Here is a 449,278-nt window from a genome sequence, read left to right as displayed (position 1 = left end):
GCATAGCATAGCTTTGGTCGCAACCATTGGGAGGATGCCTATGAAACTGGCGGGACAGCTACGACCGATTGTCGCCGCATTGACGGTATTGACGGCGACTGCGTGCGCGGCGCAGGCCGAGGAGGCCAACGATTATCCGACGTCGGCGCGCGCGGAGTACGTCTATGGCTGCATGAAAGCCAATGGCGAGAGCCGGCAGTCGATCGAACAATGTTCCTGCTCGATTGATGTGGTTGCTTCGATCATGCCTTACCAGCGCTACGTCACCGCAGAGGCCGCGCTCAGCATGTCCCAGGTGCGCGGCAATCTCGGCGTTCAGTTCCGCACCTCGGAGCAGGCGAACTCGGCGGTGAACGATTTGAGGCGTGCGCAGGCGGAAGCCGAGGTGAGGTGTTTTTGACGGCCTGCTCAATGCCAACCGTATTCGTCATGCCCGGGCTCGTCCCGGGCATTCACGTTCTTACGGTATTCGCCAAATTCGTGGATGGCCGGGACAAGCCCGGCCATGGCGACCGAGAGCCTCACGTCCCCGGCTTCTCGACGTCCCACTCGTTCCTAAACACGTGCCCGTCCGTGTCCCTTGCCTCCGCGCGAAAGCGCTTGGCGCCGTTGGAGACATAGGTGAAGCGCAGATTGGGGTCTTCCGAGATCGAGATGCCGCCTTCCATCGACAGCACGGGGCTGTCGTCCTGCGTCAGCTTGATCTGGTTGACGAAGAAGGCCGGGATGTAGAGCTGCGTAACCTGGTCCATCTGCAGGCCGGAATTGTTGGGATGGCCGATCATGATCTGCGCCTCGCGCACGCGGCTCGCCGGCGCCTCCTCGCGTGCGAATTGCCGATAGCGCATCTGGCCGAGCCGGGCCTTGGCTTCCTCGATGTTCTTGCCCGCCGGTGCGGAGCAGCCGCCGGAGGCCTTCACATAGATTTTCGAGACATAGAGCTGGCCGTCGCTGAGCTCGGCCACTGCATGCACGTCGGTGTAATTGTTGACGCGCACCCGCGTCGAGATCTCCGTGACATTGGCATCCGGTCCGAGCTCGAACTTCGCCGCCATCGGCGCCGGATTGCGGTCGATCACCAGCGTGATCGAGCGAATGCGCCGCGCATCGCCGGGCGACAGCTTGCTGCGCAAGGTCACCGGCACGATGGCCGCGTCCTCGGCCCGATACGGCATCTCGATGCCGATGACGCTGCTGCCGTCGTTCATCGGACGGCTGCTGAAGATGTCCTGCACCAGGCCCGGCCAGGGATCGCTAACTTCCTCAGCCTGCGCCGGCACCGCGAGAGCGAAGCCGAGCAGGAGGGCGGTGAGGGTCAGGCGGCGTGTGCATCCCGTCATGGTCATGGTCCTGCGGACGATACGTCGTTCGGTGCAGCCTAGCGCGCCTGCTACTCCCATTCAATTTCCGAGAATGCTGCAGTTGCGTTGCGGGAATTGTAGTCCTCGAAAAGCTCCCATCGCGGCCGCTCCGCTGCGGCGGCCTTGGCGGCGGCGCTTCGGATCGGCTCGCCCCTCTTGTTCAGCGCGCGAACGTCGGACAGCAGCGTTGTCAAATAGCGCCGTTCATCGGTCAGCGCGGCAGGCCAATCGCTCACGGGGCCGTGACCGGGAACGACGCGCAGCGCCGGGATCGCCTCCACTCCCTTCAGCGTATCGAGCCAGCCGCGGATGCTGCCGTCCATGACCGGAACGTGGCGGAGAAAGACGAGATCGCCGGCGAACAGGGTCTTGGTCGTCTCGTCGAGCACGGTCAAATCGCTATCGCTGTGCCCAGTCGGCCATGCGCGCAGGGCGAGTCGGCGCGATCCGAGATCCAGGATCATCGTGTCCGAGACCAGCAGGGTCGGGGCGATGATTCTCACGGGATCGATCAGTTCGCGGCCCATGATGCGGCGGAAATTGTCGAGATAGAAAGGCCCTCGCGTCGCGAGCGCCTGCGGCAGCTTGTGATGGCCGACGAAAGTGGGGTTTCCGGCGGCGAAGGCTGCATTGCCGAAAACATGATCGGGATGGCCGTGGGTGTTGATGACGTAGCGGATCGGCTTGGGCGTCTTCGCCCGCACGGCGGCCAGCAGCGCCTCACCCTCGCGCACGCTGCCGCCGGTATCGATGACGGCCACCGCGTCGTCGCCCACGATGAAGCCGACATTGGCGATGCCGCCCTCGTTGTCGCGGGTCATCAGGGCGATGGTCCCGGAGTGTACGAAGATTCCCGGCGCGACTTCGCTCACAGGCAATTCGGCTGTCCCGGCGCGTGCTAGCGTCGCGATCCCCAGCAGGGACAGGGCCGAGACAATTGAAGCGATGCGAGACATTTTTCTGCCTCAGTTCAACGGATTTGCCGCATTGCACTGCAACAAGAAAGCCAACACCAATTGGCAAAACATGGCACGTCATGCGTTGCATGGATAACATTCAAACAAAGCGAGGAGGAAGCGCGATGACGGAGACCGGACGACATCGTCGCTGGTTATTTTCACTGTGGGTCCTGATTGCATCCTGCGTGGTGGGCGATGCCGCCGTCGCGCAGACGAGCGAGACCGGCGACCTCTCCTTCGAACTGGTCGACCCCAAGGTGCTGCGCGTCTGTGCCGATCCGCGCAACCTGCCGTTCTCCAATGAAAAGGGAGAAGGCTTCGAGAACAAGCTCGCAGAATTCCTGGCGGAGAAGCTCCAGAAAAAGCTCGATTACGTTTTCTTTCCGCAGGCCGCCGGGTTCGTGCGCATGACGCTGGGTGCGCATCGCTGCGACGTCATCATGGGCTTCCCGCAGGGCGACGATCTCGTGCAGGGCACCAATCCTTATTACCGCACGAGCTATGCGCTCGTCGCCAAGGCCGGTAGCGGGCTCGAGGACGTCGAGACGCTCGAGGATCCCAAGTTGAAGGGCAAGCATGTCGGCATCGTCGCCGGCACGCCGCCGGCAACCAACATGGCGCTGGCCGGCTTGATGGCTGATGCAAAGCCCTATCAGCTGATGATCGACACGCGTTTCGACAATTCGGCGCAGGCGATGATCGACGATCTCACCGCCGGCAAGATCGACGCGGGCGTGCTGTGGGGCCCGATGGCCGGCTACTACGCGAAGAAGGCCGACTCGCTCCATGTCACGCCGCTGGTGAAGGAAACCACCGGACCGAGGTTGATCTATCGCATCGGCATGGGCGTGCGTCCCGCCGACCAGAACTGGAAGCGGCAGCTGAACAAGGTGATCCAGGACAACCAGGGCGAGATCAACAAGATCCTGCTCGACTTCGGCGTCCCGCTGCTCGACGAGAGCAACCGGCCGCTCGGCGCGGAGACCGTCAAGAAGACGCCATGAGGCAGCATCTTGCCGTTGCGCTGCTCGCTGCCGTTCTGGCAGCGCAGGCCGCTTTGGCAGGGAAGGCTTTGGCGCAGCAGCAGCCGTTCGAACCCGAAGGCTATCGCGCCGACAATTACCGCGCACCGGTGCCGGCGACGCTCACCGGCGCGCGCGTGCTGTCGACGGCGGAGGCCGAGGCGATATGGCGCGCGAAGAGCGGCGCCTTCATTGACGTGATGCCGCGCCCGCCGAAACCGAAGAACCTTCCGGAAGGCACCGTCTGGCGCGATGCGCCGCGCAGGAACATTCCGGGCAGCATCTGGCTGCCCGATACCGGGTACGGCACGCTGCCGCCGGCCATGGACGACTATCTCCAGCGCGGCCTCGCCCGCGCCTCGCACGGCGACAAGACTGCACTGCTCGTGATCTATTGCCTCGCCGATTGCTGGATGTCCTGGAATGCGGCGAAGCGTGCGCTGGCCTACGGCTATGCCAACATCGCCTGGTATCCTGACGGCACCGACGGCTGGGAGGGCGCCAAGCTGCCCACCGTGGACGCGCAGCCGGAACCGCGCCCGGACCAGTAATGATTGGATGCAGGTGCCTGCCTCTCCCCGGAAGCGGGGAGAGGCAGAGGCAGTGCTATTTTTGCTTCTGTAACTTCGTCAGCGTGCCCGTGCCGTTCGTCTCGGTGGCCGTATAGCTCACCCTGTCGCCGGCATGGACGGCGTCCAGCATGGCCGCGTCCTTCGCCTTGTACTCCTGCAGCGCGCCGGCGTTGCCTGTGCTGGCGCCGACAGTGCCTTTCTGCGTCTGCTGGATCGAGATGGTGCCGTTGAGCCGATCGATCCGCGTGATCATTCCGGTCATGTCTTCGGCAAAGGCGTTGGATGCCAGCATGGTGACGACCGCAGCGCCCGCGAGGATGAATTTCGTTGTTCCCATCAAGGCCTCCCGATGTTGGATGTCTTGGGTTGACTTCGACAAGACGTCCCGCAGCGATTTGGTTCCGCCGGATGGCGCGGCGAAGGATTAACGATCGTGCTGATACTGCGGGAACTTTCGCGAGCCGTCAGCGAGGCTGACGTTATTCCATCTCCTGCTGGATCACGCGCCCGAGCGCGAACAGGCGCTGGTCGATCGTGGTGGGAACCTCGCAGACGAATCGCACCACTTTGTGACGGTCCTCGAAAATGCGCGTCTTCCAGATCAGATCGTTGCTTAGCGCCTCGACCTTGGTTTCGTCGCGCGGGGTTGCGCCCTGGAGCGCCTGGAGCGCAAGCGTCTCTTCGCGGATCTTGTCGGCGGCCTCGCGCTGCTTGCGGCTGACGCGTTCGAGCCCGTTCATCACCTGCGAGCGCTGGGCGTTGAGCGTGTCGAACAGGCCGGCGAACAGCAGCTTGGCATTGGCCGACTTGTCCGAGGCCGAGGCGGCGAGAAACTCCTTCACCGATTTTTCGGCCTCGTCCAGCGGCGTCTTGCGCGCCGACAGCTTTGCGACCAGTGCGCTGACCTTGGCGTCGTCCTTCCACTTGTTCTGGACGTCGTCGAGCGCCGGCCCGGCCCAGACGGCCGAAAGCGAAATCTCCGGCACCTTCGCCTGGGTGCAGGGCCAGTCCGGATAGCGCGGATCGACCGCGCGGGCGGCCGCGCTCGAGAGCGCAATTGCGATGGCAGCCAAAATCCAAGCCTTCATCCTTCGCCTCCCGCCGGTCCGCGTCGCGCCAGCCCGCGCGACGGATCATAGGCGAAAATCGCACCGATCATGAAGACGATTGTGCAGATCGCGACCACCGCCAGTGAGACCCAGTTGATCTGTCCGTACAGCGCGAAGCGGATCAGCTCGACCGCGTGGGTGAACGGATTGACCTCGCAGAGATAGTACAGATAGGGGCTGCCCTCCTGGACCCGCCAGAGCGGGTAGAGCGCGGAGGAGGCGAAGAACATCGGGAAAATGACGAAATTCATCACGCCCGCGAAGTTCTCGAGCTGCTTGATGCCGGAGGAGATCAGCATGCCGAGCGAGCCCAGCATCAGCCCGGACAGGATCAGCGCCGGCAGCACGGTGAGATAGCCCGACGGCGGTGGGGTGATGTCCCAGAACCAGGCGATCAGGAGGAACGCGTAAACCTGGAGCAGCGATACGGCCGTGCCCGCGAGCAGCTTGCAGAACAGCAGGAACCCGCGCGGCAGCGGGCTCACCAGCAGGGTGCGCATATTGCCCATCTCGCGGTCATAGACCATCGAGAGCGAGGACTGCATGCCGTTGAAGAGCTGGATCATCGCCATCAAGCCGGGCGCGATATAGACCTCGTACAGGATGTAGGTCTCGTAAGGCGGGATGATGGAGATGCCGAGCACCTGGCGGAAGCCGGCAGCGAAGATGAACAGCCACACCAGAGGCCGCACCAGCGCCGAGACGAAGCGCTCGCGTTGATGCAGGAAGCGCAGGCCCTCGCGCCAGACGATGCCGGTGAGGCAGGTCATGTACTCGGCGAATGAGAAGCCGCGCGGCACTTCGCGCGTGGCGATGCTGCTCATGCGCCGCCTCCCGGCATGGTTTGCGCGCCGGTCAGGCGCATGAAGGCGGTGTTGACGTCCTGCGCGCCGGCTTCCGCAACGACCCGGCTCATCGGTCCCTGCGCCAGCACCTTGCCCTGATGCAGCACGACGAGGTCGTCACCGGGCAGGATCTCGTCGAACAGATGCGTGGCCCAGAGCACACCGATGCCTTGTTCCGTGACGAGCTGACGGACATGGCTGATGATGTCGGCGCGCGCCTTGACGTCCAGGCCGACGGTCGGCTCGTCCAGCAACAGCAGTCGCGGCCGGTGCAGCAGTGCGCGTGCGATCTCCAGCCGCCGCATCTGCCCGCCGGAGAGGTCGCGCACCTTGCTGCCGGCGCGCTCGGCAAGACCGATGCGGTCGAGCAGCTCGGCGCTGCGCGCGGCTGCCTCGCGGCGGCTGATGCCGTGGAGAGCCGCGTGATAGAGCAAATTCTGTGTCAGCGAGAGATCGAGATCGAGCGTGCGCGGCTGGAACACGACCCCTAACAGCCGCAGCGCCTCGCCAGGGCTCTTGCTGATGTCGTGCCCGAAGATGCCGATGCGTCCCGTTTGGATGCCGAACAGACGCGTGATCAGCGAGAACAGCGTGCTCTTGCCGGCACCGTTGAGGCCGAGCAGTGCCGTGAAGCTCGCCGGCAGCACGCGGAAGGAGACGTCGGTCAGCGCCCGCCGCGGGCCGTAAGCATGGCTGACGCTGTCGATCGATAGCGCCGGCACCGTGGCCGCCTCCGGCCCCGGCGTCTCGCGCGATTCAGCGGTCGGGGCAGGTATCGTCATGGCGCGATCGCAACGCCCCAGGGCAGTTCGCCGACCTGGATGGTCTTGATCACCTTTTGCGCAGCGACGTCGATGACGGAGACGTCGTTCGACACGCCGTTGGTGGCGAGCAGATATTTCTCGTCCGGCGTGAACGCCACGTGCCAGACCCGCTGACCGACCAGAAGATATTTCGTCACCTTTCGGGTGGCGACGTCGACCACGGCGATGCGGTTGGCCGGGCCGAGCGCGACGAAAGCGGTCTTGTCATCCTTGGTCATGCCGATGCCGACCGGCTGGATCGCTTCTTTCCGCAGGCCCGGGATCTCGAACGTGACTTTGCCGATCACCTCGTGTTTTTTCGGGTCGATGATCGAGACGGTCCCGCCGATCTCCGAGGACACCCACACTTCGGAAGAGTCATGCTTGAACTCGGCAAAGCGCGGGCGCGCGTCGACCAGCACGTTGGCGACGATCTGGCGCGTGGCCGTGTCGATGAAATGCGCCATGTTGGTCGTTTCGGACGTGTTGATCAGCGTCTTGCCGTCGGGGCTGATGGTCATGCCCTCGGGCTCGACGCCGACCTGGATGTCTCCGAGGCGTGCGCGCTTCTCGAGGTCGATCACGGTCACCGTGTTGTCGTTTTCGTTGGCGACATAGAGGATCTTGCCGGCGGCGTCCTGGGCGAACAATTCAGGATCGGGGCCGGACGGCAGGCTGTCCACGACGGTCTGGGTCTTGGCGTCGATCACCTGGATGGTGTCGTCGTCGCCGACCGCGACCATAACGAACTTGCCGTCGCGCGTCAGATCGATGCCGCGCGGGCGTTGGCCGACCTTGATGGTCTTGGTCACGGTCCAGCTGTCGGTGTCGATCACCGACACCGTGTTGCTCTTCTCGTTCGAGACATAGGCGATGAACGCGTGCGCGGGCGCGGCCGCCAGCACCAGTGCGGAGAGAAGCCCAACACGCCACTTGCGCGACATCTGCATCCTCATTTCAGCTTGCATTTGCTTTCCGGACGGTCGTAGCCGAGCGTGTCGAGCTCGGAGACCTGGTGCAGGAAACCCTCCTGCGGCGACACCGACACCACCATGCGACCGTCGACCAGCAGGATGGGCTGGCGCAGCTGCAGATTCCAGTCGCGCAAGGTCAGCCGCGTGCCCTTGAAGGCGGCGACGGAGAAATCCGGGCCTTTGATGAAATCGGTGACCTTCTTGACGTCGCCGGAATTGGCGCGCGAGGTGGCTTCGCCGATCATGCGCACCGCCGTCCAGGCCTGCATGTCGAGCGCGGTCATGCGCCGCGCGTTCAGCTTGACGAAGCGGTTCTGAATCTGCAGCGCGCCCCATTGGTCCTGCGCCGCGTCCCAGCTGCGCGGCACGAGGCCGGCCGAACCCGCGACGGGGCGCGGATCCCAGGTGCGATAGGGCAGGTAGGCGCCGAACACCTCGCTCTCGTCGGCCGCGACCAGCACGTCATAGGCCGGCGCCTGTTGCGTAAAGACCGGCATCTGGCGCTGGATCAGCGTGACGCCGGAATCCGTGCGGCGGGCACCGCCCTTGTCCTCGAAGGTGCGCTCCTGCACGATCTTGGCGCCGAAGCGGGTCGCGGTGCGCCTCAAGGCATCGGCGAACAGCTTGTCCTCGTCATGCGAGCCGACCACGAGCAGCCAGCGCGACCACTTCTTCCACACCAGGTACTGGCCGAGCGCGTCCGCCAGCATCGCACGGGTCGGGGCGGTATGGATGACGTTGGCGCGGCAATCGGCCTCGCGCAGCCGCTCGTCGATCGCGGCGACGTTGAACAGCAGCGTGCCGCGATCGCGCAGCGCGTCCGAGACCTTCAGCAGCGCATCGGCCGGCAGGTCGGCGATGATGAAACCGTTCTTGTCGGCGAGGGCGGCTGCGGCCTGGACCGGATCCTCGCCTTCCTTGATGCGGCGCTCCTCCAGCGTGAAGCGCTGGCCCAGGAATTTTCCCGTGGTGTTGTTGTCCTCGATGGCAAGGCGGGCGCCGGCGACGCCGTCATTCTCCGCGGGCTGCTCCACCAGCGACAACGTCGATCTGGTGCCGGCGACGCCGAGATAGCCGACGCCGATCGCGACGGGGTCCGCCGCGAGCGCACTCGTCGCGGCAACGCCCAGGCCGATCAGGCCGACCAACCATCGGATCATGCTTCCTCCAGACGATCTCTGCGGCTTGACCGCCGCTGGAGAATTGTCTCTGCTTCAAGCATGACCAATTTGTCAGAGCATGCAACCCCGCATTTCGTCCCCGCGCGCACGAGGATTGGAATCACGATCATGCGAGCGTTGATGTGTTTCGCAGCGTTGCTGTTGACGGGCTCGCTCGCGCGCGCCGATCCGCCGAAGCTCGCGGTGTTCGATTTCGAGCTGATCGACACCAGCCTGCCCGGCGAGTTCTATGGCTCGCGGCCCGAGGAGGCGCGGCTGGAGCGCATCAGCGAGCAGCTGCGCAAGGAACTGGCAGAGTCAGGCAAGTTCCAGCTGCTCGACATCGCGCCGATCAGGGATGCCGCCCGTCGCGCGAACTTGCAGGCCTGCGGCGGCTGCGACCTCAAGCTCGCCGGACAGCTCGGCGCCGATCTCGAGATCACCGGCCTCGTGCAGAAGGTCTCGAACCTGATCATCAACCTGAACATCTATCTGCGCGACGTGAAGACCGGCAACATGGTCGCGGCAGCCAGCGCCGACATGCGCGGCAACACCGATGAAGCCTGGACCCGCACGATGAGCTATCTCATCCGTAACCGGTTGCTGGCGCCGAATTACGGGCGGCCGCAATGAGGGGGCTCACCCCTTCAATCTCTCCGCATGCCAGTGCAGATGATCGCCCATGAAGGTGGAGATGAAATAATAGCTGTGGTCGTAACCCGCCTGGCGCCGCAGCGTCAGCGGGATGCTCGCCTTGGCGCAGGCGGCTTCGAGCAGCTCCGGCTTGAGCTGCTCCTTGAGGAAATTGTCGGCCTCGCCGACATCGACCAGGAAGCCGGAGAATTTCGCCCCGTCTTCGATCAGCGCCACAGTGTCGTGGCTGCGCCAGGAATCCTTGTTTGGTCCGAGATAGCCGGTCAGCGCTTTGGTGCCCCAGGGTACGAGCGAGGGCGCCACGATCGGCGCGAAGGCGCTTGCCGCGCGAAAACGGTGCGGATTGCGCAGCGCCACCGTCAGCGCGCCGTGGCCGCCCATGGAATGGCCCATGATCGATTGCCGCCTGGGATCGACCGGAAAATTCTCCGCCACCAGCTTCGGCAACTCGTCGGTGACATAGCTCCACATGCGATAATTGCGCGCAAACGGCTCCTGCGTTGCATCGACGTAGAAGCCGGCACCCAGGCCGAAATCATAGGCGTTGTTGGCATCGCCGGGCACGTCGGGCCCGCGCGGTGAGGTGTCGGGCGCGACGAAGATCAGGCCGAGCTCGGCGCAGGTCTTGCGGAATTCGCCTTTCTCGGTGACGTTGGCATGCGTACAGGTCAGCCCGGAGAGGTACCAGACCACGGGCAGTTTGGCACCGTCCGCATGCGGCGGAACATAGACCGAGAACACCATGTCAGTCCCGGTCGCCGCGCTCGCATGGCGATAGACGCCCTGCACACCGCCATAGGACTTATTCATCGAGACAGTCTGAATCGTCATGCCCTTAAGCTCCATGGCATCTCACTGCAATCAACATTGCAACGCTTGTGTGACGGAAATTTGTGGCGGTATCAGGCGACGCCGCTGTCGATCGCCAGCCGCACCAGCTCGACCGAGGTCTTCACCCCGAGCTTCTGGCGCATGATCGAGGAGGTGTTGGCCACCGTTTTGTAGGACGATTGCACCAGCCAGGCGATCTCGGACAGGCTCTTGCCGGCGCTGAGCAGCCGCAGGATCTCCATCTCGCGCGCGTTCAGCTTCGACAGCGGGCTCTGCGCCAGCGCAGGTCCCGCGAAGGCGATGCTGCGTGCGATCGCGGTCGGCAGGTAGGTGCCGCCGCCGCCGACGGCGCGGATCGCCTCGACGAGGTCGTCGGGGTCGCCGGTCTTGGAGACGTAGCCCTTGGCGCCGCATTCGATCGCGCGCGCAGCGAAGGCAGGGTCGTCGTTCATGCTGAACATGATGATGCGGGCCTCGGGCGCGCGTTCGAGGATGCGGCGCGCGAGCTCGAAGCCGGAGACGGTCGGCAGGTTGATGTCGATGATGCAGAGGTCGGGACGCTCGACGATGAAGACGCACTCGCCGTCTTCGGCGTCGGCGGCCTCCAGGATCTCGATCTCGCCCTCGTCGGCCAGCACGGCACGGCAGCCGGAGGCGACAATGGGATGATCGTCGACGATCAGAATGCGCATAGGCGTTCCCCGCGACAGCTTCGAACCTGTGTGCCGCAAGAAGCCGACCAGGCAAGGCGCGTGCGCCTCATGTCGCCTCATGCAACCCGGCCGGGATTGCTGTACGTTCCGATTAGATATCCGCCGCTTCGTCTCTGTCAACGTCATCGGACAGGCGGGCAAAACCTTCGCGGGGGCACCAAGCGAGACCAATGTGGCAAAATCTATCCTTGCGCGGTCGCATCAACCTGCTGCTGGCGTTGCTGCTGGCCCTGGGGCTCGCCGTCAATATCGGCCGCCAGGTCGCAGAGGCGGGCCCGCGGGTGCAGGCCGAGGACCAGAGCGTGATCCGGCTCGCGCGCGAGTTCATCGAGATGATCGTGGCGGACCTGAACGAGGCGCCCGATCCGGATGCGAGGCTGAACCAGATCGCGCGCGATCTCAGCCGCCTGCGCCATGTCAGCATCGCGCTCCATGACGCCGGCGGCCGTCCGCTGACGCCGCCCCGAACCGGGGCCGACGCCGACACGCGCGGTCCGCCGGCCTGGTTCGTCGGCCTGGTTCATCCCGAGCAGACCGCAGTCAGCGTGCCCGTCTCGATCCAGGGCAAGCCCGGCTCGCTCGCGATCACCTCGCATCCGATCGACGAGATTGCCGAGATCTGGGACAGCATCGTGACCCAGCTCGAGGTCGGTTCGGTCATCGCATTGGTGCTGTTCCTGCTGATGACGAATGTGGTCGGCCGTGCGCTGGCCCCGCTGCAGTCGTTGGCCAAGACGATGGGCGAGATCGAGGGCGGGCATTATGACGCGCGGGTCACGCCGGGCGGCGCACCCGAGCTCGCCGCGATTTGCGGCAAGCTCAATCATCTGGCAGCAGCGCTGGGCGAGGCGGTCGAGGACAAGCGCCGGCTTGCCGAGCGCGCGGTCTCGCTCCAGGACGCTGAGCGCAAGGAGATTGCGCGCGAGCTGCATGACGAGTTTGGGCCGTATCTGTTCTCGCTGCGCGCCCATGCCAGCGCGTTGGCGAAGCTGGCGGACAGCCGCGAGCCGAGTGCGGAGGCGGTGCGAAAGCACGGCAGTGCCTTGCTGGAGCAGATCAACGCGCTCCAGCAGTTCACCCGCCGCGTGCTGGAGCGGCTGCGGCCCGTCGGTCTTGCCGAGCTTGGCCTGCGCCAGGCGCTGGAATCGCTGTCACGGCTGTGGCGGGAGTCGCATCCCGACGTCGCCATCGAGACCACGATCTCGCCCGCGCTGGGCGCGACCGGGGAGACCGCGGACCTCACCATCTACCGCATCGTGCAGGAGGCGCTCACCAACGTGTTTCGCCACGCCAGCGCGACCTCGGTCAACGTCGTGATCGAGCCGGCCGGACAGCAGGGGCGCGACGGCCGCTTCTGCGTCCGGGTACGGGTCAGCGACAATGGCCGCGGCATGGAGCCGGGTCAGAAGCTCGGCTTCGGCCTCGTCGGCATGCGCGAGCGTATTTTGGCGCTGGGCGGCACCCTCAACGTCGTTTCCGGGGACGGCGGCTTGACCGTCGAGGCGCTGGTGCCGACGGCGGCGGCCTGATCGCGCCCGAAAGGATCGGGAAAAATTCCCGATTTGGTCGGGAAAACGGGTGCTGATGCCGCCCGACCTTTTGTGGCTGGCGCACCAATTGCGGCCGAATAAACTCGTTTCGACCAATCGGCGAAAATCAAAATAGCCGGTCGTTGCGGATGGGAAGGCGGGGATGGGCAAGGTTCTTTCGTTCAAGCGTCGTTTGTTGATGGCTTCGATGTCGACCGGGCTGGTCTCGGGTTTGGTCTGTGCGAGTCCTGCCGGGGCCGCCCCGGACGAGGAAACCAACGTTCAGAACCTGCCGCCGGTCGAGGTGACCGCACCCCCGCCGGCAACGCGGCGCGCGGCGCCGTCGCGACCGGTGGCACGCATTGGAGCGGCGGGGTCGGCTGCGCCGAGGACACGGCTCTATGTCTACCCGACCTCGCCGGGCACCGGCCGGGGTCTCGACGTCGACAAGGTCCCGTCGGCGATCAATGCCGTCGATGCCAGCCAGATCAGGCGCACGAACTCGCTGAACGTCACCGATGCGCTGCGCGACAACATTCCCGGCGTCAATATCAGCGAAGTCACCGGCAATCCGTTCACGCCGGATATCGAGTTCCGCGGCTTCGTTGCCTCCCCGGTGGTGGGCACGCCGCAAGGTCTCGCCGTGTACCAGAATGGCGTTCGCATCAACGAAGCGTTCTCGGACGCCGTCAACTGGGACCTGATCCCCACGGCCGCGATCAGGTCGGTGACGCTGGTGACCAACAATCCGGCCTTCGGCCTCAACGCGCTGGGCGGCGCCCTCAACCTGCAAATGAAGGACGGCTTCACCTATCAGGGCGCGGAGCTCGACATGATGGGCGGCTCGTTCGGCCGCATCCAGGGCTCGGCGCAATGGGGCAAGCAGGTCGATCAGAACTACGCGGTCTACGGCGCTCTCGAAGGCGTGCGCGACAACGGCTTCCGCAACTTCTCGCAATCGGAAGTCCGGCGCTTCTACGGCGATGTCGGCTACAGGGCCGGCGACAGCGAATTCCACGTCAACATGGGGGCCGCCAAGAACAATTTCGGCGCCAGCGCCACCGTCCCGGCCGAGCTGCTGGATAAATATTGGGGCGCCACCTACACCACGCCGCAGACCACGTCCAACCGCGTCGGCTATCTCAACCTGACCGGAAAGGTAGACGCCACGCCGACCTGGACGCTTGAAGGCACCGCCCATGTGCGCAGGTTCGAGCAGAACATCGTCGACGGCAATCCGACCGACGCGGAGGAGTGCGGTGCAGATCCGGCGCTGCTCTGCTTTGGCGACAACGCCTCACCGGCGTTCGGGGCGGGCGGCGTGCAGCTCGCCAATCCCTTCGCGCCGGGAACGATTCTCGGGGCGATCGACCGCGGCTCGATCCGCTCAACCACGTTCGGCGTGTCGGGGCAAGCCACCAACGTCGATCAGCTGTTTGGTCATGACAACCGCTTCGTGGTGGGCGCAACCTATGACGCCGGCGTCACGCGCTACAACGCCTCATCAGAGATCGGGTCGATGGGAGAGAACTACGTCGTCACCGGCAGCGGCGTTTTCCTGGGACCGACTCCTGTGGCAAATCCCGTCGCCGGCCCCGTCTCGCTGCGGACCATCAATCAATATAACGGCCTCTACGCGATGGATACGTTCAACGTCACGGACGCCTTCGCCATCACGGGCGGCGGCCGTTTCAACGCGGCGCGGATCACCTTGGAAGATCAGCTCGGAACTGCGCTCAACGGCGACCATACGTTCATGCGCTTCAATCCGGTCATCGGCGGCACCTACAAGATCACGCCGGGCTTGACCGCTTATGCCGGCTATTCCGAGGCCAACCGCGTGCCGACGCCGCTCGAGCTCGGCTGCTCCGATCCCGCCAGGCCTTGTCTCATTGCAGCCTTCCTGGTTGCCGATCCACCGTTGAAGCAGGTGATCTCGAAGACGGTGGAGGCCGGCTTCCGCGGCACCACGGAGCTGAACATCGGCACGCTGGGATGGAAGGTTGGCGGCTTTCGCGCCACCAATCACGACGACATCATGGCGGTGCCGGTCGTTGGCCGGACCGGCTTCGGCTATTTCACGAATGTCGGGAGGACACGGCGGCAGGGACTCGAAGCGGAAGTCAACATCAAGTCGCCCACGCTGCAGTTCCAAGCGAGCTACGCCTTCGTCGACGCGCGCTACGTCGATCCGCTCGAACTCGGCTCGGAAAGCCCGTTTGCCGATCCGGCCACCGAGACCATCCAGGTCAGGCCCGGCAACCAGATCCCCGCGATCCCGCGCCACCGCGTCAAGGTCGGCGTCGACTACGCCGTGACCGATGTCTGGAAGGTCGGCGGCAACGCGCTGTTCGTCTCGAGCCAGTACATTGTCGGTGACGAATCGAACCAGTACGCCAAGCTGCCCTCTTATACGGTCTTCAATCTCCACACCTCCTATCAGGTCGCGAAGAACGTCCAGCTCTACGGCCGCGTCGACAACGTATTCGACAAGCGCTACGTGACCTACGGGCAGTTCTTCGACCGTGATGCCTTGCCCAACTTCACCAATGGCGGCGCTGATTTCACCGACCCGCGTTCGCTGAGCCCGGCACGGCCGAGGGCGTTCTATGCGGGCATGAGGGTGACGTTCTAGGACGAAGCTGAGACCGCTTCGCGCGGGAAGCCAGCGGAGCCGTTGGGACAGTCAAGCAAGTGCTGCAAAGCCGGAGCGTGCAAACTAATTCGGACGCGGTCGGATATCAGTGCTAGACTTGGGGATGATGAAAATCCTTGTGGTTGCGCTGGTCACAGCAGTTCCGGCGCTCGCTCAAGTCGGTTCCCCGCAGAAGCCGCCTCTGACCGATCGTGAACAGGTTAAGGCTGACCGGGAGAAGGCGGTCGAGGCCGAAAAGAGCGCACCCACAACGCGACCTTGGGATCGTGACGCGGACGGCAAGCGTCCCTGGGATCAAAAGCCCGCGAAGCCCTGAGACTCGAGGGGCAAGCTTCCCAATGGCGCTGCGCTCCAAGGCGCAGCCGTGCTTCCTCGTTTCCGGCGATGCGGCTCCGACCTACGCCGCTTTCTGAATGGCCAATGGCTTCCAAGTCTTAGGAACGGTTCGGACGATCGCCCGTTGGTCTTGCATCTTCTGCCGATGGGCGCGTTGCTGCGGTGGCAGCAAACCAGGTGAGCCCAATGAGTAAGCGTTCCAGCCTCGCGCCAGCTGTAAGCTTTCGGCCTTCGGCGTCCCTGCTGAAGGCCATCGAGGCGTGGATGGCTCAGAACAATGGCACTTCCCTACCTGAGGCGATTGGTCGCCTCATCGAGCTGGGCCTCACTGCACACGACCGTCGTGATCAGCAGAAGCTGCGCGCGCGCAAGATGGCTGGCGATGCCATCGATGGCATGGGCGACAAGGCCACGACGGAAGATGCCCGGATCGCTCGCAAGCAGGATCTGCTCAATGGACCCGAGGAGTTCGACCGTTTGCGCAAGGACCGACCCGGTACAACGAGCCGGTCAAAAACCTAACGCGGCGGTGAGAGCCGGCCGACACCAGATACATCGCAGAGAAAGAAGGAGTGGACCATGAGACAGCAATCCCAAACACGGGCCGCCAAGGAGGCCCATGACTTGTTCAAGCCGATCGCGAAGAAGCCGCCGACCGATTACGAGCAAGCGCAACAGACCTTCCACGCAAATCGGGAACGGTTGAAAGCCGAAAGGTTGGCCAGGGAAGCCGAGCGCCGCGGCAAGCCCGACAAGGCATCTTAGGTGCCGCGCTTCTATTTCGATATCTGGGACGGGGAGTCGCTCGTAATCGACGAAGAGGGGCTGAGCTTGGCCGGCCGAAGGGCCGCGGAGATCGAGGCGGCGCTTCTCTTGCGGACATCAGCTTTCTCTTGCGGACATCACCAGGGAGCTCGATGCCTTCACGAGCAGCGACGGATTGACCATTCAGGTCCGGGACGCGATCGGCCTCGTCTTCAGTGCAATTTTCGTTGGTGAAAGAGCTCTGCCAAGCAATTGATGAAATTGGCGCGCAACGTCATCGCGCCGGTTACGATGTGAGCGTCATCTTTCCTCGAGACCGCTGCGCTGTTCAGGATCATGCTCGGCTAGAGCATCGAAAGCACGACAATTCCGTCTTCGAGTTCTCCTGAAGCCAGGCGCGCCCGCGCGATGCGCTCGAACTCCGTCCGGTGCTTCTGGAGATAGCTGAACGCCTGCTTTTGCGTGTTGAACGTGGTGGCAAGTCGGCACATCTGCCGATTTGCGCCCGACGCGAGAAAGAAAGTGATGGTTCCGTGGTCCGGCTTGAGTCTAGGCACGATCTGCTCTCTCCGGCATGTGATCGGCCCCTTCAGGGTCGGCGGCAGCGTTGAGAGCGACTATTGCGCCCGCTTCTTTGAACGCTGCTTCGGCATCGGCGTTGGCAAAGCAATGCGAGCGGCCTCGTCGGCTGCTTCCCTGGCCTCGCGCGCCTCGCGAAGCCGCGCCATGTTGTTGCGGATCTGGACAGCCCGGCGCTCGACCTCGGCCAAAGCGCGCGCGCCCTCTTCAGCAGCCAAGCGCTTGCGGTCGGAACGTGCGATGCTCTCGGGCGACGGCTCTGCCGATTTCCTGGCGCTCATTGCTCGCGGGCCTCCGCCACGGACGAAACCCGCTCAATCCGAAGATCGAGCGGGCAGGGGAACCGTTTCAGTACATCCGTGAAACGGTACCACGATATCAAGCCAGCGAGAGATTCTCGGCGCTGACTTTGCCTCGCATTTTGTCGGTCTTGATCTCGAAATTGACCTTTTGGCCCTCACCGAGACCCGTCAGACCAGCGCGTTCTACAGCGCTGATGTGAACGAACACATCATTGCTACCGTCGCTCGGCTGAATGAAACCGAAGCCCTTCTGGCCGTTGAACCACTTCACAGTACCTGTCGTCATCTTCTTCTCCAAAGTGCGCGAGCACATGCCGCGTGACAATCACGCGTCATCTTCAACTTCGTCGATGTCTTTGGAAAAGGAGCCCGCAGGGCGCATTCAACAAGGCACAGCGGCTAATCGAACAAACTCAACATATAGCACATTCGCGATTTTGCAAGGTGGCAAGCCAATTTGTTTCGGCGGCCACCGTCCAGGTGTTCCGATCGCTTCGCGCGCCTCGTTGAACAGGCGACACGTTATCGATTGACAGCGGTGCACGAGAGGGTCACGTTGATGCCACCAAGCTGCATCGCCGTGACGAGCAGATCGGCTTGTGCGCAGCCGCGGCGAACATTGCCGCCACTATCCTCAAAAGTCGGAATGAAGCTCCTGCGGGATTGGCTGCCACAGGACGTGCCACATTCGCAGCCATCAGCAAGGAGACTCAATTGCACGTCCTCGTCAGAGACAACAACGTCGATCAGGCACTCCGCGTTCTCAAGAAGAAGATGCAACGTGAAGGCGTCTTCCGCGAGATGAAGCAGAGGCGGTCCTACGAAAAGCCGTCCGAGAGAAAAACCCGCGAGAAGTCCGAGGCCATTCGCCGGGCCCGCAAGCTCGCTCGGAAGCAGGCCATCCGAGAAGGGTTGCTGCCAGCACCGCCGAAGAAGAAGCCGTTCGAGCGCAAGGCACCATTGCCGGAGATCAAGGCGCGGGCGGACTAGAGACCGCAGTCGTTGCGGGCATGTCGTCGAGCTATGGTCTGAAATCGATGCCTCGCAGCACGATGCCCGGCGGCGTACCTTCGAACTCCGTCGCGCGATACTTGCTGGCGGCTCGAGCTTCGATGCGATCCCGCAGGCGGGTGAACTGGGCTTCGCGCTGTTCGGGTCTGACTTGCGGCCCGCGCTCGAGATAGTCCATCGCAGAGGTGGAGATCGCGCAAGGAACCTCCCTGGCGCCGTCATGCATCGAGAACCGGACGATCATTCGGTCGTATTCGTGGCTGATAAAGCGGCCGCTGGTCAGTGTCATGGCTTGCTCCGTTACGTGCTTGCGACCCGGCACGATTGGGCCCCTTCAATCATCGCCGCGACGGGCCGCCCGCTTCGCGCTCGCGCCGAGCAGGGCATGTGCCGAGGATGCAGGCGGCCGTCGTTCGCCTCAGCTGTCCCCCGACAGCCGGGCGAAATCGTCGAACAGGGCCGCCACCAGTGCGCGATGGCGCGTATCCTCGGCCGGCAGACTTGCAGCATAGAGGTTGAGCAGATGGCGCGCTTTCACTGCCGCCTCCGGCCATGATGCGGCAGGCACCGTCATCATGCGGCTTTCGAGGTCGGCCTCGCGCGCGCGCAGCTCGCGGAGGTTGGCTTCGACGTCAGCCAATGCGCGGCGCAGGTCGGTTGCCTTCTGCGCGGCCATGCCGCGATGTCTGTCGAGATCGACCGGGTGATCAGTCATGGGCCGTGCTCGCGTCCGCAGCTTGCGCGTTTGCAAGATCGATCGAGCCGATCGACAGCATCTCCGTGGCGCCGCAGGAGCCTTCGGCGGGAACGGTGACCATTGTAGCAATGCGGCGATAGGCGGAGAAGGTCAGCCCCTCGATCGACTCTTCGTCTGTGACGACCTCATAGGAGCCAGCCGGGAAGACGCGCTCGATGCCGCGGATGCGGAACGGATGCTTGAAGTGGACGGTCTCTCGCCGCGAGCGGATGGTCATGCACGCTGCCTTTCGCAAGTGAAGTCCCAACCGATGCTGGCTGTCGCGACCATGCGCCCTTTGCACGGCAATAGCCAGCTCTATCGTGACCCGCCAGTTAAGGAAGGTGTCACGGCGGGGTCCGTCGCCCGCGGCATTTTGCGCTAGCTATTGGCTGAGCACGAGCGCAGCGTTGCTTCATCACCGCACATCTCGACGGCTTCGACCGGTGACTGAGGGTCACAATGCGCTCCCGCGGAAGGCCTTGCAGGAGCATTCGATGCCGCGTGTTCGCATCTCGAAATCGATCGTGCCGCCGGTGATCGCTCCACTGTTGCTTCGGATTATCGTCTGCGGAGGCGTGCAGGGCGGACAGCGACGGTTGCTTCATCGCCCTTAACCGACCAGAAACCATCGCAAATGATCGGAAAATTTTAACGAAACGACTTGGCCGCCTCCGCGTCAGTTCGTCGGAGGGCCCGTCCGATGACAGAGCGCCAATTGAAAGAACAGGAATTTCAGATCGCACGCTACAGGCATCTGGAGCGGGAAGTGACGGATCCGCTCGCCGCGTGTCTGCTTCACAGCATCATCGAGGAGCTTGAAGCCGAACTGCGCAGGGACTTACCGGATTGGCACGGGCCGCGCGATTAACGCTTTTTTAGCGCTGATGGTGCGGATTACCTCCTTGGGAACACCAACGGAGATGGCTCCCATGCTGAAGGACGGCACTTACGCGGCCTGGTACAAGACGCCACTCGATCAGGGGACCGGCATCGTCCACGTGGCCGACGGGCAGATCTGGGGCCGCGACAGCCTGATGACGTATCATGGCTCCTGCCAGATCGATGGAGACCGCTTCACCGCCACCGTGTCGACGAGGCGTCATACCGACGGACGCGCGACGGTCTTCGGCAACGACGATGAGCTCACGCTGAACATCGAAGGACACTGTCCCGACAGGATTGCGACCTATACGGCGACCGCCGCGCAAGTGCCGGGGATGATCCTCCAGGGAACGCTGATCCGGACGGAACAGAAGCAGCCCCCGGCACCCGAACCAGCTGGCCAGATACCGGCGTTCAATCCCGACAAGCTTCCGAAATTGCCGAAGCGCTCGCGCTGAGACATGTCTCTCTGAAAGCGCTGGCATTCCGAGGCGGTCGGGCGGCTGCTCGAGGGACGCGAATGACATCCCTACTTCTCCTCCGGCCAGCCCCGGGCGAGTAGCGCCGCCTGTTGCAAGGTGATGCGTCGCACCAGCGGATCCGCGTGACGGTGCACGAGCTGCCAATCGATGCCATCCTTGCGGTAGATTTCGGTCACGCGCAGCGACCAGTCCTGAGCCGCCAAACCGCCCACCTCCGCCCGCTGGCGTTCGATCATGACGAGAACGACGAGCGCGTCCGATGCGTAGGTCTGCGCAACCTCCAGCTCCGTTTGGCCTTCCCTGAAGTATCGCGACAGGTCGGCCAGGCGCTTGGGGCTGGCCTCGAATCCGCGACTGGCGGGCCCGCCGAACGGCTGCATCAACGTGAAATCCGGCGCGATGCGGACAAGCTGGAGCCAGCGATCCATATCGCCGCGCATGAAGGCTGCGTTCTTCTCGCGGGCGCGTTCGATGAGGCCGGCTGTCGCGTCGTTCTCGGCGGCCGCGTGGGCCGAAAGCTGAACGGACAGCGGCATTGCAGCCGTGGCGGCCATCATCGCGCGCCGCGACATCTTGTCCTGCAAGTTCGGCGATTTGTTCACTCCCGGCGGTGTCTCAGTCATGTCACGGCTCCTGATCGCAAGGCGAAGGCCTATCCATGAAGCCTTGATCCCGATGAATCCAGCGCTATGATTTCAGCAATATGCTGAACCAAATTGATCTCTCCAGGATCGACCTCAATCTCCTCGTGCTCTTCCGCGTGGTTCTGGAGGAACGTCATGTCGCGCGGGCAGCCGCGCGGCTGAGCCTGACACCGTCGGCCGTCAGCCATGCGCTGGGCCGGCTCCGTCTGTTGCTGAACGATCCGCTGTTTCTGCGGACACCGAAAGGCGTCGTTCCGACGGCGCGGGCCTTGGAGCTTGGCGAGCCCGTGGCAGAGATCATCGCACGCATCGAGCAGGTGATCGGTTCGGCTGCACCGTTCGATCCTGCGAAAAGCAGCCGCCGCTTCACGATCGGCGCTCCCGATGCCGTCCTGGTCTCGACATCCGTTCAGCTGTTGCGATCGATCGCGACTGTGGCGCCCGATATCGACATCGGCCTGATCCACCTGATGCCTGCACCGCGCGGCAGCGCGGTCGGAGAGCCCTGGCAGCAAAGCCTCGACATGCTCGAAAGACGCGAGCTCGACATCGCAATGCTGCCGCTGCCGGCGGTCTCACCCCGGTTCGAGGCGCGCAGGCTGTACGATGAGGATTTCGTGCTGGCCATGCGCAAGGGACATCCCCAGGCAAAAGCGCCGGCCCGCAATTTGTTCTCGCAATCACAGCACCTGCTGGTGTCGCTCAGCGGTGAGCCGCGCGGCTTCGTCGATGAGATGTTGGCCAAGCGCGGCCTCGAGCGCCGCATCGCCTTGACCGTTCCCAATTTCATGATGGCGCTGGTCCAGCTCTCCGGGTCTGATCTGATCGCAGCATTGCCGCGCCGATTGGTGGAGCACCACGCCGGCCGTTTCGGGCTGGTGTTCGCCGAGCTGCCTTTCACGCGCAAACCGGATACGATCCGGGCCATCGCGACCAAGGCGGCGATGAGAGATGTCGGCATCGCCTGGCTGATGCACCTTGTGGTCGGCTCCATCGGAGCAGGTCGGCCCTAAAACCGCCCTTTCTAAACCCTGGAACTGTCGATCGTGCCTCGAACCAAGAGAAGTGGAGCAGCATCAATGTCGGACAAGGTGTCGCGCCGCCAGTTTACCACGCTGGCGGGATTGTCCGCAGCCGGGATTGCGAGCCCGCTCGGGGCCGCCGAGGTCAAGCCGGCATCGCCGCGCGGCGGGAGCGGATTTCCGGCTGGCTTCGTCTGGGGCACCGCGACCTCGTCCTATCAGGTCGAGGGCGCCGTCAACGAAGACGGGCGAGGGGCCTCAATCTGGGACAAGTTCGTGCGCATCCCCGGCAAGATCGAGGATGGCACCACGGGCGATCGCGCCAATGAGCACTATCACCGCTACAAGGAGGACATCGCGCTCATCAAGGCGCTTGGTTGCAAGGCCTATCGCTTTTCGGTCGCCTGGCCGCGGGTGTTTCCGGACGGCGACGGCAAGCCCAATCCCAAAGGGCTCGACTTCTACAACCGCCTCGTCGACGAGCTGCTGAAGAACGGCATCGAGCCGTGGCTGACGCTCTATCATTGGGACCTGCCGCAATCGCTGCAGGACCGTTTCGGCGGCTGGCGCTCGACCGAGACCTGCAAGATCTTCGGCGACTATGCGGCCTATATCGCGGAGCATCTGACCGACCGCGTCAAGAACGTATTCACGCTGAACGAGAGCGGCCGCTTCGTCTATTTCGGTTACGGCATCGGCATCGACGCGCCGGGCGTGACGCTGCCGCAAGCCGAGGTCAACCAGGTCAGGCACAACAGCGCGCTCGCACACGGGATCGCGGTTCAGGCAGTGCGCGCGCATGGCCGCCCGGGCACGAGGGTGGGACCGGCCGAGAACATCGATGCCTGCGCGCCCGCGATCGACACGCCGGAGAACGTCCGCGCCGCGGAGATCGCGTTGCGCGAGATGAATGCGGGCTATCTCAACGTCATCATGACGGGCCAGTATACCGACGCCTTCCTCAAATTCGCCGGGCCCAACGCGCCGAAATACACCGACGCGGAGCTGAAGATCATCTCCTCGCCGGTCGATTTCCTCGGCCTCAACATCTACGCGCCGCAGAACTACGTGGTGGCCTCCGACCAAGGCGCCGGCTTCATGCCGCTGCCGATCCCGAAATCGTTCCCGCACATGAATTCGGACTGGCTGCGCGTCGGCCCCGAGACGATCTATTGGGTGCCGAAGCTCGCGGCCAGGATCTGGAAGACGGACGCGATCTATATCAGCGAGAACGGCACGTCCGGCGACGACGTCGTCACGCCCGACGGCAAGATCTACGACACCGATCGCATCATGTACCTGCGCAACTATCTCGCGCAGCTCCAGCGCGCCACCGCCGAAGGCGTGCCGGTGCGCGGCTATTTCCTCTGGAGCCTGATGGACAATTTCGAATGGATCTATGGGCTGAGCAAGCGCTTCGGGCTCTATCACGTCAACTTCGACACACAGGTCCGCACCCCGAAGCTCAGCGCCAGCTTCTACCGCAACGTGATTGCGAACAACGCGGCGGGGGTGTAGCGGCCTTTCTCCACGGAGAGCTATCCGACAGCTCGTCATGCCCGGGCTTGTCCCCGGCATCCACGTTCTTCGTGCGGCGTAGCCAGACGTGGATGGCCGGGACAAGCCTGGCCATGACGGTGTGGCGGCTTTCGTGTCTCGTCGCTCAGGCCAATGTCATCGCTTCGATTTTACGCGTAGCGGAAAATCCGGGTGAGAGCGGCAGGCGTCGCGCATTGACTCCCCTCATCCCCTGATTCACAACGTCCTCAACGCTCATAACAAGAGGACAACGCCAATGGCTGACGCGCTGATCATCGATGCCTGCCGGACCCCGCGTGGCGTCGGCAAGGCCGGCAAGGGAGCACTCTCGGGCATTCATCCGCAGCAGCTCGGCGCAACCGTGCTGCGCGCGCTCGCCGATCGCACCGGCATCGATACTGCCGATGTCGACGACATCGTCTGGGGCTGCAGCGCGCAGGTCGCGACCCAAGGCGGCGATCTCGGGCGCATGTCGGCGCTCGATGCAGGCTACGACGTGCGCGCGAGCGCGGTGACGCTCGACCGCTTCTGCGGAAGCGGCATCACCAGCGTCAACATGGCCGCGAGCTCGATCATGGCGGGGGCGGAAGACCTCGTCATCGCCGGCGGCTGCGAGATGATGTCGATGGAGGGACGACGCGGCGGCGGCCCAATGATGATGGACTCCGGCAATCTGCGCCTGCGGGCAAAGCATCCGCAGTCGCATCAGGGCGTCTGTGCCGACGCCATCGCGACGCTGGAAGGCATCACGCGACAGGATGTCGACGCGCTCGGCCTGGAGAGCCAGAAGCGCGCCGCGCATGCGATGGCGAACGGTCACTTCAAGAAGAGTCTCGTCCCCGTGTACCGCGAGGATGGCAGCCTCGCGCTCGACCACGAGGAGTATCCGCGGCCGCAGACCACGATGGAGGGCCTGAGCAGCCTGAAGCCCGCGTTCCCCGCCATCGCCGATTATGCGCTCGACGACAAGGGCACGACCTATCGCGGCCTGATCCTGCAGAAATATCCGGACCTCGACATCGACTTCGTGCATCACGCCGGCAACTCGTCCGGCGTCGTCGATGGCGCCGCCGCGATCCTGCTGGCCTCGCCCGCCTACGCCAAGGCACATGGCCTCAAGGCCCGCGCCCGCGTGGTGGCGATGGCGAACATGGGGGACTCGCCGACGCTGATGCTGAATGCGCCGGTGCCGGCAACGCGCAAGGTACTGGCGAAGGCGGGCCTCTCCATCGACGACATCGACCTGTTCGAGATCAACGAGGCCTTTGCCGTGGTTGCGGAAAAATACATCCGCGATCTCAAGCTCGACCGCGACAAGGTCAACGTCAACGGCGGCTCGATCGCGCTCGGCCATCCCATCGGCGCCACCGGCTCGATCCTGATCGGCACCGTGCTCGACGAGCTCGAACGGCGCGACCTCAAGCGCGGTCTGGTCACCATGTGCGCCGCCGGCGGCATGGCGCCGGCCATCATCATCGAGCGCATCTAACGCGAGCGGAGCTCGTCGCGCCGCGCGTAGGAACAGGGTGAGAGAGCCGCCGAGGCGCCGCAACACGACGATCCAGCCTTATTTTTCAGGGTGAATCGCGACCGGCCTCGCACAAAGGGGCCGGTCGTCGCTTGTCGAAAGCCTCGAATCAGCTTTAGCAAGGTGGCTTGCGGGCCTTTGAAACAAGGCAAAAACCGCTGCCTGAGGCTCCTTTCGCTCCGGAAGCAGCTAAAAAAGCAGGGTTTTTTGCTACAGAGGGCCAAAAAAGCCCGTAAAACCGCGACAAAACTGTGCAGAAGGCTATAGGCCTTCGCCGGTTGGTCTAATATGCAACCGGCAACGAATCAGAGGAGACACGATGCCGACCCAACTTTCCAAATCGCAGTTGATCGAAAAGATTGCGACCGCGACCGAGCTTTCCAAGCGTGACGTCAAGAGCGTCATGGAGACGCTGACCGACGTCGGCCACAAGGAGCTCAAGAAGAACGGCCTGTTCCTGGTGCCGGGCTTCGCCAAGTTCGTGGTCATCAAGAAGCCCGCGACCAAGGCGCGCAAGGGCACCAACCCGTTCACGGGTGAAGAGATGATGTTCAAGGCAAAGCCGGCCCGGAAGATCGTTCGCGCTCGTCCGGTCAAGGCCGCCAAGGACGCCGTGGGCTAACAACGCAAAGGCCCCCTCGCACGGAGGGGGCCTTTTGTTTGGGGCTGCCGCGAGGGCTCGAGACGGAGGGCTCAACCCTTGCGGCGCTTCACCTGGACCGGGACCGGCTGAAGCCGCGGCTCGGATACTGCAAGCGCATCGCGCACCCGGTCGATGGCACGATCGAGCAGCTGGCGCAGCCGCTGCGTCTTCCGCGATCGCTTCGCTCTTTCCAGCAGTTTTGTCATCGCATTACTCCGCTGCCTCCACTTTGGCCTCAGCCGGCTCGAGCGCTGCGGCGATGGCCTCGTCGACGCGCTCCAGCCAGATGAATTCGAGGTTGTCCCGCGCGCTCTGCGGGATGTCGTCGTAATCCCGCTTGTTGCGCGCCGGCAGCATCACCCGCTTCAGGCCGGCAGCAGCCGCAGCCACCACCTTCTCCTTGATGCCGCCAACCGGCAGCACGAGGCCGCGCAGCGAGATCTCGCCGGTCATCGCGGTGTCGCTGCGCACCGTGCGATTGGTGAACAGGGACGTGAGCGCCGTGAACATGGCAACGCCGGCGCTCGGTCCGTCCTTCGGGGTTGCACCCGCGGGGACGTGGACATGGATGTCGCTCTTCTCGAACCCTTGCGGATCGATACCGAGCTGGGTCGCTCTGCTCTTCACCAGCGTCAGCGCGGCCTGCACGCTCTCGCGCATGACGTCGCCGAGCTGACCGGTCAGGATCAGGCCGCCCTTGCCGGGCACGCGCGTCGCCTCGATGAACAGGATGTCGCCGCCGACCGGCGTCCAGGCGAGACCGGTGGCAACGCCGGGAACGCTGGTGCGCAGCGCAATCTCGCCCTCGAAGCGTGGTTGGCCGAGCACAGTGGCGATGTCCTTTGCCGTCACCACGACCTTCTCGGCCGTACCTTCGGCGACCTGCACCGCGGCATGGCGGAACACCTTGCCGATCTCGCGCTCGAGGTTGCGCACGCCGGCCTCGCGAGTATAGCCCTTGACGATCAGTTTCAGCGCCTCGGGCTCGATCTCGGCCTGCTCGGCCGAGAGGCCGTTGGCCTCCAGCTGCCGCCGCACCAGATAGCGCCGGGCGATCTCCAGCTTCTCGTCCTCGGTGTAGCCGGCGAGGCTGATCAGCTCCATGCGGTCCAACAGCGGACCCGGAATCTGGTCCAGCATGTTGGCGGTCGCGATGAACACCACGCGCGACAGGTCGAAGGGCACGCGCAGGTAATTGTCCCGGAACGTCCCGTTCTGCTCGGGGTCGAGCACCTCCAGCATCGCGGCGGAAGGATCGCCCTGCACGCCGCGGCCCATCTTGTCGATCTCGTCCAGCATCATGACGCAGTTGCGCGCGCCCGCCTTCTTGATGCCCTGGATGATGTTGCCGGGCAGGGCGCCGATATAGGTGCGCCGATGGCCGCGGATCTCGGCCTCGTCATGCACGCCGCCGAGGCTGACGCGCACGAAGGGGCGATCCATCGCGCGTGCGATGGATTGTCCCAGCGAGGTCTTGCCGACGCCGGGCGGCCCGACGAAGCACAGGATCGGCGCCTTGCCCTGTGGGGTGAGCTTGCGCACCGCCAGATATTCGATGATCCGGCTCTTGATCTTCTCCAGGCCGAAATGGTCGGCATCCAGGATGCGGCGTGCCTCCTTGATGTCGATCGGCTTCTCCGCGGGCAGCGCCCAGGGCAGCTCGATCAGCCAGTCGAGATAGGTGCGCACCATGCCGGCCTCGCCGGCGGCCTCGGGCATGCGCTCGTAGCGGCGCAGTTCCTTCTTGGCGTGCGCGTCCGCCTCCGGCGGCATGTTGGCCTTGGCGATGGCAGCCGTCAGCTCGGCGACCTCGGCCGCCTTGCCGTCGCCTTCGCCGAGCTGGCGCTGGATGGTCGCCATCTGCTCGCGCAGGATCGCCTCGCGCTGCCGCTCGTCGAAAGAGGCCTTGGTCTTCTGGCCGATCTCGTTGGAGATGCGCAGCACCTCCAGCCGCTCGGCCAGATGCTTCGATACCTTCTCGACGCGCAGAGCGAGGTCGATGGTCTCCAGCACCTCCTGCTTGTCCTGCGGCTTGATGTCCATGAACGAGGTCGCCAGGTCCGCCAGCGCGCCGGGCGCGCTGGTGTTCTGGAACATCGCCACCAGCTCGGGCGGTGCCTGCGGCAGCAGCTCGATCGCCTCGATCGCCTGACGCTGCAGGTTCAGCGCGCGGGCCTCGATCTCGGGCGAGGTCGTGGTCGGCTCGGGGATCTGCTGGATGCGCGCGGCAGGGAACGGCGTCCCCGGCAGGAAGTCGAGGATGCGCGCGCGCTGCACGCCCTGGCAGACGATGTGATGGGTGCCGTCGGGCGCGGTGATGTAGCGCACGATATTGGCGATGGTCGCGACCCGGTAGAGGTCGTCCGGCCCGGGCTCCTCGATCTCTGGGCTGCGCTGCAGGACGATCCCGACCGGCCGCTGCTCGCGCAGCGCCTGCTGCGCGGCGGCGATCGACTTGGCACGGCCGATCGCGATCGGCGCGATGGCGCCGGGAAATAGCACCATCTCGCGCACGGGAATGATGATCAGCGCGTCTTCGGGAATCTTCACGTCGGAACCGTTCTGGGAATTGGTCTGTGCGGTATTCATCTGTGCGGTGGCCATGATCGACCTCAGGATTTGGCGAGGCGCAGCGCGACGCAGCCGTCCATCACGAAGCGGCTGATGGCGTAACGGCCAACGGGAAGCGCGATGCGCCGCTCGAAGCGGCCCTGCGGCAGCTCGAGGCGGTGGATGCGGGCGTTGCGAAGCTCCGGCGGAAGGGTGCGCTGGCCGGAGATGACGAGCACGCCGTCATGGATCACCGTCTCGACATTGTCCGGATTGACGCCGGGAAGCGCGACCAGGATCAACAGCTCATGCTCGGTCTCGAGCACGTCGATCGGCGGCTCCCAGCAGGCTTCCTGGCGGCCGAACTGATGACGCAGCCGTTCGGCGCGGGTCAACTGGTCCAGGGCTTCGGACAGCATCCAGTCGAGAGGATTTTTGGTTTGCATGATGGAGGCTCGGCGGTGGGAAAGTCAGCATATGGGGCTGGTTCCCGGGAAATCCAGTGCGAGGCCGCGGACGTGCCATGCGTCGTCGTGCGGTTCAAAAAGCAAACGCCGCGGCGTCGGCCGCGGCGTTCTGTCCTGGAATGTGAACGCGGCATCAGGCCGCGGCCCGGTACTCGTCTTCCGCTTCGAGGTTGATCACGGACGTCGCGAGCTCGGTCAGCGTGTGATCGGTCGCCTCTTCCTCCTCCAGCGTCGCTTGGAGCAGCCTTGCGGCGTCCTGCATGCCGAGCTCTTCGGCCCAGGTGCGAAGCGTGCCATAGCGGGAGATTTCGTAATGCTCGACCGCCTGCGCCGCCGCGAGCAGGCCGGCGTCGAGGGCCGGGGCTCCCTTGAACTCCTTCATGATTTCAGCGCCCTCGTCCGTGATGCCGTTGATGGCCTCGCACGGCTTGCCGCGCGCCGGCTTGCCCAGCATCTTGAAGATCTGGTCGAGCCGTTTGACCTGGCCCTGGGTCTCGCGCAGATGCTTGTTGAAGGCTGCCGCAAGCTCCTTCGAGTTCGCGGCCTTGGCCATCTTGGGCAGGGTCTTGATGATCTTGTTCTCGGCGAAATAGATGTCCTTCAGCGTCTCCAGAAACAGGTCGCTGAGCATCTTGGGCGCCTGACGCGGGCGGCGCGCCGCCGTCTTCTTGGTTGTCCGTTTCTTCGCTCGTTTAGCCATACGTCCTCCTCTTGAGGTGACACGGGAAGGCGTCGCCTTCCTCGATCCTCGGGCGATCAAAACCCTCGGAGAACGAAAGTTCCAAACTGCAACCGCCGCTCGCTGTGGTGGTTCAGGTCGGACGCTTGTAGGGGTCTTCCTGGCGTTGTCGTTCTTCGGTCGCGTGATCGAGACGAGCCCGCTCGCCGCGCCGCAGATGGCCGGCCTTCATCACACCGTACACCAGGGCCCCGCCGAGCACGAACGCGCCGACGAACCAGAGCCAGAGCAGGTTGGCCGAGAGGTGGCCGAGCAGCATGCCGATTCCACTGTCGCTCATTGATCGTCTCCAGTGATCTCCACAATGTTCTGCCGGACTAAGTCACTCCGCCGGCCGTCGTTCCCGCGGCCAAGGAGCCGGCAAGGCGTTGCTTCGTCCCAGCGGACCTGATCGCGTGGGACCTTGGACGCACCGAAAATGTCGAGCTGTCGCGTGGGCTCGGCATACTGCCTGCCGCCTCTTCGATGCAGTCCGTCATGAACGGGATTGCGGCCGTCCGGCGAACCTACCGCAAGATGCGACAATCTGGTAATTCGTTGATTTTGCGGTCCGTTTCCGGGAGCTGGCGGTCGCTCGACAAGACGGCGCGTGATCGGGTCGCTTTCGCTTGCACTGCCGCATGGCTTTGACGTACTTCCCCTTTGACAAACGTCCATCGCCAAGAAGCCGAGAAAAATCCGGATGTCGATGACAAAGGACGAACTCGCCAAGAGACAGGCCATCATCGACGCCTGCCGCCGCATGAACGCGCTCGGCATCAACCAGGGCACGTCGGGCAACATCAGCGTCCGACATGCGGACGGGCTTCTGGTTACCCCGACCAGCGTGCCCTATGACGCCCTGACGCCCGACCAGATCGTGTTCATGGCGATGGACGGCTCCCATGCTCCCGATCAGAAGCCGTCGAGCGAGTGGCGCTTTCATCGTGACATCCTGAGATCGCGGCCGGACGTCAATGCCGTCGTCCACGCCCATCCGACCTATTGCACCATCCTGGCGATCATGGGCATGGAGATCCCGCCCGTGCACTACATGATCGCGGCCGCCGGTGGCGACACCATCCGCTGCGCGCCCTATGCCACCTTCGGCACGGTGGAGCTGTCCGAGCATGCGGTGCGGGCGCTGGAGGGCCGGCTTGCCTGCCTGCTCGACCACCACGGCATGATCGCGATCGGCAAGACGCTGGACAAGGCGATGTGGCTCGCCGTCGAAGTCGAGACGCTGGCGCGGCAATATCACGGCTGCCTACAGATCGGACAACCGCCGCTGCTCTCCAGCGAGGAGATCGAGCGGGTCCGCCAGCGCATGGCCGGCTACGGCCTGTCGGAAGGGTAGGGCGCACAGAAGGTGTTCGTGCGGATCAGGCATCTCGTCGACCGCAAGGGGACGAACCGTCTCATGGTTCGACTTCGCGCCCTGCTGCGTAGCAACGAGTTCTACTTGATCCCGCTCGCGCTCGTCATCGGCACGCTGGCCGGCGCGGTCGTGACGTTGATGGCCAAGCTTGCCCAGCTCGCGCATGTGGTGATCTACGGCATTCCCATCGATGTCCACCTGTCGGCTCACGAGAGCGTCAGTCCGTGGGCCGCGCTGATCGCGCCTGCGCTTGGGGGGCTCTCGCTCGGCATCATGGAATGGTCGCGGCGGCGCATGAAGATCTCGAACGCGGTCGACCCGATCGAGGCGAATGCGCTGCGCGGCGGCAATCTGTCGATGCGGGACAGCGTGGTGGTGTCGAGCCAGACCCTGATCTCCAACGGCTGCGGCGCCTCGGTCGGTCTCGAGGCCGGCTATACCCAGATCGGCTCGGGCATCGCTTCGCTGCTCGGCAAGTTCTTCAATCTTCGCCGGAACGATTTGCGCCTGATGGTCGGCTGTGGCGCTGCCGCCGCGATCGCGGCGGCGTTCGGCGCGCCGATCACCGGTGCCTTCTATGCCTGCGAGCTCATCGTAGGCGTCTATGCGGTCGGCAGCGCCGCGCCGATCCTGGCGGCTTCGCTGGCGGGCGCCTTGACGGCGCAATGGCTCGGCGGCGCGCCTTATTCGCTGGAGATCCCGAAGGTCAGCGCCGTCGGCGTCGAGCAGTACCTGGCACTCATCGGCCTTGCGCTGATCACCAGCGGTGTCGGCATCGCGGTGATGCGCTCCTCGCCGATGTTCGAGCGCCTGTTCGTCTGGATGCCGGTCTGGCTGCGTCCGGTGATCGGCGGCCTCATCGTCGGCAGCTTCGCGATCATCACGCCGCAGGTGCTGGCAGCCGGCCACGGCGCCATGGTGCTCGACCTCTTCAATGACATGACGATCGGCCTGATCGCACTGATCATCGCCTTGAAGGTGACAGCCTGCCTGGTCTCGCTCGCCTCGGGCTTTCGCGGCGGCCTGTTCTTCGCCTCGCTGTTCGTCGGCAGCCTGATCGGCAAGTTCTTTGCGGCGGTGCTCCTCCTGATCAGTCCGAACTTCGCGATCGATCCGCTGGTCGCGATGCTGACCGGCATGGCGACGCTCGGCGTTGCCATCGTCGGCGGTCCGCTCACGATGTCGTTCCTCGTGCTGGAGATGACCCGCAACGTCGACGTCACGGCCGTGGTGCTGGCCGGCTGCATCGTCACCTCGATCTGCGTCCGCTTCATGTTCGGCCACTCCTTCTCGACCTGGCGCCTGCATCTGCGCGGCGAGACCATCCGCAGCGCCAACGACGTCGGCTGGCTGCGCAACCTCACGGTCGAGCGCTTGATGCGCTCCGACGTCGGCAAGGTGCCGTCGACCACGACGATCGCCGCTGCGCGCCGCGAATTCGCGCTGGGCTCGCGGCCGGGAATCGTCATCGTCAACAATGCCGACGAATATGTCGGCCTCGTCCTGCTGCCCGATTTGTTCTCCAGCGACCTCGACAGCATCGCCGACGACATCCAGGTGATCGAGCTGGCGCGGCTGATCGACATCGTGCTGATCCCGGAAATGAACGTGAAGTCGGCCATGGCGGTGTTCGACGAGGCCGAGGCCGAGATGCTGGCGGTGGTGGATTCCACCGACAGCCGCAAGGTGGTCGGCTTCCTCACCGAGACCTTCGCCCGCCGCCGCTATGTCGAGGAGATCGACAAGGCGACGCGCGGGGTGCTGGGGGCGCTGTCGTAGAGCATGATCCGGAAAAGTGTGAAGCGGTTTTTCGAAGAGATCATGCTCAAACAATAACCTAAAGCGCGATGACGGCTCGTCCCATCTCATCGCGCTTTAGGCGGCTTCTATCGGCCGGGCGGGGCCGCGACGAGGCAGGCCACGATCCGGCGGACCAGCGGCAGCACCATCAGCAGCGTCGGAAAGGCGACGAGCCACGACAACGCCCAGGCGCCGGGCCAGGTCGCCAGGAAGGCCGGCGTTGCCCCTAGACTTCGGAGCGTGGAAATGACCGACACCACGGCCGTCATGAGGATGGACAGCACAAAGGGCATCACGATCGGCGCATAGCGCGCCGGCAGTTTGCGAACCGCAATCATCTGATTTCTTTCGAGGAAAAGGACGCGTCGAGCACGGTGAACCCTGGAAAATGGCATCGATCCCGACGGCGTCGGTTGATGCGTTGGTTCACGTGAAACGCTTACGGCGACCGAAAAACGGCGCGGCTGTTCATTAACCGCTCAGGTTGGATGGTTCAAGCTGGATCTGTTGTTCGGTTTACAATCGTTCGAAGCGTGGCAGAACGCCGCGATCGGGAAACCATTTCAGCGGTTTGCGCGTTACACACTGTTTGCCTACATATGTTTTAAGCGAGAGCAGAGGAAGATCGAGATGAGTGATGGACCGATGATTTCAGCGGCCGGACGCAACACGGTCTTGGCTGCATTCGCAGGCCTGGCGCTGCTCGCCAGCGCAGTGTCCCCCTCGGCCGCGGCATCCTCGGGTTCGAGCCCGGCGGTGTCCGTAAGCCCTGCCGCGGCGGGTCAGGCCTCCGCCACCGTTACCGATTTCAGCGCAGCCCGTCGTCGCCACTACCATCGGCGCGGCCCCAGTGCAGCAGGCCTCGCTTTCATGGGCGCTGCGGCGGGCATCATCGGCGGGGTGATCGCCGAGCAGCGGCGCCGCGACTATTACGAGAACCGCTACTACTATGGTGGCTATGGCCCGCGTCCCTATTACGGCGGCCCCGGCTATTACGGCGGCAGTCCTTACTATTACGATCCGGGTTACTGACACCGGCCGTATCAGGCGGCCGGTTCGCGGATCGGTTTCCATCGGTCAGATGCGCTTGCGATTTGCAATGGGGTGGCGCTTTGCGCCGCCCCTTTTTGATTGTGCGTCATTGCGAGGAGCGACGCGACGAAGCAATCCAGAGTCTTTCTGCAGAGGACTCTGGATTGCTTCGTCGCAAGGGCTCCTCGCAATGACGATGGGGAGAGAGCATTGCACCACACTCCGCTCCCGTGCCCCGGACGCGGCGCAGCGTCGCTTGGACGGTGCGCTGCAGCTTGTCCGGGACACCAGACTGCGCAATCACGACCCGCCTGAACCTCCGTCGACACCGGCCAATTATTCACCAATCGCCCGCGCGGCGCCAATGGACTTGCCCGCCGCAATCCGGTTCAATGGGGCCCATTGAGTTTCCAGGCGACAACGATGTCGAGATATCTGCTGGTCCTTCTGCTGATCGCCTCGCCGGCGGCGGCGCAAGTCAAGATCGCGCCGAAGGCCAATACGGCGCATCCCGATCCCTGTGCTCCGATCGGACGCACCGCGGACGGCAAGCTGGTCTACTCCATGAAATGCGAGACTCTGCCGGCGCCTCCCGCGCCGCCGCAGGCAGAGCTGAAGGAAGCACCCGCGCCGGCGGCCGAGTCCGAGCCGGGGGTGCGGCGCAGCGGCATTTTCGGCTGGTCCTACGACCGCAGGTAGGGCCGCGCGCCCCTTGCGCGAAGCTGTCGGGAATGCTCTTTGCCGGAAACGACCCCGTGGGGCCGAGGCCCCCGACCCAGAGAGATGAGATGAGCAAACTCGTTATCCGCGCCGGCGATTTCACCTTCGATGCCCGTTTCGAGGAGCAGCTGGCCCCCAAGACCGTCGCCGCGTTCCGCAAGGCGCTGCCGTTCGAAAGCCACATCATCCACGTGCGCTGGAGCGGCGAGGGGGTGTGGATGCCGCTCGGCGATCTCGATTTCGGCGTCGGTTACGAGAACCACACGAGCTATCCCGCGCCCGGCCAGATCATCCTTTATCCCGGCGGCATCAGCGAGACCGAAATCCTGCTGGCTTATGGCGGCGTGCACTTCGCGAGCAAGATGGGGCAGCTTGCCGGCAACCATTTCATCACGCTGACCTCCGGCCTGGAGAATCTGGCGACTCTCGGCAAGAGCGTGCTGTGGAAGGGCGCCCTGCCGATCCGCTTCGAGGAAGTCTGAGTGACCAAGCCAAGCTACCCGCGCGATCTCCGCGGCTACGGCCGCAACCCGCCGCATCCGCAATGGCCCGGCAATGCGCGGGTCGCGGTGCAGTTCGTCGTGAATTTCGAGGAGGGCGGCGAGAACAACATCCTGCACGGCGACCGCGCCTCGGAAGCGTTCCTGTCCGACGTGCTGGGCGCGCAGCCATGGCCGGGCCAGCGCCATGCCAACATCGAATCCATGTTCGAATATGGTTCGCGGGCCGGCTTCTGGCGGCTCTGGCGCATGTTCACCGCGCGCAACTGGCCGACCACCGTTTTCGGCGTCGCCACCGCGCTGAAGCGCAACCCCGAGATCGTCGCGGCCATGAAGGAAGCGGGCTGGGATATCGCCAGCCACAGCCTGAAATGGATCGAGCACAGGGACATGACCGAAGCGCAGGAGCGCGCCGAGATCGCCGAATCCATTCGCGTCCATACCGAGGCGACCGGCGCCAGGCCGCTCGGCTGGTACACCGGCCGCTCCTCGATCAATACCAACCGTCTGCTGACGGAAGAGGGCGGCTTCCTCTATCTCTGCGACTCCTATGCCGACGATCTGCCCTACTGGGTCAAGGGAGCGAACGGCAAGCAGCTGATCATTCCCTACACGCTCGACGCCAACGACATGCGCTTCATCAACCCGCAAGGGTTTGCCGAAGGCGAGCAGTTCTTCACCTATCTGAAGGACGCGTTCGACGTGCTCTACGCCGAAGGCGAGACCGCACCGAAGATGATGTCGGTCGGCTTGCACTGCCGCCTCGCCGGCCGGCCCGGCCGCGCAGCGGGCTTGATCCGGTTTCTGGACTATATCGGCAAGCACGAGCGCGTCTGGGTGCCGACGCGATTGCAGATCGCGCAGCATTGGCATGATAAGCACGCGCATCTTGCGGCCGATGCGTTCGAGATCGGATAAAGGTGATGTCGCAGATTTCCCTGGCCGATCTCAATGCCGCGAGCAAAGCGGATTTCGTCGCCGCGCTCGCCAACGTCGTCGAATATTCGCCGTGGATTGCCAAGAAGCTTGCGGGCCAGCGGCCATTCGCCGGCATCACCCAGCTGCACGCTGCGCTGATGGCGGCGATCCAGAGCGCCGAGCCTGATGTGCAGCTGGCATTGATCCGGGCGCACCCCGATCTCGCCAACAAGACGCAGCGCGCCGCAGGCCTCACGGCGGACTCGACCGACGAGCAGAACAGCGCCGGGCTCGATAGGTTGTCGGACGCCGAATACGCCGCATTCGAACGCGTCAACAATGCGTATCGTGAAAAATTCGGCTTCCCCTACATCGTCTGCGTGCGCCGTCACACCAGGGATTCCATCCTGCGGGACTTCGAGACACGGCTGCTCAACATCGCCAAGACCGAGACGCGCCGCGCGATCGAGGAGATCGGGCGCATCTCGGCGCTGCGGCTCGATCAGCTCGTCGTCGCCGACGACAAGCTGAAGGTGCACGGTCGGCTCTCGACGCATGTGCTGGACAATCACGTCGGCAAGCCCGCGTCCGGTATTCCGGTTGAGCTTGTCGAGCTGTCCGCGCTCGGTGAGAGCCGCGTCATTGCCAGCACTGTCACCAATACGGATGGCCGCACAGATCAGCCGCTGATCGGCGGCCGTCCGCTGCCGATCGGCCGTTACGAGCTCCGCTTCGGCGTGGCCAAATACTACGCTGCGCGCAACGTGGCGCTGGCCGACCCGCCGTTTCTCGACCAGATCCCGCTGCACTTCGCGATCAGCGAGCCGGAGAGCCACTATCACGTGCCGCTGCTGGTCACGCCCTGGAGCTATTCGACCTATCGCGGCAGCTAGCCGCCGAATTTGTCGAGCAAGGCCGGAAACAGCCGGTCCGGCTTGAAGGGCGGTGCAGTGAAGCGGATGCCGGTGGCGTCGGCGATGGCATTGCCGAGCGCGGCGGCGACCGGATTGTACGGACTCTCGCTCATCGACTTCGCGCCCAGCGGTCCGATCGTGTCGGTCGTCTCGGCGAAGAGAACCTCGGTACGGGGCACATCGGCGAAGGAGGGCAGGTGATAGTCGCGGAACTTGGCATTGATGACCCGGCCGTCCGCGTCGATCACCATCTCCTCATAGAGCGCCGCACCGAGCGCCTGCGCGACACCACCTTCGACCTGTCCGCGGCATTGCATGGGATTGGCGACGATTCCTGCGTCTGCCGCCTGCACGCTCCGGAGAATCCTGAGTTCGCCGGTGCCCTTGTTCACCGCGACGCGGAAGCCTTGCACGTTGAAACCGACCGTACGCGGCGTGCCGTCGGAATAGCCGTGCGCTGCGAGCGGCTCGCCGCGTTCGCGCGCGAGCCGTGCCAGCTCGACGAAGGACATGCGTCGCACGCCGCTGACGACGGCTTCGGCCTCGAGCGTGCAGCTCGCGACGTCGCAAAGCCAGGCGCTCGCGGCCGCGGCCTTCAGCTCGGTCGCAAGCTGCATGGCCGCCGCATGTGTCGCCTTGCCCGCGACGAACATGCCTGCGCTGCCATAGGCGCCGGTGTCGTGGCCGCCATGGGCGGTGTCGGACTGGCGCAGGCGGATCCTGTCGACGGTGGTCGCCAGCGTCGTTGCGGCAATCTGCCGGTGCACGGTGCTGGTGCCGTTGCCGAATTCGGCGGTGCCGACGGTGAGGTCGAAGCCGCCGTCGTCGTTGAGCGCGACCACGGCGTCGGCGAGATGGCCGGCCGGCGGCGCGGAGTCGATCATGGTGAGAGCGACGCCGTCGCCGATCAGCCATTCCGGCGGCAAGTCCGGCTCCGGGCCCTCGGCCTGCATGGCGCGCTCGACCAGATCAAGGCACTGGTCGAGGCCGTAGGACCCATAGACAACGTCGTGAAATTCAGACGGCGGGGGCGACAGCATGGGATCGCCGGGCCTGACGATGTTGCGCCGGCGTATCTCGTAGGGACTGATGCCGAGCTGCCTTGCCAGCTCGTCGATCGCGGCCTCCACCGCGATCAGCGCCTGCGGCAGGCCATAGCCGCGAAACGCTCCCGCCGGGACCGTGTTGGTGTAGACCGCGGCGCCATCGACCCGCTTGTTCGGGCAGTTGTAGACGCTGATGGACTCGGCCATCGCGTGGAACATCACGGGGCCGGCATGATTGCCGTAAGCGCCGGTGTTGGAGAGCACGTCGAGCTGGAGTGCGGTGAGCTTGCCGTCGGCATCGGCGCCGGCCTTGACGTGGACCCGCATCGGATGCCGCGTCGAGGTCGCGATGAACTGCTCCTCGCGGGTCAGCTCCAGCTTCACCGGCCGTCCGGTCTTGAGTGTTGCGAGCGCCAGGATGTCCTCGACGAACATCTCCTGCTTGCCGCCGAAGCCGCCGCCGACGCGCTCGCAGAAAACGCGGACCTTGTCCATGGGAAGCTGGAAGATATCCGACAGCGCGCGCCGGGTCAGGAACGGCACCTGCGTCGAGGTGCGGACATTGAGCACGCCCGATTGGTCGAGCCAGGCGAGGCCGCCATGGGTCTCCAGCGCCGCGTGCTGCACACGGTGGCTGTGGAAGGTGTCCTCATAGGTGACGGCAGAGGTGGCGAGCGCCGCCGCGACGTCGCCGAATTCGCCATGCGTCTCCGCGACGAGGTTGCGCTGGGCGTCGGCGACGCGATTCGCGGTGGTGCGGTCGGGATGAACGAGGGGCGCGCCAGGCGCCATCGCCTGCTCCGGATCGATCAGTGCCGGCAGGATCTCGTAGTCGACCTTGAGCCGCCAGCACGCCTCCTCGGCCGCGGCTTCGCTCTCGGCGACGATTGCGGCGACCTTCTGGCCGATGAAGCGGACGACGTCATCGAGAATGCGCGTGTCCTCGGGATCCATCCAGTCCTTTTCATGTCGCGCGGTCGAGATCAGGACCGACGGCGCATCTTCATGTGTCAGCACGGCGTGCACGCCGGCAACGCGAAGGGCGTCCGACTTGTCGATCGCGACGATCCTGGCGTGAGCGTGAGGCGAGCGCAGCAGCTTGATGTGCAACAGACCTTCGATTGCGGTGTCGAAGGTGTAGCGGGCCTTGCCGCGCACGATGCCGGGACCCGCCGGCGCCGGCAGGCTGCGGCCGAAGGCGGCGCCTGCCTCGATGCTTCCCTCGACATTGGACTTGCCGAGGATCGCATCCTCGATGGAACGATAACCCGTGCAGCGGCAGATGTTGCCCTTCAACGCGGAGCCCAGATCGGTGCGCTGCGCCTGGTTCAGCGAGGCGCAGGTCAGGATCATGCCGGCGGTGCAGAAGCCGCATTGAAAGCCTTGCGCGTCGAGGAAGGCCTGCTGCATCGGGTGTGCGCCGTGGTCGCCACCGAGACCCTCGATCGTGGTCACGTTGCGCCCCTCGGCCCGGAATGCCGGGATCAGGCAGCTATGCACGGGCTCGCCGTCGAGCAGCACGGTGCAGGCGCCGCAATCGCCGGCGTCGCAGCCCTTTTTCACCCCGAAATGGCCGAGCTCACGCAGGAATGTGCGCAGGCACTGGCCGGCGCGCGGCGCTTGCGAAAATGCCTTGCCGTTGATCTCGAAGCTCATGACGGCGCTCCGGCAGCGAGCTCGCTGCGGATCTCCTCGGCGAGCCGCAGCGTCATGTGCTTGCGCCACAGTGGTTTGCCGTGGATATCGGTGTGGTACAGGTCGTCGGTGATCTGCTGCGAGATCGCGTCGCGGAGCCCGCCAGCGTCCGGAGCTTCGCGAAAGGTCAGCTGGATCGGCCGCACCGTTGATGCCGTCACCGTCAGCGTCAGCGAGCCATCCGCATCGCGGCTGCCGATCAGCAGCGCTGCCGAACGGCCGACCGGCGCCAGCGAGATCTGGCGAAAGGCGGTGCGGCGCCTCAATGCGGCAATCGGGATATCGATCTGGCGGATCAGGTCACCGGCCGTCAGGTGGTTGCGCTGGTTGCCGGTGACGAAGTCGACGACCGGAATCCTCTGCTCGCCGCCATCAGCCTTCCAGATGGTACAGACGCCGTCGAGCGACGACGTCAGCGAGATCATCGGTCCTGCCGGCAGCGACATGCAGAGATTGCCGCCGACGGTCGCGGTCTTCCAGATCTTGAACGAAGCAAGAAAGGCCCGGCAGCACTGGCCGATCAGCGGCGCTGCGAGCCAGTCGGACGGGCAGGCTAGGCCATCGAGCTCTGCGATCGTGCAAGTGGCGGCGATCGAGAGATGGTGCTCGGTGATCGTCAGTGCCGGCCATTTCAGGTTAGTCAGATCGATCAACCGCCTCAGATGGACCTGCGGCTCCGAGAACAGCCAGGTGCCGCCCGCGAGCCAAGCATCACCTGGCATCCAGGCGGGCAATTGCGCGCGCGTTTGCGGATGGGAGACTGCTGTGATGGTATTCAAATCCATGGCTGCGCCAACGCTTCCGCCCGGTGAATCGTGCGCATGAGTCTTGCAAGACCGGAGACAAGTCGCAACAACAAGTCGTAGCAGAATGGTGTTCGGCAGGTCCGCCTTGTAGGTGTACCGTCAGCTGGATGTCGGGAGAAGCTGGGTCATGAGCGATACAAGGTCGATCTGGATCAGGGATCCCCTGGCCATTCTCGCCGACGGAGCCGAGCGCGGGGTCGTCGTGAGAGACGGCCGAATCGTCGAGCTCGTGCCGGCCGGCGGGACGCCGCTGGCCGCAGATGCCGCGGTGTTCGATGCAGGCGCCCATGTCGTGCTGCCGGGCCTCATCAACACCCATCATCACTTTTATCAGACGCTGACGCGGGCGTTGCCGGCGGCGATGGACCGCGAGCTGTTTCCCTGGCTCCAGGCGCTCTATCCCGTCTGGGCGAAGCTGACGCCGGAAGCCCTCGAACTCGGCGTCAGCGTGGCGATGTCCGAGCTGCTGCTCTCCGGCTGCACGACGACGACCGATCACCACTACGTCTTCCCGGCGGGACTCGAGGACGCCGTGGATATCGAGGTCGCTGTGGCAAAGCGGCTCGGCATGCGCGTGCTTCTGACACGCGGCTCGATGAACCTGTCGCGGCGCGACGGCGGTCTGCCGCCGGACAGTGTGGTGCAGGATGAGGACACCATCCTGGCCGATAGCGCGCGCGTGGTGGCAAAGCATCACCAGCGCGGCGCGGATGCGATGGTGCAGATCGCGCTTGCGCCGTGCTCACCTTTCTCGGTGACGACGTCGCTGATGCGCGCGACGGCCGATCTCGCCGATAAGCTCGACGTGCGCCTGCATACCCATCTCGCCGAGACCGAGGACGAGAACAAGTTCTGCGAGCAGATGTATGGCTGCCGCCCGCTCGACTATCTCGATCAATGCGGCTGGCTCAATGCGCGGACCTGGCTCGCCCATGGTATATTTTTCAACGCCGACGAGATGAAGCGGCTCGGAAAGGCGAAGACAACCATCAGTCATTGTGCGTGCAGCAACCAGCTGCTCGCGTCCGGCTGCTGTCCCGTCTGCGAGATGGAGGAAGCCGGCGTCGGTATCGGGCTGGGCGTCGATGGTTCAGCCTCGAACGATGGATCGAACCTGATGCAGGAGGTCCGTGCCGCCTTCCTGCTGCAACGTGCGCGCTACGGCGTCACCAAGGTCAGTCACAAGGACGCGCTGCGCTGGGCCACCAAGGGCTCGGCGGCCTGCGTCGGCCGGCCGGAACTCGGCGAGATTGCCGTCGGCAAGGCTGCCGATCTCGCGCTGTTCAGGCTCGACGAACTGCGCTTCTCCGGCCATGGCGATCCGCTGGCCGCCTTGGTGCTGTGCGGTGCGCATCGGGCCGACCGGGTGATGGTGGCGGGCAAATGGACTGTGATCGACGGCGCGATCCCGGGCCTCGACGTCGCGGGTCTCATCCGCCGCCACAGCTCGGTGGCGCGGGCGATGCAGGTCGGATAGTTCCAAAGCACGATAGAAAGAGGGGGCGACCACAAGTGCCGGGTGCTTCTGGCCACCCCCTCCGAACCTCCTCCGGGAGGAGCAGGTGATTTAGTCAATGCAAGAAGCGTGCTACTTGCCCGGCAGCTTGTCGTCGATGCCCTTTACGTAGAAATTCATGCCGAGGATCTGGCCGTCATCGAGGTGATCACCGCCCTTGCACTCGACCGGCTTGCCGTCCTGCCCAACGATCGGGCATTTGAACGGGTGCAGCTTGCCGGCGATGATCGCGGCCTGAGCATCCTCAGCCATTTTTTTTACATCGTCAGGCATGTTGGTGTAGGGCGCCATCGCGAACATGTGGCTGTCGAGGCCGCCCCAGGTGTCCTCCGACTTCCAGGTGCCGGCGAGCTCGGCCTTGACGCGCTCGATGTAGTAGGGGCCCCAGGTGTCGAGGATCGAGGTGAGCTGGGTCTTGGGCCCGAACTTGATCATCTCTGAATCCTGACCGAAGGCCAGCTTGCCGCGTTCGCTGGCGATCTGCATCGGTGCCGGCGAATCCGTGTGCTGCATGATGACGTCGGCGCCCTGGTCGATCAGCGCCTTGGCGGCATCGGCCTCCTTGCCGGGGTCGAACCAGGTGTTGGCCCAGATGATCTTGACCTTGATGTTCGGGTTGATGGTCTGCGCCGCCAGGATCGTCGCGTTGATGCCGGACACGACCTCGGGAATCGGGAACGAGCCGATATAGCCGAGCACGCCCGCCTTCGACATCTTGGCTGCGATCAGGCCTTGAATGTAGCGGCCCTGATACCATTTCGCCGAATAGGTCGACATGTTCGGGTTGCGCTTGTAGCCGGTGGCGTGCTCGAAATGCACGTTCGGATATTTCTTGGCGACCTTCAGCGTCGGGTCCATGTAGCCGAAGGATGTCGTGAAGATCAGCTTATTGCCGGCGCGGACGAGTTGCTCGATGGAGCGCTCGGCGTCGGGACCTTCGGGCACGTTCTCGAGATAAGTGGTCTCGATCTTGTCGCCTAATTCCTTCACCAGCGCCTGGCGTCCGAGATCGTGCTGATAGGTCCAGCCGAGATCTCCGATAGGACCCAGATAGACGAAACCGACCTTCAGCTTGTCGGCGGCCGAGGCTGCACCGACACTCGCGGCAAGCAAGAGCCCGGCAGCCAGTGCAAGAAGCGATTTCCTCATCGTCAATCTCCAAACATCAGGGGAAAGCCACGATCCGCAACGTGCGCGCCCCATCGCGCACGCTGCTGAAATGAAACTCAGCGGTCAGGCACGAACACCGTGCCGAGCGCGGCCGGCGCGGTCGAGCCGCCGGTGCGCGCGCGGGAGATAAGGACCAGCACGATGATGGTTGCGAGATAAGGTAGCGCAGACATGAACTGCGAGGGAATGCCGACGCCCCAGCCCTGGGCGTGCAATTGCAGGATCGTCACTGCGCCGAAGAGATAGGCGCCGACGACGAGGCGGCCCGGTCGCCAGGACGAGAACACCACCAGCGCCAAGGCGATCCAGCCGCGGCCTGCGGTCATGCCGGGAATGAAGAACGGCGTATAAGCGAGCGGAAGATAGGCGCCCGCAAGACCCGCGCAGGCGCCGCCGAACATCACGGCGAATGTGCGGATACGCAGTACGGGATAGCCGAGTGCATGCGCGGAGACATGATTGTCACCGCAGGCGCGCAGGATCAGTCCCGCGCGCGTGCGGTACAGGAACCACCAGACGCCGACGAGGAGTGCGATGGAGAAATAGACGAAACCGTCCTCACCAAACAGCACCCGGCCGACCAGGGGGATGTCGGTGAGGCCGGGAATGGCGAGACGCGCGGCAGGCGTGATGCGCTCACCGACGAAGCTGGCGCCGATCAGGCCGGAGAGTCCGATGCCGAGGATGGTCAGCGCGAGACCCGTTGCGACCTGATTGACGGCGAGCCCGAGCGTCATCAGCGCGAAGACGAGCGACATCAGCATGCCCGCGACGATGCCGAACAGCGCCCCGATGAAGATGGATCCGGTCAGCCAGGCGCCGGCAAAGCCGCAGGCCGCGCCGACGATCATCATGCCCTCGACGCCGAGATTGAGCACGCCGGACCGCTCGGTCACGAGTTCGCCGGTTGCCGCAATCAGCAGCGGCGTCGAGGCGGCGAGCACCGCGAGGATGATGGCCTCAACCAGCGCCACGGGACACCTGTCGATTGGAGGACTCCAGCTTGAAGCGGTACAGGATGAGAGAATCGCAGGCGAGCACGTAGAAAAGCAGAATGCCCTGAAACACCTTGGTGACGTCCAACGGAATCTTCATGGCGATCTGCGCCTGCTCGCCGCCGATAAAGGTCAGTGCGAGGAAAAGGCCAGCAATTAGTATTCCAAGCGGGTTCAGCCGGCCGAGGAAGGCCACGATGATCGCGGTGAAGCCGTAGCCGGGCGAGATGCCGGGCTGGAGATGCCCGACGGGACCCGCGACCTCAATGATGCCTGCGAGGCCCGCCAGCGCGCCCGAGACCGCGAAGGTCAGGATGACGAGCTGATCGGCATTGAACCCGCCGAACCGTGCTGCACGCGGGGCGGCGCCGACGACGCGGATCTCAAAACCCTTGATGGTACGTCCGAGCAGGATCGCCGCTGCTGCGACGACGAGCAGGGAGATGATGGCGCCGAGATGCAGCCGGCCGCCTTCGATCAACAGCGGGACCGTGGCCACCGGATCGAACTCCGCGGTGGTCGGGAAGTTGAAGCCGTGCGGATCGCGCCAGGGGCCGCGCACGAGATAGTCGAGCAGGAGATCGGCGACATAGACCAGCATCAGGCTGGTCAGGATCTCGCTGGCGCCGAACTTGACCTTGCAGATTGCAGGTATCAGCGCATAGAGCGCGCCTGCGGCGGCCGCGAGCACGAGCATGGCGGGGAGGACCCAGGCCCCGGCATCGGTGCCCTGCGTCTTCACCGCGATCCAGCTTCCGGCGACGGCGCCGATCAGGAATTGACCCTCGGCGCCGATATTCCAGGCGTTGGCGAGATAGCAGAGCGAGAGCCCGATCGCGATCATCACCAGCGGTGTCGCCTTCACGGCGATCTCCTGGAGCGAATAACCGTCGGTCAAAGGTGCGATGAAATAGGCATGAAGAGCGAGCAGAGGATTCTTGCCGAGGATCGCGAACAGGATGACCATGGTCGCGATCGTGAGGCCGATCGCGATCAGCGGAGAGATCAGCGCGACCGTGTTGGAGCGCTCGGCGCGCTTCTCAAGCACCAACTGCATGCGCGGCCTCCCTCGGCTCCAGGCTGCTGCCACCCATGAGAAGGCCGAGCTTCTCGCGGCTTGCTTCGCCCGCTGCGAGCGGTGCCGAGAGCCGGCCGTGGAACATCACGGCGATGCGGTCGGCGATCTCCGCGAGTTCGTCCAGGTCCTGGCTGGTGACGAGCACCGCGGCGCCTGCGGTTGCGAGATCAAGCAGCGCCTGGCGGATGACGGCGGCGGCGCCGGCGTCGACGCCCCAGGTGGGCTGGCTCACCACCAGCACTCCCGGGTTGCGCAGGATCTCGCGTCCCACGATGAATTTCTGCAAGTTTCCGCCGGAAAGGGACGCTGCCTCCGGATCGCGCCTTGCCTTGCGCACGTCGAACGTTTCGGTTGCGCGGTCGACGGTCTTCAGCGTGGTTGCTGTGTCGATGAAGCCGTGATGGACCATGCCGCTGGCCGCATGGCCCGTGAGCAGTGCGTTCTCCGACAGCCTCATGCGCGGCACCGTGCCGTGGCCGAGACGCTCCTCGGGAACGAAGGCGGCGCCCAGCTTGCGCCGCTGCGTGATCGAGAGATGGCCTGCGGCGATGCCCTCGATCACGATGGTGCCCGGATCCTTCGACAGGCGCTCGCCGGAGAGCGCGGCGAACAGCTCGTCCTGCCCGTTGCCGGCAACGCCGGCGATGCCGAGGATCTCGCCACCCTTCAGCTCGAACGAAATGTGTTCGAGCCATACGCCATGCGCCTCGGCGGGCGCCAGCGAGAGATCGTTGACGACGAGCCGCGGCACCGTGGTCTTGCGACCGGATGCGGCCTTCACGTCCTTGATCTCGCTGCCGACCATCATGCGCGCGAGCGACGCAGCGGTCTCGCGCCGGGGATTGCAGCTCTCGACCTTCCTGCCGCCGCGCAGGATCGTGGCGGTGTCGCAGAGGCGCTTCACCTCCTCCAGCTTGTGGCTGATATAGAGGACGGCGCGGCCTTCAGCCTTGAGGCGTTCCAGAACGATGAAGAGCTGGTCGGCTTCCTGCGGCGTCAGCACCGCGGTGGGCTCGTCCAGGATCAGGAATTTCGGATCCTGCATCAGCGCGCGGACGATCTCGATGCGCTGGCGCTCCCCGACCGACAATTGCCAGACCTCGCGTTTGGGATCGAGCGGCAGGCCATAGGCCTTCGACACCCGCTCCAGCCGCGCCGACATGTCCTTGAAGGACTCTCTTCCGTCGAGGCCGAGTGCGACGTTCTCGGCGACGGTCAGGTTGTCGAATAGCGAGAAATGCTGGAACACCATGCCGATACCGCGGCTTCGCGCGTCGGCGGGGCCGGACAGCACGATGCGTTCGCCCTGCCAGCGAATCTCGCCGGCGCTGGGCTGGATCAATCCGTAGATCGCCTTGACGAGCGTCGACTTGCCGGCACCATTCTCGCCCAGCAAAGCGTGGATCTCCTTCGGCCGGATCTCGATGTCGACGGAATCATTGGCGAGGAAATCACCATAGCGCTTGGTCAGCCCGATCGTCTGAAGTAGAGGGGGCTCGCTGGAATGCAGGCCGGAAGGCGTCTGATCTGACATTCGCTGATGCGCTGGCATGAATGAAGTGCCTCAATAGTGAGCCAGTTTGAGCCGTCGCGTAAGATGTGAAAAAGCATCATCCCTTGCTCAACGCTTCGGCAGGCGACTGGCTCAATAGGATGTTGTGGATTCCGAGTGCGTGGAGCGGTGAACGGCACTCTGGTCAAAGGAAACAGTCCGCTTGCAGGCGGTGTCTGTTGCAAATTTGTGACGGTTCAAGCCAAATCGGAACCTGCTGTGCAGCGCTGACGTCATGTTGAGCAATGACGCGTCGGTTCGTCCATCACGTGCAGCGCGCCAGCCACGACCGCTCCCGCGCCTCGGCGTCGCCTAGCGGCGCAATCAGAAAATCCGAATAGAAACAATCCAGAGTGTTCGGCAACAGCGATCCCAGGCTCGCGCATTCGCTGCGTATGGGGAAGCTGCGATCTCCGCCGTGACGCGCGGCGTCCTGCCGCAACAAGCAGCACGCCATGTGAAAAGTTGAGGCTTCTCGCCCCGGGAGATCGGCGCAAATGTCGCACCCACGGCTCGTTCTCATTCCTACGTGACTTGGGGGTATTCAGGATGTCGTTTCGTTACACGGCAATGGCAGCAGCGGCGCTGTCATTTGCTACGCTGGCCGCCGGTGGCCTAGGTCATGCGGCGGACCTGCCGGTCAAGGCGGCCAAGAAGGCGGCTGACCTTCCGTTCTTCCTGGTGATCGATAACCGCGTCACTTTCTCGTACATCTTCGACGCGTCGCAGCCGGGCGCGTGGTCATTCCGGCCGGATGGTTCGATCGACAGCAAGACCACCAAGCAGGTCTATTCGTTCACCCATTTCGACCTCTGGGCGTACGGCACGAACTTCTTCACCATCTCGATGTTCAAGTCGGATCACAATGACCCGGCAGGCCCCTGCACCAATGCGGGCACGATCTTCGGCGCGCCGGCATCCTGCGCCGGTGCGACCGAAATTTATGGCCTGTTCCGCTCGACGTTCGGCTGGAATGAACTCTTCAACACCAAGGCCTTCACGATGGGCCCGCTACGCAACATCTCGTTCGAGGTCGGCATGGATGCCAATACCGAGAACAGATATTTCGGGGCTGCCAAGCGCGACGTCGTGGGCGGCCTGCAATTCGCGTTCGACCTGCCCTACAAGGGCTACATCAACGTTGCGCCGCTGGTCTATTGGGAGTTCGCCAACCACAACTCCTTCAGCCAATGCGGCCTGTTCGGTCCGGGCGTTCCCGGCGTGACGTGTCTTGCGGACGGCAACACGTCGTTCAAGCCGACCTGGGCCGTCGAGGTCAATTACTACATGGACCTCGGCTTCCTGCCGCCGAACATGCAGTATTTCTCGATCAGCGGCCGCGCCGGCTGGTATGGCAAGAAGGGGACTGACACCGAGCCGCTTCCTTACAGCCCGGCAAATGGAGTGTACAACACGGCCGTCGAGCTGAACTCGGAACCCATCCGTCTGACCTTCGATGCCTCGAAGGCAGCTTGGGGAGACAAATACTCCCACTTCGTGGACGTCTGGGTTGCCTACCGCTACTGGCAGAACAAGTTCGGCCTCGATCACAACCTCGCTGTCGGCTGCACCACGCCTGTCGGTGGCGGGAGGGTGAGCACCGGCGCCTGCACCGAGTCCTCGCTCTACTCAGGCATCACCGTGAAGTTCTAACCACCCTACGCTCTTCAGATGACGATGACGCCGCGTCAACCCTCCGCGGCGTCATCTCGCAGGATGTACTGTTACTTCGTCCACGCGCCGTCGTGCAGCGCTTCGGCCTCGTCCTCGAGCAATGGTCCGACAACTTCAGTCGGCCGCTGCCCGCTGGCAAAGACTTCGCGGCAGGGAAGATCGAGCGTTGGATTGTCCGGATGGTTACCCGTGATGCCGCGCAGGCGGTGTTCGCTGAGTCCGTAGACCACGCGGCCGATGCCGGCCCAGTAGATCGCGCCGGCGCACATCGCGCAGGGCTCGGCAGAGGAATAGAGCGTCGCCTTCGCCAACAGCTCGCGGCCAAGCGAGCGGCAGGCCTGGGTCGCGGCCAGGCGCTCGGCATGCGCTGTGCCGTCGTGATCCGGCATGTAGCCGTTCTCGGTCTCGATCAGCACCTTGCCATCCGCATCGACGACGACGCAGCCGAAGGGATGATTGCCATGGGTGAGGGAGCGGCGGGCGACCGCGAAGGACAGGCGCAGGAAGTGCTCGTCCCGCTCGGATGCGCCGTCCATAGCTCCTCCACGCTCAATGTCCCGCCATGTGCCGGCCGACCACGGTGAGGTCGGCTTCGCTGGTCCGTGCTTCATACACGAATTCGCCGTGGAACATCACCACCAGCCGGTCGGATAGCTCGAGCAATTCGTCGAGATCCTCGCTGACCAGCAGCACCGCCGCGCCGCGGTTGCGCGCGGCCATGATCTCGGCGTGGATCTGCGCGACCGCCGCGAAGTCGAGGCCGAAGCAGGGATTGGCTGCGATCAGCACCTCGACGTCACCCGCGAGCTCGCGGGCCAGCACGGCGCGCTGGACATTGCCGCCCGACAGCGCAGAGATCGGGGTATCAGGCGTGCGGGTCTTGATCTTGTACTGGGCGATCTTGGTCCTGGCGTCGTCGCGGAAGGCGCCGCGATTGAGCCACCAGCCGCCGCTGGCGAAGGGCGCGCGGTCAAATTCGCGGAAGGCGATGTTGTCGGCAACGCTCATGCCGCCGACGCAGGCGTTCTTCAACGGCTCCTCGGGCAGCAGCGACATCTTGTGGCGCCGCATCTCCTCGCGGCTGGCGCTGTAGGGATCGCCGGCCACACAGATCTCGCCGCTTTCGGCCTCGCGCTGGCCGGCCAGCACCTCGACAAGTTGGCGTTGGCCGTTGCCGGAGACGCCGGCGATGCCGACGATCTCGCCGGCGCGCACAGTGAGCGAAACGTCATGGACGGCGACGGCACCGGCATCGTCGAGCGCGCGGAGCTTCTGCAGCTCGAGCCTGGCTTGACCCGTCTCGCCGGTGCGCGGCGGCTGCACCGTCAGCTCCTCGGCACCGATCATGGTGCGCGCCATCGCATCGGGAGTGAGCTCGGCGACCTTGCCGTGACCGGCGAGCTTGCCGCGGCGCAGAATGGTGACGTCGTCGGCGAAGGCCATGACCTCGCGGAACTTGTGCGTGATCATCAGGATGGTCAGCTCGCCCCTGACAACCATGTCGCGGAGCATGCCGAGCACCTCGTCGGCTTCCGCCGGAGTCAGCACCGAGGTCGGCTCGTCCAGGATCAGGAAGCGGCGCTTCAGATAGAGCTGCTTGAGGATTTCGCACTTCTGCCGTTCGCCTGCGGAAATGTCGGAGACCTTCGCGCCGAGCGGCACCTTGAAAGGCATCCGGCCCAGGAACGCCTCGAGCTCCTTCATCTCCTTCGGCCAGTTCACCACCGCGGGCACGTCGTCGCGCGCCAACACGAGATTTTCGGCGACCGTCATTGCCGGCACCAGGGTGAAGTGCTGGTAGACCATGCCGAGGCCGAGCGCGTGAGCGTCCTTCGGATTGGCGATCGCCTGCTCGCGGCCACCGACGAGAATGTCGCCCTCGGTTGCGTGATAATATCCCATGATGCATTTGACGAGGGTCGACTTGCCGGCACCGTTCTCGCCGAGCAGCGCGTGAAACGAGCCTGGCCGCACCTTCAGCTCGACATTGTCGAGTGCCAGGAAGTCGCCGAAGCGCATCGTCATGGCGATGGCATCGACGCCGAACGCGCCGGACGGCGGCGGTGTTTCGCCAATGATCACGAAATCGCTCCAATGATGGCGTCGGAGGTCGAGACCGCGCCGAACACGCCACCCTGCATCTTGATCATCTTCAGCGCATGGTCGTGGTTGCTCTTGTCGGTCGCACCGCAGCAATCGTGCAGCAGCACGCATTCGAAGCCGCGATCGTTGGCCTCGCGCATGGTGGTGTGAACGCAGACGTCGGTGGTGATCCCCGTGAGGATGATGTTGTCGATACCGCGCACCCGCAGGATCAGCTCCAGGTCGGTGGCGCAGAACGAACCCTTGCCGGGTTTGTCGATGATCGGCTCGCCCGGCAGCGGGGCGAGTTCCGGGATGATGTCCCAGCCGGGTTCGCCACGCACCAGGATGCGGCCACAGGGACCGGGATCGCCGATGCCGGCGCCGATCTGGCGCGAGCGCCAGCGCTTGTTGGCGGGAAGATCGGAGAGATCGGGGCGGTGGCCTTCACGGGTATGGATGATGTGGAAGCCCTGCTTGCGCATCACATCGAGTAGCTTCCTGATCGGCTCGATCGGTGCCCGCGTCAGTGTGAGGTCGTAGCCCATCTTGTCGACATAGCCGCCGACCCCGCAGAAATCGGTCTGCATGTCGATGATGACGAGCGCGGTGTTTTCGGGACGGAGGTCGCCGTTATAGGGCCAGGCATAGGGCTCGGACTTGATGTAGCGCTCGGGCATGATGTTGCTCTCTAGCGTGTGATCGACAATTCCGCCGGGGCTCCGGTCAGCGTGCGTTTCGGCGAGCAGGTGATGATCATGATCGCCAGCGTCAGGATGTAGGGCGCAGCGTTGAAGAGGTGATAGCCGGAGGTGATTCCGACCGATTGCAGCGCCGGCCCCAGCGCCGCAGCGCCGCCGAAGGCGAGCGAGGCCCACAGGCACAGCAGGGGATCCCAGCGCGCGAAGATCACGAGCGCGACCGCGGTGATGCCCTGGCCTGAGGAGAGGCCTTCGTTCCAGCTGCCGGGATAGAACAGCGACAGGAACGAGCCGCCGATGCCGGCGAGGAAGCCGCCGACCATGGTCGCGCGCAGCCGGATCAGCAGCACCGAATGGCCCATCGCGCGCGCGGCGTCCGCACTCTCGCCGGCCGTGCGGATCAAGAGGCCCCAGCGCGTGGTGCGGAAGGCCCAATACAGGATCGGCGCGAGCGCGACGCCGATCAGGAACAGGACGTTGATGCGCAGTGCGGCGCGCACTTGCGGAACGTCACTCCACCAGCCGAAATCGATCGCGGGCAGGCGCGCCGCGGTGGGTTCGATCAACGGCTTGCCGAGGTAGAAGGCAAGGCCGGTGCCGAACAGCATCAAGGCGATGCCGACTGCGACGTCGTTGACGCGCGGCAACGAGCAGATGCCGGCGTGGAGCGCGCCCAGCAGCGCGCCGGTGATGCCGGCGGCGAGCACGCCTAGCCACGGTGATCCCGAGAGATAGGAGATGCCGTAGGCGCTCATCGCGCCCATCACCAGCGTGCCTTCGAGGCCGAGATTGATGCGGCCGGAACGCTCGGTGATGCATTCTCCCAGGCTGACGAACAGGAAGGGCGTGGAGACACGAATGGCGCCGCCGAGCACGGCCAGCGGGACGGTCCAGAGTCCGATCGATCCGTCTGCCATCAGGATTTTCCCTTCAGGATCCGATGCGGCCGTAAAGCGCATCGCTGGCCAGCACGAAGACGAAGATGATGCCCTGGAGCACCAGCACGGATGCGTCGGGCAGCCCCAGGCGGCGTTGCAGCAGGCCGCCGCTGGCGCTGATGCCGCCGAGCAGGATCGCGACCGGAATGATCGCAAGCGGATTCTGCCGGGCGAGGAAGGCGACGAGAATGCCGGTGAAGCCGTAACCCGCCGCGAGATTGGCATTAGTGCGCCCTTGCACGGCGGCGACCTGGATCATGCCGGCAAGGCCGGCGGCGCCGCCGGCGAGGAAGCAGATGGTCAGGATCAGCTTGTTGACGCCGAGGCCGACGATCTTCGCGGCGCGTATGTTGCCGCCGGCGACGCGCGCGGCGAAGCCGAACACGGTGTGATAGATCAGGATATAGGCGGCGATCGCGGCGACCAGCCCGAACACCAGGCCCCAATGCACGTCGGTGCCGGGAATGGTGCCGATCATGTTGGCGGCGCCGATCTCGCGCGTCGATGGTTTATTGAGGCTGGCGGGATCGCGCATTGCGCCTTCGACGAGATGATTGAGGATCGCGAGCGCGATGTAGACGAGCAGCAGGCTCGAAATCGTTTCGTTAACGCCGCGATACTGTCGCAGGCCGCCCGATAGCATGATCCACAAGCCGCCACCGGCCACGCCGGCGCAGACCATGGCGATCTGCACGACGAGCGGCGGCATGCTCTGAAGCGCAAGCGCCGCGCTGGTCGCTGTCAGCGCGCCGAGCAGCAGCGCGCCTTCGCCGCCGATGATGACCATGCCGAGCTGCGCGGGCAGCGCGGTGCAGAGTGCCGTTAGGATCAAGGGAGCAGCGCGCGTGAGCGTGTTCTGCCAGGAGAACCAGGTGCCGAACGCGCCGTAGTACATGTAGAAATAGAGATCGAACGGATTCTTGCCGGACATCGCCACGAAGATGCCGAAGACCACGAGCGCGCCGACGAGCGCCGCGGCCGGGATGAGGATGTACTCGATCGTCGCGCCGTGGCGCTGGAGAAAGCCGGGATCGGCGGCCGGGGAAATCGCTCCGGCCGCACCAGGGGAATCCGCAGCTTCGGTCGTCACGAAGTCGCTCCGAGCACGCCTTCGACGAGGTAGTCCATCTTTTCCAGCTCGGGATCCTTCTGGCCCCGATCGGTGCCGGCGGGGATCACCGTCTTGCCCTTGTTGTCGACCAGCCCGCCCTTGAAGATGGCGTAGCCCTCGGCCGAAAGGAATTTGGCCTTCACCTCGTCGGCGTGCTTGCGTGCTTCGGCGGAAACAGCTTCACCATACGGCGAGGTCTTGACGATCTCCTCCTTGAGGCCGCCGCGGTAGAAGTTCGGAATGCTCTCGCCGCCAGCGATCATCTTCACGAATTTCGGATACAGCGCTTCCCAATTCCACTCCGCGCCGGTGAGATAGGCCTTCGGCGCGAGCGGTGACTGGTTGGTGTGGTAGCCACAGACGAAGGCGCCGCGGCGCGCGGCGTTCTCGACCATGGTCTTGGGGCCGTCGACATGGCAGGTGAGCACGTCGACGCCCTGGTCGATCAGGCTGTTGGTGGCCTCGGCCTCCTTGACCGGCATCGACCAGTCGCCGGTGAAGATGACCTGCGTCGTGGCCTTGGGATTGGCGAGCCTGGCGCCAAGGGTGAAGGCGTTGATGTTGCGCAGCACCTGCGGGATCGGCTTTGCCGCAACGAAGCCGAGCTTGCCGCTCTTCGAGGTATAGCCGGCGACGATGCCGGAGATGTATTGAGCCTCGTCGATGTAGCCGAAATAGCTGCCGGCGTTCTTCGGATCCTTGTCGCTCCAGAGGCCGCCGCAGTGCTCGAAGCGCAGCTTCGGGTATTTGGTGGCCATCTTGGTGACATGCGGATTGTAGTAGCCGAACGAGGTCGGGAAGAGCAGGGTCGCACCGTCGAGATTGATCATGGACTCGATGGTCTTCTCGACCGCATCGGTCTCCGGCACCTTCTCTTCCTCGACGACCTTGAGCCCGGGAATCTTTTTCAGGGCGGCAGCGCCCTGCGCATGGGCCTGGTTGTAGCCGTAGTCGTCGCGCGAGCCGACATAGATGAAGCCGATGGTCGTCTCAGCCGCGAAAGCGGGGCGGAGGCCGGCGGCAGCGCCGAGGGTCAGGGCCGCACCGCCTTGCAACAAATGACGTCGTGAAATCCTGCCAAAATCCATTGCTTGCTCCCCTTGGGCGGATGCCCGCCTTGATCTCGCGGCTACCGCCGGTCTGACGGAGCCTGGGGGGAAGTGTCGCAAGCTTCGTGCCACAGGCCACGGAGTGCTCGTCAGATGTTAAATATTTGATATTGTTTTGTTTTGAGTGTTGCCCGAATCCTCATCAGCAAGGCGACAGCTTAATTTGTGGGCAGTTATTCCCCGTTGTATGCAATGGAGTTAAGCACTCTTAACTGTTTCGCGTGTGTGCACGGCGGGTTGGGACTGTCGGCCGCTCGCGCGCATTCATGCTAACCACGCGTGGATCGAGACGGCGCCGGATGCGATTTTCGCTGGTACCGAACTTGTATCGATTGTCATCGGGACCGCCGTCGTCCCGCGAGATGGGAAGCCCGCCGAGATGGACGCTGGTAACGCTGCTCAGAGGACATCGTTCGGCGAACAGATCGTGAGCCGCATCGACGAACTCAGCGCGATCTCGGAAGGGGCCGGCAAGCTCACCCGCGTCTATCTCAGCAAGGAGCTGCGCAAGGCTGCGGACCTCATCCTGAGCTGGATGCGCGAGGCCGGCATGAGTGCGCATCTGGATGCGATCGGCAATGTCTGCGGCCGCTATGAAGGCGAGCAGCCAGGTGCGCCCTGCGTGATGCTCGGCTCGCATTACGACACCGTGCGCGACGCCGGCAAATGGGACGGGCCGCTCGGCGTGATCACGGCGATCGCCTGCGTCGCGGACCTCAACCGCCGCGGCAAGCGCTTGCCCTTCGCGATCGAGGTCGTGGGCTTTGCCGACGAAGAGGGGGTGCGTTTCGCCTCGACGCTCCTCGGCAGCCGTGCGGTGGCCGGCACATTCGACGAGAGCGTTCTGAACACGCGCGATCGCGACGGCGTGTCGATGCGTGATGCGCTCATTGCGTTCGGTCTCGACCCCGATCATATCGGCGCAGCCGCGCGGACGCGGCGCGAGCTGCTCGCCTATCTCGAGCTGCACATCGAGCAGGGGCCGGTGCTTGAAGCGCAGAACCTGCCGGTCGGCGTGGTCACCGCGATCGCCGGCGCGACACGGCTTGCCGCGCGGCTGACCGGCATGGCCGGGCATGCCGGCACGGTGCCGATGGCACTTCGCCACGACGCGCTCACCGGGGCTGCCGAATGCATCGGCGCGATCGAAGCATTCTGTCGCGCGGACGCGAACGGATTGGTCGGCACCGTCGGATATATCCACGCCACGCCCGGCGCGACCAACGTCATTCCGGGCGAGGTGTCGTTCACCATCGATATGCGCGCGCCGACCGACATGCATCGCAAGCGCGCGGTCGCCGAAATCGTCCGCCAGATCGAGGCGATCGCCGGGCGCCGGCAACTGATGCTCCAGCTCGACGTCACCCACGAGAACCGCACGGCGCCTTGCGCGACCTGGCTGAAGGATCAGTTCGCGCAGGCGATCGCCGCCGAAGGCTTCGCCGCATTCGAACTGCCGAGCGGGGCAGGGCACGACGGCATGGCGATGATCGACATTGCCGATGTCGGCATGATCTTCGTCCGCTGCCGTGGCGGCGTCAGCCATCATCCCGACGAGCATGTCGAGCTCGCCGATGCCGACGCGGGCGCGCGGGTGTTACTGCGAGTGGTCGAGAATTTCAGGCCACGGGAAGGCAATTCGAGCCCGCAAGTCACCGGATAGAGATACGAATCAGACACCATTAGAATGGTGACTGCCATCATCGAGACCACGGCCGACCGACATCCATGAACAGCGACATTTCTTTTCCATCACATCGCGGAAACCGGTTCTATCGGGGTGCGGCCGCGTCCCTCGTCGCCAACGCGCTACAGGCGGTCAATTTTCTCGGTGATCGATTCCTGAGAAAGTCGCATCATTCGCTGTCGGCCATCGAGGACCTCTACCGGCACTCGATGGACAGCGCCTTTTCCGTGACCGAGGCTTTCCTCGTCACCGGCGCGCCCCACGCCTCCGCCTATTATCCGCGCGACTTCGCCTGGTTCTATCCCGACGTGCTCGATCCCGAGACCATCATGGACTCGCAGGACGCGGTGCGGCGGGTGCGGCTGCTCGAGAAGAGCGTGCGCCTGCTGCTCGAGGCGGTCCGCGCCAATGTCGTCACCACGACCATCGTGCCGGCGGGACGCGGCCGGTATCTCGGCGTGAACTATTTCTCGCGGCCCTCGGACACGCTGCTCGGCATTCTCGCCGGTCTCCGGCAGATGATCTCCGTCGAGGAGAGGGCGTCGTCCTATCTGGCGATGTCGCAATGCGCGCATGCCGGCCGCCTGCTGCTCGCCGAATACGGCGATGACCTGAAGCGGGCGATTCTCCAGCTCGCGAGCGAGCTGGAGCCGTTCGACGACGGCGGCACCAGATATCTGCTGTGCGACGCTCGTGGCCCGCGCTCTGCGGCAACGGACACTCGCGCCGAGCGCAGGCGTTTCGTCACCAATGCCTGCGTCTACACGACGTTCGTCTGGGGCGTGCAGCTCGGAGTCGTCGAGGAGATCGAGCTGAAGCGGCTGCTTGGGCGCGACCTCGCGCAGTACAAGCAGGACCTGCTCCGCCTGTTCGGCAAGGACGGCTATATCAGGCATTCCCTGGATGGTCGGGCGGGCACGCCGGCATCCTCGGTCGCGCTGGATTTCGTCAGCGTGCATCGCGGATTTTGGGATATGAACGAGGCGAGCGAACGGGCGCTGTTCGCTGCGACCACGGATCTGGTCATCGCCGAGCCGCGGTTTCGCATTCCCAGCACGTTCCACTTCCTGGTGTCGGCGGATAATCCTCGGACCAAGATGATCCACAAGATTGCAGCGCCCGCCTATCAGGGGCGCTCCTCATGGCCGACGTTCAACGTCGAGTTCGCGGATCGCATGCTGGACTATGACGAAGCCTCGGGGAGCGATACCTACCGGGCCTGCGCGCAGGGAATACTGAAGGACATTCGCACGGCGACCGAAGTTCACGGCGGCTATCAGGAGCTGATCTCGGAGCAGGGCCTGAAATACCGCACCTGGGCGTACAAGGGCGCGGTGGCACATTCCTGGTTTCCGCGTTTCCTGTCGGTCTGGAGGAGGGCGTATGGAACGCCGCTGCTCCAGTGGAATGACTGACGGCGAACGGGGCTTGTCTCCGCCAACTTGGTCTATTCCGCGGCCTTCGCCACCTTGCCGAACATCCGCGTCGGTGCCGGGAAGCCGCAGGAGGTGCCATCAGTGACCTTGATCTGGTCCTCCCATGGCAGGCGGTAGGTGCCCGCGACCATGTCCTGCATGAAAGTGTAGGGGCAATCCATTGCGCCGCCCTTCACCGCGACATAGCCGCGATGCCAGAGCTGGTAGATGTTGTTCTCCACGCCCCAATTGATGCGGGCCTCGCGTACCAGATCGGGCCGCACCTCGGCGGTGACGATCTCATCGGCGCGACCGGTCGTGCCGTGCGCCAGCACGCTGCCGTCGAAATTGACGATCATGCCTTCGCCCATGGAATCGAACGAGCCGTCCGAGCCGCACATGCAGACGTTGGCGGTGACCATCAGGTTCTGGAACGAGTTGGCCTGATTGGTGAAGCGCCAGGCTTCGCGGATCGGTGCAGTGTAGCCGGCGGTGCGGATCATGATCTCCGCGCCCTTGTAGGCGCATTCCCGCGCCATTTCCGGGAACATGCCGTCATGGCAGATGATCAGCGCGATCTTCGCGCCTCGCGGCCCTTCGATCACGGGGATGCCGATGTCTCCGGGCTCCCACGGCTCGACCGGGATCCAGGGATGGAGTTTCCGGTAGTAGAGCTTGATCTCGCCGTGGTCGTCGATGATCAGGCCGGAATTATAGGGATTTCCGTGCGGGTTGAACTCCATGATGGAGAAGCAGCCCCAAATTCGGTTGTCGATGCAGGCTTTCTTGAAGGCCGCGACCTCGGGCCCATCGAGCCGGCACATGATCTCGGAATTGGTGTCCATGGAGAGGCCGTGCAGCGAATATTCGGGGAAGACCACCAGATCCATGGTGGAAAGATTGCGGCGCGCCTTGCCGACCATCCAGACGATTCGCTCGGTCTGCCTTGCCAGATCGGCAGGGGTCACGACGTTCGGCAACTGCAGCTGCACGAGCCCGATGACGACGCCCTCAGGCGATTTGTTCAATCCACCAAGCCCGTTCATGACCAGCTCCCTCGCCGCATCCTGCGTGCCGTATTCTTAAGGAAAGCAAATCCGATTTCGGCAGAGAGCAAAAGATGATTTTTCAGGCGATCCTGCCGACGCGCTGCGCAGGGCCGGATTCGTCACGCCACGAGATCGAGCAGTCGGCTTGAGCCGCGCACGAGCACTCTGCGTCCGGTCGGTGTCATCTCCGGCAAGCCGTCATTGATGACGACGAGGCCAAGCGTGACGAGGCTTTCGATGAGGTAGGCCTTCGAGGGGCGACCGTTCGATGCCGGATTGCGAAGTGTACGAAGTGCTTCCCATTGATCCGGCGAAAGATCGAAGTCAACGTCGTTGCTCATGTTGCCTCAAGCGATATTACGGTTCGCGCGCCTCTGTTAGCGACGCTGCGTGAACACTGTGCGACGACAATGAGTCGGGAATTCGGTCGGCTTGTTTAGAACTCCTCTTCACAAATTGCCGCACTTCATTGCGCCACAAGAGTTAAGATCGCTCGACTGCAAATACTGTCCGAGACCACGATCACATATTAATGATTTAGGCATGTCTCGCGATGCGGACTGTTGCGCTGCACGGGAAGTCCTGTTGTCCCATTCTGCGTCGCAATATGGAGAGAAATGATGAGACGGGGCGTTCGGAAGTCTGTTAGGTTTCTCGCGGAGATGGCTTCACAGGCAGGAGTGGAGTGCATGAACAGGCTGGTGGAAATTCGTAGTCAGGAGTCCCTGTGCCGCGAGCGCGCAGCGCGCGATTTCGAGCGGCGGGTCTTCTGGCTCGCGCAAGCGCAGGAATGGGAGCAGCGTGCACTCGACGAAATCGCGTATCACTTTCGGGAGTGTAATCGCGCCGAGGCCGAGTTGACCGCCGCCTGATGTCAGGGACGAGCCTAGACGCCACTCATTGATAAGTCGCCACGATATCGGACACAGCGCGCTCGAGCTGCTGTGCGGTGGCGCATTGGCGTACGACGCTGCAGAAGGTCGCGTAGCGCGGCATCTCGGAATCGCCAAAGCCCCAGGCGAGCCGTCCTTCAGGATTGAGCCAGACCAATCGCTTCGAGCGTTCGGAGATACGACGCAGGATGTCGGCGCGCGGATCGAGGTTGTTGCTGCGGGCATCACCAAGCACGATCACCGTCGTCTGCGGCGTCAGCGTGCTCATGAAGTCCTTCTCGAAATCGACCAGCGAGGATCCATAGTCGGAGGAGCCGAAGCCGACCTTGGACATGATCTCGGCCATCGCTTCCTCCGGGGAGTTCTTCTCCAGCGTCTCGCTGACCTCGATCAGATGCGAGGAGAAGGCAAACGAGCGGACGTCGTCGACCACCTCGTGGAGCGAGTGGATCAGCAGCAGGAAGAAGTCGGAGACCTGGGCGACCGAGCCGGAGACGTCGCAAAGCGCGACGATCCTGGGCCGGTCGCGATGCTTGCGCTTCCATGCGGTGAGGAACGGAACGCCGCCCCAGGCTGCGTTGCGCCGGAGCGTCCGGCGAACGTCGAGGTGGCCACGACGCTGCCGCTTGCGCGGCTTCGAGTAGCGCTCGCGCAGCCGCCGAGCGATCTGGCGGATCAGGGCGCGCATCTCGGCGACCTGGCGGCGCTCGATGCGCGCCAGCGGCGCGTTGCGCAGGATCTCGTTGCGGAGGTTCTCGGCCTCCTCCCGGGCGTAGAGGGCAAGTCCCTGAGAGACAGTGTCACGCACGGCTTCGCGCAGGGCATCGAGCGCGGCGCGCAGACGCTCGGCCAGCGACGGGTTGGTCGCGGTTAACTCCTCGAGATCATCCCGCAGGCGCTGAAGGCCCATGGCGTCGAGGATGCGGCTGGAGAAGATGCCGCGCTGGGTGGAGTAGCGGATATCGGAGAGCGAGGCAGCGCCCGAGGCACTGGCAATCGCTGCCGCAAGCGCGTTGCGATCCTGCGACAGCAGCATCTGCGCCAGCGGGCCCAATTCCTGGGAAGGCCGACCGTCGCCGGCATCGCTTGTCGCGCCCGCGGAAGACTGTTCTCCGTCCCGTGAGTCCTCGTCCGAAGCGGCGTCGTTCTCCGTTTCGGGCTGATCCTGCCGCGGTTCCGGCTGACTGAAGAAGAGATCGAAACAGTCGCCGAGCGCAAGCTTCTCGTCCTGCGACTTGGCGAGCGTCAGCAGCAGCGCATCGCGCAGGATGGCGCGGTCGGAGAAGCCGACCTGCTTGACCGCGCGCATCGCATCGATGCTCTCGGCGGGCGAGACGTGAACGCCGGCGCCGCGTGCCGCCCGAAAGAAACGATGTAGATTCTCGCGCATCGGCGTCAACCGAAGACGTTGGACCGTGCCGCCTTGGCAATGAAGCTCGTGACCTGCGGCGATGCCGCCTCGATGTCGGCTTCGTACTTCAGGAGCACGTTGAGCGTGTCCTTGACAATGTCGGTGTCGAGCTCGGCGGCCTGAAGCAGCACCAGCACGCGCGCCCAGTCGATGGTCTCGCTGACCGAGGGCAACTTCTTCAGATCGAGCGAGCGAACCTCGTGGATGAAGCCGACCATCTGCCGGCGCAGCGTCTGGGAAATGCCGGGCACGCGGCTCTCGACGATGCGTTCCTCCAGCCGCTGCTCGGGAAAGCCGATGTGGAGATGCAGGCAGCGCCGCTTCAAGGCATCGCCGAGGTCGCGCTCGCTGTTGGAGGTGAGGATGACGGTCGGCGGCGTGATCGCGGAGACGGTGCCGAGCTCGGGGATCGTGACCTGGAAATCGGACAGGATTTCCAGCAGCAGCGATTCGAATTCCGCATCCGACTTGTCGATCTCGTCGATCAGGAGCACGCAGCCACCCGGCTGCTCCAGCGCTTGGAGCAGGGGGCGCGGCTCGACGAATTCCTTCGAGAAGAACACGTCGCCGAAGTCATGGAGCTGGGCGAGCGCGGCATGCAGCGTCTGCGCGCCGCCGAGCACTTCGCCGAGCTTGTCCTTCAGGATCTGCGTGTAGAGAAGCTGCTTGGCGTATTTCCACTCGTACAGTGCCTTGGCCTCGTCGAGACCCTCGTAGCATTGCAGGCGGATCATCTTCATGCCGCGCCAGGCGGCGATCGCCTTGGCGAGCTCGGTCTTGCCGACGCCCGCGGGGCCCTCGACCAGGATCGGCTTCTCGATCTGTTGCGACAGATAAACGGCGGTCGCGATCTGCCGGCTCGCGATATAGCCTTGCGCGGCGAGGCCGCTCTCCACTGCCTCGATCGACGTCGAGGCCTTCTGATCAGCCACGAAAGGGCGCTCCCAAAGGTCCTGCTCGAGGCTTGTTCTGCCTGCGTTCTGGGCAAAGAACAAGCCTCGTTTGGGAGGCATCAGACCCGCGCGAACCGCGTTTTTTCCGCTCAACGCAAATAGTTGAGCGGTGCTCGCACGCAATCAGTGTCGCAGCAGCTCCGGCTTGCGGATGGTTTGTCTGAGCTCGGCGCCGCAATCGGCGCATTCATAGACAAAGTCGATCTTGGCAAGGCTCCAATGCGGCTCGACCTCGCGCACATACATCGGCAGGAACCCCATGCAGGTGGGGCAATTCACGGGCGCGATATCGACATCCTGATGATGCTGAACATAAGCTGGCATCTCGGCTCTCCTTCGCAGACGACGACCAAACCCCGCGTGAAGGCTACTGCCACGTGCGCCAGGCTCGTCATCAACTTTTCCGAACAGAGGCGGAACGGCGTGGGTTTGTCGTTCGCTGTGACATTCTTGTTACGTGTCTGTACTGTAACGGGCGGACCAAATGCCTATTTCCCAGGCCAATCAGGTCTCTGAGATTCACTGCAACGATAAGGGAGCAAGCCCATGACGCATGCCATTCGCTTTCATAAGACCGGCGGCCCGGAAGTCCTGGTCTGGGAGGAGGTCAGCGTCGGCAAGCCCGGTCCGGGCGAGGCCCGCATTCGCCACACGGCCGTCGGCCTCAATTTCGTCGACATCTATAATCGCTCGGGCCTCTATCCGGCGCAGCTGCCGAGCGGGCTCGGCAGCGAGGCGGCCGGTATCATCGAGGACGTCGGCGCAGGCGTCACCGATCTGAAGCCGGGCGATCGTGTCGCCTACGGTGCTTCGCCGCTCGGCGCCTATTCCGAGGCCCGGCTTATCCCCGCCGATCGCTTGTTGAAGCTGCCGGATGGGGTCGACGACAAGACCGCAGCGGCGATGATGCTCAAGGGGCTGACGACGCAATATCTGATCCGGCAGACCTATCGGGTGAAGGCCGGCGATACCATTCTGCTTCATGCCGCGGCGGGCGGTGTCGGCCTGATCCTGAGCCAATGGGCCAAGCATCTCGGCGCAACCGTGATCGGCACAGTCAGCAATGACGAGAAGGCCAAGCTCGCCAAGGCACATGGCTGCGACCATGTCATCATCTACACGCGCGAGGATTTCGTGAAGCGCGTCGACGAGATCACCGGCGGCAAGAAGGTGCCGGTCGTCTATGATTCCGTCGGCAAGGACACGTTCCTGAAATCGCTGGATTGTCTCGCGCCGCTCGGCGTTGCCGCGCTGTTCGGCCAATCCTCCGGAGCGGTGGAGCCGCTCAATCTCGGCCTGCTGGCGCAGAAAGGCTCGCTCTACGTCACGCGGCCGACGCTGTTCACCTATGCCGCCAAGCGCGAGAGCCTCGTTGCGATGGCAGCCGAATTGTTCGACGTGGTCAAGTCCGGCGCAGTCAAGATCGAGGTGCACCAGACCTATCCTCTGAAGGACGCCGCCAAGGCGCATGCCGATCTCGCCGCGCGCAAGACCACGGGATCGACCGTGCTCATGGTGTGATGTCCAGCCGGACGGCGTGGCGCAGGCGGTCGGCTTTCGTCACGTCCGCTCGTGCTTGCGCAGATCGCGGGCGTGATCGAGGCTGGCTGCCTGGAGGTCGATATCGTCGGGCGGAATCCGGGGCAGGGCAGCCTCGGCCAGGAGGACTTCGGTCACGTCCTCGACCGAATTCTCGGCGATTTCGTGGATGAACGAGACGTTCCGGTATTCGCCCGAAGCGATGCGGGAGATGACCTCGCGCCGCGTGATCTCGGGGTCGACAACCGCTTCGCGGCCACGCCGGCCATAGTCGATCATCACGACGAAATATTGCATGAAACGAACCTGCCGCGCGCCCAGTCGAACGTGCGGCAGAGTATTTCTTAAAACCGGAAGAAAGTCAAGGTCGATTTCCGAAAATCGGAATATCGAAGCCTACTTGCCCTTCTTGCGGGGGCGGGCCGATTTGGCGCGCAGCCGCTCGAGCTGTCCCTTGGGCATCGAGAGGCAGATCTCGCCGACCCAGTCGAGCTTCACGCCGACGATCGGCTTGGCGTTGAAGCTGTTGAGATTGACGACGGACGGGCTTTTCCCGCGCTCGATGGTCTTCAAATAGCGCTCGCCGGTCTTGAGCCGGACCACGGCCTCTTCGCCGTAGAAGCTCGACAGCGGATGACGCTGGTCTTTGTAGACCACGATGACGTCGCCGCTCTCGTATTTGGGCAGCATCGAATCGCCCACGATCTCGAATGCGATCGTCTCTTCCATGATCGGGAAGGGTAGCGCGATGTCGCCGAGCCCCTCCGGCGGAACCTGTTCATAATCCGGTTCGATCACCGCACCGGCGCCGACGCGCCCCATGATCGGCGCGAGATTGAGCTCGAGATATTCCATGATCGGGATGATCTCCGAGGCTTTCACCAGGCGTTCGCCGCCGAGGATCTCCGAGACCGCGCCGGGCCGCACGCCCATGGCCGCCGCCAGGCCGCCCTTGCTCTTGCCCGTCTTTTCCAGGCCTCGCTCGATCATTGCAACGTCCAACATGGTGATTCCCTCGATTGCGCACCGTCCGCTCTTGTAATCCGAAATTCGGAATTATTGCAATTATGAATATCAGAAATATTGCTTGACATCGGCTTCGGAATACCGGAATGTGGCCGCCGCCACCCGATCCTGCGATCGGAGCAGGCGCATCACAGGACAGCAGCATGGAACCGGGCCATTGGCCGTCGGAGCATTCCGACGCGCTTCGCGACTATTTTCTCAAGGGCATGTCTTATGCGGAGATCGGAAGGCAGATTAACGCAAGGTTCGGAACGGCTTACACGCGCAACGCGGTGATCGGCCGCGCCAAGCGGCTCGGGCTCGTCATACCGGAATGGATCACGAGCCCCGCGATCGCGCCATATTTGCCGGGTGAGGCCCCCGTTTCGCCACGCCGCGCGGTGCTGCCGAACCTGAACCTACCGCCGAAATCCGCAATGAAGCCTGCTGCGCAGGTGAAGTTGCGTTGTGTCGGCGTTCAGCCGCGCCTCATCCAACTGGTCGAACTCGAGTCTGCCGACTGCCGCTATCCCTATGGCGGTGACAAGGACGGGGAGGGGATCGCCTTCTGCGGCCATCCGTGCCAGCCCGGCTCCAGCTATTGCGCGCCGCATGCGCGTTTGACGCGCCGCTCTGGAACTGGGGCCGCACGTGTCGCCGGTCCCGTCGTGCTGAGGCTGGTCTCTGCGGCCTGACCTCGTGCCATCCGTTGAATCGTCAAATTCGCAAGGAGCATCCGAGTGGCACGTGCCCGACGCAACAAGTCTTACAAATTGGCGAGGATCTACGACCGGCGGTCCCGCGACGTGCCATTCAATGCCGAGGTGGCCGAGGTCGAGATCGACAATCCGCTGGCGCTCGATCCCGGCGAGAAGATCGTCGCAGTCCGATCGATCCGCAGCGATCCGCTCGGCCGGCTCCTCGCGCATCATCAGATCGATGAGGCACAATATCGCGGCGGGCGCGCCTTCCAGAACGATTGGGAAAGGGCGGAGCGAGGACCACAGGCGATGGATCCGACCCGCGAATATGTCGATGGCGCGCGCACGCGCGAGCCGGTCACCGAGATCCAGCGGCAGGCCGTGCTGCGGCTGAACAGGGTCGAGCGCGAACTCGGCACCGACGGTGCGGCATTGGTGCACGACGTGCTGGTGCTGGGCTTGACGATGGATCAGATCGGGCAGCGTCGCGCCGTTCGCACGCAGCGCTGGAACGATTATTTTGCGCGGCGCTTTCGGGAATGCCTGGACCGGCTGGCGCTGATCTACGGATTCGCCACGGAAGCGGCGATCTCACGAGCGGAGCAGCGCAAATGACGACGGCATGCCCGCGGTTTCGGCCGCGGGCATGCCGTCTGCCGATCACGGATGCGGTACGATCTTGTAGGGCGTCGTATAGGGTTCGACACGGAGCGAGGCGCTGGCCAGAAGCCCGATCTTGGCGGTCGGAGCCTGCTGCAATTCGCCGTTCGGGCCCCGATGCACGTTATACTGCCAAACGGAGAGATCGCCCTTCTGGGCCAGCGCATGCGCAACGGCGCTCGCGTCGTTGCCACCGAGCGCCTGAAGCTCCTCGGCCGACAATCCGACGACGATTTCGTCCTTGATGGTGACGATCTTGAACAGGTTCATCTTGGTCTCCTGCGCCCATGCGCCTTGGGTCGAGAAGGTGAGAAGCGCGACCGCGGCGCCCTTGATGCAGCGAGAAAGCATGTGGTCGTCCTTTGGTGGTGGCACGCGCCCAGATCATGAGTCTATCAGCCATGGCGCCGCGATCTGCGTGGCCGTTCCGCAACCGCTTTGTCGTTCGTGCCTGAACAAGGGTTCACCGGTGGACGACAGATCGGGCGCCGAACCTCGCTGGGGAGCGCGTCAAAACGGGGCGCATTCCAGAGGACTTAAGGAAGGCATCGTCTCTGGGCGCTTTGCAAGTCGGTCGACTTACCGCGTCCTAGGGGCAGGCAGCCGACGTTCATGTTACTGACGATACAACCGCGGAAGCGCCACTCAACACATACGTGCATAAGCTGCCCGGCGCCAACTGCCTGCAAACGTCTATTCGCATCGGAAACAAAGGCGAAACACTGAGCCAATTGACGGCAATCAAGTCCATATGCGTGATTGATGCCGCTTCTTGACGCAGGTGGGTGACGGCCATCGATATTCCTGTTATCCGGAATTGCCGGGGTGCGATGCGGACCAAGCATCGCTGCGCCGGCCGTTGGGCTTGCCGGAGGGGTTGTTCCTTGTCATACTTACAACCTGTTCGGCTAGGCCGACCGTTCCGGGATCGGCCTGTTGTCGAAGAAGCAGAAATCTGATGGTTGCCATTGAATTTGGTTGCGGCATTCGGATCTCGCATGCGACTTCGCCTCCGGAACGTGAAGGACCGATGCTTGCCATAGGTGCGAGATGAAGAACCTCAATTTCGCGGCTGAACTGCACCTCAAGCTCGGCGCGCCTGCGACCGGTACCGTGGAAAGCCTGCGCCTGCTCCGCGCGTTCCTGAAGCTCGAGCCTCGGCAGCGCTTCGAAGTCATCAAGCTCGTCGAAGACCTCGCCACCGAAGAAGCCCTTCCCGAACATCCCTTGTCCTGAGCCAGACCGCGCCGGCTCTTCGCCCTTCATTTCCGCCAGATCCGGCGACCGGACGACGTTTGCTCCGGAGGCTGGCCGCTGGAAGGCGGTCGGGCAAATGTGGTATTCAGTCAGAAAATGGGAGGAGTGCGACCATGATCGAACCGAAGCTCGAAGTTCCGGCTGAACTGCGCGATTTGGCCGAAAAGACGATTGACCAGGCCGAAAAGGCCTTCGGCATGTTTTTCGAGGCGGCCACCAAATCGATGTCGACCGTTCCGGGCGCAGGAACGGAGGTTTCGAAGCAGGCGCTTGCTTTCACCGAGCAAAACATGAAGTCGGCATTCGAGCATGCGCGCAAGCTCGTTCACGCCACGGACCTGCAAGAAGCGATGCGAATCCAGTCCGACTTCCTGCGCAGTCAGTTTACCAGCGCCGGGGACCACATGCGCCAGATGTCCGGTAGCTTCATGCAGTCGGGCAAGGGCAAGTCCTGATTCTGTCGGTGCCGCGCTGCGTGCCCACAAATTGGTCTTGCGCCGCGGCGAGATGCGCATTCTGATCCGGGGGCAGGTCCATGACGGGCCACCGGATGGGCCTCCATTCGCCGTCCGTCATCTTTTCTGCTGATCCCTGTCGGTCCTCCGGCAGGGATTTGCAGTTTTTGGGAGACCGCAATCGATCGGGGCTCTAGCGGCGCAGCGATCCGATATAGGCCGCGATATCGGCAGCTTCGGTCCGGCTCAAAGGAAAGTTCGTTCGCCACCACGTGACAACGCGCGCCAGCGCTTGGCGACGTCGGCGCCCTGCTGGGCGTCGGCGGCGAGGGTAGGCGATATGTTCAAGGGCCCACGATAGCGGCAAGCAACGGGCCGATTCGTCTCAAATACCGGTGCATCGGCCAACCCTACATGCGTTCGCTCGCGGCCGAGGCGCTCATCCGCAGCACGATCCAGGAAATTGCGAGAGATCGATGCGGGCGATGATCGACCGCAGCAGTCTGCGTATCGAACGATAGAGGTGTCGTACGAAAGCCGGCGTCCTTGCCGCGGGCAACCGTGGGCACTTCGTATCAAGACTTTCGGAATAGTGCGACACGTGCCTCTCCGAGCTGGCGAGGCCCTTCCTATCGCGACTGGCCCGGAGCGGCCTTGATCTGCCGCAAACGGGCGTTCGGCTAATAGTCGCCGGGGTTCAATTCGCGAGCGGATGGCGTGTGCATTCGAGGCGGCTTCGCTCAGCAAGCAGCTCGGCCTCACGGTGGTGGCTGAAGGCATCGAGGATCGCGCCACGGCCGACTTCCTGGTGAGCATGGGATGTGAGGAAGGGCAGGGATATTTCTTCGGCCGCCCGATGCCGGCACAGGCATTCGTAAAGCAGTTCCTGACGGTCGAGCTCGAAGCCGTCAGCGCGGCCTGAGCAGCCGGCTCAACGGCGGCGCGCGACTGCGACCCCGAACAGAAAAGCGACGAACAGGCTGGCGAGGGGCGCTTCGCGCGTGATCGCTGCGACCGTTGCGAGCGGCCGGCCCGGCTTTCGCGCTTCCTCGATCGCTGAGGTCAGCCGATCGACCGCTGCATGCAGGCCTCCAGCAACTTCCCCGACCGTCCGCGATACGTCCGTCGCTGCGTCGATGGCGCGCTCGGCCACGCCGGGTTGGTGATTGGACTGCGGTATCTCGGTGCTCAAGCGCGACCTCCAAGCATGAGGATGGAGGCCGACACCTTTGGCTATCCGCGCGAGCGCTCGTTTTGAACAGCGGGTCTGACGACCTTTGGCTATCCGCGACAGGCGCCGTGGTCTTACGGCGGGTGCCGGCCTTGGATGGGCAATTCAGCGCGCGGGATTTTGTTCCGGAATGATACTGCGACGGCGTATTTCCCCGGGAAACGACGGGTGCGAATCTCTGTTAGGCTGGTGGTGGCCTTGCTGATGTCAGGAGACAGCCGTGACCGATCGGACCGTAACGGATCGAACCCGGCGCATCGCCTTGGTCGGGGCGCCCATCGACATGGGTGCTTCGCAGCGCGGTACCTTGATGGGACCGGCGGCGCTACGCACCGCGGGTCTTGCGACACTGCTCGAGAGCCTCGATTTCGAGGTCGCCGACTACGGCGACCTTTCAGTGGCCGAGATGCGGGACTTCACCGACAAGCCGCCCGCGCAGGCCAATCATTACCGCGAAATCCAGCGCTGGACGCGCCTATTGAGCCGCAGAGGCTATGAGATCGCGAAAACCGGCGCGCTGCCGATCTTCCTCGGCGGCGATCACACGCTGTCGATGGGCTCGGTCAATGCGATGGCGCGCCACTGGCAGGAGCGCGGCCGCGAATTGTTCGTGCTCTGGCTCGACGCCCATGCCGACTACAACACGCCGGAGACGACGATCACGGCCAACATGCATGGCATGTCGGCGGCGTTCCTGTGTGGTGAGCCCGGCCTCGATCGTTTGCTCGGCGATGATCCGCGTGCCTCGATCACGCCTGACAGGCTCGATCTGTTCGGTGCGCGTTCAATCGACAAGCTCGAAAAGGAGCTGATGCGGGCGCGTCGGATCAGGGTCGTCGACATGCGCCAGATCGACGAGTTCGGCGTCGCCGTCCTGATCCGGCGCGTCATCGAGCGGGTGAAGGCAAGCAACGGCGTGTTGCATGTCAGCTTCGACGTCGATTTTCTCGATCCGTCCGTGGCGCCGGGCGTGGGCACCACGGTGCCGGGTGGCGCGACCTATCGGGAGGCTCATCTGATCATGGAGCTGCTGCACGATTCCGCCGTGGTCGGATCGGTCGACATCGTCGAGCTCAACCCGTTCCTGGACGAGCGCGGCCGCACCGCGCGCACGGCGGTCGAACTGATCGGGAGCCTGTTCGGTCAGCAGATCACCGACCGGCCGACGCCGAGCAACGCGATTGCACCGGGCGAGTGAAGCGGCAGGCGGCTGGCGAGCCCATTGGTGAGAGCGGCTTCGCAAGGTTATGCCGGCTACCCAGGGCCGCCTTTTGACCCGAAACGGTCGTTTTGACTTAAATCAACGCAAGCCGACCGGCATCTCCTTTCTTTGTGCCGATGAGGCACTCGGAGCCCAAGAGGTTCAACGTCACGCCTGCGGTTCGTCGCGCGATGATCGCGACGAATGATCAGAAGGTATTTCGCGTTTATGGGCCGAACGGGAGCGCATGGAAGTGCGAGCGCAATGGCGTCTCGCCTCGCATGCTCTGGAAACTGCTCGCGAACGAACTGATAGAGGACGAACCACAGACAGCCGTTATGATCGCCGTGCCCGCAACCATCCGCATGCGCCTGAGTCGGGTTGGGCTGGACATTCTAAAAGCGAGTTTAGACGGGAAAGCATGAGGCGAGCCGGCTTGCTGGGCGGGTTAGGAGACGGGAAGAGCGCGAAAGCGATGCCGAAGAACTCGCCTGCTTCGGGATCGCCTACCTGCACCGGATCGAGCCGACAGGCCTCGGGGGCGATGAGATCCGAATGCATCGTCATCGCGCCTTCGGTTGTTGTTTGAGCATGATCTTGTCGGAAAACCGCTCTTCGGGATCGTGCCCTAGCGCAAGGGGCTGCAGTCCAGCACCTTGATCCTCCCGGCGGCGTCAAACGCCATAAGCGCACTCATGACGCCCGTGCTGGTGGAATACGAGATCACGGCTCCGCGGTCCGAAGGATTGAGATCGTCCAAGGTGCCTGCCGGATATTTTCGGAGGCGATCGGTCCAATAGGCGCGAAGCGCCGCGCGGCCGGTGATGGATTGGACGCCGCAGCAACCGCAGTGCACCACGGCATCGTCGGCATGAAGGTCCAGGATGGCTTCGATATCGCCGGCGCGATAGGCATCAAGCCAGTCGACCGCAACGGCCATCGGGTCATAGGGGATATTTGTCACTTGCTACCGTCCAAACTGATCCAAGCCAGAGGAACCAAATCGACCGATTTTATTTTATTATCCCACCCGGCCACGGCCATATGCCGAAGGACTTAGAAACCGGGCCGAGGCAAAGTCGATGTTGGACGCATCCGCCAAGCAGGGGATCCTCAAACCCATCCGGCTTGTGCTCTCTGATCGGCAACCGGTCGTCCTGCAGGGACTGAGGTCGATCCTCGGGACACTGCAGGACTTCGATGTCGTCGCGTCGACCAGCGATGGGACAAGCTGTCTCCATGCCATTCGGGACTTGTCGCCCGACGTCGCGCTTATAGCCGATACCCTGCCGGACCTGACGGCCTCCGACATCCTCGCGATTGCGAAAGCCGAGAAGCTTTCCACGCGCCTGGTGTTCTTTACGGAATCCGACACCAACCACGCTCTGACCGCAGCGATCGCCACCGGGGCCTGCAGCGCGATTTCGAAGTATGTTGCCCCCGGCGCCATGCTGCGATCGCTGCGGCTGATGGCGAAAAGCGGTGTGTCCCTGGAGCAATCCGATCTCTCGCCGACCGGCAAGGAGGCTGACCGCGACGGCAAGATCGAAAAGATGCTGGAGCTATTGACGCCCCGGGAACGTCAGATTGTCCGGTTGGTCTCGGAGGGGATGTCGAACAAGGAGATCGCGCGAAAGCTCGACCTTTCCCACGGAACCGTCAAAGTCCACCTGTACAACATCTTTCAGAAGCTCGAGATCACCAACAGAACTGTGCTTGCGACCATCTCGTTGTTGCAACGCACTTCGGGCTTCGGCGCGCTCGCTGTGGCCTTTCTGGCGTTTGCAATTGCCGACGAACTCAAGGCCGCGGACGCACACGACATGCTTGCGCATGACGATGGCCTCGGTCAGAGGGACGAGCACGCCGGATTTGAGGTCTGGAAGAAGGCCATTCTCCAGCATCTCATCGTCTCGAAATCGGGCGGGACGCCTGCGTCTACAGAGAAGGACTTGCTTGCCAAGGCAGTCCAGGCGACGGACCCTGCGGCGGCAATGGAAGCCCTCCGCGCGGCTGAGCAACTGCTGGGCTCGAAATTTTGGAAAGAGGGGGGTGCGGTCGGATCGGGCACGAACAATCTTCCTGCGCATCTCCTGGCGGCAATTACCGCCACAGGGATTGGAGGCGGCGCAGCCTCGGAACATCAAATCCCGCAGCCTGCTTCCAATTCGATGTCGATTCATGGAGGCTATGGCACCTTCGCCTCTATCGCCGGTGCCTTGATCTACGCCTTGAACGATCCGCAGCTCGCGCAGGCGCATGAGTCGGGTCAGGCAGCGATCGACGACCTTCTGGCCAGCATCGGACACAATGCGACCACCACACAAGCCGCGAGCACGCACGTCGACACCAACCACGCAGCGAAGTCGGCCCCGGAATTCCTTGCGCGCGATTTCAATCCCCATTCTTCCTTTGTGGTCACTGCAAACAACGGCACGCAAGAAGGCGTCCAGGTTCAAGCGGGCCCGGACGCTGCGGGTCATACGCTCCAAAAATCTATCGGCCTACCGGACGCTGGTCACGATTCTGGCCCTGACGGATCTGGCCGCGATCAGCCGATGGGGGGCAACGTTGAAGACGTTGTCCATCGCGCTCCGATCGATTCCAAGTCCGGCTCTTCCGATTCCGCCCCGGATGGCGCATGCGGGCCGGACAGGCTCAACCTTGCAGCTTTCGGAGCGCTTGCTTGGCTGCATCTGACGGCGGCAGCCAAATCCATCCCGCCACACACCCTTGCCTGGATCTACGATCCCGCAACCAATCAAACGATCGTCTATGTCAACCCGACCGATCGTGCCCTTGATGTCGGAGATCACGGCCTGTTGGAATTCCATCTGCAGGGCATTGTATCTGTCGCAGAGTCCGGCGGCACTCACCCCGCAGAAGGCGTTGCTGTCGCGGTCACCTTGGAGCAGCTCGAACAAGCGCTGATAACGGCGACCTCAACCGATGAGACTGGGCTGAGTCTCGACGACAATCATGCGAGCGAGAGCTTGCCTGAGGCGGCGGCCGTTTGGAACGTTTCGGCCGCTGACGGCTGGAACTTCCACGTCGCACACGTTCGAACTGGCTCCGGCACATCGGCAAATTCCAGCGCCGCCAGGCCCGACTCGGCGGGCACGGCGGAGGAGAGTGCCGGTGCGTCCAGCGTGACAGCCTACGGATCATCAACGCCTCCGGCCGTCGAAACTCCCACCTCGAAGAATGGACCGACGAATCCGAACGCCGGTGCTCCTTCGACCGCGCACAACGAGATTGTCCCATCCGGCCTCGAGACGGCCGACAGCACCGGCCGCGGTAACTCGGAGCACGCGTCGGACCAGGGACAGTCAAAGGGCGCTGCGGCAGAGAAGACGGAGTCTAAGCTTGGTAACGGCGCCGGGAATGGCAATGAGCACCAATCCGACAGTCCCCCGGGGGCAGCGAAGACGGCAAAGGCCGAGGGTGCCGATCACGGCAATTCGGGTCATTCAGCTTCCGATAAGGGAGCGGAAGCAGGCGAGAGCGACGCAAAGACCGGCAACACGGAGCACGGTCCCGGGCAGCACCCTGAGAAGGCTGGGTCCGCGCAGGCAGCGGCGGCCGAGGTGGCCGAAACGAAGGCTAAACCGGGTCACGGCCCCACCCATGACAGTGAGCATCATTCCAAGGGCGCGGACACTCCGCCAACAGCCGCAGAGCCCGGCGTCGCCGACCACGGCACAAAACAAGCATCCGCAGCCGACGGGTCCGATCACGGACAATCGCAGCGTGATTTGCATGTTTCGGAAAACAGCGCAGCTGCCGATAAGCAGCAGGCCGAGCACGATTCAACTGAACACGAATCCAATCCCGGAGAACTGCATCGCGATTTACGCGCCTCCAAGGACCTTTCCGCAACTGCCGAGCAGCAGGAGAAGGGAAATGGATTCGGGGGCCACGCCGATTCAGAGCAATCGCAGCGTGACTTGCACGAGGCACATTCAAGCGTCTCTGGGAAGGAGCACGTGGGGGCGAGCCAAAAGGCTGACCGCACCGACCGAGCCGCCGCTGACACCGGTCCCGCACAAAAGGCAGCTGCGTCCGAGCCCCGGGATTCCTTTCATTTCAGGAATGATCCGGCAGAACCCAAACATTCTGATGATGCTGGGGTTGGCCACGGACCCGATATACTCGAACATGGTCGGCACGATGCCGGACATCATGGACTGGCGCTGGACCAGGCAGCAGACTTGATCGGCCCTTCACACGCAGAGCAAAGCGCCTTTGACCACCCGACAGTCGGTGAGCACCATCTGTCGCATCATTGGCTTGTCTAGGTGACCCGACGCATTTAGACGATGAAGTCCGTTGCATACAGGTCTGCCGTTTGGACGCCCTGCAGCGTGATCGTATCGCTGGCCGTCAGCTGAATCACGGCATTGCCCGCGCCGTCGTCGCTGATCAGGCTCTTCAGCGCAGTCCAGTCCGCAAAGCCGTAGTCCTGGACGTCGATCAGATCGTGTTCGGTCACCGTGCTGCCGACGGTGCTGTTGCCTTGACCGAAATCCTGGATGAGATCCTGGCCCGAGCTCTTGTCGAAAACGAAGACGTCGCTGTTTGGTCCGCCCCACATCTCGTCATTGCCGCCCTTGCCGTTCAGGATGTCCCTGCCGCCTGTGATCGAACCCGGCGCGGCTGGATAGTAGTGCCGGGCGTCACCAACCAGAATGTCGGCGTACGTTCCGCCCGTGAGGACGTCGTTGCCGCCATGCGCATTGCCGGACATGGAAAAGGCATCGCCGACCATCAGGAAGGAGTAGAAGTGAAGGTTGCCGTGGAGATCGACGACGGTCAGGGTATCGTTTCCACCACGTGCATCTCCTGAAAGCTCATGCGCATCGCCGTACAGATTCCCACCGCCAGTCTGTGCTTCGTTCCCGATCGTGAAGATGAGGTAGTCGTTGCCGCCGCGCGCGTGATCGGTCAGGCCGCCGGCATCGCCGTACAGAACTGCCGAGCCGGTCTGGCCTGTCTGGAGAGCGAGCAGCGTATCATTGCCGCCACGGGTATCCCCGAACATGGCTCCACCATCGCCCACCAGTGTGTTCAATGACCGGCCGCCGAACACGCCGATGACGGTGTCATTGCCCCCCTGCACGTGGTCAGACATGGCACCCTCGGCGTCGCCATAGAGTGTGAAGCCGTTGCGCACCGAATTTTCGCTGTCGCCGATCACCGTGTCGTTGCCGCCCCTGGCATGGCCGGACATGGATTGGGCATCGCCGTCGACGATGACGGTGCTCAGGGAGCCCACGAGGTTGACCCTGAGTGTATCGTTGCCGCCCTGGGACCGATCCAGCAGGGCCGCTGTATCGCCAACGAGATTGAAAGAGGTCATGCTGTCGACGTTGACCGTAATGGTGTCGTTGCCGCCATGGGCATTGGCCGGAAAATCGGGATCGCCGAACAGGGTTTCGAAGCTCATTTCCGGGATGGACAGGACGATCGTATCGTTGGGCAAACGGCGCATGGCAAATTCCATTCATGAGCGGAAGCACAGGGATATCGCTTGCGAAGCACGGCACCCCGCGCTTTGAGGACGAAGCTATCTCGGGTTGATGACGGAGGTTTGCCGATAACTGGACTTGATTGCGACCGGCGGCGGCCCGCTCGGCCCTGGCCTTGCCGGCCGGAACCCCCGGTCGAGCGGGAACCGAGAGCCGTGATCTGCATTAACCTGTGATAGGAAAATAGCGGATGCTTTGATGACCAGTGGTCGTTTCGCGAATTCCATGTCCAGTGCGCTGCGCCACCCCGGCGTGATCGCGTTGATCATTGCGGCGGTGACGATTGCGGCGATGCTGATCGTCGACCACGGGCCGTGGAGCCGAGCCAAGACCCAGCCGGCTCATCTCGCGATGTACGCCACCACTGGAGAGGCGGCGCGCGCTGCAGGTGCCGCGGTGCTCCCGACCGAGCCGAAGTCGCCGTTCGAGCCAGCGCGGCCGAAGACGTCGCCGCTCATCAATCCCGTGACGCCTTAGCTCTCGCTCGCCAGTGAACTCTCGTCAGCCTTTGCGCCCGTAATTGAGCAATCCGCCGCTGGTCTTCGGTGGATGTGCGCGCAAGGCCTCCTCGTTCGGTTCGGTGCCCCAGCCTGGGCGGTCAGGCACGACCAGATGACCGTTCTGAATCTCCGGCTCGTGCGTGAAGAGCTCGTGGTCCCAGGCGAGGCGGTCGATATCGATCTCCATGATGCGCAAGTTCGGCACCGCGGCGCAGAAATGCGCGTTCATCATCGAGCAGAGATGGCCGTAGAAATTATGCGGCGCGACGTTGACCTCGAAGGCCTCGGCGGCAGCGGCGATCTTCATGGACTGCCAGACGCCATTCCAGGGCGTATCGATGATCGCGACGTCCATCGCCTGCTCATGGAAGTAGGGCAGGAATTCGCGCAAGCCGAGCAGCGTTTCGCAGGAGGAGATCGGGTGCGGGCTCTGCCGGCGGATGTAGCCGAGCGCTTCCGGATTGAAGCTGTCGATCTCGATCCAGAACATGTCGAGGTCGGCGATGGTGCGCAGGATCTTCAGATAGCCTTCGGTCTTGGCGTTGAAGTTGCAGTCGAGCAGGATATCGACGTCAGGGCCGGCGCCGTCACGGATCGCTTCCAGATGCATGCGCAGGTCGCGCAGGATCTTGCGATCGACGTTGATCTCGGGTGCGAAGGGTGAGCCGAAGCCCGGCCGCCAGCCGTTCGGTTTGCCGCCATCGTAGGAGAAGATGTTGGTCTTGAGTGCGGTGAATTTCTTCTCGCGGACCTCGCGGCCCATCGCCTTGACGCCATCGAGGCTCTCGATCGGCGGCTTGTACCAGGCGGGGTGATTGATTCGCCATGTCGCGCAATGCGACCAGTAGACCCTGACGCGGTCGCGGATCTTGCCGCCGAGCAGCTCATAGCAGGGCACGCCGAGACACTTCGCCTTGGCATCGAGCAGCGCATTCTCGATGGCGCCGAGGGCCTGCGCCACCACGCCGCCGGCGGCGGGTCGCGTCGCCGCGAACAATTCGGCATGGATGCGTTCGTGCTGGAAGACGTTCTGGCCGATGACGCGGGCGGACAGGCGCTGGATCGCAGCGCCGACGCCGGGCGAGCCAAAGCCCTCATCGAACTCGCTCCAGCCGACGATGCCGTCTTCCGTCGTCAGCTTGACGAAGTGGTAGTTTCGCCAGCCAGCGTCGCAGGCGAGGATTTCGAGACTTGTTGCTTTCGAGGATGTGGTCATGGCGCTCCCTGGCCCCGCTTGTTGTTCTTGTTGGTCCGCTCGCGAGCTCGGCTCCAGTCCGCATTGTTAAGCTAAGGCTTCGCCGTCGTGAAGCCCGGCGAGGTGTCGCCAAAAGCCGCCCGTTTTGCCGCAAACCCCGTAGTTTCCGGTGGGGACGGCAGGCTCAGTCCCACGTTTTTTGGCCACAATCGGGACCGACGCTCCCGCCATGAAATTTCTGGCGATGATCTCGATTCTGGCGCTGCTCACGATGGGCGGAGCCGCCATTTCCGATCAGGTTCTGACCGCCGATCAGCACGTCGCGCGAGGGGTGCAGTAGCGCGGCGCGCGTAAATCGTAAGGGTCAGCCGATCACGGACGAGCCGAGCAAGGCGAGGACGGCCAACGCCATCAACGCGGTGCCGAGCCAGCCCAGCGCGACCAGCCATGAGCGGGCCCTGAAGCGTCCCATGATCGCGCTGCTCGAGACGATCACCATCATCATCGCCATGATCGGGACGGCGACGATGCCGTTAAGCACGGCGCTCCACACCAGCATGTGAATCGAATCGATCCCGGTGAAGCCGAGGCCGAAGCCGATGATGGTCGCGGCCGCGATGATCGTATAGAAGCCGGCCGCCTTTTCGGGCTTGGCCTCCAGCGTGGCGCGCCAGCCGAATATCTCGGCGACGCCGTAAGCCGCCGAGCCCGCCAGGACCGGGATCGCCAAGAGTCCCGTGCCGATGATGCCGAGCGCGAACAGCGCGAAGGTGAAATCGCCGGCAAGCGGCCGTAGCGCTTCGGCGGCTTCCGTCGCCGAATTGATCTTGGTGACGCCGTTGGCATTCAGCACCGAGGCGGTGGTCAGGATGATGAAGAAGGCGATGCCGTTGGACAGCAGCATGCCGAAGATGGTGTCGACCTTGATGCGGTCGAGCTCGTGGTGGCCGCCGCTCGGCAGATCGCGCAGCGGCTTGTCGCGCTTGCCCTGGTTCATCTCCTCGACTTCCTGCGAGGCCTGCCAGAAGAACAGGTAGGGGCTGATGGTGGTGCCGAGCACGGCGACGACCATCAGGAAATAGTCGGCGCTGACATTCGGCGTGGGCCATACCGCGGCGAGCAGCGCCTTGCTCCACGGGATCTGCACGGTGAAGGCGGTTGCGACATAGGCGAACAGCGCCAGGGTGAGGAATTTCAGCACCGGCGAATAGCGGCGATAGGGCAGGAAGATCTGGAGCAGGGTGGAGCCGGCCGCGAAGATCAGCGCGTGTTCGTGATGGAGCCCGCCGATCACGAGCGAGAGCGCCTCCGCCATCGCGGCGATGTCGGCCGCGATGTTGAAGGTGTTGGCGACGACGAGCATGGACACCAGCGCGAGCACGGCCCAGCGCGGCGCGAGCTGCATGACGTTGGCGGCGAGACCCTTGCCGGTGACCCGGCCGATCTGCGCACTCACGAGCTGGATCGCGATCATGAACGGCGTGGTCAGAAACACCGTCCACAGCAGCCCGAAGCCGAATTGCGCGCCGGCCTGCGAATAGGTGGCGATGCCCGAGGGATCGTCGTCGGCCGCGCCGGTGATCAGGCCCGGACCTAGTCTTTGCAAAAGCGTCGGCGCGGATTTCGTCGGCGTGAGGGCGCTTTTGCTCATCGAGGCGGTCTCGGTCCGGGAAAGAACGGCATATCCCTTAGCAAATGCCAGCAACGAAACGAAAGTTCCCGGGTCTCGATCTGGTCAGATTCTGAATATACGAAATTTTGATTAACCGTCGGGCAGAACGGTATATGAGTGCATCACCGCCAGCGGTGGCTAACGGGCCCCGCCCGCCGTCCCCGCCTATTTCACGCTGACGAACATGCCCCAGGCGGCGGCCAGCGCCGCGCCGGTGAAGACGAGCACCGGATTGTCGCAGAACGTGCTGCCATATTTGCAGACGTCTGCGCCGAACTGCCCGAGCTCATGGCGGCCGGCCGAGTAGAACAGTCCCGACAGTCCCAGCAATGCGGCGGCGATGTAGTACATCGACGATCTCCAGCTTGCTCCCGCCTCCGACGAAAGCGCCTGTGCCAGCATGACGCGAAGAACTTGCATCCTGCCGAATCCGGCCTGTTGGATTTAAGTCAAATGATCGCCGTGGGAACCGGTGGACCGGTCGTCCATCAAATGAAGGTTGACGGGATCGGCATCCCTACGGATGCACCCTCCGCCAGCAGAGCTGGCAGGATTCCGGTCAGGCTTCGCAGGTCTGACGGATTGCCCAGCGCACCGCAGGCGCGCCGTGAACAGGTCATCGGGATCAGCTTGAGCAGGCGATGAACCGCCGGGCGGTGGCCTGAACTTTCCCGGACAACTACGGACCGTAGTCGACCCGAAGTGTTCTGAGGCCCGGCTTGTGATCTGATGCGCTCGCCTTGGAAATGGATGCCGCCGTGCTCTTGCATCCGCGAACGATGGAGCCGGTCATGCCGCGTTATTTCTTCGACTTACTGGAAGGCGACATTCTCGCCGTCGATGAAGAAGGCCTGGAGCTGTCGAGCCTGCGCGCCGTGCAGGCCGGAGCCGCCAAGTCGCTCGCCGACATGGCCCGCGATGCGGTGCATAGCTTTCCGCCCGCCACCGGTCAGCACAACATGGCGATCGAGGTTCGCGACGTCTGCGGTCCGTTGATGCAGGTGAAGTTCTCGTTCGAGGTCGAAAGGCTGCGGGCGTAAACTCCTGGGCAGATGTTCAATGCAAAAAGGCCCCGCATCGCGGGGCCTTTGTCTTGTCGGTCTGACGGGCCTAGCGCCGCGTGCCCGCTCCGTAGAGCTCGCGCTCGCGGCCGATGTCCTCTGGTGACAGCGGCGGGCTTGCGGCGTCGAAGTCGTTCCAACCGGACTTCTGCCAGACAGCGCTGCGCTCCTGGAGGTTGACGGACCTCTCGTGGAGCAGCGCGTCGAGGCGGGCGCGATCCGTGTCCGGCACCCGCGCGGAGACGAGCGTGCCGCCGCGGCGAACGCCTTCCGCATAGCGCGAAGCCTCTTCCTTGGGGACGCCCGCCTGGGTCAGCGCGCCGACGATGCCGCCGGTCGCAGCTCCAGCGGCCGCGCCGACGGCGGTGGCAGCGAGCCATCCTGCGGCCACCACCGGCCCGAGACCGGGGATGGCGAGCATGCCGAGGCCGGCGAGAAGGCCTGCCGCACCGCCGAGGCCTGCGCCGATGCCGGCACCTGCGCCGGCGCCTTCTGCGCGGTCGTCGGTGCCGTCGCGATCACGGTCGACCTTGCCAGACGAGGAGCCGTACCAATTGTCGGAATTGTTGGCGACGATGCTGATGTCGGAGTGCGGCACGCCGGCGGCTTCGAGCCGGGTGACGGCCTGCTGGGCATCGGAATAATTATCGTAGAGCCGGGAAATAGTGGCTGTCATGCTGGAATCTCCTTACTTCGCGGGATTGACGTTGCCTTGGAAGTCAACGCTGACGTCGGCCTTGGTGCCGGCCTTGTCGGCCTTGCCGCGCCAGACGCCTTCGTTGTCCTTCTGCAGGCCGGACACGTTGGAATAGCCGGCCTCCTCGATCCGCGACTTCGCCTGTCCCTCAGTGAAGCTGTTGCGGCCAGCAACGGGCTTGTTGGAGTTGTTCTGGTCGGAGCTGTTGACCGCGTTGTTTTGCGGTCCGCTTTGCGCCGGCTGCGACTGGGCGCCTGCGGGCACCGAAGCCAGCAGCAGCAAGGTTGCGGCCAGCAGAGTTGAACGTTTCATCTTGTTGTCTCCTGCAAGTGATTGTGCCGGCGACAACAAGTGAGAGTCGAATTGGTTGCTAAGGTTTCCCGATTGTTCGGTGCGGCGTTTCGGACCGCCACAAGGCGCAGCGGCGCCCGTGTCACTTCGAGGCTTGCGTCGTCTCGCCCTGGCTGCGCGTTGCGGGCTCCCAGGGCGCGGGAAGGACGACGCGGATGGGGCGGGCTTCCGTGGCGCTTTGCCCTGCGACGGGCGCCTTGTCCTTGACCGGCTCGGCCAGCGCGACCGCCATCATCGCAATCAGCATGGCCGTAGACGTCGTGACTAACCGCAGATCCAGCATCGATACCTCCTGTTTGCGCACCAACGCCGGGCCCCACGCGTTGGTTCGGGATCGATCGGGAACAAGTGGCAATTTTTGTTGTTTGTAGGTGACACGCCCGGACGACCGGGCTGCTGGAGGAGGAAGACAAAATGAATATCAAGACGATCATTGCCGCCGCCGTGCTGACGTCGTTTGCGGCCCCCGCATTCGCGCAATCGTTCTACGTGGTGCAGGACGTCAAGACCAAGAAGTGCACCATCACCGAAGCCAAGCCGACCACCACGGAAACCACCGTCGTCAGCGGTGACACCGTGTACAAGACGCGCACGGAAGCCGAAGCCGGCATGAAGACCGTCAAGGTCTGCTCGTCGAACTAAGCCGAGCTGATCGCACGAGCGATCAATGGCCCGCGCGGAGCGATCCGTCGCGGGCTTTGCTTTGCGCGTTGAGCGGTCAGCTCGATGGATGAGCTCGGCGATCTGCCGCAGTCGTGCTCGGGAGCGGCTCAGCACGTCGATGCCGTCGCCGCATCCCGCCGCACCGCTCCCTCCCCCGTCGCGCCGGAGCCTAGCGGCACCCGGGCCTAAGGAAAAAAACGAAATCCTGATCGCCGGGCCTTCCCGGGATCAGGGTCCAATTGTGCACGCAAGCGGCCGGCTCACGATGCAGAGCCTGCTGACGAAACACGGCTGAAACACTGCTGAAACCCGATTGTCTCGAACTCCCCGGCCACGGGGCTCGACCAACGAAGCGAAAAGGAGAAACATCATGATCCAGATCGGTTCGAAGGAAGAAGTCGCGTTGCTGCTGGCCCTGTTCGGCACCCACACCCAGCCGGTGCGGAGGCCGAAGCCGAAATCCCCGCGCGGATGAGGCAGGATGCCATGCCGGGTCTGGCCGATTGTTTGAGCCTGCTGAGGCTCCTGATCGCGAGGGGGGATCCGCAAGGAATTCCGCTCGCCGAGAATGCCATCGAGCAATATCTTTCCGTGACGCCCGCCGCCGCGCGGGGACGCGGGCTGTGCGTGCTCCAGCTCGACGCGCGCGACCAGCACGTGGCCGCCGTCGGCGTGCAGCGCTCCTTCGCGGAGACGATCGACGCCTACATCGCGCGCAAGCTGGCGGAGCAGTGAGCCTCGCAGGCGCGGGGGCGCTGTTCCCGGAACCCGTTGATCCCACGACAATTTTTTCATCCGCTAGAAACCTTTGCCCGCGCCGAACTTAACATAGGCAAAGGACCAGCGAAGATGCCCCGATACTTTTTCGACTTGCGGGACGACAAGGGTACAGCGTTCGACGAGGAAGGACTGGAATTGGCGAGCCTGCGCGCCGTTCAGGCCGAAGCCGCCAAGTCCGTCGCCGACATGGCGCGCGATGCCGTGATCTCGGCCTCACCGGCCGACGGCAGGCAGAGCTTTGCGATCGACGTGCGCGACGAGGACGGCCCCGTGATGCACGTGCAGTTTTCTTTTGCGATAGAGAACTACAAGACGCGATCGCACGGGCGCGATCATTGACGGGTGAAGCGGGCCTGATGCTGCTGCTCGGGCTCCAGCACCGCGATCTTGCGGCCGAGCTGCCAGACCTCGACCTTGCCGTGGCGCGTGAACTGCCGCGCGAAGGTGAGGGCGGAGGCGTCGGACGCCGCCTCGAACGCTTCGGCGGAACGGAAGACGCCATTCTCGCCGACGAGATAGGCGCGATATTGCTGGCTCTGGCTCATGTCGGCGCCCTCAGGCCGGGCGAATGCAGCCAGGCGTCGATCTGCATGGCGGTCTCGTCCTGCCGCGCCCGGCGCAGCAGCATCTCGCGGCGGCGCCCCGGCGCCAGCGCGCGCGCTTCCTCGCGGCAGCGCGCGGCTTCGTCTGCGAGACGCTCAGTGAGAGTCTTGGTGTGTTTAATACGACGCCGCTTCAGCATGGCGCATCTCCCTTGTTCGCGTGAGGGCGGGAGCGCAATCTGGCGTTCTCATCACCGGTCTCATGCCACGGGCCTTGCGGTGATGGATTAACTGTACGCTTCGGCAAGCTGAGAGTCTGTATCTTTTGATAGTCCGCGAACACTTATTTTCGAGAACAATTGCAGCGCCTTGAGCGACTTACTCAACATGAGCCGCGTGGTTCAAAGTTCACTTTTGAACATTCAGTTCGAACAATGGCAGCCTTGAGCCGTTGCCCTGATATCACCGGCCGAGGCTCTGCCCGTAGGCGTCGGTGGCTGAGAGACCGAGCGTGCTCCCGCCTGCAAAGCGAAGGGAGCACGGCCATGCCGGGCCATGACACCTACACGCGCACGCGCAACATTCATGATGAGATCGCCGCCATCGCGCGGCAGACCGCCTATGTGCGCGACCTCATCGCGCAATCGTGCGAGATCCTGAAGCAGCCGCTGCCTGACACGTTTCTGGGCCGCAAGACCCACGAGCCTTTCCCCATTACGCTTGGCCCCTCGCCGGAGCGGGAGCGCTGACGGTCAGCGCGATCGCGACCGTCGGGATCAGGCCGGTTTGTAACGTGCGGAGCTGGCTGGCGTGGGCGCAGATCGCCCGGGCGAAGGCGCGCTCGCGCACCAGCGCCAGGCGCAGCCGTTCGGCTCCATCAAGGGCGGCATCCGCGCGCGCCAACAGGGGATCGGCCATTGATCCATGCATGGCGTTCGCAACGCGGCGTCTTGCCGCTTGTTCCTGGCCGCTGCCGCCCACGAAGTCGTGACGCAAGCGTGACGAGAGTGGCCGTAACGCGCCGGACTCCCGCGGCGTATCACCGGCAACCCGCGAAAGCACGCGGGGAGCCCAGGGGAAGACCACGTCCAATGACAACACAGTTCAACGTCGCCGAAGCCGGCTACGGCTCCTATCGCCCGCTCGCCATCCTGCGCTGGATCATGGTGATCATCTTCGTCTCGTTCGGCATGCAGAAATTCACGCCGCAATCGGCGCAGGGCATCGCGCAGTTCATCGCGAATAGCCCATTCATCTCCTGGCTTCAGGTGTTCGGCCTGCGCGGCGAGGCCTACTTTCTCGGCGTGACCGAATTCGCCATCGCCGCGCTCTTGATCGCCGGCGCTTTCAATCCGCTGATCTCGGCGCTCGGCGCCTTCATGGGGGTCGTCACCTTCGCCGTGACCTTCTCGTTCTTCTTCACCACGCCGGGCGTCGTGACCTGGAGCCTCTCGACCGACCCGATGGCGTGGACTCTCACGGGCGAGTTTCTGTTCAAGGACATCGTGCTGCTGGCGGTGTGCGTGGTGTTGCTGCTGGCGTCGCTGCCGGAGGCGGTGGGAAGGGCGTGGGGAAAATCATTCTAGGCCATCACATCTTCCTTCTCAGTTCCTCTTGCGACGATTATCAAGGAATCATCCGAAAGCGGCCTTTGCAGCGCCTTCGCTTCATCCCAAGGTGCCCGCAGCCACACGTCCCACTCCTCCACGGTCGTGAGGAGTACCGGCATCGCCTTCGGATGTATCGGTTCAACGATCGCGTTAGGCGCCGTCGTAAGAAATCCGTAGACCTGATGCGGCCCTGGAACGGGTTTCGACTTCGTCCCGCGATCGCCATTGAAGGTGGTCCAGATGCCGGCGAATGCGAAGAGGGGGCGTGCCTCCGCGAGCGCAAACCAAACGACATCCTTCTTCTTAGTCTCCGGGTTCGGCTCGGGCGCGTACTCCGCGAAGCTGTTGGCAGGCACAAGGCAGCGGTGCTCGGGCTTGAGCCAGGCGCGCCAGTGAGGGGACGAGGTATTGCGGATGTTCGTTACGGGCGGTCCGCCGGTGCGGGGCGGCGGCGGCATGCCCCAGCGCATCATGACCAGTTCGCGCTCGCCGCTGCCTGAATCGCGAATGACGGGCGCGGGGTAATCTGGAAACACGCCGGGCATCGGCGGCAAGTTGCCTTCGTAGCGACGGACAATGCGGAAGAGTTCGGCGATGGCCGCTTGATTGGTCGTGATCGAATAGAGATTGCACATGAAAACGAATTGTCCCTTATCGCTCGCCCCGCCAAAAGGTTGCGGGCGGTTGGGTGGCCGAAATCTTTGTCATCGTTAGCGCGACAAGCTTGCTGCGCTTATACGGGTAGCCGCGCACCTGTGAACAATCCTTGCAGCGCATGTAACGTTCAAGTTCGTGCACTGGTGTCGTCTTGGGACGCCGGATAATGTCGAGGGCTACCGATTGGCTGGTATCACAACCAAGACAGCGAACCTCCAGGTACGGGTATTCGCCATTGATCGCCTCGCCGATCGTGGGCGACGGTTGCGCGGGACCTCTATAACCGAGCATGCGATAATTCCAGGCTTCGCAGGCCAGCTTGTCAGCTTCCTTACGAGCGGCCTTGGCGCGCTCAGCCGACATCTTGATCTGAGTTCCGAAAAGGTATTCGCGCGACTTGGTGGACATCAGATCATAAAGGGCATGAGCCAACCGAGTTGGCAAATTGTCGATTCCTAGTGGGCGGGATGGCCGGCCGACCACTGCCGGTTCGTGGCTGTGGAAAGGACCGAGTCAGATGCTCACTAACTGCCGGCCTGTTCCTTTGCAATCAACGCACGCGCAATCTGCTCCGACAATCTCTGGTGCGAACTTTCCCCAGTTGCCGTCGCCGCCGCATTCGAGGCACCGGATTTCGCCGGCGCCGCATCCGAGGTCTCTGACCTCTGTCTCGACCTCGGTGTTACAATCGTGGGCACAGTAAACCAGCATCATCGTCCGTAGCGTTCCCCAAAAAGGTTGGAGTAGGTTTGGCGGTCGCGACGCGACTCAAGGCCAAGCTCCTTTGCCTTCCGTGCCACGTCATCGATAGCCCCACCTCTGCAAAGAAGGCTTGCGGCATCCCGAATGGTGCCGCCGCGATTGAGCACGGCGGCGAGGTCGCGAATGTCTTCCTCATCCCATGGTTCGCCGTCGCGTAGGTCGTGGGATGGCGAATACACAAATGGCTTTCTCACAGGTCCTCCCGCAATCCTTTGAAGAATGGATGCCGCACCTTTCCCTCCGCCGACTTGGCGCGGTACTCGATTTCTGCAAGCAGCTTCGGCTCAACCCATATGCCCTTGTGCGCGATCCGCTTCGCATAGGGCTGCGTCCTGCGCCGGAGCGGCTCCAGGCGCTTGCGCAGCTCGGCTGCTGACGTTTTGTCGAACCCATGGTCGACCTTGCCGGCGTAGATTAGATCATCGCCCTTGCGGCGGCCGAGATACACGCCGTCCCATTTGCCTTCGTCCAGCGCAAAGCCAGCGATGGTCAGGGTCTCCCGCTGTGCGCAGGTCGTCTTCACCCAATTGTTGTTCCGGCCGCTGCTGTAGACGCTGTCGCGAACCTTGGAGACGACGCCCTCAAGCCCGACCTTGCAGGCATGGGCGAACATATCGCGGCCGTCCATGTCGAAGCTCTCGCTGAACTGCACGTCGGTACCGGAGATGATCTTCTTCAACTCGGCCTTGCGCTGAACCAGCGGCAGGCTTCGAATGTCGCGGCCGTTGAGATAGAGCAGGTCGAAAGTGACGAGAACGAGCTTGGAGGAGTTGCCCTTCAGCTCGTTCTGAAGCACCGAGAAATCGGTCGTGCCATTCTCGGCCGGGACGACCACCTCCCCGTCGATGATCGCGGAGCCAGCCTTGATGTGCCAGGCATCATCCGCAGTCTTCTTGAAGCGCCTCGTCCAGTCATGGCCGCGGCGGGTGTAGATAGTCACAGCCTCGTTGGCCAAGTGCACCTGAACGCGATAACCGTCGAACTTGATCTCGTGAATCCACCGCTCCCCGGATGGCACCCGCGGGACGGAGGATGCCAAGGCCGGTTCGACAAAGTCCGGGAAGGGCGACTTGAGCCCAATCCCCGGGGACTTCCGCTGACGCTGAGACGCCACCAAACAACTCCACGCAACAAACTCATTTGATTCGAATCTTTGTGTGGAGATTCGTTCCGGCCCCGAAAGCGAAGCGGGAGGCTTCGAGGGAACCCACTGAATCCTCTGGCGTTTGCGCATTGCATGGAGGTGCAATATGGCTAAGGCGAAGAAGCAGACCGCTCGCGGTCGCAAGCAGGATCGCGCGCGCGTCGCAGGCGGCCAGGACTATGAAGTCGGCTACGAGGCGAAGAAGACCGGCCGCTCGGCCTCGGCGGTGAAGAAGGCAGTCAAGAAGGTCGGCAGCAGTCGGAAGAAGGTGGAGAGTAAGCTGAAGCGGCGCTAAGTCGATGGGCGCGATCGTCTTCACCAGAAGCGCTATTAAGGCAAAGGGCCGCTGTTTTGGAACAGCGGCCCTCATGCTTTCCGGGTTGCAAAAATTCCGAAATCGAAATGATTTACGCCAGCCCGGATTGCCACTTTATCCCGATTAGTGCATCTTGGCTACACCAAATGAAAATTCGCTGTACGCGGTCTCATGCGATCCTGACAGCAGATTTGTCCCATTTGGGGTCCGTCACATTGCTTAGCGTAAACCCTGAGTGGAGTGGCCGGCTTGAAAGAACGTAAGCCAGAGCGCGAGGAAGAACGAACGCCTCGTGAAAACGAAGCGCGGCAGGTCGTGCAAGAACATATCAAACGGGCTCTGCTCGAAAAGCTACGACGCACAATGACCTAAGGGTCCGCGCATAGAGACACGGCGAGTTAGTCCGCAAACAAGAGGGGACCATGTTAGGATACCGCGTCTATCGGGTCGACAGGTCAGGTCGCATCCAAGGAATGCCGGATATCATCCAGTGCGAAGATGATGAAGCCGCGCGGATTGAGGCGCAACGCTTCGTTGACAGTTGTGGCATTGAGCTGTGGGATGGCGCTCGCAGGGTGGCGACTTTCGCGCCGAACAAAAAATCGGATCCAACTTAGAGCTCAACTGGGGATTTGACACGTCGGGCAAAACACCGGCACAATACCATCATCGAGACAAATGTGTTTTGCGCCCGCGCCGGGGTTTTCCGCCGCGGGTTTTTTGCGTTTCGATTCGAAACCGAGTTGAGCAATTTTTCAGATGGATTTTTCAAATGACAACTGAAGTAGCGACCCGCAGCCTTCTTTCCCAAAATGCCTACGCGAGAGCGGCCGCGCGGAGCGCTCTCAAGGCACGTACATTGACCGAGATCAAATCCCTGGCGCGAACGCATACAAATGTCGCGATAAAAACGCTCGTGCTCATCATGCGCAACAAGGACGCTCCCGCTCATGCCCGTGTAATGGCAGCGAACGCGATCCTCGATCGCGGCTGGGGCAAGCCGTTGCAACCGATCGTGAGTGAAGACGACAAGCCGATTCAGTTCGTTCACCGCATCGAGCGGGTCATCGTGCATCCCGATGACCATGTGGCGATGGAAGCGGTGATCGAGGAGACCGTGCAGCGAGCACCTGTCAGCGTTCTCGGCAGCCTCGGCGGGGTGCGCGACGACGATGCTTGTTACGAAGAGCTTTGGTTGCAATCGCAGGAGCAGGCATGAGCGACCTCCTTCAGAAGCTGCTGCTTCAGGCGCGCGCTCAACCGGAGCCCAAACCCGAATGGCCGCGATGGATCGCCGAGGCGCTCGCGTACAAGCCGGAGAGCGCGACGCCCGTGAAAGCGCCGCCCAAACCGGGCCCGGCGGCCGTGGACAGGCGACATGATTATCGGGTGTTGAGCCGAGTAAGGAACACTTGACGACGAAGCCCGCAGGACGGCCCAGGCTTTCTCATGCTAGCCTGTGTGCTTATCTGAGGATGTCCGCTTGCGGAGGGCCAGCGGACATTTTCAGATCGGCCAGCATGGCCGCTTGTGACCCCATCGCGGACTCGGCGACCGTTCTCCAGTCTGGTAACTCGGTCTGGAAGCTTTGGAACCTCTCCGGTCCCCGGCATTTGGATATCGGATTGCAGTCGTTTAGGTGTTCTCGCTGATGTTGAAGTGGTGCTCATATTGTCAACAATTTAAAGGTGAAACTTCCCCATATGACGACCTTTCCGTCACTTACGGTCTCTGCCAGAGGTGCGAGGCCCAGCACCCCGATATATTCGCAAGCGAAGTCGTTAGGCACTCCGAGTTTCTCCGCCATGTTTACCATTCGCTCTACGAAGCAGGTCGCCGGAATGATCTTCCTTCGGCTCAGCAGCTCGTTAAAGACGCCCTTGCCGCCAAGTTCAGGCCCGTCGATATCCTCCTCGGAATTCTGACTCCGCTGCTCTACAAAATCGGCGAACAGTGGCGTTCCGGCACTATTACCGTCACCGACGAGCATGAGTTTACCGCCTTTAGCGAGCGCATAGTCGACTTAATCGAAGTCAGCATGCAACGAGGCAAGACACGGCATCGACGGGGCCTACCACGGTATTTCCTCATGAATGCGCCGGGCAACACTCATACGCTCGCGATCCGCATTCTTTCTTTTTGGTTGAAAGATCGCAGCGTTTGCGCGCCAACCGTTATCAATCATATCGATCTGCAAAAACTGGCAGAGCACATTTTAGAAGCTGCGCCCAAATTACTGTTACTTTCGATGGCTTTGCCCCAACAACTCGACAGTGTGGTGTCTATCTCCGCCCTAGTCGGAGAGTTGCCGGCCGACGCCCATCCAAAGGTCTTTGTGGGCGGCTATGCGGTCAAATCCGGTTTAGTCACGTTTGTACCTGGCGCCGAGCTGGTTGCCGACATCAACTTGCTGGGTACTTCTGATTAGATAATTTCCGCTTGTGGCCCGTAGCTGACCTTCACGGCGATGTCCCCTGAGGCCGCTCCTGGCCCATCGGGGAAGTGGCGGCGCTCCTCCCTGAGGTCCGCTCACCGAGGCATGGCGGACCCGATTTGCTCACGTTGAGTTTTTCGCATTTTGACCCAAAGTGGACCTATGGGGGAGCTTGTTCGGATGACTTCAAGTGGACTTCTTATTCTGAGATTCTGTACCGACCAACGTCAGGAAATCTGAGCTGACCTACGGCCGCGATCCTTTGAAGCGGCGAAAAATCGGCTTTCCAAAAGTCAAGTTCAAACAGCTCTCCGCGCTGGTCGACGTTCAGTGCGACCGACACTAGCACTCCATCGGCATCGTCAAATTCGGCTTCGCCAACACATCGGCCGAAACGCCGGTCTTCCCCACCGACAAAGCGAAGGCTACCCATCCCACCGTCGTTCATTTGCTCTACGAGGCCAAGATGGCATTGCGAAGGTGAATGCTGACCTAGAATAAAGGCAACCAAATCACGCTCTTTGGGGGTGAGTGGGCGTGGCATCTTTCTTCTCATAGCGACTGGCATGCATTGGCTATATCACGTCGCGCTCGCGATGTCCGGATATGGCCCATCGGCGCCATTCGGCACGCGCCCCTGTTGAGGGATCAGCGGACATTTGGGTCCCTGAGCTAAACTACGACGCGCTCTCAAATTCACCCGGCCCAAACCACCGCGTCAGCGCCTCCACAAGCCCGCGCTCGCCGCCATCTCCCACCCAGGCCACATGGCCGTCGGGCCGCACCAGCACGGCGCCCGGCGCTGTGACCTCTCCGATGGCCGGCAGCTGCCATGGGCCGTCATAGTCGGCGTCGACGACGTCGATGCGGTCGCCCCAGCGCGCCGCCGCGATGCCGCCTGGCTTGCCGAAATTGAGCAGCACGCCGCGCGCGTCGTGCAGCAGCGTGAACAGTCTTCGCATCCCGCCTTCGACCAGGAGATCGAGATCCGGCATGCGGCGGCCGAGGAGGGCGTGGCCTTCGCCGAGATCATAGGCGATGTCGAGCCCGCTCATCATCGCGCCATAGCGCCGGCGGGCCGCGTCCATGCCGAGCAGATCGGCGACGGCCTCGCGCGCGGCCTTGAGGCCGTCGTCGCCGCGGCGGAGCAGGGCGATCTGCGCCATGGTGTTTTTCAGCACGCGCGCGGCGACGGGATGGCGCTCGGCATGATAGGTGTCGAGCAGGCTGTCCGGCGCGATGCCGCGCGCCACCTGCGCCAGCTTCCAGCCGAGATTGACAGCGTCCTGCACACCGAGGTTGAGACCCTGGCCGCCGACGGAGTGATGGATATGCGCGGCATCGCCGGCGAGCAGCACGCGCCCCTTGCGATAGGAGGTCGCCTGCCGTGCCGCATCGGTGAAGCGCGAGATCCAGGCGGGATTTTGCACGCCGAAATCGGTGCCGTAGACTGCATTGAGCGTCTCGCTGAGATCGCGCAAGCCCGGCTCGCCGCTGCGCGTGAGCGTTGCTTCCGTCACGACGACCAGCACGCGCCCGCTCTCGGTCTTGCTCAGGCCATGAAAGCCGAGCGCATCGTGACGCAGGCCCCATTTGGGCTCCTCGCACATCTCGACCTCGGCCATGAGATTGCTCAGCGTCGGTGCGAAGCCTGCAAAGTCGATGCCGGCCGCCTTGCGTACCACGCTGCGGCCGCCGTCGCAGCCGACGAGATAGTTTGCGCGCAGCATCGTGCCGTCCGAGAGCGTGACGTCGACGCCGGTCTCGTCCTGCGCAAAGCCTGATAGCTCGGTGCCGCGATAGACTACGACCCCGAGCTCGGTGGCCCAATCGGCCAGGATGCGCTCGATGCGAGCCTGCCGCAGCGCGAGCCCATAAGGATGCCGCGTGGGAAGGTCGCTGATGTCGAGCCTGGTCCAGGCAAAGCCCGCGAGCTGGGTGATCTGGCCCTCGCGCAGAAAGCGATCGGCGACGCCGCGCTGATCGAGGATCTCGATGGTGCGGGCGTGCAAGCCCCCGGCGCGGGTCTCGACCAGCGCTTGGCTTGTGCGCCGCTCGATCACGGCGACGTCGACCTTGGCGAGCGCGAGCTCGGCGGCCAGCATCAATCCGGTGGGGCCGCCGCCGGCGATGATGACGGCATGATCGGCGCTCGCCGCGGCGTTCGCGCCGGTGCGCTGGGCCTTGTGGTTCGAACGCGACCTTGGAAGCAGTACGGGCATGTCGTGACCCCCTCGATGCCGTGGCTGGGTCACGGGTTCTACGGCAGGAACGGGGGCTTGAAGCAAGCCCCTTGCGCATTACATATCAAGCTGGGAGGAAGGGCGCCTTCTTCCGCGCTCGCCGCGTTGACACGTCGGGCAAAACACCGGCATAATGGCATCATCGAAAGAGTTTGGTTCAGCCCGCGCGGGAACATCCGCTGCGGGTTTTTCTTTGGGCGTCTTCCAGCCGGGCGTGGCGTTCAGCAGATGCCGGTGGTTCGCTGCATGATGTCGGCGAGCTCCTCAAACGAGAACGGCTTGCGGATCATCGGCAGGCCGCCGCGCCGGGGCTCGCGGCCCGACAGCTGCAGCACCTTCAGCTCCGGACGGACGCGCCTTGCCCGCTCGGCCAGTTCATGACCGTCCATGCCGGGCATGTTGATGTCGGTGATGAGGATGGAGATGTCCTGGTTCTGCTCGAGCCGGTCGAGGGCGTCTCTCCCGGCTTGGGCGCGGATGACCTGACAGCCGAGATCCTCCAGCATGTCCGCGATGACGTCGAGGACGGCGGGATCGTCGTCAACAACCAGGACAGTGTGGCTCATCTCACGAAGGTTCCTCCAACGAAGGAATTAACGCGCCTCTCGCCAAGGTGGTTCCTTCAAGCCTAATCGTCCTTCGACAAATCGGCCGGCTTGGCGGGAATGTCGATGGCGCCGCCTTCGCCCTGCGAGAGATCGCGACCTCTGTCCTCGGTCGCGCCGGAATCTTCGACGATCGTGTCGTGGATCTCGCGCGCCTTGCCGATGTGCGGCTTGCGATCGCCGCGCGGCGGGCCGGCTCCGGCCCGGTTGCGCGATGTCTGCCGTGACGTCGTCCTGGACATGAGTTGATCCTCCTGATCGACTAACTCCCGCGAGACCCCTAGGTTCGTTTGACACGTCGGGCAAAACACCGGCATAATGACATCATCGAAACGAGTTTGGTTCACCCGCGCGGGCGACATCCGCCGCGGGTTTTTTCGTTCTCGATTGCAGAATCGGACGGTGGCCCACGCATCACGGCCACGCACTTTGCTTGATACGCGTTCAGGGAGCGCCGATCGGCGTGCCGCCGTCCGAACCATTTGCTGGCCGTGCACGCGCGAACGCGCCGGCCCGCGGCGCTGGGGCTTTGCCCGCGCCGCTGCGGTCTCCGGAGATACGGAGATAGGGTTCGCGCCCGAAACGATCGCGCCTCATCGCCGCGATCTGCCGCGCATTTTCTTCTCGTGGAGGAACGATGACCGCTTACCTGATATCGCTTGCGGCACCGGCCCGACCTCATTAACGATCCACAGTTCGCCACACGCAAAGCGCGCTCGGAGAACAAGGAGCTCTTGCGGGCAGCCATCGCGGAAGTCTTTGCCGGCGATACGCTCGAGAACTGGATGGCGAAGATGAAGCAGGCCAATATCCCTGTGGGCTATCTCCGAACAGTCGAGGAAGGGTTCAATGCGCCCGAGGCGCGCGAGCGTCATCGCTTGAACCGGATACCGCATCCGACAGCGGATTGGGTCCCTAACATTGAGCCGCCGATAGCAATGAGTCTGACCGGCGCGGTCGATCCTGTTGCAGCTCCTCTCCTGGGCGAGCATACCAAAACCGTCCTCCATGACGTGCTCGGTTATGATCAGCTTCGGATCACTGAGCTCACTGAAAAGGGTGTCTTTGGGACAGGCAAGGCGACGCCGAGCACATAATGAGGTGGAGCACGGTCTCCCTCGGCTTGCCCTCAGGCAGTCTCCGCACCGCCATTGCATCCCCTTGATCTTGCATCGGCTTGATTTGGCGGTGGTCCGGCCGCATAAATGTGCCAACGCGAGGGACACCAATGGCGCCTGGTCGAGAGCCGAGCATCAGCGAGCCCGCCGGGCTGGAAGCCGGCGAGCTCGCCTATGCGACCATGATGGCGAAGACACGGGCGCTCCTGCCGCAGCTGCGGGAGCGGGCGGGGCGGACGGAGGAGCTACGGCACCTTCCGCCGGAGACCGAAAAGGATCTTCACGATACTGGGCTGTTCCGGATGCTCCAGCCGAGCCGGATCGGTGGCGCAGAGCTCGACTACGTCTCGCTGATCGATTGCGCGGATTTACTCGGGCAGGCGGACGCGTCGGTCGCCTGGAATCTCGCCAATCTGGCAAGCCATCATTGGATGCTCGGCATGTTCGAGCCGAAGGCGCAGGATCTGGTCTGGGGCCGGGATCCGGACGCGTTGATCGCATCCTCATTCATCTTTCCGGCTGGTCGCGCCACAAGGGTCGAGGGCGGGTATCGACTGCACGGCAGCTGGCCGTTCTCCTCGGGCGTTGCTTCCTGCGAATGGAATATGCTGGCAAGCGTCGTCTACTCCGACGACGAAGCCGACGGCATCGAGTACCGGATCTTTCTGCTGCCGAAGGACGATTACAAGGTGCTCGATACCTGGAACGTCGCGGGACTGCGCGGGACCGGGTCTTGCGACGTGGAGGTCAGGGACGCCTTTGTGGCGAACCATATGACGGTTGCTGTCGGCGATCTCGCCGGGGGCCCGACGCCGGGCAGCAAGGTCAATCCAAATCCGCTGTATGCACTCCCTGTCTTTTCGTTGTTTCCTTACGTTCTCTCCGGCGTCGCGCTCGGAAATGCGCAGGCATGTCTTGACGACTATGCGGAGGTCGCACGTCATCGCATTTCAACCTACAACCGGGCCAAGCTGAGCGATTTTCAAAGCACGCAGATCAAGATCGCGGAGGCCTCGGCGAAGATCGACGCGGCGCGCCTGATCATGCGCTCGGCATGTCTGGATGCCATGGCACATGCGCGACGCGGTCATATCCCTGACATGGCGACCAAGACCAGATATCGGCGCGATGGCGCCTTTTCGGTGAATCTGTGCACCGAGGCGGTCTCCATGCTGTTTGCCGCGAGCGGCGCACGTGGCCTTTTCACCACGGGCGTGCTGCAGCGGCAATTCCGTGATGCGCATGCGATCAACTCCCATCTGGCGTTCAACTTTGATGCGGCCGGGACCAACTATGGACGCGTGGCACTGGGCCTGCCGTCCGAGAATCTGACGCTGTGAGGCCGGCCGATGAATGACCTGCCGAAGCAGCCGGCCGTTCCCGATCCAGCCAACGAATTCGCGAGCGACAGCTCGTCGATCGACCCCCGCGATTTTCGCAACGCGCTCGGCACTTATGCGACCGGCGTGACAATCATCACAGCCGCGGCTGCTGACGGAAAGCCCTACGGCCTGACCTGCAACTCGTTCGCATCGGTGTCGCTGAATCCGCCGCTGGTTCTGTGGAGTCTCGTCGTCTATTCCTCGAGCCTGACCGTGTTCCAGAACGCCAGCCATTTCACGGTCAACGTGCTCGGCGCTTCGCAGCAGGCGCTCGCGAACAAGTTCGCCAAATCGTCCGATGACAAATTCACCGGCGTCGATTGGACGCCGGGGCTTGGCGGCGCGCCGGTGCTGGCCGAGAGCGTCGCCAATTTCCAATGCCGCTCCGTCAATCGCTACTATGGCGGCGATCACGTGATCTTTCTCGGCGCGGTCGAGGCTTACACCTACAGTGCGAAGGAGCCGCTACTGTTCGCACGCGGGACGTTTGGTTGCTTCCTGGCCGACGACGAGCGCAAGAAGGCGCCGTAACGCATCACGTGGCTTCAGATGGCTTGACGCCCGCTGACAGCTTGTAGATCTCCAGCGCGTCGGCCTCCGCGCCTCGCGCCGCCTTCGCCAGCCTGAAAAGTTGCCCCGCAAGCGAAGCCATTGGCACCGGTGTCGATGTCGCCTGAGCGACATCGGCGACTGTATCGAGGTCCTTGAGCATCGTGGCGATGTGGCCGAGCGGCGGGGTGTGGATGCCCTGAACCATCCGCGGCACGAAGAGTTGGAGCGGGATCGAATCCGCAAAGCCGCCGGCGAGCGCTTCGGGCAACCGGTTGGCGTCAATTCCCGCGTTCACGGCAAGGCGTGTTGCTTCCGCAAGAACGGCCATTGCGCATCCGACGATCACCTGATTGCACAGCTTCGTGGTCTGGCCGGCGCCGGTCGGCCCCATATGGGTGAACCTGCGCGCCATGGACAGAACATAGGGCCGCACCCTCTCGATGTCGGCCGCTTCTCCGCCGGCCATGATCGCGAGTGTGCCTTCCTCGGCACCCTTCGTGCCGCCGGACACAGGCGCATCGATCCAGCCTGCGCGGTTCGCATCTTTCAGCCGGGTTGCAAGGTCGCGGGCAGCGTCGGGATGGATGGACGAGAAGTCGACGACGAGCTTGCCGGCACCGGGAGCTGATGAAAGGCCCTCACGCCCGAAGATCACCTCTTCGACGGCGGCGGCGTCCGTCACGCACATGAAGACGATGTCCGAGCTCGCCATCACGTCGCGGGGCGTAGCGGCGGCAATTGCGCCGGCCTCGACGAGCGGGGCCATCTTGCCCTGCGAGCGGTTCCAGACGGTGACCTGATGGCCGGCCTTGAGCAGGCGGCGGGACATGGGCGTCCCCATGAGCCCGATGCCGAGATAGCCGAGCTTCGCAGCATCCTGCGGGTTTGTCTTGCTCGCATCAGCCATAGGTTGTCTCCCCTCGTCGCGGCGCAATGCAGCGCGACCGTTCCCTTACCTTACACGGTGCATCGCTTGGCGAAACCGCCGAGCCCGCATGGCTTGCCTGATTGTTTGAACCATGAAACATTTGAGCCGGTCGGGTTGGGGGCGCCCATCGGCGCCGGAGCAGCGGAGTGAGCACGATGCGAACCGTTTCGAGGTGGATCCTGGCATTGGGGGTGGTTGCGACCGTGTTCTCGGGCCCGAGCCCGTCGCGGGCGCAGCAGACGATCCGCGTCGGCTGGACGATCCCGGCCGAGGAATCCAAGTACTGGATGATGCGACGCGCGGCCGAGTTTCCCAACCTCGGCAAGGCCTACAATATCGAGTGGACCCAGTTTCAGGGCACCGCGCCGATGACGCAGGCACTGGCAGCCGGCGCGCTGGATTGCGCGACGCAAGCGCCGCTGTCGCTTTCCAACGGCGTGGTCGGCGGTAATCTGAAGGCTTATATCGTGGCACAGCACGTCTTCGAGAAGCCCGGCGGCTTCTCGGTCTATTGGGCCGTCAAGGATGACTCGCCGATCAAGTCGATCGCGGATCTCAAGGGCAAGACCGTCGGCATCTCCGTGATCGGCGGTGGTACGCAAGGACCATTCAATCTGCTGCTCAAGCAGAACGGCGTCGATCCGGCCAAGGACATCAAGCTGGTCGAGGTCGGCTTTGCCGTCTCTGAAGACGCGCTTCGGCAAGGACGCGTCGATGCGGTCAACATGAACCAGCCGTTTGCCGCGCGTGCCGAAGCGAAGGGCGGCACCCGAAAGCTGTTCTCGCTGTCGGAGGCCATGCCGAACATCGTGCACATCCTGGAGGCCTGTCGTGCCGATTTCGTTGACAAGAATCCGGAAGCGGTCAAGGCCTATGTCCGCGACATCACGTCGGGCATGAAGAAGGCGCTGGCGAACCGCGAAGAGACCTTGAAGGTCGTCAATGAGGTTCTCAAGGCGCCCATTCCGGTGCTCGAGACCTATCTGCTCAAGGACAATGATTTCGGACGCGATCCCGGTGCGGCACCGAACTTCCCCGCAATCCAGAAGATGCTGGACATCTATGCGGAGACGGGGATGCTGCCGAAGCTAGATGCAGCGCAGTTCAAGCACCCGACGATAGTCGCACCGCTGGAGTAAGCAGGCAGGCGAGTTATCGCGGGATTGCGGCGTTCCGGATCGTCCGGGACGCCATATGAAGAAGAAACACGCATGAAGAAGTTGCGATCACGGGTCACCACTGATGGTCTCGACCGAGCCCCGCATCGTGCCTTCATGCGCGCAATGGGGCTCGATGACGCCGCGATCGCCAAGCCGATGGTCGGCGTCGTCAGCATGAAGGGCGAGCAGACGCCCTGCAACATGACCCACGACTTTCAGGTCGCTGCGGCCAAGACCGGAATCGAGGAGGCCGGCGGGACACCGCGGGAGTTCTCGACCGTGTCGGTTTCCGACGGCATCAGCATGAATCACGAGGGGATGAAGTTCTCCCTGTTTTCGCGTGACCTGATCGCTGACTCGATCGAAGCCGTCGTTCATGGTCTCGCTTACGATGCCCTGATCGGATATGGCGGATGCGACAAGACGCTTCCCGGCGTGATGATGGGCATGGTTCGTTGCAACGTGCCCTCGATTTTCATTTACGGCGGCAGCTCGCTGCCAGGGCGCGTGGATGGGCGGACGCTGACGGTGCTCGATTCCTATGAGGCTGTCGGCAGCTTCATGACCGGCGAGATCGACGGTGCCACGCTCGAGCGGATCGAGCGCGCCTGCCTTCCGACCATCGGCGCGTGCGCCGGCCAGTTCACCGCAAACACGATGGGGATGGTCTCGGAGGCGATGGGCCTCACCATGCCGAACGTCTCGATGGTCCCCGGCGTCTATGCCGAGCGCGCGCAGATCTCACGACGCGCCGGCCGGCTGATCATGGAGATGCTGGAACGCGGCGGGCCGCTGCCGCGCGACATCGTGACGCGGAAATCCCTGGAGAATGGCGCGGCGATTGTGGCCGCTACGGGCGGTTCGACCAACGCTGCGCTGCATCTGCCGGCGATCGCGAACGAAGCCGGCATCGCGTTCACCATCGACGATGTCGGTGCGGTTTTTGCAAGGACACCGCTGATAGGCAATCTACGGCCCGGAGGCAAATACACCGCGAAGGATGTCTACGACATCGGGGGCGCCGCGGTGATCATCCGGGAGTTGATCCAGAGCGGTCACGTCGACGGCAGCTGCATCACCATCACGGGCCGCACACTTGCCGAAGAACATGGCGCGGCCAACGCACCCGATGGTGAGATCGTCTACGCGTCCCGCGCGCCGATCATGCCCGATGGCGGTGTGGCGGTGCTGAAGGGCAATCTCTGCCCGGACGGCGCTGTGATCAAGGTCGCGGGTTTGAAGAGCCAGTTCTTCGAGGGCGTGGCACGGGTGTTTGAAGACGAGGAAGCCTGCGTCAAAGCCGTTCGCGATCGCAGCTACAAGGCGGGCGATGTGCTCGTGATCCGCAATGAAGGTCCGGTTGGCGGCCCCGGCATGCGCGAGATGCTCGGCGTCACCGCGCTGATCTATGGGCAGGGAATGGGCGAGAAAGTGGCCTTGATCACGGATGGGCGGTTCTCCGGCGCGACCCGCGGCATGTGCATCGGCTATGTCTCTCCTGAGGCGTTCGTCGGCGGTCCGCTGGCGCTGGTCCGCGACGGCGATAGGATTCGGATCGATGCTGCAAACCGGCGAATGGATCTGCTGGTCGACGCGCAGGAACTCACGGCACGTCGGCATGATTGGAAGCCGCGGCCAGCGCGGCATCGCGCCGGTGCGCTCGCAAAATATGCGCGACTGGTGGGACAGGCGCCGGGCGGTGCCGTGACGCATGAAGGCCCGGCAGAATGGCCGTGGTTCGAATGACGCGTCGCACCCGCGCGAGGACGGCAGCCAGTCTGGCAAGTTTCTTGCTAAGCTCGTGGCGCCTGATGACGGACATTCAGCGGAGTTGTCGCGCGATGTCACGCAAGTGAGGCGAGAGACGCGATGAAGGTAGTGCCTTCGAGATCGAGCGAATGGGTGAGACCGGTGACGCCACATGAGCCGGCTTCTGTGATCATCGAGATCGACCGCGTCTCGCAGGTCTTTCAGACCTCGGCACGCAGGGATCATGTGGCGCTATCGGACATCTCGCTGACGATCGAGGAGGGGGCTTTCGTCTCTATCCTCGGTCCATCGGGCTGCGGCAAGTCGACCCTGCTCTACATCGTCGGCGGCTTTGTCCGCCCGACCAGCGGCGCGGCGAAGATGAAGGGACGAGCGATCACTGGACCGGGTCCGGATCGCGGACCGGTGTTCCAGGAATTTGCGCTGTTTCCCTGGAAGACCGTGCTCGGCAATGTGATGTACGGACCGCGCCAGCAAGGCGTTCGCGCCACTGAAGCCGAAGCGCAGAGCCGGGCCTTGATCGAGATGGTCGGCCTCAAGGGCTACGAGAACTTCTATCCCAAGGAGCTCTCGGGCGGCATGAAGCAGCGCGTCGCGCTGGCGCGAACACTCGCTTACCAGCCCGAAGTGTTGTTGATGGACGAGCCGTTCGGCGCGCTCGACGCCCACACCCGGACACGCTTGCAGAACGACCTGTTGAACATCTGGGAACGTGATCGCAAGACGGTGCTCTTCGTCACCCACTCGGTCGACGAAGCCGTCTTCCTCTCCGACAAGGTCGTGATGATGTCGAAATCTCCCGGCCGCATTCGGCAGGTCATCGACATCGATCTGCCGCGGCCGCGCCGCCGTAACGAGCTGTTGCTTGATCCGCGCTACCAAAAATACGTCGTCGACATCGAGCGCATGTTCGATGAGAGCGACGATGCCGGCGCGCCGGCATGATGTCGCCGGCTGCCATGGTCAAGCGCGCTGCCCCGGTGCTCGCCTGCATCGGATTGCTGGTGGTGTGGCAGGTCGCATCTCTCGCGCTGAAGAATGACAGCTTTCCCACGGCGATCGAGGCGATGCGGGCGATCCCGGGCATCCTTGGCGACAAGGAATCCCTCGTCAACATTCTGGCCTCGCTCCGCCGCATGGCGATCGGGTTCGGCCTGGCCGTGCTTGTCTCGATTCCGCTTGGCCTCTTGATGGGACGCAGCGCGGCGGTTGCGGCCTTCTTCAATCCGCTTCTGATGGCGATCTATCCGGTGCCCAAGGCAGCCTTGATGCCGATCATCATGCTGTGGCTGGGTGTCGGCGATGTCACGAAGACGCTGGTGATCTTCCTCGGCGTCAGCCTGCCCGTCATCTATCACAGTTTCGAAGGCGCCAAGGCGGTCGAGGAGAAGATGCTGTGGTCGGGCGCAGCGATGGGGCTCTCGCCGGCGCAGCGCCTGGTGCGCATCGTGCTGCCGGCGGCACTGCCGGAAATCCTCACGGGGTGTCGTACGGGATTGGTGCTGGCGCTGATCACGATGATCACCAGCGAGATGATTGCCCGTCAGTCCGGCGCCGGGAATATTCTCTTCAACGCGCTCGACATGGGCCAATATGACACGGTCTTTGCGATGATCATCATCGTGGGAGCGATGGGAATCTGCCTCGATGCGATCTTCGAGCGGGTCCGTGCAAGACTGGTGCGCTGGTCCGAGCCTCAGTTCGACATGCCGCTGAGCTTCTCATGATGTCGCGCTTTCTCTCCCCAAACATCCTTCTTGGCATCGCCCCGATCGTGCTGGTGATCGCGTTGTGGCAGGGTCTGGTATCATTCGGTTTCGCGCCCGCAGTCCTGCTGCCGCCCCCAGGCTTCGTCTTCGGGCGGCTGCTGCAGCAGCTCGTGACCTCGACGTTTCAGCATGAGATCGCGGCAACCCTGTTCCGGCTGTTTGCGGGATTCGCGATCGCGGTCGTGCTGGGCGTCAGTCTCGGCATCGCCGCCGCGGCCAATCCGGCGATCAACGCCGTGGTTCGGCCGATCGTACGCGTCCTGGCGCCCTTGCCCAAGGTTGCGCTCTACCCAGCATTGCTGTTGCTGCTCGGCTTCGGGCACGGGTCGAAGATCACCTTGGTGGCAGCCGATGCGCTCTTTCCCATCCTGTTGTCTACCTATTACGGCGCGTCGACCGTGGAGCAGAAGCTGATCTGGTCGGCAATGGCGGCAGGGACGCCGCGCCGTGAAATCCTTTTCAAGGTGGTGCTGCCCGCGGCCATGCCGTCGATCCTGACGGGATGCCGGATCGGCCTTGTCATTTCCTGCATCGTGGTGTTTCTGGCCGAGATGATCACGTCGACGGACGGACTGGGTCATGCGCTCGTGACGGCGGCCCGGACTTTCCAGGCCGTGGACATGTTCGTCCCGCTCATCACGATATCGCTGCTGGGTTTGATCCTGAACGGCCTCTTGGGAGCCGTGCGATCGTACCTGCTCCGGGGCTTTCCCGAAGCATAACAAACAAGAATTCAGAAGACCGGGAGAGAACCATGCTGGCTGATCGCATCGAAGCAAAATGGATTGATGCATTTTGCGAGATCTTTGAGCGGTGCGCCGTCAAGGCCGGCGATACTGCGGCGATCCTGTCGGAGACCCAGTCGCGTGCGTTGAATGTGCATCTTGCCGAGCTCGCTCTGTTGCGCATGGGCGCGCGGCCGTTTCACGTGGTGATGCCGACACCGCGCAACCGCAACATCGTCCCTGTTCGCTCGACCGGGGCGAGCGAGGCGATCCAGAAGCTTGGTCCCGTCATCACGGCTCTTCAGCAGGCCGGCTTCGTGGTAGATTGCACCATCGAGGGCCTGATGCACGCTGTTGAGACGCCGGAGATCCTCAAGGCCGGCGCGCGGATCCTGGTGATCTCCAACGAACATCCCGAGGCGCTGGAGCGGATGGTGCCGGATCCCGCGCTGGAAAAGCGCGTTCGTGCCGCCGCAAAAATGCTGCGTGGAACGAAGCGGATGCGGGTCACCTCGAAGGCCGGAACCGCGCTCGATGTCGACATGGTCGGGGCCTCCACGGTCGGCGTGTGGGGCTGGACCGACAAGCCTGGTACGCTGGCGCACTGGCCGGGGGGAATCGTCGTCAGCTTTCCCAAGAGCGGGACCATCAACGGCACGCTGGTGATGGCGCCCGGCGACATCAACCTGACCTTCAAGCGCTACTTGACCTCGCCGGTGAAGATGACGCTGAAGGACGATTATGTCGTCGAGCTGGAAGGCGAGGGTACCGACGCCGCGATGATGCGCAGTTATCTCGCCGCCTGGGGTGATCGCGAAGCCTATGCCGTCTCGCATGTCGGCTTCGGCATGAATCCCGGCGCGCGCTACGAGGCGCTGTCGATGTACGACCAGCGCGACACCAACGGCACGGAGCTTCGCGCGGTGTCCGGCAATTTCCTCTTCTCCACCGGTGCGAACGAGTTCGCGGGCCGCTATACCGCGGGGCATTTCGACCTGCCGATGATGGGAACCACCATCGAGCTCGACGGCGTTGCCGTCGTGCGCGAAGGCGTGCTCCAGGACGTCTTCGGTTAATTGCGCACGGGCGGCCGCGCCAAACCAAAATGGCGGAGCAGGTCGACCATGGCCTTGAGCCGCTCGACGCGATAGGCCTCGACATCGAGCCCGGAATAGTCGAGGAAGCCGGAGCCCGTCCGCAGGCCGATCCGTCCCTCGCTCATGTTGCGCGAGATCACCTCCGGCGCCCGGTAACGATCGCTGCCGAGCGCGCCCTCGAGATAGCGGCTCGCGTAATACAGGATGTCGCCGCCACCCCAATCGATGAATTCGAGCAGACCGAGCACGGCGTAGCGAAAGCCGAAGCCGTAACGGATCGCCTTGTCGATCTCCTCGGCACTGGCGACGCCTTCCTCGACCATGCGAGCGGCCTCGTTCATTGCCAGCGCCTGGATGCGCGGGACGATGAATCCGGGGGTCGCCGCGCAGACCACGGGCACCTTGCCGATGCCTTCGAGCAGCGCCTTGACCTCGTCGATGATGGCAGGGTCGGTGGCCTTGCCGGGCGAGACCTCGACCAGCGGGATCAGATAGGCCGGGTTGAGCCAGTGCACGTTGAGGAAGCGGCGCGGATTGACGATCGCGCCGGAGAGATCGTCGACGAGGATCGTCGACGTCGTCGATGCGATGATGGTGTCTGGCCCCACCTGCCGTGACGCTGCTCCCAGCACCTCGCGCTTGAGCTCGACCACCTCCGGAACGCCCTCGAACACCATGCCGGCCTCCGAGAGCGCGGCGGCGCTTTGGCCAGCCGCGACCACCGCGACGCGCGCGATGAGCGGAGCAACGTCCGCTTCGGTCAATAATCCGAGCTTCGACAGACTGGCGAAGGTCTTCTGAACCTCGCCAATCGCGTCCGCCTCCAGCCTAGCGAAGTCTTCAGCCGAACGCGCCTTGATGTCGACCATCGTGACGCTGTGCCCCGCATAGGCGAAGGCGACGGCGATGCCGCGCCCCATCCGGCCGGCCCCGAGACAGACGATATTAACGCGATTGGTCATCAATCAGAACCCATTGCGAAGCAGCGTCTGCAATTCGGCCTTGCCGAGTTTGCCGAGCCCGAGCGTCTCGAGCGTTCGGCCGCCTCTTGCGAAATCCTCGCCGCAAATCGCGCCGCCGATCGACAGGAACGCTTTGGCCAGCGGCGTATCCACGCCGGCAAGGCCGGCGACTGAAACCAGTAGTGACAGCCCGAGCCGCAGGTCCTCGCGCATGTAGCGATGCTCGGTCAGCACGATCCGTTCGCGCCAGTCGCCGGAATCGGTCAGCCGGTCGTGCGAGCCGCGGCCATACATCCAGATCTCGCCTTCCCTCGCATAATGATGAGCGAGCGGGAAATGCGGTGCGCCGTAGCCGAGCGCCTCCCGCACCGCGATCCGTTCGGCGTCGAGCGCGTCGGTGACGCGGCGGATCGCGGCTTGCGTGCCTTCCTTGTGAATGTCCCAGCGCTCGAAATGTTCGATCGGCCCGGCATTCATCACGATCAACGGCGGATGGATGATGGGCCCTGCATTCATCAGCGCGCCCGACAGCGCATCTCCGCAGGGTTCGATCACGTCAGGGAAAGCGCGTCCGATCACTTCAAGTGCATGCGGCGCCTGATCGAGCGGCAACACCCCGACAGGAAGTCGCTTGGCACGGATGGTGATCGCGACCTCGAACGGCCCGTGCTTACGCGTCAGCCACGGCAGCGTGCCGGTCTCGGCAAAGCTCGCCTTGGCAGCATTGCCGGCATCCCGGGCCGCCTGGGCGAAGATCATCGAGCCGAACGTCGCCGGCGGCAGGAATACGACCTGGCCATCCCGCAGATGCGGAGCGAGCAGCCGAGCAATGTCCATCTGCGCGAAGGCCGGCGCAGGGCAAAGGATCAATTCGACGCCGCGAACTGCGTCGGCGATGTCGGTCGTAACCAGTGCGAGCTTCACGTCGTGGCGGCCGTTGTGATCCTTGACCAGGCTGCGCGAGCCTGCGGCGCGATGGGCCGCGACCTGATCGGTATCCCGGCGCCACAGCCGGACCTCATGCCCCGACAGCGCAAAATCGCCGGCGGCCGCGAAAGAGCCGTTTCCCCCGCCCAGAACTGCAATCTTCAAGACGCCTCTCCTTGCACGCGCGACTGCGCATCAAGCTGCTTCAGCAGGAAATGCTGGACCTTGCCCAGCGCCGTGCGCGGCATGTCGGTGACGAAGACGATATCGCGTGGAACTTTGTAGCGCGCGAGCTGCGCCTGGACGTGCGTTCTGAGCTCATCCGCTTCAAGCCGCGCGCCGGATCGCGGGATCACATAGGCGATGGGGACTTCGTCCCAGCGCGGGTCCGGCCGGCCGATCACGGCGCACTCGCTGACATCAGGATGTTCGAGCAGGACGCGCTCGACCTCGGCCGGATAGATGTTCTCTCCACCGGAAATGATCAGGTTCTTCTTGCGGTCACGCACCCAAAAATAGCCGTCGGCATCGCACAGGCCGATATCGCCGGTACGATACCATCCGTCGTGCAGCGCATCGCCCGTGGCGTCCGCATTGCCCCAATATTCGAAGAACACATTGGCGCCGCGCACTGCGATCTCTCCCGGCGTGCCCGCCGGCATCTCGTTGCCGGCCTGATCGATGACCTTCGCCTCGCAGCACAGGCCGGCAAGTCCGGTTGACCCAACCCGTGAGAGATCGCCACCGAGGCGCGTATAGATGGCGATGGGGCAGGTCTCCGTGGAGCCGTAGACCTGAAGCACGGGAACGCCGCGCGCGGTGAACCGGTCGATCAGGTGCGGCGGTACGATGGTCGAGCCTGTCGCGACGGCTTTGAGTGAGGAGAGATCGGCCGTTGCCCAGGTGGGATGCTCGCTCACGGCCTGGATGATTGCAGGCACCATCACCGTCAGCGTCGGTCGCTCTCGCTCGATCGCTGCAAGGGCTGTATCCGGCGCAAATCGCGCGTGGATCGTGACGGTCGCACCAAGCTGGAGCGCGGGCGTGGTCTGGATGTTGAGGCCCCCAACGTGGAAGAACGGTAGCACCGTCAGCACATGATCGTCCGACGTCATGTTGTGCATGTGCTGGCTCATGACGCCGTTCCAGAACAGCGCCTCTTGCCGCAGCACCGCGCCCTTCGGCCGCCCCGTCGTTCCCGACGTGTAGACGATGAGAAGCGGGCAGGAGAGGTCAGTGTGCGGATTGCGGCCGCTGCCGTGGCTGCGAGCCAACAGGTTTTCGAACGTCGTGCCGCGCGGCGGGGCGAAGTCGAGGCCGACGACCGATGTCCCAGGCGCGGTCCTTTCAAGTTCGGCGAGCACGCCTTCAAAAGCCTGTTCGAGCACCAGGACCTTGGCGCCGGCATCGCTCAGAATGAACAGCTGCTCGGCCACGGCCAGCCGCCAGTTCAGCGGCACCAGCATCGCCCCGAGCCGCGCGCAGGCATACAGCAGAACCAGGTAGTCGGGCCGGTTCAGGCTCAGGATCGCGACGCGGTCGCCGCGGCCGACGCCCAATTCTTGATTCAGGACGGTGGCGGTCCGTTCGATGCGCGCGGCGAACGCCGCGTAGCTCAGCCGTTCCCCATCGAAGGCAATGGCGGTCTTGTCTGGCGAAAACGCCGCGTTGCGATCAATCAGGCTGCAGAGGTCCACAATCAGTCGTCCGTCTCGCCGGCCTCGTAAAGCGCCTCGCGCCCGATCCGGTCGAGGCAGAGCTCGGCAGTCCAGGGCAGCATCAGCGAGCCGCAGCGGCTATCACGGTAGATCCGCTCCAATGGCAGTGACCGCAGCATGGCCTGGCCGCCGCAAGTGCGGATGGCGAGCGCGGCGAGCTCATTGGCACTCTCCATCACCGAATATTGCGCGGCATAGGCCCGCAAAACCTGTTCCTTGCTCGGATTGGCGCGGGCTTCGGTCACAGCCTGAAACCAGATCGCCTTGATTTGCTCCAGCTTGATCTGCATCTGCGCCACCGCGATCTGCTTGGTCGGATACATCCTGCGCTTGACCGGCGGCATGCCCGGCACCTCGCCGCGTAGGTAACGTACGGTGAAGTCATAAGCCGCTTGTGCCAGGCCCATATAGGTCGGCGACAGCGTCAGGAACATGTGCGGCCAGCGCATCGCGGCCTGGAAATAGACGCCGCGCGGCATCAGCGCGGAATCCTCGGGCACGAACACGTCCTTGAACAGCAACGTCCGCGAAACTGTTCCGCGCATGCCGAGCGGATCCCAGTCGCCGACGACCGACACACCTTGCGACTTCGCGGGGATGGCCAGATAAAGCGTGTTGCGCCGCGAGGCCTTCTCGCCTTCCTCGATCTCGGTGCAGAGCACGCCGTAATAATCGGCGTGGCCCGAGAGCGAGGCAAAGATCTTCTTGCCATTGACGATCCAGCCACCATCGACCGGCCTTGCCTCCGTGCCAAATGCGACGCCGCCCGCGGCCGCCGCACCGCCCTCGGAGAAGGGCTGCGAATAGATCGCGCCATCCTCGACGATGCGCTTGTAGTGAACCGCGCGCCGCCGCTCGTGCTCGGCGCGGGTGTCCAGGTCCATGTCGAGATCGTCGGCGAGGGGACCCGACCACAGGGTCGAGCAGACGTGCATGTTCCAGGTCAGCGCGGTCGCGCCGCAATAGCGGCCGATCTCGGCCGCTGCCAGGGCATAGGTCTGGTAGTTCGCGCCGAGGCCGCCGTGCTTCTTGGGCACGGCAATGCCGAGCAGCCCGACGCGATGCAGATCGCGATAATTCTCGGTCGGGAAGATCGCCTCGCGATCGTATGTGGCGGCGCGGCCCGCGAACACGCTCTGGCCGATCTCGCGGGCGCGCGCGATGATGCCGGCCTGCTCGTCGCTCAGGCGGAATGCGACGGGATCGAAGATCGGCGCATCCAGCGCAACCTTCTCGGTTGTGGTCATGGTCTTGCTGACTTGCATGGTCATCGCGCAGTCACCTTACGCTTGGGTCGCGAGAGAGTTCAGGAACCGGCCGAGGGCCTCGTCGAAAGCAACAGGGCGTTCGAGGTTGGCGAGATGGCCGACGCCGGCGAGCTCGACATATTCAGCCCCGGGAATGTAGGTGGCCGTCTTCGCCATCATGGCCGCAGGCGCGTTGCTGTCCTTGGAGCCCGACAACAGCAGCGTTGGGATTGAGATATCCTTGAGCGTGCTGCGTTGATCAAAACCCATCAAGGCCAGCATCATGGCGCGATAGCTGGCCTCAGGCACGCTGCCCATGCAGTCACGCGCAAGCTCCATCCCCTTGGGATCCGGATCGTCGCCAACCAGCTCCTTCACCAGGGACGGTGCCAGCGATCTCATCGTCTCGCCGCGATCGAGCGGCCCGAGCCGCGCCGCGATGAAGGATTTCTGCCAGTCACCGTCGGCCTTGCCGAAGGCCGGGCTGGTCTGTGCCAGGACGACTGCGCGGGCAGACTGCGGCGCCTGCACCAGCCATTTCTGGACGATCATGCCGCCGATCGAATGACCGACCAGCACAGGCCTGCCTGCATCGATCTGTTCGATGAATTGCTGGAGCGCATTCGCCAGGGCACCGATGCTGACACTGGCGAGCGGCGCCGAACCGCCATAACCCGGCATATCCCACGCGATGGCGCGGAAGCGGGTACCGAATGCGGCAAGCTGATGCCGCCAGGCGCGCGCCGCGCCGCCAATTCCGTGTAGGAAAATCAAAGGTGTTGCGCCTGGATCGCCTGCGGCTTCGTAGGCGAAGCGTCCGTCTTTTGTTATCATTGGCGAAGGCTGCGACACGCGACATCCTTTTGCTTGGCCCCTTGATGCTAACAGGCTTGCGGACGATGGGAAGCGATAATTTTAGACTTAAAGCAATTTTCGGGCCGGGCCCGCGCGAGCGTTCGCGAGGCCGATCAGCGCTTTCGTTGCAAAAATTTGAAGGTTAAAATATATCGAGGAAACGATCTGCACACCTCAGGGAGCCCGCGCATGTCCGGATTGCCGCATTCGCCGCACGCGCTGGTGACCGGTGGCGGTCGCGGCATCGGCCGTGCGATCGCCGCTTCTCTCGTCGGTGCCGGCGCGACCGTTACCGTGCTCGGCCGGAATGCGGCGAGTCTCGCCGAGGCCGTGGACGCAGGCGCGGCGCATTTTGCTGCGGTTGCCGATGTCTCCGACGAGGCGTCGTTGAAGGCCGCCATCCTTGAAGCGAGTGCGCGCCAGCCGATCGATATCCTGATTGCCAACGCGGGCAGCGCTGAATCGGCGCCGTTCGCGAAATCGGACAGCGCGCTGTTCAGCCGGATGATGGATGTCAATTTCATGGGCGTCGTGTATGCCGTCCAGGCTGTGCTGCCGGGCATGAAGGATCGTCCCTATGGCCGCATTGTCGCAGTCGCCTCGACGGCTGGGCTCAAGGGCTATGCCTATGTCAGCGCCTACGTTGCTGCGAAGCACGCCGTTGTCGGTCTCGTGCGTTCCCTTGCCCTCGAAATGGCCGGAAGCCGTGTAACCGTGAATGCGGTGTGCCCCGGTTTCACCGATACCGATCTGGTCGCCGGCAGCATTGACAACATCATGAAGAAGACCGGCCGAACCCGGGATCAGGCGATCGCGGAGCTCGCGAAACTTAATCCGCAAGGAAGACTGATCACGCCGCACGAAGTGGCCGACGCGGTGCTGTGGCTGTGCGGCGAGGGCGCCAGCGCGATCACCGGGCAGGCGATCGCGGTTGCCGGCGGTGAAATCTAACATGGCAATGCAGGCCCGGATCAAGACATCCAAGGAGATCGCATGAGCAGACCAGCCAATCCCGTCACCGTGCCGCTCGCTGATTATTCGCCGCAGCACTTCCTCTTGGCCGTGGTCGAGGGCGTCGCTACAGTCACGCTCAATCGCCCCGAGCGGAAAAATCCGCTCACCTTCGAAAGCTACCGGGAACTGACCGATTTCTTCCGCGCCTGCGCCTTCGACGATGCGGTCAAGACCATCGTCGTCACCGGTGCCGGCGGCAATTTCTCGTCCGGCGGCGACGTTTTCGAGATCATCGGTCCGCTCGTGAAGATGGACACCAAGGGGCTGACGGCCTTCACGCGCATGACCGGCGACCTCGTCAAGGCGATGCGGGCCTGCCCGCAGCCGATCGTGGCCGCCGTCGAGGGCATCTGTGCCGGTGCGGGCGCGATCATCGCCATGGCCTCTGATATCCGCCTTGCAGCGAGCGGAGCCAAGGTGGCGTTCCTGTTCAACAAGGTCGGCCTCGCCGGCTGCGACATGGGCGCCTGCGCGATCCTGCCGCGGATCATCGGCCAATCGCGCGCCTCCGAACTGCTCTACACCGGCCGGTTCATGACCGCCGAGGAGGGCGAGCGCTGGGGCTTCTTCAGCCGCCTCGTCACGCCGGAGCAGCTGTTGCTCCAGGCGCAGGTTCTGGCGAAGCAGATCGCGGACGGGCCGACCTTCGCCAACACCATGACCAAGCGGATGCTGGCGATGGAATGGGCGATGTCGGTGGAGGAAGCGATCGAGGCGGAGGCTGTTGCTCAGGCGCTGTGCATGACCACGGCGGATTTCGAGCGCGCCTTCGAGGCGTTCGCCAACAAGGTCAAGCCGGTCTTCAGGGGCGACTAGCGTCGTCCTATTTAGGGGGAAGCCGCGACGGGGGACTTGCGCGAAATTATTTTAGGCTTAAAATAGTTTTCGTGGCCGGGTGAATTGGCGAGGCTCCCATGAAAGTCGCGATCATCGGTGGTGGACCTGCGGGTCTCTACGCTGCGATCCTGCTCAAGAAGCAGCGTCCGGGCGCCGAAGTCACCGTGTATGAGCGCAACCGGGCCGATGATACTTTCGGCTTCGGCGTGGTGTTCTCGGACGCCACGTTGGACAATTTCGAGAAGCACGATCTTCCGAGCTACCGCCGCATCACCCAGGAATTCGCCTATTGGGACGACATTGCCGTGCATTTCCGTGGCACGGTGCACAGGGTCGGCGGCAACGGCTTTTGCGGCTGCTCGCGCCAGAAGCTGCTGCTGATCCTTCAGGAGCGGGCACGCGAGCTGGGCGTCGCCCTGCATTTCGAAGTGGATATCGACGACGAATCCCGCTTCGCCGACGCCGATCTCATCCTGCTCGCGGATGGCATCAACAGCCGCTTCCGCGAGAAACATGTCGATCATTTCCAGCCCGAGGTCGACGTCCGCTCCAACAAGTTCGCCTGGATGGGCTCGACCAAACCGCTCGATGCCTTCACTTTCATCTTCCAGGAAACCGAGTGGGGCCCGTTCATCGCCCATGCCTATCAGTATGAGGCCGGACATTCGACCTGGATCTTCGAGACGGATCCGGAGACGTTCGAGCGGGCGGGCCTGACCGGGCTGGACGAAGCCCAGTCCGCCGCGCGTATGGCGGAGATATTCGGCTGGTTCCTCGGCGAGCACCGGCTGCTGACCAACCGCTCGATGTGGCGCAACTTCCCGATGATCCGCAGCAAGCGCTGGGTCAAGGACAACATGGTCCTGCTCGGCGACGCCAAGGCGAGCGCGCATTTCTCGATCGGCTCGGGCACCAAGCTCGCGATGGAGGATGCCATCGCGCTGGCCGAAGCGATGGAGAAGGCGCCGAACATCAAAGCCGCGCTGGAGGTCTATGAGCACGGTCGCCGCGAGGAGGTCGAGAAGACGCAGCATGCCGCCGACGTCTCGCTGGTCTGGTTCGAGCACGTCGATCGCTTCTGGGACTTCGATCCCGTGCAGTTCGCCTTCGGCGTGATGACGCGCTCCAAGGCGATCACCTATGACAATCTCAAGCTCCGCGCGCCGGATTTCGTGGCGGAGGTCGAGAAGACATTCGCCAAGCAAGTGCGCAGCAGCGGCTTCGATGTCGACACCGACCGGCCGATGGTGCCGCTGTTCCAGCCGTTCCGCTTGCGCGAGATGGACCTCGCCAATCGCGCGGTGGTGTCGCCGATGTGCATGTATTCGGCCAAGGAAGGCGTGCCGACCGATTTTCACCTCGTGCATTACGGCTCGCGTGCGATCGGCGGCGCCGGGCTGATCTTCACCGAGATGACCTGCGTCAGCCGCGATGCCCGGATCACGCCCGGTTGCGCCGGGCTCTGGAACGACGAGCAGGAAACTTCCTGGCGCCGGATCGTGGATTTCGTCCACGGCAATTCAGCCGCGAAAATCTGCCTGCAACTGGGTCACGCCGGCCGCAAGGGCGCGACCAAATTGATGTGGGACGGCATGGACCGTCCCCTGGAGCAGGGCGGCTGGGAGGTCTTTTCGGCATCGCCGCTGCCCTATTTCCCCGACAGCCAGGTGCCGCGGGAGCTCGATCGCGCCGGCATGCATGCGGTGAGGGACGCTTTCGTCGCCGCAGCCGAGCGCGGCGAGCGCTGCGGCTTCGACATGCTCGAGCTGCACTGCGCCCATGGCTACCTGCTCGCGAGCTTCATCTCGCCGCTGACCAATACCCGTACCGACGAGTATGGCGGCTCGCTGGAAAATCGTCTGCGGTTTCCACTCGAGATCTTCGAGGCGCTGCGCGCGGTGTGGCCCTCGCACAAGCCGATGTCGGTGCGCATCTCCGCAACCGATTGGGCTGACGGCGGCATCACCGGCGATGATGCCGTCGCCATCGCACGCGCCTTTGCAGAGGCGGGCGTCGACCTCGTCGACGTCTCGACCGGCCAGACCGTGCGCGACGCGCAGCCGGTTTACGGGCGCATGTTCCAGACGCCGTTTTCGGACCAGGTCCGCAACGAGGCGCGCGTCGCAACCATGTGTGTCGGCAACATCACGACGGCGGACCAGGCCAACACCATTCTGGCCGCCGGGCGGGCGGATCTCGTCGCGCTCGGCCGCCCGCATCTGGTCGACCCCTTCTTCACCATGAAGGCGGCGGCCTGGTACGGGGCAAACGATGCCTTCTGTCCCCCGCAATATCTGCCCGGGAAAGATCAGATCTTCCGCAACAGCGTCCGCGACCGGCAGGATCTCGAGGAGCTGAGAATTAAGGCTAAGCCCAAGACCCGGGCCGAGCTCAAGGCGGAGGCGACAAAGCCGCTTGCGGCGGAGTGACCGCCCATGCGACGTTAGCCCATTGCCTGTGTTTCGAGTGGAGTTTGGGCGATGAAGGCGATTATCGTCGGTGGCGGCATCGGTGGTCTCACCACGGCATTGATGCTGCGCTCGCGCGGCCTCGATTGTGAGATCTTCGAGCAGGCCGACACCATTCGCGAGCTCGGCGTCGGCATCAACACGCTGCCGCATGCCATGCGCGAGCTGGCTGGCCTCGGCCTGTTGCAGAAGCTCGACGACGTCGCGATCCGCACCGATCAGCTCTATTATCTCAACCGCCACGGCCAGGAGGTCTGGCGCGAAGCCCGCGGCATCGACGCCGGCCACGACGTGCCGCAATTCTCGATCCATCGTGGCCGTCTCCAGGGCGTCATCCATCGGGCGGTCGAAGAGCGGCTGGGACGAGATGCGATTCACACCGGCTGCCGGCTCGGCGCATTCACGCAGGACGAAGGTGGCGTCACCGCCTATTTCTTCGATCGCGCCGGCGCCCACGTCCACACTGCGCGCGGCGATATCCTGATCGGCGCCGACGGCATTCATTCGCGTGTGCGCGAGACGCTGTTCCCGAACGAAGGGCCGCCGTGCTGGAACGGCCTGATTCTGTGGCGCGGTGCCCGCGACTGGCCGCTATTCCTGACCGGAAAATCCATGATCGTCGCCGGTGGTCTCAATGCCAAGGTGGTGATCTATCCGATCGCGGAAGGATCAAGCCCGGCGAGCCGTCTGACCAATTGGGCAGTCCTGGTGAAGGTCGGCGAGGGCAACGCTCCGCCGCCGCGGAAAGAAGACTGGTCGCGGCCGGGCCGCCGCGAGGAGCTGATGCCGCATGTCGCGCGCTTCTCGGTTCCCTATATCGACGTGAAGAGCCTGATCTCGGCGACACCCGAATTCTACGAGTATCCGACCTGCGACCGTGATCCCTTGCCCTATTGGTCCTCAGGGCGCGTCACGCTGCTCGGCGATGCCGCGCACCCCATGTATCCGGTCGGCTCCAACGGCGCCTCGCAGGCGATCCTCGATGCGCGCTGCCTCGCCGATGCGCTGGTGCGCTCCGAGCATCCACGCCAGGCGCTGCTCGAATACGAGAAGAAGCGCCTGCCGATGACGGCAGAGATCGTTCGTTCCAACCGGCGCGGCGGCCCCGAAGGCGTCATCGACGCCGTCGAGCAGCTCGCGCCTGATGGCTTCGACAATGTCGACAACGTGCTGAGCTACTCCCAGCGCGAAGCCATCGTGCGCGGCTACGCCACCAAGGCAGGCTTCGCCGCCGTGCCCGGACTTGCAGCGGTGCGCGCCTGACGCGCGCCGCTGGAGCGTGATGCGAGAGGCTTGATCGCTGCAACGACGGAGTTGCACTCCCTCTCCCGCTTGCGGGAGAGGGTCGGGGAGAGGGTGTTCCCGCAATGGGACAATCCCCAAGAGGAGACAGCCCTCACCCCGCGCGCGGGACGATGCTTCGCATCGCCGGACGCGCCGACCTCTCCCGCAAGCGGGAGAGGTGAACGAGCGGCGACAGTCGATTCAACCTAAAGCCAGTTGGGTTTAGCCGCCGGGCGGCGGCGGCAGGAAGTGAATGTTGAACTCGGCGGCCATCGCCACCACGTCCTCCGGCTTCTGCTCCTTCATGTTGTGAAGGCCCCAGAACAGGTCGAAGAGCTTTTTGGTCGGCGACACCCAGAACAGCACTTTGGCGGTCTGTTCCGACTTGTTGAAGATGCCGTGCGGCACGCCCATGCCGAGACGGATCAAGTCGCCGGCGGTTGCCTGCGATTCCGAATTGCCGAGCATGAAATCGAGCTTGCCCTCCAGCATATAGAGATACTCATCCTGGTCGGGGTGAATGTGCGGCGGCACGAAGGTGCCCGGCGGCAGTGTCGCATGCCAGGAGAAGCTGTGCTCCGTCTTGCTTTTCGGCACATAGGTCTGGCCGAGGATGTTCCAGGAAATGCCTTGGATGCCCTCATTGGCCCGGGTGATGCCGGTGATTTCGCTGCTCATTGAAGTCCTCCCTTGACGCGACGCTAGGGCTTAGTTCGCCGCCTTGCAGTCCTTGGCGTAGCGGTCGCCGTAATTTTCGAACACCTTCTGCACGATCTCGGTCTGGAACTTGCCATCAGGTCGCTTGGCAACCTTGGTCAGGTAGAAATCCTGGATCGGATAGCCGTTGGTGTTGAACTTGAAGGCGCCGCGCAGCGAGGTGAAGTCGGCTTTCTTGAGCGCGGCGCGAACAGCGTCCTTGTTCGACAGATCACCCTTCACCGCCTTGACCGCGCTGTCGATCAGCATCGCGGCGTCATAGGCCTGAAAGGCGTAGGTGCCGGGCACGATGTTGTAGGCGGTTTCATAAGCGGCGACGAACTTCTTGTTTTGGGGATTGTCGAGATTGGGCGCCCAGTTGGCGCCGCCGAACATGCCGACCGCCGCATCCTGCTGCGCCGGCAAGGTCGATTCATCGACAGTGAACGCCGAGAGCACCGGAATAGTGTCGGCAAGGCCGGCCTGCCGGTACTGCTTGACGAGATTGACGCCGAGGCCGCCCGGCATGAACGTGAACAATGCGTCGGGCTTTTGCGACGAGATCTTGGAAAGCTCCGGCTGGAAGTCCAGCGTGTTCAGCGGCATGTAGGACTCCTCGACGATCTCGCCTTTGTAGTCGAGCTTGAAGCCCGCCACCGAATCCTTGCCGGCCTGATAGTTCGGGACCATCAGGTACATGCGCTTGTAGCCGCGATCCTGCGCGACCTTGCCGAGGATCTCGTGCACCTGATCGTTCTGGTAGGAGGTCACATAGAAGAACGGGTTGCAGTCCTTGCCGGCAAAGGTCGACGGGCCGGCATTGGGGCTGATCAGGAAGGTCTTCGATTCCGTGATCGGCCTGTGGATCGCCTGGAGGATGTTAGAGAAGATCGGCCCGACCACGAAGTCGACCTTGTCGCGCTCGAGCAGGCCCTTGACCTTAGTCACCGCCGCATCCGGCTTCAACTCGTCGTCCGCGACGATGACCTCGACATCGCGGCCGCCCATCTTGCCGCCGAGATCCTTCACCGCGAGCGCAAAGCCGTCGCGCACCTGCTGGCCCAGCGCAGCGGCAGGTCCCGACAGGGTCACGACCACGCCGAGCTTGATCTTTTCCTGGGCGAGGGCAGGGCTCATCGCGGTGCCGAGCAGCATAGCGGCTGCAGCGAAGGTCATTTGCGTCTTCATGATCTGTCCCCTCGTGACGAACGGCTTGCGCTGCAAGCCACGTACTTCAATCCAAGCTTATGCCGATGATGGTCGCCGCGGCAAGCCGAGCTCCAGGCGTCGCATCCTGCGGGCAGCGGCGCATGCAAGCGCCGCGCCAATTATTTGAAGCCTAAAGAAATCGACATGCGGTCGATTGTTGCAGCTTTGGACTTGCGGCCGGCTCGGATTTATTTGAAGCTCAAAACGTTGGGGAATCCGTGCCGGCGCCAATGCCGGCCGTGAGTGACTGCATCAACATGCTCGATTCCGAGACCAAGGCCGTCGAAACGCCGGAGGACCACGCCGAAGAGCTTCGGCTGTGGCTGCGGCTCTTGACCTGCACGACCCTCATCGAAGGCGAAGTTCGCGGGCGGCTGCGGCAGCGGTTCGACGTCACATTGCCCCGGTTCGATCTGATGGCGCAGCTCGACAAGGCGCCTGACGGCATGACGCTGTCCGACGTGTCCAAGCGCATGATGGTGTCGAACGGCAATGTCACCGGCCTCGTCGAGCGCCTCGTGGAATCCGGCCATCTCGACCGGCGCACCTCGGACACCGACCGCCGCGTCCAGGTGATCCGCCTCACGAAACTCGGGCGTGCCGAGTTTCGCAGGATGGCTGCGGAACACGAAACCTGGATCGCCGATCTGTTCGCCGACCTGACGCCGAAGGATGTGCGCGAATTGATGCGGCTGCTGGCCAAGACCAAGGCGTCGGCGCAGAAATCGGCCGCGCGCCGCCGGCCGTAACTGCCCGGGCGGCACAGGCCGCCAAACCCTTTTGCCGCAGGAAAAAGCACACCATGCCCAAAATCCCCTATTGCGCCGAATTGCTTTAAGCCTAAAATGTTTTCCAGATCGTGCTGCCGGGTGCAATCCATGCTGAAAGGAGCGTGCGATGGCCAACGCCGCCAAGGTTCAAGTGTCGGGCTCGTGTGACGGCAATGCTGCATCGGCCCATGTCGATACGTTCGCGCGGCAACATCTGCCGTCGCGCGAGCTCTGGCCCGATTTCATCTTCACGCGACCGGAGCTGCGCTATCCCGCGCGATTGAACTGCGTCAGCTATTTCGTGGACCGCTGGGTCGAGCAGGGCCATGGTGATGCGCCTTGCGTCATCAGTCCTGCGGTCAGCTACACCTATCGCGAACTGCAGGCTCTGGTGAACCGCATCGCCAACGTGCTCGTCGACAAGCTGGGCCTGGTGACCGGCGGGCGCGTGCTGCTGCGTTCGGCCAACAATCCGATGATGGTCGCGACCTATCTCGCCGTCATCAAGGCTGGCGGCATCGTCGTCGCCACCATGCCGCTGCTGCGCGCCAAGGAGCTGTCATATCCGATCCAGAAGGCGGAGATCACGCTCGCACTGTGTGACGGAAAGCTCTCCGAGGAAATGGAGAAGGCGAAAGCCGCAGCGCCCGGCCTCAAGCATGTGGTGTATTGGGGCAATGGTGCCCCAGACTCGCTCGAAGCGTTGATCGCGGATGCGAGTCCGGAGTTCAGGGCTGTCGACACCGCGTCGGACGACGTCTGCCTGATCGCGTTCACCTCGGGCACGACAGGCGATCCCAAGGGTACCATGCATTTCCACCGGGACATGCTGGCGGTCTGCGACGGTTACGCGCGCAACATCCTGCGCGCCGAGCAGAATGATCGCTTCGTCGGCTCGGCACCGCTGGCCTTCACCTTCGGTTTCGGTGGCGTATTGTTTCCGATGCATATCGGCGCCTCCTTCGTAGTGCTGGAGAAGACGACGCCGGACGACATTCTGAATGCGATCGAGCAGTACAAGGCCACGGTCTGCTTCACGGCTCCGACCGCGTACCGGGCCATGCTCGGCAAGCTCGCCGGCCGCGACATCTCCTCGCTGCGCAAATGCGTTTCCGCGGGCGAGACGCTGCCCAAGCCGACATTCGACGCCTGGCTCAAGGCCACCGGCATCAAACTGATGGACGGCATCGGCTCGACCGAGCTGCTGCACATCTTCATCAGCGCCACCGAGGACGAGATCCGCCCCGGCGCCACCGGCAAGCCGGTGCCGGGCTATGAGGCCAAGATCGTCGACGATGAGGGCCACGACGTGCCACCGGGCACGATGGGCCGCCTGGCGGTGCGTGGGCCGACCGGCTGCCGCTATCTCGCCGACGAGCGGCAACGGAAATACGTTCAGAACGGCTGGAACATCACTGGCGACACCTACCTCATGGATGCCGACGGGTATTTCTGGTACCAGTCGCGTTCCGACGACATGATCGTGTCGGCCGGCTACAACATCGCGGGGACCGATGTCGAGGCGGCGCTGCTCACCCATCCCGCCGTCGTCGAGTGCGGTGTGGTCGGAGCGCCTGACGAGGCGCGCGGCATGATCGTCAAGGCGTATGTCATTGCCGCACCCGGTGTGACGACCGACGCCCAGCTCGTGGCCGAACTGCAGGAGCATGTCAAACGCGAGATCGCGCCGTACAAATATCCGCGCGCGATCGAGTTCGTGACGCAATTGCCGAAGACCGAGACCGGCAAGTTGAAACGATTTGCCCTGCGTCAGCTGGCGCAGGCCGCAGCGACGTCCTCGGGCGTCGCGGCGGAATGAGAGAAGGATGGAGAATTGTCCGTGACGACGCCCAAAGGCCCGCAGCTCGCGGTGCTGCCGACGGCAGCCGAGCACGAAACCCGTCCGAAGGCGCAGGTCCTGCAGCCGTCCGGCTGGCCGATGCCGAAGGGCTATGCCAACGGCATGGCTGCCGAGGGGCGCATCATCGTCACGGGCGGGGTGATCGGCTGGGATGCCCAAGAGCATCTCGCGGATGGCTTCGTCGCGCAGGTGCGCCAGACGCTCACCAACATCGCAGCGATCCTGGCCGAGGCCGGCGCGCGGCCTGAACATCTCGTGCGCCTCACCTGGTACGTCGTCGACATGGACGAGTACCTGGCCAACCTGAAGGAGCTGGGCAGGATCTACCGCGACATCTTCGGTGCGCATTATCCCGCGATGGCGCTGGTTCAGGTCGTCCGGCTGGTCGAGAAGGCGGCGCGCGTCGAAATCGAGGCCACCGCCGTCATTCCTCGCTGAGCTCTGCTGCGATCGGCTCGCGCCGAGATGCGGTTTGTGACCCAGGTCGAGCGGATGAAGCTACTTCTTCCCTGGCTCCGTGGATTTGACGGACAGGAGGCTACGTCCGCACTTAATCCTCGGGCTCCGAATTCGGCGCGAGGTCCGAGGAGCGGAACGGCTTGGCCTTGTCCAGCTTCCGATAGGCCGCTGACGCCTTTCGCAGCAGCTTCTTTTCCCGCTTGCGGTCGAGGAAGCGAATGGCGGCTTCCGGGCCGGCGCCGTTCAGCGATGCCGCAAGCGCCTGCCCGCGCGCATCGTCGTTCAACTGCCCGAGGGACTTCTGTGCCTTGCGCAATTGCTTGAGGATGGACTTCTGCTTCGCCGCCGCTCCGTCGGCGAACAAATCCGCGAGCGATTCGACCGAATAGGTCATCCGCTTGTTGAGGAGCCGCAGCTTGTGTCGTTTCTCGACGTCGAGCTTGGTCAGCTTGCGGGCCTTCTTGAGAAGGGTCTTTTCCCACGTCGTCAGCCGCTCCGTCGCGTGGTCGGCGAGCGAGCAACGGCGCAGTCGGATGGCTTCCTTGCTGCGGCGGGTCGACCATGGGCCGCTCTCGATCCAGGCCGAGGTCTGCTCGACCAGGCGGCGATAGCGCGCGGATTGCAGCGCACGCGCCAGCAGGCGATGGCTCTCGGCGCGCTTGTCGTCCCAGTGCTGGAGTTCGGCGATCACTGCGAGTTCTTCGCCGCTCTCGGCGACGACCCGCTCGATTGCGACGTCGAGGTCCCGCACCATGCCGAGCTGGCCGTTGAGCCATTTCAGTTCGGCCCAGACATACGGCCGCAGCACGTCGTCGACCATCGGCGAGAAGAAGCGGATGGCGGTGCGCAGATGCGTCAGCGCGATCCGGATCTGGTGCAGGGCGTCGGGATCGCCGCGGCAGGTGCCGTCGTGTTGGGCGAGCACGGCGTCGAAATGACGGCGGGCGATGATCCGGAATGCCGTGTCGCAGGCCATGCCCGGGCTGAGCCGGCCGGGCAGGACACTGCGTCGCGCCGCCGGCACGGCGCGAGCGGTCGTCGAGGTCGTGCTGGATCGCGCCATCCTTGCTCGCGTCAATCAGATAGCCTTATTGCCCTCAGCGATCGCGTCCCGACAGCTCTGGAGCGTGTGCTCTGGTGTCCCGGATGCATCGATGGTCGCCCAACCGACATGGCCGATATTATAGCGCTCTTGCTGCGCGGCAACCTCTTGCGTGGCGTCGGATGCATCTCCGCGGCGACTGCCTATCCGCGACTGCCGGGTGGCGAGGTCTGCAACCAGGAATATGCCGTTCAACTTAATGTTGCATCTGCTCGCCAGTGCGGTGAACGCGTCTCGTTCCTCCTCGCGGGCGAAGACGCCGTCGATGATCACCGAATGACCTTGCGCCAGCACCCGCCGGGCGTCCTCGGCTAAGGTGTCGTACACACGGGCCGTGACCTCCGGCGTGTAGGCAGATGGCGGCAGCCGCTGCGTGTCCTCGGGCCCGAACATCTGCTTGCGGACGAGGTCGCTACGCAGCACGATCGCTCCCGGTTGAGGCGCGACGACCGGTGCAAGCGCGCGGGCTAAAACGGACTTGCCGGTGCCAGACAGTCCTCCGATCGAAATCAGCCGGGGAGCTGGAGGATGGATCAGCACCCGGGCAAGGTGGAAATAGCGCCGTGCGTCGTCAAGGGCGCCGCTATCATCAGACCCCAGCGACTTCAGCCGCGCTAGCGCAACTTGCGCACGGATCGCCGCCCGGATCGACATGAAAAGCGGCAGGGTGGAGAGCGCATCGAGATTGTCGTGCGACGTCGCGGCGAGATATCGATTGAGGACGATGCTGGCCGCGCGTGCCTGATCATAGCGCAACAGGTCCATCAGCGTGAATGCGAGATCGTAGAGCACGTCGACTGTTGCCATTTGCGCATCGAATTCGATGGCATCGAACAGCACCGGCCGCCCTCCGAGGGACGCGATGTTGGCGAGATGCAAGTCGCCGTGGCATCGGCGCACGAAGCCTTGGCGGTCGCGCTCCTCGAGCAAGGGACGGAGGCGCAGGAGCGTCGCGTGCGAACCCTCGGCAAGCTGCGCGATTTTTTCGACGTCCAAGCGATTGCCATTTCCCAGGCCGTTGCTATTGCCATCGATCAGGTTGGGAATGGTGGAGATCCACGCCTTGCCTTCGGCGCGGTCTGCCATCGCATGCGAGGCCACGATCGCATCCGCGGTAGCCGAGGCCAGCTTCTCGTCCAGCGGGCCGGTCTTCGCCAGATGATCCAGCGTCTGGCTCTCGTCGAAGCGCGACATCTCGACCGCATATTCGATCGGCCGGCCGGGTCCGTCGACCTGGACCGATCCATCCGCCTCTTCCGTAATCGCCACGACGCGGTGATAGATCTGCGGCGCCAGCGGCCGGTTGATCCTGATCTCCTCCTCGCAGGCGGCCTTGCGCTGGTCGAGCGTGGAATAGTCGAGGAACGGGAACCTCACGGCGCGTTTGATCTTCAGGGCGCGATCGCCGTCGAGGAACACTGAGGCGGCGTGCGTATCGATCCGCCTCACGGCCGGATGCATGGCGGTATCGGTGAGAGCCGCAAAGATCCGCTCCTGGGTCGCAGACTCGTCCGTCATTCCTGCTGCACATCCAGATGCATCTAAGTGGGGCCTGCCACCAACGAGGTTAACTCCTAGAGCGAGATCGCGGCCAGTCCTTGACGTCGGTCAACCAACGTCGCGAGCTGCCTGCCGCGATTTCGCTGGCTTGACCAGGATCAAGCGTCCTGACCAAGGCCGGCTTATGATGGCGGCCTGGGAGACATCTGGGGCGGCGTGACACCGTCATCGCCCAGCCACCGTGCTGGATTATAATCGCGGACCAACCTCAGTCTCCCGATCTTCACCCATCGGAACCAGCAGCGACCGGGTGCATTTGCCTTCATGTCAACGTATCGCCTGAAGAATCTTCTGTCGCCACGTTCTGTTGCCCTGGTCGGCGCCAGCGCCCGTCCGGGCTCCGTGGGACGCGCCGTTCTGGAGAATATCGGCAAAGCCGGGTTCAAGGGGCAATTCGGTCTGGTGAATCCGCGCCATGCCGAGATCAGTGGCATCGCCGCCGTGAAGAACCTGGACCGGTTGGACTTCGTCCCCGAGCTCATCGTCATCACCGCGCCGGCGCGCGAGGTTCCCGGTATCATCGACCAGGCCGGACGTCGCGGGTCAGTCGGCGCGCTGATCGTCTCGGCCGGGCTCGGTCACGGACCGGGGTCCCTGTACGAGGCCACAATCGCTGCCGCCCGCAAATACGGCATGCGGCTGATTGGGCCGAACTGCCTCGGCATCATGATGCCCGCGGTCAGCCTCAATGCCAGTTTTGCCGCGCACATGCCGGGACCAGGCAATCTCGCGCTGATCTCGCAATCGGGCGCGATCGCGGCCGGCATGGTCGATTGGGCGGCGCAGCGCGGGGTGGGCTTCTCCGGCATCGTTTCGATCGGAGACCAGATCGACGTCGACCTTGCCGATCTGCTCGACCATTTCGCGATGGATCACAAGACCCGCGCCATCCTGCTCTACATCGAGGCGATCAAGGACGCGCGCAAGTTCATGTCGGCGGCGCGCGCCGCCGCGCGCGTGAAGCCGGTCGTCGTGGTGAAGTCCGGCCGCATGGCGCAGGGGGCGAAGGCTGCGGCCACGCATACCGGTGCGCTTGCCGGCGCCGATGCGGTCTATGACGCGGCGTTCCGCCGCGCGGGCGTCCTGCGCGTCTCCGACCTGCGCGAACTGTTCGATTGCGCCGAGACGCTCGGGCGCGTGGAATCGCCGGCGGGAAAGCGCTTGGCGATCCTGACCAATGGTGGCGGCATCGGCGTGCTCGCCATCGATCGATTGGTCGAGCTGGACGGAATTCCGGCCTCGATCTCGGCGGACGCCCGCAAGAAGCTCGATGCCGCGCTGCCACCGACCTGGTCGGGTGCAAATCCCGTCGACATCGTTGGCGATGCCGATGCTGCGCGTTACGCCACGGCGCTGGAGGTGCTGCTCGCAGATCCCGATAACGACGCAGTCCTCGTCCTCAACGTGCAAACGGCGATAGCCTCGGCTATCGAGATCGCCACGACCGTGACCGAGCTCGTCGGAAAATACCGTGAGCAGCATCGCCGATGGGCGAAGCCTGTGCTGGCCGCCTGGGTCGGAGCCGATCAGGCCATCATCCAAACGCTCTCCAACGCGGGCATTCCCAATTACCCGACCGAGGACGATGCGGTGCGCGGCTTCATGCATCTGGTCCGGCATCGCGAGGTGGTGGAAGAACTTAGCCAGGTTCCGCCCGCGATGCCTGATACGTTCGTGCCGGACGCCCGAGCGGCCAGGCAGATCGTCACTGCCGCGATCGCCGACGGCCGCCAATGGCTCGAGCCTGTCGAGATCAAGCACCTGCTCGAAGCCTACGATATCGCGATGGTGCCGACCTATGCCGCAACCGATGTCGAGCAGGCAGTGACCTGTGCGAAGGAGATATTTGCGCAAGGCGGGACCGTGGTACTGAAGATCATGTCGCGCGACATCACCCACAAGTCGGATGTCGGCGGCGTCGTCCTCAATCTGACTACACCGGATGCAGTGCGTGCTGCGGCGACGGACATCCTCGACCGGGCGAGAAAGCTGCGGCCCGAAGCCCGCATCGGCGGCGTCATCGTGCAGGCCATGGTGGTCAAGGCGAAGGCGCGGGAGCTCATTCTTGGTCTTGCCGACGATCCCATCTTCGGAACCGTCGTCGTCTTCGGCCGGGGCGGGACGGCTGTGGAGATCATCAACGACAAGGCACTGGCGCTGCCGCCGCTCGACCTGCAGCTTGCCCGCGACCTGATCGACCGCACACGCGTGTCGCGGCTGTTGAAAGCCTATCGTGATGTGCCGGCGGTGAAGCATGACGCCGTCGCCATGGTGCTGGTCAAGCTGGCGCAGATGGCCGCCGACATCCCCGAGATCCGTGAGTTCGACATCAATCCGCTGCTCGCGGATGAAACCGGCGTGGCCGCTGTCGATGCCCGCGTCGCGGTGGGACCGCCGCAGAAGAAATTCGTCGGCTCCGGCCCGGCCAATTTCGCGGTGCGGGCCTATCCGTCGCAATGGGAGCGCCATCTCGAGCTCAAGGACGGCTGGCGCATCTTCGTGCGTCCCTTGCGCCCCGAGGACGAGCCGATCATCCACGAATTCCTGCGTCATGTGACTGCGCACGACCTCCGCCTGCGCTTCTTCGCACCGATGAAGGAGTTCACCCACGAGTTCATCGCGCGCCTGACCCAGCTCGATTATGCGCGCGCGATGGCCTTCATTGCCTTTGACGAGAAGACCAGCGAGATGGTCGGCGTCGTCCGGCTGCATTCGGACTCGGTCTACGAAACCGGCGAATATGCCATCCTGCTGCGGTCCGATCTCAAGGGCAGGGGACTCGGATGGGCCCTGATGCAGCTGATCATCGACTATGCGAGGTCGGAAGGGCTGAAGACCATATCGGGCGACGTGCTCCAGGAGAACACCGTCATGCTCGAGATGTGCCGGCAGCTCGGCTTCGAGGTGAAGCCGGACCCCACCGAGCCTGACATTGCAGATGTCAGGCTGAAGCTTTGAGCTGCTGCCGCGGTATTTTGCGTGCCAACGATCTCCGCCAAAATTGATCTGAGTTAACCGCCTTTGCCACGGCGCAGTAAAATGCGGCTGCGTGGCAACTCGGCCGGGGCCGGAGCCAGGGCCGGCGTTAGGAGCGATGTATGAAGCCTTCCGTGGTCGCGATTGAGCCGAACGGACATGTCTGTGACGATTGCGCCGTCCGCGGGGCGGCGGTGTGCGCGTCGCTGGATGCCGCCGAGCTTCGGGAGTTCGAGCACCTGGGACGCCGTGTCCATTTTGACTCGGGCGAGACCGTGTTCTCCGAGGAGGACATCACCACCTCGTTCTACAACGTCCTGGAAGGCCTCATGCGGTTGTACAAGCTGCTGCCTGACGGCCGGCGGCAGATCGTGGGCTTCGCCTTGCCGGGTGACTTCCTGGGGATGAACATCTCCGGCCGCCACAATTTTTCGGCCGACGCGATCGGTGCGGTAACCGTGTGCCAGTTCGGTAAGGCAGCGTTCAGCCGCTTCGTCGAGGACCGACCGCAACTGCTGAGGCGGATCAACGAGCTCGCCATTCGCGAGCTGGCCCAGGCGCGCGACCACATGGTTTTGCTCGGCCGCCGCGCGGCGGACGAGAAGGTCGCAGCCTTTCTGCTCGGCTGGCGCCAGCGTCTGCCGGCGCTCGGGGGATCGCTGGACATGGTGCCGCTTCCGATGAGCCGGCAGGACATCGCCGATTATCTCGGCCTGACCATCGAAACCGTCAGCCGCACCTTCACCAAGCTGGAGCGTCACGGCGCCATCGAAATCCTTCATGGCGGCATCAGCCTGCGCGATCCCGCGCGTGTCGAGGCTTTGGCCGCCTGACATTCCCTTGGCAGCGTCTCAACGCAACCACGTTGCGTAACCCGCAACTCTGCATCGTCCCAAATGCATCGGCGCATCCCTCGGATGCGCCTTCACGGCGTTTTCAGGGCAGTTGCCTAAAACTGCGCCCGTGCTTTCCGGTTGAAAAGCCTGATAACGTTGACTAGGCAGGAACCCCAGTGCCTCGCAGTCTCAGGAGCCGCGGCGTGCCTCAGGACAAGACCGGCGATCCCCGACAGTCGGCGGGCAACAAACTATCGGTCCTGCGCAAGCACCCGATCTTCGCGGATCTGGAGCCGGAGGCGCTCGACCAGCTCTGCCGCTATGCCAAGCACACCACCGTGAAGCGCGGTGCGACCATCGCGGCCAAGGGCGATCCCGGCAACAATCTGTTCGCGGTGATCTCGGGTACGGTGAAGATCTCCTCTTCGTCGCCGGATGGACGGAACGCCATTCTCAATCTGATCGGTCCCGGGGAGATCTTTGGCGAGATCGCGGTGCTCGACGGCGCGCCGAGGTCGGCCGACGCCACCGCCAATACCAATTGCGAGCTCTACATCATCGACCGCCGGGACTTCCTGCCGTTCGTCAAGAGCCAGCCGGCGCTGGCGATGAAGTTCATCGAGCTGCTCTGCGCGCGCCTGCGCTGGACCAGCCAGCAGGTCGAGCAGGTGATCCTCCAGAACTTGCCAGGCCGGCTCGCCAGCGCGCTGCTCGGTCTCACCGAGGAACGCAAGCTCGACTCCGGCAGCGGCACGCTCGCCATCACGCAGCAGGAGATCAGCGAGATGGTTGGGATGACGCGCGAGAGCATCAACAAGCAATTGCGCGCCTGGGCGGGCCGCAACTGGGTTCGTCTCGAGCACGGCGCCATCGTCGTGCTCGATACCGATGCGCTGCGCGAACTCGCTGAGAGCGGCCTCGGCGGCGCGTGATGCGTCGCGTCTAATCGTCGATAATCGCCACCGCGCGGGTCCAGCCGGCGGAGGCGCGTTCGATCTTCACCGGGAAGCACGAGACGGTGAACCCGGTCGGGGGCAATCGATCGAGATTGTGCAGCTTCTCGAGATGGCAATAACCGATATGCCGTCCAGCCTTGTGGCCTTCCCAGATCAGGCCGGCGTCTTTGGTTTCGGCATATTTCTTTGCGGTATAGACGAACGGCGCGTCCCAGCTCCAGCCGTCGGTGCCGGTCAGGCGCACGCCGCGCTCGAGCAGGTACATGGTGGCTTCATAGCCCATGCCGCAGCCGGAATTGACGTAGTCGGCTCGGCCGAATTTCGCGCCGGCGCTGGTGTTGACCACGACGATCTCCAGCGGCGACAGCGTGTGCCCGATGCGCTTCAGCTCTTGCTCGACATCGTCGGCGCTCACCACGTAGCCATCGGGCAGATGCTGGAAGTCGAGTTTCACGCCGGGCTGGAAGCACCATTCCAGCGGTACCTCGTCGATCGTCCATGACCGTTCGCCGCGGTTCATGGTCGGATGAAAGTGCCAGGGCGCATCGAGATGCGTTCCGTTGTGAGTCGACAGCGAGACCTGCTCCACGGCCCAGCCCTGGCCGTCGGGCAGGTCCTCTGCCTTGAGCCCGTCGAAGAACTGCAGCATGCGCGGCAGCCCCTGCTGGTGATCAATGTACTGGATCGTCGGTTGGTTGCCTGGCGGATCGGAAGTCACGTCGTTCTTGAGCGGCACCGAGATATCGATCAGCTTCCGCGGCATGGGCATTCCTCAACGTGGTCCGGCGTTTCGAATATCTTGAGGCGCCTGTCTTGGCGGCGTCAAGTCACGTCGCGGCGACGTCAGTCAGCCCGTCGTCCCCGCCATAATGCGAATTGCGCGGGAAATTGATCGATGCAACTCTTGCATTGATCGATGCTGGATTTGGCTTGGACAGAGAATGCCGGCCGCCCTAGGGACGACTTGGCGCTTGACTTCACGCCTGAAGTGGAGCGACCCAAGGCGGCCTGCAGCCGCCCCGACAACGATATAATCAATGCAATCAACCAGGAGGAAGCCCAGATGAAGACGCTCACCGGTATCATCACAGCCGTTGCACTGGCGGTCTCAGCGCCCCTGGCGACCGCACGCGATTTCCGCTCCGCCGACATCCATCCCGCCGATTACCCGACCGTCGAGGCCGTCAAATTCATGGGCAAGCAGCTCGCGGCGGCGAGCGGCGGCAAGCTCGGCGTCAAAGTGTTTCCGAACGGCGCCCTCGGCTCGGAAAAGGACACCATCGAGCAGCTCAAGATCGGCGCGCTCGACATGATGCGGATCAACGCATCGCCGCTGAACAATTTCGTGCCCGAGACCATCGCGCTGTGCCTGCCCTTCGTCTTCCGGGATACACAGCACATGCGTGCCGTCCTCGACGGTCCGATCGGCGACGAGATCCTGGCGGCGATGGCGCCCGCGGGCCTGGTCGGGCTCGCCTATTACGACAGCGGCGCCCGCTCCATCTACACCGTCAAGGCGCCGGTCAAGTCGCTCGCCGACCTCAAAGGCCTGAAGATCCGCGTCCAGCAATCCGACCTGTGGGTCGGCATGATCCAGAGCCTCGGGGCCAACCCGACGCCGATGCCCTATGGCGAGGTCTATACCGCGCTCAAGACCGGCCTCGTGGACGCCGCCGAGAACAACTGGCCATCCTACGAGTCCTCGCGTCACTTCGAGGCCGCCAAGTTCTACAACATCACCGAGCACTCGCTGGCGCCCGAAGTTCTCGTGATGTCCAAGAAGGTCTGGGACACGCTGAGCAAGGACGACCAGGCCATGATCCGCAAGGCGGCCAAGGAATCCGTGCCGGTCATGCGCAAGCTCTGGGACGAGCGTGAGCAGGCTTCCCGCAAGACCGTCGAGGCCGCCGGCGTTCAGGTCGTCACGATCGCAAACAAGGCGGAGTTCGTCGACGCGATGAAGCCGGTGTACCAGAAGTTCGCCGGCGACGAGAAGCTCCAGAGCCTGGTCAAGCGCATCCAGGACGCGAAGTAAGCACAACAGCGTCGGGTCCGGAGCCGCCGACCTGCGGCACCGGGACCCCGGCGGGGGAGGCGCGGGATGACAGACCCACACGTCGCAGATCACGAGCCCGAAGCGGTCACCGGCCGCCCGTCCACCGGCTTGCTGTCGCGGATCAATGCGCCCGTCGCGCGCGCGGGCATGTATCTGTCCGTCACCGGCCTGCTCGTCATCGTCATCATCGTCTTCTACCAGGTGTTCGGACGTTACGTGCTCAACTCCAGCCCGACCTGGACCGAGAACCTCGCGCTGGTCCTGATCCTCTACGTCACGCTGATCGGGGCCGCCGTCGGTGTGCGCGATGCCGGACACATCGGCATGGACAGCTTGCTGGTTATGCTTCCCGACCACATGCGGGAGAAGATCGAGCTCTTGATCCACGTCCTGGTGGCCGTGTTCGGCGTAGCGATGGTCTACAACGGCTGGATCCTCGGCGCGTCGGTCGGAACCGTGCATATCCCCAATCTCGGCCTGCCCGAGGTGATCCGCTACGTGCCGCTGATCGCCTCCGGCCTCCTGATCGTTTCGTTTTCAATTGAGCACATCATTGCTCTCCTGCGCGGCGAAGAGGTGGTCCCTTCATGGAACTGATCATTCTCGGCGCCACCTTCTTCGGCTTTCTCATCCTCGGCGTTCCCGTCGCCTTCGCGATCGGCCTCTCGGCGATCTGCACCATCCTCTACGAAGGCCTGCCGGTCGCCGTCATCTTCCAGCAGATGATGTCGGGGATGAACATCTTCTCGTTCCTGGCCATTCCCTTCTTCGTGTTCAGCGGCGAGCTGATGCTGCACGGCGGCGTCGCCGACAAGATCGTGCAGCTCGCCAAGAATCTCGTCGGGCACATCCGCGGCGGGCTCGGCATGTCGAACGTGGTCGCCTGCACGCTGTTCGGCGGCGTCTCCGGCTCGCCGGTGGCCGACGTGTCGGCGATGGGCGCGGTGATGATCCCGATGATGAAGAAAGAGGGTTTCGACACCGACTACGCCGTCAACGTCACCACCCATGCCTCGCTGGTCGGAGCCTTGATGCCGACCAGCCACAACATGATCATCTATGCGCTTGCCGCCGGCGGCAAGGTCTCGATCGGCGCGCTGATTGCCGCCGGCCTCCTGCCGGCGCTGGTGCTGATGGTCTGCATGCTGGTCGCCGCTTACGCAGTCGCCGTGAAGCGCGGCTATCCCGCGGGCAAATTCCCGGGCTGGGCCGAGGTGTTCCGCTCGCTCGCGGCCGCGCTGCCAGGCCTTCTGATCGTCGGCATCATCCTGGCGGGCATCCTCTCCGGCGTGTTCACGGCAACGGAATCGGCGGCCATCGCGGTCACCTACACGATCCTGCTGACCTTCTTCATCTACCGCACCATGACCTGGGGCAACTTCCTGCGCGCCGCCGCCAAAGCAGTGAAGACGACGGGCGTGGTGCTGCTGCTGATCGGCGTCTCCACCATGTTCCAGTACCTGATGGGACTCTACGAGGTGGCCGACCTCGCCGGCGAGATGATGAGCAAGGTCTCGACGCAGCCCTGGATGATCTTCCTGCTCATCAACGTCATCCTGTTCGTGCTCGGCACGTTCATGGACATGGCGGCGACCATCCTGATCTGCACCCCGATCTTCCTGCCGATCGCGATGAAGGCCGGCATGGATCCGGTGCAGTTCGGCATGCTGATGCTGATCAACTGCGCTCTCGGGCTCAACACCCCGCCGGTCGGAACCACGCAGTTCGTAGGCTGCGCCATTGGCGGCATCTCGGTCGGCGCGGTGATGCGCACCATCCTGCCGTTCTATGCCGCGCTGATCGCAGCACTGATGTTCGTGACCTACGTGCCTGCATTCTCGCTGTGGCTGCCGCGCCTGCTGATGGGCTACAAGGGCTGACAGCACCAGGGAGACGCCATCAGTGACGGACTATCGCAAGCTCTTCGATCTCACCGGCAAGACCGCGGTCGTGCTCGGCGCCGCATCCGGCATCGGCAAGTCGTCGGCCGAGGCCCTGGCCGGGCTCGGCGCCCGCGTTGTCTGCGCCGATCGCGCGCGCGATGCGGCGGAAGCGACCGCAGCCGGCATTCGCGAGAAGGGCGGTTGGGCGGAGGCCGCGGCTTGCGACGCCGCTAGCGCGGCGGACGTCAATGCACTCGCAAAAACCGTGATGCAGAAGTTTTCGCGGCTCGACATCGCCGTGACCACGCCGGGCCTCAACATCCGCAAGACCATCCTCGATTACACCGAGGAGGATCTCGACCGCGTCCTCAACCTCAACGTCAAGGGCACGGTCTTCTTCTTCCAAGCCTTCGGCCGCATCATGGTCGCGCAGAAGGGCGGCAGCATCATCGCCTGCTCCTCGGTGCGCGCGGTGACCATCGAGCCCGGCCTCGGCGTCTATGGTTCGACCAAGGCGGCGATCGGACTTTTGGTGAAGGGCTTTGCCTCGGAGGTCGGCTATGCCGGCGTGCGCGTCAACGCGATCGCGCCGAGTATTGCCGAGACCGCGCTGACCGGCCCCTTCAAGCAGCGCCCCGACATCTACAATCTCTATGCCGGCCATACCGTGTTCAACCGCTGGAGCAGCGCCGACGAGGTCGCCACCGCCGTGGCCTATCTCGCCTCGGACGCCGCGAGCTATGTCAGCGGCAGCACGCTGTTCGTCGATGGCGGCTGGACCGCCGTCGACGGCCCGCCGACCGGGCTGACTCAACTCTACAAATAGGGGCAGGGATGAAGCTGGCCCGAGGTTGCGCTCTGTGCGGAACGGTCGAGCCGCCTTCGCAGTTGCGGCAGGAACCGCGGGCGCACCTGGTTTGAGCAAATCGCATGGGCATTGCCGGATAAATGCCCTCGGCTGGCAGGTATTTCGGTGTTACGAATCTGGCCATGAACCAGCACGCCAAGATCGAAATCCGCCATTCGACCTGTCCGCATGATTGCCCCTCGGCCTGCGCCCTCGATGTCGAGGTGGTCGAGGGCCGCAGCATCGGCCGTGTCCGGGGTTCGAAGAAGCAGACCTATACGGCCGGTGTCGTCTGCGCCAAGGTCGCCCGCTACGCCGAGCGCATCCATCACCCCGAAAGGGTGATGTATCCGCTGCGCCGAACGGGTGCGAAGGGCTCAGGGCAGTTTGCGCGGATCTCCTGGGACGAGGCGCTGGACGAGATCACCGACCGCTTCAACCAGGCCGAGCGCGAGTTCGGCGCGGAATCGATCTGGCCTTATTACTACGCCGGCACCATGGGGCTGGTCATGCGCGACGGCCTCAACCGTCTCACCCACGTGAAGAAATATTCGCGCTTCTATCAGACCATCTGCGCCAATGTCGCGCGCATCGGCTTTGCGATCGGCACCGGCAAGATTGCCGGGGTCGATCCGCGCGAGATGGCGCTGTCCGACCTCGTCGTGATCTGGGGCACCAATCCGGTCAACACCCAAGTCAACGTGATGACGCACGCCGCCCGCGCGCGCAAGGAACGCGGCGCCAAGATCGCGGCGGTCGATATCTACGACAACGACACCATGAAGCAGGCCGACATCAAGATCATCCTGCGGCCAGGCACCGACGGCGCCTTCGCCTGCGGCGTGATGCATGTCCTGTTCCGCGACGGCTATGCCGACCGCGCCTATATGGACAAGTACACCGATTGCCCTGCCGAGCTCGAGGCGCATCTGAAGTCGCGAACACCGGAATGGGCGTCCGCCATCTGTGGCGTGCCGGTGTCGGAGATCGAGGCCTTTGCCAAGGCCGTCGGCAAGACCAAGCGGACCTTCCTGCGTCTCGGTTACGGCTTTACCCGCTCGCGCAATGGCGCGACGCAGATGCATGCCGCGCTGTGCATTCCCGCGGTGACGGGCGCCTGGCAATATGAAGGCGGCGGCGCCTTCTTCAACAATTTCGCGCTGTGGCACTTCAACGAATCCATCATCGAAGGCCACGACGCGATCGACAAGACCATCCGTGCGCTCGACCAATCGCAGATCGGCCGCATCCTCACCGGCGATGCAGAAGCCTTGCATGGCAAGGGTCCGGTCAAGGCGATGCTGATCCAGAACACCAATCCGATGACGGTGGCGCCGGAGCAGGCGTTGGTCCGGCAGGGCTTTGCGCGCGAGGATCTGTTCGTCGTGGTGCACGAGCAGTTCATGACCGAGACCGCGGAGATGGCCGACATCGTGCTGCCGGCGACCATGTTCATGGAGCACGACGATCTCTACTACGGCGGCGGCCATCAGCACATCTCGGTCGGACCGAAGCTGATCGACCCGCCCGGCGAGTGTCGTTCCAACCATGAGGTGTTGCAGGCGCTGGCGCCGCGGCTCCGCGCCAAGCATCCGGGCTTCGAGATGACGCCCCGCGAACTGATCGACGCGACGCTGAAGCTGAGCAATCACGGCGACATCGCCGGCCTCGAAGCCGATATCTGGCGCGACCTGCAGCCGGATTTCCGCACCTCGCATTATCTCGACGGCTTTGCCCATGCCGACAAGAAATTCCATTTCAAGGCCGATTGGGCGCATCCGCCGTTCGGCCAGACCATGGGCGATTTCGACAAGATGCCTGATCTGCCGGACCATTGGGCGGTGATCGAGGACATTGATCAGGCCCACCCGTTCCGGCTCGCGACCAGCCCATCGCGCAGCTTCCTCAACACGACGTTCAATGAGACCCCGTCTTCGCAGGCGCGCGAGGGCAGGGCCAGCGTGATGATTCATCCCCTGGATGCGGCCGCACTCGACATCTCCGACGGCGATGCCGTGACGCTCGGCAACGGCCGCGGCGAGACCACGCTGATCGCAACGCTGTTCGAGGGCGTGCGGCGCGGCGTGCTGATCGCCGAATCCGTTCATCCGAACAAGGGCCATATCGGCGGCCGCGGCATCAACATGCTGACCGGCGCGGACACCATCGCGCCGATCGGCGGCGCCGCATTCCACGACAACAAGGTCTGGATCAGGAAGGCGGCCTCAGCCTAGGGCACGCACTCCGTCACACCGTACCCCGCGAACTCCTTCGCGATATCGGGGTTCATCGCCTTCGCCTGCGCGATGTCGGTGGCACCGTCGCCGCCGCTCTTGCGGGCGGCGATGCCGCGGCCGAACAGCGAGGATGAGGAGTGTGGGTTGCGCTGGATCGCGTCGGTGTAGTCCTTGATCGCCTCGGTTGTGCGTCCGAGCCTGAGGTTGACGAGACCGCGGCTGTCGAGGGCATCGCTCAGTCCGGGGTCGATCTGGAGCGCGAGATTGCAGTCGGCGAGCGCGCCTTGCAAGTTGCCGGTCGCAGCCCGGGTCCAGCACCGGTTGTTCAGCGCTTCGGCGTCCTTGGGCGCGCGCCGGATCACGGCGTCGAAATCCTGCATGGCAAGCGCATAGGCACGCTTGATCGCATAGACCTGGCCGCGCTTGTAGCGTGAGGCGACATCATTGGCATTCGAGGCAATCTTGCGGCTGAGGTCGGCGATGACGGGATCTCTTGCAAGGTCGTCCGCGGTCGGGGCGGGCGCGGCTTGCGGCACCTCGCAGATCGGCTTTTGCGGCTCCTGTTTCTGCACGTCCGGCTTGGTTAGCGGCTTATCGTCCGGTGGCCGTGTGGCAGCACCCGCGAATGAGAATTCCGTCGTCAGCGAGGATGACAGCCAGGGCACCTGCTCGCGGTTGGTGGCGGCGACGACGCCATTCTTGGTGTTGGCCAGGGCCTGCTCGGCGCTGATATTCGGCGCGCGCATCTCGCGCAGCAGTTCGGCGACGAACAAGCTGCGATCGGTCTTGCCGGTGGCCGCGACTGCACCGAGCGCGGCGGAGTAGAACACCAGCGAATTGTTCGGCGCGATCGCCGGCGCAAGCCCTGCCGAATAGCGGCGGAAGCGCCGCTCGAACGGGTTGCGGCGGGAGGCGTCGATCAGCGCGATCTTGATCGCGGCCCCGCGCGTGTTCATCTCGGCGAGGACGGCGTCGAGGCTGAAGCCGTCGCGCGAGACGTCCGGCTCGGTCCAGATTTGCGCGTCGACCGGCAGCAGATAGGTCTGCCGGTTGGACTGGATGCCGAAACCGTCGAAGAAGATCAGCGCCACCGTGCCGCGTTCGATGCGGGCATAGAAGCGATCCAGCGCCCGTCGCATCGCGTCGCCCGTGACGTTGCTCTGGCTGTCGACGACGAACCCGGCGCGCTTCAATTCTTCGGTGACGTCCTGTGCATCGTTGGCGACGTCGCTGAGCACGGATTCGTTGTCGGGATATCTGGCATTGCCGATCACCAGCGCGATCTTCGCGGCATCGGCCGCGCGGCTGGTGGTGGTGCCGCTCAGCATGACCAGCCCTGCCAGCAACAACAGAAATGCGGCGCGCATGAAATGGCTCATCGGTGATCAAAATCTCCAGTCAGGATAGCGGCCGCGTCCGGCAATTCAGTCGACAAGCGAAGTTGCGCCCACACGCTATGGTGAGGGCGCGTTGCAGATTGCCCTTGCGCCTGCGGCCCGACCTGCCGCAAATGACGGCAAAGCGGAAGCGAAGGAAGCGAGCGTGCCATGAGCGACACCACAGCCGTCATCACCGAGAAACGTGGGCAGGCATTCTGGATCACCATCAACCGGCCGGAGAAACGCAACGCACTCAACGGCGATGTCATCGCCGGCATCACCAAAGGCTATCGCGACGCGCATGACGACAAGGACGTCCGCGTCATCGTGCTGACGGGCGCGGGCGACAAGGCGTTCTGCGCGGGCGCCGACTTACAGAATTCCGGCGCGGCTTTCGCGATGGATCATTCCAAACCAAATGTCGACTATGCCGATCTGTTACGTTTGTCACAGAACTCCACCAAGCCTTCGATTGCGCGGGTCGGCGGCGTCTGTATGGCCGGCGGCATGGGCCTTCTGTGCATGACCGACATGGCAGTTGCGGCCGACCATGTCGTCTTCGGCCTGCCGGAGGTGAAGGTCGGCGTGTTCCCGATGCAGGTGCTGAGCCTGCTCCAGCGCATCGCGCCGCCCCGCCTCGTCAACGAATGGGCGCTCACCGGCGAGCCGTTCGACGCCAGGGCCGCGCAGGCCGCGGGCCTGCTCAACTACGTCGTGCCCACGGCCGAGCTCGACGCCAAGGTCGACTGGTTGATCGGCCGCATTGTCGACAAATCACCGACCGCGATCCGCCGCGGCAAATACGCCATGCGCGCGATTGCCGCGATGTCGTTCGACGAAAGCATTGCCTACACCGAGAGCCAGATCGCGCTGCTGGCGATGACCGAGGACGCCAAGGAAGGCCTGAAGGCGTTCAGCGAGAAGAGGAAGCCGGTCTGGACGGGAAGGTGAGCGGGCCAGCTCGATGTCGTGTCCCGGACGCGCTGCAACGCGTCAGCGTTGCTGCGCAGAGCCGGGACCCAGAGGCGGGACGGGGCATTCGGTAGATGGGCCCCGGCTCTGCAGCGCACCGCCGAAGAGGCGCTGCGCTGCGTCCGGGGCACGAGAGCGTGGTTTACCAGCTCCCTTCACCGTCGTCCCGCCTCGCGCCAAGGCGGCGCGCCCCGGAATTTCAATCTCACCCCGCGTTGGCCTTCAGTCCCGCTGCCTGGATCCCCGCGACCGCGCAGGCTTCGTCATTGTCGGAGGTGTCGCCGGAGACGCCGACGGCGCCGAGCAGCGTCGTGCCGTCCATGATCAGCACGCCGCCGGGCACCGGCACCAGCGCGCCCTTGGCAATCGTGTTTACGGCATCGATGAAATAGGCCTGCTCCTGCGCGCGCTGGAACAGGGCGCGCGAGCCCATCCCCATGGCGAGCGCGCCATAGGCCTTGCCGTGCGCGATCTCGGCGCGCATCAGGCTGGTGCCGTCCTGCGCGGCCGCGAGCTTGAGCACGCCCCGCGCGTCGAGGATGGTGACGACAAGCGGCTTCAGCTTGAGCTCGCCGGCCTTCGCGAAGGCGGCGTCGAGGATCTTGCGGGCGGTGTCGAGGGTGAGATCAGCCATGGCTGGTTTCCTTTGCAGCTGGAGAAGTGGAATTGGTTTCGGAGCGATCGAGGCTCATCGCCAGCACCCGGGCGACGTGAAGCGCTTCACGCTGGGCGCCGTCGTGGATCTGGTGCCGGCACGAGGTGCCGTCGGCGACGACCAGCGTCGTCTGCTCCGCGCGCCGCACGGCCGGCAGCAGCGACAGTTCGGCCATCTCGATCGAGGCATCGTAAGTGTCGGCACCATAGCCGAACGCGCCGGCCATGCCGCAGCAGCTGGACTCGATGGTCTCGACCTTCAGGCCCGGCACGAGCCGCAGCACCTGCTCCACCGGCTTGAATGCACCGAAGGACTTTTGGTGGCAATGGCCGTGCACGATCGCCTTGTCGGCGACGGTGCCGAGCGGCAGTTGCAGCCGGCCGGCCTCGGCCTCGCGCACCAGAAATTCCTCGAAGGTCAGCGCGTGGGCGCCGACCGCCTTGGCGTCATTGTCCTTGCGCAGCGAGGCAAGCTCGTCACGCAGCGTCAAGAGGCAGCTCGGCTCCAGGCCCACGATCGGCACGCCGCGGGCGGCGTAGGGCGCGAAGGCGATTACCAGCCGGTCGAGCTCCGCCCTGGCTTCATCGACGAGACCGGCCGAAAGGAATGTGCGACCGCAGCAGAGCGGACGGCCGCCGCTCGCGGGCTTCGGCAGATGCACGCGATAGCCGCCCGCCACGAGCACGCGCAACGCGGCCTCGAGGTTCTCGCGCTCATAGATGCGATTGAACGTATCGGCAAATAGAACGATCTCGCGTCCTGTCTCGGAGCCGACGCTGTCAGCCGGAGGCACGAACACGTCGCGGCGGAAGGCGGGAAGGGCGCGCCGCGCACTGATGCCGGCAAAGCGCTCGAACAGCTTTCGCAGCAGCGGGCTGTGGTTGCGTACGTTCGCGATCGGTGCAAAGCGCGCCGCGAGGTCGGCATAGCGCGGGAGATAGCCGACCAGCCGGTCGCGCAGCGTCAGGCCGTGAGAGCCGACGCGCGCGGCGAGCACCTCGATCTTCATCTTGGCCATGTCGACGCCGGTCGGGCACTCGTGGCGGCAGGCCTTGCAGGAGACGCAGAGCTTGAGCGTCTCCATCATCTCGCCGGATGACAGCGCGTCGGGGCCGAGCTGGCCGGAGATGGCGAGGCGCAGCGTGTTGGCGCGGCCGCGCGTGACGTCCTTCTCGTTGCGCGTGGCACGGTAGGACGGGCACATCACGCCGCCTTCGAGCTTGCGACAGGCGCCGTTGTTGTTGCACATCTCGACCGCGCCCTGGAAACCGCCGCCGGCACCGGGATAAGCGGACCAGTCGAGTTTTGTCTTCAGCTCGCCGACGCGATAGTCCGGCTTGAAGCGGAACAGCGAGCGGTCGTCCATCCTGGGCGCATCGACGATCTTGCCGGGATTGAGCACGCCGGCGGGATCGAAGCGCTGCTTTACCTCCTTGAAATCGGCGACGAGGCGCTCGCCGAACATCGTCGCGTGAAATTCGGAGCGCACCAACCCGTCGCCGTGCTCGCCGGAATGCGAGCCTTTGTAGTCGCGCACCAGCGCAAACGCCTCTTCGGCGATCGCGCGCATCGCCTTGACGTCCTTCTCCAGCTTGAGGTTCAGAACCGGCCGCACATGCAGGCAGCCCTCGGAGGCGTGCGCATACATCGTGCCGCTGGTGCCGTGTTTGGCAAACACCTCGTTCAGCCGCGCGGTGTAGTCGGCGAGGTGGGGCAGTGGCACGGCGCAGTCCTCGACGAAGGAGACCGGCTTGCCCTCCTGCTTCATCGACATCATGACGTTGAGCCCGGCGGCGCGGAAATCGGCGATACCGCTCTGCAGCGCCGGCTCGGTGATCTCGACCACGCCGCCCCATTTGCGCGTGTCGTTATTCCAGCCGAAGCCGAGATCGCTCATGAGCTCGCCGAGCTGCTTGAGCCGCGTCAGGTTGTCCGCCTGGTCTTCCTCGGCGAACTCGACCACCAGAACCGCATCCGGATCGCCCTTGATCGCGGCGGAGATGATCGGCCTGAACATCGCGATGTCGCGGCCGAGCGCGATCATGGTGCGGTCGACCAGCTCGACCGCGATCGGCTTCAGCTTGACCAGATGCTGGGCCGCATCCATCGCCTCGTAGAAGCTGCCGAAATGGCAGACGCCGAGCGCCTTGTTCCGGATGACAGGCCAGAGCTTCAGCTCGACCTTGGTGGTGAAGGCCAACGTGCCCTCGGAGCCGACGAGCAGATGCGCCATGTTGTTCGGCGCATTGCGCGGCACCAGAGCATCGAGATTGTAGCCGCCGACGCGGCGCTGCACCTTTGGAAAGCGCGCGGCGATCTCCTCGGCCTCGCGCGCGCCGAGATCGAGCATGTCGCGGAACAGGGCGCGCGCACTGTCGCCGGCCTCGATATCGGACAGATCGCGCGAGACCTCGCCGAAGCGGCTCAGCGTGCCGTCGGCGAGCGCCGCTTCCATCGACAGCGTGTTGTCGCGCATGGTGCCGTAGCGCAGGCTGCGGCCGCCGCAGGAATTGTTGCCGGCCATGCCGCCGATGGTGGCGCGCGAGGCCGTGGAGACGTCCACCGGGAACCACAGGCCGTGCTTCCTAAGCTGGCGGTTGAGGTCATCAAGCACGATGCCGGGCTCGACGACGCAGGTCCGGTTCTCGACGTCGAGCGACAGAATCCGGTTGAGGTGCTTGGAGAGATCGACCACGAGTCCGTCATTGACGGTTTGGCCGCATTGCGAGGTACCGCCGCCGCGGGGGGTGACCTTCAGTCCCTCGTCGCGGGCGATCGCCAGCGCCCGCAAGGCCTCGTCCATGGTCTTGGGGACCACCACGCCGGCCGGCATGATCTGGTAGAACGAGGCGTCGGTGGCGTAGCGGCCGCGGCTGAAGCCGTCGAACAGGACGTCGCCGGTCGTTTCCGCGCGCAGGCGCCGTTCGAGCGAGGAGGCGTTTGTCATCCTTGATCCCGGACCGATCCAGCGAGCTGGTCCAGCCTTGCCGTGTTATTCATAGCGGTTCGTGGTCGATTATATTCTGAATTCAAAATGAGCTAGCCGGGCGCCTCATGGCGTGGCTGGCGCGCCCGCTTCGGGCTCGGCGAGGTGCTCGATCGCAGCTGCGCGCTTGTTGCGCAGGTGCTGGAACAGGATGTCGCTGAGCTCGCTTGCGGCCCGGCGGCGCAGCGCATCGAGGATGGCCTCGTGCTCGCGCATCGCCTCGGCCCAGCGCTGCCGCTTGCGGGCGAAATTGGCGGAGTAGCGGACGCGGCGGATCCGGCCGGCGAAATTGGCATAGGCCGTCTTCAGGGTCTCGTTGCGGGCGGCCGCAACGATGCTCTCGTGGATGCGCTGGTTGGCCAGGAAGTAGCCGTGCATGTCGCGATGCAGGTAATGGCCGTACATCTCGTAATGCAGCTGCTCGATCGCGGTGATTTCCGCATCCGTAATGGCTTCACAGGCGAGGCGCCCGGCCAGGCTCTCCAGTCCGGCCATCACATCGAACAGCTCCTCGAGGTCGTGCTGGCTGAGCTGGCGCACGCGCGCGCCGCGGTTGGGCAATAGCTCGATCAGGCCCTCGGCGGCCAGGACCTTGAGCGCTTCGCGCAGCGGCGTGCGGGAAATGCCGAGCATCTCACACAGCTGTCGCTCGGGAACGCGGGCGCCTTCCGGGATGTTGCCCTCGACCACGTAGTCGCGCAGCCGCAGCAGGATCTCACCATGCAGCGAGGCGTCCTGGCGGTCGCGGCCATTTGCGGCGGGCGAGGCGATCGGAACCCCGCTGTCGGGAATCGTGGATTTCATTTGCAGCACAGTAATTTGCCCGTCTGGTCGCGTCGACGATGACAATCGAATACCAAATTTCGATTGAAAGGACAAAAAATGAATGCAAAATAGCACTCCAAAAGCCGGTCAGAACTTCGACTGGGAGGGCTTCATGCATCAGGGACGTCATTTCCTCCAGATTCCGGGTCCGAGCCCGATCCCCGAGCGCGTCCTGCGGGCCATGGACATGCCCGTCATCGACCACCGCAGCGCCGAATTCGGCGAGCTCGGCCGTACCGTGCTCGAAGGCAGCCAGAAGATCTTCCAGACCAAAGCCCCGGTCGTGATCTTCCCCTCCTCCGGGACGGGGGCCTGGGAGGCCGCCATCGTCAATACGCTCTCGCCGGGCGACAAGGTGCTGATGGTCGAGACCGGCCATTTCGCTACGATGTGGCGGCAGATGGCCGGCCGCTTCGGCATCGAGGTCGATTTCGTTCCGGGCGATTGGCGCCGCGGCGCCGATCCGGCCGTGATCGAGGCCAGGCTCGCCGCCGACACCGCGCACGCCATCAAGGCCGTGATGGTCGTGCATAACGAGACCTCGACCGGCGCGACCAGCCGCATCGCAGAGATCCGCGCCGCGATCGATCGCGCGGATCATCCCGCGCTGCTGATGGTCGACACCATCTCCTCGCTCGGCTCGGTCGACTACCGCCACGACGAATGGAAGGTCGACGTCAGCGTCAGCTGCTCGCAGAAGGGTTTCATGCTGCCGCCCGGTCTCGGCTTCAATGCGATCTCGGAGAAGGCGCTGGCGGCGTCCAAGACCAACAGGATGCCGCGCTCCTATTTCGACTGGGAGGAGATGCTCAAGCCCAACGCCAAGGGCTTCTTCCCCTATACGCCCGCGACCAATCTGCTCTACGGCCTGCGCGAGGCGATCGCGATGCTGCTGGAGGAGGGGCTCGACAACGTCTTCGCAAGGCATGAGCGGCTCGCGGCCGCGACCCGGGCCGCCGTCAACCATTGGGGCCTGGAGATCCTGTGCCAGGAGCCGGCCGAGTATTCTCCGGTGCTCACCGCGGTGCTGATGCCGCCGGGGCATGACGCCGACCAGTTCCGGAAAGTGGTGCTCGACAATTACAACATGTCGCTCGGCTCGGGCCTGTCGAAGGTCGCGGGAAAAGTCTTCCGCATCGGCCATCTCGGCGAATGCAACGCGCTCACGCTGCTCGGCGCCCTCACGGGCGTCGAGATGGGCCTGTCGGTCGCCGGCGTGCCGCACCGCGCCGGCGGGGTCGACGTCGCGATGAAGCTGCTGGAGCAGCGCCCGCAGGGCAATGCCTCGCCGCATCTGAAGATCGTCGGCACGTAAGGGATGGTCGCGATGGACGGGATGGCAGGCGAAGGCAGGCCGGTCCGCCATGCACGGACGGAGCCTTTCGAGAGGGGACAAGCCGGTCAAATGGTGCTATTCGGCGCCCACCAAACCAAGATGAGACCGGGAAGGACGCCGATGACCGTGCATACTGGAAGGCATTTCCTACAGATTCCAGGACCGACCAATGTGCCCGACCGCGTGCTGCGGGCGATGGACATGCCGACGCTGGACCATCGTGGTCCTGAATTCGCCGAGCTCGGTTTCGCGGTCCTCGCCGCGATGCAGCGCGTGTTCCGCACCAAGCAGCCGGTAATCATCTTCCCCTCGTCCGGCACCGGCGCCTGGGAAGCGGCGATGGTCAACGTGTTCGCGCCCGGCGACAAGGTCCTGATGTGCGAGACGGGCCAGTTCGCCGTGCTGTGGCGCGGCATCGCCGACAAGTTCAAGCTCGACGTCGACTTCATCCCGAGCGACTGGCGGCACGGCGCCGACCTCGCCGAGATCGAGAAGCACCTCGCCGCCGACAAGCAGCATGCGATCAAGGCGGTCTGCGTCGTCCATAACGAGACCTCGACCGGCTGCGTGACCCCGCCGCTGGAGGTGCGCAAGCTGCTCGACCGCGTCAAGCATCCGGCGCTCTTGATGGTCGACACCATCTCCGGTCTCGGCTCGATGGAATACGAGCACGACGCCTGGGGCATCGACGTCTCCGTCGCAGGCTCCCAGAAAGGCCTGATGCTGCCGCCCGGTCTCGGCTTCAACGCTGTCTCGGAGAAGGCGCTCAATGTGGCGAAAGCCAACCCCGGCATGCGCTCCTACTGGGACTGGCAGGAGGTCATCAGCTTCAACAAGCTCGGCACCTTCCCCTACACGCCCGCCACCAATTTGCTCTACGGCCTGCGCGAAGCCGTGAAGATGCTGGAAGAGGAGGGGCTGGAGAACGTCTGGTCCCGGCACAAGCGCCACAGCGCCGCGACGCGCGCCGCGGTCAAGGTCTGGGGCCTGGAGACGCAATGTGCCGATCCTGCCGCGCATTCGCCGGCGCTGACCGGCGTGCGCGTGCCTGACGGTCACGACGCCGACGCCTTCCGCAAGGTGGTGCTCGAAAACTTCGACATGTCGCTCGGCACCGGCCTGAACAAGGTCAAGGGCAAGGTGTTCCGCATCGGCCATATCGGCCATTTCAACGATCTGATGCTGATGGGCACGCTCGCCGGCGTCGAGATGGGTCTCGATCTCGCCAAGATCCCGCACCGGAGCGGCGGCGTTTTGGCGGCCATGGACGTCCTGAAGGGCCGCGACGCGGTGCCGATGGCCCAGGCTCAAGTGGCCTGAACTAATTGGAAGAAAAAGTGAGCGCGCGATGAACCTACCTGCGACGACGAACGAAGACCTGCTCTACTCCGTCCAGGAGGGCATCGCGCGCATCACCTTCAACCGCCCGCAAGCGCGCAACGCAATGACCTTCGCCATGTATGACCGCATGGCGGAGATCTGCCAGGAGATCAACGCCGATCGCTCGATCAAGGCGCTGATCCTGACCGGCGCCGGCGACAAGGCGTTCGCCTCGGGCACCGACATCTCGCAGTTCCGCGCCTTCAAGAGCGCGCAGGATGCGCTCGACTATGAGGCCCGCATCGACCGCGTACTCGGCACGCTTGAGCAGTGTCGCGTGCCCGTGATCGCGGCCATTGCCGGCGCCTGCACCGGCGGCGGTGCCGGCATCGCGGCCTGTTGCGACCTGCGCATCGGCACCGAGACGACGCGGATGGGCTTTCCGATCGCGCGCACGCTCGGCAACTGCCTGTCGATGTCGAACATCAGCCGCGTCGTCGCGCTGGTCGGTCCCGCCCGCACCAAGGATATGATCTTCAAGGCGCGCCTCGTCGAGGCGCCGGAAGCGCTCGCGCTCGGCCTCCTCAACGAGATCGTGCCTGACGTCGAGACGCTGCAACGCCGCGCCGACGAGACCGCAAAGCTCGTCGCCAGCCACGCGCCGCTCACGCTGGAAGCGACCAAGGAAGCGGTGCGCCGCATTCGTCGCACGCTGTCGCGCGAAGAGGGCGAGGACCTGATCCTGAAGGCCTATATGAGCGAAGATTTCCGCGAGGGCATGGATGCCTTCCTCAACAAGCGCACGCCGAACTGGAAGGGCAGGTAAGTCTCACGGGCCTTCGGCTTCGTCAGTCGAAAGTCATATGCGTTGATTTGCTCGTCTGCTTGAACTCGTCAGGATTAGTCCGCACTATGCAGGGATAGAATTTTCCGCACCTACAACTCAAAAAACATCAGGGGACGAAACTCGTGCGAATTCCAGTGAAAGCCGTCGGCGCTGCGACGGCGCTGTTGTTGAGCACGCCGGCGCTTGCCGGCTGGGAACCGGCAAAGCCCGTCGAGATCGTGGTGGCCGCGGGCGCAGGCGGCGCATCCGACCAGATGGCGCGGATGATGCAGGCCGCGATCCAGAAGAACAATCTGATGAAGCAGCCGGTGGTCGTCTCGCTCAAGGGTGGCGCATCGGGCGCGGAAGCGCTGATGTACATGAAGTCGAGCGAGGGCGATCCGAACAAGGTGCTGATCGCCTATTCGCTGATCTACATGCTGCCGCTGTCGGCGAAGATCCCGTTCAACTGGCGCGAGCTGACCCCCGTTTCGGTGATCGCACTCGACCAGTTCGTGCTGTGGGACAACAGTGCAGGCCCCAAGACGGTAAAGGAGTTCGTCGCGGCCGCGAAGGCTGCAAGCTCGCCGTTCAAGATGGGCGGCACCGGCTCCAAGCGCGAGGACCACGTGCTGACCGTCTTCCTGGAGCAGAAGACCGGCGCGAAATTCTCCTATCTGCCCTACAAGTCCGGTGGCGAAGCCGCGACCCAGCTGGTCGGCAACCACACCGAAGCCAACGTCAACAACCCGTCCGAAAATCTCGAAGTCTGGCGCGCCGGCCAGGTGCGTCCGCTCTGCGTGTTCGACAAGGAGCGCATCGCCTACACCACCAAGGTGACGGAAACGCAGTCCTGGGCCGACATCCCCACCTGCAAGGAGGAGGGCGTCGACGTCCAGTATCTGATGCTGCGCGCGATGTTCCTGCCCGGCAAGGTCACGCCTGAGCAGCAGGCGTTCTATGTCGATCTCTTCCACAAGGTGACGCAGACCGCCGAGTACAAGGAGTACATGGAGAAACAGGCGTTGAAGCCGATCTTCCTCACCGGCAAGGACATGGTGAAATTCCTCGAGGAGGACGACGCCATCAACAAGTCGCTGATGACGGAAGCCGGCTTCGTCGCGAAGTAGTCTGCTGTTCTTCGCCTCTCCCCGCGTGCGGGGAGAGGTCTGGATTGCACCTGGCGATGCGAAGCACCGTCCAGCGCAATCCGGGTGAGGGGGACTCTCCGCGAGTCTGACTCTCACCTTCCTCGTGGAGCTCCCTCACCCTAACCCTCTCCCCGCAAGCGGGAGAGTGGATTGGCCACAGCGTTACTCATGTCCCAAACCGATCTTGAAATCGTCGTCGACGACCCGACCGCGCCCGAAGACGACTCGCCCTCCGTCGTCTCCTCCGGCACGATCGAGATACTTGTCTGCCTGCTGCTGCTGGCCCTCGCCGTCACGCTCGGCTACGACAATTGGCGCACCGGCGCGGCCTGGGATGCGACCGGGCCCGAGCCCGGCTATTTCCCGTTCTACCTCTCCGTCATCCTCGGCGGCGGCAGCCTGTACGGCTTGATTGCCGCGTTCGCTGCACATCGCGCGGCGCGCGAGACTTTCGTCACGCGCGCACAAGCCCGCCGCGTGATGGCGGTGTTCGTGCCGACGCTGCTGTTCTGCCTGGCGATGCAGTTCCTCGGCCTCTATGTCGCGAGCTTCCTGCTGATCTCTGGCTTCATGCGCTTCGTCGGCAAGATCGCGCTGTGGAAGTCGCTGCTCACAGCCTTCGTGTTCACAGCGGTCATGTTTGTCACCTTCGATGTCGCCTTCGACGTCATCATGCCGAAAGGGCCGCTCGAAGCGGCCTTCGGTCGCTAGGACGGATCCGCGATGGAAGCTCTCGGTCTCCTGCTTCACGGTTTCGCCGTCCTGCTGACGTGGAAGACGCTCGTGCTGATGATGGTCGGGCTGGTGCTCGGCATCTTCGTCGGCGTGCTGCCGGGCCTCGGCGGGCCCAACGGCGTTGCGATCCTGCTGCCCCTCACCTTCACGATGGATCCGACCTCGGCAATCGTGATGCTGTCCTGCATCTATTGGGGCGCGCTGTTCGGCGGCGCGATCACCTCGATCCTGTTCAACATCCCCGGCGAGGCATGGTCGGTCGCGACCACATTCGACGGTTATCCGATGGCGCAGCAGGGTAGGGCGGCGGAGGCGCTGACCGCGGCGTTCACCTCCTCCTTCATCGGCTCGCTGGTCGCGGTGATGCTGATCACCTTCCTCGCGCCGATGATCTCCTCCTTTGCCTTGAAGTTCGGCCCGCCCGAGTTCTTCGCGGTCTATCTTTTGACCTTCTGCTCCTTCGTCGGCCTCGGCCGCGAGGCCAAGCACAAGACTGTCATCTCGATGTCGCTGGGCCTGCTGCTCGCCGGCGTCGGCATGGATACGGTGTCGGGCAATCTGCGCATGACTTTCGGCTCGGCCGAGCTGCTCCGCGGCATCAACTTCCTGGTCGCCGTCATCGGCCTGTTCGGCATCAGCGAGATCCTGCTCACGATGGAGGAGCGGCTGGCGCTGCGCGGACATGCGGCGAGCATCTCGCTTCGTGTCGTGCTCGGCGTGTGGCGGGACCTGCCGAAATATTGGGTGACGCTGCTGCGCTCCTCCTTCATCGGCTGCTGGCTCGGCATCACGCCGGGCGGCGCGATCGCGGCCTCCTTCATGGGCTACAATCTGGCAAAGCGCTTCGCCAAGGAGCCCGAGGGCTTCGGCAAGGGCCGCATCGAAGGCGTGTTCGCGCCCGAGACGGCGGCGCATGCCTCCGGCACCTCGGCCTTGCTGCCGATGCTGGCGCTCGGCATTCCCGGCTCCGGCACTGCCGCGATCCTGCTCGGCGGCCTGATGGTGTGGGGCCTCAACCCGGGGCCGCTGCTGTTCGTCGAGCACAAGGACTTCGTCTGGGGCCTGATCGCCTCGATGTATCTCGGCAACGTCGTCGGCCTCGTCCTGGTGCTGACGACGGTGCCGATCTTCGCCTCGATCCTGCGCGTGCCCTTTGCGGCGGTGGCGCCGATGATCGTGGTCTCCTGTGCGATCGGCGCCTATGCGATCCAGAATGCGATCTTCGACATCTGGCTGATGCTGGGCTTCGGAATCGTCGGCTATGTCTTCAAGAAGATCGGCATTCCCTTGGCGCCGTTTACCCTGGCGCTGGTGCTCGGCAACCGCGCCGAAGATGCCTTCCGCCTGTCGATGATCGGCTCTGGCGGCAACCTGAAGGTGTTCTGGTCGAACGGGCTGGTCGGCTCGATCACCACGCTGGCGATCTTGCTGCTGTTCTGGCCGGTGATCGACGGACTGCTCGCCCGTGTCGGATTGACGCAGCGGGCCAAGGTGGCGCAGAGCTAGGGAAAACCCTAGATATTTCAGTTGCATAAGGGATGTCGCCGTAGTCCTAGGCGGTACACGCCCCGATTGTTTCCGATTGTTGCGCGCCCGGCACAGCCCTCCGACGACTCTCCGCGTATATTTTCATCACGAAATTGTGCGGAAGGGGAACGTCCATGAAGCGGATTGTGATTGGGATGGCGGCGGCAATGTCGCTGTTCGCGACGGGTGCGCTGGCTGCCGATATCGCGGCAAGGCCTTATGTGAAGGCGCCAATCGCCGATCCGGTCTGGAGCTGGACCGGCTTCTACGTCGGCGCCAACGGGGGTTACAGCTGGGGCCGTTCGCGCACCGACGTTTCCTATTTCAATTCGGCCACTGGCCTCCCCATCGCACCTCCGGCCGGCTCCATCAGCAGTGGTTCGTTCGACATGAACGGCGGGGTCGCGGGTGCCCAGGCGGGCTACAACTGGCAGAATGCCAACTGGGTCTATGGCATCGAGGGCGACCTGCAATGGTCGGGTGAGAGGGGCAGCTCCGCCTTTGTCTGCGCCGGCAGCGCCGTCTTCCCGATCGCCGGACCCTGTCTTCCCGGCCTGACCTTCCTTCCGGCCGGCGCCGCGACGAACACGGTTCTGACGGTCGATCAGCACCTCCAGTGGTTCGGCACCCTCCGTGGTCGCGTCGGCATCCTGGCGACCCCGAAAGTCTTGTTCTACGGCACCGGCGGTCTGGCCTTCGGCGAGATCAAGACCACGGGCACCATGACCGGCTTCACCCCAGCTGGCGTAGCCATCGCATCGATCGGCACGAACTCGACGACGCGCGCCGGCTGGACCCTCGGCGTGGGTGTCGAAGGCAAGATCACGCAGAACTGGAGCGCCAAGCTCGAATATCTCTACATGGATCTCGGCCGCTTCTCGTCCGGTCCGTTCACCTTGGCGCCGCTCTCCACTGTCAGTGCCAACGTCTCATCGCGCTTCACCGACCACATCCTGCGCGCCGGCATCAATTACCAGTTCGGCGGCCCGATCGTCGCGAAGTACTGAGAACAACAAAGGCGTCAACGAGAAGCAAAGCCCGGCTCGCGCCGGGCTTTGTCGTTTCCGATTTGGCCCGCCGGGGTCAACTCGCACGTCGGGTCGCGGTCCTCTTCCTTCGCGACGTCGAGCGAGGCGCTCACACCACCTTGGCGTCCCGGAGCGTCGCGATCTCGTCCGCACTGAGGCCGAACTCCCTCAGCACCTCGTCGGTCTGCTCGCCGAATTCCGGCGGCCGCGCCACCATCCGGCTCGGCGTGCGGGACAATGTGACGGGCTGGCCGACCAGGCGGATGTGGCGGTCATCGTCGCTCGGCACGTCCTGCGCGATGCCGAGATGCCTGACCTGCGCGTCCTCGAACATCTGGTCGATGGTGTAGATCGGCCCGCAGGGTACCCCGGCCTCGTTGAGCTCCCGGACCCAGGTTTCGGTCGACTTCGTCACCGTGCGCTTCTCGATCTCGGCATTGAGCGCGTCGCGGTTCTTGGAGCGGGCAGGGGCCGTCGCGTAGTCGGGATGGGCATAGAGCTCCGGGGCGCCGATCGCCTGCGCACAGCGCTCCCAGATCCGCCCGCCCGTGGTGGCGATGTTGATGTAGCCGTCCGAGGTCCTGAACACGCCGGTCGGGATGCTGGTCGGGTGGTTGTTGCCGGCTTGCTTGGCGACCTCCTTCTCCATCAGCCAGCGCGCGGCCTGGAAGTCGAGCATGAAGATCTGGGCCTGGAGCAGCGAGGTCTGCACCCATTGGCCCTTGCCCGAGACCTCGCGCTCGAGCAGCGCGGTGAGAATGCCCATGGCGCAGAACAGGCCGGCGGTGAGGTCGGCGACGGGAATGCCCACCCGCATCGGGCCTTGGCCCGGTGCGCCGGTGATCGACATCAGCCCGCCCATGCCTTGCGCGATCTGATCGAAGCCGGGCCGCTTGTGATAGGGACCGTCCTGGCCGAAACCGGAGATGCTGCCATAGACGATGCGCGGGTTGATCGCAGCGAGGCTGTCGTAGTCGATTCCGAGCTTCTTCTTCACGTCGGGCCGGAAATTCTCGACCACGACATCGGCCTTGGCGGCGAGGCGCTTGAACACCGCGAGCCCGCGTTCGTCTTTCAGGTTCAGCGTCATCGCCCGCTTGTTGCGGTGCAAATTCTGGAAGTCGGACCCCCGTCGCGGCCCGCCCGGCTGCTCGCCGCCGGCATCCTCGGTCAGCGCGTCGATCTTGATCACATTGGCGCCCCAGTCCGCGAGCTGCCGCACGCAGGTGGGCCCGGAGCGGACGCGGGTCAGATCGAGCACGGTGAAGCGCGACAGGGCTTCCGAGGCATGCGGAAAGGGCATCGTGAAAAGGCTCCGGGACGAATTGCGGGCCTACCATAGTGCCGATAGACCATGCGACAAGTCTGGGCCGGCGCGGATGCCGCCTGTCGAAATGCCATGGCTGGCGCGGTCTGCGCCATGAAGGGATCAGCGCGACAGGCGCTTCAGTTCCGCGCGCGCCTGCTCGGCCAGCGGGGCGTCGCCGTGGCGCGCGATGAACAGCTCGAACGCCTCCCGCGTTCCTGTCCGACGTGCGGCTTCGTACTCTTCCGCCACCGCAACGGAGGGATCGCGCGCCATCGGCATGGAGGGCGCACGGCCCGCCTCGCCGCTGTCCTTGCCGCGGTCGTCTGCTTTGGCTTTCCCGCTCATGACGAACTGTTCTCCGATGGACAGACGATCCTGCCCGACGACCGCCGCGAGGATCCCGAGGAGACCGGCTGAGAGGAAGCCAAGTTTCATCATTCTCCTCCCGATATCATCGCGCAGGCTGAACCTCGCGTTCCGTGTCCGGCCCCGTATGACTACGGAATCGCTCGGCCCGTATGACTACTGGATGTGATGGCTAATGTGCTCTTATGGAAGAGTGCCAGGCACAGGTGCCAAATTTAAGCCAAACGTTTACCTCTGAAGCTAGAATCATTCGTCCTCGCTCGAATCACGCGATCGATAGCTCCGGAGATTCCATTGGCCACCGCTGTCAACGTCAGTGCCACGAACAATGCCGAGATCGACGGCCTGCTGTCCGGATACAAATGGTCAGGCACGATTACTTACAGCTTTCCCGACGCGGCGGGCGATTATTCCAATCCCTATTACGGCGGCAGCGGCGAGCCGACCACCTCGGGCTTTGCCTCGACGCCCACCCAGATCCAGACGGCGATCAACTACGCGATCGGATTGATCCTCGGCTACACCAACGCCGACATCCAATACGCAGGCACGAACGGTGCCGACATCATGGTCGCGCAGTCCCCGGCGGCCAACCCGACCGCCTACGCCTACTATCCCGGAAACTACGCCTCCGGTGGCGACATCTGGTTCGGGACCCAGTACAACTTCTCGCTCGCCAAGCTCGGCAATTATTATTTCACGACCGCGCTGCATGAACTCGGCCACGCTCTCGGCCTCAAGCACAGCCAAGAGGCCGGCGGCCCCGGCAACGTCGCGGTGCCGAGCGCGCACGACAGCAGCGAATATACCGTCATGAGCTATCGCAGCTATGTCGGTGCCTCGACCACGGGTGGCTACACCAACGAGGCGTACGGGTTTTCGCAGACTTACATGGCGAACGATATCCTTGCGCTTCAAACCATGTATGGCGCGGACTTCACGACCCAGAGCAGCAACACGGTCTACACCTGGAATCCGACCACAGGGCAGGAATTCATCAACGGTGTCGGACAGCTCGCGCCGGGCGGCGGCGTCGGAGGCTCGGCCAATCGCATTTATGAAACGGTCTGGGACGGCGGCGGCGTCGACACCTACGACCTGTCGAACTACACGACGAATTTGAGCATCAACCTCAATCCCGGTGCGGCGTCGTTGTTCTCTTCCGTGCAACTGGCCAATCTCGGCAACGGCCATTACGCATCGGGCAACGTTTACAACGCCTATCTCTACAACGGCGACGCGCGGTCTTACATCGACAATGCCATCGGCGGGTCCGGCAACGATACGCTGGTGGGCAACGCGATCGCCAACGCGCTGAACGGCGGCGGCGGTAACGACAGGATCACAGGCGGTGCGGGCAATGACGCCATCAATGGCGGCTCGGGCACCGACACCGCGGTGTTTTCGGGCAGCCGGTCCAATTATTTGGTCTCGTACAATGCGGCCACCCAGACGTTCACTCTGACGGACCAGCGCGGCGGCGCGCCCAATGGTACCGACACCGTCACCGGCGTCGAAAATTTCCAATTTGCCGATGGCACGTTGGCCAGCTCCAGCCTCGTACCGACCGCGATCGAAGCGTTCGGATCGACCGGCGTGATGCTGTCCGGTGGCAACTATTACTTGGCCGATCTGTCGACAGGTGCCGGCCCCGTTCTGAAGTATGCCGGCGCTGCGGTGATCGCAGCCCAATATGGCACATGGTCAGTCATCGGCGCCGAGCGGGTAACGGGCGGCGGCTACGACGTCGTCTGGAAGAATTCTGCGAACGCCCATTATTCCGTCTGGAGCACGGACAGCACCGGTAACTTCATCAGGACTCTCGCTGCCGCCCCTGAGGTGCTCGGGAGCGATGCGTCGCTGCAAGCGCTGGAACCGACCCTGCAGCAAGATCTCAACGGTGACGGCACGATCGGTGTTCCCGCAGTCAGCGGTGTTACGATTGAAGCGTTCGGATCGACAAAGGCGGTGCTGTCTGGTGGCAATTATTACTTGGCCGACGTGTCGACCGGCGCCGGACCCGTTCTGAAGTATACCGGCGCTGCGGTGATCGCGGCCCAATATGGCACGTGGTCAGTCATCGCCGCCGAGAAGGTGACCGGCGGCGGCTACGATGTGGTCTGGAAGAACTCGGCGAACGCCCATTACTCGGTCTGGAGCACGGACAGCGCCGGCAATTTCCTCAGGACTCTCGCTGCAGCCCCTGAGGTGCTCGGGAGCGATGCGTCGCTGCAAGCGCTGGAACCGACACTGCAGCAAGATGTCAACGGTGACGGCACGATCGGTGTTCCCGCAGTCAGCGGTGTCACGATTGAAGCGTTCGGATCGACCAAGGCGGTGCTGTCCGGTGGCAATTATTACTTGGCCGACGTGTCGACCGGCGCCGGACCCGTTCTGAAGTATGCCGGCGCTGCGGTGGTCGCGGCCCAATACGGTACGTGGTCAGTCATCAGCGCCGAGCAGGTGACCGGCGGCGGCTACGATGTGGTCTGGAAGAATTCTGCGAACGCCCATTACTCGGTCTGGAGCACGAACAGCGCTGGCAATTTCCTCACAACCCTCGGCTCGGCTCCCGAAATGCTGGGAACGGATCCGGCTCTGCAGACGCTGGAGCCGACGCTGCATCAGGACCTCAACGGTGATGGAACGATCGGGGTCACCAGTGTCCCTGTCATCAGCGGCGTCACGATTGAGACGTTCGGATCGACCAGTGCAGTCCTTTCTGCTGGCAGCTATTACTTGAACAGCATCTCGACCGGGACCGGACCAACCCTGAAATATGGCGGCGCTGCGGTGGTCGCGGCCAACTACGGCACATGGTCCGTCATTGCCGCCGAGCAGGTGACCGGCGGCGGCTACGATGTCGTCTGGAAGAACTCGGCGAACGCGCATTATTCGGTCTGGAGCACGAACAGCGCCGGCAACTTCCTCACGACTCTCGGCTCCGCTCCCGAGATGCTGGGGAACGATACAGCGCTGAAGGCGCTCGAGCCGACGCTGCAGCAGGACCTCAACGGCGACGGGACCGTTGGCGCAGCGCCGTGGACCGACGGCTTCGTGTTCAATTCCGATCACGGGGGATCGCCATCATCCAGTTCGCATGACGTGCCCGACACCATGCCCGGTTGGGTTGGTGCACAGACCACGCCCTCGTCGTCGGCATTGGCCGCGGCGCCGGCGAGCCAGGATGCCACGGCGCAGATCAGTCTGATTGATGTTCTGCACGCTCTGCAGGACCAGGGCTTCCTGCTCGGCTGACGATGCGCGTCTCGTCGCGCCGCACCGATGTGCCTCGGCGAGCTGCGAGCTGCAGCGTGGGGCCCTTCGCAGCGCGACGAGTATTATCGTCTGAGACGGCAGAGTGATCAGGGCGTGACGGGCGAAATCTGGCACTTTCGCCAACGTGACACCTTGCCCCTGTTTTGCCCGACGAGTCAAATCGATTCGCAAAATCCGGAAGGCGTCCGAGGCGCCTGCTAAGTCATTGACAAAGCTGCATCCGTCTACTGTGCATGGGGTTGTTTTCGCGCTTTTTTGTGAGAGCCGCCTCGGATATGACGATTATCGCGCGTGTGACCTGCCAGGACTCCTCGATGTGCGAGGCCGATCGCGCGCCGGGAAGGATGCGGCTTGACCGACACGCAGTTTGAGTCGTCCGGAAAGGCCGACGGTGCAGGCGGAGCCGGTGGGGCCGGCCGTGCCCGCCGGCTGTTGCACGGCTGGTCCGCGAACCTCGTCCAGATGGTGCTGGGGCTGACCCAGCAGCTGTTGCTGATCCCCGCCTTTCTGCACGTCTGGACCGGCGACATGCTCGCAGCCTGGCTCGCGATCTATGCAGCGGGCAGTCTCGTCGTGGTGGCGGACGCGGGATTGCAGCTCCGCGCGATCAACCGCTTTCTCGCCTTCAAGTCCTGCGCCGATTGCGACGGACGCACGGCGAGCTTCTATTCGGCTCTGCGGCGGATCTATCTTGCAATTGTCGGCGGGTTCGGTGTCCTCCTGTGCGTCGCCGTTGTCCTGGCGCCGCCATCGGTAGTGCTCGGCTTCCAGGCGACACCGACATTCGATGCCGCGATGCTGGTGATGATTCTGGGCATGCTCCTGACCTTGCCCTCGAACCTCGTCTCGGGTCTCTATCGCGTGCGCGGCCGGTATGGCCGGACGGTCTGGCTGCAGAACGCCGCTCTGCTACTCGGACAGATCGCGCAGCTCGCAGCACTCGCGATGTTCGGCAGCCTGCTCGCGGTCGCGATCGCGTTCGTCTCGATGCAGATCCTGCTCGCGGTCTTCCTCACTGCATTCGACGCGCCGCGCTGGTTTCCCTTCCTGCGCCGTGCTGGCAAGCCGCCGTTCGTATCTCCGTCCCTGCGTTGGAGTCTCGGGCAATTCCGCCGCGCGCTGCCCTTCGCGGTCGCCAACATCACCGAGCTCGCGCTGGTCAACGTCCCGGTGCTGCTGGTGTCGGCGCTGGTCACGAACCGCGTCGCAGTGGCGCAATGGGGGCTGACCCGCGTGATCGCAAGCCTGGTGCGCAGCCTCTGCCTCCAGGTGACGCTGCCGCTCGCCGCCGAACTCGGCCACGATCATGCGACCGGCGACAGGGAGCGGCTGCGGCGCCTCTATGCCCACGGCTCGGTGTTCGTGACGGCCCTGGCCTGCCTCACCGTCGCGGGCTTGCTGCCGTTCTGGCCCGACTTCTTCGCGCTGTGGACCCATGGCAGCATCCCTTACGACGCGCCTCTCACGGTGACGCTGCTGCTTGGCTCGGCGGCCGTCGCGCCGTCGCTGCTGGCGCTCGTCTTTGCCAATCACAGCAATCGCGGCGACCTCCTGATCCGGACCAAGGGACTTCAGCTCGTCGTTTTCCTGGCGCTGTCCATCGTCCTGATCCCGCGGCTCGGGCCGCTCGGTGCCGCGCTCGCCGTGGTCGCGAGCGACATCCTCGTGCAGTTCGGGCTGCTCGCGCTGATGGTGATGCGCCAGACGCTGAATCATCCGTTCAGGCACATCGCCATCCTGGTGCTGATGGGCGGCGCCATCGTGGCGTCGGGCTGGCTGATCGGGCAGGCGATCATCGCGCTCGTGCCGGGGAGCGGAGTCCTGCACTTCGTCCTGGAATGCGCGATCTGGCTGGTCGCGGTCGGCCTGCTCGCCAGTCCGCTGCTGAACACGGCGCTGCGCGAGCGCTTGCGGGCGCTGATTCCGGCTTAGCTGTTGCCGTTTAACGCGCGGTCAATGCCAGCCGGTGCTTCAGCCTTTCCAGGTGCCGGGCGAATTGAAGGCGGCCGGCTTCGGTCTCCGCGGTAAACTGCGCGAGACGGAGACGGCCGGCCGCGCGCAGCCGCTCGCGTGTGCCGTCGGTGCGCAGCGCCGTGATCGCCTCCGCCAGCGAGCGCGGCTCGTCATAGTCGAACAGGATGGCGGCATCGCCGGCCTGCGCCTTGAACGCCTCCGGATAGATCACCGGTGTGCCGACCGCCCAGGCTTCCAACGGTGGAAGATTGGTCGGACCGAAATAGCTTGGCATCACCAGCGCCGCGGCGCTGCGGTAGAGCGCGCCGAGTTCGACGGACTCGACGAAGCCGATGATCGAGATCTGATCCGACAATCCGTAGGCACGGATCGCCGCATCGATCTTGTCGCGGCCGCCACGGTCAGAGCCGCACAGCACTAGCCGTTCGATGATGCCTCGCTCGCGCAGGAGGGCGAGTGCGGCGAGCAGCGTCACGTGATTCTTGTGTGGCCAGAACTGCGCTGGATAGAACAGATAGCCCGGCTCGAGCCGGAACTTCGTCAGCACCGCCGCGTCGGCGTCGGCATTAGGCTGGGATTGGCTGACATAGGTGGAGGGCGAGAACGGGATGCAGACCGCGCGCTCTCTTTGCATAGCGTAACGCCGGCAGAGATCGTCGGTCAGCTCGGGTGCGTTGACGATGACGACCGCCGCCTTGATGCTGGCGAGGCCGAACAGGATCTCGCGGCGCTCGAATTCGCCGAAGGTCCGCACTTCCGGAAATTCCGGCGCGTCGCGGTGGCAGCCGTCGAAGATGGTGATGATGAAAGGCAGCTCGTAGAGCAGCAAATGCCGCTTCGAGGTCGAGGTGAAATGCACGACGTCGATGCCGTCGCGGATCAGCGTGCGCTCGAACGGCGATTTCAGCTTCGATGCGATCTGGACGAGATCGAACGGCCCGCAATATTTCAGGAACAGGAAGACATGGTCGAGCGGGCCGAATTTCAGGAGGCGGGCTGTGACACCGAACTCCTTCAGGATCTCCAGCGTCCTCGGATCGGGCGAGTACACCACGATCTCGTTGCCCGATTTGGACGCCCAGTCGCGCAGCCAGAGCAGGTCGTTCAGCGGTTGCTGAAAGCCGCCGCCGACCTCGAGGGCCTGTTCCAACATGACGGCGAGACGCAGCGGTCTCACGGTGTGATGCTCTTTCGGGCGATCGCGTAGGCCGCCCAGCTCTTCGTGTGCGGAGCGTCCTGGGTCAGCCACGCGGCGTGAGCGGCGGGCTGAAAGCCGCTCGCGATGAGCACGGCGTCGATCTCGAACGGAAACCAGTAGCGCAAATGGTGCGCTTCATCGATGCGCCGGATCGTGGCGCGTTCCATGTCCTCGCAGAACAGCGTGTAGTTCACCGTGACGGTCGCGGCCTGTTCGTCATGGTCGGATTGCGCGATGCGGGTCAGACGCAGCGGCTTTTGCTCGATCACCTTGACCCGCGTCTCGACGCCTTGCGCCAGCACGGCGCCGCCGTACCAATAATCGAAGAAGAACACTCCGCCCGGCTTCAACGCGGTGTGCGCGGTCCGGAACATCGACGTCAACGCATCGCGGCTGGTCTGGTAGCTTGCGACGTGGAACAGCGACACGACCGCGTCGAAGTCGCGCTCGGGGCCGGTCTCGCGGGCATCGCCTTGCCGGAACGGAATGGACAGACCGGCCTGTCCGGCGCGCGCCTTGGCGCTGGTGATCATCTCATGGCTGAGATCGATGCCGGCAACGTTCCACCCCTGGCGGGCGAAGGCCAGCGCGTGCAGGCCGGTGCCGCAGCCGAGATCGAGCAGCCGGCCCGAGGCGACGCCGTGGTCGCGCAAGCATGCCTCGACGAACGCCGCCTCCGCCGCGTAATCCTTGTCCTGATAGAGAAGGTCGTACCAGGGCGCGTAGTCGGCGAAAACCGTCACGCCAAAATCTCCTTCAGCGCCTCCGCCGAGCGGGCGATCTCGTCGTCGGTCAGGGCAAGTCCGCTCGGCAGGTAAAAACCGCGCCGGGCGATGTATTCCGCGTGCGGATGGCTCTCGTCGAGCATCAGGCCCATCCGGCGCAGCACCGGCTGCTCGTGCATGCACCAGAAGAACGGTCGCGTTCCGATACCCTTTTCGCCGAGGCGGCGCATCGCTTCCTTGGCGTCGAACGGAACGTCGTCGTTCAGCACGATGCCATAGACCCAGTAGATGTTGTCGGCGTACGAGGTGCGGGCGACCGGGCGGCGGATGCGGTTGAGCCCTCCGAGATGTTCGTCATAGAGCCGGCCGATCCGGCGCTTGATCTCGACGGTCCGCGGCAGGCGCTCGACCTGGGCGATGCCGAGCGCGGCCTGGAGGTTGGTCATGCGCGCATTCCAGCCGAACTCCTCGTGAACGAAGCGCTGCTGCGGCTGGAAGCAGAGATTGCGATAGCCTTGCAGGCGATCGGCGAGGCCATCGTCGTCGGTGAGGATCATGCCGCCTTCACCGGTCGTGACGTGCTTATTGGGATAGAAGCTGAAGGTGGAGACGTCGCCGAAGCCGCCGCAGCGCGCGCCGCGATAGGTCTGGCCGTGCATCTCGGCGGCGTCCTCGATCACCTTCAGGTCGTGCTTGCGGGCGAGCGCCAGGACGGGATCGAGATCGACCGGCAGGCCATAGATGTGGACCAGCATGATCGCGCGCGTGCGCGGGGTGATGACGGCTTCCACGCCCTCGACAGTCATGTTCCAGGTCGCTGGATCGCAGTCGACGCCAACCGGCACGAGGCCGGCGCGCACCACGGCGGCAGCGCAGCTGATGATCGTGAAGGTCGGGATGATGACCTCGGAGCCTTCCGGCAGCCCGAGCGCATGGACCGCGATCTCGAGCGCGACCGAACCGTTGGTGACGGCGATGCCGTGTCGCCGTCCCGCAGCTTCGGCCATCGCCTGCTCGAAGCGCTTGATGAACGGTCCTTCCGAGGAGATCCATCCGGTCCGGATGCATTCAGCCAGATAGTCGGCCTCGTTGCCGTCGAGCAGTGGCGTGTTGACGGGAATGAACGGCGCAGTCACAGGCCTGGGCCTTTGATCCGGATTTCTGATCGGTCGGCTTCGGCGAACCGGGTCTTGTCGTTCTCGCCGGAATAGGGACCTTGCTTGATCTCGAACATCTCGAGCGGTTCGAGCACGTGGAAGCCGTGCGCGCCGCTGCACAACAGGATGATGTCGCCGGCACCGAGCACGCGGCTTTCGAGATATTCCTCCTCGACGGTGTAGAAGTCGACCTGGAGCTTGCCCTTCTGGATCAGGAGGGCCTCCTGGGTGTAGTGCACCTCCCGCGTTACCTTGTTGTGGCGGTGCGGCTCAATGGTCTTGCCTTTTGGATGGCTCATGAAGGCGAGCTGCTGCGACAACTCCGGCGTCGAAAAGAAGTGGATGCCCGGCTCGCGGAACGAGGCGCGCACGATGATCGCGTAGAGCTGGTCGCCGAATCGAACGTGTTCGACGTGTTCCATCGTGAGCCTCGACAAAAACGCTGTGATTAGAGTGAGATAGCTATCCTGCTGCGCACTTTGGCCATTTTGGCCGGGACCGTCAAGGGCGCACGGACTATGTCGTTTGTTGCGCCCCCAACGGGGATTCAGCCAATGTGCGTGAGGATCTCCTCGACACGCCGGCGGAAGGTGTGGGCGGCAAATGTCCTGGCCTGTCCCGCTTTCGCAATCGACAGGCGCGCCGCATCGTCCGCGAGGTACCGGTCGATCAGGGCAAGGCAATCGTCAACGTCGCGCCATGCAACGACTTCGCGGTCGGGAGCGAACAGCGTGTGCAGATTGTCCTTGAAGTCGGTCAACAGGAATGCGCCGACGCCGGTCGCCTCGAACAGACGTGCGTTGCCGGCCTCGCGCCCTGCCATGTCGATGTGCGAATTGAGCGTGATGCGGGAGGCGCGCAGGGCCTGGTACATCTCCACGCCCCACACCTCACCCTGATAGCAGCGATGCAGCGGCGAGGAGGAGGGGAGAGATTGCAGGCCGCTGCCGAACAGTTTGAGATCGTAGCGCCGCGCCACCGCCTCGAGTTGCGCGACGCGGAGCTGATGATCCGCCGACACCGCGCCGACGAAGGTGACGTCGAAACTGTCCTGGGGCGGCGGAGGCAAGATGTCGCGGATGCCTGTCTCGAAAGCGAGATGGACCACTTCGCCGCGCACGCCCTGCTGGCGGAAGTAATCGACGACCGCCGCCATCTGCGAGATCATGAGATCATAGACCGACCAATCCTCGCCGCGCGAGGGCGAGATGCCGACCTGGCCGATCAGGATAGGACGGCCAATCTGCTTGATCCTGCGCGCCAGACGCGTGTCGACATGGAACAGATCCTGATTGAGGACGAGGTCCGGCTTGAAGTCCTCGATTTGCGCCAGCAGGATCTTTTCCGCTTCCGCATCGAGCCGCGGGCTGAGCCCGACCTTGCGCGCGAGCGGCCGCAGCACCGGCTTGAACGGCGCGACCGCGCGTTGCAGCCAGCCGGGAACGGCATCGCGCGCGGCGGGCGCGCCGGGCGGCGACGGATCGGTGACGGCGAGGCCGCGCTCGCGCGCCCATGCGGCCCGCATCCAGGGATTGTTGACATGGATGTCGGCGGCGACGTGCCCCAGGCCGGCGAAATTGCGCGAATAGAAATCGGCGACGCCGAACAGGCTGGCGTTCCGCGCCGCCATCTGCGCCGCATAAGGTTCGTTCTCGAGACCCGGACGGCGGCGATAGAGCCAGCAGAGAAAGCGCGGATAGTCGGCGTTGAGGATCAGGATGCGCACGGCGTCAGGGCTTTTGTTCGAACAGGCTGCGGGGCATCACATACCAAAGCAGGAACAGGATGGCGGTGCCGTGGGTAAGCATGGCGACCGAGAGCGGCACGTTGAGTAGGACGTGCGGCAGCACACCTGATGATATCAGGACGAAGCGGGGCGGTAGCCCCGCGGAGGCGCGGTTGCCGAGCGCCAGCACGAGACCGGATGCGAGCGCGGTTAGCGGCGCGAGCCATGGACCAACGGACGCAACGCCTTCGGTCGCAAACAGCGACGCGTTCAAATTGCCGAAACCGTAGGTGTTCTGCATCACCACCGCGAGCGGCTGCTCGTAGGGACAATGCATCAGCGGCTTGAGCACGGAGATCTGGCAGAACCAGGTCAGCGGATGGGTCGCGAAGAAATGGTTGTAGATGTCGAGCGCGCTCGATGCCGTCGCCATCATCCGGATGTTGACGAGGTCGAAATATTTGCCGGGAATGCTATTAAGGCTGGCGCCGGTGAGGACGATGATGGCAAGGCCGAGCAACATCGGGACAAAGATCGATGCAATGACTGAGGCTCTGGCCTCCAGAAGCCGCGACAGAACGACCAGCGCGATCAGCCAGGCCGGTGTGAAGAACGCGAACTTCGTCAGCGTGATGGGATAGAACAACAGGAGCAGGATCAGCACCAAGCCGGCGCGCCAGCGTTGGCCGAGCAGCCAGTAGCACGCGAATGCAAACGGCAGCAGCGTGCTCGACACCCAGCCCGTGAGATACCGTACGGCTCCGGGAAATTGCAGCGCGTCGCGGTAGTCGTAGATGTTCGCAACCGCGACCAGGCGGAAATTATAGGTCGACGCCACGGCGATGGTGACGATGGAGATTACCAGGATCAGCGTGAGCAGTTGCGCGAAGCGGGCATTCGACAGTGTGACGAGCTGCCGGAACGGCGCCCGGACGAACAGCGTCGGCAACAGCAACAGCACGAGCGACAATGCTGCCGAAACCCCGGCGAGCAGTCGGGGATAGCTATATTCGGAGAAGACGTCGATCCACAGGAAGCCCAGGATCATCGTGTAGAAATAGAAGCCGACGAAATAGCCGAAGCTGAAGCGGGCGGCGGCGAACAGCAGCGAGACGGTCGCGAAAGTGGCCGCGATCGCGACCGCGATCCAGACGCGGTCGCTGCTGAAATGGATATAGGCCTGAAAGTTCGCAACCTTGATCAGCGACAGGCAGGTGACGGCGCTGTGCAGCAGCAGCGCGACCGCCAGCGCAGCCCTGGAGTCCAGCCGGGCTCGCAGATCGCTGATGATGCCGGACGATGCGCTCATGGCGGACGGGCTCGCTTGCGGACGAGGGGAGTTGCGAGCGCGATCAGGCGATTTCAAGCGAGCGCTTGAAATAGGCGATCGTCTCCTTCAGTCCGTCCTCGAGCGCGACCTTCGGCTCCCAGTTCAGCACCGCCTTCGCCTTGGCGAGGTCGGGCTGGCGCTGTCGCGGGTCGTCTTGCGGCAGCGGCTTGAACACGAGCTTGGAGCGCGAGCCCGTGAGCTCGATGACCTTCTCGGCGAGCTCGCGGATCGTGAACTCGGAATTGTTGCCGAGATTGATCGGGCCGGTGACGTCTTCCGCGGTCACCATCAACCGCACGATGGCCTCGACGAGATCGTCGACATAGCAGAACGACCGCGTCTGTCCGCCGTCGCCGAACACCGTGATCGGCTCGTCCTTGAGCGCCTGGACGATGAAGGACGACACCACGCGGCCGTCATTGGGCTGCATGCGTGGGCCGTAGGTGTTGAAGATGCGCGCGACCTTGATCGGCAGGCCGTGCTGGCGCCAATAGTCGAAGAACAGCGTCTCGGCGCAGCGCTTGCCCTCGTCGTAGCAGGAGCGGATGCCGATCGGGTTGACGTTGCCCCAATAGTCCTCGGTCTGCGGATGGATCAGCGGATCGCCATAGACCTCGCTGGTGGAGGCCTGGAAGATGCGCGCCTTCAGCCGCTTGGCGAGGCCGAGCATGTTGATGGCGCCGTGCACCGAGGTCTTGGTGGTCTGCACGGGGTCGCGCTGGTAGTGGATCGGCGAGGCCGGGCAGGCCAGGTTGAAGATCGCGTCGACCTCGATGTAGAGCGGGAAGGTGACGTCGTGCCTGACCGCCTCGAACAGCGGATTGGCGATCAGATGGGCGATGTTGCGCCGGCTGCCGGTGAAATAATTGTCAGCAGACACCACCTCGGCTCCCGCATCGAGCAGGCGCTCGCAGATATGCGATCCGATGAAGCCGGCGCCTCCCGTCACGAGGATGCGGCTGTTCTTGTAGCTTTCAAACGGCATGATCGGTTCCAGATGAGTCCGCGGGCGGGGCGGGCTGAGTGGTATCGGCTACGCGAGGAAAGGCCAATAGGCTCGCGATATGGTATTTTAGTACCGCAATAGCTGTGGTCGCAGACGGTTTTTCAGGCGGGGCCAGTTCGTATAGAAGCCGTCTGGAGTGCGAGGGTGTGTCTCCTCGTTCGGAGCAGATTTGATGAAAGTCGTAATTCTCGCGGGAGGCCTGGGCACCCGAATCGCGGAGGAGACCAGCACGCGACCGAAGCCGATGGTCGAAATCGGCGGCCGGCCGATCCTCTGGCACATCATGAAGATCTACAGCCATCACGGCTTCAACGACTTCGTGATCTGCCTCGGCTACAAGGGCTACATGATCAAGGAGTATTTCGCGAACTACTTCCTGCACATGTCCGACGTGACTTTCCATCTCGCGGAGAACCGGATGGAGGTCCATCGCGAAACCGCCGAGCCGTGGCGGGTCACGCTGGTCGATACCGGTGAGGACACCCAGACCGGCGGCCGGTTGAAGCGGGTGCTGCCTTACGTGGCAAATGAGCCTTTCTTCGCGCTGACTTATGGTGATGGCGTCGCCGACATCGACCTCGGCGCCGAGATCGCCTTCCACAAGGCACATGGACGGAGAGCCACGGTTTCGGTGGTACGCCCGGCCAAACGCTTCGGCGCGGTCGCAATCGAGGGCGACCGGGTCGTCAATTTCGAGGAAAAGCCGAGTGACGACGGCGGCTGGATCAATGGCGGCTTCTTCCTGCTGTCGCCGTCTGTCGGCGACCTGATTGCCGGCGACAAGACGATCTGGGAGCGCGAGCCGATGGAGCAGCTCGCGCGCGGCGACGACCTGCGCGCCTATGTGCATCCCGGCTTCTGGCATCCGATGGATTCGCTGCGCGATCGCAATTTCCTGGAGGGCGAGTGGGCCGGCAACCGCGCCAAGTGGAGAATCTGGTGACGGATCCTGCATTCTGGCGCGGCAAGAAGGTATTCCTGACTGGACATACCGGCTTCAAGGGCGCATGGGCTTCGTTGCTGCTGCGCCGCCTGGGCGCCAGCGTCTACGGCTATGCGCTGCCGCCGACGCACCAATCCGCGCTGTTCGTGACGGCCCGCGTCGCCGACGGCATCAAGCACCGTCTCGCCGACATCCGCGATCTCCCGGCCTTGCGTACTGCGATGGCGGAGGCGGAGCCCGACATCGTCATCCATATGGCGGCGCAGGCCCTGGTGCGCCCGTCCTATGAGGAGCCGGTCGAGACCTTTGCGACCAATGTGATGGGGACGGTGCATGTGCTGGAGGCCGCACGGCATTTGCGCTCCGTGCAGGCGATCCTGATCGTCACCACCGACAAATGCTACGAGAACACCGGCACTGGTGCCGCCTTCCGCGAGGAGGATCGTCTCGGCGGCAACGACCCCTACAGCAACAGCAAGGCCTGCGCCGAGCTCGCAACGCATGCCTATCGGCACAGCTTCTTCAATGCGGAGGGCGCCGCACGCATCGCGACCGCGCGCGCCGGCAACGTCTTCGGCGGCGGCGACTGGGCGCGCGACCGCCTGGTGCCCGACGCGATGCAGGCGTTCCTCGCGGGCGAAGCGCTGCGGATCCGTAACCCCAATTCGGTGCGGCCCTGGCAGCACGCACTCGATCCCGTGCTCGGCTATCTCGAGCTGGTCGAGCGGCTGGCGGACGATCAACGCTTCGTTGGTGGCTGGAATTTCGGGCCTGATGCCGCAAGCGAGGTGCCGGTCGGGACGGTGGTCGATCATCTGATCGCACTGTGGGGCGATGGTGCGCGATGGACCGCGGACCCCGGTCCGCATCCGCACGAAGCAGCCTATCTCAGGCTCGACTGTGCGAAAGCGCGGAGCGAGCTCGGCTGGAGACCGCGGCTCGACCTGGTTCAGGGCCTTCGGCTCACCGTCGACTGGTACAAGGCGCTGCGCGAGGGGCGCGATCTGCGCAAGATCTCGCTTGATCAGCTCGATCAGGTCGCCGCGCAGGCATAATCAGCCTGGCAGGTCGAGAATCTCGGCAATGCGCGCCTCGGCCGACAGCGCGTGCTTCAAATGCGCGCCCGACAGCACCGCCAGATAAGATTTGAGCAGGACGACGAGTGCGAGGATCGCGCGCTCGACGTCCTGTGAAAGGTTCGTTCGGCCGAAGGCGTCCCTCTGCAGGAACGGCCGGTTTTCCATGAAGGTCAGCCAGTAGAGATAGTCGTATCCGGCAATGCCGTTGAATGCGTCTTCCCAGTCGATGACGCGTGGCTCGCCTGCCTGGAGCATGATGTTCTTTGGCCCGAAATCGCCGTGACAGAGCGCGCTCGGCAGGTCAGGAAGACGATCTCCAAGCAACGCGATCAGCCGCTGCATTTCGGCCGCGCTGGCCCGCTTCAACAGACCGCGCTCCGACAGCATTTTCAGGGCCCGTTCCGCGGATGCCAGATAGTGCTCGAACGAGGCAAGCCGACCCGGCCGCAAGTCGTTGAGCCGCTCGCTGAGCGCGTCCGCCATCGCGGCGGCAACAGCGGACGGCATCGGGCCGGTCAGCGGTGCGAGGGCGGGCATCATCAGGCAGAGCCGGTCCGTTTCGTCCGCAAGCCGGATTTCGAAACGGTCGAGCACAATCGTCTCGCCGTAGAGCTGGAAGAGGATCTCCGCTTCCTTGGCGAGGCTGCCGCGTGCGGCCGCGCCCGGAAGATGCGTCTTCATGAACCGCTTTTCGCCGATAATGTCCGCCGTAAAGCAGATGCCGAGCGTGCCGTCCGGCACAGGGGCAACGGTGACGTCGCTGCCTGATGATTGCAGATGCTGCCGCAGTGCGGGCAGAAGGCACGCGCGTTCGGCGGCGATGTCGGGGCGGTGGTCGGCTTCGTGGAAGGCGATCTTACTCAGCACGATAGAGCGGGCTCAGATAGTCGATGCCGTCGTAGCCGAAATGGCGGGCCAGCGCCGCGGTGCCCTGTGCGATCTGCTTGCGCTCCTCATCCGAGAGCTCCTGGATGACGGCCTGGTTGTAGTCCTTGGTGCTCTTGAGCACGGTTCCCCAGGGCGCGATGGAGTCCTTGATCTCGACACCGTTCCAGCTCGGATAAAGCATGCTGTCCGCGAAGGGCACGCCGATGAAGCCGGCGGCTTCGGTCATGAACTTGCGCTTGTCCTCGACGAGATCCTCGTAGCGGAAGATGCGCACGTTGTCCGGATACATCTTCGCGAACATCTCGACCGTGGAGTGATAGATGTTCCAGGTGATCAGGTATTTGGTCAGCGGCTGCGGGAAGGGGCGGCGCTTGGTGTCGCGATAGGCCGAAAACGGGTTGCGCACGATGTGCAGGATGCGCACGTTGGGGAAGTCGCGCACCATGCGGTCGGCGTCGATGCCGATGGCGGGCGAGTAGCCGACATGGACCATGCCGGGACGCGGCTTGGTGTAGTAGTTCTCCCAGGCCGCGAAGGTCGCGCGGAAGAAGGCCTCGATCACCTGGCGGCGGAAGATCGGGGGCTCGCCGACGAGCCGGGCGAATTCGGCGACGCGCTTCTTCTCGTCCAGCACGCAATCCGCGTCGCGGAACTTGGAGCCGTTGCGCTTGCGCAGGAACGTCTTCAGTTCCTCGTCGATCATCTGCTCGTAGAGTTCGATCGCCGTCAGCCCTTCCGGGAATTCGGGATAGCGGTATTGAACGCGCTCGACCGAGGCGAGGAAGTCGTTGAAATTGCGGTTGCCGAGCTGCGACTCGAAGGGATAGACGAGGAGGTCGGGATGGCCGTCGAAATGACGATGGGTGACGTTGCCGCCGTGCTCGAAGCCCGCGGACACCATGGCCAGCCTGAAGTCACTCATACGTCCAACCCCTGCGTCGTGGAACATCGATTCCGCCCTCCCTTTAGCCGCATGGGCCGGATAATCAAGCTCGGATCGGGCTCGATCGGGACGCTCGGCTTCGGGTCGGGTGGCAATCGGGACGTGGGACATTGACGCGCCCAGGGTCGTGATCTACCCGGGGGCCATGCGTATTTTCGTCACCGGCGCGAGCGGCTTTCTGGGCTCCTACTTGGTCGCCGACCTCGTGGCGCGGGGACACGAGGTGGCTGTCCTGTTGCGGCCAACAAGTTCCGATTGGCGCCTGGGGGAGGTTCGCGACCGCCTTCACGTCGTGGCGGGCGGTCTGGATGATCTGGATGGGCTGCGCAGAGCGTTGGGAGCTTTCGGGCCGGAGGCGGTCGTGCACATGGCCTGGCGCGGCGTCGCCGGCGCCGAGCGCAATAGCCCGGTTCAGGCCGTCAACGTCGCCGACACGGTCGGCCTCGCCGAAATCGCAGTCGAGGTCGGCGCCAGGATATTCGTCGGCGCTGGATCGCAGGCGGAATACGGGCCCTACGACCGCGCCATCCGCGAGGACGACGCCGCGCGACCGACGACGTTGTACGGCATGGCCAAGCTGGCGGCCGGATCGATGGCGCTGCGCTTGTGCGAGGAGCGGGGGCTGCGCGCGGCGTGGCTCAGGATCTTCTCGACCTACGGCCCGAAGGACGCGGATCACTGGCTGATCCCGAGCATGATCCGTAACCTGCGCTCCGGACAACACATGGCCCTCACGGCTTGCGAGCAGCGCTGGGGATTTTTGCACGCGCGCGACGCGGCGAGCGCCTTTCGGCTCGCCATCACGCATGATGCTGCGAGCGGCATCTTCAACCTCGGCAGTCCGGACGCGCCGCCGCTGCGTGAGACCGTGACGCGGTTGCGCGACCTCGTCGACCCAGGCGCGACGCTCGGCTTCGGCGAGTTGGCGTATCGGCCCGACCAAGTTATGGTCCTGGCTGCGGACGTTTCGCGCACGCTGGCGTTGGGCTGGAAGCCCGAAGTGTCGTTGGATGAAGGCCTACGCGAAACGGTAAACTGGCATGACGCGACCACCCCTTCCCGCAAATTGTCCTGAGCCGAGGGAGTTCGCCCGCCGAATCCGCGCGCATGCGCTGCGGATGGTGCACGCTGCCAAGGCGTCCCATATCGGCGGCTGCCTCTCGATGGCGGACATCCTTGCAGTGCTGTACACGCGCATCCTGCGTGTCGATCCTGCAGATCCGCAAAGCCCGAACCGCGATCGCTTCGTGCTCAGCAAGGGCCACGCCACCGCGATCATGTACGCGACGCTTGCCGAATGCGGTTTCTTTTCCCTCGCCGAGCTCGACACCTATTGCCGCGATGGATCGATCTTCACCGGTCACGTCAGCCATGCGGTGCCCGGCGTCGAGGTCTCGACCGGCTCGCTCGGCCATGGCCTGCCGATCGCGATCGGCATGGCCCTGGCGGCGCGTTCGGCAGGCGGCGGCAGCCGCGTGTTCTGCCTGCTCAGCGACGGCGAATGCGACGAGGGCTCGAACTGGGAGGGCATCCTGTTCGCGCCCCACCACAAGCTCGACAACCTCTGTGTCGTCGTGGACTTCAACAAAATCCAGAGCTTTGGCTCGGTCGCCGAGGTGCTCAACCTCGATCCCTTCGCGGAGAAGTGGCGATCGTTCGGCTGGCGGGTCGAGGAGATCGACGGCCACGACCTCGACGCGCTCGAGCGCGTCCTCGGCACGGTGCCAGCACCATCGGGCCTGCCGACCGTCGTGATCGCCCATACCGTGAAGGGCAAGGGCGTGAGCTTCATGGAGAACAAGCTCGAATGGCACTACCGCTCGCCCTCGGATGAGCTGCTCGCGCAGGCGCTGGCCGAGGTCGGTGCATGAGGACCACGTTCATCGAGAGCCTGTCGCAGGCTGCGAGCGAGAATCCCGACATCTGGCTGCTCTGCGGCGATCTCGGCTATTCCGTGCTGGAGCCTTTTGCGGCAAAGTTTCCCGACCGCTACCTCAATGTCGGCGTCGCCGAGCAGAACATGGCAGGGATAGCCGCCGGCATCGCGCTGTCGGGCAAGACGGTCTTCATCTACTCCATCGGCAATTTCCCGACGTTGCGCTGCCTCGAGCAGCTGCGCAACGACGTCTGCTACCACGGCGCCGATGTCAAGGTGGTGGCGGTGGGTGCCGGCTACGCCTATGGCAGCCAGGGCTACACGCACCATGCGTTGGAGGACGCAGGCATCATGTCGATGCTGCCGGGCATCGAGGTGTTCGTGCCCTGCGATCCCATGGAGGTGCGGGCCGCGACGCGTCTGATCGCTGGAAGCGGCAAACCGTCCTATCTACGGCTCAGCCGGCAGGGTGAGCCCAATCTCGGGGCCGCCGTGACCGACCTGCGCAAGCCGCGTGTGCTGCGCGACGGACGTGAGGTCGTCATCCTCGCGTCGGGGCCGATCGCCTCGCGCGCGCTGGAGGCGGCCGACGAGCTCGCCGGGCGCGGCAGGGACGTGGGTGTGGTCAGCGTTTCCTGCTTGAAGCCGCTCGACGAGGCCGCGATCCGCGACACCGTGCGTGGTGCATCGCTGGTCGTGACGCTGGAGGAGCACATTCTGCGCGGCGGGCTGTTCAGCCTCGTGGCGGGCGCGTTCGCGGGCGATGCGCAGCGGCCGCCGGTCACGGGTCTTGGCATTCCCGAGCAGGGCGGCAAGACCTCGCAGGCGGGATCACGCGAGGCGCTGCTCGACGCGGCCGGCCTGTCGGTGCAGGCCATCGTCGCACGGATCGAGCAGTCGCTGGCTGCGCGCTGAGGCGTCTGCGCCTCACGCACCAGAGGGCGGCGGCGGATCGAAATTGACGCGCTCGCGCTCGAACACCACGGGCTTCTCGCGCACCTGTCCGTAGATCGCGAGCACGTATTCGCCGATCATGCCCATGAAGAACAACTGCACGCCGCCGAAGAAGAACATGGCGACGATCAGCGTGATGATGCCGGGCTCGGCGAGCTGCCGGTACAGAACGAGGCCGATCACGAAGTTGACGATGGCATAGCCGATACTCAGGGCCGAGATCAGAAAACCTGCGAACAGGCCGAAACGGACCGGGGCCGTGGTGAAGGACACCAGCCCGTTGAGGCCCTGGTCGATCAGCGCGCTGGCGCGGTTCTTCGAAAAACCCTTCTTGCGCTCGCGCCAGGTGTAGGGCACGCCGACCATGCGGCCGCCGCACTCGAACGTCATCATCCGCATGAACGGATAGGCGTCACGGACGTGACGCATGGCTTCGACGACGCGCCGGTCGACGAGCTGGAAGTCACCGACTCCCGGGGGCACCTTAAGCTCGGAGAACCTGGTCAGCACGCGGTAATAGGCATCGCGCAGCCCGCGCATCAGGCGGCTTTCCTCGCGCACGGCGCGGATGCCGTAGACGATCTCGTTGCCGGCTTCCCATAGCTTGACGAATTCGGGGAGCAGTTCGGGTGGATCCTGGAGGTCTGCCGGCATGAACAGGAGGACGGCGTCGCCACTGCTCGCCATCACCCCGTTGTAGGTATTGCGCAGCGGCCCGAAATTGCGCGCGTTGACGATGACCTTCACCGCGGGATCCTGTGCGGCGATCTCTCGCAGGATCTCCAGCGTGCGGTCGTCGGAGGCGTTGTCGCAGAAGATGTGCTCGCGCCGATAGCCCTGGAGGTCGCGGTCGAAGATCTGCCGGATCGCCTCATAGCAATCCCTGACGTTCAGCTGTTCGTTGTAGCAGGGCGTGATGACGCTGATTGTTTTCACGTTCGCATCTCTGGGGCAAGGCAAGTGGTCACCGCGCGGTGTCGGCGGCGTAGACGGCGGTCTTGTGATAATATCTGGCGATGCAGTCGTTGGGCAATCTGTCGGCGTTGGCGGTCACGTCGGCGGTCATCAGCAGCGACGGTGTCCATTTGTGCCGGGGAAGCGCGATAGCCGGCTCGGGGCTCGTTGTCAGATGGATGTGCCGTTCGACACTCTCGCGCCAGTATGGGTACAGGTCCTGCCATTGCGCGCGCAGCTGAAATGCCGTCGAGCTCAGGCACAGCGCAGCGACCGTGAGGAGTATCAGGCCCGCTGGCATCCCGACCGGACCGAGCAGGCCGCGGAACCTGCTCGCAGCTAGACGTTCGCGCAATTGCGGACGGTAGGCGCTGACGACCAGCTTGACGCCCAGCGTCGATCCGAACAGCAGCAGGATCAGTGCCGGGTTCTGCGCCCGTTCGACCAGCCGCATGCCGGTCGCATAACGATGCGCGAAATATGCGAAATAACAGCACGCGAGGCAGATCGCGATCGTGCCGAGTGCCAACAGCTTGCTCTTTTGCGGTGCTTGGACCGACGGGTCCGGCTCGGCCAATGCAATGAGACCGACAGCGGCGAGCCAGGCGACGATGGCAGGCTCGCGCAGCAAGCGCCCCAAACCGCCGAGCGAGTCGACAAGCGCCTGGAAGATGGACCAGATCGGGTGGCCGCTGTTCGGGAGCTGTCCCATGCGCGTGCTGTTGCCGCTGGCCGATACGACGATGATCCAGGCGACGGCGATGGCTGCAGCGATCAGGATATGATGCAGGATCTGGCGTTGCTGGCCGAAGAGATGGCGCGCGCCGACGGAGGCCAAGACGATCAGGATGAGCCAGGGTCCGGTGAATTCATTGCCAAGAGCAGCCGCGAATCCGCTCAGCGCCATCGAGAGAGTGAGCAGCCACGAAAAACGCGTCTGCCCGTCCAGCGCCCGGACGCACTCCCCGAGGATTAGGATGGTGATCAGAGCCGACGGGACGTAGCAGGTCACGGACGACAACCAATAGAGCAGATCCCGAACGCTGGGCGCTGCGCCGACCACCGCGCTCGCAAACGCAAGTGTGAGGAAGGCCAATTGGAGCGCGCCGGCGCGCGGCCAGGCGCGGACCGTGGCGAGAGCCGTCGCAGTCAGGAACAGTCCGGCATTTGCTGCCATCGTCAGTGAATAGGCCGACAACAGGCTGATTCCCGTCGCGGCGGAGATTGCTGGTGGAAGCTGGGTCAGCCAGAGGGCGAGGATCCGGCCTGATTGCGCATGATAGAAGAGCGAAACGGTGTGGACGAAGCCGTGGCGTGCGTACAGCTCCGCGAAGCAGAAATCGTCATGCTCGGGTGCGCTGAGCAGGGTCAGCGCAAACAGGCACAGCAAGAAAACTGCGGGACATATGCTGCACAGCGCCCAGACCATCCGCGCCCGGCGATTGGCGAGGGGACGCGCTTCCAATGGAGTAACGATTTGATTATACAAGCAAAGTCCCCTCGACTCGGCTGCAGATTAGGGCCAACCCGCAGCGGTCGCAATGTTCAGTTCCGGTCGTTGCAGGGGGGGCTGCGCGGCGGGTCCGCTAGAACTCCCGCCGCTTCAGCCAGGCTCGCGCCCCCCAATGCGCAAAACACCAAGCGGACCTGATCGGCGAGAGGTGTTCGACATTGCGGTAGATCTGCCAGACCCATTTGGCCGAGCGCATCGGACGGCTGGAGACGGAAGAACCCCTTACGCGGTAGCGCGCCAGATCCTCGTTGAGACCGTATGCGGTGTGGCCACGCTTGAGGATCGAGAGCCACAGGCAGAAATCGTCATAGCCCTCGTTCTTCATCGCGATGGAACCTGAGATCTCGCGGTCGACCATCGCAGTCAGCGTCGCGATCGCGGTGTTCTTCAGGAGCTGGTCGTAGGTGAGCGAGGCCGGCACCTCGATCAGCCTGCCGGTGACCGTGTTGGTCTCGTTGATACGACGGAAGGCGGTATAGCTGACGGCAGCCTGCTTCTGTTTCGCGAAGGCAAGCTGCCGCTCGAGCTTTTCGGGCAGCCACAGATCGTCGCTGTCGAGGAAGGCAAGATAACGGCCTTGGGCGGCGTCGATCGAGGCCTGACGCGCGAGCGCCGGGCCACCGTTTTTGACCTGCCGCATCAGCTTGACGCGCGGATCGCGCTCGCCCATCGCCGCGATGATGGCCGGCGTGGCGTCCGTCGAGCAGTCGTCCGCGATCAGGAGCTCCCAATCGGCGAATGTCTGGCTCTGCACCGAGCGGATCGTCTCCTCGATCAGACTTTCGACGTTCCAGGACGGGGTGATGATCGAGACGAGCGGCATGAAGGGTCCGTTCACTTCGCGCTGGGCGGCTCGGAGATTGCCGCGCGCAAGGAGGCAGCAAACGTGTCGAGCAGCTTGGGATCGCTGATATAGAGCTCGCCCGGATGAGAGCGGCGCCAGGCCGACTCGAAATAGGGCGCACCCCTCGCGGGATCGAAGGCTCCGCCAGCGAGCGCTTCGCGCAGCCGCGCGGGCACGTCGGCCAGACGATCGACCGCATAAACAAGAGGGCAGGAACGGTAGAATGCATCGCCCATCACCACGACCGGCTTGCCGAGCAGGAGTGCTTCGGCGCCCGACTTGCTGTTGACGGAGACGACGGCGTCGGCGCGATTGAGCACGGTGTAATTGTTGGTCTGCGGCGGCAGCAGCACGAAATTGTCGAACCGGCCCGCGAGCTCGAACAGGCGGGCGGCCGAGATCGCCCCAATCTGCGCGGGATGTTCCTTGACCACGAGCACATGCGAATCCGGGATCGTGCGGAGCAGAAAATCGACGGTCGCGACCTGATCGAGATAGTCCGGCGAACGCAGCGTCAGTGCCATGTCGGCCGGAACGTGGAAGGGGTAATAGACGAAGGGAGCTTCGGGCAGCGGCCGGTAGAGCTTGCGCAGCCGCGTCGCGTTGAGGGCCATTGCCGCGTGCACGCGGGCGTGACGCAGATTGTGCCCGAACTCCTGGTGCTTTCCGAGGGCGAACTGGTCCCAGAGCTTCTCGGCGAGACGATGTGCATTGCGCACATTGAGGACCTTCTTGAATGCCGCCGAATAGTGATGCTGATCTTTCTTGGGGATGACGATCGCGCGCTGCGTCAGCGTCTCATCCAAATAGGCACGCACCTCGGCGGACACCGAGTCCGCGGGCCCAGCCATCACGTCGGGTGCGGAAAAGCTATTCGGCGTGAAATACATCCGGCCGCGGAAGAACGACGGCTCGATGAACCAGTTGCGGATGCCCCTGCGCCTTGCGGCGTGGAAGCTTGCGATGACGGATAGGAAGCCGCCGAGCTCCTGGACCAGTTCGGCCTGCCGGTCCTGCGCCTCGAGCCGGTCGAGCACCGCTTCCATCGCGTTGGCATAGATCATGAAGCGCCGGCGGAGCGCGCTCGTGTCCTTGATTCCGAAGGTGAAGCGCTCGTGGCTGAACAGGAAGTTGGTTCCATCGAGACCGTAAGAGGAGACGCGCGCATCGAACGCCTTGCGATCCTCGGGTGAAGGACCGGCTTTGAGGCCCTCCCGATACATGTTCGTCACCGGCACGCCTTCGGCGACCGACATTTCGGCGCTGCGATCGTCGAAGGCAAGCAGCTCGACGTCGTGTCCCGCCATGCGCAGCCGCTGCGCGACCGGAATCCAGAATCGGGTCTGGTATTCGGCCAGGGTGGTGATGAGAATGGTCTTTGCTGCTGTTGCCATGGTTCTATCGAATGTGTTCGATCGCAATGCTCGCGAGCGGCAGCCCGGTCGTCACGCAGCGCGCGCGTTGAGCGGTGAACTGCGACGGGTTCGCGCGATCATGACTTGCGATGCGATGAAGCAAGGTCTCGACGAGAGCAGGCTCGATCCGCTTGTCACGCCGGGCCGGATTGAATTGGCTCCGCAGCCGCTCGGTGATGGCCGAGCCGAGTGCCGCGCTGGCTGCGCCCTTGACGATTTGGCCGACGCTCGGCCTGGCGCGCGTCCCCGTCACGGTTGCAAGCAGCGAGACGTAGGGCCGGCGCGCAGTCGTTGTGCCGGTCAGAACGTCGGCGACACGCTCGGCGGCTTGCCCGTCGTTGAGATGGAAGAAGGCCTCGATATCGGCGGCGTGAACGCCCGCGAAATCGAAACTCTCGGTCTCGCGCTCGATGTGATCGATGGCGCCAAGCAGCTCGTCGAACGAGGCGACCTTCCGGCTTACGCGCGCCGGCAGCGCGGCATGGCCGGCGGTGGTCGGCGTGTTCAAATATTCGAGCTGAAGCGGCAGCTTTCCGAGCAGTACCGATTCGACGGCCGTGCCGCAGTTGAGATGGACGACCGCAACCGCATTGCGGATGCGGTCGAGCACGCTGCCGGCGCCGTCGATCCGGACGTTGGCATGGCGCGAGAGCGCGTTGCGATAAACCTCCTCGCTCTCGAAGGGGTGCGGGCGCACGAGAATGCTGCGGTCCGGCCGCGCCGCGGCGAGCCGGCCGATCTCGGCGAGATAGTTGGCGAAGACCTGCTTCAGTTCGGCGATGAAGCGATCGACATAGGCGCCGTCCCAGCCGGACCGTACCATCGCCTCGCGTTCGCCGCCCGGCGTGCTCGTAAAGCGCGAATTGACCAGCGGGAAGTTGGCGTTGACGAGCAGATAGCCGCGCGGTTCGCCGTCGAGCAGCGCGCGCCAGCGGGCTGCCGCGAAATCGAAGCGGGGGCATCCGGTGAGATGAAGCTGCTCCGGCTTCATGGTTCCGGCCGCCAGAAAGGCATCGTGCAGCCGGCTGCCCCAGAAGAAATAGCCGGTCAGGATGTCGGCGTAGCCGCTGGCCTTGATATGTGCGGCCATCGCCGGCGGCGAATTGCCGCCCGTCGTCGCGAGCACGCCGCCCTCGGTGTCGAGCACATACAGCGGGAGGCCGGCTCCGGCAAAGCTGCGCATCAGGTCGAGATTGACCGGGCGCGCATAGTTGGCGACCAGCGCGTTCAGCCCGAGCCGCGGCACATCGACGGCCTGCTCGTACATCGGCACCAGCGCGACCGAGACGCCGCGCCGGGCGAGTTGATAACCAAGCATGACTGCCCCCGGCAGGTCACGCTTGGGGTGATCGACCACCAGGCCTATGCGCAAGATGTCAGCTCCCGGCAGATCCGTGTCAGAGCCGCATCACGGTGCGCTCGAGCTCCGTCAGGGTGCCGACGGCGCGGAAGCGCGCCGGCGGTTCGGGGTAGATGCGCGGCTGCTGGATGTAGGTCGCCGTATAGAGCAGCCGGCTGTGATCCGATTGGATCCGGCTTCCCATGTGCAGGCAGCGGGCCGTGTTGACGATGAAGGCGGACAGGCGGGGCGCGATCATCTCCTTGACCGCGTCAGGACCGGTCTTGGCGAACACCTGCGCGTCGCTCATGTGGCTCTTGAGCGTGTTGCGGAACGGCTTGGACGGACCGGCCGGAATGAAGGTGAAGGGACCGTCGGCCGTGTTCTGCACGTCCGTCAGATAGATGAAGAGTTTGCAGACGCGCTTGTCGTCGTGATCGAGATGCCACAGCTGCGAGTAGCTCAGCGCCTGGTCCGGGGTCGGTTGTGACAACGTCAGCAGCACGTCCGACAATTGCGGCAGGTCGCGCATGAAGTCGCCGATGATGCGCAGTGCAGCCGGCTGCAAAGCGTAACGCACGAAAGGATGGTCGGTCGCAAAGGCACCGTTGACGAGGTCCTCGTCCAGCAGGCTGACCCAGAAGGACTTGTGCCCGAGCTTCTGCTTATCGGAGAGCTCGTTCAGCCGGCTCACCTTGTCGTCAGCAACCGTAGCGACGGCCTGCGCGAGGCTGCGATCCATCAGCTGGGACACGTCGACGTAGCCGTCCCGGTCGAGATTCCGGCTTGCCTCGCTCCATTCTGCTTTTGAGGGAAGCTGGCCAAGCAGCGCGGCTCGCTTCGCTCGCGCGCCCGGCTGCAGGGTAGTCAGGGCCGCTTTGGTGAGCCAGCCGAGATCAGTCCGGTTGACGTGCCACAAGAGGCGACGAAACTGGCTGATCTTCTGCTTTTTCGGCGTCTTCACGCCGGCATCGATGGTGGTCATACGGTGTGCCCGATCGCAGGAAAGCAGGTCTCTTTAACCTCAAGGCTCCCACTTTTGCCACCCTAAAGTGCCGCCGGGGAGATCCCCTTTCGACCGAAATAGGTCCGTCCGAGCGTGCCGATCAGGCCGCGCTGCTCCTCGCTCAAAACCAGAAAATACTGTGCGATCCATGTCGCGGCGCAATACACGGCCATCAGCCCAGCCAAGCTGAGAATACCCGGCTCAGGCGTGAAATGCAGGATGGCGGCGAGGGGCAGCGCTGCGATCGCGAGGATCGCCCAATGGCTCAGGATCGCAAACCAGAACCGCCTGGAGTCGATTTCGAGTTCCCTGACGAAGATCAGGAGCTGCCAGGGGACGATCGCCGCAGTTCCGAGGATCTGCCCGAGGATGAAGGCCCGCTCGGCCAGAAGATGAGCGCCCGCAGCGGTGACCACCGCCCAGATCAGCAGATGGATCATCATCAGCCTGTTCAACCGCCGCTGAACCTTGGTGCGCGTCATGAAGAGTGTGTTGCCGAAGATCACGTATTGATAGCACATCGTGACCACGAACATCAGGCCCATCCAGTGCGCGTAAGGTGCGATCTGGGGACCGATCCAGAGATGCATGATCGCAGGAGACATCACCGCGGCCGCGACGAAGGGCGGCACGGTCACGATCGGCAGCATCATGACGCCGGTCTCGCCGAACCGGTTGAACTGCCGGTGGCTGTTGCGCTGATCGAGCCGGCTCACCACGGGGAGCATTGCCGAGATGAGCAAGCTCGCGACCACCTTGGCAAGCCGCGGAATTCTGACCAAGGTGTCGTAGATGCCTACACTCTGCGGGCCGATATAGGCGCCGATGAGAAACGGCTGGATCGGCGCGATGATGCCGCCGATCAACTTGCCCTGCATCACCAGGATGCAGCGCGTCATGACCTCGCGGCTGACCCCAGCCACAGGCACCGACAGCTTGATCCGCGTGCGGCTGAGCGCGGCGATCGAGGCACCGAGCAGGATCAACGCGCGCAACAGGCCGCTGGCGAGGAAATAGTAGGTCACCACCTCGTAGGGTTGCCCGGATCGCGCAGCATGGATGGTGGCGCCGACATAGAGCAGAGTCGTCAGGAACTCGCAAAGCCGCAGCAGCCCGTAACGCTCGAAACCCTTGACGATGCCTTCCCATATCAGGGCCGGGAACAGCACGAGGTTGCTCGCAGCGGTCGCCAGCAGCATGTTGGTGAAGCTCGCCGCGTGAGCCGGTTCGACCTTGAACAGGGTGACGATCAGCGGTGCGGTCCACCACATCACGAGGCTCACCAATATTCCCAGCAGCAGGGAAATCACGGCCAGCAACACGATCTGACTGCCGCCCAGGCCCCAGTCGCGGTGCTCCCTGGCGCGAGCCACCACTTGCGTCGTCACTTCCGGGAGGCCGAAATCGATGACACCGATCAAGCCGGAGGGTAGGAAAAGGCGGGTGAGAACGATCAATCCGAACGCGGCAACGCCCCAGGTGCCGATGATGACGGGAATGACGACGACGCCAAGGATCGCGACAAGTCCGAAGACGATCGCCGAGACGACGGTATTCTGGACGAGGCGCTTCAGCATGGCATGAACCGGGTCACCACGCGCTCAGGCCGCCATCGACGGCGATATTCTGACCGGTCACGTAGGATGCTGCATCCGACACCAGCAACAGCATCGTCCCGACCATCTCGTCGGCCCGGGCCATCCGGCCGAGCGGAATGCGGGCACCGTAGCGTTGCTTGAAGGTTTCATTCTGTCCGCTCTCGACCCCGCCCGGGGTGAGCGTGTTGACGCGAACGCCCTTTGCCGCCCAATAGGTGGCGAGATGTTTCGTGAGGCCGATGACACCAGCTTTCGACGCCGTGTAGACCGCCGGCGTGTTGATGGCCCGGCCGAGATATTCGGAGCCCTCATAGATGCGCTGGTCGGGTGCCATCAATCCGTAGATCGAAGCCGTCTGCACGATGGCGCCATAGCCGCGCTCGGCCATGCGGCCGCCGAACACCTGCGCGACGTTGAACATGCCGTCGAGATTGACGGCCATGATCTCGCGCCACGTCTCCTGGGAGAATTTTTCAACCGGCGCGAAGAAGGCGTCGATGTCGCTGGTCTTGCTGGCGGCGTTGTTGAGGAGGATCGAGACCGGCCCCAAGTCGGCTTCGATCGCATCGGCCGTGTTGCGAATGGTATCGGGATTGGTGATGTCGCAAGCATAGCCTTTGGCGCGGACGGCATGGCGCGAGGCGACGTCGGACGCCGCCGTGTCAGTCGCGGCCTGATCGAGATCGACGATCGCGACATCGGCGCCGAACTCGGCGAGGCCGTCGGCGAAGCGGCGACCGAGAATGCCGCAGCCGCCGGTGACGACGGCGGTCCGTCCCTTGAGATCGAACAGCGCCTTGAAGCTCGTCGTCATGATGATGTCCCTTGCTGCGCCTGCTGCTTGCGGAGCAACAGTTCCACCAGCGCGAAGTCGATCTCGGAATCGATATCGACCGACCGTTCTTCAGGCATCTCGAACAGGCGGGTGTCCGGATAGAACACGCGCGAATCCTCCAGGAAAGCCGCGACGTTCCAGACGTAGATCGACGCGTTCATGTCGAAGCAGCGTGGGCTATCCTGGCGGCGCACGATCGGCGGATCGGCGATCTTCGACAGGCCCACGGTGCCGTCGCGGCGTTCCTCGACCAGGTTGAAATAGGGCGAGCGACGGGCGGCGGCGCCGGTGATGACGCTGCGTGCGCCGGACGAACGCAACAGCTCCACCGCTCCGACGATGTCGGAGGCTAGCCGCAGCGGCGAGGTGACGTCGAGATCGACGAAGATGTCGGGGGTCTGCCCGGTTCGCGCCATCGCCTGTTCGAGGCAGTGCCGGATCGCCGGGATTTTCGGCGCGGTGTCGCTCGCCATCTCGTCGGGGCGCTTGACCGCGAGGTCGGCGCCGGCATCCATCGCGGCATCCAGGAGTGCATCGGAATCGCTGCTGAAGGCGATTGTCGCGAACAGGCCGGTTTCGCGCGCCTGCGCAATGCTCCAGGCCAATAGCGGCTTGCCGAGAAGAACGCGGCCGTTCTTGCCGGCGACGCCCTTCGAACCGCCACGCGCGCACATCGTGCAGAACAGCCTCATGCGAAGATCCAGCTTTTCGAATGCAGGGCACGCTCGCTCGCGCCGATCAGATCCATGACCGCAATGCCTTCGGCGAGCGAACAGACCGGGGCGCTGCCGCTCAACGCGGCTTGATGCATCGCCCGATAACTCGCGTCGCGCTCGCTCGCGTAGGGCGTGGCAGTGCCATTGACGATCAGGGCGCCACCAACGAGGTCGGCTTCGATCGTCTCGTCTGCGAGATTGATGCGGATCCGTCGCAGGCCGGCGCGGTCGAGATAGTCGAGATGAACCTGCACGACCTGCGCCCGCTCCATCTCCATCAGCAGCGCAAGGTGATCGTCGACCTCGAGATCGCGCGCGCCTGACGCGCCGCCCAGCGCGGCCACGCGTTGCCACGGCCCAAACAGCCAGAGCAGATAATCGAGCTCATGGCTCAGGTCGCGCAGCACGCCACCGCCGGCGGCAATCGTCGAGGAGGCGGTGTCGCGGTGGTCGCGGCCGGGCCGCCAGTCCCTGATGTCTTGTCCGACATAGGCGGAGACCGTGATCGCGGAGCGTCCCTCGAGCCGACGGGCGAGCGCTGCCATCACCGGATGGAAACGCAGATTGTAGGCGACGAACAGCTTGGCGAAGGGAAGGGCTGGCAGCGGCTCGGGCCTCGCGAGCAACGGCTTTTCGACCAGAACGGTCCCGCGAAAATCCGCCTCTGCAAGCTCGCGCAAGGCGTCGACGTGCCGTGCCGTCTCGGTGGCGATCACGACATAATCGACCTGGCCACGCGAAAGTGCTTCGCCAATGCTGCGGTGATCGCCGCCGCCGCGGCGGCTGACCGTGGAGACCGCAAGGCCGAGCTCTGCGAGGATGCGCGCATGGCGCGTTCCGATCGAGCCCAGGCCTGCGACCACCGCGGTGCGCGCGCTCACTGGAAGACCTCGTGAAACTCGGCATGCGCCTGCTCGAAGTCCTCGACCCGGCCGATGTCGAGCCAGTACTCCCGGATCGGATACACCGCGACGCGGCCCTCGCTTGCGACCACACGTTCCAGGACCGCTGGCATGTCGATCTTGACGCCGCGGTCGACGAGGCGGAACACGGTGGGACCGATGACGTAGATTCCGGCGCTCACGAACCAGCTCTCGGTCGGCTTTTCCCTGATGACCTGGAGATATCCTTCGGCTGCAGTGACGACGCCATAGGGGACGTGGACCTTGTGCTCACGCACGGCCATCGTCGCATCGGCCGGCGTTGCATTGTGGAAGTCGACCAGCGCGCCGTAATTGATGGTCGTCAGGATGTCGCCATTGGTCACGACGAGGGGCAGGTCGGGCGTTGAGGGCAACAATCCGAGCGCGCCTGCAGTGCCGAGGCGCTGGGCTTCATGGACGTAGCGGATCGCCGCGCCGAAGCTGGCGCCGTCGCCGAAATGGTTCTGGATCAGCTCGGCCTTGTAATTCACCGAGATGAAGATGTTCCGGAAGCCCTGCTGGACGAAGTTGCGTACGATGGTCTCGAGCAATGGCCGGCCACCGACATGAAGCATCGGCTTCGGCATTTCACGCGTCAGCACGCCCAGGCGCTCGCCAAGACCTCCGGCCATGATCAGCACGGGATTTTCGTATCGCGGCGCTTCGAGCAACTCGTCAAAGGTCTCGACACCGATGACATGGCCGTTGGCATCGAGCAGCGGAAGCTGCTTGATCGATCTCTGCCGCATCAGGCGCAGGCGTTCGTCGCGGGGCAGCGTGACGGAAGCCGAGACCGGGTTGGCGTTCATCATGTCGGTGGCCCGGCCCGTCAGCGGGATACCGCGCAACAGTCCGCGCCTGATATCGCCGTCGGTGACGATCCCGGCGAGTCTGCCGTTGTCGAGGACCAGCGCGATCTGGATGCTGCCGCTCTCGATGGCGGCAATGGCCTCGCTCACCGTGGCTTCCGTTCCAACGATGGCTTTTTGCCAGGACTTCATGGTGATGGACCTCGCGGGCGGCTGCGCACTTGACGGCGCTCGCCCGATCAGAAAGCAGCTATATCGCGGCTGCGAAGGGGGACGTCAATCCCCGCGACCGAGCCCCAGTTTCGTCTCCAGGGCCGCCAATTTCGCCTCGGCCTGCGCCAGCGCGGCCGTGAGGTTTCGGCCGAGGCGGCTGCCACGCGCGGCGGCCGGAACGAGTGCCGCGCCGAGGCTGCCATCAGTTCCGACCGGCGCCCAGCGCGTGATCCGAATGAAGCTGTCGCCGGTCTTGACCAGGATGCCGCCACCGTCCCTGCCGATGACCTCGCCCGGTGCGCCGATATAGGATCGGGCGGCCGGGATCAGCTCGGCCGCGAGGACGGCATAGGACCCGTCCTTCCCCATCGTGCGTGCGCCGGGGCCGGGCGGCACCAGGGCGCGAACGAAGCGCTCGAGCGCGGCACTGCTCCAGGTCCAGTCGATCTCCTCGTCGCCCTCCCTGCGGCGGCAGCAGTAAAGGCCGACGGGATCGATCGTCGACTGCGCGATGCGCTTGTCGCTGCCGTGATAGACGTCGGAGATCGCATCGATGAGCGTATCGGCGCAAAGCGTCTCGGCCGTTTCGAGGAGCGTTGCATAGGTGTCGGTCGCGGAGATCGGCACCTTGATCTGGCGGACGATGTCGCCGGTATCGATGCCGAGATCGACCCAGTGCACCGTGATGCCGAACTCGGTTTCGCCATTGATCAGCGCCCAGGTCAGCGGATTGCGGCCGCGATAGAACGGCAGTGCGCCGGCGTGACAATTGAGCGTGCCGCGGGGCGGTAGCGTTAGAATGGTCTCGCGGAGAATCTGGTCATAGGACATCGAGACGTGAAGCTCGGCCGCAAATGCCGCAATCTCGGCAAGGCTCTCCGGTGCGTTGACCGCCGCAGGGCTCAGCACGGGAATACCCTTGGCCTCGGCGAGCGCGACAAGCTTCGTATCGGGCCGCGACGCGCGGACGACGACGAAGGCGATGGTGTAGTGCGGATCCTCGATCAGCCGGGCGAAAGCGCGTTGTGCCCAGACCCCATCGCCGAAATAGCCGATCCTCATAGCGGGTCTTCCTCGTCATGAGGACGAGTGACCGTGGTGCCGATCAGCGACCAATATTCGATCGGCGGCCGGCCGGATCCCGGCCGCTTGCAGGTGAGGTCTTCGGGTGCAAGCACGTCGCCCGGCTTTAGCGCGCGCGCGGCCACGATGCTCTTGCGCGCGATGTCGATGTTCTTGATCTCGGAATTCCTTGGCGTCTTGATGCCGTCGCCACGCGCCTCTTCGATGCGGCGGATGGCGGAGACCATGCGCTTGAAATCGCCGGGTTCGAGAGATGCTGCGTGGTCTGGCCCCTCGGCATTGCGGTCGAGAGTGAGATGCTTCTCGATGATGGTGGCGCCCATCGCCACCGCGGCCAGCGAGATCTCGATGCCGTCGGTATGGTCGGAATAGCCCACGGGAAGCTGGAAGGCGGTCCGCATCGTCAGCATCGCGGCGAGATTCACGTCCTCGGGCGGGCAGGGATATTCCGTCGTGCAGTGAAGCAGGCTGACCCGTTCACTTAATCGTCTGCGGGCTTCGCCGTCGCGCCATGCGGCGTGGAAGGCGGCAAGGCTCGGTGACGCGTTGTTGTAGCCGTAACCGTGCGCGAGCACGCCCAGCGCCTCCTCGACCTCGATCAGCGTGGCCATGCCGGTCGACAGGATCAGCGGCATGTTCGCGCGCGCGATCGCATGCAGCAGCGGCGCGTTGGTGAGGTCGCCCGAGCCGATCTTGATCCGCGGCAGGCCGAGGGTGAGCAGGAAGTTCAGCGACTGATGATCGAACGGCGTCGACAGGAACTCGATGCCGCGCTCCCTGGCGCGGGCGATCAGTGGCGGATGCGCCGCATGCGGCAGTTCGAGCCGCTTCAGCATCGCCTGCTGGCTCTCGGCTGCGTCCGTCGTGCGCTGCTGGTAATCTGCCTTGCGTGCGCTCTTGCCGGCGAGCGAGTTGGCGTTGAAGGTCTGGAATTTGACGATGTCGGCGCCGGCATCGGCGGCCGCATCGACCAAGGCGAGGGCAGTCTCCAGACTTCCGGAATGATTGACGCCGGCTTCGGCGATGACGAGTGTGCGCGTCATGTCGCGGCCTCGCCGTCATAAAAGCCCTTCTTCAGCAGCGCGCCGAAGTCGGGAATGGACGCAATCTTGTCGGCGACGCGGCGGCTGGTCTCGCCGTCGCCGTAGGGGCTGACCGTCGGCTGCCGTCCGCGCGCAAGCGCCTGCGCGATCGCTTGCGAGATGGACGCGCGGTCGGGCGCGGCGTGGAATACGGAAGCGGCGCGCTCCCGTCCCTTCTGGCGGTCGCCGATATCGACGGTCGGAACGTTCAGCGAGGGGGCCTCATAGATGCCGCTCGACGAATTGCCGACGACGACATCGGCCTGGTTCATCAGGCTGATGTAGCGAAGCTGGCCGAGCGAGGCGACTGCGATGGCGTTGGTTCGGCCGGCCACGAAAGTCCTGATCCGCTCGTTGAGCGCGCGGCCTTCCGCATCGGCATTCGCAAGGGTGAAGAACAGGCTGAACTCCGGATCGAGTGCGGCGAGCGATGCGAACAACTCTTCCAGCGCACCGACGGAGCGGTCCATCTCGACCGTGACGGGATGGAACGTGACCAGGACGTTGCGCTTGCCGAGCGTCATTCCGACCTCTCGGCCGATGGTCTCGCGATCCATCAGCTTGAGGCGCTTGATCGAATCGATGCCGGGCGAGCCGACGGTGAAGACGCGCGCCGGATCCTCGCCGAGCTGGGTCAGGCGCCGCGCCGAGTCGGCGTTGGTGGCGAAATGCAGATGCGCCATCTTGGTGATGGCGTGGCGGATGGCCTCGTCGATCGCGCCCTCGGTGACGTCACCGCCGAACAGATGCGCCATCGGCAGCCGCAGGAACATCGCTGCCTGGGCCGCCGCAAACGTCTCGTAACGATCACCGAGCACGACGACGAGGTCCGGCTTCAGCCGGGCGAACGCGTCGGCAAATCCGATGACGCCCAACCCGACCGATTTGGCAACGCCGACGCCGGAATCGCTCGATAGCAATGTCTCGACGCTCTCGTCGACGTCGAATCCTTCGGCGCGGATGTTGTCGATGGTGTAGCCGAACTCGGGCGACAAATGCATGCCGGTGGCAATGAGCTGGAGACTCAAGCAGGGCGTTTCGCGGACCGCCCGCATCGGCCAGATGATGAGGCCGAAATCGGCGCGGCTGCCCGTGACGAAGCAGATCTTGCGGCGTGGTTCACTCATCGCGGGCCCGGATGCTGGCGCTGGAGGGAAGGTTGATCAGGCGGCGCTCGATCGATTCGGCGGTCGAAAGGTCGCCGCGGGGGCTCTGCGCGAACATCGGCAAGCGGTGCATCAGCGTCCAGGCCGGTCGCGCGCCGAAACCGGCATCGTTCAGCGCGGCGAGCACCTCGTCGCGCCGGCCGGCATGGGCCTCGTCGAGCAGGATCGCATTCAGCCAGTAGTTGCTCGTGGTGTCCTTCGGCTCCCGCGAGAAGCGCACCCCGGGAATGTGCGCGAAGGCGCGCTCATAGACGGCAGCGAGCTTGCGCTTGCTCGCCATGAACCCGTCGAGCTGCTCGAGTTGCGCGCAGCCGAGCGCGGCGTTCAGATTGGGCAGGCGGTAATTATAGCCGACCTCGTCGTGGATGAAGGCCCATTTGTGCGGCAGCTTTGCCGTCGTCGTCAGATGCTTGGCGCGGCGGCCCAGCGCCTCGTCATTGGTGAGGATGGCGCCGCCGCCGCCCGTCGTGACAATCTTGTTGCCGTTGAAGCTGAGCGCGGCGAGGCGTGCCTGCGATCCGACCGGGTGGCCCTTATAGGTCGACCCCAGTGATTCTGCGGCGTCTTCCACCAGCGCGATGTTCCATTCGTCCGCGAGGGCGGCGATCGCGTCGAGATCAACGGGATGCCCGAACGTGTGCATCGGAGCAATCGCCGCGATGCGGCGGCCGGTCTCGCGATTGATGGTGCCGGTCGCAGTCTTTTGCGCGATGGCTTCGAGGCGCACCGCGAGCGCACGCGCGTCCATGCCGAGCGTTTCCAACGAGCTGTCGACGAAGTGTGGCACAGCCCCGCAATAGGCGATCGCATTGGTCGTCGCGATGAAGGTCAGTGCCGGTGAGATGACCTCGTCGCCGGGCTCGACGCCGGCGAGACGGAAGCAGGCATGAAGTGCGGCCGTGCCATTGACGACGGCGACTGCGCGCTTCGTGCCGGTGACTTCTTCGAGCATGCGCTCGAACCGGTCGACGAACGGGCCGACGGAGGAGACGAAGGTGCTCTTGATGCACTCTTCGAGATAGGCGACCTCGTTGCCGGCAAACACTGGTTCGTGCAGACCGAGCATTCCGTTCGGCGTTCCGACCGCACGGCGCACGGCATCGACGATCGTTTTTGGCTCGAGGTCCACTCTGGTCCCGGAACTGTCCACCACCACCTCAGACATTGTAGACGTCAGCCTTGTAACGGCTGAGATTGACCGGATTGGTGAACCAGCTGACCGTCTTGACCATGCCACGCCGCATGCCGTCGACGCCGCCGAATTCGGGGCTCCAGCCGAGCTGCTGGCGTGCCTTGGAATTGTCAGCCCAGAGCCGCTCGACTTCGCTGTTGGCAGGACGCAGCCGCGCCTCGTCGGTCTCGATTTCGATCGATGTCCCCATGACCTCGGCGATCATCTGCGCGGTCGCGCCGACCGAGATCTCGAAGCCGCTGCCGAGATTGATGGTCTGGCCGACGACTTGCTCCGCGGGCGCGGTGAGGCCCGCGATCAGGCCGCGCGCAGTGTCGGTGACGAAGGAGAAATCGCGCGTCGGGCTGACGGCGCCGAGGCGGATCTTCCGCTTGCCGGTCGCGATCTGACTGATGATCGTCGGGATCACCGCGCGCGCCGATTGCCGCGGCCCGAAGGTGTTGAAGGGGCGGATCACCACCACGGGCAGGTCGAACGAGGCTTGGAACGACAGTGCCATCTGGTCGGAGGCGATCTTCGAGGCCGAGTAGGGGGACTGTCCGACCAGCGGATGGCTTTCCTTGATCGGAACCGTCTGCGCCGTGCCGTAGACCTCGCTGGTGGAGGTCTGCACGAAGCGGCGCACGCCGGCCATGCGAGCGGCCTGAAGCACGTTCACGGTGCCGCGAACGTTGGTCTCGACATAGGAATCCGGCGCAGCATAGGAAAACGGAATCGCGATCAGCGCCGCCAGATGCAGCACGTCGGTGCAGCCGCTCGCGGCCTGGATCATGAAATGCGGATCGCGGATATCTCCGGCCACAACCTCGACGGATTTCATCACGTCGGCCGAAACCGTGTCGAGCCAGCCCCAGGAGTTGAAGGAGTTGTAATAGACGATCGCCTTGACGCGGGCACCCGACTGCACCAGTTCCTCGACGACATGCGAGCCGATGAAGCCATCGCTGCCGGTGACGAGGACGCGGGCGTCCTTCAGATCTTCCATATCGGACCCCAACGCGATTAACCCAGTCTTCGCAATAGGATGGCGCTATAGCACACTGGTCGTCGGGCGCAACAGACCGTCGTTCGGCATCCGCCAAATGCCCGGGGATGCAGCGCTTTTGGACGCGCCCTTAGGCAGTTTGGACCGGCGTCAGCCGTTGTTTCACGAATGCTTCCAGATTTCCGCCGGAAAACAGATGGCCGGCCACGCCGGCCGCCCGCGCCGCTTCCATGTCGCTGTCCTTGTCGCCGATCACCATGCTGCGCGTCATGTCCACGGGAAAGCGCGTGACAAGATCGGTGATCATGCCGGGCGCCGGCTTGCGCCGCTCGCTAATGCGGCAGTAGCGCGCGACGGTGCCATCGGGGTGATCGGGGCAGTATTCGAACGCATCGATATGGGCACCGATCAGCGCCATCTGGTCCGCCATCCAGCGGTGCAGGGTGAGGACGTGATGCTCCTCATAGTAGCCGCGCGCGACGCCGGACTGGTTGGTGATGACGAAGGCGAAGTAGCCGGCGTCGTTGACGGCCTTCACGGCCTCGCGGGCGCCCTCGATCCATTCGAGCTTGTGGGTCTCGAACGTGTATCCGGAATCGTGGTTGAGCACGCCGTCGCGATCGAAGAATACGGCCGGCCGCCGCAGCTTTTCCCGCAATTCGCGATCAGCCCGGGCGAAATCGTCGGGGATGCCGATGTCGATGAAGTAACCGCGGTAGGCCGTGCCGCGCAGCGAGCCGGATTTTGCAAGGCCGGGAAATACGTCCTGCTCGAGCGAAGCGGGGAGCTTCGCGATGTCGGCGACAATCGATTTATCGACGACGTAGATGCCGGCATTGACCGGTCCCGTAGCGCCTGCGCCGGGGGCGACGAAGTCGCGCACCACCTCGCCGTCGAGCACGACGCGGCCGTAGCGGTCCCCAACGACACCGTCGCGCAATGCCATGTGGACGCGCCCGACTTGCGCCCGCGCGATCAGATCGAGCAGGTTGAAGTCGAACAGCGAGTCGCCGTTGAGGAGCAGGAAGCGGTCGTGCAGCAGGTCGCGGGCATGCACGAGTGCGCCGCCGGTGCCGAGCGGCTCGCGCTCGCGCGAGACGACGATCTTTGCCCGTCCTCGGGTGGCCGCAGCGTAGTGCGTCTCGACGATGTCCGCCTTGTGACCCGCGAGCAGGAGAATCTCGTCGAACACACCATAACGTACGAGTTCGTCGATCAGCGTGTCCAGAAAGGCACGCCCGCCGACGTCCAGCATCGGCTTCGGAACCAGCTTGGTGCGCTCACCGAGGCGCGTGCCGAGGCCGCCGACGAGGATGACGGCCTGTCTCAACATGAGAGGCAACTCGCTCGATTGTGCCCCTTGGTGGTCATGTTTGCCCGGATGATGCATGGTCCGGCTACCAAACGCTTCTTCCGCCATCCATCACCAGGTTCTGTCCGGTCATGTAGCTCGAAGCGTCCGAGCAGAGGAATTGCACCGCCGCGCGGTATTCGTCGACCTCGGCCATCCGACCCATCGGGATCAAACGCGTCAGCCGTTCGACGAAGGCGGGATCCTGGTTGTTGAAGACGCCGCCCGGCGAGATCGCGTTGACGCGCACGCCGTGATCGGCCCAATAGGTCGCCAGATACTTCGTCAGTCCGATGAGACCGTGCTTGATCACAGAGTAGGTCACCGGCTTGACCGGCTGCTCTTCCTCCCGCGACACGTTCGGCTGCCGGTAGAGGCGCTGGTCCGGCGCGATCACGCCGAGATCGGAGGCGATGTTCAGGACCACGCCGCGGCCGCGTCTGGCCATCTCGCCGCCGAACACTTGCGCGCACAGCATCGGGCCGGTCAGGCCGACGGCGATCTCGGTCTGCCATTGCGGCACGGGGAAAGCTTCGAAGCGCGACGAGTGCATCACGCCGGGCGCCGAGGTCACCTTGGGATCGATTGCCGCATTGTTGACGAGGATGTCGACCGTGACGCCGCGGCCGGCAAGCCGCTCGTGTGCCGTGCGGACCGAATCGAGTGAGGTGACGTTGATCTCGAGTGCCATCAGGTCGGAGGAAGGTTCGGCCTGTTTCAGCGATGCGACGGCGGTCTCGGCTTGCGCCAAACCCACATCGGTAACGACCACGCGCGCGCCTGCCTCGGCCAGCGCCGCGACATGCTGCCTGCCTAGGAGGCCGCCGGCACCGGTCACGAGCGCGGTGCGTCCGGTCAGGTCGTAGCGGGAGGAGGGGCTGGCCATCGATAGCTCCTGTATCAGCTTCTGAGCTGGCCGCCGTCGGCCACCACGATGCTGCCGGTGATGAAGGCGGCGCGCGGCGAAGCCAGGAATGCAACCACGTCGGCGATCTCCTCTGGAGTGCCGAGCCGGCGCAGCGCCACCTCGCGCTGGAGCATGTCGTCGACCGCGGCCTTGTTTTCGGCGATCTTGCGCGCCCAGGTGCCATCCGCGCTCAGGATGTTACCGGGGGCAACCGCGTTGATGCGGATGCCTTCAAGCGCCAGTGGGCGCGCCAATCCGCGCACGGTCGCGTTCACGGCCGCCTTTGCGCCGTAATAGGTCACGGGCGCGCCGAGAGCCGCCATGCCGGCGATCGAAGAGATGCAGACGATGGCGCGGTCGCCGCTGCCGCGCGCCATCAGCGGCCGGGCCGCGTCGATCATGTTGGTCGTGGCGAACAGATTGAGGTCGATCACCCGCGACCATTCCGCCGCGGTCTCCTTGCCTGGCGGCACCGAGGCGCCGCTGCCGACATTGCAGACCAGGATATCGAGCCGGCCCCACTGCCGTTCGACTTCGTGCACCAGCGTCGCGGCGGCGGCCGGATCGGTGACGTCGGCCACGTGCACCGACGCGCCGCCGCCGACCGCGGCCCCTGCGGCGTTGAGCGCATCGGCACCGCGTGCGGCGAGCGCGATCTTCGCGCCCTCGGCGGCGAGCTTTGTCGCGATCCCAAGTCCGATCCCGCGGCTGGCGCCGGTGACGAGAGCGACGCGATCCTCGAGTTCGAGTTTCATCGGGCGGCGTCCTCGATCCAGCCGACCGTCATGTCGCGATAGTTCGCCAGAGCGCCGGCGTGGTCACCGTCGGCGGCGCGCGCGGTCTGCAGGATGTATTGGCCCTTGTAACCGGAGCGTTCGATCAGCCGGATGGTCTTGGCGAGATCGGCATTGCCGGTGCCGAGCGGCACGGTGGTGCCGCCGCGGATGCGGTCCTTGATGTGCACGTTGAGAATGCGCGTCGCATAAGCGCCGATCTCCTCGTCGCTGTCGTAGCCGAGCGAGGCGCTGTTGCCGCTGTCGTAGTTGATGCCGAAGATCTCGGTCGGAAACGCCTCCATGAAACGGGCGAGCTCGCGCGGGGGCAGGTCGGATTCGAAGACGATCCTGACGTTTCGCTTGGCGAGCGCCTCCGAGCGCGCGAGCAGAACGCGCTTCAACGTGTCGCTCTCGCTTTCCCGCTCAATCTTGCCGTTGTCGACGAGCGGAATTACGATGAATTCGATGCCGATGCGGCTGCAGGCGGCGATCAGGAGGTCGAGGTCGGAGACTAGCGCATCGCGCACGACGGCATCGACCTTCCAGAACGGCGCCTGCATGAAGCAGTCGCCGGTCAGGCTCGGGATGCGCACGCCGTTCTCGCGCGACAGCGCCAGAATCTCCTGCTGTCCCTGTTCGGTCATCAGCGGATTCTCGCGCAGCCGCTCCTGGTCGATGGTCCATTCCATCCGCGTCAGGCCGAGATCCTTTGCGCGCGGAAACTCCTCCCGCCACGCGTCCCAGGGGAACGCCTGGATCTTGCCGTCGACCAGGGCCGACAACCGTCCTTGCATGAACCCGATGCGTTGCAGCGTTGCGGTCACGATTTGCTATCCGAACTGATGGCGAGGCCCTTGGCGATCCAGCCGCCGTCGACGAAGATCTCCTGGCCGGTGACATAGGCGGATGCATCCGACGTCAGGAAAATCGCGGCTCCTACCATGTCGGCGGGCTGTCCCCAGCGGCCGAGCATGGTATGGCGCCGTCGATCCTCGTGCATGACAGGATCGGCAAAACTCTTCGCGGTCATCTCGGTTGCGACATAGCCCGGCGCAAGCGCGTTGACGCGGATGCCGTCGGCCGCATAGTCGGCCGCAAGGGCGCGCGTCAGCCCGGCAAGGCCGGCCTTCGCCGCCACGTAGCCGGGATTGCCGGGAAAGCCGCGAACGGAATTGATGCTGGTGACGTTGACGATGGCAGCCGAGCCTGCGTTCTTGAGGAGCGGATGGGCTGCAAGGATCGCGGCATACGCGCCGGTGAGGTCGGTCGCGACCGTGGCACGGAAGCGCGCGAGCTCGCTCTCGGCACTCTGAGCCGGAAGACTGATGCCGGCGGCATTTACGAGGGCGTCGATGCGGTCGCCTCTTGCCGCGATGGTGCGGAACGCGCTCTCGATCGCTGCATCGTCTGAGAGGTCGCAGGCAATGCCAGACGCGCCCTGCGGCGCGGTTCCGGAGCGGCTGAGGCCGAACACCGTCGCTCCCGCATTCTGTAACCCGGACGCGATCGCAGCTCCAATGCCGCGCGAGGCGCCGGTGACGACGGCGATCTTGCCGGCGAGGGAGAAGATGCTGGGATCAGGCATAGCCGTAACTGCGCATGATGGCGGCACAAAGCTTGACGTCTTCGGGACGGTCGATCTGGAACATCTTGTGGCGTTCCATCACGTGGAAGCCGATCTTGCCGCCGAGACGATTGTTCTGCTCGCGCAGGAGAGACGGGATCAGGACGTAGAACGAGCCGTTCTCGAGATAGCGCTTTTCGATCTGCTGTCGCATGCGGCGATTGCGGAAGTCGTAATTGATCGGCTCCGGTCCGTTCACGCCGATCCGCCAGTTGAAGTAGTCCTCGACTTCGCAAACCGAGAGCAGGCTGTCGAGCTGTTCGCGGTCGAAGGTCGCAAGCGCGTTCTCGATATCCGCCGGCTCGCGGATCGGCGAGGTCGCCTGGAGCGCAACGATGCGCTCGAACCGGCCCATCCGCTCGTCGATCGCGGCGAGCGCATGCAACCAGGCGGATTCCGAGGAGGCGAGGTCACCCGAAATGTCGTCCGGGCGCCGCACGCCAATCGCACCAGCGGCCTCGGCTGCGGCGAGGATGTCGTCGCTGTCGGAAGAGACCGCCACCACGTCGACCCCGCGCGCGGCACGTGCCTGCTCGATCGTCCAGGCGATGAGCGGCTTGCCGCAGAGATCGTGCAGGTTCTTGTGGGGGATGCCCTTCGAGCCGCCGCGTGCGGCGATCACAGCCAGCGTCTTGCGCGCCATCAGACATGTCCCTCTAGACGTTCGAGCGCAGTCCAAAAGCCTTCGCCCAAGTTCTTGTGGCCCTGCCATATCTCCGGAATGAACGAGGCGGTCGGCGCATGCTTGCGGAGCACCTGTCCGACCTCGTCAAAATCAATCTCGCCCTCACCGATCTGGACGCCTTCGCCATCGAGCCCCCTGGCATCGCCGAAATGCAGATGCGCAGTGTGGGGGCCGAGCTGGGCGAGGCCTTGGTAGAAGTCGAAGCCGAAATGATTGGCAGCGAGTTTCGTGTGCGAGATGTCGACGCACATGCGCAGATCATGCTTGGCGCAGAAGGCGGCCGACTCCTCCGGAAAGATGAAGATGTTCTGGTGCCGCTGGCCGCCGAAATGCCAGGGGAACGGTGCCATGGTCTGCGGTGTCAGCTCGACGCCGTCCAAGTCGAGCTCCTTCAGGCTCTGCGCGAAGATGCGGTAACGCTCGGCCTTTTCCTGCGCCGACAGGGGCACATCCATGGTGAAGCCGCCGATATTGGCGACGATCGGCGGCCGCTTGGTCTTGGGGAAGAATTTCTTCAGCCTGCGCGTGATGTTGATCACCGTCTGCGTCTGCTCGAGCGAATAACGCCGCAGCGTCTCGTCGGGGGTCGCGAGGTCCATCAGCTTTGAGCCGGCGAACAGCTCCGGCGCATGCACGACGAAACCGAGATCGTATGTGCCGGAGAGATATGCGGCCGGATCGCGCTCCATGTCGCTGTAGCTGAGATGGAATTCGATGATGTCGGGCTCGCAAATCTCCAGGAAGCGCTCGATGTCGTAATAGCGCACCGGCACGCCCCAGGGACGGTCAAAGCGATAGCGCCGCGCCGTTGCGATGCCTTCGTCGAGGTCGCTCTGGAAGAAATAGTCGTCGGCCGCCATCGTCCGCTTCAGCTCCCGGCCGAGCAGTTCCGACATCTTCAGCGGCGACAAGCCCTGTCCCGGGCTCTTCACCGCGATGTCGCTTTCGGAGATCACCGTGCCGGGCACAAGGTCGCGCGCAGCCACCAGACTTTTCGCAAGGTTCTCGCGGTTGATCAATTCGCCCTGGCTCAACACGCGTTCGGCCAGCTTCTCGCCGCGCGCCGCTTCGATCTCGCGGATGCCCGAGACCAGCGCCTTGAATTCCTCCGGCTCCAGGCTCGCGGCGTGGTCGGGACCCTCCATCTCGCGGTCGAGCGTGATGTGGCGCTCGACGACGATGGCGCCGAGCGCCACCGCGGCCATCGATACGGCAATGCCGCGCTCGTGACCGGAATATCCGACCAAAGGATGAATCTCGCGCAGCGTTTCCATGAATCGCAGATGGATATTGTGGAGCGCGGCCGGATAGGTGCTCTGGCAATGCAGGAGCACGTAATTCGCCTTGTGCTCGTCGAGGAAGCTCGCGGCGGTCTTGATCTCCTCGGTCGTGCTCATGCCGGTCGAGACGATCAATGTCTTGCCGGTCGTGACGAGTTTGGCGAGCAGGGGCAGGTTGGTGAGGTCCGCGGACGCGACCTTGTAGGCGTGCGTGCCGAAACCTTCGAGCACCGCGACGCTCTTCACGTCCCAGGGCGTGCAGAGATATTCGATGCCCTTCGAGGCACAATAATCTGCAATCTTCTTGTGCTGCCCGATCGTGAGCTCGAAACGGCGCAGCAAGTCGAGCGTATACTCGACCGCAAGGTCGTCGTCCTTCCCCGAGAGGGAGGAGTCGCGATAGACCTCCTCGAGCTTGCGCATCTGGAACTTGGCGCAATCTGCGCCGGCGACGATCGCCGCATCGACCAGCGCGATGGCGCGGTCGAAGTCGCCATTGTGGTTGTTGCCGACCTCGGCGATGACGTAGCAGGGCTTGCCATCTCCCAGAAGGCGGTCGCCGATGCGAACCGGTACATCAGCCATTCGCTCTGGTCCTCTCAGCGTCTTTGCCCTGATCTGCCGGTCTGGCCACGATCAATGAGCCAAGCGTAAACAAATCCCGCTCCGAAAACTGGCGGAATTGGGGTGCCAGCCGCGCCATGATCTCGGGCTCAGGCGACCTGCAATCCGGCCGGTCACTTAATATCTCAAAACCGGCTTCCTTGAAGAGCTGTAGGTACTCGCTGTGGCGCAGGCGGTTGACGTATTGGAAGCGCGATTGAAATGGGCACCATTCCTCGTCGGAGTACGTCAGGAAGTTGAATGCGCTGATGGCCGGATCGAATCCCTTGAAATGATCGCCGTAATCGATCTGCATCAGAGCCACGCCGTCTGGACGGAGGATCCGTCGCAGCTCCTTGAGGATGGCCGCAATGTCGGCCTTCGGAATGTGTTCGAGGGTTTCGACCGAGACCGCGCAGTCGATGGAGTTGGCTGGCAGGCCCGTTGCGCGCGCGTCGGCTGGCGCGCGGTACTCGATATTCCAAAACCGGTCGAGATCGTCCCAGGAGGCTATCCCGGGGCGATCGCTGCCGCTCGCTTTGGAAATGATCGCGGCGTTGGAGCGGATCAGATCGAGCTTGGACAGCCGCTCGATGTCGACGGTAATGAAGCGTTTGACGCCATGGGCGCTGAAAGCGAGGGGAATGATCAAGTCGCGGCCGGCGCCGAATTCGAAGAACGTCGATGCCTGCAGCGGCCGAATGCCGTATTCGGAGTATGTGCGGAGCAACTGCTGGGCAAATGTGTGGATCGACCTGATTTGCTTTTCCGGACGTGGCAACCGACGCGTGACGTAGCGTTGCAAAGCGTAGTGCAGACCCTCCCCGAACGGGATAGCCGAGAGCACGGTGAACGCGCGCGCCTTTGCTTGCCAGTGCACGTCAGTGGTCCTTTGGACGGGTGGCTTCGGCGGAGTTCTGTCTGGACGAAGAAGGAAGGCGCGACTTCCACGTCCGCAGCCCGCTCTCTTCGAACATGATGCGGGAACAGGTATGCCCCTGCTGCTCCAGCGCAGCGATGAGCTGATAGCGTTCGAAGGGGCGCACGAAGAAGATGAAATACCCGCCGCCGCCGGCGCCCAGCAGCTTGCCGCCGACTGCGCCATGCCGTTTGGCGAAATCGTAGAGCGCATCGAGCGCGTCCGAGGATATCTTTGAGCTCAGCTTCCGCTTGGCGTGCCAGGCCTCGTCGATCAGCCGGCCGCATTCCAGCAGCTGGCCGCGCAAGAGATGGCGCCGGATGAGGCGCGTCACTTCCTTCTGCTTGGCGGCCGCGGCGACGGCGTCACTGGTCTCATGCTGCGCCTTCTGGTCGCGGTGGATGGCCCCGGAATCGCGGCCGGAGCCGGCATAGCAGAGCACCAGGCTCTCCTCGAGCTCGGCGATGATGCTGGGGTCGAGGCGAAGCGGCACGATGGTGTTCTGGTCGGAGAAGAACTCCATGTGGTTGAAGCCGCCGAACACGGTGGCGTACTGGTCCTGCCAGCCGCCGGGGATGTTGAGCATCAGCCGTTCGGCCTGGAACGCCATCTCCGCGATCTCGTGACGGTCCCACTGGTCGCTGCGGAATTCGTTGAAGCAGCCGATAATGGCCGACGAGACCACCGCAGAGCCGCCGAGCCCCGAGCCGACCGGAAAGTCGGCGGACACTTCGAGCTCGAATCCGTAAGTCGGCTTGATCAGGCGCACGACCGACTTGATCAGCGCGAGATCTCCCCCGGTTCCGAGCTGGGCGAGATTGTCGGCCTCGACGGTGCAACGGAAATCATGCGAATAGATCCGGATGCTGGGATCGCTCCGGCGCCGCAGCGTTGCATGGGCGTACATCTGGATCGTGGCACTGATCACCGCGCCGCCGTCATTCGCCACGAAGTAATGCGTGAGGTCCGTGCCGCCGCCGGAGAAACTGATGCGCACAGGGGAGCGGCCGCGCGCGAACACCTCGCTCTCTTCCGACAGGTTGAACAACTCGCGGCTGAACACGTCGACCAGACGTCCCTCAGCATCGAGGATTGGCACCACATGCACACGCTGGTCGAGCAGCTTGAGGATCTGCTCGCGCGGTGCTCCGGCGCGCGCCCAGACGAAGTTTCGATTGATGCAGGTCGCGACCCGATCGTGAATCGTGCTGCCGGCCAGCATGCACCTGCGGATGTCACCGTCCGTTACCGCGCCGACGATCCGTTCGTTCGCGTCCTGCGCGAACAGAATGCCAAGCTTGTTCGCATTGAGGTGCCGGAAGGCTTCCTCAATGGTCTCGCTCTCGGCGATGGTGACGAGGGTTCGTTCGAGCACTTTTCTGGGTCCGGAAGGGGCCAATTCAGGCCATATCAGAGCAGGGTTGGTAATACGGGAGCGGCAGGGACGATGCAAGGTTCCCGGGTCCGGATATCGCTGCAAAGGGCTGCCACGAAGTGCATCGGCGGACCGTAGCCGATTTACATTGGCCGCCGTTTCTATAGAAGGCTCCGCAAAGGGGTTTGCACCAAATGTATGTGGTCGGAATCAGTTCGGGGATCAAGCACGGGCACCACGACGGCGCGGCGGTGTTGCTGCGCGACGGCGAGTTGATCGCGGCCGCCGAGGAGGAGCGCTTCACCCTGGCGAAACATGCACGCGGCGAGCTGCCGCGTGGCGCAATCGGGTTCTGCCTGAAGCAGGCCGGCATCACCATGCGCGAGGTCGACTGGATCTGCTCGCCGCTGAAGACCTACACGAACTACGCGCAGCGCCTCACCGAATATTTCAAATATCAGTTCGGCCACAGCCCGAAGATCGAGCTGTACGACCATCATCTCTGTCATGCCGCGAGCTCGTTCTACGGCTCCGGTTTTTCCGAGGCGACGGTGGCCTGCTTCGATTTCTCGGGCGATTCCAGCGCCGGCCTCGTCGCGCACGCACGCGGCAACGATTTCCGCGTGCTGACGCGGTTCGCCCGCCACAACAGTCTCGGGCTCTATTACGGGATGCTGACGCAGTATCTCGGCTATCAGATGACCAACGACGAGTACAAGGTCATGGGCCTGTCGTCCTACGGCAGCCCGGAATATCTCGGCAAGTTCGCGAAGCTCTTGCGCCCGAACGGCATTAATTACGAGCTCGATCCCGAGCTCGACAAGCGCCGGCGCGACGCGGAGATGTTCACCAGCGATTTCTCGACACGGCAGGAACGCATCTTCACCGAGAAGATGGAGGAGATTCTGGGCCCGCGGCGGCTGCGCGGCCAGCCACTCGACCAGCGCCTGACCAACATCGCCGCGAGCGGCCAGAAGCAGCTCGAGATCGTCACCACCGAGGTGATCCGTTCGGCGATCGCCGAGACGGGCTGCGGCGACGTCTGCATCGCCGGCGGGGTCGGGCTGAACTGCAAGATGAACATGGAGATCGCGGCCGAGCCTTCCGTGAAGCGTCTCTATGTGCCGCCGGTCCCGCACGATGCCGGCGTGGCGCTCGGTGCGGCGATGATGAAATGCGCGGAGGCGGGTCACGCGATTGCGCCGCTGACCCACGCTTACTGGGGACCGGACTATTCCAACGACACGATCCGGGAGACGCTGGATAAGATCGGCGCCCGGTTCGAACTGCTCGACGATCCCGTGTCGCGCTGCGTGACCGACCTGACGGACCAGAAGACCGTGGGCTGGTTCCAGGGACGGATGGAATACGGTCCGCGCGCGCTCGGCAACCGCTCGATCCTGGCCGATCCGCGCCATGCCGGCATGAAGGACCGCATCAACCTCACGATCAAATATCGCGAGGAGTTCCGCCCGTTCTGTCCGTCGGTGCTTTACGAGCGCCAGGCCGAGTATTTCGAGGACACGTTCGATGCGCCCTTCATGGTCGTGACTTTTCCAGTCAACGAGAAGGTCGCTGAGACCATGCCCGCGGTGGTCCATGTCGACAACACCGCGCGCATCCAGAGCGTTCATGCGGACAGCAATCCGCTCTATAGCCGCCTGATCGGCGAGTTCGCGAAGGCGACCTCGCTGCCGGTCCTGATCAACACCAGTCTCAACATCAATGAGCAGCCGACGGTGAACGCGCCGCTGGAGGCGTTGCACACCTATTTCTGCTCAGGTCTGGACGTGCTGTATCTCGGCAACTATCGGCTTTCGAAATCGAGCTGAGACTAAAGCGCGATGAGATGAAGATGGACCGTCATCGCGCTTTAGCTTGTTCTTTGAACATGATCTCTTCGGAAAACCGCGCACACTTTTCCGGATCATGCTCTATCGCTCGTCCGCGATGACCTTTCCGTCGTTCGGCAGCGCGCCGGGACTGACCAGCTCAACGGTGCCGCCGAGCTTCGTCACGGCACGCAAGGTGCCGGCGATCTCCTCGCGCAGTGCTTCGTTCCCGGCCGTCGTTTCCGCTTTCAGCGTCATCGCGTCGGTCTCGCCCTGGCGCGTAACGACGAGGCGTAGCCTTCCGAGTGCGGAATGGCGCTTGCCGATCTCGGCGACCTGCTCGGGCCGAACGAACATGCCCTTGACCTTGGTGGTCTGGTCGGCGCGGCCCATCCAGCCCTTGATGCGCATGTTGGTGCGCCCGCATGGGCTCGTGCCGGGCAGGGCTGCGGTGAGGTCGCCGAGCGCGAGCCGGATCCAGGGATGGTGCGGGTCGAGTGAGGTCAGGACGATCTCGCCGACGTCGCCCGGCGCCACGGGATCGCCAGTGCCGGGCTTGACGATCTCCAGGATCAGGTCCTCGTTCACGACCATGCCCTCGCGGGCCTCGGTCTCGAAGGCGATGAGGCCGAGATCGGCGGTGCCGAAGGCTTGGTAGGCGTCGATGCCGCGTGATTTGATTTCGGCCTGAAGGGAGGGCGGGAACGCCGCGCCCGAGACCAGCGCGCGCTTGATCGAGGAGACGTCGCGGCCCGAGCCGGCTGCGGCGTCGAGCAGGATCTTCAGAAAATCCGGCGTGCCGCTGTAGCCGACGGGGCGGTAAGCTTCGATCAGCTCGAATTGCTGTTCGAGATTCCCGGGGCCCGCGGGGATCACGGCGCAGCCCAGTGCGCGCGCAGATGCATCGAAAATGAAGCCACCGGGGGTGAGGTGGTAGCTGAAGGTGTTGAGCACGATGTCGTCGGGGCGGAAGCCGGCTGCAAACAGCGCCCGAGCGCCGCGCCAGGGGTCGGCTTGGCGTCCTTCCGGCTCGAAGATGGGGCCGGGGGAGGTGAAGAGGCGGGCGAACGACCCCGGCGCGGCCGCCACGAAGCCGCCGAAGGGCCTGGAGGCCTTGTGCAGGGCCGGCAGTTCCGACTTGCGCAGCACCGGCAGGCCCGCCAGCGCCTCTCTGGACCTCACCGAGGCGGGGTCCACGCCCCGCAGGCGCTCGGTATAGGCTGGAGCGGCCATGGCGCTGCGCAGCACCTCCGGGAGGCGGGAAAACAGCTCGGCCTCGCGCGCGCCGTGGTCGCGCGTCTCAAGGGCGTCGTAATGGGCGGTCATGGCTGGTCTTTCCGGGTTGGCATGGTCCGTTGCACGCCGCCGCCGGCATCGGTATCAGACGGCCATTGGCGAGGCCTAGAGAGGGCGCGATGGCGGACGAAGGAAGCACTACGGCAGATGCGGCGGACGTCGTCGCGCGCCTGAAGCGGCGCATGACCGACGAGGCGCTGCCGCTGTGGTCGACGGTCGGCTGGGATCACGCCACCGGCGGTTTCATCGACCGGCTGCACCGCGACGGCACAGCTGACGCCGCCGCGCCGCGGCGCGTGTTCGTGCAGGCGCGCCAGATCTGGTGCTACGCCAAGGCCGCGCAGATGGGCTGGTACCCTGAAGGGCGCGCCATCGCGCTCAAGGGGCTGGAGCACCTGCTGGCGAGAGCAAAGGCGCCCGATGGCCGGCCCGGCTACGTGCACCGGCTGACCCCGGACGGGGCGGTACTGGACGGCCGGCGCGACGCCTACGACCACGCCTTCATCCTGTTTGCGCTCGCGAGCGTCTATGCGCTCGACCAGGATGCCCAGGTTCGCGCCGAGATCGACGCGCTGCTCGCCTTCCTCGATGGCCATCTGCGCTCGCCGCATGGTGGCGTCCATGAAGGCCTTCCGGTCTCGCTGCCGCGCCGGCAGAACCCGCATATGCATCTGTTCGAGGCGATGATCGCGTGCTTCGAGGCGACGCACGATCTGTCGTTCCAGAACCGTGCCGGCGAATTCTTCGCGCTGTTCCTCGCCAACCTCTATGACAAGCGGAAATGCGTGCTCGGCGAATATTTCGAGGAGGATTGGTCGAAGATCGAGCCGGTCAGCGTCGAACCCGGTCACCAGGCGGAATGGGTGTGGCTTCTGAAAGGCTTTGAACGCATCACGGGGTGTCCGACCGGACAGCGGCGCGCCGAGTTGCTGGCGACCTCCGTGCGCTACCGCGACGAGGCCACGGGCTGCCTGATCGACGAGGGGGATGACGCCGGCAACATTCGGCGCAACACGCGCCGGCTGTGGCCGCAGACCGAGATCGCGAAGGCGTGGACCGCGCAGGCCGAGTCCGGCGAGGCGGGCGCGGCGGATGAGGCGCGTGCGGCGCTGATGAGACTGGAACGACATTATCTCAACCATCCCGTGAAGGGCGGCTGGTACGATCAGTTCGACCGCGACGGGAAATCGCTGGTCGACACCATTCCTGCGTCGTCGTTCTATCATGTTCTCTGCGCGGTCACGGAAGCGGAGCAGGTGCTAGGCTAGGCTCAATGTGGATCACAGCCAGCGCTTGCGCCGCTTGAAGCTCTTGAGGTTCTTGAAGCTCTTGCGCTGGTCGCCGGCGCCGCCGAGATAGAATTCCTTGACGTCCTCGTTGTCGCGCAGCTCGTCGGCGGTGCCGTCGAGCACCACCTTGCCTTGCTCCATGATGTAGCCGTGGCTCGCCACCGAGAGCGCGGCGCGTGCGTTCTGCTCGACCAGCAAAATGGTGACACCGAGGTCGCGATTGATCTTCTGGATGATCGAGAACACCTCTTTCACCAGCAGCGGCGACAGACCCATGGACGGCTCGTCCATCAGGATCATCTTCGGGCGCGCCATGAGCGCGCGGCCGATCGCAAGCATCTGCTGCTCGCCGCCCGAGAGATAACCGGCGAGGCCGGTGCGTTCCTTCAGGCGCGGGAAGTAGTTGAAGACCATGTCGAGATCGGCATCGACCTCGCGATCCCTCCGGGTGAAGGCGCCGAGCCTCAGGTTCTCCAGCGAGGTCATGTCGGCGACGATGCGTCGGCCCTCCATCACCTGGAAGATGCCGCGGCGCACGATCTTGTCGGGGTCGATGCCGTTGATGCGGTCGCCCTCGAACAGGATCTCGCCGCGCGTGACCTCGCCGTCCTCGGTCTTGAGCAGCCCCGAGATCGCCTTCAGCGTCGTCGACTTGCCGGCGCCGTTGGCCCCGAGCAGCGCCACGATAGCGCCCTTGGGCACGTCGAGGCTGAGGCCGCGCAGCACCAGGATGACGTCGTCATAGACGACCTCGATGTTGCGCACGCTGAGGAGGGGCGGCGCGGGGACGACGGCCGGCTTGGCGTGGGTAGCTTCGAAGGTGTCGGTCATGTCGTCTTCCATTCAATCCGTCATTCCGGGGCGGCTGCAGGACCGAACCCGGAATCTCGAGGTTCCGGGTTCGATGCATTTGCATCGCCCCGGAACGACGAAGTGATCAGCTCACCAGCCCAGCAATTCGGGTTTGCGCGGCAACTCCACGGTCTTGACCTTCTCGAGCTTGATCGTGCCCTTGGACATGAGGTCGTTGAGGTCGCCGTCGGTCGCGCCCGAGACCTTGGTGCGATAGAGATCGACCTTCAGCGTGCCGCGATGGTCCTTCTCGGTCCAGGTCGAGGCATTGCAGACGCCTTCCATCCCGGCCGGCACCCAGTCCTTCTTCTGGTGGAAGCCCTTGGCGACGTTCTCGCCGGTGGCGCCACCGTTCTTGGCGGCCCATTCGATCGCCTCTTTCATGTAGAGCGACGAACAGACGGCGGCGATGTAGTGCACCGGGCGATAGACCTTGCCGGTGGGGTCGGACATCTTCGAGATCTCCATCACCGTCTTCATGCCGGGTGCATCGCCGCCCCAGCTCACCGCGGTGCGCAGCGGGAAGATCACGCCGTTGGCGGCATCTCCGGCCGTCTTGGCGGCGTTCTCGTCCATGCCCCAGACATTGCCGAGGAACTGGACCTCGACCCCGGCAGTCTTGCAGGCCTTCATCACCGAAATGTTGGAGGCCGCGGTGTTGCCGAGATAGGCGTAATTGGCACCGGAGGATTTCAGGCTCAGGCACTGTGCGCTGTAGTCGCCCGGCGCGAGCGCGAACACCAACGGCGGCAGCACTTCGAAGCCGAGCTCCTGTGCCATGGCTTCGCCGGCGGCCTTCGGCGCGTTCGGGTAAGGATGGTTGGCGCCCATGTGCACGAACTTGGGCTTGCCGGACTTGCCTTTGGCCTTCCAGTCCTCGGCCGCCCACATCAGCATCGCGCGCAGCGCGTCGGAATAGCTCGGGCCATAGAAGAAATTGTAAGGCGCAGGCTTGGCCTTGCCGCTGACGCCTTCGGGATCGGTGAGGGCGGCGGCGTAAGAGCCGGACATGTCCGGAATCTTGTCCTGGGCGAGGAAGCCAGTCAGCGCCTCGGTGTCCGCGGTGCCCCAGCCCATGATCGCGGCGACCTTGCTGTCCGGCGCCGACCACTTCTTGTACAGCGCGATGGCGCGCGGCACCTGATAGCCGTAATCGTTGGTATCGACGTTGAGCTGCTTGCCGCCGACGCCGCCGTTCTTGTTGACCCAGGCGAAAGTGTCGGCGACGGCCTGCCCATAAGGCGTGCCGACGTCGGAGGTGCCGCCGGAATAATCGGCGAGATGCCCGATCGCGATCTGGGCTTGCGCGCCGGCCGAAAATGCGGCGATCGCGATCGTGAGCGATGCGGTGCTCAAAAGGGACTTCATCGTCATGGGTCGGTTCCTCCTGTTTATTGTTTAAGTGAAGTTTCCGCGCTCAATGCGAGAACGGGTAGAGTTTCCAATAGGCTTTGATCTGTCGCCAACGATGCGCGAGGCCATCGGGCTCGAACATCAGGAACGCGATGATGATCACCCCGATCGCGATTTCGCGCAGGAAGGTGATGTTGTTGTTGAGCGACAGCGCCTTGTCGATCGCGCCGCCCTTGAGATAGTGGCTGACGAACTCCATCGCCTCGGGCAGCAGCACCACGAAGGCGGTACCCATCAGCGTGCCCATGATCGAGCCGGTACCGCCGATGATGATCATGGCCAGGAACAGGATCGAGCGCTCGATGCCGAAACCTTCCTGCGAGACCACGAGCTGATAATGCGCGTAGAGCGCGCCGGCGATGCCGGCGAAGAAGGCGGCAAGCCCGAACGACAACGTACGGTATTTGGTGAGGTTGATGCCCATGATCTCGGCGGAGAGATAATGGTCGCGGATCGCCACCAGCGCGCGGCCGTCGCGCGTGCGCATCAGATTGGTGACGAGGACGTAGCTCGCCAGCACATAGGCCAGCACGACGTAGAAATACTGCCTGTCGCCGCGCAGCGTGAAGCCGAAGATCGAGAACGGATTGGCGCTGGCCGGCACCGAGCCGCCTGTGAACCACTCCGCGCGGGAGAAGAAGTCGAGCAGGATGTATTGCGCCGCCAGCGTCGCGATGACGAGATAGAGCCCCTTCAGCCGCGCCGCCGGTATCCCGAAGATCAGACCGACCAGCGCAGTGACGATGCCGGCGAGCGGGATCGCGAAGAACACCGGGATCGGCGCGTTGTTTGAGATATAGGCCGAGGTGAAGGCGCCGAGCAGGAAGAACGCGGCGTGCCCGATCGAGATCTGGCCGGTGAAGCCGACCAGGATGTTCAGCCCGAGCGCCGCGATCGAGAAGATGCCGATCTGGATCAGGATGCTCAGCCAGTAGCCGCTGAAGAATTGCGGCGCGAGGCACAGCAGCAGCACGCCGGCGATCGCAAAATTGCGGCTGGTCGTGGTCGGGAAGATCGTGGTGTCCGCGGCGTACGTGGTGCGGAAATCACCAGCGGGGATGAGGGCAGGGCCGGCCATGGATCAAATCCGCTCGATGTCGTGGGTGCCGAATAGCCCGTAGGGCTTGATCATCAGCACGATGATGAGGACGTAGAACGGCGCGATCTCGTAGAGATTGCCCCAGTGCAGATACTCGCTGTCGACATATTGCGCGACGTTCTCGAGCAGCCCGATGATGATGCCACCCAGCACGGCGCCGCCGACGGAGTCGAGCCCGCCGAGAATCGCCGCCGGAAACACCTTGATGCCGTAAGCGGCAAGGCCCGAGGACACGCCGTTCACGACCGCGACGACGACGCCGGCGACGGCCGAGACCGTAGCCGAGATGGCCCAGGCCATCGCGAACACGCTTTTCACGGAAATGCCGAGCGACTGCGCGACCTGCTGATTGAACGCCGTGGCGCGCATCGCAAGGCCGTATTTGGACGCGCGGAAGAACCAGGCCATGCCGATCATCATCGCGACCGATACCACGAGGCTCATGACATAGACGGTCTGGATCTGGAGGCCGAACAGGTCGACCGACTGGCTCTCGAACACGCGGGGGAACGGCTGCGGGTTGACGCCGAACATCCATTTCAGCGTCGCCTGGAGCACGGTGGAGAGGCCGATCGTCACCATGATCACCGAGATGATGGGTTCGCCGATCATCGGCCGCAGGATCAGGACCTGGACGGCGATGCCGAACACGAACATGAACACCAGCGTGATCGGCATGCCGATCCAGAACGGCACCTGGTATTTCGCGAGCAAGGCCCAGCACACCCAGGCGCCGACCAGCAGCAATTCACCTTGCGCGAAATTGACGACCTGCGTCGCCTTGTAGATCAGCACAAACGACATCGCGACCACGCCATAGAGCGTGCCGACCACGAGGCCGTTGACCAGGAGCTGGAAGAGGAAGGCGGTGTTCATGTCGGTTGACCCAGCTCGTCATTGCCAGGCTTGACCCGGCAATCCATCGATGCGGAAGGAAGCTTGTTCGGAAGAGGATGGATGCGCGGGTCGAGCCCACGCATGACGATGACTTTGTTCATTCCGCCGCCTCAGCCATGTGCCCGTGTTCGCGCAGATCGACCACGCGCAGCGTCGTGCGGACGCGCTGGGTGGTGCCGTCCTGGAAGCGGATCACGGTGTCGACGGGGATGTCGGCATCGCCGCGGTAGATCGCGTCGATGATCCCGGCGTATTTCTCGTTGATGACGCTGCGGCGCACTTTGCGGGTGCGGGTGAGCTCGCCGTCGTCGGCATCGAGCTCCTTGTAGAGCAGCAGGAAGCGCGAGATGCGCTGCGCCGGCGGCAGCGTGGCGTTGACGGTCTCGACCTCCTTCCGGAGCAGCGCATAGACCTCGGGCCGCGAGGCGAGGTCGCTGTAGGTGGTGAAGGAGAGGCGGTTCTTCTCCGCCCATTTCGAAATGATGGAGTAGCGGATGCAGATCATCGCCGCGAGCGCGTCGCGGCCGGCACCCAACACCACAGCTTCGGCGATGTAGGGCGAGAATTTCAGCTTGTTTTCGATGAATTGCGGCGAGAAGCGCTCGCCGCGCGAGGTCTCGGCGAGGTCCTTGATGCGGTCGATGACGACGAGCTGGCGGTTCTCGTTGAAGTAGCCGGCGTCGCCCGACAACATCCAGCCGTCCTTGATGTCGGCGACGCTGGCCTCGGGGTTCTTGTAGTAGCCGAGGAACATGTTGGGATGCCGCACCACGATCTCGCCGACGCCGTGAACATCGGCATTGTCGATCCGGATCTCGACGCTGTCTGCCATCGGCACGCCTGTCGTATCGGGATCGACCTTGCCCTCGGGATGCAGCGTGTAGGCGCCGAGCAATTCGGTCTGGCCGTAGAGCGTGCGCAGCGGCACCCCCATCGCCTGAAAGAACTTGAAGGTCTCAGGGCCGAGCGCCGCGCCGCCGGTCGCGGCCGAGCGTAGGCGGGTGAAGCCGAGCCGGTCGCGCAGCGCGCGGAACAGGATGGCGTCGGCAAAGCCGGAGCGCTTGCCCTCTGCGAGCGCGGCCAGACCCGACTTCATGCCGATGTCGAACAGGCGCTGCTTGAAGGGCGTCGCGTCCATCACCTTGGCGCGGACATCGGCGGCGATCGATTCCCAGACACGCGGCGCGAACAGCACGAAGGTCGGCGCGATCTCGCGCAGATCGTTCATCATCGTATCAGGCTCTTCGACGAAGTTGATCTTCATCCGGCAGAGCAGGCCTTTGCCGAGCACGTAGACCTGTTCCATGATCCAGGGCAGCGGCAGCACCGAGACATATTCGTCGTCGGGCCCCTTGGGATCGAAGGCGAGATAGGTCGCGCAATGGCCGAGCACGCGGCCGGCGGCGAGCATCGCAAGCTTGGGATGAGAGGTGGTACCCGAGGTCGTGCAGAGAATCGCGACATCCTCGCCCTTGGTCGCGTCGACAAGGCGATCGTAAAGCTCCGGCTCCCGCGTGGCCCGCGCCCGGCCGAGCTCGGCGAATTTCTCCGCCGACATCAGCCTGGGATCGTCGTATTTCCGCATGCCGCGCGGATCGGAATAGATGATGTGCTTCAGCTTCGGCACGCGCTCGGCAAGCGCGAGCAGCTTGTCGACCTGCTCCTCGTCCTCGGCGAAGACGAGTTGAGCCTCGCCATAGGTCAGGAGATAGGAGGCTTCTTCATCCAGTACGTCGCGATAGAGACCAAGGCTGAGGCCGCCGATCGCATGTGTCGCGATTTCCGCCGCGACCCAGTCCGGCCGGTTGTCGCCGATGATGCCGATGACGTCGCCGCGGCCAAGACCGAGCTCGACGAGCCCGAGTGCGAAATCGCGTACCCGCCTCTGATAGTCGTTCCAGGTGAAGATGCGCCAGAGCCCGAGATCCTTCTCGCGCAGCGCGATCTCGCTGCCATGCTCCTGGGCGTTGAGCCGGAGCATCTTGGGATAGGTGTCGGCCTGCGCGACGCGCCCTGCATAATCCATCATGCCGCGCTCTCCTGCGCGGGTGAGGCATCGTCCGGATCGACCAGTACCTCGTCTTCCTCACCAAGATAGGCGCGCTTGACGTGGGGATCGGCGAGGACGGCGGCGGGATCGCCCTCGGCGATCTTCTTGCCGAAATCCAGCACCATGACGCGATGGGAGATGTCCATCACCACGCCCATGTCGTGCTCGATCATCACCACGGTCATCCCGAACTCCTCGTTGAGATCGACGATGTAGCGGGCCATATCCTCCTTCTCCTCGAAGTTCATGCCGGCCATCGGCTCGTCGAGGAGGATGAGGCGCGGCTCCAGGGCCATGGCGCGGGCGAGTTCCACGCGCTTGCGCAGGCCGTAAGAGAGGGTGCCGGCGGTGGCTTTGCGCACCGACTGCAGATCGAGGAAATCGATGATCTCCTCGACCTTGCGGCGGTGCTCGAGTTCCTCCTTGCGGGCGCCGGTGAGCCAGTACAGCGAGCCCGTGAGGAAATTGTTCTTCAGGAGGTGATGGCGGCCGACCATGATGTTGTCGAGCACGCTCATATGGTGGAACAGCGCCAGGTTCTGGAAGGTGCGGCCGATGCCGAGCGAGGCGCGGGCATTCGGCGTCAGGCCGGTGATGTCGCGGCCCTGGTAGAACAGCTGGCCTTCGGTCGGCTTGTAGCGACCGGAAATACAGTTCACGATCGAGGTCTTGCCGGCGCCGTTGGGCCCGATGATCGAGAACAGCTCGCCTTCCCGGATAGCGAAGCCGACATCGGTCAGCGCACGGACGCCACCGAATCGCAAGGACACGCCGCGCACTTCGAGACTGGTAGCCACCAAACAAATCCCTCCCGGTGATGGCGCATTCATCGGCGCTCTTCATCCGTTGTTTTCGGGCGATCCTAGTACGGTCGTGCCAGTGAGGCCATGCAGCCATTGGTCTCGACCGGCCCCGCGCCGCCTTCGATCCCGTCAGGGATCAAACGCCGCATCGCCCAAGGTGGCTCTCAATACGGGAAAGCGCTATTTTGAAATGTCTTCGGCCTGACAATTCGGCGACAAAGTTTTTCGGGCGGGCGCGGCGTCCATCTTTCGTCGGATGGACCGCTGAGATGAGATGTTGCAGTGCAACAGAAGGGTGGAGTGACGAAACGGTGCGGCTGGCTTCGAGATCATGATTTCAGAGGATCATCTGAAGCGCGTCGCCGCCTGGTCGCGCGAGCTCACGCAGGCCGAGATCGAGGTCGCACGCGGCGGAATCACCGAGCGGTCCTACGGCACCGGCGAGACCGTGTTCATGCGTGGCGATACCTTCGACTATTGGGCCGGCATGGTCAGCGGCCTCGCCCGGATGGGCGGGGTCTCACGCGACGGCAAGGAGACGAGTCTGGCCGGGTTGACGGCGGGAGCCTGGTTCGGCGAAGGCAGCGTGCTGAAGAACGAGCCGCGGCGCTATGACGTGGTCGCGCTACGCGGCAGCCGGGTCGCGCTGATGGAACGCAGCGCCTTCATGTGGCTGTTCGAGAACAGCGTCGGCTTCAACCGCTTTCTGGTCCGCCAGCTCAACGAGCGGCTCGGCCAGTTCATCGGCATGCTCGAGGTCAACCGCACGCTGGATGCCACCGCGCGCCTCGCCCGCAGCATCGCTTCACTGTTCAACCCGATCCTCTATCCCGAATCGACCGCGCATCTGGAGATCACCCAGGAGGAGATCGGCGCGCTCTCCGGCATGTCCCGCCAGAATGCCAATCGCGCGCTGAACCGGCTGGAGAAAGAGGGACTGCTGCGGCTCGAATATGGCGGCGTCACCATCCTCGATATCGAGCGGCTGCGCGGGTACGGGGATTAGGCCCCGTCACCGCGCGTTTGCGGGGGCATGCTCCGGCCAGAGGTCGGCGCGCCAGCGGATCGCGATCGCCAGCATCGCGATGATCCCTAAGGCGGCATAGAGCGAGCCGGTCGCGGAATAGCCGATGATGTCGATCAGGCTGCCGGCCGCGAGCAGTCCCAGCGGCAGGCCATAGATTACCATCATGCGCACGCCCATGACGCGGCCGCGCAGATGCGCGCTCGCCGTCCGCATCAGGATCACGGCGGCCGAGATCATCGACATGCTCTGCGCGATCCCGGCGAGGACCAGGCAGGCCATCGCCACCGGCATGGTCCTGACCTCCACGAAGACCAGCAGCATGGCGTACCAGGCCAGCGTCGCGCCGATCAGAAGCCGGGCAATGCGCAGCCCGCTGACGAGACTGAGCGTGACGGAGCCGATCAGCGAGCCGACGGCGAAGCTCGCCGACAGATAGCCGAGGCCGGTCTGGTCGGTCAGAAAGATGTCGCGCGCGATGTAGGGCAGCAAGCCGCCGGTAAACGGAAACGCGGTGAGGTTGGCCAGAAAGGCGACGCAGAGCGCCGCGCGCATGCCCGGACCGTTCCAGGCGTAGACGATCCCTTCCTTGAGGTCGCCGAACAACCGCGAAATGGCATGGCTGTTCGCCGGAAGATCGCTCGTGGTCACGGTCCTTTTCGGCCGGGTCAGGCAGAGCATGAGAAGCGCGGCCACAAAATAAAGGCACGCGATCGCGACATAGACGAGGCCGATGCCGAGCACGGCGAACAGTCCGGCGCCCGTCAACGCCCCGGCGATGCGAGCACTGTCCTGGGTGGTGCGCCCGACACTGATGGCTCCGACCAGTTGTTCGGGCGGCATGATCTCGGCAAGCAACGCGCCCCGCACGCCGAGATCCGAAGGACGGATGAGGCCCATGATCGCGACGATGATCATGACGCTGAGCGGAGACAAATGACCGGTCAGCGCCAGCACCATGATGGTCGACGACAGCACGGTGTAGGCGAGCCGCATCACGACCAGCAGGTCGCGATGACCGATGCGATCGCCGATCATGCCGAAGACGGGCGCCACCAGCGTTCCGACGAACTGGAGCGATGCAAGCACGGTGAGCAGCAGCACCGAGCCGGTCTCGACCAGGATGTACCAGCCGAGCACCAGCGTCTCGACCTCAAACGCCCAGGAGGTGAGCAGGTCGGACGGCCACTGGAAGCGATAGTTGCGGATGCGGAATGGCGCGAGCGCCGACGACCGCGCCACTCCACTCACGTCGTGTTGACGCGTGTCACGGCGATTCCTTCTTTTGTTTCTTCTTCTGCGCGAACCTAGCGCCGGCGGTGCCCGTGTCAATCGAAGCTGCCGCATGCCGCCATGCACGGCGGATACCGCATGTCGGACTGGCGCAGGTGCGACAGGGCTCGCCATGATGCTCGCGTCCCGACGCATGATGCGGTCACATAGTTTTCATCTTGCTGTGGCCGGTAAGCGCGGCGGGGTCGGGGAGCGGAGCGATAAAGCATGTGGGTAGGTTGGCAGAGGTTTGCCGCGCGGCTTCTGGGTTCCCTGATACTCGTGAGTGTCCTCAGCTCGCAGGTCGGGGCTGGGCCGCAGGACATGCTGACGTTGATGCAGCGCATCACGTCGCTCGCGAAGGAGGGCCGCTACGGCGAGGCCATCGGGCTTGCACGAAAGCTCGTCGCCGAGTCCGAGAAGCCCGCTGACGGCAACCACGCTGGTCGTGCTCGGCCAGGCGCTCCAGGCGCAAGGCGAGACGACGGAGGCCGAAGCCGTGCTGAGGCGCGCACTTGCGATTCGCGAAAAGAGCCTCGGGCCCAATCATCCCGATGTCGCCGCCGTGCTCGGCACGCTCGGCCAGATCGAGCTCGGCCTGAACCGGTTGAGCGAGGCCGAGCGGGACATGTCGCGCGCCATCGCCATCGACGAGCGCGTGCTCGGCCCCGACCATCTCACGACGGCGCTGGCGCGCATGCAGCTCGGCAACCTCCGTCACCGCCAGATGAGGCAGACCGAGGCGCTCGACCTGTTCAGCCGCGCCCTCGCGGTCTTCAGGAAGTCGCCGGGACAGGCCGACATCATGATCCCGGTGACGCTGAACAACATCGCGGAGGTCAATCGCGCGCAGGGCCGGTTGCCCGAGGCTGAGGCGAGTTTCGCCGAAGCGCTCGCGCTTCAGGAGAAGCAGCACGGCCCGGACAGTCTCTATCTGACCGCCACGCTGAACAATCTCGGCGAGCTCCGGCGCGCGCAGGGGCGGCTTCAGGACGCCGAGCAATTGGCGCGCCGGGCTCTGGCCATCAGGGAAAAGTCGCTCGGGCCGGATCATCCCGACGTGGCCGCGAGCCTGAACAATCTCGCTTTGGTGTTTTCGCGCGAGGGCCGGGATGCCGAGGCCGAGGGGCTGCTGACACGCGCCCTCGCAATTCAGGAAAAGACTTATGGAGCTGCGCATCCGAACGTGGCGACTGCGCTGAACAATCTCGCGGAGGCCTGGACCCATCTCGGTCGCAAGCAGGAGGCCGAGCAGCTCTTGCGTAAATCGCTGACCATTCGCGAGAAGGCGGTCGGTCCTGTTCATCTCGACGTTGCCATCGCGCTCGACAATCTGGTGACGCTGATGGGCGACGGCGATCGCTACGCCGAGGCTGAACCTTTCGCGCGAAGGTCCCTCGCCATCCGCGAAGCTGCGCTCGGCCAATCTCATCCGCTGGTCGCGAACAGCCTCAACAATCTGGCTGTCGTTCTCGACAGCACTGGCCGGGCGCAGGAGGCCGAGCCGCTGCTGCGACGCGCGCTGGATATCCGTCTGCATGCTCTCGGCGAGCAGCATCCTGATGTCGCCAACAGCTTCGCCAACCTCGGAGCTCACTTTCTCGATTTGAAGGATTGGCAGCACGCGAGCGACGCGTTCGCGCGCGCAGTGGCGATCCAGAACGGCCGTCGTGCCGCAGAGTTCGCCGAGGAGACCCGCAGCGATCTCGGGGCGCCTGAAGACACCAACACGTATCCGGGATTAATCACTGCCGCCTACCATCTCGCGAGCGCCACCGATGGCGGTCCGGCAGGCGCCCTGCGGTCACAGGCGTTCGAAGCGGCGCAGTGGATCGGTGACGAGCAGGCCGCCCGCGCGATCGCCGGGATGTCGGCGCGCGTCGCAGATGGCCGCGGAGATCTCGCCGTCCGCGTCCGCGAGCGGCAGGACCTCGGCGCACAGGCGGTGGCGACCGACAAGGCGCTGGTGGCGGCGATCTCGCAAGCCAACGCTGCGCGCAATCCGGCCGCAGAGCAGGCGCTTCGGCAGCGTGCCGCGGCCATCGCAGCGCAGATCCGGGAACTGGATCGCACGATCGCCACCCAGTTTCCGGACTATGCGGCGCTGGTGACCAAGACTCCGATCGCGATTGAGGACGCCCAGAAGCAGCTCCGTCCCAATGAGGCGATGCTGCTGTTCACGACGACGTCGCGGGCCACCTTCGTCTGGACGGTGACGCGCGCGGATGTGCGCTGGCATGCGGCCGATCTCGGCGAGAAGCAGCTCAACGAGACAATCGGGGCGCTGCGTTGTGGCCTCGACGCGGAGGCATGGCTGGATAAGGCATCCAGCTGTTCCCAGAAGCTCGGCCGCAAGACTGCTCTGGGCGCAGACGAGCCGCTGCCGTTCGATCAGGAGCGCGCCTTTGCGCTTTACCAGGCCTTGCTCGGACCGGTCGTGCGCGACATCGATGGCAAGGAGTTGATCCTGGTGCCGTCAGGCCCACTGGCGACGCTGCCGTTCCAGGTCCTGTTGACGGACAAGCCCGCGGCGGGTGGAGACCTTGCGAAGGCGCCGTGGCTGGTCAAGCGGTTTGCGACGACGGTCTTGCCCTCCGTCTCCAGCCTCAAGGCTCTGCGCCAGGTCGCGCGCAAGAGCGCGGCATCGAAGCCGTTTCTTGGCGTCGGCAATCCCACGCTCGACGGCGATGGCCGCAGCGATGTTTCGATCACACGCGCCAAGCTCGCGCGCCAGATCCAGACCTGCGCCGCCCTTCCGACGCAGGCGACCCAGGTCGCGCAAAGGAGCTTGCGCGCGGTCGACGCGCTGTCGGGCGGCACGGCGGACATTGTGCAGCTCAGGCGCCAGATGCCGCTGCCGGAAACCGCGCTCGAATTGTGTGCGGTGGCCAGCAGCTTCGCACCCGTCAAAGGCGATGTCGTCCTCGCCAATGATGCATCCGAGACGAGGATGAAGACGCTCAGCCAGAGCGGCGATCTCGCAAAATATCGCATTCTGCATTTCGCGACGCATGGCGCGCTCGCGGGGCAGGTGCGTGGCTCGATCGAGCCCGGGCTGATCCTGAGCCCGCCGGCAGCGCCGACACCCGCCGACGACGGCTATCTCTCATCGTCCGAAATATCCGGTCTCAAGCTCGACGCCGACTGGGTGATCCTGTCGGCCTGCAACACGGCCGGCGGTCAGGCAGCCAATTCGGAAGCCTTCTCCGGCCTTGCAAGGGCCTTCTTCTATGCGGGCACGCGCGCACTCCTGGTGTCGCACTGGGCGGTCAACTCCGATGCCGCCGTCGTCATCACCACCGGTGCGATCGATGCCCTCAAGGGACATGCCGATATCGGCCGCGCGGAGGCGCTGCGTCGCTCGATCTCGGCCCTGATTGCGAGGGGCGGCGCGAATGCACAGCCCGGCATCTGGGCGCCGTTCGTGCTCGTGGGCAATGCCGCGATGTAGCGGCAGCGGCTCCCCCTTGGGATCAGCGCGTCGCCGGCTTCCGCTCGGCCAGCGCTGCGGCCATGGCCGAGATCAGCGGGCGCATGAAATAGGCGTCCTCCGGCGGCGAGACGTCCGCGCGCAGACCATGCGTGGCGAGCTCGCCGGAGACTGCCGGGCCGACCGAGGCGATCAGCGTCCGCTCGAGCCCGGCGCGAAGGCGTGCCTCGACGCCATGCGCCTTCGCGGCTTCGACCAGACGGCGAACCTGGCCGAGATTGGTCAGCGCGATGGAATCGATCCGCCCGCCCGCCATGTCGTCGATCGCGGCGACGATGTTGGCGTCCGCCGCCTTGGAATCGTAGACATAGGGCAGCACGGTATCGACCTCAGCACCTTGCGCAGCAAGCGCGCCGGTCAGCGCGCTGTGGTCCTTGTCCGGATAGAGTTGGAGGCCGAGGCGCCGGCCCTTCAGGTCGAGCCCGCCAAGCATTTCGATCACGCCCTCGGTGGTCGGCTTCTCCGTGGTCTGCTGCGCCTCGAGGCCAACCTCCCGCAGCGCCCTGCCGGGCTTCGGGCCCCGGGTGAATTTTCGAGGTTTGGCAAGCGCGGCCACGAGAGCCTGGTCGAGCCCACGCGCGCCCGCGAGCTTCATGATCCGCCGCAGGCCTTCGCCGGTCATCAGCACGAGATCGTCGAACGGCCGTTCGACGGCGCGGCGGATCCAGGCCTCGACGGGGGCCGGGTCCGGCGCGTCCTCGATGGTGAACATCGGGCACTGCACGACCTCGGCGCCCTGCTCGGCGAGGAGCTTCGAGAATTGCGCCTCCTCGCGCGTTTCCAGGATCAGGATGCGGGTGCCGTTCAAGCGGTCGGCCATGGGGGGACTCCCGTGTAAAGTCGCAATGCTACGTTCATCCTGACTCTGCGGGCGGGATTGGCGCAAGGGCAGGGTCGGTGATAGAGCAGGGCGCAAATCGCGGTCGTTCCGCGGCTGTTGCACAAACCTTCATCAAGAGCCAAGCCTGTTCATCACCATGCCCGATCATCAATATGTCCTGACCCTCTCCTGTCCGGATCGCCCGGGCATCGTCTCGGCGGTGTCGACGTTCCTCGCCCATAACGGACAGAATATTCTCGACGCCCAGCAGTTCGACGACGTCGAGACCAAGAAATTCTTCATGCGGGTGGTGTTCACCGCGGCCGACCTCGCCGTGGAACTGTCGGCGCTCCAGACCGGCTTTGCGGCAATCGCCGAACGTTTCGGCATGGAATGGCAGATGCGCGACCGCGCCGCGCATCGCAAGGTGATGTTGCTGGTGTCGAAGTCCGACCATTGCCTGGTCGATATCCTCTATCGCTGGCGCACCGGCGAATTGCCCATGGTCCCCACGGCGATCGTCTCCAATCATCCGCGCGAGGTCTATGCCGGGCTCGATTTCGGCGGCATCCCGTTCCACCATCTGCCCGTGACCAAGGAGACCAAGCGCGAGCAGGAGGGCCAGATCATGGACCTCGTCGGCGACACGAAGACCGATCTCGTGGTGCTCGCCCGCTACATGCAAATCCTGTCCGACGACCTCTCGGCGAAACTGTCGGGCCGCTGCATCAACATCCACCACTCGTTCCTGCCGGGCTTCAAGGGCGCAAAACCCTATCACCAGGCCCATGAGCGCGGCGTCAAGCTGATCGGCGCCACCGCGCATTACGTTACGCGCGACCTCGACGAGGGCCCGATCATCGACCAGGACGTCGAGCGCATCAGCCATCGCGATACGCCGGAAGATCTGGTCCGCAAGGGCCGCGACATCGAGCGCCGCGTGCTCGCCCGCGCGATCCGCTACCATCTCGACGACCGCGTCATCCTCAACGGCCGCAAGACCGTGGTGTTCGTGGATTAGCGAATGGGGAGTGGCGAGTAGCGAGTGGAAAAAGCGCCTTTCTATTCGCTACTCCCTATTCGCCATTCGCCGCTCAGCGCACCGCGCCACCTGACGTAGTCCCCGTCGCCCCCTTCTGCGCCTGCTCTTCCTTTTCGCGATCCGCCGCAGGCATCAACCGCTTGCGCTCGCGCTCCTTCATGTAGGCGTCGTATTGCGGCGTGCCCGGCCGCGGCGGGGCGTCAGCCGGCAGGCCGCCGGCCCATTGCGGAACGTAATCGCCCACGCCGGCCGAGAGCCTTTCGTTGACGGTGCCGCAGCCGGCAAGGCTGGAAGCCAGCAGCGCGACGACGGCAACGATCGAAACTGAGCGGAAACGCATGTGCATCTTCTACGTCGTGCCCAATCGGGCGCGGGGACGGGAGGCCGAACCGGCCAAACTCTAACCCTCAATAGGTAAAATCCGCCTATTCGACGACTTATTCCTTTGTATACAAGAAGGTATTTTGATAGGGGATTCTGACCCTTGATATGGGCTGCACACCTGAATATGTATACATGGCGTATTCAGGTGGGGCGACAGCTAGCTCAGCAATCGGCTTTGTCGTTGACAAGACCATTTTATTTGTACAATCGTACAAATCTCTTTCCGCTGTCGCGATCATGACCGCACTTGCGCCCAATGGTCGCCCAACGTCCGATTGACAACGGGGTTGCAGAGGACGCCATGTGGCCGCACGGCATGGCTTGTCCGCAAGCTGAAGCGCGGCAAGGACCGGGCACGCGGTTCAGGGCAAAAAGTCAGGAATGAAAGGGGAGGGACATCTGATGTTCGTACGCAAGCAATTGTCTTGGGCCGCTGCGGTGGCCGCAATCTCAGGCCTCGCTGCTGTCGCGCCGGCGAAGGCGCAGGACGCCGTCAAAATCGGCCTGATCCTGCCGATGACCGGCGGCCAGGCCTCGACCGGCAAGCAGATCGAGAACGCGATCAAGCTCTACATGCAGCAGAAGGGCGACACCGTTGCCGGCAAGAAGGTCGAGATCATCCTCAAGGACGACGCGGCGATCCCGGACAAGACCAAGACGGCTGCGCAGGAGTTGATCGTCAACGACAAGGTCAATTTCATCGCCGGCTTCGGCGTGACGCCCGCCGCACTCGCGGCCGCCCCGCTGGCAACGCAGGCCAAGATTCCGGAAGTCGTGATGGCGGCCGGCACCTCCATCATCACCGAGCGCTCGCCCTACATCGTGCGCACCAGCTTCACGCTGGCGCAGTCCTCGACCATCATCGGTGACTGGGCCGTCAAGAACGGCATCAAGAAGGTGGCGACGCTGACCTCCGATTACGCGCCGGGCAATGACGCGCTCAACTTCTTCAAGCAGCACTTCACCGCCGGCGGCGGCGAGGTGGTCGAGGAGGTCAAGACGCCGCTCGCCAACCCGGATTTCGCGCCGTTCCTCCAGCGCATGAAGGACGCCAAGCCCGATGCGATCTTCGTGTTCGTGCCGGCCGGCCAGGGCGGCAACTTCATGAAGCAATATGCCGAGCGCGGCCTTGACAAGGCCGGTATCAAGGTGATCGGACCCGGCGACGTCACGGATGACGACCTGCTCAACAACATGGGCGACGCCGTGCTCGGCACCGTCACCGCGCATCTCTACTCGGCGGCGCATCCCTCGCAGATGAACAAGGATTTCGTCGCCGCCTACAAGAAGGCGTTCGGCAACCGTCCGGGCTTCATGGCCGTGGGCGGCTATGACGGCATCCACCTGATCTACGAGGCGCTGAAGAAGACGGGTGGCGACACCAACGGCGACAAGCTGATCGAAGCCATGAAGGGGCAGAAGTGGGAAAGCCCGCGCGGCCCGATCTCGATCGATCCCGAGACCCGCGACATCGTGCAGAACATCTACATCCGCAAGGTCGAGAAGGTCGACGGCGAGCTCTACAATGTCGAGTTCGCGACGTTCGAGGCCGTCAAGGATCTCGGCAAGACCAAGAAGTGACGCGCGAAAGCGCGTCATCCCCGAGCGCGCTTAGCGTGCATCGGGGATCTCATGCCCCTTGCTCCGCGTCATGCCCGGGCTTGACCCGGGCATCCAAGCGGAAGCCTAGACAAGAACGAGGATGGCCGGGACGAGCCCGGCCATGACCGGACAACCCAAGCTGAAACGATGACCGCAATCCTCACCAATTTGTTCGACGGCGTTGCCTACGGCATGCTGCTGTTCGTGCTCGCCTGCGGGCTCGCGGTCACGCTCGGGCTGATGAACTTCGTCAATCTCGCCCATGGCGCTTTCGCGATGGCCGGCGGCTACATCTGCATGGTGCTGGTCAATCGGATGGGCTGGCCGTTCTTCGCCGCGCTGCCGCTCGCCTTCGTCTCCGCGGCGGCCATCGGCATCGCGCTCGAACGCACGCTCTACCGCCATCTCTATGCGCGCAGCCATCTCGACCAGGTTCTGTTCACCATCGGCCTGACCTTCATGTCGGTCGCGGCCGTCGACTACATCCAGGGCTCCTCGCGCGTCTTCATCGATCTGCCGGCCGCGCTCCAGGGCCAGTTCGACGTGTTCGGTGTCGGCATCGGCCGCTACCGGCTGATGATCATCGTGATCTGCGGCCTGCTCACCATCGGTCTCCAATTGGTGCTGGCGAAAACCCGCTTCGGCAGCCGCCTGCGTGCCGCAGTCGATGATCCCCGCGCCGCCAGCGGCCTGGGCATCAACGTGCCGCAGGTGTTCGCCTTCACCTTTGCCTTTGGTTGCGGACTCGCTGGGCTCGGCGGCGCGCTGAGCGCCGAGATCCTCGGCCTCGATCCCTATTTCCCGCTGAAGTTCATGATCTACTTCCTGATCGTGGTCACCGTCGGCGGCTCCTCCTCGATCACCGGGCCGTTCCTGGCCTCCCTGCTGCTCGGCATCGGCGACGTCGCCGGAAAATACTACGTGCCGAAGATGGGACCCTTCGTGATCTACACCATGATGATCGTGATCCTGATCTGGCGCCCGAACGGCCTGTTCGGCCGCACGGCCGCGCGGTGAGTTCGCCGATGAGCGCTGCGTCCGACGTCGGTTATCACGCCCAGCGCCAGGCCCGCTGGCACTGGGGCGAAATCGCCTTCTGGCTGGTCGTGCTGGCGTGCGGTTTCCTGTTTCCCTCCCGATATCTGATCATGACCGACATCCTGCGGCTGGCGCTGTTCACGATGTCGCTCGATCTCATCCTCGGTTATGCCGGCATCGTCTCGCTCGGCCATGCCGCGTTCTTCGGCGTCGGCGCCTATGCTGCGGGCCTACTTGCCTTGCATGGCATCATTAGGGAGCCCGTGCTGGCGCTGATCGTCGCCGGCCTTGCCGCGATGGTGCTCGGCTTTGCCACCAGCTTCCTGGTGATCCGCGGCGTCGATCTCACCCGGCTGATGGTGACGCTCGGCATCGCGCTGCTGCTGGAAGCGCTCGCCGAACGCTTCTCCAACATCACCGGCGGCACAGATGGTTTGCAGGGCATCGAGATGCAGCCGATCTTCGGCGAGATCCCGTTCGACATGTTCGGCAAGGCCGGCTTCTTCTATTCGCTGGCGGTACTGTTTCTGCTCTTCCTGTTCGCCCGCCGCGTCGTGCATTCCCCGTTCGGCCTGTCGCTGCGCGCGATCAAGAACAATCCGCTGCGCGCCGCCGCGATCGGCATTCCGGTCAACCGCCGCCTGATCGCGATCTACACGCTTGCGGCGTTCTATGCCGGCATCGCCGGCGCGCTGTTCACCCAGACCACGGCGATCGCCTCGCTCGACGTGTTCGCGTTCGAACGCTCTGCCGACCTGATGCTGGTGCTGGTCATCGGCGGCACCGGCTATCTCTATGGCGGACTGGTCGGTGCGGTGGTGTTCCGCATGCTTCAGGAATTGTTCTCCACCATCACGCCGCAATACTGGCAGTTCTGGATCGGCCTCGTGCTGGTCCTGATCGTGCTGATCGGCCGTCAGCGCCTGCACCGCTGGGTGCTCTATGTCCCCAACCTGATCATCAAGCAAATTGCCGGGCGCAAGGCCGTCGTCGCCGTGCCGGAGAGCGAGGCATGACCATCGCGCTCGAAACCCAAAATCTCGAAAAGCAGTTCGGCGGGCTGCGCGTCACGCGCGACCTGTCCCTGAAGGTCGAGCAGGGCGCCCGCCACGCGCTGATCGGCCCGAACGGCGCGGGCAAGACCACGGTCATCAACCAGCTCACCGGCGTGCTCAAGCCGAATTCGGGCCGCATCCTGCTCGAAGGCCATGACATCACCGATCTGCCCGTGCACAAGCGCGTGCTGCGTGGCCTGTCGCGCACCTTCCAGATCAACCAGCTCTATCCCGACCTGACCCCGCTCGAGACCATCGGCTTGGCCGTGTCCGAGCGCCTCGGCCATGGCGGCGACTGGTGGCGGCGGATGGGCACGCGCGGCGACGTCAACGGCGAGATCGCCGATTTGCTCGCCCGCTTCCACCTGCTCGACGTCATGAACGAACAGACCGTGACGCTGCCTTACGGCAAGCAGCGCCTGCTCGAGATCGCGGTCGCGATCGCGGCCAAGCCGCGCGTGCTGCTGCTGGACGAGCCTGCGGCCGGCGTGCCCGAGAGCGAGCGCCATGACATTCTCGCCGTCGTAGGCAGCCTGCCGCGCGACGTCACCGTGCTCTTGATCGAGCACGACATGGACCTCGTCTTCTCCTTTGCCGACCGCATCTCGGTGCTGGTCTCGGGCGCGCTGCTCACCGAGGGCCGGCCCGAAGAGGTCGCGCGCGATCCGCAGGTGAAGGCCGTCTATCTCGGCGAGGAGGCGGTCAATGTCTGACCTGCTCGCAATCGATTCACTTCGTGCCGGCTATGGCGAGGCGGTGGTTCTGCCCAACATGTCCTTGCGCCTCACCGAGGGGCAGGTGCTGGCGTTGCTCGGCCGCAATGGCACGGGCAAGACCACGCTGATCAATTCCATTGTCGGTGTCACCCGCCGCTTCTCCGGCTCGGTCGCACTCGCCGGTACCGATATCACCGCGCTACGGCCAGATCAGCGGGCGCGCGCCGGCATCGGTTGGGTGCCGCAGGAGCGCAACATCTTCCGCTCCCTCACGGTGGAAGAGAACATGACTGCCGTGGCGCAACCCGGTCCCTGGACGGTCGAGAAAGTCTACGAGATGTTCCCGCGGCTGAAGGAGCGGCGGAGCAATTTCGGCAACCAGCTTTCCGGCGGCGAACAGCAGATGCTGGCGATCGGCCGCGCGCTGACGCTCAATCCGAAAGTGCTGCTGCTGGATGAACCGATGGAGGGCCTTGCGCCCATCATCGTCGAAGAGCTCTTGAAGGCGATCGGCAGCATCACGCGGGGAGGCGGGATCTGCTCGATCATCGTCGAGCAGAATGCCCAAAAGATTCTGGGGCTCGCCGATCGCGTTGTGATATTGGAGCGCGGAACGATCGTCCACGACGCCCCGAGCGCCGCGCTGAAGGCCGACCCGTCAGTCCTGGAACGCCATCTCGGCGTTGCCGGGGCGGTGGCCCACTAGACTAGAATGTCCAGGGAGTAAGACATGCAGCGAACCAAAGCCCCCTTCCGCGCCGACGAGGTCGGCAGCCTCCTGCGCCCCGTGAAGATCAAGGAGGCCCGCAGCCGTCTCGAGAAGGGCGAGATCTCCGCCGACGATCTGCGCAAGATCGAGGACATGGAAATCGAGAAGGTCGTGCATAAGCAGGCCTCGATCGGGCTCAAGCTCGCGACCGACGGCGAATTCCGCCGCTCCTGGTGGCATTTCGATTTCCTGGCCAAGCTCACCGGCTGCGAGCTGTTCCACCCCGACACCGGCATCCAGTTCACGGGCGTGCAGACCCGCCACGACGCGGTGCGCGTGATCGGCAAGCTCGACTTCCCCGACGACCACCCGATGCTCGACCACTTCCGCTTCCTGAAGAAGTGTGCCGACCAGGCCCACGTCACCGCCAAGATGACGATCCCGTCGCCCGCGGTGCTGCACTTCCGCGGCGGCCGCAAGTCGATCTCCAGGGACGTCTATCCTGATCTCGACGCCTTCTACGAGGATCTCGGCAAGACCTATCGCAAGGCCGTGAAGGCGTTCTACGACGCCGGCTGCCGCTATCTCCAGTTCGACGACACCGTCTGGGCCTATCTCTGCTCGCAGGACGAACTGCAGAAGGCGCGCGAGCGCGGCGACAATCCGGACGGTCTCCAGCAGATCTATGCCCGCATCATCAACTACGCGCTGGCCGAGAAGCCCGCCGACATGGTGGTGACCACGCATGTCTGCCGCGGCAATTTCCGTTCGACCTGGATCTCCTCGGGCGGCTACGAGCCGGTCGCCGAGACCATGCTGGCCGGCACCAATTACGACGGCTATTTCCTCGAATACGACAGCGACCGTGCCGGTGGTTTCGAGCCGCTGCGCTTCCTGCCCAAGGGCAACAAGGTCGTCGTGGTCGGCGTCATCACCTCGAAGTTCGGCGAGCTCGAGAAGAAGGACGACATCAAGCGCCGTCTGGAGGAAGCCGCCAAGTTCGTACCGCTGGAACAGCTCGCGCTCTCCCCGCAATGCGGCTTTGCCTCGACGGAAGAGGGCAACATCCTCTCCGAGGAAGAGCAATGGGCCAAACTCAGCCTCGCGGTGGAGATCGCGAAGGAAGTGTGGGGTGACTGAGCTCGTCGCGTGGGTAGAGGCGAGGCCTCACCACACATCTGTCATTCCCCGCGAAAGCGGGGAATCCAGTACGCCGCGGCTCCTCCGTACCTTCTCGCTTCTCTGGAATACTGGGCGCCCGGCCGGGCCGGGCGATGACAGCTGCGTGTGTGGCGCAGCCCGCATGAGCGGAGCGACATGCGGGGCTGCGTCGTCCCGCAAACCCGCCGTCACCTCTCCGATAGATGGACCTCGCCCGGCAGCATGAATTCGGCCGCAGCGCCTGCTTGTCCTGGCCGAGACCACCCCAAGGCACATCCACGTCAGCTCTTCCGGACCGCGCGCCGCGTCGGCAAAAGGCAGCGGGGACCCGGGTCGGTCCGCTATTCCCAGAGTGGGCAGAATTTGCTAGGAAGAACGCCCCAATCCCTCTGCCCACCGCCTTCCCACTCATGAAAAACGACGAAATCCTGAGCCAGATCACCGAGTTCTGCCGCAAGGCGGACATGGCGGAATCGACCTTCGGCCGCCGTGCGGTGAACGATGGGAAGCTGGTGCATCGTCTGCGCGAGGGAAAGCGCATCACCGTCGACACACTGGAGCGGATCCAGGCCTATATTGCGGCCTCGACGACCGGCGGCCTGCCGCCGCCGCGGGGGCTTCAGGTGCCGCCGGAGAAGCGCGACCCGCGCGGCAATTTCCGCTTCTTCGAGAACCGCCAGAAGTACCTGCTGTTCGTCCACACCTGCAGCGAAAAGCGGGTGATCGCGGACCGGGTTGCGCTGGAGCTTTCCTCCATCCATCCGCGCCCGCCGGCGCTGCGTCTGTTCGACGCGGGGGTCGGCGACGGCACGGTGCTGGCGCGAGTGCTGCGCGCAACGCACCAGCGCTACCCGCACATGCCGTTCTATGTCGCGGGCAAGGAGCTCAGCCTCGAGGATTTGCGCCTGACGCTGGAGAAGGTGCCGGACCGCATTTTCGAGCACCCGGCGTCGGTATTCGTCTTCACCAACATGTTCTACGCGGAGGCGCCCTGGCTCACCCCGGCATCGCCTGCAGCGGCAGCCGCCACCGTCTGGCACGAAGTGCCGCTCCGCGGCGCCTCATCGGGCGAATTCGAGCAACAGATCGCGGAGCTGAGGCCATTTCTGGAGCAGAACTGGCGGGCCGCGATCAGCCCACGCACGGCCATGCCGCTCTACGAGCGCCCCGTCGTGCTCGTGCTCTATCGCGAGGACCACAGGTTCCTGCTCGATTCGACCATTCCGCGGCCGGGGCAGACCGAGGCCAATTTCGACCTCGTCATCGCATCCCAGCCCTACCGGGCCCTTTCCTCGGTCAATTTCCGCGCCAAGCGGATCATTGCACCGCTGGCGCGGGCGCTTCGGCCCGGCGGCAGGCTGATCGGAATCCACTCCCATGGTCAGGATCCGGGCATGGAAATGATCCAGGCGATCTGGCCGGGAGAAAATCCTTTCTCGGTCAGCCGCCATGAGCTACTGCGTGCAGTTAAGTATGAACTGGGATCGGTGGGACGCGACTTAAATTTTAATGCTTATGCGGATAACCGTTCGATCTTCAGGTATGATATGGAAGCGCTGCCCAACGAGGTCACCGGCACCATCGGAACCTCGACGGCCTTTGCAGCGTGGAATGCGGCGGTGTATGTCGCCCAGATTGAGGACGACCGATTGGCGGAAATGACTCAAAACGGCCGCACTCTGGATGCCGCCAGGGACGTGCTGCGAAAATACAATGGGCTCTGGTTTCTCGACGAATCCTACGTCATCTCGCGCCGGCGTGATTGACATCATCAAAAGTAAACATCGCAAACGCCCGCCGGCTAGCGGCGGAACAAGGGGTTACTGATGCGCGCGTCCTATCTCTTCACAAGCGAGTCCGTGTCCGAAGGCCATCCGGACAAGGTCTGTGACCGGATCTCCGACGAGATCGTCGACCTGTTCTATCGCGAAGGGCCGAAGGCCGGCATCGACCCCTGGGAGATCCGCGCGGCCTGCGAGACGCTCGCGACCACCAACAAGGTGGTGATCGCCGGCGAGACCCGCGGTCCGAAATCGGTGACCAACGAGCAGATCGAAAGCGTGGTGCGCGCCGCGATCAAGGACATCGGCTACGAGCAGGAAGGCTTCCACTGGCAGAAGGCCGACATCGAGATCCTGCTGCATCCGCAGTCGGCCGACATCGCCCAGGGCGTCGATGCGCTGCAGCCTGGCGAGGTCAAGGAAGAGGGCGCGGGCGATCAGGGCATCATGTTCGGCTACGCCACCAACGAGACGCCTGATCTGATGCCGGCGCCGATCTTCTACGCCCACAAGATCCTCCGCCTCATCTCCGAAGCCCGTCACTCCGGCAAGGAGAAGGTCCTCGGCCCCGACTCCAAGAGCCAGGTCACCGTCCAGTACGAGAACGGCAAGCCGGTCGGCGTGCGTGAGATCGTGGTCTCGCACCAGCACCTGGTCGAGGACATCTCGTCCAAGCAGATCCGCGAGATCGTCGAGCCCTATGTGCGTGAGGCGCTGCCGAAGGACTGGATCACTCCGAAGACGATCTGGCACATCAACCCGACCGGCAAGTTCTACATCGGCGGTCCCGACGGCGATTCCGGCCTGACCGGCCGCAAGATCATCGTCGACACCTATGGCGGCGCGGCCCCGCATGGCGGCGGCGCGTTCTCCGGCAAGGATCCGACCAAGGTCGACCGCTCCGCGGCCTACGCCGCGCGCTACGTCGCCAAGAACATCGTCGCCGCCGGCCTCGCCGACCGCTGCACGCTCCAGCTCGCTTACGCCATCGGCGTGGCGCGTCCGCTGTCGATCTACATCGACACCCACGGCACCGGTAAGGTGTCGGAGGACCAGCTCGAGAAGGCCGCGGCCAAGGCGATGGACCTCACTCCGCGCGGCATCCGCACCCATCTCGACCTCAACCGGCCGATCTACGCGCGCACCTCGGCCTACGGCCATTTCGGCCGCACGCCGGACAACGAGGGCGGCTTCTCCTGGGAGAAGACCGATCTCGTCGAGCCGCTCAAGCGCGCGCTCTAGTTCTCTTGCGTCATTCCGGGGCGCCGCGACAGCGGCGAACCCGGAATACCGAACCTCCGGATTCCGGGTTCGCTCGTTTCACGAGCGCCCTGGAATGACGAGTCAAACAAACAGGAACCTCCCATGAACGCGAAGCCCGGCTTCACCGATTACATCGTCAAGGACATTTCGCTGGCCGATTTCGGCCGCAAGGAACTCTCGCTGGCCGAGACGGAGATGCCCGGCCTGATGGCCACCCGCGAGGAGTACGGCCCGAAGCAGCCGCTGAAGGGCGCGCGCATTGCCGGCTCGCTGCACATGACGATCCAGACTGGCGTATTGATCGAGACGCTGGCCGCGCTCGGCGCCGACATCCGCTGGGTCTCCTGCAACATCTATTCGACGCAGGATCACGCCGCCGCCGCGATCGCCGCCGCCGGCATTCCCGTCTTCGCCGTCAAGGGCGAAACGCTGACCGAGTATTGGGACTACACCGCAAAACTGTTCGACTGGCACGGCGGCGGCCACCCGAACATGATCCTCGATGACGGCGGCGACGCCACCATGTACGTCCATCTCGGCCTGCGCGCCGAGAACGGGGACACCGCCTTCCTCGACAAGCCCGGCTCCGAGGAAGAGGAAGTCTTCTTCGCGCTTCTGAAGAAGCAGCTCAAGGAAAAGCCGAAGGGCTACTTCGCCGGGATCGCCAAGAGCATCAAGGGCGTTTCCGAGGAAACCACCACGGGCGTGCATCGTCTCTACGACATGCAGAAGGCCGGCACGCTGCTGTGGCCGGCGATCAACGTCAACGACAGCGTCACCAAGTCGAAGTTCGACAACCTCTACGGCTGCCGTGAATCGCTGGTCGACGGCATCCGCCGCGGCACCGACGTGATGCTGTCGGGCAAGGTCGCGATGGTCGCCGGCTTCGGCGACGTCGGCAAGGGCTCGGCCGCTTCGCTGCGCCAGGCCGGCTGCCGCGTCATGGTCTCCGAAGTCGATCCGATCTGCGCGCTGCAGGCCGCGATGGAAGGCTACGAGGTCGTGACTATGGAAGACGCCGCGCCCCGCGCCGACATCTTCGTCACCGCGACCGGCAACAAGGACATCATCACCATCGAGCACATGCGCGCGATGAAGGATCGCGCCATCGTCTGCAACATCGGCCACTTCGACAACGAGATCCAGATCGCGGCTCTGCGTAATCTGAAGTGGACCAACATCAAGCCGCAGGTCGACGAGATCGAATTCCCCGACAAGCACCGCATCATCATGCTGTCGGAAGGCCGGCTCGTGAACCTCGGCAACGCGATGGGCCATCCGTCCTTCGTGATGTCGGCGTCCTTCACCAACCAGACGCTGGCGCAGATCGAGCTCTTCGCCAACAACAAGGACGGCAAGTACAAGAAAGAAGTCTACGTGCTGCCCAAGACCCTCGACGAGAAGGTCGCCCGCCTGCACCTCGCCAAGATCGGCGTCAAGCTCACCGAGCTGCGCAAGGATCAGGCCGACTACATCGGCGTGAAGCAGGAAGGCCCATACAAGAGCGATCACTATCGCTATTGATCAATTCGTTGGATCTAGCCTCGATGCAAAGCCCCGGAGCGATCCGGGGCTTTGTTGTTTGGGTGCATGGCATTCAACTCGCTCTGCGGTTGCTGCAGGGCTGATTGCCAATTGACGACCGGCAGCGACGGGCGGACAATCCTCGGTGGCGGAGGAAACCATGCAACAAGAACATTACGACGTCCTCATCGTCGGCGCCGGGCTATCCGGCATCGGCGCGGGCTATCATTTGCAGACGAAGTGCCCGACCAAACGCTACCTCATTCTCGAGGGCCGCGACTGCACCGGCGGGACCTGGGACCTGTTTCGCTATCCCGGGATCCGCTCCGACAGCGACATGTTCACGCTCGGCTATTCCTTCAAGCCGTGGACGGATCCGAAGGCGATCGCCGATGGGCCGCAGATCCTGAATTATGTGCGCGAGACCGCGAGCGAGAACGGCATCGACAGGCACATCCGTTTTCGCCATCGCGTCAAACGCGCGGCGTGGTCCACGAGCGAGGCGCGCTGGACTGTCGAGGCCGAGCGCATGTCGGGCGAGGGCGCAACTGAACCGGTGCGCTTCACCTGCAATTTTCTGTTCATGTGCTCGGGCTATTACAAATACGAGGCCGGCTACACCCCGGAGTTCAAGGGCACGGCAGACTACGCCGGCCGCATCGTGCATCCGCAGAAATGGACCGAGGACGTCGACTATGCAGGCAAACGCGTCGTCGTGATCGGCTCGGGCGCGACTGCGGTGACGCTGGTGCCGGAGCTCGCCAAGAAAGCGGCGCAGGTCACCATGCTCCAGCGCTCGCCGACCTATGTGGTGTCGCGCCCCGCTCAGGATCCCCTCGCCAACAAGCTGCGCCGCAATTTGCCGGCGCGACTCGCTTATCACCTGATCCGCTGGCGCAACGTGATGTGGGGGATGTTCTTCTTCCAGCTCAGCCGGCGCCGGCCAGCGAAGGTCAAGGATTTGATCCTCAAGGGCGTGCAGATGGCACTCGGGCCCGACTACGACGTCGCGACCCATTTCACGCCGCGCTACAATCCGTGGGACCAGCGGCTGTGCCTCGTGCCCGATGGCGACTTGTTCAAGGCGATTCGCGAGCAGCGCGCCGCTGTCGTCACCAACGAGATCGATACGTTCACGCGCGACGGTATCCGCCTGAAGGACGGCAGCGAGCTTGCGGCCGACATCATCGTCACGGCCACCGGGCTGGTGCTCCAGGTCGTCGGCGGTATCGAGGTGAGCGTCGACGGCCGCGCCGTCGATTTCGCGAGCACGCTGACCTACAAGGGCATGATGTATGCCGACGTGCCGAACATGGCCTCCGCCTTCGGCTACACCAATGCGTCCTGGACGCTGAAATGTGATCTCACCTGCGAATATGTCTGCCGGCTCATCAATTACATGGACCGGCACAATTTCCGTCAATGCATGCCGCACAACGTCGACCCTGATATCACCGCGCAGCCGTCGCTGGATTTCACCTCGGGCTATGTGCAGCGCTCGATCGCAAAAATGCCGAAGCAGGGCTCGAAACGGCCGTGGCGTCTGTATCAGAACTACGCCTTCGACATCGTTTCGTTGCGGTTCGGTCGGATCGACGACGGCGTGATGCGATATTCCTGATCGCGCCGTTGCCTGCCTCTAAGACCTGCGCGCCGCGAGCGCGAGCGCAAGGTCGATCGCGAGCGCGAGCACCATGGCGCCTCCGGCTAGGCCGAACAGAACGAGATAGTCGCCGCCGGTCTGCGCATAGATCCAGGAGAAGCCATAGGCTGCGGCCGCCTGAAGCAGCGCAAAGCTGGTCGTGGCGTGGCTCCACGTCGTGCGCTGCTGCTCGGCGGAATGTGGGACCAGCTCATGGATACGCCCGAGCACCAGCGGCACGATCCCCGGCGTGAAGCCGCCAACCACGACGCTCGACACGATCAGCGATAGCGGCGCGGAGCTCACGGTCGGGAGCAACACGGCAGCCGCCTCGATCAGGAACGCCGCGCGCAAGGCGGGCCCGAAGCCCGAACGGTCGCCGAGGTGCCCGGTGACGAGCGGGCCGACGATCGCGCCGATGCCGTATAGCACCCAATAGCGCGATCCCGCGGCAATGCCCTGACCAAGGCCACGCGCCACGAAATCGACGATGAAGACCATGTGTGGCACGAGGGCCACCGCGTTGAGGCCGTACTGAACCAAGAGCGCGCGGGCGGCGGATGAGGTGTGATGAGGCTTTGCCTGATGCGCGGGCGCGGCTTCAGCCTCGGTTTCCGCAGGCCAGTTCCACCAGCTTACGAACGTGAGCCCGGCCGAAAGCGCCCCGAGTCCATACCAGGTCTGCTGCAAGCCCTGCTGTAGCAGCAGCGGCACCAGCGTGCCAGATGCGGCGACCCCGAGGCCCACGCCGGCAAAGATCACGCCGCCGACGATGCCGCGCCTCGCGGCCGAGATATGCGGCAAAATGACGGATGCGGCGAGCACCATGATGACGCCACCGGAAAAGCCGGACAGGAAGCGCCAGGTAAAGAACCAGGCAAATGCCAGAGGGGTTGCGCTGGCGAAGAACGAGAGGGTGGCGAGCAGCATCATCGCCCGCAGTGCGCGGATCGCGCCGATGCGCGTGGCGAGGGCTCGTGCCGCGAGCGCGCCGGCGAGATAGCCGGCAAGATTGGCTGCGCCGAGATAGACGACATCGGACGCGCTGAACCACTTCGCCGCGATTAGTGCCGGGATCAGCGGTGTGTAGGAGAAACGGGCCAGGCCGAGCCCGACCAGCGATGCGGACAGTCCTGCTATCGCATATCGCCAAGTTTGTTGTGATTCTGATCCCGGCCGCGGATGGAGATGGGCCTCCATCTTCGTCTTTGTCTTGGTCATGTCTTCCTCCGGCACGCACGATGGCGTGCGGATCATCCTGTCCGGGCGGCGCGCCGGTGCCGGAATTCCTGCACGGGGAGGCCGCCCCAGCCCCAATTGTCGGTATCGATCTCCTCGATCACGACGAAGGTTGATTCGAGCGGTTTGCCGAGCACGTCGCGCAGGAGCTCGCTCGATCCCTTGATCAGCGCGGCCTTTTCCTCCGCTGTGATCGACGGCGCTCCCGGCGTCGTTCCTTCGCGGGTCACTTGAATGGTGACGATGGGCATCTCGGGTCTCCTCTCAATGGCCGGCGCTCTGGCCGCCGTCGACGTGCAGGATCTCGCCGGTGACGAAGGAGGCACCCTCGAGATAGAGCACGGCATCGACGATGTCGGACATCTCGCCCATATGGCCGACCGGGTGCAGCGCGCTGAGCTGGGCATGCGTCGCGACTGGGTGCATCGGCGACTTGATGATCCCCGGCGAGACCGCATTCACGCGGATGCCGCGTTTGGCATATTCGATCGCGAGCGACCTGGTCGCGGCGTTGAGGCCACCCTTGCTCAAAGAGGCCAGTACCGAAGGTACGTTCGAGTTTGCATGGTCGACCAGCGTGGTCGTGATCTGGACGATGTGCCCGGACCCCTGCTTCTCCATCTCGGCGATCGCAAGTTGCGTGATGTGGAAGAAGCCGGCCACGTTGGTGCCCATCACGGCCGCGTAGTCTTCGGCCGTGTACTGCGTGAACGGCTTGGCAACGAAGATGCCGGCATTGTTGACCAGCGTGTCGACGCGACCAAAACGGTCGACGGCCTGCGAGACCACGCGCTCCGCCGTGCTTCGGTCGGCGATGTCGCCGGGAATGGCGAGGACGTCATCATTGCCCGACGGCTTGATGGATCGCGCGGTGGCGACGACGCGGTAATTGCGATCGCGAAAACCCTGGACCAGAGCGGCGCCGATGCCCTGCGAGGCTCCGGTGACGATGGCGACCTTCTGCTCGATACCCATGATGGGCTCCTGTTGTTGGCTTTGAGAATGCGCCAGCAACGCTGGCCTGCCCGCTGAGATACCCCGGGCTCCCGCGGCTGCGAATACGCGCTGTCCGCTAGACATTCTTTCGCGCGGCGAAAGAATGGCCGCTCGGCATCCCAGCCGGTTGTCGCGGTAGCGGCGAAGTCTTAGCCTGCAGGCGGAACTTGAGGGGCAGGCGGGAAGCGCATGGATCGTCTGGATGCGATGAAGGTGTTCGTCCTCGCGGTGGACGAGGGCAGCCTTGCTGCTGCCGGCCGTAAGCTCGGACGCTCGCCGGCTGCCGTGAGCCGCGCCATCGCCTTCCTGGAGCAGCGCGTCGGCACCGAGCTGCTGCACAGGACCACGCGCTCGATCAAGTTGAGCGAGGAGGGCGAGCGTTATGTCGTGATCTGCCGTCGCGTGCTCACCGAACTGGAGGAGGCCGACGACATCGCGGCCGGACCACGGGCCGCTCCGCGTGGCCTGCTCACGATCACTGCTCCCGTGGTGTCGGGCGAGATGGTGCTGCGACCGATCCTCGACGCGTTCCTGGACGCTTATCCGACAGTATCGGCCAAGCTGCTGCTGTTCGATCGCGCGGTCAACTTGATCGAGGAGGGCGTCGACGTTGCTCTTCGCATCGGACCGCTTGCGGATTCGGCGATGATCGCAATGCGGGTCGGCGAGATCAGCCGCGTCGTTGTTGCAGCCCCGCGCTATCTGAAACAGCATCCGCGCATTACCGAGCCCGGCGATCTCGCCAAGCATCAGGTCGTCTCGATGGCCCATCTGCCCCATTCCTGGACCTTTGCGCCGCTACTTGGTTCATCGGCTGCCCGTACGGTCCAGTTCACCCCGCGGCTCATCGTCAACAGCACCTACGCGGCGGTGGCTTCCGCGGTCGCCGGGCGCGGCGTGGCGCGGATGTACTCTTATCAGGTGGCCGAGCAGGTCGCGCGCGGCGAGCTCGAGATCGTGCTGGCGCGTGATGCCGATCCGGAAATGCCAGCGCACCTGATCTGCCCGCAGGGCCGGCTCTCGGTACCAAAGGTGCGAGCCTTCACCGACTTTGCCGTGCCCCGGCTGAAGAAGCACTTTGCGCAGTTGAGCAGGAGCATTAGGGCGTAGCAGCCGGCGGCCACGCAATGCGTTGTTTTGCGTATCCGGTTACCCCGGTGAATCGGCCATGCTGCCCGCACGGTTAACGCCGGATTTACGGATCAGTCCTAGCCTGTCTCGGCCGGGGTACTCGCAAGGCCGAGGTAAGCCCAATGGAAGCCCAGAGAATCGCAGTCGACGCCGTCGTCGCGATGACCGATTGCGACCGCGACGCGGTCATCGCTTTTATCCGCCGACTCTATCTCGCCGGCGTGACCGATCCCAAGCGCCTGACCTTCAAGGGCCTTCAGGCACTGTCGCGGGCGTGATTGGGCCGGCTCCGGCCCCAAGTTCTGCGCCAGCGCTCTCTCCGGTGTGATTGCAACCCCGCGGTGAATATCTTGCCGCTTGGGCCCGGTCGGGCTACACGCACCCCGGCTGGATCACTGGGAACGGGGAGATGTTGAAACAGCTTTTTGCGCCGCAGCTCGTCATTCTTTATGTGCTGGCGGCCTCGACGATTTACGTTCACTTCCGCGGCAAGCAGCGCCTGCGCTTCGCGCGCCAGCTCGGCGACCATTCCACCTATCTCGCACCTTACAACGTACTGATGTATGCGGGCTCGGCGGTGCCCAACAAGCCAGTGATCCCGGTCGAGCAGTTTCCGGAGCTCAAGCCGCTCAGCGAGAATTGGGAGACCATCCGCGACGAAGCGGTGCGCCTGTTCGACGAAGGCTTCATTCGCGCCGCCGCCAAGAACAACGACTGGGGCTTCTACTCGTTCTTCAAGAGCGGCTGGAAGCGGTTTTATCTGAAATGGTACGACGACTTCCTGCCCTCGGCGCGCACGCTGTGCCCCAAGACGGTGGAACTGCTCAATTCGATTCCGTCGGTGCACGGCGCGATGTTCGCGATGCTGCCGCCGGGCGGCAAGCTGGGGGCTCATCGCGATCCCTTCGCGGGCTCGCTGCGCTATCACCTCGGCTTGGTCACACCGAACTCGAACAAGTGCCGGATCCTCGTCGACGGCGTCGAATGCGTCTGGCGCGATGGCGAGGCCTTCATGTTTGACGAGACCTTCATTCACAGCGCTGAGAATGCGACCGACGTCAACCGCATCATCCTGTTTTGCGACGTCGAGCGCCCGATGAAGTTCGGCTTCATGACCGCGATCAACCGCTGGGTCAGCCATCACATCGTCAAGGCGTCAGCAACCCAGAACGTCGACGGCGAGAGCGTCGGCGTACTCAACAAGGTGTTCGGCAAGCTCTACGAGATCCATCTCGCCAGCCGCAAGGTGAAGGCGTGGAATCGCAACGTTTACTACACGCTGAAGTACTCGCTGACGGCGCTGATCCTCGGCCTGATCGTGTGGTCGGCAGTGCGGTGACTAGGGCCGTGATGAGTCCGTTGCCGGTCGCGAATACGGAGATCGTGCAATTTTTCCGTCAATGGCTGGAAACCTTCGCGGGCTATGTCCGCGAGGTTGACTATGCCTCGGCGCGGCCGCTCTTCCATCCAGACGTGCTGGCCTTCGGCACGCACAACGACGTTATCTCCGGTCTCGATCGATGGGTCGCGACGCAATGGGATAACGTTTGGCCGAGGACGAGCGATTTTCGTTTCGTGCTTGATCAGGCGTCCGTGCTGGCATCTCCCGACGGCGCGATGGCGACCGTGATCGCGCCGTGGACGAGCACGGGCTACCATCCAGACGGCAGCCCGTTTCCTCGTCCCGGCCGGGCGACGATGGTCTTTTCGCGAAACGCCGACGGCTGGCTGTGCGTGCACTCCCACATGTCGCTCAATCGCGGTGTGCCGCAGGTAAGTCATGCCAATCGGCCGGTGAAGGCCTGGTAGATGCGATCGGAATAGAAAAGGCCCCGGACAGGTCCGGGGCCTTTCGGTTTGAAATCGTCGGACCGTTTATTCGGGCTGGCCGATGCTCACCTTCAGCGTGCCGACGCCATCGACGCCGCATTCGAGCTTGTCGCCAGGCTGGAGCTGCGACACGCCGGCGGGCGTACCCGTCATGATGATGTCGCCGGCGGCGAGCTTCACCTGCTGCGAGAGCTGCCAGATGATCTCGGGCACGTTCCAGATCAATTCGGTGAGGTCGCCCTTCTGCGCTTCCTTGCCGTTGACCGTGAGCCAGATCTTGCCCTTGGCGGGATGGCCGATCTTCGCGGCCGGCACAATGGCGGAGCAGGGGGCGGAGCCGTCGAACGACTTGCCGATCTCCCACGGACGCTCCTTCTTGCGCGAGGCGATCTGGAGGTCGCGGCGGGTGAGATCGATGCCGACAGCGTAGCCGTAGACGTGGTCGAGCGCCTTGTCGGCGGGGATGTTGAGGCCGCCGCTCTTCATCGCGACGACCAGCTCGACCTCGTGATGCAGATCCTTGGTCAATGGCGGATAGGGAATGGTGGCGCCATCAGGCACCAGCATGTCGGCGTGCTTGGCAAAGAAGAACGGCGGGGCGCGCTCGTCATTGCCCATCTCGCGAATGTGCTCGAGATAATTGCGGCCGACGCACCAGATGCGGCGCACGGGATAGCTACCGCTCTCGCCGACGACGGGGAGCGAAGCCTGGGGCGGAAGCGGGATGACGTAGGAGGCGGCGTTCATGCGGGTCTCGCTGCTCTTGAGGTGGAACGAACTCTATGCGGTTGCGCTGATCGGCGCCAGAGCGCCGGAATGGTGGTGCTGCAGGCGGAAGAACGAGGCGTAGCGGCCGCCGCGGCGGAGCAGCTCGTCGTGACGGCCCTGCTCGACGATCTCGCCGCCCTCGACCACCAGGATGGCGTCGGCGTGCATGATGGTGTGCAGGCGGTGCGCGATCACGATGGTGGTACGGTTCTGGCACAGATGCTCGATCGCTTCCTGCACCTGCCGCTCGGACTCCGAATCGAGCGCGGCGGTGGCTTCATCCAGCAGGATGATCGGCGCATTCTTGATAAGCGCGCGCGCCACCGCGATGCGCTGGCGCTGGCCGCCCGAGAGCTGCGTGCCGTGCTCTCCGACGGGCGTGTCGTAGCCGAGGGGAAAGCCCATGATGAAATCATGGGCGCAGGCCGCCTTCGCAGCGTCGATGATCTCGTCCTCGCTCGCGCCCGGTCGGCCGAAGGCAATGTTGTTGCGGATGGTGTCGCGGAACAGATAGACGTCCTGGCCGACATAGGCGGTCTGCGCGCGTAGCGATTTGCGCGATACCGATGAGATCGACTGGCCGTCGATCACGATGTCTCCTTGCGTCACCTCGTAGAAGCGCAACAGCAGCGCCAGCACGGTGGACTTGCCGCCGCCGGACGGGCCGACCAGTGCGGTGACCTTGCCGGGCTCGGCAACGAAGCTCATGCGGTTGAGCACGATCTCACTGGCGCGATAGGAGAAGCTGACGTCGCGCAGCTCGATGCGGGCATCGGACAGCTTCAGCGCCGGCTTGTCGTCGTCGGAATACTCGCTCGCCGGGCTGTCGATAATCTCGAGCAGCATGCGCGCGCCGACGAGCTGGCTGTTGAGGTCGATGTTGAGGCGGGCCAGCCGCTTGGCCGGTTCGGTCGCCATCAGGAACGCCGTCATGAACGAGAAGAACGCGCCGGGCGTGGCGTTGAGCGCGACCACGGCATAGCCGCCATACATCAGGCAGCCGGCGACCGCGAAGCCGCCGAGCATTTCCATCAGCGGATTGGAGCGATTGGCGACCCGCGCCATCTTGTTGGCGTTGCGCTCGACGATCGCGATGTTCTCGTCGATGCGCTTCTGCATGGTGTCTTCGAGCGTGAACGCCTTCACCGTGCGGATGCCCTGCAGCGATTCCTGCATCGTCTCCAGGATGTCGGCGGTGCCGGTGAACTGGTTGTAGGCAAGGCCCTTGATGCGCTTGACCAGCTTGCGCAGCACCAGCATCGCCGGCGGCACCGCGACGAGGCCGATGAACGACATCAGCGGGTCCTGCCACACCATCACGCCGATCATGGCGAGCAGCATCAACAGGTCGCGCCCGACGGCGTTGACAAGCATGTTGAGGACGTCAGTGATCGACTTGGCGCCCGCCGTCAGTCGCGCGAGGAATTCCGACGAATGCCGCTCGGAGAAGAAGCCGACGCTCTCGCGCATCAGCTTGGCGAACAACTGGCGCTGGTTGGTGGCGAGGATGGCGTTGCTGATCTTGGTCAGGATGACCATGTGGCCGTAGGTCGATACGCCCTTGATGAACAGCAGGACCACCGTGATCCCTGAGAACATCGCGATGCCCGGGATGTTCTTGTCGACATAGGCCTGGTTGATGACCTGGCCGAGCACATAGGTCGCGCATGCGGTCGCGCCGGCGGCGAGCGCCATCAGCGCGAAGGCGACGAGATAGCGCCGCCAATAGACGACGCCCTGTTCCATGACCAGGCGGCGAATCAGGACCGCTGCCGCATAGGGATCGTCGGTGATTTTCTTTGGAAACTGGGCCATCCGCAGTCCATTGACGGGGCAGGGCAAAGCCTTCCCGCGCGTCAGGGATCGATGGGCCTCTGTGCCCGCTCAAGCGGGGTTTTTCAAGCCCAATTAGGGGCTTGCGCTTGGGATGATTCTAGGCCGAGACGGCCTGGCGGAGCTCGCCATGGCGCTCGCGGAACAGCTTCTCCTCCCAGGCCAGCGCGTGGGCGGCGATGGTCTCGAGATTCTCGTATTGCGGCCGCCAGTCGAGCAGGCCGCGGATGCGGCTGGTGTCGGCGACCATGGTCATGATGTCGCCGGGCCGCCCGGGGGCGTATTGCACGGCGAAGCTGCGGCCTGAAACCCGGCGCACCGCGTCGATGGTCTCCAGCACGGAGTAGCCGCGACCATAGCCGCAATTCAGGGTCGTCGAAGCGCCGCCATTGCGCAAATAGGCCAGCGCCGAGCGATGCGCCTGCGACAGGTCGGTGACGTGGATGAAGTCGCGGATGCAGCTGCCGTCGGGGGTCGGATAATCGGTGCCGAACACGTCGATCTTGGCGCGCTGGCCGGTCGCGGCCTCAACGGCGATCTTGAGCAGATGCGTGGCACCGACGGTGGCAAGGCCGATGCGCGCCTGCGGATCGGCGCCGGCGACGTTGAAATAGCGTAAGGTCACGTATTGCATGCCATAGGCGGCGGCGACGTCGTGCAGCATGATTTCGGTCATCAGCTTCGACGAGCCGTAGGGCGACAGCGGCCGCGTCGGCGCGTGCTCGGGCACCGGCACCTGGTCCGGATTGCCGTAGACGGCGGCGGTCGAGGAGAAGATGAAGCGGTTGATGCCGCGCTTGACCGCGACGTTGAGCAGATTGCGCGCGGTCATGAAATTGTTGCGGTAATAGCCGAGCGGATCGCGCATCGAATCCGGCACGACGACCGAGCCTGCGAAATGGATGATGCTCTCGATGTCGTGCTGCGCGATCACGCCCTCGAGCAAATTCTCGTCGCCGGCGTCCCCAATGAAGAGGGGCACGCCCTCGAGCAGATAGGTGGAGAAACCCGTGGAGAGATCGTCGATCACGACGACGTCCTCGCCGGCTTCCGCCAGCGCCAGGACCGTGTGACTTCCGATATAGCCGGCGCCGCCGGTGACTAGCACAGTCATGATCTCACCCGTCTTCGATCAACGCGCAAAGCTAGCTCTTGCGTGATGAAGAGGGGGTATCGGCGCGGCTGAACTGGTCACTATGCTTAATGTTGCGTATAGGGACTTTGCGAAACGGAGCATGACGTGGCGAATTTCCCGGCCGATATCGAGGTGATCGTGCCAAATCTGCACAGGCGCTATTCCGGGGTCACCGCGACCAACCGGATGGTGGCGCCGCGCCTCGCAAGGCTGTATCGCGCTGCCTGGTTCGGCTCGGATGCGCCGGAGGGCATCGCGCGCCTCGGCGCTACGGATTTCCTGAAGCTGTGGCGCCGCAAGCGGCCCTTGATCTGGCATGCGCGGCGCAACAACGAGATGATCGCCGGTGTCGCCTTGCGCGCGCTCGGCTGGCCGCTGAAGCTCGTGTTCACCTCGGCCGCGCAGCGCCACCACAGCTGGATCACGCGCTGGCTGATCCGTCGCATGGATGCGATCATCGCGACGAGCGACATCTCGGCCTCGTTCCTGAAGGTGAAGGCGACCGTGATCCCGCACGGCGTCGACACCGACGTCTATGCGCCGCCGACGGATCGTGCGGCGGCGTTTGCCGAAAGTGGTCTGCCCGGGCGCTTCGCGATCGGTTGCTTCGGCCGCGTGCGGGCGCAGAAGGGCACCGATGTGTTCGTCGATGCGATGTGCCGGCTTCTGCCGCGCCATCCCGATTTCACCGCCGTGATCGTCGGCCAGGTCACGCCCGAGCAGACCGCCTTCGCCAACGATCTGGAAAAGCGGATCGAGGCGGCCGGTCTGCAGTCGCGCATCGTCATCACAGACGAATTGCCGATCGAGCAGGTGCAGCGCTGGTATCAGCGGCTGACGATCTACGCCTTCACCTCGCGCAACGAAGGGTTTGGCCTGACGCTGATCGAAGCGATGGCGGCCGGCAGCGCCCTCGTCGCCGCGCGGGCCGGCGCGGCCGAGCTCGTGGTCGAAGATGGCATCAGCGGCGTATTGATCCCGACCGGCGATGCGGATGCGCTGGTCGCCGCGCTGGAGCCGCTGATGCGCGATGTGAATGCGGCTACGGCGATGGGCGCGCGGGGGCGGGCGCGGGTGCTCGAGCGCTTCAGCCTGGATGCGGAGGCGGCGCGCATCGGTGATGTCTATCGGCCGCTGCTCTGAGCAGCCACATTTTGCGCACGCCAAACAATAAGTGCGAAAACAACCCCATGCACAGTAGACGACGATAGCAAGATCAACGACTTGGCCGGCGGCTCTCTTGGTTGCGGATTTTTCGAAGTTCGTTGACGCGTCGGGCAAAACACCTGTGGACAGGCACCATCCCAACATGCCTGTTTTCCGCAGGAATCCGCCGGACGAGCCGGGTGGCGGGTCTCTGGCCCGATCAATCCGAGGATTGTCGTGCGGCCTGCTTCCTGGCCTTCTGACGCAGGAAGCTGACCTCGAGTTCGTCGCCGTTCACGCGATCGAGCTGGCATCGCCGGTAGGCGAGGCCGACCGAGGAAAGGACAAGAAAGAATTCGGCCAGCGTCAGGCCCTCGATGGAGCTCTCGACGCGAAGCGTGGCGGAGTTCTCGGACACGTCCTTGACGTAGCAGGGGCGCCGCCAGGTGCCGTCGATCGCCATCATTTGGGCCGGCAGCGGCCGCTCGAAGGCGACGCGCTGGCTCTCGCGTTCCTCCTCCTTCGGCATGCCCTACTGCTTCGCCCGCGGCTGCACATGAGCACCCGGCGCTCTCGCAGCAGGGGAGGTTGCTGGCCGCAGCCTGCGCTCGTAGGCGCTCGCAAGATCGAGCAGACGCTTCTTGGTGAACGGGTCAGCCTTGGCCGCGAGCTCGCGGATGTGCTCGGCGCGCGTTTTGATGAAATCGTCGTCCATTGGCTCTCCCCGGAAATGCGAGGATGCCAAGTGGTCCCGAAGCTGTAAGTAACATTTGTTATGAGCGCGAAGCTTCGGTGGCAGAATGCGTGGGATTAGAGGATGTTATTGGCAGATCGTCGCATCGTGGACTGGGGGCGTGTTCCCGGAATGGGAATTTCGATTGATCCCATTTTGGGAACGTGCTATGGCAACGAACGTAATAGCAAGAAGGGCACTCAAGGCTTTCTGGGAGCGTTTTCCGAAAGCGGAGACTCCCTTGGGCACTTGGTATGAAATCGTTTCCAAGGGCGATGGGAGCGGCCCGGCAGATCTGAAGAGGGCGTTCGGAAACAATGTGGACTTTGTTGGAGACAACAGAGTCATCTTCGATATCGGCGGCAACAAATATCGCCTCGTGGTCCGCTTCTCCTACAAATTCAAAACAGCGCTCATCAAGTTCGTCGGCACACACGAAGAATATGATGGAATAGACGCGGAGACGGTGTGATGATGGACGTAAGGCCTCTCCACAATGATCAGGATTACGATTGGGCTCTCCGCGAAGTATCCCGCTATTTCGAGGTCGAGCCGACCCCCGGTACGCCAGACGGTGATCGCTTCGAAGTGTTGTCGTCGCTCATCAAGGCGTACGAAGACAATCACTTCGCGATCACCCACGGCGATCCGGTCGACGTCCTCCATTTTGCGATCGAGTCCATGGGACGGTCGCAAGCCGAACTGGCGGCGTTGATCGGACGCAATCGCGCGTCCGAGATCTTGAATCGGGTCCGCCCACTGACGCTGGACATGATCCGGACCATCAGCAAGGAATGGAATATTCCGGTTGCTGTTCTCGCGGCACCATATGAACTGACGCGCGCTCAGGCGTGAACTGTCCGGCTCACGTCTCCGCCCTTACCCCCGCTTCCCCCAGCACCCGCTGCGCGATCGCCACCACCTCGCTCGCCGCGATGTCCCGCATGCAGCGGTGGTCGTTCATCTTGCAGACCGTGCTCTGGCAGGGCTGGCACGACAGCACTTCCTTGTCCTGCACCACGGTTGCGGCAAGGCCGTTCAGCGGCGCCCAGAGATAGGGGCTGGTCGGGCCGAAGATGCCCATGGTGGGGGTGCCAAGGGCGGCGGCGATGTGCATCAGGCCGGAATCGTTGGAGATGGCGACACCGGCGGCGGCCATGGCCAGCACGCCGTTGCGCAGATCGGTGCCGGTGAGATCGCGGACGCCGGCGCCGCCGGCCGCCACGATCTCCTGGGCCAGGCCCTTTTCCGCGGGGCCGCCGACCACCCAGACCTCCAGGCCGCGCTCGACCAGCAACCGCGCGGCCTCGGGATAGGAGGTCCAGCGTTTGGAGACCCCGACCGAGCCGGGGGCCAGCGCCACGGCTGCGCCGGCGCTGAGTCCGTTGGCCTGCCGCCAGCGGACGATGTCCTCAGGGGGCACGCGGAGCTGCGGCACCGGCCATTCCGGGGGCAATGGCGCGCCGACGGGCTGGGCGAGGGCGGCGTTCTTGTCGATGAAGCGGGGCAGCTTCTTCTCGCCCCAGCGCCAGCGGTTGAGCAGGCCGAACCGGAACTCGCCGACGAAGCCGACCCGTTCGGGAATGGCAGCCAGCGCGGGCGCAATGGCCGCCTTCCAGGTCCGGGGCAGCACCAGGGCGGTGCCGTAGTTCCGCGCACGCAGCAGTTTGGCCAAGCTGAGCTGGCGGCCAACAGCGAGCCGGCCGCGCGGCAGGTCCCAGACGATGCCCTCACGCACGCCGGGCATGTAATCGACCAGCGGGGCACACAGCGACGTCGTCAGCAGATCGACCGGCCGGTTCGGCCAGCGCTGTTTCAGCACACGCACAACGGTGTGATTCCGGACGAAATCGCCGATCCACATGTAGGGAATGATCAGGATCGGGCGCGTATCGCTCCGGTCTGGATCTTCACTAAATTGCGAATTGTGATTCATTCGTTAATAGGATTTGGCAGCGATATGGCGTCGCGGTTCGGTTAGCCGCTCCGGGCCGGCAGGTAAAGCCGGCAGAGCGGTGGTCCAAAACGCTTACACTTTGGCGGACGATGCGCTACGGCAGTTATCGGGACAGCAGATCGGGCAGGGATTTCGGAATGTTGCTGGTGACCGGTGGGGCCGGTTTTATCGGGTCGAATGTCGTTGCCGCGCTGAACGAGGCCGGCCGCAGCGACGTCGTCGTGTGCGATCTGCTCGGCGACGAGGGCAAATGGCGGAACCTCGCCAAGCGCCAGCTTGTGGATATCGTGCCCCCGGCCGAGCTGTCTGACTGGCTGAAGGGCCGCAAGTTAGAGGCCATGATCCATCTCGGGGCGATTTCCGCGACCACCGCGACCGACGGTGACCTCGTGATCGAGACCAATTTCCGCCTGTCGATGCGCCTTCTGGACTGGTGCTCGGCGAATGCGGTCCCGTTCATCTATGCTTCCTCGGCAGCGACTTATGGCGATGGCGCGGATGGTTTCGACGATGACGCCTCGCTGCCGGCGCTGAAGAAGCTGCGGCCGATGAATCTCTACGGCTGGAGCAAGCACCTGTTCGACCTCGCCGTCGCCGAACGGGTCGCGCGCGGCGATCAGCTCCCGCCGCAATGGGCCGGACTGAAATTTTTCAACGTGTTCGGGCCCAACGAATATCACAAGGGTTCGATGATGAGCGTGCTGGCGCGCCGCTTCGACGACGTCAAAGCCGGCCGCGTCGTGCAGCTGTTCAAGTCGCACCGCGAAGGCATCGACCACGGCGACCAGCGCCGCGATTTCATCTATGTCGACGATGTCTTGCGCGTCGTCATGTGGCTGCTGGCGACGCCGTCGGTGTCCGGCCTGTTCAACGTCGGGACCGGCAAGGCGCGCAGCTTCCGGGATTTGATGCTGGCAGCCTATGCCGCGCTCGGCAAAGAGCCCAATATCGAATATATCGACATGCCCGAGAGCATCCGCAACAGCTACCAATACTTCACCCAGAGCAAGGTCGATCGCCTCCATCGCGCCGGCTATAACGGCGGCTTCACGACGCTCGAGGATGCGGTGAGAGCCTATGTCGGCGATTATCTCGACCGGCCCGACCGCTTCCGCTGAGGCCTCGATCATGCCGGCACCCATTCTCGATTTCGATGCCCTCGCACGAGCCATCTCGGGCCGCACGGTGTTGTGCATCGGCGACATCATGCTCGACGAGTTCGTCTATGGCGAGGTGTCGCGGATCTCGCCGGAGGCACCCGCGCCAGTGATCTCGGCCCAGCGCAGCGAGATCCATGTCGGCGGCGCCGGCAACGTCGCGCGCAACGTCGCCGCCCTCGGCGCGCGCTGCATCTTCGTCGGCCTCGTCGGCGAGGACGATTCCGGCAGGCGGCTCGCTTCCGCGCTGGCGCAGCACGCCGGCATCGACAGCGTTCTGGTATGCGACCCGTCGCGCCCGACCACGCGAAAAGTCCGCTTCGTCTCCGAGCATTTCTCCACGCACATGCTGCGTGCGGATTGGGAGCAGGCGCTGCCGGCCTCCGATGCGATCGAGACGAAGCTGATCGAGGCGATCCTGCCGCTCATCGCGCGCGCCGACATCGTGCTATTGTCCGACTACGCCAAGGGCGTGCTGACCGCGCGCGTGATCCGCCACACCATTGACGCCGCGCGCAAGCTCGGCAAGCCCGTCATCGTCGATCCCAAGAGCCTCAACTGGGCGATCTATCGCGGTGCGACGCTGCTCACGCCGAACCGCAAGGAATTCTCGGAAGCGACGCGCAGCCGTGCCGACACCACACAGAGCATCGTCGATGCCAGCGAGGACGTGATGCGGCTCGCCGATTGCGAGGCGATCCTGGTCACGCTCGGTGAGGACGGCATGACGCTCGTGCCGCGCGGCGGCGAGGCGGTCCATGTTCCGGCTTTTCCGGTGAAGGTACGCGACGTCTCCGGCGCCGGCGACACCGTCGCCGCCGCGCTCGCGGTGTCGCTCGCTGCGGGCGCCGATTGGGACACGGCGCTGCGCATGGCCAATGCCGCTGCCGCGGTCGCCGTCGGCAAGCAGGGCACCGCCAGCGTGAGCGCGGCCGAGCTGCGGCGAAAGATCCTGCCGCATGCCTATCTTGCCGCCGAGGAGAAGATCGTGCTCGAGCCTGATACGCTGGACGCGCAGCTCGTCGAATGGCGAAAGCAGGGTCTGCGGGTCGGCTTCACCAATGGTTGTTTCGACATCCTCCATCCAGGCCACGTCAAGGTGCTGACCGCGGCGCGCGCCGCCTGCGATCGCCTGATCGTGGGGCTCAACAGCGATGCTTCGGTGCGGCGGCTGAAAGGCGCAGATCGGCCGGTCCAGGACGAGCGCGCGCGGGCCGAGGTGCTGGCTGCGTTGGAGGCGGTCGACCTCGTCGTCATCTTCGAGGAGGACACGCCGATCGAGCTGATCACCAGGATCACGCCCGGCGTGCTGGTCAAAGGCGGCGACTACACCCGCGAGCAGGTCGTCGGTCACGAGATAGTCGAGGCCGCGGGCGGAACGGTCGTGTTGGTCGACATCCTCCAGGGCTTCAGCACCACGGCGCTGGTGCATCGCGCGCGGGGAGGGGGCAAGTGACGGCGCTTGCCCGCGGGACGGCCGTTCAGATGCTCGGGCGGCGCCTACGCAGCCCGGCAGCCTGGCGCGAGACGGTGGACATCCTGGCGGTCCTGACCGCGGCTTCGCTGCCATGGTCGACGTCGCTCGCGGGAATCTTCAACGCGCTGATGCTGCTCTGCATGGTGCCGTTTCTCGACTTCCGCGCGTTCCTGCAATCGCTGAAGCGCCCGATCTGTGTTGCGCCGATCGCGCTGGTCGTTCTCGCGCTGGTCGGCACGCTGTGGTCGGAGGCGTCCTGGGGCGCGCGCCTCTACGCGGTCAATCCGACCGTCAAGCTGCTCGTGCTGCCCATCCTGCTCTACCATTTCGAGCGCTCGCAGCGCGGGCATTGGGTGCTCGTCGCCTTCCTGGTGTCCTGCGCACTGTTGTCGGTGATGTCGTGGCTGGTCGCCTTCTATCCCAACCTCGCCCTCAAGACGGATCCGCCGGAACGCGGCATCTTCGTCAAGAACTACATCGACCAGAGCCAAGAATTCACGCTCTGCGCGGTCGCGCTGGCCTATCCGATCGTCATGCTGCTGCGCGAAAAACGGTACTGGTTCGCCGGGCTGCTCACGACGCTTGCGCTCAGCTTCTTCGTCAACATGGCTTTCGTCGTGGTGTCGCGCACGGCGCTCGTCACCGTGCCGATCATGTTCGGTGTGTTCGCGCTGCTTCACCTGAAATGGCGCAGCATTGCCATCGTCGCCGCCGCTCTGCTCGCCGTCGCCGTTCTCGCCTGGCAGGCCTCGCCGCATCTGCGCCAGACCGCCGAGAGGTTCAAGAGCGACTACACCGCCTATATGGAAAGGGGCGAACCGACCTCGCTGGGCCTGCGGCTCGAATTCTGGCGAAAATCGCTCGGCTTCTTCGCGGAGGCGCCGATCGTCGGGCACGGCACGGGCTCGACCCGCGGATTGTTCGAGCGCGTCGCGACGCCCAGCGGGCAATACCAGGCGTCCGCCGAAGTGATCGGCAATCCGCACAACCAGACGCTGAACGTCGCCGTGCAATGGGGCGTCATCGGCATCACCGTCCTGTATGCGATCTGGATTCTGCATCTCTTGTTGTTTCGCGGCGACGGGCTTGCCGACTGGATCGGGCTCCTGGTGGTGGTGCAGAACGTCTTCACCTCGCTGTTCAACTCTCATTTGTTCGACTTTCACGAGGGCTGGATGTACGTCATCGGCGTCGGCGTCGCAGGCGGCATGGTGATGCAGGCGCGACGGACCGAGGCCAGGACGGCGGAAGATGGTTCCTGAAGGGTCGGCGCGGATGCCTTGGCTGCCAAGCTGGCATGTCTTGCCGAGATGGGCTATCCAGCGCGGATCAAGTTTGCACCTAACTGGGCTTTCATCGGTCGGCGGATGACGCGTCTTTCGCATCTCACCTTGCGCAACTTCCTGATCGCGCTCCACGACCTGCTGGCGACCACGGCGGCGCTGTTCGTCGCCTTCTATCTGCGATTCGAGGGCGGCGACGGCTTCTACGAGCGCCTGCCGCTGCTGTTCCAGATCCTGCCCTATTTCCTCGCCTTTAGCGTCGTCGTGTTCTTCGTCTTCAACCTGACCACGACGAAATGGCGCTTCATCTCGCTGCCGGATGCGCTCAACATCATCCGCGTCGCGACCGTGCTGACGGTCGCGCTTCTCGTCCTCGACTACATCTTCGTCGCGCCCAACGTCCGCGGTGCCTTCTTCCTCGGCAAGGTGACGATCATCCTTTACTGGTTCCTCGAAGTCTCCTTCCTCAGCGCATCGCGCATGGCCTACCGCTATTTCCGTTACACGCGGGTGCGGCGTCATGCGAGAACCGACGATGCCGCCCCGACGCTGCTGATCGGCCGCGCCGCGGATGCGGAAGTGCTGTTGCGCGGAATCGAGAGTGGAGCGATCAAGCGGATCTGGCCGGTCGGCGTGCTGTCGCCGTCGAGCTCCGACCGCGGCCAGTTCATCCGCAACGTGCCGGTGCTGGGCGGCATCGACGATGTCGAGGACGTCATCGCGGACTTCGCCAAGCGCAACAAGCCGATCGCGCGCATCGTGATGACCCCGTCGGCGTTCGAGCCGGAGGCGCATCCGGAATCGGTCCTGATGCGGGCACGAAAGCTCGGCGTCATCGTCAACCGCATGCCTTCGCTGGAGAGCGGCGACACGCCCCGGCTCACGGCCGTCGCGGTCGAGGACCTCCTGCTGCGGCCGAGTGAAAAGATCGATTATGCGCGCCTCGAAGCCCTGATCAGGGGCAAGGCGGTGATCGTCACGGGCGGTGGCGGCTCGATCGGGTCGGAGATCTGCGAGCGCGTCGTCGCCTTCGGCGCCGCGCGTCTCTTGATCGTTGAGAATTCCGAGCCGGCGCTCTACGCGGTCAACGAAGCGCTCGCCGGCACGACGGCCGAGATCGAAGGGCGCATCGCCGACATCCGCGACCGCGAGCGCATCATGCGCCTGATGGCCGAGTTCAAGCCGGACATCGTGTTCCATGCCGCGGCCCTCAAGCACGTGCCGATCCTCGAGCGCGACTGGAGCGAGGGCGTCAAGACCAACATCTTCGGCTCCATCAACGTGGCGGACGCGGCGCTGGCCGCGGGCGCCGAAGCCATGGTGATGATCTCGACCGACAAGGCGATCGAGCCGGTGTCGATGCTGGGACTGACCAAGCGCTTTGCGGAGATGTACTGCCAGGCGCTGGATCACGACCTCGCAGCCGCAGGGCATGGCGCCAAGCCGCCGATGCGGCTGATCTCGGTCCGATTCGGCAACGTGCTGGCCTCGAACGGCTCGGTGGTGCCGAAGTTCAAGGCGCAGATCGAGGCCGGCGGCCCGGTGACCGTGACGCATCCGGACATGGTCCGCTACTTCATGACCATCCGCGAAGCCTGCGATCTCGTCATCACGGCAGCCACGCACGCGCTCGGAACGCAGCGCTCGGACGTCTCGGTCTACGTGCTCAACATGGGCCAGCCGGTGAAGATCGTCGATCTTGCCGAACGCATGATTCGCCTGTCCGGCCTGCAACCGGGCTATGACATCGAGATCGTGTTCACGGGGATGCGGCCGGGCGAGCGCCTGAACGAGATCCTGTTCGCCTCGGAGGAGCCCACCCGCGAGATCGGCGTCGCCGGCATCATGGCCGCGCAGCCGAACGAGCCGCCGATGCAGACGCTGCGCAAATGGATTGCCGCGCTTGAGCAGGCGATCGCGCGCGACGACCGCGCCACCATCAGGACCATCCTGAAGGATGCTGTTCCCGAGTTCGGGTCGACTGCGGCCTGACCATGCAGTCTCCGGGCAAGATCGTCGTTGCGAGCCAGCATTATCCGCCTGACACGAGCACGACGGCATCGATCATGGCGGAGATCGCCTGCCGTCTCGCCGAAGACCACGACGTCGTTGTGCTGTCGGGCTCGCCGGGCGCGCTTCCGGCCTCGCAAACCGGCCCGGGCAAGCCGCGCGTCGTCATGGTCAGGAACCGGATGGCGGGCAAGGCGGCGCTGCTGCGGCGCGGACTGTCCGAGCTGCTGTTCGCGGGGCGCACGTTCCTCGCGCTGATCCGCCAGCTGAGACGGGGCGACGTCGTGCTCACCGTCACTGCGCCCTTCATGCTGCCTTACGCGGTCGCGGCGGCGGCAAGGCTCAAGGGCGCGCGGTCGGCGCTGATCATGCACGACCTCTTCCCCGACGTGCTCGTGATGGCGGGCCTGTTGAAGCCCGGCTCGTTCGTGGCGCGGACGATGCGCGCCGCCAACGGCCTGATGTTCCGCGCGCTCAATGCCGTCATCACCATCGGTCGCGACGCGGAGGACCCGCTGCTGAGCTATTCCGGTATGAGGCGAGACAAGATCCGCTTCATCCCGAACTGGGCGACACTGGTGCCCGGGCCGCGCCCTCTCTCGCACGACAATCCGTTCCGCAAGGCGCTCGCCGCGCGCTTCATCGTCGGGCTATCAGGCAATCTCGGCTTCACCCATGATCCCGAGATCGTGTTCGAGGCGGCGCGCCTCCTCAAGGACGAGGCGGACATCCACTTCCTGCTGTCCGGCTGGGGTATCGGCTTCGAGCGGCTGAAACAGTTGCAGACCGAGGCGGGCCTGCCCAATGTCTCCTTCGTGACCCGCGTCGCCGATTCAGAGCTCGAGGCGTTTCTGGCGTCCGCCAATCTGTGGATCATTCCGTACCGGAAGGACGTTGCGGGAGTGTCGGTGCCGAGCCGGTTCTATAATCTGCTGGCGGTCGGCCGTCCTGTGGTGCTGGTCTCCGAGCCGGAGGCCGAGGCCGCCTTGACGGTGGCCGAGAGCGGACTGGGCTGGGTCGTGACGCCAGGCCGCGCCGACCAGCTCGCTGAAGCGATTCGCGCGGCCTGCCGTTCGGACGACGGCGCCATGGCAGAGCGCGCGGTGAAGGCGGCAGCGCGCTTCGACCGAACCGTTGCGATGAATGCTTATGCCGGCCTGATCGAGGAATTGTTGCACAACCCGGACCTTGTGGAGCAACGATGAGCGAGAAGAAACCAGTTGTGCTGGTGACGGGAGCGAACGGCTTCGTCGGTCGTCATCTCACGCCGGCAATGGCACGCGAGGGCTGGTCCGTCCGCCGTGCAGTCCGCAGCCCGAACGGCAGCGACGACGAGGTCGCGATCGGATCGATCGGCCCGCAGACCTGTTGGCAGGCCGCGCTCGAAGGCGCCGACGCCGTCGTCCATCTCGCCGCGCGCGTGCATCACGCCCAGGAGAAGAATGCGGACCAGATCTATCGCGACGTCAACATCGACGGCACCCTGCATCTGGCACGCTGTGCGGCGGCCGCCGGCGTGGGCCAGTTCATCTTCGTGAGCACCGTCCTCGTGCATGGCCGCAGCAACGACTGGCGTGCGCCGTTCAGTGAAGACGACGTCCTGACGCCCCGCGGCCTCTACGGCATGTCGAAGGCCGAGGCGGAGGCTGGTCTCAGGGCGATGGCGCGCGACAACGACATGAACATCTCGGTGATCAGGCCGCCGCTGATCTATGGTGCGGGTGCCAAGGGCAATTTCGCGCTGCTGACGCGCGCAGTGGATCTCGGACTGCCGCTGCCCTTCGCCGGGATCCGCAATCACCGCGCCTTCCTCGCCGTGCAGAACCTGTCGTCGTTCATCCTGCACCGGCTCAGCCATCCCGACCCCACCAGCAATTTCGAGATCTTCCTGGTGGCTGACAGGGAACAGGTTTCGACGGCCGAATTCATCGCGCACCTGGCGAAGGCGTCGGGCAAGCGCCCGCGCCTGTTCGCGGTGCCGCCGGCCTTGCTCGGCACGCTTCTCGAGATGATCGGCCGACAGAACACGCGCGACAGCCTGATCGGTTCGCTCGAGCTCAACATCTCGAAGGCGCTCGCGACCGGCTGGCAGCCGCCGGTCTCGCTCGACGAGGGGTTGCGGCTGGCGCTGTCGGCTCAGAGGAATTGAGGTCGGGCGAAGCGCCGCAGCACGAACGCGATCGCGATCGCGCCTGCGAGCAGGCAGGGGAGCGTGATCGCAATCGAGCCGGCGCGGACAATGGCGATGGCAAGCAAGGCCAGCACCAGGTTGAGCGCAAACACTTCGCCGATCACCTGCCGCACCGTGAAGCCGTTGTCGGTCGCGCGCTGATAGAAATGTGAGCGGTGCGCCGACCAGAACTGTTCGCGGCGCGCGATGCGGCGAAACAGCGTGATGGTGGAATCGGCGAGGTAATAGCCCGGCAGCAGCAGCGCGGCGGCGGGGTGCCCGTGCCAGGCAAGCTCGAGCAGGCACCAGCCGAGCAGCAGGCCGATCGGCAGGCTGCCGACATCGCCGAGAAATACGCGGGCGACCGGCTTGTTGAACGGCGCAAAGCCGAGCATGGCACCGCACAGCGCAATCGCGAGCAGGGTGGCGGCCGAGGAGAGCTCTCCAAACCATCCGAGCAGCCCGAGCGCGGCCGTCGTCGGCACCACTTCGGCCACCGTCATCAGGTCGAGGCCGTCCATGAAGTTGACGAGGTTCACGAACCAGACGCCGGCAATGACGATGAGGACGCGTTCGAACGCAAGCGGCAGGGCGGGCACGATCCGCAGCGCCTCCGGTGCCGCAGAGACGACAGTGGTCACGGCCGCGGCTTGCAGCAACAGCCGTACGGTGACCGGCAGAGGCCTGATGTCGTCGACCAGCCCGACCAGCGCGATCAGCACGGCGGAGCCGATCAGGGGCAGGGGAATCGCGCCATGGGCCCAGGCGGCCCAGGGCGCAGCGACCAGCAGGGTGGCTGCGACGACGGCGATGCCGGCGCCCTGCGGCGTCGGGATGCGATGCGAGGACCGCGCATTCGGCCGCGCCAGTGCATAGCGTTGCAGCAGCGGCATGCTCAAGTAGGTGATGCAGGCGGAGATCAGTGCAGCGAGTACGGCCGGCGCGAGCGCGAACAGCGCGAGGCCGGCCGCAAGGTCTTCACCCGCGGCGAACGTCGTCACTCCGGCACCCCGATCGGGGCCGATCCTTGCGCGGCCTTTTCCGCGCTGAGGATCCAGACCAGGCCGCCGATCGCGCCGACGATGAAGAGCACCGCGCCGAACAGCAGCGAGACGTTGACGCCCTCGTGGGCGGCGAGCCCGGCGAAGCCGAATGCAAGGCTCATCGTGGCTTCACGCACGCCCCAGCCGGCGATCGAGATCGGCATCAAGGTGATCAGCATCACCGGCGGCACGAGCAGAAAGACGTCGCTGAAGCTGACCGGGGCCGCAATCGCCTGCACGACGCACCAGGCGATGACGACCGCCAGCACGTGGACCAGGATCGACAGGACCGCGATGATCGGTCCGCGGGCGGGGCTGAAAATCACGCGATTGGCGATCACCGCGCAGGCGTGAAGGTGATGCGTTGCCCACCAGGTTTTCAGCCAGCGCCATTTCAGCGCGCCGAAAATCAGAAAACCGAGCCCGCCCGCGAGCGCCGCGAAGTCGAGCAGCAGCAGCGCCGAGCGCCCGTGCGGATCGGTGATGAGGCTGTAGCTCCAGGGCAGGCTCGCGACGATGAGGATGGCGAGCGCGATCAGGCCGATCGCGCGATCGACGAAGATCGAGTAGGTCGCCGCGCGCCATCCGGCGCCGGCGCGCGCGACCAGCCACAGCCGGACCGCGTCGCCGCCGATGGCGGACGGCAGCGTCTGGTTGAAGAAGGCGCCAATCACGTTGTAGCGCATGGCGCGGGCGAGCTCGAGCGGCGCGCCGCATGCGGCGCTGATCTCGCGCCAGCGCAGTACGCCGACGAAGATCTGCAGGAAGGTGACCGCGATCGCCAGGCCGATCCAGAGCAGGCTGGTCAGCGTGAAGCGCGAGAATAGTTCGGACAGGTCCACCTTGCGCAGCGCCAGATAGAGCAGCGCCGCGGAAATCAGGATCTTGGCCGCAGAAAGCAGGATTCGGCGCATCTCGCCCGCATCAACAGGGTTTGCTTAGATTGGAGGCAACCCGACGCGAGGCGCCGAATTCGGCCGCTTTGGTATGGTTTTGGCGCCGATCTTGCAATAGCCGTCGTAGGAGCCGTCGTAAAGGACGTTTGCAAAAGGGCGCTGTGATCGCCGGCCAGGCTATTGCGACCCCCACGAGGCCGCGGCTAAAGAGGCGCGGCGGACTGGATATTCCTTGGGAACAGGATGACGGATCAGGCGATTTTGGTCACGGGCGCTGCCGGCTTCATCGGCTTCCACGTCGCCCGGCAGCTCCTGGGCGAAGGCCGCACCGTCGTCGGGCTCGACAATCTCAACAGCTATTGCGATCCGGCGCTGAAGCGGGCGCGCCTCGCGTTGCTGCGGAACGAGCCTCGCTTCTCCTTCGTCGAGGCCGATCTCGCCGACCGCGCGACGATCGCCGCGCTGTTTGCGCAACATCGTTTTGAAAAAGTCGTGCATCTCGCGGCCCAGGCCGGCGTGCGCTACTCGATCGAGCAGCCGCAGACTTACGCCGATTCCAATCTCCTGGGCTTTCTCAACGTGATCGAGGGCTGCCGCCACAATGGTTGTCGTCACCTCGTCTACGCCTCGTCATCTTCCGTTTACGGCGCCAACACAAAAATGCCATTTGCGGTTGCGGATCGCACCGATCATCCGGTGAGCTTCTACGCCGCGACCAAGAAGGCGAACGAGGTGATGGCGCAGTCCTACAGCCATCTCTACCGGCTGCCGGTCACGGGCCTGCGCTTCTTTACCATTTACGGGCCGTGGGGACGGCCTGATATGGCCATGTTTCTGTTCGTAAACGCCATCCTGGCGGGCAAACCGATCCGTCTCTTCAACCATGGCAGGATGCGCCGCGACTTCACCTATATTGATGACGTGACGCGTGTCGTATCCAAGCTGATCGATCTTGTGCCCGCGGACGATCCGGCTGCCGCAAATGCGCCGTCAAAGCTCTACAATGTCGGCAATCACCACCCGGAGGAACTGATGCATGTCGTCGGTCTTCTGGAGCGGGAGCTGGGCCGGACGGCGATCAAAGAATTGCTGCCGATGCAGCCGGGAGATGTGCTGGAAACGTTCGCGGATGTCGAGGACCTGATGCGCGACACCGGCTTTGCGCCGTCAACGCCGATCGAGCAGGGGGTCCATAACTTTGTCACCTGGTATCGGGACTACTTCAAGGTTTGAGATGACGATGGACAAACGCATTATCCCCCTGATCATGTGCGGCGGTGCCGGCACGCGGCTGTGGCCGGCTTCGCGCGAAGTGCGCCCCAAGCAATTCCTGCCGCTGTTCGGCACCCGCTCGACCTTCCAGGACACGCTGCTGCGCGTGTCTGATCCTTCCCTGTTCGACCGGCCGATCGTCATCACCAATGCGGCCTATCGCTTCATGGTGCTGGAGCAGCTCGCCGAGATCGGCATCGAGGCCGACGTACTGCTCGAGCCGATGCGGCGCGATTCGGGCCCGGCGATCGCCGCGGGCGCAGTGTTCGCGCAGAACCGCGCCAGTGAGGCGATCGTGCTCGCGCTCGCGGCTGACCACGTGGTGCAAGACAACGCCGCCTTCGTCGCCGCCTGCCGCGAGGGCCTCGCCGCCGCGAATGCCGGGCGCATCGTCACCTTCGGCGTCAAGCCGGAGCGCCCCGCGACCGAATACGGCTACATCAATCCGGGCGAGCCGATCTCGGGCGAGGTGCATGCGGTCGCGCGCTTCGTCGAGAAGCCGGACGCGGTGAAGGCCTCCGACTACGTCAATTCGGGCTATCTCTGGAACAGCGGCAACTTCATGTTCCCGGCCAGCGTGCTGCTCGATGAATATCGCAGGGTCGATGCGGCGAGCATCGAGGCCGTCACCAATGCGGTCAACAATGCCGGCCGTGATCTCGGCTTCGTCACGCTGGAGCCGGAAGCCTTCGGTTCGGCGCGGGCAATCTCGATCGACTATGCGGTGATGGAGAAGACCTCGCGCGCGGCCGTGGTGCCGGTGTCGTGCGGCTGGTCCGACGTCGGCTCGTGGCTCGCGGTGTGGGAGTTGTCGGAGAAGGACGCTCAGGGCAACGCCGCGCACGGCACCGCCGTGTTCGAGGACTCCCGCAATTGCAACGTCACCACCGATTCCGCGCTGGTCGCGCTCGAAGGCGTCGACGATCTCGTGGTGGTCGCCACCGCGGACGCGATCCTGGTTTCGCGCCAGAAGGACGCCAACGGGCTGAAGCGCCTGGTGACCAAGCTGAAGGCGGTCGCACCGAAGGTCACCGAGGAGCACCTGAAGGTGCACCGGCCCTGGGGCAGCTATCAGTCCGTCGACAATGGCGAACGCCATCAGGTCAAGCGCATCGTGGTGAAGCCGGGGGGGCGCCTGTCGTTGCAGAAGCATCACCACCGTGCCGAGCACTGGATCGTGGTGCGGGGCACGGCCCAGGTCACCGTTAACGAGACCGTGAAGACCGTGCACGAGAATGAGTCGATCTACATCCCGATGGGCGCCGTGCATCGGATGGAGAATCCCGGCAAGATCCAGCTGGAACTGATCGAGGTCCAGACTGGAAGCTATCTGGGGGAAGACGACATCATCCGGATTGAAGACGACTACCAAAGGTCGTAACCAGCAAACTCCGAATCACGCGACCCGGGCCGGAAGAGCGCTATCTTTTTCGGCTTAAGGCCCGGGGAACGTGTAATTTTTTGAATCAAATCGTGTCCGGATCGCTAGCTCCAGGTTCGCCACAAATGTGGCGGCCGTGCTAGAAGCGGCGCCGGGGATTTGGGTTGAATCGGGGTTCCACCAGATGAGTTCCAAAGGGTCTGTGGCGGCAAAGGCCGGCCTGCGTGTCGGCGTCATCGGCGCCGGCGTGATGGGTAGCAACCATGCGCGCGTGCTCGCGGGTCTTCCCGGCGTCACCCTGGTTGGGATCGTCGATCCCTCGCCGGCACACCGGACGCGCACCACCGAGCTTGCGACCTGTCAGGGCTTCGAGACGCTCGACGAGCTGCTCGCCGAAGGTATCGATGCCGTCACCATCGCCGCGCCGACCCATCTGCATCACGAGGTGGCGCTGGCCTGCATCGCCAGGAACATCCACGTGCTCGTGGAGAAGCCGATCGCCTCCACGGTCGAAGAGGGCCGCGAGATCGTCACCGCCGCGCAAAAGGCCGGCGTCACACTGATGGTCGGCCATGTCGAACGCTTCAATCCGGCGGTCGCCGCCGTCAAGAAGGCGATCGCGGGCGAGGACATTCTCTCCATCGCGATCACCCGCGTCGGCCCGTTCCCGCCGCGCATGTCCAATGTCGGCGTCGTCATCGACCTCGCCGTGCACGACATCGACCTGATCCGCTGGTTCACCGAATCCGACATCGTCGAGGTGCAGCCGCAATTGTCGAGCGCCGTCGCCGAGCGCGAGGACATCGCGCTCCTGCAATTCCGCACCGTCAACGGCGTGCTCGCCCACATCAACACCAACTGGTTGACGCCGTTCAAGGCACGCAGCGTCACGGTCGCCACGCGCGGCAAATACGTGATGGGCGATCTGCTGACGCGCCAGGTCACCGAATGCTTCGGCTTCCAGCCGGACGGCAGCTATTCGATGCGGCATCTGCCGGTCGGCCATGACGAGCCCCTGCGCGCCGAACTGCTCGCGTTCCTCAAGGCGGTGCGTGACGGCGAAACGCCGGCGGTCACCGGCGATGAAGGCGTCGCCAGCCTCGAGATCGCCACGCAGTGCCTGGAGACACCCTCGCGGCCCGCCGCGACCGCATCTGCCCGCAAGGGCCCGCGCCGCGTCGCCGGCTGATCCTGTCAATGTCGACCACGCAAGAAGGCGCCAAGAACCAGACCATGAACCAGCATCTGCGGTCCGAACCCATTCCCTTCATCGACGTCGGCGCGCAGCGCCGCCGGCTCGGCGCTTCGCTCGATGCAGCCGTGAAGCGGGTTCTCGATCACTGCCAGTTCGTCAACGGCCCCGAGGTGTTCGAGCTCGAGAAGCAACTCGCGGCCTATTCCGGCGCCAAGCACGTGATCGGCTGCGCCAGCGGCACCGATGCGATCCTGATGGTGATGATGGCGAAGAATATCGGGCCCGGCGACGCCGTGTTCTGTCCGTCCTTCACCTTCATCGCGACCGCCTCGCCGGTGGCGCGGACTGGAGCTACGCCGGTCTATGTCGACGTGGACGAGGCCACCTTCAACATGAGCCCGGAGTCGCTGAAGAGCGGGATTGCGACCGCTCGCAAGGCCGGGCTCAAGCCGGCGGCAGTGATTCCGGTCGATCTGTTCGGCCAGCCGGCCGACCACGACGCCATCGCCGAGATCGCCAGGGCCGAAGGCCTGTTCGTGCTCGACGACGCAGCCCAAGGCTTTGGCGCCAGCTACAAGGGCCGCAAGCTCGGCACCTTCGGGCACGCCACCGCGACCAGCTTCTTCCCGGCCAAGCCGCTCGGCTGCTTCGGCGACGGCGGCGCTATCTTCACCGATGACGACGAGCTCGCAGCGACGCTGCGCAGCATCCGTGTGCACGGGCAGGGCGTCGACAAATACGACAACGTCCGCCTCGGCCTGACCGGCCGGCTCGACACCATGCAGGCCGCGGTCCTGATCGAGAAGCTGAAGATCTTCGACGACGAGGTCGCCGCCCGCAACAAGGTCGCGGAGCGCTATGCGCGCGGCTTGTCCAATGTCGTCACCGTGCCGCGCCTCAGCCCCGGCAACACGTCGGTCTGGGCGCAGTACACGATCCGTCTGCCTGAAGGCACCGACCGCGACGGCTTCGCCGCCGCGCTGAAGGCCCAGGGCGTGCCGACCGCGATCTATTACGGCAAGTCGATGCATCAGCAGACCGCCTACAAGCACTATCCCGTCGCAGAGGGCGGCCTGCCTGCTTGCGAGAGCCTGTCGCAGGACGTCATCAGCCTGCCGATGCATGCTTATCTGACGGAAGCCGACCAGGAGCGGGTGATCGCCGCCGTGCGCGGCGCGCTGGCGGGGTGATTCTCCGCTGCTTCTTCCTTACTTCTCCCGCTTGCGGGAGAGGTCGCGCCGACGGCGCGGGTGAGGGCTCTCTGCTCTGGGGGAGTCTTCGTTGTGGAGACACCCTCTCCCCAACCCTCCCCCGCAAGCGGGGGAGGGGGCGGACCTCCGTCGCGGCTTCCACCTAGACCTAATCGCGCCATGCTCTAAAACAGACGCATGCTCGGACGCATCTTCACGGTTGGCGGATACACGCTGCTCTCGCGGCTGACGGGATTTGCCCGCGACATCATGCTCGCGGCGATCCTCGGTGCCGGCCCCGTTGCCGATGCCTTTTTCGTGGCGCTGCGGCTGCCCAACCATTTCCGCGCAATCTTCGCCGAGGGGGCATTCAACGCGGCCTGGGTGCCGGCCTATGCGCATGTCCATGGCGAGAAGGGCGAGGCGGCGGCGCGTCTGTTCGCCGACCGCATCTTCACGCTGCTCTTGGCCTCGCAGCTGGTGCTGCTGATCGCCGCCTGGCTGTTCATGCCGCAAGCCATGAGCATCTTGGCGCCGGGCTTTTCTGAGGACGCCGAGCAACGCAAGCTCGCGATCGAGCTGACCCGGATCACCTTTCCCTATCTGCTGCTGATCACGCTGGTCACGCTCTATGGCGGCATGCTCAACGTGATGCAGCGCTTTGCCAGCGCCGCGGCGGCCTCGATCTTCCTCAACGTCGCGATGATGATGACGCTGGCGGTCGCCGTCTGGTTTCCGACCGCGGGCCATGCCGCCGCCTGGGGCGTGCTGATCTCCGGCTTCATGCAATATTTCCTGCTCGCCGGCGATCTCGCCCGCCATGGCGGCCTGCCGCGCTTTGCGCCCTTGAAGCTCGATGAAGACGTCCGCGGCTTCTTCAAGGCACTGGGCCCCGCGACGTTGGGCTCGATGGGCACGCAGGTCGCGCTATTTGCCGACACCATCATCGCGACCTTCCTGCCCGCAGGCGCATTATCCGCGCTTTATTACGCCGACCGCCTCAACCAACTGCCGATCGGTGTCATCGGCATCGCCATCGGGACCGTGCTGCTGCCGGAGATGTCGCGGCGGATCACGGCCAACGACCATGACGGCGCGATGCGGGCGCAGCGCCGCGCCTTCGATTTCACGCTGCTGTTCTCGGTGCCGTTCGTTGCTGCGTTCATCACCGTGCCTGACGACATCATGCGCGCCTTGTTCGCGCGCGGCGCGTTCTCGCAAGCCGATGCGGTTGCCGCAGGCAATACGCTCGCGGCCTATGCCATCGGCCTGATCCCCTTCGTGCTGATCCGAAGTGCTGTCGCGACCTTCTATGCGCGCAAGGATACGGCAACGCCGGTGCGTGCGTCCCTGACGGGCATCGCCGTCAACGTCGCGCTGAAGGTCGCGTTGATGGGATCGCTGGCTCAGATTGGCCTCGCGCTCGCCACCGCTATCGGCGTCTGGACCAATCTCCTGCTGGTGCTCTTCTTCGCCGTGCGCCGGGGCTTTCTCGTGTTCGACCGCGCTTGGTTGATGTCGCTCGGCAAATTCCTGCTGACCGGCATCATTCTCGCTGCCGCCTTATGGCTGATCGCGCGCTTTAGCGGTTCTTGGCTGGGCTCGATGCACTTCCGGGACGAAGCGACTTTGGCGCTGCTGGCCGTCGGCGGCACCATCGTCTACGCGCTCGCGGTCCTCATCCTGTTCGGTCGTCGCTGGCTGGTCTCGCTGGTGCGCGGGTAGGCGTGCAGGGTCGCTCGCCTCTAGGATGCAGTCAATCTCGGCGCATCTCTTGATTTTGCGCGATCGCCGTGGTACTCATCGCTCATGATCAAATCGTCGCGCACCTTCAACCGCAACCACATGACCCGCTTCGGCTGGGCCGTGGGAGGAGTCGCGCGCTAGGATTTCGACGACGACATCTTTTCCACCAGGCCCCGCCGGCATCGGACGGGGCCTTTTTCGTGGCCACGTTCCCTGCCGGCTCAAGAGCAGGAGCATGCGATGCCACCCCAACAGACGAACATCCCATCCGCTGCGGAGGGCGATGCCGCAGGCTTCGCTTCGACCTCGCCGTCGCCTCGAGCCTGCTCAGGCGATACTGGCGTGCGCTTTGGCAGCGGCGACCGCAGCCGCAAGTCACCTTGCTGGACTTGAGCGATAGGGAGCTGATGGACATCGGCTTGACGCGCGGCGAGATCGACGGCATCGCGCCTGAACGCGTGATCGAGAGGTTGCGAGACAACGCGAGGAGCCTGTGGGGCCGTGGTGCGATGTAAATGATCAACGACGAGATACGCGTATACGCCCTGCGAACAAGCGGCAGTCGCTGCCGCCGCTTGTTCGCGGGCGTGCGAGGCCGTGCGCGTTCGCCAACGATCCTGCCATCGGCCCAACTGGCGGGGACGGAGCGCGCCGGATCCGCGGAAGCATCGATCTTCACGGGGAAATGACCGCACTGCGACTCTTCGACCTGAGTTCGCTCCGAACCTGCAAGGGCTCCGGACAAATCTTTCGCGGATCGTTCCCGCCTAAACCCGTTTGCCTTGCCAGTTTTTCCACGGCAATATGCCGCCAAAACAACCATAGGACGGGAAAAGACAATGGCGGCTCCCATCAAGTTCGGCGTTGGCCAAAGCGTGCTGCGCAAGGAGGATGACGCGCTCATTCGCGGCAAGGGCCGCTATACCGACGATTACGCGCCGCAGGCCGCGCTCCGCTGCTTGATGCTGCGCTCGCCGCACGCGCATGCCAAATACACCATTGATGTGAGCCGCGCCCGCGGGCTCCCCGGCGTCGCGCTGATTCTCACCGCGGATGACGTTGGGGATCTCGGCAATCTGCCGTGCCTGTTCAATCTCGAGACCGATCCGTTCACCGGCCCGCCATACCCGATCCTGGCCAAGGACGAGGTGCGCCATGTCGGCGATGCCGTCGCCTTCGTGGTCGCCGAGACGATCGACCAGGCCCGCGACGCGATCGAGGCGATCGAGGTCAAATGGTCGCCGCTGCCGGCCGTGACCGGCGTCGTCAACGCCGTCAAGAATGGCGCGCCGCAGGTCTGGCCCGACAAGGCCGGCAACGTGCTGTTCGACGTCTCGATCGGCGACAAGGCTGCGACGGAGGCGGCCTTCGCCAAGGCGCATGCGATCGCCGAAATTTCCATCGTCAATCCGCGCGTGGTCGCCAACTTCATGGAAACGCGCGCAGCGGTGTGCGAATACGATGCCAAGCGCGACCATCTGACACTGACGATCGGCAGCCAGGGCAGCCATCGCCTGCGCGACATCCTCTGCCAGAACGTGCTCAACATCCCCACCGACAAGATGCGGGTGATCTGCCCCGATGTCGGCGGCGGCTTCGGCACCAAGCTGTTTCCCTACCGGGAATACGCGCTGATGGCGGTCGCGGCGCGGCAGCTGAAGAAGACGGTGAAGTGGGCGGCCGACCGCACCGAGCATTTCATGGGCGACGCGCAGGGGCGCGACAACGTCACCACCGCGAAGATGGCACTGGCCGAAGACGGCAAGTTCCTGGCGATGGATTGCGACCTGATGGGCGACATGGGCGCGTACCTCTCGACCTTCGGTCCCTACATCCCGCATGGCGGCGCCGGCATGTTGCCGGGCCTCTACGACATCCAGGCCTTCCATTGCCGGGTACGCACCATCTTCACCCACAGCGTTCCGGTCGATGCCTATCGCGGCGCGGGGCGGCCGGAGGCCGCGTACGTCATCGAACGTCTCGTCGATGCCTGCGCGCGAAAACTCGACATGACGCCGGATGCCATCCGCCGCAAGAACTTCATCCCGCCGAAAGCGCTGCCCTACAAGACCGCGACCGGCAAGGTCTATGATTCCGGCGACTTCGCCGCGCATCTCAAGCGCGCGATGGAGATCGGGGAATGGAAGGAGTTTGGCAAGCGTGCCAAGGCGGCCAAGAAGAACGGGCTGATCCGCGGCATCGGGCTTGCGAGCTATGTCGAGATTTGCGGCGTGATGGGCGAGGAGACGGCCAATGTCCGGCTCGATCCCAGCGGCGACGTCACCGTGCTGATCGGCACGCAATCGAGCGGGCAGGGCCACCAGACCGCCTATGCGCAGATCGTCGCCGAGCAGTTCGGCCTGCCGCCGGAGCGCGTGCATATCCGCCAGGGCGACACCGACGAGATCGCGACGGGCCTCGGCACCGGCGGCTCGGCCTCGATCCCCACAGGCGGCGTCTGCGTGGAGCGTGCAGCGGGGGATCTCGGCAAGAAGCTGAAGGAATTCGCCGCGCAGGCGCTGGAGGCGAGCGCAGGCGACCTCGAGATCACCGACGGTGTGATCCGCATCGCCGGCACCGACCGCTCGATCTCCTTCGCGGACCTTGCCAAGCGTCCCGGCGCCGATCCCTCGAAACTGAACGGCAGCGCGACCTTCGCCAGCGCCGACGGCACCTATCCCAACGGCACGCATCTGGCGGAGGTCGAGATCGATCCGGCCACCGGCATCATCAAGATCGTCAACTACGTGATCGTCGACGATTTCGGCAAGACGCTCAATCCGCTGCTGCTGGCCGGCCAGGTGCATGGCGGCGCCATGCAGGGCATCGGCCAGGCCCTGATGGAGCAGGTGGTCTATGGCGCGGGCGACGGTCAGCTCATCACCGCGACCTTCATGGATTACGCGCTGCCACGCGCCGCGGACGGGCCGGCCTTCGTGTTCGAGACCGCCAACGTCCCCTGCAAGACCAATCCGCTGGGCGTGAAGGGCGCGGGCGAGGCCGGCGCGATCGGCTCCTGTCCGGCCATCGTCAACGCCATCGTCGATGCGCTCTGGCGCGAATACAAGATCGACCACATCGACATGCCGGCAACGCCCGAGCGGGTGTGGATCGCGATCAACGAGCATCACCGGCGTCACAGCCTTTAGTCCGAGATCCTCCCGCGCGGGCGGAATAAACGCCCCGCGCGGGGTTCTATCCATGATGAGTCCCGGCTTCCCCTGAGCCGGTGAAGCTCATGCCCTGAACGTCTCGAGAGCCGGAGAAACGAGCCAATGAAGCGAACGATGATTGTCGCGGGCGTCCTCGTGCTGGGCGCGGGCGCCGTAATGGCGCAGCAGGAGATTGCCGTCCAACAGGACAATCTGATGCGGTCGATCGCCAAGAACCAGTATGGTGTCATCCAGAAGATGACCAAGGGCGACATCCCCTTCGACAAGAAAGCTGCCGATCAGGCCATCGCCAGCATCGAGGCCGACGTCGCCAAGATCGCAAAGACCTTCGAGATCAATCCCAAGCAGGACGTGGTGAACGCGACCTATGGCTCGTCGCCAAAGGTCTGGCAGAACAAGGCCGATTTCGACTCCAAGATTCCACCCGTGCAGAAGGCGATCGCCGACGCCAAGGGCAAGATCACCGACGTTGCGAGCTTGAAAGCGGCCTACACCACGATCAACGATCGCTGCAACGATTGCCACGATACCTATCGGGTGAAGTTGAAATAGCTGGCCACAGAGCCCGTAGCCCGGATGAGCGTAGCGATATCCGGGACAACTATCAGCTCGGCCGGTCTGCCCGGTTTCGCTGCGCTCATCCGGACCACGGGACTCAGCCGCACAGTTCAACGGGAAATTCCGTGCGCAAGGTCTGACGTTCCGCAGGCAGAGCGGCTATCTTTGCTTCAGTTGCCGCGGCGTTGACGAGAGCTGTCGGAACCCAGCGCATCCGCTCCGATTGCCTCGTCAATGCGAAGCCCACCGCGCCGCGAGCCAACCAACAGCGAGACAGGCCATGGCAAAACCGTTCCCGTCGAAGACGCACATCGGCAACCACATGCTGCATCCGGAAACCCTGATGTTGACTTATGGCTATGATCCGCAATTGTCGGAAGGCGCGATCAAGCCGCCGGTGTTCCTGACCTCGACCTTCGTGTTCAAGACCGCTGATGACGGCGAGGACTTCTTCGATTTCGTCGCCGGCCGGCGCGAGCCGCCGGAAGGCATGGGCGCGGGCCTGGTCTATTCGCGCTTCAACCACCCCAACAGCGAAATCGTCGAGGATAGGCTCGCGATCTACGAGCGCACCGAGAGCTGCGCGCTGTTCTCGTCAGGCATGGCGGCGATCGCAACCACGATCCTCGCCTTCGTTCGCCCCGGCGACGTCATCGTGCACTCGCAGCCGCTTTATGGCGGGACGGAAACCCTGCTGACGAACACGCTTGCGCGTCTGTCGATCGGCGCCGTCGGTTTCGCCGACGGCATCGACGAGGCGGCAGTCAAGCAGGCCGCGGAGGAGGCCATGAGCAAGGGGCGGGTTTCGATGATCCTGATCGAAACTCCGGCCAATCCAACCAACGGGCTGGTGGACGTCGCGATGATGCGCCGTGTCGCCGAGGCGATCGGAAAGGCGCAAGGCGACACGCCGATCATCGCCTGCGACAACACGCTACTCGGACCGGTGTTTCAGCGGCCGATCGAGCACGGCGCGGATGTTTCCCTGTACTCACTCACGAAATATGTGGGCGGTCATTCCGACCTGATTGCGGGCGCAGCACTCGGCTCCAAGGCGCTCATGAAGGGCATCAAGGCGCTGCGCGGCGCCATCGGCACCCAGCTCGACCCGCACTCCTGCTGGATGATCAACCGGTCGCTAGAGACGCTGAGCCTGCGCATGGAAAAGGCCAATGCGAATGCGCGCCTCGTGGCGGACTTCCTGCGCGATCATCCCAAGGTAGCCAAGGTCCATTATCTCGGCCATCACGAAGAGGCGTCTGCCGCGGGCCGCGTGTTCGCGCGGCAATGCCTCGGCGCGGGCTCGACGTTCTCCTTCGACATCGCCGGCGGCAAGGACGCCGCGGTCAAATTCCTCAACGCGCTGCAAATCTTCAAGCTCGCTGTGAGCCTCGGCGGAACGGAATCGCTGGCCAGCCTGCCGGCGACGATGACCCATTCCGGCGTTCCCGCCGCCATCCGTCAGAAGATCGGCGTGCTCGATTCCACGATCCGGCTGTCGATCGGCATCGAGAATCCGTCGGACCTGATCGCCGACCTCGCGCAGGCGCTGAACACGGCTTGAGTGTGGCGAGAATCGAAAAGGCCGGACGCCCCTCCGGCGCCCGGCCTTCGCCGACGAAGCCGCGTTGAGAACCTACTTCGTCACCTGGCCGCGGATCTCGCCGCCCGGGTTCGCCGCAGTGTGGATGTTGATGTAGTACTTGCCGCCGAGCAGATCGGCGGCTTGTGCGTCGGTGAGTGTCGCTTCGCCCTTCACGGGGCTTGAAGCCGCATTCGGGATCGGGACGGCAACGCCGGCATTCTTGCCGGCCTCGGCAGGCCCGTGGAAATGCGCGGCGGTGGCCGGCCCGGAGAGGCCCGAGTAGGTGACGGTCCAGGACAATTTCTTGCTGGCGGCGTCATAGTCCATGTCGGCCGTTCCGGTGGCGCTGGTGGTCGTTGGGGGCACTTCGGCCTTGCCGTCCAGCGTCGCCTTCAACTTTTCAGCGCTGGCGGGGCCGGCGAATGCGACCGCAGCGCCGAGGGCCAGCGTGGCGAAAAGAGCTTTGTTCATGGGGTTCTCCTCCCTGTTGACGCCTGATTGCTGTCAACCTGCAAACAGTGCGTCTGCGACTTTATTCCCACGTTCCGGCCAAACCATCTAAATTAATCGTGGCTGGAGCGGGCACGGAATGATCCGTAAGCTCGCGGTCCCGACGGAATGCTTCGATGCTGCGACGAGCGATGCTTGCTGTCCTGATCGCCATGGTTGTGGCGTTCGGCGTCTATTGGTGGCTGACCATGCCGGCCGCCATGGCGGTGCCGGCCGCAACGCGTGCACCCGATCTCGCCAATGGGAAGGAGCTGTTCAACGCCGGCGGCTGTGCGTCCTGTCATGCCGTGCCGAACCAGGACGATCGCCTGCGGCTCGGCGGCGGCCTGCCGCTCGGCTCGCCGTTTGGAACGTTCTACGTCCCCAACATCTCGCCGGATCCCAATGACGGCATCGGCCGCTGGAGCGAAAGCGATTTCGTCAACGCCGTGATGCGCGGCATCTCGCCCGATGGCAAGCACTACTTCCCCGCTTTTCCCTACACGTCGTATCATCTCGCGAAGGTCGACGATGTCCGCGATCTGTTCGCCTACCTCAAGACGTTGCCCGCCGTGCAGGGCAAGTCGCGTGATCACGACGTGCCGTTTCCATTCGATATCCGGCGCAATGTCGGCATCTGGAAATTACTGTTCATGAATACCGGGACGTTCGTGCCGGACGCATCTCGTTCGGAGCAATGGAATCGCGGCGCCTATCTGGTCAACGCATTCGGCCATTGCGCCGAGTGCCACAGCCCGCGCAATGCGCTCGGCGGCATCATCCGCAGCCAGCGCTTCGCCGGCGGTCCCAATCCGGAGGGTGAGGGCTGGGTGCCGAACATCACGCAGAAAGGCATCGGCACGTGGAGCGAAAAGGACATCGCCGACTTTCTCGAGACCGGCGACATGCCCGAGGGCGACAGCGCCTCCGGCGCAATGCGTCCCGTGATCAAGAATCTGGCGCAGCTGACGGCAGAAGATCGCGCGGCGATGGCTGCCTATTTAAAGTCGCTGCCGCCGGTGGACGGGCCGACGCCGCCCAAGCGCAAGGAAGGAAGCTAGAGCAGCTGCTCTAACCCGCGCCGAACGCCTTGAAGGTGATGATGGTGAGGGTGTCCTGGATGCCCGGCAGCACCTGCACCTTCTCGTTGACGAAGTGGCCGATGTCGGTGTCCTTGTCGACGTAGAACTTCACCAGCAGGTCGTATTGGCCGGCCGTGGAGTAGATCTCGGAGGCGATCTCGGCTTCGGCGAGCGCGTTGGCGACCACATAGGATTGGCCGAGCTTGCATTTGATCTGGACGAAAAAGGGAACCATCGCGGTCACTCCGAAAGCACATCTGGCCGGCTAATAGGCCAAACCCGGCGGGGTTTAGCAAGCGGCCGGCCGCCTGCACAAGCCGCCAGGGCCGGTCCGCCGCTCAGGAGGCGACGGCCGCAGCAGTGAATGCATCCCGAAGCCGCTGCGCCAGCTCGACCTTGCGATAGGGCTTGGTCAGCACGATCGCCTGCGCATGCGCGCGGCCCTGCTCGACCAGTGTCTCCAGCGCATAGCCCGAGGTGAACAGGACGGGCAGCGAGGGGCGAATCCGCCGCGCCTGATCGGCGAGATCCCAGCCGCTCATGCCACCGGGCATCACGATGTCGGTGAACAGCAGGTCGATGCCGGGATCGGTGCGCAGCTGCTGCAAGGCCTCCTTGCCGTTGACCGCGGCAACGACGCGATAGCCGAGCGCTTCAACCCTGCGAATGACTGAGGAGCGGACGAACGGATCGTCTTCGGCGATCAGGATGGTCTCGTATCCGCGCGGCGCCGCATCCTCGCCGTCGGCAAGCTCGGCCTGGGATTGTCCCACGGGGGCGCGGGGCAAATAGAGCCGGACCGTGGTGCCGAGGCCCGGCTCGCTGTAGATCGAGACGTGGCCGCCTGATTGCTTGGCAAAGCCATAGACCATGGAGAGGCCGAGACCCGAGCCCTTGCCGACCTCCTTGGTGGTGAAGAACGGCTCGAAGGCGCGGGCGCTGACCTCAGCCGTCATGCCTTCGCCGTCGTCGGTGACCGAGATCAAGGCGTATGTGCCGGAGGCGACTTCGGGGTGAAGGGCGCGATAATCGTCGTCGATCGCGGTCAGCTCCGTGCTCAGCGTCAGATGCCCTCCTGCCGGCATGGCGTCCTGCGCGTTGAGCGCGAGATTGAGCACGGCGGATTCGAGCTGGGCGCGATCGGCAAAGGCCATGATCGTGCCGGAGCCGGAACTTGTCCTGATCTCGATGTCTTCGCGCAAGGTGCGTTTGAGCAGCTTGAACATGGAATCGAGCAGGCCGCGGCAGTCGATCATCTGCGGCTGGAGCAATTGGCGGCGGCTGAAGGCGAGCAGCCGCTGCGTCAGCTCGGCGCCCCGTTCGCCCGACTGGCAGATGTCTTCGGCAAAGCGCCTGAGGTCGGGCCTGGCCTTGAGCTGCTCGCTGAGATGTTCGGCGTTGCCGATGATCACAGTGAGCAGATTGTTGAAATCGTGCGCGATGCCGCCGGAGAGCTGGCCGACCGTCTCCATCTTCTGCGCCTGCTGCAGCTGTTGCTCGGTGAGCTTGCGCGCGGAGAGGTCGTGGATGATGCCGACGAAGATCAATTCGCCGTCCTGCCGCGCCTGACCCACCGACAGGTCCATCGGAAAGGTCGATCCGTCCTTGCGCAGGCCGACGGATTCGCCGCCGGTCGCGAAATGCCGCGTGGCATTGTCGGACGAAGCGTCCGCCTCGGGCATCAGCGTGCTGACGTTCCAGCCCATGACCTCATCGGCCTGATAGCCGAACAGGCGCTCGCAGGCCGGATTGAACAGCAGGATGCGGTCCTGCGCATCGAACAGGATGACGCCGTCGACCGCGGTCTCGACGATCGCGGTGAGGCGCGCCACGCTGTCGCGCATCGCGCGCTGGGCATCGCTGACCTGCTGCAGCAGAAGCGTGGCGTCCCGGCTCTTGATCTCCTCTTCCTCGAGCGCGGCCTGGACCTGCCGCAGCTCGAACGGAGAGGGAATGGTCAGGATCTTCGGCAGCAGCGGCCAGAGCGCGGCGGCGGTGAAGACCGAGGCGACTGCTGTTGCCGCCTTGAGGAGGCCCTCGATGCCGTAGATTGGGACCCAGAGCGTGTAGATCGACAGCACATGGGTCAGGCCGCAAGCCATGATGAAGATGGCGAACGCCCAATAGACCCAGCCGAATTTGAGATCGCGCCGCTTGGTGACGAGGATCGCGAGGGCAAACGGAATGGAAAAGTAGGCGGCCGCGATGCAGGCGTCGGAGACCACATGGAGCCAGACCAGCTGGGGTTCCCACAACAGGCAGATGCCGTGCGGCGACAGCATCGAGGAGTCGAGGAGACGTTCAAGATAGGCCCACATAGTTCCACCCGGGAGACGTTGCGAGCCTGGAGCGGCTCGCGCGATTCGCGTCGCTGGACGATTCCACCACCTAACGTCTCACTCAACTCTGTGAACGCCAAGGGCAGGCTGGCAAAGCCATGGCGCGGCTCGACTTTTCACGCCCGCCCGATTGCGAGGGAGATGCGGCGACGGTCGCAAGTCCAGCGTGCGAGCGAATCACCGCCGCGCTTGCTGGGGTTCCACGGTCGCGCTAGGACAGGCCATGACGCTCGCTTCAACCAGATGCATCCCGCGATGACGACCCCGGTCGCACTCACCATCGCCGGCTCGGATTCGAGCGGCGGCGCCGGCATCCAGGCGGACCTGAAGACGTTCGCCGCGCTCGGCGTCTATGGCGCGTCCGCCATCACGGCGCTGACGGCGCAGAATACGCGCGGCGTGACGGGCATTCACGCCACGCCGGCTGAGTTCGTCACGGCGCAGATCGATGCGGTGTTCTCCGACCTCGACGTCGGCGCCGTGAAGATCGGCATGGTGGCCCAGGTCGCCAGCATCGAGGCGATCGCGAGCGCATTGTCGCGCTGGGCGCCGCGCCACGTCGTGCTCGATCCCGTGATGGTGGCAACCTCCGGCGACCGGCTGCTGGCGTCTGAAGCAGTCGAGGCGTTGCGCACGCGACTCATTCCGCTGGCATCGGTGATCACGCCGAACCTGCCCGAGGCCGCCGCGCTGCTCGACGAGCCCGTGGCGGCGAGCGAGGCTGCAATCGAAAGCCAGGGGCGCCGGCTGCTGGCGCTCGGCTGCCGTGCCGTCCTGGTTAAGGGCGGACACGGCGAGGGCGCGGAGAGCACCGACTATCTGGTTGATGCCGACACCACGATCGCGCTCGCCGCGCCCCGCATCGCCACTGGGAATACCCATGGCACCGGCTGCTCACTGTCATCGGCGATCGCGGCGGGCCTCGCCAAGGGCGAGGAACTCGAGCAAGCCGTACGCAACGCCAAGGCCTGGATCAGCGCGGCGATCGCGGCCGCCGATCGCTTCAGCGTCGGCCACGGCCACGGACCGGTCCATCATTTCCACAGGTTTTACTGACGCGGCAACGCCTGAACACACGCCTCGTCCTTCGAGAGGACCGCTTGCCCTCGAACGAGGTCGGACTGGCACGGGCAGTCCCTGCGGCGCCATGTCGCCTGATTGTCGCATGCGACTGATATTCGCGGGCAGGGCGAGGCGAGGTTTGATTCGTATCTGAGGGTGCCTCAAGGGTTCAATCGGTCATCTCCCTGTCACGGGACATTGTTACGGGTTGGCGCATGGGAAGTTACGATGTGAGTGACGAGAGCCCGGAGCGGCGCTTTCGCACGTTGTTCATCTCCGACGTCCATCTCGGAGCCCGCGGTTCCCAAGCCGATCTTCTGCTCGACTTCCTGCGCTACCACGACGCCGACACCATCTATCTCGTCGGCGACATCGTCGACGGCTGGGCGCTGAAATCGAGCTGGCACTGGCCGCAATCGCATAACGACCTGGTACAGAAGCTGTTGCGCAAGGCGCGCAAGGGCGCCAAGGTCATCTACATTCCCGGCAATCACGACGAATTCCTGCGCAATTACTACGGCACGCATTTCGGCGGCATCGACGTCGTCGAGAACACCGTCCATACGGGTGCCGACGGCAAGCGCTACCTGGTTATCCACGGTGACATCTTCGACCTCGTGGTGCAGAACGCGCGCTGGCTCGCCCATCTCGGCGACAAGGCCTACGACTTCGCGATTCAGATGAATCGCTTCGTCAACTTCTTCCGCCGCCTGTTCGGCGTGCCCTATTGGTCGCTGTCGCAATGGGCCAAGCAGAAGGTGAAGAACGCCGTCAACTATATCGGCGCGTTCGAGCAGGCGCTCGCCGCCGAGGCGCGGCGCCACGACGCCGACGGCGTGATCTGCGGCCATATCCACTACGCCGTGATCCGCGACGAAGGCGGCATCCGCTACATGAATTGCGGCGATTGGGTCGAGAGCTGCACGGCCCTCGTCGAGCACGACGACGGCCATTTCGAGATCATCACCTGGGCGGACCAACTTCAGAAGCCGGCAGCCGTCCCGCAGGTCGCGGCAAGAGCTGCGTGACGAGAGCCGCCTGATGCGCATCCTGGTCGCGACCGACGCCTGGCACCCGCAAGTCAACGGTGTGGTTCGGACGCTGACCAAGCTCGCCGACGCCGGCAAGAGCCTCGGCGTCGAGTTCGCGTTCCTGACGCCGCAATCGTTTCGCACCTTCGCGATGCCGAGCTATCGCGACGTGCGCCTCGCCATGCCGCGGCCGGCGCGTATCGCGAAGCTGATCGAGGAAGCGCGCCCGGACAGCATCCACATCGCGACGGAAGGTCCGATCGGCCTGATGGTCCGCCGCTATTGCCGCCAGCGCAAGCTGCCGTTCACGACCAGCTTCCATACCCGCTTTCCCGAATATGTCCGCGCCCGGGTGCCGGTGCCGGGCTCGCTGATCTGGCGGGCGCTGCGCCGTTTCCACAGTCCCAGCCGCGCCGTGATGGCGGCAACGCCGGCGCTCGCCCGCGAGCTGACCGAGCGCGGTTTCGACAATGTCGTGCTGTGGCCCCGCGGTGTCGACACCCAGCTGTTCCATCCGCGTCCCGTCGATCTCTGCCTGCCTGCGCCGGTGTTCCTGTCGGTCGGCCGGGTCGCAGTGGAGAAAAATCTCGAGGCCTTCCTCGATCTCGACCTGCCCGGCACGAAGGTAATCGTCGGCGACGGTCCGGCGCGCGCCGCGCTCGAAGAGGCCTATCCCGAGGCGATCTTCCTCGGCGAGAAGCACGGCGAGGGGCTGGCGGAAATCTATGCCGCGGCCGACGTCTTCGTGTTCCCAAGCAAGACCGACACGTTCGGCCTGGTCCTGCTGGAAGCGCTCGCCAGCGGCCTGCCGGTGGCCGCTTTCCCGGTGAAGGGACCTCGCGACGTGATCGGCAATGCGCCGGTCGGCGTCCTCGATCACGATCTCCGCAACGCCTGCCTCGCCGCGCTCGACATCTCCCGGCAGGACTGCGTCGCCTTCGCCGCCAATTACACCTGGGAAGCCTCGGCCCGGGTCTTCATCGACAGCATCCAGGCGGTCGGCGCGGTGCTGCCCGGCCGGAACGGCGCGGAACAACCGCGCTTTGTGGCCTGATCGGGAAGAATCCTCTCGCGGAGGTGTCTTGCCCGGTCCTCATTGGCCGCGATAACATTCCGCCATGACCGAACAGCTCCTCCCGGTCGGCCCCGCCGACATCGATGCCGCGGCGCGCGTGATCGCGCCTTACGCCATCCGCACCCCGCTGTTGTCTTTTCCCGTGCTCAACGAGCGTGTCGGCGCAAAGGTCTTCCTGAAGCCGGAGATGCTCCAGCGCACCGGCTCCTTCAAGTTCCGCGGCGCCTTCAACAAGGTGTTCTCGATCCCGCAGGACAAGCGTGCAGGCGGCGTGGTCGCGTTCTCCTCGGGCAACCACGCCCAGGGCGTGGCGGCCGCGGCGAAGATCCTCGACATGCAGGCGACCATCGTGATGCCGGCGGATGCGCCGCTGTCCAAGCGCGAGCGCACCAAATCCTACGGTGCCGAGGTCGTGCTGTACGATCGCGACCGCGACGACCGCGAGGCGATCTCGCGCGGCATCGCCGAGAAGCGCGGCGCGACGCTGGTCAAGCCGTACGACGATCCCTTCGTGATCGCGGGGCAGGGCACCGCCGGCCGCGAAATCGCGGAGGACATGGCAGGCCTTGGACTTGCCCCCGACATCGTGGTGGCGCCGGCCTCCGGCGGCGGCCTGATCGCGGGCGTGGCGACCGCCGTCAAGGCGCGCTATCCGCAAGCGCAGATCGTCGTGGCCGAGCCCGAGGCGTTCGACGATCACGGCATTTCGCTGACCGCAGGCCATCGCGAGCCGCATCCGCCGGCGGGCCGTACCATCTGCGACGCGCTGATGGCCTTGATGCCCGGCGAGATGACGTTCGCGATCAACAGCAAGCTGCTGGCGCGCGGCGTCACCGCATCGGACAAGGAAGTCGGCGCGGCCGTTGCGTTTGCCTATCGCGAGCTCAAGCTCGTGGTCGAGCCGGGCGGCGCCGTGGGCCTCGCTGCGCTGCTTGCCGGGCGCCTCGACGTCGCCGGCAAGAACGTCGTCATCGTGCTCTCCGGCGGCAATGTCGATGCGGACTTGTTCGCGGAGCTGGTGGCCTGATCCCTCACGCGTCCCGCTTCGCCTCTTCCCCCTCGTAGTAACCACGTATGGGATGAGTGTTGGGCGCACGATGTGCCCACAGGCGTCCAGGCCGGGCTTGTCCCGGCCATCCACGCCCTTCCATGCAGCACAAAGAACGTGGATGCCCGGGCCTTCGCCTCGCCGAAGCGGCTTCGGCCGCGCAGGCGGGACAAGCCCGGGCATGACGGCCTTTTCTGGGTTTGCAATTGATGCGCCGAGCGGCCTCGCTTCAGTTCCCTGACATGAAGAGGGGCAGAGCGTGGCGGCTCTGCCCCTTTCTCGTATGTGCCGCCCAGCAATCAGCGCATGAAGCCACCGCGACGGTTGCCGCCGCCATTCATGCTCGGCGCCTGGTTCATCGACTGCCGGAAGTTGTTGTTGCTGCTGACCATGCGGCTCGGCATCGTGTTGAGCTGCGGACGGCGATTCTGCAAATTGTTCTGCACCTGCACCTTGGTCATCGGAGCGTTGTTGATCTTCACGCCGTTGGTGATGCGGATCGGACGGTTCTGCGTCTGAACGTCGACCGGCTTCGGCGCGACGTTCGGGCCGCCCTTGCCGACATTCACCGGCATGCTGACGATTTTGCCCGGCTTGCCGCTGTTGTTGCCGTTGGGCGTGGTGTTGGTCGCAGGCAGGGTCACGATCTTGCCGCCGCCATTGGCGTTGGTGGCATTGGTCGGCGCGGGCAGGGTGACGATCTTGCCCGGCGTCGGCGACGGCGTGCCGTTCGGCTGGTTGTTAGCCGCCGGCAGTTTGACGATCTGGCCGCCATTGCCGAGCTTGCCGATGTTGTTGTCGAGCGGCTTCTGCACGATCGGCAGATTGCCATTGATCTGCGCGCCGCCATTGCCGGGCATCACCGGCATGTATTTGGGCTGACCGAGATTGCCGATCTTGAGCGTCGGGGCAATGGTCTGCGGCGCCAGGAACTTGGTCGCCTGCATCAGCGGGATCTGCTTCGGCTGCGCCTGCAGCTTCAGCGCGACTTGCGCATAGGGGCTGTTGCCGTAGCTGTCATAGAAGCTCTTGTAGGCGACCGGCGAGTTCGCGAGCACCGCCTTGTGCCAGGCCTGCGTGAGCAGGAGGTTGTTGAGCAGCCAGCGGATGTGGTCGCACAGCGGATCGTGCGGGTACATCCGGATGAACTCCTGATAATATTCCGGCCGGCCCTCGGACACGACGTAGTCGTAGGCCTGGCGAGTCGAGCGGCTCGGCAGGTTGGAGGCCATCTGCACCACAGGCGCTTTCACCGGCGCACGATTGGCGGCAACGGCGGTGTCACCGAAGAAGGTGAAGTCGGACGTCAGCGACGAGCTCTCCCACGGGATCTGTGCGCCGCTGGTGGTCTGGTTCACCTGGAGGCGCACGCGCTTGAACAGCTGCTCGATCGGCACGTTGGGCTCGCGCGCGACGTTCAGGAAAGCCTGGGTGTAGGGGCTATGGTTGCCGGTACCGTCGAGCGCTTCGGCGCCGGGCGCGGTCGAGTAGCCGACGATCGAGCCGTTCGGCGCATCGACGATGGCAAGGCCGCGGCCGGCGTCGTTGACCTCGGGAAAGGGATTGTTGCGGCAGGCATCGAGGATCACGATGCGCATGCGGCTCGGGATCGTCTCCAGTGTCGACATCACGTCGACCAGACGCACCGAGTTGTTGACGAGCTCGGTCGGGCTGGACACCTTGGCATCGACGGGAACGAGATAGTTCTCACCGGCGAGCTGCACGCCGTGACCGGCATAATAGACCATCGCCACCGTGTTCGGGCCGCGCGACGCGACCTTGGCGGAAAAGTCCTGGACGACGCGGAGCATGTCGTCCTGGGTCAAGTCGGTTGCGGCGACCACTTCGAAGCCGGCGGAATTCAGGAACCGCGCCATCGATTGCGCGTCATCGTCGGGGTTCGCAAGCTGCGGCGCGTTCTTGTAATTGGCATTGCCGATCACCAGCGCCACCCGCTGCTCCGGGCCTTGCAGCGCGGAGGGGGCCGGCTGGACCGGGGCGACTTGCGCGGAAACGGGCCCGCAACTGAAGCCGAACAGACTTCCCAGCAGGCTGGCCGTCATCAGGAAAGGCTTTAGGCGGAACATGGCGTGCTCCTTTGGCACTCATCTCGATGCGAGATTGGTTGCGAGCAAGCCTGAACGCGTTCGAGCGTGGGGTCCGTGATCCCGGTCACCATGGGCGGTAGACGTGATCTAGATCACGCTGGGAACCTGCTATGGTGAACGATCGATTGGGAGGAAGTCCGTCACATGCTGAAATCGATCGATCCGATCCTGACGCCCGACCTGCTCTGGCTGCTCGCCGCCATGGGCCACGGCGACGACCTCGTTTTCGTGGACGCCAACCACCCGGCGGCCCGCATTGCCGCGGCAACATCCTCGCAGCGCCTGATCCAGCTGCCGGGCATGACCATGCAGACGGCGGCCCGCGCCATCATGTCGGTCTATCCGCTCGACGATTTCGATCCCGATCCGGTGCGCGTGATGATGCCGGTCGACGATCCCGACCGCGTGCCCGAGGTACAGCGGGCCGTGCTGGCCGAGATCGAACGCGCGGCCGGACGCGCGGTCGTCCCCGGCAAGCTCGCGCGCTCGGATTTCTATCACGCGGCGGCCGCAGGCTTCGGCGTCGTGCAGGTGGGAGACAGCAGGGGCTATGGTTGCTTCCTGATCAGGAAGGGCGTGATAGGAATATCATGAAGCATCCATCCTCACTGATCGTGTTCGGCGGCCTTCCAGGTGCCGGTAAGACGACGATCGCTCGCGAACTCACCGCCAGGCTGGCGGCGACGTATCTTCGGATCGATGCGATCGAGCAGCCATTGCGGGACGCGGGCCTCATCGTCGGCGCAGCCGGCTATGCCGTTGCCAACACGCTGGCCGCCGAAAACCTCAAGCTCGGGCGCATCGTCATCGCCGACTGCGTCAATCCCGTGCAGGCAAGCCGCGCCGCATGGCGACAGACTGCCTTGCGGACCGGCGCATGCATCGTCGAGATTGAAGTGATTTGCAGCGAACCGGCGTTACACCGGCGGCGCGTGGAAAGCCGCTTGTCCGACATCGACGGTCACAAGCTTCCAACCTGGGATGACGTCGTGAACCAGACTTACGAGCCGTGGGATCGGGAGCACCTGGTGCTCGATACGGCCGAGAGTTCGCTCGATCATCTCCTGGACCGCGTCGAAGCCCATGTGCGCGACAAGATCGGCTGATCGTCTTACTGGCGTTTGGTGGGGCGAAACGCCTCGCACCTGAATTTGAGTGGCCTTCTGGCATCCGCCTGTCTATGGTCGATCCATGTCTCGCCTGATGTGTCTATTTGTTGCCGTCATCCTGTCTCTGCTGCCCGCCACAGCGCCCGCTGAGCCAGTTCAAAAGCGTCCCAAGCCGGTTTGGAAAGGTTACGGCTTCCTGCCGGGCTATCGGCAGCCGCTGAGCAACAGCATTCCGCTCTACAAGCAGAAGGACGCGATGCGCCGCATGTCGCGCGCCGACCGGCGCCACTGGTACATCGACCCGGTTCCGCAGTACTACCGCTGGGACGGCGAGTGGCACTATTTCGGCCGCCCCGGCTTCAACGGCGGTCGCTACAACGGTGGCAGCTTCGGCCCATGCTGGACCCGTACGCCGATCGGGGCGGTGTGGAATTGCGGGTGATGGGGGTCGCTGGGCAGCTAACGGAAACTGCGGACGACCTCGATCATGCCGACGATGGCAGCGTTAAACGCATTGAGATCCTCAGCCGGAATCCAGTACTCCAAGTGTGAGCGTCCGCCCGCTTCCTGCACGTCGTATTTTTCGATGAAGCTGCGCTTGACCTTAAAGCGCGTCACGAAGCCCGAGCCGCTCGCCGGAACATTCCAGTCGCGTGCGATCTTGATGGCGTATTCTTCAGTCAGCACCGGATAGAAAATCGGCTGGTCAGGCAGGCGCGGAGGAAACGCGCGCATGCCGGATTGCCGGATCAACTCCAGTTCTTTCGGACCGACGGGACGCCAGAGGGTGAGGGTATCTTCGGCGGGGCACATGTCAATGAGGTCCAAGCTCGAGCGTCGTCATTGCGAGGAGCGAAGCGACGAAGCAATCCAGAGTCTTTCCGCGGAGGGATTCTGGATTGCTTCGCTGTGCTCGCAATGACGGCGTGGAGAGAGCGCAAGTCTCTTACGAAAAGAACGCGATTTTCTCGGCCTGGGTCATGCGGCGGATCGGACCGAGCGGGTCGTTGGCGGCGGCGCGCGGCCTTTGCAGGATGCCGCTGGCGAGGATGGTGGCGCCGAGCGAGGGCTCGGGCGAGGACAGCGGCGAGGGCATCGGCAGAGCCGCGTTGGGCGCCGCGCCGAGCGTTGCCGTCGCGGCCATCGCCGGCGCCTGCTGCTCCATCACCTCGGCGGCGGCTTCAGCGATGGCGTCGGTGAGGCGGGCAAGCGAGTCCATCGCGATCGGCGCGTCCGCGGCGGGCTCTTCCGTGACCGCTGCGACGATCGGCTCTGGTGCGATCGGCTGCTGCGGCTCCGCGGCAATGGGAGCTGCGACCTCTACTGCCATCGGCGTCGGCGCGGCCGCTTCAATCTCCGCCGGCTCGATGATCTCGTCGAACTCCGGATCGGGCGCGGCCATCTCCAGCGCGATGGCGTCCAGAATGGCTTCGTCCTCGGCTTCCGCGGCGGCGTCGAGCGAGAACTCGTCGGTGACTTCCACGAAGGCGGCGGTCTCTGCGACTGGCTCTTCAAACGCAACGCCTCGAGGCGCGCCTGCTTCACGTGCCGCGTCTTCGGGTCCGGCTTCGCCCAGTCCGGCCGGGCTTTCGGCCGCGATGTCCGGCGCGAGGGCGATCTCCATCGCTTGCTCGGCGATGGCGGTCGTATCGGCGACGTCAGCTGCTTCGACGGCGGCGCCGGTCTCGGGAGCTGTTGCGACGTCCTGCGGCGTCTCCGTAAAAGCCACGGGGGCTTCGCTCGCCACCGCGCCAAGCGCGACCTCCGCAGGCGCGACCTCCGCCGCGGATGACGCCGCCTCCTGCCTCGGAGCCGGCGCGGCCTGCGGCGTTGCGTCGCCGTCGAGCTGCTCGACGCGATCCTTCAGCAGATCGAAGGCGGCCTTGAGCTCGACGCGGGGGTCGATGGTCGAAATCTGGCCGCAGGCAGCCTCGATCGAAGCCAGCTGCGAATCAATGAGGTCGCAGATTCGCCCGTCGGCGCCGATCTCGCGCCAGCGCCAGGAGATCTCCTTGATGATGCGCACCCCGCGCGGGATCGGCGCGAGGCTCGCCTCGATCGCCGCGGGATCGAATGCCGCGATCGCGATCGTCTCAGCCTCGCGGATGGCGCGGCGGATCTCGATTAGCGCCTCGGGCAGGCGGTCCTCGACGACGGGTTGTCGCTGTGCCGCAAGGGTTTCTTCGATCTTCGCGACCGCGTCGAGCACCATGCGGGTGTCGGCATTGCGGTTGCGCTTGGCGTATTCGCCGAGGAACCAGCGGCCGCGCGCGGTCTCCATGAAGGCTTCGCGGATCGCGTCGTAATCCTGCTCGTTCGGCTCGGCCGCGCGGGCAGACATGGGCGAGAGGGCGAATGCTTCGTTGGCCATGACAATCTCGTCGCGCAAATCAGTACGCGTTACTGTAACGATCACCACGATATCGGCCGAATCGCAATTGGTTTGATGGCACGCGAATCACAAATCCCCATTGCAGCGGCGCAGAAGCGGCGATTCGCCGTGAGTCTAGCGCTGTTCTATTCGGCCGTCTTCGCGGTCTCGGGCACGCATCTGCCGTTCTTCCCGCTCTGGCTGAAGGGGATCGGCATCGACGCAGCCTGGATCGGGATCATCAACGCGCTGCCGGCGATCACCCGCTTCACCACGCTGCCGCAAGTGACCGCCTTCGCCGAGAAGCGTCAGGCCATTCGCGGTGCCATGATGGCGTCGGTGCTGGCGACCGCGATCGGCTTTACCGCTGTCGGCCTGCAGCAGCAGCCGCTGGCGCTGTTCCTGATCTATGCGCTGACCTGCATGATGTGGACGCCGACGATGCCGCTGACCGATGCCTATGCGCTTCGCGGTGTCGCCCGGTACAGGCTCGATTACGGGCCGCTGCGGCTATGGGGCTCGGCGGCGTTCGCCGCGGGCTCGCTCGCCTGCGGCTACCTCGTCGACGTCATCGAAGCGCGCGATCTGATCTGGATCATCGTCGCATGGGCGATCGTTGCGGTCGCAGCCAGCCTGCTGCTCCAGCCGCTCGACGATGTCAGGCGCAAGAGCGCCGAGGCGCGTGCCGACACGGCGCTGCTGCGCGATGCCGGCTTCTGGGCCATCATCGCCTCGGCCGCGCTGATCCAGGGCAGCCACGTCGCCTATTACACCTTCTCCGCCATCAACTGGCAGCTCCACGGGATCAGTGGGCTGACGATCGCGGGTCTGTGGACGCTCGGCGTGATCGCCGAGATCGTCGTGTTCGCGCTGTCGCCGCGCTTCTCGGTGCATCCCTCCACGATGATCGCGATCGGTGGCGTGAGCGCGGTGGTGCGCTGGATCGTGACGGCGAACGAGCCGCCCCTGGTGCTGCTCGCGATCGTGCAGCTCGGCCACGGCTTCAGCTTCGGCATGACCATTCTCGGCACCATGAATCTCCTGGTGCAGCGCGTGCCCTCGCATCAAATCGCGCGGGGGCAGGGCTATTACGCTGCCTGCAACGGGCTTTTGGGCGCTGCGACCTCGATCGCGTCAGGCGCGATCTATGCCCGCATCGGCGATAACCTCTATTACGTCATGGCCGCGATGGCCGCGCTAGGTACGCTTCTGATCTGGTCGGCGCGGCATCGGCTGATTGCTCATCCCCAGAGCGAGGAGTCCGGCGGATAGACCAGGCTGCCGTCATAGCGCAGGCCGTGGTCGCGGTCGCGCGCGAGCAGCAGGGGGCCGTCGAGATCGACGAAGCGCGCCTGCGGCGTCACCAACATCGCGGGCGCCATCGACAGCGAGGTCGCGACCATGCAGCCGATCATGATCTCGAAGCCGAGCGCCTGCGCGGCATCGGCCATCGCCAGCGCCTCGGTGAGGCCGCCGGTCTTGTCCAGCTTGATGTTCACGGCGTCGTAGCGCTCGCGGAGCGGTGCGAGCGAGGAACGGTCATGCACGCTCTCGTCGGCGCAGACCGCGAGCGGCCGCTTGATCCGCGCCAGCGCCTCGTCCTTGCCTGCCGGTAGCGGCTGCTCGACCAGGGTGACGCCGGCGTCGGCGCAGGCGGCGAGGTTGGCTTCCAGATTGGCCTCGGTCCAAGCCTCGTTGGCGTCGACGATCAGCTCGGATTCGGGGGCGGCCTTGCGCACCGCTGCGATCCGCATGGCATCGCCGTCACCGCCGAGCTTGATCTTGAGCAGCGGCCGGTGCGCGGCCTTGGCGGTCGCCGCGGCCATGGCCTCAGGCGTTCCTAACGAAATCGTGTAGGCGGTGGTGCGCTCGCCCGGCACCGGACGGTCCAGCAGGTTCCAGGCGCGCAGGCCGGCCGCCTTGGCCTCGAGGTCGATCAGGGCGCAATCCAGCGCGTTACGGGCCGCACCTGAAGGCATGGCGGCCTGGAGGGCCGCTCGTGTCAGCCCGCCCGCCACGGCCTCCTGCATGGCCTTTACGGCAGCCAGCGTTGCCTCGGGGGTTTCGCCATAGCGGGGATAGGGCACGCATTCGCCGCGGCCGGCCAAGCCGTCCCGGCTGACCTCCGCCACGACCGTTACCGCCTCGGTCTTGGCACCCCGGCTGATGGTAAAGCTGCCGGCGATCGGGAAGCGCTCGATTCGCGCCGCCAGGGCGACAAGTTTCGTGGAAGTCATTTTGAACTCTGGCGAAATCTGAACCTGCTAGTTACCTCTAGCAACTAACAATGGCCAGTTGGGGATACCTTCTCTAGGTAAGGGCGCGTGCGCAACCATCCGATTCCATCCGTTTCCTGCGCTTCGGCACGGGAGCGGACATCTTGAACGGCGATCCGAAGCTGGAGCGGATTGCCAAGGGCAACGCGCTGGCACTGTGCGCCACCGGGACCTGGACCGCGAGCTTTGCGCCGGTCCTGGAGCGGATGGTGGCCGATGCCGAGAAACTCGCCGGCAGCCCCCAAAGCATTTTCATCGACGTCTCCGAGGTCGCCAAGCTCGACACGTTCGGCGCCTGGCTGATCGAGCGGCTGCGCCGCAGCCTGACGAGCGGCGCGGTCGAGCCGCAGATCGCGGGGCTCTCCGCCAATTATTCCAGCCTGGTCGACGAGGTGCGGCGGGTACGGGCGACGCCCGTGATCGACCGCAGCCCCATCACCATCACCGGCATGCTGGAACAGATCGGCCGTACGGTCGCAGGCGTCGGCGGGACGATTGCCGGCCTCGTCGACATGCTCGGCGCGGTGCTCGCAGCATGGTTTCGCATCCTGATCCATCCGCGCTCGTTCCGCCTGACCTCGACCGTGCACCACATGGAGCAGGTGTGCTGGCGCGCGGTGCCGATCATCGTGCTGATCACCTTCCTGATCGGCTGCATCATCGCGCAACAAGGCATCTTCCATTTCCGCAGGTTCGGCGCCGACATCTTCGTCGTCGACATGCTGGGCGTCCTGGTGCTGCGCGAGATCGGCGTGCTCCTGGTCGCCATCATGGTCGCGGGCCGATCGGGCAGCGCCTACACCGCCGAGCTCGGTTCGATGAAGATGCGCGAGGAGATCGATGCGCTGCGCACCATGGGCTTCGACCCGATCGAGGTGCTGGTGCTGCCGCGCATGATGGCGCTGGTGCTGGCGCTGCCGATCCTCGCCTTCCTCGGCGCGATGGCCGCGCTCTATGGCGGTGGTCTGGTGGCCTGGCTCTATGGCGGCGTCCAGCCTGAGGCCTTCCTGCTGCGGTTGCGCGACGCCATCTCGATCGATCATTTCATCGTCGGCATCGTCAAGGCGCCGGTGATGGCCGCCGTGATCGGCATCGTCGCCTGCGTCGAGGGCCTCGCCGTGCAGGGCAGCGCGGAGTCGCTGGGACAGCACACCACGGCCTCGGTGGTGAAGGGCATCTTCTTCGTCATCGTGATGGACGGCGTGTTTGCCATCTTCTTCGCCGCGGTCGGGATGTGACCATGGCGAGCGAAATCCAGAACCCCATCATCCGCGTCCGCGGTATCACCGTGCAGTTCGGCGCAACGCGCGTGCTCGACGGCCTCAACCTCGACGTCAAGCGCGGCGAGATCCTCGGCTTCGTCGGTCCCTCGGGCGCGGGCAAGTCGGTGCTGACGCGCACCATCATCGGCCTCGTGCCGAAGGTCGCCGGCTCCATCGAGGTGTTCGGCGTCGACCTCGATTCCTCCAGCACGTCGGAGCGCCGCAACGTCGAGCGCCGTTGGGGCGTATTGTTCCAGCAGGGCGCGCTGTTCTCCTCGCTCACGGTGCGGCAGAACATCCAGTTTCCGATGCGCGAATATTTGCGTGTCTCGCAGCGGCTGATGGACGAGATCACCATGGCCAAGCTCGCCATGGTCGGCCTCAAGCCCGAGGTTGCCGAACGCTTTCCCTCCGAGCTCTCGGGCGGCATGATCAAGCGCGTAGCGCTGGCGCGCGCGCTGTCGCTCGATCCGGATCTGGTGTTCCTGGATGAGCCGACCTCGGGCCTCGACCCGATCGGCGCCGGCGATTTCGACGAGCTGGTGCGGACGCTTCAGCGCACTTTGGGGTTGACCGTTTTCATGGTAACCCACGATCTCGACAGCCTATACACAGCATGTGACCGCATCGCCGTTTTAGGGAACGGTAAGATCATTGCGGCAGGGTCGATCGCCGACATGCAGGCCTCGCAGCATCCCTGGCTGAGGCAGTATTTCCATGGCAAGCGCGCCCGCGCGGTGATGAGTTGAGTAGCCGGAGCACCTGATGGAAACGCGGGCGAATTACGTCTTGATCGGCTCGTTCACGCTGGCGGTGATCGCCGCCGCGATCGGCTTCGTGCTGTGGTTTCAGTCGCTGCACACCACCAAGCAGCGCAGCCCCTTGCGCGTCGTGTTCGAAGGGCCGGCCGCGGGCCTGCGCAACGGCGGCAGCGTCAACTTCAATGGTATCAGGGTGGGCGAGGTGGTCTCGGTGAAGCTGGACAACCCGCGGCGGGTTGTCGCACTCGCCATGATCGAGAACAATGCCCCGATCCGCAAGGACACGTTGGTCGGCCTCGAATTCCAGGGCCTCACGGGCGTTGCCGCGATCTCGCTCAAGGGCGGCGACGAGGCCGCTCCGGCACCGGCGCTCGACCAGGACGGCATCCCGACGCTGACGGCGGACCCCAACAAGCTCCAGGACGTCACCGAGGCGATCCGCGCCACGCTGCAGAACGTCAACAAGATCGTCGCCGACAATCAGGAATCGGTGAAGAACTCGCTGAAGAACCTCGAGACATTCACCAATTCGCTCGCCCGCAACTCCGAGAAGATCGACGGCGTGATGGCCAAGGTCGACGGCGTCATGCTCAAGGCCGACAGCCTCATGCTCGGCCTCAACTCGCTCGCCGGCGGCAAGGATGGCGGCGAGCTGTTCCAGGCGGTGAAGTCGATCCGCGAGCTCGCCGAGGATTTCGACAAGCGCTCCGGTGCGCTGATGGCCGACGGCCGCCGCACCCTCGGCGACATCAGCCGCGCCGTGAACAATTTCGACCGCAATCCCACCCGCGTGCTGTTCGGCGCCAGCAATTCATCGCAGCCAGCGCCTGCGCCCGAGCCGCCGAGGCCGGCAGCCGCGCCCAGGCGGTAGAGGTGTCGGGACGCGCTGCAGCGTGCAACGCTGCTGCGCAGAGCCGGGACCCGGAAGGCAGCAGCGTACACGTGGAGAGATGGGCCCCGGCAGCGCACCGCTGAAGGAGCGCTGCGCTGCGTCCGGGGCACGAGAGCGAGGATGGTGCACCAAAACAAAACGGAGGCCGTGAGGCCTCCGCTTTCATTCGCTGTTCGCCATTCGCGAATTGGGGATCTTACCCTAGCCGTCCCGCCGCGTGCGCGAGCAGCGTGTACACCAGCCCGGTCTCCGAGGTCAGGTGGCTGCGCAGCTCCTGCGGGCCGCGGCCGTCGCGGGCGACTTCGTCGAGCAGCCGCTCGAACTCGGCGACATAGCGGTCGACCGTGCCCTTGAAGTTGCGGTCGGCGCGGTACTTGCGGGCGACCTCGTCGAAGGCCTTCTGGCCGGCGGGCGTGTACAGGCGCTTGGTGAAGGCCTTGTTCTCGCCGCGCTGATAGCGGTCCCACATCTCGGCGGCCAGGTTACGGTCCATCAGCCGGCCGATGTCGAGCGACAGCGATTCCAGCGGATTGCTGCTGGCCTGCGGGGCCTGCGGTTGCGGAGTGGGGGCAGGGCGGGCACGGGGAGCCTCACGGCCGGTCGGTGCGCCCTGGTTGGCGTCGGTGCGGTTCAGCAGGTCCGACAGCCAGCCGTCGCGGCCCTGGTCGTTGCCGGCAGGAGCGACCGGCGGCGCTTCGGTGCGGCGCGCGGCCGGCATGCCGAGGTCCGGCGGCGGCAGCGTCGAGGCACTGCCGGTGTCGCGCATCCGGGTTTCGGTGGTGCGGCCGCTTGCAATCGCCATCACCGGCTCATCCTGGCGCTGGACGGCGACGGACGCGCGGCCCGCCGTGGTGACGTCGAGGCCGCGGCCGTGCTGGGCCACGATGCGGTTGAGCTCGGCGAGGGCCTCGATCTGGTCGACGATCACCTTGCGCATCTGCGCAGTGCTCTCGGCGGCCTCCTGCGGCATCTCGAGCACGCCGCGGCGCAGCTCGTTGCGGGTGGCCTCGAGCTCGTTGTGCATCTCGAGCGCCATCTGCTTCATGCTGGAGACGAGATTGGTGAAGCGCTCGGTCGACTGCTTGAACATCGCATCCGCCTCGTCGGTGGTCTGGCGGTAGATGTCGTGCATGGCCTCGATGGTCTGCCGGTGCTCCTCCTCGGAGGCCGCGCGCACCGCCTCGAACTGGCGGGTGATCGCGGCCGAGCCGGCGCCGGCGGTCTCGGCGACGACGCGGGCGATGTCGCGGGCCCGCTCTTCGGCGGCGGCCAGCGATTCATCGAGCAGGCCGGTGAAGCGCGACAGGCGCTGGTCGAGATCGGCCGTGCGCAGGTCGATGGTGGTGACGAGCGATTCCAGCGCCTGCTTGCGTTCGGCGAGCGAGGCGGTGGTGTTCTTGTTGCTCTGCTCGACCACCTGTGCGGCATCGACGAGCGCCTTGCCGTGCTTGTCGAACTGGGTCGACAGCTCGCCGAGGTCCTGCAGCGCCTTCGTGGTCTTGCTGTTGAAGACGTTGAGCTGGTCTTCCAGGCCCTGCGTCGCAGCGCCGTTGCGCGAGGTGACGTCGTTCATCGCCGAGACGAAATCGGCAACGCGCGTCACCAGCGCCCGCTCCAGCGAGTTGAGGTTGTCGTGCGCACCGGTCAGCACCTCCTGGAGCAGGATGTTGCCTTCGCGCAGACGCTCGAACAGCGCGACCGTGTCGGTGCGCAGGATCTTGCTGGTCTCCTGCATCTCGGTGACGGCGGCGATCGAGACCTGGCGCGACTGGTCGATCGCCGAGCGCGAGGCATGCTCGAGGTCCTTGAGCGACTTGCCGACCGCGCCGGTGGCGATCTCGCTCGCCGTGTTGATGGCGCGGGCGACTTCCGAGCCGTTGCCCATCATGGTCTGCGAGAAGGCCTGGCCGCGCGTCTCGATCGACTTCAGCGCGTCGGAGGTGACGCGGTCGATGTCGAGCGTGAGCTGGCTGGTCTTGGAGCCGATGGCGTCGATCAGGGCGCCGCGCTTGGCGTCGATCATGTTCGACAGACGGTCGGCCTGCTGCTGCACATAGGTGACGATCTCGTCGGTCTTGCCGGTCATGGCCTGGCCGAAGCTGCTGCTTGCGGCGAGCACCGAGCGCTCGACATCGGCCGAGCTGGTCTTGACCCGCGAGCTCGCCTCGTTGGAGGCGGAGATCAGCGCGTTCTGGGCGTTGAGCGCGCTGGTCTGGATGTCGTTGGTCGCATTCGCGGTGGCCGCGCTCAGCGTGCGCTCGATCTCGGTCGAGATCGCGCGGATCTGGCTCGCGGCATCCGCCGAGGTCGAGGTCAGCGAGGTCTGCGCCTCGCGTGCGCTGTTGAGGATGGTCGAGGCGGTATCGGCGCCGACTGCGGTCAGCGTGCGCTCGATGTCGGTGGTGAGCGACTTGATCTGGCTCGCCGCGTCGGTCGAGGCGGAGATCAGCGATCCCTGCGCCTCGCGCACGCCGCTGGTGAGCGCCTCGATGGTGGCGCCGCCGGCGGTCGCCAGCGCGCGCTGCATCTCGGCCGCGAGCGAACGGACCTGACTGGTCTGCTCGGCCGAGACCGTGAGTAGGGTGGTCTGGGCGTCGCGGGCGCTGGTGGTGATCGTCTCGGCGGTCGTCTGGCCGACCTGCGAGAGCGAACGATGCACTTCGGCCGCGAGCGACTTGACCTGGTTCGCCGCCTCGGAGGAGGCCGTCACCAGCATGTTCTGGGCCTCGCGGGCGCCGGAGGTGATGGTCTCGGCGGTCGAGGTGCCGGCCATCGAGAGCGAACGCTGCACGTCGGCTGCGAGCGACTTGACCTGCGCCGCCGCATCCGTGGATCCGGTGACGAGCGTGTTCTGGGCCTCGCGAGCGCCGCTGGTGAGGATCTCGGCGGTCGAGGTACCGGCCATCGTGAGCGAGCGCTGCACGTCCGACGACAGCGCCTTGATCTGGTTGGCGGTCTCGGTCGAGGCCGCAATCAGGGCGCTCTGTGCATCGCGGGCGCCGGCAACGATCGACTCCGCCGTGGTCGTGCCGGCCAGCGTCAGCGAGCGCTGCAGGTCGGTGGAGAGCGTCTTGACCTGGTTGGCTGCATCCGAGGACGCCGTGACGAGCGTGGTCTGCACCTCCCGGGCGCCGGACAGGATCGAGGCGGCGGTCGCCGAACCCGCCGCGGTCAGCGTGCGTTCGACGTCGGCCGCGAGCCCCTTGAGCTGGCTGGACGCATCGCCCGATGCGGCGACCAGGGATGACTGCGCCTCGCGGGCGCTGGTCAGGATCGAGTTCGCCGCGCCGGTGCCGACCGCGGTCAGCGCCTGCTCGACCTCGGCGGAGGTCATCTTCAGCTGGGCATTGACGTCGGAGGAGACCGTCAGCAGCGACTGCTGGGCGGTGCGTGCGCCGGTCTGGATGGTCTCGCTGGTGTTGACGACGAGGTTAGTGAGCGAGCGTTCGGCGTCCTCGACATGCGAGCGGATCGCGGTCGAGATCATCTCGGCGCGGGACATCATGTCCTCGCTGGCCTGGCGTCCGCTGCTTTCGATGCGGCCGGCGACGGCTTCGACGCGCGAGCCGAGCAGGTCCTCGAACTGCGCCACGCGCACGTCGATGTCGCTCGCGACCGAGCCGACCTTGGTCTCGATCGTGTGATGGATCTCCTGGAAGCGCGCCGTGACCGTGTCGGTGAGATGCGTGCTGCGGCTGTCGATGACCTCGGTGACGCCAGTGATGCGGCGGTCGACCGCCTCGATCGCCTGCGCGGTGCCGTCCGTGAGGGTCGAGGTCAGCAGCGTCAGGCGGGTGTCGATGGACTGCACGGCCTGGGAGGCGCCGTTGGTCACGGCGGTGGTCAAATAGGTGAGGCGGCTGTCGATGGACTCCAGCGCCTGCGTCGCGCCGCCGGTGAGCGTCGTCGTGAGATGCGTCAATCTCGTATCGACCGACTGGATGGTCTGGGACGCGCCGTCGGTCAGCGAACTCGTCAGATGATTGAGGCGCGCATCGATCGTCTCGATGGCCTGCGAGGCGCCGTGGGTGAGCGACGTCGTCAGGTGGGTGAGGCGGTTGTCGATCGACTGGATCGCCTGCGCGGCGCCGTCGGTCAGAGACGTGGCCAGCGTGTTGATGCGTCCGTCGATGGTCTCGGTCATCGACCTGGCGCGGGTATCGAACGATAGTTCGAGCGAGGCGACGCGGCCGACGAGCTGCTCGTCGAAGGTCTTGATATGGCCTTCGATCGTGCCGTCCAGGCTGGCGATCTTGTCGTTCAGCGAGGCGTCGAGGCTGCTGACGCGTTCGCCGATGGTGGTCTCGAAATGCACCAGGCGCTGATCGAGCACGCCGGTGATGGCGCCGCCGTTCGCGGTGAAGCGGCTGTCGAAATTGTCGACATAGGTCTTCAGCGACTCGTGGATATCTTGCGTACGCTGGCCCATGCGCTCGACGATCTCGCCGCCGAAGGTCTTCACGGTGCGATCGAACTCGGAGATGTGGCGCGTGATCAGCGCGCCCAGCGTGCCGGAATCGCGGGCGAACTTCTCGACCAGCTCGGTGCCCTGGTTGCGCACGAGCTCGTCAAAGGCGCTCATCTGCAGCGACAGCGAGTCGTGCGCGGTCTCGGTCTGGGTGACGACCTTGGCGACGAGCGCGTTGACGGTGGCGTCGAGCGCCTCGCTTGCCTTGTCGCCGCTCGTCATGATCTGGCCGGCGAGCCGGTTGCCGGCGTCGTCGATCTTGGCGGAGATGTCGTTGGAGCGCAGCTCGAGCTCGAGCAGCAGCGAGTCCGACGAATTCTTGAGGGAATCGTGCACCAGCTCGGTGCGCTCGGAGATGCCGTCGACGATCGCGGCGGAGCGCTGCTCGAACTCGCCCGTGATGCGGTCGATGCGCTCGTTCAGCATCTCGTGGACGCGGTCGGCGAGATCGACGAACTCGTCGTGGACGTGGCCGGTCTTGAAGTTGAGGCTGGTGGTCAGCCGCTCGCTGGCGTCGAGCACGGCGCGCGTGGTCTCGTTGCTGGCCTCCTCGAGGCGGTCGAGCAGGTCGCCGCCGCGCTCGCCGAGCGCCAGGATCATGTTGTCGCCGGCATTGCTCAAGGCGCTGGTGATGTGGGCGCCGCGCTCTTCCAGCGCGCCGGTGATGGACTTGGCGACCTCGTCGACGCGCGAGGCGATCGCGTCCGAGATCAGCGCGATGTCGTGGCGCAAATCGATCTGCACGCCGGAGATGGCGCTGCGGACCTGCTCGGCCTGGCCGACCAGGTTGTCGCGCTGATGCGCGATGTCCTGGAGCAGGGCGCGGATGCGCACCTCGTTGTCGCTATAGGCGCGCTCCAGCGCGGCGACCTCGTTGGCGACCAGCGTCTCCAGCTCGCCGGCGCGCGCGATCGCGCGCTCGATGCCGTCACCCATCGCCGCGACCTCGCGGCGGATGGCCTGACCGACGGTGACCATGGAATCCGAAGCCGAGCCTTCCGGCTCGGAGAAGCGGATCGCGACCTGCGCCATCGCCTGCGCGATCATGCGCATTTCCTGGCCGCGCCAGACCAGGCTCGCCAGGAAGTAGAACAGCATGACCGGCGCGAAGAACATCGCGACCAGGCCGGCAATGACGAGCACGCCGCCGCTCTGGCCCATGGCGGCCTGGATCGAGGGCAGGAAACCGAACGTCAGCGCGGCACAGGCCGCGAGCCAGACGCCGGCGAAGATGGTGGCGAAGGTGTAGACGTTGCGGGCAGGGCGGCCCTTCTGAAGCGCCTGGAGCAATTGACCGATGGTCTCGCGGTCGTCATTGGCGGGACGGCGCGAGGCGCGTGGCTCCTCGATCGGATCGAACACGGTCGACCGTTCGTTGGCGGCCGGCCGCGGCTCGAAGTTCGGATCGTCGAAGGTCGGGGACGCGGGCGGCGCTACCGGAGGCGGCGTTTCGTTGCGCATCGTCGCGTTGCGGCTGGTGTCCGCCGCGGTGTCACTGATGTTGAGGGCTTCCTGGATCGCAGAAAGCGCAACTTCTGTGGGGTCTTTGACCTTTTTCGGAGTGTTCGCCATGTTCAGTCCGAGCCCTCGTTACTTGTACGCGTCCCCCCGCGAGCTCTGCGCGCGCTACGCAAGCCCACAGACCGGATCATGCCGCTTGCGCGGATCTCCGAGCCGTCCCCACCCGGACGGCTTGTCCGCTAATTTCTGCAACATCCTATTGGCAGAGCGTCGCGAATGAAATGCCCGCGATTAAGACATTCTTAATCATCGTTAACAGGATCGCGGCGTAACGCCTTAGCAATAAATGCAATTCTCCACTGAACTCGGCCAATTGCGGCAACTTTTCGTCAAGAAGCCGGCGGAATTGCGTAAACCAATCCAAACATTTCGTTAACCAATTTCATGCTTGGGTGGGCGGAACCTGACCGCCGCACGGCGGGACCATCGCGCGACGCCGGGGCCTTAGGTCATGACGCCTGAACTGCAACGGATGGACTGGATGCCCTCGCCCCCGCTTGCACCCATCGACAGCCCGCTCGACCTCGATCATCTCTCCCGGATGACGCTTGGTGATGCCGAGCTGGAGCAGGAAGTGCTGGCCATGTTCGCCGAGCAGGCGGTCCGCCTGGTCGCGGCAATGACGGCGCTGCCGGCCGAGGCCGGCGCATTGGCGCACAAGCTCAAGGGTTCGGCGCGCGGGATCGGCGCCTTTGCAGTGGCGGATGCCGCCGCTCACCTGGAGATCGCGATCCGGACCGGCCAGGACCGGCCCTACGCCTTCGCCGCGTTGAAGGAGGCGGTGACCGAGGCTCGCGCCGCCATCGAGGCGATCCTCAAGCCCTGAGGCCGAAGGGATCAGAACCGGCCTTTACTCGTTTGTTTTGACGTATTTTCTTCCCGCAAAGCGGGATTTAGATCGGCTCAAAACGCTATGGCGCCGGGCTGACCGACCCGTTATAGGACAGCCCGGACCCTCCTTCATTCTCAGCATCGCGGCAGCACGAGCACACATGGCCAAAATTCACTTTGTCGACCACAAGGGCGAAACCCGCACGGTGGAAATCGAGAACGGCGCAACCGTGATGGAAGCGGCCATCCGCAACAGCATTCCCGGCATCGAGGCCGAATGCGGCGGCGCCTGTGCCTGTGCGACCTGCCATGTCTATGTCGACGAAGCCTGGCGCGAGAAGGTCGGCAGCCCGACGCCGATGGAAGAGGACATGCTCGACTTCGGTTTCGACGTACGTCCGAACTCGCGCCTGTCCTGCCAGATCAAGATCTCCGACGATCTCGACGGGCTCGTCGTCGCAACGCCCGAACGCCAAGCCTGATCTTACAAGCCTGGTCCTTCTCGATCGAACTATGGACCGGGCGGCGCGACCTCGATGCCGCGCTTGTGCCAGGGTCTCAGCCTGGCGATCACCTCCGCGGTGAGCGGCGTCGGCCGTCGCGACGCTTCGTCGATCATCACGCCGACGGACGTCGCCGACGCGATGCACTTTCCTTGCGAGAACACGACCTGCTCGAAGGTCACGGACGTTCGCCCCAGCTTCACCACGCCGAGGCCGAGCTCGATCGTGTTAGGCCAGTGCAGCTCGGCGCGGAAATGGATGTCGAGCCGCACCATGATCCAGGCAAGGCCCGGCGGCGTCAGTCCGTATTCCGGAAGCTTCATCAGCGTGACACGGCCGGTCTCGAAATAGGTGGCGTAGACCGCGTTGTTGACGTGGTGGTTGGGATCGAGATCGCCGAAGCGGACGTTGTCGCCGAGCCGGTAGGGGTAGTCCTCCAGGCGCGGCGTCGTATCGAGGCGGCTTGGTGCGTTCACCGATTGATCTCCGTCATATCCGCCCTCGTTACAGCCCAGTTGTGCTGACCCGGCAAGTGGCGCGGCCGCGGGGCGCTCCCGCTTTTATGCCTTCCCTGATCCATCCGCGTTGGCTAGACAGGCAGGGTCACTTCTGCCCAACGGGCGCCGTCCAACCATAACGACCGATAAAGAGACGACATGAGCGACGTGATCAAAACCGATGTGCTGATTATTGGCGCCGGCCCCTGCGGTCTGTTCGCCGCCTTCGAGCTCGGCCTTCTCGACATGAAGGCGCATTTCGTCGACATCCTCGACAAGATCGGCGGCCAGTGCGCCGAGCTCTATCCGGAAAAGCCGATCTACGACATTCCCGGTATTCCGCAGGTCTCCGGCCAGGGGCTGACCGACGCGCTGATGGAGCAGATCAAGCCATTCCATCCGACCTTCCATCTCGGCGAGATGATCGAGACCGTGGAGAAGATCGGCGATCCCGCCTTTCGCTGCACCACCGACGCGGGCAAGGTGTTCGAGTGCAAGGTGGTGGTGATCGCAGCCGGCGGCGGCTCGTTCCAGCCCAAGCGCCCGCCGGTGCCGGGGATCGAGGCCTATGAAGGCACTTCGGTGCACTACGCCGTGCGCAAGATGGAGACGTTCCGCGACAAGAACGTGCTGATCGTCGGCGGCGGTGATTCCGCGCTCGACTGGACGCTCAACCTGCATCCGGTGGCGAAGCGCATCACGCTGCTACATCGGCGCGACGAGTTTCGCGCCGCGCCGCACAGCGTCGAGCAGATGCGCGCGCTGGTCGCCGGCGGCAAGATGGATCTGACGCTCGGTCAGGTCACCGCATTGTCGGGCGCCGACGGCAAACTCACCGGCGCCACCGTCAAGGGCAATGACAACAGCATGACGGAGGTCGCCTGCGACGCCATGCTGCCGTTCTTCGGACTGACGATGAAGCTAGGTCCGGTCGCAAACTGGGGCATTGCGCTGGAGAACAATCTGGTGCCGGTCGAGACCTCGGCGTTCGAGACCAATGTGCCGGGTATCTTCGCCATCGGTGACATCAACACCTATCCCGGCAAGATCAAGCTGATCCTGTGCGGCTTCCACGAGGGCGCGCTGATGTCGCAAAAAGCCCATCGCTACGTCTATCCGGAGAAGCGGCTCGTGTTCCAGTACACGACCTCGTCCTCCAGCCTGCAAAAGAAGCTCGGTGTCAACTGACCGCCGCCAGCGGCAGGCTGTGCCCCCTGTTTCTGGTGCTGGAACCGTTCGCGAAATCGCCGTAGTCTGCGGCCATTGCGGTGTGGCTTGGCAGGGTGATTGGCTCAGCAAGGTGATGATGATGCGGACTCTCTTTTCCAGCTTTCGGCTGCTTCCTTTTCTCGCGCTCGCGCTGTCGCTGGTCGCGGTGACACCGTCCGTGGCGCAGACCGCGGAGCCCACGGCCGCGGGCCTCTGGCAGAAGGTCGAAGACGGCAAGACGGTCGGATGGTTCCTCTTCATCGATCGCAGCGGCGTCTTCGAAGGCGTGATCGCCAAGACCTTCCCGCGACCATCCGACGATCCGAACGAGGTTTGCTCCAAGTGCACTGACGATCGCAAGAACGCGCCAGTGCTCGGCATCTCCTTCGTCCGCAACATGAAGCGCGAAGGGTTGAAGTACGAAGGCGGCAACGTGCTCAATCCGCGCGACGGCCAGATCTGGAAGGCCAACATGCGGATCAGCCCCGACGGCCAGACCCTGACGCTGCGCGGCTATCTCGGCATCGCGCTGCTCGGCAAGGACGAAACCTGGACGCGCCTGCCGGATGCCAACATCGCCCAGGTCGATCCCGCCATCGTCGCCAAATATCTCCCCGCCCAGGCCGCCGCCGCGAAGTCCGCGACACCCGCGGCCAAGAAGGGCGGCGCGATGATGGCGCCGGCGCCCAAGCAGTAGCGGCGTATGTCGCGCCGTGCCGCCTGAGCGGTCGTAGCTCCCGACATCACCGTCGACCCTCGGGCGCCGACGGCTACATCATTGCCGACGTCGACTGGGAGTCCGATCGCGGCCGCTACCGCGCGCGCCTCGACGACGAGTGGTCGTGGTGCTCGACGGTGCCGTCATCACCGAGCCGAACATGATCGGCCGCACCATGGTGTGGAAGCACCATATCGACGGTCATCCGCGCGTGCGCCGCGGCAGAGTCGTCATGCCCGGGCTTGTCCCGGGCATCCACGTTCTCCGTGGGCCAAGACGTGGATGGCCGGGACAAGCCCGGCCATGACGTTGTGATTGTTGTCGAGCGAAGGAAGCTCAGCGCGCTTCGCTTTCCGAACCCGCGCTCGCAAGCCGCTTGACCCGCGGCGACAGCACGGAGACCTGCGCCGGCGAGGCGGGCATGCCGGCGACGATCATCGCAGGGTTCGCCGACTGCTCCTCGACGTCGGCACCGCCGAGCACCTGCACTTGCGTCGTCGAGATCGGAAACGATGTCACTTCGAAAGAGGGAAGCTCGGTCGCGAAGGCGCCGGCCGAGCCCGCGATCATGGCGCCGGCAACGGCAATCATCGAGAGAACACGCATTGGAAAATCTCCGTGGAAGATGTCAATCGGAGGTTTGGTCGCCTCGATGCCGGGACGGGTTCGCTGGTGTGCGAACATTCTCATCGCCTGCGGCGCACATCATGGTTGCTTGATGCGCAAGGACGAAACGAGGACGAAGTTTTTCCGCGCCGATGTTTCAGGACTGTTTCGCGAAACAGCCGATGCCTCTGGCGTGCGGATCGAGCTGCGAAGATTGAATGAGTGCGTTGGCGGCGAGATCGAGAGTCGGTGATCCCTTGGCTTGCCGGCCTCAGGTCACCGGCGCCGGATTGAACAGCGTCAGATCGTTGTGGATGCCCCAGCGGTCCGACCACGGCTTGGTGCGGCCCGAGGCGACGTCGAGGATCAGGCGGAACAGATCCCAGCCGGTCTCCTCGATGGTCTTCTCGCCGGTGGCGATGCGGCCAGCGTCGAAGTCGATCAGGTCCTTCCAGCGCCGGGCGAGCTCGCTGCGGGTTGCGACCTTGATCACGGGCGCGGCCGCAAGGCCGTAGGGCGTGCCGCGGCCGGTGGTGAACACCTGCAGCGTCATGCCGGAGGCGAGCTGCAGCGTGCCGCAGATGAAGTCGGAGGCAGGCGTTGCCGCGAACAGCATGCCCTTCTGCGTCGCCTTCTCGCCGGGCGAGAGCACGCCGGTGATGGCCGACGAGCCGGACTTGACGATCGAGCCCAATGATTTCTCGACGATGTTGGCGAGGCCGCCCTTCTTGTTGCCGGGCGTGGTGTTGGCGCTGCGATCGGCGCCGCCGCGGGCGAGATAGGAATCGTACCAGGCCATTTCACGCACCAGCGCGCGGCCGACGTCCTCGTTGATCGCGCGCCGCGTCAGGAGCTGGATCGCGTCGCGCACCTCGGTGACCTCCGAGAACATCACGGTGGCCCCAGTGCGCACCAGAAGGTCGGCGGCGAAGCCGACGGCGGGATTGGCAGTGACGCCGGAGAAGGCATCGCTGCCGCCGCATTGCAGGCCGATGACGAGGTCGGAAGCGGGGCAGGTCTCGCGCTTGCGGGTGTTGAGCACCTTCAGCCGCGCTTCGGCCTGGGTCATGATGGCATCGACGATCGCGCCGAAGCCGTCGAAGGCCTCGTCCTGCATGCGGACGATGGCATCGCTGATGCCTTCCGGCACCAGCCGTTCGGGCGCGAGCTTCTCGCAGCCGAGACCGACGACGAGGATCTCGCCGCCGAAATTCGGATTGAGCGCGATGTTCTGCAGCGTGCGGATCGGCACCACGGCGTCGGGCGCGGTGATGGCGACACCGCAGCCATAGGCATGCGTCAGCGGCACGACGTCGTCGACGTTCGGATATTTCGGCAGCAGCTCGGCGCGGATGCGCTTGACCGCATATTCCATCGTGCCCTTGACGCATTGCACGGAGGAGGAGATGCCCAAAATGTTTTTTGTGCCGACCGAGCCGTCCGGATTGCGGTAGCCCTCGAAGGTGAAGCCTTCGAGCGGCGGCAGCGGTGCGGGCACGGCGGTCGAGATCTCGAGCTTGTCGAGGGCAGGGGCCTCCGGCATGCGGATGCGGGCTTCATCGACCCATTCGCCGGCCAGAATGGGCGAGAGCGCGTGACCGATGATTTCGCCATACCGGATGATCGGCGCGCCTTCCGCGATATCGACCAGCGCCGTCTTGTGGCCCTGGGGGACGAAGGCGCCCAGCGTCAGTCCGCAGGCAAAGCGGGAACCGGCGGGAAGCCCGAAATCATTGACCACGATCGCGACATTGTCGCGCTCGTTGAGCTTGATGTAGCGGGGCTGCTCTTTCGCTGCGACGTCCTGGTCCATCTGCGCTTGCCTCCGAAGCCGTAGGGTGGGCAAAGGCGCAACGCGCCGTGCCCACCATGCTTCACATCGAACGTAGGCGGTGGGCACGCTTCGCTTTGCCCACCCTACGAGACCTCCCGTGGTCAGCCCGGGAACGTGTAAGCCGTCTTCACCGTGGTGTAGAACTCGCGCGCGTACGAGCCCTGCTCGCGGGCGCCGTAGCTCGAGCCCTTCCGGCCGCCGAACGGCACGTGATAGTCGACGCCGGCGGTGGGAAGATTGACCATCACCATGCCGGACTCGCTGTTGCGCTTGTAGTGCGAGGCGTATTTCAGGCTGGTGGTGCAGATGCCGGAGGCGAGGCCGAACTCGGTGTCGTTGGAGATCGCCAGCGCCTCTTCGTAATTCTTCGCGCGAATGACCGCGGCGACCGGGCCAAAGATCTCCTCACGCGCGATGCGCATGTTGTTGTTGGCTTCGGTGAACAGCGCCGGCTGGAGATAGTGGCCGGGGTTCTCGCGCTTGAGCAGCTCGCCGCCGAAGGCGAGCTTGGCGCCCTCGTCCTGGCCGATCTTGATGTAGCGCAGGTCCTGGTCGAGCTGGCTCTGGTCGACGACGGGGCCGATATGCACGCCGGCCTTGAGCGCGTCGTCCACCGACAGGCTGTTCAGGCGTTCGGCCATCGCCGCGACGAAGCGGTCGTGGATGCCTTCGGTGACGATCAGGCGCGAGGAGGCGGTGCAGCGCTGGCCGGTCGAGAAATAGGCGCCGTTGACAGCGACCTCGACGGCGGTCTTGAGGTCGGCGTCGTCGAGCACGACCAGCGGGTTCTTGCCGCCCATCTCGAGCTGGAACTTCTTCATCGGGTTCGACAGCACGCAGGCCTGCGCGATCTTGCGGCCGGTCTGCACCGAGCCGGTGAAGGAGATGGCTGCTACATCCGGATGATCGAGCAGGGTCTGGCCGACGACGGAGCCGGAGCCGACCACCAGGTTGAACACGCCGGCAGGAATGCCGGAGCGGGTGATGATCTCGGACAGCGCATGCGCCGAGCCCGGCACCAGCTCGGCCGGCTTGAACACGACCGTGTTACCGTAGCAGAGCGCGGGCGCGATCTTCCAGGCGGGGATCGCGATCGGGAAATTCCAGGGCGTGATCATGCCGACGACGCCGACCGGCTCACGGGTCAGCTCAACATCGAGGCCGGGACGCACGGAAGCGCCCTTCTCGCCGATCAGGCGCAGCGCTTCACCGGCGAAGAACGCAAAGATCTGGCCGGCGCGGGCGACCTCGCCGATGCCTTCCGGCAGGGTCTTGCCTTCCTCACGGGCGAGCAGGCGGCCGAGCTCTTCCTTGCGGGCAAGGATCTCGGTCGAAATCTTGTTCAGCGCATCATAGCGCACCTGCGGCGTCGACTGCGCCCAGGCAGGAAACGCCGCCTTGGCGGCGGCGATCGCCTTCTCGGTCTGCGCCTTGTCGGCCTTGGCATATTCGCCGACGAGGTCGTTGGTATTGGAGGGGTTGATGTTCTTGGTGACGCCGGAGCCGTCGACCCATTCGCCGCCGATGAAGTTCTTCAGGATTGCCGTCATGTTGTCCTCCGAGATTTTCTTAACGCACGAGGCAGGGACGCTTGTCGTCGAAGGTCCAGCCGGGGATCAAGTCCTGCATGGCAATAGCGTCATCGCGGGCGCCAAGTCCATGCTGCTTGTAGAGGTCATGCGCGGCGTCGATGGCGGCCCTGTCGATTTCGATGCCCAGGCCCGGCCTGTCGGGGACGGCGATCTTGCCGCCCTTGATCTGGAGAGGCTCTTGGGTCAGCGCCTGGCCGTCCTGCCAGATCCAGTGTGTGTCGATCGCGGTGACCTTGCCGGGGGCGGCGGCGCCGACATGGGTGAACATGGCGAGCGAGATGTCGAAATGGTTGTTGGAGTGCGAGCCCCAGGTTAGGCCATTGTCGCGGCAGGTCTGGGCGACGCGCACCGAGCCCTGCATGGTCCAGAAATGGGGATCGGCGAGCGGAATGTCCACTGCGCCCAAACGCAGCGCATGGGAGAGCTGGCGCCAGTCGGTCGCGATCATGTTGGTCGCCGTGGGCAGGCCCGTGGCGCGGCGGAACTCGGCCATGATCTCGCGTCCGGAGAAGCCGGCCTCGGCGCCGCAGGGATCCTCGGCATAGGCGAGGATGCCATGCATGTCCTTGCAAAGGCTGACAGCCGCGTCGAGCGACCAGGCGCCATTGGGGTCGAGCGTCACGCGCGCGTTCGGAAAGCGTTTTGCGATCGCGGTGACTGCCTCGATCTCCTGCTCGCCGCGCAGCACGCCGCCCTTGAGCTTGAAATCGGCGAAGCCGTAATGGTCGTGGGTCGCTTCCGCGAGCCGCACCACGGCCTCGGGCGTCATGGCCTCCTGATGGCGGAGGTTGAACCATTCCGCCTTGCCGGTCTCGCCGCTGACGTAATCGAGCTTCGACTTGCGGCGATCTCCGACGAAGAAGAGATAGCCGAGCGTCTCGACGTGCTTGCGCTGCTGGCCTTCGCCGAGCAGGGCCGCGACCGGCAGGTTGAGATGCTGGCCGAGCAGATCGAGCAGCGCGGATTCGACCGCGGTGACCGCATGAATCATGACGCGCAAGTCGAACGTCTGCTTGCCGCGGCCTCCGGCGTCGCGGTCGGCGAAGGCCGTGCGGATGTCGGCGAGGATGTTGTTCATCGCGCCGACGGTCTTGCCGATCACGAGATCGCGCGCGTCCTGGAGCGTCTGCCAGATCTTCTGCCCGCCCGGAACCTCGCCGACGCCGGTGTGGCCGGCATTGTCGGTGAGAATGACGATGTTGCGGGTGAAGAACGGCGCATGCGCGCCGCTGAGGTTGAGGAGCATGCTGTCGCGGCCCGCGACCGGAATCACCTGCATCGCCGTGACGACAGGTGCGCCAGAAATTTCAGTCCGGGCCATTGCACGCTCCTCCCGTTGTGCCGGCTATTCTGCCGCCTGTTGTGTCGATCGAATGGCGGGCAGATTCGTCACCAGCGCGGTCAGTTCCGCAATCTCCTGCTCGGTGAGATCGGTCAGCGGCGGACGGACCGGGCCGGAGTCGCGGCCGATCACCTTCATGCCGGCCTTGATGATCGAGACCGCATAGCCCTTCTTGCGGTTGCGGATCGCGATCAGCGGCAGGATGAAGTTCTTCAGGCCGGCATGGATCGCTTCATGGTCGCGCCTGCGTACCGCGGCGTAGAAATTGGTGGCGAACTCCGGCACGAAGTTGAACACGGCGGAGGAGTAGGTCGTCACGCCCATGTCGAGATAGGGCAGCGCGAAGGTCTCGGCCGTGGGCAGTCCGCCGATATAGGTGAGGCGGTCGCCGAGCTTGGTATAGACGCGGGTCATCAGCTCGATGTCGCCGATGCCGTCCTTGTAGCCGACGAGGTTCGGGCAGCGCTCGGCGAGGCGCGCGAGCGTATCAGGCTGAAGGATGGCGTTGTCGCGGTTATAGACGATGACGCCGATCTTCACGGCGGCGCAGACCGCCTCGACGTGGGCGGCAAGGCCGTCCTGCTCGGCATGGGTGAGATAGGGCGGCAGCAGCAAGAGGCCGTCGGCGCCGGCCTTTGCCGCGCCAACAGCGATCTCGCGGGCGATCGCAGTGCCATAGCCGGTGCCGGCGAGCACGGGCACGCGGCCCTTAGTCTCCTCCACGGCGACCTTGACCACTTCAGGAACCTCAGTCGGCGTCAGCGAGAAGAACTCGCCGGTACCGCCGGCGGCGAAGAGACCTGCGACGTCATAACCGCACAGCCAGTCCATGTTGGCGCGGTAGGTCGCTTCGTCGAAGGAATAGTCCGCCCTGAACGGGGTGACGGGGAAGGACAGGAGGCCGGATCCGATCTTCTTGGCCATCTCCTGCGGGGTCATCTTGCTCATGGGCGCGGCTCCCTGCTTGCGTGTCATGGAGAACGCGGGCCGAAAGCCGCGCGTCCATGCGCCGGTGTTTAGGAGACGGTTCGATGCGCGTCCAAGCCAAAGCCTATATCGACCGATGCGGATTGAGCATCAATCCTCGGTCAGCTCCGCGGAGGACAATTCCCCGGCGATCTTGACCAGCGCCGACAGCAGCGGATTCTCGTCGTCGCGGCGCCAGACCATGAACAGCTCGACGGGAACGCGCGTGCGCAGCTTCAACGGCCGAAGCCGGACGTCGGAGATCTTCAGGTTCGCCGCCGCCGCCGGCACGATGGCAAGGCCGAGGCCGGCGCGGACCATCGCGAGGATCGAGTGGATCTGGCTCAGATGCTGGACGTAGCGCGGCAGCACGTCGGCGCGCGTGAAAAGGGCCACCAGGAGGTCGTGGAAGTAGCGGCTCTCATAGGGCGAATACATCACGAAGGGCTGGTCGTCGAAATCCTTGATGGTGATGCTGTCGGCGCTCGCCAGCGGATGCTTCTTGGGGATTGCCGCGAGCAGGGGCTCGGCGACGACGCGGCGGCTGGCGAGCTCGGGCCGCGCTATCGGCGGCCTCAGAAGACCGGCATCGATCTGGCCGGAGGTGAGCGCCTCGAACTGGTCGCCGGACACCATCTCCTTCAGCGAGAAATCCACCTCCGGCAGTTTCGCGCGGCAGGCGGCGACGAGCTCGGGCAGGAAGCCATACGCCGCGGCGGCGGTAAAACCGATCTTCAGCGAGCCGGTTTTGCCGAGCGCGATGCGGCGGGCAACCTGCGAGGCGCTCTCCGCGAGCTTGAGGATGCGTCGCGCCTCCGGCAGGAAGCTGCGTCCCGCCGGCGTCAGGCGCACCGAGCGGCTGGTGCGCTCCAGCAGCGGCGCATCAATGATGTGCTCGAGCACCTGGATCTGCCGGGACAATGGCGGCTGCGTCATGTTCAGCCGCGCGGCGGCGCGGCCGAAATGCAGTTCCTCCGCCACCGTGACGAAACAGCGGAGCTGGTTGAGGTCGAACATCGATACATGCCTTAGATGGATAAGGCGTTTCCCTGGCACTTCTAGCATCGATCACCCCCAAAACAAAGACGGCGGCTTTGCGGGCCGCCGTTGAGTTGCCTGGTCAAGCTCCCATGGGAGCCCTCAGGAGGAACGTTTGAGCGTCACCCGCTCGATCTTGCCGACGATCACGAGATAGGCGAACGCCGCCACCAGCGCGTTGAGGCCGACGAACACCAGCGCGCCGTTGAACGAGCCGGTCGCGGCCAGGATGTAGCCGATCACGATCGGCGTGGTGATCGAGGACAGGTTGCCGAAGGTGTTGAACAGGCCGCCGGAGACGCCGCCGGCTTCCTTCGGCGAGGTGTCGGAGACGACGGCCCAGCCGAGCGCGCCGATGCCCTTGCCGAAGAAGGCGAGCGCCATAAAGCCGACCACAAGCGCCTGTCCGTCGACATAGTTGCAGGCGATGATCGACATCGACAGCAGCATGCCGCCGACGATCGGGATCTTGCGCGCCATGGTCAGCGAGCCCGTCTTGCGCAGGATCGCGTCGGAGATGACGCCGCCGAGCACGCCGCCGATGAAGCCGCACAACGCGGGCAAGGTCGCGACGAAGCCGGCCTGCAGGATCGACAGCCCGCGCTCCTTGACGAGGTAGACCGGAAACCAGGTCAGGAAGAAATAGGTCAGCGTGTTGATGCAGTACTGGCCGAGATAGACGCCGAGCATCATGCGGTTGGAGAGCAGCTGGCGGATGTGGTCCCAGCCTGAGCCGGCCTCGGGCGCGCGCTGGCGCAACGAATCGTCTCTGGGCGCGTCGAGATCGACCAGCGCGCCGCCCTCCTTGATGTATTCGAACTCGGCATCGTTGATCGAAGGATGCTCCTTCGGCCCGTAGATGGTCTTGAGCCAGACGAAGCCCATGACGATGCCGAGCGCGCCCATCACGAAGAACACGAAGCGCCAGCCATAGGCGTGCGCGATCCAGCCCATCAGCGGTGCGAAGATCACGGTGGCGAAATACTGGCCGGAGTTGAAGAACGCCGACGCGGTGCCGCGCTCATTGCCAGGAAACCAGGCCGCGACGATGCGGGCATTGGCGGGAAAGGAAGGCGCTTCCGCGACGCCGACGAGCAGGCGAAGCGCGAACAGCACGACGACGGCCGTGCCAGCGCTGAGGAAGCCGACCCAGCCCTGCATCAGTGTGAACAGCGACCAGATGATGATGCTGAAGGCATAGACGAGGCGCGAGCCGAAGCGGTCGAGCAGCCAGCCGCCCGGCACCTGCGCCACGACATAGGACCAGCCGAAGGCCGAGAAGATCCAGCCCATGGCGACGGGATCGAGATGCAGCTCCTTGGAGAGCGCGGGACCCGCGATCGAGAGCGTCGCGCGGTCGGCATAATTCACGGTGGTGACCAGGAACAACATGGTCACGATGAACAGCCTGACGCGAGACCTCCTCACGTCCGCTGTGGACACCACTGCGCTCATCACGCGCCTCCCTTAAGTCTCGGCCCGTTTCCCCGAGGCGAGTCCTAGAGGCGCGCGCGGCGACGTGTCCAAGTTCAAGGCAGCATCGATCGATGCCGTTTTTGGATTGATGGACGGGCGGGTTGCGGGAACGATTTCGGAGAGCGAGATGCTAACCTCAAGCTCGTCATTGCGAGCGCAGCGAAGCAATCCAGAATCCTTCCGCGGAGGGACTCTGGATTGCTTCGCTGCGCTCGCAATGACGGGTCGAGAGAGCTTGCGGTTGCCGCCTACTGCTTTGCGCCCGGCAATAACTGCGGCAGCAATCCGCGCGTCACGTTCGGTGGCACCGCATCGAGGCCGAGCACGGCGCTCGCGGCGGGCAGTGCGGCATCCGCCATCGCGGCATGACCTTCAGCGCTCGGATGCACGGCGCCGCCATAGACGGCGGAGAGCACGCCCCACGTCGCGTCGTGGATGTCGGTCGGCTGGCTCGCGGCCGGCAGGCCTTGCGGATAGGTCATCGCGGCGAAATAGCTGTCATTGGCGTCGCGGATCCAGCGCGCGCGCGGCAGGTAGGCCCGGTATTCCGAGGCGCCGCGGCCGCACAGCATCGGCTGGCTCGCCGCCGTCACGATATCAGGGTTGAAGCTCTGGCCGTTCTCGGCAAAGCAGCTGCGGTCGAATTCGGGATCGTTGCCCGAATGCGCGCAGAAGCCATGATCGGCGAACGCCGCCTGGTGCGCGTCGACGAAGGTCATGCGGTCGGCTTCGGGATCGCGGCACAGCGCGCCGCGGGTGCAGGTCGCGAGCCCCTTCAGCTGCGGCAGGAATTCGGTGTCGACGAAGGTCGAGACGCGGGCGAGGCGCTGCGGGTCGGCATTGAAGGAGGGGTGGATGTCGAAGCCGGCGCGGCCGCCGCGGCACGGCACGCCGCCGTCCGCGAGCGCCGGGTTGGCGTAGGAGACGTAGACCACGCGCGAGAGGTCGCCGCCGACCAGTGGCTTGAGCGCCTCGCGCAGCTTGACGAAGTTCTGCGGCAGCTCGCGCTGGAGCGCATCACGGGAATCGTCGACGCTCGCCATCACGCCGGAGCGGCGGAACAGCGCGCGTTCGGTGGCGGTGTCGACGATGACGTCGGCGACGAGGCCGGAGAAGTAGACGTCGTTGGCGCCGACCGACAACAGCACGAGATCGAGCGTGCGGTCGGGCTGGCGCTTCTTCGCGGCCGTGACGGCTTCGCGCAGCTCGGCGACCTGCGCATTCACGCTGGTGTTGCAGACGCCGGTCTTGCCGGGCGGACATTCGCGGGCGCGCTGCGAGCCGAGCAGCCCGTCGCCGATGCTGGCGCCGGTGCAGGCGAGCGGCAGGAAGGTCACGGCGATGTGGGTGTAGCGCACCGCGAGCGCCAGCGCGGTGCGGGCCTGGTAGCTGTAGAGCGAGCGATGGCAGGGCGCGTTGAACCAGAGCGCGCTGTAGCGCTGCCAGTTGGCGAGCGTATCCGGCGCCTCGCAGGCACGGCCGCCCTTGAAGCCGTGGCGGCTCGGCCGGTAGTACTGCGCGCCGGCCGTGCCGAGATAGGAGCGGAAGCAGAAGCCTTCGTCCGAGAGCGCCAGCGGCCGGTCCGGATTGCCTTCGCCGGAAGCGATGCTGTCGCCCAGGCCGGCGATGAAGATGTCGCGGACCTGGATCTCGGTCTGGACCCGTTGGGTCGGATCGGAGCCGGAGGAGACGTCGACGGTTGCGACCGTCTGCTTGCCGTAGCGGACGCGCAAATTGACCGGCTCGGCACAGTCGAAGGTCGAGGCTTGCGGCCCGTCGCCGTCGTCGAACGACCAGGCGCAGGTGGCGCCGACCGGCACTGCGCCGTCGAGGCGCACGGTGACGGGGTGGTCGATCGGCGTGATGTAGTTCTCCTTGACGTTGTCGCGGGTGCAGGGCTGGTTGACCCGGCCCTGCAGGTCGATGCAGAGGCGGTTGACCATGTTGCGGGCCCAGCCGCGGCCTTCGCTCTGCAGCTCCAGCGACTGCTCGGCGGCCAGGATGCTGCGGTTGCGCGCATTCTCGACATGGAGCAGGAAATCGCGCTCCTCGCGGAACAGGCGGAAGCGGTTGCGTACCTCCCAGCTGATTTGCATGGCGCCGGCGCCCTGCGCGGCGGCGCGCTCGGGCGCCAAGGCGATCAGAATCCCCGCAAGCAACAGGGCGCCTGCGGAGAGAGTGCGGAAGGGGAGAGGGATCATGGCCCGCGTGTTCAACGGCAAAGTTGAGGCGGAAATAAGAGACGATTGCTCTCCCGCCTGCAACCTTTGTCTGACGGGCTTGAGGAGCGGCCCTACCGGTTTCCGGCCTGCCGCCGCGCGCGTTCGCGCTCCATCGCGGCCACCTGCGTGGGCAGATTGGCCTGGGCGCAGGCCTCCGCCAGCCGCCGCCGCTCCTGCCACGGCGCGACCACGTTCATCCAGAGCTCGCGCGTGCCCATGATGGAGATGGCGAGGCCGAACGGGATCACGAAATAGAGGATGCGGAACACCAGCAGCGTCGCCAGAAGCTCCTCGCGCCCGAACTGGGGCAGCGCCACCAGCATGGCGGCGTCGAACACGCCGAGCGAGCCGGGCGCATGGCTGGCAAAGCCGATCAGCGTCGCCAGGATGAAGACCACGGCGAGGGACATGAAGTCGATCGGCGGATTGGCGGGCATCAGCAGATACATCGCCATGGCGCAGAAGCCGAGATCGACCACGCCGATCAGGATTTGCACCAGCGTCAGCGGCGCTGAGGGCAGCACCACTTTCCAGCCCTTCTGGCCGAGCTCCCGCCGCTTCTCGCCCATGCAGAGCCAGACCAGATAGGCGCCGATCGAGGCAAGGCCGCCGAGCGCGATCAGCCGGTTGATCGACGGGGGGAGCTGATCCATCGAGGACGCCGCATCCGGATGGATCGCCAAGCCGACCGAAAGCACGAAGATGTTACCGAGCCAGAAGGTCAGGCCCGACAGAAAGCAGATCTTGGCGACGTCGATCGCGTTCAGCCCGTAATCCGAATAGATCCGGAAACGGATCGCGCCGCCGGTGAAGACGGTGGCGCCGATGTTGTGGCCGATCGAATAGGACGTGAAGCTGGACAGCGCCGCGATGCGATAGGGCACGTGCTTCTTGCCGATCGTTCGCAGTGCGAAATAGTCGTAGAATGTCAGCGTACAGAAGGCGAAAAAGACGCAGATCGCCGCCAGCCCGATATTGCCGCGAGGAATCTCGGTCAGCGCCGTCAGAATGACCCCGGTATCGATACCCTTGAGGGTTCGAACCAGCGTGGTGATCGCCAAGGCGATGATGAAGACGCTGGCGGCAATGCCGAGGCGTCGCCAGCCGATCCATCTATTGAAGCCGCGCTTCAGCGCGGGCAGCAGTCCGTGCATTCATCCTCCCGGCGGGGGGCAAGACGATCCAGCCAGGCATTGGCCGATCAGGTACGATCACGGCCGAGCGTCGGCGTCGATCGCTAGACATGATGTAGCTCATTTAAGGCAAAAACGGCGACTTGTGCAGCCCTTGACAAGGATAGGTTCTGCGTCCGACCAGCTACTTTCGTCATACGCCGTTCACATCGGCCGCGCGTTAAGCATATGAGTCGGATGACGGCCCCGGACGGCGCCAGCGTGTCGACATGATGTCAAATTCGGGTGTCGCCGGCATTGTTCCAGCGCAAGCGATGCGCAGCTTTTTTGGAACGTCGATGCTGTCTTGCCCGTTAGCGTCCAATCAACAATCGAACATGGCGAAATATGCGGCCTTTCGTGCGGGCCGATGCCGTCGTGTTCCCCGAAACCGAGAGGATCGGAACGATGGGACTGTTCACGAAAGACATCAAGACCATGAACGACCTGTTCGTGCATCAGCTGCAGGATATCTATTACGCCGAGCAGCAGCTCACCAAGGCGCTGCCGAAGATGGCGAGCAAAGCCACCGATCCGCAGCTGAAACAGGGCTTTTTGACGCACCTCGAAGAAACCAAGCAACACGTCGCGCGGCTGGAGGAGGTGTTCAAGATGCATGGCGTCCCTGTGAAGGCGGTCGATTGCCCGGCCATCGACGGCATCATCGAGGAAGCCGACGAGACCGCCGGCGAGGTAGCCGACAAGGCCGTGCTCGACGCGGCGCTGATCAATGCGGCGCAGGCAGCCGAACATTACGAGATCGTCCGCTATGGCAGCCTGATCGCCTGGGCTAAGCAGCTCGGCCGCAACGATTGCGCCAGCGTGCTCGCCAAGACGCTCGAGGAGGAGAAGGCGACCGACCAGAAGCTGACCACACTCGCCGAGAGCAAGGTGAACCTGCGCGCAGCGAGCTGATGCGGGTGTAACCGGGGGCGCCGCGCCGAATCTGCGCGGCGCTTCTGCTTTTTAGCGCCCGCTGCCGTGCTCCGCAGGCGGGGCGATGTTCATCTTCGGTGTCGACCCGAGGATGATTAATATGAATGAACGTGCACATCTCCCGTTCACCATTCCCGGAACGGGTTTGTGGCCGGTTACCGATCGTCCATCTCTGTCGGCTCAAGTGCCGGTCGAGAGGGGCCGGCAATGTATCAAGTTCTCTACTGTCTCAGCGACGAGCACGACTGGCGGCTGGTCGCCCTCGGCGGCGCGGTATGTCTGCTCGCCAGCGCGGCGGCGATCAGCCTGTTTCAGCGCGCGCGGGCGACGACCGGCCCCGGGCGTTTGGCCTGGATCGCCCTGGATGCCGCCGTCAGCGGATGCGGCATCTGGGCCACGCATTTTATCGCGATGCTCGCCTACAGTCCGGGCGGCGACGGCGCCTACAACATCCCGGTGACGATCCTCTCCCTGATCCTTGCGATCTCCGTGACCTTTGTCGGGCTGAGCATCGCGGTCTCGTCCTCGCGCCCGCTCTGGATCGTGGTCGGCGGCGCCATCGTCGGCATGGGCGTCGCGGCGATGCATTATACCGGCATGGCGGCGCTGGAGATGCCGGCACGGGTCAACTGGATCGCAGGCACGGTTGTTGCCTCGGTGCTGTTCGGAATCATCTTTGCGGCGACAGCATTGTTCATCGCCGCGCGGCGCGACGATCTCTCGCATGCGCTGACGGCGACCACCCTGCTGACGGTTGCGATCGTCGCGCATCATTTCACCGCGATGGGCGCGGTACTGCTGACACCGGATCCGACGCTCGCGATTAGCGGGCTCTCCATCCCGCCGGCCTCGCTGTCCTTCCTCACCGCCAGCGCTGCGGTCGCGATCATCGCGATTGCGCTCGTGGCCGCGCTGCTCGACCGCCGCGCCAAGGGCGAATTGGGCCGTCAGCAGATCGTGCTGGACAGCGCGCTCGAGAACATGTCGCAGGGGCTCTGCATGTTCGATGCGGACGGCAAGATCATCCTGTTCAACGAGCGCTATGCCGCAATGCTCCGCCGCACCGACATTCTGCTCACCGGGCGTCTGCTGGTCGACGTGCTCAGGGAAGAGCAGGCCAAGGGCCAGTGGCAGGGCGACGCGGACGAATTCTTCGCCCGCCTCGTGGCCGACGCGCGCGAGGGCCGCACCACGACCGACGTCGTCAACCGCTTCGGCCGCTCGATCCGGGTCGTCAACCAGCCGATGCAGGGCGGCGGCTGGGTCGCGACCTTCGAGGACATCACCGAATGGCTGGAGGCGCAGGCCAAGATCTCGCACATGGCGCGCCATGACGCGCTGACCAGCCTGCCGAACCGGGTGCTGTTCCATGAACAGCTCGAGCAGGGGCTGCGCCGGACCAAGTCGGGCGACCAGCTTGCGGTGCTTTGCCTCGATCTCGATCACTTCAAGGACATCAACGACTCGCTCGGCCATCCCATCGGCGATGCGCTGCTCAAGGAGGTCGGCCGCAGGCTGAAGGCGACCGTCGGCGAGCACGACACCGTGGCGCGGCTCGGCGGCGACGAATTCGCCGTGGTGCAGATCGGACGTTCCGAGGAAACTGCCGCAAGGTCGCTTGCCGGCCGCCTCGTCGAGGTGGTCTCGGCGCCTTACGAGATCGACGACCATCAGATCGTGATCGGCGTCTCGATCGGCATCTCGCTGTCGCCGCAGGACGGCAACAATCCGGACGAACTGCTCAAGAACGCCGACCTCGCGCTCTACCGCGCCAAGGCGGACGGCCGCGGCACCTATCGCTTCTTCGAGACCGGGATGGATGCGCGCGCGCAGGCGCGGCGCCTGTTGGAAATGGACCTGCGCGCGGCGCTGCAACGCGACGAGTTCGAGGTATTTTATCAGCCGATCCGCGACGTCGCGAGCGGTCGCGTCGTCGCCTTCGAGGCGCTGCTGCGCTGGAACCATCCGCAGCGCGGGCTGATCGCGCCCATCCACTTCATCCCGCTGGCCGAGGAGACCGGCCTGATCGTCCAACTCGGCGAGTTCGTGCTGCGCTCGGCCTGCACCGATGCGGCGAGCTGGCCCGACGATGTCGACGTGGCCGTAAATCTGTCGCCGGTGCAGTTCAAGAGCCCGAACTTGATCGCGTCCGTGACCGAGGCGCTGGCCGCTTCGGGACTGGATGCGCGCCGCCTCGAGCTCGAGATCACCGAGTCGGTCCTGCTCCAGAACAGCGAGGCGACCCTGACCACCTTGCACGAGCTGCGCGCCATGGGCGTTCGGATCTCGCTCGACGATTTCGGCACCGGCTATTCGTCGCTGAGCTATCTGCGCAGCTTCCCGTTCGACAAGATCAAGATCGACCGCTCCTTCGTCTCGGAGCTGGCGACGCGAGAGGATTCCATGGCGATCATCCGCGCCGTGACCGGCCTCGGCCGCAGCCTCGGCATCGTTACCACCGCGGAAGGCGTCGAGAACGACGCGCAGCTCGAGCTGCTCCGCCGCGAGGGCTGCACCCAGGCGCAGGGCTATCTGTTCAGCAAGCCGCGGCCCGCGTCCGACGTCGCGATGATGCTGGAAGGCCCGCGGCTGCGCGCATCTGCTTGAAGTCAGCCGCGGCGCAGCGCGAAATGCGCACCGCAGAACGCCATCACCGCGCCGAGGCACAGCGCCGCGAGAGCTGCCAGCACGCCGGAAATGGTCGGGACCGCGCTCGGTGCGGAGGCCGCCTGTCCCGCACCCGCAAGCAAGAGCACGCCGACCGCGATCAGGAACTGCCGCATGCGGTGCGGGAGCTGGCCGGAGACGGCGCTCTGCATCAGAGTCGCGGTGAAATAGCCGCCGGAGAAGCCAACCGTCGCGATCAGCCACCAGGCGATCGCAGCGCCGGCCGGCATGAATTCGTGCGTATCGGAGCGCCAGAGCCCGCCGAGATCGAGTCCGTAGCGCGCGCCAAGCATGTGCACCGCGAGCGCGAGCAGCACGCCTGATATCACGGCGGCGCCGAGAATCAGGCGGCGCGGAAAAAAGGTCGTCTCAGCCATGCCCCGCTTGTAGGATGGGCGAGGGCGATCGCGCAAGCGGATCGCGAACGGGGGTTTGATTGTCGAGATGCAGGTTTCGGATGCTGAGGCCGCGCCAGTCACGAGCTATGCCTACAAGGCCTCGCTGATCGGCTCGGCGCACCGCTTCGAGCTGAGGGAGGAGGGGTTGTCCTGGCATGCCGCCGGGCGCTCGGGCCTGTGGCGCTACGACGAAATCTCCGGGATTCGGCTCTCGTTTCGCCCAACGTCGATGCAGCAGCACCGCTTCCGCGCCGATGTCAGCCATGCCGGCGGCGGCCGCATCGCGATCCTGTCGACGAGCTGGCAGACCGCGGCGCTGATGGCGCCGCAGGACAACGGCTTCCGCCAGTTCATCGTCGCGCTGCACGAGCGGATGGCGCAGGCGGGCAGCCGGGCGACGCTAACGGCGGGCCTCGGCCGTACGACCTATGCGGCGGTGCTGGCCTTCCTGGCCGTGCTGACGGTGGCGATGACGGGGCTGTTGATCCGCGCCCTGATGGTCGGCGAGTTCGCGGGCGCGCTGTTCATCCTTGGCTTTGCCGCGCTGTTCGCCTGGCAGGTCGGCGGCTTGGTCCTGCGCAACCAGCCGCGGAGCTACAGTTTCGATCAACTGCCACGGTCGTTGCTGCCCTAGCTGCAATTCACCGCAATGAAACGTGACTTCGCAACCAGTGTGCCGCTGGCGCATCGTGGCGCCATGTCGGACATCGATCGCGGCAGGCGCGAGCTGGCGGCAGATGAGATCGCTGCGATCAACCGCACGCATCTGATCAATACGCCGCTGCGGCCGGCCGATTTGCTGTTCATGTTCGGCACCCGTGAGGACGTCGCCTTGCGCGCCGATACCGCCGGGCGGCTGTGGCGCGAGGGCTATTTCCCCTGGTCGATTGTCAGCGGCGGTGTCACGCCGGGCTCGGAGCAATCCGAGTGCACTGTCATCAAGGCGGCGATGCTTGCTGCGGGCATTCCGGCGGACCTCATCCTCGAGGAGCACCGCGCGATGAACACCGGCGAGAATGTGATCTTCTCGCTGCCGATCATCGATGCGGCGCTCGGACTGCACAACATCCGCAGCGTGATCTGCCTCGGCAATACCTGGACGGCGCGCCGCTATCCGATGACGTTGCACCGGCACTGGCCGGAGGTCGACAAGATGCTGCTCACCGTCGACAGTTTTGCGACGCCGCGCGCACTCTGGCATACCGACGCCGAATTCCGGCGTCGCATGCTGCACGAATGGGACAAGATCGAGCGGTACAAGGCCATGGGTTTCATCGTGGAATGGCCGGAAGCCTGAGAAAGCGCTGAGCGCTACTCCGTCGAATCGAAATCCTCTTCCTTGGTGCCGAGCAGCGACACGATCGTGCGCAGGCCGGAATCGAGCTGCTCGGGCGAGGGCGGGGCGAGCGCCAGCCGCACCGCATTCGGCGCGTGGCCATGGGCGATGGCGAAGGTCGAGGACGGCGTCAGCGCGATGCCGCGCCTTGCGGCCGCCGCGACGAAGGTCTGCGAGCGCCAATGCGGCGGCAGTGTCAGCCACAAATGATAGGAGCGAGGGTCGGCGGCGAGCTGGTAGCCGGCAAGCAGCCTCGCCGCGGTCTGCTGGCGGCGTACAGCGTCGATGCGCTTCAGCCGTGTCAGCTCGGCCACGGTGCCGTCGGCCATCAGCCGCTGGCCGGATGCCAGCGCATGACCGGAGGCGATCCAGCCGCCGGTGCGGACCGCGCTCATCACGCTTTCGCGCAGGTGCGGCGGCGTAACGAGGATTCCGAGCGCGAGGCCCGGTGCGACCTTCTTGGACAGGCTGTCGATCACGATGCAGCGGTCCGGTCCGAGCGCTGCCAGCGGCGTGTCGTCGGCGAGGAAGCCGTAGACGGCATCCTCGATGATGGTGAGATCGAGCTTCTCGGCGACGCGCATGATGTCGGCGCGCCGCGTCGCGTTCATGGTGACGCCGAGCGGGTTCTGGATGATGGGCTGCAGATACAGCGCCGACAGATGGGCCTCGCGATGCGCCTTCTGAATCGCGTCGGGGCGCGCGCCGAATTCGTCCATCGGGATCGGCACCAGCGTCACGCCGAGCCGCGCGGCGATGCTCTTGACGTAGGGATAGGTCAGCGCCTCGACGCCGCAGCGGCCGCCGGTGGGCACGAGCGCGGCGAGGGCTGCCGCGAGCGACTGCTTGCCGTTGGCGGTGAAGACGATCTGCTCGGCCTGCGGCGTAAAATCCTTGCGCGCGAGATAGGCAGCGGCCGCATTGCGCGCGCTCTTGGTGCCGGTGCTGGTCGAGACGCGCAGCGCGGATTCGAGCGCGTCGACGCGCTCGAGCCCTGCAAGGCTCTTGGCGATCATCGGCCATTGCTGCGGCAAGAGCGGATAATTGACCTCGAAATTGATCCGCGCCTCGGCCGGTTCGCTGAGCGTCTCGACCTCGCGCCTGATGTCGCCGGAGATGAAGGTGCCGCGGCCGACCTCGCCGACCACGAGCCCGCGGCGGAGCAGCTCGGTGTAGACCCGGCTGGCGGTCGAGACCGCGATGCCTCGGTCATACGCAAAATTGCGCTGCGGCGGCAGCCGGTCGCCGGGCCTTAACGTGCCGTTAGCGATATCGACTGCAATGGCATCGGCGAGCTTCACGTACTCGAACTTGGACATATTGCACCGAGAGCAATGTTTTACTTGCTCCGAGAAGTGTACTGGAGCATTTAAGTTCCATCAAGGTCCGCGATTGAGCCGGGGTGAGCGAGAGCAATCCGACGGCAATGAGGTGCAGGCGCTGAGTGCGTCCGCGCCAACGGCATGGCTTCGCCGCGCGGACCGACAGGCCGGAGAAGAAAAATGACCACGATCTCGCAAACTGCCGGGCGGAGCTTACGCCCATCCCCGTCGAGCGGATTTTTTGCAACGCTCGCCAACTCCCTGCACGCGCTGTTCGACCGCCTTGAGCGCCGCTCCGCCGTCAAGACCCTGAACGAGCTCGACGACCGTGCCCTGCGCGACATCGGGATCAACCGCAGCCAGATCGAGGATGCGGTGTACGGGCAGTTCAAGACCGAGCTGTCGCGGTATTTGTGAGCTTGGGCCGAGCGAGCGTTGCTGTTCGCTCTCGTGTCCCGGACGCGCTGCAGCGTTCTTACGCGCTGCGCAGAGCCGGGACCCAGCGGGCTGCACGGCTCGCTGATACATGGGCCCCGGCTCTGCAGCGCATCACTTCGTGCTGCGCTGCGTCCGGGGCACGAGAACGCGGTTTTGGTGCACGACTGCATCAACATCGTCATTGCGAGCGGAGCAAGCAATCCGGAATCTCTCCACTGAGGCAGTCTGGATTGCTTCGTCGCTTCGCTCCTCGCAATGACGGAGCAAGTGGCATCGGCCTCGCTTCATCAATTCGCCTCGTCACTGCAGACGCACCTTCTCAGCCTCGCGGCTGATCTCGCCCGAGTTTTGCGTCGATGCCTCACCCTCGATTGAAAAGGGCGCAGGGAAGACCGGGTGCCGGCCGGGCACCCACGGTCCACTGTGCGAAAGCGTGTGCTTTACAAGATGGCACAGCGGCATACAGGTGAGGCCAAGCAACCGGCCTTCCCTGCGCAGTGGGTTTACGGCTTATGTCGTGCTCTCCCCGGGGAGCGATGCACTATTGCCCCCGTCGCCTTGCGGATGACTGATGCTGCGAACCCGGTTGGGCCGCCGCATCACCGCAAGACTTGGCGCACAGACCCCGGGCGCCAGGACGACACGATTTTACCGTACGCGAACCACACCCGTCGCTGGCGCAACGCGTTCGCTCACGGTTTCCCGCCCTGCGAAGCTCTTCGCGCCGGTGCGATCCACGTCCACCGCCGCCCGGCCCGCGTTCGTGACGATCGCGATACGCCCCTCTTCCTTGGGCCGGGTTGCGGCGATACGTACGCGCTTTCCGAATTTTGGGAAAGTGGAATATTTTTGGCGAAGCGGCTTGACCGATTGCTTGGGCGTTTTGCCCGACGGGCAACGCATAGTCTTGAAGCCCGGATGAGCGAAGCGATATCCGGGACTTCCACGGCAGGTGTCCCGGGTGTCGCTTCGCTCACCCGGGCTTCTGTAACGGGCCTTGGTTAGTCAATCCCTTTTTGCGTCATCCACTCGCTGGGCACTTGCTTCTGTACGGGATCGGCGCGGTGACTGTCACCTGATGGGGTGCATGAGGAGCCGGCCGGCCAATCTACGGATTGCGTGGTTGTGAACCACTTCCCGGATGGCGGCCTGACCGGATCCGTCGTCCCAGCGGAGGGACTTCGCTCGGGGAGAGCCTGGTGTGTAGCCCGCCCAGAACTGATTGCTGCTCCTGGCTAGATGGCCTTGGCCATCGGGTTGAACGGTTTGGCGTCGGCGAGCATGCGATGCAGGATCACGGCGAGCTTGCGCGCCAGCGCCACCTTGGCCTTGCGCATGCCTGCGCGCTTGCTGATGCGCATCGCCCAGCTCTTCAATGCCGAGCAGTTCTTGACCGGCTTGGTCAGCATGACGTGAGCTGCCTGGTAGAGTGCCTCGCGCACGGAGGCATCGCCGATCTTGCTGATGCGGCCGGTATAGTCGGTCTCACCGGACTGGTACTTCTTCGGGGTGAGCCCAAAATGGGCTCCCGTGGCCTTCGAGGAGCGGAAGCGCTTCGGATCGTCGATCGCGGCGGCATAGGTGAGCGCCACGATTGGACCCACGGACGGCGTCGTCATCAGGAGCTTGGCGGATGGATGCGCCTTGGCGAGCTTCTGGGTGTGCTTGTCCAGGCTCTTGAACTCCCGCAGCAGAACGGCATGGGCTTGGAGCAGCGCCGACGCTACCAGCTCCAGTCCGGGGTGACCGGTCACGAGCTCGCGGATGCGTCCGGCGAACGTGCGCTCGGTGGTCGCACCGACCTTCAGGCCAAAGCCGCGAAGTATGCCGCGCAGGCTGTTCTCGACATCGCGAAGCTTGGATTGCAGCAGCTTGCGCGCCGTCAGGATCGTGCGGGTCTCCTGCGCCGCCACCGACTTGCAGTGTACCGGTCGGAACCAGCCGAGCCGCATCAACTGTGCGATCCTGCGGGCATCGTTGCGATCCGTCTTCACCGGCATCGACTTGAAGGCCTCGCGAACGTGCCGCGTCTCCAGAAGCTCGACCGCAAGGCCTGCGTCCCGCAGACCCGCATACAGCCATTGCGACAAAGGCCCTGCCTCCAGCCCGATCCGCTCCGGCTGTTGCCCCAGAGACCGGAACCAGGCGATCAGGGCCGCCGGCTCGCTCGCAACCTTCGTCTCGCGCAAAATCTTGCCCGAACCATCGACGAGGCACACGCTCGAGCTTTCCAAAGATACGTCAATTCCTGCATACTGATCCATGGTCGTCCCTTAATGATGCTTGGAGCGGGCTTGCCCGACTCCGTTGAACACCATCAGTTTGAGGGACGACCGCCTTTCAACCAACAGGCCGCTCGCGAGCGCGCTTCCAAATCGAGCCGTAGCGAGCGGGCGGCCGGCCCGTTACCCCATCTACGAATGCCTAGTGCCTCACCACCAGCACCGAGCACTTCGCATAGCGCACGACATGCCCGGCGTTGGAGCCGAGGAAATAGGTGCGCATCGCCGGCCGGTGCGAGGTCATCACGATCAGGTCGGCCTTCATGTGCACCGCTTCCTCCAGGATCTCGTGATAGATGCCGCCCTGACGCACCACGCTGGAGATGCGGGACGCCTCGATGCCGGATTCGCGCGCGACGATGGCGAGCGCTTCCTCCGAGGTCTGGCGCTGCTGTTCGTCGAAATCGGCCGGCACGTATTCGGCCAGCATCACCGGCGTCATCGGCAGCACGTTGAGCAGGCGCACGGCGCCGCTCCAGGTCTGCGACAACGTCGCCGCCGTCGCGATCGCCGGCTTGGCGAGATCGGTATCGGCGAGGTCGATGGGCACGAGGATGGACTTGAACATCTGCGCCTCCCTATGAACCAGGCTGGATCAACCGGTCGAGACGGCGCCCGCGCGTCTCATCCCGATCGAAGCAGCTTGGGGCTGATGAACAGCACCAGTTTGCCGCGGCGATAGGCCACGTCACCCCAATCCTTGACGTCAAAGTCGAAGATCGCAAGCCCCGCTGTGGGCAGGTTGTCGCTGAGCGCCTTGGCCCCGGCCGGATCGCCGCCACCCATCAGCATGAGCGCGATCTCGTGCATGCCGGGATTGTGGGCGATCAGCAGCAACCGCTTCGGGTCCGCCGGGGCGGTTGCGGTGCGAATGGAGTCCAGGATCTGCGCGGGATCGGCGCCGTAGAGTTCCGGCAGGATCTCGACCTGCGGTGCGGCGACGCGGTCCTTCATTGCCTCCCAGGCGAGGTCCCAGGTCTGCCGGGCCCGCACGGCATGCGACACCAGCACGGTCTCGGGGAAGGGCGGGTGGGAGGCGATCCAGTCGCCCATCCGCGCCGCATCCTTGTGGCCGCGGTCGTCGAGCCGGCGGTCCTGGTCACGGCCGCTTGGCGCGTCAGTCTCGGTCTTGGCGTGACGCAGCAGCATCAAACGGCGCATGGCATTCTCGAATCGTTCCACGTCCAGGATAATCTACAGGCGCCTGTTGAGGACAAGGTGACAGGGCCCGGTCGGCATGACGCGCTGAGATAAGTGCGAATCGTCGCCGCGGTTCAGGTTGTTAGTTCGAGCATGATCCTATCGGAAAACCGCTGCACGCTTATCCGGATCATGCTCTAAGAAACGATATGAGCGAGACTTTCACAAGCGTGTCCCAGGAAGAAGCCGGCTTTCGCGAGCGCGCGCGGCTGTCCTTCGATCTCGATGCCGACATTTGTGTGATCGGGGCAGGGCTCGCCGGCCTCTCCATCGCGCTGGAGGCCGCCCGGCTTGGGGCCAGCGTCGCGGTGCTCGAAGGCCGCCATATCGGCTGGAACGCCTCCGGCAACCAGCTCGGTACCGTGATGCCGGGCTTCGCACTGCCGCTTGCCGACCTGATCGAGCGCATCGGCTTCGAGGACGCGCGCGAATTGTGGAGGCTGTCCAAGGAGGGCGCCGAGCTCGTCCGTGCCAACGCCACGGAAGAGAACATGCCGGGGATCGGCCTTCGCGAGGGCGTGCTCGAAGTCTCCAATGTGGATGTGGGTGACCGGCTGATCAGCCGGTTGCAGATGTTGAACGAGGATTTTGACACGGAGGCCGAGGGCTGGCAGGTCGATCGCGTCCGCGAGACGCTCAAGACCGATCGCTATTTCCACGGCGTCCATTACCCGCGGGCTTTCCAAGTCGACGGCCGCAAATATGTGCACGGCCTTGCGGCTTTGGCGCGGCGGGCGGGGGCCCGCATCTTCGAGGATACGCCGGTGGTCAGCATCGATCATTCCGGCATCCGCAAGCGAATCGTCACACCCTCTGCGCGGCTGCGTGCGACCCATATCGTGCTCGCCGGCAACATCCATCTCGGTGCGCCCTTGAAGCGCTTGTCGGAGACGCTGCTGCCGGTCTGGCGCTATGCCGGCATCACCGCGCCGCTGGGCGAGCGCCTGCACGAGATCATCGCCTTCAAGGGATCGGCGATGGATTCCGATGGCGTCGACCATTTCCGTGTCGTCGACGGCGACCGGCTGATGTGGGAGAGCCCGGAGACGACCTGGGCGGCGCGGCCGCAGCGTTTCGGCGGCGCCGTCAAGCGGCGGATCCGCACGATCTTTCCCGAGCTCGGCGATGTCGAGATCACCGAGACGTTCGGCGGCGCCACAGGCCAGACGGTGCACGGCATGCCGCAGATCGGCCAGTTGCGCAAAGGCCTGTGGGTGGCGAGCGGGTTCGGCCGTCAGGGCATGAACACGTCCGCCATGGCCGGACAGATGATCGCGCGCAGCATCCTGTGGGGCGACGAACGCTGGAAGCTGTTCTCGCCGTTCGAGCTGGTCTGGGCGGGGGGTGCCACCGGGCGCGTTGCCGGCCAGTTGGTCGGGATCTGGGGCAGGGCGAGTTCCGCTGCCGCCGGCTCGCTCGCCCGCTACCGCGAGCGTGCCAGGGTCAAGGACAGGGAACGCGAGAAGCGTCTCGCCGAGGCCAACCGGGCGGCCGGCACGGGGCCGCGTCGTCCGATGCCGCCCGTCCGGCCGCGGCCGGCTCCGCCGCCGAGAGCTGCGGCGAGGGGACCCGAACATGGCCCCCGGGGACCAGAACATGGCTCGGAACAGGCCCCGCACGACGAAGGCGTCCCGCATTAACCCTGCGAAAAATTCGCTTGGACGTGTAACTTCGGCCGCCGGAAGCACGTATCTCAAGGCGTGGACCCGCACGCAGGGAGAATGAGATGTTTGACCGCCGCATCCTGCTATCGACTGCCGCCGGCCTGCTCGGCCTTTCGGCCTTCCGCTGGCTGAGGGCATCCCCGGCCGAGGCGGGCGAGAAGGCCGCGCAAAAATTCGAGATCGTGAAGACGGAGGCCGAATGGCGGGCCCAGCTCACGCCGCAGCAATATGAGATCCTGCGCAACCACGGCACCGAGCGGCCCGGCTCCAGCCCGCTGCTCAAGGAGAAGCGCAAGGGCATCTTCGCCTGCGCCGGCTGCGACCTGCCGCTGTTTGCGTCCGAGACCAAGTTCGAGAGCGGCACCGGCTGGCCGAGCTTCTATGCGCCGATCGAGGGCAATGTCGGCAAGACCGAGGACCGTGCCTACGGCATGGTTCGCACCGAGGTGCATTGCCGGCGCTGCGGCGGCCATCTCGGCCACGTCTTCGACGACGGTCCGAAGCCGACCGGTCTGCGCTACTGCATCGACGGTTTTGGGCTGGTCTTCCATCCGGCGGCGGCGTCGGCGACGTAGGTTTTGGACCGTCATTCCGGAGCGATGCGTCAGCATCGAACTACGGTGCGCCGTCGCGCACCTGAGTTCGGTCCTGCGGACCGCCCCGGAATGACCTCGAGCCCCGGCAATTGTTGCCGGTCCCGGCAATTGTGCCCCGGTCATCAGGCCGGGGCATTTTCATTAAGTCCTTGATTTTCTGAATATACCCGCATTGGCATGGCCCTTGCGACTGTCTCTGCCGATTGCGGCCACGGTTCGGGTGCCGCCGAGATCGGATTTGGAGACAAAGTTATGGGTATCTTCGATGCAATGAACACCTCGGTGGGTGGTTTGCAGGCGCAGTCCTACGCGCTGCAGAACATTTCCGGCAACATCGCGAACTCATCCACCACCGGTTACAAGGGCATCGGTACCAGCTTCGTCGACCTCATTCCGGACTCCTCGGTTCCGAGCAAGCAGGTCGCCGGCGGCGTGACGGCGAACGCCAAGGCCACCATCACCACCCAGGGCACGATTTCGGGCTCCACCGTCGCCACCAACATGGCGATCACTGGCGACGGCTTCTTCTCGATCCAGAAGGCGAGCGGCGTCGTCGACAACGTGCCGGTGTTCACCGGCGTCACCTACTACACGAGGCGCGGCGACTTCCAGCTCAATGCCAACGGCAATCTGGTCAACGGCGCCGGCTATTACCTGATGGGCGTCACGGTCGACCCGAAGACCGGCAACCCGACCGGCAGCGTGGCGAACGTCCTGCAATTCCAAAACAACTTCATTCCGGCCCAGGCGACCACCTCGATCCAGTACGCGGCGAACCTGCCGACCCAACCGAACACCGTGGCGAAAACGACCGCGGGGCCCGGGACCCTGCTGGGGGCCGGCGGATTAAATCCGTCCGATTTTACTGCCAACCCGCTGCCGGTCGGCACGCCGCCCGCGCCCTATGCGAACGCAACGGTCTCCGGAGCGGCCGCTACCGGCAACATCCGTTCCGCCTACTCGTCGACGACGGCCACTGGCACGGTCGCGCTCCAGAACAATTCGTCCGCGGTCGCTTCGACCACCACCTCGCTCGATGCCGCGGCCGGCACGCATCTGGCTTCCAGCATCCTCACCGCGTTGAGCGGCCAGACGCTGACCATCAACGGCAATACGATCACGTTCAACGCTGGCACGACGGTCTCGACCGTCGGCAACAACACCACCATCGGCCTCGGTGCGGGCACCACAGCCACCGTGGCCAGCATCCTGAACGCGATCCAGACCGCGGGCGGCGCCGGCGTCACCGCCTCGCTTTCCCCCAGCGGCAATATCCAGATCGCGAGCGGCACCGGCACCGACGTTGCTGTCGGCAGCGGCACGGCAGCTACCGCGCTCGGCATCAGCAGCGTGACCCGCGGCGGCAACGTGCTGTCCTCGCCCGCGATATCGGGTGCGACGGTGCTGAGCGGCAGCGCGACCCCCGGCGGCGCCCAGGTGCTCACGTCAGGATTCGCGGCCGGTGATACCATCACGGTCAACGGTCAAACGCTGACCTTCATGGCCTCGGGCGCTTCGGGCGCGAACCAGATCAACGTTACCGACAACGTCACGACGCTGCTTGGCAAAATCGACGCGCTCTCCGGTGCGTCTGGCTCGTCGGTCAGCAGCGGCGGCGTCATCACCATGAACACCGGCACGGTCTCCAACCTCTCGGTGTCCAGCTCCAACAGCGCTGCTTTCTCGGCGCTCGGTTTCACCTCGACCATCACGAGAAACCGCGAAGGTGGCGGCACGGCCGGCACCGGCGGCGTAATCGGCAACGATATCGCCACCTTCACCAAGGAATCGATCAGCGGCGGCGCCGTGACCGCTTACAACGCCGCCGGCACGCCGGTGAACCTGCAGTTGCGCTGGGCCAAGACCGACAGCGCCTCCCTGGGCGCGGGTCACTCGGACAGCTGGAACCTGTTCTATCAGACCGATCCGAACGCGACCGGCTCGACGGTTGGCTGGGTCAATACCGGCCAGACCTTTACGTTTGCCGCCGACGGTTCGCTGACCTCGCCCGCCGGCTCGGGCATCACCATCAACAACGTCAGCGTCAGCGGCCAGTCGCTCGGCTCCGTCGCCTTCAACATCTCCTCGGGCGGGCTCACGCAATATGCCAGCACCAGCGGCGCTGTGACCATCAACACCATCACGCAGAACGGCTACGCCGCCGGCCAGCTCCGCTCGGTCGCCGTCAACAACAACGGCGTCGTGGTCGGCACCTTCTCCAACGGCCAGAACCTCAACCTCGCCCAGGTGCAGCTGTCGCACTTCAACGGCACCAACTACCTGAAGGCGATGGACGGCGGCGCCTATGCCGCGACCGAGCAGTCGGGCGATGCCATCGACGGCGCCTCGGGCACCATCGCCGGCTCGTCGCTGGAGGGATCCAACACCGACATCGCCGACGAATTCACCAAGCTGATCGTGACCCAGCAGGCCTATTCGGCCAACACCAAGGTGATCACGACCGCGAATTCGATGGTGCAGGACCTCTTGAACGTGTTGCGCTGATCGGCGCGCGACGTAACCAAAGGCGGCAAGTAACATGGGTTTGAGTTCAGCCCTCGCCAGCGCGATGAGCGGCCTGCGTGCCAACCAGGCCGCGCTCTCGATCGTCTCCTCGAACGTCGCGAATTCGCAGACGCCGGGTTACGTCGTCCAGACGCCGAACCAGATCGAAGTCAGCACCGGCGAGTTCGGCTCGACGGCGATGACCACCGGCGTCAGCCGCCAGCTCGACACCTACGTGCTGAACCAGCTGCGCACCGAGGTCGGCGGCAGCGGCTACGCCGACCAGATGGCCAACATTCTGAAGCAGCTTCAGAATGTCTACGGCACGCCCGGCAATTCCGGTACGCTCGAAGACGCGCTGAACAAATTCACCACCGCGCTCCAGGCGCTGTCGACCAGCTCGGGCGCATCGTCGGCACAGACCGTCGCGCTCGGCGCGGCGCAGGCGCTGGCGCGGCAGCTCAACGTCACCACCACGGGTATCCAGTCGCTGCGCTCCAACGTCGAACAGGATCTCGGCAATTCGGCGCAAGCCGCCAATGCGGCGATGAAGCAGATCGCCGACATCAACACCAGACTGCAGGGGCTGGGAGCCAACGATCCCTCGGCGGCCACGCTGATGGATCAGCGCGACCAAGCCATCAACACGCTGTCGAAATATGTCGACGTCCGCGTCACCACCGACAATTCGAACCAGGCCAACATCTACACCACGACCGGCATTCAGCTGGTCGGCGCCGGGCTCGCCTCGGAATTCTCCTTCGCGTCCGCCGGCGCGCTGTCGGCGACCTCGCTCTACAACATCGATCCGGCCAAGTCCGGCGTCGGCGCGTTCAACATCAAGCTGCCGAACGGTTCGCAGGTCGACGTCGTCGCCAACAACGTGGTGTCGTCCGGCCAGATCGCGGCCGACCTCAAGCTGCGCGACGACATTCTGGTGCAGGCGCAGAACCAGATCGACCAGCTCGCCGCCACGATGTCGAGCGCGCTGTCCGACAAGACCACGGCCGGGAGCACGGTCTCGGGTCCCCCAGCCGGGTTCGATCTGGAACTGGCCGGTGCGCTGCCGGGCAACACGGTCAACATCACCTACACGGACACGGCCACCAACACGCAGCGCCAGATCACGCTTGTCAACGTGACCGATCCGGCGGCGCTGCCGCTCCAGAACGCAACGAACGCCAACCCGATGCGGATCGGCGTCAACTTCGCCGGCGGCATGGGCGCGATCGCCTCCGCGCTCAATACCGCGCTGTCAGGCACCCATCTGTCGTTCGCCGCCGCGCCGTCTCCGGCGACGGCCACGACGCTGCGGGTGACCGACGACAACACCGGCCTTGCCAAGGTCAGTTCGGCCACGACCACCAAGACGATGTCGTCGCTGACCTCGGGCAATCCGCAACTGGCGGTGTTCACCGACGGCGGGCAGGCGCTCTACACCGGCGCGATCACGGCATCCGGCTCGCAGATGACCGGCCTTGCCGGGCGCATCGCCGTGAACACGCAGCTGGTCTCCGATCCGACCCGGCTGTCGGTCTACAACACCTCGCCGGTGACCCCCGCGGGCGACACGACCCGTTCGGACTATCTCTATTCGCAGCTCACCAATGCGGTGTTCTCCTATTCGCCGCAGAGCGGCCTCGGCTCGGCGAACCAGCCCTTCACAGGCAGCGTCTCGAATTTCCTTCAGCAGTTCCTGAGCGTCCAGGCCAATGCCGCGACCCAGGCAACCCAGCTCCAGCAGGGCCAGAGCGTCGTGGTCTCGACGCTCCAGGCCAAATTCGACTCGACCTCCAGCGTCAATCTGGACTCGGAGATGTCGAACCTGATCCAGCTTCAGAATGCCTATGCCGCCAACGCCCACGTGATGTCGGTGGTGCAGAGCATGATGAACACGTTGCTCCAGGCTCAAGGGTAACAAGTAACAGGGCTCTGAAACATGTCGATCAGCAGCATCAATTACTCCTCATCGGTTCTCGGCTCGCAGATCCGCAACATCAATCAGCAGCTGACCGACCTGTCGACGCAGCTTTCGACCGGCAAGCTGTCGCAGAACTATGCCGGCATGGGCACCAACGAGGGCTTTGCGATCGCCGGCCGCGCGCAGCTCTCCAACATCGCCGCCTATACGGACACGATCACCAACGTCAACGTCAGCATCAACCTCGCCAACACGGCGCTGCAGTCGCTGACGAAGATCCGCAGCACGGTGCAGACCGGATCGGCCTCCACCGCGCAGGATCTCAACGTCAACGGCCAGACGATCGCGCAGAACACCGCCGCGGCCCAGTTCGGCTCGATGGTCGGCGTCCTCAACACGCAGACCGGCAGCCGCTATCTGTTCTCCGGTACGGCCGTCAACACGCAGTCGGTCGCCGATGCCGGCGACATCATCAACGGCACCACGACGCAGGCGGGTTTCAAGACCGTGATGGCCGAGCGTCAGGCCGCGGACCTCGGCGCCAACGGCATGGGCCGCCTGGTGCAGACGCAGCCGACGCCGAGCTCGGTGCAGGTGTCGGAAGACGTCGCGGGATCACCGTTCGGGCTGAAGCTCAAGGCGGTCTCCTCGACCCTGACGGGCGCGACCGTCACCGGTCCGAGCGGCTCGCCGGTGTCGTTCTCGGTCGACCTCAACGGCGTCAACCCGAACAACGGCGACAAGCTGAGCGTCCAGTTCACGCTGCCGGACGGCACGGTCGAACAGATCGACCTGACCGCCTCGACGGCGACCCCGACGCCGCTCGGCAGCTTCGCGATCGATGCGAGCACGCCCGTCAATCCGAACAACACGGCCGCGAACCTCAACACGGCGCTGAACACCGCGATCCAGAAGCTCGCCAACACCTCGCTGGTGGCGGCCTCTGCCGTCACCGCCGGCGACAATTTCTTCAACAGCGCGAGCTCGGCGATCGGCACGCCCGTCAACAACCAGGCGGCGCCGCCTGCACCGATCAGCGGCGCGACCGCGTTGTCCGGCGCGAGCCCCTCGGACTCGATCTCGCCGGGCTTCGTTGCCGGCGACACCATCACCGTCAACGGCACCACGCTGACCTTCGTCAGCTCGGGGGCGACCGGCAACCAGCTCAACGTCACCGACAGCGTCCAGACGCTGATGAGCAAGATCGACGCGATCACGGGGACGTCGAAGCCGTCGACCATTCATGGCGGCTCGATCACTGTTAACACCGACGATGCGGCGAGCCTCAACATCACGAGCTCGAATACAGGCGCGCTGAGCTCGCTCGGCTTCAGCGCGACGCCGGTGACCGCCACGCAACCACCACTGCGCGTCGGCTCCTCGCCGGCGAGCTCGGCGACCACGCTGGTCAACGGCTCGGCCACCACGGTGGAATGGTATCTGGGCAATGACGGGCCGGGCTCGCCGCGCTCGACCGCGATGGCGCGGGTCGATGATGCCGTCACGGTGCAGTATGGCGCCCAGGCGAACGAGGATGCGATCCGCCGGCAATTGCAGGCGATCGCGGTGTTCGGGACCTTCTCGACCTCGCCGACCGGCCAGTATTCGGGCGGGCAGGTGGCCGCGCTGAGCCTGCGCACCACCCAGGCGCTGACCCAGCAGCCCGGCCAGCAGCGCATCGAGGACATCCAGACCGACATCGCCATGGCCCAGAACACGATGAAGGATGCGACCACGCGCCAGACCCAGGCCAAGGCGCAGCTCCAGTCCATCATCGACCAGGCGGAATCGGCCTCGCCGGACCAGATCGCGAGCGAGATCCTAGCGCTCCAGAACGCGCTCCAAGCCTCCTACCAGGTGACCTCCAACCTGGCGCAGCTCTCGCTCGTCAAGTTCCTGTAAGGCCGCGTTAAGACGCCGTTAACCATGCTTCTTTACCTCTTGGTGAGGATTGGAGCGGGGGCGGAGCTGCCGATGTCGGACAGGATGCAATTGGTGGTGGCAACACCATGCTTCGGCGGGCAGGTGTCGAGCATCTATGCGAGCTCAATCTTCGCGCTCCAGCGCGCCGTGCACGGCATGTCCAATCTCGAGCTCAAGGTGCTGTTGCGCGACGGCGATGCGCTGATCACCCGGGCGCGGGCCAATTTGGCCGCGATGTTCCTGGAGGATCCCAGGGCGACGCATTTCCTGTTCATCGACGCCGACATCGGCTTCAAGCCGGAGCAGGTGTTCCGCCTGATCGAATGCGGCGCCGATGTCGTCGCCGGCTGCTATCCGATCAAGCGGGTCAACTGGGACAAGGCCGCGCGCGCGATCCAGTCGGGCCGCACCGACGTGCCGGCGGCCTCGCTCGACTACGTGCTGGAGATCGAGGATCCCGACCGCATCGTGGTCGTCAACGGCTTTACCCGCGTCCGTTATGCGGGCACCGGTTTCCTGATGATCCGGCGCCACGTGCTGGAAGCGATGTGCCGCCACCCGGATTACGCGGCGTTGCAGTTCTTCCGCGAGCATTCGCACGATACGCTGGCGGCGAGCCCGAACCGGTTCGCGCTGTTCGAATGCATGATCGACCCGGCGACCGGCACCTATCTGTCCGAGGACTTCGCCTTCTGCAAGCGCTGGACCGACATCGGTGGCGAGATCTGGGCCGATATCCAGAGCTCGCTCGATCACGTGGGGCCGTCGGTATTCCACGGCGACATCGCCTCACAATTCGCAGCCGTACCCGCAGCGGCGGCCGCCGATGCGGCGTGAGTCCTTCGGGATGAGCGCCGGCCCATCCCGCCTGTCAGAACAGGAACGCGCATCCAACGGCGGCTCGCGTTACCGCCTGCGCGATCTCTTCACACCGCTTGACACGCTGCTCGTCTCCGGCGGCGATCCGCGGCTCGCGCTCGACGCGAGGGATCGTGTCAACGCCTACGGCTGCGCGGCCTCGCCCGAGCCTGAGATCTGGAATTTCGCCTCCTCGACCGCCTCGACGATTTCGCAGGCGGCCTATGACCGCGCTGCGCTGGCGCGCGAAGAGCTGATGCACAAGTGCCTGTTCGACGAGGTCGAGCTTGCCTTCGATGCGCGCTGCGAGGATATGCGTGACGAACTGCGCGGCCAGTTCCAGCTCCCGCCGCGCATCGATGTCGTGTTTTCGCCGTCCGGTACGGACTCCCAGCTTCACGCCCTGTTCGTGGCGCGCGCAGTGCTCGGCGCGCCGCCGGTGACGATCGTGGTCGGGTCCGATCAGACCGGAAGCGGCACAGCCCATACCGCGCGTGGGCATCATTTCAGCTGCAGGACGGCGGGCGGCCTTGCGGTCCGCAAGGACAGTGCGGTTGCGGGGCTCGCCGGCACCAGCATCGCGCTGCCATTGCGCGAGGCGGGCGACGGAATTGCGATGCGGGCGGACATCGATGACGCGGTGCTGCGCGCGGTCGAGGTCACGGTCGCGCAGGGCGCGCCGGTGTTGCTGCAGATCATGGATGCCTCGAAGCTCGGCTGGCGCGCACCGAGCGCGGCTTGCCTCGACGAAATCGCGCGGCGCTGGCCGCGCAAAGTTCAGATCGTCGTCGACGCCTGCCAGGCCCGGCTCGGACGCCGGCGGCTGCGCTCCTATCTCGACCGCGGCTATCTGGTCCTGATCACCGGCTCGAAATTCTTCGGCGGACCGGCGTTCAGCGGCGCGCTGCTGGTGCCCAAGGGCTTTTCGCACCTCCTCGACCGGGTCGAGGCTATTGCGCCGGGCTTTTTCGATTATGCCGGCCGTTGCGACTGGCCGTTGGCCTGGACGGCGCTGCGGTCGCGCTTCGAGCGCCGGGCGAATTTCGGTCAATGGTTGCGCTGGGAGGCGGCGCTGGCCGAGATCAGCAGCTACCATGCGGTGCCGGCTGCGTTTCGCACCCAGGTGCTGACCGAGCTCGCGGCCGGCATCGACAGCATGATCGCGCTGTCGCCGTCACTGCGCCTCGTCCCGTCCGGATGCGGACAGGTCGATGCGGAGGACGAGGAGTTCGCGCAACGTACGATCTTCCCATTTCTGCTGCTGCGCGACGGCAAGCCGGTCTCGATCGCGGAGACCTGTGCCGTTCATCGAGCGCTGGCGCGCGACATGAGCGAGGAGATCGGCGGCAGTAGGGCCGACCGGGAGGTCCCTACACAGCGCTGCCTGGTCGGCCAGCCGGTCCGGCTGGAACGGCAGCACGAGTCACCGCTGGCGCTGTTGCGCCTTTGCGTCGGCGCGCGGCTCGTGACCGAAGCCTGGTCGCCGGACATCGTGCAGGCACAACGCAATGTGCAGCACGTTCTCGATCGCGTCGCGCATGTGCTGGTCAAGATCGAGCTGTTGCTTGGTCGTGGCGCCGCGGCGCCCGTGCAGGTAAAGTCGGCGTTCGAGGTGTGAGATGCAGCAGCCAGTTTTCGCCGCCAATTATGCCGACCGCATCGGCTTTGCGCAGCTGACGCGCCAGGCCTTCGAAGGCGTCGATCTGCAGCCGTTGCGCGATCAACTCCTCGGCCGGATCACGGAGGGGACGGCGCAGGCGGGCGAGGGCCTCGACCTGTCGCTGATCGTTCAGCTCCTCGGCGACAAGGAGGCGGGGCTTGCGATCCAGTCGGAGGTGCTGACCTTCCATCAGTTGTTTCGCACGCCCAGCGCGGCGCCGAAGCCGGGCTTGCGCCTACTCGCGCTTGCAGCGGACATCGACATGGGCGGCAACACGCCGATCGATTTCCTGCTCGAAGGCTCCGACATCGAATTGTTGACGCTGTACGTGGTCAAGGGCGTCGGTCTGCCCGAGAGCCTGCCCGCGCACGACGTCGCCATCGTGGTCGCGTCCGATTCGGAGGAATGCCGGGACGCGCTCGCGCTGATCGAAGAGGTCGCACCACGCTGGCCCCGGCCGCTGCTCAATCACCCCGGTCTGATCGGCAACCTCGATCGCGATAAGCTGTATCGGCTGCTGGCGGACGTGCCCGGTCTCGACATTCCCGCGACCGTTCACGCCACCCGCGCGCAATTGACCGACCTCGCATCGGGGCGGATCGCCTGCGGGGCGATCGCCGGCGAACTGCACTTTCCGATGATCGCGCGACCGCGCGGCTCGCATGCCGGCGTCGGGCTTGCGAAGCTCGACGACGCGGCTGCGCTAGAAGCCTATCTCACTGCGCGGAAAGAGCAGGACTTCTTCGTCGCGCGCTTCGTCGACTATGTCAGTCCCGACGGGCTCTACCGCAAATACCGTCTGGCCATGGTCGACGGCAAGGCTTACGCCTGCCACATGGCGATCGCCGACCGTTGGGACATCTGGTATCTCAACGCCTACATGGCGTTCAGCGAGGAGAAGCGGGCCGAGGAGGCCATCTTCATGCGCGACTTCGATCACGCCTTCGCAGCGCGCCACAAGAGCGCGCTCGACGAGATGAGCAGGCGCGTCGGCCTCGATTATTTCATCGTCGATTGTGCCGAGAATCAGAATGGCGAGCTCCTGGTGTTCGAGGCAGACAACACTGCCGTGGTGCACAACATGGATTCACCAGCAGTGTTTCCGTACAAGCCCCTGCAGATGCGCAAGATATTCACGGCGTTCACGGCGATGCTGTCGCGACATGCACGAGCGGGCGAGGGACGCGCAACATGAACGAGATCATTCGCAACACCCAAAGCTCCGTCACCCGTTCCTCGCTCGACCCGCAGGATTGGAGCGAATTTCGCGCACTGGCCCATCGCATGCTGGACGAGGCGATCGACGGTATCGCCCATGTTCGAGCCCATCCGGTCTGGCAGCCGATCCCCGACGAGGTCCGCGCGGCGCTCAAGGCCGACGTGCCGCGCGAGGCGAGTGACCTCGCGGACGTCCATCGTGAATTTGCCCAGTACATTGCGCCGTATGCGACCGGCAACGTCCATCCTGGGTTCATGGGTTGGGTCCATGGCGGCGGCACGGCCGTCGGCATGCTCGCTGAGATGCTCGCAGCCGGTCTCAATGCCAATCTCGGCGGACGCGATCACATGCCGATCGAGGTCGAGCGCCAGATCGTCACGTGGATGCGCAGCCTGTTCGGCTTTCCGGACGCGGCAAGCGGCATCTTCGTCACGGGCACGTCGATGGCCAATCTCATGGCGGTGCTGGTGGCACGTACGAAGGCGCTCGGCACGCTGGCGCGGCAGCACGGCCTCGGCAATGACGGCGCGTTGCTCACCGCTTATACGTCGCATGTCGCACATGGCTGCATCTCGCGGGCGATGGACATCGCCGGACTCGGCACGGACGCGCTGCGCAAGATCGGTGTCGATGCCGATCATCGCATTGATGTCGCCGCGCTGCGCGCGCAGATCGCCGTGGATCGCGAGATAGGCTTCAAGCCGTTCCTGGTGGTCGCATCTGCCGGTACCGTTGATGTCGGCGCGATCGACGATCTCAAGGCGGTCGCCGAGCTGTGCCGCGAGGAGGGGATCTGGTTTCACGTCGATGGCGCGTTCGGGGCGCTCGCCATCCTGTCACCAGAGCTCGCGCCGCTGCTCGGCGGCATCGAGCTTGCGGATTCCATCGCGCTCGACTTCCACAAATGGGGACAGGTGCCCTACGATGCCGGCTTCCTGCTGGTGCGCGACGGCGAGCAGCATCGGCAGGCCTTTGCGCAGCCCGCGGCCTATCTGCGTCGCGAGGCGAGGGGACTTGCGGCCGGCGCGGTCTGGCCCTGCGATCTCGGCCCGGATCTGTCGCGCGGCTTCCGTGCGCTGAAGACCTGGTTCACGCTGAAGACGTTCGGCACCGATCGGCTCGGTTCGGTGATCGCACGAAGTTGCGCGCTCGCGAAATATCTGGAAACGCGTATATTAGCGGAGCCGCGGCTGGAATTGCTGGCGCCGGTCAATCTCAACATCGCCTGCTTCCGCTACCGCGCCGATGACGCGGTCAATCGCGAGATCGTCGCCGACATCCAGGAGGCCGGCTTCGCGGCTCCGTCGAGCACGACGCTGGACGGCAAGTTCGCGATCCGCGCTGCGATCGTCAATCACCGCACCGACGAGACCGACATCGATGCGCTTGTTGGGGCCGTGCTGGAGTTCGGCGCACGCCGGAGCAGCGACGGACTGGTCGAGGTCGAGGCGCCGCCGCTCGCCGCGCAGTAGCGCCGATGCAGGCCTGAAAACGACAACGGCCCCGGAGATGATCCGGGGCCGTTATCGTTGTGCGGCTCGGCCGCTCGCGCAGCGTTGCGCTCGCATGTGGTCAGGCGGCGGTGCTCTCCGCCTTGGGATGCGTGGCCTCGAACTGATCACGAAGCTTTTCTTCATATGCGATCAGCTTGCGGGCGTCCTTCAGCGCCCGGTAGAGGTCGCCGTTGAGGATGTTGTTGTTGATGGCTTCGATGATCGGCCAGGCGCTCGGCACAGCGGTGACGATGTCGCGCACCAGGTTGAAATAGGTGCCGTGCTGGGTCTGCGGATCCGGCGAGATGTACATGAGCTGGACCGCCAGGTAGACCAGCTTGGCGGGCGTGTCCGCGGTCTCCGGCGTGAGGATGTCGCGCTCGCGCAGGATCGGCCCGTTGTCGCCGTCGATCAGGAGGCGGGCGCGCTGGTCGGTGTTGGTTATCACGCAGTTACCGACGATGATGCGTTCGTGCGGTCTGAGCTCGACCTTGAGGGCCATGCCTGTTCTCCATCAACGCTTTCGTAACCGAGCGTTCGTTGCGGCCTATCAGAACGTGATTCTCGCTCGTAACTAGTTAACGAGCTGTAAATTCGCGCTATTCGCACGGAAAAGCCCAACAATTTCAAAGGTTCGTTTGCTTGGCGACGCCAGCGATGAGCACCGCTTGCCGGGCCGAATCACGCGTGCAGCGGCAAAAGCCCGGGTTTCATTTCATGTTTCGTTAGAGGTCTCGGCGCCACGGTCCGCCGTCGCTGGGTCAGTCTCGATCCAAGCAGACGTGTAACAGTAGCGTCGTTTACCAGAAAGGTAACAGAGTCATGTCCGGTATCGTCCTCTCCGCATCGGTTCGCCAGAACCTGCTCTCCCTCCAGTCCACCGCTGACCTCCTCGCCACCACCCAGAACCGTCTGTCGACCGGCAAGAGCGTCAACTCGGCCCTCGACAATCCCACCAACTTCTTCACGGCACAGTCGCTCGACAACCGCGCCAGCGACATCAACAACCTGCTCGACGGTATCGCCAACGGCGTGCAGGTGCTGCAGGCTGCCAACACCGGCATCACCTCGCTGCAGAAGCTGATCGACAGCGCCAAGTCGATCGCCAACCAGGCGCTGCAGACCACCGTCGGCTATTCCACCAAGTCCAACGTCTCCGCCACCATCTCCGGTGCGACGGCCGCCGACCTGCGCGGCACGACCTCCTACGCCAGCGCGACGGCGAGCAGCAACGTGCTGTTCAGCGGTGCAGCCGGCGGCACCACCGCGGCAACCGGCACCACCACGCTCGGCGCTACCATCGGTGCTTTCGCTGGCACCGCGGCAACGGCCGGCGACGGCACCACGGCGCTGACCGGTACCATCACCTTGATCGCCACCAACGGCACCACCGCAACCGGTCTGGCTAGCAATGCTCAGCCCGCCGACGGCGACACGCTGACCGTGAACGGCAAGACCATTACCTTCCGCAGCGGCACGGCTCCGGCGGCGACCGCCGTTCCGACTGGCTCGGGCGTCAGCGGCAATCTTGTCACCGACGGCAATGGCAATACGACCGTTTATCTCGGCACCGCCGGCGCCCCGGCCGCGAACGTCAACGATCTGTTGAGCGCGATCGATCTCGCCAGCGGCGTCAAGACGGTCTCGATCACCTCCGGTGCTGCGACGCTTGCCACGAGCAACAACCAGACGGCTTCGAGCGTTGGCGGCGGCGCCGTCACGCTGAGGAGCTCGACCGGTGCGGATCTGAGCGTCACCGGCAGGGCCGACCTGCTCAAGGCTCTCGGCCTGAGCTCATCGGTCGGCGGCGGCAACGCCACGGTGTCCGTCAACCGGACCACGACTTCGGCCTCGCTCGGTGCGACGATCACGGACGGCTCGACGCTGAACGTCAACGGTAAAGTCATCACCTTCAAGAACGCGCCGATCCCGGGCTCGACCGGTGCGCCGAGCGTTCCGACCGGCTTTGGTACGAGCGGCAACATCCTCACCGACGGTGCCGGCAACTCGACGGTCTATCTGCAGGGCGGCACGGTCAACGACGTCCTGAAGGCGATCGACCTTGCCACCGGCGTGCAGACCGCGACGATCGGTGCCAACGGCGCCGCGACGCTTGCGACGGCCTCCGGCCAGACCAACTCGTCGATCAACGCCTCGGGCCAGCTCAAGCTCTCGACCGGCGTCAACGCCGACCTGGCGATCACCGGCACCGGCAATGCGCTGAATGCGCTTGGCCTTGCCGGCAACACCGGCACTGCGACCGCCTTTACTGCGGCCCGCACCTCCGGCGTCGGCGGCATCAGCGGCAAGACCTTGACCTTCACCTCCTTCAACGGCGGCACGGCGGTCAACGTCACTTTCGGCGACGGCACCAACGGCACGGTCAAGACGCTCGATCAGCTCAACACCAAGCTGCAGGCCAACAATCTGTCTGCGACGATCGACGCCAACGGCCTGCTGACGATCACCGCCTCGAACGACTATGCGTCATCGACTCTCGGTTCGATCGCGGCGGGTGGTGCGATCGGCGGCACGCTCACCTCGGCCCTGACCTTCTCGACGGCTTCCACGCCCGTCCAGGATGGCGTTGCCCAGACGGCGCGTGCCAATCTGGTGGCTCAGTTCAACAATATCCTGAACCAGATCGACACGACCGCGCAGGACTCCTCGTTCAACGGCGTCAACCTGCTCAACGGCGACCAGCTCAAGCTGGTGTTCGACGAGACCGCCAAGTCGAGCCTGAACATCACCGGCGTGACCTATAATTCCAAAGGTCTCGGCCTCGCCTCGCTGACTAGCGGTGTCGACTTCATCGACAACGCTGCCACCAACAAGGTGCTGACCAATTTGAACGCCGCGTCGAGCACGCTGCGCTCGGAGGCCTCGAGCCTCGGTTCGAACCTCTCGGTGGTGCAGGTTCGTCAGGACTTCAACAAGAGCCTGATCAACGTGCTGCAGACCGGCTCGTCCAACCTGACGCTGGCCGACACCAACACCGAAGCGGCGAACAGCCAGGCGCTGTCGACCCGCCAGTCGATCGCGGTCTCCGCGCTGTCGCTGGCCAACCAGTCGCAGCAGAGCGTGCTCCAGCTGCTCCGCTAACAAGCGGACGGCATCGCAAGAACGATCATGGCGGCGGGGCTTCGGCCCCGCCGTTTTCTTTTTGCGCCGGCATCAGAGTGCGGCGCGGCGAGCGGAGGCCGCGCCTCTGGATGCAGCCAATTGCTCACTCTGAGTTATGGTTGACAAGTCGCAAACGCCTCGCGACGGCACCGAAAAGCATCGTCCTATCATGATGATATCGGCGAGCGCGTCGCGGCTCCGAATGCGGATATGGTGAATCCGCGCAAGGGCTGGCGCGACACGCTTCATGCTTTGTTAGCCCACAACGTTCACCGTCCCGGCCATCGATTAATCCTAATCGAAGTTTGTTGCGTTGCGTACCAGAAGGGTAACACTCAATGTCCGGTATTGTTCTCTCTGCATCGGTTCGCCAGAACCTGCTCTCTCTCCAGTCCACCGCTGACCTCCTCGCCACCACGCAGAGCCGTCTGTCGACTGGCAAGAGCGTCAACTCGGCCCTGGACAATCCCACCAACTTCTTCACGGCTCAGTCGCTCGACAACCGCGCCAGCGACATCAACAACCTGCTCGACGGCATCGCCAACGGCGTGCAGGTGCTGCAGGCTGCCAACACCGGCATCACCTCGCTGCAGAAGCTGATCGACAGCGCCAAGTCGATCGCCAACCAGGCGCTGCAGACCACCGTCGGTTACTCCACCAAGTCCAACGTCTCCACCACGATCGCAGGTGCGACGGCGGCCGATTTGCGCGGCACGACGAGCTTCGCCAGTGCGACGGCGAGCAGCAACGTGCTGTTCAGTGGCGCGGCCGGCGGCACCACCGCGGCGACTGGTACCACCACGCTCGGCGCTACCATCGGCGCGTTCGCTGGCACCGCGGTGACGGCTGGCGACGGTACGACGGCGCTTACGGGCACCATCACCCTGATCGCCACCAACGGCACCACCGCAACCGGCCTCGGCACCAATGCCCAGCCCGCCGACGGCGACACGCTGACGGTTAACGGCAAGACCATCACCTTCCGCAGCGGCACGGCTCCGGCGGCGACCGCCGTCCCGACCGGCTCGGGCGTCAGCGGCAACCTCGTCACCGACGGCAACGGCAACACCACCGTCTATCTCGGCACTGCCGGCGCCCCGGCTGCGAACGTCAACGACCTGTTGAGCGCGATCGATCTGGCCAGCGGCGTCAAGACGGTCTCGATCACCTCCGGTGCTGCGACGCTCGCCACGAGCAACAACCAGACTGCTTCGAGCGTGGCCGGCGGCGCCGTCACGTTGAGGAGCTCGACGGGTGCGGATCTGAGCGTCACCGGCAAGGCCGACCTGCTCAAGGCTCTCGGTGTGAGCTCATCGGTCGGCGGCGGCAACGCCACGGTGTCCGTCAACCGGACCACGACCTCGGCCTCGCTGGGTGCGACGATCACCGACGGTTCGACGCTCAACGTCAACGGTAAAGTCATCACCTTCAAGAACGCGCCGATCCCGGGCTCGACCGGTGCTCCGAGCGTTCCGACCGGCTTTGGTGCGAGCGGCAACCTCCTCACCGACGGTGCCGGCAACTCGACGGTCTACCTGCAGGGCGGCACGGTCAACGACGTCCTGAAGGCGATCGACCTTGCCACCGGCGTGCAGACCGCGACGATCGGTGCGAACGGCGCCGCGACGCTTGCGACCGCAACCGGCCAGACCAACTCGTCGATCAACGCCTCGGGCCAGCTCAAGCTCTCGACCGGCGTCAACGCCGACTTGTCGGTCACCGGCACCGGCAATGCGCTGAATGCGCTTGGCCTTGCCGGCAACACCGGAACGGCGACCGCCTTCACGGCGGCCCGCACCTCCGGCGTCGGCGGCCTCACGGGCAAGACTTTGACCTTCACCTCCTTCAACGCAGGCACGGCGGTCAACGTCACCTTCGGCGACGGCTCCAACGGCACGGTCAAGACGCTCGATCAGCTCAACACCAAGCTGCAGGCCAACAACCTGTCGGCGACGATCGACGCCAACGGCCTGCTGACGATCTCGACCACCAACGACTACGCGTCCTCGACCATCGGATCGAGCGCCGCAGGTGGTGCGATCGGCGGCACGCTGACCTCGGCGTTGACCTTCTCGACGGCTTCCACCCCCGTCCAGGATACGGTTGCCCAGACCTCGCGTGCGAACCTCGTCAATCAGTTCAACAATATCCTCCAGCAGATCGACTCGACTGCCCAGGACTCCTCGTTCAACGGCGTCAATCTCTTGAACGGCGACCAGCTCAAGCTGGTGTTCGACGAGACCGCCAAGTCGAGCCTGAGCATCACCGGCGTGACCTACAACTCCAAGGGTCTGGGCCTTGCTGCGCTGACCAGCGGTGTCGACTTCATCGACAACGCTGCCACCAACAAGGTGCTGACGAACCTCAACGCCGCCTCGAGCACGCTGCGCTCGCAGGCCTCGAGCCTCGGCTCGAACCTGACGATCGTGCAGGTTCGTCAGGATTTCAACAAGAACCTGATCAACGTGCTGCAGACCGGCTCGTCCAACCTGACGCTGGCCGACACCAACGTCGAGGCGGCGAACAGCCAGGCGCTGTCGACCCGCCAGTCGATCGCGGTCTCCGCGCTGTCGCTGGCCAACCAGTCGCAGCAGAGCGTGCTGCAGCTGCTCCGCTAACACGCGGACGACATCGCAAGACGATCACGGCGGCGGGGCTTCGGCCCCGCCGCTTTTTTTCATTCATCACGCCAAGTTTCGAGAGGGACGGCGACGTTCGAGAAGTAACCAGCGGTTATGGTTAATGGAGCGTAAGCAGAAAGAATCGCCAATGATTTCAGGCAGATTATCCTCTCATGTCGCGCTTCCCGCCCGCTTATGGTGAACCGGCGCTTATGCGGGCGATGTTCGCTTCACCCTTTGTTAGCCATGTCGGCTCACCCTGTGCCCGTCACTCGATCCAGAAGCGATCGAACGAAGACGCGTAAGCCAGAAGGGTAAGAGTCATGTCCGGTATTGTTCTCTCTGCGTCGGTTCGCCAGAACCTCCTCTCTCTCCAGTCCACCGCCGATCTTCTCGCCACCACACAGAACCGTCTGTCGACCGGCAAGAGCGTCAACTCGGCTCTCGACAATCCCACCAACTTCTTCACGGCCCAGTCGCTCGACAACCGCGCCAGCGACATCAACAATCTGCTCGATGGCATCGCCAACGGCGTGCAGGTGCTGCAGGCTGCCAACACCGGCCTGACCTCGCTGCAGAAGCTGATCGACAGCGCCAAATCGATCGCCAACCAGGCGCTGCAGACCACGGTCGGCTACTCCACCAAGTCCAACGTCTCCACCACGATCGCAGGTGCGACGGCGGCTGACCTGCGTGGCACGACGAGCTTCGCCAGTGCGACGGCGAGCAGCAACGTGCTGTATAACGGCACGGCCGGCGGCACGACGGCAGCGAACGGCACCACGACCCTCGGCGCCACCATCGGCGCCTTCGCCGGCACCGCGGCAACGGCCGGCGACGGCACCACCGCCCTGACCGGCACCATCACCCTGATCGCCACCAACGGCACCACCGCAACCGGCCTGGCGAGCAACGCTCAGCCCGCCGACGGCGATACGCTGACCGTGAACGGCAAGACTATCACCTTCCGCAGCGGTACCGCGCCGACGTCGGCCGGCGTTCCGGCCGGTTCGGGCGTCAGCGGCAACCTCGTCACCGACGGCAACGGCAACACCACCGTCTATCTCGGCACTGCCGGCACCCCGGCTGCGAACGTCAACGATCTGTTGACCGCGGTCGATCTCGCCAGCGGCGTCAAGACGGTCTCGATCAGTTCCGGTGCTGCGACGATCGCCACCAGCTTCAACCAGACCGCTTCGAGCGTTGGTGGCGGCGCCGTCACGCTGAGGAGCTCGACGGGTGCGGATCTGAGCGTCACCGGCAGGGCAGACCTGCTCAAGGCTCTCGGTGTGAGCTCATCGGTCGGCGGCGGCAACGCCACCGTCAACGTCAACCGCACCACGACGTCGGCCTCGCTGGGTGCGACGATCACCGACGGCTCGACGCTGAACGTCAACGGTCACGTCATCACCTTCAAGAATGCGCCGATCCCGGGCTCAACCGGTGCGCCGAGCATTCCGAGCGGCTATGGTACCAGCGGTAACGTCCTCACCGATGGCAACGGCAACTCGACGGTCTATCTGCAGGGCGGCACGGTCAACGACGTCCTGAAGGCCATCGACCTTGCCACCGGCGTGCAGACCGCGACGATCAGCGCCGCCGGCGTTGCCACGCTTGCGACCGCAACCGGCCAGTCGAACTCGACGATCAATACGTCCGGTCAGCTCAAGATCGCGACCGGCATCAATGCCGACCTGTCGATCACCGGCACCGGCAACGCGTTGAACGTGTTCGGCCTCGCCGGCAACACCGGCAGCGCGACCGCCTTTACTGCGGCCCGCACCTCCGGCATCGGCGGCATCGCCGGCAAGACCTTGACCTTCACCTCCTTCAACGGCGGCACGGCGGTCAACGTCACCTTCGGCGACGGCACCAATGGCACGATCAAGACGCTCGATCAGCTCAACACCAAGCTGCAGGCCAACAACCTGTCTGCGACGATCGACGCCAATGGCCTGCTGACGATCACCGCCTCGAACGACTATGCGTCATCGACTCTCGGTTCGATCGCGGCGGGTGGTGCGATCGGCGGCACGCTCACCTCGGCCCTGACCTTCTCGACGGCTTCCACGCCCGTCCAGGATGGCGTTGCCCAGACGGCGCGTGCCAATCTGGTGGCTCAGTTCAACAATATCCTGAACCAGATCGACACGACCGCGCAGGACTCCTCGTTCAACGGCGTCAACCTGCTCAACGGCGACCAGCTCAAGCTGGTGTTCGACGAGACCGCCAAGTCGAGCCTGAACATCACCGGCGTGACCTATAATTCCAAAGGTCTCGGCCTCGCCTCGCTGACGGTCGGCGTCGACTTCATCGACAACGCCGCGGCCAACCGGGTGCTGACCAACCTCAACGCCGCCTCGAGCACGCTGCGCTCGCAGGCCTCGAGCCTCGGTTCGAACCTCTCGGTGGTGCAGATCCGCCAGGACTTCAACAAGAACCTGATCAACGTGCTGCAAACCGGCTCGTCCAACCTGACGCTGGCCGACACCAACGTCGAGGCCGCCAACAGCCAGGCGCTGTCGACCCGCCAGTCGATCGCGGTCTCCGCGCTGTCCCTGGCCAACACCTCGCAGCAGAGCGTGCTCCAGCTGCTCCGCTAACAAGTAGCTGAAATCACTCATTAAAATCGAGCGGCGGGGCCATTTGCCCCGCCGCTCCTTTCTTGCGTTCCGAGCCGGGCAGGGGCGTTCACCGCGCATTAACCGTATCGCTTAAACCGGCGTTAACCATACTTTAAAGGACACCTCCTAAAACTGGACAAAGCCCGCGTTCGAGACCCGCGCGGCCGATTCGTATCCGGTTCAAGAGGAAGACTCGCCAATGTCCAACATCGTTCTCTCGGCGTCAGTTCGCCAGAACCTGTTGTCGCTGCAGTCGACGGCCGACTTGCTGGCCACGACGCAGGAACGGCTGTCGACCGGCAAGAAGGTCAATACAGCGCTCGACAATCCCACCAACTTCTTCACGGCGCAGGGATTGGACAACCGGGCGAGCGACATCAGCAACCTGCTCGACGGCATCAACAACGGTGTGCAGGTGCTCCAGGCCGCCAACACCGGCATCACTTCGCTGCAGAAGCTGATCGACAGCGCGAAATCGATCGCCAACCAGGCGCTCCAGACCACGGTCGGCTACTCCACCAAGTCGAACGTCTCCACCACGATTCCTGGCGCGACCCCCGCCGACCTGCGCGGCACGACCTCCTATGCGAGCGCGACCGCCAAGAGCAACGTGCTCTATACCGGTGCCTCCGGCGGCACGACCCCGGTCACCGGGACGGCCGCGCTCGGTGCTTCGCTCGGTTCGAGCGCCGGCACCTTTACCGGTACGGCAGCGCTCGCCGCCGACGGCACCACCGCGCTGTCCGGCACCGCCACGCTGCTCGGCACCACGGCATCGACCACCTTCAGCACGCCGCCCGCGGACGGCGACACCATCACGGTGAACGGCAAGACCATCACCTTCCGCACCGGCGTTGCTCCGAGCGCGCAGCCGACCGGCTGGGGCCTCGACGCCAGCGGGCACATTGCCACCGACGGCAACGGCAATTCGATCATCTATCAGGGGACGGCGGCGGCGCCCGGGGCGACCGTCAACGACGTCCTCACGGCAATCGACCTCGCCAGCGGCGTCAAGTCCGCGACCATCAGCGCAGGCGCGGCGACCTTCGCCGTCAGCGGTGCGGCGGGTCCCGTCGGCACGCTGCAGGTCGCATCCTCCATCACGGCGGGCGCCGTTACACTGAAGAGCTCGACCGGCGCCGATCTGAGCGTGACCGGCAAGGCCGACTTCCTCAAGGCACTCGGCCTGACGACCGCGACCGGCGCGGGCAATGCGAACGTGACCGCGAACCGGTCGACCACAGCCGGCTCGCTCGGCACCCTGGTTCAGGACGGCTCGACCCTGAACATCGGCGGCAAGACCATCACCTTCAAGAACGCGCAGACGCCGCAATCGACGGCGAGCGTGGCCACTGGCTACGGCGTCAGCGGTAACGTCGTCACCGACGGCAACGGCAACTCGACGGTCTACATCCAGAGCGCGACGTTGACCGACCTGCTCAACGCGGTCGATCTCGCCACCGGCGTCAAGACCGCCAGCCTCTTCAACGGCGCGGCGACGCTGTCGACCACCGCGGGCCAGATCCCGTCCTCAGTCAACAGCAGCGGCCAGCTCGCGCTCTCGACCGGCATCAATGCCGACCTGTCGATCACCGGGACCGGCAATGCGCTCGGCGCCTTCGGCCTCAGCGGCAACACGGGAACGGCGACGGCCTTCACCGCGGCGCGCACCTCGGGCGTCGGCGGCATCAGCGGCAAGACGCTGACCTTCACCTCCTTCAACGGCGGCACGCCGGTGAACGTCACCTTCGGCGACGGCACCAACGGCACCGTCAAGACGCTCGACCAGCTCAACGCGCAGCTTCAGGCCAATCACCTGACGGCGACGATCGATGCCAACGGCGTGCTCACGGTGACCACCGTCAACGAATACGCCTCGTCGACGCTCGGCTCGACCATCGCAGGCGGCGCAGTCGGCGGCACCATCACCGGCGTTCTCGCCTTCACCACCGCGCAGCCGCCGGTCCAGGATCCCGTGGCGCAGACCGCGCGCTCCAACCTGGTCAACCAGTTCAACAACATTCTGGCCCAGATCGACACGACCTCGCAGGACTCCTCCTTCAACGGCGTCAACCTGCTCAACGGCGACACGCTGAAGCTCGTCTTCAACGAGACCGGCAGCTCCACGCTGAGCATCAACGGCGTGGTGTTCAATGCGGCGGGCCTCGGTCTCAGCAATCTCGTCAACGGCGTCGACTTCATCGACAACGGTGCCACCAACAAAGTGCTGGCCAGCCTGAACGCGGCGTCGAGCACGTTGCGCTCGCAAGGCTCCACGCTCGGTTCGAATCTCTCGATCGTGCAGGTGCGTCAGGACTTCTCCAAGAACCTGATCAACGTGCTGCAGACCGGCTCGTCCAACCTGACGCTCGCCGACACCAACGAGGAAGCGGCCAACAGCCAGGCGCTGTCGACGCGCCAGTCGATCGCGGTCTCCGCGCTGTCGCTGGCCAACCAGTCGCAGCAGAGCGTGCTGCAGCTGCTCCGCTAAATTCGCGGTGAAGGATCGCTATTCGAGATTTCGCGGCGGGGCTGATGCTCCGCCGTTCATTTGAGGGAGATCGCTAACTCGAGATTAGCTCAGATCGACACGCCTCACGCGATGTAAGTTTACACCGTGTATGCATCGATCTAACGTTTGCGCTGACGAAGAGCTCCGCGACCCGTACTTATCCCGAGTGCTTCCAAGCACACATGTAAGCAAATCTTAAGCGGTGCTGCCTAGGGTTGGGAAAGAAATCCTTAAGCGCGTTCAACGCGCTAGGTAACTTCCAGGGTGTGATTGATGTCGAATTCTGCTGCCTCGGCCTACGCGCGCGTTGCAACGACCACCGCATCTCCTCGCGACATCGAGGCACAGACCCTGCTCAAGGCCGCGAACAAGCTTCAGGATGCGGTGAACAACGCCGATCCTCTCAGCGAGCAGACCATGCAGGCCCTGATGTTCAACCGCAAGCTCTGGACCATCTTCCTGAGCGAGGCGATGCGCGACAACAATCCGCAGCCGATCGACGTCCGGCAGAAGATCGCCAACATCAGCGTGTTCGTGCTGAGCCAGACTGCCGCGCTTCAGATGAGCCCGCAATTCGATCACTTCCGCCCGCTGATCGAGATCAACCGCAACATCGCTGCCGGTCTGTCCGGGCGGCCGTGACGGAAGCTCGCGGTGCAGCGACGCCTTGCAATATCGGCGGGTGCTGATCGGGGACGGCTGGTCCAGCTTTGGACACACCAAGGACGCGCTGACTGCCGGCAACACGCAGATCGACAGCGCCGTCGCCGCGACCGACTCGTCCTGTCTCGATACTGCGGTTGCGACGTTCAACGCTTGACGATCAGGCGCTGCGATCGGTGCTGAGCGGACGCGAGGGTTCGGCCTGCCTATCCAGTGCATGGAAATAGGCCCGCCGGCGCAGCATCGCTTCGTCGGGGAATTGATTGACCACGGCCTCGGTCCTCTCGTTGACGACCTGGAAAACGAAGGATGCGGCCGCTTGGTCGAAGACGACTTGGCGCGAGATGTTCTCGTGGTTCGGCAAATCATTGCGCGCCGGCGCACTCGTATCGCTTGCGGCGACCGTTTGCCTCACCGGAAGATCAGTCTGCACAGCCTCGTTCGCCGCCGAATTCGACGTCGGTACGATCTGCACGGGGGCCGGGATCCCCACCGGCCTGATGCTGAAATCTGTACTCATGGCAGCCTCCTGGTTGCCTCAATTGAGTCAAATCCCAACCCCTCTAATCGCGCAAGCATGGAACACCAGGACTGAAGACCCGGTAACGAAACGTGCCTAACCGCGCGACGATTTCGCCGCGCGGTTTTTCGTAAAATTGTCTCGTGTTTTCGTCTTCGCTCAGAGCGAGCGGCTGACCGCGAGCGGCGTGATGTGGCGCGGGCCGGGCGCTGCTTGACGGCCCGCGGCCGTATAGGTGTTTGGCACGTTGCGTTTCTGGATCTCGGCGTTGACGCCGCGCACGACGCTCTCGGATACGGCGTGTGCGGTGGCGAGCACGGTGAGATTGACCTGCAGCATCGCGCGGAACGCATCATGGTGGCGATGCAGCGTCGACAGCAGCTCGGGCGCAGATTTCGCGAGCTGGGCCTGGTTTGCCTTCAACTGGCCGACGGCCCCGACATAATTTCGCGACAGCTCCTGCTTCTTAGCCTCGAGCGTCATGGCATCGCGGACCTTGCCGGCGCGAACCAACTCGGTCTCGCGCTCGATCAGCCCGAGCAGGGCGCTCATCGCGTCCATCAGGTCCTCGGCGAGCTTGCGCGCTTCGGCGCTTCCGGGCGCGGTGTTCGGCCGCTGCGCTTGCATCGGCTGACGTGAGGCGTTGGGACGGTTCATCTCGTTTGACCTTATGCCGTGCGGATCGTTTTCGCCTGCTGCATGATCAGGGTGCGGTAGACTTCAGTCGCGACGCCGACGCCGCCGGCCTTGGCGAAGTTCTTGGAATATTGCTCGGTCAGCATCGAGCGCCACACGCCGGTACCGGGCGTGTCGCCGAACGGACCTTCGCCCTTCAGGCCGGAGGTCATCTGCGCGAACATGCTGTTGAGGAACATCGCCTCGAAATCGGTGGCGGTCTTCTGCGCACGGGCTTGCTGCTGCGGCGAGACCTTTTGCAACGCGCTCGCGAGCTCGAAGTCCGGCCGGCCGTTGCGGCTCTCGACCGAGAAGGCAGAGGAGGTGGCGAGGCGCGGGGTGTTGATCGCGTTGGTCTGCATCACATCACCTCGATGTCGGCTTCGATCGCGCCGGCGGCCTTGATCGCCTGGAGGATGCTGATCATGTCGCGAGGGCCGATGCCGAGGCCGTTGAGGCCGTCGACGAGCTGCTGCAGCGATACGCCGTCCTTGACCACGGCGAGCTTCTTGCCGTCCTCGGTGACGGTGACGCTGCTGCGCGGCGCGACCACGGTCCGGCCCCGCGACAGCGGGTTGGGCTGGCTCACCTGGGGGCTCTCGGAAATCGTCACGGTGAGGTTGCCCTGCGCCACCGCGACGGTGGCGACGCGGACGTCGCGGCCCATCACGATGATGCCGCTGCGTTCGTCGATGACGATCTTGGCGGCCAGATCGGGGTCGACCTGGAGCTGCTCGATCTCGGTGAGGAAGGCGACGACGTTGCCCTTGAACTCCGGCGGGATCGACAGCTGCACCGTCGAGGGATCGATCGGCTCGGCAGTCTTGACGCCGAGATAGTCGTTGACCGCGGCCGCGATGCGCTTGGCGGTGGTGAAGTCGGCGTTGCGCAGCGCCAGGCGCACGTTCGGCAGGCGGTTGAGCGCGAACTCGATCTCGCGCTCGATGATGGCGCCGTTGGCAATGCGACCCACGGTCGGCACGCCGCGGACGATCTTGGCCGCTTCGCCCTCGGCCTGGAAGCCGGAGATCGCGAGCGAGCCCTGGGCAACCGCATAGACGTTGCCGTCGGCGCCCAACAGGGGGGTGACGAGCAGGGTGCCGCCCTGGAGGTTCTTGGCGTCGCCGAGTGCGGAGACGGTGACGTCCATGCGCGTGCCCTGGGTGGCGAAGGCCGGCAGGTTGCCGGTCACCATCACCGCGGCGACGTTGCCGGTGCGGATGGTGGCGCCGCGGATGTTGACACCCATGCGTTCGAGCATCGCTTGCAGCGATTGCTTGGTGAAGGGGATGTTGTTGAGCGTATCGCCGGTGCCGTTGAGGCCGACCACGAGGCCGTAGCCGATAAGCTGGTTCTGCCGCACGCCCTCGATGTTGGCGAGGTCCTTGATGCGCGATGTCGCACTTGCAGGCGTGAGCGAGAGCGCCAGCGCTGAAAGCGCGGCGCAGGCCACCCCAACAATCCTCACCCAACGAACGCCTGGCATCCTCTGCTCCCCAAAGGTCCCCAAAAAGGGCTCCTCAAATCGAAGGACCGTCTGCGACACTCCCATGACGAGCTGGTCCGGCGCTTTCCTTGCGAGCGCTGTGCCAACCCGGGGCAGCGGGAGTAGGTGGCTGAATAGGTTGAATAAATCTGTTTCGACCGGCGTCAGCGCTCATTCGCTCTGAGGAGCGAAACTGCCGCCTGTCGGCAGTTTTTGCCGAGCCGTTTACGGGTCGTTAACCATAAGACGGCGAAGGTGAGGCATCGATCACCCGGATTCCTTCCGATGCGCATCTACGGACCGAACGGCACCACGCTTGGAGCGCCGGCCAGCCAGGCCCGGCGAACGGGCTCCGGCACCTTCGCCCTACCCGACACCTCGTCGGCGCAGGAGACGCGGAGCGCCGCCGCGCCAAAGGCCGCCGCCAACATCGACGCGCTGCTTGCCCTGCAAGGCGTCGAGGAGGATCCGGTCGAGCGCCGCAAGCGCTCGGTCGCGCGCGGCAGAACCGCGCTCGACGTGCTCGACGATCTCAAGATGGGCCTTCTGTCCGGCAATCTCGACGCCTCGACGGTGATGCGGCTGCGCGATGCCGCGGCAAACCTGAAATCGTCCTCGGGCGAAGCTGGTCTCGATGCGGTGCTTTCCGAGATCGAGCTGCGGGTCGAGGTCGAGCTGGCCAAGGCCGGGCGGGGGTAGTCAGGCATCGCGCGCTGTCATCGTCCGCGAAGGCGGGCGATCCAGTATTCCAGAGACAGTTGTTGTTGAATCGAGAAGCCGCGGCGTACTAGATGCCCCGGTCGAGCCGGGGCATGACAGCGGAATCGGAATGGACGGTGCGGCACGACAGAGAAAGCGTGCCTTACGCCGCTTCCTCGTTCTGCTGGGCATCGTAGCGGCGCTGCGCGGCGAGCACGTCCTTCAGGTTCTGCTCGGCCCAATCGCGCAGCGGATCGACCGCCGCCGCCAGCGTCAATCCGAGCTGCGTGATCGAATATTCCACCGTGACGGGGACAGTTGCGATGGCGCGTCGCCTGATCAGGCCGTCGCGGTCGAGCGATTTGAGAACCTGGCTCAGCATCTTCTGCGAAATGCCTTCGATCGTGCGACGCAACTGGTTGAAGCGCATCGGCTCCTCGCGCAGCAGCAGAAGGATCAGCACCGCCCATTTGTCACCGACGCGATCCAGGATCTGGCGCGTCGGACAGTTCGCTGCATAGACGTCAGGTTTCATCGTCAGGTCCTCGGATTCGTTCTGCCGCTTGCACTTGGGCGTGCCGGTTACTCCGGCGTTATCAGGTAAGCACAAAGTGCTCTCTTAACACCAGCATTCTTTGCGATATCTAGTAACTATTGGTTACTACAGAAGCAAAGGAGCCTTCCATGAAAATCGCAGTTGCCGGCGCCTCGGGCCGGGCCGGGTCGGAGATCACCAAGGAACTGTCCCGCCGGGGCCATAGCGTCACTGCCATTGCCCGCAACCCCGAGAAGATCGCGGCCTTGCCCAATGTCACGCCGACCAAGGGCGACGTGCTCGATCAGGCCGGCCTTGCCAAGCTGTGGGCCGGTCACGACGTCGCCATCAGTTCCGTGCACTTCCTCGCCAGCGATCCGCTCAAGCTGATCGGGGCAGCGAAAGACTCCAAGGTGGGCCGCTACCTCGTCGTCGGCGGCGCCGGCAGCCTGGAGGTCGCGCCGGGCGTCAAGCTGGTCACGACCGAAGGTTTTCCGGCCCAGTACAAGGCCGAGGCCGAAAAGGGTTCCGCCTTCCTGGACCTGCTGCGGCAGGAAAAGGACCTGAATTGGACCTTCATCTCGCCGTCGGCGCTGTTCGTCGAGGGTGAGCGCACTGCCAAGTTCCGGCTTGGGACCGATCAGCTTCTCGCAGATGCGAACGGAAAGAGCTGGATCAGCTTCGCCGATTACGCCATTGCGCTCGCCGACGAGATCGAACGCCCGGCCCATCAGAGGCAGCGCTTCACGGTCGGCTACTGAGCCGTCAGCCGCACCCGGGCCTTTGCGGATAAACCTTCCTGTGCAAGGGCTTGGGGGCGGTGGCGGAGCGGTGAGGGAAATATTGTCTGTCACGGGAGGCCACTATATAAGGCCCGGCTCAACGGATCCTGTTTCCGTTGCGAGTCGTTGCTTAGACAGATAGGCCGCCCTTTGGAAAAGTTGAAAAACTACCGACCGACCGAAAAAGAGCCTTTCATGAACGACAGGCAGAAGGAGTATTTCCGCTTGAAGCTCCTGGCCTGGAAGGATGAGATCCTCAAAGAGTCCAAGCTCACCCTGCAAGCCCTGCAGGAGGAGAACGTGAACCACCCCGATCTCGCCGATCGGGCATCGTCCGAAACCGACCGCGCCATCGAACTCCGCGCCCGCGACCGCCAGCGCAAGTTGATCGCCAAGATCGACGCCGCGCTCCAGCGCATCGAGGACAACACCTACGGCTATTGCGAGGACACCGGCGAGCCGATCTCTTTGAAGCGGCTCGAGGCCCGGCCCATCGCGACGCTCTCGGTGGAAGCGCAGGAGCGCCACGAGAAACGCGAGAAGGTCTATCGCGACGAATAGAGTCCGAGCCGCAGTGATGCGGCTCTTTGTTTTTGGATGCAAGGCGCCGTTTCGCGCCCTGATCAGCCTTTGTCCGCTGCTTGCGCGCGTCTCGCCGCGCCAGCGCAATCGCGAAAAATGAATCGCGATCAATGGGCTAGAGTCCACTCCTCCGAGCTCACGTGAGTTCTGATGAGAAACAGCCTTCACTTCAGGTGCGGGAGGTTTTGCGAGTCGCATCAACGGGATCGACTCGACTGTTGAGAGGCTGATCCAGCTGCATCAAGCATCGCTGCAATCGCGTCTCGCGCGCATTTGCGAGGATCGGAAGGGCACGCGGCTCCATAAAGCCTCCACCAGCTCAATATTTCCTTAAGCGGAGGCGGGGGGCCTGTAATCGCCCGGACAGGCGTGCTTGTCAGGCGAGAGCTGGGATGCTGAAGTGCCGCCCCTGAATGCGTTAGCGTGGGAGGCGGCGCCGATGGACAGGATTCTTGAAGCCGCAAAGGCGATCGCACTGGCGCGCCGCAACCATGCGCCGCTCGCGGCGCTGGAACGTCCGCCCGGCGATGAAGCCGAGGGATATCAGGTGCAGCGCGCGCTGCACGATCTCCTGCTGCCCCATGTCGGACCGCTCGTCGGCTACAAGATCGGCTGCACCAGCCAGGTGATGCAGGACTACATCGGCATTCCGCATCCTTGCGGCGGCGGCGTGTTCCAGAAGGGCGTCCACAAGAGCGGCGCCAAGCTCGCCGCTTCCAACTATGTCCGCGTCGGCGTCGAATGCGAGATCGCGGTGCGGCTGAAGCGCGACCTTGCCGCCGGCGAGGCGCCGTTCACGGCCGAATGGGTCGGCGAGGCGGTCGAGGCCTACCATCCCGCGATCGAGATCGTCGACGACCGCTATGTGAAGTGGGAGACGATGGGTGCGCCGACGCTGATCGCCGACGATTTCTTCGCCGCCGGCTGCGTGCTGGGCCCGCGGGTTCCGCGCTCGTCCGTGCCGGACCTGAAGGCGGTGAAGGGCCGCGCCATCGTCAACGGCGAGGAGGCCGGCCACGGCACCGGTGCCGACGTGCTCGGCCACCCCCACAACGCGCTCGCCTGGCTCGCCAACCATCTCGCCGCCGAGGGCAAAGGCCTGCACGCCGGCCAGCTCGTGCTAACGGGCAGCCTGGTCAAGACGCTGTGGCTGAAGGCCGGCGACAAGGTGCGGATTGAGCTGGACGGGCTGGGCGTGGTCGAGGCGGAGTTCACTTAATCTCCGCGCCGTCGCCCTTTTTGTCGCGACGCTCCCGCCACGCGCGTCATGGCCGGGCTTGACCCGGCCATCCACGTGTCACAGCGAGCCCCGGAAGACGTGGATGCCCGGGTTAAGCCCGGGCATGACGGCGGAGAATACGGCGCCAGCCTGATCGGCGTTGTCACGTTCGCAAAATACATGCGGCCTCCGGCAGGGGAGCTACCGGAGGCCGCGTCGTACATCGTCGTTCGCGCCTAGGTTCGCGAACACGATGTGGGAGCTCGCAAGATTTTCTAGAAGGGCAGCAGCACGTCCATGACCTGTTGGCCGTAGCGCGGCTGCTGCACGTCCATGATCTGGCCGCGGCCGCCATAGGCGATGCGGGCCTGCGCGATCTTGGTAGAGTCGATGGTGTTGTCGCTCTGGATGTCTTCGGGGCGGACGATGCCGGCGACCACGAGCTCGCGGATCTCGAAGTTGACGCGGATCTCCTGCTTGCCCTCGACCACGAGGTTGCCGTTCGGCAGCACTTGCGTGACAACCGCAGCGACGTTGGTCTGCAAGGCTTCCTGACGGTTGACCGAGCCCTTGCCGTCGCTGGACGCGGTGGAATCGGCGGTGAGGATGCGGCCGGGTAGCACCTTCTGCGCCTGCGCGCCGAGCGTCTTCGCGCCGATGAAGTCGGTGATCCCGGAATCTTCCGAATTGGTGCGGCTGCGCTGGGTCTCGTTGGAGAGGTTGGCCTTGTCGGTGATGTTCACCGTCACTGTCAGGAGGTCGCCGATCTGGCGGGCGCGCTGGTCCTTGAAGAAGGCGCGGCTGCCGTTGCGCCACAGCGAGTTCGGATTGTAGGAGGCGACTTCCGGCTTCGGCATCGGCATCTGCACCGGCTTGTAGCCGGGCTGCGTCGTCGGATTGTCGATCGCCGACAGCTTCGGTTGCTCGCCGATCTGCGACAGCCGGTCGATCGAGGAGCAGCCGCTCGCCAATGCGCCAGTTGCAAGCAGCAGGGCAGAGATCGCGATGCGACGAAGACGGAAAGCCGAACTGAACGTGGACATGACTTACTCTGACTTGGCTGGAGCTTGCGAGACGCGAACTTGCGGGATCTGGGCTTGTGCGACGTGGGCGGCAGATGCCGGTGCCTGGACCAGGCTCTGCGCCAGGGCCGCGGCCGCCGGCACCTCGTCACGCTTGAGCGAGGAGGTCTGCTCGACGGCAGGCGCCATCGGTGCGGACTGGCTGGCGCCCTGGATCGTGACCTGGCCGCGGCCGGTGACGACGCCGGTCAACGTACGCTTGGATTGCAGATTGATCACACTGATGGTGTCGCCCTCAGCGCCGCTCTCGATCGCCTTGCCGCGCGTGGTCAGATAGACGCCGGGCACCTGGTAGATGATGGTGACGGCCTGATCGCGCACCACGAAGTCGGGCTTGACGATGTCGGCGACGCGGATCGGCATGCCCGCCCGCATCGGCCGGCGCAGCTGCATGCCGAGGGTGCGATCGCGCGAGGCGGGCTCGCCGGTGACCTCGGCCTTGGGCCGGCGCTCCAGCGAGACGTCGGAGGACTTCAACAGCTCGGTGCGGTCGATGTCGCGGGTCAGTACGGCCACTTCCACCGTCTCGATCGCGGTTCCGGTGAAGCGGAGCTTGGTCGGCGTCGGGCTGTTGTCGTTGCTGATCTCGAAGGCGATGTCGAAACGGCCGCCGCGGGCGTCATACCGGGTTGCGACCGGCTGGAGCGCGCCGGTGTTGGAGGCGTCCAGGCGCATCTCGGAAATGCCGCGGTCGAGCATGACCGTGATGTTGGCAGCGTCCCCAAGGCCGAAGCGGCGCTCGAGCGCGGAGGCGACCGCAACTTCGAGGTCCTTGCTCGCGAGCGTGCGGGCGAGGCGGGTGACCTGGACCTCCCTGATGTCGCCGGTCATCACGCCGATCACTTGTTTCGCGCGCAGCACCGACAGCACCTGGCCGACCGTCAGCGTGCCCGTGGTGCCGAGATCGGGCGAGCGGTAGACCGGGATCTGCGCGGCCGATCCGGCATTGTCGATGAGATCGCCGACCCGCACCACGTCCGAGCTCACGGCAACGCTGGCGCGCAGCGTCGGCGCTGCGATGACATCATCGGCCGCCGCGGCCGGCAGGGCCAGCGCGACAAGTGCGGTGATCGTGGCAAGGGTGGTCCGGATCATCGTCATCACTCAGCGGAACAGGGCCGTGGTCGATTGCATCATTTGATCGGCGGCGCTGATCACCTTGGCGTTCATCTCGTAGGCGCGCTGGGCCGCGATCAGGTCGCTCATCTCCGAGACGACGTCGACATTGGCCTGCTCGAGGCTGCCTTGCGTGATCTTGCCGTAACCTTCGGCCGTCGCCGTGCCGTCCTGGGGCGGGCCGGAGGAGGGAGTCTCGGTGAACTGATTGCTGCCGACGGGCTGGAGGCCGGCCTTGTTGATGAAGCGGGTGAGGCCGATCTGGCCGAGAATGGTCGAGGTCGAGGAGCCCGGCAGCGTCACCGAGACCTGGCCCTGCTCGTTGACGGCGAGGCCCGAGGCGTTGTTCGGGACGGTGATCGTCGGCTGCACCGGGTTGCCCTGGGCGGTGACGACGCGGCCCTGATTGTCCATCTGGAAGGTGCCGTCGCGGGTGTATTGGTAGGTGCCGTCGGGCATCAGGATCTTGAAGAAGCCATCGCCGGAGACGGCGAGGTCGAGATCGTTGCCAGTCTGCGACAGCGTGCCTTGCGTCATGCTGCGCGGCGTACCTACGGTCTTGACGCCACCGCCGATGTCGACGCCGACGGGCACAATGGTGCCCTGGTCGGAGGCCTGCGCGCCGACGCGGCGGATGTGCTCGTAGATCAGGTCCTGGAACGCCGCGGTCTGCTTCTTGAAGCCCGTGGTGCGCAGGTTCGCGATGTTGTTGGAGATCACCTGAACGTTGAGCTCCTGTGCCGCCATTCCGGTCGCTGCGGTGTGAAGCGCCTGCATGTCAGTTCTCCTTCAATCAGGCCGGAACGTCGGCGAGCTTCTCGATCGCCGATTTGTGGAGGTCGCTCTGCTGCTGGAGCAGGCTGGCGACGGAGGCGTAGCTGCGCATGACTTCGACCATGCGGGTCATCTCGCTGACGGCGTTGACGTTCGACTTCTCGACGTAGCCCTGGCGCACGGTCGACTTGGTGTCGGCCTGCTGCACGGCGGAGCCGATGTCGTAAAGGTTGGCGCCGAGCTTGGTGAGCCTGGTCGGATCGTCGAACGCGACCATGCGGATCTTGCCGCGGATCGAGTCGGTCCTTGCCGTGCCCTCGAGCACCGTGACGGTGCCGTCGGGGGCGATGTTGATGTCGTGATCGGTCGGCTGGAAGGTGATCGGACCGCCGGTGCCGAGCACGAGGGCGCCGTCGGAGGTGACGAGCTGGCCGGTGCTGTTGAGCGAGAACTTGCCGTCGCGGGTGTAACGCTCGCCGCCGGCGGCCTGCACCGCGAAATAGGCGTTGCCGTCGATCGCCACGTCGAGCGGGTTGCTGGTCGCCTCCATCGGACCCTGGCCGATGTCGCGGAAGGTGCCGCGATCCTGCACGTAGGAGACGCGCCGATCCGCGCCGATGAAATTGTCTTCGCGCGCGTTCGAGTTGAGGTACTCCTCGAACAGCGAATGGTCGGCCTTGAAGCCGTTGGTATTGGCATTGGCGACGTTGTTGGCGATGACATCCATCTGCCGTTCCAACGTCATCTGCCGTGACAAGCCGATCAGAAGCGCGTTCTGCATCGGTAATCTCCCCTGAGTGGGACCTGCCACCTCGCTCTCCCAAGCGCCTTGGCGGACCCCGTGAACGAGACCCTTGTTCTCCCAAACCGCCGGTCTCGGCCCTTTCTCAGCGAAAGCCGTGCCAACTCGAAAAGTTGCGTATTTTCAATCCCTTGATGGATTTCAAGGGGTGCGGGAGGGCGGCAGAAAGGTTCTGTTAGCCATGTTTGCCCGGCAGATTTTTCCTAGCGGAAGCACAATCGAAAGGTTCCGTTAACCATTATTACCGTAGCGTTTGCCATGAAGAGGAGCGCATTTGCGCCGGGGCATTCGTATCGCGTCATTGTCTTAGGGCCTCGCTCTTTCGACCCCTTTGAGAGATCCGGGCGCGGCGACCATGGCAGAGAATGAAGCGGAAGGCGGTGCGGCCGCCGAGGGTGCAGAATCCGCTCCGCCCAAGAACAAGCTCAAGCTGATCATCATCGCCGTCGGCGTGCTGGCCATTCTCGGCGGCGGCGCGGCGACCTGGTTCTTCTTCTTCCGAAAGGGAGACGCCGAGCATCATGCCGAGGTGGTGCCGCCGCCGAAGCCGCCGGCCTTCGTCGATGTCCCCGACCTGATGGTCAACCTCGCCGGCTCCCCCGGCGAGCGTGTGCAATATCTGCGGCTGAAGATCGTGCTGGAACTGAAGGAAGAGAAGCAGATCGAGGCGATCAAGCCGACGATGCCGCGCGTCACCGACATCTTCCAGACCTATGTGCGCGAACTGCGCCCCTCCGACCTCAACGGCTCCGCCGGCATCTTCCGCCTCAAGGAGGAGCTGACCAAGCGCGTCAACGCGGCGGTCGCTCCGATCCATGTCAGCGCGGTGCTGTTCAAGGAAGTCGTGGTGCAGTGAGGGGAATGGGCTAGCGCCATGGCCGGCAACGAGCAGATGGACCAGGATGCGATTGCCGCCCAATGGGAGGCATCGCTCGATTCCGAGGATCCCGCGGAGGCCGCCGCCGAGAACGAACTCTCCGAGACCATGGCCCTGCAATGGGCGGCCATGGTCGAGGACGGCAGCCGCGATCTCGGCAGCGGCAAGAATTCCGGCGAACGTGTGCTGTCGCAGGAGGAGATCGACAATCTCCTCGGCTTCACCGTCGGTGACGTCAATCTCGACGACCATTCCGGCATTCGCGCGATCATTGATTCGGCGATGGTCTCCTACGAGCGTCTGCCGATGCTCGAAATCGTCTTCGACCGCCTGGTGCGGCTGTTGACGACCTCGTTGCGCAATTTCACCTCCGACAACGTCGAAGTCTCGCTCGACCGCATCACCTCGGTGCGCTTCGGCGACTACATGAACTCGATCCCGCTGCCGGCCGTGCTCTCGGTGTTCAAGGCCGAGGAGTGGGAAAACTTCGGCATGGCGACGGTCGATTCCAACCTGATCTATTCGATGATCGACGTGCTGCTCGGCGGCCGCCGCGGCACCAGCCAGCTCCGCATCGAGGGCCGGCCCTACACCACCATCGAGACCGAGCTGGTCAAGCGCCTGGTCGAGGTGGTGCTGGCCGACGCCGAGCAGGCGTTCCGGCCGCTGTCGCCGGTGACCTTCACGATCGACCGGCTCGAGACCAATCCGCGTTTCGCCGCGATCAGCCGCCCCGCCAATGCCGCGATCCTGGTGCGCCTGCGCATCGACATGGAAGACCGCGGCGGCAACATCGAGCTGCTGCTGCCTTACGCGACCATCGAACCGATCCGGGGCGTCCTGCTCCAGATGTTCATGGGCGAAAAGTTCGGCCGCGACCCGATCTGGGAGGGCCATTTCGCCACCGAGATCGTGCAGGCCCAGATCGCCGTCGACGCCGTACTCTACGAGGCCGACATCCCGCTCAAGCAGCTGATGCGGCTCAAGGTCGGCGACACGCTGCCGCTGGACATGCGCGCCGATGCCAACGTCACCGTGCGCTGCGGCGACGTCCTGCTGACCGAAGGGCGGATGGGCCGGGTCGGCGACCGGGTCGCGATCCGCGTGACGAAACCCTTGCGCAAGCCAAGTACGACACTTGCGATGTTCGAGAAGGTCGACGAGCAGAACAAGATGATGGAGGCCCCATGAACCACTCTCTGGGAATGGCGATCGAGTCGCTGGTGGCTATCCTGCTGATGCTGACGATCGTCTACTGCGTCATGCTCAACAAGCGGCTGACGCGGCTCAAGGCGGACGAGCATTCGCTGAAGGCGGTGATCGGCGAGCTGATCACCGCGACCGAGATCGCCGAGCGCGCGATCGGCGGGCTGAAGCTCGCCGTGCGCGACGTCAACGAGAACCTCGGCAGCCAGCTCGCGGCGGCGACGCAGATGTCCGACCAGCTCTACAAGCAGCTCGGCGAGGCCGACAACGTGGTGCGTCGCCTGTCCAAGATCGCGATTGCCGCGCGCCCCGTCACGAATCCGGAAATGGTTGCCGCTCCGACGGCGGCCAAGCCCTCGACGGCGAAGGCGGTGGCGGCTGCGGCCGAAGCCTTCTCAGAGCGCCGACGGTCCAACGGTCTTGCCGCATGAAGTCAGGGTATGAAGTCCTTTCGTAACATCCGCGTCATTCCGGTCGTCCTGGTGGCCGTCGCAGGTCTCGCCACGCTGAAGGTGGCGGGACTCGCGATCAATGGCGGCTATGTGTTCGACTACAAGCCGAGCCAGGCCAAGAAGTCCTGGGCGCAGGAGAACCTGAATTTCCCGACCGGCCGCGAAGACCCCGACATCACCGGCTCGACCCATGGCCCGCCGAAAGAAGCACCGAAGCCGGCAGCGCCCGAGACCAAGATGGAGGGTGGCACCGTCGTCAAGATCGACGAGACCCAGGCGCAGGTCTCCGCAGCCGAGCGCGCGATCCTGGAACGGCTGCAGGCGCGCCGCCAGGAGATCGAGGCCCGCCAGCGCGAGATCGACATCCGCGAGAGCCTGCTGAAATCGGCTGAGAAGCGCATCGAGAACAAGGTCGAAGAGATGAAGGCGGTGGAAACCCGCATCTCCGCGACGCAGGCCGAGCAGAAGGCCGCCGAAGCCCAGCGCATGAAGGGCCTCGTCACCATGTATGAAGGCATGAAGCCGAAGGACGCCGCGCGGGTGTTCGACCGGCTCGAGATGGGCGTGCTGATCGAGATCGCCTCGGCGATCGCGCCGCGGAAGATGTCGGACATCATGGGGCTGATGTCGCCCGAGGCCGCCGAGAAGCTGACGGTCGAGATGGCCCGCCGCGCCAATGGCGGGGGCGATCAGTCCGCCTCGGCCGGCGAATTGCCGAAGATCGACGGCAGGCCGACGCAAAAGCCGAATTGAGGGCTCATACTTAAGAAGTCCTTAATTGGCAAAACCTTAGAGTCGAAGGCAGGGGCCGGCAGCAGTGCCGGCGTGGACCCGTCGAACCGGAAGAAATGCCGCCAATGGCGCGAGAGGCTGCCGCTGGATTTGTGTCGCGAGCCCGCGCCTTGGCGCTGGGGTTGTCGCGCCATGTCTGCACGGCGCCCGTGCTCGCAGCCTGCCTGGTAATCGGCTTCGCTGCGCCTGCCCGGGCGGCCGATCCCGTCAGGGGCGAGGCGACGTTCTCGGCCGGCGGCGGCTTTGCCCGCCTCGTGATCAAGCTCGGCGAGGACGTGCCCTCCGAGGTGACGACGGCCGGCTCCATTGTCGTCATCCGTTTCGACCGGCCGGTCGACGTTCCCGTCGATCGTGTTCCGGAAGGTGCGCCCGACTACGTCAACTCAGCACGGCGCGATCCCGACGGCGGCGCCATTCGCCTGTCGCTGGCGCGGCGCGTCACCGTCAACACCATGAATGCGGGCGAGCGCACCTTCATCGACCTTCTGCCGGAGGGGTGGAAGGGGCCGCCGCCGGCCCTGCCGATGGACGTCGTCAAGGAGCTCGCCGAGCGCGCGCGCGTGGCCGAACGGGCCTTGCGCGCCCAGCGCGCCGCGGCCGAGGCCAAGAAGCGTCCGCAGATCCGCGTCCGCGCCTCGGTGCAGCCGACCTTCGTGCGCTTCGTGTTCGAGATGCCCGATGGCGTCGGCGTCTCCTCCGTGCTCAACGAGCAGAAGCTCACGCTCGCCTTCAACGCCAACCTCAATTTCGATCTGGCCGACGCGGTCGTCGCAGCACCGCCGAACGTCGCCTCGATCAAGCAGAAGACCGACATCGACCAGACCAGCGTCGAGATCGCGCTGATCGGCGATTCCGACGTGCACTCGTTCCGTGACGAGAAGAACTACGTCGTCGACATCGCCTTCCAGCCGGACAGAGGCAAGACGGCCACAACGCCCGAGGCGGCGATCGCGCAGCTCAAGCCTGGCGGTCGCGCAGCTGTGCCTGCGCCCACGCCTGAAAGGCCGGCGGCCGCGCAGCGTGAGATCGCGCCGCCGACATCTGAGACGATCGCGCGCGAGGCCAAGATCGACGTCAAGCCGGGCGTGAAGATGGAAGCGCCGGCCGAAGCACCGAAGACGGTTCCGGCGCCTGCAGCGGAGGCCGCGCAAGCGGTAGAAGCACCGAAGGAAGCGCCACAGCCTGCGCCACCCGTTGCGGAGGTCACGCCAGTCAAGCCTGCAATGGCCGAAGCGCCCAAGGAGGCCCTGAAAGAGGCTGCCAAGGACCCGGTCAAGGAAACGGCCAAAGCAGCCGCCGAAGTCCCCGCCACGCCGCAGCCCACGATTGCCAGCGTCGATGCACGCCGCGACAGCGACGGCCTGCGGGTGACGTTTCCGTTTCAGGTCTCGACGCCTGCGGCGGCGTTCCGCCGCGGTGACACTGTCTGGCTGGTGTTCGACACGCCGAAGCCGGTCGACGTCGAGGCGATCCGCAGCAGGGGCGGCGCGATGATCGGCGAGGTCGGCCGCGTGCCGCTCGACAAGGGGCAGGCGGTTCGCATCCGTCTCACCCGTCCGCTGGTGTATTCGCTGTCGAGCGAGGAAGTCGGCAAGGAGACCAACTGGCTGCTGACGCTCGCCGACAAGATCCAGGCGACGCCGCTGCCGCTGATGATGTCGCGCAACATCACCGATCCTGCGCTCGCCAACATCGCAATCCCCTTCGCCAATCCCGGCGTTTTGCACAAGCTCACCGATCCCGATGCCGGCGACACGCTCTATGTCATCACTGGGCAGCGGCCGGTGCGTGGCTTCATCAAGCGGCAGGACCTCGTCGATCTCTCGCTGCTGGAATCCGCGCACGGCATCGCGGTGCGGCCCAACTCCGACGAGATCGGCGTCGAGGTCGGTGCCGACAAGGTCATCCTCGGCAAGAAGGGCGGGCTGACGCTATCGCCGGTCGACATCTCGGCCGAGCGCGCCCCGACCGCGGTGCGCCCGGTCTTCAGCCCGGAAGGCTGGCGCAAGGGCCAGTCGGAGAACTTCTGGGCGCGTCAGAGCGAGCTGATGACGGCGATCTCGGCCGTCGAGCCCGCGCTGCGTTCGCTGCCGCGGCTCGACCTCGCGCAGTTCTACATGTCGCGCGCCATGTACCACGAGGCCAAGGCCGTCACCGAATTGATGCTGAGCGATCCGCTCAACAAGGAGGAGAGCGGTGCGCTGATCATGCATGCCATCGCGAGCATCCTGGTCGGCCGGCCGGCGCAGGGACTGAAGGACCTCGCCAACCCCGTGATCGGCAACAGCCACGATTCCCAGCTCTGGAAGGCGCTCGCCTATGCGCGTCAGGGCAAATGGGCCGACGCGCGCGAGAAGTTCAAGAACGTCGAGTTCGCCATCGCCTCGCTGCCGCTCGACATCCAGCGCATCGTGACGATGGATGCGATGCGGGCGTCCCTCGAGGTGAAGGACTATGCCGGCGCCTCCAAGCGCCGCAGCGAACTCGAGGTGGTCGGCGTCCCGCCGGAGGCTGCGCCCGGCTTCGCGGTGCTGCGCGGCCGGCTCGCCGAGGCGCTCGGCCACGACAAGGATGCGCTCGACGACTACAAGCTCGCGGTGGCATCGAGCGACCGGGCGGCGGCGGCCGAGGCCAAGCAGCTCGAGGTCGCACTGCGTCAGAAGCGCGACGAGATCGGCAAGGACGAAGCGCTGCGCGAGCTCGAGACGTTGTCGATGACCTGGCGCGGCGACGCGATCGAGGTCAAGACGCTGCAGATGCTGTCGCGGCTCTATGCCGAGAACGGACGCTATCGCGACGCGCTCACGGCCGCGCGCACCGCGACCAGGCTCCAGCCGAACGCGGAAGCCTCGCGCCAGGCCCAGGATCTCGCCTCCGACCTGTTCACGCAGATATTCCTGGGGCCAAAGGGTGACGAGCTGCCGCCGGTCGAGGCGCTCGGGATGTTCTACGAATTCCGCGAGCTGACGCCGATCGGCCGCCGCGGCGACGAGCTGATCCGCCGTCTCGCCGATCGTCTCGCCTCGATCGATCTGCTCGATCAGTCCGCCGAGCTCTTGCAATACCAGGTCGACCACCGCCTCGAAGGCGCCGCGCGTGCGCAGGTTGCCGCGCGGCTCGCCATGATCTATCTCGCCAACCGCAAGCCCGACATGGCGATCACCGCGCTGCGCGCCAGCCGCATCAGCGACCTCTCCGGCGAGCTCAGGCAGCAGCGGCTGCTGCTGGAGGCGCGGGCGCAGAGCGACGTCGGCCGTCACGATCTCGCGCTCGACATCGTCTCCAACGTCTCCGGGCGCGAGGTGCTCCGCCTGCGCTCCGACATCTTCTGGGCGGCGCGGCGCTGGCGCGAATCCGCCGAGCAGATCGAGCTCTATTACGGCGACCGCTTCCGCGACTTCAAGCCGCTCAACGCGGTCGAAAAGAGCGACATCATTCGCGCGGCGGTCGGCTACGCGCTCGCCGACGACTCGATCGGCCTGTCTCGCTTCCGCGAGAAATACGCGCCGCTGATGAGCGAGAGCGCGGACCGTCTCGCCTTCGACATCGCGAGCAAGCCGGCCGCAGCCTCGAGTGCCGAGTTCGCCGAGATCGCCAAGCTGGCCGCCAGCGTCGATACGCTCGACGGCTTCCTGCGCGAGATGAAGCAGCGCTTCCCCGACGCCACCGCGCGTGCCCCCGGCACGCCGCAGGCAAAGGATGAGACGGATCACACAGGCTCGCTGCCGACGATCCCGGTCGTGCGTCAGATCAAGATGACGCGGTAGGGATTGGTGCCGCGAGGTGCGGCAGGCCACGGCTCCCTCATTGCGAGCGCAGCGACTTGTCCGCCGAAGCCTTGGGCGAAGGCGGAAGCAATTCAGAATCTTTCCGTGGCAGCAGTCTGGATTGCTTCGTCGCAAGGGCTCCTCGCAATGACGGGGAGGGAGCGGAGGCGATCATTGAGGGGGAGGGGATGGGGCAGCGAACGAAGCTGCGCTCATCCTCCGCCGTAGCTCTGCACCAGGCTTCCCGCCACCAGCGACCAGCCGTCGACCAGCACGAAGAAGATCAGCTTGAACGGCAGCGAGATTGTTGCCGGGGGGAGCATCATCATGCCCATCGACATCAGCACGGAGGCGACGACGAGGTCGATGATGAGGAAGGGGAGGAATAAGAGGAAGCCGATCTCGAAGGCGCGCTTCAGCTCGGAGATCATGAAGGCGGGAACGAGAATGCGAAGTGCGAGGTCATCGGGCGTGGCCGGCGGCGGCTCGCCGGAAAGATCCAGGAACAGCTTGAGGTCCTTCTCGCGCACGTTCTTCTGCATGAAGCCGCGCAAGGGCACCGAGGCGCGCTGGAGCGCGTCCTCGACGCCGATCTGGTTGGCGACGAGCGGGCGGATGCCCTCGTCGTAGGATTTTTGCAGGACAGGGCCCATCACGAAGAAGGTGAGGAACATCGCCAGCGCAATGATGACCGAGTTCGGCGGGGCGGTCGCGGTTCCCAGCGCGGTGCGCAGCAGCGACAGCACCACCACGATGCGCGTGAACGACGTCATCATGATCAGGATCGACGGCGCGATCGACAGCACCGTGAGCAGGGCGATGAGCTGGATGGCGCGCTCGGTGACGCCGCCGGCGCCCGCACCCCCGCCGAGGTTGATGCTGATGTCCTGCGCATGCGCGAGGCTCGCGAGCGAAGCCGCACCGAACAGGACAGAAAGGAAAAGAACTCTACGCGGGAGGGCCGGGGATCTCACGAAGACGGCTTCGGACGGCCGAGCAGGGAGGCCATTTCGTCTTCGAGATTCTCAAAGCTGGTCTTTTCCGGAGCCGGCTTTGCGGGCGGAGCCGGTGGCGCCGGCGGCTCGCTGCGTGCCGCGCGCGTAGGAGCAGCCGGCGGTTCCGGAGCAACCGGGGGTGCAACCGGTTCGCCGGCCGGGCGGCGCAACGCCGCTTCGAGCCGCTGGGCCATTTCAGCGAGATTCTGCTCGGCGCTCGACGGGACGGTGGCGGCAGCCGGCGGTGCAACGGGCGGCGCCTGCGGAATGGGCGGAGGCGGCGGCGCCGCGCGCTCGGCGCGCACGGGCGGCGCCTTCACGGCGTCGCCGTGGCGCGGCGGACGCGGCATCAGCGGTGGCTCGCTGCGAGCGATGCGCGGCGGCATCGGTTCGGGCCGTGGCTCGCGCTCGGGCCGCGGCGCAATCGGGTCAGGGGGGGAACCGGCCAAAGGCGGTTCGCTGCGCCGTTCGGCCAGCGTCGGCGCCGGCCGGCGTGCCTCGTCGGCAAAGGACGGGCGCGGGGGGCGCGGCGGCGGCTCGGGAATTTGCGGCTCGGGATGATCGAGCAGTTCGGGCCGCGGCGCCTCGTCGGCCCAGGCACCGGAATCGGGCATCGGAGCAAGGCGCGGCGGCGGCTCGGCGGTGTTGGTACGCTGCGGCAGCTGATCGCGGCCATGCGCAGCGCGAACGATGTTGGGCTCGACGACGATGTCGGTGGGGCCGCCGATCATCAGGAGATGCTCGACATTGTCGCGCCGGACCAGCACCAGGCGCCGCCGGCCGTCGACCGCGGCAGCATCGATCACGGCGAGCCGGGGCATCCTGCCGCGCTGGGTGTTGGCGCCCAGCCGGCTGCCGCCGAATCGGCGAACCAGCCATGCAGCGACGCCGATCAACGCCAGAACGGCGATGAACGCGACGATGAAGGTGATAGGGCTGCCTTGCATACTTGTCCCCGACGAATGGCGCTTGTCTCGTGCCCATGGCCAGATGCCCGACCACCGGCCTACGATGCCCCAAAACTGCGATTTCTTAACGTCCCACGGCAAGTTTTGCCGTCCCCAACTCTTAATAACCCATGAATCGCCCGATCCAAAACGACTTCTTGGCCTGTGCACGCGCCGCCAAGCGGTTGGGTTAATGCTGCTTTTGGGCGTGTCGGATCACGGGGCATGCACATTCATGTCCCGTCGTGGAACATATGCCTGTGACATCTTAACCAGCCGTTAACCATACACGCGGCAAATTCTGCCTAGCTTCGGACCCCGAGGTCCGCAAGGGGCGGAAGGAGCCGCAACGATGTCCATCAACGACCTCCCGCTGCTGTCGGCGCTGCGAACCAAGATGCAGTGGCATCAGGAGCGCCAGCGCGTCCTGTCCGAGAACGTGTCCAACTCCGATACCCCCAAATTCCGGCCGCGCGACCTGGTCGAGCCGAAGCTCGACAGGTCCGGCGCGATCACCGGCGCGATGGGACCCCTGGTGCTCACCCGTACCAGCGGTTCCCACATGACGCCCTCGGGGGCGGCCTCCGCATTCGACCAGAACAAGAATGTGGGCTTCGAGACCCGGCCTGCGGGCAACGCCGTCGTCCTCGAAGAGGAGATGATGAAGGCCGCCAACAACCAGATGGACTACGCGGCGGCGACCTCGCTCTATTCGAAGAGCCTGCATCTGCTCAAGACCGCGATCGGGAAGGCCTGAGAGAAGCTTAGAGGAGGCGGAACATGGCGAATGACAGCAGCGACTTTGCCCGCTCGATGGCGATCGCGACCTCCGGCCTGCGGGCGCAGGCCGGACGCATGCGGGTGATCTCGGAGAACATCGCGAACGCGGATTCGACCGCGCAGACGGCGGGCGGCGATCCCTATCGGCGCAAGGTGCCGACGTTTTCGTCCGCGCTCGACCGCACGCTGGAGGCCCAAGTCGTCACCCTCGGCAGGATCAAGCCCGATCAGTCCGCCTTCCGGGTCAGGTACGAGCCCAACAATCCGTCCGCGGACGCGAGCGGCAACGTCAAATATCCCAACGTGAACTCGGTGGTCGAGATGACCGACATGCGCGATGCGCAGCGGTCCTACGAGGCCAATCTCAACATCATCAGTGCGACGCGCCGGATGATCCAGCGCACGCTGGACATCCTCAAGAGCTGAACAGGACATCTGAGCCATGGCATCACCGACAATCGCCGCCAATGCTTACGCCAATCTCGCCCGCGTGCTGGAGAACAGCGGCGCCGCCAAGGGCAGCGAGCCGAGCGGGCAATCCTTCGCTTCGCTGCTGAAAGACGCCGTCGGCAGCGTCATCGAGTCCGGTCGCAAGTCCGACGCGCAGGCGGTGGCGATGGCCTCCGGCAAGGCCAACGTGATGGACGTGGTGACGGCGGTCGCCGACACCGACGTTGCGGTGTCGACGCTGGTCTCGGTCCGCGACCGCGTCATCGCGGCCTATGAAGACATCATGAAGATGCCGATCTGACGGACGCTGGCGCTCACCACGATCGTCGAGCGCAGCGAAGCAATCCAGAGTCTCTCCGCGGCGGCAGTCTGGATTGCTTCGTCGCAAGAGCTCCTCGCAATGACGGGAGGGAGCGTTCGTTCCTGGCCGGATAGCGGGACGAAGGTTGAACAAAGGAATCCTGAAATGACCGGACCCGAAACCCTCGACGTCGCACGCGATGCGATCTGGACCATCGTGCTCGTGTCGTCGCCGCTGATGGTGGTCGGCCTCGTGGTCGGCGTCGTCGTGTCGCTGTTCCAGGCGCTGACGCAGATCCAGGAGCAGACGCTGATCTACGTGCCCAAGATCCTGGCTATCTTTGCCACGATGCTATTGGCGCTGCCGTTCATGGCCGACTCGCTCCACGCCCACATGCTGCGGATCTCGTCGCGAATCATCGGCGGCTGAGGCACAATGCGTAGATCATGCGCATCGACGTCTCGCTGCTGCCGGCGCTCGCCGCTTCCTTCATGCTGGTCTTCGCCCGGGTCGGCGCGATGGTGATGCTGCTGCCAGGGCTCGGCGAGACCAACATCCCGACGCGGATCAAGCTGTCGATCGCGCTGCTGCTCACGCTGATCATCCTGCCGCTGCATCGCAACGCCTATCAGGTCGACATGGGCTCGCTCGCGCCGCTCCTGGTCCTGATGCTGCATGAGATCGCGATCGGCATCGTGCTGGGCGCGACCGCTCGGGTGACGCTCTCGGCCCTGCAGGTCGCCGGCTCCGTGATCGCGCAGCAGATGGGGCTCGGCTTCGTCACCTCGGTCGATCCGACCCAGGGGCAGCAGGGCGTGCTGGTCGGCAACTTCCTGACCATGCTGGGCGTGACGCTGCTGTTCGCCACCGACAGCCACCATTTGGTGATCGCGGCGCTGAACGACAGCTACAAGATCTTCTCGCCGGGCGAGACCGTCTCGAGCGGCGACGTCGCCTCGCTGGCGACGCGAGCCTTCGCCGCCGCATTCCGCTTGGGCTTGCAACTGTCCGGACCGTTCCTGGTGTTCGGCCTCGTCTTCAACATCGGGCTGGGAATCCTGGCGCGGCTGATGCCGCAGATGCAGGTCTATTTCGTCGGCGTGCCGCTCTCGATCTTCGCGGGCTTTCTGGTCCTCGCCGTGGTGCTCGCGGCGATGATGGGCACCTATCTCGACTACTTCATCGGTGTCATGAACCAGATGATTCCGCTCAAGTAACGGGGATCGACCGATGGCGGAAGACAACGATCCCGAAAGTCAAACAGAAGACCCGACGCAAAAGCGTCTCGACGACGCACTCGAACGCGGCGACGTCGCCAAGAGCCAGGAGATCAACACCTGGTTCATGATGGCGGGCGGCACGCTCGTGGTCTCGACCTTCGCCGGCTCGGTCGGCAGCGGGCTGCTGACGCCGATGCGCAACCTGCTCGCCAATTCCTGGATGATCAAGACCGACGGCAGGTCTCTGCTGGCGCTGATGCAGCAGATCGAAGTCGCCGTGCTCGCGGCGATCGGCGTGCCGCTCTTGATGCTGGTGCTGGCGGCGATTGCCGGCAACATGCTCCAGCACCGGCTGGTGTGGTCCGCCGAATCCTTGAAACCCAAGTTCAACAAGATCTCGCCCGGCGCCGGCTTCAAGCGCATCTTCGGCAAGCAGGCGGCGGCCAATTTCCTCAAGGGCGTCGGCAAGCTGGTCCTGCTCGCCGTGGTCATGACCATGATCCTGTGGCCGGAGCGGCATCGCATGGAGGCGATGGTCAGGCTCGACCCAGCGGCCATGCTCGGCGCCACCACCAGCATGACCATCCATCTGCTCGGCGCGGTGGTGGCCGCGCTCGCGATCGTCGCCATTGCCGACTATTTCTTCCAGTACCGCAGCTGGTTCCAGCGGCAGAAGATGTCGCTCCAGGAGATCAAGGAAGAATACAAGCAGTCCGAAGGCGACCCACACATCAAGGGCAGGATCAGGCAACTGCGGCAGCAGCGCGCCAAGAAACGCATGATGGCTGCGGTTCCCAAGGCCTCCGTGATCATCACCAACCCGACCCACTATTCGGTGGCGCTGTCCTACGAGCGCGGCATGGCCGCGCCGATCTGCGTCGCGAAGGGCGTCGACAATCTGGCCTTCAAGATCCGGGAAATCGCGCGCGAGCATGACATTCCGATCGTCGAGAACGTGCCCCTGGCGCGCGCGCTCTACGCAACCGTCGACATAGACCAGGAAATCCCGACCGAGCACTACCATGCGGTTGCCGAGGTCATCGGCTACGTCATGCGCCTGAAGCGCGGATTCGGCGCCGGGCGGGGATAAAATGCCCGAAAAGTACCGGAAATGGCCGTAATCTGGGAATCAGCGTACCTTTCGCGTCTGCTGCCCTTGCACCTCCGGGTCCGATTCAGGCAGGGAGGACCTCGCGCGCCCCGGAGCGCGTTGATTCTCTGCCGACAGGCTACGCCAGCGTAAAATGACTGCTGAGACCGACCACGACCTGTCACGCGAGCCCGTTGCGGCGCATGAGCCGTCGCCGCGCTCGGGCAGTATCGCGCTCGTGCTCCTGGTGGCCGCCGGCCTCGTCGCGGTCGCCGTCGGGCTGATGACGCTCGGCCGCGCGCAGGCGCAGCCCTATATTCTCGGCATCCTCGCCGTGCTGGCGATGGTCGGCCTGTTCAATCTGTTCGCCTTCGCAGCCGGCATCATCCGCTTCGCCGACCGCAATCTCGATGATCCCATCATCGGCCGGATCTCCGATCATGCCTTCGACGGGCTCGCGGTCACCGATAGCCGTGGGCACGTGGTCTATTCCAACGCGGCCTATCTGACGCTGACGGGTGCCACCGGTCCCCAGGACGTGCGTCCCGTCGAGCGCGTCTTCATCGGCAACCCCGACGTCTCCGAGGCCGTGTTCCGCCTGCTCAAGGCTGCCCGCGAAGGCAAGCGGCAGCAGGAAGAGGTGCGCATCTCCGGCCATGACGGCAACCAGGGCCGCTGGCTCCGCATGCGGGTCCGCCCCCTCGGCACGGGCAAGCGCGAGGGGAAATATGCGGTGTGGTCGATCGCCGACATCACCCGCGACCGCGAGCGCCAAGAGGACGTGTTCCAGGAGCTCCAGCACGCGATCGAATATCTCGATCACGCCCCTTGCGGCTTCTTCTCGGTCAATCCGGCCGGCGAGCTCGCTTACGTCAATGCGACGCTGGCGAACTGGCTCGACTACGACCTCGCCGAGATCGGCTCGGGCGGCCTGAAGCTGACCGACATCGTCTCCGGCGACGGCGCCTCGCTGTTGACTTCGATCGTCGCGGTGCCCGGCGAGGTCAAGACCGAGGTCTTCGACATCGACCTGCGCATGCGCACCGGCAAGACCATGCCGGTGCGGCTCTACCACAAGCTCGCCTTCGGCGCCGACGGCGCCCCGGGACCGTCGCGCACTCTAGTGATCAGCCGTGCGCGCGACGAGCGCAGCGATCCCGACCGCGCCGCCGAAGTGCGCTTCATGCGCTTCTTCGACCACACGCCGATGGCGATCGCCACAGTCGACCGCGGCGGCAACGTGGTGCGCGCCAATGCGCGCTACGCCAAGCTCGGGCAGGCGCTCGGGCTCGACAGCGCCTCGAAGTCGATCTTCCGCGCGGTCAATTCGCGCGACCGGCATCTGCTGATCGCGGCCATCAACCAGGCTGCCGAAGGCCAGGCCGACATCGCCCCCGTCGAGGTGGCGCTGGAGGGGACCAAGGAGCGCTGGGGCCAGTTCTTCGTCACGCCGGTCGATGCGGCCGAGAACGAGGCGGAAGCCGCCATCGTGCACATGCTCGAGACCACCGAGCGGCGCGCGCTGGAGAACCAGATCAACCAGTCGCAGAAGATGGAGACGGTCGGCCAGCTCGCCGGCGGCATCGCCCACGATTTCAACAACGTGCTCTCCGCCATCATGATGGCGAACGACTTCCTGCTGAACGCGCACAAGCCGACCGATCCGTCGTTCCAGGACATCATGCAGATCAAGCAGAACGCGACGCGGGCCGCCACCTTGGTGCGGCAGCTGCTGGCGTTCTCGCGGCGGCAGACGCTGCGGCCGCAGGTGCTCGACCTCGGCGATGCGCTCTCGGATCTCACCATGCTGTTGCGCCGGCTGATCGGAGAAAAGGTCAAGCTCGACCTCGTGCACGGCCGCGACCTCTGGCCGGTGAAGGTCGACGTCTCCCAGTTCGAGCAGGTGATCGTCAACCTCGCGGTGAACGCGCGCGACGCCATGCCCGACGGCGGCAAACTGATCATCCGCACCGCCAACGTCACCGCCGACGAAGCGGCCAGACTTGCCTACAAGGGCATGCCGGCGGCGGACTATGTGCGGATCGAAGTCGCCGACACCGGCACCGGCATCCCCGCCGACATTCGCGACAAGATCTTCGAGCCGTTCTTCTCGACGAAAGAGGTGGGCAAGGGCACCGGACTCGGGCTGTCCACCGTCTACGGCATCGTCAAGCAGACCGGCGGTTTCATCTACGTCGATTCCGAACCGGGGCAGGGAACCTCGTTCCATATCTTCCTGCCGCGCCATCATGCCGAGGCGGAGGCGCAGGTCGAGCAGCCTGCAGCCGTGATCAGCGCGACCAATGGCGCATCGAAGGAGGCCGGCCCGCCAGCGGAGGCCAAGCCGCGTACCGATCTCACGGGACAGGGCACCATCCTGCTGGTCGAGGACGAGGAGGGCCTGCGTGCATTGAATGCGCGCGGTCTGCGCTCGCGCGGCTACACCGTGGTCGAGGCCGAGAACGGCGTCGAGGCCATGGAGGTGCTGGAGGAGCAGGGCGGCGCGATCGATCTCGTCGTCTCCGACGTGGTGATGCCGGAGATGGACGGCCCGACACTGCTGAAGGCGATGCGGGAGCAGAACCCCGAGATCAGGTTCATCTTCGTCTCCGGCTACGCTGAGGATGCGTTCGAGAAGAGTCTTCCCGAGGGCCAGCAGTTCGACTTCCTGCCAAAGCCGTTCACGCTCAGCCAGCTGGTGGCGGCGGTGAAGGAGACGATGACGAAGCAGGGGTGACGGCCTCTCTCTCTCGCGCGCGCTGATCTTTCTTTCCGTCATTGCGAGGAGCGCAGCGACGAAGCAATCCAGAATCTCTCCGCGGAAATTGCTTCATCGCTGCACTCCTCGCAATGACGGCTGGTGAACCAGCTGGGCTCGCGCTGATGTGGGGAAAAGCGGAAATCGGTCGTAAATCCGGCGCTAACCGTCGGCCCCTGGTTCCCCGTAAAACCCCTGTCAAATAGGAGCTTTTGCCACATCCCCGCGACTGAGGGCCGCAGCCATAGCTCCCGAAACACGCTTCACTTTTCGGGAAGTCTGCCCATCTTAAGCGCACGTCCCCATGCCGGGGATTTGGGAAACGCACATGACTTTCTCGCAACGCTCCCGCAGTGTCTTCAAGACGATTGCCGTCGTGCTGGCGCTTGCGCTGCCGACCGCGCTGACGATCTCGTCCGCCGACGCCCGCGCCGGCGGCGGCTTCTCGTCCGGTTCGCGCGGCTCGCGAACCTATTCGGCTCCGCCGTCGACCACGACCGCGCCGGGCTCGACCTCGCAGTTCAACCGCACCTACACCCAGCCGGGTGCAGGCATGAATTCGACCGCGGCTGCGCCCGCCCGCGGCGGCCTGTTTGGACGCGCCGGCGGCTTCATGGGCGGCCTTGCGGCCGGCTTCCTCGGCGCCGGCCTGCTCGGCATGCTGTTCGGCGGCGGCCTGTTCGGCGGCCTCGGCAGCCTGTCCTCGATCCTCGGCCTGATCATCCAGATCGCGCTCGTGGTGCTCGTGGTGCGGTTGGCGATGTCCTGGTGGCAGCGCCGTCATGCGCAGCAGCAGCAGCCGGCCTATGCCAATGCCGGTGCTGACACGGGCGCAGGTTCTGCGCCGCAGCCGAACTATCGCAGCGGTCTCGGTGGCTTCGGCTTCGGCGCCAACAACGCGCCGCTCGAGATCAAGCCGGACGACTACGAGGCGTTCGAGCGGCTGCTCGGCGAAGTCCAGGCCGCCTGGTCGAACGAGGACGTGGCCAAGCTGCACACGCTCGCGACGCCGGAGATGGTCTCCTATTTCGAGCAGGATCTCGCCCAGAACCGCACGCGCAACGTCGTCAACAAGGTGACCAACGTCAAGCTGTTGCAGGGCGACCTCGCGGAAGCCTGGCGCGAAGGCGAGACGGACTACGCCACGGTGGCGCTGCGCTTCGCGCTCACCGACAAGACGACCGACCGCAACACCGGCGCAGTCGTTGCCGGCAGCGAGCAGCCGGGTGAGGCGACCGAGATCTGGACCTTCGCCCGCCGGCCGGGCACCGGCTGGGAATTGTCAGCGATCCAGCAAACCAACTGATCGCTTGCGACAGGACAAACCAAGGGCGTCGTGCTTCTGCACGGCGCCTTTTTCTTTAGGGCGTCCCGCATCGCCGCATCGGAATAAGCGGGCGCGCATCGGGTTGAAATGAGGCGGCCAACGACAAGCACAACGGGAGGAAACATGACCCGCATCGACAGATCCGTGACGATTACAGGCCTCGCGCTCGCAGTAACCTTGCTGGCGGCGCCATCGGCGCAGGCGCAGTCGGCCGACATGACCTTCTTCGTGACCTCCAACGGTCCGGGCAAGGGCGCCGATCTCGGCGGCCTCGAGGGAGCCGACGCGCAATGCCAGAAGCTCGCTCAGGCCGCCGGCGCCGGCACCAAGACCTGGCGCGCCTATCTCTCGACGCAGGCCGCGGACGGCAAGCCGGCCGTCAACGCCAAGGACCGCATCGGCAAGGGACCGTGGCAGAACGCCAAGGGCACGGTCGTAGCCAAGGACGTGGCTGACCTGCACGGACCCGCCAACAATCTCACCAAGCAGACCGCGCTCAACGAGAAGGGTGAGGGGATCACCGGTGCTGGCGACCAGCCGAACCGGCATGACATCCTCACGGGATCGCAACCAGACGGCACCGCGTTTGCCGGATCGGACGATCGCACCTGCAAGAACTGGACGTCGAGCACGCAAGGCGCCGCGATGGTCGGCCATTTTGATCGCCGGGGCCTGCGCGACGACGAGCCCTCGAAGTCTTGGAACAGCTCTCACCCCTCGCGCGGTCCCGACGGTGGCTGCTCGCAGGCCGATCTGAAGTCCACCGGCGGCGACGGCCTGTTGTATTGCTTCGCGGCGAATTGAATTAAGGCGCGAAGCTCTCTCACTGGTCATTGCGAGCGCTGCGCTCGCAATGACGGAGCTTTCGGTGAGATCCGTCGCTCGCTCGGCGGAACCTTCGGCTGCCTGCTTCATTGGTTCCGTCGCCCCACGCTTACGGACCTTTCTCATGAAATACGAACTCTACTACTGGCCCGAGATCCAGGGCCGCGGCGAATATGTGCGGCTGGCGCTGGAGGAGGCCGGTGCCGCTTACGTCGACGTCGCGCGCGGGCGGCGCGGGACGGCTGCGATGATGAAGATGATGGAGGCGCATGCGGGCACGCCGCCTTTCGCGCCGCCGTTCCTGAAGGCAGGCAAGCTCGTCATCGGCCAGACCGCCAACGTCCTGCTCTATCTCGGCGGCCGACATGGGCTTGCGCCGAAGACGGAGGCTGGCCGGCTCTGGGTGCACCAGCTGCAGCTCACCATCTCCGATCTCGTGGTCGAGATCCACGACACCCATCATCCGCTCGGGCCTTCGATGTACTACGAGGACCAGAAGCCGCCGGCGAAGAAGCGCACCGCCGATTTCTGGAGCGAGCGCGTGCCGAAATTTCTCGGCTATTTCGAGCGGCTCCTCACCGATGGCGGCGGCTCCTATGTCACCGGCCGCAGACTGACCTATGTCGATCTCTCGCTGTTCCAGATCGTTGCGGGACTGCGCTATGCCTTCCCCAAGCGCATGAAGGCGTTCGAGAGCGACATCCCGGGCCTCGTCGGCCTGCACGACCGCATCGCCGCACGGCCGAACATCAAGGCCTATCTCGACAGCGGCCGCCGCATTCCCTTCAACGAGCAGGGCATCTTCCGCCACTATCGCGAGCTGGACGCTTAGCGGTTCGGACGGGAGAGTGATCTGCTCTCACCACACGCCAGGCACCAGGCGATACCGCACCCGCGCTGCGTACTCGGCATAGCCCGGCAGGCCCTCGCGCAGCGTGCGCTCCTCGATCCCGATGCGGACCGCAAACAACACTGGGAATACCGGCGCCATTGCAAGTCCCCACCACGACCCCAACAGCAGCGGCATGCCGACGAAGAACAGGACCATCCCGCTGTACATGGGATGGCGCACATGGGCGTATGGTCCCGTCGAGATCACCCGCTGCGCGCGCTCGGCCTGGAGCTTCACCACGGGCGCGGCGAACGAGTTCTCGCGGAAGACCCACATCGTGAACAGTGTCGAGGCCAGGAACAGCACGAGTCCGAAGACCTGCAACGCAACCGGCATCTCGGAGAAATGAGCGCGCCGGTCGAGACCCATCGCGACCAGCCAGGCCAGCATCGCAACGACGAAGACGATCATGAACATCTTGTCGGCGGCGGGCTGATCCTTTTGCAGGACCGGCCGCAGGCGTTCGGCGAGCAGCGCCGGGTCGATCCGGTGGAGCCACCAGCCGCAGAGCGGACCAAGCAAGGCGGAGGTGACGAGGAACACCCAGGCCGAAGGCCAGTGCAATGTCCCGGCGGAGGCGAACAGCAGCGCGCCCATGCCGACGACGAAGATCGTGTTCTGCAACAGGAGGCGTGCGATCATGCGCGGGATTCCCGGATGCCGCGCACGAGATTGGTCCCGCTATCCGGCGAAGATGCGGCCGGACACGCGAAAGCCCCGGTCGACCGGACCGGGCGCTTTCCGCCTAGCAAGCCCGATCAGGCGAGCTGATCGATTCGCGTGCCCTGACCCGGCGGCAGCGGCGCAGGCGGCTGCGGTTTGAAGGTCGGATCCTCGTCCCTGACCTTGGCCTGATCGTTCTGCTGCTTGGTCGTGTCGTAGTTCGGAACCACGATCGCGATCGGCGGGGGCGCAATGGTGGAAACCTTCATCCGCAAATCCTCACACATGGAAGCAATCGAGCCTGCCCTGCAAGGAGCGAAATTTCCTTCAAGGCAATCGCTAAAATGCGAGGGATTGGGGGGCGGTGGATGAGGCGGCTTTCGCGCCTCATCCGCGTTGTCTCTCGGAGATGACGAGACCTCTCAGTGTCATTGCAAGGAGCTCTTGCGACGAAGCAATCCAGTCTGTTTCCGCGGAGGGACTCTGGATTGCTTCGCTGCGCTCGCAATGACGGAATCCGGGCGAGCTGCGTCGGGCCACGTGAGCGCCTTGTCCGCTGCAATAGCGACGAGCGCCCCTACTCGTCCTTGCCGCGCGTGATCGCGATCGACGCTTCCGTCTTGGTGCGGGTGCACTCCATGTTGAGCCGCCGGTAACGCATGGTGACCTTGTCGCCGCGCAACAGGCCCATCCGCTTCAGGCAGCGTGTGGCGCCCGTCGTAGTGTCGTCCTTCGTTACGGTGAAGACGATCGCCGCCATCGATCCCACCAACGCATAGAATTCCGGCTTGGGCTTGCGGTCGCCCTTGGCATAGAGCTCGATGGAAAATTTATCGCCGCGGCAGCCGACGGACAGCTCCTTGGCTGCCGGGTGGGTCAGATAAACGACATTGGCCGCCCGAAAATTCACCTTGAGGCGATCGATCTGGCTCGCCAGCTCCTTGGCGCTGTCGTCGCAGCGGTCGGCGCGCGCGGGTGAGGTGAGGGTCACAAGTCCGGTGATGGCGGCGGCGACCAGGATCGCGCCGCGGACGTTCAAGTTCAATGACATGATGAAAAGCCCCTTAGGGCGCGCATTCAAGCGTCGGCGGACGGGAAGCGCAAGGGCGGGGACCGGCCTTTCCACGCGCCGTGCCAATGCCTTCCCGAGCCCTGGCCAGCCTCTCCCATGCGCATCGGTCCCTTCCTTTTCCGGCCAAAATGGGCTTAGAACGCTTCTACGCCGTGAGCCCCGCCAGGGCCCCAAAACCCCGAGATCGCCCATGAACGCTCCTACCGCTTTCCCCGACCAGTCAAAGCCCGTTCCGCCCTACAAGCACACCCCGCTGTTCCCGCTGGGCAAGGACGAGACGCCCTACAAGAAGATTTCGTCCGAGGGTGTCAGGGTCGAGAAGGTCCTCGGCAAGGACATGCTGGTGGTGTCGCGCGAGGCGCTGCGGGCGCTGTCGGAGGCGGCTTTCGGCGACATCAATCACTATCTGCGGCCCGGCCATCTGAAGCAGCTCCGTGCGATCCTGGAGGACGGCGAGGCCAGTCCGAACGACAAGTTCGTCGCGCTGGACTTCTTGAAGAACGCCAACATCGCGGCCGGCGGCGTGCTGCCGATGTGCCAGGACACCGGCACCGCGATCATCATGGGCAAGAAGGGCTGCAACGTCATCACCGATGGTGACGACGAAGCGGCGCTCTCGGAAGGCGCGCGCGATGCCTACCTGCGCCGCAATCTGCGCTACTCGCAGGTCGCGCCGCTCTCGATGTATGAAGAGAAGAACACCGCCAACAACATGCCGGCGCAGTGCGAGATCTACGCCGAGGGCGACGACGCCTACAAGTTCATGTTCATGGCGAAGGGCGGCGGCTCCGCCAACAAGAGCTTTCTGTTCCAGGCCACGCCCTCGGTGCTGACCAAGGACCGGCTGCTTGCCTTTCTCAAGGAGAAGATCCTGACGCTGGGCACCGCGGCGTGTCCGCCCTATCACCTCGCGATCGTGATCGGCGGCACCTCGGCCGAGCTCTGCATGAAGACGGTGAAGCTCGCTTCCGCGCGCTATCTCGACGCGCTGCCGACCCATGGCTCGCCCGACGGCAACGCCTTCCGTGACGTCGAGATGGAGCAGGAAATTCACAAGATGACGCAAAGCCTGGGAGTGGGGGCGCAGTTCGGCGGCAAATATTTCTGCCACGACGTGCGCGTGATCCGCATGCCGCGCCATGGCGCTTCGCTCCCCATTGGCCTCGGCGTATCCTGCTCGGCCGACCGCCAGGTGCTCGGCAAGATCACCAAGGACGGCGTCTATCTCGAGGAGCTCGAGCACAACCCGGCGCAATATCTGCCCGAGGTCGAGCAGTCGCTCGGCGGTGAGGTCGTGAAGATCGACCTCAACCAGCCGATGAAGGACATCCTGGCGACGTTCTCGAAATACCCGATCAAGACGCGCGTCTCGATGACCGGCACCATGATCGTCGCGCGCGATAGCGCGCATGCCAAGCTGCGCGAGCGGCTGGAGAAGGGCGAGCCGCTGCCGGATTATTTCAAGAACCACCCGGTCTATTACGCCGGCCCGGCCAAGACGCCCGACGGCTATGCCTCAGGCGCGTTCGGTCCGACCACCGCCGGCCGCATGGATTCCTTCGTCGATCAATTCCAGGCCGCCGGCGGTTCGATGGTGATGGTGGCCAAGGGCAATCGGGCGCCGGCCGTGCGCGAGGCCTGCAAGAAGTATGGCGGTTTCTATCTCGGCTCGATCGGCGGTGCCGCGGCCAACCTTGCCGAACACTGCATCAAGAAGGTCGAGGTGCTCGAATATCCCGAACTCGGCATGGAAGCGATCTGGCGCATCGAGGTCGTCGACTTCCCCGCCTTCATCATCGTCGACGACAAGGGCAACGATTTCTTCAAGGAGTTGAACCTGGGCTGAGTTGTCGTGGCCGGGCTTGACCCGGCCATCCATCGCTCGTCCGAAGATGGATACGCGGGTCAAGCCCGCGCATGACGCCGAGTGATCGGGGACGCATCCGTCCGCTCTAGCTGCAATTCGTGACCTGGTTCGAGCACAGCGCGCGCCACCAGCCGCGGACGCCGTCATGGCTCTCGACCAGGCCCCAATATCCGCTGCAGGCGAGAAGTCGCTTCGGTCCGCCGTCGCCGTCAATCGGGCCGCCGTGCTCACGCTGTGCGGGCATCCATTTGGCGTCGATGAAGGGGGCCTGAAACAAGCCGCCCGCACGTGCGGAGCCATTGGCATAGCTCGCGCCGACCTTGCTGGCCGCCACCCAGCCGCGCCCGGCATAGGGTTTTGGCGCGTTGCGCGGGTATCTCTTCTCGTCCTCGTAGTCTTTGCCCGGCGGCTTCGCGCCCGCGATCAGGAACCAGCCATCCCGGAAGCCGATGATGCGGAATTCGGTGAGCCAGCCGCCCTCGGGCGTGTTCTCCGCTCCGCCGAGCTTGAGCCGGTAGGGCGGCGGCAGGGTGCCGAGCACGCGCGCTTTCACCGAGGGCTCGGCGCGCACGTTGAGGCCGTTCGGATCCTTGTCGATGGACCAGGCGCCGAGAGCGCAGGGTTCGGTACCTGCGGGCAGGGTGGAGCGCTTTGCCGCGAGATCGGCGTGCATCTCGGCGAAATCGGTGTCATCGCCGTCCGGAGCCGGCTCGGTGCGCGGCTTCAGTTCGGCCGAGACGGCCCGCGTCGCGTCCGGAGTCAGCGTGACGACCAGCCTCTGACGTGAAGCGAATACGCTAGCTGGAGTCTGCGGGTCATTCGATGTCGCGGCATAGACGGCGAGGTACCCGGTCGCGCCTTCGGTCCGATAGGCTGCGCCGGCGACATAGCCTGCCGGCACCAGGGCGAGCGCGCTTGCGCGCCACGCCGGTTCGGTGTCGTCCGCGCACGCCGCCTGTGTCGCGACAGGCAGGATCGTTGCCGCGATGATACGGAGCGCACGCATGGTCATTCGACGCGAGCCGTTAGGCCCGCGTGCCCGTGAACGGGAAGCTGCCCATGGGGCCGATGCCCATCTCGCCGCTGATGCTGTCGCCCGAGACCGTGCCGGTGAATTCCAGCGTGAGTGGCATCGGGTTGTCGATCGAGACCTTCCAGGAAACGTTGTCGCCAGAGACGGTGCCGTCGAAAATCTCGGCGGTATTGCCTTCTGCACCTTGCGTGCCCGTGAGAGTGCCGCACGCGGCTCTTAGGCTCAACGTTGCCTGGCGCTCGCCCATCGGCGTCGTCATGGTCAGATTCCAGTTGCCGTCTACGGCCATTCCCGTCTCCCGAACAAATCACCGGCGGACCGCGACGATCCGCGGCCAGTCCCGTGGCGAGCCTATAACCCAACTCGACGCGCCTGCCTAACCCCGCATTCAGGCGCGGGCAGCGGCGCGTCGGCGGCTGCTGACGATGATGCGCAGAACGACGTACTGCACGGCAAAGGCCAGAATCTTGCCACCGCCCGCGACCACCGTGAGATAGAATGCCCACAGCTTCAGATCGCCCGTCGAAGCGACCACGATCATGCCGACGCCGATCACGAACATCAGCGCCGACCAGGCATAGCCCGCGGCGGTCACATATTCCGGAACCGTCTCGACGACGATCGGCGGCATGTAGCGCAGCATCCAGCCGCGCTTGAGCATGATCAGGCCGATCGCGAAATGCGCGATCGCGGGCTTTGCCAGCATGAAACGGGCATCGTTGGTCAGCAGCGTGATCGCGCCAAGTCCAACGACGAGCGCGAGGCTCGCATAGGTCATGTAGTTGAGCGGCTGCCCTTTGATGCGGGCATAGATGACCTGCGCGACCGCGCCGGCGATCGCCACCGAGGTCGCCAGGATGACGTTGTCGGTGATGAGGTAGATGGCCAGGAAGAGGATTGCGGAGAAGAGGTCGGAGCCGAGACGGGCAAATACGTCCTTCATCGTGATCCTGTTCAGCGGGCGTTGGGGCAATGCGCGGGTGGCCGTACCATACTTGGTCTGACGATGCGCGGCATACTATTTTGTGACATGAATCTCGGTGTCGCGGGGACCAAAGATTGACGAGAACGCGACCGCCATCAAACGCGTGGCCGCAGCCCAGGGCGCCAGTCATGATGTTGGAATAGTGAAATCAGGCTCGTCGGGCCGGCTGGAACCAATTCAATAAAATCGATGGTTTCCGAGCAGAGTTGAGTCATTGAATCGTCACAGGGTCCAAACCGTATAGGCGACCTCCAAAAAGTGAAGCAGCGCAACGACCTGATCTAGCGAGGCATCGACCCATTCCGCCCAAGGCAGGTGGGACAGGATCGGTAGCCCCGAGACGATCAGAAGGCAGACCGCGAGCAGGATACCGCCGTTGAAGAACGTGAGACTCCTTTGCCCCGTCAGTAATGCGAGTGCGGCAGAGGCCAAGGCGAGGACAGCGAGGAGGTCGGCGGTGATCGAGGGCATGTGCATGAGACCTCTTTGGTGACGCAGCATCAACGTGATCTGAAATCGCTGTTTCGTCGCGCACGGAAACGACGCCAGCTACTGGGCACCCACCCAATTGCCGTGAAAGCCGTCGGGCACGCGGTGGCCGAGCTGTACCAGCGCGGCGGGGCCGGCCTCGACATCGATGGCATTGAACACGGCGAGATCGCTGCGGTTCTCCCGCGCGCGCCAGACCACCGCAAGCAGCCAGCCGTCGCCCTCGACCGCATCCTTCGATCGCTCGACGAACACAGGCTCGGAAATGGTATCGCCGACCGGCAGCAGATAATGGCCGAGCCGTCGGCCGTTGCCATCGACATGGACGATGCCCGATAGCGCGCCGAACATCGGCAGCCTCGGATTTGCGCAGGCGTACCAGCCGTGACGGCTCTTCAACCCGGCACGACGATCGTCGATGCGCGGAAATTCGCCGGTGAGATCGTCGAGATAAGTCTGCTGGAAGCGGTCGGTGTTGCCCGAGAGATCGAAGGTCCAGCGGCAGTGCCGGGCGCGCGACTTCTCCGGATCGGTCGGCCGTCCGTCCGGATGCGGAAACAGTGGCGCTTCCTCGAACTGCATGACGTCGGCGATGATGCGGCCATCCTCCTCCCACGCATTCATGATGTGGAAGACGTAGCAGGCTTCACCGCGAAACCAGACGATGTCCTTGGCCGTGCCGCTGCGCTTCATCACGCCGACATAGGCGCCCTTGTCCGGCTCCCAGGCGTAGGGCGGCTTCCCGCTCATCGCGCGCTCCATGCTGCCGGTGATCGGCAGGATCGGAAACAGCACATGGTTCGCGGTGACGATGAAGTCGTGCACCATGCTGGCATAGGGGGCCTCGAACCGCTCGAAGCGCGTCGCCTTGCCGGAGGCATCGATCGATCCGTAGGAGAGGGCCGGTGTCAGCGGTCCCGCGGCGTTGTAGCCGAAGAACACGAGCTCGCCCGTGACGGGATCCACCTTCGGATGCGCGGTGAAGCTGCCGGCGACGCGGCCCTGGTAATTGTGATAACCGCGCGTCGCCAGGGTGCCGGGCTCGATCTCGGTCGGCAGATGCGCTTCTTCCAGCGCGAGCAGCTTGCCGGCATGGAAGACGATGTTGGTGTTGGCGACGCCGCCGTCGGTAAGCTCTTTCGGTGCATCCGGCAGCTTGCGGCCGAAGCCGCCGAACAAGGCGCGGCCGGCGTCGTGCTCGGCCAGCCATTTCGGTGTGCGGACCCAGCGGTTGCGGTAGCTGGCGCGCCCATTCTCGAGGTGGAAGGCGTGCAGCATGCCGTCGCCCACGAACCAGTGCGCGCCGGGCGAGGAGAACTGCGGATTGGGGCCGTTGCGATAGAGCGTGCCGTTCAGCTCGCGCGGCAATTCTCCGATGACCTTCAGGAATGGCGCGTCGGCCTCGAAGGGTATAGGCGCGATGTTGTTGTGGCGATCGGTGGCGGCGTCCTGTTGCACGGCGTATCCTCCCGATCTTTACATCGTAAAGATGAGTTATCGCCGTTCGTCGTTCCGGTCAAGCGAAATCTTTACACTGTCAATATTGCGTCATATAGCTTGTCCCATGGGCAAGAGCGAAACGGCGCGGAACCCGCGCACTCCGAAAAAGCTGGCTGCGAATACGCACGTGCGTGCCGCGCGGCGCCCCGCGGCTGCGAAGACCGAGACTCCCTACCATCACGGTGCCTTGCGCGAGGCGCTGCTCCAGGCCGCCGAACGGGTGCTGGAGCGGGACGGACTTGCCGGCCTGACATTGCGCGCGGTGGCCCGCGAGGCGGGCGTCTCGCATGCCGCGCCGACGCATCATTTCGGCGATCTCACCGGGCTTCTCAGCGAACTCGCCGCCGTCGGCTTCCGCCAGTTCAACACCGCGATGGCCTCGGCCTGCGATGCCGCCACGACGCCGCTCGAACGCGCGCTGGCGAGGCCGAAAGCCTATGTCGCCTATGCGCAGGCGCATCCCGGCATGTACGGCATCATGTTCCGCACCGAGCGGCTCGATTATTCGAGACCCTCGCTGCACGAGGCCGCCGAAGCCTCCTTCGCAGGACTTGCGAATGCCATCGGCATGATGCGGCAGGAGCAGATCAGCGAGAATGCGCTGACGCTGAACCAGGGCGCGGCGATCGCGCGCGCCTGGGCCATGGTGCACGGCTTCACCATGCTGCTCTTGGACGGACGGCTGAAGGACATTCTGGAGCGGCTGCCTGAAGGCACCAGCACCGAACGACTGCTCGAGGCGATGCTGACGGCGCCCGTCACGGGCAAGCTGCCGGGTCCCTGATCCCGCGAAGCAACTCTTGCCATAGTGCGGCGTTGACGCCGCATGGCAAAAGCATCCCGCGCTCCCTGGAAACGTCAGAACCCGCGCAAGCGTGCGGGCAAGGCGTCCAAGCAACTAAGTCCCGCGCAGAAGTCGGCCGCGAAGAAGCGTGCCCGCCGTGCCGGTCGCCGCTATCCCAACCTCGTGGACAACATGCGCATGGCAGCGAAGAAGAAATCGAAGTCGAAATCATCGAAAGCAAAGAAGTCTGCGAAAAAGACATCAGCGAAGAAGTCGCGAAAGCGAACTGCGAAGAAAGCTGCAAAGGCCAGGCGTCGGACTTCAGCCAAGGAAAAGGATCCACGCGGCGGCCTGACCGCAGCAGGTCGCAAGGCTTTCGCACGCAAGCAGGGCGCTCACCTGCGGCCCGGCGTCACCAAGAAAGCCTCGGAGATGACGCCGCAGGAGATGCGTCGCAAGGGCAGCTGGGCCGTGCGCTTCTATGGCCGCGCGAAGCTGCCGCCGCTCGTCGATGCCAAGGGGCAGCCGACCCGGCACGCGCTTTCGGCGCATGCCTGGGGCGAGCCAGTTCCGAGGACGGTGGCCGCGGCACGGCGTACTGCAGCAAAGGGCGAGCGCCTCCTGGCACGCTATCGCCGCACCAAGGCCAGAGGCTAGCGCGCCGTCGCCAGCTCGACGGCGCGGCCGGGCGCGCCGATGACCTTCACCTGATCCTTGCCGCAGGTGAAGCCGCGGGCGAAATCGTCGGCAGCCTTGCGGGCGAGCTCATTGGCGGTCGGATTGGCGATGGCATCGACATAAGCGACGTGGCAGACCGGCCCCGGCGGCAGCCGGGTCACAACGAGCATGGACATGGTGCGCGGACGCCCCTGCTTGTCGGGATCGCCGCTGTCGGCGATGTGCCAGCGCTGGATGATCGCAAACGGCTTTGCGCCGGCAGCGCGCCATTCGACGGTGGTCTCCGATGAATTGAACGGCGCGAACCAGACGTTGGCGGCCGGTTCCTTGGCCGCTTGCTTCCGCGTGCGGCCGATCGAGACGATTTCGCGTAGATCGTCCTCGGCATCAGCACGACGAGACCAATCTTGCCCGGACACACCCGCGTGGTGCTGCCGTCGAGGTCGCTGGGCTTGCCGATCTGGCGGCAATCCTTCGGCGCCGTCGATGTGTAGGTGCTGCCCACGGATTGGGCGTTGGCGCAGCCGAGGCCGGCGCATATCAGCAGCGCGGTGAGGGATGGAGCGGCAATGCGGATCATGATGACGCTTCGACAGCTGGAACTTCGTAACGTCAGACGCCTTGATTGTGGGCAAGGTTCAATCCGCGCCGCCAGACACCTGACAGCGGCGCGGAATCGTTCTAGAAGAGCGGCTTCGCTTTAAGCCGTTCCGGCCTCGTTCGCGTCCTCGTTCCCTCTGATCATGCCAGCCACATCTTCAAACAAACCCTATCGCGTCGGCCGCTCCAAGACTGGACTCGGCCTCTTCGCCACCAAGCCGATCAAGAAGGGGACCCGGATCATCCGCTATTTCGGACCGATCCTGGACTCCAGGATTCCGGCGCATGACGAGATCGAGAACAAATATCTGTTCGAGCTCAACGGGCGATGGACTATCGACGGTTCGGTGCGCAAGAACCTCGCCCGGTACATCAACCATTCCTGCCGTCCCAACGCGGAATCCGATGTCCGTCCGCGCGAGCGCAAGGTCTTCATCCGCGCAATCAGGAACATCGAGCCGGGCGACGAGATCAACTACGACTACGGCACCGACTATTTCAAAGCCTATCTGAAGCCGATCGGCTGCAAGTGCGACTCCTGCGAGAAGAAGCGCAAGAAGCTGCGCGCCGAGGCGCGGGCCGAACGCGCCAAGGTGAAGGCACGCGATGAGCGCAAGGCCAAGAAGGCGGGCACCACGAGCCCCAAGACCAAGGCCGCCAAAAAGAAGAAGCTCAATGGTCATGCCTTCGCCAAGGCGAACGGCCGCGCGCGAGTCTGAGCTCAGGCTTTCCCTGGAATAGTCAATCGCCCGGCTGAGCCGGGCGACGACTGCGCGTGGTGAGCCGCTTGAACTACGCCGCAACCGAGCTCCCGCTCTTCCGCAATCCCACATATTGCAGCTCGGCGAACACGCCGGTCGCGATCGCCTGCGCCACGACCATCAGCATGCCGGCGAGGTTCGGCGACACGGCCCCCGAAAGCAGCAGCGCGATACTGCCGACCGTCCAGGCGGCATTGCCGATCACGACCAGCAGCACAAGGGCCCTGGGAACGGACGCGCGCGCAGCGAGCCACCCCACCAGCGCGGTGTAGGCGATCAGGAACAGGCCGGCTTCGCGCAGCAGCGCCTCGGGCAGGCTGAACAGCGTGGCAAACGCGCCCGTGCCGAAGGTGAAACCGAGGGCGGCGACGCCGCTGAAGACGGCATCGGCGAAGAGTGCACGGCGCAGGAAAGTGGAGGCTTCGATCATCGTGGTTCTCCTTGGTTGAGGTGGGGAAGGGACGTCAGCGCACGCCGCGCCACCAAGCGCGGACGATGCGGGCAAGGCGGAACGGGCAGAGGCTCTTGCCGACGCCGTGCTCGAATGCGATGACCTGCGCGACGACATAGTCGCCGGTCGAATGCACGAGCGGTTCGGGCATGTTGAGGCTCCGCGCCAGCATCCGGGTTGCGAAGGCCATGGCCCAGGGCAGGACGTGGTCTGCGATGGTCCGGTAGAGCAGCAGTGCGATCATGGTCATCTCCTGTTGCGACCGAAGATGCGTCCGCCCGCGTCCCGATTCGATTACCTGACTGGTAATGGAAGCACCGAAATCCGCATGCTAGGTTTTTGGTCATGAACGCACATGCATCCACCGCACGCACCGAACGCAGCCAGCCGGTCCATATCGGCGACCATTTGCGCGAATGGCGGCAGCGCCGCCGCATGAGCCAGCTCGATCTCGCCGGCGAAGCGGAGATCTCGGCACGGCATCTGAGTTTCGTCGAGACCGGCCGCGCGGCGCCCTCGCGCGACATGGTGCTGAGACTCGCCGAACGTCTCGACGTGCCCTTGCGCGAACGCAACGTGCTGCTGGTCGCCGCCGGTTACGCGCCGGCGTTCCAGCAGCGTCCGCTGGAGGATCCCGCCTTGAAATCAGTCCGCCAGGCGATCGACCTCGTCCTGAAAGCGCATGAGCCCAATCCAGCGCTGGCGGTGGACCGGCACTGGAACCTGGTGTCCGCCAACCGCATGGTGGCGCCGCTGCTCGACGGCATCCCGCAGCATCTGCTCGGCCAGCCCGTCAACGTGCTGCGGCTCGCCTTCCATCCCGAGGCGCTGGCCCCGCGCACGGTCAACCTCGCGGAATGGTGCGGGCATCTGCTGGAGCGGCTGCACCGGCAATGCGAGGCGACGGCCGATCCTGAATTGATCAAGCTCTATAACGATCTGAAGAGCTATCCCATGCCGGCGCGCTCGGCGCCGCTGTCGAGCGACAATGTCGCGATCCCCTTCAAGCTGCGCCACGGTGGAGAAATCCTCAGCTTCTTCTCCACCACCATGGTGTTCGGCACGCCCGTCGACATCACCCTGTCAGAGCTGGCGCTGGAGACCTTCTTCCCGGCGGACGAGCGCACCGCGGAACGGCTGAAGCAGATGGCCGCGAGCCTTTCCTAGCTGCCCGTCCTGGCGGCGTTTACACCACGCAGCGCTGCTCGCATAATCGGCGGATGGATACACGCCCCTCCCGGCCCCTGCGGCCGGCCAATCCGGCCGGTGATCTCTTGCGCGCCTGGCGCATGCGCCGTGCATTGAGCCAGGCGGAGCTGGCGTTCGAGGCCGGCATCTCGGTCAAGCATCTCAGCCACGTCGAGACGGCCAAGGCGGCGGCCAGCCGGGACATCCTGCTTCAGCTCGCCTCAGCGCTCGATCTGTCGCTGCGCGACCGCAACGCGCTGCTCGAGGCCGGCGGCTTCGCGCGGCAATATGGCGAGCGCGATCTCGCCGCGCCGGAGCTCGCCGATGCGCGGCGCGCCATCGATCTCTTGCTGCGACGGCACGAGCCGTTCCCCGCCATCGTGACCGACCGGCGCTGGAACGTGAAGCAGGCCAATCGCGCCGCCTCGCGCCTGATGACCATGCTGCTCGGCCCCGAGCGCATGCAGCGCCCGCTCAATCACATGCGCATGTTCCTCGCGCCGAACGAGCTCAAGCCGTTCGTTGAGAACTGGCCGAGCGTTGCGGCGGCACTGTTATCGCGGGCGCGCCATGAAGCCATGGCTGCGCCGCTCGATGACGCCCTGCAATCGACCTGGCGCGACTTGATGCGCTTGCCGGACCTGCCTGAGCCTCAGCTCGAGGATAGCGCCGTGCCGGGGCCGCTTTGCGAGGTGCGGCTGCGTAGCGGCGAGGTCGGCATCGGTCTGATCGGTGCGGTTCTGACGCTCGGCACGCCGCAGGACGTGACGCTGCAGGAGCTCCGCGTCGAGATGTTCATGCCGGCGGACGCGGCGTCCGAAGCCACGCTGATCGGGCTTGCCGCTCAGGACGCCTGAGCCTGCACGGCCTCACGCCGCTCGAAGGTCATGGCCTGCATCACCTCGGCGAACGGACCCTTGCGGTCGCTGAGCGTTGCCGTGGTGAGGCCCGCGCCATTGGCGCCGACGCGGGTCGCGGCACGGATCAGGATCCAGTCGCCCTCCGGTGGACGGAAGAAATAGAGGCTGATCTCGGGATTGATGAAGGTCCAACTGCGCATGTCGACGACCTGAGCGACGCCGCTGGAAAAGTCCGCGGCTTGCACGGCCTGGAGCATCGGCGTATTCGGCTCGCCTTCGACCAAGGCCGCGTCGAGCCGCATCCAGGCGGCTGCGGGACCCGGCTTCTCCAGCGCGCCCTCGATCAGCCGCACCGACACGTTCTGGAAATAGCAGCTCCATTTCTGCGCGAAGGCCGGCGGCGGGCTGCCTGCTTCCGGCGCCTTCTCCGACGTCGTCGGCGCGGCGAACGGATCCGGCGGCGACTCGCCGGCCTGCGCCGTCAGCAGCGCCGTGCAGCGGCCGATCTCGGTCTCGCCGTCCATCAGCCGCACCTGCACGGTCTTGGCCTTGCGGCCGTCGCGCAGCCATTCCGTCGCGGTCGTGAAGGCGCGCAGCCCCGCCGGTCGCCACAGGTCGAAGGTCAGGCGCCGCACCGCAAAGCCCGATTGGGTCGCGAGCCGCTCGACCTCGCGCGCCATCAGCGCGGTGGTGGCACTTCCCTGCAACATGTCGGGTGACCACGGGCCGCCGGCATGCTCCGTCGCCCGGAAATGATGGCCTTCTGGCCTGAAAATGGCTGTCATGGCAGTCTCCCGCTGGCTCGATCGTGGCCGCGAGTATCAGAGCAGGGCGGGCCCCTCACAATAACCGCAGAGGTGAAGTCGTGAGCCATGCGGGGCGGGCGGCTTGCGCAGCCTCCGGTTCGGCTTATCTTCCGACGGACCCAATGCCCGAAGGAGGCGCCGCCATGAGCACGCTGAAACCGCTCCAGATCGACGTCGTCTCCGACGTGGTGTGCCCCTGGTGTTATATCGGCAAGCACCGCATCGAGAGCGCGCTGGCGCTGGTGCCCGACGTTCCGGTCAAGCTCAATTTCCGGCCCTTCTTCCTCAATCCCTGGGTGCCCCGCGAAGGCATCAGCCGCGAGGCCTATCTCACGCAGAAGTTCGGCTCGGTCGAGGCCTACAAGGCCATTGCCGGGCGCGTCGTTGCGGCCGCGGTCGAGGAGGGGCTGATCTATAAGCCCGAGCTGGTGGCGCGTCAGCCCAACACCACCGATTGCCATCGCCTGATCCTCTGGGCCGAGGCGATCGGCAAGGCTCCCGAGATGAAGCAGCGTCTGATGGAGCTCTATTTCCGCGACGGCGGCGACCTCACCGACGTGAATGTGCTGGTGCAGGCGGCTGCCGATATCGGTCTCGACGCCGAAGATGTGCGCAAGCGCCTCGCCACCGACGAGGATGTCGCGCGCGTGTCGGCCGATGCGCAGGAGGCCGCCGAGAAGGGCATCTCCGGCGTGCCGACCTACGTCTTCGCGCAGAAATACGCCGTCTCCGGCGCGCAGGATCCGAACCTGCTCGCCCGCGCCATCCGCCAGGTCTCGGCGGAGATCAACGCCGAGGCGGCGCAGTAAGCTGGCCTATTTGCGAAGTAGGCGAACGGCGCGGCGCGCCGCCGCGTAGGCGGCGTCGTGCGCCACCAGCGCCCCGTGGATCAGCATGACCACCGGATCGTGCCGGCGCAGCGGGACCAGCACGTCGCCGATCGCAAAACGTCCGCGCCAGATCGGGTTGATCATGGGATGGTCCGCACCCGCGGTCGAATCCGCGCTGGCAATGGCGGGATCGGCGCAGAGATGGCGGGTGAGGTCGAGCGTGAGCTGCACGCCCGGCGAATATTTTGCAAAGCGCTCGTCGATGCCGAGCTTGAAGAAAAAGGCGCGATCCTGGTGACGCAGCACGATGCCGGCGGCGACCGCTGTCGTGCCGGCGCGAAGCGTGATGATCTCGACTTGCGCGGTGTCCGCCAGCGCCGCGACGGCACGGCGGATGAAGGTCGCGTCACCTGCATGCTGGATCAGCGCGGTGCCGCGCTTGCCCTTCCAGCCGCTGGCCTCGAGCTGCAAGAACGTTTCGAGTGCCGGTGCGATCTCGTCGCGCCCTCGCGCGACCTCGAACGTGACGGGGCCGTTCTCTTCGAGCCGATGGCGCTGGCGGCGCAGCTCCTTGAGCTTCCGGGCGCCGAGGGCTTCGCGTAGCAGTGCATCGCCGTCCTGCGTCGCATCGAGGCTGGCGCGGATGTAGGAGCTGAGCACGCGCGGTTTCAGGCCGTCGCGATTGAGAACGTGATTGAGCGCGGTCATCGCTGCGCCGTCGAGCGCGATGTCGTTCAGCACCAGCGCATGGGCGCCGGTCGCGCGCCCCTGCCGCAACAGCTGCGCGGCGCCCGCGATGGATGCGTCCCGGTCGATCAGCGGGCTGCACAGCGTGCCATAGGGATGCGCGCTGACCAGCGCGGGCAGCGGGATCTTCCAGGCGCGCCAGAGCGAGGTCACCGGCATCAGCCCGATCAGGCGGGTCGAAGCTGCGTCGAATGCGGTCAGCGCCGAGGCATCGGTGCGCCCGCGCGCGGTCGCGCTGACGGCGAGCGCCCAGCCGGGCAGGTAATAGCCGTTCGGCTCGATCGCGCGTTGCGCGAGCGCACGCCATTGACCGGCCTCGATCGAGGTGAGTGGAACGCGCGCGCGTGCCGTTGCGGCGTCCCCTGCGGATGCCGGACTGACTGCTGCCTGCTGCGCGATGTCGACCACGTCCCGTCGTCCCAAGCCCGTGTTGATCGGCCATGCTTAGCGTAAAGATTGGAAAATACCGTTGGGACGCCGCGTCAATTCGAATGGTAGTATTAACGTCTCGTTGAGCATCCGTTGCGCCCGATCGCCGGTCGTACCGATGGATGCACAGGGATTATTCCGGACCTGGAGAATCACGATGATCGCGACGCCTTTCACGCCTATGGCATCGCTCCTGGGGGGCGCGCTGATCGGGGTGTCCGCCGTTCTGCTGATGTGGGCGAACGGACGTATCGCCGGCGTCAGTGGCATCGCGGCGCGGCTGTTTCCGCCTTACGAAGACGGCGAGTTTGCCGGCCGGCTCGCCTTCGTCGCCGGTCTCGTCGCGGCGCCCGTGCTGATCCTGCTCGTCACCGGACGACTTCCGGCGCAGACGATCGCGGCCGGGCCGACCGTTTTGATCGTCGCGGGATTGCTCACCGGTTTCGGTTCGGTGTGGGGCAGTGGCTGTACTTCCGGCCATGGCGTCTGCGGGCTGTCCCGCCTCTCGGCGCGCTCACTGGTCGCGTGATGCGGCACTGGAGCTGACGGCGATGGCCGTTCTCGTTCAATTCGCGATCGGCCTGATCTTTGGTCTCGGCCTCATCGTGTCCGGCATGTCGAACCCGGCCAAGGTTCTGAACTTCCTCGACCTCGGCGGCATTCCGGCGGGGACTTGGGATGCGAGCCTTGCCTTCGTGATGGCCGGTGCCGTCGCAGTGACCTTCATCGGCTTCAACCGTGTCCTGAAGCGCGCGCGTCCGGTCTTCGCTGAGCGGTTTTATCTTCCCACACGAGGCGACATCGATGTGAGGATCATCGCAGGCCCCGCGATCTTCGGCATCGGCTGGGGATTGGCAGGCTTCTGTCCGGGGCCGGCCCTGACCGCGCTCGGCTTCGGATCGGTGTCTGCCGTGATCTTCGCAGCGGCGATGTTTGTGGGCATGGTGCTGGCCCGGTTCATCGCGCACTTGCCATCGGCGCGCGTCGTCGCGTCGGCCGATTCACTTGAAACCTGATCGGAAGGGACCGGGCGAGTGTCTCGCCCAGTCCTGCCCATCGTGACGTCATCGATTACCAGCGGTCGTTAACGCCGACCCCGACGCTGACGCCGGGTGCGCGGATGCCGACGCCGGCGCGCGGGCCGTCGTCATAATGGCGATGATAGGTGCGGCGCTCGTAATAGCGATCGCTCGGCATGGTCGCATAGGAATCCCGCACGATCACGCGCGAGCGGCTGCGGCTGCGGTAGCAATTTCCGTCCTCGTCGCAGACCATCCGCACTTCCTGGATGAGATCGGGATTCATGTATTCGCCGGTCGTATAGACGTCGGCCGCCTTGGCACCAGTTGCCGCGGCCAACGCACCGACGCCTGCCAACAGCGCAATCGTGAATGTCTTCATCATGTCCTCCTCGAAACTGCCCTCGGCGGTAACAAGAAGGGGAGGCGGTGATCGTTCCCGGCTGCGGTGCTGGTTTTTCCCGGAACCCGGCGGCGCGCGAGGCGGTTTGTTCCTAGATCGGCTCGTAAGTCTCGGTCCCGCAGATGTCGTCGGCTTCCGCGCGTCGGCGATCGACGACCTTTCCGCCCATGATCGTCACGACGTAGGTCTGGGCGCCGAGCGATGATCCGGTTGCCGAGGTGAGCTGCGCGCGGACGCAAGCCGTCCAGCCCGGGCCGCGCACCTCGCGATGAGGCGGCGCAACGTGGACCTCGCGCGGATACGATGTACTGAGGAAGACGACGTCGATCTGCTCACGCACCACGCGCTTGACGTCAGGGGCCGGCTCGGGCGGCGGCTGCTCGGCTTCCTTCATGCGCATGAACTCGGGCACCGGCGCCCGGCTATCGGCAAAGCCGCATCCACCGAGCACGAGCGCGCCGGCGAACAGTGCCGCATGAGCAATGAGCCGCAACATTCCGTGAAGGTCCCCTGCGGGCCAACACATAGGCACGAATGCGATCCGGCGAAGTCGGGCCCGATCAAGTTTTGCTGAAGTCTTGGAACCCGTAGCATTTGCTATTACGGGATTGCAGGCTAGTTTGTACCCTAGGCGAGGGGGATTGCATCAATGAGGGTTTTGGTCATAGCCGCCGCATTGCTGGCGTTGGCGACCGGAGCGGCCGAGGCGCAGGGTCGGCGCCAGCCCAATGAAGGGACCAAGCAGGGGGACAACAAGCCCAAGGTCGACGAGAAGGCCTACAAGGCCGCACTCGAGCGCATTCCCGAGCCCAAGGACAAGTATGATCCGTGGGGCGGGGCGCGCCCGAGCGAGCCCGCCAAGAAGACGAAATAGAACGAGGCGATTCCGATGGCTCCCGCTCCTCGCCACTGCGAGGACCACACTTGACGGTGTTGGCAGTCTGGTTCGGGCCTTCGAATTCCGACCTGGCGATCTCGCGGTACGCTCGCCCGAGCTAATGCCGCGAACCAATTCCAGCCGACGCCGCAGTTCGTCGAGGACAGCCTGATCTTCTGCTCGCCGTTCAACGAGGTGATCGCGCGCGATGCAGCGCCGCGGCCACTCCGCGACGGCAATCGATCGGCGACAGAGTCTGGGTTTCGGCTGGCGCTGCGCCGACATTGTGGTCGCGCGCCATCGATCGTCCTGGCGGACGATTCTCGCGGTCTGATCCATGATCATGCTCGCGATCGTCGTGCTCGTGATAGCAAGCCTGCGTTGGTGTCGCCGCCGTCGTACCACGCGATCATAATCGTGTTGTGGATGTGATGCGAACGTGTGTTCACATCGCGTGCGTCATTGCACGAAAGCGAGACCTACGCGCCGGTCGTGTCGCACGCTGTTCGATCATTCCCGTCAATCCATCATGACGATTGTGAAACGGCGCATAGAAATTACGTTGAACTAAACTCAATACTGGCTTACTTGCACACCGCTTCAGACTTCGCTCACGACGTCGAAGCGGCGAGTCACTTCCCGCAGACTTTTTCCTGCAAGCCCTTTCCTTTATGGCGTTACGCGCCGATGGAGATTCCGATGAAGACCACGCTTTCGCTTCTGTTCGCCGCGGCGCTTTCGCTGTCGTCGATGCCCGCCCACGCCGCCAAGTGGGACCTCTCGACCATGAGCTGCAAGCAATTCCTCGAGAGTGGGGAAGACAACATCGCGGTCGTGCTGACCTGGATGGACGGCTGGTACAAGGGCGACGAGGACAACGCGATCATCGACACCGAGGTGTTCATTGAGAATGCCAAGAAGTTCGGTGCCTATTGCGGAAAGAACCCGACCGTCAGTGTGGTCACCGCGGCCGACGAAATTCTCGGCAAGTAGTTCTTAGAGCGTACCGCCTGAAGCGCGGCTGCAATCGCGCTTCGGTCTCTCGCTTCGATGCAAATGTGTTCGACAAAAACGTGATGGAGAGCCGCGGTGCGCCTTGCGCTGCCGCGGCTCTCTTCCTTCGGGAAGAAGCTCAGCCCGGCAGCATCGCGAACGCGCTCGACACCATCGCGACCGGCTTGTTGTCGGAGGCCGACAGCAGCGTGACGCGGCCGAAGCTCATGGTGCGCCCGAGCCGCACCACGCGGGCGTCCGCAAGCACGTCCGAGGACGTGGCCGCGCGCATGAAATGGGTGGTCTGGTCGACCGTGGTCATCGGACGATAGCCGCGATTGGCCGCGAAGATCGCAATCACCATCGCGGTGTCGGCGAGCGCCATCAGTGCCTGGCCGCAGACGATGCCGCCGTTGCGGCACAGCCGCTCCGAAAATGGCATGCGCAGGAGTGCGCCCGGCTGCCAGTCCGGCGCGTCCGCGGGTGGTGCGGTCTCGATGCGCTCGACCGAAAGGTCGAGATCCTGAACCCAGGGCGCAAAGACCTCGCCGAGGATGCGTCCGGCCTCCGTGATGCCGAACTCGGCGTCTGGCTGCATTGGCATTACCGTCGTTCCCTCCATTGTTGCCGGATGTTTCCGCTGCATTCTGCGCATCGACGCGGCAAAGTCACCCGGTCCGGCGCCGGCCCGGTCGGCTTGAAAATGCCCGACTTCGCCCGATATGATGCCGCGCTTGGGTACGGGTGGATGATGTTGCGTCGATGTGTCCTGGTCTTTTGTCTGGCTGCGCTCGGCCTGGTGCTGAACGGGTGCACCAGATGTGGGCCGATCTGGGACGACTGGCTGCATGCGCCGAAATCTTGCAGATCGGACCGGTTGTAACGGCCATGTGACCCTGGGGTTGCGCTTCGCCGCAACAAGGACGACAAGGCGCGGGCGATCCGCGCATCATGGATGATCAAGGAGTGGATGATGAAGTTTTTCCGTTTGGCCGCGGTGCTGGCCGTGCTGGCGGGACCTGCCTATGCGCAAATGCCCCAGCTCAATTTGCTGCAGGATGCGCCGAGCAAGACCCCCGAGGAGAAGGCCGCCGAAGCCGAACGTGACAAGGCCTACAAGGAAACGCTGAAGAAGATTCCGGATACCAAGACGTCCAACGATCCCTGGGGCGGCATGCGCTCCGATCCGCCGAAGCAGTCGGCGGCGCCGAAGGCCTCGGCGGCGACCAGCGCACCGAAGAAGAAATCCGGCACGGCCGCCAATTGATCCCGCGCCGATCGGAGGCGGTTGAGACCTCCGATCGGGACTCCCCTTTGCCCTGCCGGCCTCCTACATTCCGCGAAAGCGTATTGCGTCAAGGAGGCGTGACATGGCCGATCGCCCGCGGGATCTCGCCGAGCGCATGGCGCGCCGGCGCAAAGCAGGCGGCAAGGCGGGCCATGCGACCGGCGACGGCTATCTGCGCGAGACCTTCACGCTGCCGCGCGCGGCGGCGCGGGCGAGGGCGGAGGCCTTCTTCGCCCGCTATCCCAAGGCGGGTTACATGAGCGCGGTCGAGACTTGGCGCGAACTGCCCGGCGGCGACATCGAGTTCACCATGCGCCGGCTGCCCAGCGCCGATTAGGGTCGCACTCCTAGTCTAGGGTTTCCGAGACGATGCGAATCCGGAACACCGGCTCCTTGGTCTCGTCCAGAAGCTCCATGTGCCATTCGGAATTTTCCTGGAGCTTGCGCGCAATGCCGGCGGCCATGTCGGCGCAGACATTGGTCATCTCCTTCCAGGCCGAATCGCGATCGGCAAATTCCGACGCCTGATCCGCGCAGCCGGAATAACGGCCATTCCGGATTCGAAAAAAATAGAGCGGCATGGCTGGCACCGATCGCGCGTGATGGCCCGCCCTCCAAGGCCACGGGCGCGCAGTGCAATCCCAAATCCCGGTCAGATCAATTCCGGGCGGCTACGGGCTTCACCTTCCGGGGTCGCGCCGCCACCCGCTGATCGCGCTCAGGCCGTTTTGCGCTCGATGGCCTTCAGCTCCCGATCGATGCGCAGTTGCGCCCGCCGGATCGCGAGCAGCTCGATCTTGGTCTCGGTCCGGCCGGTCTTGATCTGGTCGCCTATGCGGAACTGCCACTGCCAGATGCCGGGTATGGCCGTCTTGGCGACGGTGAACTCGATGCCCCTGTGATTCATGGTCATCTCCCACGATTCACCTTCCCTGACCCACAACATGATGGGCGTCATGATATTCCCCGGACAAGCGAAATATGTCGGCAAACCCCTCGCCGTTCACGGAAATCGCACGCCGGGAAGGGGGCTGGAACTCTGTTCATGGTCGGAGAACCACGGAGTACCTTCGGCATGTGCCTTGCTTCGTCTGTGAGGCAACCATGGACCTCTCATGCTCGGCATTCCCCGCCGCTACTCCCATGTCGTCTTCGGCGTCATCCAGTCCGGGCTGACCTCGCTGATCGCGGCGGGCATCGCCAGCTTTCCCGCCGCCAGCGCGATGGTCTTCCTCGGGCACTGGATGGCGTCGTGGCTGATCGCATGGGCTGCGATGCTGCCGATCGTGCTGCTCGCCGCGCCTGCCATCCGCGCCATCGCGCTGCGGTTGACACGCGAGGATGGCGAGCTGCGAACCCGCCGGCAGGCATGAAAAAACCCCGCTTGGGGAGAGCCAAGCGGGGGAGAAAGTTATTGGAGGCTGAGGTGCTGGGCTGCAACACCTAGCAAGGCGACCATAGCCGCCTGCGCTTACGTCAGCCTGACAGTTCGGCAGATCGAATTCATCGCGTGTGCCCGCCATGCCCGCAAACAGAAAACCCCGCTCGGGGAGAGCGGGGTCCTCGGTTGGGTATGGAGGCCCGGTGTTGGTCCACCGGGCACTTCGACACTAGGCGATCCGGCTTACAGGCGCTTGACGGGTGCAACGAATGGCTGGGATCGCGAGGCCTCAGACTGGCCCCGCGCCGGTCCCAATTTCGACATCCGGCCGCACGACTGGCGACACATCGGTCGGCAAGATTCCGGATCGGTCCGGCGCGCCATGGGGGAAACGTGGCGCGGCGGCAATGGGGTGGCATCATGGACAACGTAGAGCGGTCATTCGCCGCCGCGACGGCGGCTGGCTTCGTCGTGCTGGTCATCGGCCTTGTGCTGCTGGCCCTGCTATAAGCGGGCCCGGTGGGCGCCCTCGCGCGCCGCTATCGCCAAAAATCGACGAAAACAACCCCATGCACAGTAGAGCGCCGGGGAATTCGGTCGTGAAATCAATTGGTTGACTGAGGTATTTAGATACCTTAATTGCGCGCGAACCGGGGTCGGGGCCGTGCCGGTTCCCGAGAGGTCGACGCCTTGCGCCTCGCTGCTGACCTTCGACTTTACCGCGGCCAGCCATCGCTGGCTTAGCCTCAGACGGGTCCGACGCCCGCCGGCCGGCTTAGTGGACCTTGATCTCGTCCAGGGGCAGACGGAGCTCGGCGGCACGCTCGTCGCGGTCCTTCTTGCGGAACTCGTTTTCCCTGCGCTCGAACTTGAGCATTTCCTCCTGTGCGGCCTCGAGCAGGGGGTTGCGCCTGATGGCGCTGGGCTGCGTGTTTTCAGTCATGGCTGAGATCCCCAGAGTTGCGGTCCCATCCCGACAGAAGGCCGCAGGCCGCGAAAAGGTTCAGTGCGCTCGGATTAAGGATTTATGACGGCGCGCAGGCCGCACGTCTTTGATGCGGGTCAGCTTCGTGGACGAGGCGGGCCGCTATTTCGGCGGCTGCAGTCTTGGAAATTTGACCCAATCATGCAGATGATTGGCAACGTCGGCCCGGCGCGCCTTCTTGAGCAGGGCGTCTCGCTCGGGGCCAGGCGGCAGCCTTAAGGCCTGCTCCTCGACCTGCTTCACCCATGCGGCCAGCCGATCCTGGAGGGTCAGCTGATTCTTGAATCGCCGTCGCCTGAACATGACGCGCTCATTTCCATCGGAGAAGGCGGGAGCGCGATTGGCGTTCTCGTCACCGGTCGTCGCCAGGATTCGTGCGGTGATGTCGCATTAGGATCCGTAAACGGATCCGGGTCTGTTCAGTTGTGCACGCAGGGGGTGCAAGGGAGATCGACGATTGTTGGGCGCTCGAGGTCAGACACCGACGGTTCTTCAAATCGAAGCCGCCAACCACGGCGGCCTCTGAAGATCGAGCCAACGATATCAGTGGCAGGGCTTGCCCAGCATCTGGGCGTACCTGCTGTGGCAGCCATCGTGCAGCTGAGACTTCTTGGTGATTTTGACACCGGCTTTCGGCGCGGCCGATGTCGGCGTGTTCGCCGACTGCGCCTGCACCGATGGCGAGCCGGAGAGCAGGGACAGTGCAAGAACGATCGTGACGATTGACCTCATTCATCTCTCCTCGCTGTTTAAATGAGACGATAGGTAACGCTACAGTACGTAGCATACAATTAGTCATTTGAGGAAGTGCTGAAGCGGACACGAACAAGTCGTCCGGTGAGCCTCCCCGACGGTCATTCCGGCAGCCATAGCTGAAATCAGGGCCTCGCAGGTTCAACTTAGGGCACCCCGGGATCAACGACGGCAGTACAGATCGCAAAGAACATATTGCGAACCTAGAACAAATGGGGTACATTGATTTTATCGACGACCCGCCGCCCCAATCGTTTGTCCCGCACCCGAATCCTCGCCATAAGGAGCACGACCAATGTCCGCCACTGCCCTGCGTATCGTCGAAGGATCTTCCATGGACAAGAGTAAAGCCCTGGCTGCCGCGCTCTCTCAGATCGAGCGCCAGTTCGGCAAGGGCTCGGTGATGAAGCTCGGCAAGAACGACCGCTCCATGGATATCGAGGCGGTGTCCTCGGGTTCGCTCGGTCTCGATATCGCGCTCGGCATCGGCGGCCTGCCCAAGGGGCGAATCGTCGAGATCTACGGGCCGGAATCATCGGGCAAGACGACGCTGGCGCTGCATACGGTTGCGGAAGCGCAGAAGAAGGGCGGCATCTGCGCCTTCATCGACGCCGAGCACGCGCTCGATCCGGTCTATGCCCGCAAGCTCGGCGTCAACATCGACGAGCTCCTGATCTCGCAGCCGGACACCGGCGAGCAGGCGCTGGAGATCTGCGACACGCTGGTGCGCTCGGGTGCGGTGGATGTGCTGGTGGTCGATTCGGTTGCGGCCCTGGTGCCGAAGGCCGAGCTCGAAGGCGAGATGGGCGACGCACTTCCGGGTCTTCAGGCGCGCTTGATGAGCCAGGCGCTGCGCAAGCTGACCGCGTCCATCAACAAGTCCAACACCATGGTGATCTTCATCAACCAGATCCGCATGAAGATCGGTGTGATGTACGGCTCGCCCGAGACCACGACCGGCGGCAACGCGCTGAAGTTCTACGCTTCCGTCCGCCTCGACATCCGCCGCATCGGCGCGATCAAGGAGCGCGACGAAGTCGTCGGCAACACCACGCGCGTGAAGGTGGTCAAGAACAAGCTGGCGCCGCCCTTCAAGCAGGTCGAGTTCGACATCATGTACGGCGAGGGCGTCTCCAAGATGGGTGAGATCCTCGATCTCGGCGTCAAGGCGGGCATCGTCGAGAAGTCCGGCGCCTGGTTCTCCTATGACAGCCAGCGCCTCGGCCAGGGCCGCGAGAATTCGAAAGCGTTCCTGAAGGCCAACCCCGACATCACCGCCAAGATCGAGACCTCGATCCGCCAGAACTCCGGCCTGATCTCCGAGCAGATCCTGGCCGGCACGCCCGAGAGCGACGCCGACGGCGAGGAGCCCGCGGACGAGTAAGGCTTCAACAGTAGAGTTTTTCGCGAGGAGCGGGCGCTGAGGACGTTGAGTTGCCGACGTCGTCGGTGCCCGTTTCGTTTTGATCGCTGAGCGAGGCGGATGATTCCGGTGAAGCGCCTGATTCTGACAACAGATTCGTCCGCTGCCGGCGCCTTGCAACGCGCTGGGCTCGCCGATCTCGTCATCGCCATCGAGCATCGGCTTGTTTGGGGGCCGTTGCCGTCCGAGGAGGAGCTGGAGGCATTCTTGCGCCGCGTACGATGCAGCCTCGAGGCCTTCATTGGCTGGACGACACGCCGTCATGGCGTCTCGAAGAGTCGAGATTGAAAGACCGCGGACTGATCGAGCTGCTGTCGGAATGTGACTTAGCTGAACTGTGGATCGACCCCCAAGCCAAATGCGCAGCTGATGCTGCTCTGGCTGCTCGACCATTGCGGCAGCGAGAGAGCAGCAGTCTCCAAAATCGTGATACGCCAGCTGGACATGGCCGTTGGTGGTGTCGAGCCGGAGCGATTTGCCGAGCTGAACCCGCCGATCGTTAAGCCCACGCAAGAACACGTCGAACTGGCCGCTCGCGCGTGGGGGGCCTATCGTGCGTCCACGCCGCAGGCTTGGTTCGACCTTCTCAAATCGGATTTGAGTTTGCTTCCGCAGCTTGAACGGTGTGCCGTCGGCCTGCTCGATGAGCTTCCGAGCAGGACTACCGGTCTTGCAGCGACTGAGACGCGAATGCTCGAGTTGATCTCACCAGGGAATGTGCAGCCCTTTGACGTCTTCCCCGGTCGAGAGAAGCGCAACGAGCGGCGCGTGTACGATTATTGGGAAGTCGGAACCCTGCTCGATGGGCTCGCGCGATGTCCAGTACCGGCCGTAGCCGGGCTGGAGGAGGGGCCATTCACGCTCGACATGCAGCTCGCCGTTTCGCGCAATACAAGCGGTCCCGCTTGTCGCTCACCGATTTCGGGACGGCGGCGCTGGCGGGAGAAGAGGACTTCCGGCGCCATAATACGATTCGCCGCTGTTGGGGTGGCACGCTTCTCACCAGCGAACGGCTTTGGCGATGGGACGCCGAGAGCCGCGCGTTGATCGCGCCTAAGTGAGGCGTACGCATGCTCTCAGCCTTCCTGTATTGCGTATCAATTTTGAGAGGCGACCGTGTCCCGTTTGATCTTAGCCACGAACCATCTTGACGAAGACGTACTTCGCCAGTCGCGCCAAGCGAATGTCGTGCTTGGGTTCTATCCACGCTTCGTGCGGAGGAAATTGCCTTCCGAGGAACAGCTTCTGATGGGATTGGAGCGCCGATCGGCAAAGCATGGCAATTCCGGCGATCATTGGCTCGATGACGCTTGTCGTGGCTCGCTCGAGGGGTTCGGAACGCGTGATATCGGTTTCTTCGAGCTATGTTCGAAGTTCGACTCAATCGAAATATGGGTCGATCCTCGACCAAACGATCAGCTTGTGCTGGTCTGGCTGCTGGACTTGCTTCGCCCCTACAAGGAGATTACGACGAAGCTCAGTCTGGTGCACACGGATGACCATGTTGCGTACTACTCTCCCGAATCTGTCGCAAAATGGAAGCTGCCGGCCTTCAAGGTGACCGAAAATCATTTGGTCTTGGCACGCCGCGCCTGGCAAGCCTATCGGGCTGAAACGCCACAGCCATGTTTCGATCTTCTGATGACGGATCTGACGATCCTGCCGAGACTTCGGCCGGCGCTCATCGCGTTGCTCGAAGAGCTTCCGGACAACGTGACGGGCCTAGGTGCCAGCGAAATGGATATTCTGGACTTTGTGAACGATGGGCATACCGACCCAAGGCGTGTCACCGAGGCGTATCGGATGCGCGATGTGTTCGACGAAGACGACGCGCGCGAAGCCTTGCTCGAACTGGGGGCATATTCGGCGCCGCCGATCTTGTTAGGCGATCCGGCGTTCAACAATGAGGATCGCTACTTCGGCAGGAGCGAGTGGAAGGTCACGCTAACTGAACTCGGGCGTTCACTTCTCGCCGGCGAAGACGACATGTGGCGCCACAACCGGATCGAGCGTGGGTGGGGCGGGACCGAACTCACGAACGAACGGCTGTGGCGGTGGGACCGTGAAAGCCGGTCGTTGGTTGCGCCCTAGAGCATATTCGGTTCTGATTGAATCAGAACCGAAGCTCTAGATTCTTGTTTTGACGCGTTTTCTTCACGCGAACCGGTGTCCACTTCGCTCGAAAACGCTCTAGAGACGCATTCGGTGCCGTAGGCTGGGCAAAGACGCAAAAGCGCCGTGCCGCGATCTTTCCTGATCGAGACAGGCGGTGGGCACGCTTGCGCTTTGCCCACCCCACGAGACCTCCGTCGCGTCCTACTCCGCGGCTTCTGCGTAATCGCTCACCGGCGGGCAGGAGCACACGAGATTACGGTCGCCGTAGACGTTGTCGACGCGCCCCACCGGGCTCCAATATTTGTCGGTGCGCGAGGTGCCCGCGGGGAAGCAGCCTTCGCTGCGGGTGTAGGCGCGATTCCAGTCGTCGTCGGCGATGTCGTGCACGGTGTGCGGGGCGTGGCGCAAAGGCGAGGCCTCGATCTTGAAGCGGCCGGCCTCGACCTCGGCGATTTCCTTCCGGATCGCGATCATGGCATCGCAGAAACGGTCGAGCTCGGCCTTGGATTCCGATTCGGTCGGCTCGATCATCAGCGTGCCCGGCACCGGGAAGCTCATGGTCGGCGCGTGGAAGCCGTAATCGATCAGTCGCTTGGCGATGTCGTCCACCGTGACGCCTGATGTCGTCTTCAGCGGCCTGGGATCGACGATGCACTCATGAGCGACGCGGCCTTTGGCGTTCTTGTAGAGCACCGGGAAGTGCGGATCGAGGCGCGCCGCGATGTAGTTGGCGTTGAGGATCGCGATCTCGGTCGCACGCTTCAAGCCTTCGCCGCCCATCATCAGAATGTAGACGTAGGAGATGGTCAGGATCGAGGCCGAGCCGAACGGCGCCGCCGACACCGGGCCGACCGGAGCATCCGCTTGCGTCGTCGGATGGCCCGGCAGGAACGGCGCGAGATGCGCCTTGACGCCGATCGGGCCCATGCCGGGGCCGCCGCCGCCATGCGGGATGCAGAAGGTCTTGTGCAGGTTGAGATGGCTGACGTCGGCGCCGTAATCGCCGGGGCGCGACAGGCCGACCTGCGCGTTGAGGTTGGCGCCGTCGAGATACACCTGGCCGCCATGGCCGTGCACGATGTCGCAGATCTCGCGGATGTGCTCCTCGAACACGCCATGGGTCGAGGGATAGGTGATCATGACCGCGGCGAGATCATTCGAATGCTTCTCCGCCTTGGCGCGGAGATCATTGACGTCGACGTCGCCGTTCTTCTCGCAGGCGACCACCACCACGTGCATGCCCACCATCGCAGCCGAAGCCGGGTTGGTGCCGTGGGCGGAGGAAGGGATCAGGCAGATCTTGCGGTGGCTCTCGCCGCGCGCGGCGTGATAGCCGCGGATGGCCAGCAGCCCGGCATATTCGCCTTGCGCGCCGGAATTCGGCTGCAGCGAGATCGCGTCATAGCCGGTGATGTCGCACAGCCACTTCTCCAGGCGCGCGAACAGCGCGTGATAGCCGGCGGCCTGCTCGCGCGGCACGAACGGGTGCAGCGAACCGAATTCCGGCCAGGTCAACGGCATCATCTCCGTGGTCGCATTCAGCTTCATGGTGCAGGAGCCGAGCGGAATCATCGCGCGGTCCAGCGCGAGGTCGCGGTCGCTGAGCTTGCGCATGTAGCGCAGCATCTCGGTCTCCGAGCGATGCGCGTGGAACACGGGATGGGTGAGGAAGGAGGTCGCGCGCTTCAACCCGTCGGGCAGCGCCTCGCGCGTCTCCGCATCGATCTCGGCATAAGCGAGCGTGCCGCCGAAGGCGCGCCAGACCGCTTCCAGCGTCGCCGGCGTCGTGGTCTCGTCGAGCGCGATGCGAAGCGCCGTGTCGCTGACGCCGAGATTGATCTTCTCCGCCAGGGCGCGCGCGATGATCTCGGCGCGCTGGGTGCCGGCATCGACGCTGAGCGTGTCGAAGAAGCTGTCCGACTGCAGCGTGAAGCCGAGCTTGCGCAGGCCGGTCGCGAGCACGGCGGTGCGGCGGTACACGTTGCGCGCGATCTGCGTCAGGCCTTCGGGGCCGTGATAGACCGCATACATCGAGGCGATCACGGCGAGCAGCACCTGCGCGGTGCAGATGTTGGAGGTCGCCTTCTCGCGGCGGATGTGCTGCTCGCGCGTCTGCAGCGCCAGGCGATAGGCGGGGGCGCCGCGGGAATCCACGGAGAGGCCGACGATGCGGCCGGGGAGGGAGCGCTTCAGCGCATCGCGCACCGACATATAGGCCGCGTGCGGTCCGCCATAACCCATCGGCACGCCAAAGCGCTGCGCCGAGCCGATCGCGATGTCGGCACCGAGCTCGCCGGGCGAAGCGAGCAGCGTCAATGCAAGCAGGTCGGCGGCAACGATCGCGAGCGCGCCCTTGGCCTTCAGCACCGCGATCGCAGGCCTGAGGTCGCGGACCGCGCCGGAAGAACCCGGATATTGCAGCAGTGCGCCGAGCACGTCGGCGTTGTCGAGATCGGTGAGGGGATCGCCGACGATCAGCTCCCAGCCCAACGGCTCGGCGCGGGTGCGCATCACAGCCAGCGTCTGCGGATGCACGTCCTTGTCGACGAAGAAGGCCTTTGCTTCGACCTTCGAATGCCGCTCGGCCAGCGCCATGGCTTCGGCCGCGGCGGTGGCCTCGTCCAGCAGCGAGGCGTTGGCGACGTCGAGCCCGGTGAGGTCGCAGATCATGGTCTGGAAGTTGAGCAGCGCTTCCAGCCGGCCCTGGCTGATCTCGGGCTGGTAGGGCGTGTAAGCCGTGTACCAGGCCGGGTTCTCCAAAATGTTGCGCTGGATCACCGCGGGAAGGATGGTGCCGGAATAGCCTTGGCCGATCAGCGAGGTGAAGACCTGGTTCTGACGCCCGAGCTCGGTCATGTGCGCGATCGCCTCGGTCTCGCTGAGCGGCTTGCCGAGATCGAGCGGGGCGGCCTGCCGGATCGAAGCCGGCAGCGTCTCCGCCATCAGCGCATCGACGCTTTTGGCGCTGACGGTCTCGAGCATGGCGGTGACATCGCGCGCCGACGGGCCGATGTGGCGACGAGCAAAATTGGCGGCGGTGTCGCCATTGGTCTTGCGGTGCGCGGTCATCGCTTGCTCCATCGTCTTCAAGCCGTGTGGGTCTTGTAGGCGGCTTCATCCATGAGGCCGCCGAGCTCGCTCTTGTCGGCCATCTTGATCTTGAAGAACCAGGCCTTGCCTTGTGCGTCGGAGTTCACCAGCGCCGGTTCGGCGGCGAGCTCGGCGTTGGTCTCGAGCACTTCACCGGTCACAGGGGCGTAGACGTCGGAGGCGGCCTTGACGGATTCGACCACCGCTGCGGCTTCCGCCTTCTTCAGCGAGCGGCCGACCTTCGGCAACTCGATGAAGACGACGTCGCCAAGCTGCTGCTGCGCGTAGTCGGTGATACCGACGGTGGCGACGTCGCCGTCGATGGCGAGCCATTCATGGTCGGAAGTATACAGCGTCGTGGTCATCATCGATCCTCAGCGTTTGTAGGTGTTTTTCACGAAAGGCATGGCGGCGACGGCGAGCGGCAGCCGCTGGCCGCGCACTTCGGCGAAGAGCTTCGTGCCGAGCGCGCTCAGGCTCACAGGCACATAGCCCATCGCCACCGGCGCGTTCAGGCTCGGACCGAAGCCGCCCGATGTAACCTGTCCGATCGCCTCGCCGCCGGCGTCACTCGCAAACAGCGGCGCGCCCTCGCGCACCGGCGCGCGGCCTTGGGCAAGCAGACCGACGCGGCGGCGGCTCGCGCCCTGATCGAAATGGGCGAGGATCTTGTCCGCACCGGGGAAGCCGCCGGCGCGCGCGCCGCCGCTGCGGCGGCTCTTCTGCACCGACCATTCCAACGCGGCCTCGACCGGGGTCGTCGCGGTGTCAATGTCGTGGCCGTAGAGGCAGAGCCCGGCTTCCAGCCGGAGGCTGTCGCGGGCGCCCAGGCCGATCGGCAGCACATCGGGGTTTTCAAGTAGCATTTTGGCAAGACGCTCGGAATCCGCAGCGGGAACGGAGATCTCGAAACCGTCTTCGCCGGTGTAGCCGGAGCGCGAGACGAAGCATTTGATGCCGGCAACCTCGTGCGGGCCCGCGTCCATGAACTTCATGGCGGGCGCCGCTGCACAGAGTTTCGCCAGTGCCGATTCTGCCTTTGGGCCCTGGAGTGCGATCAGCGCGCGGTCCGCGAGCTGTTCGATGACGCAATCGCCGGACAGATGCGCGCGCAGATGCGCCTCGTCCGCCTCCTTGCAGGCGGCGTTGACGACCAGGAACAGGTGATCGCCGAAATTGGCGACCATGAGATCATCGAGGATGCCGCCATCTTCATTGGTGAACTGAGCGTAGCGCTGGCGCCCCGGCGCGATCGCCACGATATCCTGCGGCACCAGCCGCTCCATCGCGCGGGCGGCGTCCTCGACCTTGCCCGACTTGGCCCGAAGCGCGAGCTGGCCCATGTGGGAGACGTCGAACAGGCCGGCGGAAGTGCGGGTATGGAGGTGCTCTTTCAGCACGCCCGCGGGGTATTGCACGGGCATGTCATAGCCCGCGAACGGCACCATCTTGCCGCCCAGAGCGACATGAAGCCCGTGAAGGGGCGTACGTTTCAGGGAGTTTTGGTCGGCTGCAAGCATCTACGGGGGCCCTCGGCGGTTCCCCGGGGAGGATTCCCCGAGACAACCCATCGAAGCCCCATCTGTCGCTGTGCCTGAGAGTATTATCCCGTCGGCGGGCGCAATCCGGACCTTAAGCCCGTCGGCGCCTCTTTCCAGATGCTGTCAAAGCCACGCGGTCCTTTTGCCTGAGAGTTTCCGGGGCGGTTGCTCCTTCGGCGCCGGCTGCCTAAAGCCGGACTCTCCCGACGTGGCCGTACGATACAGATGGGTACAGACCACAGGGTAGCCAAGCCTGTCAACGCGACCGCTTGGCCTTTCAACCGGGTTTGCAACGGGGATTGCGCGGCTGCAGCAACCCTCTGATCTCTCTGCACAGTTTCTGGACAGCGAAGCTGGCCTTGTCTAAAAGCGCTTTGGCCCGCAGATATCAGCCTTAACGTCCGGTTTTTATGGCGACAATAGTGGGTCCAAGCACACCCGATTGGAAGAACATGAGCGGCGTCAACGAGATCAGGTCGACCTTTCTGAACTTCTTTGCCGAGAACGGCCACGAGATCGTGGCGTCCTCGCCATTGGTGCCGCGCAACGATCCGACGTTGATGTTCACCAATGCCGGCATGGTGCAGTTCAAGAATGTCTTTACCGGCGTCGAGAAGCGGCCCTATCAGCGCGCCACCACGTCGCAGAAATGCGTGCGCGCCGGCGGCAAGCACAACGACCTCGACAATGTCGGCTACACCGCGCGCCATCTCACCTTCTTTGAGATGCTCGGCAATTTCTCGTTCGGCGATTACTTCAAGGAGCGCGCGATCGAGCTCGCCTGGAAGCTGATCACCAGCGAGTTCGGGCTGAAGAAGGACAAGCTGCTCGTCACCGTCTACCACACCGACGACGAGGCGGCGGGCCTGTGGAAGAAGATCGCCGGCTTCTCCGACGACCGCATCATCCGCATCCCGACCGCGGACAATTTCTGGGCGATGGGCGACACCGGCCCGTGCGGGCCGTGCTCGGAGATCTTCATCGACCGCGGCGAGCACATCTGGGGCGGACCTCCCGGTTCGCCCGAGGAGGACGGCGACCGCTTCCTCGAATTCTGGAATCTCGTGTTCATGCAGTTCGAGCAGGTGACGAAGGAGGAGCGCCAGCCGCTGCCGCGTCCCTCGATCGACACCGGCATGGGCCTGGAGCGCATGGCCTGCATCCTCCAGGGCGTCGAGAGCGTGTTCGAGACCGACCTGTTCAAGAACCTGATCGATGCCGCCGCGTCGGCGCTCGGCACCGGGCCGAACGAGCAGACCGTGGCCTCGTTCCGCGTCATCGCCGACCATCTGCGCTCCTCGGCCTTCCTCGTCTCCGACGGCGTGCTGCCCTCGAACGAGGGCCGCGGCTATGTGCTGCGCCGGATCATGCGCCGCGCGATGCGCCATGCGCAGCTGCTCGGCGCCAAGGAGCCGCTGATGCATCGGTTGGTCTGGGCGCTGGTGCGCGAGATGGGCCAGGCCTATCCCGAGCTGATGCGCGCGGAGAAGCTGATCGAGGAAACGCTGCGGCTGGAAGAGACCCGCTTCCGCAAGACTCTTTCGCGCGGCCTGGCGATCCTGGATGAGAAGAGCGCTGGCCTGAAGAGGGGCGACATGTTCGACGGCGACGTCGCCTTCACGCTCTACGACACCTACGGCTTCCCGCTGGATCTGACGCAGGACGCGCTGAAGTCGCGCGGCATCGGCGTCGACCAGGCCGCGTTCACCGACGCGATGGAGCGCCAGAAGGTGAAGGCGCGCGAATCCTGGAAGGGCTCGGGTGAAGCTGCGTCCGAGGCGATTTGGTTCCCGCTGCGCGAGAAGCTGGGGGCGACCGAATTTTTGGGCTACGAGACCGAGAGCGCCGAGGGCGTGGTTGCGGCGCTGGTCAAGGACGGCCAGGAAGTCGCCAGCCTCAAGGCCGGCGACACGGGCTCGATCGTGCTGAACCAGACGCCGTTCTATGCGGAATCGGGCGGCCAGGTCGGCGATACCGGCGTGCTCTCGGGCGAGGGCGGCATCAAGATCCGCATCACCGACACGCAGAAGAAGCTCGGCGATCTCTTCGTGCATATCGGCACGGTCGAGAGCGGTGAGGTCAAGCTCGGCACCGCGCTGCAGCTCGAGGTCGATCACGGCCGGCGGTCCTCGATCCGCGCGCACCACTCGGCGACGCACCTCATCCACGAGGCGCTGCGCCAGGTGCTCGGCGACCACATCGCCCAGCGCGGCTCGATGGTCGCGCCGGACCGTCTGCGCTTCGACTTCGTGCATCCCAAGCCGATCAGCGCGGACGAGCTGTCCCGCATCGAGGACATCGCCAACGACGTGGTGCTGGAGAACGACGAGGTCACGACCCGCGTCATGGGCGTCGACGAGGCCCGCGAGGCCGGGGCGCGCGCCCTGTTCGGCGAGAAATATGGCGACGAGGTCCGCGTCGTCTCGATGGGCCGGACCGCGCGCGAGCGCGGTGCCAACGCGCTCGGCTGGTCGGTCGAGCTCTGCGGCGGCACCCATGTGCGGCGCACCGGCGACATCGGCCTGATCACGCTGACCAGCGAGAGCGCGGTCGCCTCGGGCGTGCGCCGCATCGAGGCGCTGACCGGCAATTATGCGCGCAAGCATGCCAACGACACCATCGCGCTGGCGAAGACCGCGGCCAACGAGCTGCGCACCTCGCTCGACGACGTGCCGGCGCGCATCGCCGCGCTGATGGAGGAGCGCAAGAAGCTCGAGCGTGAGCTCTCCGACGCCCGCAAGAAGCTGGCGATGGGCGGCGGCGCATCCGCGAGCAACGGCGCGGCCGCAGGCGTGCGCGAGGTCGGCGACGTCAAGCTGATGGCGCGCGCGGTCGAGGGCATCGAGATGAAGGATCTCAAGAGCCTCGCCGACGACGGCAAGAAGCAGATCGGCTCCGGCGTCGTCGCCATCGTCGGCGTCACCGAAGACGGCAAGGCCGGTGTCGTGGTCGGCGTCACGCCTGATCTCACCGCGCGCTTCAACGCCGTGAATCTGGTGCGCATCGCCTCCGAAGCGCTGGGCGGCAAGGGCGGCGGCGGCCGGCCAGACATGGCCCAGGCCGGCGGCCCCGAGGGCGCCAAGGCGTCCGAGGCGCTGGCAGCGATCGAAAAAGCGATGGCCGGCGCTTAAGGCTCGATGTCACCCGAAGGGCTGAGCGCTTAGCCCTTCTTCAGGAAGACATAGTCGGCGGAGTAGGGCGCGCTCCTGAACTCGCCGGCCTTGTCGCAGGCGCCATCGAGCTTGCCGCCCTGGGTGTTGATGCGCTGGACCGTGTTGACTGATGTGAGCACGCCGCTGCCGCGGTGCGCGGTGACGTCCAGCTTCAGCCAGGGAATGTCGGCGGCCGTTGCGCCCGGCGCATTGCCGACCGCCTTGCCGGCCACCGCGCTGCCGTCGGCGTGCTCCCAGTTCGGGCCGGCATAGTGGCGGCCGATGGTCTTGCCGTCGGAAAGAAGCGTCGCGATCGGCTCGCGGAAAATCCAGGCGCGCTTGCCGTCAGCGGCGGCCTTGCACTCGTAGACCTGCGCGCCTTCGGCGTGGACAGTCAGCACGACGGTTTCGCCCGGTGCGGCAATGGCCTCGGGAAGCGGCTCGGCAGCGAGTGCGGGGGCGCCGGTCAGAGCGAAGGCCGCGAATGCAAAGCTCTTGAATGATGGCATGCACGGTCCTCGGGCAGCGATCTCGTCATTGCGAGGAGCCCTTGCGACGAAGCAATCCAGTATCTCTCCGCGGAGACAGTCTGGATTGCTTCGCTGCGCTCGCAATGACGGGTGGGGCAGGTAGCTTACGCCGCCAGCTCCTTGGTCAGGTTTTCGGCGACCTTGTCGAGGAAGCCGGTGGTCGAGAGCCAGCGCTGGTCGGCGCCGACCAGGAGCGCGAGATCCTTGGTCATGTAGCCGGCCTCGACGGTGTCGACGCAGACCTTCTCCAGCGTGTTGGCGAACTTGGCGAGCTCGGGGTTGTTGTCGAGCTTGGCGCGATGCGACAGGCCGCGGGTCCAGGCGAAGATCGACGCGATCGAGTTGGTCGAGGTCTCCTTGCCCTTCTGGTGCTCGCGGTAGTGTCGGGTCACCGTGCCGTGCGCGGCTTCCGCCTCCACGGTCTTGCCGTCGGGGGTGAGCAGCACCGAGGTCATCAGGCCGAGCGAGCCGTAGCCCTGCGCGACCGTGTCGGACTGCACGTCGCCGTCGTAGTTCTTACAGGCCCAGACATAGCCGCCCGACCATTTCAGCGCCGAGGCCACCATGTCGTCGATCAGGCGGTGCTCGTAGGTCAGGCCCTTGGCGTCGAACTCCTTCTTGAACTCCTTGTCGAAGATCTCCTGGAAGATGTCCTTGAAGCGGCCGTCGTAGACCTTGAGGATGGTGTTCTTGGTCGACAGGTACACGGGATAACCGCGCAGCAGGCCGTAGTTGAAGGAGGCGCGGGCGAAGTCGATGATGGAATCGTCGAGATTGTACATCTCCATGGCGACGCCGGCGCCGGGTGCCTTGAACACTTCCTTCTCGATCACGGTGCCGTCCTCGCCGACGAACTTCAGCGAGAGCGTGCCCTTGCCCGGGAACTTGATGTCGGTGGCGCGGTACTGGTCGCCATAGGCATGGCGGCCGATGATGATCGGCTTGGTCCAGCCGGGAACGAGGCGCGGCACGTTCTTGCAGATGATCGGCTCGCGGAAGATCACGCCGCCGAGGATGTTGCGGATGGTGCCGTTCGGCGACTTCCACATCTGCTTGAGGTTGAACTCCTTCACCCGGGCTTCATCGGGGGTGATGGTGGCGCACTTGACGCCGACGCCGACCTTCTTGATCGCCTCGGCCGCGTCGATCGTGACCTGATCGTTGGTGTGGTCGCGGTATTCCATGCCCAGGTCGAAATAGAGCAGCTCGACATCCAGGAACGGGTTGATCAGCTTGTCCTTGATGTACTGCCAGATGATCCGGGTCATCTCGTCGCCATCGAGCTCGACGACGGGATTGGATACCTTGATTTTTGCCATGATCGGGGAAGCCTCTTTCGAACGGCGCTTTTAGCACGCCACGGGAATATCCGCCGCCTCTTAGCACCGCCGCGCGGCCGGCGAAAGCCAAGGGATTATGCACTTTTAGCTCATCCAGCTTCCGCAGACGGGGAGCGGCCGGACGGCCCTCGGCGGGGCCTGAGGTCGCGTTCCCGGCGAGATTCAAAAGCCGAATCCAAGTCGTTATTTCTCTTGAGAATTTCGTCAGGACAGGCAAACGACAGGCGAGCGGGGAGAAGCCGGCCGGAACGGCGGCTTGAATCGATTCCTGAGGCGCATCGGCCAAGGCCTTGAGAGACAGTGTGAAAGCGAAGCGAGATGTCGGGGACTGACAAGAGCAAGGCGGGGCTTTCCGTCGACGGTCCCATCGTGATCCTGGTCGAGCCGCAGCTCGGGGAAAACATCGGCATGGCCGCGCGCGCCATGGGCAACTTTGCCCTGAGCCGATTGCGCATCGTCAATCCCCGCGACGGCTGGCCCAATATCGCGGCCCAGCGGGCCGCGGCCGGCGCCGACCACATTCTGGAAAAGGTCGAATTGTTCGACACGGTGGAGCAGGCGGTTGCCGATCTCGACCTGCTGTTCGCCACCACCGCGCGCCCCCATGACCAGGCCAAGCCGGTGGTCGGGCCGGAGGCGGCCGCAGCCGAGATCGCCGGACATGTCGCGACCGGCGGCAAGGCAGGTATCCTGTTCGGCCGCGAGCGCTGGGGCCTGACCAACGAGGAGGTCGGGCTCTCCAACCGCATCATTACGTTCCCGGTCAATCCGGGCTTCGCCTCGCTCAACCTCGCCCAGGCCGTGCTGCTCGTCGGCTATGAATGGTTCAAGCGGGCCACCTCGGGCGAGCTGCCGCACGCCATGCCGGAAAGATCCGAGCGCGCCTCGCAGCACCAGATGCAGGCCTTCTTCGACAATCTCGTGCGCGAGCTCGACAAGGTCGAGTTCCTGCGTCCGGCCGAGAAGCGCGACACCATGCTGGTGAATCTGCGCAACATCTTCACCCGGATGGAGCCGACCAAGCAGGACATGCACACGCTGCACGGGGTGGTAATGGCAATCGCCGAAGGGCGCAAGGGCCCGGCCAAGGGCGGCGTGCTCGACGGCGAGCAGGCCACGCGCCTGCGCGCGCTCTTGGCCGAGCACGGGCAGGGCGGCGGCGTGCCCGACAGCGGCTCGACCGTGCGGGGCCTTGCCCGCCTGCTCCGCCGCAACCCCACCGACGCCGAGCGCCTGCTGTGGCATGCCCTGACCCGCGACCGTCGTTTCGCAGGCGGGTTCAAGCGGCAGACGCCGGTCGGCCGGCACATCCCGGACTTCGTCTCCTTCCCGCACCGGATCGCGATCGAGCTGGTCAATCCGGGTGAGGGCGAGGCGATCGCGGCAGACCGCGCCTCGCGGCGCGCCTGGCTGGAGGCCCGGGATTATCGCGTGCTCGACATCCGCGCGGCGGACGTGGAGCGCGATCTCGAGGCGGAGCTGGTGCGGCTGCAGGGGATGGTGGAGCAGGGCGCGTAGGTTTTGTCACGCGCCGCTGTCGTAGGGTGGGCACGGCGCTGCGCGCCTTTGCCCAGTGTACGGCATCAAGTTGTGATCCAATTCGACAATCATTATTGATTGCATTAGGAAGCTTGGGTCTTTTCACTTGCACGTCGTCCGCACGTTGGGTCCGAGCATGCCGAAAACTCGCATCATGTATATCGAGGATAAATCCAGTTCGCTGAACGGACTGGCGCGGATTGGCCGCGTCACTTTCTCCAAGACGGGCAAGTCTATCAGCTATGGCGGACGCACGTTTCAAAGTCTGAAAGGTAGCGGCTTCAAGGCAAACTATTTTGACGTTGAAACCGGAGAATGATTCTGGATTTCAGGCCCTCGAAAGGATGGAAAGGATCGTCTTGATCCTGACAGCTCCGCGCCAATCGAAATCGATCCCGATGTTGCAGAAGAATACTGGCGCGACATCAGGGAGAGCCATTTCGTCATGCCGCCGAGAACTAGATGAGATCCGTCAAGGGTCTTCCTTCGATTGCCGTTACCGAATGAAAACCTGTTACCTGCCTTTGTCGAGCAGTGCCTTCGCGATCGCGTTACTCTCATCGCAGTCGTTGGAGAAGGCGCCGCGAGGATAGAGGATATCATTGACGAACTCGTCGTAGGCGACGGGGCCGATGAAAAGCGCTTTGTTGTGACCACCTCGCACGCGAACGAGACGGTGGAAGAGGTGTTGGAGTTTGCGGGCTTTTGGAATGACGAGCGAGATCAGCCCGTCCAGATCGTAAATCTATAAGCCGCAACGATTTCAAAGGTCCCGCATGTCGCTGCGCTCATGCGGGCTACGGAATGGGAGAGATTACACCGCCTCGAGCTGTTCCGCCGCGCGCTTCTTCTTCGGCTTGGCCTGGCCGAGCAGGGGGCCTGCCGTAAGCGCTGCCGTATCGGCGACGGCCGGGTCGCGCGAGATCATCGCGGCGACGATGGCGCCATCGATGATGAGGCCGAGCTGATGGGCGAGCACCGCGGGCTCGGCCGAGCCGAGCTCGCCGGCGAGCTTCTCGATGTGGCCGAGCACGATCTTCTTGTGCTTCAGCGCGATGTTGCGAAACTGCTTTGCGTCCTTGTCGTGCTCGCCGACGGCGTTGATGAAGGGGCAGCCGTAGAAGCGTTCTTCCGCGAACCAGCTCTTCAGTGCCGGGAAGATGCGCGTGAGTTTCGCCTGCGCGTCGCCGCCGCCTTCCTCCATGGCGCCGATGAACCACTCGCGCCATTGCTTGCCTTCGCTCTCCAGCACGGCGTTGACGAGATTGGTCTTGGAGCCGAACAATTTGTAGAGCGTGGTCTTCGCGGTCCCGGCTTCCTCGATGATCGCATCGATGCCTGTCGCGTTGATGCCGTTCTTGCAGAACAGATGCGTCGCGGCGCTGAGCAGACGTCCGCGCGCGGATTCGTCGTCGCCGGCGCCGGCGTGCGGTGAATTCGAGTTCTTTTTCGAAGACGTCTTGTTCAGCGAGGGCTTGGCCATGAGCGCCAACTTAATCGCAGCCGCGCCGCATCAGCAAGCCGCATCTGTTCCGCGCCGAAAAGATTCGCACGGCAATGCGCATCTGCATCGCCTTTGAGCAAAGCGCGGCTGACCAATCCGCAGGCAGCATCAGCTAAGCGGCTCCAATGGCTCGCGTTTCGTTTTTGCCCTCAACTGGCACGCTCCATGCAGGGCAACAGACCGTTCGGTATCCTGCCGATGTCCACTTCTGCCAGGGAGAAGACTGATGACTGCCGTCGTTCAGAAAACAGTGCTGACGGGGTGCCTCGCGCCCATCGACAAGAATGGCCTCGAGCAACTGATCGCCAACGGCAAGGCCAATCCGAAGGTCATCAAGACCTTGAAGTGCAAGACCGTCGCGGAAGGCAAGTTCCGCCACGCCAACTACATCCGCAATCTCCCGCCTTATATCGTCGACGAGCCGCCGGGGTTGTTGGGTGACGACACCGCGCCCAACCCGTCCGAAGCCTCGCTCGCCGCGCTCGGCTCCTGCCTTGCGGTCGGCCTACACGCCAATGCCGTGCATCGCGGCTGGATCGTCAACAAGCTCGAGCTGGAGCTCGAAGGCGATCTCAACATTACCGCGGTGTGGGGCACCGGCGACACCTCCGACAAGCCGGTCGGCTTCACGGACGTTCGCGTCAAGGTCGACATGGAATGCGAGGGCATCTCGCAAGACGAGATCAACGCGCTGGTCACCCATGTGAAGAAATGGTCGCCGGTCGCCAACACCTTCACTCGCCCGGTCAATCTCGAGGTCGGCATCTAGCAGACGGCAATCAGGACAGGGTGCGGGAGGTGATCATGGGTTCACTGGCTTTATCACGGACCGACGTTCTGGATCAGCCCGCGCCGTCCATTGCGGACGAAGTGGCGCGGATCGCGCGCGAGCAGCTTGCGCCGCTGACCGCCGGCATCGACGAGGGCTCGGTCTACCCGGCCGAGGTGCTGCGAAAATTCGGCGCTGTCGGAGCGTGGGGCAGTCACGTGCCCCACGAGGGCCCCGCGGATCTGCGCTGCGCCATCCAGGCGATGGCGGCGGTCGGGGAAGTCTGCGGCGCCACCGCCTTCATGGCTTGGTGCCAGAACACGCTGGTCTGGTACGCCGCCAACTCCACCAATCTGAAGCTCGCCAAGCGCTTCGGCGATGCGTTTTCGACCGGCCGCGTGCTCGGCGGCACCGGGCTCTCCAATCCCATGAAGAGTTTCTTCGGCATCGAGAAGCTCAAGCTGAAGGGAAAGAAGGTCGACGGCGGCTATATCGTGCGTGGCGCGCTGCCTTGGGTTTCCAATCTCGGTCCGGACCATTTCTTTGGCACGATCTTCGAGCGGGAGGATGAGCCCGGGACTGTCATGTTTCTGGCTGACTGCTCGGATCCTGCGATCACGCTGACGCCGTGCAAGCCGTTCCTCGCGATGGACGGCACCGGCACCTATGGCGTGCAGTTCCGCGACGTCTTCGTGCCGGACGACTTGATCCTTGCCGATCCCGCCGCGCCCTTCGTCAAGAAGATCCGCGCCGGCTTCATCCTGCTCCAGGCGGGCATGGCGTTAGGGGTGATCAAGGATTGCATCAACATCATGGACGAGGTCGATGGTCCCCTCGGGCACATCAACCGCTATCTGCCGCAGCAGCCGGTGCATTTCCGCGAGCTCGCTGCCGAGCTCGAGGCCGAGACCATGGCGCTGGCGCGCGATCCCTACAACGAGGAGGAGACCTACTGGCGCAAGGTGATCGCGCTGCGCTTGCGCGCGGGCGAAGCCAGCGTCGCGGCGGCGCATGCGGCGATGCTGCATTGTGGCGCGCGCGGCTACCTCAAAAGCCACCGCGCGCAGCGGCGCCTGCGCGAGGCCTATTTCGTCGCGATCGTCACGCCTGCCACCAAGCAGGTGCGCAAGATGCTCGCCGACAGCTGAGTTTTGCGAGTCCACCCGAAGACCCCCCAACCTCAACGGAGAGGCTGCCATGACTGACGTTCTGATCACTGCCGTCGAACTCGCCGATCTCTTGAAGCTAGAGCCGTGTGTCGTCATCGACACCCGCAACCCCGATGCCTACGCCGCCGGGCACTTGCCGGGCGCCGTCAACGTGCATGAGATCTTCACGTTCCTGGCGACCTCGACGCCGGAAGGCATGGCCGAACTCAAGACCAAGTTCGCGGACGCCTTCGGCAGCGCCGGCCTCTCCGGCAAGGAAACGGCCGTGATCTACGAGCAGTCGATGAACTCCGGCTTCGGCCAGTCCTGCCGCGGCTACTACCTCCTCACCATGCTCGGCTATCCCAAGGTGAAGGTGCTGCATGGCGGCTTCGACGCCTGGTCGGCTGCGGGCTTCCCGGTGACAACAGACGTGCCGGCGCCGGCCAAGGCCTCCTTCTCCATCGTGCCTGAAGCGGGCGAGATCCTGATCGACGCCAAGACCATGCTGTCCGCCGTTGGCAAGCCCGGTATCGCCATCCTCGACGTGCGCGACGTCGACGAATGGATCGGGGACAGCTCGTCTCCTTACGGCAAGGATTTCTGCCCGCGCAAAGGCCGCATCCCCGGCGCGGTGTGGCTGGAATGGTACCGCATGATGAAGCCGACCGCCGAAGGCCCGCGCTTCAAGTCCAAGGACGAGATCTTGGCGGAATGCGCCACTGTCGGCATCTCGCAGACCACGCCGGTCTACCTCTACTGCTTCAAGGGCGCGCGTGCCTCGAACACTTTCCTGGCGCTGAAGAATGCCGGCGTGAAGGACGTGCGGATGTATTTCGGCTCCTGGAACGAATGGTCGCGCGATCCGTCGCTGCCGATCGAGCAGGGACTGCCGATGGCGTCGGATGTGACGACAAAGGCGGCCTGAGCGCGCGCAATCACATGGCCCGCGGGCGAGGCGCTATCCCAAGCGCCTTGATCCGCGAGGCCAACGTCGTCGGCTTGATGTCCAGCATCTCGGCCGCGCCGCCGGGGCCGAACACTTTTCCGGCGCTGGCCTCTAGCGCGGCGAGGATGTTGGCGCGTTCGTGCTCGCGCATTTCTGCTGAGGTCATGATCACCGCACGTGCGTCGGCCTTCTGGCGCGTCGCGCCGGTCAGTGCTGGCGCGCCGGAAGCATCGGGAAGATCGATGCGCAAGCGGCCGTTCTGCGACAGGATCGCGGCGCGCTCGATCACGTTCTGCAGTTCGCGGACGTTACCGGGCCAGTCGTATCGGGTGAGCCGCCGCGCATCGCCCTCCGACAGGCGCAGGTTGGATTTCAACGCCTTGCTCTCGCGCGTCAGGAAGTGTTGCGCGAGCAGTGGAATGTCCTCGCGCCGTTCGCGCAGAGGGACGGTCTCGATCGGAAACACGTTGAGACGGAAATAGAGGTCCTCGCGAAAGCGGCCGCGCTGCACTTCCTGCTTGAGATCGCGGTTGGTTGCGGCGATGACGCGGACATCCACGGCGCGCGTGCGCTCCTGGCCGACGCGCTCGAAATTGCCCTCCTGCAGCACGCGCAGCAGCTTGCCCTGCAGTTCGAGCGGGATCTCGCCGACCTCGTCGAGGAACAGCGTGCCGCCGTCGGCGAGCTCGAAGCGGCCGATGCGGTCGCGCGTCGCGCCGGTGAAGGCGCCGCGGACATGGCCGAAGAACTCGCTCTCGAACAATTCGCGCGGAATCGCGGCGCAATTCACGCGGATCAGCGGCCGGTCGCTGCGGGTGGAGGCCTCGTGGATGGCGCGCGCGATCAGCTCCTTGCCGGTGCCGGATTCGCCGGTGATCATCACCGCCGCGGTGGTCGGCGCCACCAGCTTGACCTGGCGCAACGTCTTCTGGATCGCCTCGCTTCCACCGATGATGCCGCGCGGATTGGTCTCGATGCGGATTTCCTCCTGCAGATAGGCGTTTTCGAGCTCGAGCCGCTCGCGCAGGCGATCGACCTCGGCGAGAGCGGCATGCAGCTTCTCGTCGGCCTCGCGGCGCTGGCTGACGTCGCGGAACACGACGACCGCGCCGACCACGACGCCGCGGTCGCGGATCGGGGTGGAGGTGTATTCGACCCAGGCGGGCGAGCCGTCCTTGCGCCAGAATACTTCGCCATCGACCTGATGCACGGCGCCGTCGCGGAAGGCTGCGTAGATCGGGCAGTCATGGTTGTGATAGTGGCGACCGTCGTGATGGGTGTGGTGCACGATCGGGTGGATTTCCTTGCCGACCAGCTCCTCCGCGGTCCAGCCCAGCATGCGTTCGGCCGCCGGGTTCACGAACGTTGTCTTGCCCTCGGCATTGACGCCGTAAATGCCTTCGCCGGCGGCGCGCAGGATCAGCTGGTTCTCGCGTTCGATGTCCTGGAACACGCGCTCGACCCGCTGCCAGGTCGCAATCCCACCGCGCATATGGTCCTCGGCGACGGCATCGACGTTGCGCCGGCGGCGCGCGTCGAGATCGGTCAGCGTCAGCAGCAGCAGCGTACGGCCATCATGCGGCAGCAGGCAGCCTGAATATTCGAGCTGGAGATTTTGACCGGTCGCGTGGCGGGGGTTGAGCGCCGTGGTCCAGTAGGCGCCCTTGTGCAGTACGGCCTGAGTGAACACGGTGAGGGCCGGGAGTTCGCCTTCGTGGAGCGTGCTGGGCCTGGTCTGCCGCAGCAGGGCGCGGTCGTAGCCGAGCAGAGCGCAGGCGGCGGGATTCGCATCGACGATCTGGTCGCTGAAGGGGTCGATCAGCAGCGTTGCCTCGACCGAGGATTCGAACGCGGTGATGCGCGGGTCGATGGCGGCCACTACGTCGTCGTGGAAGGTCATCGGCGTCGTCGCCATTACGAAATCTCGTCATTGAGCTACGAGATTTCGTTTATCACGAGTTTTCGTAGTGGCCAAGCGCGGACGAAAGTGGCGCGTCATCAAGGCACTGGCAGCCCGAATGGCCGTGGCATGCTCCTTGCGTGATTGCTCCCTGCAACGACGCGCAGGAGGGCCGATGTCCACGTTCGACAATCCGTTTGATCCCGATCGCAAACTTCAAGCCGGCTGCGCCTGTGGCCAGCACCGCTCTGCGGCGGAGCATGAGCAAGCCGCCGCGTTGCGCTGCGAGCCCACTGTGAGCGAGGAGAAGCGCTACGAAGGCGTCGTCGCCTCCGCGGTGATGCGCGCGATGTTTCCGCAGGATTTGGCGCGGCGCGCGTTTCTGAAATCGGTCGGCGCGTCGACTGCGCTCGCGGCGCTGTCGCAGTTCTTCCCGCTGAAGACGGCGACCGAAGTCTTCGCGCAAGCCGGCGCGCCCGAGAAGAAGGACCTCAAGGTCGGCTTCATCCCGATCACCTGCGCGACGCCGATCATCATGGCGGCGCCGATGGGGTTCTATTCCAAGCACGGTCTCAATGTCGAAGTGGTCAAGACCGCCGGCTGGGCCGTGATCCGCGACAAGACCATCAACAAGGAATATGACGCCGCGCACATGCTTGCCCCGATGCCGATCGCGATCTCGCTCGGGCTCGGCGCCAACGCCATTCCCTTCACCGTCCCTGCGATCGAGAACATCAACGGGCAGGGCATCGTGCTGGCGTCCAAGCACAAGGACAAGCGCGATCCGAAGGATTGGAAGGGACTGAAGTTTGCCATTCCCTTCGACTATTCCATGCACAATTATCTCTTGCGCTATTATCTCGCCGAACACGGCATCGATCCCGATACCGACCTGCAGCTGCGCTCGGTGCCGCCGCCAGAGATGGTCGCCAACCTCCGTGCGGACAACATCGACGGCTTCCTCGCGCCCGACAACATCTGCCAGCGCGCGATCTATGACGGCGTCGGCTTCATGCACCTGCTCTCCAAGGAGATATGGGACGGCCATCCCTGCTGTAGCTTTGCCGCCAGCCGCGAATTCATCACGACGGCGCCGAACAGCTTTGCGGCGCTGACCCGCGCTATCGTCGATGCCACCGCCTATGCGTCCAAGGCGGAGAACCGCAAGCAGATCGCGGAGGCGATCGCACCGGCCAATTACATCAACGCGCCGGTGACGGTGCTGGAGCAGGTCCTGACCGGCACCTATGCCGATGGGCTCGGTGGGGTGAAGACCGATGCCAAGCGCGTCGATTTCGATCCGTTCCCCTGGCAGTCCTTCGCGGTGTGGATGCTGACGCAGATGAAGCGCTGGGGACAGATCAAGGGTGACGTCGACTACAAGGCGGTGGCTGAGCAGGTCTATCTCGCCACGGACACAAAGAAGCTGATGACCGAGATGGGCCTGTCGCCGCCGGCGAGCGCCTACAAATCCTTCGCGGTGATGGGCAAGACGTTCGATCCGGCCAAGCCTGAGGATTATCTCGCGAGCTTCAAGATCAGGAAGTCGTCGTGATGATCTCCGCTCTCGTGTCCCGGGCGCGGCGCAGCGCGAAGCGGTGCGACGCAGAACCGGGACCCATACGGGCCGACTGGGTCTCGGCCCTGCGAAGCAGCACATCGGACGATGCTTCGCATCGCCGAGAGTGCTGCATCGCGTCCGGGACACAAGCGGTTAGGTTTGCACGATGACCAACACCCTTCGCCTTCGTGCCGGTCTCGTCTCCATCGTGCTGCTCGCCGCATTTCTGGGCGTCTGGCATCTCGCCACACGCTCGACCGGCACCACGACGACCATGAGCCCGGAATATGCCAAGCTGATGGGCCTCACAGCGACGCAGGGCAAATCCGCTATGCCCGGCCCGCTCGATGTCGGTGCCAAGCTGTGGGAGCACCTCAAGCGCCCGTTCTACGACAACGGGCCGAACGACAAGGGGCTGGGCATCCAGCTCGCCTATTCGATCGCACGCGTCGGCACCGGTTATCTGCTCGCCGTGCTGGTCGCGATCCCGCTCGGCTTCCTGATCGGCATGTCGCCGCTGCTCAGCAAGGCGCTCGATCCCTTCATCCAGGTGCTGAAGCCGATCTCGCCGCTGGCCTGGATGCCGCTGGCGCTCTACACCATCAAGGATTCCTCGATCTCGGCGATCTTCGTCATCTTCATCTGCTCGATCTGGCCGATGCTGCTCAACACCGTCTTTGGCGTCGCCAGCGTGCGCAAGGAGTGGATCAACGTCGCGCGCACGCTGGAGGTCGGCACCGTCAGGCGCGCCTTCACCGTGATCCTGCCGGCAGCGGCCCCGACGATCCTGACCGGCATGCGCATCTCGATCGGCATCGCCTGGCTCGTGATCGTCGCCGCCGAGATGCTCGTCGGCGGCACCGGCATCGGCTACTTCGTCTGGAACGAGTGGAATAACCTCTCGATCACCAATGTCATCATCGCGATCCTCTTGATCGGCGTGGTCGGCATGCTGCTCGACCAGATACTGGCGCGCTTCACGCGCCTGGTCACGTTTCCGGAGTGAGCATGGCGATGTTCAACCCTTTCGTGTCCCGGGCGCACTGCAGCGCGAAGCGTTGCAGTGCTGAACCGGGACCCATCGCAGCGATATGGGTCCCGCATCTGCGGCGCACCGCTGCGCGCTGCACCGCGTGCCGGACAGAGACCAGACATGACTGACAAGTTCGTCTCAATCGAAGGCATCGCCAAACGCTATCCCGGCACGGGAGGGGCGACGACCACCGTGTTCGAGAATCTTTGGCTGTCGATGGCGCGCGGCGAGTTCTGTTGCGTGATCGGCCATTCCGGCTGCGGCAAGACCACGGTGCTGAACATCCTCGCCGGGCTGGACGCACCGAGCGAGGGCGCCGTCATCGTCGATGGGCAGGCGATTTCGGGCACCAGCCTCGACCGCGCGGTGATCTTCCAGAGCCATGCGCTGCTGCCCTGGCGTACCGTCCTCGGCAACGTCGCCTATGCCGTCAGCTCGAAATGGCGGAGCTGGGATCGCGCCAAGGTCAGGGCGCATGCGCAGAGCTTCATCGATCTCGTCGGCCTCTCCGGCTCCGAGCACAAGCGTCCGTCGGAGCTGTCGGGCGGCATGAAGCAGCGCGTCGGCATCGCGCGGGCGCTGTCGATCACGCCGAAGATGATGCTGATGGACGAGCCGTTCTCGGCGCTGGACGCGCTGACGCGCGGCACGCTGCAGGACGAGGTGCGGCGCATCTGCCTCGAGACCGGCCAGACCGCGTTCATGATCACCCATGACGTCGACGAGGCGATATATCTCGCCGACAAGATCTTCCTGATGACCAACGGACCCGGCGCAGTGCTGGCCGAGGTCGTCGAGAACCCACTGCCGCGGGATCGCGGCCGCACGGATCTGCACCGCCATCCGCTCTACTACGCCTTGCGCAACCACATCATCGATTTCCTGGTGACGCGCAGCAAGACCTTTGCCGCCGAGATGCCGGGGCACGATCCGCGCAACGTGCCGGTGGTCCACATCGGCAAGCCCGGCCTCTCGATCGCATCTGATGCCAAACCGGAGCCGTCACGCGAGACGTCATGGTCGGGCTTGTCCCGGCCATCCACGTCTTCGTGATGTGGCAAGAACGTGGATGCCCGGGACGTTTTGCACGAAGACGCGCTTCGCGCTTTCCCCCGGGCAGACCGACATTTAACCAAAAGGAGACCCCGACATGAAGCGCGAAGACCTCACCGAGAAGCTCCTCGACATCAAGCGCGAGAAGGGCTGGAGCTGGAAGCACATCTGCGAGAAGATCGGCGGCTATTCCGAAGTGTTGATTGTCGGTGCGATCATGGGTCAGATGAAGCTGACGAAGCCGCAGGCGGCCAATGCCGGCGAGCTGTTCGGCCTGTCCAAGGCGGAAACCGCGATGCTGAACGAGGTGCCGATGCGCGGCACCGGCACGCCGATGCCGCCCACCGATCCCCTGATCTACCGCTTCTACGAGATGGTGATGGTGAACGGTCCCGCCTGGAAGGCGCTGATCGAGGAGGAGTTCGGCGACGGCATCATGTCGGCGATCGACTTCGACATGGGCATCGAGCGCGTCGCCAATCCGAAGGGCGACCGCGTCAAGATCACCATGAGCGGCAAGTTCCTGCCTTACAAATATTACGGTGCCAGCGGCAACGTGCCGGAATACGGCTTTAAGGAGGAGTGACCGCGGCGAAAGCGGCGCGCAGCTCGCCGACCGGCGCCATCTCGCGGATATAGGTGAAGGACCCCTTGTCCTTCATCTCGCGCGCGCAGTTCAGGAACGCTGCGAGCGCGTAGCGCGACATCGCCCCGCCGACGCTGATGCGCTTGACGCCGGCGGCGGACAATTGCGAGGCCGTCAGCGTCGGGTCGGCAAAGCCCATCACGTGATTGAACGGCTTACTGATCGAGGACACCACCGTCCGGATCGTGGCGAGATCGTAAAGGCCCGGCGCATAGAGGACGTCGGCGCCGGCAGCCTCGAAGGCCTGCAGGCGGCGGATCGTGTCGTCGATGTTCCTTGCGGCCGTGCAGGAAGTTCTCGGCTCGCGCGGTCAGCGCGAAGGGAATTGGCAGCGCGCGCGCCGCTTCCACCGCGGCCTGGACGCGCTCGACGGCCCGGGAAAAGTCGTAGATCGGGCGGTCGCGATCGCCGCTGAAATCCTCGATCGAGCCGCCGACCGCGCCAGTCTCTGCGGCACGCCGAATAGCTTCGGCGGCGCGCTTCGGCTCGTGCGCGCCGCAATTCTCGAGGTCGACGCTGACAGGCAGGTCGCTGGCATCCACGATCGTACGCGCATTGGCGAGGATGAGGTCGAGACCGACATCGCCCTTACCGAGCATGTTGGCGACCCCGAGGCTCGTGGTCGCCAGGGCCTCGAAGCCCATCGCCGCGAGCAGCTTTGCCGTGCCGGCATCCCACGGATTGGGAATGATGAAGGCACCGGGCCGCTCGTGCAGCGCGCGAAACGCTCTCGCCTTGTCCAACTGGCTCGTCATGGCTCGTCTCCCGTTGTCCGTTCGCGGCCAGCCTTAGGAGCATTTCCGCCATTCGCCAAATTTGTTATTCTGTCGGATATCATCAGTTTTTTGCATGAGACCGCGATGGACAGTGACGCCCTCAACACCTTCCTGGCGGTTCATCGCAGGGGCGGGATTTCGAATGCCGCAAAATTCCTGCACCGTTCGCAGCCCGCGATTTCACGTCGTATTGCTCTATTGGAGCAGGAGCTCGGCGTTCCCCTGTTCGAGCGGGTAGCGGGCCGCACGCGGCTGAGCGATGCCGGGCGCGTGCTGATCCCCTACGCCGAGCGCGCGGTGGCGGCGGCGCAGGATGCCGAACAGGCGATCCGCGCATTGACCAAGCGAAATGTGGGGCCGGTCTCGCTTGCCGTGACCGGCACGCTCGCCGATGGCCGCCTCTCGACCATCATGAAGCGGTTCGCCAAGGAGAATCCCGCCGTCACGCTGAGCTTGCGGACGGCGACCAGCGCGGAGGTCAGCGATCTCATTCGGCGCGGGGAGGCTACGATTGGCCTCCGCTACAACACCGACCGCGCCGGCGATCTCACCTGCGAGCAGGTCCTGCACGAGCCGTTGCAAGTGGTCTGTGCGCCCGACCATCCTCGCGCCGGACAGCGTGTGAAGCGCCTTGCCGAGCTGGGTCGCGAGCGCTGGATCGCATTCCCGGAGATTCGCGGCCGTCGCGAGATTGCCGCGGCTCACGTGTTCGCGCTGTTTCTGACGCGGGGGCTTGGCGAGGTGGACTGGACCGCGGTGGACAGCCTCACCGCGCAGAAGCGGCTCGTGGAAGCGGGCTTCGGCCTTGCCCTGTTGGCAAAAAGTCATGTGGCGGAGGAGCTGCGGGCGAGCTCGATCGCGACGATCGCCGTGAGCGATCTGGATGCGCACCAGGACGTCGTCCTCGTCACGCGCAGTGGCGGCTTTCTGAGCGCTGCCGCCGAGCGCCTGCTCGAAAGCATTCGCCGCAACTATTCCGCCCTGGATGGCTCGCCCGGGCGGGACGCCAGAAAGAGAACGCCGGCGCGCAAGGCTATTGCGCGCCGGCAGGTCAGTTGACTCGATTATTTCCCGGCCTTTATCTCGGCGACCGCCACCGGGACCAGCTCGCTCATCTTGGCGCGAATCGCCTGCTCGGTGATGGCGACGTTCTTGGCGGCGAAATCGGCCGTGATCTTGCGCAGGACGTCGGCGTCGCCGGCCTCTTCGAAATCGGCCGCGACCACTTCCTTGGCATAGGCCGTGGCGGCATCGCCCGTGATTCCGAGCTTCTCCGCCGCCCACAGACCGAGCAGCCGGTTGCGACGGGCCTCTGCCTTGAATTTCTGCTCCTCGTCGAGAGCGTACTTCTTCTCGAAGCCTTCCTGGCGCTTGTCGAACTCGCTCATGCCTGTTCCAAATCCCTTCTGAATGGAGCCGGCGGCTCACGTTGCGGCGACCCGGCTCCGTGCCTACATAGATAGCACAAAAAGGCAAAACAACGGGCCGTTAAGCCGCAGGCAGGACGGTATAAGTTGGCGCCGGACGGCCGGATCGATTGTGCTGGGACAGCCAATCGGATAGGTTGCCTGAAGGTTTGGTTCCTGTTCTGTTTCCAGGGGTTACAGACGGGTTCCCAGCCGTTCACGGCAGCTCCGCTGTGGGTCGTAATCCTAGTCAACCGGAGCACACCAAATTCATGGATTTCAACAAAACACGGTACATCCCCATGAGCCGTCGGCGTCGCATTTATGAAGGCAAGGCAAAGGTTCTTTATGAAGGCCCGGAGCCCGGTACCCTGATCCAGCACTTCAAGGATGACGCCACCGCGTTCAATGCGAAAAAGCATCAGGTGATCGAGGGCAAGGGCGTCCTCAACAACCGGATCTCGGAGTACCTGTTTCAGCACCTCAACGACATCGGGGTGCCGACCCACTTCATCCGCCGCCTCAACATGCGCGAGCAGCTGATTCGCGAGGTCGAGATCGTGCCGCTGGAGGTGGTGGTGCGGAACGTCGCCGCCGGCTCGCTGTCGCAGCGCCTCGGCATCGAGGAGGGCACGCAGCTGCCCCGCTCGATCATCGAGTTCTATTACAAGAACGACCAGCTCAACGACCCCATGGTGTCGGAAGAGCACATCACCGCCTTCGGCTGGGCGACGCCGCAGGAGATCGACGACATCATGGCGCTCGCCATCCGCGTCAACGACTTCCTGACCGGCCTCTTCCTCGGCATCGGCATCCGCCTCGTCGACTTCAAGATGGAGTGCGGCCGCCTGTTCGAGAACGAGATGATGCGCATCATCGTCGCCGACGAGATCTCCCCGGACAGCTGCCGTCTGTGGGACATCAAGTCGAACGAGAAGCTCGACAAGGACCGTTTCCGCAGGGATCTCGGCGGCCTGCTCGAGGCCTATACGGAAGTTGCAAAGCGCCTCGGCATCCTCATGGAGAACGAGCGTCCGCAGGGCTCCGGCCCGGTGCTGGTGAAGAGCTGAGAGAGGATCTGACGTGAAGGCACGTGTCACCGTTACCCTGAAGACGGGCATCCTCGACCCGCAGGGCAAGGCCATCGAAGGCGCGCTGAAGTCGCTCGGCGTTGACGGCGTCGCCAGCGTCCGGCAGGGCAAGGTGTTCGACATCGAGCTTGCCGGTGCCGACAAGGCCAAGGCGGAAGCCGCGCTGAAGGACGCCGCCGACAAGCTGCTGGCGAACACCGTGATCGAGAATTATCGGGTGGAGCTGATCGGGTGACGCGAAGGATGGCTTTGGCCGCCGGTTTGGCGGCCTCGTTGCTACTCCTTGGCTTCCAATCTGCAAACGCCCAAGCCCCCGGGACGACCAGCGTTACGATCCGAAATCCTGATCCGGCCAAATGGGCCGGAAGCAGTAACATCTTCGGCAGAAGCACCGGCGAGTTCGTCTGCCGTCCGCTGGCTTGTTCGGACGCAGCCAAGGTCACTGCAACCATTTCGAGGAGTCCGACCCGCAGTCCCGATCCTCAGGCGCTGGCGAAGCTGGCCAGCCAGATTCCTGAATCGGTCGAGCGCGCCAATCAGGTTGCCGCGGCCAAAGGCAGGAAGCTCGATCGGCTCTCCAGCGGAACGACGACGCTGCGCGGCTATCCGGCGATCGTACAGGAGTTGCGCGTGATCGGCGAAAAGGGGCCGGCCTATCTCAGCAAGGCGACCATGTTCGTCAAATCGGCCGTGGTCAGCATATCCTCGTTTTCGCCCTCGCACGAACTAGCGCGACGCAACCGCGATCTCTTCATCAAGGCGATGGAGGTGACCGATACTCCCCTTCCGCGATCGTAGAAGTATCGGCAATACCTGATCACCCCCTTTATTGCGAACTACAGGTTGTATACGCTCCGGACGGACGAGCGTTTCGGGGCGGGGCATGGGGATTATTTCAAGCACTCTTCGGTGCGCAGTCATTGCTGCGGCCGCATTGTCGCTCATGGGGTGTGTGACGACGGCCGTCGGCCCAGAGCATCCAGGGACCAAAGTTACCTTCAAATCGCCCGATCCGGAAAAATGGACCGGTACGCGGGTGTATGGCGAAAGACGCTCGATCTTCCGCTGCAGGCCGCTTGCGTGTCCGGAGAATTCGATCGTCACCATCCGCACCGCGGCCAGTCCGACCCGTAGCCCCGATCCCGTGGCTCTGCAGAAATTTGCCGAGGCGGATGCGCAGCGTCAGATGGCCCAGACCGAGCAGGCATCGACCGAAGCGGTCGGACGTCTGAGAGACCTGACGCTGACGTCCTCGCGCGTCGCCAAGATGAAGGAATTCCCAGCGGTTCATTGGGAGTATCGGGCGACCGGTCCCAACGACAAGCCGATCTACATCGTCCGCGACATGGTGTTCGCAGGCAACACCATGATCGATGTCATTTCCACATCGCTTGGCGTCGAGGTCGCTCGCCGCAACAGCGCCGATTTTGTCGGAGTGATGGAAATCGAGGATTTCGCGCCTCCGGCGCGGCAATGAAATGAGGGCCGGGATGCGGTTCTACGCCCGCTCGTTGTTGCTGCTCGCCGCGCTGGTGCTCGTGGCCGGGAGTGCTTTTGCTCAATCAACGCCAGCGCCGCAGTCCGCAGCACCGCGCCCGCCGGTATCGGTGAAGGGGTGGCGCTACGAGCTGCGCCCCAACGACGTCCACATGTTCCTCTGTGACAGGCCGGGCTGCGGCGCACAGACCAGGGTGAGCTATCGGCTCTACGCTCCCGGCAATTCAATGACCCTGGAGCAGTTCCGTGAAGAGCAGACGCAAATCGCCAAAGTCCTGGAGCAGCGAACGCCGGGACAGAAGATCTCGATACTCGCAATTGACGGCGACAGCGGCACCTCGGTGCCGTGCATGTTCAAGGCAGCGGCGGCTTATGGTGAAGCCGGACGGCACGAAGGAATATCAGGTCAGCGGCTGGTTTTTGGGCGCACGGGTGCTGCCAGCGTGATCAGCTCGGCGGCCACCGAAAAAGCGAGCTCCGACAATTTTGCGCAATTCGCCGTCGCGGTGATGCTGCTTCTGGCGCCTGCCAGCCGCTGAGGGCTGCGTTCACAGCCACCCGACGCTGCGGAAACGCCAGTACAGCGAGCCGCATGCCGTCAGCATCACGCCGAGCAGCATGAAGTAGCCGTACTCCCATTCCAGCTCCGGCATGTGCTTGAAATTCATGCCGTAGATGCCGGCTAGCGCGGTCGGGACTGCGATGATGGCGAGCCAGGACGCAAGCTTCTTGGACACGGCCGTCTCCTGGGCCTGGCCGACCAGCAGACTCGCCTCGAAGGCGAAGGCCAACACTTCGCGCATGGAATCGATGCGCTCCTGGATGTTGCGGACGTGGTCGGTGACGTCGCGAAATAGCGGCTGCATGGCCTTCCGCACCATCGACAGCTCGTCATGCTCGAGCCGGCGGCAGACCTCCACCAGCGGGCCGATCGCGGTCCTGAGCCGCAACAGGTCGCGGCGCAGCATGTAGAGCCGTTCGATCTGCGCCTTGCTGATCGGCCTGGACAGAACGTCGTCCTCGATGCCCTCGATCTCGTCGTGGATGCTCTCGAGCACGGGCGAGTAATTGTCGACGATGAAATCGAGGATGGCATAGAGGATGTAGTCCTCGCCGCGGGCGAGCGCCCGCGGGCAGCTTTCGCAGCGTTCGCGCACGGGCGCGTAGGACGTCGAGGCGCCGTGACGCACCGAGACCAGATAGCCGTCACCGATGAAAATGTGCGTCTCGCCGAAGGCGATCCGGCCCTCGATCAGTTGCGCGGTGCGCGCGACGATGAACAGGGCCTCGCCATATTGCTCGATCTTGGGACGCTGATGGGCGTGGTTGGCGTCCTCGATGGCGAGATCGTGCAGGTCGAACTGCTTCTGCACCGCGCCAAGCAGCGCCATGTCGGGCTCGTGCAGGCCGATCCAGACCACATGACCGGGCTTGGCCCGCCAACTCGATGCCTCGCTGATGGCGATATTGGCGACGCGCCGGCCATCGACATAGGCACCGGCGGCGACGACGCCCTCGGCTGAGACCGGTTCGGCAGGGGATGTGGGCAGCGACGGGACGTTCATGGCTTCAATCCCGGACAAGATCGTCGAGGCTATGGCCTGTGTACAAGGCCGCCCGGCAAGGCTAGCACTGGTAAAATTCCCGTCAAATGGCTATGTCTCCTGACGAATTGGCCCTGGGGCCAGCCCGATTCCCATCACCGCCGGAACTTCAGCCATGAAAGCCGCCATCCTCGTCTTTCCCGGAATCAACCGTGAGCGCGACATGGCGCGTGCCTTGCGGCTGGTCTCAGGCCATGACCCCGCGATGGTGTGGCACGCCGAGACCTCGCTGCCGACGGGGACCGATCTCGTGGTGGTGCCGGGCGGCTTCTCCTACGGCGATTATCTCCGCTGCGGCGCCATCGCGGCACGCGCGCCGGTGATGGATGCGGTGCGCGACTACGCGGCCAGGGGTGGGCTCGTGCTCGGTGTCTGCAACGGCTTCCAGATCCTCTGCGAGTCCGGCCTGTTGCCGGGCATCCTGATGCGCAATGCGCGGCTCAAGTTCATCTGCAAGGACGTGCATCTGCGCGTCGAGCGTTCCGACACGCCGTTCACCCGCGGCTACAATGCCGGTCAGGTGATCCGGGTGCCCGTGGCCCATGGCGAGGGCAATTACGCGGCCGACGTGGAGACGATCAAGCGGCTCGAAGGCGAGGGCCGGGTGCTCTATCGCTACTGCGCGGCTGACGGTAGCGTCGACGACCTCAGCAACATCAATGGCGCCGCGCAGTCCATTGCCGGCATCGTCAACGACAAGGGCAACGTGCTCGGCATGATGCCGCATCCGGAAAACCACGTCGAAGACATCATGGGCTGCACCGACGGCCGCGGCCTGTTCGCCGGCCTGGTCCAGCATCTGGAAAGAGCCGCGTGATCGCGTTCGTGCTGAAGCGGTCGCTCGCCGCGCTCGCGGCGCTGTCCTTCGCGACCGCTGCGCTGGCACAGGATTATCCCAAGCGTCCGATCACCATGATCGTGCCGTTCGCGGCCGGCGGCACCTCGGACGTGATCGCGCGCACGGTCGCCGAGCAAATGGGCATCGCGCTCGGCCAGACCATCGTGATCGAGAACGTTGCCGGCGCCGGCGGTTCGACCGCACTCGCACGCGCTTCCCGCGCCGAGCCCGACGGTTACACCATCGCCATCGGCAATGCCGGCACCAATGCCGCCACCTACACGATCTATCCAAAGCTGCCGTTCACGCCGGAGTCCTTCGTGCCGATCGCCATGGTGGCGAAGACCTTCGGCATCGTCGCGTTGCGCAAGGATTTTCCGGCGAAGGACCTGAAAGAGTTCATCGCTTACGCCAAGGCCAGTCCCGGCAAGATCAATCTCGGCCATGCCGGCGTCGGCTCCTCGAACTATCTGATCTGCAAGAGCTTTGTCACGGCGGCCGGGATCGACGCGACGCTGGTCGGCTATCGCGGCGCCGCGCCCGCGCTGACCGATGCAGTCGGAAGCCAGATCGACGGCGTCTGCGACGCGGCCGCCTCGGTCTCGCAGTCGATCAACGAGAAGCTGGTGAAGGGGCTCGTGGTCGGCTCGACGGTGCGTCTCGCCACACTGCCTGATCTGCCGACCTCCGCCGAAGCTGGCCTGCCCGAATTCGAGGCGCAGGGCTGGAACGGCCTGTTCGCGCCCAAGGGCACACCGCCGGCCGTTATCGCCAAGCTCAACGCCGCCGCGCGTACGGCGGTGGAAACGGAGGCGGTGAAGAAGCGCTTCGCTGACCTCTCGACAGTAGCGCCCGATCCTGACGAGCACACGCCCGAAGTGCTGCAAAAGCTCGTGACGCGCGACGTCGAGAAGTACCGGAAGATGCTAGCGGACGACGGCAAGCAGTAGCTTCGCCGTCAATCGCCGACAGCGTGACTAGTCAGCCGGAATGAAGCGGAGCGTCCCCGCCCGACGCGTCGGCTTGCCGGTATCGTTGGTGTGATTGACGCCATCCACGACCGGCACCTCTGCGAAATCGAACGGGCTGATCCCATCAAGGCAGGCCACGTTGACGGCATATAGGGTCGTGTCGGATCGTCGTTGATGGTGCGTGTATATTCCGCAGTGAGAACAGAAGAAGTGCTGCGCCGATCCGGTATGGAAGCGGTAGGTTGTCAGCGCGTCTTCGCCCTGCAGCAACTTGATCCCACCCATCTCCGCCATGACAACGACGGCGCCTCGCATACGGCAGTAAGAGCACGTGCAGCGGCGAATCGAATTGAAGCCGTCGCTCAGCGTCGCCTCGAAACGCACCGCACCGCAATGACATTGGCCGGTTCGTACGATCGTGTCGCGCACCATGTTGATTGACTTTCCTGTTCAGATTGCTTGCACGGCTTGTTGCAGTCCTAGCGCAGCTTGAACTTCTCCGCCGGTACCGTCATCGCCGCAACGCCCGCCATCACCAGCAGCAGACCGAGCGCGAGGTTCGACGGCACGCTCTCGCCGAGCAGCAGTACGGAGAGGCCGACCCCGATCGGGATGCGCAAGTACCCTTGCGCGTTGGTGGTGAGCGTGCCGAGCCGGCCGAGGCAGACGTAGAATAGCATCAGGCCAAGCGCGCTGGAGACGATGCCCATGACGATGGTGGCGACGATCGCGGTCGCCGTCGGCTGCAGGGTCCAGGGCTGGTCGATGATTAGCGAGGGCGGCAGCAGCACGAGGCCGCCGAACAGCAGTGAGCCGGCCGCCACCACCATTGCGTCGTATTCGGAGAGGCGGAGGCCGAAGATCGTTGCGCAGGCAAAGGAGATGGTGGCGAGCAGGATCGCGATCTCAGCAATGATCTCGCTCCCGAAACCGCGCAGTGCGTCGAGCCCGACGATGGCGACGGTGCCGGCCAGTCCCAAAATCGCGCCGGCGAGCTTGAGCAGCGTCGCCGGCTCGTGGCGCGTGATCAGCGAGGTGATCAGGAAGGCGAAGATCGGCGTCGTCGAGGCCAGCACCACCGTGTTCGACGCCGGCACATATTGCTGCGACCAGGTGATGATCAGGAACGGGAAGGTCGAGTTGATCAATTGCTGGGTCGCGAACAGCTTCCAGGCCCTGGCGTCGGTCGGGACCTTGATGCCGCGCATCCACAGGATCGCGAACAGGAAGGCGGCCGCGATCAGCGAGCGTGCCGAGATGAAGGTGATGGGTGGGATCGTGGGAAGCGCCAGCTTGGTCAGCGGATAGGTCGAGCTCCAGCAGCAGGCCAGCGCGAGCAGCAGCGCATAATCGCGCCAGCTCCGTGCACCGGTGGCTGCCATGGACGGTAGTGGCGATGAGACGGAGGCCGTTGAGCGCCCCCTCGGCGATGTGCTCTGCGGCACCTTGTTCCTGCTCCCCGGCGCACACGCGCTTGACCCAACTGTGGGCGAGGGGATGTGAAAAGGGAAGGCGCCGAGCTATGCGTTTGGCTGAGGTGGCGGCTTCCGCTTCATCCGCTTGATCGTGCCGGAAAAGGTGAGCAGCACCCGCGTCCCGGACATCATCTTGCCGCGCAGGAAGATCAGCGAGCCGCCGGCGCGGGTAACCTCGCCGGTGCACTCGATCAGCTCGCCCTCGCGTGCCGCGTCGAGGAATTCGCAGGCGAAATTGGTCGTAACCGCCCGGCTGTCCAGGACGTGGGTCGCGATCGCAAACAGGGAATAGTCGGCGAAAGCCATGTAGCAGCCGCCGTGGACGTTGCCGGAGCCGTTGAGGTGCTTCTTCTCGACCCGGAAGGCGCTGCGGACGCTGCCGTCCGCCTCGATCCGGTGCCAGAAGGGGCCGACATGGGACTCGAAACTGTCCCGAATCCAGGTCCGCCAACCCCTAAATTCGCCTTCCGTGGCGATGTGGAGGTCAGGGCGGCGGGGCGGGGGCGTTTTGGTCAGTTCGTGCAAGGAAGTGGGCCTTCAATTGCGGGTCTGGAGCCCTTAAATCCGATCCGTTCGCGGCGTGCAATTCCTGTTCCCGCGGGGCCCCCGGCGCAAAACGTGGGACAGCGGGAAAATGCGCCATAAAGGGCTTTTCGAAGCCGTCCGATGTTCCTAAGAACGGCCAAACCGCCGCCGAAAGCCTCTGAAGCCATGAAGAATGAACCCAAGATCACCCCCGAGCTGGTTGCCGCCCACGGGCTCAAGCCCGACGAATACGAGCGCATCCTGAAGCTGATCGGGCGGGAGCCGACCTTCACCGAACTCGGCATCTTCTCGGCGATGTGGAACGAGCACTGCTCGTACAAATCCTCGCGCATCCATCTGCGCGGCCTGCCGACCAAGGCGCCCTGGGTGATCCAGGGCCCCGGGGAGAATGCCGGCGTGATCGACATCGGCGACGGCCAGGCGGTGGTGTTCAAGATGGAGAGCCACAACCACCCGAGCTACATCGAACCCTATCAGGGTGCGACCACCGGCGTCGGCGGCATCTTGCGCGACGTCTTCACGATGGGCGCGCGTCCCATCGCCTGCCTCAATGCGCTGAGCTTCGGTGCGCCTGAGCATGCCAAGACGCGGCACCTCGTCTCCGGCGTGGTCGCCGGCGTCGGCGGCTACGGCAATTCCTTCGGCGTGCCGACGGTCGGCGGCCAGGTGCGTTTCCACACCCGCTACGACGGCAACATCCTCGTCAACGCGATGGCGGTCGGCCTCGCCGATACCGACAAGATCTTCTATGCGGCCGCCTCCGGCGTGAACATGCCGATCGTCTATCTCGGCTCGAAGACGGGGCGCGACGGCATCCACGGCGCCTCGATGGCCTCGGCCGAATTCGATGACAAGTCCGAGGAGAAGCGCCCGACCGTTCAGGTCGGCGATCCCTTCGCCGAGAAGCTGCTGCTGGAAGCCTGCCTCGAGATCATGGAGAAAGGCTGCGTCATCGCGATTCAGGACATGGGCGCGGCGGGCCTGACTTGCTCGGCGGTCGAGATGGGCGCCAAGGGCGATCTCGGCGTCGACCTCGATCTCGACGCGGTGCCAACCCGCGAGACCGGCATGAGTGCCTATGAGATGATGCTCTCGGAGAGCCAGGAGCGCATGCTGATGGTGCTCAAGCCCGAGAAGGAAAAGGAAGCCGAGGCGATCTTCCAGAAGTGGGGCCTCGACTTCGCCGTGGTCGGCTACACCACGCCGAGCAAGCGTTTCGTGGTCAAGCACGGCGGCGACGTCATGGCCGACCTGCCGATCAAGGAGCTCGGCGACGAGGCGCCGGTCTATGACCGTCCGCATGTCCCCTCCGCCGCGCTGCCGGTTGTGCACGCACGCGATGTGCCGGCGCCGATGGGCTTAGGTGCCGCGCTGGAGAAGCTGATCGGCACGCCCGACATGTGCAGCAAGCGCTGGGTCTGGGAACAGTACGACCATGTCATCCTCGGCAACACCATGCAGCGTCCCGGCGGCGATGCCGCCGTGGTGCGCGTGCAGGACGGGCCGAAGGGTCTGGCGCTGACCGTCGACGTCACGCCGCGCTATTGCGAGGCCGATCCTTATCAAGGCGGCAAGCAGGCCGTCGCCGAAGCCTGGCGCAACATCACCGCGGTCGGCGGTAAGCCCCTCGCCATCACCGACAACCTCAACTTCGGCAATCCTGAAAGGCCCGAGATCATGGGCCAGTTCGTCGGCTGCCTGAAAGGCATCTCGGAGGCCTGCCGCACGCTCGACTTCCCGGTCGTCTCCGGCAACGTCTCGCTCTACAACGAGACCAACGGCCGCGCGATCCTGCCGACGCCCTCGATCGGCGGTGTCGGCCTGCTCGACGATTTCACCAAATCGGCTTCGCTGGCGTTCAAGGCCGAGGGCGAGGCGATCCTCCTGATCGGCGAAACCCATGGCTGGCTCGGCCAGTCGGTGTACCTGCGCGACATCTACGGTCGCGAGGAGGGCGCGCCGCCGCCGGTCGATCTCGCCGCCGAGAAGCGCAACGGCGATTGCGTGCGCGGCATGATCCATGCGGGCACCGCGACCGCCGTGCATGACCTCTCCGACGGCGGTCTGTTGATCGCGCTTGCCGAGATGGCGATCGCAAGCGGCATCGGCGCGAAGCTGCTGGCGGCGCCGACCGCGCTCGTGCCGCAGGCCTATTGGTTCGGCGAGGATCAGGCGCGCTATCTCGTCACCGTGCCGGAAACCGAAGCCGGCCGGGTGCTCGCCAAGATGCGCGGCTGCGAGGTGCCTTGCGTCCGCATCGGCACCACCGGCGGCGATGCGATTGCGATCGCCGGCGAGGCGCCGATCGCGATCGATACGCTGCGGGCTTCGTTCGAGCGCTGGCTGCCGGAATATATGGGCGGGAAGGCGGCCTGAGCTGCTGCCGCGAGTCCCGTCATTGCGAGCGAAGCGAAGCAATCCAGAATCTCACCATTGAGGCAGTCTGGATTGCTTCGTCGCAAGGGCTCCTCGCAATGACGTGGAGAGACCTTGCCTCACAACACGTGCGAAGCCCCCGGAATCCGGCGCAAGGCGGCCGTCAGGCCCCAGCTCAGGATCACGGTGAGCACGAAGCCGACCGCGGCCTTCACGATCGCCGGCAGCTCGTAGTCGAACAGCGCGTACTGGATCCACAGCGCGATCGGGTAGTGCACCAGGAAGATGCCGTAGGCATCCGCCTGCATGCGGTCGAGCAGGGTCGGCCCCGGCGCTTTCGAATGCAGGAAGAAGGCGAGGATCGCGAGCAGGATCGAGGCGGAGAACAGGACGAGGAACGTGCCGTAGAACAGGTGGTACCAGTGCGGCAGATGATCGGGATTCCCGAGGATCTCGCGCTTGATGTAGATCATGCACCACATCAGGCAGTAGGGGATCAGCGTGATGATCACCCACAGCCAGCGGTCCTTCGGCAACCGTCCTTCGGCGCTGAGAATGCCGCGATCGAAATTCGCGGCACCGACGCTGGCGCCGATGAAGAAATAGGCGAAGTAAAGCAGGACGCGGCTCGCCTGCACCGAGAACGGCCCGAACTCGAACCATTTGTTGGTCCCGAAATAGAGCAGCGCCGGCAGATAGACGATGACGCTCACGGCGACGAGCATCAGCCAGAACACGGCCGGCTGCTCGAAACCGCGCAGCGAGATGCGATTGCCGGGATCGACCAGATGCGCCGAGACCCGGTAGAGCAGGCTGGCGGTCAGGTCGAAGGCTAGCAGCACCCACACGAACCAGATCGGGCCGCTCGGCCACGGGCCCGCCGTCACCATGTTCCACCAGAACGCCGCGAAGGCCAGCTCCGGCTGCTGCCGCAGCGCGAGCGCGTAATAGGCGAGCGGGATGACGGTGAAGGCCGCGATCGCGAACGGCAGCCCGAGCCGCAGCAGGCGGTCGCGCAAGAACACCGACGGCGCCTTGCGGGCGATGCCCGGCCAGGTGAACAGACCCGACAGGAAGAAGAACATCGCCATGAAGAAGCTGTCGGTGGCGAGCACGATGACGTCGAAGCCGGCCCAGGAGGCCGGATCGGTATGACCGAAATGCGTGTAGGGGATCACCGCGTGATGCAGCAGCACCACCAGCGTCAGAAAGGTGCGGGCGCGATCGAGCGACAGATTGCGCGCCTTGCTCTTCGGCGCGGCATGCGCCTCGGCGCCGATCGCCGCCGAATGTGACATCGTGATCATGGTGGCCCCGCGCTCCATACCCCATCAGACTGTGCCGCCGGGAACCTGATTCAGCAAGGGCCGTGTAAGCCAGCCTCAATGCCGGGCGCGCTCGGGAACCAGTTCCGCCCAGTGCAGTTAGCGTTCGCGAAAAGGGCTTGAGGCCACGAGAGGTGGCAAGATTTCGGAGCTGGCGATGTCGATCCTGAAATGGGCGCTGATCTTCCTGCTGATCTCGGTTGTCGCCGGCGTATTCGGCTTTACCGGCATCTCCGCCGCCTCGGCTGACATCGCGCGCTTGCTGTTCTACGTCTTCGTCGTGATCTTCCTGGTGCTGCTGATACTCGGGCTCACGATCTTCAGGGCGTAGCCGGGGCTGCGTCAGCACACTCAGTCGTCATGCCCGGGCTTGTCCCGGGCATCCACGAACTTCTTCTGGTGCGAGAGTGTGGATGGCCGGGACGGAGCCCGGCCATGACGGTGCATACAGCGCTGGCTACCCCACTTCCTCGATCTTCACCTTGTCTGGATAGAAGGCGAGATGGCCCGAGATCTCCGTCATCGCGGGGAAGGGTGTCTCATATGTCCAGATCGCGTTGTCGAGCGTCTTGCCGTTGGCCTTGACGCTGTAATAGTTCGCATCCCCCTTGTACGGGCAGTGTGTGACGCGGTCGGTGCGCTCCAGCAGGGCCATGTTGATGTCCTGGCGCGGCACATATTGCACCGCCGGATATTTGGCCTCCTTCAGGGTCAACGCCTTGTCGGTCTCGGCGATCACGATGTCGCCGGCCGTGACGCGGACGCGCCTGGGATTTGGGGTGATGGTGATGGGGTGGTCGGGCCCGGGAAGCTTCATGATGTCACGCCTTTTTCGATCAACCTGTCACGCGCGGCACTTTGTCGTGCCTTTATCCTGATGCGATCAGGGATATAGTGCCGGAGTACGTGACGTAGAAGGCCGTTCACGCTAAGTTTGGCCTTGCCGGGCCGGGGACCTCGGCAGCCGATTCGATGACGAGGCTGATTCGCAGCCGAGACAAGGAGCAAGACCCGAATGCCCATGGACGCCCACGATATCGAGGCGATGATCAAGGCAGCAATCCCCGATGCCGAGGTGACCATCCGAGACCTCGCCGGCGATGGCGACCATTATGCCGCGACCGTGATCTCCGAATCCTTCCGCGGCAAGTCCCGCGTCCAGCAGCACCAGATCGTCTACCAGTCCCTGCAGGGACAGATGGGTGGCGTCCTGCATGCGCTGGCGCTGCAAACCGGGGTCCCTGGCGGACCCGGGGTGCCCGGCACCTGATCCAAGCTCCTGCAGGGGGACGATGATGGCTGCGGAGAATCCTCGCGGCGCGATGTTTCGCGTCATCACGCCGAACCAGCACAGCCGCGTCACCAATGTCGAGCTGTTCTTCGACCTCGTCTTCGTCTTCGCCGTCACGCAGGTCTCACACACGCTGCTGCACCATTTCACGCCGCTCGGAACGGTGCATGTCGCCGTGCTGTTTCTCGCGGTGTGGTGGGTGTGGGTCTTCACCGCCTGGGTCACCAACTGGCTCAATCCCGAGCTGACACCGATCCGCATCCTGCTTTTTGCGATGATGCTAGGCGGCCTCGTGCTGTCGACGACGATCCCGACCGCCTTCGAGGGGCGGGGCCTGTGGTTCGCGATCGCCTACGCGACCCTGCAGGTCGGACGTACCGCGTTCTGGATGTTTGCAACCCCGCATCACCGGACTGCGGTGCGGCACAACGCGATCCGCATTCTGGCCTGGTTCTCCGTCTCGGCGGTGTTGTGGATCGCCGGCGGCTTGTCCCAGGGAGAGACGCGGCTCTGGCTGTGGATCGCGGCTGTGATTTGGGAGTACATCGCCCCCGCGGCACGGTTCTGGGTGCCGAAGCTGGGCTTCTCGTCGGTCGAGGCCTGGGCCGTCGAAGGCGCGCACATGGCCGAGCGCTGCTCTCTCTTCGTCATCATCGCGCTCGGCGAAGCCATCATCGTCAATGGCGCAACATTCGCTGAGCTGGAATGGACCGCAAGCAATATCCTCGCTTTCATCTCGGCGCTGGTCGGCGCCATCGCGATGTGGTGGATCTATTTTCACAGGGGTGCCGAGGCCGGCTCCGAGCGTATCTCGAGATCGGCCGAATCCGGCCGCCTGGCGCGGCTCGCCTACACCTATCTGCATACGCCGATCGTCGCCGGCATCATCCTGACCGCAGTCTCGGACGAGCTGGTGCTGAAGCATCCGGCCGGACACTCGGACATGCGCACGATCGTGAGCACGATCGGCGGCCCCTTGATTTTTCTGGTCGGCACAATCCTGTTCAAGCACGCGATCCGCGGCTTCCTCCAGCTCTCGCACGGCGTCGGCATCGTGCTGCTGCTGGCGCTGAGCTGGTTCGCCTCGGACCTGTCGCCGCTCTGGCTCTCGGTCGCGACCACGATGATCATGATCGTGGTGGCGGTGTGGGAATCGGTGTCGCTGGGGGCGGCGCCGGAGGAAGCGAAGGGGCATTGAGCCCCCGCCGGTTACTGCGCCACCTCCAGCGCGTGCACCGAGAACATCCCGGCTGCATCCGTCCAGCTCTCGCGCGCGCGCCAGCCTGCGCCCTGCGCCAGCGCCGCAAACCGTTCGATGCTGTATTTGTAGCTGTTCTCGGTGTGGATGCTCTCGCCCGGGCGGAACGAGAAGCTGGTGCCGAGCAGGCGCACGGTCTGGCTCTTCTTGCTGATCAGGTGCATCTCGATACGGTGCCGCTCGCGATTGTAGATCGCGCGATGGGTGAAGGCGGAGAGGTCGAAATTGCCGCCGAGCTCGCGGTTGATGCGCACCAGCACATTGAGGTTGAAGCGCGCGGTGACGCCGGCGGCATCGTTATAGGCGTCGTGCAGCACTTTCTCGTCCTTCTCGAGATCGGCGCCAATGATCATCTGCGCTCCGCTACCGAGGATCTTGCGGGCGCTCTTCAGGAAGGCTTGCGCTTCCTGCGGCTCGAAATTGCCGATGGTCGAGCCCGGGAAGAAGCCGACCTTGGGCATGGATGCGACTTGCCTCGGCAGCTCGAACGGCGTCGTGAAGTCGGCCGCGACGGGATAAATGCCGAGCGAGGGGAAATCCCGCTTCAGGCCGTTCGCCTGTGCCTTCAGGAAATCGCCGGAGATGTCGACGGGGACATAGGCCGCGAATCTACAGTGGCCGAGCAGCAGGCGGACTTTCGTGGTGGCGCCGGCGCCGAACTCGACCAGCGCCGCATGCTCAGGGATGATCTGCGCGATCTCGCCGCCGCGCTCTCTCAGGATCGCAAGCTCGGTACGCGTCGGATAATATTCCGGCAGCTTCGTGATCGCCTCGAACAGCTCCGACCCGGCCGCATCGTAGAAAAATTTCGGCGACAGCTTTTTCGGCTGCTGCGAGAGGTCCGCGATGGCCTCGCGGGCGAAAGCGGTGGTCTGCTCGTCGGGGAGATGGGCTTCGGCCAAAGCGCTGGCGTGCACATTCATGATACTCTCCTGAACGCGCTGTCCGGCGCGCATTTGTCGTCGGATTACTCGTAGTCGGCGAGCCGCAGCCCCGTGAACTGCCAGCGGTGGTGCGGATAGAAGAAGTTGCGATAGGTGATACGGCTGTGCCCTTCCGGGGTTGCAAGCGAGGAGCCGCGCAGCACCAATTGATTGATCATGAACTTGCCGTTGTATTCGCCGAGCGCGCCCTCGACGGCGCGATAGCCGGGGTAGGGGGAGTACGAAGATCGCGTCCATTGCCAGACGATGCCGAACGCGTCATTGAGCTGGTTCGCGCGCGCGGCGACCTCCCATTCCATCTCGGTCGGCAGGTGTTTGCCGGCCCAGCGGGCATACGCATCCGCCTCGTAATAGCTGACGTGGCAGACCGGCGCGTTCGGATCGACCGGCTTGAGGCCGGCCAGCGTCATCACATGCCATGCGCCATCAACCTCGCGCCAATAGCCCGGGGCCTGCCAGTCTTCCTTGCTGGCCGCGGCAAAGCCGTCCATCAGCCACAGCGTTGCGGTCCGGTAGCCGCCATCCTGCATGAAGGCGAGCCATTCGGCGTTGGTGACGAGGTGCCGTGCGAGCTTGACCGGGCCGACCAGTGCGCGATGGGCAGGCTTCTCATTGTCGAAATGGAAGCTGTCATCGACGTGGCCGACGGTGTGAATGCCTTCGTTGAGTGTCAACCAGTCATCGCCGCCGCGCGTTGCGACCGGGAAGCGCCATTCGGGCTCATAGGCCGGGTAGACCGGATTCTGCGCGAAGGCGTGCAGGATGTCCGTGAACATCAGCTCCTGATGCTGCTGCTCGTGGTTGAGCCCGACCTCGACCAGCGGCGCGATCTCGCGCAGCTTAGCCGCGTCAGACTCGCGGAAGAATTTGACGACGGCGGCATCGATATATTTGCGATAGGCGCCGACTTCGTCCGCGCTGGGCCGGGTGATGTCACCGCGATGGTTGCGGGCATGACGCGGGCCGGCGCTGACGTAATAGGAATTGAACAGGAACGCGAAATCGGGGTGGAAGGGCCGGTAGTCGGGACAGTGCTCGCCGAGCAGGAATTGCTCCCAGAACCAGGTGGTATGCGCCCGATGCCATTTCGCCGGGCTCGCATCGGGCATCGACTGAATCTGCTGGTCCTCCGGCGACAGTGGCGCCGCTCGGCGCTCAGTCTCATTGCGAACGTTGAGAAACGCGTCTTCCAGCCGCCAGGCGAGGTCGCCCGGGTGGGAGGAAAGTGACGAATGAGGGGCGGCCGTAGCGGAGGCTGGTTTCGTCACGTTTTTCTCCAGACAGGACAAGAGAACGTTGTTGGCGTTCCCCGGTTCCAAAACCAGGGTTCGTCCTAGATAGGGGCTCCGGTACGGTATGAAAGTCCTCTCCGGCGATGATATTAACGTCATCAGCCTATGGACCTGGCGGGCTCCAGACCGTCCATGGGAGGTGCGTCGCCGCCATTTTACTTTGGATGCACAACGGTTTGGGCTACATATATAGCCAGATATCGGGTTAAATCGGCTGGGCCGGCCCGAAGCGATCGTCGAGGCCCCAAAAGGACACGGATATGAGCATCCAGGAATTCATCGCCAACGAAGTGAAGTCGAACGACGTGGTTCTGTTCATGAAGGGCACGCCGCAATTTCCGCAGTGCGGTTTCTCCGGCCAGGTCGTCCAGATCCTCGACCACATCGGCGTCGGCTATAAGGGGCTCAACGTCCTCGAATCCGCCGAGCTGCGCAACGGCATCAAGGAATATTCGAACTGGCCGACCATTCCGCAGCTCTATGTGAAGGGCGAGTTCGTCGGTGGCTGCGACATCGTCCGCGAGATGTTCCAGGCCGGGGAATTGCAGCAGCTGTTCACCGAGAAGGGCGTCGTCGTCGCGGCTTGATGAGGTGACCGTGGTGACGCGCCAGGTTGAAGGCGCCGAGCTCGAGGTCATCATTGCCGACATCACCACACTCGGCGTTGACACCATCGTCAACGCCGCCAACACGTCGCTCCTTGGCGGGGGCGGCGTGGACGGCGCGATCCACCGGGCCGCCGGGCCTGAACTCGTCGCGGAATGCCGCATGCTGCACGGCTGCAAGACCGGCGACGCCAAGATCACCGGGGGTTATCGGCTCAAGGCCGCGCATGTGATCCATACCGTCGGGCCGGTCTGGAAGGACGGCACGCTCAGCGAGGACGATCTGCTCGCCTCCTGCTATCGCCGCTCCATGGAGCTGTGCGGAAAGCACGAGCTGACCTCGGTGGCATTTCCGGCAATCTCGACCGGCGTTTACCGCTTCCCTGCCGACCGAGCGGCCGATATCGCCGTGCGGACGGTGATTGAGGGGCTCTCTGTCGCTCCCTCCGTTGCTCGCGTGATATTCTGCTGCTTCTCCGAGCCGAGCGCCAAGCTTCATGCCGAGGCGCTCGCGCGACACGGCAGCCCTTGTGCCTGATGGCGCCGCCGGTACACTCCGCCGGACCATGTTCCGGGGAGGGGATATGATTTCACATTCTGGACTGCGTGCGCTGCTCTGCGGCGCGCTGGTGTCTCTTGGTGCAATGTCGTTCGCGCGGGCGGAGGGAACCTACGAGATTCCGGCCGGAGCGCGTTTCAATCAGGACAAGCTCGCCAAGATCAGCGAATTCTTCAAGAACGAAGTCGCGACCGGCAAGATTGCCGGAGCCACCGTGCTGATCAAGCAGCACGGCAAGGCGGTCTACCACGAGGCCTTCGGCGTGCAGGACGTGGTCAGCAAGGCGCCGATCACCGACAAAACCATCTTCCGCCTGTTCTCGATGACCAAGGCGATCACCTCGGTGGTCGCGATGCAATTGGTCGAGGACGGCAAGATCAAGCTCGATGATCCCGTCTCGAAATACATCCCGTCCTTCGCCAATGTGAAGGTCGGCGTCGAGAAGAAGGCCGAGGACGGCAGCAAGTCGCTCGAGCTGGTGCCGCCGAACCGGCCGATGACCGTGCTCGACCTGATGCGCCACACCTCCGGCATCACCTATGGCTTCTATGGCGACAGCCTGGTGCGCAAGGCCTATCGCGAGGCCAACCTCTATGCCGGCGATTACGACCTCGCCGAGTTCGCCGAGCGCATCGCAAAATTGCCGCTGCACAACCAGCCGGGCGCGCTCTGGCAATACGGTCATTCCACCGACGTGCTGGCGCGTGTGATGGAGGTCGCGGCCGGCAAGTCGCTCATCGACATCATGCGGGAGAAGCTGCTCGATCCCCTGGGCATGGTCGATACCGGCTTCTTCGTCACGGCCCCCGAGAAGCAGAAGCTGCTGGCGCAGCCGGTGCCGAACGACAGTGATTTCCGGGTCGGCCGGATCAACGATCCCACCGTCGCAAAGAAGATCCAGTTCGCCAGCGGCGGCATGGTCACGACCATGGCCGACTACGAACGCTTCGCGCAGATGCTGCTCAACGGCGGCAGCCTCGACGGCAAGACCATCCTCAAGCCCGAGACATTCACGCTGATGACGACCGATCAGGTCGGACCGGGCTCCGGCGTCGATCGCGATTACTTCTATTTCCCCGGCGACGGGTTCGGCTTCGGTCTCGGGCTCGCCGTGCGTACCGGTCCCGGCAACGCAAAGCCGCCGCCGCCCGGCAATCTCGGCGAATTGAAGTGGGATGGCGCCTCCGGCTGCTATTTCGTCATCGATCCCAAGCAGGACATGTTCTTCGTCCTCCTGGAGCAGACGCCGACCGAGCGCCAGCGCGTGCAACGGACATTGAAGCAGCTCGTCTATGAAGCCATGGAGAAGTGAAATGTTCGGGCGCCGCGCCCTGGTCGCGGCGCTCGTTCTTCTGTTCGGCATGGTCGGTGCGCATGCGAGTTCGGAGAGCGCTACGCGCAAATTCTCGGCCGAAGGCCTGGCAAAGGTTTCCGATTACATCCGAAACGAGGTCGCCACCGGCAAGATTCCCGGCGCCATCCTGCTGCTCCAGCAGCACGGCAAGCCGGTCTATTACGAGAATTTCGGCGTCCGCGACGTCGCGACCCAGCTTTCGATGAGCGCGGACACGATCTTCCGGCTCTATTCGATGTCGAAGCCGATCACCTCCGTCATGGCGATGATGCTGGTCGAGGAGGGCAAGCTCTCGCTCGATGATCCCGTCTCGAAATTCATACCCGCCTTCGCCCAGATGAAGGTCGGCGTCGAGAGGAAGGCCGAGGACGGCAAGGCGACGCTGGCGCTCGAGCCGCTCGCGCGCCCGGTCACCATCAAGGATCTGCTGCGCCACACCTCGGGGCTGCCTTACGGCTATCATGGCGGCGGCTTGGTGCGCGAGCTCTATGCCGAGGCCAATCTTTTCCAAAGCAATCTCGGCAATGCCGACTTCGCCGCGAAGATCGCGACGCTGCCGCTGGCCGAGCAGCCGGGTACGGTGTGGGACTATGGCTTTTCCACCGACGTGCTCGGCCGCGTCGTCGAGGTCGCTTCGGGAAAGACACTGCTCCAGTTCGAGAAGGAGCGGCTGCTGGATCCGCTCGGCATGACGGAGACGGCGTTCTTCGTCGCCGATCCCGCCAAGTTTCCGCGCATCGCCGAGCCGATGCCGGCTGATCGCAACATCAACCCGACCACACCGATGCGCGACATCAGGCGGCCGCTGAAATGGGAATCAGGCGGCGGCGGTATGGTCGGCACGATCGGTGACTACGCCCGTTTCGCGCAGATGCTGCTGAATGGCGGCACGTATGAGGGACGGCGTTATCTCAAGCCCGAGACCATCGCGCTGATGGCGTCCGATCACGTCGGGCCTGAGACGAAGATCGCGCGCGAGCATAGCTATTATCCCGGCGCCAATTCCGGCTTCGGCCTCGGCTTTGCGGTGCGCACCTCCGTGCCCACGGGCACGTCATGGCCGCTTGGCGAGTATCGCTGGGACGGCGTCGGCGGCACGTTCTTCTTCATCGATCCCGAAGACGATCTGTTCGGGATCTTCATGGTGCAAACGCCGTCGCAGCGCGGCCGGATTCAGCTCGATCTGAAGACGCTGATCTATCAGGCGATGGGGCGATAGACTGTCGTTTTGACGCGTTTTCTTTACGCGAACCGGTATCCACTTCGCTCGAAAACGCTCTGATTACGCCCCGCGCACGATCTCGCGGACGTAACTGATCGTCTCCTCGATTTGGCCCGCATCCACGTCGAGATGGGTGCAGGCGCGGATGCGGCCGTCCATCATCGCAAGCGTGACGCCGCGCTGGCGCAGCGCTGCGACCATCTTGTCGCCGGCAATGCCGGCGCCGTCGGGCCTGAAGAACACGAGATTGGTCTCGGGCTCCTGGACCTCGATGCCCGAAATCTGCGACAGCCCGCGGGCGAGTGCGCGCGCATTGGCATGATCGTCGGCGAGGCGCTCGACGTGGTGGTCGAGCGCGTAGATGCAGGCGGCGGCGCAGATTCCGGCTTGCCGCATCGAGCCGCCGAGCCGCTGCTTCCACTGCCACACCGCGTCGATGAAGGTGCGCGAGCCGGCCAGCACGCCGCCGATCGGCGCACCGAGGCCCTTGGAGAAATCGATCCAGGCCGAATCCCATCCCGCTGTCATGTCGCGCGGCGAGATGCCGCTCGCCACCGTGGCATTGAGCAGGCGCGCGCCGTCCATGTGGGTAATGAGGCCGTGCTGCTTGGCGATCGCCACGATCTCGTCGAGCGCGGCCTTCTTCCAGATCGTGCCGCCACCGATATTGGCGGTCTGCTCGACGCTGACGACGGTCTGCGGCGGCTGGTAGCGCGTGCGCGGACGCAGCGCCTTGCGGAACGTCTCCGGCGTGAACTGGCCGTCGGGGCCCTTGAGCTGCGTGACCTGGAAGCCGCCGATCGCCGCATGCGCGCCGCCTTCGCGGGCGATGATGTGCGCGGTCTCATGCGCTAAAATCTCGTCGCCGGGGCGGCAATGCACCAGCGTCGCGGTGACGTTGCACATCGTGCCCGAGGGCATGTAGACCGCCGCTTCCTTGCCGAGCAGATCCGCTACGCGCTCGCACAGCGCATTGACCGTCGGATCGTCACCGACCTGCTCGTCGCCGACCTCAGCCCGCGCCATCGCTTCGCGCATCGCAGCCGTTGGCCTCGTCTGCGTGTCTGATAGCAGATTGATGCGCACCGGCGGCGCCTTGGGATCGACCGGGGGAGGGGTGTAGAGCATGGCCTGTCTCATTCTCTAGTCGAATAGCTGCGGTCTGATGTGTTGCGCGCCATGAAGAATGGCGCGGATTTCAACGTGGTCGGGTTGCACCGTGTAGAAGATCAGGTGGGATTGGAAGCGGAAACGTCGATGGCCTACCGCGAGCTCATCCACTTGCTGGCCGATCAGGGGAAAGTCGGCGAGCAGCTCGAAGGAACGGATCAGCCCTGCGTAATAGGCTTCCGCCTGGTATTTTCCGAACCGGCTCTCGGTGAAGTCGTAGATGTCGATTAGATCGGCTCGGGTACGCTCCGATAACCGGTACTCAGCCATGGCGGCGTTGAGCAACGCGTAGACGCGCGGCAGCGAGAATGTCGTCCGGAGAGTCCGAGGTAAAACTGTTGCATTCGGGCTGAGCGAACAGAGCTTGATATCGGCGAACCTGCTCGTCGCGGGGCAGCTTGGCCCATGCCTCAACCTCCGCCTCGCTAGGCGTGGCCGATGGGGTGATGTTGGCGAGCTGGTCAGTCGTCTGGGACATCGACGGCACGTTATCACAACAAAAAGGCCCCGGAAACCGGGGCCTTTGAATGTCGATCTACTGAGCCTATCAGCGCGAATAGAATTCGACGACCAGATGCGGCTCCATCTGCACCGGGAACGGCACGTCGGAGAGGCCGGGGATGCGGGTGTACTTCGCGGTCATCTTGCCGTGGTCGACTTCGAGATAGTCGGGAACGTCGCGCTCGGGGAGCTGGCTGGCTTCGAGCACGTGAGCGAGCTGCTTGGAGGCTTCCTTGACCTCGATCACGTCGCCGACCTTGAGCTGGTAGCTCGAGATGTTGACCTTGCGGCCGTTCACCTTGACGTGGCCGTGGTTGATGAACTGGCGGGCAGCGAAGATCGTGGAGACGAACTTGGCCCGGTACACGACCGCGTCGAGACGACGCTCGAGCAGGCCGATGAGGTTCTCGCCGGTGTCACCCTTGAGGCGGCTCGCCTCGACATAGATGCCGTGGAACTGGCGCTCGCTGATGTTGGCGTAATAGCCCTTCAGCTTCTGCTTGGCGCGCAGCTGCACGCCGAAGTCGGAGAGCTTGCCCTTGCGGCGCTGGCCATGCTGGCCGGGGCCGTATTCGCGGCGATTCACGGGGCTCTTCGGGCGGCCCCAGATGTTCTGGCCCATACGGCGATCGATCTTGTACTTCGCCTCACTGCGCTTAGTCATCGCGTCCTCTTCGGTTGCATGGTTTGAGGAAACGCGCCCTCCTGTGTGACGGGATGATCCCGGCACCGACAGGTCCGATCCCCAAAGCTTAAGGGAGTGGACCACGGGTCGCGAAACGCTTCGCGGGCCGAAATCGGCCCGCGAGCAGGCGGCTTTTAGGGGAGTTTGGGGTTCGATGTCAATGAGAGCGGCCCTAGAATCAGGTCCGGACTGCTCGGATCGGCTTTGGCTCGGCCGCCCGCAATTCGGCAGCGATTTCAGTGTTCAGGACCTGTTCCAGGCGGGTCAGGACCCTCGCGATCGGGGCTGCGTCGGTGACACGATGATCCCAGCGGATCACGACATGGATGGTCTGGTCCGCCTCGACCGTCCCGTAGCTGAGGATGAAGGGGCCGGGGGTGATGGGGTGGAGCTCGCCACCGCCATAGGCGGCGACCGAGCTGACCGCGAAGCTGCCGAACCAATTGCCGCGCTGGCGGCCGAAATTCAGCCCCACCGCCCAGGACAGGCGCCGCAGCGGTAATGGAAGGCGGGTCGCCCGCATGATCTTGCGGAACATGGGAACGTCCCCGACCGGCGCCGTCTTGGCGCGCCGGATCTCGGCGTCGACCGCCGACAGCGCCATCGCGTCGGGGGCGGCGATACGCTGTGGGATGACGCATTCCTCGCCATCATCGACCCGGGCAATCGCCACCAGCGCCACGCTCTTGGGCAGCTCATAGAGGGCCGGCCAAGGCCATTTGGCGTAGACGGTACGCAGGACCGGCTCATCCCTGGCCACGAGGGCAAAGGCCTTGACGAACATCGCCGCCCAGCCCGCGGGTGCGGTTGCGCTGGCGCGGGCCTCCAGGACAGGGCGGATGTCGAGCGGGCGGGATAGCGAGACGAAAGGCACGCCCATCGAGGCATGCATGAGGTCGCAAATCAGACGGCGCCGCAGCGAAATGGTCTTGGGCGTCCCGCGCATTGGTCTTTCGGTTCCGGGTCAAAGATCAAAATATGGGCAGCGAGCGGGGCCCGCCCGCTCGCTCTAGCACGAACCAACCCGCTTGGGGCCGGTCGGTTCGCCGCAATCAGGGCGCCGGCGAGGCCAGCGGCTTGGACTTGTCGACGACGTAAACTCCAAGCACTTTCATGGACTTATCGCCATGAGCCTTGGCATCATGCACGACGCCTGCCGGGATCTGGTAGGAATCACCTGCTTTCAGGGTTTTCTCTGGCTGCCCATCGATGAGGAGGGTCAGCTCTCCTTCGAGCACGTAGCCGGTCTCGATGCCCGGATGGGTATGGCGTCCGGCGGCGCCGCCTACCGGGACTTCGGCGATGGCCGTGATGGTGTTGTAGCCATCCGGAAATTCGACTTTCTGGAGCGGGGTACGCTTGATGCCGGGCTGCTGGGCGAAGGCGGCAGCGGCAAGGCCGGCGAAGGCAATAGCGAGCAAGGTCTTTTTGAGCATTGTTTCCTCCCTGGAGCCGCTGACCCTAGCAGCGTCGCGGTTCCCGGCAAGGCCGTGCTCAGCCGTTCAGCGCTTGATCCCGGCGAACGCTGTCATGATGCCGCGCTGGAACAGCGACCAGTCGAAGCCGAGCGCGATGGCGCGGTAGCCGCGGTCGATCAGGGCGTTGGCCTGGTCGGCAGTGCGGGCGACGCCGCCGATCGGCACGCCGCTTCTGAGGATGCCGGCCTCCGCGCGGGCGACCAACTCCAGCAATTCAGGATCGTCCATCCGGCCGCGCTTGTTGATGGAGGTGGCGAGGTCGCCGGGGCCGATCACCGCGACGTCGATGCCGGGCGTCGCCATGATCTCGTCGATGCGATTGACGGCATCGACATGCTCGATGGTGACCATGCAGATCATCTCGTCATCGGCGCTCGCCATGTAATCCGGCATCGACTGACCCCAGCGGAATGGCGCATGGAAAGGACCCCAGAGACGATCGCCGCGCGGCGGGTAGCGGACGCTGCGCACGGCCTTTTCGGCGTCGGCGCGGCTCGTGATCATCGGGAAGTTGATGCCGAACGCGCCGATGTCCATCGGCGCCTTGGCAAGCCACGGCTCGTTCGCGGCGATCCGCACCAAGGGCGTGCACGGCGTGCCCGTGGTCGCGGCGATCATCGCATGGGCTTCGGTCAATCCGATCGGGCCATGTTCGAGATCGACGATGATCCAGTCCAGCGAGCGCGCCATGATCTGCACCATCTGCACGCTCGGAATGGTCGCGATCGCGCCGAAGGCGGGGCGGCCCTCGCTCCACAATTGGCGGAGACGATTGAGCGGCTTTGCGGGGACCGACATAGGATGACCTGCGCAGATATGACGACGGCGGAGCCTAGCAGCGCGCCGCCGAGGCGCAAAGGTCAGGCCACGGCGCGACCGCCGAAGAACGGCGTCAGCGTGGCGCTGAGGCCATGCACGCGGTTCGAGGTGAAGATCATCGCGGCGCGGTCCTGCGCGGTGCCGCCGATCCGCGGGCCGAGCAGGTCCGAGACGCGGCGGGCGATCGCCGGCGCGGGGTCGATCCAGTCGACCGTCCAGGGCGCGAGCTTCTTCATGCGGTCGAGCAGCAGCGGATAGTGCGTGCAGGCGAGCACCACCGTGTCCGTGCGCGATGTCGCATCCGAGGCCTTGCCGACGAAGCAGGGAGCGAGCTCGGCGAGGATGGCCTCGTCGCTGATCGACCTCCCGCTGAGCTCGGCTTCAGCCAGCGAAGCAAGCTCGGGCGAGCCGACCAGCGTCACCTCGCAGCCCTGCGCGAAGTCGCGGATCAAGGCCTTGGTATATTCCCGCTTCACCGTGCCCTTGGTGCCGAGCACCGAGACGCGGCGGCTCTTCGACTGCGCACAGGCCGGCTTGATCGCCGGCACCGTACCGACGAAGGGCAGGGAATAAGCAGCCCGCAGGTGCGACAGCACCAGGGTGGATGCCGTGTTGCAGGCGATGACGACGATATCAGGGTCATGCGTGCCGATCAGCTCTCCCATCAACGGCACCACACGGGCGATGATCTCGTCCTCGCTGTGGTGGCCGTAGGGGAAGAAAGCGTCGTCGGCGACATAGACGTAATGCGCATCGGGGCGCGCGGCCACGACCTCTCGGAGCACCGTGAGCCCGCCAAGGCCGGAATCGAACACCAGGATGGTCGGAGAATTGGTCACGTTACTACCCTAGCCCACCATGGTTACCATTCGGTTTTTAGGGCGATTTTGCGGCGGGGCCGGCTAAGGGCCGGTTTGGAGAGGCTTGAATGCGCTGCCACGATCCGCAAAAGTCCGGGGAGGCCGGCAATCACGAAAGATGATGCGGCGTCACAATCGTCCAGTTTGCGCGGGCAGGAGGCCTCATGCTCACCGTCCATCACCTCGGCAAGTCTCAGTCCGAGCGTATCGTCTGGCTCTGCGAAGAGCTCGGCATACCCTATGAGCTGAAGCGCTACACCCGCGATGCTAGGACCATGCTGGCACCGGCCGAGTACAAGGCGCTGCATCCGGCCGGCACGGCGCCCGTCATCACTGACGGTGATCTGGTGCTTGCGGAATCCGGTGCCATCGTCGACTACATCGTTGCGAAGTTCGGCGCCGGCCGAATGTGATCAGATATCTCGGCCGCATCGGCGACCGTCCGGCCTATCGGCGCGCGTGGAGAAGGGCGACCCGGGCATGGCGCTGTTGTTGAGCTGAGCTGAGGTCACGCGATCCTGTTCGTGGTTGCCGCTCGCTCGCTGGCGAGCTGCTTCTGCAGGCGGTCGATGTTTTGCAGGAGGCGCTGGCTGGTCAGCACCAGGAAGTAGTAGCCGAATTGCGGGTCCTGGAAGTAGATCTCGAGCAGCCGGTCATAAGTGATCGTCAGCACCTGGCCGTCTTCGATGCATTCGACCGTTCCCGTGCGCCGGTTGTCCGGCGTGAGGAAGCCGAGTTCGCCCATCAGCGCTCCGGGGCCGATCTCGACGTTGATCTCCTTGACCAGGAACTTGCCGGTGACCGTGAGGAACATTTCCTTCGCGGGGTCGCGCAGCTTGAACAGCGTATCGCCGCGGCGATATTTTCGCTCGGTCATGAACGGCTTGAGCCACTCGATCGACATGTCGCCTTCGGTCGCATGGCGCGCTTTCTTGACCAGCTTGAGCATCTGCCGCAAACGCAGGGCGTTGATTGGAAGCAGCAGCAGATAGAGCAGGAACGTCGCGACGTTGGCGGTGAGCGCGCCGAAAACGGCGAAGAACGCACAGCCGACCATGTTGGCGACGCGCAGAGGCACCATCGTCCGCATCAAGAGGGTGGCGACGAAGAAGCCGGCGCCGACCGCAGCGAACAGATTGGCGAAGGTGATGTTGTGGATGAAGATCTCCAGCAGCCGGTTGAAGATCGCATCGTAGGTGACGTTGTTGGGATCGAGACCCATCTGGACCAGGATCTTCGCGATCCTGAGGTTGTCCGTCGCCGCATCTAGAATGCGGTCGAGGATCGACGAAATGTCTGCGCTGCCGGACGGCATGGTACTAACCCCGCGTAAGGCCTTCAGTCTTGGTCGGTATGCTCGACACGTATAGCCGAAATCGAGTGACGGCCGTCTGAAATGAAGCCTTCGGCCGCCATGTCGCAAGAGGCAAATTCTAGCCTGATCGGGCGTTTCGGCAATTGCTCGTTGGTTGCGCGTCTGGCTGCAGCGCGGGCGTGATTCGGGCGGGCTTCGGCGTTGCGAATATGGCTGGATACCCCAGACGGGGCGTTAGCCGATCTTTGCCTTATGGCTTGCTGGCGGGCTGCATGACCTGCTGCTCGACAAGGCTGAGACGTCCGGGCAGCGAGCCGGCGCGCAGCAACATGGCAACACTGTTGGCCTCTTCCAGGGTGAAGTTGCCTGAGATCTGGCCGGAGCCGCCGGTGATGGGCTCGCGGATCACGGGGGCGGAGATCACCTTGTCGTCGAGCGCGATGGCAAAGGGCATTCCCACGTTCTCTGCCGTGAGGTGGGCGAAGCGCCGCGCACCGCGGCCGTTGAAGCGGAACGAAGCGATCGGTTCCTTCGTTTCGCCCATGAATCCCGGTCCCGCGTAGCTGATGTCGTCGCCGTCCAGCGCGCTGGCCTTGACGAGATAGGAAAACTTGTCCTTGAAGCCGAGCATGACTTCGGCGCCGGCCGGAGGCGTGCCGGCTTGCGCCTGCTCCGCCGACATCGTGACATCGATCAGGCGGAAGCTGACCGTGATCTTCTTGGCGAAGACCGCGGTGATGCGCTCGGGCTCCATCATGCCGGGCAGGAAGATGCGGATGCGGTCCGTTCCTTCGGGCTGGACGCTGGCCAGCGTGACACCGGCGTCCTTGAGACGCTGTTCGATCATGGCGATGGAATCCTCGACGAGATCGCGCAGCCGTGCGGCGGATGCGGCGTCGGTCGGCGCGAGCCTGATCAGCCCGTCGCCGGCGTCGGTCACGGCGAGCGCGTGCGTGGGCAATCCCTCTGCGGCCGAGGCGAGCTTGCGCGTGAGCAGTTGGCGGCCCTTCGCGTCCGCGATCTTGACGTCGACGCCGCCGTCGCGGATCGCAAGGCCGGAGAAGGCGATCCGACCCTCGCGCAGGGTCTTGTAGACGTCGTCGCGCAGGTCGGTGACGACCGCCTCCCGCAGTCCATCGGCATCCACCCTGTAGATGATGCGCGATCCGCCCAGCTTCTCCATCTTGTCGGTAATGAATGCCGCGACTTTGGCGCGCATCTTGTCGAGCTGGCCGTCAGCGGCGAATGTTGCGGAGGGCATCACGAACGCGGATGCGATGGCGAACGCGGCGATCAGCCGTGTGATGCGGTTCCGCGGGGGCGTCGTCATGATGACCTCAAGTCTTGCGGCAGGGCGCTGGCGCGCGAATTCAGTGCCAGTTCTTGGTCCCCCGACCGGCCGCGCAGGTTCAACCGGCGCAGGCGCCAGGCAATGGACGAACGCCAAATCATCCATCATTCTGTCCGCGCTCGGCCGGCCATCGGTCGAGGCCTCGCCGCACCAAAATGTCAAAAGACAGGGCGAGGACATGCATCTGAGGGAGGACGGACTTTCATGGCGGGTATCCACGCGCTCGATCGGCTCATCGGCAACGACTATCCGGATCTCTCGACGGACGCGGAGGTGCGCGCCTTCGAGCAGGTTCCTTACGCCGACCGCATTGCCGCCGAGAGCACCTATGACGCGATCAGGCTGGGCGCCGAGCGCAATCCGGATGGCGCGGCAATCCAGTTCCTGCAAAATGCAGATCCCGCCGACACGCCGGCCGTGGTCACGTACCGCGATTTTATCGCGCGCGTCACGCAGGCCGCCAACATGTTTCACGCGCTCGGCGCGGAGAAGGGCGACGTCATCAGCTTCATGCTGCCGCTGGTGCCCGATGCCTTCGTGACGCTGTTCGGCGCCGAGGCCGCGGGCATCGCCAATCCGGTCAATCCGCTGCTGGAGCCGCACCAGATCGCGGAGATCCTGGAGGCCGCGGACACCAAGATCCTGGTGGCGCTCGGACCGATGCCCGGCACCGACATCTGGCAGAAGGTCGAGCAGATCAGGCCGCAACTGAAGCACCTCAAGGCGATCGTGCAGGTGTTCGGCGGCGGTGGTCCGTCGAAAGGCATCTTTGCGTTCAGCGACCTGATCAAGCAGCAGCCCTCGGACCGGCTCATCAGCGGACGCAAGATTCTCGGCAGCGACATCGCAGCCTATTTCCACACCGGCGGC

The 449,278-nt window shown here is 64.5% G+C and carries 436 protein-coding genes, 7 pseudogenes and 1 riboswitch (1 of these 444 cut by a window edge); of the genes and pseudogenes, 226 read left to right on the top strand and 217 right to left on the bottom strand.

What is annotated here, in order from left to right; translation table 11 throughout:
• The first annotated feature begins 40 nt into the window (after positions 1-40).
• A complete protein-coding gene (locus tag LPJ38_RS32855) occupies positions 41-400 on the top strand; it encodes a hypothetical protein (protein WP_145629308.1) in 360 nt (119 codons plus the stop codon).
• A 121-nt stretch (positions 401-521) separates the two neighbouring features.
• Here LPJ38_RS32855 and LPJ38_RS32850 read toward each other — a convergent pair whose 3' ends face one another.
• Together LPJ38_RS32850 and LPJ38_RS32845 are read right to left on the bottom strand one after the other, a co-directional pair.
• A complete protein-coding gene (locus LPJ38_RS32850; RefSeq protein WP_167520272.1) occupies positions 522-1,340 on the bottom strand; it encodes a quinoprotein dehydrogenase-associated SoxYZ-like carrier in 819 nt (272 codons plus the stop codon).
• 50 nt (positions 1,341-1,390) lie between these two features.
• Positions 1,391-2,317 carry a quinoprotein relay system zinc metallohydrolase 2 gene (locus LPJ38_RS32845; RefSeq protein WP_145629304.1) on the bottom strand — a complete coding sequence of 309 codons (927 nt, stop codon included), beginning with the start codon at positions 2,315-2,317 and terminating at the stop codon, positions 1,391-1,393.
• A 125-nt stretch (positions 2,318-2,442) separates the two neighbouring features.
• Here LPJ38_RS32845 and LPJ38_RS32840 point away from each other — a divergent pair, with 125 nt between their 5' ends.
• Both LPJ38_RS32840 and LPJ38_RS32835 read left to right on the top strand, forming a co-directional pair.
• The gene (locus tag LPJ38_RS32840; RefSeq protein WP_145629302.1) at positions 2,443-3,324 is read left to right on the top strand and encodes a substrate-binding domain-containing protein; all 882 of its coding nucleotides are present in this window, start codon (positions 2,443-2,445) and stop codon (positions 3,322-3,324) included.
• Complete coding sequence (locus LPJ38_RS32835) at positions 3,321-3,893, top strand: PQQ-dependent catabolism-associated CXXCW motif protein (RefSeq protein WP_145629300.1); 573 nt, start codon at positions 3,321-3,323, stop codon at positions 3,891-3,893. Before LPJ38_RS32840 ends, LPJ38_RS32835 begins: the two co-directional genes overlap by 4 nt.
• Positions 3,894-3,948: 55 nt before the next feature.
• On the opposite strand, the gene LPJ38_RS32830 is transcribed toward LPJ38_RS32835, so the two are convergent.
• The 6 genes from LPJ38_RS32830 to LPJ38_RS32805 form a co-directional block, all read right to left on the bottom strand.
• Positions 3,949-4,251, bottom strand: a complete 303-nt coding sequence (locus LPJ38_RS32830; RefSeq protein WP_145629298.1) for a copper-binding protein — start codon at positions 4,249-4,251, stop codon at positions 3,949-3,951.
• Between the two features lie 142 nt (positions 4,252-4,393).
• Positions 4,394-5,002 carry a hypothetical protein gene (locus LPJ38_RS32825; protein WP_145629296.1) on the bottom strand — a complete coding sequence of 203 codons (609 nt, stop codon included), beginning with the start codon at positions 5,000-5,002 and terminating at the stop codon, positions 4,394-4,396.
• Complete coding sequence (locus LPJ38_RS32820) at positions 4,999-5,847, bottom strand: ABC transporter permease (RefSeq protein WP_145629294.1); 849 nt, start codon at positions 5,845-5,847, stop codon at positions 4,999-5,001. The genes LPJ38_RS32825 and LPJ38_RS32820 overlap by 4 nt, the downstream gene beginning before the upstream one ends.
• On the bottom strand, positions 5,844-6,650 hold the full coding sequence (locus LPJ38_RS32815) for an ABC transporter ATP-binding protein (RefSeq protein ID WP_145629292.1): 807 nt from the start codon (positions 6,648-6,650) through the stop codon (positions 5,844-5,846). The genes LPJ38_RS32820 and LPJ38_RS32815 overlap by 4 nt, the downstream gene beginning before the upstream one ends.
• Positions 6,647-7,615, bottom strand: coding sequence for a YVTN family beta-propeller repeat protein (locus tag LPJ38_RS32810; RefSeq protein ID WP_167520271.1), 969 nt, complete (start codon positions 7,613-7,615; stop codon positions 6,647-6,649). The genes LPJ38_RS32815 and LPJ38_RS32810 overlap by 4 nt, the downstream gene beginning before the upstream one ends.
• An 8-nt stretch (positions 7,616-7,623) precedes the next feature.
• Complete coding sequence (locus LPJ38_RS32805; protein ID WP_145629289.1) at positions 7,624-8,805, bottom strand: ABC transporter substrate-binding protein; 1,182 nt, start codon at positions 8,803-8,805, stop codon at positions 7,624-7,626.
• A gap of 60 nt (positions 8,806-8,865) precedes the next feature.
• On the opposite strand from LPJ38_RS32805, the gene LPJ38_RS32800 reads away from it, so the two are divergent.
• Complete coding sequence (locus LPJ38_RS32800; protein WP_145629287.1) at positions 8,866-9,438, top strand: DUF3280 domain-containing protein; 573 nt, start codon at positions 8,866-8,868, stop codon at positions 9,436-9,438.
• A 6-nt stretch (positions 9,439-9,444) separates the two neighbouring features.
• Here the strand turns inward: LPJ38_RS32800 and fghA are convergent, their stop codons facing one another.
• A complete protein-coding gene (gene fghA, locus LPJ38_RS32795) occupies positions 9,445-10,290 on the bottom strand; it encodes an S-formylglutathione hydrolase (RefSeq protein ID WP_145629285.1) in 846 nt (281 codons plus the stop codon).
• Positions 10,291-10,361: 71 nt separating this feature from the next.
• A complete protein-coding gene (locus tag LPJ38_RS32790) occupies positions 10,362-10,982 on the bottom strand; it encodes a response regulator (protein ID WP_008562541.1) in 621 nt (206 codons plus the stop codon).
• Positions 10,983-11,173: 191 nt separating this feature from the next.
• On the opposite strand from LPJ38_RS32790, the gene LPJ38_RS32785 reads away from it, so the two are divergent.
• From LPJ38_RS32785 to LPJ38_RS38365, 6 genes are all read left to right on the top strand, one after another.
• A complete protein-coding gene (locus tag LPJ38_RS32785) occupies positions 11,174-12,532 on the top strand; it encodes a histidine kinase (protein ID WP_145629283.1) in 1,359 nt (452 codons plus the stop codon).
• 163 nt (positions 12,533-12,695) lie between these two features.
• Entirely contained in the window at positions 12,696-15,167 is a 2,472-nt protein-coding gene (locus tag LPJ38_RS32780; RefSeq protein ID WP_145629281.1) for a TonB-dependent receptor, read from the top strand.
• A 124-nt stretch (positions 15,168-15,291) separates the two neighbouring features.
• The gene (locus LPJ38_RS32775) at positions 15,292-15,504 is read left to right on the top strand and encodes a hypothetical protein (RefSeq protein ID WP_145629279.1); all 213 of its coding nucleotides are present in this window, start codon (positions 15,292-15,294) and stop codon (positions 15,502-15,504) included.
• A 206-nt stretch (positions 15,505-15,710) separates the two neighbouring features.
• Positions 15,711-16,046 (top strand): hypothetical protein, encoded by a 336-nt coding sequence (locus tag LPJ38_RS32770; RefSeq protein WP_145629277.1) that lies wholly within the window; start codon positions 15,711-15,713, stop codon positions 16,044-16,046.
• A 102-nt stretch (positions 16,047-16,148) separates the two neighbouring features.
• On the top strand, positions 16,149-16,289 hold the full coding sequence (locus LPJ38_RS32765; RefSeq protein WP_347339012.1) for a hypothetical protein: 141 nt from the start codon (positions 16,149-16,151) through the stop codon (positions 16,287-16,289).
• Positions 16,290-16,523, top strand: a complete 234-nt coding sequence (locus LPJ38_RS38365) for a DUF6894 family protein (protein ID WP_404437257.1) — start codon at positions 16,290-16,292, stop codon at positions 16,521-16,523.
• A 110-nt stretch (positions 16,524-16,633) separates the two neighbouring features.
• Here LPJ38_RS38365 and LPJ38_RS32760 read toward each other — a convergent pair whose 3' ends face one another.
• From LPJ38_RS32760 to LPJ38_RS32750, 3 genes are all read right to left on the bottom strand, one after another.
• Entirely contained in the window at positions 16,634-16,846 is a 213-nt protein-coding gene (locus LPJ38_RS32760; RefSeq protein ID WP_145629273.1) for a hypothetical protein, read from the bottom strand.
• Between the two features lie 60 nt (positions 16,847-16,906).
• Positions 16,907-17,149: a transcriptional regulator gene (locus LPJ38_RS32755; RefSeq protein WP_145629271.1), complete on the bottom strand. Its 243-nt coding sequence runs from the start codon at positions 17,147-17,149 to the stop codon at positions 16,907-16,909.
• A 97-nt stretch (positions 17,150-17,246) separates the two neighbouring features.
• The gene (locus LPJ38_RS32750) at positions 17,247-17,456 is read right to left on the bottom strand and encodes a cold-shock protein (protein WP_061851032.1); all 210 of its coding nucleotides are present in this window, start codon (positions 17,454-17,456) and stop codon (positions 17,247-17,249) included.
• Positions 17,457-17,884: 428 nt separating this feature from the next.
• Between LPJ38_RS32750 and rpsU the strand changes: the two genes are divergently transcribed.
• Positions 17,885-18,160, top strand: a complete 276-nt coding sequence (gene rpsU, locus LPJ38_RS32745) for a 30S ribosomal protein S21 (protein ID WP_145629269.1) — start codon at positions 17,885-17,887, stop codon at positions 18,158-18,160.
• Between the two features lie 31 nt (positions 18,161-18,191).
• Here rpsU and LPJ38_RS32740 read toward each other — a convergent pair whose 3' ends face one another.
• The 3 genes from LPJ38_RS32740 to LPJ38_RS32730 all read right to left on the bottom strand — a co-directional run bounded on the left by LPJ38_RS32740 (position 18,192) and on the right by LPJ38_RS32730 (position 19,155).
• Complete coding sequence (locus tag LPJ38_RS32740; RefSeq protein ID WP_091898420.1) at positions 18,192-18,470, bottom strand: DUF1488 family protein; 279 nt, start codon at positions 18,468-18,470, stop codon at positions 18,192-18,194.
• 129 nt (positions 18,471-18,599) lie between these two features.
• Complete coding sequence (locus LPJ38_RS32735) at positions 18,600-18,896, bottom strand: hypothetical protein (RefSeq protein ID WP_145629267.1); 297 nt, start codon at positions 18,894-18,896, stop codon at positions 18,600-18,602.
• On the bottom strand, positions 18,889-19,155 hold the full coding sequence (locus LPJ38_RS32730; protein ID WP_145629265.1) for a hypothetical protein: 267 nt from the start codon (positions 19,153-19,155) through the stop codon (positions 18,889-18,891). Before LPJ38_RS32730 ends, LPJ38_RS32735 begins: the two co-directional genes overlap by 8 nt.
• Positions 19,156-19,620: 465 nt before the next feature.
• Between LPJ38_RS32730 and LPJ38_RS32725 the strand changes: the two genes are divergently transcribed.
• Both LPJ38_RS32725 and LPJ38_RS32720 read left to right on the top strand, forming a co-directional pair.
• Positions 19,621-19,788 (top strand): hypothetical protein, encoded by a 168-nt coding sequence (locus LPJ38_RS32725; RefSeq protein WP_167520269.1) that lies wholly within the window; start codon positions 19,621-19,623, stop codon positions 19,786-19,788.
• Positions 19,789-19,849: 61 nt separating this feature from the next.
• A complete protein-coding gene (locus tag LPJ38_RS32720; RefSeq protein ID WP_167520268.1) occupies positions 19,850-20,260 on the top strand; it encodes a hypothetical protein in 411 nt (136 codons plus the stop codon).
• A 71-nt stretch (positions 20,261-20,331) separates the two neighbouring features.
• Here LPJ38_RS32720 and LPJ38_RS32715 read toward each other — a convergent pair whose 3' ends face one another.
• On the bottom strand, positions 20,332-20,907 hold the full coding sequence (locus LPJ38_RS32715) for a YybH family protein (protein ID WP_145629260.1): 576 nt from the start codon (positions 20,905-20,907) through the stop codon (positions 20,332-20,334).
• Positions 20,908-20,987: 80 nt separating this feature from the next.
• Here LPJ38_RS32715 and LPJ38_RS32710 point away from each other — a divergent pair, with 80 nt between their 5' ends.
• From LPJ38_RS32710 to LPJ38_RS32695, 4 genes are all read left to right on the top strand, one after another.
• The gene (locus LPJ38_RS32710; protein ID WP_145629258.1) at positions 20,988-21,941 is read left to right on the top strand and encodes a LysR family transcriptional regulator; all 954 of its coding nucleotides are present in this window, start codon (positions 20,988-20,990) and stop codon (positions 21,939-21,941) included.
• Between the two features lie 66 nt (positions 21,942-22,007).
• Positions 22,008-23,468, top strand: a complete 1,461-nt coding sequence (locus LPJ38_RS32705) for a GH1 family beta-glucosidase (protein ID WP_145629256.1) — start codon at positions 22,008-22,010, stop codon at positions 23,466-23,468.
• 277 nt (positions 23,469-23,745) lie between these two features.
• On the top strand, positions 23,746-24,978 hold the full coding sequence (locus tag LPJ38_RS32700; RefSeq protein WP_145629254.1) for an acetyl-CoA C-acetyltransferase: 1,233 nt from the start codon (positions 23,746-23,748) through the stop codon (positions 24,976-24,978).
• 358 nt (positions 24,979-25,336) lie between these two features.
• A complete protein-coding gene (locus LPJ38_RS32695; RefSeq protein ID WP_060736676.1) occupies positions 25,337-25,639 on the top strand; it encodes an HU family DNA-binding protein in 303 nt (100 codons plus the stop codon).
• A gap of 71 nt (positions 25,640-25,710) precedes the next feature.
• Here the strand turns inward: LPJ38_RS32695 and LPJ38_RS32690 are convergent, their stop codons facing one another.
• From LPJ38_RS32690 to LPJ38_RS32670, 5 genes are all read right to left on the bottom strand, one after another.
• Positions 25,711-25,866, bottom strand: coding sequence for a hypothetical protein (locus LPJ38_RS32690; protein WP_167520267.1), 156 nt, complete (start codon positions 25,864-25,866; stop codon positions 25,711-25,713).
• A 4-nt stretch (positions 25,867-25,870) separates the two neighbouring features.
• Positions 25,871-28,264 (bottom strand): endopeptidase La, encoded by a 2,394-nt coding sequence (gene lon, locus LPJ38_RS32685; RefSeq protein ID WP_145629252.1) that lies wholly within the window; start codon positions 28,262-28,264, stop codon positions 25,871-25,873.
• An 8-nt stretch (positions 28,265-28,272) separates the two neighbouring features.
• A complete protein-coding gene (locus LPJ38_RS32680) occupies positions 28,273-28,656 on the bottom strand; it encodes an Hsp20/alpha crystallin family protein (RefSeq protein ID WP_145629249.1) in 384 nt (127 codons plus the stop codon).
• 154 nt (positions 28,657-28,810) lie between these two features.
• Entirely contained in the window at positions 28,811-29,377 is a 567-nt protein-coding gene (locus LPJ38_RS32675) for a YciE/YciF ferroxidase family protein (protein WP_145629247.1), read from the bottom strand.
• A gap of 112 nt (positions 29,378-29,489) precedes the next feature.
• Positions 29,490-29,696: a hypothetical protein gene (locus LPJ38_RS32670; RefSeq protein WP_145629245.1), complete on the bottom strand. Its 207-nt coding sequence runs from the start codon at positions 29,694-29,696 to the stop codon at positions 29,490-29,492.
• Between the two features lie 402 nt (positions 29,697-30,098).
• Here LPJ38_RS32670 and LPJ38_RS32660 point away from each other — a divergent pair, with 402 nt between their 5' ends.
• Both LPJ38_RS32660 and LPJ38_RS32655 read left to right on the top strand, forming a co-directional pair.
• Positions 30,099-30,752 (top strand): L-fuculose-phosphate aldolase, encoded by a 654-nt coding sequence (locus LPJ38_RS32660; protein ID WP_208750491.1) that lies wholly within the window; start codon positions 30,099-30,101, stop codon positions 30,750-30,752.
• Between the two features lie 12 nt (positions 30,753-30,764).
• The gene (locus LPJ38_RS32655; protein WP_145629243.1) at positions 30,765-32,552 is read left to right on the top strand and encodes a chloride channel protein; all 1,788 of its coding nucleotides are present in this window, start codon (positions 30,765-30,767) and stop codon (positions 32,550-32,552) included.
• A gap of 107 nt (positions 32,553-32,659) precedes the next feature.
• Here the strand turns inward: LPJ38_RS32655 and LPJ38_RS32650 are convergent, their stop codons facing one another.
• Positions 32,660-32,911, bottom strand: coding sequence for a DUF2798 domain-containing protein (locus tag LPJ38_RS32650; RefSeq protein ID WP_008565736.1), 252 nt, complete (start codon positions 32,909-32,911; stop codon positions 32,660-32,662).
• Between the two features lie 292 nt (positions 32,912-33,203).
• On the opposite strand from LPJ38_RS32650, the gene LPJ38_RS32645 reads away from it, so the two are divergent.
• The 5 genes from LPJ38_RS32645 (at position 33,204) to uraD (ending at position 36,636) form a co-directional block, all read left to right on the top strand.
• A complete protein-coding gene (locus LPJ38_RS32645; RefSeq protein ID WP_167520266.1) occupies positions 33,204-33,605 on the top strand; it encodes a hypothetical protein in 402 nt (133 codons plus the stop codon).
• A gap of 423 nt (positions 33,606-34,028) precedes the next feature.
• A complete protein-coding gene (locus LPJ38_RS32640; protein WP_145629241.1) occupies positions 34,029-34,304 on the top strand; it encodes a hypothetical protein in 276 nt (91 codons plus the stop codon).
• 89 nt (positions 34,305-34,393) lie between these two features.
• A complete protein-coding gene (locus tag LPJ38_RS32635; RefSeq protein ID WP_014493672.1) occupies positions 34,394-34,807 on the top strand; it encodes a DUF3830 family protein in 414 nt (137 codons plus the stop codon).
• Positions 34,808-35,743 carry an allantoinase PuuE gene (gene puuE, locus LPJ38_RS32630; RefSeq protein ID WP_145629239.1) on the top strand — a complete coding sequence of 312 codons (936 nt, stop codon included), beginning with the start codon at positions 34,808-34,810 and terminating at the stop codon, positions 35,741-35,743. It begins immediately after the preceding gene.
• Between the two features lie 5 nt (positions 35,744-35,748).
• A complete protein-coding gene (gene uraD, locus LPJ38_RS32625) occupies positions 35,749-36,636 on the top strand; it encodes a 2-oxo-4-hydroxy-4-carboxy-5-ureidoimidazoline decarboxylase (RefSeq protein ID WP_167520265.1) in 888 nt (295 codons plus the stop codon).
• Here the strand turns inward: uraD and LPJ38_RS32620 are convergent.
• Complete coding sequence (locus LPJ38_RS32620) at positions 36,633-39,359, bottom strand: molybdopterin-dependent oxidoreductase (protein WP_145629235.1); 2,727 nt, start codon at positions 39,357-39,359, stop codon at positions 36,633-36,635. The genes uraD and LPJ38_RS32620 overlap by 4 nt on opposite strands.
• Positions 39,356-40,183 (bottom strand): FAD binding domain-containing protein, encoded by an 828-nt coding sequence (locus LPJ38_RS32615; protein ID WP_145629234.1) that lies wholly within the window; start codon positions 40,181-40,183, stop codon positions 39,356-39,358. The genes LPJ38_RS32620 and LPJ38_RS32615 overlap by 4 nt, the downstream gene beginning before the upstream one ends.
• A gap of 148 nt (positions 40,184-40,331) precedes the next feature.
• On the opposite strand from LPJ38_RS32615, the gene LPJ38_RS32610 reads away from it, so the two are divergent.
• Positions 40,332-41,681 (top strand): 8-oxoguanine deaminase, encoded by a 1,350-nt coding sequence (locus LPJ38_RS32610; protein WP_145629232.1) that lies wholly within the window; start codon positions 40,332-40,334, stop codon positions 41,679-41,681.
• A 111-nt stretch (positions 41,682-41,792) separates the two neighbouring features.
• On the opposite strand, the gene LPJ38_RS32605 is transcribed toward LPJ38_RS32610, so the two are convergent.
• The 4 genes from LPJ38_RS32605 to LPJ38_RS32590 all read right to left on the bottom strand — a co-directional run bounded on the left by LPJ38_RS32605 (position 41,793) and on the right by LPJ38_RS32590 (position 46,497).
• Complete coding sequence (locus LPJ38_RS32605) at positions 41,793-42,869, bottom strand: BMP family ABC transporter substrate-binding protein (protein ID WP_145629230.1); 1,077 nt, start codon at positions 42,867-42,869, stop codon at positions 41,793-41,795.
• 77 nt (positions 42,870-42,946) lie between these two features.
• Positions 42,947-43,864, bottom strand: a complete 918-nt coding sequence (locus LPJ38_RS32600; protein ID WP_145629228.1) for an ABC transporter permease — start codon at positions 43,862-43,864, stop codon at positions 42,947-42,949.
• Positions 43,851-44,942 (bottom strand): ABC transporter permease, encoded by a 1,092-nt coding sequence (locus tag LPJ38_RS32595; RefSeq protein WP_145629226.1) that lies wholly within the window; start codon positions 44,940-44,942, stop codon positions 43,851-43,853. Before LPJ38_RS32595 ends, LPJ38_RS32600 begins: the two co-directional genes overlap by 14 nt.
• Positions 44,926-46,497 carry an ABC transporter ATP-binding protein gene (locus LPJ38_RS32590; protein WP_145629224.1) on the bottom strand — a complete coding sequence of 524 codons (1,572 nt, stop codon included), beginning with the start codon at positions 46,495-46,497 and terminating at the stop codon, positions 44,926-44,928. The genes LPJ38_RS32595 and LPJ38_RS32590 overlap by 17 nt, the downstream gene beginning before the upstream one ends.
• A 567-nt stretch (positions 46,498-47,064) precedes the next feature.
• On the opposite strand from LPJ38_RS32590, the gene LPJ38_RS32585 reads away from it, so the two are divergent.
• A complete protein-coding gene (locus LPJ38_RS32585) occupies positions 47,065-48,168 on the top strand; it encodes a hypothetical protein (protein WP_145629222.1) in 1,104 nt (367 codons plus the stop codon).
• Positions 48,169-48,239: 71 nt separating this feature from the next.
• Here LPJ38_RS32585 and LPJ38_RS32580 read toward each other — a convergent pair whose 3' ends face one another.
• The 6 genes and pseudogenes from LPJ38_RS32580 to LPJ38_RS32555 all read right to left on the bottom strand — a co-directional run bounded on the left by LPJ38_RS32580 (position 48,240) and on the right by LPJ38_RS32555 (position 54,109).
• A complete protein-coding gene (locus LPJ38_RS32580; protein WP_145629220.1) occupies positions 48,240-48,725 on the bottom strand; it encodes a nucleoside deaminase in 486 nt (161 codons plus the stop codon).
• A 13-nt stretch (positions 48,726-48,738) separates the two neighbouring features.
• Entirely contained in the window at positions 48,739-50,271 is a 1,533-nt protein-coding gene (locus LPJ38_RS32575) for an ABC transporter ATP-binding protein (RefSeq protein ID WP_145629218.1), read from the bottom strand.
• Positions 50,268-50,951, bottom strand: a complete 684-nt coding sequence (gene biuH, locus LPJ38_RS32570; RefSeq protein WP_145629217.1) for a biuret amidohydrolase — start codon at positions 50,949-50,951, stop codon at positions 50,268-50,270. The genes LPJ38_RS32575 and biuH overlap by 4 nt, the downstream gene beginning before the upstream one ends.
• 11 nt (positions 50,952-50,962) lie before the next feature.
• Positions 50,963-51,889, bottom strand: a complete 927-nt coding sequence (locus LPJ38_RS32565) for an ABC transporter permease (RefSeq protein WP_145629215.1) — start codon at positions 51,887-51,889, stop codon at positions 50,963-50,965.
• Positions 51,889-53,000: pseudogene (locus LPJ38_RS32560) on the bottom strand (ABC transporter permease). Before LPJ38_RS32560 ends, LPJ38_RS32565 begins: the two are co-directional and overlap by 1 nt.
• The gene (locus LPJ38_RS32555) at positions 52,997-54,109 is read right to left on the bottom strand and encodes a BMP family ABC transporter substrate-binding protein (RefSeq protein ID WP_145629210.1); all 1,113 of its coding nucleotides are present in this window, start codon (positions 54,107-54,109) and stop codon (positions 52,997-52,999) included. Before LPJ38_RS32555 ends, LPJ38_RS32560 begins: the two are co-directional and overlap by 4 nt.
• A gap of 400 nt (positions 54,110-54,509) precedes the next feature.
• Here LPJ38_RS32555 and LPJ38_RS32550 point away from each other — a divergent pair, with 400 nt between their 5' ends.
• Together LPJ38_RS32550 and LPJ38_RS32545 are read left to right on the top strand one after the other, a co-directional pair.
• Positions 54,510-55,793, top strand: coding sequence for an allantoate amidohydrolase (locus LPJ38_RS32550; protein WP_145629208.1), 1,284 nt, complete (start codon positions 54,510-54,512; stop codon positions 55,791-55,793).
• Between the two features lie 65 nt (positions 55,794-55,858).
• Complete coding sequence (locus tag LPJ38_RS32545) at positions 55,859-57,232, top strand: hypothetical protein (protein WP_145629206.1); 1,374 nt, start codon at positions 55,859-55,861, stop codon at positions 57,230-57,232.
• 32 nt (positions 57,233-57,264) lie between these two features.
• On the opposite strand, the gene LPJ38_RS32540 is transcribed toward LPJ38_RS32545, so the two are convergent.
• Together LPJ38_RS32540 and LPJ38_RS32535 are read right to left on the bottom strand one after the other, a co-directional pair.
• On the bottom strand, positions 57,265-58,278 hold the full coding sequence (locus tag LPJ38_RS32540; protein ID WP_145629204.1) for a formamidase: 1,014 nt from the start codon (positions 58,276-58,278) through the stop codon (positions 57,265-57,267).
• A 122-nt stretch (positions 58,279-58,400) separates the two neighbouring features.
• Entirely contained in the window at positions 58,401-58,622 is a 222-nt protein-coding gene (locus tag LPJ38_RS32535; RefSeq protein ID WP_145629202.1) for a hypothetical protein, read from the bottom strand.
• 348 nt (positions 58,623-58,970) lie between these two features.
• On the opposite strand from LPJ38_RS32535, the gene LPJ38_RS32530 reads away from it, so the two are divergent.
• Positions 58,971-59,153 carry a hypothetical protein gene (locus tag LPJ38_RS32530; RefSeq protein WP_145629200.1) on the top strand — a complete coding sequence of 61 codons (183 nt, stop codon included), beginning with the start codon at positions 58,971-58,973 and terminating at the stop codon, positions 59,151-59,153.
• A 25-nt stretch (positions 59,154-59,178) separates the two neighbouring features.
• Here LPJ38_RS32530 and LPJ38_RS32525 read toward each other — a convergent pair whose 3' ends face one another.
• From LPJ38_RS32525 to LPJ38_RS32515, 3 genes are all read right to left on the bottom strand, one after another.
• Positions 59,179-60,564, bottom strand: coding sequence for a vWA domain-containing protein (locus LPJ38_RS32525; RefSeq protein ID WP_145629198.1), 1,386 nt, complete (start codon positions 60,562-60,564; stop codon positions 59,179-59,181).
• A 5-nt stretch (positions 60,565-60,569) separates the two neighbouring features.
• On the bottom strand, positions 60,570-61,517 hold the full coding sequence (locus LPJ38_RS32520) for an AAA family ATPase (RefSeq protein WP_167520263.1): 948 nt from the start codon (positions 61,515-61,517) through the stop codon (positions 60,570-60,572).
• A 144-nt stretch (positions 61,518-61,661) separates the two neighbouring features.
• Complete coding sequence (locus LPJ38_RS32515; protein WP_060736655.1) at positions 61,662-61,862, bottom strand: hypothetical protein; 201 nt, start codon at positions 61,860-61,862, stop codon at positions 61,662-61,664.
• 222 nt (positions 61,863-62,084) lie between these two features.
• On the opposite strand from LPJ38_RS32515, the gene LPJ38_RS32510 reads away from it, so the two are divergent.
• Positions 62,085-63,059 (top strand): quinone oxidoreductase family protein, encoded by a 975-nt coding sequence (locus LPJ38_RS32510; RefSeq protein ID WP_145629194.1) that lies wholly within the window; start codon positions 62,085-62,087, stop codon positions 63,057-63,059.
• 39 nt (positions 63,060-63,098) lie between these two features.
• Here LPJ38_RS32510 and LPJ38_RS32505 read toward each other — a convergent pair whose 3' ends face one another.
• Together LPJ38_RS32505 and LPJ38_RS32500 are read right to left on the bottom strand one after the other, a co-directional pair.
• Positions 63,099-63,374: a hypothetical protein gene (locus tag LPJ38_RS32505; protein ID WP_145629192.1), complete on the bottom strand. Its 276-nt coding sequence runs from the start codon at positions 63,372-63,374 to the stop codon at positions 63,099-63,101.
• A gap of 99 nt (positions 63,375-63,473) precedes the next feature.
• Positions 63,474-64,082 carry a S24 family peptidase gene (locus LPJ38_RS32500; protein ID WP_011088876.1) on the bottom strand — a complete coding sequence of 203 codons (609 nt, stop codon included), beginning with the start codon at positions 64,080-64,082 and terminating at the stop codon, positions 63,474-63,476.
• 164 nt (positions 64,083-64,246) lie between these two features.
• On the opposite strand from LPJ38_RS32500, the gene LPJ38_RS32495 reads away from it, so the two are divergent.
• Both LPJ38_RS32495 and LPJ38_RS32490 read left to right on the top strand, forming a co-directional pair.
• The gene (locus LPJ38_RS32495; RefSeq protein WP_145629190.1) at positions 64,247-64,777 is read left to right on the top strand and encodes a GcrA family cell cycle regulator; all 531 of its coding nucleotides are present in this window, start codon (positions 64,247-64,249) and stop codon (positions 64,775-64,777) included.
• A 45-nt stretch (positions 64,778-64,822) separates the two neighbouring features.
• Complete coding sequence (locus LPJ38_RS32490) at positions 64,823-65,398, top strand: hypothetical protein (protein ID WP_145629188.1); 576 nt, start codon at positions 64,823-64,825, stop codon at positions 65,396-65,398.
• Positions 65,399-65,443: 45 nt separating this feature from the next.
• On the opposite strand, the gene LPJ38_RS32485 is transcribed toward LPJ38_RS32490, so the two are convergent.
• Positions 65,444-65,794 carry a hypothetical protein gene (locus tag LPJ38_RS32485; protein ID WP_145629186.1) on the bottom strand — a complete coding sequence of 117 codons (351 nt, stop codon included), beginning with the start codon at positions 65,792-65,794 and terminating at the stop codon, positions 65,444-65,446.
• Positions 65,795-66,493: 699 nt separating this feature from the next.
• On the opposite strand from LPJ38_RS32485, the gene LPJ38_RS32480 reads away from it, so the two are divergent.
• The 3 genes and pseudogenes from LPJ38_RS32480 to LPJ38_RS32470 form a co-directional block, all read left to right on the top strand.
• Positions 66,494-66,679: a hypothetical protein gene (locus tag LPJ38_RS32480; protein WP_008555766.1), complete on the top strand. Its 186-nt coding sequence runs from the start codon at positions 66,494-66,496 to the stop codon at positions 66,677-66,679.
• 134 nt (positions 66,680-66,813) lie between these two features.
• Complete coding sequence (locus LPJ38_RS32475; RefSeq protein WP_008555763.1) at positions 66,814-67,155, top strand: phasin; 342 nt, start codon at positions 66,814-66,816, stop codon at positions 67,153-67,155.
• 739 nt (positions 67,156-67,894) lie between these two features.
• Positions 67,895-68,077: pseudogene (locus LPJ38_RS32470) on the top strand (EAL domain-containing protein); the annotation flags it as partial.
• Between the two features lie 9 nt (positions 68,078-68,086).
• On the opposite strand, the gene LPJ38_RS32465 reads toward LPJ38_RS32470, so the two are convergent.
• Entirely contained in the window at positions 68,087-68,347 is a 261-nt protein-coding gene (locus LPJ38_RS32465; RefSeq protein WP_008555749.1) for a hypothetical protein, read from the bottom strand.
• A gap of 259 nt (positions 68,348-68,606) precedes the next feature.
• On the opposite strand from LPJ38_RS32465, the gene rocF reads away from it, so the two are divergent.
• Positions 68,607-69,584 (top strand): arginase, encoded by a 978-nt coding sequence (gene rocF / locus LPJ38_RS32460; RefSeq protein WP_145629184.1) that lies wholly within the window; start codon positions 68,607-68,609, stop codon positions 69,582-69,584.
• A 631-nt stretch (positions 69,585-70,215) separates the two neighbouring features.
• On the opposite strand, the gene LPJ38_RS32455 is transcribed toward rocF, so the two are convergent.
• Positions 70,216-70,551 carry a nuclear transport factor 2 family protein gene (locus tag LPJ38_RS32455; protein ID WP_231088467.1) on the bottom strand — a complete coding sequence of 112 codons (336 nt, stop codon included), beginning with the start codon at positions 70,549-70,551 and terminating at the stop codon, positions 70,216-70,218.
• A gap of 118 nt (positions 70,552-70,669) precedes the next feature.
• On the opposite strand from LPJ38_RS32455, the gene LPJ38_RS32450 reads away from it, so the two are divergent.
• Positions 70,670-73,885 carry a LuxR C-terminal-related transcriptional regulator gene (locus tag LPJ38_RS32450; protein WP_145629182.1) on the top strand — a complete coding sequence of 1,072 codons (3,216 nt, stop codon included), beginning with the start codon at positions 70,670-70,672 and terminating at the stop codon, positions 73,883-73,885.
• Positions 73,886-73,899: 14 nt separating this feature from the next.
• Here the strand turns inward: LPJ38_RS32450 and LPJ38_RS32445 are convergent, their stop codons facing one another.
• Positions 73,900-75,078 carry a calcium-binding protein gene (locus LPJ38_RS32445; protein WP_145629180.1) on the bottom strand — a complete coding sequence of 393 codons (1,179 nt, stop codon included), beginning with the start codon at positions 75,076-75,078 and terminating at the stop codon, positions 73,900-73,902.
• 235 nt (positions 75,079-75,313) lie between these two features.
• On the opposite strand from LPJ38_RS32445, the gene LPJ38_RS32440 reads away from it, so the two are divergent.
• On the top strand, positions 75,314-75,592 hold the full coding sequence (locus LPJ38_RS32440; protein ID WP_145629178.1) for a hypothetical protein: 279 nt from the start codon (positions 75,314-75,316) through the stop codon (positions 75,590-75,592).
• Positions 75,593-75,616: 24 nt separating this feature from the next.
• Here the strand turns inward: LPJ38_RS32440 and LPJ38_RS32435 are convergent, their stop codons facing one another.
• The 3 genes from LPJ38_RS32435 to LPJ38_RS32425 all read right to left on the bottom strand — a co-directional run bounded on the left by LPJ38_RS32435 (position 75,617) and on the right by LPJ38_RS32425 (position 78,833).
• Positions 75,617-76,831 (bottom strand): mandelate racemase/muconate lactonizing enzyme family protein, encoded by a 1,215-nt coding sequence (locus LPJ38_RS32435; RefSeq protein WP_145629176.1) that lies wholly within the window; start codon positions 76,829-76,831, stop codon positions 75,617-75,619.
• A gap of 343 nt (positions 76,832-77,174) precedes the next feature.
• Complete coding sequence (locus LPJ38_RS32430) at positions 77,175-78,461, bottom strand: NRAMP family divalent metal transporter (protein WP_145629174.1); 1,287 nt, start codon at positions 78,459-78,461, stop codon at positions 77,175-77,177.
• A gap of 186 nt (positions 78,462-78,647) precedes the next feature.
• Positions 78,648-78,833, bottom strand: a complete 186-nt coding sequence (locus tag LPJ38_RS32425) for a hypothetical protein (protein ID WP_008555701.1) — start codon at positions 78,831-78,833, stop codon at positions 78,648-78,650.
• A gap of 440 nt (positions 78,834-79,273) precedes the next feature.
• On the opposite strand from LPJ38_RS32425, the gene LPJ38_RS32420 reads away from it, so the two are divergent.
• Positions 79,274-79,522: a DUF6894 family protein gene (locus LPJ38_RS32420; protein WP_145629172.1), complete on the top strand. Its 249-nt coding sequence runs from the start codon at positions 79,274-79,276 to the stop codon at positions 79,520-79,522.
• Between the two features lie 70 nt (positions 79,523-79,592).
• Here the strand turns inward: LPJ38_RS32420 and LPJ38_RS32415 are convergent, their stop codons facing one another.
• From LPJ38_RS32415 to LPJ38_RS32405, 3 genes are all read right to left on the bottom strand, one after another.
• On the bottom strand, positions 79,593-80,219 hold the full coding sequence (locus LPJ38_RS32415) for a general stress protein (protein ID WP_145629170.1): 627 nt from the start codon (positions 80,217-80,219) through the stop codon (positions 79,593-79,595).
• A gap of 12 nt (positions 80,220-80,231) precedes the next feature.
• Entirely contained in the window at positions 80,232-80,552 is a 321-nt protein-coding gene (locus tag LPJ38_RS32410; RefSeq protein ID WP_145629168.1) for a hypothetical protein, read from the bottom strand.
• A gap of 121 nt (positions 80,553-80,673) precedes the next feature.
• Positions 80,674-80,874, bottom strand: a complete 201-nt coding sequence (locus LPJ38_RS32405) for a hypothetical protein (protein WP_145629166.1) — start codon at positions 80,872-80,874, stop codon at positions 80,674-80,676.
• Between the two features lie 131 nt (positions 80,875-81,005).
• On the opposite strand from LPJ38_RS32405, the gene LPJ38_RS32400 reads away from it, so the two are divergent.
• From LPJ38_RS32400 to LPJ38_RS32390, 3 genes are all read left to right on the top strand, one after another.
• Positions 81,006-81,233: a hypothetical protein gene (locus tag LPJ38_RS32400; RefSeq protein ID WP_145629164.1), complete on the top strand. Its 228-nt coding sequence runs from the start codon at positions 81,006-81,008 to the stop codon at positions 81,231-81,233.
• A 507-nt stretch (positions 81,234-81,740) separates the two neighbouring features.
• Positions 81,741-81,989, top strand: a complete 249-nt coding sequence (locus LPJ38_RS32395; protein ID WP_145629162.1) for a hypothetical protein — start codon at positions 81,741-81,743, stop codon at positions 81,987-81,989.
• Positions 81,990-82,103: 114 nt separating this feature from the next.
• A complete protein-coding gene (locus LPJ38_RS32390) occupies positions 82,104-82,373 on the top strand; it encodes a DUF6894 family protein (RefSeq protein WP_145629160.1) in 270 nt (89 codons plus the stop codon).
• On the opposite strand, the gene LPJ38_RS32385 is transcribed toward LPJ38_RS32390, so the two are convergent.
• The gene (locus LPJ38_RS32385; RefSeq protein ID WP_145629159.1) at positions 82,367-82,579 is read right to left on the bottom strand and encodes a hypothetical protein; all 213 of its coding nucleotides are present in this window, start codon (positions 82,577-82,579) and stop codon (positions 82,367-82,369) included. The genes LPJ38_RS32390 and LPJ38_RS32385 overlap by 7 nt on opposite strands.
• Positions 82,576-82,776: a hypothetical protein gene (locus tag LPJ38_RS32380; protein ID WP_145629157.1), complete on the bottom strand. Its 201-nt coding sequence runs from the start codon at positions 82,774-82,776 to the stop codon at positions 82,576-82,578. Before LPJ38_RS32380 ends, LPJ38_RS32385 begins: the two co-directional genes overlap by 4 nt.
• A gap of 345 nt (positions 82,777-83,121) precedes the next feature.
• On the opposite strand from LPJ38_RS32380, the gene LPJ38_RS32375 reads away from it, so the two are divergent.
• Complete coding sequence (locus tag LPJ38_RS32375; RefSeq protein WP_145629155.1) at positions 83,122-83,325, top strand: hypothetical protein; 204 nt, start codon at positions 83,122-83,124, stop codon at positions 83,323-83,325.
• On the opposite strand, the gene LPJ38_RS32370 is transcribed toward LPJ38_RS32375, so the two are convergent.
• On the bottom strand, positions 83,291-83,494 hold the full coding sequence (locus tag LPJ38_RS32370) for a hypothetical protein (RefSeq protein WP_145629153.1): 204 nt from the start codon (positions 83,492-83,494) through the stop codon (positions 83,291-83,293). The genes LPJ38_RS32375 and LPJ38_RS32370 overlap by 35 nt on opposite strands.
• A gap of 173 nt (positions 83,495-83,667) precedes the next feature.
• Here LPJ38_RS32370 and LPJ38_RS32365 point away from each other — a divergent pair, with 173 nt between their 5' ends.
• Positions 83,668-84,162: a DUF417 family protein gene (locus tag LPJ38_RS32365; protein WP_145629151.1), complete on the top strand. Its 495-nt coding sequence runs from the start codon at positions 83,668-83,670 to the stop codon at positions 84,160-84,162.
• On the opposite strand, the gene LPJ38_RS32360 is transcribed toward LPJ38_RS32365, so the two are convergent.
• The 3 genes from LPJ38_RS32360 to ligD all read right to left on the bottom strand — a co-directional run bounded on the left by LPJ38_RS32360 (position 84,159) and on the right by ligD (position 86,719).
• Positions 84,159-84,821, bottom strand: coding sequence for an SOS response-associated peptidase (locus LPJ38_RS32360; RefSeq protein ID WP_145629149.1), 663 nt, complete (start codon positions 84,819-84,821; stop codon positions 84,159-84,161). The genes LPJ38_RS32365 and LPJ38_RS32360 overlap by 4 nt on opposite strands.
• Before the next feature lie 16 nt (positions 84,822-84,837).
• Positions 84,838-85,251: a hypothetical protein gene (locus LPJ38_RS32355; RefSeq protein ID WP_145629147.1), complete on the bottom strand. Its 414-nt coding sequence runs from the start codon at positions 85,249-85,251 to the stop codon at positions 84,838-84,840.
• Positions 85,252-85,795: 544 nt separating this feature from the next.
• Complete coding sequence (gene ligD, locus LPJ38_RS32350) at positions 85,796-86,719, bottom strand: non-homologous end-joining DNA ligase (protein ID WP_231088684.1); 924 nt, start codon at positions 86,717-86,719, stop codon at positions 85,796-85,798.
• Positions 86,720-86,855: 136 nt separating this feature from the next.
• On the opposite strand from ligD, the gene LPJ38_RS32345 reads away from it, so the two are divergent.
• The 4 genes from LPJ38_RS32345 to LPJ38_RS32330 all read left to right on the top strand — a co-directional run bounded on the left by LPJ38_RS32345 (position 86,856) and on the right by LPJ38_RS32330 (position 89,493).
• Positions 86,856-87,044 (top strand): DUF3606 domain-containing protein, encoded by a 189-nt coding sequence (locus tag LPJ38_RS32345; protein WP_145629143.1) that lies wholly within the window; start codon positions 86,856-86,858, stop codon positions 87,042-87,044.
• Positions 87,045-87,837: 793 nt separating this feature from the next.
• Complete coding sequence (locus tag LPJ38_RS32340) at positions 87,838-88,284, top strand: hypothetical protein (protein ID WP_347339010.1); 447 nt, start codon at positions 87,838-87,840, stop codon at positions 88,282-88,284.
• The gene (locus tag LPJ38_RS32335) at positions 88,281-88,481 is read left to right on the top strand and encodes a hypothetical protein (protein WP_145629141.1); all 201 of its coding nucleotides are present in this window, start codon (positions 88,281-88,283) and stop codon (positions 88,479-88,481) included. The genes LPJ38_RS32340 and LPJ38_RS32335 overlap by 4 nt, the downstream gene beginning before the upstream one ends.
• A 223-nt stretch (positions 88,482-88,704) precedes the next feature.
• Positions 88,705-89,493, top strand: coding sequence for a cobalamin B12-binding domain-containing protein (locus LPJ38_RS32330; protein ID WP_145629139.1), 789 nt, complete (start codon positions 88,705-88,707; stop codon positions 89,491-89,493).
• A 205-nt stretch (positions 89,494-89,698) separates the two neighbouring features.
• On the opposite strand, the gene LPJ38_RS32325 is transcribed toward LPJ38_RS32330, so the two are convergent.
• The 4 genes from LPJ38_RS32325 to LPJ38_RS32310 all read right to left on the bottom strand — a co-directional run bounded on the left by LPJ38_RS32325 (position 89,699) and on the right by LPJ38_RS32310 (position 92,589).
• Positions 89,699-90,043 carry a DUF6984 family protein gene (locus LPJ38_RS32325; RefSeq protein WP_231088466.1) on the bottom strand — a complete coding sequence of 115 codons (345 nt, stop codon included), beginning with the start codon at positions 90,041-90,043 and terminating at the stop codon, positions 89,699-89,701.
• A gap of 133 nt (positions 90,044-90,176) precedes the next feature.
• On the bottom strand, positions 90,177-91,721 hold the full coding sequence (locus tag LPJ38_RS32320; RefSeq protein ID WP_145629137.1) for an FAD-dependent monooxygenase: 1,545 nt from the start codon (positions 91,719-91,721) through the stop codon (positions 90,177-90,179).
• A 242-nt stretch (positions 91,722-91,963) separates the two neighbouring features.
• Positions 91,964-92,308, bottom strand: coding sequence for a response regulator (locus LPJ38_RS32315; RefSeq protein ID WP_145629135.1), 345 nt, complete (start codon positions 92,306-92,308; stop codon positions 91,964-91,966).
• A gap of 62 nt (positions 92,309-92,370) precedes the next feature.
• A complete protein-coding gene (locus LPJ38_RS32310; RefSeq protein ID WP_145629133.1) occupies positions 92,371-92,589 on the bottom strand; it encodes a hypothetical protein in 219 nt (72 codons plus the stop codon).
• A 423-nt stretch (positions 92,590-93,012) separates the two neighbouring features.
• On the opposite strand from LPJ38_RS32310, the pseudogene LPJ38_RS32305 reads away from it, so the two are divergent.
• From LPJ38_RS32305 to LPJ38_RS32295, 3 genes and pseudogenes are all read left to right on the top strand, one after another.
• Positions 93,013-93,444 (top strand): annotated as a pseudogene (locus tag LPJ38_RS32305) (CoA transferase); the annotation flags it as partial.
• A 131-nt stretch (positions 93,445-93,575) separates the two neighbouring features.
• Positions 93,576-94,805, top strand: coding sequence for an acyl-CoA dehydrogenase family protein (locus LPJ38_RS32300; protein WP_167520262.1), 1,230 nt, complete (start codon positions 93,576-93,578; stop codon positions 94,803-94,805).
• Between the two features lie 9 nt (positions 94,806-94,814).
• Positions 94,815-95,378, top strand: a complete 564-nt coding sequence (locus tag LPJ38_RS32295; RefSeq protein WP_145629129.1) for a flavin reductase family protein — start codon at positions 94,815-94,817, stop codon at positions 95,376-95,378.
• Positions 95,379-95,382: 4 nt separating this feature from the next.
• Here LPJ38_RS32295 and LPJ38_RS32290 read toward each other — a convergent pair whose 3' ends face one another.
• Positions 95,383-96,306 carry an NAD(P)-dependent oxidoreductase gene (locus LPJ38_RS32290; protein ID WP_145629127.1) on the bottom strand — a complete coding sequence of 308 codons (924 nt, stop codon included), beginning with the start codon at positions 96,304-96,306 and terminating at the stop codon, positions 95,383-95,385.
• 176 nt (positions 96,307-96,482) lie between these two features.
• On the opposite strand from LPJ38_RS32290, the gene LPJ38_RS32285 reads away from it, so the two are divergent.
• The 6 genes from LPJ38_RS32285 to LPJ38_RS32260 all read left to right on the top strand — a co-directional run bounded on the left by LPJ38_RS32285 (position 96,483) and on the right by LPJ38_RS32260 (position 102,827).
• The gene (locus LPJ38_RS32285) at positions 96,483-97,466 is read left to right on the top strand and encodes an ABC transporter substrate-binding protein (RefSeq protein ID WP_145629125.1); all 984 of its coding nucleotides are present in this window, start codon (positions 96,483-96,485) and stop codon (positions 97,464-97,466) included.
• Between the two features lie 72 nt (positions 97,467-97,538).
• Complete coding sequence (ilvD, locus tag LPJ38_RS32280; RefSeq protein WP_145629123.1) at positions 97,539-99,233, top strand: dihydroxy-acid dehydratase; 1,695 nt, start codon at positions 97,539-97,541, stop codon at positions 99,231-99,233.
• A 123-nt stretch (positions 99,234-99,356) separates the two neighbouring features.
• Positions 99,357-100,202: an ABC transporter ATP-binding protein gene (locus tag LPJ38_RS32275; RefSeq protein ID WP_145629121.1), complete on the top strand. Its 846-nt coding sequence runs from the start codon at positions 99,357-99,359 to the stop codon at positions 100,200-100,202.
• On the top strand, positions 100,199-100,984 hold the full coding sequence (locus LPJ38_RS32270; RefSeq protein ID WP_145629119.1) for an ABC transporter permease: 786 nt from the start codon (positions 100,199-100,201) through the stop codon (positions 100,982-100,984). Before LPJ38_RS32275 ends, LPJ38_RS32270 begins: the two co-directional genes overlap by 4 nt.
• A complete protein-coding gene (locus LPJ38_RS32265; RefSeq protein WP_145629117.1) occupies positions 100,981-101,748 on the top strand; it encodes an ABC transporter permease in 768 nt (255 codons plus the stop codon). The genes LPJ38_RS32270 and LPJ38_RS32265 overlap by 4 nt, the downstream gene beginning before the upstream one ends.
• Before the next feature lie 32 nt (positions 101,749-101,780).
• Complete coding sequence (locus tag LPJ38_RS32260) at positions 101,781-102,827, top strand: 2,5-dihydroxypyridine 5,6-dioxygenase NicX family protein (protein ID WP_145629115.1); 1,047 nt, start codon at positions 101,781-101,783, stop codon at positions 102,825-102,827.
• Here the strand turns inward: LPJ38_RS32260 and LPJ38_RS32255 are convergent.
• The 5 genes from LPJ38_RS32255 to LPJ38_RS32235 are packed head-to-tail and all read right to left on the bottom strand — an operon-like array spanning position 102,824 to position 108,554.
• Positions 102,824-103,810: a 3-hydroxybutyryl-CoA dehydrogenase gene (locus tag LPJ38_RS32255; RefSeq protein WP_145629113.1), complete on the bottom strand. Its 987-nt coding sequence runs from the start codon at positions 103,808-103,810 to the stop codon at positions 102,824-102,826. The two genes, LPJ38_RS32260 and LPJ38_RS32255, sit on opposite strands and share 4 nt — an antisense overlap.
• Positions 103,811-103,813: 3 nt before the next feature.
• A complete protein-coding gene (locus LPJ38_RS32250; RefSeq protein WP_145629111.1) occupies positions 103,814-104,902 on the bottom strand; it encodes an NAD/NADP-dependent octopine/nopaline dehydrogenase family protein in 1,089 nt (362 codons plus the stop codon).
• Complete coding sequence (locus tag LPJ38_RS32245) at positions 104,899-106,434, bottom strand: class I adenylate-forming enzyme family protein (RefSeq protein ID WP_145629109.1); 1,536 nt, start codon at positions 106,432-106,434, stop codon at positions 104,899-104,901. Before LPJ38_RS32245 ends, LPJ38_RS32250 begins: the two co-directional genes overlap by 4 nt.
• Before the next feature lie 2 nt (positions 106,435-106,436).
• Positions 106,437-107,726, bottom strand: coding sequence for an acyl-CoA dehydrogenase family protein (locus LPJ38_RS32240; RefSeq protein ID WP_145629107.1), 1,290 nt, complete (start codon positions 107,724-107,726; stop codon positions 106,437-106,439).
• A gap of 12 nt (positions 107,727-107,738) precedes the next feature.
• Positions 107,739-108,554 (bottom strand): alpha/beta fold hydrolase, encoded by an 816-nt coding sequence (locus LPJ38_RS32235; RefSeq protein ID WP_145629105.1) that lies wholly within the window; start codon positions 108,552-108,554, stop codon positions 107,739-107,741.
• A gap of 192 nt (positions 108,555-108,746) precedes the next feature.
• On the opposite strand from LPJ38_RS32235, the gene LPJ38_RS32230 reads away from it, so the two are divergent.
• The 4 genes from LPJ38_RS32230 to LPJ38_RS32215 all read left to right on the top strand — a co-directional run bounded on the left by LPJ38_RS32230 (position 108,747) and on the right by LPJ38_RS32215 (position 114,139).
• Positions 108,747-109,508 carry an SDR family NAD(P)-dependent oxidoreductase gene (locus LPJ38_RS32230; protein WP_145629103.1) on the top strand — a complete coding sequence of 254 codons (762 nt, stop codon included), beginning with the start codon at positions 108,747-108,749 and terminating at the stop codon, positions 109,506-109,508.
• 42 nt (positions 109,509-109,550) lie between these two features.
• The gene (locus LPJ38_RS32225; RefSeq protein ID WP_145629101.1) at positions 109,551-110,387 is read left to right on the top strand and encodes an enoyl-CoA hydratase family protein; all 837 of its coding nucleotides are present in this window, start codon (positions 109,551-109,553) and stop codon (positions 110,385-110,387) included.
• Between the two features lie 98 nt (positions 110,388-110,485).
• Positions 110,486-112,837, top strand: coding sequence for a bifunctional salicylyl-CoA 5-hydroxylase/oxidoreductase (locus tag LPJ38_RS32220; RefSeq protein WP_145629098.1), 2,352 nt, complete (start codon positions 110,486-110,488; stop codon positions 112,835-112,837).
• Between the two features lie 51 nt (positions 112,838-112,888).
• The gene (locus tag LPJ38_RS32215; protein WP_145629096.1) at positions 112,889-114,139 is read left to right on the top strand and encodes a flavin-dependent oxidoreductase; all 1,251 of its coding nucleotides are present in this window, start codon (positions 112,889-112,891) and stop codon (positions 114,137-114,139) included.
• Positions 114,140-114,382: 243 nt separating this feature from the next.
• Here the strand turns inward: LPJ38_RS32215 and LPJ38_RS32210 are convergent, their stop codons facing one another.
• Together LPJ38_RS32210 and LPJ38_RS32205 are read right to left on the bottom strand one after the other, a co-directional pair.
• Entirely contained in the window at positions 114,383-114,838 is a 456-nt protein-coding gene (locus LPJ38_RS32210; RefSeq protein ID WP_008555525.1) for a cupin domain-containing protein, read from the bottom strand.
• A 30-nt stretch (positions 114,839-114,868) separates the two neighbouring features.
• On the bottom strand, positions 114,869-116,044 hold the full coding sequence (locus tag LPJ38_RS32205) for an ABC transporter substrate-binding protein (RefSeq protein ID WP_145629094.1): 1,176 nt from the start codon (positions 116,042-116,044) through the stop codon (positions 114,869-114,871).
• A 251-nt stretch (positions 116,045-116,295) separates the two neighbouring features.
• Here LPJ38_RS32205 and LPJ38_RS32200 point away from each other — a divergent pair, with 251 nt between their 5' ends.
• From LPJ38_RS32200 to LPJ38_RS32190, 3 genes are all read left to right on the top strand, one after another.
• Positions 116,296-116,814, top strand: coding sequence for a MarR family winged helix-turn-helix transcriptional regulator (locus LPJ38_RS32200; RefSeq protein ID WP_167520261.1), 519 nt, complete (start codon positions 116,296-116,298; stop codon positions 116,812-116,814).
• A 148-nt stretch (positions 116,815-116,962) separates the two neighbouring features.
• A complete protein-coding gene (locus tag LPJ38_RS32195) occupies positions 116,963-118,654 on the top strand; it encodes a benzoate-CoA ligase family protein (RefSeq protein ID WP_145629092.1) in 1,692 nt (563 codons plus the stop codon).
• Positions 118,655-118,675: 21 nt separating this feature from the next.
• Positions 118,676-119,134, top strand: coding sequence for a RidA family protein (locus tag LPJ38_RS32190; RefSeq protein WP_145629090.1), 459 nt, complete (start codon positions 118,676-118,678; stop codon positions 119,132-119,134).
• A 112-nt stretch (positions 119,135-119,246) separates the two neighbouring features.
• On the opposite strand, the gene LPJ38_RS32185 is transcribed toward LPJ38_RS32190, so the two are convergent.
• Together LPJ38_RS32185 and LPJ38_RS32180 are read right to left on the bottom strand one after the other, a co-directional pair.
• Complete coding sequence (locus tag LPJ38_RS32185; RefSeq protein ID WP_145629088.1) at positions 119,247-120,218, bottom strand: CHAD domain-containing protein; 972 nt, start codon at positions 120,216-120,218, stop codon at positions 119,247-119,249.
• A 15-nt stretch (positions 120,219-120,233) separates the two neighbouring features.
• Positions 120,234-121,775, bottom strand: coding sequence for a bifunctional aminoglycoside phosphotransferase/ATP-binding protein (locus LPJ38_RS32180; RefSeq protein WP_145629086.1), 1,542 nt, complete (start codon positions 121,773-121,775; stop codon positions 120,234-120,236).
• Positions 121,776-122,081: 306 nt separating this feature from the next.
• On the opposite strand from LPJ38_RS32180, the gene LPJ38_RS32175 reads away from it, so the two are divergent.
• From LPJ38_RS32175 to LPJ38_RS32165, 3 genes are all read left to right on the top strand, one after another.
• Positions 122,082-124,775 carry a bifunctional acetate--CoA ligase family protein/GNAT family N-acetyltransferase gene (locus LPJ38_RS32175; protein WP_145629084.1) on the top strand — a complete coding sequence of 898 codons (2,694 nt, stop codon included), beginning with the start codon at positions 122,082-122,084 and terminating at the stop codon, positions 124,773-124,775.
• A 140-nt stretch (positions 124,776-124,915) separates the two neighbouring features.
• Positions 124,916-125,626 carry a helix-turn-helix domain-containing protein gene (locus LPJ38_RS32170; protein WP_145629082.1) on the top strand — a complete coding sequence of 237 codons (711 nt, stop codon included), beginning with the start codon at positions 124,916-124,918 and terminating at the stop codon, positions 125,624-125,626.
• Positions 125,627-125,832: 206 nt separating this feature from the next.
• Positions 125,833-126,561 (top strand): Crp/Fnr family transcriptional regulator, encoded by a 729-nt coding sequence (locus tag LPJ38_RS32165; RefSeq protein WP_145629080.1) that lies wholly within the window; start codon positions 125,833-125,835, stop codon positions 126,559-126,561.
• Positions 126,562-126,571: 10 nt separating this feature from the next.
• Here LPJ38_RS32165 and LPJ38_RS32160 read toward each other — a convergent pair whose 3' ends face one another.
• Entirely contained in the window at positions 126,572-127,348 is a 777-nt protein-coding gene (locus LPJ38_RS32160) for a cyclase family protein (protein WP_145629078.1), read from the bottom strand.
• 300 nt (positions 127,349-127,648) lie between these two features.
• Between LPJ38_RS32160 and LPJ38_RS32155 the strand changes: the two genes are divergently transcribed.
• The 5 genes from LPJ38_RS32155 (at position 127,649) to LPJ38_RS32135 (ending at position 133,605) form a co-directional block, all read left to right on the top strand.
• The gene (locus tag LPJ38_RS32155; protein ID WP_145629076.1) at positions 127,649-128,620 is read left to right on the top strand and encodes a TRAP transporter substrate-binding protein; all 972 of its coding nucleotides are present in this window, start codon (positions 127,649-127,651) and stop codon (positions 128,618-128,620) included.
• A 66-nt stretch (positions 128,621-128,686) separates the two neighbouring features.
• A complete protein-coding gene (locus tag LPJ38_RS32150; RefSeq protein ID WP_145629073.1) occupies positions 128,687-129,238 on the top strand; it encodes a TRAP transporter small permease in 552 nt (183 codons plus the stop codon).
• On the top strand, positions 129,229-130,521 hold the full coding sequence (locus LPJ38_RS32145) for a TRAP transporter large permease (protein WP_145629071.1): 1,293 nt from the start codon (positions 129,229-129,231) through the stop codon (positions 130,519-130,521). The genes LPJ38_RS32150 and LPJ38_RS32145 overlap by 10 nt, the downstream gene beginning before the upstream one ends.
• Before the next feature lie 22 nt (positions 130,522-130,543).
• Positions 130,544-131,350, top strand: a complete 807-nt coding sequence (locus tag LPJ38_RS32140) for an SDR family NAD(P)-dependent oxidoreductase (protein WP_145629069.1) — start codon at positions 130,544-130,546, stop codon at positions 131,348-131,350.
• Positions 131,351-131,514: 164 nt separating this feature from the next.
• Entirely contained in the window at positions 131,515-133,605 is a 2,091-nt protein-coding gene (locus LPJ38_RS32135; protein WP_145629067.1) for a molybdopterin oxidoreductase family protein, read from the top strand.
• Here LPJ38_RS32135 and LPJ38_RS32130 read toward each other — a convergent pair.
• Positions 133,602-134,975 (bottom strand): caspase family protein, encoded by a 1,374-nt coding sequence (locus LPJ38_RS32130; RefSeq protein ID WP_145629065.1) that lies wholly within the window; start codon positions 134,973-134,975, stop codon positions 133,602-133,604. The two genes, LPJ38_RS32135 and LPJ38_RS32130, sit on opposite strands and share 4 nt — an antisense overlap.
• A gap of 180 nt (positions 134,976-135,155) precedes the next feature.
• Between LPJ38_RS32130 and LPJ38_RS32125 the strand changes: the two genes are divergently transcribed.
• Positions 135,156-135,938: an enoyl-CoA hydratase/isomerase family protein gene (locus LPJ38_RS32125; RefSeq protein ID WP_145629063.1), complete on the top strand. Its 783-nt coding sequence runs from the start codon at positions 135,156-135,158 to the stop codon at positions 135,936-135,938.
• Positions 135,939-136,164: 226 nt separating this feature from the next.
• Here LPJ38_RS32125 and LPJ38_RS32120 read toward each other — a convergent pair whose 3' ends face one another.
• The 3 genes from LPJ38_RS32120 to LPJ38_RS32110 form a co-directional block, all read right to left on the bottom strand.
• On the bottom strand, positions 136,165-136,593 hold the full coding sequence (locus tag LPJ38_RS32120; protein WP_036007469.1) for a GlcG/HbpS family heme-binding protein: 429 nt from the start codon (positions 136,591-136,593) through the stop codon (positions 136,165-136,167).
• Positions 136,586-139,561, bottom strand: a complete 2,976-nt coding sequence (locus LPJ38_RS32115) for an FAD-binding and (Fe-S)-binding domain-containing protein (protein ID WP_145629061.1) — start codon at positions 139,559-139,561, stop codon at positions 136,586-136,588. Before LPJ38_RS32115 ends, LPJ38_RS32120 begins: the two co-directional genes overlap by 8 nt.
• 105 nt (positions 139,562-139,666) lie before the next feature.
• A complete protein-coding gene (locus tag LPJ38_RS32110; RefSeq protein ID WP_167520260.1) occupies positions 139,667-140,404 on the bottom strand; it encodes a GntR family transcriptional regulator in 738 nt (245 codons plus the stop codon).
• A 133-nt stretch (positions 140,405-140,537) separates the two neighbouring features.
• Here LPJ38_RS32110 and LPJ38_RS32105 point away from each other — a divergent pair, with 133 nt between their 5' ends.
• From LPJ38_RS32105 to LPJ38_RS32075, 7 genes are all read left to right on the top strand, one after another.
• Positions 140,538-141,740: a pyridoxal-phosphate-dependent aminotransferase family protein gene (locus LPJ38_RS32105; protein ID WP_167520280.1), complete on the top strand. Its 1,203-nt coding sequence runs from the start codon at positions 140,538-140,540 to the stop codon at positions 141,738-141,740.
• 141 nt (positions 141,741-141,881) lie between these two features.
• Positions 141,882-143,081, top strand: a complete 1,200-nt coding sequence (locus tag LPJ38_RS32100; RefSeq protein ID WP_145629055.1) for a pyridoxal-phosphate-dependent aminotransferase family protein — start codon at positions 141,882-141,884, stop codon at positions 143,079-143,081.
• Between the two features lie 28 nt (positions 143,082-143,109).
• Positions 143,110-143,907, top strand: a complete 798-nt coding sequence (locus LPJ38_RS32095) for an enoyl-CoA hydratase/isomerase family protein (protein ID WP_145629053.1) — start codon at positions 143,110-143,112, stop codon at positions 143,905-143,907.
• Positions 143,908-144,056: 149 nt separating this feature from the next.
• Complete coding sequence (locus LPJ38_RS32090; RefSeq protein WP_404438491.1) at positions 144,057-145,037, top strand: Bug family tripartite tricarboxylate transporter substrate binding protein; 981 nt, start codon at positions 144,057-144,059, stop codon at positions 145,035-145,037.
• A gap of 189 nt (positions 145,038-145,226) precedes the next feature.
• Complete coding sequence (locus LPJ38_RS32085; RefSeq protein ID WP_145629048.1) at positions 145,227-145,769, top strand: tripartite tricarboxylate transporter TctB family protein; 543 nt, start codon at positions 145,227-145,229, stop codon at positions 145,767-145,769.
• Between the two features lie 12 nt (positions 145,770-145,781).
• The gene (locus LPJ38_RS32080) at positions 145,782-147,299 is read left to right on the top strand and encodes a tripartite tricarboxylate transporter permease (RefSeq protein ID WP_145629046.1); all 1,518 of its coding nucleotides are present in this window, start codon (positions 145,782-145,784) and stop codon (positions 147,297-147,299) included.
• A 155-nt stretch (positions 147,300-147,454) separates the two neighbouring features.
• Complete coding sequence (locus LPJ38_RS32075) at positions 147,455-148,327, top strand: outer membrane protein (RefSeq protein ID WP_145629044.1); 873 nt, start codon at positions 147,455-147,457, stop codon at positions 148,325-148,327.
• 130 nt (positions 148,328-148,457) lie between these two features.
• On the opposite strand, the gene LPJ38_RS32070 is transcribed toward LPJ38_RS32075, so the two are convergent.
• Both LPJ38_RS32070 and LPJ38_RS32065 read right to left on the bottom strand, forming a co-directional pair.
• Positions 148,458-149,651 carry a CaiB/BaiF CoA transferase family protein gene (locus LPJ38_RS32070; RefSeq protein ID WP_145629042.1) on the bottom strand — a complete coding sequence of 398 codons (1,194 nt, stop codon included), beginning with the start codon at positions 149,649-149,651 and terminating at the stop codon, positions 148,458-148,460.
• A 126-nt stretch (positions 149,652-149,777) separates the two neighbouring features.
• Positions 149,778-150,092 (bottom strand): hypothetical protein, encoded by a 315-nt coding sequence (locus LPJ38_RS32065; protein WP_145629406.1) that lies wholly within the window; start codon positions 150,090-150,092, stop codon positions 149,778-149,780.
• Positions 150,093-150,317: 225 nt separating this feature from the next.
• Between LPJ38_RS32065 and LPJ38_RS32060 the strand changes: the two genes are divergently transcribed.
• Entirely contained in the window at positions 150,318-153,281 is a 2,964-nt protein-coding gene (locus tag LPJ38_RS32060) for a M10 family metallopeptidase C-terminal domain-containing protein (protein WP_347339009.1), read from the top strand.
• Between the two features lie 372 nt (positions 153,282-153,653).
• A complete protein-coding gene (locus LPJ38_RS32055; protein WP_145629040.1) occupies positions 153,654-155,234 on the top strand; it encodes an MATE family efflux transporter in 1,581 nt (526 codons plus the stop codon).
• A 10-nt stretch (positions 155,235-155,244) separates the two neighbouring features.
• On the opposite strand, the gene LPJ38_RS32050 is transcribed toward LPJ38_RS32055, so the two are convergent.
• The 7 genes from LPJ38_RS32050 to LPJ38_RS32020 all read right to left on the bottom strand — a co-directional run bounded on the left by LPJ38_RS32050 (position 155,245) and on the right by LPJ38_RS32020 (position 162,397).
• Entirely contained in the window at positions 155,245-156,453 is a 1,209-nt protein-coding gene (locus LPJ38_RS32050; protein ID WP_145629038.1) for a glycosyltransferase, read from the bottom strand.
• The gene (locus LPJ38_RS32045) at positions 156,450-157,217 is read right to left on the bottom strand and encodes a class I SAM-dependent DNA methyltransferase (protein ID WP_145629036.1); all 768 of its coding nucleotides are present in this window, start codon (positions 157,215-157,217) and stop codon (positions 156,450-156,452) included. The genes LPJ38_RS32050 and LPJ38_RS32045 overlap by 4 nt, the downstream gene beginning before the upstream one ends.
• Positions 157,214-158,335 (bottom strand): DegT/DnrJ/EryC1/StrS family aminotransferase, encoded by a 1,122-nt coding sequence (locus tag LPJ38_RS32040; protein WP_145629034.1) that lies wholly within the window; start codon positions 158,333-158,335, stop codon positions 157,214-157,216. The genes LPJ38_RS32045 and LPJ38_RS32040 overlap by 4 nt, the downstream gene beginning before the upstream one ends.
• Positions 158,332-158,778, bottom strand: coding sequence for a cupin domain-containing protein (locus LPJ38_RS32035; protein ID WP_145629032.1), 447 nt, complete (start codon positions 158,776-158,778; stop codon positions 158,332-158,334). The genes LPJ38_RS32040 and LPJ38_RS32035 overlap by 4 nt, the downstream gene beginning before the upstream one ends.
• Positions 158,779-158,903: 125 nt before the next feature.
• Positions 158,904-160,082 carry a CgeB family protein gene (locus LPJ38_RS32030; protein WP_145629030.1) on the bottom strand — a complete coding sequence of 393 codons (1,179 nt, stop codon included), beginning with the start codon at positions 160,080-160,082 and terminating at the stop codon, positions 158,904-158,906.
• A 4-nt stretch (positions 160,083-160,086) separates the two neighbouring features.
• Positions 160,087-161,391 carry a hypothetical protein gene (locus LPJ38_RS32025; protein WP_145629028.1) on the bottom strand — a complete coding sequence of 435 codons (1,305 nt, stop codon included), beginning with the start codon at positions 161,389-161,391 and terminating at the stop codon, positions 160,087-160,089.
• 43 nt (positions 161,392-161,434) lie between these two features.
• On the bottom strand, positions 161,435-162,397 hold the full coding sequence (locus LPJ38_RS32020; RefSeq protein WP_145629026.1) for a UDP-glucuronic acid decarboxylase family protein: 963 nt from the start codon (positions 162,395-162,397) through the stop codon (positions 161,435-161,437).
• Between the two features lie 193 nt (positions 162,398-162,590).
• Here LPJ38_RS32020 and rfbF point away from each other — a divergent pair, with 193 nt between their 5' ends.
• Positions 162,591-163,361 (top strand): glucose-1-phosphate cytidylyltransferase, encoded by a 771-nt coding sequence (gene rfbF / locus LPJ38_RS32015; protein ID WP_145629024.1) that lies wholly within the window; start codon positions 162,591-162,593, stop codon positions 163,359-163,361.
• On the top strand, positions 163,358-164,416 hold the full coding sequence (gene rfbG / locus LPJ38_RS32010; RefSeq protein WP_145629022.1) for a CDP-glucose 4,6-dehydratase: 1,059 nt from the start codon (positions 163,358-163,360) through the stop codon (positions 164,414-164,416). Before rfbF ends, rfbG begins: the two co-directional genes overlap by 4 nt.
• Here the strand turns inward: rfbG and LPJ38_RS32005 are convergent, their stop codons facing one another.
• Both LPJ38_RS32005 and LPJ38_RS32000 read right to left on the bottom strand, forming a co-directional pair.
• Positions 164,417-165,307, bottom strand: coding sequence for an aminoglycoside phosphotransferase family protein (locus LPJ38_RS32005; RefSeq protein WP_145629020.1), 891 nt, complete (start codon positions 165,305-165,307; stop codon positions 164,417-164,419).
• On the bottom strand, positions 165,297-166,250 hold the full coding sequence (locus LPJ38_RS32000) for a sulfotransferase family protein (protein ID WP_145629018.1): 954 nt from the start codon (positions 166,248-166,250) through the stop codon (positions 165,297-165,299). The genes LPJ38_RS32005 and LPJ38_RS32000 overlap by 11 nt, the downstream gene beginning before the upstream one ends.
• 109 nt (positions 166,251-166,359) lie before the next feature.
• Here LPJ38_RS32000 and LPJ38_RS31995 point away from each other — a divergent pair, with 109 nt between their 5' ends.
• Genes LPJ38_RS31995 through LPJ38_RS31985 form a run of 3 tightly spaced genes read left to right on the top strand, consistent with a single transcriptional unit; the run spans position 166,360 to position 169,062 of the window.
• On the top strand, positions 166,360-167,346 hold the full coding sequence (locus tag LPJ38_RS31995; RefSeq protein ID WP_231088464.1) for an NAD-dependent epimerase/dehydratase family protein: 987 nt from the start codon (positions 166,360-166,362) through the stop codon (positions 167,344-167,346).
• Between the two features lie 43 nt (positions 167,347-167,389).
• Positions 167,390-168,142 (top strand): transketolase, encoded by a 753-nt coding sequence (locus LPJ38_RS31990; RefSeq protein ID WP_231088463.1) that lies wholly within the window; start codon positions 167,390-167,392, stop codon positions 168,140-168,142.
• Entirely contained in the window at positions 168,139-169,062 is a 924-nt protein-coding gene (locus tag LPJ38_RS31985; protein ID WP_145629011.1) for a transketolase family protein, read from the top strand. Before LPJ38_RS31990 ends, LPJ38_RS31985 begins: the two co-directional genes overlap by 4 nt.
• Before the next feature lie 12 nt (positions 169,063-169,074).
• Here the strand turns inward: LPJ38_RS31985 and LPJ38_RS31980 are convergent, their stop codons facing one another.
• The 25 genes from LPJ38_RS31980 to LPJ38_RS31860 form a co-directional block, all read right to left on the bottom strand.
• A complete protein-coding gene (locus LPJ38_RS31980; protein ID WP_145629009.1) occupies positions 169,075-170,037 on the bottom strand; it encodes a glycosyltransferase family 2 protein in 963 nt (320 codons plus the stop codon).
• A gap of 28 nt (positions 170,038-170,065) precedes the next feature.
• The gene (locus tag LPJ38_RS31975) at positions 170,066-171,445 is read right to left on the bottom strand and encodes a DUF6056 family protein (protein WP_231088462.1); all 1,380 of its coding nucleotides are present in this window, start codon (positions 171,443-171,445) and stop codon (positions 170,066-170,068) included.
• Positions 171,446-171,641: 196 nt separating this feature from the next.
• Complete coding sequence (locus LPJ38_RS31970; RefSeq protein WP_145629005.1) at positions 171,642-172,391, bottom strand: glycosyltransferase family 2 protein; 750 nt, start codon at positions 172,389-172,391, stop codon at positions 171,642-171,644.
• 11 nt (positions 172,392-172,402) lie between these two features.
• The gene (locus tag LPJ38_RS31965; protein ID WP_145629003.1) at positions 172,403-173,806 is read right to left on the bottom strand and encodes a capsular polysaccharide export protein, LipB/KpsS family; all 1,404 of its coding nucleotides are present in this window, start codon (positions 173,804-173,806) and stop codon (positions 172,403-172,405) included.
• A 4-nt stretch (positions 173,807-173,810) separates the two neighbouring features.
• Positions 173,811-175,199, bottom strand: coding sequence for a surface carbohydrate biosynthesis protein (locus LPJ38_RS31960; protein ID WP_167520259.1), 1,389 nt, complete (start codon positions 175,197-175,199; stop codon positions 173,811-173,813).
• A 25-nt stretch (positions 175,200-175,224) separates the two neighbouring features.
• The gene (locus LPJ38_RS31955) at positions 175,225-176,151 is read right to left on the bottom strand and encodes a phytanoyl-CoA dioxygenase family protein (protein ID WP_145629001.1); all 927 of its coding nucleotides are present in this window, start codon (positions 176,149-176,151) and stop codon (positions 175,225-175,227) included.
• A 62-nt stretch (positions 176,152-176,213) separates the two neighbouring features.
• Positions 176,214-177,749, bottom strand: coding sequence for a lipopolysaccharide biosynthesis protein (locus tag LPJ38_RS31950; protein ID WP_145628999.1), 1,536 nt, complete (start codon positions 177,747-177,749; stop codon positions 176,214-176,216).
• A gap of 13 nt (positions 177,750-177,762) precedes the next feature.
• The gene (locus LPJ38_RS31945; protein WP_145628998.1) at positions 177,763-178,584 is read right to left on the bottom strand and encodes an SDR family oxidoreductase; all 822 of its coding nucleotides are present in this window, start codon (positions 178,582-178,584) and stop codon (positions 177,763-177,765) included.
• On the bottom strand, positions 178,581-179,297 hold the full coding sequence (locus tag LPJ38_RS31940) for an acylneuraminate cytidylyltransferase family protein (protein WP_145628996.1): 717 nt from the start codon (positions 179,295-179,297) through the stop codon (positions 178,581-178,583). The genes LPJ38_RS31945 and LPJ38_RS31940 overlap by 4 nt, the downstream gene beginning before the upstream one ends.
• On the bottom strand, positions 179,294-180,202 hold the full coding sequence (locus tag LPJ38_RS31935; protein ID WP_145628994.1) for a Gfo/Idh/MocA family protein: 909 nt from the start codon (positions 180,200-180,202) through the stop codon (positions 179,294-179,296). Before LPJ38_RS31935 ends, LPJ38_RS31940 begins: the two co-directional genes overlap by 4 nt.
• Positions 180,199-181,245: a nucleotidyltransferase family protein gene (locus LPJ38_RS31930; protein WP_145628992.1), complete on the bottom strand. Its 1,047-nt coding sequence runs from the start codon at positions 181,243-181,245 to the stop codon at positions 180,199-180,201. The genes LPJ38_RS31935 and LPJ38_RS31930 overlap by 4 nt, the downstream gene beginning before the upstream one ends.
• Positions 181,246-181,329: 84 nt before the next feature.
• Positions 181,330-182,328 carry a methionyl-tRNA formyltransferase gene (locus LPJ38_RS31925; protein ID WP_145628990.1) on the bottom strand — a complete coding sequence of 333 codons (999 nt, stop codon included), beginning with the start codon at positions 182,326-182,328 and terminating at the stop codon, positions 181,330-181,332.
• Positions 182,325-183,392, bottom strand: a complete 1,068-nt coding sequence (neuB, locus tag LPJ38_RS31920) for an N-acetylneuraminate synthase (RefSeq protein WP_145628988.1) — start codon at positions 183,390-183,392, stop codon at positions 182,325-182,327. Before neuB ends, LPJ38_RS31925 begins: the two co-directional genes overlap by 4 nt.
• Positions 183,389-184,558, bottom strand: coding sequence for a UDP-N-acetylglucosamine 2-epimerase (gene neuC / locus LPJ38_RS31915; protein WP_145628985.1), 1,170 nt, complete (start codon positions 184,556-184,558; stop codon positions 183,389-183,391). The genes neuB and neuC overlap by 4 nt, the downstream gene beginning before the upstream one ends.
• The gene (locus tag LPJ38_RS31910; protein ID WP_231088461.1) at positions 184,551-185,747 is read right to left on the bottom strand and encodes a LegC family aminotransferase; all 1,197 of its coding nucleotides are present in this window, start codon (positions 185,745-185,747) and stop codon (positions 184,551-184,553) included. The genes neuC and LPJ38_RS31910 overlap by 8 nt, the downstream gene beginning before the upstream one ends.
• Positions 185,748-185,754: 7 nt before the next feature.
• Positions 185,755-186,774 carry an NAD-dependent 4,6-dehydratase LegB gene (locus tag LPJ38_RS31905; protein WP_145628981.1) on the bottom strand — a complete coding sequence of 340 codons (1,020 nt, stop codon included), beginning with the start codon at positions 186,772-186,774 and terminating at the stop codon, positions 185,755-185,757.
• A gap of 130 nt (positions 186,775-186,904) precedes the next feature.
• A complete protein-coding gene (locus LPJ38_RS31900; RefSeq protein WP_167520258.1) occupies positions 186,905-188,107 on the bottom strand; it encodes an HAD-IIIA family hydrolase in 1,203 nt (400 codons plus the stop codon).
• A 64-nt stretch (positions 188,108-188,171) separates the two neighbouring features.
• Complete coding sequence (locus LPJ38_RS31895) at positions 188,172-189,011, bottom strand: SDR family oxidoreductase (RefSeq protein WP_145628977.1); 840 nt, start codon at positions 189,009-189,011, stop codon at positions 188,172-188,174.
• 14 nt (positions 189,012-189,025) lie between these two features.
• Positions 189,026-189,787: an SDR family NAD(P)-dependent oxidoreductase gene (locus LPJ38_RS31890; RefSeq protein WP_145628974.1), complete on the bottom strand. Its 762-nt coding sequence runs from the start codon at positions 189,785-189,787 to the stop codon at positions 189,026-189,028.
• Positions 189,784-190,632 carry a sugar phosphate isomerase/epimerase family protein gene (locus LPJ38_RS31885; RefSeq protein WP_145628972.1) on the bottom strand — a complete coding sequence of 283 codons (849 nt, stop codon included), beginning with the start codon at positions 190,630-190,632 and terminating at the stop codon, positions 189,784-189,786. Before LPJ38_RS31885 ends, LPJ38_RS31890 begins: the two co-directional genes overlap by 4 nt.
• Positions 190,629-191,393: an SDR family oxidoreductase gene (locus tag LPJ38_RS31880; protein WP_167520257.1), complete on the bottom strand. Its 765-nt coding sequence runs from the start codon at positions 191,391-191,393 to the stop codon at positions 190,629-190,631. The genes LPJ38_RS31885 and LPJ38_RS31880 overlap by 4 nt, the downstream gene beginning before the upstream one ends.
• A complete protein-coding gene (locus LPJ38_RS31875; RefSeq protein ID WP_145628967.1) occupies positions 191,386-192,075 on the bottom strand; it encodes an acylneuraminate cytidylyltransferase family protein in 690 nt (229 codons plus the stop codon). Before LPJ38_RS31875 ends, LPJ38_RS31880 begins: the two co-directional genes overlap by 8 nt.
• Positions 192,075-193,982: an N-acetylneuraminate synthase family protein gene (locus LPJ38_RS31870; protein WP_145628965.1), complete on the bottom strand. Its 1,908-nt coding sequence runs from the start codon at positions 193,980-193,982 to the stop codon at positions 192,075-192,077. The genes LPJ38_RS31875 and LPJ38_RS31870 overlap by 1 nt, the downstream gene beginning before the upstream one ends.
• Positions 193,975-194,880, bottom strand: a complete 906-nt coding sequence (locus LPJ38_RS31865; RefSeq protein ID WP_167520256.1) for a class I SAM-dependent methyltransferase — start codon at positions 194,878-194,880, stop codon at positions 193,975-193,977. The genes LPJ38_RS31870 and LPJ38_RS31865 overlap by 8 nt, the downstream gene beginning before the upstream one ends.
• Position 194,881: 1 nt before the next feature.
• The gene (locus LPJ38_RS31860; protein WP_145628963.1) at positions 194,882-196,294 is read right to left on the bottom strand and encodes a GHMP family kinase ATP-binding protein; all 1,413 of its coding nucleotides are present in this window, start codon (positions 196,292-196,294) and stop codon (positions 194,882-194,884) included.
• A 194-nt stretch (positions 196,295-196,488) separates the two neighbouring features.
• On the opposite strand from LPJ38_RS31860, the gene LPJ38_RS31855 reads away from it, so the two are divergent.
• Complete coding sequence (locus LPJ38_RS31855) at positions 196,489-198,126, top strand: carbamoyltransferase family protein (RefSeq protein ID WP_145628961.1); 1,638 nt, start codon at positions 196,489-196,491, stop codon at positions 198,124-198,126.
• A gap of 102 nt (positions 198,127-198,228) precedes the next feature.
• Here the strand turns inward: LPJ38_RS31855 and LPJ38_RS31850 are convergent, their stop codons facing one another.
• Entirely contained in the window at positions 198,229-199,452 is a 1,224-nt protein-coding gene (locus LPJ38_RS31850; protein WP_145628959.1) for a phenylacetate--CoA ligase family protein, read from the bottom strand.
• 89 nt (positions 199,453-199,541) lie between these two features.
• On the opposite strand from LPJ38_RS31850, the gene LPJ38_RS31845 reads away from it, so the two are divergent.
• Positions 199,542-200,690 carry an AGE family epimerase/isomerase gene (locus LPJ38_RS31845; RefSeq protein ID WP_167520255.1) on the top strand — a complete coding sequence of 383 codons (1,149 nt, stop codon included), beginning with the start codon at positions 199,542-199,544 and terminating at the stop codon, positions 200,688-200,690.
• Between the two features lie 12 nt (positions 200,691-200,702).
• Here the strand turns inward: LPJ38_RS31845 and LPJ38_RS31840 are convergent, their stop codons facing one another.
• From LPJ38_RS31840 to LPJ38_RS31810, 7 genes are all read right to left on the bottom strand, one after another.
• Positions 200,703-201,542 (bottom strand): ABC transporter ATP-binding protein, encoded by an 840-nt coding sequence (locus LPJ38_RS31840; RefSeq protein WP_145628957.1) that lies wholly within the window; start codon positions 201,540-201,542, stop codon positions 200,703-200,705.
• A 111-nt stretch (positions 201,543-201,653) separates the two neighbouring features.
• The gene (locus LPJ38_RS31835; protein WP_145628955.1) at positions 201,654-202,937 is read right to left on the bottom strand and encodes an ABC transporter substrate-binding protein; all 1,284 of its coding nucleotides are present in this window, start codon (positions 202,935-202,937) and stop codon (positions 201,654-201,656) included.
• 43 nt (positions 202,938-202,980) lie between these two features.
• The gene (locus LPJ38_RS31830) at positions 202,981-204,054 is read right to left on the bottom strand and encodes a branched-chain amino acid ABC transporter permease (RefSeq protein ID WP_145628953.1); all 1,074 of its coding nucleotides are present in this window, start codon (positions 204,052-204,054) and stop codon (positions 202,981-202,983) included.
• A gap of 3 nt (positions 204,055-204,057) precedes the next feature.
• Positions 204,058-204,951 (bottom strand): branched-chain amino acid ABC transporter permease, encoded by an 894-nt coding sequence (locus tag LPJ38_RS31825; RefSeq protein ID WP_145628951.1) that lies wholly within the window; start codon positions 204,949-204,951, stop codon positions 204,058-204,060.
• Positions 204,948-205,073 (bottom strand): ABC transporter, encoded by a 126-nt coding sequence (locus tag LPJ38_RS31820; RefSeq protein WP_231088460.1) that lies wholly within the window; start codon positions 205,071-205,073, stop codon positions 204,948-204,950. The genes LPJ38_RS31825 and LPJ38_RS31820 overlap by 4 nt, the downstream gene beginning before the upstream one ends.
• Positions 205,070-207,001 carry a long-chain fatty acid--CoA ligase gene (locus LPJ38_RS31815; RefSeq protein WP_145628949.1) on the bottom strand — a complete coding sequence of 644 codons (1,932 nt, stop codon included), beginning with the start codon at positions 206,999-207,001 and terminating at the stop codon, positions 205,070-205,072. Before LPJ38_RS31815 ends, LPJ38_RS31820 begins: the two co-directional genes overlap by 4 nt.
• Positions 206,998-207,852 (bottom strand): ABC transporter ATP-binding protein, encoded by an 855-nt coding sequence (locus tag LPJ38_RS31810; RefSeq protein ID WP_404437284.1) that lies wholly within the window; start codon positions 207,850-207,852, stop codon positions 206,998-207,000. Before LPJ38_RS31810 ends, LPJ38_RS31815 begins: the two co-directional genes overlap by 4 nt.
• 304 nt (positions 207,853-208,156) lie before the next feature.
• On the opposite strand from LPJ38_RS31810, the gene LPJ38_RS31805 reads away from it, so the two are divergent.
• On the top strand, positions 208,157-208,831 hold the full coding sequence (locus tag LPJ38_RS31805) for a Crp/Fnr family transcriptional regulator (RefSeq protein ID WP_145628947.1): 675 nt from the start codon (positions 208,157-208,159) through the stop codon (positions 208,829-208,831).
• 6 nt (positions 208,832-208,837) lie between these two features.
• Here LPJ38_RS31805 and LPJ38_RS31800 read toward each other — a convergent pair whose 3' ends face one another.
• Positions 208,838-210,100, bottom strand: a complete 1,263-nt coding sequence (locus LPJ38_RS31800; RefSeq protein ID WP_145628945.1) for an MFS transporter — start codon at positions 210,098-210,100, stop codon at positions 208,838-208,840.
• 412 nt (positions 210,101-210,512) lie between these two features.
• On the opposite strand from LPJ38_RS31800, the gene LPJ38_RS31795 reads away from it, so the two are divergent.
• Positions 210,513-213,572, top strand: a complete 3,060-nt coding sequence (locus LPJ38_RS31795) for a CHAT domain-containing tetratricopeptide repeat protein (protein WP_145628943.1) — start codon at positions 210,513-210,515, stop codon at positions 213,570-213,572.
• A gap of 22 nt (positions 213,573-213,594) precedes the next feature.
• On the opposite strand, the gene LPJ38_RS31790 is transcribed toward LPJ38_RS31795, so the two are convergent.
• Complete coding sequence (locus LPJ38_RS31790) at positions 213,595-214,431, bottom strand: uroporphyrinogen-III synthase (protein WP_145628941.1); 837 nt, start codon at positions 214,429-214,431, stop codon at positions 213,595-213,597.
• Positions 214,432-214,588: 157 nt separating this feature from the next.
• Here LPJ38_RS31790 and purU point away from each other — a divergent pair, with 157 nt between their 5' ends.
• Positions 214,589-215,452: a formyltetrahydrofolate deformylase gene (gene purU, locus LPJ38_RS31785; protein WP_145628939.1), complete on the top strand. Its 864-nt coding sequence runs from the start codon at positions 214,589-214,591 to the stop codon at positions 215,450-215,452.
• A 73-nt stretch (positions 215,453-215,525) separates the two neighbouring features.
• Here the strand turns inward: purU and LPJ38_RS31780 are convergent, their stop codons facing one another.
• Positions 215,526-215,819, bottom strand: a complete 294-nt coding sequence (locus LPJ38_RS31780) for a hypothetical protein (protein ID WP_145628937.1) — start codon at positions 215,817-215,819, stop codon at positions 215,526-215,528.
• 440 nt (positions 215,820-216,259) lie between these two features.
• Between LPJ38_RS31780 and LPJ38_RS31775 the strand changes: the two genes are divergently transcribed.
• From LPJ38_RS31775 to LPJ38_RS31730, 10 genes are all read left to right on the top strand, one after another.
• Entirely contained in the window at positions 216,260-217,438 is a 1,179-nt protein-coding gene (locus tag LPJ38_RS31775; RefSeq protein WP_145628935.1) for an ABC transporter substrate-binding protein, read from the top strand.
• A gap of 168 nt (positions 217,439-217,606) precedes the next feature.
• Positions 217,607-218,476, top strand: a complete 870-nt coding sequence (locus LPJ38_RS31770; RefSeq protein ID WP_145628933.1) for a branched-chain amino acid ABC transporter permease — start codon at positions 217,607-217,609, stop codon at positions 218,474-218,476.
• Positions 218,477-218,484: 8 nt separating this feature from the next.
• A complete protein-coding gene (locus tag LPJ38_RS31765; RefSeq protein ID WP_145628931.1) occupies positions 218,485-219,513 on the top strand; it encodes a branched-chain amino acid ABC transporter permease in 1,029 nt (342 codons plus the stop codon).
• Positions 219,510-220,265 carry an ABC transporter ATP-binding protein gene (locus LPJ38_RS31760; RefSeq protein WP_145628928.1) on the top strand — a complete coding sequence of 252 codons (756 nt, stop codon included), beginning with the start codon at positions 219,510-219,512 and terminating at the stop codon, positions 220,263-220,265. Before LPJ38_RS31765 ends, LPJ38_RS31760 begins: the two co-directional genes overlap by 4 nt.
• Positions 220,258-220,974 carry an ABC transporter ATP-binding protein gene (locus LPJ38_RS31755; protein ID WP_145628926.1) on the top strand — a complete coding sequence of 239 codons (717 nt, stop codon included), beginning with the start codon at positions 220,258-220,260 and terminating at the stop codon, positions 220,972-220,974. The genes LPJ38_RS31760 and LPJ38_RS31755 overlap by 8 nt, the downstream gene beginning before the upstream one ends.
• Positions 220,975-220,998: 24 nt before the next feature.
• The gene (locus LPJ38_RS31750) at positions 220,999-222,117 is read left to right on the top strand and encodes a cobalamin-independent methionine synthase II family protein (RefSeq protein WP_145628924.1); all 1,119 of its coding nucleotides are present in this window, start codon (positions 220,999-221,001) and stop codon (positions 222,115-222,117) included.
• A gap of 431 nt (positions 222,118-222,548) precedes the next feature.
• Positions 222,549-223,904 (top strand): hypothetical protein, encoded by a 1,356-nt coding sequence (locus tag LPJ38_RS31745; RefSeq protein ID WP_060736597.1) that lies wholly within the window; start codon positions 222,549-222,551, stop codon positions 223,902-223,904.
• 60 nt (positions 223,905-223,964) lie between these two features.
• Positions 223,965-225,161 carry a methionine adenosyltransferase gene (metK, locus tag LPJ38_RS31740; RefSeq protein WP_145628922.1) on the top strand — a complete coding sequence of 399 codons (1,197 nt, stop codon included), beginning with the start codon at positions 223,965-223,967 and terminating at the stop codon, positions 225,159-225,161.
• Between the two features lie 123 nt (positions 225,162-225,284).
• Positions 225,285-226,706, top strand: a complete 1,422-nt coding sequence (gene ahcY / locus LPJ38_RS31735; RefSeq protein WP_145628920.1) for an adenosylhomocysteinase — start codon at positions 225,285-225,287, stop codon at positions 226,704-226,706.
• A 160-nt stretch (positions 226,707-226,866) separates the two neighbouring features.
• Positions 226,867-228,327 carry a flavin-containing monooxygenase gene (locus LPJ38_RS31730; protein WP_145628918.1) on the top strand — a complete coding sequence of 487 codons (1,461 nt, stop codon included), beginning with the start codon at positions 226,867-226,869 and terminating at the stop codon, positions 228,325-228,327.
• A gap of 18 nt (positions 228,328-228,345) precedes the next feature.
• Here LPJ38_RS31730 and LPJ38_RS31725 read toward each other — a convergent pair whose 3' ends face one another.
• The 3 genes from LPJ38_RS31725 to LPJ38_RS31715 are packed head-to-tail and all read right to left on the bottom strand — an operon-like array spanning position 228,346 to position 230,562.
• Positions 228,346-229,569, bottom strand: coding sequence for a YbfB/YjiJ family MFS transporter (locus tag LPJ38_RS31725; RefSeq protein WP_231088459.1), 1,224 nt, complete (start codon positions 229,567-229,569; stop codon positions 228,346-228,348).
• A gap of 32 nt (positions 229,570-229,601) precedes the next feature.
• Positions 229,602-229,838: a tautomerase family protein gene (locus LPJ38_RS31720; RefSeq protein ID WP_167520254.1), complete on the bottom strand. Its 237-nt coding sequence runs from the start codon at positions 229,836-229,838 to the stop codon at positions 229,602-229,604.
• A gap of 13 nt (positions 229,839-229,851) precedes the next feature.
• On the bottom strand, positions 229,852-230,562 hold the full coding sequence (locus tag LPJ38_RS31715) for an SDR family NAD(P)-dependent oxidoreductase (protein ID WP_145628912.1): 711 nt from the start codon (positions 230,560-230,562) through the stop codon (positions 229,852-229,854).
• Between the two features lie 210 nt (positions 230,563-230,772).
• Here LPJ38_RS31715 and LPJ38_RS31710 point away from each other — a divergent pair, with 210 nt between their 5' ends.
• The 4 genes from LPJ38_RS31710 (at position 230,773) to LPJ38_RS31695 (ending at position 233,523) form a co-directional block, all read left to right on the top strand.
• Positions 230,773-231,693 (top strand): LysR family transcriptional regulator, encoded by a 921-nt coding sequence (locus LPJ38_RS31710; RefSeq protein ID WP_145628910.1) that lies wholly within the window; start codon positions 230,773-230,775, stop codon positions 231,691-231,693.
• 143 nt (positions 231,694-231,836) lie between these two features.
• Positions 231,837-231,992, top strand: a complete 156-nt coding sequence (locus tag LPJ38_RS31705) for a hypothetical protein (protein ID WP_167520253.1) — start codon at positions 231,837-231,839, stop codon at positions 231,990-231,992.
• Positions 231,993-232,123: 131 nt separating this feature from the next.
• Positions 232,124-233,053, top strand: coding sequence for an aspartyl/asparaginyl beta-hydroxylase domain-containing protein (locus LPJ38_RS31700; RefSeq protein WP_145628908.1), 930 nt, complete (start codon positions 232,124-232,126; stop codon positions 233,051-233,053).
• A gap of 11 nt (positions 233,054-233,064) precedes the next feature.
• Entirely contained in the window at positions 233,065-233,523 is a 459-nt protein-coding gene (locus tag LPJ38_RS31695; RefSeq protein WP_145629397.1) for a YybH family protein, read from the top strand.
• A 66-nt stretch (positions 233,524-233,589) separates the two neighbouring features.
• On the opposite strand, the gene LPJ38_RS31690 is transcribed toward LPJ38_RS31695, so the two are convergent.
• From LPJ38_RS31690 to galE, 3 genes are all read right to left on the bottom strand, one after another.
• Positions 233,590-234,291: a fumarylacetoacetate hydrolase family protein gene (locus LPJ38_RS31690; protein WP_145628906.1), complete on the bottom strand. Its 702-nt coding sequence runs from the start codon at positions 234,289-234,291 to the stop codon at positions 233,590-233,592.
• A 33-nt stretch (positions 234,292-234,324) separates the two neighbouring features.
• The gene (locus LPJ38_RS31685) at positions 234,325-236,127 is read right to left on the bottom strand and encodes an ABC transporter ATP-binding protein (protein WP_145628904.1); all 1,803 of its coding nucleotides are present in this window, start codon (positions 236,125-236,127) and stop codon (positions 234,325-234,327) included.
• Between the two features lie 118 nt (positions 236,128-236,245).
• On the bottom strand, positions 236,246-237,259 hold the full coding sequence (galE, locus tag LPJ38_RS31680) for a UDP-glucose 4-epimerase GalE (protein ID WP_145628902.1): 1,014 nt from the start codon (positions 237,257-237,259) through the stop codon (positions 236,246-236,248).
• Positions 237,260-237,385: 126 nt separating this feature from the next.
• Between galE and LPJ38_RS31675 the strand changes: the two genes are divergently transcribed.
• Entirely contained in the window at positions 237,386-238,423 is a 1,038-nt protein-coding gene (locus LPJ38_RS31675) for a glycosyltransferase family 4 protein (RefSeq protein ID WP_145628900.1), read from the top strand.
• Positions 238,424-238,646: 223 nt separating this feature from the next.
• Here LPJ38_RS31675 and LPJ38_RS31670 read toward each other — a convergent pair whose 3' ends face one another.
• Positions 238,647-238,955, bottom strand: a complete 309-nt coding sequence (locus tag LPJ38_RS31670) for a PilZ domain-containing protein (protein WP_145628898.1) — start codon at positions 238,953-238,955, stop codon at positions 238,647-238,649.
• 3 nt (positions 238,956-238,958) lie between these two features.
• The gene (locus tag LPJ38_RS31665) at positions 238,959-239,141 is read right to left on the bottom strand and encodes a hypothetical protein (RefSeq protein ID WP_145628896.1); all 183 of its coding nucleotides are present in this window, start codon (positions 239,139-239,141) and stop codon (positions 238,959-238,961) included.
• Between the two features lie 187 nt (positions 239,142-239,328).
• Here LPJ38_RS31665 and LPJ38_RS31660 point away from each other — a divergent pair, with 187 nt between their 5' ends.
• Positions 239,329-239,631 (top strand): type II toxin-antitoxin system HigB family toxin, encoded by a 303-nt coding sequence (locus LPJ38_RS31660; RefSeq protein WP_145628894.1) that lies wholly within the window; start codon positions 239,329-239,331, stop codon positions 239,629-239,631.
• Positions 239,631-240,014, top strand: coding sequence for a helix-turn-helix domain-containing protein (locus LPJ38_RS31655; protein WP_231088458.1), 384 nt, complete (start codon positions 239,631-239,633; stop codon positions 240,012-240,014). Before LPJ38_RS31660 ends, LPJ38_RS31655 begins: the two co-directional genes overlap by 1 nt.
• A gap of 10 nt (positions 240,015-240,024) precedes the next feature.
• Here the strand turns inward: LPJ38_RS31655 and waaF are convergent, their stop codons facing one another.
• Complete coding sequence (gene waaF / locus LPJ38_RS31650) at positions 240,025-241,095, bottom strand: lipopolysaccharide heptosyltransferase II (protein ID WP_145628892.1); 1,071 nt, start codon at positions 241,093-241,095, stop codon at positions 240,025-240,027.
• Between the two features lie 158 nt (positions 241,096-241,253).
• Here waaF and rfaD point away from each other — a divergent pair, with 158 nt between their 5' ends.
• The 6 genes from rfaD to LPJ38_RS31620 all read left to right on the top strand — a co-directional run bounded on the left by rfaD (position 241,254) and on the right by LPJ38_RS31620 (position 249,192).
• Positions 241,254-242,234, top strand: coding sequence for an ADP-glyceromanno-heptose 6-epimerase (gene rfaD, locus LPJ38_RS31645; protein ID WP_145628890.1), 981 nt, complete (start codon positions 241,254-241,256; stop codon positions 242,232-242,234).
• A 10-nt stretch (positions 242,235-242,244) separates the two neighbouring features.
• The gene (gene rfaE1, locus LPJ38_RS31640; RefSeq protein WP_145628888.1) at positions 242,245-243,729 is read left to right on the top strand and encodes a D-glycero-beta-D-manno-heptose-7-phosphate kinase; all 1,485 of its coding nucleotides are present in this window, start codon (positions 242,245-242,247) and stop codon (positions 243,727-243,729) included.
• Positions 243,726-245,012, top strand: a complete 1,287-nt coding sequence (locus LPJ38_RS31635; RefSeq protein ID WP_145628886.1) for an O-antigen ligase family protein — start codon at positions 243,726-243,728, stop codon at positions 245,010-245,012. The genes rfaE1 and LPJ38_RS31635 overlap by 4 nt, the downstream gene beginning before the upstream one ends.
• A 105-nt stretch (positions 245,013-245,117) precedes the next feature.
• Complete coding sequence (locus LPJ38_RS31630; RefSeq protein WP_145628884.1) at positions 245,118-247,025, top strand: SDR family NAD(P)-dependent oxidoreductase; 1,908 nt, start codon at positions 245,118-245,120, stop codon at positions 247,023-247,025.
• A 2-nt stretch (positions 247,026-247,027) separates the two neighbouring features.
• Positions 247,028-248,248 (top strand): glycosyltransferase family 4 protein, encoded by a 1,221-nt coding sequence (locus LPJ38_RS31625; protein ID WP_145628882.1) that lies wholly within the window; start codon positions 247,028-247,030, stop codon positions 248,246-248,248.
• A complete protein-coding gene (locus LPJ38_RS31620; protein ID WP_145628880.1) occupies positions 248,245-249,192 on the top strand; it encodes an NAD-dependent epimerase/dehydratase family protein in 948 nt (315 codons plus the stop codon). Before LPJ38_RS31625 ends, LPJ38_RS31620 begins: the two co-directional genes overlap by 4 nt.
• Here LPJ38_RS31620 and LPJ38_RS31615 read toward each other — a convergent pair.
• Together LPJ38_RS31615 and LPJ38_RS31610 are read right to left on the bottom strand one after the other, a co-directional pair.
• Positions 249,180-250,169, bottom strand: coding sequence for an MraY family glycosyltransferase (locus tag LPJ38_RS31615; protein WP_404438494.1), 990 nt, complete (start codon positions 250,167-250,169; stop codon positions 249,180-249,182). The two genes, LPJ38_RS31620 and LPJ38_RS31615, sit on opposite strands and share 13 nt — an antisense overlap.
• Positions 250,170-250,210: 41 nt before the next feature.
• Complete coding sequence (locus LPJ38_RS31610) at positions 250,211-251,170, bottom strand: lysylphosphatidylglycerol synthase transmembrane domain-containing protein (RefSeq protein WP_145628877.1); 960 nt, start codon at positions 251,168-251,170, stop codon at positions 250,211-250,213.
• A 225-nt stretch (positions 251,171-251,395) separates the two neighbouring features.
• Between LPJ38_RS31610 and LPJ38_RS31605 the strand changes: the two genes are divergently transcribed.
• The 8 genes from LPJ38_RS31605 (at position 251,396) to LPJ38_RS31570 (ending at position 263,231) form a co-directional block, all read left to right on the top strand.
• Complete coding sequence (locus LPJ38_RS31605) at positions 251,396-252,385, top strand: SDR family NAD(P)-dependent oxidoreductase (protein ID WP_145628875.1); 990 nt, start codon at positions 251,396-251,398, stop codon at positions 252,383-252,385.
• Positions 252,386-252,392: 7 nt separating this feature from the next.
• Positions 252,393-253,805 (top strand): mannose-1-phosphate guanylyltransferase/mannose-6-phosphate isomerase, encoded by a 1,413-nt coding sequence (locus tag LPJ38_RS31600; RefSeq protein WP_167520252.1) that lies wholly within the window; start codon positions 252,393-252,395, stop codon positions 253,803-253,805.
• A gap of 184 nt (positions 253,806-253,989) precedes the next feature.
• On the top strand, positions 253,990-254,994 hold the full coding sequence (locus LPJ38_RS31595; protein ID WP_145628870.1) for a Gfo/Idh/MocA family protein: 1,005 nt from the start codon (positions 253,990-253,992) through the stop codon (positions 254,992-254,994).
• 8 nt (positions 254,995-255,002) lie between these two features.
• Positions 255,003-256,190, top strand: coding sequence for a DegT/DnrJ/EryC1/StrS family aminotransferase (locus tag LPJ38_RS31590; RefSeq protein WP_208750486.1), 1,188 nt, complete (start codon positions 255,003-255,005; stop codon positions 256,188-256,190).
• A 198-nt stretch (positions 256,191-256,388) separates the two neighbouring features.
• The gene (murJ, locus tag LPJ38_RS31585; RefSeq protein WP_145628866.1) at positions 256,389-257,915 is read left to right on the top strand and encodes a murein biosynthesis integral membrane protein MurJ; all 1,527 of its coding nucleotides are present in this window, start codon (positions 256,389-256,391) and stop codon (positions 257,913-257,915) included.
• Positions 257,916-258,775: 860 nt separating this feature from the next.
• On the top strand, positions 258,776-261,085 hold the full coding sequence (locus LPJ38_RS31580; protein ID WP_145628864.1) for a xanthine dehydrogenase family protein molybdopterin-binding subunit: 2,310 nt from the start codon (positions 258,776-258,778) through the stop codon (positions 261,083-261,085).
• A 126-nt stretch (positions 261,086-261,211) separates the two neighbouring features.
• The gene (locus LPJ38_RS31575; protein WP_145628863.1) at positions 261,212-261,661 is read left to right on the top strand and encodes a c-type cytochrome; all 450 of its coding nucleotides are present in this window, start codon (positions 261,212-261,214) and stop codon (positions 261,659-261,661) included.
• Between the two features lie 286 nt (positions 261,662-261,947).
• Positions 261,948-263,231 carry a cystathionine gamma-synthase family protein gene (locus LPJ38_RS31570; protein ID WP_145628861.1) on the top strand — a complete coding sequence of 428 codons (1,284 nt, stop codon included), beginning with the start codon at positions 261,948-261,950 and terminating at the stop codon, positions 263,229-263,231.
• Positions 263,232-263,303: 72 nt separating this feature from the next.
• On the opposite strand, the gene LPJ38_RS31565 is transcribed toward LPJ38_RS31570, so the two are convergent.
• On the bottom strand, positions 263,304-263,723 hold the full coding sequence (locus tag LPJ38_RS31565) for a CHRD domain-containing protein (RefSeq protein WP_145628859.1): 420 nt from the start codon (positions 263,721-263,723) through the stop codon (positions 263,304-263,306).
• Positions 263,724-263,878: 155 nt separating this feature from the next.
• Between LPJ38_RS31565 and LPJ38_RS31560 the strand changes: the two genes are divergently transcribed.
• Positions 263,879-264,802: a c-type cytochrome gene (locus tag LPJ38_RS31560; protein ID WP_145628857.1), complete on the top strand. Its 924-nt coding sequence runs from the start codon at positions 263,879-263,881 to the stop codon at positions 264,800-264,802.
• A 10-nt stretch (positions 264,803-264,812) separates the two neighbouring features.
• Here the strand turns inward: LPJ38_RS31560 and LPJ38_RS31555 are convergent, their stop codons facing one another.
• Complete coding sequence (locus LPJ38_RS31555) at positions 264,813-265,058, bottom strand: Lrp/AsnC ligand binding domain-containing protein (RefSeq protein WP_008554991.1); 246 nt, start codon at positions 265,056-265,058, stop codon at positions 264,813-264,815.
• Between the two features lie 103 nt (positions 265,059-265,161).
• Entirely contained in the window at positions 265,162-267,141 is a 1,980-nt protein-coding gene (locus tag LPJ38_RS31550; RefSeq protein ID WP_145628854.1) for a PAS domain S-box protein, read from the bottom strand.
• Positions 267,142-267,417: 276 nt separating this feature from the next.
• Here LPJ38_RS31550 and thiD point away from each other — a divergent pair, with 276 nt between their 5' ends.
• The 4 genes from thiD to LPJ38_RS31530 all read left to right on the top strand — a co-directional run bounded on the left by thiD (position 267,418) and on the right by LPJ38_RS31530 (position 271,357).
• The gene (thiD, locus tag LPJ38_RS31545) at positions 267,418-268,218 is read left to right on the top strand and encodes a bifunctional hydroxymethylpyrimidine kinase/phosphomethylpyrimidine kinase (protein WP_145628852.1); all 801 of its coding nucleotides are present in this window, start codon (positions 267,418-267,420) and stop codon (positions 268,216-268,218) included.
• A 221-nt stretch (positions 268,219-268,439) separates the two neighbouring features.
• Positions 268,440-269,252 (top strand): UDP-2,3-diacylglucosamine diphosphatase, encoded by an 813-nt coding sequence (locus tag LPJ38_RS31540; protein WP_145628850.1) that lies wholly within the window; start codon positions 268,440-268,442, stop codon positions 269,250-269,252.
• Positions 269,253-269,265: 13 nt separating this feature from the next.
• Entirely contained in the window at positions 269,266-270,309 is a 1,044-nt protein-coding gene (locus LPJ38_RS31535) for a glycosyltransferase family 4 protein (protein ID WP_145628848.1), read from the top strand.
• Between the two features lie 64 nt (positions 270,310-270,373).
• Positions 270,374-271,357 carry a threonine/serine dehydratase family protein gene (locus LPJ38_RS31530; protein ID WP_145628846.1) on the top strand — a complete coding sequence of 328 codons (984 nt, stop codon included), beginning with the start codon at positions 270,374-270,376 and terminating at the stop codon, positions 271,355-271,357.
• A 320-nt stretch (positions 271,358-271,677) separates the two neighbouring features.
• Here the strand turns inward: LPJ38_RS31530 and LPJ38_RS31525 are convergent, their stop codons facing one another.
• Complete coding sequence (locus LPJ38_RS31525) at positions 271,678-273,465, bottom strand: caspase family protein (protein ID WP_167520251.1); 1,788 nt, start codon at positions 273,463-273,465, stop codon at positions 271,678-271,680.
• Between the two features lie 165 nt (positions 273,466-273,630).
• Here LPJ38_RS31525 and LPJ38_RS31520 point away from each other — a divergent pair, with 165 nt between their 5' ends.
• The 3 genes from LPJ38_RS31520 (at position 273,631) to LPJ38_RS31510 (ending at position 275,037) form a co-directional block, all read left to right on the top strand.
• A complete protein-coding gene (locus LPJ38_RS31520) occupies positions 273,631-274,080 on the top strand; it encodes an RbsD/FucU family protein (protein WP_145628842.1) in 450 nt (149 codons plus the stop codon).
• 20 nt (positions 274,081-274,100) lie between these two features.
• Complete coding sequence (locus LPJ38_RS31515) at positions 274,101-274,592, top strand: P-loop nucleotide/nucleoside kinase family protein (protein WP_347339007.1); 492 nt, start codon at positions 274,101-274,103, stop codon at positions 274,590-274,592.
• Between the two features lie 85 nt (positions 274,593-274,677).
• Positions 274,678-275,037 carry a hypothetical protein gene (locus LPJ38_RS31510; RefSeq protein WP_145628838.1) on the top strand — a complete coding sequence of 120 codons (360 nt, stop codon included), beginning with the start codon at positions 274,678-274,680 and terminating at the stop codon, positions 275,035-275,037.
• Positions 275,038-275,054: 17 nt separating this feature from the next.
• On the opposite strand, the gene LPJ38_RS31505 is transcribed toward LPJ38_RS31510, so the two are convergent.
• A complete protein-coding gene (locus LPJ38_RS31505) occupies positions 275,055-275,408 on the bottom strand; it encodes an ADP-ribosylation/crystallin J1 (RefSeq protein ID WP_145629390.1) in 354 nt (117 codons plus the stop codon).
• Between the two features lie 133 nt (positions 275,409-275,541).
• Positions 275,542-276,966: a hypothetical protein gene (locus LPJ38_RS31500; protein WP_167520250.1), complete on the bottom strand. Its 1,425-nt coding sequence runs from the start codon at positions 276,964-276,966 to the stop codon at positions 275,542-275,544.
• A 75-nt stretch (positions 276,967-277,041) separates the two neighbouring features.
• Here LPJ38_RS31500 and LPJ38_RS31495 point away from each other — a divergent pair, with 75 nt between their 5' ends.
• On the top strand, positions 277,042-278,238 hold the full coding sequence (locus LPJ38_RS31495; RefSeq protein ID WP_145628834.1) for an MFS transporter: 1,197 nt from the start codon (positions 277,042-277,044) through the stop codon (positions 278,236-278,238).
• Here LPJ38_RS31495 and dgcA read toward each other — a convergent pair.
• Positions 278,208-279,203, bottom strand: a complete 996-nt coding sequence (gene dgcA / locus LPJ38_RS31490; protein ID WP_145628832.1) for an N-acetyl-D-Glu racemase DgcA — start codon at positions 279,201-279,203, stop codon at positions 278,208-278,210. The genes LPJ38_RS31495 and dgcA overlap by 31 nt on opposite strands.
• A 143-nt stretch (positions 279,204-279,346) precedes the next feature.
• Between dgcA and LPJ38_RS31485 the strand changes: the two genes are divergently transcribed.
• From LPJ38_RS31485 to LPJ38_RS31475, 3 genes are read left to right on the top strand one after another with little or no spacing between them, the layout of a single operon-like run.
• A complete protein-coding gene (locus tag LPJ38_RS31485; RefSeq protein ID WP_145628830.1) occupies positions 279,347-280,480 on the top strand; it encodes an MlaE family ABC transporter permease in 1,134 nt (377 codons plus the stop codon).
• A gap of 2 nt (positions 280,481-280,482) precedes the next feature.
• On the top strand, positions 280,483-281,253 hold the full coding sequence (locus LPJ38_RS31480; RefSeq protein ID WP_167520249.1) for an ABC transporter ATP-binding protein: 771 nt from the start codon (positions 280,483-280,485) through the stop codon (positions 281,251-281,253).
• 16 nt (positions 281,254-281,269) lie between these two features.
• The gene (locus tag LPJ38_RS31475) at positions 281,270-282,136 is read left to right on the top strand and encodes an MlaD family protein (protein WP_145628826.1); all 867 of its coding nucleotides are present in this window, start codon (positions 281,270-281,272) and stop codon (positions 282,134-282,136) included.
• A gap of 217 nt (positions 282,137-282,353) precedes the next feature.
• Here the strand turns inward: LPJ38_RS31475 and LPJ38_RS31470 are convergent, their stop codons facing one another.
• Positions 282,354-288,197: an apolipoprotein A-IV repeat region-like domain-containing protein gene (locus LPJ38_RS31470; protein WP_145628824.1), complete on the bottom strand. Its 5,844-nt coding sequence runs from the start codon at positions 288,195-288,197 to the stop codon at positions 282,354-282,356.
• Between the two features lie 400 nt (positions 288,198-288,597).
• On the opposite strand from LPJ38_RS31470, the gene LPJ38_RS31465 reads away from it, so the two are divergent.
• Together LPJ38_RS31465 and LPJ38_RS31460 are read left to right on the top strand one after the other, a co-directional pair.
• Entirely contained in the window at positions 288,598-288,972 is a 375-nt protein-coding gene (locus LPJ38_RS31465; protein ID WP_145628822.1) for an Hpt domain-containing protein, read from the top strand.
• 166 nt (positions 288,973-289,138) lie between these two features.
• Positions 289,139-289,459, top strand: a complete 321-nt coding sequence (locus LPJ38_RS31460) for a 2Fe-2S iron-sulfur cluster-binding protein (RefSeq protein WP_145628820.1) — start codon at positions 289,139-289,141, stop codon at positions 289,457-289,459.
• A 29-nt stretch (positions 289,460-289,488) separates the two neighbouring features.
• On the opposite strand, the gene LPJ38_RS31455 is transcribed toward LPJ38_RS31460, so the two are convergent.
• Entirely contained in the window at positions 289,489-289,956 is a 468-nt protein-coding gene (locus tag LPJ38_RS31455) for an acyl-CoA thioesterase (RefSeq protein ID WP_145628818.1), read from the bottom strand.
• 180 nt (positions 289,957-290,136) lie between these two features.
• Here LPJ38_RS31455 and LPJ38_RS31450 point away from each other — a divergent pair, with 180 nt between their 5' ends.
• From LPJ38_RS31450 to LPJ38_RS38360, 3 genes and pseudogenes are all read left to right on the top strand, one after another.
• Positions 290,137-291,165, top strand: a complete 1,029-nt coding sequence (locus LPJ38_RS31450) for an NAD(P)/FAD-dependent oxidoreductase (protein ID WP_145628816.1) — start codon at positions 290,137-290,139, stop codon at positions 291,163-291,165.
• Positions 291,166-291,286: 121 nt separating this feature from the next.
• Positions 291,287-291,883, top strand: coding sequence for a DUF2147 domain-containing protein (locus LPJ38_RS31445; protein ID WP_167520248.1), 597 nt, complete (start codon positions 291,287-291,289; stop codon positions 291,881-291,883).
• Positions 291,884-291,906: 23 nt separating this feature from the next.
• A pseudogene (locus LPJ38_RS38360) lies at positions 291,907-292,211 on the top strand (hypothetical protein).
• Between the two features lie 29 nt (positions 292,212-292,240).
• Here the strand turns inward: LPJ38_RS38360 and LPJ38_RS31440 are convergent.
• From LPJ38_RS31440 to LPJ38_RS31400, 9 genes are all read right to left on the bottom strand, one after another.
• On the bottom strand, positions 292,241-292,510 hold the full coding sequence (locus LPJ38_RS31440) for a hypothetical protein (RefSeq protein ID WP_167520247.1): 270 nt from the start codon (positions 292,508-292,510) through the stop codon (positions 292,241-292,243).
• A 271-nt stretch (positions 292,511-292,781) separates the two neighbouring features.
• Positions 292,782-294,323, bottom strand: coding sequence for a galactarate dehydratase (garD, locus tag LPJ38_RS31435; RefSeq protein ID WP_145628810.1), 1,542 nt, complete (start codon positions 294,321-294,323; stop codon positions 292,782-292,784).
• Between the two features lie 122 nt (positions 294,324-294,445).
• Positions 294,446-295,894: an aldehyde dehydrogenase family protein gene (locus LPJ38_RS31430; RefSeq protein ID WP_145628808.1), complete on the bottom strand. Its 1,449-nt coding sequence runs from the start codon at positions 295,892-295,894 to the stop codon at positions 294,446-294,448.
• A 19-nt stretch (positions 295,895-295,913) separates the two neighbouring features.
• The gene (gene gudD / locus LPJ38_RS31425) at positions 295,914-297,257 is read right to left on the bottom strand and encodes a glucarate dehydratase (protein ID WP_145628806.1); all 1,344 of its coding nucleotides are present in this window, start codon (positions 297,255-297,257) and stop codon (positions 295,914-295,916) included.
• A gap of 24 nt (positions 297,258-297,281) precedes the next feature.
• Complete coding sequence (kdgD, locus tag LPJ38_RS31420; RefSeq protein ID WP_145628804.1) at positions 297,282-298,226, bottom strand: 5-dehydro-4-deoxyglucarate dehydratase; 945 nt, start codon at positions 298,224-298,226, stop codon at positions 297,282-297,284.
• Positions 298,227-298,355: 129 nt separating this feature from the next.
• Entirely contained in the window at positions 298,356-299,261 is a 906-nt protein-coding gene (locus tag LPJ38_RS31415; protein WP_145628802.1) for a LysR family transcriptional regulator, read from the bottom strand.
• 123 nt (positions 299,262-299,384) lie between these two features.
• A complete protein-coding gene (locus LPJ38_RS31410; protein WP_167520246.1) occupies positions 299,385-300,737 on the bottom strand; it encodes an MFS transporter in 1,353 nt (450 codons plus the stop codon).
• A gap of 269 nt (positions 300,738-301,006) precedes the next feature.
• Entirely contained in the window at positions 301,007-302,959 is a 1,953-nt protein-coding gene (locus LPJ38_RS31405) for an SGNH/GDSL hydrolase family protein (protein WP_145628797.1), read from the bottom strand.
• A 92-nt stretch (positions 302,960-303,051) separates the two neighbouring features.
• Positions 303,052-304,134 carry a lysylphosphatidylglycerol synthase transmembrane domain-containing protein gene (locus LPJ38_RS31400; protein ID WP_145628795.1) on the bottom strand — a complete coding sequence of 361 codons (1,083 nt, stop codon included), beginning with the start codon at positions 304,132-304,134 and terminating at the stop codon, positions 303,052-303,054.
• A 426-nt stretch (positions 304,135-304,560) separates the two neighbouring features.
• On the opposite strand from LPJ38_RS31400, the gene LPJ38_RS31395 reads away from it, so the two are divergent.
• On the top strand, positions 304,561-305,067 hold the full coding sequence (locus tag LPJ38_RS31395; RefSeq protein WP_008554874.1) for a YciE/YciF ferroxidase family protein: 507 nt from the start codon (positions 304,561-304,563) through the stop codon (positions 305,065-305,067).
• A gap of 228 nt (positions 305,068-305,295) precedes the next feature.
• A complete protein-coding gene (locus LPJ38_RS31390) occupies positions 305,296-307,695 on the top strand; it encodes a bifunctional diguanylate cyclase/phosphodiesterase (protein WP_145628793.1) in 2,400 nt (799 codons plus the stop codon).
• Between the two features lie 2 nt (positions 307,696-307,697).
• Here LPJ38_RS31390 and LPJ38_RS31385 read toward each other — a convergent pair whose 3' ends face one another.
• Positions 307,698-308,132, bottom strand: a complete 435-nt coding sequence (locus LPJ38_RS31385) for a hypothetical protein (RefSeq protein ID WP_145628792.1) — start codon at positions 308,130-308,132, stop codon at positions 307,698-307,700.
• Between the two features lie 67 nt (positions 308,133-308,199).
• On the opposite strand from LPJ38_RS31385, the gene LPJ38_RS31380 reads away from it, so the two are divergent.
• Positions 308,200-308,787, top strand: a complete 588-nt coding sequence (locus tag LPJ38_RS31380; RefSeq protein ID WP_145628790.1) for a hypothetical protein — start codon at positions 308,200-308,202, stop codon at positions 308,785-308,787.
• Positions 308,788-308,850: 63 nt separating this feature from the next.
• Positions 308,851-309,450 carry a YdcF family protein gene (locus tag LPJ38_RS31375; protein ID WP_167520278.1) on the top strand — a complete coding sequence of 200 codons (600 nt, stop codon included), beginning with the start codon at positions 308,851-308,853 and terminating at the stop codon, positions 309,448-309,450.
• A 14-nt stretch (positions 309,451-309,464) separates the two neighbouring features.
• Here LPJ38_RS31375 and LPJ38_RS31370 read toward each other — a convergent pair whose 3' ends face one another.
• Entirely contained in the window at positions 309,465-310,808 is a 1,344-nt protein-coding gene (locus tag LPJ38_RS31370) for an aminotransferase-like domain-containing protein (RefSeq protein ID WP_145628788.1), read from the bottom strand.
• Positions 310,809-310,991: 183 nt separating this feature from the next.
• Here LPJ38_RS31370 and LPJ38_RS31365 point away from each other — a divergent pair, with 183 nt between their 5' ends.
• A complete protein-coding gene (locus LPJ38_RS31365) occupies positions 310,992-311,228 on the top strand; it encodes a DUF1127 domain-containing protein (RefSeq protein WP_145628786.1) in 237 nt (78 codons plus the stop codon).
• Between the two features lie 1,256 nt (positions 311,229-312,484).
• Here LPJ38_RS31365 and LPJ38_RS31360 read toward each other — a convergent pair.
• The 3 genes from LPJ38_RS31360 to LPJ38_RS31350 all read right to left on the bottom strand — a co-directional run bounded on the left by LPJ38_RS31360 (position 312,485) and on the right by LPJ38_RS31350 (position 314,692).
• Complete coding sequence (locus tag LPJ38_RS31360; protein WP_145628784.1) at positions 312,485-313,513, bottom strand: IS110 family RNA-guided transposase; 1,029 nt, start codon at positions 313,511-313,513, stop codon at positions 312,485-312,487.
• A 160-nt stretch (positions 313,514-313,673) separates the two neighbouring features.
• Complete coding sequence (locus LPJ38_RS31355) at positions 313,674-314,099, bottom strand: universal stress protein (protein ID WP_008554848.1); 426 nt, start codon at positions 314,097-314,099, stop codon at positions 313,674-313,676.
• Positions 314,100-314,155: 56 nt separating this feature from the next.
• A complete protein-coding gene (locus tag LPJ38_RS31350; RefSeq protein WP_167520245.1) occupies positions 314,156-314,692 on the bottom strand; it encodes a SixA phosphatase family protein in 537 nt (178 codons plus the stop codon).
• A 188-nt stretch (positions 314,693-314,880) separates the two neighbouring features.
• On the opposite strand from LPJ38_RS31350, the gene LPJ38_RS31345 reads away from it, so the two are divergent.
• The 9 genes from LPJ38_RS31345 to LPJ38_RS31305 all read left to right on the top strand — a co-directional run bounded on the left by LPJ38_RS31345 (position 314,881) and on the right by LPJ38_RS31305 (position 328,549).
• Positions 314,881-316,371, top strand: a complete 1,491-nt coding sequence (locus LPJ38_RS31345) for an NAD(P)/FAD-dependent oxidoreductase (protein WP_231088457.1) — start codon at positions 314,881-314,883, stop codon at positions 316,369-316,371.
• A gap of 86 nt (positions 316,372-316,457) precedes the next feature.
• Positions 316,458-316,970, top strand: coding sequence for a peptide-methionine (R)-S-oxide reductase MsrB (gene msrB / locus LPJ38_RS31340; protein ID WP_008568846.1), 513 nt, complete (start codon positions 316,458-316,460; stop codon positions 316,968-316,970).
• Positions 316,971-317,243: 273 nt separating this feature from the next.
• Complete coding sequence (locus tag LPJ38_RS31335) at positions 317,244-319,496, top strand: flagellar hook-basal body complex protein (RefSeq protein WP_145628780.1); 2,253 nt, start codon at positions 317,244-317,246, stop codon at positions 319,494-319,496.
• Positions 319,497-319,530: 34 nt separating this feature from the next.
• Positions 319,531-321,414, top strand: coding sequence for a flagellar hook-associated protein FlgK (gene flgK, locus LPJ38_RS31330; RefSeq protein WP_145628778.1), 1,884 nt, complete (start codon positions 319,531-319,533; stop codon positions 321,412-321,414).
• Positions 321,415-321,435: 21 nt separating this feature from the next.
• Entirely contained in the window at positions 321,436-323,319 is a 1,884-nt protein-coding gene (locus tag LPJ38_RS31325; protein WP_145628776.1) for a flagellar protein, read from the top strand.
• A 72-nt stretch (positions 323,320-323,391) separates the two neighbouring features.
• Positions 323,392-324,177: a methylenetetrahydrofolate reductase gene (locus tag LPJ38_RS31320; RefSeq protein ID WP_145628774.1), complete on the top strand. Its 786-nt coding sequence runs from the start codon at positions 323,392-323,394 to the stop codon at positions 324,175-324,177.
• Positions 324,167-325,816: a hypothetical protein gene (locus LPJ38_RS31315; protein WP_167520244.1), complete on the top strand. Its 1,650-nt coding sequence runs from the start codon at positions 324,167-324,169 to the stop codon at positions 325,814-325,816. The genes LPJ38_RS31320 and LPJ38_RS31315 overlap by 11 nt, the downstream gene beginning before the upstream one ends.
• A 1-nt stretch (position 325,817) precedes the next feature.
• Positions 325,818-327,053, top strand: a complete 1,236-nt coding sequence (locus LPJ38_RS31310; RefSeq protein WP_145628772.1) for an ATP-grasp domain-containing protein — start codon at positions 325,818-325,820, stop codon at positions 327,051-327,053.
• A complete protein-coding gene (locus tag LPJ38_RS31305) occupies positions 327,050-328,549 on the top strand; it encodes a pyridoxal phosphate-dependent decarboxylase family protein (RefSeq protein ID WP_145628770.1) in 1,500 nt (499 codons plus the stop codon). Before LPJ38_RS31310 ends, LPJ38_RS31305 begins: the two co-directional genes overlap by 4 nt.
• Before the next feature lie 100 nt (positions 328,550-328,649).
• Here LPJ38_RS31305 and flbT read toward each other — a convergent pair whose 3' ends face one another.
• Positions 328,650-329,072: a flagellar biosynthesis repressor FlbT gene (gene flbT / locus LPJ38_RS31300; RefSeq protein ID WP_145628768.1), complete on the bottom strand. Its 423-nt coding sequence runs from the start codon at positions 329,070-329,072 to the stop codon at positions 328,650-328,652.
• A 320-nt stretch (positions 329,073-329,392) separates the two neighbouring features.
• On the opposite strand from flbT, the gene LPJ38_RS31295 reads away from it, so the two are divergent.
• The 6 genes from LPJ38_RS31295 (at position 329,393) to LPJ38_RS31270 (ending at position 340,270) form a co-directional block, all read left to right on the top strand.
• Positions 329,393-331,672, top strand: coding sequence for a DUF1522 domain-containing protein (locus tag LPJ38_RS31295; protein WP_145628766.1), 2,280 nt, complete (start codon positions 329,393-329,395; stop codon positions 331,670-331,672).
• Positions 331,673-332,031: 359 nt separating this feature from the next.
• Complete coding sequence (locus tag LPJ38_RS31290) at positions 332,032-334,311, top strand: DUF1522 domain-containing protein (RefSeq protein ID WP_145628764.1); 2,280 nt, start codon at positions 332,032-332,034, stop codon at positions 334,309-334,311.
• Positions 334,312-334,637: 326 nt separating this feature from the next.
• The gene (locus tag LPJ38_RS31285; protein ID WP_145628762.1) at positions 334,638-336,917 is read left to right on the top strand and encodes a DUF1522 domain-containing protein; all 2,280 of its coding nucleotides are present in this window, start codon (positions 334,638-334,640) and stop codon (positions 336,915-336,917) included.
• Positions 336,918-337,137: 220 nt separating this feature from the next.
• Positions 337,138-339,429 (top strand): DUF1522 domain-containing protein, encoded by a 2,292-nt coding sequence (locus LPJ38_RS31280; RefSeq protein ID WP_145628760.1) that lies wholly within the window; start codon positions 337,138-337,140, stop codon positions 339,427-339,429.
• A 294-nt stretch (positions 339,430-339,723) separates the two neighbouring features.
• Positions 339,724-340,092 (top strand): flagellar biosynthesis regulator FlaF, encoded by a 369-nt coding sequence (flaF, locus tag LPJ38_RS31275; RefSeq protein WP_008554779.1) that lies wholly within the window; start codon positions 339,724-339,726, stop codon positions 340,090-340,092.
• Positions 340,093-340,117: 25 nt separating this feature from the next.
• Positions 340,118-340,270 (top strand): hypothetical protein, encoded by a 153-nt coding sequence (locus LPJ38_RS31270; protein ID WP_158644731.1) that lies wholly within the window; start codon positions 340,118-340,120, stop codon positions 340,268-340,270.
• A gap of 3 nt (positions 340,271-340,273) precedes the next feature.
• Here LPJ38_RS31270 and LPJ38_RS31265 read toward each other — a convergent pair whose 3' ends face one another.
• The 4 genes from LPJ38_RS31265 to LPJ38_RS31250 all read right to left on the bottom strand — a co-directional run bounded on the left by LPJ38_RS31265 (position 340,274) and on the right by LPJ38_RS31250 (position 342,794).
• A complete protein-coding gene (locus tag LPJ38_RS31265; protein ID WP_145628758.1) occupies positions 340,274-340,633 on the bottom strand; it encodes a hypothetical protein in 360 nt (119 codons plus the stop codon).
• Between the two features lie 159 nt (positions 340,634-340,792).
• On the bottom strand, positions 340,793-341,290 hold the full coding sequence (locus LPJ38_RS31260; RefSeq protein WP_145628756.1) for a hypothetical protein: 498 nt from the start codon (positions 341,288-341,290) through the stop codon (positions 340,793-340,795).
• Between the two features lie 11 nt (positions 341,291-341,301).
• The gene (flgJ, locus tag LPJ38_RS31255; protein WP_167520243.1) at positions 341,302-341,670 is read right to left on the bottom strand and encodes a flagellar assembly peptidoglycan hydrolase FlgJ; all 369 of its coding nucleotides are present in this window, start codon (positions 341,668-341,670) and stop codon (positions 341,302-341,304) included.
• Complete coding sequence (locus LPJ38_RS31250; protein WP_167520242.1) at positions 341,670-342,794, bottom strand: flagellar basal body P-ring protein FlgI; 1,125 nt, start codon at positions 342,792-342,794, stop codon at positions 341,670-341,672. Before LPJ38_RS31250 ends, flgJ begins: the two co-directional genes overlap by 1 nt.
• Before the next feature lie 285 nt (positions 342,795-343,079).
• Here LPJ38_RS31250 and LPJ38_RS31245 point away from each other — a divergent pair, with 285 nt between their 5' ends.
• On the top strand, positions 343,080-343,493 hold the full coding sequence (locus LPJ38_RS31245) for a flagellar assembly protein FliX (protein WP_145628750.1): 414 nt from the start codon (positions 343,080-343,082) through the stop codon (positions 343,491-343,493).
• Positions 343,494-343,656: 163 nt separating this feature from the next.
• Here LPJ38_RS31245 and LPJ38_RS31240 read toward each other — a convergent pair whose 3' ends face one another.
• Positions 343,657-344,028, bottom strand: coding sequence for a winged helix-turn-helix transcriptional regulator (locus LPJ38_RS31240; protein ID WP_145628748.1), 372 nt, complete (start codon positions 344,026-344,028; stop codon positions 343,657-343,659).
• A gap of 149 nt (positions 344,029-344,177) precedes the next feature.
• On the opposite strand from LPJ38_RS31240, the gene LPJ38_RS31235 reads away from it, so the two are divergent.
• From LPJ38_RS31235 to LPJ38_RS31225, 3 genes are all read left to right on the top strand, one after another.
• On the top strand, positions 344,178-344,789 hold the full coding sequence (locus tag LPJ38_RS31235; RefSeq protein WP_145628746.1) for an NAD(P)-dependent oxidoreductase: 612 nt from the start codon (positions 344,178-344,180) through the stop codon (positions 344,787-344,789).
• 216 nt (positions 344,790-345,005) lie between these two features.
• Positions 345,006-345,371, top strand: coding sequence for an RNA polymerase-binding protein DksA (gene dksA / locus LPJ38_RS31230; RefSeq protein WP_008554760.1), 366 nt, complete (start codon positions 345,006-345,008; stop codon positions 345,369-345,371).
• 460 nt (positions 345,372-345,831) lie between these two features.
• Positions 345,832-346,611, top strand: a complete 780-nt coding sequence (locus tag LPJ38_RS31225; RefSeq protein WP_145628744.1) for a 2-keto-4-pentenoate hydratase — start codon at positions 345,832-345,834, stop codon at positions 346,609-346,611.
• Positions 346,612-346,886: 275 nt separating this feature from the next.
• Here the strand turns inward: LPJ38_RS31225 and flgH are convergent, their stop codons facing one another.
• The 4 genes from flgH to flgF are packed head-to-tail and all read right to left on the bottom strand — an operon-like array spanning position 346,887 to position 350,364.
• Positions 346,887-347,654, bottom strand: a complete 768-nt coding sequence (gene flgH / locus LPJ38_RS31220; protein WP_145628739.1) for a flagellar basal body L-ring protein FlgH — start codon at positions 347,652-347,654, stop codon at positions 346,887-346,889.
• A gap of 3 nt (positions 347,655-347,657) precedes the next feature.
• The gene (flgA, locus tag LPJ38_RS31215) at positions 347,658-348,788 is read right to left on the bottom strand and encodes a flagellar basal body P-ring formation chaperone FlgA (RefSeq protein WP_167520241.1); all 1,131 of its coding nucleotides are present in this window, start codon (positions 348,786-348,788) and stop codon (positions 347,658-347,660) included.
• A gap of 9 nt (positions 348,789-348,797) precedes the next feature.
• On the bottom strand, positions 348,798-349,586 hold the full coding sequence (flgG, locus tag LPJ38_RS31210) for a flagellar basal-body rod protein FlgG (protein ID WP_008554735.1): 789 nt from the start codon (positions 349,584-349,586) through the stop codon (positions 348,798-348,800).
• Between the two features lie 16 nt (positions 349,587-349,602).
• Positions 349,603-350,364 carry a flagellar basal-body rod protein FlgF gene (gene flgF / locus LPJ38_RS31205; RefSeq protein ID WP_145628735.1) on the bottom strand — a complete coding sequence of 254 codons (762 nt, stop codon included), beginning with the start codon at positions 350,362-350,364 and terminating at the stop codon, positions 349,603-349,605.
• Positions 350,365-350,740: 376 nt separating this feature from the next.
• Here flgF and fliL point away from each other — a divergent pair, with 376 nt between their 5' ends.
• The 5 genes from fliL to LPJ38_RS31180 all read left to right on the top strand — a co-directional run bounded on the left by fliL (position 350,741) and on the right by LPJ38_RS31180 (position 357,479).
• A complete protein-coding gene (gene fliL, locus LPJ38_RS31200; RefSeq protein ID WP_145628733.1) occupies positions 350,741-351,241 on the top strand; it encodes a flagellar basal body-associated protein FliL in 501 nt (166 codons plus the stop codon).
• An 18-nt stretch (positions 351,242-351,259) separates the two neighbouring features.
• A complete protein-coding gene (gene fliM, locus LPJ38_RS31195) occupies positions 351,260-352,453 on the top strand; it encodes a flagellar motor switch protein FliM (RefSeq protein WP_145628731.1) in 1,194 nt (397 codons plus the stop codon).
• Positions 352,450-352,899, top strand: a complete 450-nt coding sequence (locus LPJ38_RS31190) for a DUF6468 domain-containing protein (RefSeq protein ID WP_145628729.1) — start codon at positions 352,450-352,452, stop codon at positions 352,897-352,899. Before fliM ends, LPJ38_RS31190 begins: the two co-directional genes overlap by 4 nt.
• Before the next feature lie 9 nt (positions 352,900-352,908).
• Entirely contained in the window at positions 352,909-353,673 is a 765-nt protein-coding gene (locus LPJ38_RS31185; protein WP_145628727.1) for a MotE family protein, read from the top strand.
• Positions 353,674-353,777: 104 nt separating this feature from the next.
• Entirely contained in the window at positions 353,778-357,479 is a 3,702-nt protein-coding gene (locus tag LPJ38_RS31180) for a tetratricopeptide repeat protein (protein ID WP_167520240.1), read from the top strand.
• A gap of 212 nt (positions 357,480-357,691) precedes the next feature.
• Here LPJ38_RS31180 and fliP read toward each other — a convergent pair whose 3' ends face one another.
• Both fliP and LPJ38_RS31170 read right to left on the bottom strand, forming a co-directional pair.
• Positions 357,692-358,453: a flagellar type III secretion system pore protein FliP gene (fliP, locus tag LPJ38_RS31175; RefSeq protein ID WP_145628723.1), complete on the bottom strand. Its 762-nt coding sequence runs from the start codon at positions 358,451-358,453 to the stop codon at positions 357,692-357,694.
• Positions 358,450-359,421, bottom strand: coding sequence for a flagellar biosynthetic protein FliO (locus LPJ38_RS31170; RefSeq protein WP_145628721.1), 972 nt, complete (start codon positions 359,419-359,421; stop codon positions 358,450-358,452). The genes fliP and LPJ38_RS31170 overlap by 4 nt, the downstream gene beginning before the upstream one ends.
• A gap of 352 nt (positions 359,422-359,773) precedes the next feature.
• Here LPJ38_RS31170 and flgB point away from each other — a divergent pair, with 352 nt between their 5' ends.
• The 10 genes from flgB to LPJ38_RS31120 all read left to right on the top strand — a co-directional run bounded on the left by flgB (position 359,774) and on the right by LPJ38_RS31120 (position 369,004).
• Positions 359,774-360,178, top strand: a complete 405-nt coding sequence (flgB, locus tag LPJ38_RS31165) for a flagellar basal body rod protein FlgB (protein ID WP_145628719.1) — start codon at positions 359,774-359,776, stop codon at positions 360,176-360,178.
• Positions 360,179-360,201: 23 nt separating this feature from the next.
• Positions 360,202-360,627, top strand: a complete 426-nt coding sequence (gene flgC / locus LPJ38_RS31160) for a flagellar basal body rod protein FlgC (RefSeq protein WP_060736544.1) — start codon at positions 360,202-360,204, stop codon at positions 360,625-360,627.
• A gap of 16 nt (positions 360,628-360,643) precedes the next feature.
• Positions 360,644-360,952, top strand: a complete 309-nt coding sequence (gene fliE, locus LPJ38_RS31155; protein WP_061847382.1) for a flagellar hook-basal body complex protein FliE — start codon at positions 360,644-360,646, stop codon at positions 360,950-360,952.
• Positions 360,953-361,117: 165 nt separating this feature from the next.
• Positions 361,118-361,381, top strand: coding sequence for a flagellar biosynthesis protein FliQ (gene fliQ / locus LPJ38_RS31150; protein ID WP_145628716.1), 264 nt, complete (start codon positions 361,118-361,120; stop codon positions 361,379-361,381).
• A 17-nt stretch (positions 361,382-361,398) separates the two neighbouring features.
• A complete protein-coding gene (fliR, locus tag LPJ38_RS31145) occupies positions 361,399-362,169 on the top strand; it encodes a flagellar biosynthetic protein FliR (protein ID WP_145628714.1) in 771 nt (256 codons plus the stop codon).
• A gap of 13 nt (positions 362,170-362,182) precedes the next feature.
• The gene (flhB, locus tag LPJ38_RS31140) at positions 362,183-363,262 is read left to right on the top strand and encodes a flagellar biosynthesis protein FlhB (RefSeq protein ID WP_145628712.1); all 1,080 of its coding nucleotides are present in this window, start codon (positions 362,183-362,185) and stop codon (positions 363,260-363,262) included.
• 154 nt (positions 363,263-363,416) lie between these two features.
• Positions 363,417-365,999 (top strand): cell cycle histidine kinase CckA, encoded by a 2,583-nt coding sequence (gene cckA, locus LPJ38_RS31135; protein ID WP_145628710.1) that lies wholly within the window; start codon positions 363,417-363,419, stop codon positions 365,997-365,999.
• A gap of 325 nt (positions 366,000-366,324) precedes the next feature.
• Entirely contained in the window at positions 366,325-367,326 is a 1,002-nt protein-coding gene (locus LPJ38_RS31130) for a Tim44 domain-containing protein (RefSeq protein WP_145628708.1), read from the top strand.
• A 144-nt stretch (positions 367,327-367,470) separates the two neighbouring features.
• The gene (locus LPJ38_RS31125) at positions 367,471-368,151 is read left to right on the top strand and encodes a lectin (protein ID WP_145628706.1); all 681 of its coding nucleotides are present in this window, start codon (positions 367,471-367,473) and stop codon (positions 368,149-368,151) included.
• Between the two features lie 145 nt (positions 368,152-368,296).
• Positions 368,297-369,004, top strand: coding sequence for a glutathione S-transferase (locus LPJ38_RS31120; protein WP_145628703.1), 708 nt, complete (start codon positions 368,297-368,299; stop codon positions 369,002-369,004).
• Positions 369,005-369,031: 27 nt separating this feature from the next.
• On the opposite strand, the gene LPJ38_RS31115 is transcribed toward LPJ38_RS31120, so the two are convergent.
• From LPJ38_RS31115 to LPJ38_RS31105, 3 genes are all read right to left on the bottom strand, one after another.
• Positions 369,032-369,706, bottom strand: coding sequence for a methyltransferase family protein (locus LPJ38_RS31115; RefSeq protein WP_145628702.1), 675 nt, complete (start codon positions 369,704-369,706; stop codon positions 369,032-369,034).
• Positions 369,707-369,822: 116 nt separating this feature from the next.
• Positions 369,823-369,996 carry a hypothetical protein gene (locus LPJ38_RS31110; protein WP_167520239.1) on the bottom strand — a complete coding sequence of 58 codons (174 nt, stop codon included), beginning with the start codon at positions 369,994-369,996 and terminating at the stop codon, positions 369,823-369,825.
• A 308-nt stretch (positions 369,997-370,304) separates the two neighbouring features.
• A complete protein-coding gene (locus tag LPJ38_RS31105) occupies positions 370,305-370,778 on the bottom strand; it encodes a hypothetical protein (protein WP_145628698.1) in 474 nt (157 codons plus the stop codon).
• Positions 370,779-370,989: 211 nt separating this feature from the next.
• On the opposite strand from LPJ38_RS31105, the gene LPJ38_RS31100 reads away from it, so the two are divergent.
• Positions 370,990-372,645 carry a fumarate hydratase gene (locus LPJ38_RS31100; RefSeq protein WP_145628696.1) on the top strand — a complete coding sequence of 552 codons (1,656 nt, stop codon included), beginning with the start codon at positions 370,990-370,992 and terminating at the stop codon, positions 372,643-372,645.
• Between the two features lie 106 nt (positions 372,646-372,751).
• On the opposite strand, the gene LPJ38_RS31095 is transcribed toward LPJ38_RS31100, so the two are convergent.
• The 5 genes from LPJ38_RS31095 to LPJ38_RS31075 form a co-directional block, all read right to left on the bottom strand.
• The gene (locus tag LPJ38_RS31095) at positions 372,752-373,672 is read right to left on the bottom strand and encodes an SH3 domain-containing protein (RefSeq protein ID WP_145628694.1); all 921 of its coding nucleotides are present in this window, start codon (positions 373,670-373,672) and stop codon (positions 372,752-372,754) included.
• A gap of 19 nt (positions 373,673-373,691) precedes the next feature.
• Positions 373,692-373,988, bottom strand: coding sequence for a hypothetical protein (locus LPJ38_RS31090; RefSeq protein ID WP_145628692.1), 297 nt, complete (start codon positions 373,986-373,988; stop codon positions 373,692-373,694).
• Between the two features lie 99 nt (positions 373,989-374,087).
• Positions 374,088-374,642 (bottom strand): inner membrane-spanning protein YciB, encoded by a 555-nt coding sequence (locus LPJ38_RS31085; RefSeq protein ID WP_145628690.1) that lies wholly within the window; start codon positions 374,640-374,642, stop codon positions 374,088-374,090.
• 264 nt (positions 374,643-374,906) lie between these two features.
• Positions 374,907-375,155 carry a hypothetical protein gene (locus tag LPJ38_RS31080; protein WP_347339006.1) on the bottom strand — a complete coding sequence of 83 codons (249 nt, stop codon included), beginning with the start codon at positions 375,153-375,155 and terminating at the stop codon, positions 374,907-374,909.
• 78 nt (positions 375,156-375,233) lie between these two features.
• Positions 375,234-376,631: a carotenoid oxygenase family protein gene (locus tag LPJ38_RS31075; protein WP_145628686.1), complete on the bottom strand. Its 1,398-nt coding sequence runs from the start codon at positions 376,629-376,631 to the stop codon at positions 375,234-375,236.
• 106 nt (positions 376,632-376,737) lie between these two features.
• On the opposite strand from LPJ38_RS31075, the gene LPJ38_RS31070 reads away from it, so the two are divergent.
• Both LPJ38_RS31070 and LPJ38_RS31065 read left to right on the top strand, forming a co-directional pair.
• Complete coding sequence (locus LPJ38_RS31070) at positions 376,738-377,457, top strand: TetR/AcrR family transcriptional regulator (RefSeq protein WP_145628684.1); 720 nt, start codon at positions 376,738-376,740, stop codon at positions 377,455-377,457.
• Positions 377,458-377,499: 42 nt separating this feature from the next.
• Positions 377,500-378,114: a DUF6321 domain-containing protein gene (locus LPJ38_RS31065; RefSeq protein WP_145628682.1), complete on the top strand. Its 615-nt coding sequence runs from the start codon at positions 377,500-377,502 to the stop codon at positions 378,112-378,114.
• Here LPJ38_RS31065 and LPJ38_RS31060 read toward each other — a convergent pair.
• Positions 378,111-378,715: pseudogene (locus tag LPJ38_RS31060) on the bottom strand (hypothetical protein). The gene LPJ38_RS31065 and the pseudogene LPJ38_RS31060 overlap by 4 nt on opposite strands.
• 163 nt (positions 378,716-378,878) lie before the next feature.
• Here LPJ38_RS31060 and LPJ38_RS31055 point away from each other — a divergent pair.
• The gene (locus tag LPJ38_RS31055) at positions 378,879-379,454 is read left to right on the top strand and encodes an SET domain-containing protein (RefSeq protein WP_145628680.1); all 576 of its coding nucleotides are present in this window, start codon (positions 378,879-378,881) and stop codon (positions 379,452-379,454) included.
• Positions 379,455-379,527: 73 nt separating this feature from the next.
• On the opposite strand, the gene LPJ38_RS31050 is transcribed toward LPJ38_RS31055, so the two are convergent.
• Entirely contained in the window at positions 379,528-379,926 is a 399-nt protein-coding gene (locus LPJ38_RS31050) for a hypothetical protein (protein WP_145628678.1), read from the bottom strand.
• 34 nt (positions 379,927-379,960) lie between these two features.
• On the bottom strand, positions 379,961-380,191 hold the full coding sequence (locus LPJ38_RS31045) for a hypothetical protein (RefSeq protein WP_145628676.1): 231 nt from the start codon (positions 380,189-380,191) through the stop codon (positions 379,961-379,963).
• Between the two features lie 101 nt (positions 380,192-380,292).
• Between LPJ38_RS31045 and LPJ38_RS31040 the strand changes: the two genes are divergently transcribed.
• The gene (locus tag LPJ38_RS31040) at positions 380,293-381,114 is read left to right on the top strand and encodes a helix-turn-helix domain-containing protein (protein WP_145628674.1); all 822 of its coding nucleotides are present in this window, start codon (positions 380,293-380,295) and stop codon (positions 381,112-381,114) included.
• 53 nt (positions 381,115-381,167) lie between these two features.
• Positions 381,168-381,992 carry a helix-turn-helix domain-containing protein gene (locus LPJ38_RS31035; RefSeq protein WP_145628672.1) on the top strand — a complete coding sequence of 275 codons (825 nt, stop codon included), beginning with the start codon at positions 381,168-381,170 and terminating at the stop codon, positions 381,990-381,992.
• Here LPJ38_RS31035 and LPJ38_RS31030 read toward each other — a convergent pair.
• The gene (locus LPJ38_RS31030; RefSeq protein WP_145628670.1) at positions 381,980-382,780 is read right to left on the bottom strand and encodes a thioesterase family protein; all 801 of its coding nucleotides are present in this window, start codon (positions 382,778-382,780) and stop codon (positions 381,980-381,982) included. The genes LPJ38_RS31035 and LPJ38_RS31030 overlap by 13 nt on opposite strands.
• A 164-nt stretch (positions 382,781-382,944) precedes the next feature.
• Here LPJ38_RS31030 and LPJ38_RS31025 point away from each other — a divergent pair, with 164 nt between their 5' ends.
• Entirely contained in the window at positions 382,945-383,610 is a 666-nt protein-coding gene (locus LPJ38_RS31025; protein ID WP_145628668.1) for a DsbA family oxidoreductase, read from the top strand.
• 6 nt (positions 383,611-383,616) lie between these two features.
• On the opposite strand, the gene LPJ38_RS31020 is transcribed toward LPJ38_RS31025, so the two are convergent.
• A complete protein-coding gene (locus LPJ38_RS31020) occupies positions 383,617-384,786 on the bottom strand; it encodes a GNAT family N-acetyltransferase (RefSeq protein ID WP_145628666.1) in 1,170 nt (389 codons plus the stop codon).
• A gap of 178 nt (positions 384,787-384,964) precedes the next feature.
• Between LPJ38_RS31020 and LPJ38_RS31015 the strand changes: the two genes are divergently transcribed.
• Positions 384,965-385,336 (top strand): YeeE/YedE family protein, encoded by a 372-nt coding sequence (locus tag LPJ38_RS31015; RefSeq protein WP_145628665.1) that lies wholly within the window; start codon positions 384,965-384,967, stop codon positions 385,334-385,336.
• A 22-nt stretch (positions 385,337-385,358) separates the two neighbouring features.
• Positions 385,359-385,823, top strand: coding sequence for a DUF6691 family protein (locus LPJ38_RS31010; protein WP_145628663.1), 465 nt, complete (start codon positions 385,359-385,361; stop codon positions 385,821-385,823).
• Between the two features lie 55 nt (positions 385,824-385,878).
• Here LPJ38_RS31010 and LPJ38_RS31005 read toward each other — a convergent pair whose 3' ends face one another.
• Entirely contained in the window at positions 385,879-386,211 is a 333-nt protein-coding gene (locus tag LPJ38_RS31005) for a hypothetical protein (RefSeq protein WP_145628661.1), read from the bottom strand.
• A 109-nt stretch (positions 386,212-386,320) separates the two neighbouring features.
• Positions 386,321-386,725, bottom strand: coding sequence for a hypothetical protein (locus LPJ38_RS31000; protein ID WP_145628659.1), 405 nt, complete (start codon positions 386,723-386,725; stop codon positions 386,321-386,323).
• Between the two features lie 153 nt (positions 386,726-386,878).
• Between LPJ38_RS31000 and LPJ38_RS30995 the strand changes: the two genes are divergently transcribed.
• Entirely contained in the window at positions 386,879-387,103 is a 225-nt protein-coding gene (locus LPJ38_RS30995; protein WP_061847401.1) for a hypothetical protein, read from the top strand.
• Positions 387,104-387,805: 702 nt separating this feature from the next.
• Positions 387,806-388,099 carry an HdeA family protein gene (locus LPJ38_RS30990; RefSeq protein ID WP_167520237.1) on the top strand — a complete coding sequence of 98 codons (294 nt, stop codon included), beginning with the start codon at positions 387,806-387,808 and terminating at the stop codon, positions 388,097-388,099.
• A 139-nt stretch (positions 388,100-388,238) separates the two neighbouring features.
• On the opposite strand, the gene LPJ38_RS30985 is transcribed toward LPJ38_RS30990, so the two are convergent.
• On the bottom strand, positions 388,239-388,703 hold the full coding sequence (locus tag LPJ38_RS30985; protein ID WP_145628655.1) for a PaaI family thioesterase: 465 nt from the start codon (positions 388,701-388,703) through the stop codon (positions 388,239-388,241).
• 369 nt (positions 388,704-389,072) lie between these two features.
• Here LPJ38_RS30985 and LPJ38_RS30980 point away from each other — a divergent pair, with 369 nt between their 5' ends.
• Both LPJ38_RS30980 and LPJ38_RS30975 read left to right on the top strand, forming a co-directional pair.
• Complete coding sequence (locus LPJ38_RS30980; protein ID WP_060737811.1) at positions 389,073-389,366, top strand: hypothetical protein; 294 nt, start codon at positions 389,073-389,075, stop codon at positions 389,364-389,366.
• A gap of 103 nt (positions 389,367-389,469) precedes the next feature.
• The gene (locus LPJ38_RS30975; protein ID WP_060736527.1) at positions 389,470-389,724 is read left to right on the top strand and encodes a hypothetical protein; all 255 of its coding nucleotides are present in this window, start codon (positions 389,470-389,472) and stop codon (positions 389,722-389,724) included.
• Positions 389,725-389,734: 10 nt separating this feature from the next.
• Here LPJ38_RS30975 and LPJ38_RS30970 read toward each other — a convergent pair whose 3' ends face one another.
• On the bottom strand, positions 389,735-389,968 hold the full coding sequence (locus LPJ38_RS30970) for a DUF6894 family protein (protein WP_145628653.1): 234 nt from the start codon (positions 389,966-389,968) through the stop codon (positions 389,735-389,737).
• Between the two features lie 137 nt (positions 389,969-390,105).
• Positions 390,106-390,294, bottom strand: coding sequence for a hypothetical protein (locus LPJ38_RS30965; protein ID WP_145628651.1), 189 nt, complete (start codon positions 390,292-390,294; stop codon positions 390,106-390,108).
• Between the two features lie 208 nt (positions 390,295-390,502).
• Between LPJ38_RS30965 and LPJ38_RS30960 the strand changes: the two genes are divergently transcribed.
• Entirely contained in the window at positions 390,503-390,760 is a 258-nt protein-coding gene (locus tag LPJ38_RS30960; RefSeq protein ID WP_145628649.1) for a DUF2798 domain-containing protein, read from the top strand.
• Between the two features lie 783 nt (positions 390,761-391,543).
• Here LPJ38_RS30960 and LPJ38_RS30955 read toward each other — a convergent pair.
• The 3 genes from LPJ38_RS30955 to LPJ38_RS30945 all read right to left on the bottom strand — a co-directional run bounded on the left by LPJ38_RS30955 (position 391,544) and on the right by LPJ38_RS30945 (position 392,485).
• A complete protein-coding gene (locus LPJ38_RS30955; protein ID WP_167520236.1) occupies positions 391,544-391,711 on the bottom strand; it encodes a hypothetical protein in 168 nt (55 codons plus the stop codon).
• Positions 391,712-391,855: 144 nt separating this feature from the next.
• Positions 391,856-392,056, bottom strand: a complete 201-nt coding sequence (locus LPJ38_RS30950; protein ID WP_145628645.1) for a hypothetical protein — start codon at positions 392,054-392,056, stop codon at positions 391,856-391,858.
• A gap of 240 nt (positions 392,057-392,296) precedes the next feature.
• On the bottom strand, positions 392,297-392,485 hold the full coding sequence (locus LPJ38_RS30945; protein ID WP_145628643.1) for a hypothetical protein: 189 nt from the start codon (positions 392,483-392,485) through the stop codon (positions 392,297-392,299).
• 316 nt (positions 392,486-392,801) lie between these two features.
• Between LPJ38_RS30945 and recA the strand changes: the two genes are divergently transcribed.
• From recA to LPJ38_RS30925, 4 genes are all read left to right on the top strand, one after another.
• Positions 392,802-393,890 carry a recombinase RecA gene (gene recA / locus LPJ38_RS30940; RefSeq protein ID WP_018316624.1) on the top strand — a complete coding sequence of 363 codons (1,089 nt, stop codon included), beginning with the start codon at positions 392,802-392,804 and terminating at the stop codon, positions 393,888-393,890.
• Between the two features lie 99 nt (positions 393,891-393,989).
• Positions 393,990-394,217, top strand: a complete 228-nt coding sequence (locus LPJ38_RS30935; protein WP_231088456.1) for a hypothetical protein — start codon at positions 393,990-393,992, stop codon at positions 394,215-394,217.
• 81 nt (positions 394,218-394,298) lie between these two features.
• Entirely contained in the window at positions 394,299-394,976 is a 678-nt protein-coding gene (locus tag LPJ38_RS30930; RefSeq protein WP_231088455.1) for a hypothetical protein, read from the top strand.
• 69 nt (positions 394,977-395,045) lie between these two features.
• Positions 395,046-396,020 carry a hypothetical protein gene (locus tag LPJ38_RS30925; protein ID WP_231088454.1) on the top strand — a complete coding sequence of 325 codons (975 nt, stop codon included), beginning with the start codon at positions 395,046-395,048 and terminating at the stop codon, positions 396,018-396,020.
• Positions 396,021-396,245: 225 nt separating this feature from the next.
• On the opposite strand, the gene gcvP is transcribed toward LPJ38_RS30925, so the two are convergent.
• From gcvP to gcvT, 3 genes are read right to left on the bottom strand one after another with little or no spacing between them, the layout of a single operon-like run.
• On the bottom strand, positions 396,246-399,113 hold the full coding sequence (gene gcvP / locus LPJ38_RS30920; protein ID WP_145628640.1) for an aminomethyl-transferring glycine dehydrogenase: 2,868 nt from the start codon (positions 399,111-399,113) through the stop codon (positions 396,246-396,248).
• 17 nt (positions 399,114-399,130) lie between these two features.
• On the bottom strand, positions 399,131-399,499 hold the full coding sequence (gcvH, locus tag LPJ38_RS30915) for a glycine cleavage system protein GcvH (RefSeq protein ID WP_145628638.1): 369 nt from the start codon (positions 399,497-399,499) through the stop codon (positions 399,131-399,133).
• Between the two features lie 9 nt (positions 399,500-399,508).
• On the bottom strand, positions 399,509-400,654 hold the full coding sequence (gcvT, locus tag LPJ38_RS30910) for a glycine cleavage system aminomethyltransferase GcvT (RefSeq protein ID WP_145628634.1): 1,146 nt from the start codon (positions 400,652-400,654) through the stop codon (positions 399,509-399,511).
• 146 nt (positions 400,655-400,800) lie between these two features.
• Positions 400,801-400,891, bottom strand: a riboswitch (glycine riboswitch).
• 236 nt (positions 400,892-401,127) lie between these two features.
• Here gcvT and alaS point away from each other — a divergent pair.
• Positions 401,128-403,806 carry an alanine--tRNA ligase gene (alaS, locus tag LPJ38_RS30905; protein ID WP_145628631.1) on the top strand — a complete coding sequence of 893 codons (2,679 nt, stop codon included), beginning with the start codon at positions 401,128-401,130 and terminating at the stop codon, positions 403,804-403,806.
• A 29-nt stretch (positions 403,807-403,835) separates the two neighbouring features.
• On the opposite strand, the gene LPJ38_RS30900 is transcribed toward alaS, so the two are convergent.
• Complete coding sequence (locus tag LPJ38_RS30900; RefSeq protein WP_145628629.1) at positions 403,836-404,336, bottom strand: DUF3455 domain-containing protein; 501 nt, start codon at positions 404,334-404,336, stop codon at positions 403,836-403,838.
• Positions 404,337-404,461: 125 nt separating this feature from the next.
• The gene (locus LPJ38_RS30895; protein ID WP_008564136.1) at positions 404,462-405,676 is read right to left on the bottom strand and encodes an NADP-dependent isocitrate dehydrogenase; all 1,215 of its coding nucleotides are present in this window, start codon (positions 405,674-405,676) and stop codon (positions 404,462-404,464) included.
• Between the two features lie 339 nt (positions 405,677-406,015).
• Here LPJ38_RS30895 and LPJ38_RS30890 point away from each other — a divergent pair, with 339 nt between their 5' ends.
• The 3 genes from LPJ38_RS30890 (at position 406,016) to LPJ38_RS38450 (ending at position 407,987) form a co-directional block, all read left to right on the top strand.
• A complete protein-coding gene (locus LPJ38_RS30890; RefSeq protein WP_145628625.1) occupies positions 406,016-407,215 on the top strand; it encodes a TrmJ/YjtD family RNA methyltransferase in 1,200 nt (399 codons plus the stop codon).
• Positions 407,216-407,390: 175 nt separating this feature from the next.
• Positions 407,391-407,555, top strand: coding sequence for a hypothetical protein (locus LPJ38_RS30885; protein ID WP_208750485.1), 165 nt, complete (start codon positions 407,391-407,393; stop codon positions 407,553-407,555).
• Between the two features lie 171 nt (positions 407,556-407,726).
• Positions 407,727-407,987: a DUF7684 family protein gene (locus LPJ38_RS38450; protein ID WP_488226195.1), complete on the top strand. Its 261-nt coding sequence runs from the start codon at positions 407,727-407,729 to the stop codon at positions 407,985-407,987.
• Between the two features lie 63 nt (positions 407,988-408,050).
• On the opposite strand, the gene LPJ38_RS30880 is transcribed toward LPJ38_RS38450, so the two are convergent.
• Positions 408,051-408,719 (bottom strand): TetR/AcrR family transcriptional regulator, encoded by a 669-nt coding sequence (locus LPJ38_RS30880; protein ID WP_167520235.1) that lies wholly within the window; start codon positions 408,717-408,719, stop codon positions 408,051-408,053.
• Positions 408,720-408,966: 247 nt separating this feature from the next.
• Between LPJ38_RS30880 and LPJ38_RS30875 the strand changes: the two genes are divergently transcribed.
• From LPJ38_RS30875 to LPJ38_RS30865, 3 genes are read left to right on the top strand one after another with little or no spacing between them, the layout of a single operon-like run.
• A complete protein-coding gene (locus tag LPJ38_RS30875; protein ID WP_145628622.1) occupies positions 408,967-409,509 on the top strand; it encodes an OsmC family protein in 543 nt (180 codons plus the stop codon).
• A gap of 35 nt (positions 409,510-409,544) precedes the next feature.
• Positions 409,545-410,657: an acyl-CoA dehydrogenase family protein gene (locus LPJ38_RS30870; RefSeq protein WP_167520234.1), complete on the top strand. Its 1,113-nt coding sequence runs from the start codon at positions 409,545-409,547 to the stop codon at positions 410,655-410,657.
• A gap of 49 nt (positions 410,658-410,706) precedes the next feature.
• Positions 410,707-411,585 carry a sulfurtransferase gene (locus LPJ38_RS30865; RefSeq protein WP_145628618.1) on the top strand — a complete coding sequence of 293 codons (879 nt, stop codon included), beginning with the start codon at positions 410,707-410,709 and terminating at the stop codon, positions 411,583-411,585.
• A 10-nt stretch (positions 411,586-411,595) separates the two neighbouring features.
• Here LPJ38_RS30865 and LPJ38_RS30860 read toward each other — a convergent pair whose 3' ends face one another.
• Positions 411,596-413,521 (bottom strand): sigma 54-interacting transcriptional regulator, encoded by a 1,926-nt coding sequence (locus LPJ38_RS30860; RefSeq protein WP_145628615.1) that lies wholly within the window; start codon positions 413,519-413,521, stop codon positions 411,596-411,598.
• A gap of 160 nt (positions 413,522-413,681) precedes the next feature.
• Between LPJ38_RS30860 and LPJ38_RS30855 the strand changes: the two genes are divergently transcribed.
• From LPJ38_RS30855 to cynS, 4 genes are all read left to right on the top strand, one after another.
• Positions 413,682-415,061 (top strand): CmpA/NrtA family ABC transporter substrate-binding protein, encoded by a 1,380-nt coding sequence (locus LPJ38_RS30855; protein WP_145628612.1) that lies wholly within the window; start codon positions 413,682-413,684, stop codon positions 415,059-415,061.
• A gap of 172 nt (positions 415,062-415,233) precedes the next feature.
• A complete protein-coding gene (gene ntrB, locus LPJ38_RS30850; protein ID WP_145628609.1) occupies positions 415,234-416,073 on the top strand; it encodes a nitrate ABC transporter permease in 840 nt (279 codons plus the stop codon).
• Positions 416,074-416,220: 147 nt separating this feature from the next.
• On the top strand, positions 416,221-417,153 hold the full coding sequence (locus tag LPJ38_RS30845) for an ABC transporter ATP-binding protein (RefSeq protein ID WP_145628606.1): 933 nt from the start codon (positions 416,221-416,223) through the stop codon (positions 417,151-417,153).
• A gap of 97 nt (positions 417,154-417,250) precedes the next feature.
• Positions 417,251-417,739, top strand: coding sequence for a cyanase (cynS, locus tag LPJ38_RS30840; RefSeq protein ID WP_145628604.1), 489 nt, complete (start codon positions 417,251-417,253; stop codon positions 417,737-417,739).
• Here cynS and LPJ38_RS30835 read toward each other — a convergent pair.
• A pseudogene (locus tag LPJ38_RS30835) lies at positions 417,726-418,554 on the bottom strand (isocitrate lyase/PEP mutase family protein). The gene cynS and the pseudogene LPJ38_RS30835 overlap by 14 nt on opposite strands.
• A gap of 105 nt (positions 418,555-418,659) precedes the next feature.
• On the opposite strand from LPJ38_RS30835, the gene LPJ38_RS30830 reads away from it, so the two are divergent.
• Positions 418,660-419,634: a LysR family transcriptional regulator gene (locus tag LPJ38_RS30830; RefSeq protein WP_145629379.1), complete on the top strand. Its 975-nt coding sequence runs from the start codon at positions 418,660-418,662 to the stop codon at positions 419,632-419,634.
• A 5-nt stretch (positions 419,635-419,639) separates the two neighbouring features.
• Here LPJ38_RS30830 and LPJ38_RS30825 read toward each other — a convergent pair whose 3' ends face one another.
• Entirely contained in the window at positions 419,640-419,963 is a 324-nt protein-coding gene (locus LPJ38_RS30825) for a DUF1476 domain-containing protein (RefSeq protein ID WP_145628601.1), read from the bottom strand.
• A gap of 320 nt (positions 419,964-420,283) precedes the next feature.
• Here LPJ38_RS30825 and purC point away from each other — a divergent pair, with 320 nt between their 5' ends.
• The 5 genes from purC to LPJ38_RS30800 all read left to right on the top strand — a co-directional run bounded on the left by purC (position 420,284) and on the right by LPJ38_RS30800 (position 423,108).
• Positions 420,284-421,051, top strand: coding sequence for a phosphoribosylaminoimidazolesuccinocarboxamide synthase (purC, locus tag LPJ38_RS30820; protein ID WP_173015815.1), 768 nt, complete (start codon positions 420,284-420,286; stop codon positions 421,049-421,051).
• A 13-nt stretch (positions 421,052-421,064) separates the two neighbouring features.
• A complete protein-coding gene (gene purS, locus LPJ38_RS30815) occupies positions 421,065-421,307 on the top strand; it encodes a phosphoribosylformylglycinamidine synthase subunit PurS (protein ID WP_007602264.1) in 243 nt (80 codons plus the stop codon).
• An 8-nt stretch (positions 421,308-421,315) separates the two neighbouring features.
• Positions 421,316-421,870: a hypothetical protein gene (locus tag LPJ38_RS30810; protein ID WP_145628598.1), complete on the top strand. Its 555-nt coding sequence runs from the start codon at positions 421,316-421,318 to the stop codon at positions 421,868-421,870.
• A gap of 238 nt (positions 421,871-422,108) precedes the next feature.
• Positions 422,109-422,549, top strand: coding sequence for a hypothetical protein (locus tag LPJ38_RS30805; protein ID WP_145628595.1), 441 nt, complete (start codon positions 422,109-422,111; stop codon positions 422,547-422,549).
• A 13-nt stretch (positions 422,550-422,562) separates the two neighbouring features.
• Positions 422,563-423,108, top strand: a complete 546-nt coding sequence (locus LPJ38_RS30800; RefSeq protein WP_231088453.1) for a hypothetical protein — start codon at positions 422,563-422,565, stop codon at positions 423,106-423,108.
• Positions 423,109-423,117: 9 nt separating this feature from the next.
• Here LPJ38_RS30800 and LPJ38_RS30795 read toward each other — a convergent pair whose 3' ends face one another.
• A complete protein-coding gene (locus LPJ38_RS30795; protein ID WP_145628591.1) occupies positions 423,118-424,134 on the bottom strand; it encodes a magnesium and cobalt transport protein CorA in 1,017 nt (338 codons plus the stop codon).
• A gap of 154 nt (positions 424,135-424,288) precedes the next feature.
• Here LPJ38_RS30795 and purQ point away from each other — a divergent pair, with 154 nt between their 5' ends.
• The gene (purQ, locus tag LPJ38_RS30790) at positions 424,289-424,990 is read left to right on the top strand and encodes a phosphoribosylformylglycinamidine synthase subunit PurQ (protein WP_145628587.1); all 702 of its coding nucleotides are present in this window, start codon (positions 424,289-424,291) and stop codon (positions 424,988-424,990) included.
• A complete protein-coding gene (locus LPJ38_RS30785; protein ID WP_145628584.1) occupies positions 424,987-425,961 on the top strand; it encodes a tripartite tricarboxylate transporter substrate binding protein BugD in 975 nt (324 codons plus the stop codon). Before purQ ends, LPJ38_RS30785 begins: the two co-directional genes overlap by 4 nt.
• 27 nt (positions 425,962-425,988) lie before the next feature.
• On the opposite strand, the gene LPJ38_RS30780 is transcribed toward LPJ38_RS30785, so the two are convergent.
• From LPJ38_RS30780 to LPJ38_RS30770, 3 genes are all read right to left on the bottom strand, one after another.
• A complete protein-coding gene (locus LPJ38_RS30780; protein ID WP_145628581.1) occupies positions 425,989-426,414 on the bottom strand; it encodes a GFA family protein in 426 nt (141 codons plus the stop codon).
• 47 nt (positions 426,415-426,461) lie between these two features.
• Entirely contained in the window at positions 426,462-427,427 is a 966-nt protein-coding gene (locus LPJ38_RS30775) for a DMT family transporter (RefSeq protein ID WP_145628578.1), read from the bottom strand.
• Between the two features lie 75 nt (positions 427,428-427,502).
• The gene (locus LPJ38_RS30770; RefSeq protein WP_167520233.1) at positions 427,503-427,982 is read right to left on the bottom strand and encodes a PaaI family thioesterase; all 480 of its coding nucleotides are present in this window, start codon (positions 427,980-427,982) and stop codon (positions 427,503-427,505) included.
• 186 nt (positions 427,983-428,168) lie between these two features.
• Between LPJ38_RS30770 and purL the strand changes: the two genes are divergently transcribed.
• Entirely contained in the window at positions 428,169-430,379 is a 2,211-nt protein-coding gene (gene purL, locus LPJ38_RS30765) for a phosphoribosylformylglycinamidine synthase subunit PurL (RefSeq protein ID WP_145628575.1), read from the top strand.
• Positions 430,380-430,498: 119 nt separating this feature from the next.
• Here the strand turns inward: purL and LPJ38_RS30760 are convergent, their stop codons facing one another.
• On the bottom strand, positions 430,499-431,686 hold the full coding sequence (locus LPJ38_RS30760; protein WP_145628572.1) for an acyltransferase family protein: 1,188 nt from the start codon (positions 431,684-431,686) through the stop codon (positions 430,499-430,501).
• Positions 431,687-431,861: 175 nt separating this feature from the next.
• Here LPJ38_RS30760 and LPJ38_RS30755 point away from each other — a divergent pair, with 175 nt between their 5' ends.
• Positions 431,862-432,035 carry a DUF1328 domain-containing protein gene (locus tag LPJ38_RS30755; RefSeq protein ID WP_061847443.1) on the top strand — a complete coding sequence of 58 codons (174 nt, stop codon included), beginning with the start codon at positions 431,862-431,864 and terminating at the stop codon, positions 432,033-432,035.
• A gap of 126 nt (positions 432,036-432,161) precedes the next feature.
• Here the strand turns inward: LPJ38_RS30755 and LPJ38_RS30750 are convergent, their stop codons facing one another.
• The gene (locus tag LPJ38_RS30750; RefSeq protein WP_145628570.1) at positions 432,162-432,521 is read right to left on the bottom strand and encodes a DUF427 domain-containing protein; all 360 of its coding nucleotides are present in this window, start codon (positions 432,519-432,521) and stop codon (positions 432,162-432,164) included.
• A gap of 198 nt (positions 432,522-432,719) precedes the next feature.
• Here LPJ38_RS30750 and LPJ38_RS30745 point away from each other — a divergent pair, with 198 nt between their 5' ends.
• The gene (locus LPJ38_RS30745; protein ID WP_060736517.1) at positions 432,720-432,974 is read left to right on the top strand and encodes a BolA/IbaG family iron-sulfur metabolism protein; all 255 of its coding nucleotides are present in this window, start codon (positions 432,720-432,722) and stop codon (positions 432,972-432,974) included.
• Between the two features lie 25 nt (positions 432,975-432,999).
• Entirely contained in the window at positions 433,000-434,193 is a 1,194-nt protein-coding gene (locus LPJ38_RS30740) for a low temperature requirement protein A (RefSeq protein ID WP_167520277.1), read from the top strand.
• 11 nt (positions 434,194-434,204) lie between these two features.
• On the opposite strand, the gene egtD is transcribed toward LPJ38_RS30740, so the two are convergent.
• A complete protein-coding gene (egtD, locus tag LPJ38_RS30735) occupies positions 434,205-435,176 on the bottom strand; it encodes an L-histidine N(alpha)-methyltransferase (RefSeq protein WP_167520232.1) in 972 nt (323 codons plus the stop codon).
• 44 nt (positions 435,177-435,220) lie between these two features.
• Positions 435,221-436,516: an ergothioneine biosynthesis protein EgtB gene (gene egtB / locus LPJ38_RS30730; RefSeq protein ID WP_167520231.1), complete on the bottom strand. Its 1,296-nt coding sequence runs from the start codon at positions 436,514-436,516 to the stop codon at positions 435,221-435,223.
• Between the two features lie 233 nt (positions 436,517-436,749).
• On the opposite strand from egtB, the gene grxD reads away from it, so the two are divergent.
• The 4 genes from grxD to LPJ38_RS30710 are packed head-to-tail and all read left to right on the top strand — an operon-like array spanning position 436,750 to position 440,226.
• Positions 436,750-437,076: a Grx4 family monothiol glutaredoxin gene (gene grxD, locus LPJ38_RS30725; protein WP_008564203.1), complete on the top strand. Its 327-nt coding sequence runs from the start codon at positions 436,750-436,752 to the stop codon at positions 437,074-437,076.
• A gap of 4 nt (positions 437,077-437,080) precedes the next feature.
• Positions 437,081-437,632, top strand: a complete 552-nt coding sequence (locus tag LPJ38_RS30720; RefSeq protein WP_145628561.1) for an O-acetyl-ADP-ribose deacetylase — start codon at positions 437,081-437,083, stop codon at positions 437,630-437,632.
• A gap of 46 nt (positions 437,633-437,678) precedes the next feature.
• On the top strand, positions 437,679-438,965 hold the full coding sequence (locus tag LPJ38_RS30715) for a serine hydrolase domain-containing protein (protein ID WP_167520230.1): 1,287 nt from the start codon (positions 437,679-437,681) through the stop codon (positions 438,963-438,965).
• A gap of 1 nt (position 438,966) precedes the next feature.
• A complete protein-coding gene (locus LPJ38_RS30710) occupies positions 438,967-440,226 on the top strand; it encodes a serine hydrolase domain-containing protein (RefSeq protein WP_167520229.1) in 1,260 nt (419 codons plus the stop codon).
• A 63-nt stretch (positions 440,227-440,289) separates the two neighbouring features.
• Here LPJ38_RS30710 and LPJ38_RS30705 read toward each other — a convergent pair whose 3' ends face one another.
• From LPJ38_RS30705 to murI, 7 genes are all read right to left on the bottom strand, one after another.
• Complete coding sequence (locus LPJ38_RS30705; protein WP_145628556.1) at positions 440,290-441,357, bottom strand: threonine aldolase family protein; 1,068 nt, start codon at positions 441,355-441,357, stop codon at positions 440,290-440,292.
• 15 nt (positions 441,358-441,372) lie between these two features.
• On the bottom strand, positions 441,373-441,684 hold the full coding sequence (locus LPJ38_RS30700) for a type II toxin-antitoxin system RelE/ParE family toxin (RefSeq protein WP_231088452.1): 312 nt from the start codon (positions 441,682-441,684) through the stop codon (positions 441,373-441,375).
• Between the two features lie 262 nt (positions 441,685-441,946).
• Positions 441,947-442,564 carry a 30S ribosomal protein S4 gene (rpsD, locus tag LPJ38_RS30695; protein WP_008564227.1) on the bottom strand — a complete coding sequence of 206 codons (618 nt, stop codon included), beginning with the start codon at positions 442,562-442,564 and terminating at the stop codon, positions 441,947-441,949.
• 199 nt (positions 442,565-442,763) lie between these two features.
• Positions 442,764-443,531 carry a 2-oxo acid dehydrogenase subunit E2 gene (locus tag LPJ38_RS30690; RefSeq protein ID WP_145628550.1) on the bottom strand — a complete coding sequence of 256 codons (768 nt, stop codon included), beginning with the start codon at positions 443,529-443,531 and terminating at the stop codon, positions 442,764-442,766.
• A gap of 106 nt (positions 443,532-443,637) precedes the next feature.
• Entirely contained in the window at positions 443,638-444,021 is a 384-nt protein-coding gene (locus LPJ38_RS30685) for a cupin domain-containing protein (protein ID WP_145628547.1), read from the bottom strand.
• 66 nt (positions 444,022-444,087) lie between these two features.
• Positions 444,088-444,861, bottom strand: a complete 774-nt coding sequence (locus LPJ38_RS30680) for an HpcH/HpaI aldolase family protein (protein ID WP_145628544.1) — start codon at positions 444,859-444,861, stop codon at positions 444,088-444,090.
• A 62-nt stretch (positions 444,862-444,923) separates the two neighbouring features.
• A complete protein-coding gene (gene murI, locus LPJ38_RS30675) occupies positions 444,924-445,721 on the bottom strand; it encodes a glutamate racemase (protein ID WP_145628541.1) in 798 nt (265 codons plus the stop codon).
• Between the two features lie 185 nt (positions 445,722-445,906).
• On the opposite strand from murI, the pseudogene LPJ38_RS30670 reads away from it, so the two are divergent.
• Positions 445,907-446,152, top strand: a pseudogene (locus LPJ38_RS30670) (glutathione S-transferase N-terminal domain-containing protein); the annotation flags it as partial.
• Positions 446,153-446,250: 98 nt separating this feature from the next.
• On the opposite strand, the gene LPJ38_RS30665 reads toward LPJ38_RS30670, so the two are convergent.
• Together LPJ38_RS30665 and LPJ38_RS30660 are read right to left on the bottom strand one after the other, a co-directional pair.
• Positions 446,251-447,057, bottom strand: a complete 807-nt coding sequence (locus LPJ38_RS30665) for a Crp/Fnr family transcriptional regulator (RefSeq protein ID WP_060736509.1) — start codon at positions 447,055-447,057, stop codon at positions 446,251-446,253.
• Between the two features lie 250 nt (positions 447,058-447,307).
• Positions 447,308-448,387 (bottom strand): SecDF P1 head subdomain-containing protein, encoded by a 1,080-nt coding sequence (locus tag LPJ38_RS30660; RefSeq protein WP_145628539.1) that lies wholly within the window; start codon positions 448,385-448,387, stop codon positions 447,308-447,310.
• Between the two features lie 225 nt (positions 448,388-448,612).
• On the opposite strand from LPJ38_RS30660, the gene LPJ38_RS30655 reads away from it, so the two are divergent.
• A protein-coding gene (locus LPJ38_RS30655) for an acyl-CoA synthetase (RefSeq protein ID WP_145628536.1) crosses the window boundary here: on the top strand, positions 448,613-449,278 show its 5' portion. The gene runs 1,263 nt beyond the window's last position; only the first 666 of its 1,929 coding nucleotides appear in the window; it begins with the start codon at positions 448,613-448,615; its stop codon lies off the right edge, out of view.

It is taken from the genome of Bradyrhizobium daqingense (assembly GCF_021044685.1).
GTDB classification, from domain to species: domain Bacteria; phylum Pseudomonadota; class Alphaproteobacteria; order Rhizobiales; family Xanthobacteraceae; genus Bradyrhizobium; species Bradyrhizobium daqingense.
This window is presented reverse-complemented; position numbering and strand designations above follow the sequence as displayed.

Bases quoted from the DNA above. Each gene is read 5' to 3' on its own strand.
- LPJ38_RS32855 (WP_145629308.1), top strand. From the start codon at position 41: ATGAAACTGGCGGGACAGCTACGACCGATTGTCGCCGCATTGACGGTA.
- LPJ38_RS32850 (WP_167520272.1), bottom strand. From the start codon at position 1,340: ATGACGGGATGCACACGCCGCCTGACCCTCACCGCCCTCCTGCTCGGC.
- LPJ38_RS32845 (WP_145629304.1), bottom strand. From the start codon at position 2,317: ATGTCTCGCATCGCTTCAATTGTCTCGGCCCTGTCCCTGCTGGGGATC.
- LPJ38_RS32840 (WP_145629302.1), top strand. From the start codon at position 2,443: ATGACGGAGACCGGACGACATCGTCGCTGGTTATTTTCACTGTGGGTC.
- LPJ38_RS32835 (WP_145629300.1), top strand. From the start codon at position 3,321: ATGAGGCAGCATCTTGCCGTTGCGCTGCTCGCTGCCGTTCTGGCAGCG.
- LPJ38_RS32830 (WP_145629298.1), bottom strand. From the start codon at position 4,251: ATGGGAACAACGAAATTCATCCTCGCGGGCGCTGCGGTCGTCACCATG.
- LPJ38_RS32825 (WP_145629296.1), bottom strand. From the start codon at position 5,002: ATGAAGGCTTGGATTTTGGCTGCCATCGCAATTGCGCTCTCGAGCGCG.
- LPJ38_RS32820 (WP_145629294.1), bottom strand. From the start codon at position 5,847: ATGAGCAGCATCGCCACGCGCGAAGTGCCGCGCGGCTTCTCATTCGCC.
- LPJ38_RS32815 (WP_145629292.1), bottom strand. From the start codon at position 6,650: ATGACGATACCTGCCCCGACCGCTGAATCGCGCGAGACGCCGGGGCCG.
- LPJ38_RS32810 (WP_167520271.1), bottom strand. From the start codon at position 7,615: ATGTCGCGCAAGTGGCGTGTTGGGCTTCTCTCCGCACTGGTGCTGGCG.
- LPJ38_RS32805 (WP_145629289.1), bottom strand. From the start codon at position 8,805: ATGATCCGATGGTTGGTCGGCCTGATCGGCCTGGGCGTTGCCGCGACG.
- LPJ38_RS32800 (WP_145629287.1), top strand. From the start codon at position 8,866: ATGACCAATTTGTCAGAGCATGCAACCCCGCATTTCGTCCCCGCGCGC.
- fghA (WP_145629285.1), bottom strand. From the start codon at position 10,290: ATGACGATTCAGACTGTCTCGATGAATAAGTCCTATGGCGGTGTGCAG.
- LPJ38_RS32790 (WP_008562541.1), bottom strand. From the start codon at position 10,982: ATGCGCATTCTGATCGTCGACGATCATCCCATTGTCGCCTCCGGCTGC.
- LPJ38_RS32785 (WP_145629283.1), top strand. From the start codon at position 11,174: ATGTGGCAAAATCTATCCTTGCGCGGTCGCATCAACCTGCTGCTGGCG.
- LPJ38_RS32780 (WP_145629281.1), top strand. From the start codon at position 12,696: ATGGGCAAGGTTCTTTCGTTCAAGCGTCGTTTGTTGATGGCTTCGATG.
- LPJ38_RS32775 (WP_145629279.1), top strand. From the start codon at position 15,292: ATGATGAAAATCCTTGTGGTTGCGCTGGTCACAGCAGTTCCGGCGCTC.
- LPJ38_RS32770 (WP_145629277.1), top strand. From the start codon at position 15,711: ATGAGTAAGCGTTCCAGCCTCGCGCCAGCTGTAAGCTTTCGGCCTTCG.
- LPJ38_RS32755 (WP_145629271.1), bottom strand. From the start codon at position 17,149: ATGAGCGCCAGGAAATCGGCAGAGCCGTCGCCCGAGAGCATCGCACGT.
- LPJ38_RS32750 (WP_061851032.1), bottom strand. From the start codon at position 17,456: ATGACGACAGGTACTGTGAAGTGGTTCAACGGCCAGAAGGGCTTCGGT.
- LPJ38_RS32740 (WP_091898420.1), bottom strand. From the start codon at position 18,470: ATGACACTGACCAGCGGCCGCTTTATCAGCCACGAATACGACCGAATG.
- LPJ38_RS32735 (WP_145629267.1), bottom strand. From the start codon at position 18,896: ATGACTGATCACCCGGTCGATCTCGACAGACATCGCGGCATGGCCGCG.
- LPJ38_RS32730 (WP_145629265.1), bottom strand. From the start codon at position 19,155: ATGACCATCCGCTCGCGGCGAGAGACCGTCCACTTCAAGCATCCGTTC.
- LPJ38_RS32725 (WP_167520269.1), top strand. From the start codon at position 19,621: ATGACAGAGCGCCAATTGAAAGAACAGGAATTTCAGATCGCACGCTAC.
- LPJ38_RS32720 (WP_167520268.1), top strand. From the start codon at position 19,850: ATGCTGAAGGACGGCACTTACGCGGCCTGGTACAAGACGCCACTCGAT.
- LPJ38_RS32715 (WP_145629260.1), bottom strand. From the start codon at position 20,907: ATGACTGAGACACCGCCGGGAGTGAACAAATCGCCGAACTTGCAGGAC.
- LPJ38_RS32710 (WP_145629258.1), top strand. From the start codon at position 20,988: ATGCTGAACCAAATTGATCTCTCCAGGATCGACCTCAATCTCCTCGTG.
- LPJ38_RS32705 (WP_145629256.1), top strand. From the start codon at position 22,008: ATGTCGGACAAGGTGTCGCGCCGCCAGTTTACCACGCTGGCGGGATTG.
- LPJ38_RS32700 (WP_145629254.1), top strand. From the start codon at position 23,746: ATGGCTGACGCGCTGATCATCGATGCCTGCCGGACCCCGCGTGGCGTC.
- LPJ38_RS32695 (WP_060736676.1), top strand. From the start codon at position 25,337: ATGCCGACCCAACTTTCCAAATCGCAGTTGATCGAAAAGATTGCGACC.
- LPJ38_RS32690 (WP_167520267.1), bottom strand. From the start codon at position 25,866: ATGACAAAACTGCTGGAAAGAGCGAAGCGATCGCGGAAGACGCAGCGG.
- lon (WP_145629252.1), bottom strand. From the start codon at position 28,264: ATGGCCACCGCACAGATGAATACCGCACAGACCAATTCCCAGAACGGT.
- LPJ38_RS32680 (WP_145629249.1), bottom strand. From the start codon at position 28,656: ATGCAAACCAAAAATCCTCTCGACTGGATGCTGTCCGAAGCCCTGGAC.
- LPJ38_RS32675 (WP_145629247.1), bottom strand. From the start codon at position 29,377: ATGGCTAAACGAGCGAAGAAACGGACAACCAAGAAGACGGCGGCGCGC.
- LPJ38_RS32670 (WP_145629245.1), bottom strand. From the start codon at position 29,696: ATGAGCGACAGTGGAATCGGCATGCTGCTCGGCCACCTCTCGGCCAAC.
- LPJ38_RS32660 (WP_208750491.1), top strand. From the start codon at position 30,099: ATGTCGATGACAAAGGACGAACTCGCCAAGAGACAGGCCATCATCGAC.
- LPJ38_RS32650 (WP_008565736.1), bottom strand. From the start codon at position 32,911: ATGATTGCGGTTCGCAAACTGCCGGCGCGCTATGCGCCGATCGTGATG.
- LPJ38_RS32645 (WP_167520266.1), top strand. From the start codon at position 33,204: ATGAGTGATGGACCGATGATTTCAGCGGCCGGACGCAACACGGTCTTG.
- LPJ38_RS32640 (WP_145629241.1), top strand. From the start codon at position 34,029: ATGTCGAGATATCTGCTGGTCCTTCTGCTGATCGCCTCGCCGGCGGCG.
- LPJ38_RS32635 (WP_014493672.1), top strand. From the start codon at position 34,394: ATGAGCAAACTCGTTATCCGCGCCGGCGATTTCACCTTCGATGCCCGT.
- uraD (WP_167520265.1), top strand. From the start codon at position 35,749: ATGTCGCAGATTTCCCTGGCCGATCTCAATGCCGCGAGCAAAGCGGAT.
- LPJ38_RS32620 (WP_145629235.1), bottom strand. From the start codon at position 39,359: ATGAGCTTCGAGATCAACGGCAAGGCATTTTCGCAAGCGCCGCGCGCC.
- LPJ38_RS32615 (WP_145629234.1), bottom strand. From the start codon at position 40,183: ATGGATTTGAATACCATCACAGCAGTCTCCCATCCGCAAACGCGCGCG.
- LPJ38_RS32610 (WP_145629232.1), top strand. From the start codon at position 40,332: ATGAGCGATACAAGGTCGATCTGGATCAGGGATCCCCTGGCCATTCTC.
- LPJ38_RS32605 (WP_145629230.1), bottom strand. From the start codon at position 42,869: ATGAGGAAATCGCTTCTTGCACTGGCTGCCGGGCTCTTGCTTGCCGCG.
- LPJ38_RS32595 (WP_145629226.1), bottom strand. From the start codon at position 44,942: ATGCAGTTGGTGCTTGAGAAGCGCGCCGAGCGCTCCAACACGGTCGCG.
- LPJ38_RS32590 (WP_145629224.1), bottom strand. From the start codon at position 46,497: ATGTCAGATCAGACGCCTTCCGGCCTGCATTCCAGCGAGCCCCCTCTA.
- LPJ38_RS32585 (WP_145629222.1), top strand. From the start codon at position 47,065: ATGTCGTTTCGTTACACGGCAATGGCAGCAGCGGCGCTGTCATTTGCT.
- LPJ38_RS32580 (WP_145629220.1), bottom strand. From the start codon at position 48,725: ATGGACGGCGCATCCGAGCGGGACGAGCACTTCCTGCGCCTGTCCTTC.
- biuH (WP_145629217.1), bottom strand. From the start codon at position 50,951: ATGCCCGAGCGCTACATCAAGTCCGAGCCCTATGCCTGGCCCTATAAC.
- LPJ38_RS32565 (WP_145629215.1), bottom strand. From the start codon at position 51,889: ATGGCAGACGGATCGATCGGACTCTGGACCGTCCCGCTGGCCGTGCTC.
- LPJ38_RS32555 (WP_145629210.1), bottom strand. From the start codon at position 54,109: ATGGATTTTGGCAGGATTTCACGACGTCATTTGTTGCAAGGCGGTGCG.
- LPJ38_RS32550 (WP_145629208.1), top strand. From the start codon at position 54,510: ATGGACGCTGGTAACGCTGCTCAGAGGACATCGTTCGGCGAACAGATC.
- LPJ38_RS32545 (WP_145629206.1), top strand. From the start codon at position 55,859: ATGAACAGCGACATTTCTTTTCCATCACATCGCGGAAACCGGTTCTAT.
- LPJ38_RS32540 (WP_145629204.1), bottom strand. From the start codon at position 58,278: ATGAACGGGCTTGGTGGATTGAACAAATCGCCTGAGGGCGTCGTCATC.
- LPJ38_RS32535 (WP_145629202.1), bottom strand. From the start codon at position 58,622: ATGAGCAACGACGTTGACTTCGATCTTTCGCCGGATCAATGGGAAGCA.
- LPJ38_RS32530 (WP_145629200.1), top strand. From the start codon at position 58,971: ATGAACAGGCTGGTGGAAATTCGTAGTCAGGAGTCCCTGTGCCGCGAG.
- LPJ38_RS32525 (WP_145629198.1), bottom strand. From the start codon at position 60,564: ATGCGCGAGAATCTACATCGTTTCTTTCGGGCGGCACGCGGCGCCGGC.
- LPJ38_RS32515 (WP_060736655.1), bottom strand. From the start codon at position 61,862: ATGCCAGCTTATGTTCAGCATCATCAGGATGTCGATATCGCGCCCGTG.
- LPJ38_RS32510 (WP_145629194.1), top strand. From the start codon at position 62,085: ATGACGCATGCCATTCGCTTTCATAAGACCGGCGGCCCGGAAGTCCTG.
- LPJ38_RS32505 (WP_145629192.1), bottom strand. From the start codon at position 63,374: ATGCAATATTTCGTCGTGATGATCGACTATGGCCGGCGTGGCCGCGAA.
- LPJ38_RS32500 (WP_011088876.1), bottom strand. From the start codon at position 64,082: ATGTTGGACGTTGCAATGATCGAGCGAGGCCTGGAAAAGACGGGCAAG.
- LPJ38_RS32495 (WP_145629190.1), top strand. From the start codon at position 64,247: ATGGAACCGGGCCATTGGCCGTCGGAGCATTCCGACGCGCTTCGCGAC.
- LPJ38_RS32485 (WP_145629186.1), bottom strand. From the start codon at position 65,794: ATGCTTTCTCGCTGCATCAAGGGCGCCGCGGTCGCGCTTCTCACCTTC.
- LPJ38_RS32480 (WP_008555766.1), top strand. From the start codon at position 66,494: ATGAAGAACCTCAATTTCGCGGCTGAACTGCACCTCAAGCTCGGCGCG.
- LPJ38_RS32475 (WP_008555763.1), top strand. From the start codon at position 66,814: ATGATCGAACCGAAGCTCGAAGTTCCGGCTGAACTGCGCGATTTGGCC.
- LPJ38_RS32450 (WP_145629182.1), top strand. From the start codon at position 70,670: ATGTTGGACGCATCCGCCAAGCAGGGGATCCTCAAACCCATCCGGCTT.
- LPJ38_RS32445 (WP_145629180.1), bottom strand. From the start codon at position 75,078: ATGCGCCGTTTGCCCAACGATACGATCGTCCTGTCCATCCCGGAAATG.
- LPJ38_RS32440 (WP_145629178.1), top strand. From the start codon at position 75,314: ATGACCAGTGGTCGTTTCGCGAATTCCATGTCCAGTGCGCTGCGCCAC.
- LPJ38_RS32435 (WP_145629176.1), bottom strand. From the start codon at position 76,831: ATGACCACATCCTCGAAAGCAACAAGTCTCGAAATCCTCGCCTGCGAC.
- LPJ38_RS32430 (WP_145629174.1), bottom strand. From the start codon at position 78,461: ATGAGCAAAAGCGCCCTCACGCCGACGAAATCCGCGCCGACGCTTTTG.
- LPJ38_RS32425 (WP_008555701.1), bottom strand. From the start codon at position 78,833: ATGTACTACATCGCCGCCGCATTGCTGGGACTGTCGGGACTGTTCTAC.
- LPJ38_RS32420 (WP_145629172.1), top strand. From the start codon at position 79,274: ATGCCGCGTTATTTCTTCGACTTACTGGAAGGCGACATTCTCGCCGTC.
- LPJ38_RS32415 (WP_145629170.1), bottom strand. From the start codon at position 80,219: ATGACAGCCACTATTTCCCGGCTCTACGATAATTATTCCGATGCCCAG.
- LPJ38_RS32410 (WP_145629168.1), bottom strand. From the start codon at position 80,552: ATGAAACGTTCAACTCTGCTGGCCGCAACCTTGCTGCTGCTGGCTTCG.
- LPJ38_RS32405 (WP_145629166.1), bottom strand. From the start codon at position 80,874: ATGCTGGATCTGCGGTTAGTCACGACGTCTACGGCCATGCTGATTGCG.
- LPJ38_RS32400 (WP_145629164.1), top strand. From the start codon at position 81,006: ATGAATATCAAGACGATCATTGCCGCCGCCGTGCTGACGTCGTTTGCG.
- LPJ38_RS32395 (WP_145629162.1), top strand. From the start codon at position 81,741: ATGCCGGGTCTGGCCGATTGTTTGAGCCTGCTGAGGCTCCTGATCGCG.
- LPJ38_RS32390 (WP_145629160.1), top strand. From the start codon at position 82,104: ATGCCCCGATACTTTTTCGACTTGCGGGACGACAAGGGTACAGCGTTC.
- LPJ38_RS32385 (WP_145629159.1), bottom strand. From the start codon at position 82,579: ATGAGCCAGAGCCAGCAATATCGCGCCTATCTCGTCGGCGAGAATGGC.
- LPJ38_RS32380 (WP_145629157.1), bottom strand. From the start codon at position 82,776: ATGCTGAAGCGGCGTCGTATTAAACACACCAAGACTCTCACTGAGCGT.
- LPJ38_RS32375 (WP_145629155.1), top strand. From the start codon at position 83,122: ATGCCGGGCCATGACACCTACACGCGCACGCGCAACATTCATGATGAG.
- LPJ38_RS32370 (WP_145629153.1), bottom strand. From the start codon at position 83,494: ATGGCCGATCCCCTGTTGGCGCGCGCGGATGCCGCCCTTGATGGAGCC.
- LPJ38_RS32365 (WP_145629151.1), top strand. From the start codon at position 83,668: ATGACAACACAGTTCAACGTCGCCGAAGCCGGCTACGGCTCCTATCGC.
- LPJ38_RS32360 (WP_145629149.1), bottom strand. From the start codon at position 84,821: ATGTGCAATCTCTATTCGATCACGACCAATCAAGCGGCCATCGCCGAA.
- LPJ38_RS32355 (WP_145629147.1), bottom strand. From the start codon at position 85,251: ATGTCCACCAAGTCGCGCGAATACCTTTTCGGAACTCAGATCAAGATG.
- LPJ38_RS32345 (WP_145629143.1), top strand. From the start codon at position 86,856: ATGGCTAAGGCGAAGAAGCAGACCGCTCGCGGTCGCAAGCAGGATCGC.
- LPJ38_RS32340 (WP_347339010.1), top strand. From the start codon at position 87,838: ATGACAACTGAAGTAGCGACCCGCAGCCTTCTTTCCCAAAATGCCTAC.
- LPJ38_RS32335 (WP_145629141.1), top strand. From the start codon at position 88,281: ATGAGCGACCTCCTTCAGAAGCTGCTGCTTCAGGCGCGCGCTCAACCG.
- LPJ38_RS32325 (WP_231088466.1), bottom strand. From the start codon at position 90,043: ATGCCACGCCCACTCACCCCCAAAGAGCGTGATTTGGTTGCCTTTATT.
- LPJ38_RS32320 (WP_145629137.1), bottom strand. From the start codon at position 91,721: ATGCCCGTACTGCTTCCAAGGTCGCGTTCGAACCACAAGGCCCAGCGC.
- LPJ38_RS32315 (WP_145629135.1), bottom strand. From the start codon at position 92,308: ATGAGCCACACTGTCCTGGTTGTTGACGACGATCCCGCCGTCCTCGAC.
- LPJ38_RS32310 (WP_145629133.1), bottom strand. From the start codon at position 92,589: ATGTCCAGGACGACGTCACGGCAGACATCGCGCAACCGGGCCGGAGCC.
- LPJ38_RS32300 (WP_167520262.1), top strand. From the start codon at position 93,576: ATGGCGCCTGGTCGAGAGCCGAGCATCAGCGAGCCCGCCGGGCTGGAA.
- LPJ38_RS32295 (WP_145629129.1), top strand. From the start codon at position 94,815: ATGAATGACCTGCCGAAGCAGCCGGCCGTTCCCGATCCAGCCAACGAA.
- LPJ38_RS32290 (WP_145629127.1), bottom strand. From the start codon at position 96,306: ATGGCTGATGCGAGCAAGACAAACCCGCAGGATGCTGCGAAGCTCGGC.
- LPJ38_RS32285 (WP_145629125.1), top strand. From the start codon at position 96,483: ATGCGAACCGTTTCGAGGTGGATCCTGGCATTGGGGGTGGTTGCGACC.
- ilvD (WP_145629123.1), top strand. From the start codon at position 97,539: ATGAAGAAGTTGCGATCACGGGTCACCACTGATGGTCTCGACCGAGCC.
- LPJ38_RS32275 (WP_145629121.1), top strand. From the start codon at position 99,357: ATGAAGGTAGTGCCTTCGAGATCGAGCGAATGGGTGAGACCGGTGACG.
- LPJ38_RS32270 (WP_145629119.1), top strand. From the start codon at position 100,199: ATGATGTCGCCGGCTGCCATGGTCAAGCGCGCTGCCCCGGTGCTCGCC.
- LPJ38_RS32265 (WP_145629117.1), top strand. From the start codon at position 100,981: ATGATGTCGCGCTTTCTCTCCCCAAACATCCTTCTTGGCATCGCCCCG.
- LPJ38_RS32260 (WP_145629115.1), top strand. From the start codon at position 101,781: ATGCTGGCTGATCGCATCGAAGCAAAATGGATTGATGCATTTTGCGAG.
- LPJ38_RS32255 (WP_145629113.1), bottom strand. From the start codon at position 103,810: ATGACCAATCGCGTTAATATCGTCTGTCTCGGGGCCGGCCGGATGGGG.
- LPJ38_RS32240 (WP_145629107.1), bottom strand. From the start codon at position 107,726: ATGACCATGCAAGTCAGCAAGACCATGACCACAACCGAGAAGGTTGCG.
- LPJ38_RS32230 (WP_145629103.1), top strand. From the start codon at position 108,747: ATGTCCGGATTGCCGCATTCGCCGCACGCGCTGGTGACCGGTGGCGGT.
- LPJ38_RS32225 (WP_145629101.1), top strand. From the start codon at position 109,551: ATGAGCAGACCAGCCAATCCCGTCACCGTGCCGCTCGCTGATTATTCG.
- LPJ38_RS32220 (WP_145629098.1), top strand. From the start codon at position 110,486: ATGAAAGTCGCGATCATCGGTGGTGGACCTGCGGGTCTCTACGCTGCG.
- LPJ38_RS32215 (WP_145629096.1), top strand. From the start codon at position 112,889: ATGAAGGCGATTATCGTCGGTGGCGGCATCGGTGGTCTCACCACGGCA.
- LPJ38_RS32210 (WP_008555525.1), bottom strand. From the start codon at position 114,838: ATGAGCAGCGAAATCACCGGCATCACCCGGGCCAATGAGGGCATCCAA.
- LPJ38_RS32205 (WP_145629094.1), bottom strand. From the start codon at position 116,044: ATGAAGACGCAAATGACCTTCGCTGCAGCCGCTATGCTGCTCGGCACC.
- LPJ38_RS32200 (WP_167520261.1), top strand. From the start codon at position 116,296: ATGCCGGCCGTGAGTGACTGCATCAACATGCTCGATTCCGAGACCAAG.
- LPJ38_RS32195 (WP_145629092.1), top strand. From the start codon at position 116,963: ATGGCCAACGCCGCCAAGGTTCAAGTGTCGGGCTCGTGTGACGGCAAT.
- LPJ38_RS32185 (WP_145629088.1), bottom strand. From the start codon at position 120,218: ATGGCGCGATCCAGCACGACCTCGACGACCGCTCGCGCCGTGCCGGCG.
- LPJ38_RS32180 (WP_145629086.1), bottom strand. From the start codon at position 121,775: ATGACGGACGAGTCTGCGACCCAGGAGCGGATCTTTGCGGCTCTCACC.
- LPJ38_RS32175 (WP_145629084.1), top strand. From the start codon at position 122,082: ATGTCAACGTATCGCCTGAAGAATCTTCTGTCGCCACGTTCTGTTGCC.
- LPJ38_RS32170 (WP_145629082.1), top strand. From the start codon at position 124,916: ATGAAGCCTTCCGTGGTCGCGATTGAGCCGAACGGACATGTCTGTGAC.
- LPJ38_RS32160 (WP_145629078.1), bottom strand. From the start codon at position 127,348: ATGCCGCGGAAGCTGATCGATATCTCGGTGCCGCTCAAGAACGACGTG.
- LPJ38_RS32155 (WP_145629076.1), top strand. From the start codon at position 127,649: ATGAAGACGCTCACCGGTATCATCACAGCCGTTGCACTGGCGGTCTCA.
- LPJ38_RS32150 (WP_145629073.1), top strand. From the start codon at position 128,687: ATGACAGACCCACACGTCGCAGATCACGAGCCCGAAGCGGTCACCGGC.
- LPJ38_RS32145 (WP_145629071.1), top strand. From the start codon at position 129,229: ATGGAACTGATCATTCTCGGCGCCACCTTCTTCGGCTTTCTCATCCTC.
- LPJ38_RS32135 (WP_145629067.1), top strand. From the start codon at position 131,515: ATGAACCAGCACGCCAAGATCGAAATCCGCCATTCGACCTGTCCGCAT.
- LPJ38_RS32130 (WP_145629065.1), bottom strand. From the start codon at position 134,975: ATGCGCGCCGCATTTCTGTTGTTGCTGGCAGGGCTGGTCATGCTGAGC.
- LPJ38_RS32125 (WP_145629063.1), top strand. From the start codon at position 135,156: ATGAGCGACACCACAGCCGTCATCACCGAGAAACGTGGGCAGGCATTC.
- LPJ38_RS32120 (WP_036007469.1), bottom strand. From the start codon at position 136,593: ATGGCTGATCTCACCCTCGACACCGCCCGCAAGATCCTCGACGCCGCC.
- LPJ38_RS32115 (WP_145629061.1), bottom strand. From the start codon at position 139,561: ATGACAAACGCCTCCTCGCTCGAACGGCGCCTGCGCGCGGAAACGACC.
- LPJ38_RS32110 (WP_167520260.1), bottom strand. From the start codon at position 140,404: ATGAAATCCACGATTCCCGACAGCGGGGTTCCGATCGCCTCGCCCGCC.
- LPJ38_RS32105 (WP_167520280.1), top strand. From the start codon at position 140,538: ATGCATCAGGGACGTCATTTCCTCCAGATTCCGGGTCCGAGCCCGATC.
- LPJ38_RS32100 (WP_145629055.1), top strand. From the start codon at position 141,882: ATGACCGTGCATACTGGAAGGCATTTCCTACAGATTCCAGGACCGACC.
- LPJ38_RS32095 (WP_145629053.1), top strand. From the start codon at position 143,110: ATGAACCTACCTGCGACGACGAACGAAGACCTGCTCTACTCCGTCCAG.
- LPJ38_RS32085 (WP_145629048.1), top strand. From the start codon at position 145,227: ATGTCCCAAACCGATCTTGAAATCGTCGTCGACGACCCGACCGCGCCC.
- LPJ38_RS32080 (WP_145629046.1), top strand. From the start codon at position 145,782: ATGGAAGCTCTCGGTCTCCTGCTTCACGGTTTCGCCGTCCTGCTGACG.
- LPJ38_RS32075 (WP_145629044.1), top strand. From the start codon at position 147,455: ATGAAGCGGATTGTGATTGGGATGGCGGCGGCAATGTCGCTGTTCGCG.
- LPJ38_RS32070 (WP_145629042.1), bottom strand. From the start codon at position 149,651: ATGCCCTTTCCGCATGCCTCGGAAGCCCTGTCGCGCTTCACCGTGCTC.
- LPJ38_RS32065 (WP_145629406.1), bottom strand. From the start codon at position 150,092: ATGAAACTTGGCTTCCTCTCAGCCGGTCTCCTCGGGATCCTCGCGGCG.
- LPJ38_RS32035 (WP_145629032.1), bottom strand. From the start codon at position 158,778: ATGGAACACGTCGAACACGTTCGATTCGGCGACCAGCTCTACGCGATC.
- LPJ38_RS32025 (WP_145629028.1), bottom strand. From the start codon at position 161,391: ATGAGCGCATCGTCCGGCATCATCAGCGATCTGCGAGCCCGGCTGGAC.
- LPJ38_RS32020 (WP_145629026.1), bottom strand. From the start codon at position 162,397: ATGCCGTTTGAAAGCTACAAGAACAGCCGCATCCTCGTGACGGGAGGC.
- rfbF (WP_145629024.1), top strand. From the start codon at position 162,591: ATGAAAGTCGTAATTCTCGCGGGAGGCCTGGGCACCCGAATCGCGGAG.
- LPJ38_RS32000 (WP_145629018.1), bottom strand. From the start codon at position 166,250: ATGAGTGACTTCAGGCTGGCCATGGTGTCCGCGGGCTTCGAGCACGGC.
- LPJ38_RS31990 (WP_231088463.1), top strand. From the start codon at position 167,390: ATGGTGCACGCTGCCAAGGCGTCCCATATCGGCGGCTGCCTCTCGATG.
- LPJ38_RS31985 (WP_145629011.1), top strand. From the start codon at position 168,139: ATGAGGACCACGTTCATCGAGAGCCTGTCGCAGGCTGCGAGCGAGAAT.
- LPJ38_RS31970 (WP_145629005.1), bottom strand. From the start codon at position 172,391: ATGCCGCTCGTCTCGATCATCACCCCGTCCTGGAACGTCGAAAGTCTG.
- LPJ38_RS31965 (WP_145629003.1), bottom strand. From the start codon at position 173,806: ATGGCAACAGCAGCAAAGACCATTCTCATCACCACCCTGGCCGAATAC.
- LPJ38_RS31955 (WP_145629001.1), bottom strand. From the start codon at position 176,151: ATGACCACCATCGATGCCGGCGTGAAGACGCCGAAAAAGCAGAAGATC.
- LPJ38_RS31950 (WP_145628999.1), bottom strand. From the start codon at position 177,749: ATGCTGAAGCGCCTCGTCCAGAATACCGTCGTCTCGGCGATCGTCTTC.
- LPJ38_RS31945 (WP_145628998.1), bottom strand. From the start codon at position 178,584: ATGACGACGAGCTTCAAGGCGCTGTTCGATCTCAAGGGACGGACCGCC.
- LPJ38_RS31940 (WP_145628996.1), bottom strand. From the start codon at position 179,297: ATGAGGCTGTTCTGCACGATGTGCGCGCGTGGCGGTTCGAAGGGCGTC.
- LPJ38_RS31930 (WP_145628992.1), bottom strand. From the start codon at position 181,245: ATGAAGTCCTGGCAAAAAGCCATCGTTGGAACGGAAGCCACGGTGAGC.
- LPJ38_RS31925 (WP_145628990.1), bottom strand. From the start codon at position 182,328: ATGAGGATCGGCTATTTCGGCGATGGGGTCTGGGCACAACGCGCTTTC.
- neuB (WP_145628988.1), bottom strand. From the start codon at position 183,392: ATGACGCGCACACTCGTCATCGCCGAAGCCGGCGTCAATCATTCCGGA.
- neuC (WP_145628985.1), bottom strand. From the start codon at position 184,558: ATGAGTGAACCACGCCGCAAGATCTGCTTCGTCACGGGCAGCCGCGCC.
- LPJ38_RS31905 (WP_145628981.1), bottom strand. From the start codon at position 186,774: ATGGAAGATCTGAAGGACGCCCGCGTCCTCGTCACCGGCAGCGATGGC.
- LPJ38_RS31900 (WP_167520258.1), bottom strand. From the start codon at position 188,107: ATGTTGAGACAGGCCGTCATCCTCGTCGGCGGCCTCGGCACGCGCCTC.
- LPJ38_RS31895 (WP_145628977.1), bottom strand. From the start codon at position 189,011: ATGGCCAGCCCCTCCTCCCGCTACGACCTGACCGGACGCACCGCGCTC.
- LPJ38_RS31890 (WP_145628974.1), bottom strand. From the start codon at position 189,787: ATGAAACTCGAACTCGAGGATCGCGTCGCTCTCGTCACCGGCGCCAGC.
- LPJ38_RS31880 (WP_167520257.1), bottom strand. From the start codon at position 191,393: ATGCCTGATCCCAGCATCTTCTCCCTCGCCGGCAAGATCGCCGTCGTC.
- LPJ38_RS31875 (WP_145628967.1), bottom strand. From the start codon at position 192,075: ATGGCGCGCAAGACGCTGGCTGTGATCGCCGCACGCGGCGGCTCGAAG.
- LPJ38_RS31870 (WP_145628965.1), bottom strand. From the start codon at position 193,982: ATGGCTGATGTACCGGTTCGCATCGGCGACCGCCTTCTGGGAGATGGC.
- LPJ38_RS31855 (WP_145628961.1), top strand. From the start codon at position 196,489: ATGTATGTGGTCGGAATCAGTTCGGGGATCAAGCACGGGCACCACGAC.
- LPJ38_RS31850 (WP_145628959.1), bottom strand. From the start codon at position 199,452: ATGACCGCCCATTACGACGCCCTTGAGACGCGCGACCACGGCGCGCGC.
- LPJ38_RS31845 (WP_167520255.1), top strand. From the start codon at position 199,542: ATGGCGGACGAAGGAAGCACTACGGCAGATGCGGCGGACGTCGTCGCG.
- LPJ38_RS31840 (WP_145628957.1), bottom strand. From the start codon at position 201,542: ATGACCGACACCTTCGAAGCTACCCACGCCAAGCCGGCCGTCGTCCCC.
- LPJ38_RS31835 (WP_145628955.1), bottom strand. From the start codon at position 202,937: ATGACGATGAAGTCCCTTTTGAGCACCGCATCGCTCACGATCGCGATC.
- LPJ38_RS31830 (WP_145628953.1), bottom strand. From the start codon at position 204,054: ATGGCCGGCCCTGCCCTCATCCCCGCTGGTGATTTCCGCACCACGTAC.
- LPJ38_RS31825 (WP_145628951.1), bottom strand. From the start codon at position 204,951: ATGAACACCGCCTTCCTCTTCCAGCTCCTGGTCAACGGCCTCGTGGTC.
- LPJ38_RS31820 (WP_231088460.1), bottom strand. From the start codon at position 205,073: ATGAACAAAGTCATCGTCATGCGTGGGCTCGACCCGCGCATCCATCCT.
- LPJ38_RS31815 (WP_145628949.1), bottom strand. From the start codon at position 207,001: ATGATGGATTATGCAGGGCGCGTCGCGCAGGCCGACACCTATCCCAAG.
- LPJ38_RS31810 (WP_404437284.1), bottom strand. From the start codon at position 207,852: ATGAATGCGCCATCACCGGGAGGGATTTGTTTGGTGGCTACCAGTCTC.
- LPJ38_RS31805 (WP_145628947.1), top strand. From the start codon at position 208,157: ATGATTTCAGAGGATCATCTGAAGCGCGTCGCCGCCTGGTCGCGCGAG.
- LPJ38_RS31790 (WP_145628941.1), bottom strand. From the start codon at position 214,431: ATGGCCGACCGCTTGAACGGCACCCGCATCCTGATCCTGGAAACGCGC.
- purU (WP_145628939.1), top strand. From the start codon at position 214,589: ATGCCCGATCATCAATATGTCCTGACCCTCTCCTGTCCGGATCGCCCG.
- LPJ38_RS31780 (WP_145628937.1), bottom strand. From the start codon at position 215,819: ATGCACATGCGTTTCCGCTCAGTTTCGATCGTTGCCGTCGTCGCGCTG.
- LPJ38_RS31775 (WP_145628935.1), top strand. From the start codon at position 216,260: ATGTTCGTACGCAAGCAATTGTCTTGGGCCGCTGCGGTGGCCGCAATC.
- LPJ38_RS31770 (WP_145628933.1), top strand. From the start codon at position 217,607: ATGACCGCAATCCTCACCAATTTGTTCGACGGCGTTGCCTACGGCATG.
- LPJ38_RS31765 (WP_145628931.1), top strand. From the start codon at position 218,485: ATGAGCGCTGCGTCCGACGTCGGTTATCACGCCCAGCGCCAGGCCCGC.
- LPJ38_RS31760 (WP_145628928.1), top strand. From the start codon at position 219,510: ATGACCATCGCGCTCGAAACCCAAAATCTCGAAAAGCAGTTCGGCGGG.
- LPJ38_RS31755 (WP_145628926.1), top strand. From the start codon at position 220,258: ATGTCTGACCTGCTCGCAATCGATTCACTTCGTGCCGGCTATGGCGAG.
- LPJ38_RS31750 (WP_145628924.1), top strand. From the start codon at position 220,999: ATGCAGCGAACCAAAGCCCCCTTCCGCGCCGACGAGGTCGGCAGCCTC.
- LPJ38_RS31745 (WP_060736597.1), top strand. From the start codon at position 222,549: ATGAAAAACGACGAAATCCTGAGCCAGATCACCGAGTTCTGCCGCAAG.
- metK (WP_145628922.1), top strand. From the start codon at position 223,965: ATGCGCGCGTCCTATCTCTTCACAAGCGAGTCCGTGTCCGAAGGCCAT.
- ahcY (WP_145628920.1), top strand. From the start codon at position 225,285: ATGAACGCGAAGCCCGGCTTCACCGATTACATCGTCAAGGACATTTCG.
- LPJ38_RS31730 (WP_145628918.1), top strand. From the start codon at position 226,867: ATGCAACAAGAACATTACGACGTCCTCATCGTCGGCGCCGGGCTATCC.
- LPJ38_RS31725 (WP_231088459.1), bottom strand. From the start codon at position 229,569: ATGACCAAGACAAAGACGAAGATGGAGGCCCATCTCCATCCGCGGCCG.
- LPJ38_RS31720 (WP_167520254.1), bottom strand. From the start codon at position 229,838: ATGCCCATCGTCACCATTCAAGTGACCCGCGAAGGAACGACGCCGGGA.
- LPJ38_RS31715 (WP_145628912.1), bottom strand. From the start codon at position 230,562: ATGGGTATCGAGCAGAAGGTCGCCATCGTCACCGGAGCCTCGCAGGGC.
- LPJ38_RS31710 (WP_145628910.1), top strand. From the start codon at position 230,773: ATGGATCGTCTGGATGCGATGAAGGTGTTCGTCCTCGCGGTGGACGAG.
- LPJ38_RS31705 (WP_167520253.1), top strand. From the start codon at position 231,837: ATGGAAGCCCAGAGAATCGCAGTCGACGCCGTCGTCGCGATGACCGAT.
- LPJ38_RS31700 (WP_145628908.1), top strand. From the start codon at position 232,124: ATGTTGAAACAGCTTTTTGCGCCGCAGCTCGTCATTCTTTATGTGCTG.
- LPJ38_RS31695 (WP_145629397.1), top strand. From the start codon at position 233,065: ATGAGTCCGTTGCCGGTCGCGAATACGGAGATCGTGCAATTTTTCCGT.
- LPJ38_RS31690 (WP_145628906.1), bottom strand. From the start codon at position 234,291: ATGAACGCCGCCTCCTACGTCATCCCGCTTCCGCCCCAGGCTTCGCTC.
- LPJ38_RS31685 (WP_145628904.1), bottom strand. From the start codon at position 236,127: ATGGCCCAGTTTCCAAAGAAAATCACCGACGATCCCTATGCGGCAGCG.
- galE (WP_145628902.1), bottom strand. From the start codon at position 237,259: ATGACTGTGCTAGTCACCGGCGGCGCCGGCTATATCGGAAGTCACACG.
- LPJ38_RS31670 (WP_145628898.1), bottom strand. From the start codon at position 238,955: ATGCCGAAGGAGGAGGAACGCGAGAGCCAGCGCGTCGCCTTCGAGCGG.
- LPJ38_RS31665 (WP_145628896.1), bottom strand. From the start codon at position 239,141: ATGGACGACGATTTCATCAAAACGCGCGCCGAGCACATCCGCGAGCTC.
- LPJ38_RS31660 (WP_145628894.1), top strand. From the start codon at position 239,329: ATGGCAACGAACGTAATAGCAAGAAGGGCACTCAAGGCTTTCTGGGAG.
- LPJ38_RS31655 (WP_231088458.1), top strand. From the start codon at position 239,631: ATGATGGACGTAAGGCCTCTCCACAATGATCAGGATTACGATTGGGCT.
- waaF (WP_145628892.1), bottom strand. From the start codon at position 241,095: ATGAATCACAATTCGCAATTTAGTGAAGATCCAGACCGGAGCGATACG.
- rfaD (WP_145628890.1), top strand. From the start codon at position 241,254: ATGTTGCTGGTGACCGGTGGGGCCGGTTTTATCGGGTCGAATGTCGTT.
- rfaE1 (WP_145628888.1), top strand. From the start codon at position 242,245: ATGCCGGCACCCATTCTCGATTTCGATGCCCTCGCACGAGCCATCTCG.
- LPJ38_RS31630 (WP_145628884.1), top strand. From the start codon at position 245,118: ATGACGCGTCTTTCGCATCTCACCTTGCGCAACTTCCTGATCGCGCTC.
- LPJ38_RS31625 (WP_145628882.1), top strand. From the start codon at position 247,028: ATGCAGTCTCCGGGCAAGATCGTCGTTGCGAGCCAGCATTATCCGCCT.
- LPJ38_RS31620 (WP_145628880.1), top strand. From the start codon at position 248,245: ATGAGCGAGAAGAAACCAGTTGTGCTGGTGACGGGAGCGAACGGCTTC.
- LPJ38_RS31610 (WP_145628877.1), bottom strand. From the start codon at position 251,170: ATGCGCCGAATCCTGCTTTCTGCGGCCAAGATCCTGATTTCCGCGGCG.
- LPJ38_RS31605 (WP_145628875.1), top strand. From the start codon at position 251,396: ATGACGGATCAGGCGATTTTGGTCACGGGCGCTGCCGGCTTCATCGGC.
- LPJ38_RS31600 (WP_167520252.1), top strand. From the start codon at position 252,393: ATGGACAAACGCATTATCCCCCTGATCATGTGCGGCGGTGCCGGCACG.
- LPJ38_RS31595 (WP_145628870.1), top strand. From the start codon at position 253,990: ATGAGTTCCAAAGGGTCTGTGGCGGCAAAGGCCGGCCTGCGTGTCGGC.
- LPJ38_RS31590 (WP_208750486.1), top strand. From the start codon at position 255,003: ATGTCGACCACGCAAGAAGGCGCCAAGAACCAGACCATGAACCAGCAT.
- murJ (WP_145628866.1), top strand. From the start codon at position 256,389: ATGCTCGGACGCATCTTCACGGTTGGCGGATACACGCTGCTCTCGCGG.
- LPJ38_RS31580 (WP_145628864.1), top strand. From the start codon at position 258,776: ATGGCGGCTCCCATCAAGTTCGGCGTTGGCCAAAGCGTGCTGCGCAAG.
- LPJ38_RS31575 (WP_145628863.1), top strand. From the start codon at position 261,212: ATGAAGCGAACGATGATTGTCGCGGGCGTCCTCGTGCTGGGCGCGGGC.
- LPJ38_RS31570 (WP_145628861.1), top strand. From the start codon at position 261,948: ATGGCAAAACCGTTCCCGTCGAAGACGCACATCGGCAACCACATGCTG.
- LPJ38_RS31565 (WP_145628859.1), bottom strand. From the start codon at position 263,723: ATGAACAAAGCTCTTTTCGCCACGCTGGCCCTCGGCGCTGCGGTCGCA.
- LPJ38_RS31560 (WP_145628857.1), top strand. From the start codon at position 263,879: ATGCTGCGACGAGCGATGCTTGCTGTCCTGATCGCCATGGTTGTGGCG.
- LPJ38_RS31555 (WP_008554991.1), bottom strand. From the start codon at position 265,058: ATGGTTCCCTTTTTCGTCCAGATCAAATGCAAGCTCGGCCAATCCTAT.
- LPJ38_RS31550 (WP_145628854.1), bottom strand. From the start codon at position 267,141: ATGTGGGCCTATCTTGAACGTCTCCTCGACTCCTCGATGCTGTCGCCG.
- thiD (WP_145628852.1), top strand. From the start codon at position 267,418: ATGACGACCCCGGTCGCACTCACCATCGCCGGCTCGGATTCGAGCGGC.
- LPJ38_RS31540 (WP_145628850.1), top strand. From the start codon at position 268,440: ATGGGAAGTTACGATGTGAGTGACGAGAGCCCGGAGCGGCGCTTTCGC.
- LPJ38_RS31535 (WP_145628848.1), top strand. From the start codon at position 269,266: ATGCGCATCCTGGTCGCGACCGACGCCTGGCACCCGCAAGTCAACGGT.
- LPJ38_RS31530 (WP_145628846.1), top strand. From the start codon at position 270,374: ATGACCGAACAGCTCCTCCCGGTCGGCCCCGCCGACATCGATGCCGCG.
- LPJ38_RS31525 (WP_167520251.1), bottom strand. From the start codon at position 273,465: ATGTTCCGCCTAAAGCCTTTCCTGATGACGGCCAGCCTGCTGGGAAGT.
- LPJ38_RS31520 (WP_145628842.1), top strand. From the start codon at position 273,631: ATGCTGAAATCGATCGATCCGATCCTGACGCCCGACCTGCTCTGGCTG.
- LPJ38_RS31510 (WP_145628838.1), top strand. From the start codon at position 274,678: ATGTCTCGCCTGATGTGTCTATTTGTTGCCGTCATCCTGTCTCTGCTG.
- LPJ38_RS31505 (WP_145629390.1), bottom strand. From the start codon at position 275,408: ATGTGCCCCGCCGAAGATACCCTCACCCTCTGGCGTCCCGTCGGTCCG.
- LPJ38_RS31500 (WP_167520250.1), bottom strand. From the start codon at position 276,966: ATGGCCAACGAAGCATTCGCCCTCTCGCCCATGTCTGCCCGCGCGGCC.
- LPJ38_RS31495 (WP_145628834.1), top strand. From the start codon at position 277,042: ATGGCACGCGAATCACAAATCCCCATTGCAGCGGCGCAGAAGCGGCGA.
- dgcA (WP_145628832.1), bottom strand. From the start codon at position 279,203: ATGACTTCCACGAAACTTGTCGCCCTGGCGGCGCGAATCGAGCGCTTC.
- LPJ38_RS31480 (WP_167520249.1), top strand. From the start codon at position 280,483: ATGGCGAGCGAAATCCAGAACCCCATCATCCGCGTCCGCGGTATCACC.
- LPJ38_RS31475 (WP_145628826.1), top strand. From the start codon at position 281,270: ATGGAAACGCGGGCGAATTACGTCTTGATCGGCTCGTTCACGCTGGCG.
- LPJ38_RS31470 (WP_145628824.1), bottom strand. From the start codon at position 288,197: ATGGCGAACACTCCGAAAAAGGTCAAAGACCCCACAGAAGTTGCGCTT.
- LPJ38_RS31465 (WP_145628822.1), top strand. From the start codon at position 288,598: ATGACGCCTGAACTGCAACGGATGGACTGGATGCCCTCGCCCCCGCTT.
- LPJ38_RS31460 (WP_145628820.1), top strand. From the start codon at position 289,139: ATGGCCAAAATTCACTTTGTCGACCACAAGGGCGAAACCCGCACGGTG.
- LPJ38_RS31450 (WP_145628816.1), top strand. From the start codon at position 290,137: ATGAGCGACGTGATCAAAACCGATGTGCTGATTATTGGCGCCGGCCCC.
- LPJ38_RS31445 (WP_167520248.1), top strand. From the start codon at position 291,287: ATGCGGACTCTCTTTTCCAGCTTTCGGCTGCTTCCTTTTCTCGCGCTC.
- LPJ38_RS31440 (WP_167520247.1), bottom strand. From the start codon at position 292,510: ATGCGTGTTCTCTCGATGATTGCCGTTGCCGGCGCCATGATCGCGGGC.
- garD (WP_145628810.1), bottom strand. From the start codon at position 294,323: ATGGACCAGGACGTCGCAGCGAAAGAGCAGCCCCGCTACATCAAGCTC.
- LPJ38_RS31430 (WP_145628808.1), bottom strand. From the start codon at position 295,894: ATGACGGCAATCCTGAAGAACTTCATCGGCGGCGAATGGGTCGACGGC.
- gudD (WP_145628806.1), bottom strand. From the start codon at position 297,257: ATGGCCCGGACTGAAATTTCTGGCGCACCTGTCGTCACGGCGATGCAG.
- kdgD (WP_145628804.1), bottom strand. From the start codon at position 298,226: ATGAGCAAGATGACCCCGCAGGAGATGGCCAAGAAGATCGGATCCGGC.
- LPJ38_RS31415 (WP_145628802.1), bottom strand. From the start codon at position 299,261: ATGTTCGACCTCAACCAGCTCCGCTGTTTCGTCACGGTGGCGGAGGAA.
- LPJ38_RS31410 (WP_167520246.1), bottom strand. From the start codon at position 300,737: ATGAGCGCAGTGGTGTCCACAGCGGACGTGAGGAGGTCTCGCGTCAGG.
- LPJ38_RS31405 (WP_145628797.1), bottom strand. From the start codon at position 302,959: ATGATCCCTCTCCCCTTCCGCACTCTCTCCGCAGGCGCCCTGTTGCTT.
- LPJ38_RS31400 (WP_145628795.1), bottom strand. From the start codon at position 304,134: ATGCACGGACTGCTGCCCGCGCTGAAGCGCGGCTTCAATAGATGGATC.
- LPJ38_RS31395 (WP_008554874.1), top strand. From the start codon at position 304,561: ATGGGACTGTTCACGAAAGACATCAAGACCATGAACGACCTGTTCGTG.
- LPJ38_RS31390 (WP_145628793.1), top strand. From the start codon at position 305,296: ATGTATCAAGTTCTCTACTGTCTCAGCGACGAGCACGACTGGCGGCTG.
- LPJ38_RS31385 (WP_145628792.1), bottom strand. From the start codon at position 308,132: ATGGCTGAGACGACCTTTTTTCCGCGCCGCCTGATTCTCGGCGCCGCC.
- LPJ38_RS31380 (WP_145628790.1), top strand. From the start codon at position 308,200: ATGCAGGTTTCGGATGCTGAGGCCGCGCCAGTCACGAGCTATGCCTAC.
- LPJ38_RS31375 (WP_167520278.1), top strand. From the start codon at position 308,851: ATGTCGGACATCGATCGCGGCAGGCGCGAGCTGGCGGCAGATGAGATC.
- LPJ38_RS31370 (WP_145628788.1), bottom strand. From the start codon at position 310,808: ATGTCCAAGTTCGAGTACGTGAAGCTCGCCGATGCCATTGCAGTCGAT.
- LPJ38_RS31365 (WP_145628786.1), top strand. From the start codon at position 310,992: ATGACCACGATCTCGCAAACTGCCGGGCGGAGCTTACGCCCATCCCCG.
- LPJ38_RS31360 (WP_145628784.1), bottom strand. From the start codon at position 313,513: ATGGATCAGTATGCAGGAATTGACGTATCTTTGGAAAGCTCGAGCGTG.
- LPJ38_RS31355 (WP_008554848.1), bottom strand. From the start codon at position 314,099: ATGTTCAAGTCCATCCTCGTGCCCATCGACCTCGCCGATACCGATCTC.
- LPJ38_RS31350 (WP_167520245.1), bottom strand. From the start codon at position 314,692: ATGCGCCGTTTGATGCTGCTGCGTCACGCCAAGACCGAGACTGACGCG.
- LPJ38_RS31345 (WP_231088457.1), top strand. From the start codon at position 314,881: ATGAGCGAGACTTTCACAAGCGTGTCCCAGGAAGAAGCCGGCTTTCGC.
- msrB (WP_008568846.1), top strand. From the start codon at position 316,458: ATGTTTGACCGCCGCATCCTGCTATCGACTGCCGCCGGCCTGCTCGGC.
- LPJ38_RS31335 (WP_145628780.1), top strand. From the start codon at position 317,244: ATGGGTATCTTCGATGCAATGAACACCTCGGTGGGTGGTTTGCAGGCG.
- flgK (WP_145628778.1), top strand. From the start codon at position 319,531: ATGGGTTTGAGTTCAGCCCTCGCCAGCGCGATGAGCGGCCTGCGTGCC.
- LPJ38_RS31325 (WP_145628776.1), top strand. From the start codon at position 321,436: ATGTCGATCAGCAGCATCAATTACTCCTCATCGGTTCTCGGCTCGCAG.
- LPJ38_RS31320 (WP_145628774.1), top strand. From the start codon at position 323,392: ATGTCGGACAGGATGCAATTGGTGGTGGCAACACCATGCTTCGGCGGG.
- LPJ38_RS31315 (WP_167520244.1), top strand. From the start codon at position 324,167: ATGCGGCGTGAGTCCTTCGGGATGAGCGCCGGCCCATCCCGCCTGTCA.
- LPJ38_RS31310 (WP_145628772.1), top strand. From the start codon at position 325,818: ATGCAGCAGCCAGTTTTCGCCGCCAATTATGCCGACCGCATCGGCTTT.
- LPJ38_RS31305 (WP_145628770.1), top strand. From the start codon at position 327,050: ATGAACGAGATCATTCGCAACACCCAAAGCTCCGTCACCCGTTCCTCG.
- flbT (WP_145628768.1), bottom strand. From the start codon at position 329,072: ATGGCCCTCAAGGTCGAGCTCAGACCGCACGAACGCATCATCGTCGGT.
- LPJ38_RS31295 (WP_145628766.1), top strand. From the start codon at position 329,393: ATGTCCGGTATCGTCCTCTCCGCATCGGTTCGCCAGAACCTGCTCTCC.
- LPJ38_RS31290 (WP_145628764.1), top strand. From the start codon at position 332,032: ATGTCCGGTATTGTTCTCTCTGCATCGGTTCGCCAGAACCTGCTCTCT.
- LPJ38_RS31285 (WP_145628762.1), top strand. From the start codon at position 334,638: ATGTCCGGTATTGTTCTCTCTGCGTCGGTTCGCCAGAACCTCCTCTCT.
- LPJ38_RS31280 (WP_145628760.1), top strand. From the start codon at position 337,138: ATGTCCAACATCGTTCTCTCGGCGTCAGTTCGCCAGAACCTGTTGTCG.
- flaF (WP_008554779.1), top strand. From the start codon at position 339,724: ATGTCGAATTCTGCTGCCTCGGCCTACGCGCGCGTTGCAACGACCACC.
- LPJ38_RS31265 (WP_145628758.1), bottom strand. From the start codon at position 340,633: ATGAGTACAGATTTCAGCATCAGGCCGGTGGGGATCCCGGCCCCCGTG.
- LPJ38_RS31260 (WP_145628756.1), bottom strand. From the start codon at position 341,290: ATGAACCGTCCCAACGCCTCACGTCAGCCGATGCAAGCGCAGCGGCCG.
- flgJ (WP_167520243.1), bottom strand. From the start codon at position 341,670: ATGCAGACCAACGCGATCAACACCCCGCGCCTCGCCACCTCCTCTGCC.
- LPJ38_RS31250 (WP_167520242.1), bottom strand. From the start codon at position 342,794: ATGCCAGGCGTTCGTTGGGTGAGGATTGTTGGGGTGGCCTGCGCCGCG.
- LPJ38_RS31245 (WP_145628750.1), top strand. From the start codon at position 343,080: ATGCGCATCTACGGACCGAACGGCACCACGCTTGGAGCGCCGGCCAGC.
- LPJ38_RS31240 (WP_145628748.1), bottom strand. From the start codon at position 344,028: ATGAAACCTGACGTCTATGCAGCGAACTGTCCGACGCGCCAGATCCTG.
- LPJ38_RS31235 (WP_145628746.1), top strand. From the start codon at position 344,178: ATGAAAATCGCAGTTGCCGGCGCCTCGGGCCGGGCCGGGTCGGAGATC.
- dksA (WP_008554760.1), top strand. From the start codon at position 345,006: ATGAACGACAGGCAGAAGGAGTATTTCCGCTTGAAGCTCCTGGCCTGG.
- LPJ38_RS31225 (WP_145628744.1), top strand. From the start codon at position 345,832: ATGGACAGGATTCTTGAAGCCGCAAAGGCGATCGCACTGGCGCGCCGC.
- flgH (WP_145628739.1), bottom strand. From the start codon at position 347,654: ATGTCCACGTTCAGTTCGGCTTTCCGTCTTCGTCGCATCGCGATCTCT.
- flgA (WP_167520241.1), bottom strand. From the start codon at position 348,788: ATGATCCGGACCACCCTTGCCACGATCACCGCACTTGTCGCGCTGGCC.
- flgG (WP_008554735.1), bottom strand. From the start codon at position 349,586: ATGCAGGCGCTTCACACCGCAGCGACCGGAATGGCGGCACAGGAGCTC.
- flgF (WP_145628735.1), bottom strand. From the start codon at position 350,364: ATGCAGAACGCGCTTCTGATCGGCTTGTCACGGCAGATGACGTTGGAA.
- fliL (WP_145628733.1), top strand. From the start codon at position 350,741: ATGGCAGAGAATGAAGCGGAAGGCGGTGCGGCCGCCGAGGGTGCAGAA.
- fliM (WP_145628731.1), top strand. From the start codon at position 351,260: ATGGCCGGCAACGAGCAGATGGACCAGGATGCGATTGCCGCCCAATGG.
- LPJ38_RS31190 (WP_145628729.1), top strand. From the start codon at position 352,450: ATGAACCACTCTCTGGGAATGGCGATCGAGTCGCTGGTGGCTATCCTG.
- LPJ38_RS31185 (WP_145628727.1), top strand. From the start codon at position 352,909: ATGAAGTCCTTTCGTAACATCCGCGTCATTCCGGTCGTCCTGGTGGCC.
- LPJ38_RS31180 (WP_167520240.1), top strand. From the start codon at position 353,778: ATGGCGCGAGAGGCTGCCGCTGGATTTGTGTCGCGAGCCCGCGCCTTG.
- LPJ38_RS31170 (WP_145628721.1), bottom strand. From the start codon at position 359,421: ATGCAAGGCAGCCCTATCACCTTCATCGTCGCGTTCATCGCCGTTCTG.
- flgB (WP_145628719.1), top strand. From the start codon at position 359,774: ATGTCCATCAACGACCTCCCGCTGCTGTCGGCGCTGCGAACCAAGATG.
- flgC (WP_060736544.1), top strand. From the start codon at position 360,202: ATGGCGAATGACAGCAGCGACTTTGCCCGCTCGATGGCGATCGCGACC.
- fliE (WP_061847382.1), top strand. From the start codon at position 360,644: ATGGCATCACCGACAATCGCCGCCAATGCTTACGCCAATCTCGCCCGC.
- fliQ (WP_145628716.1), top strand. From the start codon at position 361,118: ATGACCGGACCCGAAACCCTCGACGTCGCACGCGATGCGATCTGGACC.
- fliR (WP_145628714.1), top strand. From the start codon at position 361,399: ATGCGCATCGACGTCTCGCTGCTGCCGGCGCTCGCCGCTTCCTTCATG.
- flhB (WP_145628712.1), top strand. From the start codon at position 362,183: ATGGCGGAAGACAACGATCCCGAAAGTCAAACAGAAGACCCGACGCAA.
- cckA (WP_145628710.1), top strand. From the start codon at position 363,417: ATGACTGCTGAGACCGACCACGACCTGTCACGCGAGCCCGTTGCGGCG.
- LPJ38_RS31130 (WP_145628708.1), top strand. From the start codon at position 366,325: ATGCCGGGGATTTGGGAAACGCACATGACTTTCTCGCAACGCTCCCGC.
- LPJ38_RS31125 (WP_145628706.1), top strand. From the start codon at position 367,471: ATGACCCGCATCGACAGATCCGTGACGATTACAGGCCTCGCGCTCGCA.
- LPJ38_RS31120 (WP_145628703.1), top strand. From the start codon at position 368,297: ATGAAATACGAACTCTACTACTGGCCCGAGATCCAGGGCCGCGGCGAA.
- LPJ38_RS31115 (WP_145628702.1), bottom strand. From the start codon at position 369,706: ATGATCGCACGCCTCCTGTTGCAGAACACGATCTTCGTCGTCGGCATG.
- LPJ38_RS31110 (WP_167520239.1), bottom strand. From the start codon at position 369,996: ATGAAGGTTTCCACCATTGCGCCCCCGCCGATCGCGATCGTGGTTCCG.
- LPJ38_RS31105 (WP_145628698.1), bottom strand. From the start codon at position 370,778: ATGTCATTGAACTTGAACGTCCGCGGCGCGATCCTGGTCGCCGCCGCC.
- LPJ38_RS31100 (WP_145628696.1), top strand. From the start codon at position 370,990: ATGAACGCTCCTACCGCTTTCCCCGACCAGTCAAAGCCCGTTCCGCCC.
- LPJ38_RS31095 (WP_145628694.1), bottom strand. From the start codon at position 373,672: ATGCGTGCGCTCCGTATCATCGCGGCAACGATCCTGCCTGTCGCGACA.
- LPJ38_RS31090 (WP_145628692.1), bottom strand. From the start codon at position 373,988: ATGGCCGTAGACGGCAACTGGAATCTGACCATGACGACGCCGATGGGC.
- LPJ38_RS31085 (WP_145628690.1), bottom strand. From the start codon at position 374,642: ATGAAGGACGTATTTGCCCGTCTCGGCTCCGACCTCTTCTCCGCAATC.
- LPJ38_RS31080 (WP_347339006.1), bottom strand. From the start codon at position 375,155: ATGCCCTCGATCACCGCCGACCTCCTCGCTGTCCTCGCCTTGGCCTCT.
- LPJ38_RS31070 (WP_145628684.1), top strand. From the start codon at position 376,738: ATGGGCAAGAGCGAAACGGCGCGGAACCCGCGCACTCCGAAAAAGCTG.
- LPJ38_RS31065 (WP_145628682.1), top strand. From the start codon at position 377,500: ATGGCAAAAGCATCCCGCGCTCCCTGGAAACGTCAGAACCCGCGCAAG.
- LPJ38_RS31055 (WP_145628680.1), top strand. From the start codon at position 378,879: ATGCCAGCCACATCTTCAAACAAACCCTATCGCGTCGGCCGCTCCAAG.
- LPJ38_RS31050 (WP_145628678.1), bottom strand. From the start codon at position 379,926: ATGATCGAAGCCTCCACTTTCCTGCGCCGTGCACTCTTCGCCGATGCC.
- LPJ38_RS31045 (WP_145628676.1), bottom strand. From the start codon at position 380,191: ATGATCGCACTGCTGCTCTACCGGACCATCGCAGACCACGTCCTGCCC.
- LPJ38_RS31040 (WP_145628674.1), top strand. From the start codon at position 380,293: ATGAACGCACATGCATCCACCGCACGCACCGAACGCAGCCAGCCGGTC.
- LPJ38_RS31035 (WP_145628672.1), top strand. From the start codon at position 381,168: ATGGATACACGCCCCTCCCGGCCCCTGCGGCCGGCCAATCCGGCCGGT.
- LPJ38_RS31030 (WP_145628670.1), bottom strand. From the start codon at position 382,780: ATGACAGCCATTTTCAGGCCAGAAGGCCATCATTTCCGGGCGACGGAG.
- LPJ38_RS31025 (WP_145628668.1), top strand. From the start codon at position 382,945: ATGAGCACGCTGAAACCGCTCCAGATCGACGTCGTCTCCGACGTGGTG.
- LPJ38_RS31015 (WP_145628665.1), top strand. From the start codon at position 384,965: ATGATCGCGACGCCTTTCACGCCTATGGCATCGCTCCTGGGGGGCGCG.
- LPJ38_RS31010 (WP_145628663.1), top strand. From the start codon at position 385,359: ATGGCCGTTCTCGTTCAATTCGCGATCGGCCTGATCTTTGGTCTCGGC.
- LPJ38_RS31005 (WP_145628661.1), bottom strand. From the start codon at position 386,211: ATGATGAAGACATTCACGATTGCGCTGTTGGCAGGCGTCGGTGCGTTG.
- LPJ38_RS31000 (WP_145628659.1), bottom strand. From the start codon at position 386,725: ATGTTGCGGCTCATTGCTCATGCGGCACTGTTCGCCGGCGCGCTCGTG.
- LPJ38_RS30995 (WP_061847401.1), top strand. From the start codon at position 386,879: ATGAGGGTTTTGGTCATAGCCGCCGCATTGCTGGCGTTGGCGACCGGA.
- LPJ38_RS30990 (WP_167520237.1), top strand. From the start codon at position 387,806: ATGAAGACCACGCTTTCGCTTCTGTTCGCCGCGGCGCTTTCGCTGTCG.
- LPJ38_RS30985 (WP_145628655.1), bottom strand. From the start codon at position 388,703: ATGCCAATGCAGCCAGACGCCGAGTTCGGCATCACGGAGGCCGGACGC.
- LPJ38_RS30980 (WP_060737811.1), top strand. From the start codon at position 389,073: ATGAAGTTTTTCCGTTTGGCCGCGGTGCTGGCCGTGCTGGCGGGACCT.
- LPJ38_RS30975 (WP_060736527.1), top strand. From the start codon at position 389,470: ATGGCCGATCGCCCGCGGGATCTCGCCGAGCGCATGGCGCGCCGGCGC.
- LPJ38_RS30970 (WP_145628653.1), bottom strand. From the start codon at position 389,968: ATGCCGCTCTATTTTTTTCGAATCCGGAATGGCCGTTATTCCGGCTGC.
- LPJ38_RS30965 (WP_145628651.1), bottom strand. From the start codon at position 390,294: ATGAATCACAGGGGCATCGAGTTCACCGTCGCCAAGACGGCCATACCC.
- LPJ38_RS30960 (WP_145628649.1), top strand. From the start codon at position 390,503: ATGCTCGGCATTCCCCGCCGCTACTCCCATGTCGTCTTCGGCGTCATC.
- LPJ38_RS30955 (WP_167520236.1), bottom strand. From the start codon at position 391,711: ATGACTGAAAACACGCAGCCCAGCGCCATCAGGCGCAACCCCCTGCTC.
- LPJ38_RS30950 (WP_145628645.1), bottom strand. From the start codon at position 392,056: ATGTTCAGGCGACGGCGATTCAAGAATCAGCTGACCCTCCAGGATCGG.
- LPJ38_RS30945 (WP_145628643.1), bottom strand. From the start codon at position 392,485: ATGAGGTCAATCGTCACGATCGTTCTTGCACTGTCCCTGCTCTCCGGC.
- recA (WP_018316624.1), top strand. From the start codon at position 392,802: ATGTCCGCCACTGCCCTGCGTATCGTCGAAGGATCTTCCATGGACAAG.
- LPJ38_RS30935 (WP_231088456.1), top strand. From the start codon at position 393,990: ATGATTCCGGTGAAGCGCCTGATTCTGACAACAGATTCGTCCGCTGCC.
- LPJ38_RS30930 (WP_231088455.1), top strand. From the start codon at position 394,299: ATGCTGCTCTGGCTGCTCGACCATTGCGGCAGCGAGAGAGCAGCAGTC.
- gcvP (WP_145628640.1), bottom strand. From the start codon at position 399,113: ATGACCGCGCACCGCAAGACCAATGGCGACACCGCCGCCAATTTTGCT.
- gcvH (WP_145628638.1), bottom strand. From the start codon at position 399,499: ATGACCACGACGCTGTATACTTCCGACCATGAATGGCTCGCCATCGAC.
- gcvT (WP_145628634.1), bottom strand. From the start codon at position 400,654: ATGCTTGCAGCCGACCAAAACTCCCTGAAACGTACGCCCCTTCACGGG.
- alaS (WP_145628631.1), top strand. From the start codon at position 401,128: ATGAGCGGCGTCAACGAGATCAGGTCGACCTTTCTGAACTTCTTTGCC.
- LPJ38_RS30900 (WP_145628629.1), bottom strand. From the start codon at position 404,336: ATGCCATCATTCAAGAGCTTTGCATTCGCGGCCTTCGCTCTGACCGGC.
- LPJ38_RS30895 (WP_008564136.1), bottom strand. From the start codon at position 405,676: ATGGCAAAAATCAAGGTATCCAATCCCGTCGTCGAGCTCGATGGCGAC.
- LPJ38_RS30890 (WP_145628625.1), top strand. From the start codon at position 406,016: ATGTCGGGGACTGACAAGAGCAAGGCGGGGCTTTCCGTCGACGGTCCC.
- LPJ38_RS30885 (WP_208750485.1), top strand. From the start codon at position 407,391: ATGTATATCGAGGATAAATCCAGTTCGCTGAACGGACTGGCGCGGATT.
- LPJ38_RS30880 (WP_167520235.1), bottom strand. From the start codon at position 408,719: ATGGCCAAGCCCTCGCTGAACAAGACGTCTTCGAAAAAGAACTCGAAT.
- LPJ38_RS30875 (WP_145628622.1), top strand. From the start codon at position 408,967: ATGACTGCCGTCGTTCAGAAAACAGTGCTGACGGGGTGCCTCGCGCCC.
- LPJ38_RS30870 (WP_167520234.1), top strand. From the start codon at position 409,545: ATGGGTTCACTGGCTTTATCACGGACCGACGTTCTGGATCAGCCCGCG.
- LPJ38_RS30865 (WP_145628618.1), top strand. From the start codon at position 410,707: ATGACTGACGTTCTGATCACTGCCGTCGAACTCGCCGATCTCTTGAAG.
- LPJ38_RS30860 (WP_145628615.1), bottom strand. From the start codon at position 413,521: ATGGCGACGACGCCGATGACCTTCCACGACGACGTAGTGGCCGCCATC.
- LPJ38_RS30855 (WP_145628612.1), top strand. From the start codon at position 413,682: ATGTCCACGTTCGACAATCCGTTTGATCCCGATCGCAAACTTCAAGCC.
- ntrB (WP_145628609.1), top strand. From the start codon at position 415,234: ATGACCAACACCCTTCGCCTTCGTGCCGGTCTCGTCTCCATCGTGCTG.
- LPJ38_RS30845 (WP_145628606.1), top strand. From the start codon at position 416,221: ATGACTGACAAGTTCGTCTCAATCGAAGGCATCGCCAAACGCTATCCC.
- cynS (WP_145628604.1), top strand. From the start codon at position 417,251: ATGAAGCGCGAAGACCTCACCGAGAAGCTCCTCGACATCAAGCGCGAG.
- LPJ38_RS30830 (WP_145629379.1), top strand. From the start codon at position 418,660: ATGGACAGTGACGCCCTCAACACCTTCCTGGCGGTTCATCGCAGGGGC.
- LPJ38_RS30825 (WP_145628601.1), bottom strand. From the start codon at position 419,963: ATGAGCGAGTTCGACAAGCGCCAGGAAGGCTTCGAGAAGAAGTACGCT.
- purC (WP_173015815.1), top strand. From the start codon at position 420,284: ATGAGCCGTCGGCGTCGCATTTATGAAGGCAAGGCAAAGGTTCTTTAT.
- LPJ38_RS30810 (WP_145628598.1), top strand. From the start codon at position 421,316: ATGGCTTTGGCCGCCGGTTTGGCGGCCTCGTTGCTACTCCTTGGCTTC.
- LPJ38_RS30800 (WP_231088453.1), top strand. From the start codon at position 422,563: ATGCGGTTCTACGCCCGCTCGTTGTTGCTGCTCGCCGCGCTGGTGCTC.
- LPJ38_RS30795 (WP_145628591.1), bottom strand. From the start codon at position 424,134: ATGAACGTCCCGTCGCTGCCCACATCCCCTGCCGAACCGGTCTCAGCC.
- purQ (WP_145628587.1), top strand. From the start codon at position 424,289: ATGAAAGCCGCCATCCTCGTCTTTCCCGGAATCAACCGTGAGCGCGAC.
- LPJ38_RS30780 (WP_145628581.1), bottom strand. From the start codon at position 426,414: ATGGTGCGCGACACGATCGTACGAACCGGCCAATGTCATTGCGGTGCG.
- purL (WP_145628575.1), top strand. From the start codon at position 428,169: ATGAAGAATGAACCCAAGATCACCCCCGAGCTGGTTGCCGCCCACGGG.
- LPJ38_RS30760 (WP_145628572.1), bottom strand. From the start codon at position 431,686: ATGATCACGATGTCACATTCGGCGGCGATCGGCGCCGAGGCGCATGCC.
- LPJ38_RS30755 (WP_061847443.1), top strand. From the start codon at position 431,862: ATGTCGATCCTGAAATGGGCGCTGATCTTCCTGCTGATCTCGGTTGTC.
- LPJ38_RS30750 (WP_145628570.1), bottom strand. From the start codon at position 432,521: ATGAAGCTTCCCGGGCCCGACCACCCCATCACCATCACCCCAAATCCC.
- LPJ38_RS30745 (WP_060736517.1), top strand. From the start codon at position 432,720: ATGCCCATGGACGCCCACGATATCGAGGCGATGATCAAGGCAGCAATC.
- LPJ38_RS30740 (WP_167520277.1), top strand. From the start codon at position 433,000: ATGGCTGCGGAGAATCCTCGCGGCGCGATGTTTCGCGTCATCACGCCG.
- egtD (WP_167520232.1), bottom strand. From the start codon at position 435,176: ATGAATGTGCACGCCAGCGCTTTGGCCGAAGCCCATCTCCCCGACGAG.
- grxD (WP_008564203.1), top strand. From the start codon at position 436,750: ATGAGCATCCAGGAATTCATCGCCAACGAAGTGAAGTCGAACGACGTG.
- LPJ38_RS30715 (WP_167520230.1), top strand. From the start codon at position 437,679: ATGATTTCACATTCTGGACTGCGTGCGCTGCTCTGCGGCGCGCTGGTG.
- LPJ38_RS30710 (WP_167520229.1), top strand. From the start codon at position 438,967: ATGTTCGGGCGCCGCGCCCTGGTCGCGGCGCTCGTTCTTCTGTTCGGC.
- LPJ38_RS30705 (WP_145628556.1), bottom strand. From the start codon at position 441,357: ATGCTCTACACCCCTCCCCCGGTCGATCCCAAGGCGCCGCCGGTGCGC.
- rpsD (WP_008564227.1), bottom strand. From the start codon at position 442,564: ATGACTAAGCGCAGTGAGGCGAAGTACAAGATCGATCGCCGTATGGGC.
- LPJ38_RS30690 (WP_145628550.1), bottom strand. From the start codon at position 443,531: ATGCGCGGGACGCCCAAGACCATTTCGCTGCGGCGCCGTCTGATTTGC.
- LPJ38_RS30685 (WP_145628547.1), bottom strand. From the start codon at position 444,021: ATGCTCAAAAAGACCTTGCTCGCTATTGCCTTCGCCGGCCTTGCCGCT.
- LPJ38_RS30680 (WP_145628544.1), bottom strand. From the start codon at position 444,861: ATGTCGGTCCCCGCAAAGCCGCTCAATCGTCTCCGCCAATTGTGGAGC.
- LPJ38_RS30665 (WP_060736509.1), bottom strand. From the start codon at position 447,057: ATGCCGTCCGGCAGCGCAGACATTTCGTCGATCCTCGACCGCATTCTA.
- LPJ38_RS30660 (WP_145628539.1), bottom strand. From the start codon at position 448,387: ATGACGACGCCCCCGCGGAACCGCATCACACGGCTGATCGCCGCGTTC.